Origin of the sequence: Streptococcus sp. CP1998 (genome assembly GCF_041026655.1) — a bacterium.
GTDB classification, from domain to species: Bacteria; Bacillota; Bacilli; order Lactobacillales; family Streptococcaceae; genus Streptococcus; species Streptococcus dentalis.
Genome location: NZ_CP163380.1, coordinates 692,058 through 1,153,430 on the forward strand (window position 1 = coordinate 692,058; position 461,373 = coordinate 1,153,430).

Sequence of the window (461,373 nt, forward strand, 5' to 3'; positions counted from 1 at the left end):
TGCGGAGATCTGGGAGTTGAGACCCTTGAGGGATCGGATTTTATTCGTGGCTTGGCTGGATGGGAGCTTTGTCTTACTGCATCATTTTGTCAAAAAGACGCAAAAGACACCTAGACGAGAGATCGAGAAAGCCAAGCGGGAGTTGCAAGATTTGAAGGAAAGAGGGCTAAGAGATGAAGAATAGTGCCATCGGCAGCAATTGGAAAGATGTGAGAGCAGAGCTCTTCACCAAGGAAGAAATCCTGGAAAGCGATTTGCGGGTCGCGATTATGACTGAGCTGATCGAGGCTCGGCATGAAAAGGGCATTAGCCAAAAGAAACTAGAAGAACTCAGTGGGGTCAGTCAACCGGTCATCGCTCGGATGGAGACAGGAAAGACCAGTCCTCAATTGGACACGGTCTTGAAAGTCTTAGCCAGTCTGGGCAAGACCCTCGCTGTCGTTCCACTGGAACAAGAAAAGGTCTAAACGAAATCAGAAAGAATTACTATGGAAACAACACAAACCTCCCAGTCGCTCTACCAAGCCCTGTGGAACTCAGCGGACGTACTCCGCTCTAAGATGGATGCCAATGACTATAAGTCTTATCTATTGGGGATGATCTTTTACAAGTATCTCTCAGATAAGTTGCTCTTCTTCGTGGCGGAGACCATGGAGAAAGAGACAGAGAGTCTGGATGAAGCCTTGGCGCTTTACCGAACCTACTATGAGGATCCAGACTCTCAAGAGGATCTAATCACCGTCATCACCGATGAGCTTAACTATGTCATCAAGCCAGACTTGACCTTTACGGCCTTGGTGGACCGGGTCAATGAAGGAACCTTCCAGCTGGAAGATCTAGCTCAAGGCTTCCGAGACATCGAGCAAAGTGATGACCTCTATGAGAATCTCTTTGAGGACATTGATCTCTACTCCAAAAAGCTAGGGGCCACTCCTCAAAAGCAAAACCAGCTAGTGGCTGCCGTTATGAAAGAATTGGCAGTGCTGGACGTGGCAGGTCATGCGGGTGATATGCTTGGAGATGCCTATGAGTACTTGATCGGTCAGTTTGCGACCGACTCTGGTAAAAAGGCAGGAGAGTTCTATACGCCCCAGCCTGTAGCCAAGCTCATGACTCAGATTGCCTTTTTAGGGCGTGAAGACGAGCAGGGCTTTACCCTCTACGATGCCACCATGGGATCGGGCTCGCTCTTGCTCAATGCCAAGAAGTTTTCTCACCAGCCTCAAACCGTCCAATACTTTGGCCAGGAGCTCAATACCTCTACCTATAACCTGGCCCGGATGAACATGATCCTACACGGGGTCCCGGTGGAAAACCAGTTCTTGCACAATGCCGATACGCTGGATGAAGACTGGCCGACTCAGGAACCGACCAACTTTGATGGGGTCCTCATGAACCCACCATACTCAGCCAAGTGGTCTGCAAGCTCTGGTTTCCTCCAAGATCCACGCTTCTCCCCATTTGGCAAGTTGGCGCCTCAGTCCAAGGCAGACTTCGCCTTTCTCTTGCACGGTTACTATCACTTGAAACTAGACAATGGTGTGATGGCTATCGTTCTTCCTCACGGGGTCCTTTTCCGTGGCAATGCGGAAGGAACCATTCGCAAGGCCTTGCTAGAAGAAGGGGCCATTGATACCGTCATCGGTCTTCCTGCAAATATCTTCTTCAATACCAGCATCCCAACGACGGTGATCATTCTCAAAAAGAACCGGACCAATCGGGACGTCTACTTTATCGATGCTTCTAAGGAATTTGACAAGGGCAAGAACCAGAACATCATGACGGATGCTCATATCGAGAAGATCCTCCAGGCTTATAAGAGTAGAGAGGATATGGATAAGTTTGCCCATCTGGCTAGCTTTGAGGAGATCGTCGAGAATGACTACAACCTCAATATCCCACGTTATGTGGACACCTTTGAGGAAGAAGAAGTAGAGCCATTGACAGAGATCGTGGCTAAGATCAACCAAACCAATGCGACGATTGAGACCCAGACAGCTTCTCTTCTAGACATGCTCAGCCAGCTTCATGGAACGACACCAGAAGCCGATGCCGAACTCAAGAAATTTGTCCAAGAGTTTAAGGGTTAGGGTGTGAGAAGATAGGGATTAGGTAAAGGGTACATTATTCGCTATTTCCCAAATTTTTTTCGAATAATAGAAGTAGAGGGACCTTCCCTCTATTTTTTATCGAAAAGGAGCAGGGATGCAAAAAAGACACGCGCATGTATCGCCGACCTTGGATATCATGGCCAAGAAGATTTTTAGTTTGCCGGAAGTGACGACGGCTTTTATTCGAGATATTTTGGAGCTGGATGTGGCGGACGCTCAGATTGTGGAGGGAAGCCAGCCCCACAGCATGGCCTATGAGGAGGATGACTTGTTCTCCACTGCGGTGGATGTGAGAGCCAAGCTCCATGATGGGACCGAGGTGATCATCGAGATCCAGATTCGCAAGCAGCAGTATTTCTTGAATCGGTTCCATTACTATTTGGCCAATCAACTGGTGGAGAATGTGCAAAAACTGCGCCAGTAAGGACAGACACATAAGATGTACGAGCAGATGGAGCCCGTCTATGGAATTGCGATTTTGGAGAAGTCGCTCTTACTGGACGAAGAGGCCGCCATCAACAAATACTGGCTGACCAATAGCCGGTCTGGCAAGCAACTCAAGGCTTATTATAAAAATGGCAAGCACCAAAATCTTCTGCAGGTTGCCTTTTTAGAGCTAGACAAGTATAATAAAGATGAGAACCTGACAGATGCAGGCAGACAGTGGCTGGAATTTTTTGGGAATCTTCCCTTTACAAAAGCTCCCAGTCAGGCCGTTGCCCACGCAGATTCATTATTAGATTCATCTAGCTGGACCAAGGAGGAGAAGACCATGATAGACGAGCGTATTCGTATTCAAGAAAATTATGATATGACCCTGGAGACGGCTATAGACGAAGCGCGCGAAGAAGGTCGTAAACAGTTGGTATGCGAGATGGTCTCACGAGGAATGACGCCTGATCTTATATCGGAGATGACGGGTTTGTCGCTTGAAGAGATCAAATCTATGTTAGCGTAAGATCTAGCTGGACCAAGGAGGAGAAGACCATGATAGACGAGCGTATTCGTATTCAAGAAAATTATGATATGACCCTGGAGACAGCGATAGACGAAGCACGCGAAGAAGGTCTGGAACAAGGTCGTAAACAGTTGGTATGCGAAATGGTCTCACGAGGAATGACACCTGATCTGATATCAGAGATGACAGGTTTGTCGCTTGAAGAGATTGAGACTCTTCTTTCCTGAGTCGTTAAAAGAGGCAGTGCCTCTTTTCTTTTTTGAAAAAACTTGAAAATTTTCTCATTTTTTCAATCCGCCTTTCTAGAATTGTTGTAGAATAGAGTCAACAAAGAGCTATCCTCACCAACAGTGTGATCGATACTAGAAAAGAGGATTCTGATGACAAGAAAAATTGGTATTATTGGTTTGGGGCATGTGGGTGCGACCTTGGCCCACAGTATGATTTTGAAACACACCTGTGATCACTTGGTCTTGATTGATACCAATGAGAAAAAGGTCAAGGCAGATGCCTTGGATTTCTGTGATACGGTTGCCAATACAGGTTATCCGGTGCATATCACGGTCAATGACTATGCGGCTTTAAAAGATGCGGATGTGGTGGTGTCGACTCTTGGAAATATCGAGTTGCAGGCTAATAACACTGATGACCGTTTTGCAGAGCTTCCCTTTTCCAGCAAGCAAGTGGTGCAAGTAGCGCGTGATTTGAAGGCTTCTGGCTTTAGCGGGGTCTTATTGGTAGTGACCAATCCGGTCGATGCTGTCACTCAACTCTATCAACAATATACCGGCCTTCCAAAAGAGCAGGTGATTGGGACAGGGACTTTATTGGATACAGCTCGGATGAAGCGTGCAGTCGCTGATCGTTTGCAGGTTTCTCCTGCTAGTGTATCAGGTTACAACCTCGGTGAGCACGGAAATTCTCAATTTGTCGCTTGGAGTCAGGTCCGTGTTAAGGGACATGCTATTACCGATCTCTTCTCTCAAGAAGAGCTTGATGCTATCAACTACGAGTCCTTGCGCGGTGGCCACACGGTTTTCTTTGGCAAATTCTATACTAATTTTGGGATTGCAGCAGCAGCCCAACGCTTAGCAGAAGCTGTGATCAATGATAGCCACGAGGAAATGCCAGTGTCTAACTATCGTCCAGAATATGGAACCTATCTTGGCTACCCAGCGATCGTGGGTCGAAAAGGAATTCTTGAACGATTGGATTTGCATTTGACAGAAGAAGAAAAAGAAAAATTGCTCCATTCAGCTGAAACCATCAAAGAAAATACACGAAAAGGATTGGAGCATGCATAAAAGCAAGAGGCTGGGACAAAAGTCCTAGCCTCTCAATTATTTTTGGATTGTCGAGCAAGACGCAGTAGTTGAGTGGGCTCTACTACGCTGATTTCATCAGCTTTTACAGCCCTACTCAACTGTGCGGGGGTGGGAAAACGAACTCTTTTTAACTAGTCAGAGTTCTTTCCCACTCCCTTTTATCTGCAATTTTTTCGAATGGTATAAGTGAGGGGATTCCCTATACGAAATCATTGGAGGTTGCTATGAAAAAACGACACGAGTATGTATCGCCCACCTTGGATTTAATGGCGAAAAAGATTTTTAGTCTGCCGGATGTGACAGCGAAATTCATCCGCGAAGTATTGGATCTGCCAGTAGAGTCCGTTGAGATTTTAGAAGGAGACCAGATACATGAGCAAGGGTTTTTAGGAGATCTTCCTTTTGAAACATCCGTTGATGTGAGAGCAAGACTAGATAGTGGGCTTGAAGTGATCATTGAGATTCAAGTTTTGAAGCAAGAGTATTTCTTGAATCGTTTCCACTATTATTTAGCCAATCAACTGGTAGAAAATGTCCAACGCAAGCGAAAGAAAGGGGCAACCCATTCTATGTACCAGGAGCTGGAGCCGGTCTATGGGATCGCTATCCTGGAGCGAAGTATTTTTCCTCACTTAGATTCACCCGTCAATGTCTATGAAATGCGCCATACAGTAGATGGGACACCCCTTTATAGCTCTCGAAAGGATGGAGTAGCGCACAATATGTTAAAGGTTGCCTTTTTAGAGTTGGATAAGTATAATGAAAGTAGAGATACGGAGTTGAATGCTCACTGGAGACAATGGCTTGAATTTTTTGGCAATCGCCCATTCAGTCATCAACCAGATCAAGTGATCGAGCTGGCAGAATCACTCCTGATCCCATCAAATTGGACAAGGGAGGAAAAAGAAATGATTGATGAACGGATTCGTATCAGAGAAAATTGGGAAATGAGCATGGATACCTTTCGGAAAGAACAACTGGAAGCCGGTTTTCAGAAAGGGTTGAAAAAAGGTCTCGAACAAGGTCTCGAACAGGGATTGGAACAAGGCAGACAAGAAGGCATGGAGCTGGGAGTTCAAGCTGGTCAGCAGTCTCTGATACAAAAACTATCTTTGAAGGGGATGAGTATCGAGATGATGGCTGAAATGACAGATTTATCCTGCGAATCCATCAAAAAAATGTTGGCTACTGATTCGTCTAACGAGTAGTAGTAGCGAGAACAGAATTTGAGGAACAAAGAAACTTTGAGAATTACCTTGCTGAGAAAAAAGTAGTTCTAAAATGGATTGTAAAGATCGTCTAGGGCTCGTTTTTATTGGATGGTGATCCTCTACAGATTTATACGGTTATGATTTATTGAAGGTTGGACACTTTTGTCTAACCTTTTTTTCTCACTCCTCTTGGCCCTCCCTTAGTGAAATGAAATAAAAGTTTAAAATGTCCGAGTTGTAATCCTTGACACTACATTATGATCGTGTATAATAGCTATTGTAACAAAAAAACTTACAACAGAAAGAGAAAACAACTATGAAAAACATTTTATTTATCGTCGGATCTCTTCGTCAAGGATCTTTTAACCACCAAATGGCTAAGAAAGCAGAAAGCCTTCTGGAAGGAAAAGCAACGGTGACTTACTTGGACTACAAAGACATTCCAATGATGAACCAAGATTTGGAAACACCAACCTTGCCAGCTGTACAAGCAGCGCGTGATGCAGTTCTTGCTGCAGATGCCATCTGGATTTTCTCGCCAGTTTATAACTTTGCCATTCCAGGCGTGGTGAAAAATCTGATCGACTGGCTGAGCCGTGCCCTTGACCTATCAGAAACTCGTGGTCCATCTGCCCTTCAAGACAAGATCGTAACGGTTTCTTCAGTAGCCAATGCCGGACACGAACCAATGTTTGCGGCTTACCAAGCGCTCTTGCCTTTCGTTCGGACTCAAGTGGTTGGAGAGTTTACTGGAACAACCGTTAACCCAGAAGCTTGGGAAACAGGTGAATTAGTCTTGACAGATGAAGCGGTCGCAGGACTGGAAAAACAAGCACAAGCCTTATTAGAAGCATAAGAAAAGCTGAGACAGAAGTCTCAGCTTTTTAGATACTAAAGAGTTGTCCGAAGAAGTAAGTCACACCCATGGTGAGAAGGCCAATGATGAGGTTGCGAAGCATGGCTGGCTTGGTTGGTGCTTTTCCCAGTTTTGCACTGGTATAGCCAGTGAAGATCAAGGATAGTCCAACAACGAAGACCGTCACCGGGATGCGATAGGCAGTTGGAAAGAGAATAATAGAGAGCATTGGAGGAAGGGAACCAACCGAAAAAGCAAGAAAGCTAGATGCAGCAGCATGCCAAGGATTGGTAAACTCCTCATATTCGATACCATATTTCTCTTCGACCAGGGCTTTGAGTGGATGTTTCAGAAAGGCCCGTTCTGTCAAAATCTTTGCGGAAGTTTCGCATTCTCCATTTTGAAGGTAAGCGTGGTAGAGAGATTCTCTCGCTAACTTTGGATCGCGATCCAATAAGGCTTGTTCGCGGTTCACAGCGGCTTCTTCCGTGTCTTTTTGTGTGGAAACAGAGACATACTCACCGCCCGCCATCGAAAAGGCACCTGCCAGAATCGCCGACAAGCCAGATAGGAAAATGATCCAGATGTTTGGTGTGGCACTGGCTACCCCAATCACCACCCCAGCAATAGAAATAATCCCATCATTGGCCCCGAGAACAGCGGCTCTCAAGATATTCAAGCGGTCGTTAAATGATTCATCTACTCCATGTTTCATTTCAGTCATACAATATCTCCTTCATCTTATTTAGAATGATTATAAATAAATTACAAAAAGAAAGCAAGGATTTAAACTCAAATGATAAAAGTTCGACAATTTAATGGAAATTCTAGGTGTAACGTTTGACATTACACCTAAATAGGATATAATGTAACATATATAGTTACAATATAGGAGGAGAAAATGGTTTACGCATATAATAGTGAGATTTACCTCGCAGAAGCAGTGCTAAATGTTAAGGATTTAGCTCGTCAGACGGCCTTTTATACACAGATTATAGGACTTGAAATCCGAACCCAAACGGAAACCGAAGTTATTTTGGGAGCAGGGGGAAAAGACTTAGTGCATCTGATTCAAACTAATCGTAAAGAAGCGGTCAAGTCTAGTTATGGCCTCTACCATATGGCCATTTTGTTGCCGTCTCGCGAGGACCTAGCAGATGTGTTTAAACACATTGCGGAATTGAATTATCCGTTTATTGGGGCAGCAGACCACGGCTATAGTGAAGCTCTTTATCTGGAGGATCCAGAAGGAAATGGCATCGAACTCTATAGAGATAAACCTGTTGCCGACTGGGATATTCGAGAGGATGGCCGCATCATTGGGGTGACAGAGGAACTCTCAGCACAAGAAATTTACGACATGGGTCGTAAAATGAATCCTTTTGTCATTGCATCCGGTACTCGAATGGGACATATTCATTTATCAGTCAAGGATAGCCACTTAGCAACTGCTTTCTACCAAGCCGTTTTGGACCTATCTGATAAGTTCACCATTCCATCTGCCAGCTGGATCGCTTCAGGAGACTACCATCATCATTTAGCCGTCAATGAGTGGGGTGGAAAAAACTTGGACAAGAGAAAAGCAGAATTTCCTGGACTTGCCTATTACGTTGTTGAAGTCGAAAAGAAGGAAGACTTGGTGGCCATTGCAGAGAAGGCCAAAGCCAATGGAGCTCCTGTCAAATGGTTGAGCTCTAATGATTTTACCTTTGAGGATCCTGATGGCATTGTCACACGGGTCAGAAAAGGATAATAAAAAGGGAGTGGGAAAGAACTCCAACTAATTAAGAAGAGTTCGTTTTCCCACCCCCGCACAGTTGATTAGGTCATCTTTGGAGCTTAATCAAGCGAACAAAGATGCCAATCGACCACTGCGTCATACAGTTATTTCTATCAAAGATCGAAGGCTGGACAGTTTATTCCCAGCTTTTTTTTGATGAGATAAATTAGTTGGTTTCATTTTCTTTTCCGACAACCCAAAATAAGAGAAGGAGTTGGAAGATGCCTAAGGCAAATAGGACCATGAAACCGTTGCGACTTCCTTTAGCAGTGGCTTGGGTGAAGTCCATCTTTTGATTAGCTTGGCTCATGGCAACAATCAGCGAAGCCAGGGTTGTTCCGACAGCGCCTGCAAATTGTTGCAGGGTGTTAAAGATCGCGTTCGCATCGGGTTGCTCTTCCAGAGAGAGTTGTTTTTGTCCGTTGGTCATGATATTGCCAAAGGTAAGACCCATACCGGTCATGAAGATCATGTAAAAGACAAGAATCAAGACATTTGATAACTTCAAGCCAAATAGTGTGAAGAAGAAATGAGCCAGAAGGATCAAACCAGCTCCAAGGAGAATTGGTTTGCGGGCGCCTAGTTTATCTAGAATGAGGCCGGAGAAAGGAGCAAAACCTGCTCCAATGATGGCTCCTGGAAGTAGCATCAAGGCTGCAAGCGTGGTGCTCGAGTGGTTGACCAATTGGACATAATTGGGCAAGAGGAAACTCATGGCCAGAGATCCTAATTGGAAAGTGAAAAAGGCAAGAACATGGCCAGTAAGGAGATGGTTCTTTAAGATGGCAAGGTTGATAATGGGAGTCTCTAACTGATTAGACCGCCGAACTAAGAGAACCAGTCCCAAGAACCCAATCACCAGCCAACCAAGGACGAAAAAACTAAAGAAAGCATGGTCAGAGAGTCCGTGAATGCCTAAAATCAAGCCTAAAAATGAAGCAATAATGGCGAGAAGGCTCATGATATCAAGCGTTTTCCGCTTGACTGTACTGATTTGTTCGATGGAGCGAAGCCCTGCAACTAGCGAAGCTAGAAGGATCGGGAATTGAACCAAAAAGATGGACCGCCAACCGAAGTTAGCAGTCAAGAGACCACCGACAGTAGGCCCAATGGCGGGAGCGATGGCTGTAATTAGGGTACCCACTCCCATCATGAGACCGATCTTGCGTTTTGGGACCTGCTCTAAAATGATATTAAACATCAGAGGAAGAGCAAAACCAACCCCCATTCCTTGAACCAATCGACCCAAAACCACAAAGCCAAAACTTGGAGCTAGGAAGTCAATGAGAACACCTAAAACAGACAGAAGATTTCCAACTAAAAAGATGGACTTCATTTTGAAGGAGCGTTTGAGGTAGGCAGATAAGGGGACTACACAGGCAACCACTAGAAGATAGATGGTGGTGACCCACTGGACGGTTGCGGTATTGATCTCAAATTCCTTCATCAATATTGGGAAGGTGATATTCATGGCAGTTTCTCCAGCCACCCCGCAAAAGGAAAGGATCCCTGTTGCAAAAATAGCGTATAGGACCTTGGCTGAAATTTTTTCTTGTGACATCGGTGTCTGATTCCTCCTAAATCTTCCTAAAGATATGGACTATGGTATAAAAATCATGGTAAAGATCTGATTTTCCGTCAGGTAGCATAGCAAGACCAACGGTAACCTGATCCATCGTTTTGTTAGCTAACAAATAGTATAGAGGAAATGAAGACCCCTGTCAAAGAGTTTTTGAAAAGTTTTGAAAATATTAACAGCGTTCTCAAATGATGACATCTTTCCAAACGAAAGGAAAGGCTCGCCAGTATGGTATAATAATGGAAAAGTAAACAATGTGAATAAGTCAATCAACTCGAACAGGAGGCCCCATGACCAAGTATTTAGTCCAGAAGTTTTTCTGGTTACGAGAAAAAAGTTTGATTCAAATTTCCCAGAAAACTCTGGTTTCCTTATTTCCTTTTTTTCTATTTTCAGGAATCATTCGGGTGATCGCTCTATCGGTCTTCTCCGATCGAGGCTATATCCATCAGCTCTTTTCGATGGATAGCTGGTTGCCATGGGATCAGGCCATTAGTCAAGTCCTCATTAATTTTTCCAATTTTTTAGGAGGTCTAGCTGGGCCTTTAGTGACCTACTTCGCTGGAAAATATACAGCTGGGCACTATGGTAGAAGTACAGGGACAGCTGGAGTGACAGCTCTTTTGGTCAGTCTAATAGTAGGCTCTCAGGAATTGTTGGTGGGCCCCCTCCATGACGGGCAACTGACGCGTATCAACTTACCTGCGACGACCAATATCGTCTTAGCGATTTTTTTAGGCTATCTAATCGGGCAGATCTTTCGTCTATCTAAGGCCAGTGACGACCAGATCGTAGACAAGGATTTCATCTATCAGCCCAAGACGGTGCGTCCCATTTTCTTATCCTTAGTTCTAGGGGTCAGCCTAAATCTTCTTTTGGTTCTTGGGAACCAATTTAATATTTTTCAGACTATCCGACAGTTCTTGGCTTCTCTCACGGTAAGCAGTCATCATCTCTTATCCACCTTCGTCATGGGTCTTTTCAGTAGCCTATATGCTTGGTTTGGAAATAGTCAAGCCTTTGCCTTGAACTCAATTGCGGATGATAACTTTGCTTTGGAAAATCTCACCTACGCTGTGACGCATCATACAACGACAGGTATTCCTCATCTCTATACCTTGACCAATTTGTACCGCAGTTTTGGTCTGGTGTCCGGTGTTGGAGCTGTCCTAGCGCTTTTGGCGATCCTGTTGGTTTCGCGAAGTCAAAAGGACAAGAAAGTTAGTCTCCTCAGTATTTTTCCAAGTCTCTTTAACAATGGGGCTTCCTTCATGGTAGGCATACCAGTCCTTCTCAATCTACTTTATGTGATTCCCTTCCTATTGATTCCTTTGGTGAATATGGTGATAGCGACTGTTGCTTTGTGCTTCAAACTGATGCCGGCGACTGTTTATCCAGTGCCAGATGGGACGCCGAGTCTTCTCTATGCCTTTATTGGAACCGGAGGAAGTCTGAGGGCTTTAGCTGTCAGTATACTTTGTTTTGCCGTCGATGTGCTCCTTTATCTACCATTTGTCTGTATGGGAAATCGTATTCGAAAAGATTTAAAAGTGAAAGGAGAAAGCGATGAAGCCATCTAAAAAAACAGCGATCGTCCTTACTTTGGTCAGTCTTTTCTTAATCGCTTTAGCCATTCCTTCTTATAGCTGGACTCGGACCAATGTTTCAAAAATCGAGAAATTTTATAATTCTAAACTGTCGCCCATCATCATGATCCCGGGAAGCTCTGCGACAGAGAACCGCTTTGATGGCTTGGTGACCAAGCTCAACCAAGACCGCCAAGGAACCAAACACAGTCTACTTAAGGTTAAGGTTTGGAATGATGGGCATATCACCTATAGTGGTAGTATTGATGCCAAGGACAATGAGCCGGTAATTGTGGTTGGTTTTGAAAATAACAAAGATGGCTATAGCAACATTAAAAAGCAAGCCAAACTATTTAATCAAGCCTTCGAAGCCCTTCAAGAAAAATACAATTTTAATAATTTTAAGGGCTTGGGTCATTCCAACGGTGGCTTGATTTATACAGCCTTTATTGAAAATTATCTGGGGGATTATGATATAGATCTCAAGACCCTCATGACCATCGGAACTCCCTATAATTTCACGGAGACCAATATCAAAAATAAATCTGAGATGTTGGCTGACTTTATCAAGGGAAAAGAAGCCATCCCCACAACCCTTCATATGTATTCAGTAGCAGGGACTATTACCTATGATTCAGATGAGTTGGTCCCAGATGCCAGTGTTTCCGCTGGGAAATATATCTACCAAAACCAAGCAGCTAGCTATACGGAGATTACGGTGACGGGGGAAGATGCCCAGCACTCGGACCTTCCAACCAATGATGAGGTGGTTGCCTTGGTGAAAGGGCATATTGAAAGTCAAACGGATCGTCGAGCCAAACCGAATAAAATAAACCAAGTGTGAAGAAGGGATTCCTTCCTCACCTTTTTTTTAGTATAATGAAGATCAGTGAAAACAAGGGAGACTAAGGAGTTCAGATGAAAAGAAAACAATGGATGCAGTTGGGCTTAGTGGCTTCAAGTATGCTTTTGTTGACAGGATGTTACCAGAGATACCAGCGCCAGTCCAGTCCTAAAAAAGAGACTGCAACGAGCCAGACTTCAGCAAAAAAACAAGCGAAAAAAGCAGATAACAAACAATTATACCAGTCTGTTTTTTCAGACTATCAAAAGATTTTTGCCACTTCAAAAGATTTAGACGCCATTTCCAAATTGAATGATGCATTAGCCAAAGAAGATCGGATGATCAATAGCTGGGTGATCGAGACCGTGATCAATCAGCCAGATGCCGTTTACTATGCCTTTAAGGACTTAAATAACGATGGGGTAGATGAGATGATCATCGCCAATCAGCAGACCAATGGAAGCTACTTTGTGACAGGAGTTTATTACCTCAAGGACCAAAAACCGACTCTGCTAGCTGAAGGTTTCGTCGCTGGACACGGTGGAGCGCGCAATGCGACGACCCTCTATCAGGGAGGAGAAGTCTTAGAAGTCAGCTGGATGTCAGGAACTGGCCGTGGTGTAGCTGTGCTCTCACGGATAGAAAAGGCACCTCAAGCCGCTACCAAAGTCCAGGAAGAAGAAGTCCAAGTACCGGGGTCGGATCTGAATGCCCTCTTTGGAAAATCGAATGAGGAAAAATGGGATCTCAAGAGGTTTGACTGGCAAACTTTTGACAGCACACCATCAGCGGGAAATAGCCAAAGCCAGGGAAAAACGCCTTGGAATGCAGAAAAATCAGCAAAATTAGCAGAATTTATGAAGACCTGGGGTGAAAAGATGGGACAACCCAACTATCAAAAAGGTATTGCTGGCGGTGATGTAGGACCAGACAACCTCTATACTCTAGGGGAAAATAGCAAGATGGATGCCATTTATACAGAAACTGGTCAGGGAAATGCAAAATACAGAATCGTGGAACGCTATAGCAATTGGGACAAGTATCCAGATGTGCATAGTTATTTCTTTGCCATTACAGATACAGGAGAAGCCATTGTCTTTCATTCTCCCACGACCAATGGTGGAAAGATGTATCTAAAACCAACGGACAACAAGGAACTTCAAGAAGAGTTCAATCAATTACTTCATCAATGAAAAAAAGAAATACGGGCTTATTCAGTTCTTTCAATCATTCATCAAAGATTGGACGTTTTGTCTAATCTTTTATTTTATATGCGGAATGAATAAAAATTTATTTTCTGGGTTTTGTGAATTGGATGGCGAAACATGTTAAGAGTTAGTGATAAAAACTGGTATAAGAAGGATCAAGTACATAAAATATTTGACAATAAAAAGATTTCATCTTAAAATATAATCAATCAATATCTATAGGAGAAAAATTATGAAAAAACTTCTCACAGCAGGCGTGGCTCTCTTATCAGTCGCAACATTAGTAGCATGTTCTGGCAAAACTGCTTCAGAATCATCAAGCAAAGATGCAAAGTCTTCTTCAAGTAAGGTAGAAAAGTCATCTAGTTCAGAAAGCAAATCAAGCAATTCATCAAAATCATCTGCTAATGATAAGACAAAAGATTCAAAAAAAGATGATAGTAAAAAAGAGGACTCTATCGCAGATGCTCAAAAAACCGTTCTCGAAACGAGTGATGAAGCAGGTAAGTCAATCATCACCTTGTATTACAAGGGAGATACCTTGTTAGTACAAGAAAAAGTTGATGATTACGATGTCTCAAAAGTAGCTGGCGATAACCCTCTTCAATCAATGAAAGAAGCCGTTGCTAGGAACCAAGAAAAATTTAAAGATCTGATGGGACATGGATTTGAACTGACATCAGAATACAAAGACGGTATCTTCTATATCACCAATACAATTGATTACACCAAAGTAGATATTAAAAAATTAAAAGAAATAATCCCTACTCTGAACCTAGAAGCCGACAATACAATCAGCTATTCTAAAGCTAAAGAGCTTTTCATTAAAAGCGGTATGGTCGAAAAATAGTGTTTAGATGTCCAAAATGGAATGGAGAGCGACTGAATCCGTCGCTCTCTTTTTGCTTTCTTACAAAAATGTAAGAAATAAAGGGTAAAATGTAAGGTTATGTTATGGTGAAAGCGTTTCAGTTTTAGTACAATAGATTTGTAAAAATCGATTGAAGCTTTTATCGAGCTAGAAAGGAACGGACCATGACCCTACTAGACGTTCAACATATCAAAAAAATCTACAAAACCCGCTTTCAAGGGACGCAGGTTGAAGCCTTAAAGGATATCCATTTTACCGTTGAGAAGGGGGAATACGTCGCTATCATGGGGGAATCAGGATCCGGGAAATCCACCCTTCTCAACATCCTAGCCATGCTGGACCAGCCAACCGAAGGGCGGGTTTACCTCAATGGCACCGTCACCTCCACCATCAAGAACAAGGACGCTTCGAGCTTCCGTCGCGAAAAACTTGGTTTTGTCTTTCAAGATTTCAACCTGCTCGATACCTTGTCTGTCAAGGACAATATCCTCTTGCCTCTCGTCCTCTCTCGCAGACCAGTCAAGGAAATGATGAGCAAGGTGGATAGCGTCAGTCGGGAGTTGGGCATTCACCAACTGCTTGAAAAATATCCCTACGAAATCTCTGGTGGGCAAAAACAACGGGTGGCCGTAGCACGGGCCATCATCACCTCACCTGAAATCCTCTTGGCCGATGAGCCAACAGGGGCGCTGGATTCCAAGTCTTCTGCAGCTTTGCTAGATGTCTTTGAAGATATCAATACCATAGGGCAAACCATTCTCATGGTGACCCACTCAACCGCAGCGGCAGCTCGAGCCAAGCGCGTGCTCTTCATCAAGGACGGGATTCTCTACAACCAGATCTTCCGCGGAGAAAAGACAGAGCGTCAGATGTTCCAAGAAATCTCAGATACCCTGACGGTCATGGCGGGAAAGGAGGATCGTGATGTTTAAATTAACAAGTAAATTAGCACTTTCCAACCTCAAACAAAATCGCAAGTTGTATTATCCTTTCGCTATAGCTGTCATTTTAACGACCATGATCCTCTATAGCTTTATCGCGCTGGCAACGACTCCTCATTTAGAGGATTCTTACGGAGGGGGATCGGCGAGAACTGTTCTTGGTTTTGGTAGTTTCGTCGTCCAGCTGGTCGTCATCATTTTGGTGGCTTATGCCAATGGCTATGTCATGAAAAATCGTTCCAAAGAACTGGGACTGTACAGTGTTTTGGGGATGGAGAAGAAGCACCTTCTCGTCATGACCTTATGGGAATTGCTCTTCTTCTATATCCTCACAGTTGGCGCGGGACTGGGTTTGGGACTCTTGTTTGATCGCTTGATTTTCGCCTTGCTTCTAAAATGTATGGGTCTACCAGTCGTCATTCAATCAACCTTCCAGATAGGGGCTGTTCTTAACACTTTACTTGGGTTAGCCTTAGCTTTTGGCCTCATTCTTTTGTTGAATTCTTTCCGTCTCTTGCGCTACAGTTCCCTCCACCTCATGCAACAGAAAAAGGCAGGGGAGAAGAAGGGACGCTTCTTGTTGGTTCAAACTCTGTTAGGACTAGGGCTCTTAGGAATTGCTTTTTATATAGCGCTAACCGTTGAGCGGCCAGTTGCGGCTGTTCAAGGATTCTTTATTGCCGTCATCTTGGTCATTCTTGCGACTTATCTCTTATTCAACGCAGGCTCTATTACCTTCTTAAGATTTCTCAAAGGTCGGAAATCCTATTATTACAAGCCAGAGAATTTTATATCCGTCTCTAACTTAATAGCTCGGATGCGAAAAAATGCAGCGGGCCTCGCGACCATTAGTATTCTATCCACCATGGTCTTGGTCACCTTAACCGGGTCGCTCAATCTCTTTATTGGAGGGCAGAATTACCTAGATACTGTTTACCCTTCTGATTACATGATTAGTGTGGGGCATATGCCTTCAGATGTTGAGACAGAACCGGTTATCAAGGATGTTCAAGCCCAAATTAAGAAAACAGCCGATGCGACACATCTATCAGATTATCAGGTGGAACAGACAACATACTGGTCTGCTGAAATTCGAAAGATTGATGGAAGGAGCTTAGAGGTGTATGAGCAGTCCGATCAAGAAACTGGTCAGGAGATGAAGACAGAGGGAACAGTCTACTTTTTTGATCAGGCGACTTACGAGCAACTGACGGGTCAAAAAGTTGAGCTTGGGGAAAATGAAATCCTGGCTTATGGGTATCAGTATCCTGGAAGATTAGACGCACAATTAGAAATCAATGGGAAAACTTTCACGATTAAAGAAAAACTAAACTCCAATTTTATCCAAGGGAAGATCCCCCAAGACGCCCTGTTTCAACACCAAATGGGCTTGTACCTGGTTCTCCCTGACTTGAATCAACTGGGTCTAAAAGTTGATAAAAATTTGGAATTTTCTATTAACGCAAAAGATAAAGATAACCAAGATTTCACCGGTGGCGTGACCAAAGAGCTGTATTCGACAGACAAAATCAGTCAATATGGTGCGACTTATTTTGGTGGGATTGATCGATACAGCATAGAGAAAGATTGGCGTGAATCAGCAGGGACAGTGCTCTTTATTGGAGTTTTCCTATCTGTGATCTTTCTATTAGCTACGGTTCTCGTCATTTACTATAAGCAGATTTCAGAAGGCTATGAGGACCGGGAAAATTTTGTGATCTTACAACAAGTAGGATTGGACCAAAAGCAAACGTCCACCACCATTCGCAAACAAATTCTCACCGTCTTTTTCCTCCCATTATTCTTCTCCTTCTTGTACCTAGGAGTAGCCTACAAGATGATCGCAAAGATCGTTGCCCTCCTAGGAGCGACCAATGCGGGCTTGGTTCTTCAAACAACTCTTTCTATCTGCGCTGTCTTTTTCATCTCTTATGTTCTCGTCTTTCTTCTGACTTCTAGAAGTTATCGGAAGATTGTCGTGAGATAGCGTTCGAGTCTATAAAAGATTAGAAATAAGATGAAACATACAACATTTTGTTAGCACAAAAAACACCGAGGATCAAATCCTCGGTGTTTTCTATCGTGATTATTTCACGTGTTTTGCAAGTTCTTCTTGCGCTTTTTTATTGGATTCTTCTTTTTCTTTCAACCAATTCTTATACGCTTTTTCGTAGTCCGCAGTTGTGACAGTCTTGTCTTGAACTTTTTGGTATTTGAAGAAGCTTGTTTCCCCTTTAATACCAATTGCAGAATTTGCTGCTGAGAATGGTGTGACCTTGGTGATAGATGGAACGCCACCCTTAGAGTAGATTGGAAGAACCATAGCATTTTCTGTCAACCAAGCTTGGGCAGCAGCATATTTTTCATAACGTGCATTGGTATCCAATTTTTCATCATTGGCAGCATCTAGCAAGGCTTTGTATTCGTTCAAACCAATTTTCTCGATGAGCGCTTGGTCTTTCTTAGGATCAAGTCCCATACCAGTCAAGGTTGAACCATCTGTTGGGTTTAAGATATCCAAGTAAGTAGATGGGTCTTGGAAGTCAGGTCCCCAACCAGTGATATCCATATCAAAGTCTTTTTGGTCTGGTGATTGAGCAAAGTAAGTAGCGTTATCAGCATCGTCTGTAGACAATTTTTGTACATCGATCACGACATTGTCTTTACCAAGGGACGCTTCGATTGAGCTCTTCATAGAGTCTGCTTGTTGGACAAGAGCATTAGAAGATTGGTCTACAACATAGTCGATATGGATTGGGAATTGAACACCTTGCGATTGCAATTCAGCCTTAGCTTTTTCAAGTTCTGCTTTGGCTTTATCTGCATTATGCAAGCTATCTTGAGCATCAGCGAAGCTAACACCTTTCCACTCATCTCCTGTTGCGGCAAGTTTTTCTTCAACGAGAGTACCGAAGTCTTTCCCGTCTGCTTGCACAAATGTCGGTGGAACTAGAAGGGTACGAAGAGTTTTTGTTGCTCCGTCTTTTCCGTTCACTTGAGCGCTGTAGGAAGTTCTATCTAAAGCAAAGTTCAAAGCTTGACGGAAGTTTTTGTTTTGAAGAGCTGTCTTGGTGCTGTTCTTTTGCTCATCCGATGTCTTCTTAGTATGACCGTAGTTTTGACGGTTGACGTTGAAGTAAGCGTAGTAAACAGTAGAGTCTTGTGGGGTATAAACGATGTTATCTTTGAATTTCTTCTCAATCGTACTGTAGGTTGAGCTAGTTGGGAAGAGACGAGCAGTAGATAGGTTACCATCTGAGAAGTTACGAGCAAGATAGTCTTGGTCTGATCCATCGAAGTACGTTAATTTAACAGTATCGATGTGAACATTTTTCTTGTCGTAGTATTCAGGGTTTTTATCCAACTCAATTTGTGATTTTGAAGTGAAGGATTTCAAAATGTATGGACCGTTGTAGAGGATACCATTTGGTTTCACGCTACCAAAGTCCTTACCAGCTGATTCCAAGAATTTTTCATTGACCGGCATCATGGTAGAAGTGGTCAATTTAGAATTCCAGAAAGATTCTGGTTGGTTCAAAGTATATTGAAGAGTATAATCATCAACAGCCTTGATTCCAACAGTTGAGAAGTCTTTAGTTTTCCCGTTTACGTAATTATCCAAGCCTTTGACTGAGTTTTGAACCAAGTAAAGAGCATCGGATTTTTTATCGGCTACATATTTCAGAGCTGTCACGAAATCATGTGCAGTGACGTCAGCGTATTCATTTCCTTCTGAATCATACCACTTCGCATCTTTTCGAAGCTTGTAAGTATAAGTCAGACCGTCTTTTGAAACGGACCAGTCCTCTGCAAGAGCAGGCACTAGGTTACCGTATTGGTCGTTTTCAAACAAACCGTCGACCAAGTTGGTTGTAATGTCGCTTGTAGTTGAACGATTTGAAGTCAAATAGTTCAAGGAATCAGGGTCTGTACCATACACGTAGTTGTAGGTTGTTCCCTTTGATGAGTTAGAAGATGAACCACATGCAGCAAGGAAAAGCGTTGAAGCAGCGGCTACACCAGCTAAAAGAGCAAGCTTCGATTTTTTCATATTCGTGTCTCCTTTTGTATAATTTTAATTATTATACTCCAATCAATCTATAAAATAAAGTGTTTTTTGAACTTTTTTTGCATATTTACACACCGGTATACAGTGAAAGCCTTGATTTTAAGGAATTTTTAAGTAATAAAAATTTTTTTAAAAAAGTTACTATTTTGCTTTACATACTAGTCGAGAAAGAGTATACTGATAGTGAAGAAACTAGTATGTAAAACCAACTAGTTGTCGAAGAAAGAGGTGAGAAGGATGAAAGAGTCCCAATTGCTAAAGGGAGTCTTGGAGGGCTGTGTTCTAGAGATTATTTCCAAAAAGGCCATCTATGGGTATGAATTGATCCAAAGTCTTAAAGAGATGGGGTTTGACAAAATTGTCGCAGGGACCATTTATCCCCTGCTTCAAAAATTGGAGAAACAAGGCATTATCTATGGGGAAATGAGACCCTCTCCAGATGGTCCCGATCGCAAGTATTTTTCCTTAAGTGATATTGGGAAAGAGCGCTTAGAGGAATTTTGGAACCAGTGGCAGGATTTGGTTAGTAAAGTAGAGCGCGTGAAAAAGGAGGGGGAAGAATGATAGAAGATTATACAGAAAAAATGTCAGTTGAATTAAGGCACCTAAACAAGGATGATCAAGTCTATATGAAGAAAATGGTGGCCTATATTGGGGCCAAGTCCTATTTTTATGATGATGAAGCACTCGGTGAACAACTCTACAATATGGTTTGTGACCTGAAAGTTGCTGAGAAAGAAGGCATACGGGCGGTGGATTATTTTGGAAAGGATCCACGGGCGATGGTGGATCAAGTTCTTTCAGACTTGCCTAAACGCTCTTTAGGATCTTATGTGGGACTCGTCTTCCTACTTGGAGGGATCTTAGTTGGCATGCGTTATTTAATGGATTTTACCTGGATGATGCCACTGAAAATACAACCCTTAACTTATGTTGTCATTCTACTCAATTTCTTGGTATTCAATCAGTTCATCCTGTGGCTTTGGTCCAAACAGAGCTATGGAGAAATGAAGCGTCTTTGGGCTATTTTTCTCAGTGTGATCAGCCTGCTAGTGTTTTTGAACATCGTACGACTATTTTCGATCTATTTTGGGCACATTGGGAGTGTTTTCTTATCAGATAGTTGGGCGATTGCTCTTGCTGTCTTAGTCCTACTTGGGTTTGCGGTTATGGCTTATAGAAGCAGAGATCGCCTGATGACGAGTCTGCTAGTACTGGGGCTGACTTTCCTAGTTACTGGATGCTGGATTCGTCTTGTGAATCAGGAAACTGCTCATTTAATAGGCTGGCTACTTCCTCTTATAGGACTAGTCCTGTTCCTCCTTGTATTTCGTCTCCAAAGAAAGGGGAAAGCAATATGAAATCAGCTATTTATTACGAAGAAACGCAGGCTTTGGTTCAAACCTTTCGTCAGGAGGACCAAGCTTATTTCCAAGATCTCTGGGATTATTTCAATTTCGCCGGTTTCTTATATGAGGAGAAGGCTTTAAGAGAGCAGGTCTATAATCTAGCCCTAGATTTTTCGCAAGCAAGCGGAGATGGATTGACAGCAAAGGACTATTTTGGTCTCGATCCAAAGGAAATGGCAGACCAAATCATCGAACATATGCCCAAAGAATCCACGCGCTCCGTTCTGAAATATGGGGCGATCATCTCGGGAATTGTGATTTTTTATCGCCTCTTAAGTGATTTTGCTTCACAAGCAGTCCTGGTTCTTAAGCCGCTCGTCTATCTAACGGATGCTATTTTAGGAATTTTGGCTGTTGGGCTATTATTCTATCTCCTTCGTCGCCTCATTTTTGCAGAAGAAAAGTCAAAAAAAGCAATTTATGTAGCAGTCATTTTCGTTCTAGGAGTCTATTTCGCTAGTGAGATAGTGGGGGTCCGTTTCTTACCAGCTCTTGCTTGGTTGACAGTACCGAATCCATGGGATACTCTCCTGATGACAGGAGCTAGTGGCGCCCTCATATTGTGGCAATGGAAAGATGAGATTGGCCGAGCCTTCGTCTTTCCTATCGTCGCCTTTTTAGTGGTTGGATTCTTACATCGCTGGACCTTAGCGCAAGGAGTTCAGAATCCTGGTGTGACTATTCTTCTACCAACAGTGATCATCGTTTTGGGACTGGTTATTTATTATTGGTTTACGATTCGCTCTTTGAAAAAGAATAAGACAGAAAATGGTGAATAGAATGAAAAAGAAGCTGGGCAAAAACTGTCCAGCTCTTTATAGTGGATAGAAATAACTGCATGGCGCAGTGGTTGATTGCTCAAAGCCCTGCTTTGAGGGGGTGGATGGACTAAGTCTTGGTTCGCTTTTTAAGCTCCAAAGATGACCGATGGTAACGGAAACGATGTTTTCTTTTCTCTTCCAAGTATGATAGAATAAACTAATTAGATGGGAGAAGCGACATGAATATATTTCGAAAAAAAAGCCTCGGGCAAGTACACCCGGGTCTGAACCGTCATTTACGATTGTGGGATTTGATTATTTTAGGAATCGGTGCCATGGTGGGGACAGGGATCTTTACGATCACGGGGACTATGCGACGAATTTAGCTGGCCCAGCCTTGATTGTTTCCATTGTGATTGCAGCATTTTGCGTTGGCTTATCTGCTCTCTTTTTTGCAGAATTTGCTTCGCGGATCCCTGCAACTGGGGGAGCCTATAGTTATCTCTATGCCATCTTTGGAGAGTTTCCAGCCTGGATTGCTGGTTGGTTGACTGTGATGGAGTTTATGACAGCCGTATCAGGGGTAGCTTCGGGTTGGGCTGCTTATTTCAAAGGTTTGTTAGCCAATCTTGGCTGGAGTCTGCCAACTGCTTTAAATGGGACTTTTGACCCAGCAGCGGGGACTTATGTGGATCTCTTGCCGATTTTGGTGATGGTCTTGGTCACCGCCTTGGTCCTCATGAATGCAAAGGCAGTCTTACGCTTTAATTCCTTGCTGGTTTTACTTAAGTTTTCTGCTCTTGCCTTGTTTATTCTTGTTGGAATTTTCCATCTAAATCCTGGAAACTGGGCAAACTTTGCTCCTTATGGCTTTGGAGAAATCTATGGAGGCCAGACAGGGATTATGGCTGGCGCTTCGCTTATGTTCTTTGCCTTTCTTGGCTTTGAGTCTATTTCAATGGCGGTCGATGAAATCAAGGAACCACAAAAGAACGTTCCTCGAGGCATTGTCCTGAGTCTCTTGATCACAACGGTTCTCTATATTTTAGTGACCTTGGTGTTGACCGGTATGGTTCCTTTTAAGGATTTGAATGTAGAAGATGCAGTTGCCTTTGCCCTTCGTCAGGTCGGTGCAGGATGGGCTGGAAATTATGTCTCGCTAGTAGCTATTTTGACCTTGATTACCGTCTGCATTTCCATGACCTTTGCCCTCTCACGGATGATCTACAGTTTAGCGCGGGATGGCCTTTTGCCAAAAGCTATGAAACAGCTCGATCCAAAAACTAGAATTCCAAAAAATGCAACACTAGTAGCTGGATCGATGGCAGCCATTGCTGGTGGAGTCTTTCCACTTGCAAGCATCGCTTCCTTCTTAAATATCTGTACCTTGGCTTACCTGGTTATGTTGGCCCTTGCCCTCTTGAAATTGCGCAAGGAACACGGGGCTCCTGGACCTGGTGAATTTAAAACACCCTTGGTTCCAGTCTTACCAATCCTATCGATTGTGGTCTGTCTGTCCTTTATGACCCAGTATTCTCTATCGACCTGGCTGGCCTTCGGAGTTGCTCTCTTGATCGGGGTTGGAATTTATTTCGGTTATGGCTATCGCCATTCAGAAGAAAATCAATAAAACATAAAAGCTAGAGTAGAAGAACTCTGGCTTTTTGTATAGGGAAAGCTCTTTTTTTGATATAATAAAGGGAGAAAGTTAACTAGATAACAAAGGAGAAAAACATGACATTTGAAGAGATTTTACCAGGCTTAAAGGCTAAGAAAAAATATGTACGAACAGGATGGGGTGGGGCAGAAAACTACGTCCAACTCTTTGATACCATTGAGCAAAACGGGGTGGCTCTAGAAGTGACGCCTTATTTCCTCATCAACGTCTCTGGTGAGGGTGAAGGTTTCTCCATGTGGAGTCCAACCCCTTGTGATGTTTTAGCGACAGATTGGGTGGAAGTCCATGACTAAAAGGGTCTTGATTACAGGCGTGAGTTCTGGGATTGGTCTGGCCCAAGCTCGTCTCTTTCTAGAAAAGGGCTACCAGGTCTATGGGGTGGACCAGGGAGCGGATCCCCAGTTAGCAGGTAATTTTCACTTCTTGCAGCGGGACTTAACTCTTGATTTGACGCCAATTTTTGACTGGTGTCCTGAGGTAGAGGTCTTGTGCAATACAGCCGGAGTTTTGGATGATTACAAGCCGCTTCTGGAGCAAAGCGCTGAGGAGATTCAGGAGATCTTTGAGATCAACTATGTGACTCCGGTGGAGCTGACGCGGTATTATCTGACTCAAATGTTGGAGAATAAAAAAGGTATCACCATCAATATGTGCTCCATTGCTTCTAGCCTGGCAGGAGGAGGCGGTCACGCCTATACCTCGTCCAAACATGCCTTAGCTGGATTTACCAAGCAGTTGGCGCTGGATTATGCAGAAGCTGGGGTTCAGGTCTTTGGCATCGCACCAGGAGCCGTCAAAACAGGCATGACCGCAGCAGACTTTGAACCAGGTGGTTTGGCTGACTGGGTAGCCAGTGAGACGCCTATCAAGCGCTGGATTGAGCCAGAGGAAGTGGCAGAAGTCAGCCTCTTTTTGGCTAGCGGGAAGGCATCTGCCATGCAAGGGCAAATCTTGACCATTGATGGTGGCTGGAGTTTGAAGTAGGAGGATGAAAAAGCAGGAGTCGAAATCTTGCTAAGAAATGTAATTGTTTTTTCCTTACTGAAAGAGGATCAAACCTAGGTGGACAATTGAGTTACGACAGTGGTGAGACAGGTATTTACCTCTATGCTAAAGAAGATCTTACTGAACGAAATTAAACCTACCAGAGTGATCAGGATGAATCAGATTTCTTTATGATTGGTCACGATGGAGATCTAGCCTTTTTCACCAAAAAAAGACAGGAATAATAACAATTATGAAGATAACTGAGGGTAAGTTCAGAAGAACTTTTTGAATGGGCTACCTGAAACCTTAAGAGATTGTTTTAGAAGAAACGAATAGTACAATTGATTTGCTAAGTTATTGTGGAATGAAGGTGAAATCATGATTAAATTAGTGAATGTTACTAAATGTTTTAGTGATGGATCGAATGTCAGATACATTTTCAAAAATTGTAATTTTGAATTTAAAAAAGGTAGCACGACTGCAATAGTTGGCCGTTCTGGATTAGGAAAAACTACTCTTGTTAAATTAATATTAGGGATTACCAGTTTAAATGAGGGGGATATCTTAGTCTGTGGTAGTTCCATTTTAGATATGAAAAATTTGAGTAAGGTAAGGCGTAGGAATATTGGCTGTGTCTTCCAAAACTTTAATTTGATTTCAGGTTTCACGGTGAAAGAGAATATTCTACTTCCAAGATATTTTTTTGAAAATGGAGAGAATAACATTAACGAAATTTGTAACACTCTAGGTCTTTCAAAGGAAATGTTAAGTAAGAGTATTGATAAGATTAGTGGAGGTGAAAAACAAAGAGTTGCTTTGGCAAGAGCTCTTATTAATAATCCAGAAATATTGATAGCGGATGAACCTACTGGTAATTTAGACGCTGCTAACGAACAAAATATAATAGAATTGTTGAAGCGGATCAATGAGGAGTTAGGTATCACGATTATAACAGTAACTCATAGTGATAAGGTGGCGAATAGTATGCAGTCTATTTGCACAGTTGTTGATGGCAAAATTGAGTACGTAAGGAGATGATAAAATGAATCATTCCATATTATTCATTGCTAAAAGAGATTTAGAAGTTAACAAACGAAGATATAGATTAGTTCGACTGTCAATAGCGATCTCTGTTTTACTAATTGTTTTAGTGATGCTCATTTCTAATTCTTTCTATAATAAAATGATTAAAGAAATGACTGTAGCAAATAAAAATGTTGTTACTGTTGCCTTTGGTAATAAAGAAAATTCTCTGAATTATAAAGCTTTGCCTTTATTTTCTAATGAAGATATTGATCGAGTTAAAAAAATAGATGAAGTAAAAAATATTACTGGTATAAAACTATTATTTACGGATGATATCAAATTCCAAAATGGTAAGACATCGGTTTCCAATACTATCCATTGTCTAGAAGAAAAGTATTTAAAAAACCTGAATATTAGAATTGCTGAAGGAAAATTTCCAGAGAAGGACAATGAAATATTAATCGGAGATTCCGTACACAAGGCTACATCAATGAATGTCGGAGATACGGTGACTATTAAGATTGATAATCATTATGAAAAGTTTGTAATTTCTGGCATTATAGACAAGCAAGAAGCGCAGTTATTTTCTACCTTGCCAACAGAAATAAATCAAATGATGGCAATCAATGTAAAAAGTAGTAGCGTTTCATCAAATAAATTTTATTATCTGAATGCTACTGTGAAAAATGGAACCGATTTAAATGAAGTAGCAAAGAAGATAGAAAAGACTGTTTTAAAAAATGAAAATTTAAAACAATCTTTATCAGGAACAGGATTAGATGTTGTTGTAGCAACACAACAGGATGTTATCAATATGCTATCCAGATGGTTTTCCTACATCGACCTTTTTATCCTCTTAATCATAGTTCTTATCTCTATTGTAGCGATTATTAATATCATCAATATTCTTGCCATTACCATTCAGGAGAATCATAAACAGATCGCAACTTTTAAAATCATCGGTGCATCTGATCGACAGATAAAAAGAATATATTTATTTGAAAGCTTCATGATGGGAGTACGAGGTACAAGCGCGGGATTGGTGATAGGAATTGCTATTTCTTATTTGATCATCTTTTTGAGTGGATTGCCACTAGATATTGAACTTAGCAGATTGTTGTTCCCGGTATTAATAGGGATACTTACTTCAGTTTTTGCAGGATTATTGGTATCTAGAAAAATTACTAAAATTGATATTGAAAAAGTATTAAATCAATAGAGAAGAAATGATTAGGGTCAATAAGAGATGGTGTTGCAAAAAGAATAGCTATACTGGTTTCACTATCGACTGAGCTTTGAATGAAAGTAGGAGGATTTGATGGAAATCAAAAATCACTTTGGTGTCTACGGAGTCTGTCTTCAAGAGGGGAAACTGCTCTGCATTGAAAAAACAAGAGGCCCTTATCAGCATCGTTTTGATCTACCGGGTGGTAGCCAGGAACTAGGGGAGGGACTGACCGAAACACTCAAGCGAGAAGTTCTGGAAGAGACGGGCTATACGATTAGCAGATACGCTAATCCTAGGATGTATGACGTGATGGTTCAAGAAGAAGGGAAAGACTTCGCAGTGCATCATATCATGGCCTTTTATGATATCGTACTCGATTTCGAGAGCTCTCAACAATCCCTTCCTCAGGAGGTTCTTGATGGAAGCAATGATTCAGCCAATGCCATTTGGTTGAATGTGGAAGAAATTACTGCAGACAATGCTTCTCCCTTAGTATTGAAGGTAAAGGCAGAGTTAGAAGGATTTCCAGAATTAGAACTGATAAGCTATAGAAATTGGAAGGTAAAATAGAGGGAGAATGGAACTATTTAAAACATGGAAGAAATATATGGTTCTCTATGGTCTTAAATCTCAAATTGGAACTGTTTATCGAAACAGTGATAGGACAACGAGCTTTTATGATATTGGGAATTTTCTATACCTAGCAGGGGAGTTGGATCCCAGATTTTGGGAAGACTTTGTTAGGCAATATGGTTTAGATTATAAGATTATTATTTCAGAAGACACTAAGTGGCAAGATTTTCTGCATCGGCAAGTGGGGTTAATTTCTTTTACTCGCTATTCTTTTAAGGATAAGGCAAATTTTCAAGTTGAATTTCTAAATGATCTAGTTACTCATTTAGAGGAAGGTTACAATATTGTACCTATTGACAATCGTATTTATAACTATCTTTCTGAGGAAGAATGGTCACAAGATTTACAGGGGGATTTTGAGTCCTACCAGGATTTTGCTTTAAAAGGTGGATTTGGCTTTGTTATTCTTAAAAATAATGAACTGATTGCTGGGATTTCCTCAGGGTTAGTTTACCACGGAGCAGTTGAAGTGGAAGTTGCAACTAGACCAGACAAACAAGGAAAGGGATTTGCTAAAAAACTTGGTGCTGCAATGATTCTAGAGGCTTTAAATAGAGAAATGTTCCCACTTTGGGATGCTCATAACGAGGCTTCTAAAAAAGTAGCAGAATTTTTAGGATACGAATTAGTTGAATCTTATGAAGCTTTTGAACTAGAGGAAAGTGTCGTATAATGATATCTAATATTGTATCTTTTAAGACGAGGTGAATCGCTATGCAAAATCAACTGGCTCTTAGTGGCGAAAGAATTGTTGAAAAAATTTACCCACAACTATTTCATCATGTTGGTATGATTCGTGGCGAATATTTGGTGAGGGAGATCAGTCAAAATATACTGCTAAAAAGTTGTCAGCAATTTGTGAAAGATTATCTAGACACTATTTGTCATTTGTACTCAGATGAAGAAGTCTGGTATCGCTTTTCAGAGTTAACAAATGCAGAAGCAAATAGTCTAGACGGGACTAAAGAGTATTTTGACGAACGCCACCCATTATTTGGATATAGAGGTATCAGGCGTTTACTGGCGTGTTTGGATGAATTTCATGCTGAAGCAAATGTTGTTACAGAAGTTTATCAAACCAATCCCAATTTGTCTGTTATTTTTCCTTTTGTCAATGATGCCGACCAATTAAGACAAGCTATTAGAGTGTTGCGCCAGCATGGTTTTACTGGAAAAGTTGGAACAATGATTGAATTACCGTCAGCTTATTTTGACTTGGACAGGATACTGGAAACTGGTATTTCAAAGATTGTAGTGGGAATGAATGATTTGACTTCTTTTGTTTTTGCGACTGTGAGGAACAGTCAATGGCATGATATGGAAAGTCCCATTATGTTAGAAATGCTGAAACAGATGCAGGATAAAGCAAGGAAGAACAAGATTGATTTTGCTGTAGCAGGCTATCTGAATACTTCTTTCATACAAAAAATGAATCAGATGGGTATCGAATGTATTCTCCATTACAGCTCTATTCCAGAGATTTTTGATTTAGAAATTGACCATCCAGACCATCTTAAACATATAAAAGAAGAAAGTAAAAAATTTCAAAGGAGAACCCATGACACCGCAAGAAATGTGGAATGCCTACAAGAAAATTAACCCCTCTATCGGAGATGAGATAGATGCCTGGGCTTTTGGAGTGGACCCAGACCTTTTAGCGGAACTGGTCTTTAAAGGCGAAAAAACAGCAACAGCTTCAGCTTTCGACCTCTACGCAGTAGAGGACGAACCCCTTCCCCAAGGAGGGACCTTTGATGTTATTTTAGACAGTCAAGATCGGGCTGTCTGCATTGTCGAAGTTACAAAGGTTTCCGTTCAGCCTTTTCATCAAGTGTCAGCTGACCATGCCTACAAGGAAGGTGAAGGAGACAAATCTCTAGCTTATTGGCGTCAGGTTCATGAAGACTTTTTTAAAGACTGCTTAGGAGAAGCAGGATTGACTTTTACACCTGATAGCAAGGTGGTTTTAGAAGAATTTCGCAAGGTTTATCCATTATAGATACGCTCTCCATTTAGAAAATCAGAAAAAAGAATAACTGTTTTTATACAAAATAGGCCTAGTGATTGTGACAAGCTAAAAATACTGCCCAGTTCTTAGAACTATTAAAAGATTTTTTGAGACTTTCCGCTGTGAGAAAAGCGCTTGAAACCTAAAAGTTTCAAGCGCTCGGGAGTTTTGAAACTTTAGGTTCAAAACTAAATCATGGAACTTCCTGGATTGCTGAAATCATCCACTGGATAATTTCACCTAATGTCCGTACTCACCCAAGGAAAGTCTCAACGAAGATTTGATCTTAATCTGACTCTCCTTTTTGGAGAGTTTTTTTGATTTGGGTCTTATTTTCCAAAAGGGCTAAAAAATGGTATAATGTAAGCGATATTGTACAGAAAAGAGAAATGTTATGCCAAATTATGCCATTATTTTAGCAGCGGGGAAAGGTACCCGTATGAAGTCAGATTTGCCTAAGGTTCTTCACAAGGTTGCTGGGATCTCTATGTTGGAGCATGTCTTCCGTAGTGTTGGAGCCATCTCACCTGAGAAGACGGTAACGGTTGTGGGCCACAAGGCAGAATTGGTGGAGCAAGTCTTAGCGGGACAAACAGAGTTTGTTAAGCAAACCGAACAATTAGGAACTGGTCATGCAGTTATGATGGCTGAGCCAGTCTTGGAAGGTCTTGAAGGGCACACCCTCGTCATTGCAGGGGATACTCCTTTGATTACGGGTGAAAGCCTCAAACACTTGATTGACTTCCATATTAATCACAAGAATGTGGCAACCATTTTGACAGCCGAAGCAGCCAATCCATTTGGTTATGGCCGGATTGTCCGCAATGACAATGCGGAAGTGCTTCGAATCGTCGAGCAAAAAGATGCGACAGATTTTGAAAAGCAAATCAAGGAAATCAATACAGGGACTTATGTCTTTGACAATGCACGACTCTTTGAAGCGTTGAAAAATATCAACACTAACAATGCCCAAGGTGAATACTATATTACGGATGTCATTGGTATTTTCCGTGAGGCTGGTGAAAAAGTAGGGGCCTATACGCTCAAAGATTTTGATGAAAGTCTTGGGGTTAACGACCGCGTGGCCCTCTCAACAGCAGAAGGCATCATGCGTCGTCGCATTAACCAAGCCCACATGGTCAATGGGGTGAGCTTTGTCGATCCAGATGCGGCCTATATCGATGTCGATGTTGAGATCGCACCAGAAGTGCAAATCGAAGCCAATGTTACCCTAAAAGGCCACACAAAAATTGGGGCTGAGACAGTTTTAACTAATGGAACCTATATTGTGGACAGTGAAATTGGGGCAGGTGCTGTCATCACTAACTCTATGATTGAAGAGAGCACGGTAGCCGATGGTGTAACGGTAGGACCATATGCTCATATTCGCCCAGGTTCTAGCCTCGCCAAAGATGTCCATATTGGAAACTTTGTCGAAGTCAAAGGTTCGTCTATTGGCGAAAATACCAAAGCTGGTCATTTGACTTACATTGGTAACTGTGAAGTCGGCAGCAACGTCAACTTTGGTGCAGGAACCATCACAGTGAATTATGATGGCCAACACAAGTTTAAAACGACGATTGGAAACAATGTCTTTGTCGGCTCCAATTCGACGATCATTGCGCCAGTTGAATTAGGCGACAATTCCTTAGTCGGTGCTGGATCAACCATTACCAAGGATGTACCAGCTGATGCGATTGCGATTGGCCGTGGCCGTCAAGTGAATAAAGAAGAATATGCCCTTCGCTTGCCACACCATCCTAAAAATAAATAGGAGATTCTCATGCAATTTGAAGAAAAAACCATTGAGCGCAAGGAGATTTATCAGGGACCGATTTTCCAAGTGGTCACTGATCAAGTAGAACTACCCGCTGGAAAAGGCCAAGCGCAGCGTGATTTAATCTTCCATAACGGAGCAGTAGCGGTTTTGCCGATCACAGAAGATGGGAAAACGATCTTGGTCAAGCAGTACCGCAAGGCGATTGAAAGGACCTCGGTGGAGATTCCAGCAGGGAAGTTAGAAAAGGGAGAAAATGCAGATCCTAAAGCAGCTGCTCTGCGTGAATTGGAAGAAGAAATTGGCTACACAGCGGATCTAGAGTTGTTGTATGATTTTTATTCAGCTATTGGATTTTGTAATGAGCGAATCAAACTTTATGGTGCGACCAACTTGAAAAAGGTGGAAAATCCACGTCCACAAGATGCGGATGAGACCTTAGAGTTATTAGAAGTGACCTTGAAGGAAGCGAAAGATTTGATCCTTTCTGGTGAAATCTGTGATGCCAAGACCATTATGGCTATCCAATATTGGGACTTAATCAATAAATAGAGGAGGATCCGATGGGAAAACCTTTATTAACCGATGAAATGATTGAACGAGCAAGGCGAGGTGAGGACATCACCGGTCCTAATATGGTCGATGCTGAAGAGACGAAAATTATTCGGACAGACCACAGAGGATTTGGCTATGAACGTCCTATGAGAGAGAGTCGTATGGAGCGTCCACAAGAGCGTTATTCTCAGGATACTGTGCAGATCCAAGTGGAGCCCACAGTGACCAAGAGTCGTCGCATTGAAGAACGCAAACAAAGTGTGGTCCAATCCAAACTCAATAAGATTTTGTTCTGGATCATTGTGCTCCTCATTGTTTTAATTATTGCTATTTGGCGTCTATAAGGTCGTTACAAGGAGAGAAATGACATGAAAATTGGAATTATCGCAGCCATGCCCCAGGAGTTGAAGATCTTGGTTGAAGCCCTTGAAAATGGGGAAAAGCATCTGCGTCTTGGAAAAGTCTACTATACAGGATCGATTGGTCGCCATGAGGTCGTTTTGGTGGAAAGTGGTATCGGAAAAGTCATGTCTGCTATGAGTGTGGCAGTCTTGGCCAATGATTTCAAAGTGGAAGCCATTATCAATACAGGTTCTGCAGGTGCGGTTGCACCGGGAATGGCTGTTGGGGATATCGTCCTTGCAGACAAATTGGCTTATCATGATGTGGATGTGACAGCCTTTGGCTACAAGTATGGTCAAATGGCAGGTCAACCACTTTACTTTGAATCCAGTCGCTATTTTGTTTCAGAGATGAAAAAAGTTCTGGAAGAAGAAGCTGCAACCACACATGTGGGCTTGATTACAACAGGAGATAGCTTTATCGCGAGTGAAGAAAAAGTCGCAACAATTCGGGAGCATTTCCCAGAAGTATTAGCAGTTGAGATGGAAGGGGCGACTATTGCCCAAGCCGCTCATGCGGCTGGACGTCCCTTCATGGTCATCCGAGCGATGAGTGATACGGCAGATCACGCAGCCAATATCTCTTTTGATGAATTTATCGTGGAGGCTGGCGAACGCTCTGCTCAAACCCTGATTACCTTCTTGAAGAGATTGGTGTAAAATAAACAATAGATAGAAGTGGGATTGGATGAGTTTTTTTACAATTCATTTTGTCCCTCTTCTTTTTTTGAAGCCGATTCTTCCAGAAATAGGGAACTTTCATGCTATAATAAAGACTAGTAATGTAAAGGAGAGAATATGGTTTTATCAAAAAAACGGGCACGTCATGTGATTGAAGAAATTATCGCCCTTTTTCCAGATGCCAAGCCAAGTCTGGATTTTCGTAATCATTTTGAATTACTAGTGGCAGTTATGCTCTCAGCTCAGACGACAGACGCGGCTGTTAACAAAGCGACACCAGGTTTGTTTGCGGCTTTTCCAACCCCGCAAGCCATGGCAGCAGCCAGTGAGGCCGATATCGCCAAGCATATTTCTAAATTAGGCCTCTATCGAAATAAGGCCAAATTTCTCAAAAAATGTGCCCAACAATTGCTGGATAACTTTGATGGGCAAGTACCTCAGACTCGCGAAGAGTTAGAAAGTTTAGCAGGAGTAGGACGCAAGACAGCCAATGTGGTCATGAGTGTAGGTTTTGGGATTCCAGCCTTTGCTGTCGATACCCATGTGGAGCGGATCTGCAAGCACCATGATATTGTCAAGAAATCAGCGACGCCATTGGAAGTTGAAAAGCGGGTCATGGATGTTCTGCCAAAGAGCGAATGGCTGGCGGCTCACCAAGCCATGATTTACTTTGGACGGGCCATCTGCCATCCTAAAAATCCTGAATGTGACCAGTACCCACAACTCTATCATTTTGATTAGGAATCAGTTCCTCTGCTCGAAAGAGCAGAGGTTCTTTTTTAGGCTAAACGTATATTTATTAAAAGGATTGAAAGATTCGGTTTTGCAAATCTGTGGTGGTAGGTGCCTAGACTCCCCTATCCGGCTTCTTTGAGATCGATTTCAAGATGCTTTTTCTTTATATCTTATTATATTCATTCAGAAAAAACGAACTTTTTTAAAATAAATTTGGTTTTTTTTAAGAAATAGTGTATAATGGTAGAAAATCTAACATAAGGAGATAGTGATGAAAGCAAAAAAACTGTTAGCTCTTGCAGGAGTTTCTGTTGCAGGTGCCTTTCTCTTAACAGCATGTGGTGGTAGCAGCAGCAATCAAGCAACCTACTCATTTGTCTATTCAGCAGATCCAAATACCTTGGACTATATTGCTGCAACTCGTACGACTACTTCAGATGTCACAAGTAACCTTGTAGATGGTCTTCTTGAAAACGACCGATACGGAAACTTTGTGCCAAGTCTAGCAGAAGATTGGACTGTCTCTGAAGATGGATTGACCTATACTTACAAACTTCGTAAGGATGCCAAATGGTATACGAGTGAAGGAGAAGAATATGGTGCTGTAACGGCTCAAGACTTTGTTACAGGGATCAAACACGCAGTTGAGTCTAAATCAGAAGGTCTCTTCTTGATTCAAAATTCGATCAAAGGTTTGGATGCCTACGTAAAAGGGGAAACCAAAGACTTTAACACAGTTGGAGTCAAAGCCTTAGATGACCACACCATCCAATATACTTTGGTCCGTCCAGAAAGCTTCTGGAACTCAAAAACAACCTCAGGTGTTCTTTTCCCAGTCAATGCAGATTTCTTGAAATCTCAAGGAAAAGATTTTGGTTCTTTGAAACCTAGCAGCATCTTATACAATGGTCCATATTACTTGAAATCATTGACTTCAAAATCTGAGATTGAATTGGTCAAGAACAAAGACTATTACGATGCGAAAAATGTTCATATCGACAATGTCAAATTGACCTTTAACGATGGATCAAACCCAGATTCTATCATTAAGAACTTTGAAAAAGGTCAATATTCCTTTGCATCTGTTATGCCAAACAGTTCGACTTATAAGAGTGTCAAGAAAAACTTTGGTGACAACATTGTCTATGGTTTGCAATTGGGAACATCCTACTATCTTGGATTCAACTTGGACCGTCAAAAGTATGACCACACAGCCAAAACAACGGATGAACAAAAAGCTTCTACCAAGAAAGCAATTCTGAACAAGGACTTCCGTCAAGCGGTGAACTTTGGCTTTGACCGCAAATCATATGCGGCACAAGTATCTGGATCTGATGCGGCTGAAAATACCCTTCGTAGCACTTTGGTGCCACCAACTTATGTCCAAGTCAATGGAGAAGATTTTGGTAAAGTCGTTGAAAAACAATTGGTTACCTATGGGGATCAATGGAAGGGTGTGAGCCTGGCCGATGGTCAAACGAGCCTTTACAATCCAGAAAAAGCCAAAGCTTCATTTGCAAAAGCCAAAGCTGAATTGCAAAAACAAGGAGTTCAATTCCCAATTCATTTGGACTATATTGTCAGCCAAGTGGACAACAGCATGGTCCAACAAGCGAGTTCCTTCAAACAATCCGTAGAGTCAGCGCTTGGTGCAGACAATGTCGTTGTGGACCTTCAAAAGGTATCGGATGATGATTTCCAAAATATCACCTACTTCAGCGATACAGCGGCTGCGAGAGATTACGATATCTCAGGCGGTGGTTGGGCTCCTGACTACCAAGACCCATCGACTTATCTTGAAAGTATCAGCCCAGTAAATGGTTCTGTCTTCTACTATCTTGGTATTGATGCAGGTTCAAACAATCCAGCCATTGCAACAGTTGGTTTGGATCAATACGCTAACATGTTGAAAGACGCCGATGCTGAATTGTTGGATCAAGGAAAACGCTATGAAAAATATGCAGCAGCGCAAGCTTGGTTGACAGATAGCTCGATTACGCTTCCAACTGTCTCAAATGGTGGTGCTCCAATGCTTCAACGGACCGTGCCATACAGCCGTGCTGCTTCATGGGTAGGTACTAAAGGAACAGGAACATTCTACAAATACCTTGAAATGTCGAAAGATGTTGTCACCACAAAAGACTTTAACAAGGCCAAAGAAGAATGGTTGAAGAAAAAAGCAGAATCCAATAAAAAAGCTCAAGAAGATCTCAAAGATCACATTGAGAAGAAAAAATAAAAAAATCAATCATTGGTCTATCAATGAAGATAAAAAAGTCGGAGCCGTCATGTGAAGGCTCCGTTTTTTTTATGTCTCGAAAGTCAGTCTGTCTCATTTTTTAAGATGAAAGATAAATAAATCACCCGCTATTGAACTGTACTCACAAAAATAGATTTTTGGGTATGGTCCATAGACGGGTGATGATCATTCTATTCACTAAATCTTAAAAAATAGCCATCAGGGTCTAAAACTGCAAATTCATGGGGATAGATATATTGTTCACCAACACGAAATTTTCTTTTGTTATACCCTATGCTTTTTAGTGAAAGCGTTTCCTGTTTTAATTTAAATAAACTATAAAAAATGATATAATACATGTGAGTCAACCACTTTAAGGAGAACAATCCTGATGAAAAACAAAATAATATTAAGCTCTGTAACGCTTCTATCTGCATTTATACTAGCAGCATGCGGAAACGGAGAGAAGAAAGCAACAGAAACTACGGCTGCATCAACGACAAAAGCTCAAACAACAACTCCTGGGTCTTCTTCTAGGGCAAAAGAAATATCCCTTGCAGATACTCAACGTATCGGAAATGAAAATTTTGGTTATATCAATATCCCTAAAGATTGGGTCGTATATAATTTCAAAGCTCAAAGTAGCAAAACTCAAAGTAGCAAAACGCTCAAATATTCATCGCCAGACAAACACAATATGTTGTTAATGGAATCAAACACTAAAGATACTGTTGAACTTGGCCCCAACGAAACCTTTGACGCACAGTTACTTGCGGACCGTTTATATAGCTTCTGGGGAAAAGCCAAAAATCAAACTAGTTTAGAAGGTGTAAAAGCTATTTTTGCCAGTGAGGACGCTTTCTTAATAAAAGTAACATTTAAAAATGGGAACATTTTGTACGAATGGGTATTCCAAAAAGGCGATAAAGTATACAATATCACAATCGTAGGTTCAGAAGATATGATTAAAGCCTTAAGACCTGTTCTCGAGCAATCTTGGGGCTTAGATCCAAATATTCCTGGGAAATAATCCCCAAAAGACTAAAAGAGAGTGGGACAGAAATTGGTAATTCGTTAGAATTCGATTTCGTTGTCCCACCTCCGCACAGTTGAGTAGGGCTGTAAAAGCTGATGAAATCAGCGTAGTAGAGCCCACTCAACCACTGCGTCTTGCTCGACAATCCAAAAATAATTGAGAGGCTAGGACTTTTGTCCCAGCCTCTTTCTTTTTTTGTTTCTTTTTCTACTCTAGTGATCTATTTTCTTATTCACTAAATCTTAAAAAATAGCCATCTGGATCTAGAACTGCAAATTCATGGGGATAGATATATTGTTCACCAACACGAAATTTTCTTTTGGTCAAAGGACGATGAATAGGATAGTTAGACTCGATTACTTTTTGATAGAGTCTAGGGACATCTTTTATGCCGAAGGAGATATTAACTCCACGACCAAAGGGGTAGGTCAGTTCAGCTAGTTCCTCCTTACTCCCCTCCTCTATCATTAGCTGGCACTCTTCAAGAGAAAGAAAGAGGAAGTTCTCTTCTGGTCGCCCGTATTCGATGGTAAAACCCAGTAAATCACAGTAGAAGGAACGGGACTGCTCTAAATTCGATACAATAAACTCAGGAATCACTGCATTGAAATTCATAAAGACCATCCTTACAAATCAATTTCTAATACAATTGGTGTATGATCTTGACGAGCGCCTGAGTCAATCATATCTGATTTAGTGACCTTGTCAGCAATGCGGTTTGAGGTTAACCAATAGTCGATTCTCCAGCCCGTATTGTTGATTTTTGAGGTTTTACTTCGTTGTGCCCACCAAGTATAGCGCTCAGGAACATCACCATGTAGGTGACGAAAGGTATCTGTAAATCCTTTGGCCAAAAGATTTGTAAATCCTTCACGTTCTTCGTCTGTGAATCCTGGTGAACGGCGGTTGCTGGCTGGGTTGGCAAGGTCAATTTCCTTGTGGGCAACGTTGTAGTCCCCAGTTGCAAGGACGGTTTTTTCTTTGTCTAATTCAGCCAAATATTCAGCATACTTAACGTCCCAAATTTGACGTTCTTCCAAACGTTTGAGTCCATCACCAGCGTTAGGTGTGTAGACCTGAGTCACGAAAAATTCATCAAATTCCAAAGTAATGATCCGACCTTCCAAGTCCATGGTCGAAGGAGCTCCGATTTCTGGGAAAGTCACAACTGGTGTGAGCTCTTTTTTATAGAGGAACATGGTTCCAGCGTAGCCTTTACGAGCCGGTTCTTGAGAAGAGCGCCAGGTGTTTTCGTAGCCAGGGAAGAGCTCCTCAAGGATTTCGAGGTGTTTTTTAGTAGGACCTTTGGCGGATAACTTGGTTTCTTGAATGGCAATGATATCCGCATCCTCAGAAACCAAGGTTTGGAGGACTTCTTGAGAGAGTTTGGCGCGTGCTGAATCACTAGTTAATGCAGCATTAAGCGAGTCGATATTCCATGAAATGAGTTTCATTGTATTTCCTTTTCTTGACATGATAGATAATTTTATTATAACAAAAATAGCATAAAAATCTAGTTATCCGCATAAAAACTGGACTTATCACACTTTATCAAGGTCAAAACCACTCAATTTACTACTAATTTACTACTTATGAATGAGCTTTGATACGACGATTTATCCTTGAAAAGTGAAGATATAAAGATACTTCCAATAAAATTTGAATATTTAATAGGTAGACACTTCAAAAAATGAGGTGTCTATTTTTTTACCCGATTTTGAAAGGAAGTGAACTTATGAAAACAAAAAATCAAGAATCAAAAGGTCGTTCCCCACTCTTTAAGACCATCAAACATTCATTCAGCCAATAAAAAAGAAAGGATAGGTAAAAATATGGAACTTAAATTTGTGATTCCCAACATGGAAAAAACATTCGGCAATTTAGAATTTGCTGGCGAGGATAAAGTCGTTCAGCGAAGAATCAACGGACGGCTAACTGTCTTATCAAGAAGCTATAATCTCTATTCTGATGTTCAAAGAGCAGATGATATTGTGGTGGTGCTTCCTGCTGAAGCTGGCGAAAAACATTTCGGCTTTGAGGAACGTGTGAAGTTAGTCAATCCACGTATTACCGCAGAGGGCTACAAAATCGGCACTCGTGGTTTTACAAATTACCTTTTACATGCTGACGACATGATAAAAGAATAAAGAAAGAGAGGAAAAATGATGAGATTAGCAAATGGCATTGTATTAGATAAAGACACGACTTTTGGAGAATTGAAATTCTCTGCTCTACGTCGTGAAGTGAGAATCCAAAATGAAGACGGGTCGGTTTCAGATGAAATCAAGGAACGTACCTATGACTTAAAATCCAAAGGACAAGGACGCATGATTCAAGTAAGTATTCCTGCCAGCGTGCCTTTGAAAGAGTTTGATTATAACGCACGGGTGGAACTTATCAATCCCATTGCGGACACCGTTGCTACTGCCACCTATCAAGGAGCAGATGTTGACTGGTATATCAAGGCAGACGATATTGTGCTGACAAAGGATTCTAGTTCATTCAAAGCTCAACCACAAGCAAAGAAAGAACCGACACAAGACAAATAGTCGCTAGGTAGAAAGGAGACTTTTTCGCATGAAACAGCGTGGTAAAAGGATTCGCCCATCTGGTAAAGATTTAGTCTTTCATTTTACGATAGCGTCACTCCTGCCTGTTTTCCTGCTGGTTGTCGGACTGTTTCATGTGAAGACAATCCAGCAGATCAACTGGCAGGATTTTAACCTATCACAAGCAGATAAGATTGACATTCCCTATTTAATTATCAGTTTCAGTGTCGCAATTCTTATCTGCTTGCTGGTAGCGTTTGTATTCAAACGGGTTCGCTATGATACGGTTAAACAACTTTACCACCGTCAAAAACTGGCAAAGATGATACTTGAAAACAAGTGGTATGAATCTGAACAGGTCAAAACAGAGGGTTTCTTTAAAGATAGTGCTGGTCGTACAAAGGAAAAGATAACCTACTTCCCTAAAATGTATTATCGACTTAAAAATGGCTTGATACAGATACGGGTGGAAATCACGCTGGGAAAATATCAAGACCAACTCTTACACTTGGAAAAGAAATTAGAGAGTGGCTTGTACTGTGAGCTGACGGATAAAGAGTTAAAGGATTCCTACGTGGAATATACCTTGCTCTATGACACCATAGCCAGTCGTATTTCTATTGATGAAGTAGAAGCTAAAGATGGTAAACTTCGCTTAATGAAAAACGTATGGTGGGAATATGATAAGCTCCCTCATATGTTGATTGCTGGTGGTACAGGTGGCGGTAAAACTTACTTTATACTGACACTGATTGAAGCCTTGCTTCATACAGATTCAAAACTGTATATTCTTGACCCGAAAAATGCTGACCTTGCGGACTTAGGTTCTGTGATGGCAAATGTCTACTATAGAAAAGAAGACTTGCTTTCTTGCATTGAAACATTCTATGAAGAAATGATGAAACGTAGTGAGGAAATGAAGCAGATGAAGAACTATAAGACTGGCAAAAATTATGCTTACTTAGGTCTCCCGGCACACTTCTTAATCTTTGATGAATACGTCGCTTTCATGGAAATGCTGGGAACAAAAGAAAACACCGCAGTTATGAATAAGCTGAAACAGATTGTCATGTTAGGTCGTCAAGCTGGCTTCTTTCTAATACTGGCTTGTCAACGTCCAGACGCAAAATATTTAGGCGACGGAATCCGTGATCAGTTTAATTTCAGAGTGGCTTTAGGTCGTATGTCTGAAATGGGCTATGGCATGATGTTTGGCAGTGACGTACAAAAGGATTTCTTCTTAAAGCGAATCAAAGGTCGTGGCTATGTTGATGTAGGAACAAGTGTCATATCAGAGTTTTATACTCCCCTTGTACCAAAAGGATATGATTTCTTGGAGGAAATTAAAAAGTTATCCAACAGCAGACAGTCCACGCAGGCGACGTGCGAAGCGGAAGTCGCAGGTGTGGACTGATCTTGCTGGCTGGTGTGGCAATAGCCACGCCAGCACTTAACCCCCCGTATCTAACAGGGGGGTACAAATCGACAGGAAACAGTCAAAAAAACATTAGAAAATCCTTTGGTTACAAGGGATTTACAAAATTTCAGCGTATGTCAAATGGGCTTTAAAAGTTGACATACGCCTTTTTGATTGGAGGGATTTTTACTGAATGAACAAACTTGGTTACAGCATTTAAAAGAAAAACGCTTGGCTTATGGACTATCTCAAAACCGTTTAGCTGTTGCGACTGGTATTACAAGGCAGTATCTAAGCGATATTGAAACAGGAAAAGTCAAGCCATCAGAGGATTTACAGCAGTCCCTTTGGGAAGCTCTGGAACGCTTCAATCCCGACGCTCCCCTTGAAATGCTGTTTGATTATGTAAGGATTCGCTTTCCGACAACAGACGTACAGCAGGTGGTCGAAAACATCTTACAACTGAAACTGTCCTATTTTCTTCATGAGGACTATGGTTTCTATTCTTATTCAGAGCATTATGCTTTAGGCGATATATTCGTTCTCTGCTCCCACGAACTGGACAAAGGAGTTCTGGTGGAATTGAAAGGTCGTGGGTGTCGGCAATTTGAAAGCTATCTTCTGGCTCAACAAAGAAGCTGGTATGAGTTCTTTATGGACGCTTTGGTGGCTGGCGGTGTGATGAAACGCCTTGACCTTGCCATTAACGATAAGACAGGGATTTTGAATATCCCTGTACTCACTGAAAAATGCAGACAGGAAGAATGTATATCCGTCTTCCGCAGTTTCAAAAGCTATCGCAGTGGCGAACTGGTACGCAAAGATGAAAAGGAATGTATGGGAAATACCCTCTATATCGGTTCATTACAGAGTGAAGTTTATTTCTGTATCTATGAAAAGGACTATGAACAGTACAAGAAAAATGATATTCCCATTGAAGACGCAGAAGTAAAAAACCGTTTTGAGATTCGATTGAAAAATGAGCGTGCCTATTATGCAGTCCGTGATTTACTCGTCTATGACAATCCAGAGCATACCGCCTTTAAAATTATCAATCGGTATATCCGTTTTGTAGATAAAGACGATTCCAAACCTCGTTCTGATTGGAAACTGAATGAAGAATGGGCTTGGTTTATTGGGAACAATCGTGAACGATTAAAACTAACCACAAAACCAGAGCCTTACTCCTTCCAAAGGACGCTGAACTGGCTATCTCATCAAGTTGCCCCGACCTTAAAGGTTGCGATTAAACTTGATGAAATCAACCAGACGCAGGTTGTAAAAGACATTCTCGACCATGCGAAACTGACAGACCGACACAAGCAGATTTTGAAGCAACAGTCAGTAAAAGAACAGGACGTGATAACAACAAAAAAAGGATATAATGGGAGATAAGACGGTTCGTGTTCGTGCTGACTTGCACCATATCATAAAAATCGAAACAGCAAAGAATGGCGGAAACGTAAAAGAAGTTATGGAAATAAGACTTAGAAGCAAACTTAAGAGTGTGTTGATAGTGCATTATCTTAAAATTTTGTATAATAGGAATTGAAGTTAAATTAGATGCTAAAAATTTGTAATTAAGAAGGAGGGATTCGTCATGTTGGTATTCCAAATGCGTAATGTAGATAAAACATCTACTGTTTTGAAACAGACTAAAAACAGTGATTACGCAGATAAATAAATACGTTAGATTAATTCCTACCAGTGACTAATCTTATGACTTTTTAAACAGATAACTAAAATTACAAACAAATCGTTTAACTTCTGTATTTGTTTATAGATGTAATCACTTCAGGAGAGATTACATGAACAAAAATATAAAATATTCTCAAAACTTTTTAACGAGTGAAAAAGTACTCAACCAAATAATAAAACAATTGAATTTAAAAGAAACCGATACCGTTTACGAAATTGGAACAGGTAAAGGGCATTTAACGACGAAACTGGCTAAAATAAGTAAACAGGTAACGTCTATTGAATTAGACAGTCATCTATTCAACTTATCGTCAGAAAAATTAAAACTGAATACTCGTGTCACTTTAATTCACCAAGATATTCTACAGTTTCAATTCCCTAACAAACAGAGGTATAAAATTGTTGGGAATATTCCTTACCATTTAAGCACACAAATTATTAAAAAAGTGGTTTTTGAAAGCCGTGCGTCTGACATCTATCTGATTGTTGAAGAAGGATTCTACAAGCGTACCTTGGATATTCACCGAACACTAGGGTTGCTCTTGCACACTCAAGTCTCGATTCAGCAATTGCTTAAGCTGCCAGCGGAATGCTTTCATCCTAAACCAAAAGTAAACAGTGTCTTAATAAAACTTACCCGCCATACCACAGATGTTCCAGATAAATATTGGAAGCTATATACGTACTTTGTTTCAAAATGGGTCAATCGAGAATATCGTCAACTGTTTACTAAAAATCAGTTTCATCAAGCAATGAAACACGCCAAAGTAAACAATTTAAGTACCATTACTTATGAGCAAGTATTGTCTATTTTTAATAGTTATCTATTATTTAACGGGAGGAAATAATTCTATGAGTCGCTTTTTTAAATTTGGAAAGTTACACGTTACTAAAGGGAATGGAGATAAATTATTAGATATACTACTGACAGCTTCCAAGAAGCTAAAGAGGTCCCTAGCGCCTACGGGGAATTTGTATCGATAAGGGGTACAAATTCCCACTAAGCGCTCGGGACCCCTTGTAGGAAAATGTCCTAAGTGGGATATCTGTCAACTGGTATGGTTGACTAAAAATACTTCCTACGAAAATGTAGGGGGTATTTTTTTACGAAAAAATACAATCGATTCTTAAAAAGAAAAATTTTTGATTGGCAAAACCATAACAAGTTCGTTTTAGGGTTTTGATTTTGCGATTGATGCCTTCTAAAGGACCATTAGAGTATTCAAATTTAGCGCTATTTAAGACATATTTTCTGTTTTGACGAAGGGTTTGAATAGCAGTATCCATTTCTGTATTGGTTTTTTGGTAGTCTAAGATGGTTGACTCTAGTAATTCACTATTGCGCTCGTTTAGGGCTTTCGTGATATCTTGGTAAGTTTGGTATACTTCAGCGAACTTGGAAAATTTACTAGTAATGAGATCAACAGCATTTTGGCGAGTCATATATTGTTTAACGCCGCGAAGAAAAACTACTTCTTCAGGGTGAAGATCTTCAGCTTTTTTATGGAATAGCTTCCAATGTGACTTCATAATTTTATATTCTTGGCTCTGTTTATCAAGTTGCTTTAGGATAGAGATACGACAATTGTCCAAAGCGCGACCAGCTAATTGTACAAGGTGGAAGCGATCAATAATGATATTGGCATTAGGGAAAAGGCGATAGATAAAACTTTGATATTGAGCATTTAAATCAATTACAACTGATTGAACGCATTCGCGTTCGGCTTTTGAATAACGACTTTCAAAATAATCAACAATGGTAGGTGATAGACGATCCTGTAACTTTGTGACAATTTGGTGGGTTTCAGCGTCACAACAGATAAAGGACATCACAGACTTAATTGAACGAAACTCGTCAAAACATAGATGCTTAGGCAACTTAGCCACACGATAGTGTGGTTCCATGCGCTCTAAGATTGTTCGACGAACACTGCTAGGAGAGCAGTGACACATTTCAGCAATAAGCTGACCAGATAAGCCTTTACGAGCTAAAAGCATGATTTGATTTTTGAGATCACTGGATAAGGTTTGATTTTCTTTGGTTAAATTAGTAATAGCACCAAAAGTAGTATGGCATGATTTACATTTATAGCGTTGTTTACGAAGCTCTAGTTCATATCTTCTCCCATTTAAACTTGCCAGTCGTACATGAGTTTTGCGAAAGCCATCCTTATTAACTGTGGGAAAGCCACAGTTACGACAACGATTAATCGGATAAGAAAGAGTAGCTGTTATTAGCGTTATATACTCTTTAACAGAATCGTTGTTGTGTTCAGCTTCTTCAACAGAAATAATTTTAATATTTTTATCTTTAATTCCAAGAATATTTAGGATAGAATCATTATGGGACATTTGTTTAACCTTCTTTCATGATTTTTGTGGTGAATTGATTGTATAACGAGGGGACAGCAAATGTCCTCTTTTTTGTATAAAAAAATCTGGCATGGAATCTCTATCCATACCAGAAAGTGTATACCCCAAAAAAATAACTCAAATACAAATTCATTGAATATAGAGAGGAGAACATTTTTATGAATTTTGGACAAAACCTTTATAACTGGTTTCTATCAAACGCTCAATCACTGGTGCTTTTAGCAATCGTTGTGATTGGCTTGTATCTTGGCTTCAAGCGTGAGTTTAGCAAACTGATTGGCTTTTTAATTATTGCGATTATTGCGGTTGGCTTAGTCTTCAACGCTGCTGGAGTAAAAGACATTTTACTAGAGCTATTCAATCGCATTATTGGTGCTTAAATAAAACCGTTCTTTTGTGGAATATAAGTGGTTTTCTTATGTTCCGCAAAGGAATGGTACACCAAACGAAGTGCGGTAGGGATTTTTGAATCTCTACAAAGAAAGGACGTGAATATATGGACGATATGCAAGTCTATATTGCGAATTTAGGCAAATACAATGAGGGCGAATTGGTCGGTGCGTGGTTTACCTTTCCCATTGACTTTGAGGAAGTCAAAGAGAAAATCGGCTTGAATGATGAATATGAGGAATACGCCATTCATGACTACGAGTTACCCTTTACGGTTGACGAATACACTTCCATTGGCGAACTCAATCGACTATGGGAAATGGTATCGGAATTACCCGAAGAATTACAATCGGAGCTATCTGCTCTGCTCACTCATTTTTCAAGCATTGAAGAACTAAGCGAACATCAAGAGGATATTATCATTCATTCCGATTGTGATGATATGTATGACGTGGCACGCTACTACATTGAAGAAACGGGTGCTTTAGGCGAAGTACCAGCTAGTCTTCAAAACTATATTGATTATCAAGCCTATGGTCGGGATTTAGACCTTTCAGGAACGTTTATCTCAACCAATCATGGGATTTTTGAAATCGTCTATTAAATCTGTCGGTACATTACTACTGGCAGATTTTCTATTTTACGGGGTGGCTCAATCAGCTACCCCTATTTTTTATGAAAGGATTGATTACATGAAGAAAATACGAAGCTATACCAGTATCTGGTCTGTGGAAAAGGTACTGTATTCTATCAATGATTTTAGACTTCCGTTTCCCATAACCTTTACGCAAATGACATGGTTTGTCGTGTCACTCTTTGCAGTGATGATACTTGGCAACTTGCCCCCTCTTTCCATGATAGAGGGAGCATTTCTCAAATACTTTGGGATTCCTGTGGCTTTCACATGGTTTATGTCTACAAAAACTTTTGATGGTAAAAAGCCTTATGGATTTTTGAAGTCTGTCATTGCTTATGCACTGCGACCAAAGCTGACCTATGCAGGAAAAAAAGTAACGCTTGGCAGAAACCAGCCACAAGAAGCCATTACAGCAGTTAGGAGTGAATTTTATGGCATATCCAATTAAATACATTGAAAACAATCTCGTCTGGAATAAAGACGGGGAATGTTATGCTTACTATGAGCTTGTTCCTTACAATTACTCATTTCTAAGTCCAGAACAGAAAATACAAGTGCATGATTCTTTCAGACAGCTTATCGCACAAAATCGTGATGGCAAAATTCATGCTTTACAAATCAGTACAGAATCCAGCATACGTTCTGCACAAGAGCGTTCCAAAAATGAAGTCACTGGCAAGCTCAAAGCGGTTGCCTATGACAAAATCGACCAACAGACAGACGCTTTAATATCCATGATTGGCGAAAATCAAGTGAACTACCGTTTCTTTATCGGCTTTAAGTTGCTTCTCAACGATCAGGAGTTTTCTATGAAAAGTCTTACCGTTGAAGCAAAAAATGCTTTGTCTGATTTTGTCTATGATGTGAACCATAAGCTGATGGGCGATTTTGTTAGTATGAGTAATGATGAAATCCTGCGTTTTCAGAAGATGGAAAAGCTCTTAGAAAATAAAATCTCTCGTCGTTTCAAAATCCGCAGGTTAGATAAGGACGACTTCGGCTATCTGATTGAACACCTTTACGGACAGACAGGCACTGCCTATGAAGAGTATGAGTACCATCTATCAAAGAAAAAGCTGGATAATGAAACGCTGATTAAATACTATGACTTGATTAAGCCTACTCGCTGTTTGGTGGAAGAAAAACAGCGATATTTGAAAATCCAGCAGGAAGATGAAACCGTCTATGTAGCTTACTTTACCATTAACAGCATTGTCGGAGAACTGGACTTCCCGTCCTCTGAAATCTTCTACTACCAGCAACAGCAATTTACATTCCCGATTGATACGTCAATGAATGTGGAAATTGTAGCGAATCGTAAAGCCCTATCTACTGTCCGCAATAAAAAGAAAGAACTGAAAGACTTGGATAACCACGCTTGGCAAAGTGATAATGAAACCAGCTCCAATGTGGCGGAAGCTCTGGAAAGTGTGAATGAGCTGGAAACCAATTTAGACCAAAGCAAGGAATCTATGTACAAGCTGTCTTATGTGGTAAGGGTATCAGCAAATGATCTTGACGAACTCAAACGTCGTTGTAATGAAGTGAAAGATTTTTATGACGATTTAAGCGTAAAACTGGTACGACCATTTGGGGATATGCTCGGCTTACATGAAGAATTTTTACCTGCCAGCAAGCGTTATATGAATGATTATATTCAATACGTGACCTCTGATTTCCTCGCTGGTTTAGGTTTTGGTGCTACTCAAATGCTGGGGGAAAATGAGGGGATTTATGTTGGCTACAGCTTAGATACTGGACGCAATGTCTATCTGAAACCTGCTCTTGCCAGTCAAGGGGTTAAGGGTTCAGTAACCAATGCGTTAGCGTCGGCTTTTGTTGGTTCGCTGGGTGGTGGTAAATCCTTTGCGAATAACCTTATCGTCTATTATGCGGTGCTTTATGGGGCACAAGCAGTGATTGTAGACCCAAAAGCAGAACGTGGCAGATGGAAAGAAACCTTGCCAGAGATTTCCCATGAAATCAATATCGTCACTCTGACTTCTGATGAGAAAAACAAAGGCTTACTTGACCCTTATGTGATTATGAAAAATCCCAAAGATTCTGAATCACTGGCTATTGATATTCTGACATTCCTTACGGGGATTTCCTCTCGTGATGGGAAACGCTTCCCAATCCTTAGAAAAGCCATTCGTGCAGTAACCAATAGTGAAGTACGAGGGTTGATGAAAGTGATTGAGGAATTACGGGTTGAGAATACGCCACTAAGTACCAGTATAGCCGACCATATCGAAAGTTTTACAGACTATGACTTTGCACATTTATTATTCAGTAATGGTTATGTGGAGCAGTCTATCAGCTTAGAAAAACAACTGAACATTATACAGGTTGCGGACTTGGTACTTCCCGACAAGGAAACTTCCTTTGAGGAATATACCACTATGGAGCTTTTATCCGTTGCTATGCTGATTGTCATTAGTACCTTTGCTTTAGACTTTATCCATACAGACCGAAGCATTTTCAAGATTGTAGATTTAGACGAAGCATGGAGCTTTTTACAGGTAGCACAAGGAAAAACACTATCTATGAAGCTGGTTCGGGCTGGTCGTGCTATGAACGCTGGGGTATATTTCGTGACCCAAAATACAGACGACCTCTTAGATGAAAAACTGAAAAATAACCTCGGCTTAAAATTTGCATTTCGTTCCACTGACCTTAACGAGATTAAAAAGACCTTAGCCTTTTTTGGTGTAGACCCAGAGGACGAAAACAATCAGAAGCGATTGCGTGATTTGGAAAACGGGCAATGCCTTATCAGTGATTTATATGGTCGTGTCGGTGTGATACAGTTCCACCCTGTATTTGAAGAACTGCTCCATGCCTTTGATACCAGACCACCTGTGCGAAAAGAGGTGTAAATGTGAAACCATCAATAGTAAACAGAATAAAATCAAACTGGACGCTGAAACGTCTAGGTAAAGTGGCAATGACAGTGGCTTTCACACTTGTGATTGCCATTTTTCTTTTAGCCATGCTGGGAACGGTGGTTCAAGCTGCGGGCTTGGTAGATGATACGGTCAATGTGGCAAATGAATACAGCCGATACCCACTTGAAAACTATCAACTGGATTTTTATGTGGATAATAGCTGGGGCTGGCTTCCGTGGAACTGGTCGGACGGGATTGGAAAACAGGTCATGTATGGACTATATGCCATTACCAATTTTATTTGGACAATCAGTTTGTATGTTTCCAATGCGACAGGTTACTTAGTACAGGAAGCCTATTCCTTAGACTTCATTTCCGCTACAGCAGATTCCATTGGTAAGAATATGCAGACCTTAGCTGGTGTGAGTGCAAACGGATTTTCAACAGAGGGTTTCTATGTTGGATTCCTCTTACTCTTGATTTTGGTTCTTGGGGTTTATGTTGCCTATACGGGACTGATAAAGAGAGAAACCACAAAGGCAATTCATGCCATTATGAATTTTGTGCTGGTGTTTATCCTATCGGCTTCCTTTATTGCCTACGCTCCCGACTACATTAAAAAAATCAATGACTTTTCATCAGACATCAGTAATGCCAGTTTATCACTTGGCACGAAGATTGTCATGCCCCATTCCGATAGTCAAGGCAAGGACAGCGTGGACTTAATCAGAGATAGCCTGTTTTCCATACAGGTTCAGCAACCGTGGCTACTGCTTCAATACAACAGTTCAGACATTGAAAGTATCGGTATTGACCGTGTGGAAAGCCTGCTCTCCACCAGCCCAGATTCCAACAATGGCGAAGACAGAGAAAAAATTGTTGCGGAAGAAATTGAAGACAGAAGCAATACCAATCTAACCATTACAAAGACCATTAACCGTTTAGGTACAGTCTTCTTCCTATTTGTCTTCAATATTGGGATTTCCATATTTGTATTCCTATTAACAGGAATCATGATTTTCTCGCAGGTACTTTTTATCATCTATGCTATGTTTCTGCCTGTGAGCTTTATTTTAAGCATGATTCCATCATTTGATGGTATGTCAAAACGAGCCATAACAAAGCTCTTTAATACCATTTTGACACGAGCTGGAATCACATTGATTATTACGACAGCATTTAGTATTTCAACCATGCTCTATACCTTATCGGCTGGTTATCCGTTCTTTTTGATTGCTTTTCTACAGATTGTGACCTTTGCAGGAATCTACTTCAAGCTGGGCGATTTAATGAGTATGTTTTCTCTACAGAGTAACGATTCTCAAAGTGTGGGAAGTCGTGTGATGAGAAAACCTCGTATGCTTATGCACGCTCACATGCACCGTCTACAGCGGAAACTTGGACGTTCCATGACTACTCTAGGGGCTGGGTCTGCCATTGTTACAGGTAAAAAAGGACAGTCGGGTTCGGGGAGTTCTGCAAGGACACAAGCAGATCACTCCCGACCAGACGGAAAGGAAAAATCAACACTTGGAAAACGTATCGGTCAAACCATCGGTACAGTAGCTGATACCAAAGACAGAATGGTAGACACTGCTAGTGGTTTGAAAGAACAGGTTAAAGATTTGCCGACCAATGCAAGATATGCAGTATATCAAGGAAAATCCAAAGTAAAAGAGAATGTCCGTGATTTAACCAGTAGTATTTCTCAAACCAAAGCGGACAGAGCCAGTGGACGCAAGGAACAGCAGGAACAAAGGCGAAAAACCATTGCGAAGCGTCGCTCTGAAATGGAACAGGTCAAACAGAAAAAACAGCCTGCTTCTTCTGTTCATGAAAGACCGACTACAAGACAAGAACAATATCATGATGAACAGACCTCAAAACAGTCTAATATTCAGACTTCATATAAGGAATCTCAACAAGCCAAACAAGAGCGTCCAGCAGTTAAGTCCGATTTTTCAAGTCCAAAAGTGGAACGCCAAGGCAATACCGTTCAAGAAAAAACCGTTCAAAAGCCAGCAACTTCAACCACTACAGCAGATAGAACTTCACAACGTCCAATCACAAAAGAACGTCCGTCTACTGTTCAAAGAGTACCACTACAAAATACAAGAAGTAGACCACCAATCAAAACCGCCACCATTAAGAAAGTCGGTAAGAAACCATGAAGTTGAAAACTTTAGTGATTGGTGGTTCTGGATTATTCTTGATGGTCTTCTCACTGCTTCTGTTTGTTGCCATTTTATTTTCAGATGAACAGGACAGCGGAATTTCCAATATTCATTATGGAGGTGTGAATGTTTCCGCAGAAGTGCTGGCTCATAAGCCTATGGTAGAAAAATATGCCAAAGAATATGGCGTTGAAGAATATGTCAACATACTTCTTGCGATTATACAGGTGGAATCGGGCGGTACTGCGGAAGATGTTATGCAGTCCTCGGAATCCCTCGGTCTTCCACCTAATTCATTGAGTACAGAAGAATCCATTAAGCAAGGTGTGAAGTATTTCAGTGAATTATTAGCCAGTAGCGAAAGGCTCAGTGTAGATTTAGAATCGGTTATCCAGTCCTACAATTATGGTGGTGGTTTCTTAGGGTATGTGGCTAATCGTGGAAATAAATATACCTTTGAACTGGCTCAAAGTTTCTCAAAAGAGTATTCAGGTGGCGAAAAAGTGTCTTACCCCAATCCCATAGCCATACCTATCAATGGGGGCTGGCGATACAACTATGGCAATATGTTTTATGTGCAACTGGTAACGCAGTATCTTGTCACAACAGAGTTTGATGATGATACGGTACAAGCCATCATGGACGAAGCACTGAAATATGAGGGCTGGCGATACGTTTACGGTGGAGCTTCCCCGACTACTTCTTTTGATTGTAGCGGACTGACACAATGGACGTATGGAAAAGCTGGAATTAACTTACCACGAACCGCACAACAGCAATATGATGTGACCCAGCATATCCCACTATCGGAAGCACAAGCTGGCGATTTGGTTTTCTTTCATTCTACCTATAACGCTGGCTCTTATATTACTCATGTTGGGATATACCTTGGCAATAACCGTATGTTTCATGCAGGCGACCCAATCGGTTATGCCGACTTAACAAGCCCCTACTGGCAACAGCATTTAGTGGGAGCAGGACGAATCAAACAATGAGAAAGGAAGATTTAATGATGAAATTTAGAAAAAATCAGAATAAAGAAAAACAGATACCAAAGGAAAAGAAACCTCGTGTCTATAAGGTCAATCCTCATAAAAAGGTTGTGATTGCCTTGTGGGTACTTTTAGGGCTTAGTTTCAGCTTTGCGATATTCAAGCACTTTACAGCTATAGATACTCATACTATTCACGAAACAACTATCATAGAAAAGGAATACGTTGATACTCATCATGTAGAAAATTTTGTAGAGAACTTTGCGAAAGTCTACTATTCATGGGAGCAATCCGATAAGTCCATTGATAATCGAATGGAAAGTCTAAAAGGCTATCTGACAGATGAACTTCAAGCTCTCAATGTTGATACAGTACGCAAAGATATTCCTGTATCGTCTTCTGTAAGAGGATTTCAGATATGGACGGTAGAGCCAACTGGCGACAATGAGTTTAATGTAACCTACAGTGTAGACCAGCTCATTACAGAGGGAGAAAATACAAAGACCGTCCACTCTGCTTATATAGTGAGTGTCTATGTAGATGGTTCTGGAAATATGGTACTGGTTAAGAATCCGACCATTACCAACATACCTAAGAAATCAAGTTATAAACCAAAAGCCATTGAAAGTGAGGGGACGGTTGATTCCATTACAACCAATGAAATCAATGAGTTTTTAACGACGTTCTTCAAGCTCTATCCTACAGCGACAGCCAGTGAACTTTCCTACTATGTGAATGACGGGATATTAAAACCAATCGGAAAAGAGTACATCTTTCAAGAACTGGTAAATCCTATTCACAATCGTAAGGATAATCAAGTCACGGTATCGCTGACAGTGGAGTATATCGACCAGCAGACCAAAGCAACGCAGGTATCTCAATTTGATTTGGTACTTGAAAAGAACGGGAGTAATTGGAAGATTATAGAATAACAAATATTGGTACATTATTACAGCTATTTTGTAATCACGTACTCTCTTTGATAAAAAATTGGAGATTCCTTTACAAATATGCTCTTACGTGCTATAATTTAAGTATCTATTTAAAAGGAGTTAATAAATATGCGGCAAGGTATTCTTAAATAAACTGTCAATTTGATAGTGGGAACAAATAATTGGATGTCCTTTTTTAGGAGGGCTTAGTTTTTTGTACCCAGTTTAAGAATACCTTTATCATGTGATTCTAAAGTATCCGGAGAATATCTGTATGCTTTGTATGCCTATGGTTATGCATAAAAATCCCAGTGATAAAAGTATTTATCACTGGGATTTTTATGCCCTTTTGGGTTTTTGAATGGAGGAAAATCACATGAAAATTATTAATATTGGAGTTTTAGCTCATGTTGATGCAGGAAAAACTACCTTAACAGAAAGCTTATTATATAACAGTGGAGCGATTACAGAATTAGGAAGCGTGGACAAAGGTACAACGAGGACGGATAATACGCTTTTAGAACGTCAGAGAGGAATTACAATTCAGACAGGAATAACCTCTTTTCAGTGGGAAAATACGAAGGTGAACATCATAGACACGCCAGGACATATGGATTTCTTAGCAGAAGTATATCGTTCATTATCAGTTTTAGATGGGGCAATTCTACTGATTTCTGCAAAAGATGGCGTACAAGCACAAACTCGTATATTGTTTCATGCACTTAGGAAAATAGGTATTCCCACAATCTTTTTTATCAATAAGATTGACCAAAATGGAATTGATTTATCAACGGTTTATCAGGATATTAAAGAGAAACTTTCTGCCGAAATTGTAATCAAACAGAAGGTAGAACTGTATCCTAATATGTGTGTGACGAACTTTACCGAATCTGAACAATGGGATACGGTAATAGAGGGAAACGATGACCTTTTAGAGAAATATATGTCCGGTAAATCATTAGAAGCATTGGAACTCGAACAAGAGGAAAGCATAAGATTTCAGAATTGTTCTCTGTTCCCTCTTTATCATGGAAGTGCAAAAAGTAATATAGGGATTGATAACCTTATAGAAGTTATTACTAATAAATTTTATTCATCAACACATCGAGGTCCGTCTGAACTTTGCGGAAAAGTTTTCAAAATTGAGTATTCGGAAAAAAGACAGCGTCTTGCATATATACGTCTTTATAGTGGCGTACTGCATTTGCGAGATTCGGTTAGAATATCGGAAAAGGAAAAAATAAAAATTACAGAAATGTATACTTCAATAAATGGTGAATTATGTAAAATTGATAAGGCTTATTCCGGGGAAATTGTTATTTTGCAGAATGAGTTTTTGAAGTTAAATAGTGTTCTTGGAGATACAAAGCTATTGCCACAGAGAGAGAGAATTGAAAATCCCCTCCCTCTGCTGCAAACGACTGTTGAACCGAGCAAACCTCAACAAAGGGAAATGTTACTTGATGCACTTTTAGAAATCTCCGACAGTGACCCGCTTCTGCGATATTATGTGGATTCTGCGACACATGAAATCATACTTTCTTTCTTAGGGAAAGTACAAATGGAAGTGACTTGTGCTCTGCTGCAAGAAAAGTATCATGTGGAGATAGAACTAAAAGAGCCTACAGTCATTTATATGGAGAGACCGTTAAAAAATGCAGAATATACCATTCACATCGAAGTGCCGCCAAATCCTTTCTGGGCTTCCATTGGTCTATCTGTAGCACAGCTTCCATTAGGGAGCGGAGTACAGTATGAGAGCTCGGTTTCTCTTGGATACTTAAATCAATCGTTTCAAAATGCAGTTATGGAGGGGATACGCTATGGCTGTGAACAAGGATTGTATGGTTGGAATGTGACGGACTGTAAAATCTGTTTTAAGTATGGCTTATACTATAGCCCTGTTAGTACCCCAGCAGATTTTCGGATGCTTGCTCCTATTGTATTGGAACAAGTCTTAAAAAAAGCTGGAACAGAATTGTTAGAGCCATATCTTAGTTTTAAAATTTATGCGCCAAAGGAATATCTTTCACGAGCATACAACGATGCTCCTAAATATTGTGCGAACATCGTAGACACTCAATTGAAAAATAATGAGGTCATTCTTAGTGGAGAAATCCCTGCTCGGTGTATTCAAGAATATCGTAGTGATTTAACTTTCTTTACAAATGGACGTAGTGTTTGTTTAACAGAGTTAAAAGGGTACCATGTTACTACCGGTGAACCTGTTTGCCAGCCCCGTCGTCCAAATAGTCGGATAGATAAAGTACGATATATGTTCAATAAAATAACTTAGTGTATTTTATGTTGTTATATAAATATGGTTTCTTGTTAAATAAGATGAAATATTCTTTAATAAAGATTTGAATTAAAGTGTAAAGGAGGAGATAGTTATTATAAACTACAAGTGGATATTGTGTCCTGTATGTGGAAATAAAACACGATTAAAGATAAGGGAAGATACTGAATTAAAAAAATTCCCCCTCTATTGTCCGAAATGCAGACAAGAAAATTTAATTGAAATAAAGCAGTTCAAAGTAACTGTGATTACAGAGCCAGACGCAAAGACGCAGAGCCGATAAAATGAGATTAATACAATCTCATTTTATCGGCTCTTTCCGTTATGTATGGATTCTTTTAATTAGTCTTCGATGTTTCTTGCTTCGTTGATACCGCTGGCTAAAGATTCCATTAAGGATAGTTCTTTGTCTGTAAAGCTATCCATGTATTTCTCTATCTGTAATCGTCGGGTGCTTTTTACCAAGTTATTAGCAGGTAAGAAAAATTCATCAACGGAAACATGAAGTAACGATACAAGGTCATAAAGAACTTGTATGCTGGGGTGTTGCCCCTTATTTTCAATATTAGTTAAGTAACGTGGGTCAATTTCAATCAATGCTCCCACTTGTTCACGAGTTAAACCTCGTTTCAATCGAGCTTCTTTAATGGCTAAACCAAAGGCTCTAAAATCATATTTATCTTCTTTTTTACGCATAGTAGACCACCTCTATACATTTTACTGTTCCTATTGAATTAGAAACAGGTATAGAAAAACATGTTATATAGTTTATAGGTTCATATTTAATAAAAAGCACTACTAAACGCCAATAAAAAAAACCGTTATATGGTAGTGCTATTTATGCTGTTAAAATATTGTATCTTACTTCCAAATGGCGGTTTGTTGGAGGTCAAAGTCGCCATGAAGTATATCACATACAATCAAGTTCCCCACATTGAGTATTTATCAAAAAAAGTCGTCTATCTGCAATAGATAAGTACGTCCACCAATGTGGTTTTATAAATCATATAGATAGAAAAATAAAAGCATGTAAACAGAGAAATCAATCTGTTTGTGTGCTTTTTTGGTTATTCAGAACTTTTTTACAAAGTTTATTTATCAGTAATGCAACAAATCCCCCTTTCACATTGGGACTAAGAGTGAAAGGAGATAAACGAGCAAGGCTCACTTCCTTTCCTAGACAGAAAGAGGGTGAGAAACATGAAACCATCTTCTTTTCAGACCACAATAGAAAATCAGTTTGACTATATCTGTAAACGTGCTATGGGAGACGAGCGAAAGAATTATATGCTTTATCTTTCAAGGATTGCAAAGCGTGAGGTGTCCTTTTCGGATGTTGGCGATTATCTTGTTAGCCAGTTTGCGACAACAGATAACTATTCAACTGACTTTCAGATTTTTACACTCAATGGGTTATCAGTAGGCGTTGAAAATGATTTGTTGAGTGAAGCATTACGTGAGTTGCCAGACAAGAAACGTGAAATTCTACTGCTGTTTTACTTTATGGACATGAGCGATTCAGAAATTGCAGACCTGTTGAAATTGAACCGTTCTACTGTCTATCGGCATAGAACCAGTGGACTAGCCTTAATTAAAAAGTTTATGGAGGAATTTGAAGAATGAAAACACAATATCCTATGATTCCCTTTCCTCTCATTGTAAAGGCAACAGATGGCGATACCGAAGCGATTAACCAGATTCTACATCATTACAGAGGGTACATAACGAAGCGTTCCCTACGACTTATGAAAGATGAATATGGCAATCAAAGTATGGTCGTTGATGAAGTCTTACGTGGAAGAATGGAAACCAGACTGATTACAAAGATTTTGTCATTTGAAATTAAGTAATATCCTCTCTCCTTTCGTGGAAGCGTGCTAAACCATTCCACGCTTCCCGAACAGGGAGGTTTGTTATTCCACCAAAGCATATTGAGCTTTCAATGTGTTTTGATAGGCTAACGAGCCATTGTTCTTTGAAAACTGAATAAAAGTAATCGAATACGTTTCGATAAGAAAAGAGCCAACGGAACTAACCGCCATGACCTATCTTATAAAGATAGCGAGCGATTCATGTTAGTGATCCGAGAAGCAATCTTTAGCAGGATTGCCTGCAACGACATTCTTATCGTGATAATGATACTCCCATACAGTCAATAGTCCGAGCGTGATAAAACCGTCGCAGGCAATGAGTATGGCTACATGAGAACCATGCAGGGGTGGAACTCCCGTGAGCTTTGCTAAAGCTGTTCGATTGCTGGTAAAACAACTTTTATGAAATCCAAATAAGTGATTTGGAAAGGAGGATTTTATGAAGCAGACTGACATTCCTATTTGGGAACGTTATACCCTAACCATTGAAGAAGCGTCAAAATATTTTCGTATTGGCGAAAACAAGCTACGACGCTTGGCAGAGGAAAATAAAAATGCAAATTGGCTGATTATGAATGGCAATCGTATTCAGATTAAACGAAAACAATTTGAAAAAATTATAGATACATTGGACGCAATCTAGCGTCGCCAAAGGGTCTTGTATATGATAAAATAGTATTAAGTCGTATCAAGGCTCTTTCCATAAAGGAAAGGAGCAAATGCCATGTCAGAAAAAAGACGTGACAATAAAGGTCGAATCTTAAAGACTGGAGAGAGCCAACGAAAAGACGGAAGATACTTATACAAATATATAGATTCATTTGGAGAACCGCAATTTGTTTACTCGTGGAAACTTGTGGCTACAGACCGAGTACCAGCAGGAAAGCGTGATTGTATCTCACTTAGAGAGAAAATCGCAGAGTTACAGAAAGACATTCATGATGGTATTGATGTTGTAGGAAAGAAAATGACACTCTGCCAGCTTTACGCAAAACAGAACGCTCAAAGACCAAAGGTTAGAAAAAACACTGAAACTGGACGCAAATATCTTATGGATATTTTGAAGAAAGACAAGTTAGGTGTAAGAAGTATTGACAGTATTAAGCCATCAGACGCTAAAGAATGGGCTATTAGAATGAGTGAAAATGGTTATGCTTATCAAACCATCAATAACTACAAACGTTCTTTAAAGGCTTCATTCTATATTGCTATACAAGATGATTGTGTTCGGAAGAATCCATTTGACTTTCAACTGAAAGCAGTTCTTGATGATGATACTGTCCCTAAGACCGTACTAACAGAAGAACAGGAAGAAAAACTGTTAGCCTTTGCAAAAGCTGATAAAACCTACAGCAAAAATTATGATGAAATTCTGATACTCTTAAAAACAGGTCTTCGTATTTCAGAGTTTGGTGGTTTGACACTTCCAGATTTAGATTTTGAGAATCGTCTTGTCAATATAGACCATCAGCTATTGAGAGATACTGAAATTGGGTACTACATTGAAACACCAAAGACCAAAAGTGGCGAACGTCAAGTTCCTATGGTTGAAGAAGCCTATCAAGCATTTAAGCGAGTGTTAGCGAATCGAAAGAATGATAAGCGTGTTGAGATTGATGGATATAGTGATTTCCTCTTTCTTAATAGAAAGAACTATCCAAAAGTGGCAAGTGATTACAACGGCATGATGAAAGGTCTTGTTAAGAAATACAATAAGTATAACGAGGATAAATTGCCACACATCACTCCACATAGTTTGCGACATACATTCTGTACCAACTATGCAAATGCAGGAATGAATCCAAAGGCATTACAGTACATTATGGGACATGCTAATATAGCCATGACGCTGAACTATTACGCACATGCAACATTCGATTCTGCAATGGCAGAAATGAAACGCTTGAATAAAGAGAAGCAACAGGAGCGTCTTGTTGCTTAGTAGTACAAATGAATTTACTACTTATTTACCACTTCTGACAGCTAAGACATGAGGAAATATGCAAAGAAACGTGAAGTATCTTCCTACAGTAAAAATACTCGAAAGCACATAGAATAAGGCTTTACGAGCATTTAAGAAAATATAAAAAGATAATTAGAAATTTATACTTTGTTTCAAAGAAAAAATATATTTTTTTCTGATTAGAATGCCTTGAATTCTCCCCTGAAATCTATTATAATAGCTTGAATTCATTTGGAGAAAGGGAGTTCATTATGAAATTTTACTCTTATGACTATGTATTGAGTCAGATCAGTCAGCAAAATTGGGTGACTATTGGGATCTCTGGTTTGCTCATTCTACTGACTGGTTTTTTTGCGGTGAAAGCCTATCGGGATAAGCACGATAGCAAATTCCGTGAATTATCTATTATTTCCATTTTGACTCTAGTTGCAGTGGTCTTGATCGGCATCAGCAATTTCCAAAATAGCCAAAGTAATAATGACCAATTCCAACGTTCTCTGCATTTTATTGAGGTCATCTCAAAGGAGTTGAATGTCAAAAAAGAAGACGTCTATGTCAATACTTCAGCAGCCACAGATGGGGCGATCCTGAAGGTTGGAGAGGTTTATTACCGAGCTATCGCAGGATCTGACCCAGATAGCTACCTATTAGAAAAGATGGATCTGTATAAAACAGACGTGGAACTTGTGGAGGTGAACAAATGATAGTAAATTTTTTAAACATCTTGATTAAATTAGCTTTGGGCTTGATTTCCTTGGTATTTGTCATCAATGTGACCGGGAAAGGAAACTTAGCACCAAATTCTGCAGTAGACCAGATACAGAACTTTGTTCTTGGGGGCATTATTGGTGGGGTCATCTACAATAGCTCCATTACCATTCTTCAATACATTGTGATTCTCTTAATGTGGACTATTTTGATCTTGCTCTTAAAATGGCTCAATACCAATGTTCGTTTTATGAAGCACTTGATTGATGGAAAACCAACTGTCATCATTAAAAATGGGAAACTGGATCCGGAAGCGTGTCGTTCCAAAGGACTTTCTGCTTCAGATGTTGCTTTGAAACTACGTGGACAAGGGATTTTTCAATTAAAAGATGTGAAGCGCGCTGTTATTGAACAAAATGGTCAAATGATCGTTGTCCGTGCGGGGGATGAAAATCCTAAATACCCGATCATTACGGATGGAGTGGTTCAGCTTGAAATTTTGGAAACAATTGGAAAAAGCGAAGAGTGGTTGCTGGCTGAATTGGAAAAAGAAGGCTATGACAACGTTTTGGACATTTTCATTGCCGAGTATGACAAAGGCAAGATCAACGTTGTGACCTATTAGTAGAAGAGATTGGGCAAACAGCTCCAATCTTTTTTCTTTATAAAATTCCAGGAAAGGGCTCTTCCTTTTCTTGAGATACTCTTGGAAAAATAGTAAAATGGAAGGTAAGTGTTGATTAGAAAACAAGGATAGAACATTTCATGAAGAAGAAAATACGGAAGTTTGAGAATCATTCGATTACACGCAGACTCTACCTGCTGTTTAGTTTGATTTGCCTTCTTTTTTTGGTGCTGATTGCCCGACTTGGCTATATGCAGATCACTCACCAAGCCTATTATACGGATAAATTGGCAAAAGCTACGAAAAAGACGGTCAAACAAGGGAGTGTGCGAGGGCAAATCTATGATGCTTCTGGTAAGCCCTTGGTGGAAAATGTGGGAAAACAAGTCCTTACCTTTACACGTGATCGTAAAATGACGGCCCAAGAAATGCGAGAGACAGCTGGGAAACTCTTACAGTATGTCGATGTAGAAAATCCTCAAGTAACCGAACGTCAAGAAGTGGATTACTATCTAGCCAATACCAAGGTCTACCAAGAGGTCGTGGAACACCTACCTGAGAAAAAGAAATTTGATACTGATGGCAATCGTCTGCCAGAAGCTAAAATCTATCAAGCGGCAGTGGACAGCATTGACCCTTCAAAACTCGGTTACACAGATGATGAGAAAAAGATTATCTATCTCTATAGCCAAATGAATGCTGTGGAGAATTTTGCGACGGGGATTATTTCGACGCAAGCACTAGGAGCTGAGCAGATTGCGACCATCGCGGCTGACAGTCAGGACCTTCCTGGAATTGCGATCACGACCAGTTGGGACCGCAAGGTTTTGGATACTCCTTTAGCTTCTATCATCGGAACGGTTTCGACTGAGCAGGCGGGACTTCCAGCAGAAGAAGTCGAGGACTATGTCAAAAAAGGCTATGCCCTCAATGACCGGGTTGGAACGTCTTATCTCGAAAAGGAATACGAAAACGTCCTTCAAGGAAAACGCAGTGAAAAAGAAATTCTTCTGGATAAAAATGGCAATATGGATAAAGTGGTAGACATTTCAAAAGGAGCTAAGGGGGAAAACCTCAAGCTCTCGATTGACTTGGATTTCCAAAAAGGGGTGGAAGATATTCTCCGCTCTGCCTTTAGCGCAGAGTTGCAAGCTGGAAATGCGACCTACTCCGAAGGCGTCTATGCTGTAGCCCTTGAGCCTGATACAGGGAAAGTCCTTGCCATGGCAGGGATCAAACACCAGGCTGGTAGTCAAGATTTATCAACCGATGCTTTGGGAACAGTCACCAATGTTTTCGTCCCAGGATCGGTCGTTAAAGGAGCAACCTTGACTTCAGGATGGGAAAATGGTGCCATTTCCGGCAATCAGGTACTGACCGATCAGCCCATTGTTTTTGCAGGATCAACGCCGATTAACTCTTGGTTTACCCAATACGGCAGTCGCTCCATCAATGCAGTAGAAGCTTTGGAGTATTCTTCCAATACCTACATGGTCCAGATTGCTCTTAAGATGATGGGGCAACCCTACACTCCAAATATGACCTTACAAGTGGATCAAGTGTATCCTGCTATGAAAAAACTCCGCTCCACTTTTGCAGAGTACGGTCTTGGAACGTCAACGGGGATTGACCTTCCCAATGAATCGACCGGTTTTATCCCGAAAGAGTATACAGTCGGTAATTATTTGACCAATGCCTTTGGCCAGTTTGACAACTACACCCCTATGCAATTGGCTCAGTATGCGGCAACCGTTGCAAATGATGGGAAGCGGGTGAGTCCTCATGTCGTCGAAGGAATCTATGACAATAATGATCAAGGTGGCCTCGGTCAGTTGAAAAAAGCGATCGAAGCCAAGGAGCTCAATCAAGTCCATATCTCAGCGGAGGACATGGCTTTGATCAAGCAAGGGTTTTACCAAGTGGCCAATGGTACGAGTGGGTTGACGACTGGAAAAACCGTTGGTCGTGGGGCCAGTGTGCCCATCAGTGCAAAGACTGGTACAGCTGAAACCACTGTCGATGGAGGCAAACAAGCCATTAATACTAATGTGGTGGCGTATGCACCATCGAATAATCCAAAGATTGCGGTAGCGGTGGTCTTTCCACATAATACCAATCTACAGGCAACGGTTAGTCATTCCATTACGCGTGACATTATTAACTTATACAATCAGAAACACCCCATGAATTAGAAAGGAAACTATGCTTTATCCAGCACCTATTGCAAAATTAATTGACAGCTATTCGAAGTTGCCAGGAATTGGGATCAAAACAGCGACCCGTCTTGCTTTTTACACCATTGGCATGTCAGATGATGATGTTAATGAATTTGCCAAGAACTTACTAAATGCCAAGCGTGAGCTAGGGTATTGCAGTATTTGTGGCAATTTGACTGATGAAGAAACCTGCGAGATTTGTCGAGATGAAACGCGGGATCCATCCCTCATTCTTGTTGTAGAAGATAGCCGGGATGTCTCTGCTATGGAAAATATCCAGGAATACCACGGTCGCTATCATGTCTTGCATGGCTTGATCTCACCCATGAATGGCGTGGGACCCGATGATATCAATCTCAAGAGTTTGCTCAGTCGCTTGATGGATGGAACAGTTACTGAGGTCATTGTTGCGACCAATGCGACGGCAGACGGGGAAGCAACATCTATGTATATCTCACGCGTGCTCAAACCAGCCGGGATCAAAGTGACCCGTTTGGCACGGGGTCTAGCAGTTGGAGCCGATATCGAGTATGCGGACGAAGTGACCCTTCTTCGCGCGATCGAAAATCGGACAGAATTATAAGAGAAGTTCTTTCGAAAGGGCTATCATTGTGGTATACTATCAAGTAAGAAATCAAGGGAACAATTAGGGAGAAACTATGAGTAAACAAGACTTAATCCTGTTATATGGTGGACGTAGTGCAGAACGTGAAGTATCTGTTCTTTCAACAGAAAGCGTGATGCGCGCGATTGATTACCAAGCATTTTCGGTTCAAACCTACTTTATTACGCAGTCAGGAGACTTCATCCAGACGCAAGCTTTTGAAGAGAAACCAGCGGATGATGAGAAATTGATGACCAATGAGACAGTGGACTGGTCTAAAAAAGTGGCTCCATCTGCGATTTACAAGGAAGGAGCAGTAGTCTTTCCAGTTCTTCATGGACCGATGGGAGAAGATGGCTCTATTCAAGGATTCTTAGAAGTCTTGAAAATGCCTTATGTCGGCTGTGGTATCCTAGCTTCCAGTGTGGCCATGGACAAGATCACGACCAAACGGGTCTTGGAGTCTGCAGGAATTCCGCAAGTTCCTTATGTAGCTGTAGTGGAAGGCGATGACGTGGATGAGAAAATTGCTGCAATTGAAGCGACTCTCTCTTATCCGGTTTTCACCAAACCATCCAATATGGGTTCTAGCGTAGGGATTTCAAAATCTGAAAACCAAACAGAGCTTCGGGCTGCTCTTGAATTAGCCTTTAAATACGATAGCCGTGTTTTAGTAGAACAAGGAGTCAATGCGCGTGAGATTGAAGTTGGACTGCTTGGAAACTATGATGTGAAGAGCACCTTGCCAGGTGAAGTTGTGAAAGATGTGGCCTTCTATGATTATGATGCCAAATACATCGACAACAAAATTACCATGGCGATTCCGGCTCAATTGGACCCTGAGGTTGTGAAAACCATGCGGACCAACGCAGAGAAAGCCTTTCGTGCGATCGGTGGTCTGGGCTTAGCGCGTTGTGATTTCTTCTATACCGATAAAGGAGAGATCTTCTTAAACGAACTCAATACCATGCCTGGATTTACCCAATGGTCTATGTATCCTCTGCTTTGGGACAATATGGGACTCAAATATACAGATTTGATCACCAAGTTAGTAGAGCTTGGAAAAGAAGTCTTCCAAAAACACGAAGCGCATTTGTTGTAAGAAAAGAGAGAGTGGGACAGAAATCGGTAATTCGTTAGAATTCGATTTCGTCGTCCCACCTCCGCACAGTTAAGTAGGGCTGTAAAAGCTGATAAAATCAGCGTAGTAGAGCCCACTCAACTACTGCGTCTTGCTCGACAATCCAAAAACAATCAAGAGGCTAGGACTTCTGTCCCAGCCACTTTTTTTGTGGTCTAGAATATGGTATAATGAGAAGAATTTGATAGGAGCGTCCAAATCTTTGAGGACGCTACGGAGAACTGAGGAGTCGGATATGAATCTCACATTACATGAAGTTGCTCATCTAGTACATGCAAAAAATGATATCAGCCAATTTGAAGATGTGGCCCTCGTCAGGCCTGAATTTGACAGCCGTTTGATTGGGCCTGGAGACCTTTTTGTTCCGTTAAAGGGAGCGCGTGATGGTCATGACTTTATTGAGACTGCTTTTGAAAACGGAGCCGTAGCCACTTTTTCAGAGAAAGTGGTCGAAGGGCACCCTTATATTTTGGTGGAAGATGTGCTGAGCGCTTTTCAAACACTAGTGACCTATCTTCAAAAGACAAAAGTAGATGTTTTTGCAGTGACGGGGTCAAATGGTAAAACCACTACAAAAGATATGTTGGCACAGCTTTTGTCCACCACCTACCTGACCTATAAAACACAAGGAAACTATAATAACGAAATTGGTCTTCCTTATACGGTTTTGCATATGCCAGAAGGGACGGACAAACTCGTCCTTGAAATGGGACAAGACCATCTAGGAGATATCCATCTCTTGTCAGAACTGGCGCATCCAAAAGCTGCTATTGTCACCTTGATTGGGGAAGCCCATTTGGAATTCTTCAAAGATCGAAGTGAGATCGCAAAAGGAAAACTCCAGATTGCGGACGGGATGCCAGAAGGTGGCCTTCTGGTAGTTCCAGCTGATCCGATCGTCGATGCCTACCTTCCTGAAAATCAAACAGTCGTTCGCTTTGGTCCAGACGAGGAGATTTTTATTACCGAGTTAATCGAGCGAAAGGATAGCTTAACTTTCCGAGCGAATTTCTTAGAAGAAGCGATCGATCTTCCAGTAACAGGAAAATACAATGCGACCAATGCCATGATTGCAGCTTATGTTGCCCTGCAAGAAGGAGTGAGCGAAGCTGCGATTCGTGATAGTTTTGAAACCTTGCAATTAACGCGCAACCGGACAGAATGGAAGAAGGCCAGCAACGGAGCGGATATTCTATCCGATGTCTACAATGCCAATCCAACGGCCATGCGCCTAATTTTAGAAACCTTCTCAACTATTCCTGCCAATCCAAAAGGTCGAAAATTAGCCGTCCTGGCGGATATGAAAGAACTAGGGGAGCAATCTGTAGATCTGCACAACCAAATGATTCTCAGCCTCTCGCCAGATGTCTTGGATACGGTTATTTTCTACGGCCAAGACATTGCAGGATTGGCTCAGTTAGCGAGTCAGATGTTCCCACTCGGACATGTCTATTATTTCAAGAAGACAGCTGAGGAAGATCAGTTTGAGGACATGGTCAAACAAGTCAAGGAAAGCTTAAAAGAGCAGGACCAAATCCTCATCAAGGGAAGCAATTCTATGAATCTAGCCAAATTGGTAGAGGAGATAGAGAATGGCGAGTAGTAATGTACTAAAGAACATTCAGCGCTTGATTTCAATCACCAATACAGGCTTAGCGTTCTCAAAAGATCCATTTGATCAAGAGCGCTACCAGGATATTCGTGCTATTTTACAGGATCTTGTCAGAGAAGCGACTGATCTGAATCCACAAGAATTATCGGATTTGTTTCGTCCGACAGACCATTACGACACTCCCTTGATTGATGTAAGGGCCTGGATTGTCAAAGATGACAAACTTTGTTTAGTGAAAGGTCAGGGAGAAGAGACCTGGGCTTTGCCGGGTGGTTTTGGTGAGGTTGGCTATTCTCCTAAAGAAAATATTTTAAAGGAAATCCAAGAAGAAACTGGCTATGTAGCGCGTGTTAATCGCTTGTTGGCAGTATTTGATACCAATCGCTACCAATTGCAAAGCCGACAATATGTGAAATTGGTATTTGAATGTGAATTGCTGGATGGAAGTTTTCAACAGAATCAGGAAATTTCCGATCTTGCCTTTTTTGAGAGAGAGAAAATGCCTGCTCTTTCTACCAAGCGCAATACAGAAGAACAATTGAACTTCCTTTGGGAGGTTTATGATGGGAAACGAGATTTGTATTGTGATTAAAAACGATTTATAAATTAAAGGGATAAAAAATGACACTTTGGGATTTATTGTTTACGAACCAAAAATCAGCCCCGCCTGAGTTTGGGCTCTGGTATTTCATTCTGCCAGCATCTTTGTTGGTGGTTGGTTACTTTTCCATCAGATATGCGCAGTCTAAAAGCTACCAACGCTTTTGGTATTGGGCACAGTTGATCCAAGTCTTGACCATCAATGCTTGGTATATTCTTGCCCACATGCCTTTGACGGATAATTTGCCTTTTTATCATTGCCGCTTGGCCATGTTGGTGATTCTCTTTGCCCCTAAAGGGACCTATATCAAGCAATATTTTGCTCTCTTGGGAGTTTTGGGATCGATTGCGGCCCTGGTTTATCCAGCCTTTGATCCCTTCCCATTCCCTCATATCACTGTGCTCAATCTAATTTTTAGCCACTGGGCCTTGTTTGCTAATAGTTTGATTTACCTGCAAGATTTTTATCAGTCGGAAAAGCAAGACAGCCTACGAATTGTTAAGATCACCTTTGGCATGAATGCCTTGATTTTCTTGGTCAACCTTTTGACGAAAGGAGATTACGGCTTCTTAAAGCGTCCACCAATCATTGGAGACCACGGTGCTCTCTTGAACTACCTCTTGGTCAGCATCGTGATGGTAGCTGGTATTTGCTTGGTCAATCAACGCTATAAATACAAATACAAGATGGTCGAAGAGAGTATAGTTTCGCGTTCAGAATAAAAAGAGCAGAAAAGGGAAAGAAATCATGACACTTTGGGACTTATTTTTCACCAGTCAACCAACGACCCCTCCTCAATTGGGGGTCTGGTATTTCTTATTGCCGACTTCATTAGTGGTAGTGGGAGGTCTGTCCATTCGATTTGCTCACTCTAAAGGCTACCAAAACTTTTGGTATTGGGGGCAATTGATTCAGTTGTTGATTATCAACTCTTGGTATCTAGCTGCTCGCTTGCCTCTTTCAGAGAGTCTTCCCTTCTATCATAGCCGGATGGCCATGTGGATCATTCTTTTGGCGCCCAAGGGCAGCTTCAAACAATATTTTGCTCTCGTGGGAGTCTTTGGCTCCATTATGGCCTTGGTTCATCCTGTTTTTTATCCCTACCCTTTTCCTCACGTTTCTTCGATCAACAATGTCTTTGGTCACTGGGCTCTCCTGGCCAACTGTTTGATATATCTGGTTCAATCCTACCAGGTGGAAGAAGGGTCTGTTTGGAAAATCTGTCAGATGACTGTTGGGGTCAATGCCATTATTCAGCTTGCCAATCTCGCAACAGGTGGAAACTACGGCTTTATGCGTCGCCCTCCTGTGATCGGTGACCATGGTCTTGTGTTCAACTATTTAATCGTGACGGTACTCATGACGGGGACACTGATTTTCATCAATACGATCGTTCAGTACAGTAAGAAAAGAAGAATACCTAAATCTGTTTAAATAAGGAGATTTTATGCATCATTTTTTCACTACAGAATCAACAGCACCACCAGCAATCTCAGCACTTTGGTATAGTGTGATGGTCTTGTTAATTGTGACAGCGATTATGATGTCACTTCGTTATTATCAGAATGAGCAATTTCGCAAATGCTTTCAATATTTACAAGGCTTCCAGTTAATTTGCTTGTATCTTTGGTATTTTGCCTACCACATTCCTTGGTCCAATAGCTTACCATTTTATCATTGCCGCTTGGCCATGTTTGCGGTCTTGTTTTTACCAGACCGCTGGAAAAGCAAACAGTTCTTTGCCTTGATGGGAGTGAGTGGAGCCATCTTTGCTTTAGGCTATCCAGTCTTTGATCCCTATACTTTCCCTCATATTACGGGCTTTTCTTTCCTCCTCGGACATTACTGTCTTTTAATCAATTCCTTGATTTATCTCTTGAGATGGTATGATCGAAACCTCTTAAAAAATAGTCAGATTGTTCTCTATACCTTTGCCTTAGATTTATTCCTGGTTGGAGTCAATCAATTGACAGGAGGAAATTATGGCTTGATGGCCCGACCTCCGATTATGAGAGGGGATAAGGTGTGGCTTAATTATCTGGTTGTATCCAGTATTTTAGCCCTTGCTTTATTACTCTTTAATCAGTTCTTCAGTCGCAGAAGTGAGCGGGTGAAAGTGAGAAAATAACCATGATTGAAGAGGACTAGAATCGACGGATTTTAGTCTTTCTTTTTGCCTTCAAAGAAGAATCATCGTTGAAAAAAGTGCCTATTTTCGCTATAATAGGACAGATAGAGAAATTGAGGAGAAATCCGATGTAGAGATGAATTTGTAAATTTATCAAAAAATAAGAAGAGAAAGAATTAGGAACATGAACGTACAAGAAGAAATTAAAAAACGCCGTACCTTTGCCATCATCTCCCACCCGGATGCTGGTAAAACGACGATTACTGAGCAGTTGCTCTACTTTGGGGGAGAGATTCGGGAAGCTGGTACCGTAAAAGGAAAGAAAACAGGAAACTTCGCTAAATCTGACTGGATGGACATCGAGAAACAACGTGGGATTTCGGTAACCTCATCTGTCATGCAGTTTGACTACGATGGAAAACGGGTTAATATCCTTGATACACCAGGGCACGAGGACTTCTCGGAAGATACTTACCGGACCTTGATGGCGGTAGATGCTGCCGTTATGGTGGTAGACTCTGCCAAGGGGATCGAGGCTCAAACCAAGAAATTGTTTGAAGTTGTCAAACACCGTGGCATTCCAGTCTTCACCTTTATGAACAAGCTGGACCGTGATGGTCGTGAGCCATTGGACCTCTTGCAAGAATTGGAAGAAGTCTTGGGCATCGCAAGTTACCCAATGAACTGGCCGATCGGGATGGGGAAAGCCTTTGAGGGGCTTTACGACCTCTATAATCAACGCTTGGAACTCTACAAAGGGGATGAACGCTTTGCCAGTCTAGAAGATGGAGACAAGCTCTTTGCCAACAATCCATTCTACGAGCAGGTGAAAGACGATATCGAACTTTTGCAAGAAGCTGGGAATGAATTCTCAGAAGAAGCCATCCTTGCGGGTGAATTAACACCAGTCTTCTTTGGATCCGCTTTGACGAACTTTGGGGTGCAGACTTTCTTGGAGACTTTCCTCAAGTTTGCTCCAGAACCACACGGCCACAAGAAGACCGATGGAGAAATGGTCGATCCTTATGACAAGGATTTCTCAGGATTTGTCTTTAAAATCCAAGCCAACATGGACCCTCGTCACCGTGACCGGATTGCCTTTGTGCGGATCGTATCGGGTGAATTTGAGCGTGGGATGAGTGTCAACCTGCCTCGTACTGGTAAGGGCGCTAAGCTATCAAATGTCACCCAGTTTATGGCCGAAAGCCGTGAGAATGTCAGCAATGCCGTGGCAGGAGATATCATCGGGGTCTATGATACTGGTACTTATCAGGTTGGAGATACGCTGACAGTTGGTAAAAACAAGTTTGAATTTGAACCACTGCCAACCTTCACCCCTGAAATCTTCATGAAGGTGTCTGCCAAGAACGTTATGAAGCAAAAATCCTTCCACAAGGGGATTGAGCAATTGGTGCAAGAAGGAGCTATTCAGCTCTATACCAACTACCAAACAGGTGAATACATGTTGGGTGCTGTCGGGCAACTTCAGTTTGAAGTCTTTAAGCACCGGATGGAAAATGAATACAATGCCGAAGTGGTCATGAGCCCAATGGGTAAAAAGACCGTTCGCTGGATCAAACCAGAAGACCTAGATGAGCGCATGTCTTCAAGCCGGAACATCTTGGCCAAGGACCGCTTTGACCAGCCAGTCTTCCTCTTTGAAAATGATTTTGCCCTCCGCTGGTTTGCGGACAAGTATCCAGACGTTGAGTTGGAAGAAAAGATGGGATAAGGAACGTTTTCAAAACCGATCCACAACAAGAGAAATAAGAAAACGGAAATTTATCTGTTTTCGCTTTTAAAGGAGAAATGATGGGATTATTAAGTGGTTTGATGGGCAATGCCTCTCAAAAAAATGTTGACAAAGTAGAAAGAGATCTAGAAGATATCTTGGTGCCTGGCGAGCAAGTCACTCTCGCTTTTAGCCTGATTCGTGATTTGATCGTCTTTACCGAATTTCGTTTGATCTTGGTGGATAAGCAAGGGATGACAGGAAAGAAAACATCCTACAAATCCCTTCCTTATCGCTCCATCTCTCGTTTTTCAGTGGAAACTTCCGGTCATTTTGATTTGGATGCTGAATTAAAAATCTGGGTTTCTTCTGCAGTGGAGCCTTCAGAAGTTTTACAATTCAAGAGTGACAACAGTGTCATTGAAATCCAGCAAGCATTAGCTAGTGCGGTCTTTAAATAAAAGAAATCGATTTGATAGAGAACAGTTGAGAAAGGAGACGGAATGTTTATCGATAAACAATTGGGCCATGATCGCAAATGGATCAATATTGACTCGGATATGATTACTGAGAATTCATATCTTTATAAAAAATACGAGATTGATAAAGAAACCATTGAGTACGCGATGGATAAGAACGAACGTGCCCATATGGATTACAATCGAGAAAACGGTACGATCACCTTTATCTACAATGTATTGGATTTAGAAAAGGACAAGGAATACTACGAAACTATTCCTATGACCTTTATCGTTCAAGATACGCGACTCGTGACCATCAGTAACCAAGACAATGCCTATATCATTGAACAAATGGTTCGCTATTTGGAAAGTCATGAGGAACTGTCGATCTATAAGTTGCTTTTTGCAGGTCTTGAAATGATCAGTAATGCTTATTATCCGATTATTGATCGCTTAGATAAGCACAAGGATGAACTCAATCGCTTGCTTCGAAAGACTACAACAACCAAGAATCTCTATGCCCTGTCTGACCTTGAGACCGGTATGGTTTATCTGGTCGCAGCAGCCAAGCAAAATCGGATGTTGCTAGAGCATATCAAAGCGCACGCCATCTATCGCAGGCTGGATGATGTTGAAAAAGAGCAGTTTGATGATGCCATGATCGAAGCGCGTCAGTTGGTTTCAATGACGGAGTTGATTTCCAACGTCTTGCAACAGTTGTCAGGATCCTACAACAATATCCTAAACAACAACCTGAATGACAACTTGACAACCCTGACCATCTTTGAAGCCTTGTTGGCGGTCTTAGCCGTTATCACCGGTTTCTTCGGAATGAATATCCCTCTTCCTATGACAGAGGATCCCAATGCCTGGATCTATGTATCCGTATGTAGCTTTATTTTATGGCTCATTTTGGCAAAGGTCATGCGTTGGATTGTGAAAAAAAGATAAAAAAAGAGGCTTGGAGAAATCCGAGCCTCTTCGTATCTAGAAACATCTGAGAAATAGGAACCATCTAGACACCTGCCCTCCTCTCCAAAGAAGGGGCAGTGTGAATAGTTCATCGACTGTACAAATCTTCTTGGAAATAGTAGGAGTAGATTTAATAGTACTGAGTGGTTTCTAAATAAATTAGAACGTAGAATAAATCGTTGAATCAGATAAAATGATCCTATTTCTTTATACAGAAATATTTTAGATACTAACTGTATTATACATATTTATTTGTAAAAACGCAAGATAAGAGCTACCAAAAAATAAAAGTTTTTCCTGTTTTTTATACTTATATGATGAAGTATATGAAATGGTCGCAAGAAGAAAAGCAGTCCTGGCTTGGCTTTGCGTCACTTTTATGATTTCAAGCGATCCAGGATTTTTTTCCTAAAAAATAAAATTAGTCTCCTTTGACTATCATTTGCCTCTTCATTGTGTTATACTAGATAAGTTGCAAACTTGTATGAGAGAAATGGTGGGGAGGCAGAACAGATGGAAGGGTTCTGTTCGAAAGAAAACTCCCGCAAGAAGGATCTTGTGGCCTATTTGTTTGAAAAACGATACTAGCCAACAACATCCGTTAGGACGCAAAACATTTTTCTCTAAAGAAAATGCAGTCTCAAATAGACGGACTAGTTTTTCTTTAGATGAGTCTTGCGACAGGTAACCAGGAAGGCGACTTCCTATGCAATCAGTGCGTTTTCGCATTGAAAGAAGTTTGATAAAGTGGCTTCGCACCACTTTTTAGAAAGAAGAAAGAATTGAAATTCAATGAATTTAACTTATCTGCTGCATTATTAGCAGAAATTGAAAAAGCTGGCTTTGTAGAAGCAAGCCCTATCCAAGAACAAACCATTCCTTTGGCTCTTGAAGGAAAAGATGTCATCGGTCAAGCGCAAACAGGGACTGGTAAAACAGCTGCTTTCGGTCTTCCAACGTTGGAGAAGATTGATGTCGATAACACAGTGATCCAAGCCCTTGTCATTGCCCCGACGCGTGAATTGGCAGTTCAAAGTCAGGAAGAACTCTTCCGCTTTGGACGCAGTAAGGGTGTTAAAGTTCGCTCTGTCTATGGTGGATCAAGCATTGAAAAGCAAATTAAAGCTTTGAAGTCAGGTGCTCACATCGTTGTGGGAACACCTGGACGCTTGCTAGATTTGATCAAGCGCAAGGCTTTGAAACTCGATCATATTGAAACCTTGATCCTGGATGAAGCAGATGAAATGCTCAATATGGGCTTCTTGGAAGATATCGAAGCCATCATTAGTCGTGTCCCAGAAACACGCCAAACCTTGCTCTTTTCAGCAACGATGCCAGAAGCCATCAAACGCATTGGTGTTCAGTTTATGAAAGAGCCAGAACACGTTAAGATTGCGGCCAAAGAATTGACAACCGACTTGGTCGATCAATACTATATTCGTGTCAAAGAAGGCGAAAAATTTGATACTATGACACGATTGATGGATGTCGAGCAGCCTGAACTTGCCATTGTCTTTGGTCGAACCAAACGCCGGGTTGATGAATTGACTCGTGGCCTCAAGATTCGTGGTTTCCGAGCAGAAGGGATTCACGGTGATTTGGATCAAAACAAACGTCTTCGTGTCCTCCGTGATTTTAAAAATGGGAACTTGGACGTCTTGGTAGCAACAGACGTTGCGGCACGTGGCTTGGATATTTCAGGTGTTACCCATGTCTACAACTACGATATTCCACAAGATCCAGAAAGCTATGTTCACCGGATCGGACGGACAGGTCGTGCTGGGAAAACAGGGCAATCCATTACCTTTGTTTCGCCAAATGAAATGGGCTATTTGCAAATCATTGAGAACTTGACCAAAAAGCGGATGAAGGGAATGAAACCTGCAACAGCAGAAGAAGCCTTCCAAGCGAAAAAACAAGTAGCACTGAAGAAAATTGAGCGAGACTTTGAAGATGAAAAAATCCGGACCAACTTTGAGAAGTTTGGCAAGGATGCTCGCAAATTGGCTGCAGAATTCACTCCTGAAGAATTGGCTATGTATATTTTGAGCTTGACCGTTCAAGATCCAGACAGCCTTCCAGAAGTTGAAATTGCACGTGAAAAACCATTACCATTTAAACCATCCGGTGGTGGCTTTGGTGGGAAAGGCAAAGGTGACCGTGAAGGTGGACGCCGTGATTTCAAACGCAAGTCCAAAAAAAATAGCCGAGACTTTGAAGGCAAAGGCAACAAACGTCCTCATCGTACTTCCAATGAAAAGAAAAATGGATTTGTCATCCGCAACAAAGGGGATAAATAAGTCCGAAGGACGGTCTAGCAATAGGCCGTTTTTTATATGAAAATCAAAAATACAAGGGTTAACTAGCTGTTAACCCTTGTATATTTATAAGGAGACCTAAATGATAACTGACTCTTTTAGAAAAATGTATCATGATAAGGAGCATCCAAAAAAGTCAGACAACAGAAAGAATGAATTCCTAAAACGGAATATTTCTGTTAACATATTAAGTCTACAATTATTTCTAAGCCTTGTCAAGAATTTTTTCTTATTTTTTTAAAATTTTTGACTAGAAAGATAAAAATTGACAATCTCTTCTAAAAGGTTATAATGAATATAATAACCATACTAATTATAAAGAGGTGTCGTCCATGGTGATTGCATTAAAAAATGATGATCTAGAACTACAATTTAAGACATTTGGAGGGGAATTGAGCTCTATTCGAAGTAAAGAAGGCATAGAATATCTCTGGCAAGGGGATCCAGAGTATTGGTCAGGACAAGCGCCGGTTCTGTTTCCAATTTGTGGGAGCGTTCGTAATGGCCAAGTGCAGTATCATCTAAAAGATGGAGTGAAGACAGGCCAGCTTCCAAGACACGGTCTTATTCGCAAGAGAGAGTTTGAACTCAAAGAACAGACAGACCATTGTCTTGTCTTTGAAATTACCTCTAACGACGAAAGCTTACAAAATTATCCCTACCATTTTCGAGTGGAAATCGCTTATGAATTGAAAGGGAAAGAAATCACCATCACCTATCGCGTGCAAAATCTAGAGTCAGATCAAGTCATGCCTTATTTTATTGGAGGGCATCCAGCCTTTCGTTGTCCCCTTTTAGCAGATGAAGACTATGAAGACTATGAGTTGATTTTTGAAAAAGAAGAAAGCTGTAGCGTCCCTCTCTTGTTCACAGAAACCGGTTTGGTCGATCGCCTGCAACGGACGCCATTTTTAGACCATAGTCGTAGCCTACCTTTGCGCCATGAACTGTTTGAAAAAGACGCCATTATTTTAGATCAATTAGCCTCTAAATCTGTGCAGCTCCTCTCGAAAAAATCTGGTAAAGGTTTGGAATTTGCCTTTGCAGATTTTGAGAATCTCGTCCTTTGGTCTACCAATAACAAGGGTCCTTTCATTGCCTTGGAGCCTTGGACGGGTATTTCCACATCTGCAGAAGAGGGCGATTTCTTCGAAGATAAAAAAGGTGTGATCCAGTTGGCTCCTCAAGAGACACGGAGTCACCAGTATCGTATCACCATTTTGTAAATGAAAAACCGTTGGACTATGGAGTCCGACGGTTCTTTTTGATATAGTTTAGCTTAGCTTGGCGTGATTTCTTTTTAAAGAGAGCCTCGGCAGACATAGCAGAGGGCTTATCTGAATAGGATTCTTGGTAAAGAAGTTTAACGGGGAGGCGAGCCCGTGTGTATTTGGCGCCTTTTCCAGCATTGTGAGTCTTTAGGCGTTTTTCGACATCCGTGGTGTAGCCAGTGTAGAGGGAGCCATCCGCACACTCTAGGACATACATGTAAGCCTTAGTTTCCATAGTAGATCTCATGAATCTCGTCTGTATAGCTGCCGTCTTCATTGTGAATAAAGAGGGGAGGCAGAATTTTTAAACCATCCAGTGAGCCATCCTTGATCGCCTCAATCAACAACATATTCGCCTCTTTGGTCATTTTGGGATAGACAAACTGGATCCGCTTAGGTGCAAGATTGTAACGCTTCATGGTTTCGATGATATCTAAAAAGCGATCTGGACGATGGACCATCGCTAAGCGACCATTTGATTTGAGAACCCGCTGGGCCACATGGCAAATCTCATCTAAGTTGGTCGTAATTTCATGTCGAGCTAAGAGGTAGTGTTCACTATCATTGAGATTGGAATGCTCATCTACCTTGAAATAAGGAGGATTACAGAGGATAATATCCACCTTACTCCCCCCGATATGTTGAGGCAAATGCTTGAGGTCATCGGTGATCATGGACATTTGCTGGTTCAAGTCATTGAGGGCAATGGAGCGGGTAGCCATATCCGCTAGACGTTCCTGAATTTCGACACCAATGATCCGGGCCTCTGTCCGAGTGCTTGCAAAGAGTCCCACGGCCCCATTTCCAGCACAGAGATCTACGATCAAGCCCCGCTTGGGCAATTTTGGAAAGCGCGAGAGGAGGACACTATCCACGGAGTAACTAAAGACTTCCCGATTTTGTATAATTTTCACATCACTTGAAAAGAGTTGATTGACGCGCTCACCGTCTTTTAATTCGATATCTGTCATAGCTCTATTATAGCATGAAAAGATGCTTGGGGAAAGATCGATAAAACATAAAAAGTTGAGAGTTTTACTCTCAACTTTTTTTAATCAAATTCATATTTTTGGAGAATTGTAGTGAGGATAAAGACTCCTGTAAAGATGGCCATCAATGCCAGATAAACTGGGAAAGTAGTGGCTGTAAGGAGGGAAATCTCGATCAAGTTTTTCAACACGATCGCAGATGCGTAGAATCCTACTACAGAGAAGAGAATGAGGAGGGCCCGCCAGATATTTAGTGGCAGGCAAGCACGGATAACGGATAGGAAACCGATGGATCCAAGTAAGTAGTAGGATACAGTAGACATATCGGCTGCAGACCAACCATGGCTTGCTCCCCAAAGGCGAATAAACAAGACACTAAAGACGACCATCAAGGCGCTTGGTAAGGCTAACAGAAGGGAACGTCTCAAGAAGTGTTTTTCAACCGGTTTGATATTGCGTTCAAAGGTCAATACAAATGGTGGGAATCCTTCGACGAATTGGTCGATCAGGGTGATTTGAATAGGAATGAAAGGGAAAATCAGCAAATAGTTGACGTTAAAGAAGAGAGCACTGGCGATACAGATGATAGCCAAGAGGAAGGAATAGATCGTTTTGATAAAGAAGATTGGAGCGATTCGTCCAATGTTATTCACCACACGACGGCCTTCAAAAAGAATTTCTGGAACGTCATTAAAGTCAGAGTTCAAAAGAACAATATTGGCAATTTGACGGGTTGCGGGATCTCCTTCAGCCATCACGATGGAGCAGTCTGCTTCGCGAAGAGCAAGAATATCATTGACCCCATCTCCTGTCATAGCAGTCGTCCGACCAGCTGCTTTCAAGGTTTGGATAAGCAGTTTTTTCTGGTGAGGGGACACGCGCCCAAAGATAGCTGTTTCTTCTGCTTGATCCACTAATTGATCATCAGAAATTTTTGAACAATCGATGTAGTTCTCATAATTTTCGAAGCCAGCTTGTTGAGCGATATAAGAGACCGTCACAGGGTTGTCACCAGAGATGATTTTGAGATCCACTCCTTGAGAGCGCAAATACTCAAGAGTATCTGAAGCCCCTTCACGAATGGGGTCTGTAATCTCAATAACCGCAATCCCTTCAAGATTTTCAGGCAGATTCAATTCCTGCATGCTGATCAGTTCTGAACTATGAGCCAAGACGAGCACGCGTGATCCACGAGCTTGTGCTTCGACGACAGCAGCTGGATTTTCTTGAAGGAGCATTTCAGGAGCACCGAGAAAGACGGTTCCAAGGTTGGATAGGTGCATGGCTCCCCATTTCCGATCACTTGAGAAAGGAATAATGTTTTCCGCAGTATAAGCATGCTCCAACTCCCCATAAGCCTTGCGAATAGCTTGAGCAGTAGGATTGGTGTCCTCGCTATTTTGCATGTAAGCTGAAAGGATAACTTTGATGGTTTCCTCAGAAAAATGATCAGATAAGCTATGGAGAGATTCAACTGTCATCTTCCCTTGAGTGATGGTGCCGGTCTTATCAAGACACAAGGTATCCACACGCGCCAGGGTTTCTACTGAGTACATTTCTTGGACAAGAACCTTGCGCATACCGAGCTTAATCACCGCTGTCAAAAGAGACGTAACTGTCAGTAAAGCGATTCCCTTTGGCAACATTCCCAAGAGAGCTGTTGAAGAATTCACGACAGAATCCTTGATCGGTAGCATCTTGATCAACAGTGCTTCAAAGAAGAGGGCAAGGCCAAATGGGATGATAATTTTACCAGTGAAGCTCGAAATTTTCGCTAAGTTATAAAGAATACGCGAATTGATAGGCTTCAAGGTCTTGGCTTCCATCATCAGTTTGTTGGCATAGTTGTTTGCTCCAACTCGCTTGACACGGGCATAGACTTGACCACTGGCAATATAACTACCAGAAAGCAGTTCATCGCCAACTTCTTTTAAGACAAGGTCACTCTCACCAGTCAGCATAGCCTCATTGGCTTCTGCGATACCGGACATGACTTCGGCATCACTAGGGATCTGCTCACCCGAAGATAAGAGCATTAGATCACCCAGAACAAGCTTTTCTGGTGGAATCGCATCTTTTTCCCCGTCTCGAATGACAGTCACTAGCTCACGACTCATGAGGTTAAGTTTATCAATCATCCGCTTAGCGCGCATCTCGGTCATGATCCCTGTAATGGCATTGAAGCAAATGACTGCGAAAAAGATCATATTGCTCCAAGCCTGTACAGCAGCTAAAGCCACAGCAATCACAAAGTTTAAGGTATTAAACAAGGTGAAGACGTTGCGCTTGATAATTTGCCAGGTGCTGGTACTTGTATTCGTTGTAAAATCATTGGTTTGTCCGCGATCCATTTTCTTGCGGACTTCACTGAGGGACAAGCCCTTTAAATCAATAGTTTCCATAGATAATATGATATCATTTTTTTGAGAAAAAGACTATCTAGAATCGGTCCGCTGAGACAATTTTTATCTAAAAAAGGTTTGCGGTCAAAATCAGGATACGGTATAATAAGAAAGAACCTTTTACAGGATGAAATATCTTGTAGAGAGACGAATGAAATGGATTTGAGGAACAACTATGTTTTATACCTATTTACGTGGCCTTGTTGCCTTTATTCTGTGGGTTTTAAATGGGAATGCCCATTACCATCATAAGGACAATATTCCAGATCGAGAAGAGAACTACATCTTGGTATCCCCTCACCGAACTTGGTGGGATCCAGTCTATATGGCCTTTGCGACCAAGCCAAAGCAATTTATCTTTATGGCGAAAAAAGAGCTCTTCACCAATCGTATTTTTGGCTGGTGGATTCGCATGTGTGGGGCTTTTCCGATCGACCGTGAAAATCCAGGAGCAGAAGCTATTAAGTATCCTGTCAATATGCTGAAAAAGAGCAACCGTTCCTTGATTATGTTCCCAAGTGGAAGCCGTCATTCTCAAGATGTCAAAGGCGGTGTTGCCATCATTGCCAAAATGGCAAAGGTCCGTATCATGCCAGTGACTTATACTGGTCCAAGAGACTTGAAAGGGTTGGCAACGGGTGAACGCATTGATATGAACTTTGGACATCCCATTGATATTTCGGATATTAAAAAGATGAATGACGAAGGAGTGGCAGAAGTTGCCCGCCGTATCCAAGAGGAGTTTGATCGCTTGGATGCGGAAGCACAAGCGATCAACACCCCAACAAAACCTTTTATCTTGATTCGTTTGTTAAAAATCCTTTTGATTCCCCTTGTCTTAGTCGTTGGCATCTTGACCTTGATCTTTAGTTACCTAGCAAGCTTTGTATGGGATCCAGACAAACATCGGAAAAACAAGTAAAAAAACTGAGAGTTTTGCTCAGTTTTTTTTATTTTTACGAATAATAAAAGTGAGAGGAGGTTTCTTATGGAGGATATCATCGAAAAAATCAAAGAATATAAGCTCTTTTTAGCTCTTACTGCTATCGGACTCTTACTTGGAGGGTATTTTCTTTTTCATCGACCTCAGTCAAGTGCATCCACCATACCGGATTTTTATCAGTCTTCTAGTTCAACTTCGAGCAAAGAAAAGGTGCAGACCGCTAGTTCCAAAGAAGAAAAGACGGCGACTTCTGTGTCTGATGCACCCGAGATCATTACGGTCGATGTCAAAGGAGCCGTCAAACAACCAGGTGTCTATGAGTTGCGCTCAGATAGCAGAGTCCACGATGCTATTCATAAGGCGGGTGGGATGACAGCAGATGCCAATAGCCAATCGGTCAACTTGGCGCAAAAACTCTCCGATGAAGCAGTGATCTATGTTGCTAAAGAAGGAGAGGATGTTCCAGCACTTGGAAGTTCTGAAAGTCCTGAAACTTCGTCAGCGCCAGCAGAAAAAACAGACAAGGTCCATTTAAATCGAGCGACCGAATCAGAGCTCCAGACAGTATCAGGCATTGGCCAGAAACGTGCCCAGGACATTATCGCCTATCGCGAGGCAAATGGTCCTTTTCGATCAGTGAATGATCTGAAGAATGTTTCAGGAATCGGAGAGAAAACACTGGAGAAACTAAGAGATGCTTTCACGGTGGATTAAAAACCTTCCTTTTTCGCTTATCCATCTCGCCTTTGTACTCCTATGGTCGTATTATAGTGTTTATCAACCATCTTGGCTTTCGATCAGCGGTCTAGTAGTAGTGGGAATTTTAGCGGTTCATCACTATAAAGGGGAGCGCTCAAGTTTGCTAGGGCTTGCTTTAGCAACCCTTTGTTTTGCGGCCTTCTTTGTCTTTCAGCGACTACAGGATCATCCAGTACAAGCAGAAAGTCAGCCCCCATCCCACTTACGCCTGATTCCAGATACCATCAAGATCAATGGGGATGCCCTGTCTTTTCGTGCTAGAAATCAGGGAAGGACCTACCAAGTCTTCTACACTTTAAAATCAGAAAAAGAAAAACAGCATTGGCAAAGTCAAACCCACTTGCTGGAGTTGACATATAAAGGTGTTATAGAGGAACCAGAAGGGCAGCGAAATTTTAGAGGATTTGACTATCGGTCTTATTTGGAAACACAGGGGATTCACTATCAAATAAAAATTGAAGCGATCCAATCCGCGCTTCCTATACAGACTTGGAATGTTTTTGACTGGCTATCTCGATGGAGACGCCAAGCCATTGTTTGGAGTAAAGAGCACTTTCCGCAGCCGATGAACCAGTATATGACCGGCCTTCTTTTTGGCTATTTAGATACGGATTTTGAAGAGATGGACCAGCTTTACACGAGTTTAGGCATCATCCATTTATTCGCCTTATCTGGGATGCAGGTTGGCTTTTTCATCAATGGGATCCGGAAAGCTCTCTTACGTCTAGGAATCTTGCAAGAAACAGTTGATATCTGGATGGTTCCAATTTCTTTGGTCTATGCTGGCTTGACAGGTTTTTCAGTTTCAGTGGTTCGTAGTCTCTTGCAAAAGATCCTCTCTCAAAAGGGGATCCGAGGGATGGAGAATATGGCGATGACCTTGCTGCTTTTAATGTTTCTCATGCCCAAGTTTCTCCTGACAGCTGGAGGGGTCTTGAGTTGTGCCTATGCCTTTATTTTGACCTTGGTAGATACCAGTTCTTATTCAGGACTTAAAAAGATACTAGTGGAAAGTTTCTGGATTAGCCTGGGGATTTTGCCTCTTTTGACCTATTACTTTAGTGTCTTTCAACCCTGGTCACTCCCTTTAACCTTCCTCTTTTCTTTCTTATTTGACCTTGTTCTTCTTCCGGGTTTAACGGTGCTATTTATCTTATCGATTCTAAAGCCCCTTACCATTTTTAACAGTTTCTTTCTTCTCATAGAGGAGTGTATTCGTTGGATTTCAAAGCTCACGTCGCTACCTTTGGTATTCGGTCAGCCGACGGGACCAGCTCTGATCGCTCTCTTCCTTCTTTTAGGGATCTTGTATGATCTTCGAAAGAAAAAGAACTTTCGTTTTCTGGTAATAGGCATGATTCTACTCATCTTTTGTTGGACCAAACATCCTTTAGAAAATGAGATCACCATGGTGGATATCGGTCAAGGAGACAGTATCTTTTTACGCGATTGGAAAGGAAGAACCATATTAATTGATGTCGGAGGACGCGTCACTTTTAAAAGTGGAGACAAGTGGCAAGAGCGCAGTCAATCTGCTAATGCGGATCAAACCTTGATTCCATATCTCAAGAGTCGAGGTGTTGGAAAAATCGATGCGCTGGTCTTGACTCATACAGACCAGGACCATATGGGTGATATGGTGGAGGTCGCCAAACAAATCCCAGTTAAAAAAGTGTATGTCAGTCCAGGCAGTCTAACCAATTCTCAATTTCGAGAGAAATTGAAACAGCTTCATAGTCCGATTAAAGTAGTCCAGAGAGGGGATCGACTTCCTATTTTTGATCATCATCTAGAAGTCTTATCCCCTGATGAAGTGGGGGATGGTAAAAATGATGATTCGATTGTCCTATACGGGCAGTTCTATCAGAAACGATTTTTGTTCACGGGTGATCTAGAAGAAGCTGGAGAGAAAAAACTATTGGAAAACGATCCACAATTACAAGTAGATGTCTTGAAAGTAGGCCACCACGGATCTAAAGGTTCCTCTAGTGATGTGTTTTTAGACCAGTTACATCCTCAGTTGGCCTTGATCTCTGTTGGAAAGAAAAATCGCTACCAGCATCCCCATAAAGAATTGCTCGATCGTCTAGAGGAACGCTCTATTTCTTATCTTCGTACCGATGAAAGAGGAGCAATTCGCTTGATTGGATGGGAGCATTGGAGGGTAGAAACGGTCCGCTAGAGATGAGGAGAGGTTTGCTTTCTATGCTGAAAATTGCTATTATAGAAAGTGAAATCAATGTAAAGGTAGAATCGTATGAACGCATTTAAGCAATTTTGGATACAGTATGCAGATTTTTCAAGTAAGACCAGTCGGGCCCATTTTTGGCTAGCTTTTTTCTGGAATTCCCTGATTTCGTTGCCTCTTTGGGTCTTTTACATCGTGGCCTCATTATCTCATCAAAATGCTCAAGAAACGCTCAATTTTTCAACTGTTCATTCTAAGACAGGTTTATGGGCGCTCGCTTTCTTAGCATTCTTTTACTTCCTCATTTTAGTACCCAGTCAAGCCATTTGTGTACGTCGCTTGCGGGATGCTGGGATCCATTGGTCTTGGATCTTTTTGAACCTTGGTCCGGTTCTACTCTATTTGTTGACGGGCCTAGATATTTTCCTATTTCTTTGGGTGATTACATTTATTTCTCTATTGATTCTCATGATGCTTCCAGGGAAAAACACCTTCCCGCAACCAGTAGAAACTCCTATGGGAGTGGCTTCTGAACCACAAGTCACAGCGACAGGGGGGAGCTTTGGAGGCAACTCGTTTGAGCAAATTCCTAATTTTGTAGCAGCACCTGATTTGTCTGATGAAAAACCACCATTGGAACAAAAAATGGCTGCTGAACACGAAATCCACTAAACTGATAAAGATAAGAGAGTTTCATGCAAGCAATTACTGACACTAAACATCTGACGGTTCAAACTCTGCCTTCTATTCTTGTCTTGACAGGGGAGGATGTAGGTCAATTTGAATGGTTAAAAAAAGACATTTTAAAAAAAATAGGCTATGATCCTTCAGATTTGAATTATTCTTATTTTGATATGAAAGAAGCCTCTTATGCTGAAGTCGAGCTGGATTTGGTCAGTCTTCCCTTTTTTGCAGATGAAAAAATCGTGATTTTGGATCACTTATTGGATCTGACCACTGCTAAGAAACGCAATTTAACCGATGAAGATCTGAAGCAATTTGAAAACTATCTGGAAAATCCTTCTGAATCGACCCGTTTGGTGATTTTTGCAGAAGGAAAATTAGATAGTAAGCGTCGCTTGGTCAAACTCCTAAAACGGGATGCCCAAATCATTGAAGCAACAACACCTAAAGAGCAAGATTTAAAGCGTTATTTTTCTAGTCAGGCCCAAGAATTGGGCTTACAGTTTGTAGGCGATTCCTTGGACCAGCTACTTTTAAAATCTGGCTATGATTTTGGAGAGTCACAGAAGAATCTCGCTCTATTGCAGGCTTATAAAGAAGATGGTCAGATTACCCTCGAAGAGATCGAGGAGGTTGTTCCAAAGTCCTTGCAAGATAATATTTTTGATCTGACACAAATGATTCTCAAATGCCAAATCGATCAAGCCCGGAATTTGGTTAAGGATCTCCGCTTACAAGGAGAAGATGAGATAAAATTGATCGCTATTTTGTTGAGTCAATTCCGAATGTTTTCTCAAGTTAAAATTTTCTCAGAAGAAGGCCAATCCGAAAGCCAAATTGTAGCGAGCTTGTCGGACTTGTCAGGGCGCAAGGTCAATCCTTATCAGGTGAAGTTTGCCTTACGGGATAGCCGCAGGCTTTCCCTGTCCTTTTTGAAGCAGGCCATGATGACCTTCATCGAGACGGACTATGCGATTAAAAGTGGAACATATGAAAAAGACTACTTATTTGATTTGGCCCTGTTGAAAGTAGCAAATAGCGTCTAACGATGAATGAAATCGCAGGCAGATTAGTTGAATAATTTAGCTGTTTGCGTTATCATCAAGTCAGTAATAAAGAAAAGAGGACCATAAAATGGCTATCATTTTACCAGAATTACCATATGCTTATGATGCATTGGAACCTTATATCGATGAAGAAACCATGCATTTGCACCATGATAAACACCATCAAACATATGTAAACAATGTGAATGCAGCTCTTGAAAAACATCCTGAAATTGGAGAAGACCTTGAAAGCTTGTTAGCTGATGTTGAATCCATTCCAGCTGACATTCGCCAAGCTGTGATCAACAATGGTGGTGGTCATTTGAACCACGCTCTTTTCTGGGAATTGATGACTCCAGAACAAACAGCTCCTTCAGCAGAACTTGTCAGACGATTGATGCCACATTTGGTTCATTTGAAGACTTCAAAGACCTTCACAGCAAGCAGAACGACACGTTTTGGTTCTGGTTGGGCATGGTTGGTTGTCAACAAAGAAGGCAAACTCGAAGTGACTTCAACAGCAAACCAAGATACACCAATCTCTGAAGGTAAAACACCAATCCTTGGTTTGGATGTTTGGGAACATGCCTACTACGTGAAATACCGTAACGTACGTCCTGACTACATCAAAGCTTTCTTCTCAGTGATCAACTGGAATAAAGTTAATGAATTGTTTGCAGTAGCAAAATAATAAAATGAAGGAATCTATTAGAGCGAGTATTGGCTCTTATAGATTTTTTTGTTTACATCCGAAAAATCGGAGTATAATTTCTTGCGTTTGGACAGGAAAATGATACACTAGTAGGAGTGTGTCTTACTTGTTAGAAGCCTGGTTTGAAGGGCCTAGGCAAGGAAAAGATAAACCTTAAAATGAAAACTGAAACATTCAGGGAGAAATGAAATGACTAGTATTACCATTACCAAAGGAACAGTTGAGACGCCTATCTATTTGCGGATGTTGAATCGTCATGGCTTAATTGCAGGAGCTACTGGGACAGGAAAAACGGTTACTCTCAAGGTTCTAACAGAAAAATTAAGCAAAGAGGGCATTCCGGTCTTTCTAGCCGATATCAAGGGAGATTTATCTGGTTTAGCAAAAGCCGGGCAATGGACACCAAAACTGGAAGAACGCTACAAGCTTCTTGGTATCACAGATCCGTTTGAGCCACAAGCCTTCCCAGTTCGATTGTGGGATGTCTTTGGCCAAGCTGGTCATCCTGTTCGGGCGACGGTCGAAGGGATGGGCTCATTGCTTCTTTCTCGTTTGCTTGATTTGAATGAAACCCAATCAGGAATTCTCGCAATTGTCTTTAAAGTGGCCCAAGAGAAAGACTGGCCCTTGATTGATTTGAAGGACCTGCAAAGCCTTTTAAAGGAAGTTTATGAACACAGCTCAGACTATTCGGCCCAATATGGCAATATCACCAAACAATCTGTCGGAGCGATCCAAAGAAGTCTCTTGGTTCTTGAAGAAGAAGGAGCAGACCAGTTTTTCGGAGAGCCAGCACTTGATTTAAATGACTTCATGCAACTCGATGCATCTGGTCGTGGTTATATCAATATTCTTTCGGCTACAAAACTCTTTCATTCACCGAAATTGTACTCAACCTTTTTGATTTGGATGCTGTCTCGTCTCTTTGAAACACTTCCAGAGGTTGGGGATCCTGAAAAGCCAAAACTGGTCTTCTTCTTTGATGAAGCTCATCTCCTATTTAAGGATGCAAGCAAGCTCTTTCTTGAGAAGGTCGAGCAGGTCGTGCGCCTGATTCGTTCTAAGGGGGTAGGGATTTACTTTATTACTCAAAATCCTCAAGATCTTCCAGAATCTGTTTTGGCACAACTTGGGAACCGCGTTCAACATGCACTTCGAGCTTATACACCAAAAGAAATGAAGGCCATCAAGGTAGCTGCCCAAAGTTTTCGTCCGAATCCAGACTTTGATACAGAAACAGTGATCACAGAATTAGGGACAGGGGAAGCTTTGGTTTCTTTCCTGAATGAAAAGGGACAGCCTAGTGTGGTTGAGCGTGCTTATATTCTCTCTCCTCAATCGAGTTTTGAACTCTTAAATGAGAGTGAACAATTGGCCTTGATTACAACATCGCCTTTTCATCAAAAGTATGCGACGACGATTGATCGAGAATCTGCCTATGAAAAATTAGCAGCTAAAGCAATCAAGGAAGCACAAGAAAAAGAGCAAAAAGAAGCAGAAAAGGAAGAGGTTGCAGATAATGACTCAAAAACGTAGTCCAGGTCGTCCAAGAAAATCTAGTCTTGAAAAGGCAAAAGATTCCTTCTTGAGTTCCTTATTCCGGACGATTGCGCGTGAGATCGCTAAGCTAATTATGGGCTCCTTTAAACGGAAATAACAGTCTAGAGGTAGCGTAAAAAGGTATTTAAGGAGAAATCGTTTTCCTCGCCTGATATGCCTTGTTATTTTTTGTAGAATCTTTTATAATAAAACTTATATGAAAAACTATTTGAAGCTACGCTCGATCATGATTGCGATCAGTATTCTATTGTGCATAGCGGGAACGGGCACACTGGGCTACTTGCATGTTACGCAACCAACAGCATCAGCAATCGACAAAAAAGCAAAGAAAACAAAAGAAGCAAAAGAACAAGATATCGAAAAGTCTACCCCTGAGACAAAAAAGCCACGTATCAAATCTCCTGAAGCCAAGCAAGCGGTGCTAGATGCTGACAGGGAGACAATGAATGAGTATGGCTTAGTCTATGATTATGCTAATAAAGGTTTGGTAGAGGTTGTTCAGGATTTCCTAGCAGAAAGTGAAATTGATCCATCACAAGTTGCCTTCACTTATCGCAATGCCATTACAGGAGAGCAATTTGCCATGAATGATCTCCAACCAATGACTGGAGGAAGCACCTATAAGCTACCATTAAACATGTTGGTGGTGGATGAGGTCGCAAAAGGCAAACTCAATTTAACAGACCGGTTTGACATTACCAATACCTACTATGAATATGTAGGGGAGCATGACAATTACGTTGCTGCCTTCGATGGTGCCATGTCTATTCCTGATATGCAACGCTATTCATTGGTTTACTCTGAAAATACCCCTGCCTATGCCTTAGCAGATCGTTTAGGGGGAATGGAGCAAGCGCGCAAGTTATTCAGTCGCTATGGTCAATCCCGTTCACCAGAGGTTAAAACCTTTAGCGAAGATAATAAAACGACAACGGATTATTACATCCATGTCTTGGAATATCTTTGGAATCATCAAGAAAAATATGCAGATTTACTAGAACTGATCGGGGAGTCTTTCCCAGGCGAATACTATAAGAAATTCTTGCCAGATTTGGTGATTCAACAAAAACCAGGGTATGTTGCTGAAGCACTTAATGTGGAAGCCATTGTCCATGAATCGACTCCTTATTTGGTTGCCATCTATACTGCAGGACTTGGAGGAACGACTCCAGAAAGTTCTGAAATCAGTGGTGTTGGTCTTTATCAATTGGGTCAATTGGCTTATGTTATTAATGAATGGCATCGCGTCAATATGAATGAATAATCGACAGAAGGTCTGAGTTATACTCAGGCCTTTTTTTCTAACAAAGTGTCATGACAATTACTTGGTGTTTCGAATTACTTTTCTGTTCAATAGAGACTTCTTTCCCTTTTCTATAAAAAGTATGTTATACTACTAATAGTAATAAGAGGAAGTATAGACATGATTACAAAGGAAGATTACCAGTTGCTTCGCTCGCATCCAGCCTTTTCTGCGCTACCAGTGGAGCTATTTGATAAATTAGCTGTTGAAATTCATGCCAGGGATATCCCTAAGGGACAAATTTTATTTTATGCAGGAGATAAGCGGGAGCGCATTTTTCTTCTGGCAAAAGGCTTTGCTCGTATTGAGCAATTTGATTCGTCTGACCAATTCTCCTATATGGATTATATAAAGAGGGGGGCTTTGTTCCCTTATGGTGGGATGTTCCAGGATGAGCGTTACCACTATACTGCTAGTGCGGTGACGGATTTGCGTTGTTTCGTGATCCCCGTTAATCTCTATGAATTATATGCCCAAGAGAGTAAGGAGCAGTTGCTCTTTATTATGAGAAAGCTCTCTTCCATCCTAGAATTTCAAGAGTTGCGCTTGCGCAATGTCGTGACAGCTAGTGCTAGTGAGCGCGTGATTCAATCCTTAGCCATTCTGTGCAAGGACTATGAAAGTCTAGGAAATCAACTTCCATTTCCAATTAGTATGAAGGAAATGGCTAAACTAGCAGCCACAACTCGAGAAACCGTCAATCAAGTTTTAAAGAAACTCATCGATTCTCATAAGGTCCAGTATGAGAGAAAACAACTAACTTTTCTAGATACAGCCTACTTTTTAAAGAGTTTTGAAGAGATCAACTAATTTGTTGATCTTTTTTATTTTTTTACAAAAAAATATATATTCATAAAAATAATATAAAAGGCAAAATATGCAAAGAAAACGCTTCATATTAACTAAAAAATAGGAAAGATTCAAAAAAATGCCAAATTCTTTGCATTCAAAAAGCAGAATCCTTTGTGAAAGCGGTACCAATTGGTGATAAAATAAAACCTGTAAACGGGATTAGGTAAACTAAGCCGCAAGAAGAAGGAGGACTATAGATGTCTACACACCCAATTCATGTTTTCTCAGAAATTGGAAAACTGAAAAAAGTTTGTTTGCACCGTCCAGGTAAAGAGTTGGAAAACTTGATGCCTGACTATCTTGAACGTCTTCTTTTTGATGATATTCCATTCTTGGAAGATGCTCAAAAAGAACACGACGCATTTGCTGAAGCACTTCGTAACGAAGGAATCGAAGTACTTTATCTTGAACAGTTGGCTGCTGAGTCATTGACTTCTCCAGAAATTCGCGATCAGTTCATCGAAGAATACCTTGAAGAAGCGAACATTCGTGGACGCCAAACAAAAATTGCGATCCGTGAATTGCTTCACAGCATTGAAGACAACCAAGAATTGGTTGAAAAAACAATGGAAGGGGTTCAAAAAGCTGAACTTCCAGAAATTCCTGAAGAAGCAAAAGGATTGACAGACCTTGTTGAATCTGACTATCCATTTGCTATCGACCCAATGACAAACTTGTACTTCACACGTGACCCATTTGCAACAATTGGTAATGCAGTATCATTGAACCACATGTACGCAGATACACGTAACCGTGAAACTTTGTATGGTAAATACATCTTCAAATACCACCCAGTTTACGGTGGAAAAGTTGAACTTGTCTACAACCGTGAAGAAGATACTCGTATCGAAGGTGGAGATGAGTTGGTACTTTCTAAAGATGTATTGGCAGTTGGTATCTCACAACGTACTGATGCTGCATCAATCGAAAAATTGTTGGTAAACATCTTCAAGAAGAACGTTGGCTTCAAGAAAGTATTGGCCTTCGAATTTGCGAACAACCGTAAATTCATGCACTTGGATACAGTATTCACAATGGTGGACTACGATAAATTCACAATCCACCCAGAAATCCAAGGTAACCTTCGCGTCTTCTCTGTAACTTATGAAAACGAACAATTGAAGATCGTTGAAGAAAAAGGTGATTTGGCTGAATTGCTTGCTGAAAACCTTGGTGTTGAAAAAGTTACATTGATTCCATGTGGAGGTGGCAACGTCGTTGCTGCTGCACGTGAACAATGGAACGACGGATCAAATACTCTTACAATCGCACCAGGTGTGGTAGTAGTATACGACCGTAACACTGTTACCAACAAGAAATTAGAAGAATACGGACTTCGTTTGATTAAGATCCGCGGAAGTGAATTGGTTCGCGGTCGTGGTGGACCTCGTTGTATGTCAATGCCATTCGAACGTGAAGAAATCTAATCATCCTTCTATAGGTTAGACGGGCTCAGTGTCTAAACTGAGCCCTCTAAACTGGTTGACAGGATCCAATCAAGCATAATAAAAGGAGATAATTAATGACAACTTCAGTATTCCAAGGACGTAGCTTTTTAGCAGAAAAAGACTTTACACGTGCAGAGTTAGAATACCTTATCGGACTTTCAGCTCACTTGAAAGACCTTAAAAAACGCAACATTGACCACCGCTACCTAGCTGGTAAAAACATTGCGCTTTTGTTTGAAAAAACTTCAACTCGTACTCGTCTTGCCTTCACAACAGCAACTATCGACCTTGGTGCTCACCCAGAATACCTAGGTGCAAACGACATCCAACTTGGTAAAAAAGAATCTACAGAAGATACTGCTAAAGTTCTTGGACGTATGTTTGACGGTATTGAATTCCGTGGTTTCAGCCAACGTATGGTTGAAGAATTGGCTGAATTCTCAGGTGTTCCAGTATGGAATGGTTTGACTGACGAATGGCACCCAACTCAAATGCTTGCAGACTACTTGACAGTTCAAGAAAACTTTGGACGTTTGGAAGGTTTGACACTTGTATACTGTGGTGATGGACGTAACAACGTTGCGAACAGCCTTCTTGTAACAGGTGCTATCCTTGGAGTGAACGTACACATCTTCTCACCAAAAGAACTCTTCCCAGAAAAAGAAATCGTTGAATTGGCAGAAGGATTTGCAAAAGAAAGTGGCGCTCATATCTTAATCACTGAAGATGCTGACGAAGCTGTGAAAGGTGCAGATGTACTTTACACTGACGTTTGGGTATCAATGGGTGAAGAAGACAAATTTGCAGAACGTGTTGCCCTTTTGAAACCTTACCAAGTAAATATGGATTTGATTAAGAAAGCTGATAATGAAGACTTGATCTTCTTGCACTGCTTGCCAGCCTTCCACGATACAAATACTGTTTACGGTAAAGATGTAGCTGAAAAATTCGGCGTAGAAGAAATGGAAGTTACTGACGAAGTGTTCCGTAGCAAATATGCTCGTCACTTTGACCAAGCTGAAAACCGTATGCACACCATCAAAGCGGTTATGGCAGCTACTCTTGGTAACTTGTACATTCCAAAAGTTTAAGACTTTATAACCGTATACCAACAGCTATAGGGGCTGGACTGCTAGCTTTAGTCCTGCCCCTATTTTTTATAGAAAGGGAAAACTTATGTCAAGAAAAATCGTTGTTGCTTTGGGAGGAAATGCTATTCTCTCATCTGATCCTTCTGCTCAAGCTCAACAAGAAGCGCTTGTAGAAACAGCAAAACACTTAGTCAAATTAATCAAAAATGGGGATGACTTGATCATCACTCACGGAAATGGTCCTCAAGTAGGGAACCTCTTGCTCCAACACTTGGCAGCAAACTCTGAAAAGAACCCTGCTTTCCCACTTGATTCATTAGTTGCTATGACCGAAGGAAGCATTGGCTACTGGCTTCAAAATGCTCTTCAAAATGCTCTTCTTGAAGAAGGAATCGAAAAAGACGTGGCTTCTGTTGTGACACAAGTCGTTGTTGATAAGAACGACCCAGCTTTTGTCAACCTCAGCAAACCAATTGGTCCATTCTACTCAGAAGAAGAAGCAAAAGCAGAAGCTGAAAAATCAGGAGCAACTTTCAAAGAAGATGCTGGTCGTGGCTGGCGTAAAGTTGTGGCTTCACCAAAACCAGTGGATATCAAAGAAATCAATACCATTCGCACTTTGTTGAACGACGGTCAAGTCGTTGTAGCTGCCGGTGGTGGTGGTATCCCAGTTGTGAAAGAAGCAGATGGTAGTTTATCTGGTGTTGAAGCTGTCATCGATAAAGACTTTGCATCTCAACGTTTGGCTGAATTAGTAGAAGCAGACCTCTTCATCGTCTTGACTGGTGTCGATTATGTCTTTGTGAACTACAACAAACCAGATCAAGCAAAATTGGAACATGTTAATGTGGCTCAATTGGAAGAATATATCAAACAAGACCAATTTGCACCAGGAAGCATGCTTCCTAAGGTAGAAGCTGCCATTGCCTTCGTCAATGGTCGCCCGGAAGGAAAAGCAGTTATTACATCCCTTGAAAACCTTGGAGCTTTGATTGAGTCTGAAAGTGGAACAATCATCCAAAAAGACTAATGAAAAATTAGGAAAAAACTAGTATTTTAAAGCTTATTGTGATAGAATAAGTCTATAGGTAAGCGTTTTACAAGAGACTCTTGTAAAACATCACTCACACTTTGTTGCGTTAGGAGGAAGACAAATGAGTGAAAAAACGAAAAAAGGATTTAAGATGCCTTCATCTTTTTCCGTATTGTTAATTATCATTGCCATTATGGCAGTGTTAACTTGGATCATTCCAGCTGGTCAATACAAGGTTGATAAAGCTGGTGCCATCATCGCAGGTAGTTATGAATCTGTGAAACAAAATCCTCAAGGGATTTGGGATGTCTTGATGGCTCCGATCAATGCCATGCTTGGTAAAGCACCAACTAGTGCAGCGATTGACGTAGCCTTCTTCATCTTGATGGTCGGTGGTTTCCTTGGAGTTGTGAACGAAACAGGTACCCTTGATGTAGGGATTGCTTCTATCGTTCGTAAATACAAAGGCCGCGAAAAAATGTTGATCTTGATCTTGATGCCATTGTTTGCCCTTGGTGGGACAACTTATGGTATGGGTGAAGAAACCATGGCCTTCTATCCACTTCTTGTACCTGTTATGATGTCCGTTGGTTTTGACAGCTTAACAGGGGTAGCCATTATCCTTTTAGGATCACAAATCGGATGTTTGGCGTCAACATTGAACCCATTTGCAACAGTTATCGCTTCTGACACTGCAGGTATCTCAAGTGCCTCAGGTCTCTTGCTCCGTGTAATCTTCTGGATTGTCTTGACAGCCCTTAGCACATACTATGTATATCGTTATGCAGATAAGGTTCAAAAAGACCCAACCAAATCTCTCACCTATGCAACTCGTGAAGAAGATTTGAAACACTTCAACGTTGATAGTGGCGAAGAAATTCCTTCACAAATGAACAAGAAACAAAAACGTGTCTTGCTCGTCTTCATTTCAACATTCGTTATCATGGTTGCTGGATTTATCCCATTCAAAGATTTGGGTATTACATTCTTTGAAAACTTTAACGAATCTCTCCATAAAGTTCCAGTGCTTGGTCAATTGATCGGTAACACAGATGCTCTTGGTACATGGTACTTCCCTCAAACAGCTATGCTCTTTGCCTTTATGGGAATCCTTGTTGGTATCATTTATGGCTTGAAAGAAGATAAAATCATTTCATCCTTCATGAATGGTGCAGCTGACCTCTTGAGTGTTGCTCTTATCGTAGCGGTAGCACGTGGTATCCAAGTCATCATGAACGACGGTATGATCACTGCGACAATTCTTCACTGGGGTGAAGAAGGACTTAAAGGTCTTTCATCTCAATTGTTCATTGTCTTGACTTACATTTTCTACTTGCCAATGTCATTCTTGATCCCATCATCGTCTGGTCTTGCCAGCGCAACAATGGGTATCATGGCACCTCTTGGTAAATTCGTCAATGTACCAGGTAGCTTGATTGTCACAGCTTACCAATCTGCATCTGGTGTCTTGAACTTAATCGCACCAACTTCAGGTATCGTAATGGGGGCTCTTGCTCTTGGACGTATTGACTTGAGTGCATGGTGGAAATTCATGGGTAAATTGGTCGTAGCGATTGTTGTGATCACCATTGCCCTTCTTCTACTAGGAACAATGGTTCCATTCTTGCAATAGCATAAAGTAGGTGTTTCATGAAAAATAGAATAAAGGACGATGTAAAAGAGCAGTTTTTAAACTCGCTCCAAACCATCATTTCTTACCCTTCTGTATTAAATGAATGGGAAAATGGAACACCGTTTGGACAAGCTATCCAAGATGTCCTAGAAAAAACCTTAGAGCTTGCTCGAGAATTAGGTTTTCAAACATATATAGATCCTGAAGGATACTATGGATATGCAGAGATCGGTCAGGGGGAAGAACTCCTGGCCGTTCTTTGTCACTTGGATGTTGTTCCAGCCGGTGATTTACAAGATTGGCAAACGCCACCTTTTGAAGCGACTGTTATAGGTGACTATCTAGTAGGTCGCGGTGTGCAGGATGACAAGGGGCCGTCCCTCGCTGCCCTTTATGCAGTTAAGAGTTTGCTGGATGATGGTATCCAGTTTACCAAACGAATCCGCTTTATCTTTGGAACGGATGAAGAAACCTTGTGGCGCTGTATGAATCGCTACAACCAAATCGAAGAGCAAGCAAATCTTGGATTTGCACCGGATTCCTCTTTCCCATTAACCTATGCTGAAAAAGGCTTATTACAAGTGAAATTGCATGGTCCAGGTTGGGACGATCTTCCCTTACAGGCTGGTCAGGCCCTCAATGTTGTTCCAGACAAGGCAACTTATGCTGGTCATCGTTTGGAAGAGTTGCTTCCTGTTTTGGATCAAAGTGGGGTTCAGTATAGCCAAACAGAAGATTCTGTAACAGTTTTGGGTGTTTCCAAGCACTCTAAAGATGCAGCTGAAGGAGTGAATGCCATTGTCGGTTTAGCGGAAAGTTTATCCCTCATCCAACCCCACCCAGCCTTGCTCTTTATCGCAGATGCTGTTGGTGAGGATGCAACGGGAGAAGCTCTATTTGGCAGAATTACAGATGAACCAAGTGGCGATCTTTCCTTCAATCTTGCGACCCTTGTCATCGATCAAGAACAATCGGAAATCGGGATTGATATCCGGATCCCCGTCTTAGCAGACAAGGATGCCTTAGTAGCTCGTTTGCGAGAAATTGCAGCTAGTTATCAGTTGTCATATGAAGAGTTTGATTATTTGGCTCCTTTATATGTTCCTTTGGATAGTCCTTTAGTCAGCTCTTTGATGGCAGTCTATCAGGAAGAAACTGGTGATAAGACGCCAGCCATGTCTTCTGGTGGTGCGACATTTGCGCGGACCATGGAAAATTGTGTCGCTTTTGGGGCTCTTTTCCCAGGTGCAGAACAGACCGAGCACCAAGCCAATGAACGAGCAAAAATTGACGATCTCTATGCTGCGATGGAAATCTATCGAGAAGCCATTCAACGCTTAGCTACAACATAAAAAGTTTGGAAACTTGGTTTCCAAACTTTTTATTTACTAAAGAAGAAGGGTGGGGTGAATTCTTTTAATTTTTCGAAACAATCCAAAGCTCCTTGATTGTCTTCGCAGATAACCAAACAGACATCGTCTCCACAGATGGTGGCTACAATTTCTTGGAGTTCCAATGCATCTAAGATAGCTCCAAAGGATTGGGCAAGACCTGGAAGAGTTTTTACAACGACCTGGTTTTGAACGGGCCGCAACATGACTAAGGCATCTTCCATATACATCCGCAGTCGCTTTTCCCAACGGGAAGGAGCGATGGTGTTCATGGCATAGTAGGAACTATCCCCCTCGTTAATTTTTACTAGATTCAAGGATTTGACATCCCGTGAAAGGGTGGACTGGGTAACGAGAACGCCATTGGCCTCTAAGGCTTCTTGAAGTTCTTGTTGGGTATGAATCCTACGCTCAGAAATAATAGAGCGGATCAAGCGGTGGCGGCTTTCAATTTTATTCATGAGTGACTCCTTTACTTGATGAACATAGCATCCCCAAAACTGAAGAACCGGTAGCGTTCCTGAATAGCATGGTGGTATGCTTCGAGGGTTAATTCACGGCCAGCAAAGGCAGAAACCAACATGACCAGAGTTGATTTTGGAAGGTGGAAGTTGGTTGAAAAGGCATCGACGACTTTCCATTCATAACCTGGTTTGATAAAAATATTGGTCCAACCTGAATCGGCCTGGATGTCTCCATCAAATTTGTTACCAATCGTTTCAAGGGTCCGAATAGAAGTCGTTCCGACGGCTACGATACGTTTCCCTGCAGCTTTTACCTGACGAAGGGTAGCAGCAGCCTCTTCAGAAAGTTGGTAAAATTCAGAGTGCATCTCATGGTCTTCAAGATTGTCCACAGATACTGGACGGAAGGTTCCTAGGCCTACATGAAGGGTCAAATAGACCAGGTGAACCCCTTTTGCTTCAATCTTTTGGAGCAATTCTTGGGTGAAATGAAGACCTGCCGTTGGAGCTGCAGCAGAACCATTTTCTTTGGCGTAAACAGTTTGGTAGCGCTCGCGGTCAGCAAGCTTTTCATGAATATAGGGAGGAAGTGGCATTTCGCCAAGGCTTTCTAAAACTTCTAAGAAGATCCCTTGATAGTGGAAGCGAACGATACGACCTCCGTGCTCCAATTCTTCCTCAACGGTTGCGGTCAAACGACCATCTCCGAAGCTGATTGTGGCACCTACCTTTAAGCGTTTTGCAGGTTTTGCCAAGACTTCCCAACAGTCGTCTTGGGTATTTTTAAGGAGAAGGAATTCGATGTGACCACCTGTTTCTGGTTTGACTCCATGAAGACGGGCAGGGAGAACGCGCGTATTGTTCATAACAAGAGCATCTCCTGGCTCCAATTCATCCAAAATGGCATCAAAATGACGGTCTTGGAATTGCCCCGTTTTTCGATCGAGGATCAAGAGTTTAGAGGCATCTCGTTTTTCAAGAGGAGTTTGGGCAATCAGTTCTTCAGGTAAATCAAAGTCAAAGTCGTTGGTATTCATTTGTGCTCCTTTTATAATAAATTTGTGAGTAGATAGATGGTAGTCCCGATAGCTAAGAGCATCAGGCAAGTTCCCATCAAAAGGATCAGGACCTTGAGAATCTTTCTTTGATGAATCAAGAAAGATAAGAGAAAGACAAGGAGTCCGATCAAAAAAATGATGAATAATAGTGATACAATCATACCTTTCATTATATCACGAATCGACTTGAAAATGAAAAAAATGCCAGAAAAAGATAGCGGTTTCACTTGACAAAAATTGGTCTATACCATATAATAAAAGCATAGAGAAATAGGAGGACTATCCAATGAAAATTATTGAAGTAAAGGACCAAATTGAGGGTGGAAAAGTTGCCTTTGATATATTGAAAGAAACATTACAGAAAGGTGCTCAAACCTTAGGTCTTGCGACTGGAAGCAGTCCCCTTGAGTTTTATAAACAAATTCGTGAAAGTGATTTGGATCTGTCTAACCTAATTAGTGTTAACTTAGATGAATACGTAGGGTTGACGGGAGATGATCCTCAATCTTATCGTTATTTCATGGAGAAGAATCTCTTTGATGCCAAACCATTCAAAGAAAGTTTTCTCCCATCAGGTGTAGAAGAATCTGCCGATCAGGAAGTCATCCGCTATAACAAAATACTCGAAGACCATCCAGTGGACCTCCAAATCTTAGGTATTGGGCGCAATGGACATATCGGTTTTAATGAGCCAGGAACATCCTTTGACAGTCAGACCCACTTAGTTCAGTTGGATGACTCTACGATTGAAGCCAATTCTCGTTTCTTTGATAAGATCGAAGATGTACCAACTCAAGCCATTTCGATGGGGATTGCCAATATCTTAGCTGCGAAATCAATTGTTTTGTTTGCTTATGGGGAATCAAAAGCCCAAGCGATCAAAGGTACGGTAGAAGGTGAAAGGACAGAAAAAGTGCCAGCTAGTGCCCTTCAAGGACATCCAAATGTGACCATTATTGCGGATAAGGAAGCCTTGAGCTTGTTAAGTCGATAAAAAAAAGGACCTATCGCCGATTTATTCGGGTCAGATAGGTTTTTTTCTGCTTTAAAGTATGGTACAATACAAGTAATTATCTGCTGGGATTAGCTCTTTTCATCTACTGGGAGACAAGAGGAAAGGGCATGAGGGCTAGAAGCTTGTTTTAGCTCCCAGCTGAATAGTCTGTTATAAAGGAAAAGTTTATGATAAAAAAATATTTGATCCATATTTGCCTCCTTCTGAGTCTCTTGTGTCAGCCAATTCTAGCGAGTGCGGATGAATTGGTGGATATGGCGCAAAAGATGTATCCAAATGACAATGTCCAAGCCATTAACCGCCCGCATTCTTCGCTCATTATTGACGGAAATACGGGAAATGTTCTTTGGAAAGACAATATCGATGAACCCAGAGATCCTGCAAGCATGAGTAAGCTCATGACGCTCTATCTCTTGTTTGAAGATATGGCAAGTGGCAAGATCGGTAAGGATACAGTGATCAAGGCGACCGCTTCAGACCAAGCAATCGGAAAGATCTATGAGATCTCCAACAATAATATTGTTGCTGGGGTAGACTATACAATTCCGGAGTTGATTACCATGACAGTGGTTCCATCCTCAAATGTGTCGACCCTCATGTTGGCTAATCTCATGTCCAACAATGATCCAGATGCCTTTATCGAGCGCATGAATGCCAAGGCTAAGGAATTAGGGATGACCAATACGGTCTGGAATAACCCGAGTGGGGCAGCCATCTCCACCTTGCAAGGCTACTATCCGGTAAACAATTATCCAAATGACGCTGCTAACCAGACAACTGCGCGTGATTTAGGAATTCTGGTCTATCATTTTATCAATCAATACCCAGATATTTTAAACTATACCAATCAAGCACAAGTTACGGTCAAAAAAGGGACTCCGTATGAGGAAACCTTTGATACCTACAATTATTCATTGCCAGGAGCCAAGTATGCTTTGAAAGGTGTGGATGGTTTAAAAACTGGATCAAGTCCTCGTGGAGCCTTCAACTATATCGCGACCATCAAACGGGGCAATCAGCGCTTAATTGCTGTCATTATGGGCGTAGGAGATTGGGCAGATCAAGATGGGGAATACTACCGTCACCCGTTTGGAAATGCTTTGATCGAAAAAGCCTATAAAGATTTTGGCTATAAAAAATTGTTGGATGCAGGTGTCCAGAAGATCGACGGCAAGACCTATAGACTCGAAAAACCCTTCTATGCAACGGTCAAAAAAGGTGCTAAAGAACCGACCCTTGCGGTAAAAGATGGGTATTTGACAGTGGATAACGATCTCTATACTTTGTCTGAAGGAATCCGAGATGACATGAAGGTGGAAGAAGGAGCCAAACCAGAACTTGTCAAAGAAACGGCAAGTGGGAAAAAGACAACGTCTAAGCACAGTAAATGGCTTTCGCTGGATCACTTCCTGATTTTAATTCCGATTCTCATTCTTGTCATCATTCTCTCGATTGAAAAACAAAGTCGAGATCGACGCAAAAGAGACGCCCAAAAGCGATATAATATAGATTAAGAATAAAACCTAACTGAATGTCGGTTGGGTTTTGTCATTGTTCCATTATGATACTTTTAGAAAGGATGTAAATGAAAAAATTCCGAAATTCTTATGCGGCTTATATGCTGCTCTATAGTTTTTATTTTATGTCCACTTCCCTCTTTACGACCCTCATTTCCGTCTATTTGATGGGAAAGCACTATAGTGCAACCCAAGTGTCGACCTTGGTATCGGTTGCCTTTTTCTTATCTATGGTAGCACAACCCTTCTTTGGGTATATCAATGAACGATTTGGGATCGTAAAAATGACGACCCTCAGTCTGAGTGTGATCATTGGTGGTGTCTTCGGTTTTCTTTGGGCACCTAATCTCTTTTGGTTGACAGTTTTTTATGGGATTGTTCTAGTCTGTTTGAATGGGACAGCTCCCATGATGGAAGTTTTTGCAACGCAAAGTCCATACGCTTTTGGGAAGATTCGCGTTTGGGGAACCATTGGCTATTCGGTCGGTGTCCAAATAGCCGGCTGGGTCTATCATCAGTTTAGCCCCCAAGCTGTCTATTATACAGTTTTGATCACCATTGTACTCAGCATTTTCTGTCTAAGTGCCGTTCGGATGAAGACAAGAGAGAAAAAAGAAGAAAAGGTTAAAGAGCCGGTTTCTATTCGCCCCCTTCTTCACAATGTGCCTTACCTCTTCTTTATCATTTTGATTGGCTTGGCTTCAGGTGTTGGAAATATTGGTCATACCTATATTCCTGAGTTGCTGATGGATAGTGGTTTACCAGTTCATATTGCCTCAACAGTTGTGGCTATCTCGGTCGTAGTGGAAGCTCCCTTGATTTTTTTCTCTGATCGATTCATGGACCACTGGCCTTTACGGGTTTTGATCGCTCTTCCAATCGGGATTCTTTTCGCTCAATATGCTGTCTATGCTCTTCCAAGTCCTGTCTTCTTAAAAGTGCTAATGACTCTCTTAGCTAAGCACACGACAGGGATGGTTTTAATTATGGTTTCCTTACGGTTTATCGCCCAACAGGTGAATGGCAAAGACTTGGTTCTTGCCATGGCCATTGTCCAAGGAGCTCGTTATTTAGGAACCATTCTCTTACAACCCCTCATGACCCTCTGTATTGAAAAAGGTGGTTATCAAGTCATGAGTTTCTTTTTAGCAGGTGTTGTAGGGCTCGTCTTTTTGCTGAGCTTTGCCTTAAAAATGCCCCAAGGAAAGGCCCACGGTCTTTTTGGTGGAAAAGTAGACTAATGAAATTGTTACAATTGTATGACTAATAATCCAGGAGTTGGACAGAAATACTGATTTCAAAGTATTTTGTCCAACTTTTTTGTTATTATCAAGAACTAGTGATTAATTTGATAATCAAAGTATTCGATGGTAGAATCAGGTAAAATAAATATAAAGGAGACCATTTTATGAAAAAAATGATCTTATCGACAGTCGCTCTTTTAACGATTGTTTCACTAGTCGCTTGTTCAAACAAACAAGACACAAAGAAGGACACTTCAAATAGTCAATCAACTACTAAAGTGACGAGCAAATCTGCCACTACTTCAAAAAGTAAGGATACTTCAACAGATTTAGAAGATACATCCACTTCCAGTCTTCTAACAGATGATGAAATCAGTAAAGCAAAAACAGTCGGAGACTTCAAAAAGTTATTTGCAAAAGTAATGGACCAATCTGTTTCTCATACTGAAGAAGCAGGTGCTTCTGTAACAGCTTCTGCAAAAGAGCAATACGATGCAACTATTAGCGCCTTGAAGAAAAAATTAGAAAGCCAAAAAGAAATCTTTTATGAAGGCTTGGACAGCATCGGTTTAAACGGCGATGTCGTTCCTAAAGAAGACCGTGAAGCTCTGATCGAAATATTGAAAGATGCTCGAGACGAGTTGGAAAGTACTCGTAAAGAATTGAAAGATATGCAGAAAGAATTGGGTAAATCTCCTGTTGCAGATGACGACAGTGATGATTCAAATTCAGATTCTGAAGAATAAGATGAAGAAAAGGTTGGAAATTTCCAGCCTTTTTCTTATTTTTTTCGAATGATATAGATGAGGAGGTAGGACTATGTTTATTGCCATGGATAACAATCAAAAGCGGTGGAACTGCATGGAAGAGATCCCAGCTGTGACAGAAGGTCCCTTCTATTGCCTAGCATGTCACAGTCCAGTGCGTCTTAAAAATGGCACGGTTCTGCGGGCTCATTTTGCCCATGTAGAGTTACAGCATTGTCCCTATCATCACGAAGATGAGAGTTTTGAACACCTGGAATTAAAAGCCAGCCTTTATAACTGGGCCTCAAAGGAGTCTAGAACAGAAGTAGAAAGTTATTTAGCAGATTTTCAACAAATTGCGGATCTTTTAATAGTGGACAAGAACTTAGCCTTGGAAGTGCAGTGTAGCTCCCTATCTTTAGGACGTTTGAAGGAGAGAAGCGATGCTTATCGATCTAACGGTTATCAGGTCTATTGGTTACTCGGTAAAAAGTTGTGGCTTAAGAAAAGACTAACCAAGCTACAAGCAGGTTTTCTTTATTTTAGTCAGAATCGGGGGTTTCATCTTTGGGAATTGGATCTGACAAAGAAAGAGCTACGTTTGCAATACCTCATCCATGAGGATTTACGAGGGCGATTGCATTATCAAACAGAAATTTTCCCTTTTGGCCAAAGGTCTTTACTAGAAGTCTTACGGACCCCTTATCTTTCACAACCCATGCAGCATATGGTAGTTGAGCTCGATCGTACATTTTTAACTTATATACAGCAGCAGCTCTTTTATCGTCACCCAAAGTGGATGAGGCTTCAGGAAGAACTCTATTTGCAGGGACACCATCTGCTAGAACTAGGCTTGGATTTCTTTTATCCTCTTTGTCGTCCGATCCTTTCACAGAACTTGTTTCAAATTGAAGAGAATGTAAAAGATTACTACCAGCAATTTATGACCTATTATCAGTCGCAAGGGATCCAACCCGTTCAGATCCTTTATCCTCCACGTTTTTATGATCAGCATAAAAGCTAACTTTCTAAGATAGAAATCCTCCCGAAATGTTCATTTTTATGCTAAAATAGTACCATTGGAGGATTAATCGAAATGGTAAAACAACGTAATGAAATTGATGAACAATACCAATGGGATTTGTCGACAATTTTTGCGACAGATCAAGCATGGGAAGAAGAAGCGACCAGCTTAGCTGCAGATATTAAAGCAACTACCCACTATGCTGGCCATTTGTTGGATTCAGCGCAAACGCTGTTGGATACAACCAATGCTTATTTGGAATTGAGCCGTCGTTTGGAAAAGGTCTACGTCTATGCTCATATGAAAAATGACCAAGACACACGAGTGGCTAAATACCAAGAGTACCAATCAAAAGGGATGTCTCTTTATAGCTTATTGGGTGAAACCTTTGCCTTCTATGAGCCTGAATTCATGGCCATTACGGATGAGCAATACAAAGCCTTTGTGAGTGAGGTTCCAGCCTTAGAACAATATGGTCATTATTTTGATCGTTTGCTAGAGAAAAAAGAACATGTCTTGTCTCAAAAAGAAGAGGAATTACTTGCAGGAGCTGGTGAGATCTTTGCGGCTGGTGGCGAAACCTTTGAAATCTTGGACAATGCGGATATTGTTTTCCCAACTGTACATGATGACAAGGGCGAAGAAGTTCAATTAACACATGGAAACTATATTTCTTTGGTAGAATCAAAAGATCGTTCCGTTCGTAAAGAAGCTTACGAAGGTCTCTACAAGGTCTATGAACAGTACCAACATACCTATGCTAAAACCTTGCAAACCAATGTAAAAGTTCACAACTTTAATGCCAAAGTTCGCAAATTCTCTTCTGCCCGTGAAGCTTTCTGAAAACTTTGTACCAGAAAGTGTTTATGATAGCTTGGTAGCAGCTGTGAACAAACATTTGCCACTCTTGCAACGCTATGTGCAATTGCGTTCAAAAATTTTAGGAATCTCAGACTTGAAGATGTACGATATGTATACGCCATTATCCGATACAGACTACAAGTTTACCTACGAAGAATCATTGGCCAAAGCAGAAGAAGTCTTGGCTGTTTTGGGTGAGGACTATCTTTCTCGTGTAAAACGTGCTTTTAGCGAACGATGGATCGATGTGCATGTCAACCAAGGGAAACGCTCAGGTGCCTATTCAGGTGGTTCTTATGATACCAATGCCTTCATGTTGTTGAACTGGCAAGATACATTGGATAATCTCTTCACCTTGGTGCATGAAACTGGTCACAGTATGCATTCTAGCTATACCCGTGAAACCCAGCCTTATGTCTATGGGGACTATTCAATTTTCCTTGCTGAAATCGCCTCTACAACTAATGAAAATATCCTGACCGAACGTCTGTTAGAAGAAGTAGAAGACGATGCAACTCGCTTTGCTATTTTGAATCACTTCTTGGATGGCTTCCGTGGAACGGTCTTCCGTCAAACGCAGTTTGCTGAATTTGAGCATGCTATCCATAAAGCAGATCAAGAAGGTACTGTTTTGACTAGTGAGTTCTTGAACAACCTTTATGCAGAGCTCAATGAAAAATACTATGGTCTTTCAAAAGAAGATAACCCTGAGATCCAATATGAATGGGCTCGGATTCCTCACTTCTACTATAACTACTATGTTTTCCAATACTCAACAGGTTTTGCAGCAGCTTCAGCCTTAGCTGAAAAAATTGTTCATGGAACCCAGGAAGATCGCGACAAATATATTGACTACTTGAAGGCTGGAAACTCTGATTATCCGCTTAACGTTATCCGCAAAGCAGGTGTGGATATGGAAAAAGAAGACTACTTGGACGCAGCCTTTGCGGTCTTCGAACGTCGTTTGAATGAATTTGAAGCCCTAGTAGAAAAATTAGGACTCGCATAAGATGGTAGAATCTTATAGTAAAAATGCCAACCACAATATGCGCCGGCCAGTCGTTAAAGACGAGATCGTTGACTTTATGCGTACGCGTCAAAAGCCGGTATCTGGTGCTCTAAAGGAATTAGAATCATTCGCCCGTAAGGAAAATATTCCCATCATTCCGCATGAAACGGTAGCCTACTTTAGACTGCTCCTGCAAGCCTTACAACCAAAGAAAATCCTTGAAATTGGGACAGCAATTGGATTTTCAGCGCTCTTAATGGCTGAAAATGTTCCCGATGCACAAATTACCACTATTGATCGGAATGAAGAGATGATTGGTTTTGCCAAGGAAAATCTGGCTAAATACGATCAGAGAAAGCAAATCACCTTGCTTGAAGGGGATGCGGTAGATGTCTTGCAGAATTTGACAGAGACCTATGACTTTGTCTTCATGGACTCTGCTAAGTCTAAGTACATCGTCTTTTTACCACGAATTCTCGAACTCTTAGAGGTTGGGGGAGTCGTGGTACTGGATGATATTTTCCAAGGGGGAGATGTTGCCAAAGACATCATGGAAGTGCGTCGTGGGCAACGAACCATTTACCGGGGGCTTCAGAACCTCTTTAATGCGACTCTCAATCATCCAGATTTGACCGCTAGTTTGGTGCCACTTGGAGATGGTATTTTGATGATTCGGAAAAATGCAGAGACAGTAACCTTGCCAGATCCTAGCTCTTTTAGGTAAATTTAAGGTATTCTCTCTAATTTGTGGTAAAATAGAAGAAGTTTAAAAAGAACGGAGAATAATTTTCATGAAGAAAAAACTTGTAGCAGGTGCTGTGACCTTGCTATCAGTCGTAACACTAGCAGCATGTGCCAATGGTACAAACAAAGATGTCGTTACCATGAAAGGCGACGCGATTTCAGTTTCTGATTTCTATGATGAAATCAAAACCAACCAAGGAGCTCAACAAGTTCTTTTTCAAATGACCATCAATAAGGTTTTTGAAAAAGAATATGGATCAAAAGTTTCTGATAAAGAAGTTGATAAAGAATTGGCTAAACAAAAGAAACAATTAGGTAAACAATTTGATGCTTACTTGGCGCAACAAGGCTTGACGGAAGAAACAGCGAAGAAGCAAATCCGTAGCAATATGTTGTTGGAATATGCAGTTAACCAAGCTGCTAAGAAAGATATCAAAGAGTCTGACTACAAGGCGGCTTTTGAATCCTACACACCAGAAGTGACAGCACAAATTATCAAGTTGAATTCAGAAGACAAAGCAAAAGAAGTGTTGGAAGCAGCTAAAGCAGAAGGTGCAGATTTTGCCCAAATCGCCAAAGATAATTCAACAGATACTGCTACAAAAGACAAAGGTGGCGAAGTCAAGTTCGATTCAGGAACAGCAGATATTCCATCTCAAGTCAAAGAAGCTGCCTTTAAGTTGGATGAAAATGGGATTTCAGATGTGATCACAGTTTCAGCAGGTCGAAACTATTCCGCTAGCTACTATATTGTCAAATTGAATAAGAAGACAGATAAAGGCTCTGACTGGAAGAAATACGAAAAACGTTTGAAAGAGATCATTGTCGATGGTCGTAAGCAAGATACCAACTACATCCGTAGCATTATTGCAAAAGCGATGACCAATGCCAATATCAAGGTCAAAGATGATGCTTTCAAATCAACATTTAACCAATATTTGCAAAATATCGGTGTTCAAACAAGTAATAGCAGCTCATCATCTAAAAAATAGTTGACGGTTCCTTTTGGAACTTGTATAATGAAATAGTTGAGAATAAATCATTGTTTATCAGAATCAGAGAAGTGGCGGGGGTGCGAGCCATGGAAGAGAAATGATTTTGCTACTCGGCTGAGACAATTGCATATAAAATGAAGAATGACAAGTTCATTGAATGAAGGTGGTACCGCGGTTTTTCGCCCTTCGTTTAGTGGCTTGTCTTTTGTTTATGGGCAGTTGTCTGGAGCTTTTTAAAGGAGATCAAAAGATGCGAACCTATCAAGTGAAACAAAAATTTCGATTGGGTGGCGAGCGGTTCGATATCAAAGATGAGTTGGAAAATGTTGAGTACCAGGTTGAGGGATCTTTTCTTAAGATTCCTAAGACCTTTACCATCTATGATAAGAATGGACAAGAAGTGAGCCACATTGCTAAAAAAACAATCAGCTTTCTTCCCAAGTTTGTGGTTGAGTTGAAGGATGGGGACCGCTTTTTTATCCATAAAAAGCTGACGCTCTTCAGGGATAAATACGATATCGAAGATTTGGGACTGCGGGTACAAGGAAATATCTGGGATCTAGATTTTAAATTATTCGATGATCGGGATCAAATCGTCGCTGAGATTAGCAAGGAACTCTTTCATCTCACCTCAACTTACCAAGTATTGGTGTATGAGGATGAATACGCTGATTTAGTCATCTCACTTTGTGTCGCTATCGATTATGTCGAAATGTTAGAAGCTGGCGCAAATTAATCTTAAAAAATTAGGAGACAAATATGAAACAATTATCTAGTGCACAAGTCCGCCAAATGTGGCTTGATTTCTGGGCAAGCAAAGGCCACTCAGTAGAACCATCTGTTAGCTTGGTTCCAGTAAACGATCCAACACTTTTGTGGATCAACTCAGGGGTTGCCACTCTTAAGAAATACTTTGATGGAACCATCAAACCTGAAAACCCACGGATTACTAATGCTCAAAAAGCTATCCGTACCAACGATATCGAAAACGTAGGGAAAACTGCTCGTCACCATACCATGTTTGAAATGTTGGGGAACTTCTCTATCGGAGATTACTTCCGTGATGAAGCCATTACGTGGGCTTATGAACTTTTGACAAGTCCGGAATGGTTTGATTTCCCTAAAGACAAACTTTACATGACCTATTACCCTGACGACAAAGATTCATACAACCGTTGGATCGCTGTTGGGGTAGATCCAAGTCACTTGATCCCAATCGAAGACAACTTCTGGGAAATCGGTGCGGGGCCTTCTGGACCAGATACAGAAATCTTCTTTGACCGTGGAGAAGCCTTTGACCCTGAAAATATCGGTCTTCGTCTGCTTGCAGAAGATATCGAAAACGACCGTTACATCGAAATCTGGAACATTGTTTTGTCACAATTTAACGCTGACCCTGCTGTTCCTCGTAGTGAGTACAAGGAATTGCCACACAAGAACATTGATACGGGTGCAGGTTTGGAACGTTTGGTAGCCGTTATCCAAGGGGCCAAGACTAACTTTGAAACAGACCTCTTCATGCCGATCATCCGTGAAGTTGAAAAGATGTCTGGTAAAACCTATGATCCAGATGGCGATAACATGAGCTTCAAGGTGATTGCTGACCACATCCGTTCGCTTTCATTTGCGATTGGAGATGGGGCTCTTCCAGGTAATGAAGGACGCGGTTACGTTCTTCGTCGTCTCCTCCGTCGTGCTTCTATGCATGGTCAAAAATTGGGGATTGAAGGAACCTTCTTGTATAAATTGGTTCCAACTGTTGGGAAGATCATGGAAAGCTACTACCCAGAAGTACTTGAAAAACAAGAATTTATCGAAAAAATCATCAAGAGTGAAGAAGAATCATTTGCTCGTACCTTGAACTCTGGTCAACACTTTGCCCAAACCATTGTTGAAGACTTGAAAGCCAAAGGTCAAACAGTGATTGCTGGTCAAGATGTCTTTAAACTTTATGATACATACGGATTCCCAGTAGAATTGACAGAAGAAATCGCTGAAGAAGCTGGAATGACGGTCGATCGTGACGGTTTTGAAGCGGCTATGAAGGAACAACAAGAACGTGCGCGTGCATCTGCTGTCAAAGGTGGATCTATGGGGATGCAAAATGAAACCCTTCAAAACATTACAGTTGAAAGTAGCTTCAACTACAATGCCAGCCAATTGCCTTCTAAGTTGGTGGCTATCGTAGCAGATAATGCTGAAGTAGAAGCTGTATCAGAAGGGACTGCATCACTGATCTTTGCAGAAACTCCATTCTACGCTGAAATGGGTGGACAAGTTGCGGACCATGGTCAAATCTTGGATGCTACAGGAAATGTCGTAGCTACTGTAACAGATGTACAAAAGGCACCAAATGGACAACCACTTCATACTGTTGAAGTTCTTGCTCCTCTTGCCTTGAACCAAGAATACACCTTGGCGATCGATACCAATCGTCGTCATCGTGTCATGAAGAACCACACTGCAACTCACTTGCTCCATGCCGCTCTTCACAATATCCTTGGTAACCACGCAACCCAAGCAGGATCTCTCAACGAAGTAGAATTCCTTCGCTTTGACTTTACCCACTTCCAAGCCGTAACTCCTGAAGAATTGCGCGCTATTGAACAACAAGTCAATGAAAAGATTTGGGAAGCGATCGCAGTCGAAACGATTGAAACAGATATCGATACTGCTAAAGAAATGGGAGCCATGGCCCTCTTTGGTGAAAAATACGGTAAAGAAGTCCGTGTTGTCACTATCGGTGATTACTCAGTAGAGCTTTGTGGTGGTACTCACGTAGGTAACACTTCTGAAATTGGTCTCTTCAAGATTGTCAAAGAAGAAGGGATCGGATCAGGAACTCGTCGTATCTTGGCAGTGACTGGTAAGGAAGCCTTCGAAGCTTATCGTGAACAAGAAGATGCACTGAAAGCAGTCGCAGCAACCTTGAAAGCACCTCAACTTAAGGAAGTCCCTCACAAGGTGGAAGGTCTTCAAGAACAACTCCGTCAATTGCAAAAAGAAAATGCAGAATTGAAGGAAAAAGCGGCAGCAGCGGCAGCAGGCGATGTCTTCAAGAATGTTCAAGAAGCAAATGGACACCGTTACATTGCCAGCCAAGTTTCTGTATCAGATGCAGGTGCTCTTCGTACCTTTGCGGATAACTGGAAACAAAAAGATTACTCTGACGTCCTTGTTCTTGTCGCAGCTATCGGTGACAAGGTCAATGTCCTTGTAGCTAGCAAGACAAAAGAGGTCCATGCAGGTAATGTGATCAAAGAATTGGCTCCAATCGTCGATGGACGTGGTGGTGGTAAACCAGACATGGCCATGGCAGGAGGAAGCAACCAAGCTAAAATCCAAGAATTGTTGGATGCTGTAGCAGGTAAATTGTAATCATCGGAGAGGTTGGATGTTTGTCCAACCTCTTTTTTCAAAAAAAAAGCAGATCCAATTAGAAAAAGATTGCAACAAAAAAACCTTTCCGTCTGGAAAGGTTTCAGATTGAAGATAAAGTCTTCTAAAAAACTTTTCTTAGGTGAGTACGGACGTCAGCGAACTTCAAAGAAGTTCCTTGACTTAGTTTTGGACCTAAGGTTCCAAAACTCCCGAGTGCTAGAAACATGATTGTTTCTAGCACTTTTCTCACGGCGGAAAGTTTTTAATCTTCAAAAAATAAAAGTCATTTTTTGAAAATCATCTATCTGTTTTATGTAAAACAATAGGTTGTCTATATTTAAAAACCTTTCCATCTGGAAAGGTTTTTGTCTTATAGGCCGTAGTTGTAATCGTCATCCTGCATAGCTTCTACTTCACCGAGAAGGTAACCATTTCCGACTTGAGAGAAGAAGTCGTGGTTAGAGGTACCGGTTGAGATTCCGTTCATGACGATTGGGTTAACGTCATCTGCTGAGTCTGGGAAAAGCGGATCTTGTCCCAAGTTCATGAGGGCTTTATTGGCATTGTAGCGAAGGAAGGTCTTGACTTCTTCTGTCCAGCCCACACCGTCATAGAGGCTCTCTGTGTAGCCTTCTTCATTCTCATAGAGGGTGTAGAGAAGATCATACATCCACTCTTTGAGTTTTTCTTGTTCTTCTTCTGGTAATTCGTTAAAACCAAGTTGGAACTTGTAGCCGATATAGGTTCCGTGAACAGATTCGTCCCGAATGATCAACTTAATGATTTCAGCTACGTTGGCCAATTTGTTGTTTCCAAGATAGTAGAGAGGTGTGAAGAAACCAGAGTAGAAGAGGAAGGTTTCAAGGAAAACGCTGGCGACTTTCTTTTCAAGAGGGGTCCCATTGAGATAGATTTCGTTGATGATTTCTGCCTTCTTTTGAAGGAAAGGATTGGTGTTGGTCCATTCGAAAATCTCTTCGATTTCTGACTTAGTATTCAAAGTAGAAAAGATAGAAGAGTATGACTTAGCATGGACAGATTCCATAAATTGGATGTTGTTAAAGACAGCTTCTTCATGGGGAGTACGAATATCCGCACGAAGAGCCTGAACACCTGTTTCAGATTGCATGGTATCTAGAAGGGTCAATCCCCCAAAGACTTTACCAACTAGGTCTTTTTCTTTATTCGACAACTTTCTCCAGTCATCCAAGTCGTTTGACAAAGGGATACGTGTATCCAACCAGAATTGCTCTGTCAGTTTTTCCCAGGTCGATTTATCGATGACATCTTCGATCGCATTCCAGTTAATGGCTTTGTAATATGTTTCCATTTGCATCACTTTCTTTTTCTATTCATTCAATCGTTACTATTCTACCATAAATTGATAGAATACCGCACAAAAAGTCGGCGAACCGACTTTTGATAGCTATCTAGGATAGCGGATTAGATGACACAGCTTTCACATTGGTTGGCGCCAACTTCTCCACCATCATCTGTAAAGGTACGGACGTAGTAGATAGACTTGATACCCTTGTTAAAGGCGTAGTTCCGAAGGATAGACAAGTCACGAGTGGTTTGTTTGTTTTCAGTTTTCCATTCGTAAAGACCCTTTGGAATATCGCTACGCATAAAGAGAGTCAGTGAAAGTCCTTGGTCTACGTGCTCAGTTGCAGCCGCATAGACATCGATGACTTTGCGCATATCCATGTCGTAGGCAGAAGTGTAGTAAGGGATGGTTTCCGTTGACAATCCTGCTGCAGGATAGTAGATCTTACCGATTTTCTTCTCTTGACGTTCTTCAATCCGTTGTGTAATTGGGTGGATAGAAGCAGATACGTCATTGATGTAGCTGATAGATCCATTTGGTGCCACAGCCAAGCGGTTTTGGTGGTAAAGACCATCTGCTTTGACCTTATCACGAAGTTCAGCCCAGTCTTCTGCACTAGGAATAAAGATATCTTTAAAGAGTTCTTTGACGCGATCAGATTTTGGTACAAATTCTCCGGTTGTGTACTTATCAAAGTAGCTACCGTTGGCGTAGTCTGATTTTTCAAAGTTGTGGAAGGTAATACCCCGTTCACGCGCAATGTTATTTGATTCTACTAGGGTCCAGTAGTTCATGAGCATGAAGTAGATGCTGGTGAACTCGACAGACTCAGGTGATCCGTATTCGATCAATTGTTGGGCAAGGTAGCTGTGAAGTCCCATGGCTCCAAGACCAAAGGTATGCGCTTGGCTGTTTCCGTGGTCGATTGTAGGAACAGCTACAATGTGGGAGCTATCTGTGACGAAGGTCAAAGCACGAACCATGGCACGAATCGAACGACCAAAGTCAGGTGAGGTCATCATGTTGACTACGTTGGTTGAACCAAGGTTACATGAGACGTCTGTCCCCATTTTAATGAATTCTTGAGCATCGTTGATCAAGCTTGGCTCTTGAACCTGGAGGATCTCTGAACACAAGTTACTCATGATGATCTTGCCATCAACAGGGTTTGCACGGTTAGCAGTATCGATGTTAACTACATATGGGTAACCAGATTCTTGTTGCAATTTAGAAATTTCAGTTTCCAAATCACGCGCCTTAATTTTTGTCTTGCGGATGTTTGGATTAGCAACCAACTCATCGTATTTTTCAGTGATGTCAATGTAGTTGAATGGCACTCCGTATTCACGCTCTACAGAGTAAGGGCTGAAGAGGTACATTTCTTCATTCTTACGGGCCAACTCGTAGAACTTGTCTGGTACGACTACCCCAAGTGAGAGAGTCTTCACCCGAACTTTTTCATCAGCATTTTCTTTCTTAGTAGAAAGGAAGGCGATGATGTCTGGGTGGAAGACATTGAGGTAAACCACCCCAGCCCCTTGGCGTTGTCCCAATTGGTTAGAGTAAGAGAAGCTATCTTCAAAGAGTTTCATAACAGGTACGACCCCAGAAGCGGCTCCTTCATATCCTTTGATTGGTGCTCCAGCTTCACGAAGGTTGCTGAGGGAGATTCCAACCCCACCACCGATACGTGAAAGTTGAAGGGCAGAGTTGATGGAACGTCCGATCGCATTCATATCATCGGTTACTTGGATCAAGAAACACGAAACCAATTCCCCACGGCGGGCACGTCCAGCATTTAAGAAAGAAGGAGTAGCTGGTTGGTAGCGTTGGTGGATAATTTCGTTTGCGATGTCTCGCGCGATAGATTCATTTCCATCTGCAAAATAGAGAGCATTGAAGAAGACACGGTCTTCCATGCTTTCAAGATAGTATTCTCCATCATTTGTTTTCAAAGCGTATTGGTTATAGAATTTGTAGGCCGCCATGAAGGACTTGAATTGGAAGTTTTGATCTTTGATAAATTGGGCCAATTCCTCTAAAAATTCAGGACGGTATTTCTCGATAAAAGCTCTCTCAATGTAATTGTGCTCGAGAAGGTACTGAATCTTGTCTGTAATCGAGTCAAAGGTTTTAGTATTTGGTACAACATTTTCTTTAAAGAACGCATCCAAAGCTTCTTTATCTTTAAGAAGCATGATTTGGCCGTTTACTGGACGGTTGATTTCATTGTTAAGACGAAAATACGTCACATCTTCAAGAGATTTTAATCCCATAATAATCCTTTTCTAGTTCAAAAAAATGAAGAGGAGAAGTCCTCTCTTTCCAAGTAAAAAGTCTAGTGTTAGGTTGCTAACGCTAGACCCTATTTAAGCAAAATACTGTGTTTATTAAGAAAGTTTCTTCAACTTAGCTGGTTGAAAACCAGAAAATACTTCATCCGGTGTTTGAATTACTGGAGCAGCATTGAAGCCAAGGTTCTTAACATGCTCTACAAATTCTGGCTGTTCATCTAAGTTAATTTCGCGGTATTCCACATGATTGCTATCGAGGAATCGCTTGGTCATTTTGCATTGAATACAATTATTTTTTGAATAAATGGTTACCATTTCTTTTCCTTTCTCCTATCGAAATATAAATCTGTAAACAGTATAAACAAAATCCAGCAACTTGTCAACAAAATAAAACTAAATATTGTGCAAAGAGATGAAATGGGGTTTTCAAAGCACAATATATTGTGGTGAGTGAAAAATGTGAAAATCGAAGAAATGGGATAGGAATAGGCTTTAAAGCATCTTTAATTAGTTATAATTTTTTGGTGAATCAACATCCTGTGGTTCAAGAGCTTCTTTTCATTGAAAGCGGAGGAAAATGTTACTTATAATATAGTAGAAAATTGAAAAGATATTTTCTCTGTTCTTCAGGTGCTTCTTAAAATGTATCTAAATTGGGATTTTTCGCAGTCTTTTTCTGTAAGTCAGTGATAAAAATCTTGAAAAAAATTTCAAAAGATGATATAATACCAAATTGTAAGGGTTATCAAAAGGTAACTCAAAAACTATTTTTAAAAAGGAGAGTCAAACTATGGCTTCTAAAGATTTCCACATCGTGGCAGAAACAGGTATCCACGCACGTCCAGCAACTTTGTTGGTTCAAACTGCTAGCAAATTTGCTTCAGATATTACTCTTGAATACAAAGGTAAATCAGTTAACTTGAAATCAATCATGGGTGTTATGAGCCTTGGTGTTGGTCAAGGAGCAGACGTTGTAATCTCTGCAGAAGGTGCTGACGCTGATGATGCTATCGCAGCTATTTCAGAAACAATGACTAAAGAAGGATTGGCTTAAAAATATGACAAAAATGCTAAAAGGAATTGCAGCATCTGACGGTGTTGCCGTTGCTAAGGCATATTTGCTCATTCAACCAGACTTATCATTTGAGACTGTTTCAGTCGAAGATACAAGTGCAGAAGAAGCTCGTTTGGATGCAGCTCTTGAAGCTTCACAAAACGAGCTTTCTCTTATTCGGGAGAATGCAGTAGCAAGCCTTGGTGAAGAAGCAGCGCAAGTTTTTGATGCGCATATGATGGTTCTTGCTGACCCTGAAATGATTGGTCAGATCAAAGAAACAATTCGTACGAAAAAAATCAATGCAGAAGCTGGCTTGAAAGAAGTCACTGACATGTTCATTGCGATCTTTGAAGGAATGGAAGACAATCCTTACATGCAAGAACGTGCAGCAGATATTCGTGACGTTACCAAACGTGTCCTTGCCAACTTGCTTGGTAAGAAATTGCCAAACCCTGCTTCTATCAATGAAGAAGCAATCGTGGTTGCGCATGACTTGACTCCATCTGATACAGCACAGTTGAACAAAAAGTATGTAAAAGCTTTTGTTACGAATATCGGTGGACGTACAAGTCACTCAGCTATCATGGCTCGTACACTTGAAATCGCAGCTGTTCTTGGTACAAATAACATCACAGAACTTGTCAAAGAAGGCGATGTTTTGGCCGTTTCAGGGATCACTGGTGAAGTGGTGATCAACCCTACTGAAGAACAAATTGCAGAGTTCAAAGCAGCTGGTGAAGCTTATGCTAAACAAAAAGCTGAATGGGCTCTCCTTAAAGATGCGAAAACAGTGACTGCTGATGGAAAACACTTCGAGTTGGCTGCTAACATCGGTACACCTAAAGACGTTGAAGGTGTAAACGATAATGGTGCAGAAGCTGTTGGTCTTTACCGTACAGAATTCTTGTACATGGATTCTCAAGACTTCCCAACAGAAGATGACCAATACGAAGCCTACAAAGCAGTTCTTGAAGGTATGAATGGTAAACCTGTGGTTGTTCGTACAATGGATATCGGTGGGGATAAAGAACTTCCTTACTTCGACCTTCCTAAAGAAATGAACCCATTCTTAGGTTTCCGCGCTTTGCGTATTTCTATCTCTGAAACTGGTAATCAAATGTTCCGTACACAATTGCGTGCTTTGCTTCGTGCATCTGTTCACGGTAAATTGCGGATCATGTTCCCAATGGTTGCTTTGTTAACTGAGTTCCGTACAGCTAAGGGTATTCTTGAAGAAGAGAAGGCTAAATTGCTTGCGGAAGGTGTTGCTGTTGCAGACGATATCCAAGTAGGGATCATGATTGAAATCCCAGCTGCAGCTATGCTTGCGGATCAATTTGCTAAAGAAGTTGATTTCTTCTCAATTGGTACTAACGACTTAATCCAATACACAATGGCTGCTGACCGTATGAACGAGCAAGTTTCATACCTTTACCAACCATATAACCCATCTATCCTTCGTTTGATCAACAATGTGATCAAAGCGGCTCACGCTGAAGGCAAATGGGCTGGTATGTGTGGTGAAATGGCCGGTGACCAAACTGCTGTTCCACTTCTTGTCGGAATGGGCTTGGATGAGTTCTCTATGTCAGCGACATCTGTCCTTCGTACACGTAGCTTGATGAAGAAACTCGACACAGCTAAAATGCAAGAATACGCTAACCGTGCTCTTACTGAATGTTCAACAATGGAAGAAGTTCTTGAACTTTCAAAAGAATACGTGAACGTAGACTAAGAATTCAACAAGACTAAGACAAATCTGTCTTAGTCTTTTTTTACATTGTTCATAAAAATGTTCATTTTATTCGTAATAAACTAGTTAGTAATAAAAATAGTGATTTAAATGTTCGGTTTTTGTTTGATTTTCCTCGTATATATAGTATAATCGTAAGTAAGATAAGGAGGATGACCAAGGAAGGATCTAAAAGGTTCGGGAAAGAAAATGGAAAAACTTTTCCTGATAATTTTACATGATTTTACAGGAATCAACTTGAAAATTAAGTGATTTTATAGTAAAATAAAAACAAATAGAAAACGCTTTCAAAAGCAAAGAGGTGAGTATATGGATAGAAGCACAGACTTATGGACATTTGGAAGAGGGGATAATTTCCATCTTCAAGAGTACTTAGGAGCTCACAAGGAAACAAGGGGAGAACAAGAAGGTTTTACCTTCCGTGTTTGGGCTCCCAATGCTCAGGCTGTGGATCTGATTGGTGATTTCACTGATTGGGAAGCTCGTAAAATTCCAATGGTTCGTAATGAAGGAGGCGTCTGGGAAGTCTTCTGTCCCGATGCAAAAGAGGGAGATATATACAAGTATTTGGTGACTCGATAAAATGGTCATCAGGTGCAAAAAATCGATCCTCTAGCGTTATGGATGGAAAAGAGACCCAATACAGGATCTATTATTAAGACCATTCCAGAGAAAAACTGGCAAGATGGTCTCTGGAGAGCACGCCGCAAAAAACTTGGTTTTAAGGAACGACCTGTTAATATTTATGAGGTTCACGCAGGATCGTGGAAACGTAATGAGGATCACAGTTCCTATACCTTCAAACAACTAAAAGAAGAATTGATTCCATATTTGGTGGAGATGAACTACACCCACGTGGAATTTATGCCAGTGATGGCCCATCCATTGGGCTTGAGTTGGGGCTATCAGCTTATGGGATATTTTGCACTCGAGCAGACTTATGGTAGTCCAGAAGAGTTTCAAGATTTTGTGGAAGAATGCCACCTCAACAATATCGGAGTGATCGTGGATTGGGTGCCAGGACATTTCATTATTAATGATGATGCTTTGGCGTATTATGATGGAACACCAACCTTTGAATACCAGGATGAACATCGAGCTCATAACTACGGATGGGGAGCCTTGAACTTCGATTTAGGAAAAAATCAAGTCCAGTCATTCTTAATTTCTAGTTTGAAGTTTTGGATTGAAACTTATCATTTAGATGGAATTCGGGTCGATGCTGTGAGCAATATGCTCTATCTTGACTACGATAGTGGTCCATGGACTCCAAATATTGATGGAGGAAGCCTCAACTACGAAGGCGTTCATTTCCTTAGACGTTTGAATGCGATTATCAAGAACGAACACCCAGATGTCATGATGATTGCAGAAGAAAGTTCTGCTGGTCAAAAGATCACGGGTCCTGAAGAAGAAGGTGGACTTGGCTTTGACTATAAATGGAATATGGGTTGGATGAATGATATCCTTCGATTCTACGAAGAAGATCCCATCTACCGGAAATTTGACTTTAACCTGGTAACCTTTAGTTTCATGTATGCATTTTCTGAAAACTTCTTACTACCATTTTCACACGATGAAGTGGTGCATGGTAAGAAGAGTTTGATGCATAAGATGTGGGGAGATCGTTACAATCAATTTGCTGGACTCCGTAACCTCTTGACCTATCAGATTTGCCATCCAGGTAAGAAACTACTCTTTATGGGTTCAGAATTTGGTCAGTTTTTGGAATGGAAGTCAGAAGAGCAATTGGAATGGGGCAATCTAGAGGATGAAATGAATGCTAAGATGCGTCGTTTTACTTCTCAGCTCAATCATTTCTACAAAGAACACAAGGAATTGTGGGAGATCGATGATAGCTTTGATGGCTTAGAGATTATTGATGCAGATAACCGGGATCAGAGCGTCTTGTCAATGGTTCGGAAAAATCGTAAGGGCGATCTTCTGGTGTGTGTTTTCAATATGGCACCAGTGGAACGCAAGGACTTTACGATTGGTGTGCCTGTATCAGCGGTCTATGAAGAAATTTGGAATACAGAATTAGAAGAATGGGGAGGTGTCTGGAAAGAGCACAATCCAACAGTTCAGTCTCAAGATGGACTGTGGAAGGATTATGAACAAACTTTGACCTTTACTTTGCCGGCTTTAGGGGCTAGCATTTGGAAGGTGAAACGGAAGGTTAGCAAAACAAAATCTAAAACATCAGATAAAAAATGATGATCGGTTGACTCTATGGGAGTCCAAGCTTTAAAAAGAGGAAGTAGTCAATGAAGAATGAAATGCTCGCTTTAATTCTTGCCGGTGGGCAAGGAACACGTCTTGGAAAATTAACCAAAAACATCGCGAAACCTGCGGTTCAATTTGGTGGGCGCTATCGGATTATCGATTTTGCTCTCTCAAACTGTGCCAACTCAGGAATTCACAATGTTGGTGTGATTACACAGTATCAACCACTTGCCCTTAACAGCCATATTGGGAATGGTTCCAGCTGGGGCTTGGATGGAATCAATACGGGTGTGTCTATTCTCCAACCTTATTCAGCTAGTGAAGGAAATCGGTGGTTCGAAGGAACTAGTCATGCGATTCTCCAAAATATCGACTATATCGATAGCATCAATCCGGAATATGTCTTGATTCTATCTGGGGACCACATCTACAAGATGGATTACGATGACATGCTTCAAGCGCACAAGGATAATAATGCAAGCTTGACCGTTGCCGTCCTAGATGTTCCTTTGAAGGAAGCAAGCCGTTTTGGAATCATGAATACAGATGCCAATAATCGGATTGTCGAATTTGAAGAAAAACCAGCGGAACCAAAATCTACCAAGGCTTCCATGGGGATTTACATCTTTGACTGGGCCCGTCTGCGCAATATGTTGGTTGCTGCTGAAAAGAGTGATATCGATATGTCAGACTTCGGTAAAAATGTCATTCCAACGTATCTAGAATCAGGCGAAAGTGTTTATGCTTATGAATTCAATGGTTATTGGAAAGACGTTGGTACGATTGAGTCTCTTTGGGAAGCCAATATGGAATATATCGATCCAAACAATGCCTTGGATAGTCGCGATCGTCACTGGAAAATCTATTCACGCAACCTTATTTCACCACCAAACTTCTTTGGGGAACATGGTCACATCGAAGATTCTCTTGTAGTCGATGGTTGTTCGGTAGACGGTACAGTCAAACACTCCATCTTATCAACAGAAGCTCAAGTTCGTGAAGGAGCAGTTGTTGAAGATGCTGTCGTGATGAGCAATGCCATTATCGGTAAAGGAGCTGTCGTAAAACGCGCGATTATCGGAGAAGGTGCAGTCATTGCAGAAGGTGTCGTGATTGATGGAACAGAGGAAGTGCAAGTTGTCGGTTACAATGAAAAAGTGGGGGTAGCAACAGATGAAGATTGATAAATATTCAGCCATTTTAGGAAATACAGTTGGGTATCATGATATGTCCACTTTGACCAGCCATCGTCCGGTAGCATCCCTACCGTTTGATGGGAAATACCGCTTGATTGACTTCCCGCTGTCTAGTCTTGCGAATGCTGGTATTCGTAGTGTTTTTGGGATTTTCCAACAAGAAAATATTAGTTCGGTCTTTGACCATATTCGTTCAGGTCGTGAGTGGGGCTTGTCTACTTTATTGAGCCACTATTACCTCGGAATCTATAATACTCCAGTTGAAAATACAACGGTAGGGCCAGAATATTACCAACAATTGTTGACCTATTTGAAACGGTCTGGTTCCAACCAAACAGTTGCTTTAAACTGTGATGTTTTGATGAATATTGACCTCAACCAAATTTTCCACCTTCATAATACCATTGATCGTCCGATTACAGTGGTTTATAAGAAGTTGCATCTTCAAAATATCTCTGAAGTCAATGCTGTCTTGAAAATTGATGAAACAGACCATGTTACAGAGCAAAGACTTTTTGATGGCAAAGATCCTGATGAAGTCTACAACATGTCAACAGATGTCTTTATTGTGGACACTCCTTGGTTGATTGAAAAAATTGAAGAAGAAGCTAAGAAAGAATACCCACAAAAATTGCGCTATATCTTGCGTGATTTGGCGGTGGAATACAATGCTTTTGCCTTTGAATATACAGGTTACTTAGCCAATATTCATTCAGTTGAATCCTACTACCAGGCAAACTTGGATATGTTGGAAAACCAAAAATTCATGAAGCTCTTTTCACCAAACCAAAAGGTGTATACGAAAGTGAAGAATGAAGAACCAACATATTATTCCAAGACTTCACATATTAAAACGTCTCAATTTGCTTCGGGTAGTATTGTAGAAGGAACCGTTGAACGCTCCGTTGTTTCACGTCGGGTACACCTTCATGAAGGTTCAGAAGTACGCAGTAGCCTTCTCTTCCCTGGTGTTGTGATTCATGAAAATGCAATCGTCGAACATGCCATTCTGGATAAGGGTGTTGAAGTGGCTGCTGGTGTGACGATTCGTGGGACAGAAGAAGCACCTGTCGTGGTTAAAAAAGGAACGATTGTTACAGAGGATATTGTCTAATGAAACTATTATTTGTTGCAGCTGAAGGAGCACCGTTTTCTAAAACAGGTGGTTTGGGAGACGTTATTGGCGCTCTTCCTAAATCCTTAGCGAAAAGTGGTCATGATGTGCGCGTGATCCTCCCTTACTATGATATGGTAGAGGCCAAGTTTGGAGATCAAATCGAAGATGTCTTGCATTTTGAGACCAAGGTTGGCTGGAGAAGTCAATATGTGGGTGTGAAACGCATTGTGCGCGATGGAGTCACCTTTTACTTTATTGATAACCAACACTATTTCTTTAGAGGACATGTGTATGGTGACTTTGATGATGGCGAACGCTTTGCCTTCTTCCAGCTCGCGGCCTTAGAAACGATGGAACGAGTTGATTTCATTCCAGATGTTCTTCATGCCCATGATTACCATACAGCGATGATTCCTTTCTTGCTGAAGGAAAAATATCGTTGGATTCAAGCTTATCATGGAATTAAGACAGTATTGACCATCCATAATTTGGAATTCCAAGGTCAGTTCGACCCAGGAATGTTGTGGGATCTATTCGGAGTTGGATTTGAACGCTATGCAGATGGAACGCTTCGGTGGAATGATTGCCTGAACTGGATGAAAGCCGGCATTCTATATGCTGACCGTGTGACAACTGTTTCTCCTAGCTATGCGCATGAGATTATGACTGCTGAATATGGTTGTGGCTTGGATCAGATCCTTCGGATGGAGTCTGGCAAGGTGACCGGAATTGTTAACGGGATTGATGCAGATCTGTATAATCCTGAAACGGATCCGCTCTTAACGTATCACTTCAGTCTCTCAGATCTTTCAGGTAAAGCAGCTAGTAAACGAGCTCTTCAAGAACGTATTGGTCTACCTGTTCGCGATGATGTTCCTTTGTTTGGGATCGTCTCTCGTTTGACACGTCAAAAAGGTTTTGATGTGGTGGTAGAAGAGTTGCATCAACTTTTGCAAAAGGATATTCAGATTGTCTTGCTCGGTACAGGAGACACTGGATTTGAAAATGCCTTTGCTTGGTTTGGTCAAGCCTACCCAGACAAACTTTCAGCGAATATCACATTTGATGTCCAATTGGCACAAGAAATCTATGCAGCGTCAGATGTCTTCTTGATGCCAAGCCGTTTTGAACCGTGTGGCCTTTCTCAAATGATGGCCATGCGTTATGGAACCCTTCCTTTAGTGCATGAAGTCGGCGGACTTCGTGATACGGTTCAACCGTTTAATGCTGTTGATGGAAGTGGAACAGGCTTTAGCTTCAATAATTTGTCTGGTTATTGGTTTAACTGGGCAGTTGATGAAGCCTTGGCTGTCTACTACAATGACAAACAGGCTTGGTATGGTCTCCAAGAACAAGCTATGACGCGTGACTTCTCATGGGATACGGCTAGTCAACGATACAATGATTTGTACCAATCCTTATAAATAGATCGATGATACAAACGCCTTTCGAGGCGTTTTTTAGTATGCTTTCTTCCTATAAAGAGAACGGTTTATTTTTTTGAGTTTTAGAGCTTGCTAAAATAGAAGAAAAAAGATAAGATAGGTAAAGGTAAAAAATCCCAGGAAGGTTCTTATTTCTAGAAAGGATCCCAGCCTCTCTAGAAATAATAGGTCCCTGCTTGAGGGTTGAATATTACTATATAGGAGTTATAGGATGAAAAAAGCGAAACAAATTTTTGAAAAAATGACCAAATATTCGATTCGAAAATTATCTGTCGGGGTTGGTCCTGTGGCCATTGGTGCCTTTTTATTAGGAGGAAGCCTGTTAGGAGCTCGTCCTGTCAAAGCTGATCAAGTGACCCTACCTGCTCATGTGCATTTAGGTTATGTGACAGAAGAAGAGCTAACTGCTGAAGAAAAAGCACAGGTGATTCATGCAATCCCTGAAGAATATCAAAATGAAGATACTTTCTATCTCGTCTATAAGAAGAAGGAAACAACTCAGCCAGTTCTTCCTCAAACAGGAAGTCAGGAAGTTGCCCTCTTTGGCCTAAGTCTAGCTACAGCTTCCTTTGCGGTCCTCTTGCTCTCTAAAAAGCGCCGGAAGAAGATCATCGGCGTCCTTTTGATTGGAGTTATGGGACAAAGTCTTCTACTACCTGTTGAAGTCGCAGCGCTACAAAATCAAGTTTTGCGCGCTTATAATCAGGATCTTGCGATCTCATCAAGCAAAGATCTTTCAAATGGCGTGATTCAAATTGACGGCTATGACTATGTGGGCTACTTGCGCTACCCGTCAGTCCAAAAGACGAGCTTACAAGAACCAAAGGCTATGCAGGAAACGAAATCTTCTGTAGAAGGGACGATCAAAACAAGTACAGGGATTCCACAAGTAGAACCACAAGCGCGTGTGACTCCAGAAGTTGCCCCAGCCTTTCCTCAAGTTGAAAAACCAAGTCTTGAAGTCTCTACTGAGCCTGTGCCATTTGAAACTGTCATCCAAGCTGATCCTACATTAGCCAAAGGGCAAACCAAGGTGCTGACTGCTGGTCAAAATGGGGAGCGGACCATATTGACGGAAGTGAGTGTGGTAGATGGACAAGAAGTTCGCAGAGTAGTTGAAAGCAAGGTCACTAAAGAACCAGTTTCACAAATTCTTGCTGTCGGGACAAAAGAAGATGCCCAACCAACCCCTCAACCCAGCCCTTCTCCAGTTGTAACGGCCAAAGGGACACAAGAAGAAGGCCATGTCGGCGAAGCTCCTGTTCAACCAGAGAATCCAGTCTATACAGGCGTAGTGGAAGCTAAGGGAACACAAGAAGAAGGCCATGTCGGCGAAGCTCCTGTTCAACCGGAGAATCCAGTCTATACAGGTGTGATAGAAGCCAAAGGAACACAAGAAGAAGGCCATGTCGGCGAAGCTCCTGTTCAACCAGAGAATCCAGTCTATACAGGCGTAGTGGAAGCTAAGGGAACACAAGAAGAGGGCCATGTCGGCGAAGCTCCTGTTCAACCGGAGAATCCAGTCTATACAGGTGTGGTAGAAGCCAAAGGGACGCAGGAAGAAGGCCATCTCGGCGAAGCTCCTATTCAACCGGAGAACCCAACCTATCAAGTAACGGAAGGGACTGTAACAGAGACAGAAACGGTAATCCTTCCATATGGAACAGAGTATGCAACGGACGCCAATCGTTACACCGATGAAGAAAGCCTCCTTCAAAAAGGAGAGGCTGGTAGCCAGGAGATTCGTCGTGTTTATAAGACGGTTAATGGTGAGAAGATTGGAGAGCCTCTCAGTACGACCACTGAAACGGTCAAAGCTCCTGTGACAGAAAAAATTAGTCGTGGGACCAAGGCTATTGAAGGCCAAAAAGAGGAAGTTGCTTTTGAAGAAATTCCATTTAAGACGGTAACCGAACAAGATGCCACCTTGCTAAAAGGAACTGAAAGGGTTTCTCAAGCCGGTAAGAATGGGAAGAAGAAAATCACCAAGGTCTACAAGACCATCAAGGGAGTTAAAACGGCGGATGCCCCAACGGTTACGGAGGAAGTAGTTGAACAAGCTCAAGATCGGATCATTCAAAAAGGGATCAAAGAACTTGACAAGCCAACCTTGACTTTGACCCAGGTCGATAAGGAAGAATTGAAGCGCAGTGCTAAAGCTACTTATCGTTTGGACAAACCAGATGGTGTGACCATCAAGTCCATCCAGGCTGTATTGAAGAAGGGTGATCAAGTTGTGAAAACTTTCGCCCTTTCAGAGACGGACTTAGTAGCTGCCCTAGCGGACTTAGACTACTACAAGGATTATACGCTCGCAACGACTATGGTCTATGACCGTGGAAATGGTGATGAAGAAGAAGTTCTCAAGGAAGAACCTCTGAGAATTGATCTAAAGAAAGTTGAAATCAAAAACATCAAGGAAACCAGCCTGATTAGCGTGGATGACCAAGGTCTTGAAACAGATAGCAGCCTCTTGTCTGAAACACCATTAGATGTGAAGCCTTACTACTTAAAGGTCACCACCCACGATAATAAGGTCACAAAACTGGCCGTTGATAAAATAGAAGAAGTGACGGTAGATGGCACGACCCTCTACAAAGTAACAGCCAAAGCTCCTGATCTTATCCAACGGACTGCGGACAGCCAGTTTAGTGAGGACTATATCCACTATATTGCAAAACCCAAAGCACATGAAGGTGATGTCTACTACAATTTCAACGAACTTATAAAAGCCATCCAAGCCAATCCGACTGGTACCTTTAAACTGGGTAGCAATATGAATGCGGCCAATGTCCAGCCAGCAGGAAAATCCTATGTGACCAATGCCTTTAAGGGAATTTTGGAAAGTACGGATGGAAATAAATTTGCCATCCATAACATTACAAGACCATTATTTGGAAACATTGAAGGTGGTTCGGTTAAGAATCTCTTGCTAGAAAATGTTGCGATTGACTTACCTGGAGTTGATCGAGTGGCTCCAATTGCCAATGTTATTAAAAACAATGCAACTGTCGAGAATGTTAAAGTAACAGGAAGTGTTGTCGGGAACAATGACGTAGCAGGGATCATCAATAAAATTGATGGCAGTGGGAAGGTAAGTAATGTTGCCTTTATCGGTAAATTGCACGCTGCTGGGAACAAAGGTGGCTATCTAGCGGGTATTGTTGGCGAGAACTGGAAAGGTGTTGTTGAAAAAGCTTACGTTGATGCTGAAATCACTGGGAACAAAGCCAAAGCTGCAGGTTTAGTTTATTCCTCTCAAAATGGAGCAAATAACCATACAGTAGGTAAAGAAGGAGTCCTTAGAAATTCAGTTGCTAAAGGCTCGATTGAACTCAAAGAAGCGGTGCAATCTGGTGGATTACTAGGGACCAACTGGGCCTTGGGGACTATTGAAGACAATATCACCATGATGAAAGTCAAAACAGGTGAGATGGTCTTCGGACACTCGGATATTGATGCGGATGATTACTTCACTTACTCAAGAACCAAGCGCAATTACAGTGTGGAAGGTGTGAGTGAAGGAAAAAAATCCTTTAACAACTCCCGTAAAATCCCAAGCATCTCTCTAGCAGAAGCTGAGCAGAAAATCGAAGCAATGGGAATCACTGCTGATAAATTTACCAGCAGCAAACCGATTGAAGATACGCTCAATCACCTTGTTAACAAAGACGATCAATACAAGGCAATCACTGGTTACGATGCGACTCGTGAGCTAGCTTACCGCAATATTGCTAAATTGCAACCATTCTATAACAAAGAATGGATTGTCGACCAAGGGAATAAATTGGCTGCAACGAGTCCTCTCTTGACCAAGGAAGTCTTGTCTGTGACCGCTATGAAGGGCAATGATTTTGTCACTGAACTAGCTAATGCTGATCATATTCTGATCCATTATGCCGATAAGACAAAAGATATTTTTAGCATGACGCCGAAAGACTCTAAGGTCAAACAAGTCAAAGAGTACAGTGTAGCGGAGCTCGGTGAAGTGGTCTATACGCCGAATATGGTGGATAAGGACCGGAGCGATCTCATTCATGCGATCGTTGAAAAATTAAGCTCTGTAGAATTACAATCAGATCCTATCTACACACACTTAGGTCGAACAGGTCCTAACAAAGTCAATGCCATTAAGAACCTTTACCTCGAGGAGAGCTTCCAAGAAGTCAAGGACAATCTGACTCACTTTGTAAAACAACTGGTTGAAAACCAAGATCATCAATTAAATACAGATGAGGCTGCCAAACGAGCGCTCATTAAGAAGATTGAGGACAACAAGGCTGCTGTTCTTTTGGGGCTTTCTTACCTCAATCGCTATTACGGAGTGAAGTTCGATGATGTCAATCTTAAGCAGCTCATGTTGTTCAAGCCAGACTTCTATGGGAAGAATGTCGATGTTTTAGACCGCTTGATTGAAATTGGCTCAAAAGAAGACTACATCAAAGGGACTCGTACCCACGATGCTTTCCGGGAAGTCGTTGCTAAATCGACTCTTTCTGGGAACCTAAATGACTTCCTGAAGTACAATATGGAGCTCTTCACAAAAGAGACAGACTTGAATGATTGGTTCATCAAAGCAACTAAAGACAATGTCTATATTGTGGAGCCTGAGACGACCAATCCAGCGTTCGCATCTGCTAAGCATAGAGCCTATGAGGGCTTAAACAATGATGTTCACGGTAAAATGATCTTGCCACTCTTGAACTTAAAAGATGCTCATATGTTCTTGATTTCAACTTACAATACCATGGCCTATAGTTCCTTTGAGAAATATGGTAAGAATACGGAAGCAGAGCGGAATGCCTTCAAAGCGGAAATTGATAAGGTGGCGAAAGGACAACAGAATTACCTAGATTTCTGGTCACGTCTAGCAACGGATAAGGTTCGCAATCAACTCTTGAAGAGCAACAATATGGTGCCGACCCCTGTCCTTGATAACCAAAACTACAAGGGCATTAGTACAGACCGCTATGGCCATACCAACAATGGCAAAGATGTCGCTCCAATCCGTGAATTGTATGGTCCAACCGATCGTTACCATGCGACAGATTGGCGGATGGGAGCAGTGGCGCGAATTTACGGAAATCCATATAAAGATGATTCTGTCTTCTTCATGGTGACGGATATGATCAGTGACTTTGGGGTCTCTGCCTTCACGCACGAAACAACGCACGTCAATGACCGCATGGTTTACTTAGGTGGTTGGAGACACCGCGAAGGAACCGATATCGAAGCCTTTGCCCAAGGCATGCTCCAAACACCATCCGTATCCAATCCAAATGGGGAATACAAGGCTTTAGGTCTCAATATGGCCTATGAACGTCCTAATGATGGAAACCAATGGTACAATACCAATCCAAATGATTTGAAGTCACGTGATGAAATTGATCGGTATATGAAAGGCTATAACGACACCCTCATGCTTCTGGATTACCTAGAAGGAGATGCTGTCCTTAATAAAGGCAGTCAAGCATTAAACAATGCTTGGTTCAAGAAGGTTGACAAGCAATACCGAGGAGCTAACACCAAGAATCAATTTGATAAGGTGCGTCCTTTGAGTGATGAGGAAAAAGCGATTGCTTTACATACAGTCGATGACCTCATCACCAACAACTTCATGACCAATCGTGGTCCTGGAAATGGGGTCTATAATCCATCTGACTTTGGCTCAGCCTATGTGACTGTACCGATGATGACAGGGATCTATGGTGGGAACACCAGTGAAGGGGCTCCTGGAGCCATGTCCTTCAAACACAATACCTTCAGACTCTGGGGATACTATGGCTACGAAAAAGGCTTCTTAGGGTATGCTTCAAACAAGTATAAACAAGAATCCAAACAAGCAGGTCATGCGACTCTAGGAGATGATTACATCATTCAAAAGATTTCTGATGGAACATTCAGTACCCTTGAAGACTGGAAGAAAGCTTATTTCAAAGAAGTTGTGACAAGTGCCAAAAATGGAATTCAATCTATTGAAATTGATGGTACAACATACAAGAGCTATGAAGACTTGAAACGTGCATTTGCTGAAGCAGTTGATAAAGATAAGGCTACTCTAAGTAACGGCTCTGTCAAATTTGACAATACTGTTGCTTTGAAAGAAAAACTCTTTAAGAAACTACTTCAACAAACAGATAGTTTTAAAACTTCTATCTTTAAATAATCAATTGACTCTCATCTGCTGATCAGGTGGGAGTTTTTTTGAAGAAAGAAATGAGTAGAGGTGGACAAAGTGTCTAAAAATTTAAATGAAAAAATAGTAGATAGGAAAAATTATCATATTAAAAAAATAACGTAATTTAACAAAAACGCTTTCTTTTCTAGGAAATATTTGACTATTATATCTTTTAGGAGTAAACTAAGGTAGTAAAATTTATAAAAGGAGAATTCATCATGAATTTAACATTTTTAGGTCTTTGTTTAGCCTGTTTTGGTGTGTCACTTGCGGAAGGTTTGATGATGAGCAACCTGTTCAAATCTGCATCTCGTCAACCAGAAATTATCGGTCAATTACGTAGTCTTTTGATCCTTGGTGTTGCCTTTGTCGAAGGTACTTTCTTCGTAACCTTGGTTATGGCCTTTATTATCAAATAGACGCTTCTATTTTAGAAAAGGAGGTGTCAAACCTTGGAAGAAAGTATCAATCCAACGATTACTCTTGGACCTGTATCTTTTAATTTGACCCTACTTGCTATGACCCTGATTTCTGTTTTCGCCGTTTTTGGCTTCATTTATTGGGCCAGTCGAAAAATGTCAATCCGACCAAAAGGCAAACAAAATGTGCTGGAATATGCATATGATTTTGTCGTAGGCTTCACAAAAGGAAATATTGGTGAACATTACATGAAGGATTACTCCTTGTTCTTGTTTGTTCTTTTCCTCTTTCTTTTAGTTGCCAATAACATTGGATTGATGGCAAAACTAGAAACAACCAACAGTTACAATTTATGGACTTCACCGACTGCTAACCTCGGTTATGACTTTGCCTTCTCATTTTTGATCACCTTGATCGCCCATGTAGAAGGGATTCGTCGTCGTGGGGTGAAGGAATATTTGAAGGCCTTTGTAACACCAGGGTTTATGACACCCATGAATATTTTGGAAGAATTCACGAATTTTGCCTCCTTGGCTCTTCGGATCTTCGGGAATATCTTTGCCGGTGAAGTATTAGCAAGCTTGCTCGTGAATCTATCACATCAAGCTTTCTATTGGTATCCAGTTGCCTTTATTGGAAGCATGGCATGGACTGCATTTTCAATTTTCATTTCATGTATCCAAGCCTATGTATTTACCATGTTGTCATCTCTCTACATTGGTAAGAAAATTAATGGCGAAGAGTAAGTAGAGGAGGAGTAAAAGAATGCATGTATCAATGAGTGAAATTATTGGTAACTTTATTCTCATTGCTGGTTCCTTCCTATTATTAATCTTTTTAGTAAAGAAATTTGCTTGGAACAATATCAATGATATTTTAGAGGCGCGTGCCAAAAAGATTACAGATGATATTGATGGAGCAGAATCAGCTCGTCAAAAAGCTGAGGAACTAGCAAGTAAACGTGAAGAAGAGTTGGCAGGTAGCCGCAAAGAAGCTGCGTCTATCGTCGAAAATGCAAAGGAAACTGCAGAAAAGAATAAATCTCAGATCCTTTCAGAAGCCACTCAAGAAGCAGTACGTTTGAAAGAAAAAGCGCAACAAGAAATTGCGCATAACAAAGAAGAAGCATTGAACAGTATCAAAGGCGATGTGGCAGATCTCACTGTCAATCTTGCCAGCAAATTGTTGAGCCAACAGCTGGATGCTGAAGGTCAACGCCAACTGATCGATCGCTATCTTGATGAATTAGGAGAAGCCTAATGGACAAAAAGCAACTGATGGTGATTGAGAAATATACCCAGCCTTTTGTTCAATTGGTCTTTGAAAAAGGAGAACAAGACCTAGTCTTTGAAAAATTGACCCAAATCAAGGCTATTTTTGAGGAGACTGGACTTGCTAACTTCTTAGCTCATATCGGTGTAGAGGATGAAGAGAAAGCAAAAAGTCTAAGACTTTTTCAACCCTCTGATTCACAATTACTCGACCATTTGATTGAAGTGGTTATTCTCAATCATCGTGAAGCCTTATTTTATGACATTGTAACGATTTGTTTGGATCAGATTCAACTGTTGAGCAACGCTTTTGTCGTCACTGTTACGACGGTTGCTGGTTTGGATCCTGTTCAAGAGCAAAAGCTAATCCCCATTATCGAAAGAAAATTTGGGATTCAAGTTCGCTCGATCCAACAAAAGATCGATCCAGATTTAATTGGTGGCTTTGTCGTGACAGCCAATCATAAAACGTTGGATACCAGTCTCAAACACCAATTGCAAGTTATAAAATCTAAATTGAAATAGAAAGTGGTGTGAATTTTGGCGATTAACGCACAAGAAATCAGCGCTTTAATTAAGCAACAAATTGAAAATTTCAAGCCAAACTTTGACGTCACTGAGACAGGTGTTGTAACCTACATTGGTGACGGGATTGCCCGTGCTCATGGGCTTGAAAATGCCATGAGTGGTGAGTTGTTGATCTTTGAAAATGGCTCATACGGGATGGCCCAAAACTTAGAAACAACGGATGTCGGGATCATCATCTTGGGTGATTTCACGGATATTCGTGAAGGAGACTCTGTCCGTCGTACAGGTAAAATCATGGAAGTCCCTGCAGGGGATGCCTTGATTGGTCGGGTTGTCAACCCACTTGGCCAACCAGTAGATGGCTTGGGTGAGATTGTGACAGATAAATTCCGTCCAGTTGAAACACCAGCTCCTGGCGTTATGCAACGGAAATCTGTCTCAGAACCCCTACAAACTGGTTTGAAAGCCATTGATGCCCTTGTTCCAATCGGACGTGGTCAACGGGAATTGATTATCGGGGACCGTCAAACAGGGAAAACTTCGATTGCCATCGATACCATCTTGAACCAAAAGGGTCAAGATATGATCTGTATCTATGTAGCGATTGGTCAAAAAGAATCAACAGTTCGTACGCAAGTAGAAACTCTTCGTAAATACGGAGCCATGGATTATACGATTGTGGTAACTGCTTCGGCTTCTCAACCGTCTCCATTGCTTTACTTGGCCCCTTATGCTGGGGTTGCTATGGCAGAAGAGTTCATGTATAACGGTAAACACGTTTTGATCGTCTATGATGATTTGTCAAAACAAGCCGTAGCCTACCGTGAATTGTCCCTTCTTCTTCGCCGTCCACCAGGACGTGAAGCCTTCCCAGGGGATGTCTTCTATCTCCACAGCCGTTTGTTGGAACGTTCAGCTAAAGTTTCAGATGAATTGGGTGGTGGCTCTATTACAGCCCTTCCAATTATTGAAACCCAAGCAGGAGATATCTCTGCTTATATCGCAACCAACGTGATTTCGATCACAGATGGACAAATCTTCTTGCAAGATAGTTTGTTCAATGCTGGTATTCGTCCAGCCATCGATGCAGGGTCTTCTGTATCCCGTGTAGGGGGAGCTGCCCAAATCAAGGCTATGAAGAAAGTTGCGGGTACCCTTCGTATCGACCTCGCTTCATATCGTGAATTGGAAGCCTTCACGAAATTTGGTAGTGACTTGGATGCTGCGACTCAAGCGAAATTGAACCGTGGTCGCCGAACAGTTGAAGTCTTGAAACAACCCGTTCATGAACCATTGACAGTTGAAAAACAAGTCGTGATCTTGTATGCCTTGACTCATGGTTTCTTAGATAGTGTTCCAGTAGACGACATTCTTCGTTTCCAAGAAGAGTTGTTTGATTACTTTGAAGCACATTATGATCAAATCTTTGAGACGATTCGTTCGACACATGATCTTCCAGCAGAAGAAGAACTGGATGCAGCCCTTACAGAATTTGTCAACCAGTCAAATTTCAAATAGAAATAGGAGTGGAAGATGGCAGTTTCATTAAATGATATAAAAAATAAAATTGCATCCACTAAAAATACCAGTCAAATTACCAATGCCATGCAGATGGTGTCTGCAGCTAAACTCGGAAAATCTGAGCAAGCAGCCAAGGATTTTCAGGTTTATGCCGCTAAGGTACGTAAGTTATTAACAGACTTGCTCCATGGACATGAAACAGAAAATGCCAAGTCCCATCCTATGTTGGTGAGTCGGCCGGTAAAAAAGACAGCTTATATCGTCATTACATCCGATCGTGGTTTGGTCGGAGGCTACAATGCCTCCATCCTTAAAACCATGATGGAAATGAAGGCAGAATACCATCCAACTGGAGATGATTTTGAAGTGATCTGTATTGGAAGTGTCGGGGCGGATTTCTTCCGTGCCCGTGGGATTCAGCCGGTTTATGAATTGCGTGGTTTGCCTGATCAGCCTAGCTTTAAGGAAGTTCGTAAGATCATTTCGAAAACAGTCCAAATGTATCAGGAAGGCTTGTTTGATGAGTTGTACGTCTGTTACAACCATCACGTCAACAGTTTGACGAGCCAAATGCGGGTGGAACAGATGCTTCCGATTATTGATTTGGACCCCAATGAAGCAGATGAGGATTATGTATTGAATCTAGAATTGGAATCTAGTCGAGATGCCATCTTGGATCAATTGCTCCCTCAATTTGCTGAAAGTATGATTTATGGTGCCATTATTGATGCTAAAACAGCTGAAAATGCTGCTGGGATGATGGCCATGCAAACTGCAACAGACAATGCCAAGAAAGTCATTGATGAATTAACGATTCAATACAACCGTGCTCGTCAAGCAGCGATTACACAAGAAATTACCGAAATCGTTGCTGGTGCTAGCGCCCTTGAATAGTTGTCGGATACAATTTTATATACAAAAACAGATGCTCGAAAGAGAACTTTTGAGCAGTAGAAATTACTTAGAATAGGAGAATGACATGAGTTTAGGCAAAATTTCTCAGGTCGTAGGTCCCGTCGTAGACGTTGCCTTTTCCGTTGGAGATAAACTTCCTGAGATCAATAATGCGCTTGTAGTCTATAAAAATGACCAACAAAAATCAAAAGTCGTTCTTGAAGTAGCTTTGGAACTTGGTGATGGGGTCGTACGGACCATCGCCATGGAATCAACTGATGGTTTAACACGTGGAATGGAAGTCTTGGACACAGGTCGTCCAATCTCTGTTCCAGTCGGAAAAGAAACCTTGGGACGTGTCTTCAATGTTCTTGGAGATACCATTGACTTGGATCAACCTTTTCCTGAGGATGCTCCTCGTGACTCCATCCACAAAAAAGCTCCATCCTTTGACGAGCTCTCTACTTCAGAAGAAATTCTTGAAACAGGGATCAAGGTTATTGACCTCTTAGCCCCTTATTTGAAAGGTGGGAAGGTCGGACTCTTCGGTGGTGCCGGAGTTGGGAAGACCGTCTTGATTCAAGAATTAATCCATAATATTGCCCAAGAACATGGTGGTATTTCTGTATTTACCGGTGTTGGGGAACGGACACGTGAAGGGAATGACCTTTACTGGGAAATGAAAGAATCTGGCGTTATTGAAAAAACAGCCATGGTCTTTGGACAAATGAATGAGCCACCTGGAGCACGGATGCGTGTTGCCTTGACTGGTTTGACCATTGCGGAATACTTCCGTGATGTCGAAGGTCAGGACGTTCTCTTGTTTATCGACAATATCTTCCGTTTCACCCAAGCCGGATCTGAAGTATCAGCCCTTTTGGGACGGATGCCATCAGCCGTTGGTTACCAACCTACTTTGGCCACTGAAATGGGTCAATTGCAAGAACGGATTACGTCAACGAAGAAAGGTTCTGTTACATCCATCCAAGCCATCTATGTGCCAGCCGATGACTACACAGACCCAGCGCCAGCAACCGCTTTTGCTCACTTGGATTCAACCACCAACTTGGAACGTAAATTGGTACAATTGGGGATCTACCCTGCGGTGGATCCATTGGCATCAAGCTCACGTGCCCTTTCTCCAGAAATCGTAGGAGAAGAACACTATGCAGTAGCTTCTGAAGTCAAACGCGTCCTTCAACGTTACCATGAATTGCAAGATATCATTGCTATCTTGGGGATGGATGAATTGTCTGACGAAGAAAAGACCTTGGTGGCTCGTGCTCGTCGGATCCAATTTTTCTTATCACAAAACTTCAACGTTGCGGAACAATTTACAGGTCAACCTGGGTCTTATGTACCAGTTGGGGAAACTGTTCGTGGCTTTAAAGAAATTTTGGATGGGAAATATGACCATCTTCCTGAAGATGCCTTCCGTGGTGTTGGGTCAATCGAAGATGTGATTGCCAAAGCTGAAAAAATGGGATTCTAAGAAGAGGTGAAGGATGAGTCAAATGAACGTCCAAATCGTTACACCGGATGGACTGGTTTATGATCATCATGCCGCATTTGTATCTGTCAAGACAATTGATGGTGAATTAGGGATTTTACCTCATCATATCAATACCATTGCGGTTTTGGCTGTAGACCAAGTAAAGGTTCGTCGTGTCGACGATGACAAACATATTGATTGGATTGCAGTTAATGGGGGAATTATCGAAGTAGCTGATAATGTCATTACCATTGTTGCCGATTCTGCCGAACGTGCTCGAGATATCGACATTAGTCGTGCAGAACGTGCTAAACTGCGAGCTGAAAAAGCGATAGAAGAAGCCAAGGATCAGAATTCGGTTGATATGGAACGTCGTGCTAAAATTGCTCTTCAACGCGCCATTAACCGGATTAATGTCGGAAATCGTTTATAACATATTCAAATAAGGTGGAGGTTTTGACCTCACCTTATTTTTATTGAGTGAGAATCAAAAGAAGAAAGTAAGGACCAAATATGGTATAATAGCTGTATGATTCAAATGATTTTTAACCTTTCAAGCCATCTATTGTTTATCTTTTTTGCCTATTACCTTTTATTGAACTTGGTTCGATGGGAAAAGTTTTTAAAAATAAGTGCTGAAAATGCTGTTAAAATCCGTTTTTTGATCCTGATGATCAGTGTTGGAATCGGGTTTCTAGCTAGCTCATTTTTTATCAGTGTCTATGAGATGAGTCGGCAGCTATTTATTGGAAATTTCTAACCACATTTTATAAAAAATATGGTATGATAGAAGGCGTGACTTTAAGAAATTGGAGATCGATCTTGTATGGAAAAAATAATCATTAATGGTGGTCATAATCGACTGGTTGGAACTGTTAAAATCGAAGGTGCAAAAAATGCTGTTCTTCCTCTTCTTGCTGCAACAGTCCTAGCAAGCGAGGGCGTGACAATCTTGAAAAACGTACCTGTATTATCAGATGTTTTCACAATGAACAATGTTGTACGTGGTTTGAATGCACAAGTGACTTTTAATGAGGAAGAAAATACAATTGTTATTGATGCACAAGATGAATTATCAGAGGAGGCTCCTTATAAATATGTGAGCAAGATGCGGGCCTCTATCGTTGTCTTGGGCCCTGTCTTGGCACGCAATGGGCATGCCAAAGTTTCCATGCCTGGAGGCTGTACGATCGGTAGTCGTCCAATTGACCTCCATCTCAAAGGTCTGGAAGCCATGGGGGCTGAAATTACACAAACAGCCGGTTATATTGAAGCGAAAGCAGATCGTCTAAAGGGAGCACATATCTATATGGATTTCCCATCAGTAGGGGCGACGCAAAATATTATGATGGCCGCAACCTTGGCAGATGGAGTCACTGTGATTGAAAATGCTGCACGGGAACCTGAAATTGTTGACCTAGCACTCTTGCTGAATAAAATGGGAGCTAATGTCAAGGGGGCAGGAACTGAGACCTTAACTATCGTCGGTGTGGAGAGCTTGCATGGGGCAGACCACAATGTTGTGCAAGACCGTATCGAAGCTGGAACCTTTATGATTGGAGCAGCTATGACTGGCGGAGATGTCTTGATTGAAGATGCCATTTGGGAACACAACCGTCCCCTGCTTTCTAAGATGCAGGAGATGGGTGTGACGGTAACCGAAGAAGAAAATGGAATTCGGATTCAATCGGATATCAGTAAACTTCGTCCAGTGACCGTTAAAACTCTTCCCTATCCAGGATTTCCAACCGATATGCAGGCTCAATTTACAGCCTTGATGGCCATGGCTAAAGGTGAGTCTACCATGATTGAAACGGTTTTTGAGAATCGCTTCCAGCATTTGGAAGAAATGCGTCGGATGGGCGTTCACTCAGATATTATGCGGGATACAGCTCGTATCGTTGGAGGAGAAAACTTCCAAGGTGCAGAGGTCATGTCGACCGATTTACGTGCGAGTGCAACCCTGGTCTTGATGGGCTTGGTAGCAGAAGGAGAGACGAAAGTCAGCAAATTAAGTCACTTAGACCGTGGTTATTATCAATTCCATGAAAAATTGGTGGCGCTAGGTGCAGATGTGAGACGTGTAGAGGAAGCAGACGATGAAAACTAATCTTCGCTATGTAGGTAAACAGCTAGGAATTGTCCTTCTGTTGACTGTGATCGGAATCATTATTTTTGCAATTGGTTTGGTCATTGGCTATGGAGTGATTGGAGATGGAAAGAATCCATTGTCCATTCTCTCTCCTGACACCTGGTCAGATATTATTGGAAAACTAACAGGTAAATAAGCTTTTAAATAAAATTGAGTAAAAAGGAGAGCAGCGAATCGAGTCAGTGACCCATCTAGCGCTGCTCTTTTTTGGAGAAATATATGACAAAACAAGTACTAACGAAACGAACCAAACAAACCCTAGCAGGTTTTGTGGTGGCAACGGCCCTAGCTATCGGGGGCTATTATTTTAATCAACCGACGGTAAAAGAAGCGACAGATCAGGTTGTTTCGGTGGTGACGAGTAGCCAACAAGAAACACCTAGTAAAGAGTTAGCCAGCTCGGTACTAACGAAATCTGCCCGTTCGCAATTGGGGAATGACTTGGAATGGAATGGCGCTGGAGCCTTTGTAGTTAAGGGGAATCGCACAGATCTGGATGCCAGTGTGGCTAGTCAACCCTATGCGGATAACAAGACAAAAGAAGTCAATGGAAAGACCGTGCCGACGGTTGCGAACGCTATTATGACCAAGGCGACTCGCCAGTACAGAGATCGAGATGCAACAGGTAGTGGCCTAACCGATTGGAAACCAGCAGGTTGGCATCAGGTCCACAATCTGTCCGGTGAGTATGACCATGCTGTGGATCGGGGCCATTTATTGGGCTACGCCTTGATCGGCAATCTCAAAGGTTTCGATGCTTCGACTAGCAATCCCAAAAATATCGCCGTTCAGACATCGTGGTCCAATCAAGCCAATGATCCTCATTCCACTGGCCAAAACTACTACGAGACCCTGGTTCGAAAAGCACTGGATAAGAACAAGCGGATCCGCTATCGGGTGACCTTGATCTACAATCAGCCAGAAGATTTGATCCCATTAGGTTCTCAGATTGAAGCCAAATCGAGTGACGGGACGCTTGAATTCAATGTTTTTGTTCCTAATGTTCAAAGTGGGATTAGCCTGGATTACCAGACAGGCAAAGTAACCGTCCATCAATAAGCTGGAAAGCATGGCTATTTAAGTTATTTTTAAGAATGGGGTGTTACAATTGCATACCTTCTTTAAGAGAAAGGAGAATGTATGAGAACCATCTTTCGATTTTTCAAAGGAATCCTTCGCATGGCTTGGAGTCTTTTTTGGGGATTTTTCTGGACCATTGCCATCAGTTTTCTCGTTTTAGTGGGGATCATCTATTTCACAGATTCTCCTAGTTCTGGTATGGATGGATTTGGTCGAGCCGCCCAAAAGGTTGTCTATCAAGTCGGCAATTTATTTGGTGATCAGGGCTTTGCATCGCGCTTTGGGATGACACCTAGCTCACAGACCACGCAGACGGACAATCATGAGCATAGCGGTGCTCGCTGGGAAAAAGCGGAGGCCACGGTCTACCTGGATCCCAATATCAGTCAAACTTTTGTAAAAGCTTATCGGGATGCTATTGAGGCTTGGAACCAAACAGGCGCCTTTACCTTCAAGTTGGTTACAAATGAAAAAGAGGCTAATGTGGTCTTGACGGAAATGGATAACGCATCGGTTTCTGCTGCAGGAGAGACTGCTTCTCAGACCAACCTCTTAACCAACCGCTTCACCCACATCACAGTGCGTCTCAATCGCCATTATCTTTTAAATTATGTCTATAACTATAGTTATGATCGGATTGTCAATACAGCTGAGCATGAGCTAGGCCATGCCATTGGGCTGGACCACACTGATGGAGAATCGGTTATGCAACCAGCTGGCTCCTTCTACAGTATTCAGGATACAGATGTGGAAGCAGTCCGACAATTATACAAGGAAGAATAAGTTTTAAAATACTTTCGAAAGTTCTGAGCCTCAAGGGGCTCAGGATTTTTTTGATGGCTCGTCTTTCCTTGTTTAATCTGAAAAAAGATAGTAAAATAGGGACATGATTATTTTACAAGCCAACAAAATTGAACGCTCTTTTGCAGGGGAGGTTCTTTTTGATAATATCAGCCTGCAGGTGGATGAACGGGACCGGATTGCCCTGGTCGGAAAGAACGGAGCCGGCAAGTCTACGCTCTTAAAAATCTTGGTGGGAGAAGAAGAGCCAACTTCTGGAGAAATCAATAAAAAACGGGACCTTTCCCTCTCTTATCTCGCTCAAGATAGCCGTTTTGAGTCGTCCAATACCATTTACGATGAGATGCTCCATGTCTTTGACGATCTCAGAAAGACTGAGAAAACCTTGCGGCAGATGGAGCTTGCGATGGGGAAAAAAACTGGGGCTGACTTAGAAAAACTCATGCAGGATTATGACCGTCTATCGGAAGAATTCCGTCAGGCAGGTGGCTTCACCTATGAAGCAGATATCCGAGCTATTCTCAACGGCTTCAAGTTCGATGAGTCTATGTGGCAGATGAAGATTGAAGAGCTATCTGGTGGGCAAAATACCCGTCTAGCTCTGGCCAAGATGCTCTTGGAAAAACCAAATCTCTTGGTACTGGATGAGCCGACCAACCACTTGGATATTGAGACCATCGCCTGGTTGGAAAACTACCTGGTCAATTATAGTGGGGCCCTTCTCATTGTCAGCCACGACCGGTATTTCCTAGATAAGGTCGCAACCATTACCTTGGATTTGACCAAGCATTCCTTGGACCGCTATGTCGGCAATTACTCCAGCTTTGTTGAGCAAAAAGAACAGAAGTTGCTGACCGAAGCCAAGAACTACGAGAAGCGAAAAAGAAATCGCGCTGGAAGACTTTGTTAATCGCAATTTGGTGCGGGCTTCGACTACCAAGCGAGCCCAGTCTCGGCGCAAGCAGTTGGAAAAAATGGAGCGTCTAGACAAGCCGGAAGCTGGGACCAAGTCTGCCCATATGACCTTCCATTCCGATAAGACATCTGGAAATGTCGTCCTGACAGTAGAAGAGGCAGCTGTCGGCTATGATGATCAAATTCTGTCCGAGCCCATCAATCTGGATATCCGCAAGATGAATGCGGTCGCTATTGTGGGACCAAATGGGATCGGGAAATCTACTCTTATCAAGTCTATTGTCGGACAGATTCCTTTTATCAAGGGTGAAGCTCGTTTTGGGGCCAATGTCGAGGTGGGTTACTATGACCAGACCCAAAGTAAACTAACGCCTCACAACAGTGTCTTGGATGAGCTCTGGAATGACTTTAAACTGACGCCAGAAGTGGAGGTCCGCAATCGCTTGGGAGCCTTTCTTTTCTCTGGGGATGATGTCAAGAAAACCGTCGGTATGCTGTCAGGTGGAGAGCGGGCCCGCTTGCTTCTAGCCAAGCTGTCCATGGAAAATAACAATTTCTTGATTCTCGATGAGCCGACTAACCACTTGGATATCGATAGCAAGGAAGTGCTAGAAAATGCCTTGATTGATTTTGATGGCACCCTGCTCTTTGTCAGCCACGACCGTTACTTTATCAATCGGGTGGCTACACAAGTTTTGGAACTCTCTGAAGAGGGCTCAACTCTTTACCTAGGAGACTACGACTATTATCTGGAGAAAAAAGCTGAGTTAGAGGCCCTTGCTGTAGCGCAAGCAGAAGCTATGCCTGTTTCTTCATCAGAAGAAGTCATCAGCAATGACTATCATCTGCAAAAGCAAAACCAAAAGGAACTACGGAAAATCACCCGTCGCATTGAGCAATTGGAAGCAGAGATGGAAGAGCTGGATCAAAAAATCCAAGACATCACCGAAACCATGCATAGCACCAACGATGCAGCCGACTTAGTTCAACTCCAGAGCGAGTTGGATCGATTGACTGTCCAGCAGGAAGCAGTCATGGAAGAGTGGGCAGAACTGTCAGAGCAGGTGGAATAGATGGACTATCTTGGAAAAGTTTTTCGTGAATTTCGAATCAGTAAGAATTATTCGTTAAAAGAAGCTGCAGGAGAAACTTGCTCGACCTCCCAATTATCCCGTTTTGAATTGGGGGAGTCGGATCTGGCTGCTTCGCGCTTCTTTGACATTTTGGACAATATCCATGTGACGATTGAGAATTTTATGGATAAGGCCAGAAATTTTCAACACCATGAGCATGTCGCTTTGATGGCCCAGGTTATTCCACTTTACTATTCAAATGATATTGCAGGTTTTCAAAAGCTTCAAAGAGAACAACTTGAAAAAGCTAAACATTCCACCAATCCCCTCTATTTTGAATTGAACTGGATCCTGCTACAAGGGCTAATTTGCCAGAGAGATGCCAGCAACACCATGAAGCAGCGTGATCTGGATAAGGTGGCAGATTATCTCTTTCAAACGGAAGAGTGGACCATGTATGAATTGATCCTCTTTGGCAATCTCTACAGCTTTTATGATGTGGACTATGTCACACGGCTTGGGAGAGAAGTGATGGAGCGTGAAGATTTCTACAAAGAAATTGGTCGCCATCGCAAACTGGTCTTGATTCTAGCCCTGAATTGCTACCAGCATTGTTTAGAACACCGTTCTTTTGAAAACGCCAGCTATTTTGAAGCCTATGTAGAAAAGATTATCGGGAAGAGCATCAAGCTTTACGAACGCAATGTCTTTCATTATCTCAAGGGATTTGCCCTGTATCAAAAGGGGCAAACAGAAGAAGGGTGGCAGCAAATGAGGGAAGCCATGCACATTTTTGATGTGCTGGGACTGCCAGAGCAGGTTGCCTATTATCAAGAACACTTTGATAAATTTGTAAAAAATGAATGTTCTAAATAGGACAGTGATAAAGGAGATTTTATGAACCGACATGCGGTCCAATTAATTAGTCGTGGAGCTATTAACAAAATTGGAAATATGCTCTATGACTATGGGAACAGTGTCTGGCTGGCTTCGATGGGGACTATAGGAAAAACGGTATTAGGGATCTATCAGATTTCTGAATTAGTGACAGGGATTCTCGTGAATCCTTTTGGAGGAGTGATTTCAGACCGTTTTTCTCGTCGCAAGATTTTGATGACGACCGACTTGGTTTGTGGACTCCTTTGTTTGGCGATTTCTTTTATCAGAAATGATAGCTTGATGATTGCGGCTCTTATTTTTGCCAATATTGTTCAGGCCATTGCCTTTGGTTTTTCTCGGCCTGCCAATAAAGCCATTATTACCGAGGTAGTAGAGAAAGAAGAGATTGTGACTTATAACGCTCACTTGGAGTTAGTCCTACAGGTTGTTAGTGTCTGTTCACCTGTTTTTTCTTTCCTAGTTCTACAATTTGCCAGTCTTCATATGACCCTCTTATTAGATGCACTGACCTTTTTCATTGCTTTCGTCCTAGTGGCTTTCCTTCCGAAAGAAGAAGCTAAGGTTCAAGAGAGCAAACAGTTTACCGGGAAAGATATTTTTTCTGATATCAAGGATGGGTTAGACTATATCTGGCATCAGAAAGAGATTTTCTTTCTCTTATTAGTGGCTTCTAGCGTCAATTTCTTTTTTGCAGCTTTTGAATTTTTACTCCCATTTTCCAATCGCCTTTACGGGGTCAAAGGAGCTTATGCGACCATCTTAACATTGGGAGCTTTAGGATCTATTCTAGGAGCACTTGTTGCCAATAAAATTACATCAAGTATGAAAATTCTCCTGTTTTTACTGCTTATGGCAGGGGTCGGAGTGTTCATAATGGGCTTGCCCCTTCCGCCTTATCTTTCCTTTTCAGGAAATCTGGTCTGTGAATTTTTTGTGACCATTTTCGACATCCACGTTTTTACCCAAGTACAAACCAAGGTGGAAGATGATTATCTGGGGAGAGTCTTGAGCACAATTTATACCTTGGCTGTTCTCTTTATGCCCATCGCCAAAGGGTTGATGACTTGGTTGCCAAGTGTTCACATGGAATCATTTCTCTTGATTGGAGCTGGAGTTATTCTCTTTTCAGCGATTGCATCAGTTTATGCTAAAAGAATGGATAGGAAGTTGACGCTTTAGTCACAATCCTGTCTTGAGAGAAGGCTACATTATTCTATAGGAAGTACCAAGTTAAAGATCTTGAAAAGATAGACTTTTTCAAGGTCTTTTTTTCGTAGTGAGACCTCATAGAAAGTTGACTCTTCCGTATTTAGTTTGATGGAAATGAGGGTGAGAAAAGAGTAAAAAAAGAAAACCTGTTTTGGGAAAGCAATTTCTGGTTTCTATCCTTAGCTTTTTCTGGTAAAATTTAAATAAGTGATGCCTTATTAGAGATGCTTAACATCCCAGTCTATCGGACTGGTATGACTTTATCCAATCTGTTTATAGCATAAGTTCTCTTGTTTTGAGAATCATGCCTTTTAATTCGTTTTTGACAGTTTGGCCGTTGATCACTTTCATCTGGACTGGTTTTGTTAGTTATTCGTCAAATAAGAAGGAAAACGTAAATGAATAAAAATGTATTTATAAGATCATTAGGAGTTTGGTTATTAGTGATAGGGTTGCTAGTTTATAGCTACTTCCAGGCAATACCAGGTCTACATTCCCTTGAGCCTCCTCAAAAATTGTATCAGCAAGGCTTAGTTTATAAGTCGAAAGATAGTGAGGATGTTTTGGCTGTGAAGGTATTGGACATAGACCTAATTCCAGTTAAAGCAGATGAGGCCCAATATTTTTTAATTAAGCATGAATATGGCGTTACGGCCATGAAAGCAACTTATCATACTGTCTATTCATTGCTGCAAATGAAAGCTAGAGTTCCTAATCAAGAAAACCCATTAGAATCAAGTGGATTCTATCTAAGTGTTAAAGTGATTCCTGAGGTAGAGAACAGACGAAAAGGCGGCATGAAGATTCATTTGCGTTTTGAATATGAAAATAAGAAATACGACTCGATTCTCTTTAGAAGACATTTATTACGTCTCAAGGATCTTGTGGAATATTTAAATGAAGAATATAACTTAGGATTGAAAGTGGATTTTAGACTCCTAGGGTAATCAACGGAGAGTAAGATGAACAAAAAGATATTTGTTAGGACACTATTTGACTGGTGTGTCGTTGTTGTTTTATCGGTTGTTTGCTATTTTGATGTACAGCCAGCTATTCATATGAATACGAACCCGGAAAAATTGTATCAGCAAGGTTATGTCTATAAGGCAGAGAATAGTGATGATGTATTAGCGATTAAAGTGTTGGATATTGATCCTAACCCGATTGAAAGAAAGAATAATACTTATTATTTAGTCAAACATGAATATGGTGTCACAGCGATGAAGGTCGTCATTAAAGGAAGTATAAATAAACTACTTGAGATGAAAGACGTACTCGCTCCTCAAGAAAATCCTTTGGAATCTTCTGACTTTTATCTTCATGTACAGGTGCTTCCTGAAATTCGCAGGAGAAAGAAAAGCTCAGATATCGTCATTATTAGCAAAGAATTTAAGGATATCATTCAAGAGAGATTTAATCAAAGCGACCTTTCAAAAGGAGGGGCTAATGTCGATACGACGCATCTTCTTGATTTGATGGACGACAGAGGGGGAGCTCATTTTCTCGTGGGACCTGTATTGGTGGGACTTGTTGCTGTCTTTTTCTTCATCAATACAATCAGAAGGATTTTCTATTTACGTAGACAGTTTAAACTCTTTAATACATTGTTTCCAAGTTATGCGAATCAACCAGAGAAATTGGTGAAAGATGCGGACTACAGTGACAAAAAACTAGAACTCCTTGTGCACCAGGGCATCCTCGTGTTTTACGGCATGGATTTTGAAATACTACCAGTAGATGACATTGAAGAAATCAAACTTTTTAGAGTCCATAGAAAAAGTTTTTATCGCTACAAGATGAAGATTATCTTTTATTCAAGTCGCAGGCCTTATGTTTTTGAAATAAACAAAAGTAATATGGAGGCCTATTATCCTTTCATCGACTATTTGAGAAGTCTTGCACCAATTGTTGTTGAAGATGGATGGAAGATGAATTATCGTTAAGGAAATTGGATTCAATTAAATACAAAGCATCTTGAAGAAGGACTTGGAGTACGTGGTGGTGCTTCAAGTCTTTTTCTCATCTAATATTATGGTTTAGAAAAATGAGAAAGGAATCATTGATTCTGATGATAAGTGACAATGTAGAAAACCGTTTCAGGCTAATAAAGCAAACAGGCTATATTAGTGTGTCTAATAGTTATGATTTGGAATATACCTCACATAAAGCATTTGAAAATCTAACTAGTTAGGATGGAATCATGTCAATTAAACATTAGATATATAAGGCCTGTATCGTTATTATGAGGATTCTTTACAATCTAGGGTTAAAAAACTGTTGAGAAGATTCTGGAATTCTATCTATATAAAAAACACCCCAAAAGTCAGATTTTATCTGTCTAACTTTTGGGATGTAGTTCATTCGGTGTTTTTTTAGTTGTTATCTTTTTCTTCTGCTTTAACTTCTTTCTTTTCTTCTTCCAGTTGCTTTTGAGTGCTCTTGAGCTCTTTTTTTAGGGAGAAGCCCTTTGAAAAATTAACCAAGGTCATGACAAATGCACCCAAGAGGACACAGAGCAAGATCAGAATGATCAAGGGCAATTTAAATTGAACCAAGAGGAAATTCACGGTGACCGTTTGCATGTTTGCAAGGGAAATACCAGCAATCAATAAAATTAAAAGTAATAAAGCAATGTAGTGTAGATTATTTTTGTTCATCATTATCTCCTTATTGTTCAGTAGGCGCCTTGCTCTTCACATCAGCGTATTCCTCCGGCTGCTCTAGGCTTAGAATATCCTCATAAGCCGGTAGGGAAAGGTCCTTACCATATTTATTTTTTAAAGCAGTGCTCACTAGGCGATAGGCCAAATTGGCATTTCGGGATAAGATAGGACCGTGGAAGTAGCTCCCAAAGACGTTCTTGTAATGAACCCCTTCGCCCCCATCTTCTTTGTTGTTCCCATTTCCGTAGACGACCTTGCCCAGCGGTTTTTCATCCTCAGCCAAGAAGGTCCGACCTTGGTGGTTCTCAAAACCATAATAGGTTTCGTTAAATTCTTCGTTATGGATTTTGATATCGCCGATATAGCGGTTGTTGACTTGGTTGAGCGTATAGTGGCCCATAATGCCGAGTCCTTCAATGCGTTTGCCAGAAGCTTCAATGTAGTATTGGCCTAGAAGCTGAAAGCCACCACAGATAGCAAGTACCACGCCATCATCCTGAATAAAGCGTTCGAGATCTTCTTTTTTATCTGGTAGGTCCTCAGATACAATAGTCTGTTCGTAGTCTTGTCCTCCGCCGAAAAAGGCGATATCATAGGCATCAGGGGCGAACCGATCTTTGAGAGAGACGATATCAACAGTGACATGGGCTCCAAGCTTTTCCGCAACGTACTTGAGCATGAGGATATTCCCATTGTCCCCATAAGTATTCATTAAGTTGCCATAGAGATGGGCAATGCGCAGGCTGTAGAGATACTGTGCCTGATCAGAAGATTCTAGGGAAGTATAAGTCATTAGTGCATCTCCTTTTCAATCAGGTGTTCTTGGGCTAAGAGTTCACGGAATTCTAGCATGGCTGTATAGGTAGCTAAAATGTAAGCATGAGGGGTTTCCTGTTGCTGGATGCGTTGGAAGACTTCTTTTAATTCAGCCATTTCTGTGATCTTTTCTGCGGGATAGCCAGTGACCCGAAGTCGCCGAGCAATCTCTGAGTGGCGCACTCCGCCAGCATTGATCTCTGGGATGTCCATCTGGGTGATTTGCTCGAAGTCAGCATCCCAAATCCAGCTCGTATCGATTCCGTCTGCATAATTCGCATTGAGGAGAACCGACAAGCTAAAGGAATAAGGGGCTAGTTTGATCATTTCAATGGCTTGGGTCGCACCAACCGGATTTTTAATCAGGACCAAGGTACATTCCTTATCCCCAATCTTAAAGGTTTCCTGGCGACCAAAGACAGCGCGACTACGATCAAATCCTTGCTTAATCACTTCAGGTTGTATTCCAAAGAATCCAGCAACAGAGACAGCTGCTAAGGCATTGTAAATGTTGTAAAGACCACCGATATTGATGTGGTAATCTTGCCCTTGGATCCGGAAGTTGGAAGATCGATGAGTTAAAGAAAGGAGGTCCGATACGGCATAGGTCAGAGGTGGCCGGTGGAACCCACAGTGCTCACAAATATAATCTCCCAGGTTAGCATAGGTATTGAGCTTGTACTTGAGGATGTTGTGGCAATGTGGGCACAGGATTCCTTCCGTATTGTAATGAGCTAGTTTTGGCTCTGATTTGTCTGTATCAAATCCGTAATATTGGATCGGATTGGATAAGGTTTGACTATTAAAGAGCGGACTATCTCCATTTAGCAGAACTGTCGCAGTTGGGACCTTGTGAATGGCATCCAAAATCATTTGGTAGGTCGTATAGATCTCTCCATAGCGGTCCATCTGATCCCGGAAAATATTGGTGACCACAAAAAGGCTCGGCTGGATATAATCACAAATCCGAGAGAGGCTGGCCTCGTCAATTTCAAGTACCGCGATCGGTCGATTTGATTTCGAATTGTTGGCCCGTAAGAAGGTCGTTGTAATCCCAGAGATCATATTGGCCCCACTTGGATTGGTTAAAATCGGTCCGAAAGCTTCTTGGAGAATACCTACGGTTAGCGCAGTGGTCAGGGTTTTTCCATTTGTCCCTGTAATCACAACAATCTCATAGTTTTTTGCCAGTTGACTTAGAATATCTTTATCAAATTTGAGGGCTACTTTACCTGGTAGGGTTGATCCCCGCCCCATTTTTTCTAGAATAGAGCCGGAAAGCTTTCCTGCCAGAAGGCCCAAGGTTGTATTTATCTTCATAAATCATATTTTATCATAAAAAGCATCAGAAGGTTACAGAAAAATCTGTTGAAACGTGTTATAATAGGATGATGTCTTTTAGAGAAGTGGTAGGTATGAGAATATGAATATTCAACAGTTTACAAATCCACAATTTTGGACCAGTTTGTTCCCGAATTGGTGGAGTGTTGTTATCAATATCATCGATATTGCCCTGGTGGCTTGGTTGTTGTATTTTTTGATCAAGGCTATCGTCGGGACCAAGATCATGATTTTGGTTCGTGGAGTTATTATCTTTTTCTTGGTGCAGTTTTTAGCCAATTTCTTAGGTCTCACGACTATTTCATGGCTGATCAATCAAGTGATTACCTATGGGGTTATCGCCCTGGTTGTGATTTTCTCCCCTGAGATTCGGATTGGTTTAGAACGTCTGGGTCGAGCGACAGAATTCTTTACGACGAGTGAAGTCAGTCAGGAAGAGAAGATGGTGCAGGCCTATGTCAAGGCAGTAGCTTATATGAGCCCACGTAAGATTGGTGCCTTGGTAGCCATTCAAGGAGCCAGAACCCTTCAGGAATATATTTCCACAGGGATTCCTCTAGATGCAGAAATTTCAGGAGAATTGCTGATTAATATCTTCATTCCTAATACTCCTTTACACGATGGTGCCGTCATTGTCCGCAATGATAAAATAGCTGTTTCTTGTGCCTACCTGCCCTTGACCGAAAACACTGGAATTTCAAAAGAGTTTGGAACACGTCACCGCGCAGCCATTGGTTTATCTGAAGTTTCGGATGCCTTTACCTTTGTGGTATCAGAAGAAACGGGTGGGATCTCTGTGACTTATAATGGAACCTTCCTTCACGATTTAACCTTAAAAGAGTTTGAGGCAGAATTGAGAGCCTTCTTGGTTCCTGAAGAGAATAAAACGACTAGTTGGAAAGAGCGTCTATTTGGGAGGGTCACAAAATGAGATCTAAAAAAGAATTTCTTTATGTTTTCTCTTCCGTCTTATTGTCCTTTATCTTGTTTATCAATGCGTCTTCCTTTAATTTTCAAAATAATAGTAGCGCAAGACAAGTGAGTTCAGAGACCTACACCAATACCTTGACCAATATTCCAATTGATGCCAAGTACAATGACAAGACATACTTTGTCAGTGGGTTAACATCAGAGGTAACGGTCTTTCTAAAGGGTTCAAACCGGGTCGCTCTAGCAAGCGAAATGCAACCGGGAACGCGAAAATTTCGCGTGGTAGCGGATCTTCGTAAGGCCAAGGAAGGTACCGTCGAAGTACCGTTGATTGTAGAAGATCTTCCGGCCGGTTTGACAGCAACTGTAGAGCCTCAGAAAGTTTCAGTAAAAATCGGGAAGAAAGCGAAAAAATCATTTGCTGTCAGGGCTACGATCCCGGACAATCAAATTGTGGATGGGATAACAGTAACGGATATTTCTCTTGAAACCACCAAGGTAGAAGTGACCAGCGATCAAGAAACCTTGAGTCGCATTGATCATGTCGAAGCTGTCTTCCCATCCAGTGAGATCATCAGTGGAAATTATAGTGGAACTCTTTCATTAAATCCGGTAGATGCTCAAGGAGAGGGTCTACCAGGTCTGGTAAATCCGAGTGAAACACGGATTCAAGTGACCACAAAGACTAGCTCGTCTACGTCAAGCTCAAGCAGCTCGTCGTCGACCTCCTCCAGTTCAAATAATTAGAAAGTAAAAAAAGGTAATAAAGAATGGGTAAATATTTTGGAACGGACGGTGTCCGTGGAGAAGCAAATGTAGAATTAACGCCAGAGTTGGCCTTTAAATTAGGTCGTTTTGGTGGCTATGTATTGAGCCAACATGAGGAAGAAACGCCCTTGGTATTCGTTGGGCGTGATACGCGTATATCTGGTGAAATGTTGGAGCATGCCTTGATTGCTGGACTCTTATCAGTTGGGATTCGTGTCTATAAATTGGGTGTAATTGCAACGCCAGGTGTCGCTTATTTGGTTCGTACGGGAAAAGCCAGCGCCGGGGTTATGATTTCTGCTAGCCACAATCCAGCCTTGGACAATGGCATCAAATTCTTTGGTGGTGATGGCTTCAAATTGGATGACGATCGCGAACTTGAAATTGAAGCCTTGCTTGATGCCGCTGAAGATACCCTTCCACGTCCAAGTGCGCAAGGTTTAGGAACGGTTATGGAATATCCAGAAGGCTTGCGTAAGTATCAAGAATTCCTTGTATCGACAGGGGTCCAACTCGAGGGTATACACGTAGTCTTAGATACAGCAAATGGTGCAGCCTCAACAAGTGCCCGTCAAATCTTTGCAGATTTGGGAGCTCAATTGACCGTCATCGGTGAAAACCCAGATGGTTTGAACATCAATGATGGGGTTGGCTCTACTCACCCAGAACATTTGCAAGAGAAAGTAAAAGAAGTTGGCGCAGCGATTGGTCTTGCCTTTGACGGAGACAGCGATCGCTTAATTGCAGTGGATGAAAATGGAGAGATCGTAGACGGCGATAAGATCATGTACATCATCGGTTCGTATCTTTCAAGCAAGGGCTTGCTCGAGAAAAATACGATCGTCACGACCGTCATGTCCAATCTCGGATTCCATAAGGCATTGGATGCGAAAGGAATTCAAAAAGAAATTACAGCTGTTGGAGACCGCTATGTCGTCGAAGAAATGCGCAAGTCTGGTTACAACCTTGGTGGTGAGCAATCTGGTCACGTAGTCATCATGGATTACAACACAACTGGTGATGGCCAATTAACAGGTGTACAATTGACAAAAATCATGCAAGAAACCGGCAAGAAATTATCTGAATTGGCTGCAGAAGTGACCATTTATCCGCAAAAACTGGTCAATATCCGGGTTGAAAATAGCATGAAAGACAAGGCAATGGAAGTACCCGCTATCCGTGAAATCATTGAAAAAATGGAAGCAGAAATGGCGGGAAATGGACGTATTTTGGTACGTCCAAGTGGAACTGAACCCCTCCTTCGAGTGATGGCAGAAGCACCAACCAATGAAGAAGTGGACTACTATGTGGATACCATTGCTGCAGTTGTCCAAGCAGAAATTGGACTCTAAAAATGAATGTGTCTAGGTGTGAGTTTTTGTGTTCAAAAGTCGGGTTTATAGATGGACCATACCTATTAGTCCAGTGTACGAGCTTTAATACCTTCTGTTCATGGAAAGGTACACCTCTTGGCACAAAGAGATCAGACTCATGTCTGGTCTTTTTGTGTAGGCTCGATTTGAAAAATCCTCTCATTCGTGGTAAAATAGGGCTACTAATGAATTTAATGTAATCGAGGTATTTAGAAGTGGCTTTTGGAGATAATGGAAAACGTAAAAAAACACCATTTGAAATGATTACGATGGTCGTGATTGTAATTATGTTGATTGTCACCGTTGGTGCAATCTTTGCAACTGCAATTGGTGCTCTTTCTTATTAAGATGCAAGCAGGAATAAAGGAAATCATCTATTTATGAGTATGTTTTTAGATACAGCCAAGATAAAGGTCAAGGCTGGAAATGGCGGCGATGGCATGGTGGCCTTTCGTCGTGAAAAATATGTCCCCAATGGCGGACCTTGGGGGGGTGATGGAGGACGTGGTGGCAATGTCATCTTCCTAGTAGACGAAGGCTTGCGTACTCTAATGGACTTCCGTTATAACCGGCATTTCAAAGCCCAAAATGGGGAAAAAGGAATGACCAAAGGGATGCACGGACGTGGGGCAGAAGATCTCTATGTACGAGTTCCTCAAGGAACGACCGTCCGAGATGCTGAGACTGGCAAGGTCATCACTGACCTAGTTGAAAATGGCCAAGAGTACATTGTCGCACACGGTGGCCGTGGTGGCCGTGGAAACATTCGTTTTGCTACTCCAAAGAATCCAGCTCCAGAGATTTCTGAGAATGGGGAACCTGGTCAGGAACGCGAACTCGAATTAGAACTCAAGGTCTTGGCAGACGTTGGTTTGGTTGGCTTCCCTTCTGTTGGGAAATCAACCCTTCTTAGTGTCATCACTTCAGCTAAACCAAAGATTGGAGCTTATCATTTCACAACCATCGTTCCAAATTTGGGCATGGTTCGGACGCCATCAGGTGAATCCTTTGCAGTCGCAGACCTTCCTGGATTGATTGAAGGAGCTAGCCAAGGTGTTGGACTAGGAACCCAGTTCCTTCGCCACATCGAGCGCACCCGGGTTATCTTGCATGTTATTGATATGTCAGCCAGTGAGGGACGCGACCCTTATGAAGATTATGTTCAAATTAATAAAGAGCTTGAAACCTATAATCTTCGTTTGATGGAACGTCCTCAAATTATCGTGGCAAATAAGATGGATATGCCAGAGAGCCAAGAAAACTTGAAAGAATTCAAGAAGAAATTGGCAGCCAATTACGATGAGTTTGATGAATTGCCACAGATCTTCCCAATCTCTAGTTTGGCGCATCAAGGTTTGGACAATTTGTTAGAAGCAACAGCAGAATTGTTAGACAAAACGCCAGAATTCCTCTTGTATTCAGAAGATGAAATGGCACAAGAAGAAGTATACTACGGCTTTGATGAAGACCAGCCAGCCTTTGACATCAGTCGGGATGACGATGCCGCTTGGGTCTTGTCTGGTGAAAAACTTGAAAAGCTTTTCAATATGACCAATTTCGATCGTGATGAAGCGGTCATGAAATTTGCTCGTCAATTGCGTGGCATGGGGGTTGATGAAGCTCTTCGTGCGCGTGGAGCAAAAGATGGCGATATCGTTCGGATCGGTAAATTTGAATTTGAATTTGTAGATTAAGTGTGATCCTTGTGGATCAAGGATTCCAAATAAGAAGTGAGGCTTTTTCAGTGGGAGATAAACCAATATCTTTTCGAGATGAAAATGGAAATTTTGTTTCAGCAGCCGATGTTTGGAATGCTGAAAAACTAGAAGAACTCTTTAATACACTAAATCCTAAGCGCAAATTGCGCTTACAAAGGGAAAAATTAGCAAAAGAAAACCAGCAGAAGTAAATAGACTTGGAGAACACTATGGCAAAAACAATTCATACTGATAAAGCACCCGCAGCAATCGGACCTTATGTTCAAGGGAAAATCGTAGGGAATCTTCTCTTTGCAAGTGGACAAGTTCCCTTGTCACCTGAAACAGGCGAAATCATTGGCGAAACCATCCAAGAACAAACAGAGCAAGTCTTAAAGAATATTGGGGCTATTTTGGAAGAGGCTGGGACAGACTTTGACCATGTGGTGAAAACCACTTGTTTCTTAAGTGATATGAATGACTTTGTACCTTTTAATGAGGTCTATAAAACAGTCTTTACTACAGAGTTTCCAGCTCGTTCTGCTGTTGAAGTAGCACGCCTGCCACGTGATGTGAAGGTAGAAATTGAAGTTATTGCGGAAATCAAGGCCTAATAACCATTCAAAGACAAAAAGACAGAGTGGAGAGCAGGAAACTGTAGGCCACTCTGTTTTATTTATGGGAGGAAAAAATGACAGAAAGTAAGATTCAACTGGTCATGGTAACAGGGATGAGCGGTGCTGGTAAGACCGTCGCCATCCAATCGTTTGAGGATTTGGGTTACTTTACCATCGACAATATGCCACCGGCGCTCTTGCTGAAATTTATTGAGCTCATGCGCCACAGCCCAGATAACAGTAAATTGGCGATCGTGGTAGATATGAGGAGCCGTTCATTTTTCAATGAAATTCGTACCGTCTTGGGTGAATTGGATAACCAAGAAGATCTAGATTTTAAGGTCTTGTTCTTAGATGCTACTGACAGTGAGTTGGTAGCACGATACAAAGAAACTCGTCGTAGCCACCCACTAGCAGCAGATGGTCGTGTTTTAGATGGGATTACCTTAGAGAGAGAACTCCTGTCTCCATTAAAAAATATTAGTCAAAATGTAGTGGATACCACTGAGTTGACGCCTCGTAATTTAAGAAAAACCATAGCAGAACAATTTGCCAATCAAGACAATCAGCCAGATTTTCGGGTTGAGGTCATGTCATTTGGCTTTAAATATGGCCTTCCGATCGACGCTGACCTCGTGTTTGACGTGCGTTTTCTTCCAAATCCTTACTATAAATTGGAGTTGAGGAATTTAACTGGTCAAGATCCAGCTGTCTATGATTATGTGATGGACCACCCTGAATCAGAAGACTTTTACCGTCATCTCCATGACTTGATTGTTCCTATTTTACCGTCTTATAAACGCGAGGGTAAATCCGTTCTCACCATCGCTATGGGCTGTACCGGTGGACAACACCGTTCGGTAGCCTTTGCAGAGCGCTTAGCGCATGATTTAGAAAGTCATTGGCAGGTCAATTGCAGTCATAGAGACAAGGACAGACGGAAAGAAACGGTGAATCGCTCATGAGAAAACCTAAAGTAACTGTTATTGGAGGAGGAACAGGGATTTCTGTTATTCTCGATAGTCTGAGAAAGAAACCAGTCGATATCACTGCTATTGTAACCGTTGCCGATGATGGCGGGAGTTCAGGTGAATTGCGGAAGAACATCCAAAAATTGACACCACCTGGGGATCTTCGAAATGTGCTGGTTGCCATGTCAGATATGCCTCGTTTTTATGAAAAGGTCTTTCAATACCGCTTTGCAGACGATGATGGCCCTTTGGCCGGACACCCTTTGGGAAACTTGATCATTGCAGGGATTTCAGAGATGCAAGGCTCGACCTATAATGCCATGCAGTTGTTAACCAAGTTCTTTCATACGACCGGCAAGATCTATCCTTCCAGTGATAGTCCCTTGACCCTTCATGCCGTCTTTCAAGATGGAAAAGAAGTGGTAGGAGAAAGCCACATTGCCAACTACACCGGCATGATTGATCATGTCTATGTGACCAATACCTTTGATCAAGAGCGCCCTAAGGCTAGTAAAAAAGTGGTGGAAGCTATTCTTGAAAGTGATATGGTCGTCTTGGGTCCAGGCTCTCTCTTTACCTCGATTCTTCCTAATTTGATGATTGACGAGATTGGATCAGCCATCCTTGAAACCAAAGCTCAGATATCCTATGTTTGCAACATTATGACCCAAAGAGGAGAAACCGAGCATTTTACAGATAGTGACCACGTTTCTGTGCTCCATAAACACTTGGGAGAAAAGTTCATCGATACTGTCCTTGTCAATATTAATCAGGTTCCTGCAGCTTATATGAACAGCAATAAATTTGATGAATACTTGGTGCAGGTAGAGCACGATTTTAAGGGCCTCCACTCGCAAGTTCCCCAAGTGATTTCTTCGGATTTCTTGAAGCTGGTCAATGGAGGAGCCTTTCATGATGGTGAAAAAGTAGTCGAAGAGCTGATGCGGATTGTGCAGGTGAGAAAATGAGTTTTACGGTTCGTGTCAAAGAAGAATTATTGTCTCTCAAGCGATTTGAAAAAAGTGAATTGGCTGCCATTATCAAGATGTCTGGAAGTCTTGGGATTTCAATGGGGGGCTTGACGCTCTCGGTAACGACAGAAAATGCCAAGATCGCTCGTCATATCTATGAATTGTTGCATCATTTCTATGAGGCAAAATCAGATATTCGCCACCACCAAAAAACTAACTTAAAAAAAAATCGTGTCTACACAGTATTCTTGGATGAGAAGGTGGAAGAGATTTTGGCTGACTTGCATTTGGCAGATGCCTTCTTTGGGATTGAGACAGGCATTGATGCTAGTGTTTTAGAAGATGAAGCAGCTAGTCGTGCTTATCTTCGGGGTGCTTTTCTGTCGAGCGGTTCGATTAAAGATCCTGAAAAAGGGAAGTACCAGCTGGAAATTCATTCTGTTTATACAGACCACGCGGAAGGAATTGCCCTTCTTATGCAAGGATTTTTACTAGATGCAAAAACCATCGAGCGTAAAAAGGGTGTCGTAACCTATTTGCAAAGAGCGGAAGATATTATTGATTTTCTAATTGTGGTAGAGGCCATGCAAGCCATGCAGGAATTTGAGTCCATCAAGGTCATGAGAGAGACGCGCAATGACCTCAATCGGGCCAATAATGCCGAAATGGCCAATATCCAGCGCACAGTCACAGCCAGTATGAAAACCATAAATAATATCAGCAAAATTGTGGATACGGTCGGTCTAGGGAGTTTACCAAGCGACCTGCAAGAAGTTGCCTATATCCGGATGAATCATCCAGATTATTCCATCCAGCAGATCGCAGATAGTTTGCAACAACCTATTTCAAAAAGCGGTGTCAATCACCGCTTGCGTAAGATCAATAAGATCGCAGACGATTTAGACAAATAAAAAAGGCCAAAGGCCTTTCATAATGAGGATAAAGTCTTTTTAAAAACTTTCCTTAGGTGAGTACGGACGTCAGCGAACTTCATAGAAGTTCCATGACTTAGTTTTGAGCCTAATGTCTCAAAACTCCCGAGTGACTGAAACGTATTGTTTCAGTCACTTTTCTCACAGCGGAAAGTTTTTTTATTTTCTTGACTTGTTCTAAAAATAGGGACTCATTTTTACTTCTTTTCAGAATCAATTAACTTATTTTATTATAAACTAGTTGAGTGCGTTGGTTGGACTTTCTTATCTGGATAGATGTAGTTGATGGCATTGTTTACAGCTGTCGGGGCTTCCCCCAGACCTGTAGCGATGAGATCGATCTTTCCTTCATAGAAGCAGCAGTCTCCACAAGCATAAATTCCAGGAAGGCTGGTTTCTTGTTTCTGATTCACCTTGATTTTATGGTGTTGCAATTCTACACCCCATTCTTTCAAGTTTCCGATAGAAGATTTAAAGCCATAGTTGACAAATAAGTGATCAATCGGGAGGAGTTCGGTTTCATCGGATTTAACTTTTGTGATTTCAAGATGAGTGGCATGACCATTTTTGCCAATCAAGCGACTAGGAACAAATGGTGTTTTGATGTTGACAGAAGATTGTTTGAGTTCTTCTACACTGTGTTCTAGGGCGCGGAAGTTGTCCCGACGGTGAACGATTGTAGTTGGAGCAATCTTTTCAAAAGCAAGAGCCCAGTCCACAGCAGAGTCCCCACCACCAAGGACGGTCACCTGCTGTCCTTCATATTGTTGGATATTTGAAACATGATAGTGGACGTTATCAAAGTCTTCGGCTTCGTCGATGTCAAGGGAACGGGGTTTAAAAGCTCCTCCCCCCATGGCAATGATGACGGCTTTAGACTGATGCACTTGGCGTGAAGTAGTGATGGTGAAGACATCACCTTCTTTTTGAATATTCTCTACGGTTTCATTGAGGAAGATCGGTGTATCGAATCGCTTGACTTGCTCGATCAAGCGATTGCTTAATTCTTCACCAGTTAAATTGGTGAAGCCAGGTACATCTAGGATACTTTTTTCTGGATAGAGAATGGCTGGTTGCCCTCCAAGTTGAGGTAAGGAATCAATCAGTTTGACTTTTGCTTGGCGCATATTGCCATAAAAAGCAGCAAACAGACCAACCGGTCCGCCCCCAACAATGGTAATATCATAAATTTCTGACATGGTATCTCCTTCATGGTTTTCTTTGTTTCCATTGTATCATAAAAAAAGTGAATTGAAAAAGTGATCATTGAAAAAGAACAGTGGAGGGAAAGAATAGAAAACTGTTAAAAGATCTTGACAGCGCCTTTAAAGTGTGATAAAATGATTAAGATTTTAGGCTTGAAGGGAGTGAAAAACATGTCAAAAACAGTAGTACGTAAGAATGAATCTCTTGACGATGCTCTTCGTCGTTTCAAACGCGCGGTTACTAAAGCTGGTACTCTTCAAGAAACACGCAAACGTGAATTCTATGAAAAACCTTCTGTAAAACGTAAACGTAAATCAGAAGCAGCTCGTAAACGTAAAAAATTCTAATTGAATACAGAAACAGACTTCGGTCTGTTTTTTGTTTTTTCTCATCCATTGAAGACAAAAAAACCGACCTTCCAGCTAGAAGATCGGATCTTTTTATCTAATTATTTGTTTGCAAGCAAGTCGCGGATTTCAGCAAGCAACTCTTCTTGAGTAGGAGCAGCAGCTTCTTCTTCAGCAGCTTCTTCTTTTTTACCAAGGTTTTGAGCTTTCTCAGCAGCTTTCACCACGAAGAAAAGAACAGTACCGATAACAAGGAAGTTGATTACAGCGCTCAAGAAGCTACCGTATGCGACACCGTTCCAAGTCAATTCAGCAATCTTTTCAACACCAGCAGCTTTCAAAGCTGGGTTCAAAATAAGTGGAGTGATGATGTCGTTTACAAATGATGTAACGATAGCTCCAAATGCAGCCCCGATAATCACTGCAACAGCAAGGTCAACAACGTTTCCACGAAGGAGGAAAGCTTTCAATTCTTTTAACATAACCTATATATGTCCTTTCATAATAATTTTTTACTATGATAGTATAACGGAAAATAAACTGGCTGACAAGAAATATGCCTAAATTTTTTTAAATTAGTGATAAAGGTTGAAAATCTTTTCTTTTATGTGTGAAATCAGTAGGAAAAAATTTACTTTTACTAACTTTTAGTATAAAATATAAAGTGATAATCTATGGTAAAATGGAGGCACTGTTTATGGTTGATAAAGAGCTCATTGCAGAAATTAAAAACAGTGTAAACATTGTTGAAGTCATTGGAGAAGTTGTTTCTTTGACCAAGGCTGGCCGTAATTTTTTAGGCCTTTGTCCTTTTCATGGTGAAAAGACTCCTTCCTTTAATGTCGTTGAAGATAAGCAGTTTTACCATTGTTTCGGATGTGGTCGCTCTGGAGATGTCTTTAAATTTATTGAGGACTACCGTGGAGTCGCCTTTATGGATGCGGTCCAGATCGTAGCAGATAAGGCTGGTATTGCGCTTCAGTACCAGGCAAGACCTGCCCAACCAGCGTCTGCCAATCCAAACCAAGAACTTTATGAGATTCATCAGGAAGCTAGTAAATTCTATCAGGCGATTCTGATGACGACAAAGATGGGGGAAGAAGCGCGACACTATCTGCATGAACGCGGACTGACAGATGAGGTGATCCGACATTTTCAATTGGGCTTATCACCAGCAGAAGGAAATTATCTCTATCGAAATCTCTCTGAGAAATTCTCCGAGAAAGTGATTACCGATTCGGGTTTGTTTACAATCTCAGATGCTGGAACGGTTTTTGATGCCTTTCAGGATCGGATCATGTTTCCCTTAACGGATGATAGTGGACGGGTCATTGCCTTTTCTGGTAGGCTGTGGAAAATGACGGAGGATGGCAGTCATCAAGCCAAGTACAAGAATAGTCGTAGTACCCGTCTATTTAATAAAAGTTATGAACTCTATCATTTGGATCAAGCCAAGACGAGCGCTAAAAAGCAACATGAAATGTATATCATGGAAGGCTTTATGGATGTCATTGCGGCTTATCGAGCTGGGATAGAAAATGCAGTCGCCTCTATGGGGACAGCATTGACACCAGAGCATGTTCAGCACCTGTCTTATTTTACCAAAAAGGTCATCCTGACCTATGATGGGGATAAGGCAGGACTTGAAGCAACAGCTAAGGCCTTGGATGTCTTGCAGGATCTGGAGTTGGAGATCGTCCGTATCCCTGATCAGATGGACCCTGATGAATACCTCAAAAAGACGTCCCCAGAAGATCTAGCTACCCTCTTGAAGAATTCTCGGATCAGTAAGGTTGAATTCTTGATGCACTACTGGAAACCCCAGTATATTGAGAACCTGCAAGCACAAATTGAATTTGTCGAAAAGTTGGCACCGATGATCGCCCAGACGCGCTCCATTACAGCGCAAAACACGTATATTTATAAGTTAGCCGATTTATTGCCGGACTTTGATTACTTACAGATTGAGCAGATTGTCAATAATAGTCGTTTGCATCAACGGCAAGAAGCGCAAGAAGGTGGACGATCAAAAACGTCGACTTTTTCAGTGGAGCTCTTGCCGAATCGTGGGATGACGCGCTTGATCAAGGCGGAAAATCATTTGTTAAGTAGGATGAAGGATTTTCCAATGGTCCTCAATGATTACCGTTTGCGACCTGATTTTGCCTTCGACACGCCGGAGTTACAGATCTTGTATCAATTGCTCTGTCAAAATGGAGAAGTCACCTCTCAGGATTTATCCGAGCAGCCTGAAGGGGTCCAGCACGCCTGGTACCGCATGTTAGAAGAAGATTTACCAGAAGAGATAGCAGATGGTGAGTTAGAAGAAGTAGAAGCGACACGGAATCGTGAGCTTCTTCGCAAAGAAAGTCAACAAATTGGAAATAAAGTGAAGGAAGCTTCCTCAATAGGGGATGCGGAAAAAGCTTTATTGGAACTCGAGCGTTTAATCGCTCAAAAAAGAAGAATGGAGTAGGAATGGCTAAAGAACAAAAAGATATTACAACATTGGACGTTCAAATTGCAGAATTTATTCGCAGCCACAAGAAAAGCGGAACTGCAACAGATGATGAAATTAATGACCAATTGGTTATTCCATTCACGCTAGATGCAGATGGGATTGAAGATCTTTTGCAACGCATTCAAGATGCAGGGATTTCGATCACTGATAAAGACGGCAACCCAAGTGCGCGTGTGTTGAACAATGAAGAAGAGCCAGAGTTGTCAGATGAGGAATTACTTGGAAGCAACTCTGCTAAGGTTAATGACCCCGTACGGATGTACTTGAAAGAAATTGGGGTTGTTCCTCTCTTGACCAATGAAGAAGAACAAGAATTGGCTATCTTGGTGGAACAAGGTGACTTGGAAGCTAAGCAACGTCTAGCAGAGGCCAACCTTCGTTTGGTTGTATCCATTGCGAAACGTTACGTTGGTCGTGGAATGCAATTTTTGGATTTGATCCAAGAAGGAAATATGGGCTTAATGAAGGCCGTTGATAAGTTTGACTATACCAAAGGGTTCAAGTTCTCTACTTATGCGACTTGGTGGATTCGTCAGGCCATCACTCGTGCCATTGCAGACCAAGCCCGTACCATTCGGATCCCTGTTCACATGGTGGAAACCATCAACAAGTTGGTTCGTGAACAACGCAATCTCTTGCAAGAATTGGGACAAGATCCAACACCAGAACAAATCGCTGAGCGCATGGATATGACGCCGGATAAGGTCCGTGAAATCTTGAAGATTGCTCAAGAGCCTGTTTCTCTTGAAACACCAATCGGAGAAGAAGACGATAGCCATTTGGGCGATTTTATCGAAGATGAAGTGATTGAAAATCCAGTAGACTACACTACTCGTGTGGTACTACGTGAACAATTGGATGAAGTCCTCGATACTTTGACAGATCGAGAAGAAAATGTTTTGCGTCTTCGTTTTGGTCTCGATGATGGAAAAATGCGGACTTTGGAAGATGTGGGGAAAGTCTTCAACGTGACCCGTGAACGGATCCGTCAGATCGAAGCCAAAGCCCTTCGCAAACTCCGCCACCCAAGCAGAAGCAAACCATTGCGTGACTTTATAGAGGATTAAAAAGATCCTGCGGATCTTTTTAACCCGAGCCGAAAAATTCGGAAGCGAGGAAGGTCCAGTGGACCTTTTTAACGGTCGCCAAGTAATTCTATCGAGAGTAAAATAGCAAAAAAGGAAGTCATATGGCATATACAACTGAGCAAATTGAAGCAATTAAAAATAAAATCTTAAATGCTTTGGAAGAGGTAATCGATCCTGAGCTTGGGATTGACATTGTCAATTTAGGTCTTGTCTACGAGATCCATTTTGACGGTGAAACTGGAGCAACCATCATTGATATGACCCTAACGACCATGGGATGTCCATTAGCAGATCTTCTTACAGATCAGATTCATGATGTTTTAGCAGAAGTAGAAGAAGTGACATCAGTGGATGTGAAGTTGGTCTGGTACCCTGCTTGGACGGTTGAAAAGATGAGCCGTTATGCACGGATCGCACTTGGAATTAGTTAAACATTCTATGCATCAAAACAAATCGGAGGTTAGGGATTTCCTAACCTCTGATTTGTTTACCCCTGTTTTTTGAACAACCATTTCAAAATTATTAGCAAATTTTCAGATAAAGTTGCAATCATCAAGGGGACAAGGTATAATAGCATAAATAGAAAATAAAGGAGATTTACATGAATCAGTATCCTTTGGTCTACTTGGACCATGTGACAAAGAATTATGGGCATGAAGTTGCTCTCATGGATGTTAGTTTGAACATCCAACCTGGCCGTATTATTGGTCTTTTGGGTCCCAATGGTAGTGGGAAAACAACCATCATTAAATTAATCAATGGTTTGTTGCAACCAAGCCTTGGAAATATCTATATTCATGGGCAATTACCTTCCCCAGCTTCTAAAAAAGTAGTTTCCTATTTGCCAGATACAACTTATCTGAATGAAAATATGAAAATTATTGATGCTATTAGCTATTTCCAAGATTTTTATGCAGATTTTAATGTCCAACGTGCTTACCAATTGCTCAACGATTTGCATTTGCAGCCAAATCAAAAATTGAACAGCCTTTCAAAAGGGAATAAGGAAAAAGTGCAATTGATTTTGGTGATGAGTCGTGAAGCTGACTTGTATGTTCTTGATGAGCCAATCGGTGGGGTTGATCCAGCGGCGCGTGATTATATTTTGCGTACCATCATTCAAAACAGACGTCCAAACTCTTCTGTCTTGATTTCTACTCACCTGATTGCGGATATTGAGCAAGTTTTGGATGAGGCTATTTTCATCAACCAAGGAAGAATTCTCTTGCATGAAAATACGACTGTTTTGCGCAATCAACACGGAAAATCTATCGATGAAATCTTCCGTGATCAATTCCGTGTTTATTAGGAGGACCTCATGTTTGGTAAATTATTAAAATACGAATTTAAGTCAACAAGTAAATGGTATCTGTTGATTACTTTGATCGCACTAGGTTTGTCAGTGATTACAGGTGTTATCGGTGGAAGTGCTACAAACGGTTTTGTGAATATGGAAACCAATAGTATGCAAATGATTACGGGGACTCTTGGGATTCTCATTTTTGGAGGAGTCATCGGTCTTTATCTGAGCAACTATTATATTATTATCCGTCGTTTCTATTCCAACTTATACGGACGTGAAGGTTACTTGACTTGGACCCTTCCAGCTAGCCCACATGCGATCATTTTGTCTAAATTTGTGGGAGCTTTAGTAGCGAGTCTTTACTGCCTATTCCTTCTATTTTTGAGTGGTTTTATCACAATTATTGTGATGGGCGCTGTCATTGGACAAGATCTCTCTCCTGTATTTAGTATTATTTCTGAGGCTTTTAGTCATTCTATTGCTTATTGGATGATCATCTGGTGGATTTTTACCACAGCTTCCGGAATTTTATTATTTTATGTATCGATCGCACTTGGTCAACTGTTCCAAAATCGTCGTGGATTTAAGGCTATTTTGTTTGGTTTTCTCTTGTGTCTTGTTTTAAGTATCATTGGTACAGCAGTCAATCCATTTAAAGATTCATATGCTGTCGTGTATGCATTGGTTTATGGAAATATTGATGAATTTGGAGTAAACTTCATTCCAGGTCTCATTTATGAAGTCATTAAGATTGTTTCTATGTACTTCACCATTCACTATATCAGCAAGTACAAGTTGAATCTTCAATAATAACAGTAAATTGAACAAGGAGCTTCCCGGTGGAAGCCTTCTTGTTCAATTTTTTTCTTTTGCATTTTTGGCTACATTTTGATATACTAATTGTATTCGTTTTGGGGTCGTTACGGATTCGACAGGCATTATGAGGCATATTTTGCAACTCATCTAGCGGATGTAAAACGCCAGTTAAATATAACTGCAAAAAATAATAATTCTTACGCTTTAGCTGCCTAAACACCAGCAGGCGTGACCCGATTCGAATCGCTCGTGTTTGATGACAGGTCTTAATTTTAGCGAGATACGATCTAGCTTGGTCTAGGAGTTAGATAAGAGATTGTTAGACTCGCAGGTACAGGGCTTGAGTTATGTGCCATGTAGCTGTTAAAAGAAGACATAACCTATGGTTGTAGACAAATATGCTGGCAGGTGTTTGGACGTGGGTTCGACTCCCACCGGCTCCATATTTTTTATTCATGGAAGATTACTCAAGAGGCTTAAGAGGCCGTGTTGGAAACGCGGTAGGCGTGTAAAAGCGTGCGTGGGTTCGAATCCCATGTCTTCCGTTGTTGAGACATCATTGTGTAGCAGTGGTGTTTTTTTGTACAAAAAGAGTCCCAAAAATAGACAAGTGAGGGAGGAGAAAAAGTGATTGCACAGCTAGATACCAAATCAGTCTATACTTTTATGGAAAGCCTTGTGACCATAAAAGACTATGTCCAAGTGGCTAAAAATATGGGGTATGACGTATTGGGAATCATGGATGTAGATAATTTGTATGGTGCTTATGAATTTATCGAAGCCTGTCAGGCCCACAAGCTCAGCCCCTTGGTCGGTTTTGAAATTGGACTAGAGGTAGACAATGAAACAATTCCGTTTCGGATGATCGCCTTGTCAACGAAGGGCTACCAGAATCTGATGAAGATGTCGACCGTCAAAATGATGGGGAAGAGCAATTGGGAAGATGTGAAGCACCTTACAGAAGGAGTAGCAATTATTGTCCCAGCCCCTTTTGCTAGTGGAGACTTGCCGCTTGGTCTAGATTACCTCATAGGAGTTTTTGCGGATACGCCGGTCCAGGAGTTTAGCCACCCTGTGATTCCTCTTCATACCGTTCGATTTTTTGAGGCGGGAGATGTGGAAGCCATGCAGATGCTGGCAGCCATCAAGGACAATCAAAGCTTGACGGAAACAGGGCTAATTGATCCGACAACAGTCCTAAAAACCCCTCAGGATTTAAAGAATGATTTTGCAGAGCGATTTCCTCAAGCCGTCACAAATCTGGAAAACCTTGTCCAAGGGATTCAATACGATATTGATACCCAGTTGAAATTGCCTCGCTTCAATCCTCAGAAACCAGCTGTTGAGGAACTGGGAGAATTAGCTCAAGCGGGTCTCCTTCGAAAGAACTTGACCAGTACGGTCTATCAAGAACGTCTGGAGCATGAATTAGACATTATTCACCAAATGGGCTTTGATGATTATTTCTTGATTGTCTGGGACCTTCTTCGTTTCGGACGGAGTCAAGGCTATTATATGGGAATGGGACGTGGGTCTGCTGTAGGCTCACTGGTAGCCTATGCCCTAGGAATTACAGGGATTGATCCTGTGGAGAAGAACCTCCTCTTTGAGCGCTTTTTAAATGTGGAGCGCTACACCATGCCGGATATTGATATTGATATTCCTGATATCTATCGTCCAGAATTTATCCGCTATGTGCGAGACCGTTACGGGAGTTATCATGCAGCTCAGATCGTGACCTTTTCAACCTTTGGGGCCAAACAAGCCATTCGAGATGTCTTTAAACGTTTTGGGGTACCAGAGTACGAATTGACCTCCATTACCAAGCGGATTGGGTTTAGGGATACACTGACGACAGCTTATGAACAGAATCTAGCTTTTCGACAAGTGATTCATAGCCGAGTAGAATTTGAGCGTGGCTTTGAAATTGCTAAAAGAATAGAAGGCCAACCAAGACAGACTTCTATCCACGCGGCTGGGGTTGTGATGAGTGACCAGGATTTGACGGATCACATTCCTCTCAAGTACGGTGAAGATATGTTTGTCACCCAGTATGATGCCCATGCGGTTGAAGCCAATGGTCTGTTGAAGATGGACTTTTTGGGTCTGCGAAATTTAACCTTTGTTCAGAAAATGAAGGAAGCCGTCTATGAAAAGTACCAAGAAGAGATCGTGATTGAAGCCATTGATTTAGAAGATCCAGAAACCTTAGCCTTGTTTGCTGCAGGGGATACCAAGGGGATTTTCCAATTTGAACAGGCTGGAGCTATTCGCCTCTTGAGACGTGTGAGACCCAATCATTTCGAAGAAGTGGTAGCGACCACCTCTCTCAATCGTCCAGGCGCTAGTGATTACATTGATAATTTTGTCAAAAGAAAGCACGGCCAGGAAAAAGTTGAGATTCTGGATCCAGCGATTGAAGAAATCTTAAGGCCCACATATGGGATCATGCTCTACCAAGAGCAGGTCATGCAGGTTGCCCAGCGTTTTGCAGGTTTTAGCCTGGGAAAAGCCGATATTTTACGTCGGGCTATGGGCAAAAAAAATGCAGCTGAAATGCACAAGATGGAAGACGATTTTGTCGCAGGTGCTCTTAAACTTGGACATACGGAAGAAAAAGCCAAAGAGGTCTTTGCGATTATGGAAAAATTCGCAGGCTATGGGTTTAACCGTTCCCATGCCTATGCCTATTCTGCCTTGGCCTTTCAGATGGCCTATTTCAAGGTCCATTATCCAGATGTTTTCTTTGATGTCATGCTCAATTATTCGAGTAGCGATTATCTGACAGATGCTCTCCAGTTTGATTTTAAAGTCGCGCCATTATCCATCAATACCATCCCTTACAGAGATAAGTTCCAGGATCGAAAAATCTACTTGGGAATGAAAAATATTAAGGGGCTCCCAAGAGATTTAGCGTATTGGATCATTGACAATCGTCCCTTTGAAAGTGTCGAAGATTTTATTTTACGACTCCCCAATCAGTATCATAAATTGCCTCTATTGACGCCTTTAGTAGAACTAGGATTGTTTGACATTTTTGAAAAAAATAGGCGCAAGGTGCTTCACAATTTGCCGAATTTGTTTGTCTTTGCTGATGAGCTAGGAAGTTTGTTTGGGAATTCTAACTATTCCTGGACAGAAGCGGAAGACTTTAGCCAGGCTGAAAAATATGAGAAGGAAGAGGCCATTATTGGGATCGGGCTCAGTACTCACCCATTGGTTGCGATTGGTCAAACGAGTCCCTACGAGATCCAACCAATTTCACAATTAGTTCAAGGAGAGCAGGCACGCATTCTCATTGAGGTACAAAACATTCGAACCATTCGAACCAAGTCGGGCGATCTCATGGCTTTCTTACAAGTCAGTGATACCAAGAAAAAATTGGATGTGACCCTTTTCCCTGAAACCTACAATCGATTCTCCTCCTTGATAAAAGAAGGTGGCTTTTATTACTTGACAGGGAAAATACAAGAGCGTGATGGGCGCTTGCAAATGATTCTAGCAGAGGCGCAACTGGCAACCAATGAAAAGTTCTGGATCCAGTTGCTCGATCATCGACAGGATAAAACGATTCTTTCTATCTTGAAAAAATATCCGGGCCCATATCCTGTGATATTACGCTATGAAGACGAGAAAAAAACTCTTCAATTGAAGGGCTATACAGTCCAGAAAAACAAAGAATTGGAAGATGAACTAAAGAATCTCGTTATGAAAACGATTTATCGGTAAAAACTGCGAAAAATACGAGAATTTTAGTCTTCTTTGTGTTATAATTACTTAGAATGTAAAAGAAAAAAAGGAGCAAAAACGAAATGAAACGTATTGCTGTTTTAACTAGTGGTGGAGATGCCCCTGGTATGAACGCTGCCATCCGTGCAGTTGTTCGTCAAGCAATTTCAGAAGGAATGGAAGTTTTCGGTATCTATGATGGATATGCGGGAATGGTTGCTGGTAAAATTCAGCCCCTTGACGCCTCATCTGTTGGAGATATTATTTCCCGTGGTGGTACCTTCCTTCATTCAGCTCGTTACCCTGAATTCGCACAACGCGAAGGTCAATTAAAAGGGATCGAGCAATTGAAGAAACACGGGATCGAAGGTGTTGTCGTTATTGGTGGAGATGGTTCTTACCATGGTGCGATGCGCTTGACTGAGCTTGGATTCCCAGCTGTTGGTCTTCCTGGTACGATCGACAACGATATCGTCGGAACTGACTTTACAATTGGTTTTGATACGGCAGTCACAACTGCAATGGACGCGATCGATAAGATCCGTGATACTTCATCTAGTCACCACCGTACTTTCGTAATTGAAGTTATGGGACGTAATGCTGGAGATATCGCTCTTTGGGCAGGGATTGCATCTGGTGCAGATGAAATCATCATTCCTGAAGAAGGATTCAAGATCGAAGATGTTGTTGAGAGCATCAAAGAAGGTTACGCAAAAGGTCGTACCCACAACATCATCATCTTGGCTGAAGGCGTGATGTCTGCAGATGAATTTGGTAAAGCGTTGAAAGAAGCTGGTGATGAAAGTGACCTTCGTGTGACTGAGCTTGGTCACATCCAACGTGGTGGTTCACCTACAGCGCGTGACCGTGTTCTTGCTTCACGTATGGGAGCACACGCTGTTAAATTGTTGAAACAAGGAATCGGTGGTGTAGCCGTTGGTATCCGTAATGAAAAAATGGTGGAAAACCCAATCCTTGGTAAAGCAGAAGAAGGAGCCCTCTTTAGCTTGACAGAAGATGGTAAGATTGTGGTAAACAATCCACATAAAGCTGATCTTGGTCTTGCCGAGTTGAACCGTAGCTTGTCTTCAATTTAATTTTATTTCATAAATTCGTTAACCTTGTCTTAAAAAGACAGATATATTTAAAAAGGAGTCATATATATCATGAACAAACGTGTAAAAATCGTTGCAACTTTGGGTCCTGCGGTAGAAATCCGTGGTGGTAAAAAATTTGGTGAAGATGGATACTGGGCTGAAAAACTTGACGTTGAAGCTTCAGCACAAAACATTGCTAAATTGATCGAAGCTGGCGCTAACACTTTCCGTTTCAACTTCTCACACGGTGACCACCAAGAACAAGGTGAACGTATGGCGACTGTTAAACGTGCAGAAGAAATCGCTGGTAAAAAAGTTGGTTTCCTTCTTGATACTAAAGGTCCTGAAATCCGTACTGAATTGTTCGAAGGCGAAGCTAAAGAGTACTCATACAAAACTGGTGAACGTATCCGCGTTGCTACAAAACAAGGCATCAAATCAACTCGTGATGTTATCGCATTGAACGTTGCTGGTGGACTTGACATCTTCGATGACGTTGAAGTTGGACACCAAGTATTGGTTGATGATGGTAAATTGGGTCTTCGCGTTGTAGAAAAAGATGCTGCAAAACGTGAATTTGTTGTTGAAGTTGAAAACGACGGTATCATTGCTAAACAAAAAGGTGTGAACATCCCTAACACTAAGATACCTTTCCCAGCACTTGCTGAACGCGATAACGACGATATCCGCTTCGGTTTGGAACAAGGTATCAACTTCATCGCGATCTCATTCGTACGTACTGCAAAAGACGTAAATGAAGTTCGTGCAATTTGTGAAGAAACTGGTAACGGTCACGTTCAATTGTTTGCGAAGATCGAAAACCAACAAGGTATCGATAATTTAGATGAAATCATTGAAGCTGCAGATGGTATTATGATTGCTCGTGGTGACATGGGTATCGAAGTACCATTCGAAATGGTTCCAGTTTACCAAAAAATGATTATCACTAAAGTGAATGCTGCTGGTAAAGTTGTTATCACTGCAACAAACATGCTTGAAACAATGACTGAAAAACCACGTGCAACTCGTTCAGAAGTATCTGACGTCTTCAACGCTGTTATCGATGGTACTGATGCTACAATGCTTTCAGGTGAATCTGCAAACGGTAAATACCCACTTGAATCAGTTACAACAATGGCTACAATCGATAAGAACGCTCAAACTCTTCTTAACGAATACGGACGTTTGAACTCAGATTCATTTGAACGTAACTCTAAGACAGAAGTTATGGCTTCAGCAGTTAAAGATGCTACAAACTCAATGGACATCAAATTGGTTGTAACTCTTACTAAGACTGGTCACACAGCACGTTTGATTTCTAAATACCGTCCAAATGCTGATATCTTGGCATTGACATTTGACGAATTAACAGAACGTGGATTGATGTTGAACTGGGGTGTTATCCCAATGTTGACAGAAGCTCCATCATCAACTGATGACATGTTTGAAATTGCTGAACGTAAAGCAGTTGAAGCAGGTCTTGTACAATCTGGTGACGATATCGTTATCGTTGCAGGTGTGCCACTTGGAGAAGCTGTTCGTACTAACACAATGCGTATCCGTACAGTACGTTAATAGACAATTTGATCTGAAAGCCTTGCTGGTTGGTCCGAAAGGATTGACCACGAGGTTTTTCTTTTTTTGTTTAGTGTGTTGACAAGAATTCTCACTAACGCTTACTTTCTCTTTTTTAAAGATTAAAAACATGGTATAATAAATAAAAAGGAAGGGAGACATACATGCCAAGGAGAGATTTAATTAGAAATGTCATCATCGTCGGTGTACTGGTTTTAGCACTGGTTTTGCTTCGAATCTTTGTATTCCATCCATTTAATATCAATGATAAGATGGCCAATGCTTCTGTGAAAAATGGAGATCTTGTGGTCGCGACTAGAAATGCTCAGGTAGATCGCAGTGATTTGGTCTTATACAAGGTTGGTGGAAAAGAATACCTTGGTCGTGTCATTGCCAAAGAAAACGACGAAGTCAGCTACGTAGATGACGTCCTCTATTTAAATGGACAGGCAACACCAGAACCTTACCTAAATAAAATGCTGAATAAACACTTAGCGGCTCCTACGAGTAATGGGTATTATACGGATGATTTCTTCTTATCAGAGCTAAAAGGGACCAAGGCTGGTCGTGTACCATCCGATACTTATCTAGTCTTAAATGATAACCGTGGGGATACAGAAGATAGTCGTGAGTTTGGTTATATCCATAAAAATCAGATCGAAGGGGTTGTGAATCTGCGTCTCTATCCTCTTAATAAATTTGGATTTATAAAAGTAGAAGAATAGCCGAAAGGCTATTTTTTCTTACAAAAAAAAACTACTGCAGAAAGGAATTGCAGTAGCTTTTTATTCTGGTTAGATTGAGATAGAGGGTTCTATTTTTCCTGTTTACTAGTAATTTGGTGAAAGACCTTTTGCCAGTGTTCATGGCGACGCCAGAGACTGGTATGGATTTGACCGTCTAGTTCATAGCGTATGAGTTTGGTTTTTTGGCTGATGGACTCCAGTTCAAAGTTTTGGAATTGAACTTGGTCGCTTGCGAGAGCCTCTATTAATTCTGCCTTGCGGTGTTCGTGACCAGTATCGTCAATCAAGGTATAATTATCTGCTAGCAGTGTATCAAATTCTTGCTTAGCATAGAGGCGTTTTTCGTAGGTCAAGAGTTTCTTTTCAACGTTTTCGATCAGCTCATCTTCAGGAATTGAGCTAGGTTCTACATGGACGTCAATGTCAAAGACTCCAAATTCTTCTTTCAGGAGATCCTCGACTTCTTCTGTGATCGCATGGCTTTCATAGACTGAAAGATCGGGATTCATCTCCAAGACAACGTCCAGATAGATATTGCTTCCGTAGGTCCGTCCGCGTTGATATTTCACACGCGCAATCTTAGGGAGTTTTAAAATAGCTTTTTCGTAATCTTCGAGGAGGCTATCATCAAAGCCGTCTGAAAGACTAAAGGAAGATTCCATAAAGATGTCGTAGGCTGTTTTGAGGATAAAGAAGGTGATGATGATGGCCGCGATTTTATCGACAATTGGATAGTTAAAAGCACTAGCAGCGATCGCGATCGACGTCCCAAGAGATGTGACGACGTCTGAAAGATTGTCTTTTGCGGCCGCTTTTAAGGCTTTTGATTTGGCTAGTTTTGCTAAGCGAAGATTGTAGAAATAAACGCCTAGCATGACAAGGGCTGAAACCACTCCGACACCAACACCGAGTGGATCAATGCTAACAGTTTCATTGCTGAAGATCTTTTGGAGGGTATCGCGTAAGACATCAAAACCGACATAAAACATAATGATGGAGGTGACTAGACTAGCTAGATCCTCAATTTTCCAGTGACCAAACTTGTGATCACGGTCAGCTGGTTGGCGAGCGAGACGAATCCCGATGAGCAGGGCGACATTGCTGATAATATCTGATAAGTTGTTAAATCCATCGGCTACCAAACTAGAGGAGTGAAGCAGATGGCCAGTAGCTAATTTTGCTGAAGAAAGTAGTAAATAGGCTAAAATACTGATGATGGCACCACGTTCGGCCAGTTTTAAGTTACTGTATGGTTTTTCCAAAATTTCCTCCTACAACCTCGGATATGAACCTGTTTTCTTTAAGCTACTATTATATCGTTTTTGGAAGGGAAATTCAAATGAGTCCTTTTTTAAAAGAAGCTAGGCCGGTTTTTGTGGTATAATAGAACGATTGAATGAATGAGGAGTATGAGATGAATCCTTTATTGAATGGTATGAATGATCGCCAAGCAGAGGCGGTCCAAACGACAGAAGGTCCCCTCTTGATCATGGCGGGGGCTGGTTCTGGTAAGACACGTGTCTTGACCCACCGCATTGCTTACTTGATCGATGAAAAAATGGTCAATCCTTGGAATATTTTGGCCATTACCTTTACCAATAAAGCCGCTCGGGAGATGAAGGAGCGGGCTTATCAGTTGAATCCAGCGACCCAAGATTGCTTGATTGCCACCTTCCACTCCATGTGTGTGCGCATCCTTCGCCGAGATGCGGATCATATTGGCTACAATCGCAATTTTACCATTGTCGATCCAGGTGAGCAACGGACCTTGATGAAGCGGATCTTGAAGTCCTTGAATTTGGATCCTAAGAAATGGAATGAACGGACCATTTTGGGGACCATTTCCAATGCCAAAAATGACCTGATCGATGAAGTGGCCTATGCCACCCAAGCGGGGGATATGTATACCCAGATCGTCGCCAAGTGTTATGAGGCTTACCAAAAGGAACTCCGTCAGTCAGAAGCGGTAGACTTTGATGATTTGATCATGCTGACCTTGCGTCTTTTTGATCAGCATCCAGATGTGCTGACCTATTACCAGCAGAAGTTCCAATACATCCACGTAGACGAGTATCAAGATACCAACCATGCCCAATACCAATTAGTCAAACTTTTGGCTTCACGCTTTAAAAATATCTGTGTCGTTGGAGATGCGGACCAGTCTATTTATGGCTGGCGGGGAGCAGATATGCAGAATATCCTGGACTTTGAGAAGGATTATCCTGATGCCAAGGTCGTTTTGTTAGAGGAAAATTATCGTTCCACTAAAACTATCTTGCAAGCAGCCAATGATGTCATCAAAAACAATCGCCACCGCCGTCCGAAGAATCTCTGGACACAAAATGAAGACGGGGAAGAGATTGTCTATTACCGGGCCAATGACGAGCAGGACGAAGCGGTCTTTGTTGCTAAAACCATTGAAGAGCTTAGTCGCGAAGCGGGTTACAAACACCGTGATTTTGCCGTTCTCTACCGGACCAATGCCCAGTCACGGACCATTGAAGAAGCGCTGCTCAAGTCCAACATTCCCTACACTATGGTAGGGGGCACCAAGTTCTACAGCCGGAAGGAAATTCGGGATGTCATTGCTTATCTGAACTTGATTGCCAACCTCAGTGACAATATCAGTTTTGAGCGCATTATCAATGAACCCAAGCGGGGAATCGGGCCAGGTACAGTGGATAAGATTCGTGACTTTGCCCAAATGCAAGAGTCTTCACTCCTGGATGCTTCAGCCAATATCATGCTCTCTGGCATCAAAGGAAAGGCAGCCCAAGCCATCTGGGACTTTGCCAATCTCATTCTTGATTTGAGAGAAAGATTGGACCAGCTGACCATTACAGAGTTGGTCGAAGAAGTCCTTGACAAGACGGGCTATATGACGGCCCTAACCAATCAGGGAAATTTGGAAAGTCAGGCCCGCATCGAGAATATCCAAGAGTTCCTATCTGTTACCAAGAATTTTGATGAAAATGGAGAGACCGTCGAAGACGAATCAGGTGTGGAAACCTTGAGTCGTTTCTTGAACGATTTGGCTTTGATTGCTGATACAGATGATGGGGCCCAAGAGACCTCAGAAGTGACCCTGATGACTCTTCACGCGGCCAAGGGATTGGAGTTCCCAGTCGTCTTCTTGATTGGAATGGAAGAAAATGTCTTTCCTCTTAGTCGTGCGGCAGAGGATCCAGACGAGTTGGAAGAAGAGCGTCGCCTAGCATATGTGGGGATCACGCGGGCAGAGAAGGTTCTCTTCTTGACCAATGCCAACTCTCGTTTGCTCTTTGGACGGACCAGCTACAACCGCCCGACGCGTTTCATCAATGAAATTAGCTCGGATATATTGACCTACCAAGGATTAGCCCGTCCAGTCAACACTAGCTTTAAGGCTTCTTATAGCAATGGAGGCGGAACGACCTTTGGAAAAGGAATGAGCCTGTCACAAGCCCTTCAAGAGCGCAAGAGACAAGCAGCACCAAGTGCCCTCACGTCATCAAGTCTACCTTTTGGTAAAAGTAACCGAGCTGCTACTAAAGAAAGCGTCGCTTGGTCCATTGGAGACATTGCCATTCACAAGAAGTGGGGCGAAGGGACTGTCCTAGAAGTCTCTGGTAGTGGAAGTACCCAAGAGCTCAAGATCAACTTCCCAGAAGTGGGGCTAAAGAAACTCTTGGCCAGTGTCGCTCCGATTGAAAAGAAATAAGTGGAGACCAGTAAGCTAAGTCCACTGTTTCAGATTATAAATAAGCAACATCTTTTCAGAAATCTAAAATTATTACTGAATGAGACTATTGAAAAAAATATTTTGGAACTAGTGCAAAATAGATTGAGACTTTTCGCCGTGAGGAAAGCATCAGAAACGAATTAGTTTCTGGTGCTCGGTAGATTTGAGACGTAAGGCTCAAATCTAAGGTATGGAATCCCAAAGGGAGTCGCTACCGTCCATCCTCACCTAAGGAAAGTCTCTATAGAGAAATGAATATTCAGTTGAATCCAGCAAGCTTAGCTTGCTGGTTTTGATTTTACTGGTGGCATGGTATAATATACTAAGAATAGAGAAAGAGGTATGCTATGAACGAAATCAAGTGCCCCAACTGTGGGGAAGTCTTTACAGTCAATGAAAGTCAATACAGCGAACTCTTGTCACAGGTACGGACAGCAGAGTTTGACAAGGAAATTCATGAGCGAATTCGGCAAGAGTTGGCTTTAGCAGAGCAAAAGGCCCTTAATGAGCAGCAAGAGAAGTTAGCAAAGAAGGATCAAGAAATTGCTCAGTTACAAAACCAGATTCAACAGTTTGATACTGAAAAAGAATTGGCCAAAAAAGAGGTGGAGCAAACAGCTAGCCAAAGCTTGCTAGAGAAAGAAAAAGAAGTGCAAGCACTGGAGAATCAATTGGCCACCTTGCGCTTGGAGCATGAAAATCAGTTGCAAAAAACGCTTTCTAATTTGGAGAAGGAGCGTGATCAGGTACAAAACCAATTGCTCCTTCAAGAGAAGGAAAACGAACTGTCCCTAGCTTCTGTCAAGCAAAACTACGAAGCCCAGCTTAAGGCAGCCAATGAACAGGTCGAGTTCTACAAGAATTTTAAGGCCCAACAGTCAACCAAGGCCATCGGGGAAAGTCTGGAACAGTATGCGGAAAGTGAATTCAACAAGGTTCGCAGTTTTGCCTTCCCAAATGCCTATTTTGAAAAGGACAACAAGGTCTCTGCACGTGGGTCTAAAGGCGACTTTATTTTCCGCGAGTGCGATGAAAATGGGGTGGAGATTATCTCCATTATGTTCGAGATGAAGAATGAAGCTGACGGGACAGAGAAGAAGCATAAGAATGCGGATTTCTACAAGGAATTGGACAAGGATCGTCGAGAAAAGAACTGTGAATATGCGGTTTTAGTGACCATGCTTGAGGCAGATAACGACTACTTCAACACAGGGATTGTCGATGTTAGCCACGAGTATGAGAAGATGTATGTCGTGCGTCCTCAATTCTTTATCCAATTGATTGGTCTCTTGCGCAATGCGGCCCTTAATTCCCTTAAATACAAGCAGGAATTGGCGCTTGTCCGTGAACAAAATATTGATATTACCCACTTTGAAGAGGACCTAGATGCCTTTAAAGTAGCCTTTGCTAAGAACTACAATTCGGCTTCTGTCAACTTTGGCAAGGCCATCGATGAAATCGACAAAGCCATCAAGCGGATGGAAGAAGTCAAGAAATTCTTGACCACATCAGAAAACCAACTTCGGCTCGCTAACAACAAATTGGATGATGTTTCCGTTAAAAAATTGACTCGGAAGAATCCAACCATGAAGGCTAAGTTTGATGCTCTGAAAGGAGAATAATCTTTGTATTCAGCAAAGAACGTTACCTTGTCCATGAATGGGAAAATCATGGACTATGTGACATTTGGAAAAGGAAAGGACCCTCTAGTAATCATACCAGGCTTGGGGGATGGGTTGCAGACGGTTAAAGGAAAGGCCCAGCTCTTTTCCCTCTCTTATCGTCTACTTGCTATGCGTTATAAAATCTATGTTTTTTCTAGAATCAATGAGTTGAGGCAGGGCTATACGACGCGGGATATGGCAGCAGATGTAGCAGAAGCAATGGAGACACTAAACATAGATACAGCCTATGTTATGGGGATTTCACAAGGTGGAATGATTGCCCAATGGCTAGCTGCGGATTTCCCTGAAAAGGTTCAAAAGCTCATTTTAGCTGTGACCACTGCAAAACCTAGTCAACTTGCTAGAGAACGAATTGAGCATTGGCAAAAACTTAGTCAATCTGGAAATTTTAAGCATCTCATGCTGGATATTGCAAAGCACTCCTATACGCAAATGAGCTATCAAAAGTGGCGGTTGCTTTATAATATCATGGGTCGCTTGGGGCGAATCAAAGATGAAAATAGAATAGCCATTCAGTCTCAGTCTTGTCTTACTCACGATAGCCTTGAGGTCTTAAAGGAAATTCATTGTCCGACCCTGATCCTTGGTGCCCTTGAAGATGATGTGATTGGTGTGGACGGATCTAAGGAACTAGCAAAAGCGATTTCGGATTGTCAACTCCTCATTCTTAAGCATTCTGGGCATGCTCTTTATGAAGAAAATAAAGTATTTCAAGAGGCTGTCTGTAAATTCTTAAACTAAAAAAAGCTGGAAAATTCCAGCTTTTTTTATGCTATTTAAATCGCAAAGAGATCGTTTAGGTTTTCTGCCATGGTTGGGTGGGTAAAGATTTGTTTTGCGATGTAAGTATAAGGGATCTTGTTGTCCATCGCCATGGTGATCAGGTTGATAAGTTCGCCTGCAGCTTCTCCAAAGAGCGTCGCTCCATGAATTTCTTTGGTTTCTGGGTTGACCACGGCTTTGAAGGCCCCTCGGAGGTCTGCATTGACATGTCCGCGTGGCATGGCAGCAACTGGCAATTCTTTAACAGCAACTGGAAGTCCTTTGTCACGTGCTTCTTGCTCGGTCAAGCCGACTTGGGCAAGTGGAGGAGCAATAAAGAGTGTTGTCGCATAATTTCTACGAGTTTCAAGATTGTAGCTACCATCGCCTGTAAGGTAGTTGAAGACAATGCGGAAGTCATCGAGTGACATGTAGGTGAATTGAGGACCACCATTGACATCGCCAACTGCAAAGACACCAGGGACGCTGGTTTCTAAATGACGGTTGACTTGGATCGCTCCACGATCAGTGACTTGAATATCTGTGTTTTCAAGACCAAGTCCAGCTGTGTTTGGCTTACGACCTGTTGCGTAGAGAAGGATATCAAACTCGAAGTCTCCCTTATCTGTGACAACCGTTAAGCTGTTTTGGCCATCTTTGATTTCTTGGGTATGAACGCCTTGCAAGAATTGAATACCGTCTTCTTCAAGGTAGCTTTTTGCAAGAGCTGCAATACTTGGCTCGATCCGTGGCAAGAATGTTTCAGAAGCATCCAATACCGTTACTTGGCTGCCCAAGGTATTATAGAGATGAGCAAATTCCAATCCGATAGGTCCACCACCAAGGACACCCAGGCGTTTAGGTAGGTTTTCCAAACGTTGAATACCGGTTGAATCCACGGCAAATTTACTTTCAGCTAAACCTGGGATTGGAAGGACATTTGGCACAGCACCAGTATTAATAATAATGGTTTCAGCTGTCAATTCTTCCTTTTCATCTCCAGCTTGAATTTCGATGACTTTGTTAGAAACGAAACGAGCCGTCGCGTCGATAATGTCTACACCAGTTCCAGCAATGGTTGCGTAGTTCTTGCCATTGAGACGAGTAGTGACTGCATTTTTCTCATTCATGGCTTGCTCAAAATCCAAGCCTTTTTCTGCTGCAACAATCAAGGTCTTGGTTGGAATACAAGCGATATTGATACAAGTACCACCGTACATAGACTTGCTCTTTTCAATCAGAGCAACTTTTTTTCCTTGGCTTGATAATTTCGCTGCAAGTGTTTTACCAGCTTTACCAAATCCAATCACAATAACATCATACATTAACATATGTTACACCTTCTTTCGCTTTCTATTGTATCAAACCCATTTTAAAAAGTCTGAAATCTGCTACGGGATTTTTTAGGAGCTCATGGGAAGGGGGGAAAGAGGGACAAGAAGTCTTGTTTCATGGTATAATAAAGGGTCGGTGGCCCGGATGGTCACACAAGAGTTAGAAAGAGCAAATCAGATGGACGGAATTATCAATGTAAAAAAAGAAGCAGGCATGACCTCACATGATGTGGTCTTTAAACTGCGAAAAATCTTAGGAACTAAGAAGATCGGCCATGGGGGAACGCTGGATCCAGATGTGGTGGGAGTGCTTCCGATTGCAGTTGGAAAGGCGACCCGGATGGTCGAATTCATGCAAGATGAAGGCAAGGTCTATGAGGGAGAAATCACTTTGGGCTTTTCTACCACGACGGAGGATGCCAGCGGGGAAGTCGTAGAGCGGACCCCAGTGGAAGCATCTTTAGATGCAGCAGAGGTCGATCGCATGATTGCTCAAATGGTGGGAGAAATGGAGCAGGTACCGCCTATGTATTCAGCGGTCAAGGTCAATGGACGTAAGCTCTATGAATATGCGCGGGCAGGAGAAGAAGTGGAACGCCCTGTCCGACAGGTAACCATTTATGAATTCACACGCACCAGTGAGATTAGCTATGAAGAAAGTCTAGCCCGTTTTCGTTTCCGGGTTAAATGCAGTAAGGGCACCTATATCCGGACCTTGTCGGTGGATTTGGGTCAAAAACTGGGCTACGCGCCCATATGTCTCATCTGACACGGACCAGTGCTGCCGGTTTGTCACTGGAAGATGCCCTGACCTTAGAAGAGGTGGCTGAAAAAGTAGGGCAAGGAGATTTGAGCTTCCTTCACCCACTTGAAATTGGCACCGGGGATCTGGAAAAAGTAGAGCTGACAGTAGAAGAGGTTGGCGAAGTCCAAGTGGGACGCTTTATTCCAGTTGAGAGCGAAGCCAGAGAGTTAGCTGCGTTTTACCAAGGGAAATTGGTAGCCATTATGGAAAAAAGGGAAGAACTTTACAAACCTCGCAAGGTTTTTCTGACAGAAAATGTGTTACAATAAATTCATGAATATTCGTACGATAACTACTGCTAACCAGATCCATTTGGAGAATGAGACAGTTTTGGTTCTGGGCTACTTTGATGGCCTGCATCTGGGGCATCAAGAACTCTTTAAAAAGGCGCGTCAGATAGCGGATGAAAAAGGCTTGAAGGTCGCTTTGTTAACCTTCCCTGAATCTCCTAAGTTAGCCTTTGTTCGCTACCAACCAGAATTACTACTTCATTTGCAGAGTCCTGAGGATCGGTTCCAAAAATTAAACGAACTAGGAGTGGATGAGCTCTTCCTCATTGATTTTACGACCGATTTTGCTTCTAAAACTGCGAAAGAATTTGTTGATCAATTTGTCAAAGCATTGAGGGCCCGAGTTTTAATTGCTGGATTTGATTATAGTTTTGGCTCTGATAAGAAAACGGCCTCTGACTTATCTGCTTATTTTGATGGTCAAGTGGAAGTCATTTCTCCTGTATTGGATCAGGGGGAAAAGGTTAGTTCGACCCGAATTCGTCAAGCTGTCCTAGAAGGACGCGTCAAAGAAGCTGCCCGTCTACTTGGTCACCCTTTATCCAGTCGGGGAATCGTCGTGCACGGGGATGCGCGTGGCCGCACCATTGGCTATCCTACCGCCAATCTAGCACCGATTGATCGGACCTATCTCCCATCAGATGGGGTTTATGTAGTCGATGTCGATTTTAAAGGGCAGACCTACCGTGGGATGGCTTCTGTCGGGGAAAATGTCACCTTTGATGGGAAAGAGCTTCGTTTCGAAGTCAATCTCTTTGATTTTACAGGAGACATCTATGGTCATACCCTGACCATTCATTGGTTAGATAAGATTCGAGAAATGGTCAAATTCGATGGGATCGATCAACTAGTGGCGCAACTAGAAGAAGATGAAGCAGTTTCACGAAACTGGAACGAGGATTAGGAACTTTCCTAATCCTTTTTTGTGTGCCTCTTCTTGAGAATAATGAAAGGGATTTCTTTTTTCCACTGAAATCCAGAAAAATCGTCGAGAAATCAAAAAAGCGCTTTTCAAGCACCTATTTTTTTTGTATAATAGAGTCAGATAGTTATATATAAAAAAAGAAGTGAACCACATGATTACATTATTTTTATCACCGAGTTGTACATCATGTCGAAAAGCTCGGGCTTGGTTAAAAAAGCACGATGTTCCATTTAAAGAACACAATATTATGACAAGTCCTTTGAGCAAACAGGAGTTGACAAGTATATTGGCCTTGACCGAAAACGGAACAGACGACATTATTTCAACTCGTTCAAAAATTTTTCAAAAATTGGATGTTGATGTTGAAGATTTATCCATCTCAGCCTTGATCCATCTGATTGAGGAAAATCCTAGTCTCTTGCGGAGACCGATTATTTTAGATAACAAACGTATGCAGATTGGCTTTAACGAAGATGAAATTCGGGCCTTCTTGCCACGGAGTTATCGCAAACAAGAGTTACGCTCTGCCACTCTAAGAGCAGAAATAAACTAAGAAGTATGTCGAATGCAAAAAAATTATAGTTACCCACTGGACTTATCGTGGAGCACTGAAGAGCTTGCTTCAGTGCTTTCTTTTTTCAATAAAGTTGAAGAAGCTTATGAAAGTAAGGTAGAGGCCAAAGAATACATGGAAGCCTACCGCGCTTTTAAGAAGGTCGTACCTAGTATCGGAGAAGAAAAGCGTCTTGGACGGGAGTTCGAAGAAGTGAGCGGTTATTCTCTCTATCGTGCGACCCAGACTGCAAAGCAAAAAGAGGAAGGATGGTTTTCTCTTGAAGAATAAATTAGAGTTTGCCAAACAAATCGTTTTAGAGGCTGGAGACTACTTGCGTCTTCATCTCCATGATGACTTGATGATCTCAAAAAAGACTGGGCCGACAGATTTAGTCACCCAGATGGACCAACAGGTTCAAAAGGATTTGGTTGAAAAAATCACACATCGCTACCCAGAAGATCGGATTTTTGCGGAGGAAAATGGCCTTCGTTCCCCAATTTCAGAAGGATCCGTTTGGGTGATTGATCCTATTGATGGGACCAATAATTTTGTGACCCAAAAGGAAGATTTTGCGGTGATGGTGGCCTATTTTGAAGACGGAATTGGTCAGTTTGGCCTGATCTACGATGTGATGCGGGATCACCTTTTTTACGGGGGTGGAGAATTCCCTGTTTATCGCAATGAGGTTGAACTGACGCCCTTTGTGGACCAACCTCTGGAAAACCTTTTGATTGCTTCAAATGTCGGCATGCTTGAGAAAAATGACTGGGGCATGGCCGATCTTGGTATGGACTCTCTTGGCATTCGGGTCTACGGAAGTGCCGGTATTAGTTTTTCAAAAATTCTCTCAGGTGGGATTCTAGCTTATTTTAGCTATATCTGGCCTTGGGATTATGCCGCAGCTGCGATCATGGGGGAACAGTTGGGCTATACCGTTTTAAATCTAAATGGAGATAAACCTAATTACCAGTCAGTGGAACCCATTATGATGGTTCCAAAAGTGAAGTTAACAGAAATTCAAACCTATCTTAAGAAAGGGAGAAGTTAAATGAATTTTCCCAATGGTTTTAAAGAAAAATACCAGCATCTTCTAGGTGAGGATGCTTTTGCGACCTTTGAGCAAGAAGCAGTATCGGCCTTTCGGACTAATCCTTTGAAAGAAGCGCAAAAAGCATTTGATGATCCGATTCCCAATACCCCTTGGGGACATTATGGAAAGGTCTCAGGAAAATCCATCGAGCACGCAACGGGCTTGGTCTATTCGCAAGAGCCAGCAGCTCAGATGGTGGCCCAAGTCGCCCAGCCTAAGCCAGGAATGAAGGTCTTAGACTTGGCCGCAGCTCCTGGTGGAAAGACCACCCAGCTCTTGTCTTATTTGGACAATCAGGGACTCTTGGTCTCCAATGAAATCCACAAGGGTCGTTCGAAAATTCTTGTAGAGAATGTAGAACGCTTTGGTGCGCGAAATGTGCTGGTGACCAATGAGTCTGCCGATCGTCTGGCCAAAGTTTTCTCAGGCTTTTTTGATCTAATTGTACTGGATGCCCCATGTTCAGGTGAGGGGATGTTCCGTAAGCAACCAGATGCCATGGACTATTGGTCTGTCGATTATCCTCGAGAGTGCAGTCTCCTTCAAAGAGAGATTCTAGAGGATGCCCTCAAGATGTTGGTTCCAGGTGGTTCCTTGGTGTATTCAACCTGTACCTGGGCTCCTGAGGAAAATGAAGAGATCGTATCCTGGCTTTTGGAAAACTATGATCTGGAATTGGAAACGATCGAGAAGATCAATGGTATGGCAGAAGGCATTGACTATCCAGAAACCGCGCGTATGTATCCTCATCATTTTAAAGGGGAGGGCCAATTTGTTGCTAAGTTCCGTTATCTAGGAGAGAATCGACTTGCCAAAATCCCTTCCAAAAAGGACCAATTATCTGCAGAACAAAAGAAATGGTGGCAGGAATTTGCCAAGAAACACTTGAAGATCACTCTAGAAGGAATCCTTGAAACCTTTGGAGACGAACTCTACTTGGTTCCACTTGGTTTACCAGATTTGCGCAAAGTAAAAATTGCCCGCAATGGCTTGCACCTAGGGACCTTCAAGAAAAATCGATTTGAACCTAGTTTTGCCTTGGGCCTTGCTCTGAAACCGAGTGAGGTAAAAGAGACCGTTTCGATCACGCCTGAGGACTTTGTTCATTATGTTGCGGGAGAGACGGTCCAATTGAAGGAAACGCATCCAAATGGATGGTACCAGGTCCTGGTCGAAGGCAATGGTTTGGGCTTTGCCAAAGTGACCGGACAGACCCTGAAAAATTTCTATCCAAAGGGGCTTCGTTTTAGGTAAAATGCTGGGCAAAGAACCCGTTCTATGATATAGTGGAAGTACAGGTTTTTTTGAAAAAAACTTGTCAAAATCATAAGTGAAATAGTGAAATATCAAGGAGACATGATTTGAAAAAGTCTAAAAAGCTGATCCTAGGACTAGCGACGATCGCATTAGCAGGAAGTTTATCTGCTTGTGCTTCTTGGATCGATCGCGGAGAATCCATCACTGCTGTCGGATCGACTGCCTTACAACCCTTGGTTGAAGGAGTAGTAGATCGCTACATTGAAGAACATCCTGGTAAGATTGTGAATGTACAAGGAGGAGGTTCTGGTACAGGACTTTCACAAGTTCAATCAGGCGCTGTGGATATAGGGAATAGTGACCTTTTTGCAGAGGAAAAATCTGGAATTGATGCCTCTAGTCTGGTCGACCATCAGGTAGCCGTAGCAGGGACAGCCATCATTGCCAATAAAAATATCTCAATCGACAATTTGACAACAGAGCAATTGCGAAAGATCTTTACGGGTGAATATACCAACTGGAAGCAATTGGGAGGTCCAGATCTTGAAATCACGATTGTGAACCGGGCAGTTGGTTCTGGTAGCCGTGCTGTCTTTGATGCCATTATCATGAATGGCAAACAACCCAAGCAGGCCCAAGAGCAAGACTCTAATGGAATGGTGAAAAACATCGTTTCTCAAACGCCAGGAGCCATCTCTTATCTAGCCTTTACCTACTTGGATAGCAGTGTCAAAACCATGAAGCTTAACGGTTATGAACCAACCAAAGCCAATGTCGTCAACAATAACTGGCCAATCTGGTCTTATGAACACATGTATACCAAAGGAAAACCCAATGAGTTGTCTAAAAAATTCATTGACTACATGATGACCGATGAGATCCAGCAAAAGGTTGTTGGCAAAATGGGTTATATCCCGATCAATGACATGAAAGTAACCCGTGATTTAAAAGGGAATGTGTCAAAAAAATAAAAGAATTAGGTAAAAAATGAACGAAGTAGCAAAAAAAATGCTGACGAAATCAAAAAACTCCCGCCTAGAAAAATTTGGGAAAACCATTACTTTTTTATGTATGAGTTTGATTGTTGTCGTCGTTGCCATGATTTTGATTTTCGTGGCCCAAAAAGGTTTATCGACTTTCTTTGTCAATAAAGTCAATATCTTTAGTTTTCTATTTGGGAGTACTTGGAATCCTGCTGCAAAGGAATTCGGAGCCCTACCAATGATTCTAGGTTCCTTTATTGTAACCTTGCTTTCTGCCCTCTTGGCAACGCCGTTTGCCATTGGTGCAGCAGTTTTCATGACAGAAGTCTCTCCTAATGGAGCTCGTTTCTTGCAACCAGCCATTGAGCTCTTAGTGGGAATTCCTTCAGTTGTTTACGGATTCATTGGTCTTCAAGTGGTCGTCCCATTTACGCGTAGTCTCTTTGGAGGGACCGGTTTTGGGATTCTCTCAGGGGTCTTTGTCCTCTTTGTTATGATCCTGCCAACTGTCACCTTTATGACGACCGATAGCCTCCGAGCTGTGCCCCGTCATTATCGGGAAGCTAGTATGGCCATGGGTGCGACACGCTGGCAAACCATTTGGCATGTCACGCTCAAGGCAGCCCGCTCTGGAATCTTTACAGCGGTTGTCTTTGGTATGGCGCGTGCCTTCGGGGAAGCCTTGGCGATCCAGATGGTGGTCGGAAACTCGGCAGTGGTGCCAACCTCACTCACTACACCAGCTTCCACCCTCACCTCTATTTTGACCATGGGAATCGGAAATACCGTCATGGGTACGGTCAATAACAATGTTCTTTGGTCACTCGCCTTGGTATTGCTCCTCATGAGTCTTGCCTTTAACAGTGTGATTAAACTGATTACGAAAGAAAGAGGTAAGAAGAACTATGCACGCTAAACGAATGGATAAAATTGCAACAGGAGTGCTGTATGCTATTTCAGGGATCATCGTTGCGATTCTTGCCTCATTGATCCTTTATATCTTGGTCCGTGGCTTGCCCCATGTATCTTGGCACTTCTTGACTGGGAAATCTTCTTCTTACCAAGCAGGAGGAGGGATCGGAATTCAATTGTATAATTCCTTCTTCCTCTTGGTCATTACCTTGGTGATTTCCTTCCCACTTTCTCTTGGGGCTGGGATTTACCTCTCTGAGTACGCTAAAAAAGGTCGCTTGACCAATTTGGTTCGTACCTGTATTGAGATCTTGTCTTCTTTGCCATCTGTCGTTGTAGGTCTCTTTGGTTACCTGGTCTTCGTTGTCCAGTTCAAATACGGATTTTCGATCATTTCAGGGGCCTTGGCCTTGACCGTCTTTAACCTGCCACAGATGACCCGCAATATCGAAGATAGCTTGCAGCACGTTCACCATACACAGCGCGAAGCAGGTCTAGCATTGGGCTTGTCTCGCTGGGAAACTGTGATTCATGTCGTGGTACCAGAAGCTCTTCCAAGTATTATCACTGGGGTCGTCTTAGCTTCAGGACGGATCTTTGGGGAAGCTGCTGCCTTGATCTATACAGCAGGTCAATCGGCTCCAGCACTTGATTGGTCAAACTGGAATATCTTTAGTGTGACCAGCCCGATTTCGATCTTCCGTCAGGCTGAAACCTTGGCTGTCCATATCTGGAAGGTCAACAGTGAAGGAACTATTCCAGACTCGATCGAAGTCTCAGCCGGTTCTGCCGCCGTTCTTTTGATCTTTATCTTGATCTTTAACTTTGGAGCGCGCAAACTCGGAAGTTACCTCCATAAAAAACTAACATCTGCTTAAAGGAGAAGAAATGTCAAAATACAATTGGGATGAGAGACACATCATTACTTTTCCTGAAGAAAAGGTGGTCCTATCGACCAAAGATTTGCATGTCTATTATGGAACGAACGAGTCCATCAAAGGCGTCGACATGCAGTTTGAAAAGAATAAGATTACAGCCTTGATCGGTCCTTCAGGATCTGGGAAATCAACCTACCTTCGTAGTTTGAACCGGATGAATGATACCATCGATATTGCGCGTGTTACGGGTGAAATTTGGTATGAAGGAATCGATGTCAATCGTCCAGATATCAATGTTTATGAAATGCGCAAGCACATTGGGATGGTTTTCCAACGGCCCAATCCTTTTGCCAAATCGATTTATAAAAACATCACCTTCCCGCATGAACGTGCTGGGGTGAAAGACAAGAAGATCTTGGACGAATTGGTCGAAACTTCTTTGAAACAGGCGGCTCTATGGGATCAGGTCAAGGATGATCTTCATAAATCAGCCCTGACACTTTCAGGTGGCCAACAGCAACGACTTTGTATCGCACGGGCCATCTCTGTGAAGCCAGATATCTTACTCATGGATGAGCCTGCTTCAGCGCTTGATCCGATCGCGACAGCGCAATTAGAAGAAACCATGCTTGAGTTGAAGAAGGATTATACCATTGTCATCGTGACCCACAGCATGCAACAAGCAGCCCGTGCTAGCGATTATACCGGTTTCTTCTACCTTGGAAACCTCATTGAGTACGATAAGACTTCGAATATTTTCCAAAATGCGAAATTGCAATCGACCAACGATTATGTATCTGGTCACTTTGGATAAAGTAAAATGACAATAAAAAGGAAAATAGAATGACAGAACCAATTTTGCAAGTCAAGGACTTGTCGGTTTATTACAATAAAAAGAAGGCTTTAAATAGCGTCTCCTTGGATTTTGCTCCAAAGGAGATCACAGCCTTGATTGGTCCTTCAGGATCAGGGAAATCTACCCTTTTAAAAGCCATTAACCGCATGGGCGACCTCAACCATGAGGTCACCACCACAGGAACCATCCTCTATAATGGACATAATATCTACGGACCACGGACCGATACGGTCGAATTGCGTAAGGAGATCGGAATGGTCTTCCAACAGCCCAATCCTTTCCCAATGTCCATTTATGATAATGTGACCTATGGCTTGATGATTAATGGTGTCAAGGACAAGGCTGTCTTGGATGAAGCAGTTGAAACCTCTTTGAAACGCGCTTCCATCTGGGATGAAGTCAAGGATCGCCTGCATGATTCAGCTATCGGACTTTCAGGTGGTCAGCAGCAGCGGGTTTGTGTGGCGAGGGTTCTTGCGACCAGTCCAAAGATTATTCTTTTGGATGAGCCAACTTCAGCGCTAGACCCGATTTCAGCTGGGAAGATTGAAGAAACCTTGTATGGATTAAAAGACCGCTACACTATGCTCTTGGTGACACGCTCCATGCAACAAGCAAGTCGGATTTCCGATAAAACAGCCTTTTTCTTGGATGGGGATTTGATTGAGTACAATGATACCAATGAAATGTTCTTGAACCCAGCTAAGAAAGAAACAGAAGACTATGTCTCTGGTAAATTTGGATAGGAAGAAAATAAAATGTTACGAGTTCAATTTGAAGAAGATTTAGAGAAGTTGCATAACCAGTTTTATGCAATGGGAAATGAAGTGTTGAGTCAGATCAACCGTACGGTTCGTGCTTTCGTGACCCATGACCGTGAATTGGCCCGTCAGGTCATCGAAGATGATGCGGAGATCAACGAATACGAAGTGAAGCTAGAGCGTAAGTCTTTTGAGATTATCGCCCTTCAACAGCCCGTTTCACAAGACCTTCGTGTCGTGATGACCGTCTTAAAAGCAGTCTCTGACTTGGAGCGGATGGGGGACCACGCAGTATCGATTGCCAAGGCAACGATTCGCATGAAAGGGGAAGTCCGTATCCAGTCTGTTGAGGAAGAGATCAGCAAGATGGGCCGTGAAGTCAAAGATTTTGTCGAAGCGACACTAGATGTTTACCTCAAAGGCGATGTGGATTTGGCCTATGAAGTTGCTACACGGGATGAAGTCATCAACCATTACTTCGATAGCATTCAAGAATTAGCAACAGAAGAAATTCGGAAAAATCCAGAGTCCATCGTGACGGGACGTGATTATTTCCAAGTGATCAACTTCTTGGAACGCATCGGAGATTATGCAAAAAATATCTGTGAATGGGTAGTTTACTTTGAAACAGGTAAAATTATCGAAATGTAAGATCATGGAGTCTTTTCGATCTCAGACAGGCATTGTCATGCTTGTCTTTTCTTTTATCCCAACTTTGTGATAAAATAGTTCTATTAGGGCTTTTGATTGGAAAAGCGTGAACATTTAAAGGAGGAAATTATGCAAGCAGTTGCACATTTTGTAGAAACATTCGTTCCAGAACATTACGAAGTGTTTTTGGATTTAAGTCGTAAAACTAAGACCTTTAGCGGTCGTGTGGTGATCACAGGTCAAGCTAAGACGGACAAGATCTCGCTTCACCAAAAGGATTTGACCATTGAAACAGTAGAAGTAGCCGGTCAAGCCCGTCCATTTACGGTTGATGATGCCAATGAAGCAGTCTATGTTGAATTGGAAGGAACAGGTCAAGTGACAGTTACTCTGACCTATTCTGGTAAGATCACAGACAATATGACAGGGATTTACCCATCTTACTACAGTATTGATGGTGTGAAGAAGGAAGTCCTCTCAACTCAGTTTGAGAGCCATTTTGCGCGTGAAGCCTTTCCAAGTGTGGACGAGCCTGAAGCCAAAGCAACGTTTGATCTTTCTTTGAAATTTGACCAAGAAGATGGCGAAATCGCCCTCTCAAATATGCCTGAAATCGATGTGGAAAACCGCAAAGAAACAGGAATTTGGAAATTTGCTACGACTCCACGGATGTCTTCTTACCTCCTTGCTTTTGCTGCCGGAGATCTTCAAGGGATCACGGCCAAAACAAAAAATGGCACTCTCGTAGGCATCTATTCAACCAAGGCCCATCCGTTGAAAAACTTAGAATTTTCTCTTGATGTAGCGGTACGTGTCATCGAATTTTATGAAGACTATTATGGCGTGAAGTATCCAATTCCTCAATCCCTCCATGTAGCGCTTCCTGACTTCTCAGCTGGAGCCATGGAAAACTGGGGCTTGGTGACTTACCGTGAAGTCTATCTCCTTGTAGATGAAAACTCAACTGCAGTTAGCCGTCAACAAGTTGCTCTTGTAGTCGCTCACGAATTGGCTCACCAATGGTTTGGTAACCTAGTAACCATGAAGTGGTGGGATGACCTCTGGTTGAACGAAAGTTTTGCCAACATGATGGAATATGTATCTGTCAATGCCATCGAACCAAGCTGGAATATCTTTGAAGACTTCCAAACAACAGGTGTTCCATTGGCCTTGAAACGCGATGCAACCGATGGGGTTCAATCTGTCCATGTAGAAGTCAAACACCCTGATGAAATCAATACTCTTTTTGACCCAGCCATCGTCTATGCGAAGGGAAGCCGTCTCATGCATATGCTTCGCCGCTGGTTAGGGGATGATGCTTTCCGTAAAGGACTCAAAGCTTACTTTGAAAAACACCAATATGGCAATACCATTGGTCGTGACCTTTGGAATGCCCTAGGTGATGCTTCTGGTCGTGATGTAGCAGCCTTCATGGATTCTTGGTTGGAACAACCTGGTTATCCAGTCCTTACAGCAGTGGTAGAAAATGATACCTTGAAGATCAGCCAAAAACAATTCTTCATCGGAGAACATGAAGACCAAGGCCGTCAATGGGTTGTGCCATTGAACAGCAACTGGTCTGGTATTCCAGATACACTTGAAACAGAAACGCTTGAAATCCCAGGTTATCGCCCTTCTTTGCTGAAAATAGTGAACCGCTTCGTTTCAATACGGAAAATACAGCCCACTATATTACCGATTATCAAGGAGAGCTCTTGGATGCGATTGTAGACAACATGGCTTCATTGGATAACTTGAGCAAACAACAAATCCTTCAAGAACGCCGTCTCTTGGCAGAAAGTGGTGTCATCTCTTATGCAAGTCTCTTGCCAGTCATCGAGAAATTGACCCAAGAAACGTCTTATTTGGTTGTATCTGCAGTTTCATCAATCCTTCAAGGGCTCAGCCTCTTTGTGGATGAAGGGACGGAAGTAGAAGCAGCCTATAAGAAGTTGCTCGTAACCTTCAACCAATTCAACTTTGAACGCCTTGGTTTTGAACCAAAAGCCGGAGAAGCGGATGAAGATGAAATGGTTCGTCAATTGGTTATTTCAAATATGATCAAGGGAGACGATGCCAAAGCAAGCGCCAAAGCAAGTGAAATCTATGCAGCCCATGCTGATGATATCAGCAAGCTTCCAGCCGCTATTCGTTTGCAAATCTTGATTAACCAAATCAAACACCATGAAAGCAAAGAATTGACTGATTTGTACTTGAACACTTATGCTCAAGCGACAGATGGCAACTTCAAGCGTCAATTGTCTACAGCTTTGGCTTATACAACCGATGCAGACACAGTTGAAAAGATTTTGACAGAGTGGAAGAACAAGGATGTTGTGAAACCACAAGACTTGGCAATGAGTTGGTATTTCACCTTCTTACACCATGAGTTCACCCAAGAATCTGCCTGGACTTGGGCGCGTGAAAATTGGGAATGGGTCAAAGCAGCTCTTGGCGGAGACATGAGCTTTGACAAGTTTGTCATCTACCCAGCCAATACCTTCAAAACAGCAGAGCGCTTAGCAGAATTCAAAGCCTTCTTTGAACCACAATTGTTTGATATGGCTATCAGCCGAAACATCAGCATGGGAATCAAGGAAATTGCAGCGCGTGTGGATTTGATTCAACGGGAAAAAGCGACAGTAGAAGTCGCTATCCTTGCGACAAAATAGATTTAAAAAAATCGATACAGAAATTTCTGTATCGATTTTTTAGCGACCTTTATATCTTATTTGAAATACCAGTGGTGTTTGAGGCTGGCGAAAATCGCCTTGCTGGTGATCGTAATGATGATCAATTTGATGAGGTCAGCAAGGATAAAGGGAGCAACGACCAAAGCAAATGCTTTTTGGAGATCAGTATGCGTAACCAGCATAAAGCCGATAGCTCCTGATACAAAGAGGAGAGCACTACTGAGGAGATTGGCAAAAAAGATAGTGAAAATACTGGATTTAGCATTGGTAAATAGAGATGTGATCCATGCTCGGAATGGGAAGAAGAGGAGGAAACCAGCGGTAGGGCCAAGGAAATGCGAAGCGCCACCAGCACCGCCTGCAAATACTGGAAAGCCTAAGAAGCCTAAAAGCAGGTAGAGGCAGACTGTGACAAAGGCATGGCTGGGTTTATAGATGGTCCCGATGATCCCGATCATGAGTGTCTGTAGGGTCAAAGGAATTGGACCAAATGGAATGGTGAATTGAGATAGGACGGAGATCATGGCCACTCCAATGGAGATGAGTACTAAGGGAAAGATTTTCTTCACAACAGTTAACCTCTTATTTATTTTATGGTAACTATTCTACAATAAGATGCTCAACCTGTCAATAGCCCACACTTGTTTTAGGATTTTTTAAGTAAAAATTTAGGCAGGCTTAAGACTCCTGAAGTATAATCGCTTTACTAAAGGATCGAGCTCCCTTTAAATTTTTAAAAGACAAGTACTTGTACAAAAAGATAAAAGGTAAAAAGATGAATCAAAAAGAAACAAAACAAGTAGTCGAAACGCAAGAATCCAAAGAAAAAATGGTTGTCCTAAAACGAAGTCCTAAGTGGTGGATTGGCATGGCAGCAGTTGGTGGATTGTTGGTAGGTGCTGGAAGCGGCTTTGGTGTCGGTGTCATCGCCTCTCAATCTTCCAATAACCAACAATTTTCTCAACCGGTCCAAACGGGTCAGAACCAAGGATCCAATCAGCAACGAAATAGTCAAAATGGTCATGCTTCACAAGGAAACCAGCAAAATGGTGGCCCACAGGATGGCGGCCCTCAAGGCGGTGGTCCACAAGGTGGTGGCCAAGGACAAGGTGGCCCCCAAGGTGGCGGACCTGGTCAGATGCCACAAGAAGGCAATGGTGGCCCACAAGGAAATGGTCCAGATAATGGCATGAACCAATCTGGCGGACAAGAAGGGAACCAGGGTTCCTCTAAAAAGTCCAATAAGAAGAATTCAAAAAATAAAAACAAGACGAGTGACAGTCAAAGTAACAAAGAAAACACGACAAATTCATAGGATTAGCCTTCCTCAGGCAGGCTGAATTTGATCATCAAACCAGGTTCTAAACTATAGGAAATGAAGGCAAGTCGTGTTATAATGGTTAAGAATAGATTAGAAAGACTCGCTCACGAAAGAGAAGAGGATACGACAATGATTAAAATTCTATTGGTCGAAGATGACCTTGGTTTATCAAATTCAGTATTTGATTTTTTAGATGATTTTGCGGACGTCATGCAGGTCTTTGACGGAGAAGAAGGTCTTTACGAAGCTGAAAGCGGGATCTATGATTTGATTTTGCTGGACCTGATGCTTCCTGAAAAAGACGGTTTCCATGTCTTGAAAGAATTGCGTGAAAAAGGCGTGACAACCCCTGTTCTGATCATGACAGCCAAAGAAAGTCTGGATGACAAGGGACACGGCTTTGAGCTGGGAGCAGACGATTACCTCACCAAGCCTTTCTACCTAGAAGAGCTCAAGATGCGGATTCAAGCCCTCTTGAAACGCTCAGGAAAGGTCAATGAAAACACCCTTAATTATGGCAATTTGAAGGTCAACTTATCTACCAATTCAACTTATGTGGATGGGAAAGAAGTGGAACTTCTCGGGAAGGAATTTGATCTCTTGGTCTACTTTCTTCAAAACCAAAATGTCATCCTTCCAAAAACACAGATTTTCGATCGTCTCTGGGGTTTTGACAGTGATACAACCATCTCTGTTGTTGAGGTCTATGTTTCAAAAATCCGTAAGAAATTAAAAGGTACCGATTTCGTTGAGAGCTTGCAAACATTGCGCAGTGTGGGGTATATCTTAAAAGATGCTAACCAGAATTAAGAAAACCGTTGGGGAAGATGATTTTTCCTACTTCATCCGATATTTTGGGCTCTTTACTTTGATATTCTCAGCCATGACCCTGATTATCATCCAGGTCATGCGCTCGAGTCTCTATACAACTGTAGATGAAAACCTCAAGACTCTCAGTCAGGATCCCTACTCGCTTGTAGCGATTGCTTATCGAGACCAGCGACAATCGAATAATAAAGTAGAAAATAACGATCATGAGATGATGATCCCAGAACATGATAAATCAGAACCTAAAGGGGATGTCACATCGAATACCACTGTTGTTTTGCTCAATAAAAAATATGAAAACTTGACAACCGGTAATGGTTTTTTAAACTTCAAAACCGTGACGTTTGGTCGAAAGCTCCTCAACAAGGTTTCCCAGCTTCAAATTACAAATAGCTATGGGAAAAAAGAAAGTTACCGGGCCTATATGGCAGAGTTGAGTTTATCTGATGATGAAAGTGATAGTGATATCAAGTATGCGGTTGTCATGACCAATATCAGTCAGCTAGAGCAGACCAGTGAAGAGCACGAAAGCCAAATCGCCCTTGTCATGATCTGCTTCTGGGGAATCTCGTTATTTGCTAGTCTCTTCTTAGCACGTCTCAGCGTCAAGCCCCTTCTTGAGATTATGCAAAAGCAAAAGGCTTTCGTGGAAAATGCTTCCCATGAGTTGCGGACGCCTTTAGCAGTTCTGCAAAATCGCCTCGAAACGCTTTTTAGAAAGCCTGAAGCGACCATTATGGAATCGAGTGAGAATATTGCATCCAGCTTGGATGAAGTTCGAAATATGAAGCTCTTGACCACCAACCTTCTTAATATTGCCCGAAGAGATGACGGCTTGAAGCCGGAGATGGAAGATATCGAACCAAGCTTTTTCGATCAGACCTTCTCGAATTTTGAGATCATTGCGGAAGAAAATGATAAAATCTTCCGAGGAGACAATCAGGTGGACAAAGTCATTTGTTCTGATAGAACGCTCCTCAAGCAGTTGATGACCATTCTCTATGACAATGCCTTGAAATATACCGATGAAGATGGCGAGATCCAATTCGAAGTTCAATTGAAGGATAAAAATCTTCTTTTGAGAGTACTGGATAATGGTCCAGGGATTCGAGATGAGGATAAGAAACGGATTTTTGATCGTTTTTACCGGGTCGACAAGGCCAGAACCCGTCAGAAAGGTGGTTTTGGTTTGGGGTTATCCCTCGCTAAGCAGATTGTAGAAGCTTTCAAAGGGACCATTCAAGTCAAAGATAATAAACCAAAAGGGACCATCTTTGAAGTGAAATTATCCATTAAGACGGAAAGTCGTAAAAAAAATCGTTCATAATCTTTAAAAAATAGAAAAGAGGAAAACCTATGAGTTCAAAAATGTTGCACACTTGCCTTCGTGTAGAAAACTTAGAAAAATCAATTGCTTTTTACCAAGATGCTTTTGGTTTTGAAGAAAAACGTCGGAAAGATTTTCCAGACTACAAGTTCACGATTGTTTATTTGGCCTTGCCTGGAGATGACTATGAGTTGGAATTGACTTACAATTATGATCATGGTCCATATGTCATCGGAGATGGCTATGCTCACGTTGCCTTGAGTACTCCTGATCTAGAAGGTTTGAATGCGGAACACAAGGCTAAAGGCTATGAAGTGACGGAACCAAAAGGTCTTCCAGGAACGAAACCGAATTATTATTTCGTTGTAGATCCGGATGGATATAAAGTAGAAGTCATTCGCGAAAAATAAGAGGGACTAAAAACAAGGGCCGCTGTCGGCGACGACAGTCGCCCTCTTTTTATGAAACCATTTACAAAAAAGGAATGTTTTTTCGAGAGAAATTTGCTATAATAAAGTTATGAGATTCAAACACACGAAAACTATTTTATTAATCATTACAAATCTCCTTTTACTGAGTCTTTTGTATATTAGCTATCAAAAGATTCAAAGGGTTCGTGAACAAAAAGCCTATCAGGATCAGGTTGCTAAGGTCACCCAACTCGAGAAAAGCTCTGAAAAAGGGAAAGATGTTCAAGTTCAGGAAGGGATTTTAGGAACTTCTTATGTGACGGCTTATTATCCTACTAAAGATGGACAGCCTGTTGAGATTGTGAAAGAGAAGATCCAAGAAGACCTTCAGCGTCTAGGATCCAATGAGAAAACCAAAGAGCCAAAGCATTTGACCTTCTACCATAGTGAAGAAGCAGAAGCGCCTTTTGTCGGCTATCACCCTATCCAAATCAAGCGGGCGGAGTATCAGTACAAAAAAGGGAAATTCATAAAAGATGAGACGGTGAAGTTGCCCCTCTTTTACTTGGATGATGACAGTAACCCTCTGACCCTCAGCCAAGTTTTTGCGGATCCAGACGGAGCTAAGCAGATCTTTTTGGAGGAATTGCGAGGGAATCTAGACTTTCGTCAGCTGGATGAGGAGAGCATTGATCAAATGGTTGCCCACTTCTCAGAGTTGGATTTGAGCCAATGGGAATTCCAATATGAAAAAGGAAATTTCACCATTCCATTTCCAACCAAGGTTAAGGGAGATGATACCTTCACTGTTCCCTTGTCTAAATTCTATGACGTGATTGATACAGATCGCTTGCTTCCTGATGATCTCGAAACTTACCAATCCTATATAGAAGAACGCCACCGTAAGATGATTGCCCTGACCTTTGATGATGGACCAGATCCCAAGACGACACCTCAGGCGCTTTCTATCTTAAAGAAATACAATGCCAAAGCTACCTTCTTTATGGTCGGAAAAAATGTCAGTGCGAATCCGGATATTGCTAAGCAAGTCCGCAAAGAAGGTCATCAAATTGGGAACCATACCTGGGATCACCCTCAATTACCAAAATTGAGCTTGGATAATGCCAAAAAAGAGATCTTGGATACCCAAGAAGCTATTCAAAAAGCGACAGGTGTGCAGACCAAGATTACCCGCCCTCCGTATGGAGCTATCAATAACGCTATCCAATACGGTGTCGACCAATCCTTCATCATGTGGGATGTGGATAGCCTAGATTGGAAGACACACAATACGACGGCCATTCTCAATGAAGTGAAAAAAGAAGTCAAACCGGGTTCGATTATCCTCATGCATGATATCCATCAAACCACGATTGACGCTCTACCGACCGTCCTTGACTACCTCAAATCACAAGGCTATACCTTCGTAACGGTGGATGAATTGTTGTATTACCAACTTGAAAGTCATCGCATTTATTACAATGGAAATTAACGTAAAAATCCTCTGCAGTTCATTCACTAGCAGAGGATTTTCTTATTCATTTAAAAAGAGTTCGGAATTTTTTAAAACCAGTTCACGTACAGAAGCGTATTTTTTTAAGGATTTGAGTTCTTCTGGGTGGGTGATAAAGGTGATTACATAGCCCTCACGCCCCATTCGTCCTGTTCGACCGGCACGGTGGGTATAGGTCTCCACATCACGAGGAATATCGTAGTTAATCACACACTCAAGATATTCAATATCGATGCCACGAGCGACTAAATCGGTGGCAAGTAAGAGGGTCAGCTGATGGTCTTTGAAGCGTTCCAGAATGACCTTGCGGTATTTGACATTGACATCGCTTGCGAGCGATACGGCCTCAACACCACGGTATTGTAGTTTTTCTTCAGCACTACCCAGATCAGACAAGCTATTGAAAAAAGCCAGACCACGAAAATCTTCGACGTAGGCGAGTTTGCGGAGCAATTCGACCTTGTCCCGCTTATCCACTTGCATATAAAAATGTTGGATATTGTCCAAAGAAACTCCATCAACCGTAACACGAAGAGTATTTTCCTCTAGCTGGTCTGGATCGACCTTGGCTGTGGCGCTCATGTAGATATATTGGTGGTCACGGGGAGCATAGTGGCTGATCTTGTCGACGAAGTGGTACTGATAATCGCTCAGTAATTGGTCGAATTCATCTAAAATGATGGTTTCCACATTCATCATTTTGATCTTTTTCAGCTTGATCAGTTCAAAGATCCGACCAGGCGTCCCAACCAGGATTTCGGGTCCTTTTTTGAGGCGTTCGATTTGCCGTTTTTGACTAGATCCTGAAAGGAAGAGTTGTGTCTGGAGACCGAGAGGCTCTGCCCATTGTTTGGTGACATCAAAAATTTGTCCTGCTAACTCTGTATTAGGAGCCAAAATCAAGAGTTGTTGGGCCTTCTTCGGTTTGAGTTTGAGCAAGCACGGAAAGAGGTAGGCGAGTGTCTTACCCGTTCCAGTAGGACTGATCCCAAGGACATTTTCTCCTTCATAGATAGGGGAGAAGATCTGTTCCTGAATTTCAGTGAATGTATCAAATCCGAGTGTTTCTAACTGGTCTTTCCAGCTTTGTGGAAATTGTTCTTTCATTCTTTTTCATCCTTAAATTGTATTCCAGCGCTTTGACGCATCTGGTAGAGAGTTTCATGGACCTGCTCAGCTGTTTGTAACCATTCGAGATAAGCGTCTGGCTTTTGATGAGCGATGGCAAGGGCAAAGGCTTCCGCCTCTTCTTGCATTTGGTGTGGGCAGGGCTGGATCGGAAGGTCGATGACCTCACCAGAATGACTGACGAAGCGGGCCTGGTTGATGGCTGCTACAGCATTGAGAGTCAGCGTTCCATTCTTGGTGTAGATTTCAGCAGGTAGATGGCTGGTGATATTTTTCCCTGCCTGAATAGCAACCTGAAAATCTGGATAAATCAAGACACCTTGACCATAGAGATCAACCGAATTGGGTAATTGCTGAGCGGTGTAGTGGCTGGAGATCGGTTCTCCAAAGAAGCCAATCGCCAAGTAGAGGCAGTAGACTCCCAGATCCATCAAGGCTCCACCTGCATAGACATCTGAGAAAATATTGGGTATCTCACCTGCAAAAAGGGCCGGCAATTTAGAAGAATATTTGGCAAAGGTGAAGTTGGCGCCCAGTATTTCCTGGTTAGAGAGGAAGTTTTTAACTACTTGAAAGGCTGCTTCTTGGTAATTTCTGGTAGCTTCAAAGAGATAGACCTGGTGCTCATTAGCGAGCTTGACCAGTTCCTTCCATTCAGAAGGCATGGTCACCGCCGGTTTTTCAATGATGACATGCTTCTTGGCCAGAATAGCAAGCTTGGCCTGAGCGAAGTGAAGAGAATTAGGGCTGGCAATGTAGACCACATCCAGATCACTGTCTAAGAAGTCGATGACATCCGTGTAGCAAGAGATCGCCCCATAAGGCTCACAAAACTCTTGAGCTGTCTTCATCTTTCTCGAATACACAGCCTGCAAGTGATAGTGGCCTGTCTGATGAGCAGCTGTAATAAATTCATGTGAAATCCAACTCGTACCAATAATTCCCAGCTTTAACATAAGGTGTCCTTCCGTAATCGATTCACTCTATTATACCATGAAAAGGGGGAGGGGACAGTGTAAAGTAGAAAATATGCACTGATTATTGTATAATGAAGTGATATGCTTAGAAGGGAAAACAATAGGATTGAGAAATTCGGAATTACTGATCATTATTCCTGCTTATAATGAGAGTGGAAATATTGAAAAAACAATCAAGATGATTGAAGAACATACACCTGAATTTGATTATGTCATTATCAATGATTGTTCTACAGATCATACACTTGAAATTTGTCGCAATAACAACTTTAATGTTATCGATTTACCGATTAATTTAGGAATTGGTGGTGCTGTCCAGACTGGTTATCAATATGCAGTTAAAAATGGCTACCAATATGCTGTTCAAGTGGATGGAGACGGTCAGCATAATCCTGAATTTATCAGAAAGATGCTTCAAGTCCTTCAAGAGAAGAATGTGAACATGGTGATTGGCTCTCGTTTCATTGAAAATCAAGGTTTCCAATCCTCCTTCGCGCGACGGATTGGAATTTCATTTTTTGAAAAATTAATTAAGATTTTAACCGGTCAAAAGGTAACAGATCCAACCTCAGGATTACGGGTGGCTGATCGAAAAGTGATTGAAGAATTTGCTAAACAATATCCAAGTGATTATCCAGAACCAGAGACGATTGTGTCTCTCTTAACCTCAGGCTATTCCGTTGCAGAAGTACCTGTATTAATGAACGAGCGAGAACACGGAGAATCATCGATTACATTCAGTAAGTCTGTATACTATATGATCAAAGTGACAATGGCAATGCTATTGGCTAGAATCGGTGGAGGATATAAGAAATAACATGCTAAATATTTGGTTAACCCTTATTGTAATTATTTTTATTGTTTATATTCTACGCCTAGTTGCAAAGAAAGTCGTTGAAATGAGAAATGTCATTTCTTGGCTTATTCTTTGTTTCCTATCGTTGCCAGTCATTTGGTTTCCTAATTTGATTGGACAGGTATCAAAAATGTTAGGAATTCAAGTTCCAAGCAATCTAATCTTTTTCTTAGGCTTCTGTTTACTTGTCTATTTAAACTTCTCTTTGACTCGGATTACCTCAAAACAATCCGTTCAAATTCGACAATTGTCTCAGAAAATTGCATTACAGGTAAAAGATCATGAAGAATAATCAACCTGTTTCAACGGAGAAGGTGTATTTTTGGAATCTGCTAGGGAACTTGGCATTTGCTGGATCATCTGTACTATTTACATTGATTGTTACACGGATGACCTCGCCAATGGAAGCAGATTCCTTTAGTCTTGCCTATGGGATTGCTGCGATTCTAGTAGTAGTAGGCATGTTTCAAGTTCGAAGCTACCAAGGGACAGATGTTCTCTTTAGACACTCCTTTACCAGTTACACTATTGCCAGATGTCTCTCTCTCCTACTCATGATGGCGATCTTTTTTCCTTACCTTTTTGTTTCAGGAATTGACCTACATGAGAGTTCAAAAATTGCGATTATTGGCTTATACGTTCTATTTCGTATGTGTGAGGCGATTTCAGATCTTTTCCAAGGATTGTTTCAACGTCACGAACGATTAGATATCGCTGGCAAATCAATGACCCTTCGGTATTCTATCAGCACGCTTCTTTTGTTGGTATTTTTGCTTATTACAAAGTCATTGACACAATCATTGCTTTACTTAGTTGTTTTAAATTTTATCTTTGTATTTTGTTATGATTATGTAAAATCAAAAGAATTTGAATCAATTGATTTCTCAGTAAAAAATCTCAAAAGAGACCTATTTGATGCGATCACTATTTTAAAAAATTGTATTCCTCTCTTTATTAGTGGATTTTTACTAGCTTATATTTTCAATGAGCCTAGAATCGCGATTGACTCTGAAATTAGACTGGGACACTTTATTGCAGGAACACAACGGGATTATAATATTTTGTTTATGCCTGTGTTTTTTATGAGTCTCTTTATTTTAATTCTTAGACCCTTAACAACGCAATTAGCGATCTTATGGAAGAATAAAGAATTGAAAAAATTTGATGCCATCATTGCGAAGATGTTTGTCATTGTTTTGGGTGTCGGCTTGGTATTAACTGTGCTAGCTTATTTGATCGGGACGCCAATATTAAGTCTTGTTTTTGGTTTACCTTTAAACCAGCATAGTACTACCCTAGCCATCCTTGTTTTTTCTGGAATTCTGTATTCTATTGGGATTGTTTTTGGGGATGTCATGACGGTTATTCGAAAACAAACGTATCTATTGCCTGTGTATTTATTCATGTTTATAGCTTCCAAATTGACAAATAATGATTTGGTACAAAAAATGGGACTTCTAGGTGCGTCTTTAAGCTTTTTCATCGTGATGTTCGTTTATTTTAGTGGAAGTTTACTTGCTTATTTTATTGCAAGAAAAATAGAAAGGAAGGGCTATGCTCGTTAATCAACAACATACTTGGGTGATTTGTGCTTATGGTGAGAGCGAATACTTAGAAGCTTGTATTCAATCCTTGAAGAATCAAACTCTCCAATCACAGATTATCTGTTACAGTTCAACACCACTGGATTCGATCAAGGAACTTTGTCAGCGTTATGCTATTCCATTTTACACCAAGCAAGGTGGTGGGATTGGTAAAGATTGGAACAATGCCATGTCTTTTGTAGAGACGAAGTATGCTACCATCGCCCATCAGGATGATTATTATGAGCCAGACTATGCTGAGAAAGTTTTGGCTAAGATGGAAAAAAATCAAGATGTGTTGATTGGGTATTCTGATTATTTTGAAGAAAAAGATGGCCATAGAATTCCTGCGAATACAAATTTGAAGATCAAAACCTTGATGTTAAAAACCATGAATCTTTTTCCTGCTAGTCACTTTTGGCGAAACCGTGTGATGGCTTTTGGGAATCCGATTTGTTGTCCAGCTGTTACCTATAATCGCGAAAATTTGAAGAATTTCTATTTTGATGAAGGAATGAGAGTGAGTTTGGATTGGTACGCATGGTATAAGATCAGCGAGTATAAAGGTCGTTTTGCTTATGTATCTGACAAACTTATGTGCCACCGTATCCATGGAGAGTCTGAAACATCAAAAACCATTGCAGACAATACGCGTAGTAAAGAAGATCTATACATGTACCAACTCTTCTGGCCCAAATGGATGGCCAAGTTGTTGATGAGACAATATGTGAAGAGTCAAAATTCGAATAAGTAGGAGAAACTGATGGGATATTTTGTTGATAGTTATGAGAGAAATAAAAAGTATTTAGTAGCTTTCGCAGTTTTGGCCTTTTGTATTGCAGTTATTTATACAAAGCGCTTAGTAGATTTTCCTAAAATTGGTGTAGCGTTATTTGTTGTATTGGCTTTTTTCATTTTTCTTTTACCGAAGAAGAATGTTGGGACCTTCCTTGCGATGCTCATTGGTGGTCTGTCCTTTGCTTTTATTACACCCGTTTTGAATACGCCAGATGAACAAGTTCACCTTTCAAGAACGATTCATATTGTGGAAGGCAACGTCAATATGGGAAATAAAAACATCCATATTACGGAAGATTACTTTGATGTTTATAAGAATTTCAAAAAACCATTTACCAAATCTTCTTTATTTGAAGAAGGGCAGACGACCAAACAAGTGAAGTTTGGGAAAGAAACGGATTACAGGGCAACCAACTCATATTGGTTTATTGGTTATATCCCTCAGGCTCTTGGATTTGGGATTGGAAAATTTTTGAATTTGAGTGTAGGAGTCTCCTATTATCTTGGTCGAATTTTTAATGTCATTGCTTACTGTATTTTAGCTCTCATTGCCATTAAATTAAGTGGAAAAGCGACGCAGTTGATGACAATGGTAGCGATGTTTCCAATGAATCTGGTTCTAGCTGCTTCTTATAATCAAGATAGTGTAGCCTTAGGTTTAACCTACATTATTATTGGATTGTTTTTGAACTATGTAACGGATGATGAAAAAGTAGTTAAAATTAAGGATTTATTGCTTTATGCTTTCCTTTGTGTGATCCTTGTAACAATGAAACTTCCTTATGTCTTGCTTGTGGGATTATTGCTATTTATACCGAAAAAGAAAACGCAATGTAAAAACTACTATCTTATTTCTCTTGCTTTGATTGTTGCTGTCTTTCTCTTTACGATCTTTTGGTATGTCCTTACCCAGCAAGTTCGTATTGAGAACTTTAAACTGGAGGGTGCAGATGTAAAAGGTCAAATTATTAGTATCATTTCAAAACCTCATTGGTATCTACCAGTGATTTTGAAGGAGATGTTATTATCAGTCAGTCATTTAAATCAGCTCTATACCTTTGGTTGGTTAGATTTGTCGATGTCAGAGGTCCTTATTCCAATTTATGCTTTTTATACTTTGATTACTTTTTCAAATGTTGGGAAGGTCAAACTTCCAAAGGTATCAGTAGTAGGAGCAAGTTTGGTTTCACTAGCAATTGTTGGTTTAATTTCTTTGACCTTGTATCTGACCTGGACACCGGTTGGCAATTTTGAAGTTTTAGGAGTTCAAGGTAGATATTATCTAGGCGTTGTCGCTCTGACTCTGCCAGTAATTTGCAGTTTGTTTAAGCAAAGAATTTCAGATGAACAAACGTTTACGGATCATTTTGTAGTAGAAAGTAGTCTCATTATTATAGGTTTAACTATACTACAAACGATTTCTGTTTTATATGCTGTAGTATAATTAAAAGACTAAAATCAGTTAATACTAGGGATAATCAAAGTTTTTTGATACAATAGAAGGTGAAAAATTCAAGGAGTAAGAAATGACCATATCAGTTGTAGTCCCGTGTTTTAACGAAGAAGAATCGATTCCATTGTTTTATAAAGAGATGGAACGTGTTCGGATGGAGATGGGAGAAAAGTTTGAATATATTTTTATAAATGATGGCTCCCTAGATGGTACGCTATCCGTTCTTCGTAAGCTACATGTTACAGATGCAAATGTGCAATACCTTTCTTTCTCACGAAATTTTGGAAAAGAAGCAGCTTTGTATGCTGGGCTTGAACGTGCAAGAAGTGAATACGTGACCGTCATGGATGTGGATCTGCAGGACCCTCCAGAGTTATTGATCCAAATGAAGCAGATGTTGGAGAAACAGCCAAATTTAGACTGTGTTGGAACGCGACGCGTAACTCGTGATGGGGAACCACCGATTCGCTCTTTCTTTGCACGAATGTTTTATAAATTGCTCAATCATATTAGTCAGGTAGAAATGATTGACGGAGCGCGTGATTTCCGTTTGATGCGCCGTTCCATGGTTGATGCCATTATGGAGTTATCGGAGTACAATCGTTTTTCAAAAGGGATTTTTGTCTGGGTAGGATTTGAGACAGAATATCTAGAATATAAAAATATAGAGCGCGTGGCAGGAGAAACATCTTGGAATTTTTGGTCCCTCTTTAAATACTCTATTGAAGGGATTGTCAATTTCTCGGATGCCCCACTAAATATTGCCTTTATTGGTGGACTGTTATCTTGGATATTGGCTTTTATTATGATGATTCTGATTGTGATCCGTACCTTAGTCATTGGGGATCCCACTTCTGGATGGCCATCCCTCATGACAGTTATTCTTTTTTTGGGAGGGTTTCAATTACTAACCATTGGAATATTAGGCAAATATATCGGTAAAATTTTCATGGAGACCAAGAGACGTCCAATCTATGTCATCAAAGAGAAAAGTGAGTAAAAAGCAGAAAACTTCTGCTTTTTTTGCTATAATGATAGGGAAAAGCATTTGAAAGGAATTTAATATGATTTTAATTACAGGTGCAAATGGTCAACTTGGAACGGAGCTTCGCCATTTACTAGATGAACGAAATGAAGAATATGTAGCTGTTGATGTAACTGAAATGGACATCACAAATGCAGAAAAAGTAGATGAGGTTTTTGCAGAAGTGAAGCCAACTCTTGTCTACCACTGTCTTGCCTATACAGCTGTTGATCTTGCTGAAGATGAAGGAAAAGAGTTGGACTACGCTATCAACGTGACAGGTACAGAAAATGTAGCGAAGGCGTCTGAAAAGCATGGGGCGACCTTGGTCTATATCTCAACCGACTACGTGTTTGATGGCAAAAAGCCAGTCGGTCAAGAATGGGAAGTGGATGATCAACCGGATCCCCAAACAGAGTATGGTCGTACAAAACGCATGGGAGAAGAATTGGTTGAGAAGCATGTTTCGAACTTCTATATCATCCGTACAGCTTGGGTCTTTGGTAACTATGGTAAGAACTTTGTTTTCACGATGCAAAACTTAGCCAAGACTCACAAGACTTTGACCGTTGTGAATGACCAACATGGTCGTCCAACTTGGACACGTACTCTTGCAGAGTTCATGACTTATCTGGCTGAAAATCGTAAGGAATACGGTTATTACCACTTGTCAAACGATGCAGAAGAAGATACAACTTGGTATGACTTTGCAGTTGAGATCCTCAAAGATACGGATGTTGAAGTAAAGCCAGTGGATTCTAGCCAATTCCCAGCTAAGGCAAAACGCCCTCTCAACTCAACGATGAGTTTGGCAAAAGCGAAGTCCACAGGATTTGTTATTCCAAGCTGGAAGGACGCATTGAAAGAGTTTTATAAACAAGAAGTGAAATAAGTGTAAATGGAAGCGACCCTCTAAGGTCGCTTTTCTGTTTGGATTAGGCAAAAAGCCTAGAAAATGGTATAATTGGATAGACTGTAAATTGTTAGAAAGGGAATCATATGCAACATGTTTTTATTATCGGAAGTCGTGGGCTTCCGGCTCAATATGGCGGTTTTGAGACTTTTGTGGACCAATTGGTCTCCCATCAAGTGTCTCCAGCTATCCAGTACCATGTTGCTTGCCTTTCTGATAATCAAGCCTATCATCATTTTGACTACAAGGGTGTCGATTGTTTTACGATTAAAGCACCGAAACTAGGGCCTGCACGGGTCATTGCCTATGACATGATGGCGATCAACTATGCTTTGAAGGTCATCAAGAAGCAGGGGATTCAAAAACCTATTTTTTATGTTTTGGGCAATACAATCGGGGCCTTTGTAGCGCCTTTTGCTCGCAAGATCCATAAGATGGGTGGTCAATTCTATATCAATCCTGATGGACTAGAGTGGAAGCGGGCCAAGTGGGCCAAACCGATCCAAGCCTATCTCAAGTATTCTGAAAAGATCATGACACGCTACGCTGATTTGGTGATTTCTGACAATCCAGGGATTGAATACTATATCAAGGAAGCCTACCCTTGGTCCAAGACGACTTATATTGCCTATGGGACAGACTTGTCTCCGACAAGTTTAACCAGTCAGGATAAGAAAGTCAGAGAACTCTATCAGAAGTGGCAGACACAAGAGAAAAGCTATTACTTAATTTTGGGTCGCTTTGTTCCAGAAAACAATTACGAGACCGCCATTCGTGAATTTATGGCCTCTTCTACCAAACGGGATTTGGTCGTCATTTGTAACCATAAAGGCAATCCCTATTTTGAAGAACTCAGGAGTCGAACGGGCTTTGATCAGGATCCACGCGTCAAGTTTGTAGGAACGGTTTATGATCAAGACCTATTGAAGTATATCCGTAAAGAAGCCTTTGCCTATATCCATGGTCATGAAGTAGGCGGAACCAATCCGGGCCTCTTAGAAGCTCTCGCTCAGACGGATCTCAATTTGGTTTTAGGAGTCTCCTTTAATCAAACGGTCGCAAAGGACTCGGCTCAATATTGGACTAAAGAAGCTGGAAGTTTAGCCCATTTGATTAACCAGGTCGATTCTTTAGAAGATGTATCTGAATGGGGTCGGCTTGCCAAAGCTAATATGAAACAAAACTTTACCTGGGAAAAAATTGTAGGTGAGTACGAGGAATTATTCTTATCATGAAAGTAAATATCTTGTTGTCCACCTATAATGGTGAACAGTATCTAAAAGAGCAGGTCAAAAGTATCCAAGACCAGACTTATCAGGACTGGCAACTCTTGATCCGAGATGATGGGTCAACAGATGGTACGGTGGAGATCATTCAAGAGCTATTGGCTCAGGATGAGCGCATTCGCTTTATCAATCAAGGAGCCATCGAAAATCTTGGTGTTATCAAGAGTTTTCACACACTCTTAAAATATGAAAAGGCTGATCTTTATTGTTTTAGTGATCAAGATGATGTTTGGCTTCCGGAAAAGATTGCGCTCCAAGTAGCAGAAGCCGAGAAGCATCCTCAAAATAAGCCTTTGCTGGTCTACACCGATTTAAAAGTGGTTGATGAAAACTTAAATGTTCAACATGAGAGTATGATTCGTACCCAGTCTGATCATGCCAATACAGAACTGATTCAAGAGTTGACAGAAAATACGGTAACGGGCGGTGTAGCCATGATTAACCATGCGTTGGCGGAGTTATGGACGGGTCAAGAAAAACATGCTCTCCTTATGCATGACTGGTATTTAGCATTACTAGCAACTGCCTTTGGGAAGCTCGTCTATGTCGATCAGCCAACAGAATTGTACCGTCAGCACAGTAGCAATGTTTTGGGTGCTCGTACCCTTAGAAAACGGGTTAAAAATTGGGTTCGCCCTCATATTCTTTTTGCTAAATATTGGAATCTCATTGAGTCCAGTCAAGAACAAGCAGAAAATCTATTGGATCTGCCTGTCAGTTCCCAAACTAAAGAAATCATTGAAAACTTTGTCACCATTATGGATGTTCCACTAAAAGAACGTTTGAGACGGATTCGTCAGTATGGTTATCGGAAGAACCGGGCTTTTCACACCTTTGTGTTTACCAGCTTGATTCTGACAAAGTTTGCATATCGAGGTAAAAAATAATGTTTGACGTTTTTAGTCAGAAAAATCGAATTTTATTACGAGAGTTAATCAAAACAGACTTTAAATTACGCTACCAAGGATCAGCAATTGGTTATCTTTGGTCCATTTTGAAGCCCTTGATGACTTTTACGATCATGTATATTGTCTTCATCCGCTTCTTACGCTTAGGTGGAGATGTGCCCCATTTCCCAGTTGCCCTCTTGTTGGCCAATGTAATCTGGGGCTTCTTCTCAGAAGCAACATCCATGGGGATGGTGTCGATCGTTAGTCGAGGCGACCTGTTGCGCAAGTTGAATTTCTCCAAACACATCATTGTTTTGTCTGCGATTTCAGGAGCAGCCATCAACTTTGTCATTAACCTGGTTGTCGTGTTGATTTTTTCATTCTTCAATGGAGTGACATTCTCTTGGACAGCTTTGATGGTGATTCCGCTATTCTTTGAGTTGTTCTTGATGGCGACAGGATGCGCATTGATCTTAGCGACATTTTTTGTTCGTTTCCGTGACCTAGGTCAAGTCTGGGAAGTACTCTTGCAAGCCGGCTTGTATGCGACGCCAATTATCTATCCGATTACCTTTATTGCAGACCGCAATCCATGGGCGGCTAAGTTGGTCATGATGAATCCTTTGGCTCAAATTATTCAAGACATGCGTTATTTCTTGATTGATAAGGCCAACACCCCTGTCTGGCTTTTGGTAGAGAATAAGTTCTTGGTTTTGATTCCTTATGTCTTGCCAATTCTTATTTTTGTTGCTGGCTTTGCTTACTTTAACAAACATGCTAAGAAATTTGCGGAGATTCTCTAATGACAGATAAACAAATTGCAGTAAAAGTAGACCATGTCAGCAAGTACTTTAAGTTGCCAACAGAGGCAACCAATAGTCTTCGAACTGCCCTGGTCAATCGCTTCAAAGGAATCAAAGGCTATAAAGAACAACACGTTCTCAAGGATATTTCCTTTGAAGTAGAAAAAGGAGACTTTTTCGGGATCCTCGGAAGAAATGGTTCTGGAAAATCGACTCTCTTGAAAATTATTTCTGAAATCTATGTGCCAGAAAAAGGCACCGTCACCATCGATGGGAAACTGGTGTCTTTTATTGAGCTTGGAGTGGGCTTTAACCCAGAACTGACAGGTCGAGAAAATGTCTATATGAATGGAGCTATGCTGGGCTTCTCGACAGCTGAAATTGATGCCATGTATGATGATATCGTAGATTTTGCCGAGTTGCATGAATTCATGAACCAAAAGCTTAAGAACTACTCATCAGGGATGCAGGTTCGCTTAGCCTTTTCAGTTGCCATTAAGGCCCAAGGAGATATCTTGATTTTGGACGAGGTCCTAGCAGTAGGAGATGAGGCCTTTCAGCGCAAGTGTAACGATTACTTCCAAGAACGTAAGAAATCAGGAAAGACAACTATCCTAGTTACCCACGATATGGGTGCTGTCAAGAAGTATTGTAACAAGGCTGTTTTGATTGAAAATGGTTTGGTAAAGGCAATTGGTAGTCCAGAAAATGTAGCCAACCAGTATAGTTTTGATAATACTGCACCTTTGCAACAGGGAGGAGAAGCTGGTGGAGCGGGTAATCCTAATCAGGAAGAACAAGTCTTGGTTGAAAACTTTCAGCTTCAATTGTTAAGTTCAAACAAGTTACGCCCCCAAGATCCCATTCAGTTTCAGATTGATTTTGATGTTCGTGAAGATATTCAGACCTATATCGCACTGTCTTTAACAGATATCGATCGAAATATTTGGATCTATAATGATAATTCTATGGATCAACTGATGAGTGGGGCTGGACATAAAACAGTTCATTACACTTGTTCCCTTCCAACGGTGAATGACTTGAAAATGAAATTAGAAGTGACAGTAAGGGATGCTGAAGGGCAGATGCTGGCCTTTTCAGATGCCACTCAGACCCCACTGATCTTTATCAATCGAGATGATATCGCTTTGGATGATAAATCAGCAATGGATTCGGCAAGTGGCTTAATCCAACGCAATGGAACATGGTCAATGACTGACTAGACTGAGGGAAATATGGAAACGACGCCTTTTGTTTCGATTATTTGTACGGTTTTTAATAAAGAGCCCTGGCTAAAGAAGACGATTGATAGCTTCTTAGCCCAACAAACTGAGTTTGATTATGAGATTATCTTGGTAGATGATGCTTCAAGCGATGGATCTCGTTCTATCATTCAGGATTATCAAGCCAACTACCTTGATCTGATTCGTGCCTTTTATCAGGATGAGAATCAGGGAATTTCTAAAACCTGGGTCTCTATCTGTAAAGAAGCACGTGGAAAGTATATTGCCCGCTGTGACGGAGATGATTTTTGGTTAGACCCTTTAAAACTTCAGAAACAGGTTGACTTATTAGAAAGTGAGCCTGATTGCAAATGGTCCAATACAGATTTTGATATTTATGGTGAAAATGGAACTCTCATTTCTAAGGCTGGCTTTGCTAATCATACGATTCCATTAGCAGATACCTATGAAAAGATGCTTGCAACAAGAGGTTTTACCATGGCCTCTACATGGCTAGTTGAAAGAGATCTGATGTTAGAAGTCAATCAAGAGTTAGATTTAACGACATCAGATGATACTTTCAACCTCCAATTGGAACTCTTTCAACGGACTTCTTTAGCCTATCTGGATGAAGCGACAGTTGCTTATACCATTAATCAAGGATCGGATTCTCGTCCTACTGATTTTAAAAAATTAGAACGACGATTTCATAAGTTGTTGAAAACACAACTTGAGTATCTTGATAAATATCCAAATGCCGATTATAAAGAGATGACGAAGATCCTTTTAGATCGTAATAATACTTATGAGATTCGCCTTTCCAAACCAATGGATTCTCTTTCACACATCGGAATGGAGTCTGTTACAATTTATTTTGGTGACGAAGAAAATACTTATTCGGAAGATTGTACCATGACCAAACTTCTTCAAAAAGAAGATAGTCTGGCAATCGAAATTCCGAAGGGAACTTCTGTTATCCGAGTTGATCTGTCTGAAAGTCCAAGCTATTACTCTGATGTTGAATTGAGAGATTCTAACGGAAAGGTTTACTCGCCAGTTTATAGTAACGGAGTCATTGTTGATGGTTACTTTTTCTTTAGCGAACCGGATCCACAACTGATCTATGATGTTAAGGAAGAAGGAGAATATAGATTACGTTATAAGATGATTCCTGTCGATGATATAGTCGCACCGGATTATATTGGAAAAGTTTTTGCAACTGAGTTCTTGGATAGTCAGAATAGAATAAAAAAACTTGAGGCTGATCTAGAAGCTACGAAAGTAGCATATAACGCCGTTATCACATCCAAACGTTGGACCATTCCAACAAAGATCTTGAAATTCTTAAGAATAAGGAAATAATATGCAACGTTTACTTTTATATGTCCACTTCAATAAATTTAACTTTATCAGTGGACATGTACTTTACCAATTAGAAAAAATCCGCCCCTTGTATTCACGGGTGGTCTTTATCTCCAATAGTCAGCTACCAGAAGATATGAAGGATCATTTGTTCTCGCAACAGTTGGTAGATGATATCCTTGAGCGCCAAAATAGTGGCTTTGATTTCGCTGCTTGGCGGGATGGGATGAAGACAGTCGGCTTTGATCAACTGGCTCACTTTGATTCTGTTACCCTCATGAATGATACCTGCTTTGGACCGCTTTGGGATCTAGAACCTATTTATCAGCAGTTTGAACATGATGATGAAGTAGATTTCTGGGGTATGACCAATTACCGGAAAGACAAGGATTTTAACGAGCATATTCAGAGTTATTATCTCAGTTTTAAAAAACAGGTGCTGACATCAAACGCCTTCCCAGAATTTTGGCAGGGTGTTCAAGACTTCACCAATGTTCAAGATGTGATTGATCACTACGAGACCAAGGTCACAACGAATTTCTTGGATGCTGGTTTTCGCTATAAAACTGTTTTTGATACCATTCATGAAGACACCACAGGGATGCTCTATCCAGACTTTTCTTACTACAATCCTACAGCGATTCTCCGTCATAAGGTTCCTTTTATCAAAGTCAAAACCATTGCGAATAATGAAGGAATCATTCCTTACATTTTTGACGAATTGGAACGTATATCGGACTATCCATTAGATTTGATCCTCAACCACATGTCTATGATTGATCGTCCGGACTATCCGTATTTGTTATCGCGTAAGTACGTGAAAAAACAGGAATTGGCAGGAGATTTTGATAAAAAAGTTGCGGTTCATCTTCATGTCTTTTATGTGGACCTCTTGGAAGAATTTCTAGATGCTTTCCAAGCATTTCATTTCACCTATGACTTATGGATTACGACAGATGTAGAAGAGAAGAAGCAGGCTATTGAGAAAATTCTTTCTCATCGAGCACAAGATGCCACGGTTGTGGTGACTGGAAACATTGGACGGGATGTGTTGCCAATGCTGTTCTTAAAAGAGCAACTCTCACGTTATGATTATGTCGGCCATTTCCATACCAAGAAATCCAAAGAAGCAGATTTTTGGGCAGGTGAATCTTGGCGCAAAGAATTGATCGAGATGTTGGTCAAACCGGCTGATCAAATCCTAGCCAATATGGAAGCCAATCCAAAAGTCGGAATCACTATCGCAGATATTCCAACTTTCTTCCGTTATAATCGAATAGTGGTTGCTTGGAATGAGGCTCTTATTTCACCAGAGATGAACAAGCTCTGGGAACGGATGGGAGCGACCAAGACAATTGACTTCAAAAATCTCAATACCTTTGTCATGAGTTATGGGACCTTTGTTTGGTTTAAATACGATGCTTTGAAACCACTCTTTGATTTGAATTTGACAGCAGCAGATGTTCCAGCTGAACCTCTACCTCAAAATTCGATATTGCATGCGATCGAACGTTTGTTGATCTACATTGCTTGGGACCAAAAATATGACTTTAGGATCTCTCAAAACCCACATGTTCTGACACCTTTTATCGATAATAAGCAATTGAACAATCGCGAAGATCTTCAACCCCATACCTTTGTAGACTTTAATCAAATTGGGGGGATCAAAGGAGCCTTGAAGTATATTGTGATTGGACCAGCAAGAGCTGTGAAATATATACTAAAAAGAATGATAAAGAAAGTGAAATAATGAAACGGAAAAAAGAGTTTAATATTAATGAATTTATCCTCTCAGTTTTATCAAAAGTCTCAAGAACCCAGTGGTATTATTTGATTACTTTCGTTCTATTTTCTTTTTTTAATTTTTATCTAGCCCAGAATAATCTTGCTGTTCACAACAAGGCAACTGGTACAGTCTTACAATATGTCAATTTTTTAGGAATTTTATTTGGAATAAGTTTCCTACTATTAGTTCCAATATTATCCCAGTTCAATTTTAAAAAATGGTTTCCATTCAAACTGGTTGTCAGTTATTTGGTTTACAATACTCTATCTTATTTGACGGAAATCACGATCTATTTGAATAATCCAAAATACAAGGTTTGGAATTTTGATCAGAATCCATTCTTTAGAACGGATTCCTTCCTTTTTATTTTCCTTCTGTTTGCTCTGACAGGTGGTTTGGTTCTATTGCGACAGCCTTACGATAAGTTCCCTAGTCGGAAAAAAGGAGGAGAAGAGATAGGCGAGAACTACCAGTATCTGGTCTTATCACAACTCTTGATCACATTTATCGTAACAGATAAAAATTTTTCTACCCTTATTTACAGGACGGATAATTTTTTGTATAAGGCGTTTGAAATTGGCAAATACTCAGCCCAACAATTCTGGTTGACGAATGAATTCTTATACTTTCTATTCCCGTTGATTTCCTTACTTGGATTCTTGTATACAAAAGGGCAGCGAGATTTTGTCAAGAACAAAGCTAGTTTGTCTTTAGTGTTCTTCTCTAGTACCACTATTGCAATCGTATTGAATTATTTTATCCAATTCAGTTTAGGTCGTACAGAACCCTTCTTAGGCGTTCATTACACGATTCCAGATGCCATCTTATTTCAAATTCTCATTCTGACAGCGATCCTCATCTTTGTTTATCTTTGTATCAATCAATATTGGATCGCTACCTGTCTCATTTCCATTGTTTCCATAGCTTTTGTGGTTGCTAATTCCATTAAGTTTGGGATGAGGAATGAACCAGTTTTACCGAGTGATTTAACTTGGCTAAGTAAACCAATGACCCTTTTGAGTTTTGTGGACAAAGCGCAAATGTTTTACATCCTTTTATTGGTGGTCTTTCTGGTTTGTCTACTAATTGTTGGGAAAAAGTACCTGTTCAAGGGAAGAATTATTTCCTCATGGAAAATTCAAATTGTAGCTATCTCTATGATGCTCTTGTGTTTGAAGAGTGTCAATGGAATATTCAGTGATAAAGAAAACGGTAAGATCAAGGCCAATGTACCAATTATTAGCACCCTGAACAATTATCAGGATATTAATTGGCTAGGCAATACGACCAATGCACGTTATAAGGGCTTGTCCTATGTTTGGATGAATCAATTAACCACAGAAGTTATTCTAAAACCGGATGATTATTCAAAAGAACGTCTTGAAAAAATAGTCAAAAAATATACTAATTTGTCGAATGAGATCAATAAGGAGAGAAGTAACTACTTAAACGATCAAACAGTTATCTATATACTGAGCGAAAGCTTTTCTGACCCTAGAAAAGTTGAGGGAGTAGAACTGACGCAAAATCCAATTCCAAATATTGAGAATATCATGAAGACCCATACGAGTGGGCAAATGCAATCGGATGGTTATGGTGGCGGAACTGCAAATATGGAGTTCCAGACTCTGACAGGTTTACCTTTCTACAATTTATCGCAAACTGTATCTGTCTTGTATACGGAAGTCCTTCCTAAGATCCATGATGTGCCATCTATCAGTAATGCATACTCGAAACAGAATAAGGTTGCTGTTCACTTGGCAGGTAAATCGAATTATTCTCGGGATATTGTGTATTCGCGGTTAGATTTCAAAGATTTCATTACGACCAATACAAAAGGGATCAAATATAGAAATGAAGGAATCAGTCCGAGTGATGAATCCACTTATAATATTGTTCTAGATAATTTAAACGACAAAACCGGACAATTCTTTTCTGTAATGACCATGCAAAATCATACACCGTGGTTGGAAGCAAATCCAGAATCTTTGGATGGTAAAGGTAAAGGGTTTAGTGATGAAGAAAATTCAAAACTAACCTTTTACAGTCGCTTGCTTTCACAAACAGACACCGCTACCCAATCCTTCCTGGAAAGTCTTTCTAAAATAGATAAGAAGATCACAGTGGTATTTTATGGGGATCACTTGCCAGGACTTTATCCTGAGTCCGCCTTTAAGAATAATCCGGAGAGCCAGTATCAGACAGATTACTTCATTTGGAGTAATTTTGATGCTCCAAAATTGAATTATCCTTTGGTCAATTCAAGTGATTTCTCTGCTATGGTCTTTGAACAGACCAATTCAAAAGTTTCGCCTTACTATGCTTTGTTAACAGAAGTATTGAAAAAAGCAAGTGTCGATAAAAAGGCTTTAGAAGGAGAAGCGTTAGAGATTGCGGATGATTTAAAAATGGTTGAATACGACCTGATTAGTGGGAAAGGTTACCTATCTAAAGACTTTTTTAAAGTTCCAACTAACCGATCAAATTAAAAGGAGGCTAGCAGGTAAAAATCTTTGTGTTTTTAGCTGTCTAGCTCCCTTTTTTTTGTTTTTTATGCTAAACTATTAGATGGGGGTACGCTCATGATTAAGATATTTGGAAAGGTCCATTATCATTGGCAACCGGACTTATCAATACTTGTGACTTATTGGTCCATTGCCGTGATTCCGGTCTTTATTGGACTGGCCTTGATGTATGAGAGCTCTAGTGTGCCAACGCTAGTTTTGTTTTCGTTCTTTTTATTTATGGTCTTGCTCGCGATTGGAGTTCATCGTTACTTCACGATCTATGAAGACGGGATCTTGCGGATTATTACAGCTAATCCTTTTACTCCAATCAAGGTGAAGATTGACTCGATCGAAAAGGTCGAAGTAAATAAGAAATCAATCAAGCTCATTTTTAATGACGGTTCGCGAAGTCGGACATTCTGTATGCGCAAATGGCCGAAAAAATACTTTATCAATGCACTTGCCTTAAATCCTTATTTTAAGGGAGAAGTAATCCTGACGGATAACTTCATCCATGTGGATTACTACGAGATGTATTATGCAGACAAATAAAAAGCCCTCTTAATCTTTTAAGAGAGCACGAGTGGGGCATTCTTTAATAGCCTCGAGAACATCGTTTGTGACAGGGACTTCCTTTTCAAGGAGGTTGTCCTCTTCAGCAGCAAATTTAACGATGCCATTGTCATGGTAATCAAATAATTCAGAATAGGTCTGACAGAGACCGCAAGCGATGCAACGATCTGGAATTAACGTAACTTTCATACTTCTATTGTAATGATTTTTACGAGAAAAAACAAGGAGGAAGTCATGGCAAAAGAACCATGGGAAGAAGATATTTACGATGATGGAGAAGAAACATTGAAAAGAACGAGTAAGTTAAACGGAATTAAGGCAGATCGTCTATTGACGATTTTAGCCATTATTTTCTTTGTAGTAGTAGTGGCGATGGTCTGCTTGTTGATTTTCCTTTCAACAGGTGGCAGCAACAAATCCAAACAAATGTCTGGATTCTATAATGGTGAGACCAAGGTTGAACAGAAATCATCCGCCCCTGCGGCAAAGAACAAACAAGAAGCTACCGAGGACAGTTCGAAAAATGAAAACTCTGAAGAAGGAACGATTACTGTTCAAGCAGGAGAAGGGGAAGCGACTATTGCGGCGCGTGCCGGCATTTCCATTGCTCAATTGGAACAGTTAAATCCATCTCACATGTCTACAGGATCATGGTATGCCAATCCTGGTGATGTCGTTAAGATTCAGTAGGAGTTGAGCACAGCATGAAACAAATTCAAATTGCTATTGATGGACCGGCTTCTAGTGGAAAGTCAACGGTTGCGAAGATCATTGCTAAGGATCTAGACTATACGTATCTAGATACGGGGGCTATGTATCGTGCAGCGACTTATCTAGCTTTGCAAAATAAATTGACAGCCGAACAGGTTGATGACTTGTTAGACCTTTTAGATCAGTATCCGATTAGTTTTGGTCGTTCGGAAGACGGAGAACAGCTCGTTTTTGTAGCAGATGTGGATATTACCCACCCGATTCGCGATAACCAAGTGACCAATAATGTCTCATGGGTTGCAGCACTTGCACCAGTCCGTGAAAAACTTGTCGCTCTACAGCAAGAGATTGCAGCAGAAGGTGGCATTGTTATGGATGGTCGTGATATTGGGACAGTTGTCCTTCCACATGCAGAATTAAAGATCTTTTTGGTTGCTTCTGTGGAGGAGAGGGCAAAACGTCGCTATAATGAAAATGTTGAGAAGGGCATTACAGCGGATCTTGAATTGCTGAAAAAAGAAATCGCTGAGCGGGACTATAAGGACAGCCACCGTGCCGTGTCTCCTTTGAAACCTGCAGCTGATGCCATTCATTATGATACGACGGGTGTTGGAATTGCAGACGTTGTTGCCTTTATTGAAGAAAAAGCAAAAAAACTTCTTGACAAAGAATAAAAAACTTGATATTATATAAAAGTTGAGAAAAGCAGAAGTGAGAACTTCTCGCCTTGTGACGCAAGTTGCCTGGCCCCTACGGATCAAGTTTCAGTAATGAAATACATCATGTAGTTCGGGCCTGTTTTGCAGGCTCGTTCTTTGTTTTTCTCGAATAATAAAAAAGAGGTGAAAACCATAGCAAAGCAAGACTTATTCATCAATGATGAAATTCGTGTACGTGAAGTTCGCTTAATCGGTCTTGAAGGTGAGCAATTGGGTATCAAACCACTTAGCGAAGCGCAAGCACTTGCGGACGATGCTAATGTTGACTTGGTTCTCATTCAACCTCAAGCTAAACCTCCTGTTGCGAAAATTATGGACTACGGTAAGTTCAAATTTGAGTACCAGAAGAAGCAAAAAGAACAACGCAAAAAACAAAGCGTTGTGACCGTGAAAGAAGTTCGTTTGAGCCCAGTGATTGACAAGGGTGATTTCGATACAAAACTTCGCAATGCTCGCAAATTCCTTGAAAAAGGAAATAAAGTGAAGGTATCCATTCGCTTTAAGGGTCGTATGATTACCCACAAAGAGATTGGTGCTAAAGTTTTAGCCGACTTCGCTGAAGCGACACAAGATGTGGCGATCATCGAACAACGAGCTAAGATGGATGGACGTCAAATGTTCATGCAATTGGCGCCAGCAACTGACAAGAAATAATCTGTCAGAAAGTTAAAAAAAGGAGAAAATATCATGCCAAAACAAAAAACACACCGCGCATCAGCTAAACGTTTCAAACGTACAGGTTCTGGTGGACTTAAACGTTTCCGTGCTTACACTTCTCACCGTTTCCACGGAAAAACTAAGAAACAACGTCGTCATCTTCGTAAAGCATCTATGGTGCATGCAGGAGATTTCAAACGTATCAAAGCAATGCTTACTCGCTTGAAATAATCGCGTATTCGTAAGTAAAGAATTCTAGGAAATATTGGAGGAAATATAAATGGCACGTGTTAAAGGTGGCGTTGTATCACGCAAACGTCGTAAACGTATTCTTAAATTAGCTAAAGGTTACTATGGAGCTAAACATATCTTGTTCCGTACTGCAAAAGAACAAGTAATGAACTCTTACTACTATGCATACCGTGACCGTCGTCAAAAGAAACGTGACTTCCGTAAATTGTGGATCACACGTATCAATGCGGCAGCTCGTTTGAATGGACTTTCATACTCACAATTGATGCATGGTCTGAAATTGGCTGAGATCGAAGTTAACCGTAAAATGCTTGCTGACTTGGCTGTTAACGATGCAGCAGCTTTCACAGCTCTTGCAGATGCAGCGAAAGCAAAACTTGCTAAATAATATTTATAAGACTGGGAAGGTTTTCTCAGTCTTTTTTTCTTGTTGATTTCATGCTATAATGAAAATAATCGTAAGCAATATGAGGAGAGATGGAGGATACAAAGGTGACACACAATCGACTAGCATGGGATGAATATTTTGCAGCACAGGCCTTACTGATTTCGAATCGAGCGACCTGTAATCGCGCTAAGGTAGGGGCCGTTCTGGTTAAGGATAATAAGGTCATTGCAACGGGTTATAATGGGTCCGTTTCTGGGACAGATCATTGTCTAGAGGATGGCTGCCTCATGGTCGAGGGACATTGTGTCCGGACGATTCATGCGGAAGTCAATGCGATTTTGCAAGGAGCTGAACGTGGAATTCCCAAGGGCTTTACAGCTTATGTGACGCATTTTCCTTGTCTCAATTGTACCAAGCAATTGCTTCAAGTCGGTTGCAAGAGAGTGGTATACATTCATCAGTATCGGATCGATGAATATGCTGAGTATCTTTACCGTGAAAAAGAAGTAGAACTGGTCAATTTACCAATTGAAGAAGTGAAACGAGCTATTGCAGAGGCTGATTTTATTTAGGGAAGCTTCCAGTCTATTTCATGATATGTTAGCAATCTAATTGAAAACCTGTTCAAATTAATGTTTAAGAGATAGCATTGAATAGATGGCTATCATGAAAAGAATAATGGAATCAAGAATAATGGTGTTAAAGGAAAAACATAAAAATATAAGAAAGGAAGGAGAAAGTGATGACAAACCAAGAGAAACATTTTGAGGAAAATAAAGAACATAGTAAGTTAAGTGAAGATTATCCCAATTCTGTATCTGTTCAGAATCCTCCAAAAGAAAATAGCTTACATTCTATTCTTCTTTCAGCGACATTTTACTTATCCATTATCTATCTTGTATTGTTTGTCTTTTACTTTGCACCTTGGGGTTATGGTTGGGGATTTGTCGTTTTGATTTTCCTTGGTCCAAACTTATTAAGTCTTGCGATTGGGGCCTTTCTAATTCGACTAGGGATGAAGAAGGGGAATAAAAGCCTTCTCTATGCGAGTGTTGGACTCTATCTGCTGTCTATCATCTTGGCTTTTGATCCGGACTGGGAAATATTTCGAATTGCTCCCTTATGTTTAGGTATTTTGGATTTAATCGGAACACTCCTGGTTAAAGAAGAGAAAAGCTCTTAATCAAAAAATGGGTATGGTCAACTCTACTCAATAAAAAGTATTCGGGTCGATCAAAGAGACAGTTAAATCAGTTCTTCCGCTCTATTTTAGGCGCTATTATTTGAAAGAATAACTAAAAATGTTAGGAGAAAGTTATGACAGATCAACAAAAAAATCCTGAAGTAGATAAAGAAAATGAGGCATATGCTTCAGATGAAAGTCTTTTTCCGAACAATGAAATGAAGCCAGAGAAGAGAGTTGGGACTTCTGCAATACTTTCTTTTGCCTTGTTCATAGCCATTGCTTATACAGTTTTACTTTTATTAGGTCTCTTTTCAATGGGAGCGTGGGCTGGTGGCTTTTTGTACTTTTTGGGAATCCATATGATTAGCTTTGTTATTGCAACTATCCTCTTGTGGAATGGAAAAGCAAAGGGCAATAAAACAACTCTTTATATAGCGACTATTTATGTTTTTTCATTTATTGTGCGGGTGATCCGGATTGGGTGATTAATCATATACCACCGCTTGTGGTAGGAGTGCTGGTATTGATTGGAACTGTGTTGTTTAAAAATGGAGAGTGACTAGTGTAGATGGGATTGAAGATTTTTATAAATATGTTGTAATTTAACTATGTAATAGGTGGTGGAACACCCATTGCTGCGCGGTTACCTACTATTTTTGAAGATAAAGAAGTACCGTGTTAGGGTGCTAGATCTTTCTTGCTGAACTCGTAAACGATAGATACCCTATGGGGTATTTTTTTGAGAACTTTTTAGGAACTTTGAGAACTATATTCAAGTCGGTATAATTAGGTCGTTCATAGACTAAAAAAACTGATCTAATAGGCTTCTTGTAAAATAATTTTCCATATCATTGGTAATGTGTTATAATGAAGTGTTATATGGTCCCGATAAGGTGATAGTCTTTCTATCAGTACTTTGTAACTCTATAACAATATTTTTTAAGGGGGGACATTTTTATGTCAGAACGTAAACTTTTCACGTCTGAATCAGTATCTGAGGGGCATCCAGATAAGATTGCAGACCAAATTTCAGATGCTATTTTAGATGCTATTTTAGAGCAAGATCCTGAAGCTCACGTGGCTGCAGAAACAGCTGTTTATACTGGTTCCGTGCATGTCTTTGGTGAGATTTCAACGACGGCTTATGTGGATATTAACCGGGTTGTTCGAGATACGATTGCAGAGATTGGTTATACCAATACGGAATATGGATTCTCTGCTGAGACTGTAGGAGTACACCCATCTTTGGTGGAACAATCTCCTGATATTGCCCAAGGGGTAAACGAAGCCTTGGAAGTACGTGGAAATGCAGATCAAGATCCACTTGATTTGATTGGAGCAGGAGACCAAGGTCTCATGTTTGGGTTTGCGGTGGATGAGACAGAAGAACTTATGCCACTTCCAATCTCACTCAGCCACAAGTTGGTTCGTCGTTTGGCAGAGCTTCGTAAGTCTGGGGAAATCAGCTATCTTCGTCCAGATGCGAAATCTCAAGTTACGGTTGAGTACGATGAAAACGATCGCCCGGTGCGCGTGGATACGGTGGTTATTTCAACTCAACATGATCCAGATGTCAGCAATGAACAAATTCATGAAGATGTCATTAACAAGGTTATCAAAGAAGTGATTCCAGCTTCTTATATTGATGATGAGACCAAATTCTTCATCAATCCAACCGGTCGTTTCGTTATCGGTGGACCTCAAGGAGACTCTGGTTTGACAGGTCGTAAGATCATTGTGGATACTTATGGTGGTTATTCACGTCACGGTGGTGGTGCCTTCTCTGGTAAGGATGCGACGAAGGTAGACCGTTCCGCTTCTTATGCGACTCGCTACATTGCCAAGAATATCGTAGCAAGAGGTCTTGCTAAGAAGGCAGAAGTGCAATTGGCTTATGCGATCGGGGTGGCTCATCCAGTATCTGTTCGTATCGATACCTTTGGTACAAGTACTGTTGCTGAGAGCAAATTAGAGGCAGCAGCGCGTCAAATCTTTGATCTTCGTCCTGCAGGGATTATCCAAATGCTCGACCTCAAGCGTCCAATCTACCGTCAAACAGCAGCATATGGCCATATGGGACGGACAGATATCGACCTTCCATGGGAGCGTTTAGACAAGGTGGAAACCTTGAAAGAAGCTGTAAAATGATTAGTTGAAATGGAAAAGTTAGGATCAAGATGATCCTAGCTTTTTTTCGTTTTGAAAATTCCTACAGATGGAAAAATAGGGCGATCTGTGGTATAATAGGTGCAGTATTTTGAATACGTTGTCCCTTTTATTTCCGTTAAAAAAACGATAGTAAAAGGAAAAAGACTTGAAAGAACTAATAAATTAATAAGATGAAAAAAATTGTAATAAATGGTGGTCGCCCTCTAAAAGGAGAGGTGTCCATTAGTGGTGCAAAAAATAGCGTAGTAGCCCTGATTCCGGCGACCATTCTGGCGGATGATATCGTGACCCTTGACGGGGTACCGGATATCTCCGACGTGGCGAGTCTGATTGAAATCATGACCATCATGGGGGCTAAGATTGAGCGCAATGAAGACAGCTTGATCATTGATCCACGTGGAGTGAAGAATATGCCTATGCCATTTGGAAAGATCAATAGTCTGCGAGCTTCCTATTATTTCTATGGCAGCTTGTTAGGGCGCTATGGTCAAGCAACGGTTGGGCTTCCTGGTGGGTGTGACCTTGGCCCACGTCCGATTGATTTGCATTTGAAGGCCTTTGAAGCGATGGGAGCCACTATGGCTATGGATGGCTCTAGTATGAAGCTTGCAACTGAAGGTCGGCCTCTTCAAGGAGCTAACATCTACATGGATACAGTTAGTGTCGGTGCAACGATCAATACGATTTTGGCGGCGGTCAAAGCTAAGGGACGGACAGTGATTGAAAATGCTGCTCGGGAACCTGAGATTATCGATGTGGTGACCTTGCTCAACAACATGGGAGCCCATATTCGGGGAGCAGGGACGGATATTATTATCATTGATGGTGTTCCCCATTTGCATGGGACGAGACATCAGGTGATTCCAGATCGCATCGAAGCTGGAACCTATATTGCCCTTGCAGCTGCTATTGGGGAAGGTATCCAGATCAATAATGTCCTGTATGAGCATTTGGAGAGCTATATTGCTAAGTTAGAGGAAATGGGTGTGCGCATGACCATTTCTGAAGATAGTATCTTTGTAGAAAAGCAGACGGGCTTGAAGGCCATCCAGATCAAAACGTCTCCTTATCCTGGTTTTGCGACTGATTTGCAACAACCGATCACACCTTTGCTCTTAACTGCTGCAGGACGTGGGCGCATTGTTGATACGATTTATGAAAAACGGGTCAACCATGTGCCAGAATTGGCTAAAATGGGGGCCACTATTTCGACCTTGAACGACCATATTATCTATGAAGGGCCAAATCAATTGACAGGATCCAGTGTGAAAGCGACGGATCTTCGAGCTGGTGCGGCTTTAGTGATCGCAGGTCTGATGGCTTCTGGAACAACAGAAATTACAAATGTGGAATACATCCTTCGCGGGTATTCAGATATTATTCATAAATTGACCCAACTTGGAGCAGATATCCAGTTGGTAGAGGAATAGTGACCGACCTAGGGGCCTGATAGTGGCGGCTGAATACACGAACAATGGAGTTTGACATGAATATTTGGACGCACTTAGCTGCCTATTCACTAATTGAAACACAAAGGTTGTATTTACGACCTTTTCTCTTTGAGGATGCGGAAGATTTTTATAAGATTGCTTCGAATCCTGATAACCTACAATTTATCTTTCCTGCACAAGCCGATCTTGCTGAAACTCAATATGTACTTGCCAACTATTTCATGAAAAATCCTTTGGGGGTTTGGGCCATCTGTGATAAGGAAACCAATCAGATGGTTGGCTCCATCAAGTTTGAAAAGTTGGATGAAATCAAGGGTGAGGCTGAGTTAGGCTACTTTTTACGCAAAGATTTATGGGGAAAGGGTCTGATGACAGAAGCGGTCAAAGAGTTGGCCTACCTATCATTTGAAAAATTTCAACTGAAGGAGCTTAAGATTGTCACCCATGTTGAAAATGCAGGGAGTCAAAAGGTCGCTTTAAAGGCTGGTTTTCGTCTCTTTCGTCAATTCAAAGGGAGTGACCGCTATACGCGTAAAATGCGCGATTATTATGATTTCCGCCTAGGTAGAGGGGACTTTTATGAGTAAACACCAAGAGATTTTAGACTATCTCGAAAAATTACCGATTGGGAAACGGGTCAGTGTCCGCAGTATCTCCAATTTTTTGAATGTCAGTGATGGGACAGCCTATCGTGCCATTAAAGAAGCTGAAAATCAAGGAATTGTCGAAACGCGTCCTAGAAGCGGGACCATCCGTGTCAAATCGCAAAAAGCTGTACTAGAGCACTTGACGTATCGGGAAATTTTAGAAATCACTGGTTCTGAAATATTAGCTGGTGAAGAGGGGCTCGAAAAAGAATTTAATAAATTTTACATCGGTGCCATGACAGAAAAGCACGTTCTTGACTATGTTTCTGAAGGTGGGCTTTTGATCGTGGGAGACCGCACTAACATCCAACGATTGGCACTTAAGCATGACAATGCGGTCTTAGTGACAGGTGGCTTTGAGGTCAGTGAGGATGTGATTGATCTGGCCAATCAGGTACAAATCCCAGTCATACGAACTTCACACGATACCTATACCGTAGCGACCATGATCAATAAGGCTTTGTCCAACATGCAGATCAAGACGGATATCTTGACAGTCGAGCAGGTCTATCGGCCCTTCCATGAGTACGGCTATCTTTCTGAGACGGATACGGTCCGGGATTATTTAGATTTGGTTCGAAAGAATCGCTTTAGCCGCTTTCCAGTTGTCAATCAGCACCAGATGGTGGTGGGCGTCGTGACCATGAGAGATGCTGGAGATAAGGTGCCTCAGACGACCCTTGATAAGGTGATGTCACGGACCATCTTTACTACCAATTTGTCCACCAGCATTGCGACGATTAGCCAACGGATGATCGCTGAAGATTATGAAATGATTCCTGTTGTTCGTAATAACCAGACCTTGCTGGGGGTTATTACGCGGCGGGATGTCATGGATCGGATTAGCAAGGTGCAGTTTTCGAGCTTACCAACCTTTAGTGAGCAGATTGGTCAAAAGATTCAAACAGAGAACGACCATTACCAATTCACAGTGGAGCCAAGTATGCTGGAGAAAAGCGGTGTTTTGGCCAATGGGGTGATGATCGAAGTGCTGATGAAGGTTGTTCGCAAGATGATGCAACACAGTGGGCGTAGCTTGATTGTCGAACAGTTGATCATCAATTTTTTACAGGCTGTGCAGGTGGATGATGTGATCCGCATTGAACCCCAACTTGTTCGAAGAACCAGACGTTCAGCCTTGGTTGATTTTAGCTTGTATTTAGATTTGCAGCTAGTCGCAAAAGCAACCATTACGATTAAGATTAATTAAACAAAAAGAAATGAGGAGACAATGATTACATTAAAATCACAACGTGAAATTGAAGCCATGGATCGTGCAGGAGATTTCCTTGCCAGTATCCATATTGGATTACGTTACTTGATCAAGCCAGGGCTTGATCTTTGGGAAGTTGAAGAATATGTCCGTCGTCGCTGTAAAGAAGCCAATGTCTTGCCACTTCAGATCGGTGTAGAAGGCAGTCTCATGGACTATCCTTATGCGACTTGCTGTGGTTTGAATGACGAAGTAGCCCATGCTTTTCCACGTCACGTCATTCTCAAAGATGGGGATCTCCTCAAGGTAGACATGGTCTTGTCAGAACCACTGGATAAATCTGTTTTGGATGTATCGAAATTAGATTTTGATAATGTAGCCCAAGTGAAGAAATACACGGAGTCTTATAGTGGTGGCTTGGCAGATTCTTGCTGGGCTTATGCGGTTGGAAATGTTTCTCAAGAAGTCAAAGATTTGATGGACGTGACCAAAGAATGTCTCTATAAGGGAATTGAGAAAGCGGTCGTTGGCAATCGCTTGGGAGATATTGGTGCAGCGATTCAAGAGTATGCGGAAAGCAAAGGCTATGGAGTGGTGCGTGATTTGGTCGGACACGGTGTCGGGCCTACCATGCATGAAGAACCAATGGTCCCGCATTATGGTCGTGCTGGACGTGGCCTTCGCTTACGTGAAGGGATGGTCTTGACGATTGAGCCAATGATTAATACCGGTACTTGGGAGATTGATACAGATATGGAAACTGGTTGGGCCCATAAGACCCTCGACGGTGGCCTTTCTTGTCAATACGAGCATCAATTTGTGATTACAAAAGATGGTCCAGTGATCTTGACTAGTCAAGGTGAAGAAGGAACATACTAAAAAATAGAGAGGAAAGAATGGAGCTGAAGGCAAGTGTCTGGTTTCGCTCTTTGCTCTTTTTTAGTAAAATGGGGAGGTGACGAATGAAAAAGATCCTACAAAAAGTACTGGGGCAGCCATTTATAAAGGGCTTCGTGCGGTTTTATCAGAGTGCAGAGTCTGATATCACTAGCATTGCGGTTGCCTATTATCTGTTGATCTCCATTTTCCCTTTGATGCTGATTGCAGCCAATATTCTGCCTTACTTTCATATTCGTCCTACCCAGATTCTTTTGAGCTTACAAAAAGTCTTGCCAGCCTCCTTATATCGAATAGTGGCACAGATGATTTCGAGTGTGTTGACCAAACCGTCAACAGGCTTACTGAGTTTCTCGATTATTTCTGCTTTGTGGATCTTCTCACAGAGCATTGCCTACCTCCAAAAAGCCTATAACAAGAGTTATGGGGTGGAAAAGGAGCGTGGTATTATCTGGGGACGACTCTTTAGCTTTCTGATCAGTTTTGCCTTGCAGGGCTTGTTTGGTCTTTCTTTGATCCTTTCCATGTTTGGAAAAATGATTGTCCGCTATCTCTATCAGACCTTTTCATTTGATCGGACGATTTATGTGCGCTTACTGAATTTGACTGAGCCGACCATCTATCTCTTGCTTTTTGTCAGTCTGGTCTTGCTCTATTACACCCTTCCAAATGTCAAAATTCCAAAATTTAGATATGTTCTTCCAGGAGCGACCTTCGTTGTTGCTGTCCTGTATGCGATCTTGAATATCTTTTGGAAATATGTGGATCGTTATGTGAGTCATTTTTTAGATGCTCGTTTCTTTGGTTCGGTCGTCCTAGCGGTTATCATGTTTTGGTTCATCTTGGTGGCTAAAATCATGATTATTGGTTGTATTTTAAACGCCAGTATTCAATTTGCTAGAGAAGCGAAGTTCCAAACGCGCAATGGAGAAATTGTCTCCAAATTAAAAACGGAAAAAGTAGCTTTTCGGCATAAAGAAGCTTCACAAATATTAAAGCGTCGCTTACGCTTGATAAAAAAAGATAATACGGAATAAGGGAGAGTGGGACAGAAATCAGTAATTCGTTAGAATTCGATTTCGTCGTTCCACCTCCTCACAGTTGAGTAGGACTGTAAAAGCTAATGAAATCAGCGTAGTAGAGCCCACTCAACTACTGCGTCTTGCTCGACAATCCAAAAATAATTGAGAGGCTAGGACTTTTGTCCCAGCCTCTTTTTTTCTTATCTATTTTGTTGCATTTGCAACAAAAATGTGTTATGCTATTGTCAATAGGAAAGGAGGAGTGAGATGAGTATTTTGCGTGAGATTGGCATCATTGCGCGAGCACTGGATTCTATAGCAAATATTGAATTTCGAGATTTGGATCTGGCGCGTGGTCAATACCTTTACTTGGTGCGAATTGCGGAGCAACCTGGAATGATTCAGGAAGAACTCTCTGAGCTCTTAAAAGTAGATCGCTCAACTGTTGCCCGATCCGTAAAAAAACTAGAAGAACGAGGCTTGATTCAACAGCGCCCAAGGGGTGAAAACCTCAAAACCAAGGAATGGGAATTAACTGAAAAAGGCAAGAAGATTTACCTCTTCATTTTAGGGGAGCATCTTTACTCTGAAAAAACTGCCTTAAAAGGATTTTCAAAAGAAGAAGTCTCACAGTTAGAGGAGTATCTCATCCGAATTCGTGAGAATATCACCTTGGATTGGGAGCTAGTCAAAAAAGGTCAAAAAAGAAATTATAGTGAGGTAAAGCAATGAAAGTGACAGTCGATCAAGCATTTTGGGATTTATTCCCAACAGCTAGAATTACAGTGATGTCCTTGTATGGCATTGATAATACAGTAGATGAAGCCAAGGATCCTTATTTCAAAGAATTGTTGGACAAGGGTGCCAAGCGAGCATGGGAATTTATCGATGAGGAAAACTATACCCAGAGTGAGTTCGTTCAAGAGTGGCGCCAAGCTTTTAGCAAGTTTAAAACAAAAAAAGGAGCCCGATCTTCAATCGAGGCACTCTTAAAACGGGTTCATCAGGGACGTGAATTCTATCCGATTAGTCCTTTGGTGGATCTTTACAATAGTGTGTCTATGGCTTATGCCCTTCCTTGTGGGGGAGAAGATATGGATAAATTGGTGGGTGAACTCTCTCTAGGACAAGCGAAAGGAGGCGAACCTTTCTTTCCATTAGGAGCCGATGAAGATGCGCCGGCTTTGGAAGGGGAGATCATCTACTATGACCAAGAAGGCGCCGTTTGCCGTTGTTTGAATTGGCGTGAGGCACAAAGAACCATGCTAACAGAAGATACAAAGGACGCTATCCTGGTTATTGAAGCCATCAATGAGGAGCAGGCCAAACGGGCTCAAACAGCCATGCAGGAATTGAAAGATCTAGCCAAGGATTATTTTGGGGTTGAAGGCACCATCTATCAATTAAGTGCAGAGCATGCAAGTATAGAAGTTTAAAAGAATAAGGCTGAAACAATCGTTTCAAGCCTTGTTCTTATTTTTAAAGACGAAGAGTTTACTAAAGACGTAATTGAGGACCACAATGGCCACTTGTGCAAAGAGGGTTTCGATTAGATTGATCTGGCTTTTGTTATTGTGGACAAATTGCCCGATAATTCCTGGGAATTGCTTGACAAAGATTTCTGTTAAGGCCATGTCCAGTATAAAGGTCCCAGAGCGCGCAATCGCAAATCGGATTAGGCGCTGAAACCAGCCTTTTCTCTCTTGCTTAAAGACGATGGTATCATTGGTCGCAAAGGCAAAAAGGATCCCAGCAATGTTTCCAATCGCTGTCGCTAATCGTTCATCACGAGACACATGATAGATGAAGAGGCGGGTTCCGACGGAAACAATGGTTGTGGCAACTCCAAAAAAGAGATAGGATAAAATCTCGTTATCAAAAAATTTTTTAATTAGTGTTTTCATAAATTTAGTCTACCATAAAACCTTAAAATATGCTATACTTGAAAGGTTGAAAAAATAAATTATTCAACCCTTGGTGCTTAAAATCCTTTCGCCAAGCATATTATACGCGGGAAAACCGCTAAAGGAGAATAAATGAAACAGTTAACTGCTCGTGATATGGCACAAATTGCCATTGTTGCCGCGATTTATATCGTATTAACGATTACCCCTCCTCTCAATGCCATGGCCTATTATGGCTATCAATTCCGTGTTTCGGAGATGATGAATTTCTTAGCCTTTTACAATAAGAAGTACTTGATTGCGGTGACGCTTGGTTGTATGATTGCTAACTTATTTAGTTTTGGATGGATCGATGTCTTTGTTGGTGGAGGTTCAACCTTTGTCTTCTTAGGACTTGGACTCATTCTATTTAGTCGTTTCAAAAACAAGTTCTTGTTTGACGGTCTTATTCGCTTGGACCATTTCTTGTTTGCGATTTTCTTTTCCATCTCCATGTTTACGATTGCCTTGGAACTTTATTACCTTCAAGGCCAACCATTCTTCTATAACTGGTTGACCATGGGATTGGGTGAATTTGCATCCTTGATTTTTGGAGCGATTGTGATCAATCAACTTTCTAAACGGATCGATTTTACAAAATAAGAAAAGGGAGCTCTGGCTCCTTTTTTTAATGCTAAGAAAGCAGTAAATTCAAGGCTAAATTAAGATTTTATGATAAAATAAGAACATGAAAACCAGAATGAAAGAATTAGTGGAATTACTCAATCGTTATGCTTATGAGTATTACACAAAAGACGCTCCATCAGTTTCAGATAGTGAGTATGATCAATTATATCGGGAGTTGGTGGAACTAGAAACTGCTCATCCAGATGAGATCTTACCAGAGAGCCCAACTCACCGTGTAGGTGGGGTGGTTTTAAAAGGCTTTACTAAATACCAGCACCAGTATCCCCTTTATAGTTTGCAGGATGCTTTTTCGCGTGAAGAATTAGAAGCCTTTGATCAGCGTGTCCGTAAGGAATTTTCTTCCATCAGCTATGTATGTGAGCTGAAGATCGATGGCTTGTCCATTTCGCTCACCTATGAAAATGGTGTCCTTGTAACGGGGGCAACACGTGGGGATGGTTCTGTCGGTGAGGATATTACAGAGAACCTCAAGCGGGTCAAGGACATTCCTTTGGTGTTACCAGAGCCAGTGAACATTACAGTTCGAGGCGAGTGCTACATGCCAAGGGCTTCCTTTGATCGGGTCAATCAGATCCGTCAAGAAAACGGCGAGCCGGAGTTTGCTAATCCACGGAATGCTGCTGCAGGAACGCTTCGCCAATTGGATACGAAAATCGTGGCCAAGCGAAATCTAGCGACCTTCTTGTATCAAGAAGTGAGTCCGACCGATCAAAGCAGTCAGGAAGGCGTGCTTGAGAAATTAGCCCGCTTAGGGTTTGTCGTGAACCAAGAGCGAGTGCTGGCTGAAGATATGGAGCATATTTGGGATTTTATCCAAAAAGTAGCTCAGCTTCGAGAGGATCTTCCCTACGATATCGATGGGATTGTCATCAAGGTCAATGATCTAGCTGTTCAAGAAGAACTAGGCTTTACCGTAAAAGCTCCTAAATGGGCTGTAGCCTATAAGTTTCCAGCTGAAGAAAAAGAAGCGAAAATCTTATCAGTTGATTGGACGGTTGGACGGACCGGTGTTGTCACGCCAACTGCCAATCTAACTCCAGTCCAGCTAGCAGGAACCACTGTTAGTCGGGCAACCTTACACAATGTGGACTATATTGCTGAAAAAGATATTCATCAGAATGATACCGTCATTGTCTACAAGGCGGGTGATATCATTCCTGCGGTCTTGCGTGTTGTCAAAGATAAGCGAGTCTCTGATCAAGCAATAGCCATTCCAACACATTGTCCGAGCTGCCAGAGTGAGTTGCTTCATTTCGAGGATGAGGTGGCCCTTCGCTGTATCAATCCGCTCTGTCCAGCACAGATTAAGGAAGGATTGAACCACTTTGCAAGTCGGGATGCTATGAATATCACAGGCTTGGGTCCAGCTGTTGTAGAGAAACTCTTCGCAGCTCAGTTGGTAGAGGATGTAGCTGGGATCTATCGTCTGACAGTCGAGGATCTATTGACTTTGGAAGGCTTTAAAGAAAAATCTGCTGAAAAACTCTATGAAGCCATTCAAGCTTCAAAAGAGAATTCAGCTGAGAAGTTGCTCTTTGGTTTGGGGATCCGCCATGTCGGTAGCAAGGTTAGTCAAATCCTCCTCCAAGAATTTCATGACCTCGACCAATTGGCTACAGCTGATCCAGAACGAATTGCCAGCATTGACAGTCTCGGTATGGTCGTGGCTGAAAGCCTCAAGCGTTATTTCGCGCAAGAAGGATCCAAGCGGCTCCTGCAAGAGCTTAAAGAAGCTGGAGTCAATAGGACCTATCTTGGTGAAAAAGTCGCTACTGATGCAGCATTATCAGGAATGACAGTCGTTTTGACTGGGAAGCTGGAGCGACTCACACGTTCAGAAGCCAAGGCAAAATTAGAAAGTTTAGGCGCTAAGGTAACTGGATCGGTTTCCAAAAAAACAGATTTGGTCGTTGCAGGTAGCGACGCTGGTAGCAAGTTAACCAAAGCACAAGAATTAGGAATCCAGGTAGAAGATGAGGCCTGGCTTGAAAGTTTATAGAGGATCTTTATGGTAGAACGAATCAAAAAAGCCCGTTTAATTTATAATCCGACCTCTGGGCAAGAAATTATCAAGAAAAATATTGCGGAAGTCTTGGATGTACTCGAAGACGTGGGCTATGAAACCAGCGCTTATCAAACGACTCCAGAACCATTTTCTGCTCAAAATGAAGCAGAAAGAGCCGCTAAAGCAGGCTTTGATTTAATCATTGCCGCTGGTGGAGATGGTACGATTAACGAAGTGGTCAATGGGGTCGCAGGTCTGGAAAATCGTCCGCAGATGGCCTTTATCCCGACCGGTACCACCAATGACTATGCGCGTGCCTTGAAGATCCCGATGGGTGATCCTGTGGCGGCTGCTCGCATTATCGAAAAGAATCAAACCATTCAGATGGATATTGGTCGTGCCTATGGCAGTAAGTATTTCATCAACATTGCTGCAGCAGGAACCATGACAGAATTGACCTTCAGTGTTCCAAGTAGTGTTAAATCTCGCTTGGGTTACTTTGCCTATGTGGCTGAAGCAGCTAAAATGTTGCCGCGAAACAAGGCTCGAAAGGTACGGATTGAGCACGACAATGGTGTCTTTGAAGGGCCAGCATCTATGATTTTTGTGGCCTTGACCAACTCAATTGCTGGCTTTGAAAGCGTGGCACCAGACGCTAAGCTCGATGATGGGAACTTTACCTTGATTATCGTAAAAACTGCTAAGCTCTTTAACATGTTGTCCTTGATGATTCAGGCCATCAATGGGGGCAAGCATGTGCACGATGAAAATGTAGAATATCTCAAGACCAAGAAGTTGACGATCGAAATGCTAGGGAAAAATGCTCAACCATTCCGCATCAATCTAGATGGGGAATACGGGGGAGATACGCCGGTTGAATTGGAAGTCTTCCATAATCACTTGGAATTCTTTGCAAATATTGATGAAATCAACAACGATGCTTTGGTTCACCCATCTGAAGAATAAAAACAAATAGTTGGAGTCCATTACGTGTTTTACAAGCGGATGGTTCCTTCGGTATTAAATTGGAAATAGGAAAATGTTATGCGACAATACCATGTAAAGCTTCATTTTCATAAGCAAAAAGGAAATTATTTTGCCTATGATATGTGGCAGTGGCAGGATCAAGTAGAAGGAAAATCGGTCTCTTTCTCCAAGTTGGATTATTTTGGAGTGGAGGGAAACCTGGTATACGAGAGTGAGCATGCCTTGAACCGGGGCCATGTCCTGGTTAAAGAAGGGGATTGGCTCACCAAGACCCGTGATTTTGAAATCGAACTCTTACCAGAAGGGCATGTTCGAGAAGTGTGGATTCTTGATGGAGACGATACAGTCTATTATTCTTTGCAAGCTGCTTTGACGAGTCATGCATACAGCCATCGTCAGCCTCATGCCTACGATATGGCGATGCACCCTAGAGAGTTTGATGCTAAATGGGCGTATCAAGGCTGGCTCGGTCATCGGGAGGAAGAAGGGGAGCATTGCTTTAAACTATGGGCACCAACGGCTAAGAAAGTTGAATTGTTGCTTTATCAATCAACTGAGCTGGATGCACCTGTTTGGAAGAGTATTCCGATGACGCGTGGCAAACAAGAGTCTAGCTACCACCCAGAAAATACCCATGGTGTTTGGATTTTAGATTTTCTAGGAAATTTAAGTGGCATGGCCTATCAATATCGTGTGCATTTTGAACACCATACTCAAGTAACGCGCGATCCTTATAGCATTGCAACGACAGCCGATGGGATGCGCTCAGCCATTCTTTCACGAGCAGATCGTCAGTTTGATTGGGGTCCTAAAAAAGGCGCAGATGCGACTCCTTGGCGCTTGGGCAATCCTTGTCAAGCAGTGATTTATGAGATGCACCTTCGGGATTTGACCAAGTCACCGACATCAGGTGTGGACGAGTCTTTGCGTGGGACCTATCTGGGGGCTTGCCAAGAAGGAACTGTCAATAGCCATGGCGATGCGACTGCCTTTGATTATATCCGTCAGTTAGGGGTCAATGTCGTGCAATTGCAGCCGATATCTGATCGCTATAAACAGTACGATGAAGAAGGTCGTGTGACCTACAATTGGGGTTACGACGTTCAGAATCATTCTGCACCAGAAACCAGTTTTTCAACAGATCCATCCAATCCCAAACGAACCATGAAAGAGCTTAAAACGATGATCCGGGCTTATCATGAAGCAGGGATTTCTGTAGTCATAGATGTGGTCTACAATCATACCTACTCAACTGAGCATGGTCCTTTCCAAAATACAGTTCCGGATTATTATTACCGGATGGAGCCAGATGGGCGCTTCCAAAATGGGACAGGTGTCGGTAATGAGACGGCGAGTGAGCATGAAATGTACCGCAAGTACATGATTGATTCCCTCACGCACTGGGTCAAAGAGTACCAGATCGATGGTTTCCGCTTTGATTTGATGGGCATTCACGATGTGACGACAATGAATGCTATTCGGGAGGCTATGGATGCTCTGGATCCTCGCATTCTTCTTTACGGAGAAGGTTGGGATATGGGAACAGGTCTCGCACCAGAAGACAAGGCTAAGAAAGACAATGCGGCGCAATTGCCACGTATTGGATTCTTTAACGACACGGAGCGCGATGCCATTAAAGGGGCTGAGGTTTATGGTTCCATCAAGCGTGGCTTCGTCAGCCGAAAATCAACAGAGTATATCGTTGCGCGTGCTGTTTTAGGTAGTGCAGAGCTTGGCAATTATTTAAGTCCCAATCAGGTCTTGAATTATGTGGAGGCTCATGACAATTATAATCTCTATGACTTGCTTCAGACTCTTCATCCGAATGAAAAAGTAGCAGGATTGGTCAAGCGCTCAGAGTTGGCTACGGCCATGAATCTGCTCTTTCAGGGCATGACCTTTATGCAATTGGGTCAAGAGTTCATGAGGACCAAATTGGTAGCGACAGGTCCTGATGGAGAAATCACTCCTTTGGATCGTGAACGGGCCATGAATTCCTACAATGCTCCAGATTTTGTGAATCAGGTCAACTGGGATCTGGTCAGTCAAAACAAGGAATCAATTGCCTATATCCGAAGCTTGATCAATTTGAAGACAAGTCTTCCTGTCTTAGCGCTTGAAAGCTATGATAAAATCTACCAACAAGTCTTTATTCAATCTGCAACTGATACCAGTGGCCTTGTCATCTATGAATTAACAGGAGACAAGAAGTACTTGGTCATCTTCAACGCCAGCGGACTTCCATATTACCTCCAAAATTCAGATAAATTGAAATTGATGGTTGGCAATAGTCGCCATAAGCGCCCATTCTATGTGGAGAATTTAACAGCTTCTATTTTTGAAGTCCTAGATTAAGTTCTTTTGAAAGAAATCACAAAATCCCTGAGTTTTTAAACTCAGGGATTCTTTTTATTTAGAAGAACTGCTACTGGTCTCGCTTGAGGAAGAACTATCGTCTTCTGGGTGCAATTCTTTATAAGTTGGTGCCTTGAAGAGATCAACGGTGGACTGGTTGCCACGTTGATGATAAAGGCTGGTTGATTTGTCACCTTTTTCCTTTTCAATCTTCTTCAATGCCTTGAAGGAATTGGTGTAGGAATAATCTTCTGGATTGACTTTTCCAAGATCATTGCCCTTGAAGAAGCGAAGGAGATCACCCGTTTGGATGCTATCGCTAATCCTCAATTGAAGGTTAGCAGCTTCTCGGATTTTATCCAGTTGTTCCTTGGTATTTTCATCTGGGTTGGTGATTTCCTCACCTGTTTTTGTGTAATAGGTCCGACCACTGTAACTCGTATACTCTGGAGTTACAAAGTAGTTAGCGGATCGGAAGGCTACGATTTGATCATGATCTGGTGAGAGCATATCTTGACCAACCTGGAGGAATTTGTTGGACTCAATACCCAGCAAGTGTTCCAAGGTTGGGAGCATATCAATTTCGCCACCAAAGGTATCAATGATTCCTCCTTTATCCATACCTGGAATGACTACCATATATGGCACTCGTTGCAACATGGCATTGTCATAGCTTGACCACGTTTCAGAGTTCTTGCCAAGTAGTGGAGCGAGAGCTGGGTTGCGAGAGTTTGAAATTCCGTAGTGGTCTCCGTAGAGGATGATGATGGAATTTTTGTAAAGACCAGATTCTTTCAGGTAATCAAAGAAGGCCTTGATCGAAGAATCTAGGTAGTTAGCGGTCGCAAAATAGCCATTGATGGTTTCGTCCTGTGTCTTAGCTAAAGGGAAGCCAAGATCATCTCCTGACAAGCTGGTTGTATAAGGATAGTGGTTGGAAACTGTAATGAACTTCGTATAGAAAGGTTGTTGCAATCTTTCAAGGTATTTGATGGAATCTTTGAGCATGTATTTGTCATTGAGACCATATTGGAAAGAATTACTGCTGTTTTGTTTGGTGAAGTAGCTGGCATCAAAGAAATAATTGTAGCCCCATTGTTTATAGGCTGTATTTCGGTTCCAGAAACTTCCAGCATTCCCGTGGAAAACAGCGCTCGAGTTGTAACCATTTTTTGAAAGAATAAATGGTGCAGCCTGTTGGGTATTGGTTCCACCATAGTTCACCATAAAGGAACCTTGGTTGAGTCCGAAGAGGCCTGTTTCAATCATGGTCTCAGCATCGGACGTTTTCCCTGCCTTGACTTGGTTAAAGACATTTGAAAAGGAAAAGGTTTCCTTTGAGTGGTAAAGTGAATTTAAGAAAGGTGTTACTTCATATTCTTTATCATCTACTTTCAACTTGTAATCGATCAAGAATTGTTGGAAACTTTCCAGGTGAATGTAGATGACATTACGGCCTTTAGCCATTCCAAAGTACTCAGGATTAGGCTTGGCATAATGCTGTTGGATATATTCTTCAACCGGTTTTAAATCTTCTTCGGAGGCTTTGGAACGCTCTTTGTTGGCAGCATAGGTCTGATTAGCGCTGTAACCCAGAAAGGCTGGTAAGCCTAAGGCACGGACGACATAGTAGTTTGAGAACCCACGAGTCAAAAGCTCAGGTCGGTCAATTTCTGCAAGGAAAAGGTTGGCCGAAAAGAGCATGGCAGATAAAGAGGTAACCGCAAAACTAGCTCGTTTATTGAAGGGACGATTGTCCATTCGAATCCATTTCTTAAAGAAGAAAAAAGCGAGAATCGGGAAATCTAGAATGTAAATCACATCCCAAGGGCGGAACAATTCTAGAGCCGCGGCTCCTAAACCAGCAGAAACCTTGCTAGAAGCCAACATGGTATTAACCGTTACAAAGTCTGTAAACTCTCGATAATAGATGGAGTTGGAAATCAACCAAATAAATAAGAGAAGATAGATCCCAAAGGCCAAACTATAAAAGAGCTTGGTTCGTTTGATATAGAGTGCTAGACCGATGAAGAGCAGACTGATCGGCAATGGGTTGATCACTGCTAGAAAAATCTGATACGGTCCCTGAATGTCTAAATTAAAATCAACTGAATAGGCCCACATGGTTTTGAACCAGTAGAGCAGCAGAAGGGTCAAGACAAATCCTAGTCTGGTACTCATGAAATTGAGTATCGAATTCGTAATTTTTTTCACAAAATGTTACTTCCTTGTCTTATTTCCTAAAAATTTTCATATACAAGTATACCACAATTTTATGGAGAAAGAAAAAGATGACTGTAAAGAAGAGGAAAGAAATAGGAAAGATCCGGCATTTTATATCATTTGAAGCTAAATGATGAGAGCTAGGATAAAATGGTAAAAAAAGTTCCAGTAAATAAAGCCTCCCTTTGTGAAAACTGCAGACTTTTGCTATAATAGAGGGTATGAAAAAACTCACAGTCAGTCGCCAAGTCGCAACAAAAATCAAACAAGGACAATCTCTTCTTGAAAAGCAAGATTTTGACTCTCTTCCTGCTTTGGATCAAGCGGTTCAATTGCTTTCAGGAGATGGACAATCCCTCGGAGTCGGATACTTATCTGAACAAAATAAAGGGATTGGATGGTTTGTTTCGCAAGAGTTGGTCGCTTTTGATCAAGACTTTTTTAAAAAGCTTTTCATCAAAGCCAAGCAATACCGTCGTTCTTATTATGCGGATGAAACGACGACAGCCTTTCGTCTTTTCAACCAAGAGGGAGATGGTTTTGGTGGTTTCACGGTTGACTTGTATGGTGAGTTTGTTGTCTTTTCTTGGTACAATCCCTTCGTATTTCAGATCAAGGAAACCATTCTAGCGGCCTTTCAAGAGGCTTTTCCAGAAGTCCGAGGCGGCTATGAAAAGATTCGCTTTAAAGGCTTGGACTATGAATCGGCTCATGTCTATGGAGAAGAAGCTCCGCAAGAATTTTTGATTCTTGAAAATGGAGTCTCTTACCAAGTCTTTCTCAATGATGGTTTGATGACGGGAATCTTTTTGGATCAGCATGAAGTTCGAGGTAGCTTGGTAGAGGGATTAGCAGCTGGTAAGTCCTTGCTCAATATGTTCTCCTATACGGCAGCCTTCTCTGTGGCTTCGGCAATGGGTGGAGCAGTTGAGACAACGTCGGTCGATCTTGCTAAGAGAAGTAGAGAACTATCAGAAGCGCATTTTGTGGCAAATGGCTTGACGCTGGATGCTCATCGTTTTGTCGTGATGGATGTCTTTGACTATTACAAATATGCCAAACGCCATGACCTAAGCTATGATGTGATCGTGCTCGATCCGCCTAGCTTTGCGAGAAATAAAAAACGGACCTTTTCAGTCGCTAAAGATTACCATCGGTTGGTCAGCGAGGCCATTGAGATTTTACATCCAGGTGGGACCTTGATTCTCAGTACCAATGCGGCTAATGTGACCAAAGATAAATTTAAAAAACAGATCGAAAAAGGATTTCAAGGCCGTAAGCATCGCTATTTAGCGGAATACGGCCTTCCGGGAGATTTTCGGTGGAACAAGAAAGAAGAAAGTAGTAATTACTTAAAAGTATTTACAATTAGGGTGGATGTATGAAGTTAGTTGTTTCGATTATGCCTCGCTCCTTAGAAGAGGCGCAACAACTAGATAGTTCGCGTTACGAGGATGCGGATGTTATTGAGTGGCGTGCGGACTTTTTAGAAAAAAGCGAGATCTTAACTGTTGCTCCTGCAGTTTTTGAGAAATTTGCTGGACGCGAGATTTTATTCACCTTGCGGACTCGAGCTGAAGGTGGAGAGATGGAGCTGACCAACGAGGAATATGTTGGGATCCTGAAAGATATTCAATCCATCTATCATCCGGATTATATCGATTTCGAGTATTATAGTCACCGTGAAGTCTTTGAAGAGATGTTGGAATTTTCAAATCTTGTTCTCAGCTACCATAACTTCCAAGAAACTCCGGAAAATATGATGGAGATCTTATCGGAATTGACCAGCTTTTCTCCAAAATTAGTCAAGGTATCCGTTATGGCCCACAATGAACAAGATGTTCTTGACTTGATGAATTATACGCGTGGTTTCAAGACACTGAACCCTGAGCAAGAATATGTAACGATTTCCATGGGCAAGGTCGGGAAGATTTCGCGCTTGACAGCTGATTTGACAGGTTCTTCCTGGTCTTATGCTAGAGTCGGAGATGAAAGTGCCCCAGGTCAAATTCCTCTTGAAAATATGAGAAGAATTCGGGAGTTATTAAATGAAGATTGACGGATATACTCGGATGGCAGCGGTCATTGCCCATCCCATTCGTCATAGTATCTCTCCTTTCATTCATAATCTAGCCTATGAATTAACAGCGACCAATGCTGCTTATCTAGCTTGGGATATTGCTGAAGAAGACTTAGAAAGCACCATCAGCCAAATTCGTAAGTTGGATATGATTGGGGCCAATATCTCCATGCCATACAAGCAGAAGGTCTTTCCTTACTTAGATGAAGTGGATGAGATGGCCCGAAAGATCGGTTCTGTCAATACTATCGTTCACCGCGATGGTAAGCTGAAAGGCTATAATACGGATGGAATTGGTTTCTTTCGTAGTTTACCTCCTGCTTTCTCTATTAAGGGAAAAACAATGGTTCTCTTAGGTGCAGGTGGTGCAGCTTTAGCGATTATTGCACAGGCCATTCATCTAGGTGTAAAACGTATCCTTGTCTTTGTGAGAGAGGAGAGATTGCTTCATTATCGTTCCAAGGTTCAGTTGCTAGAAGATGCCTTTGATTTCTTGATAGAATTGTATGCGATTGAGAAAAATGAAGACGTTCAAAGCTCCTTTAATCAAGCCGATCTCATCTTAAATGCGACTGGTGTAGGCATGGATGGTCATTCTCTTCCGATAGCGAGTCACTTGACCTTTCCCCCACAGGCCTTAATCGTAGAGATGGCCTACTATCCGGCAGTGACCCCCTTTCTGCAATTAGCAGTGAATCAAGGAAACCAGAGGGTAAATGGGCTGGGAATGCTCTTTTATCAAGCTGAAGCAGCCTTTGAATTAATGACTGGGAAAGTATTTCCTACAGAGTCTGTATGGAAAGCATTGATAACAGAATATCGCCAATTTGTATGTGACTAAGAGAGAGGTTTACCTTTTCCTATTGAAAAAGCTTTATGAGATTAGAACAAGACCTGATTTTTAAAAAAACAGTCTTGCTCTAGTCTCTTTTTCATTTTTTTGAGACATGTACCCTATTTCATGATAAGATAGAATCAAAGAAAAACGTGAAGGAGATTCCTATGAACGTATCGGTACCTATTCCAGGACATTCCTATGATATTGTGATTGAAAGAGGTGGTCTCAACCAAGTTGGAGACTGGTTGCGCACTCTTTGGGGCGATAAAAAAGTCGCTATTATTTCCGATAACCGGGTGGCTAAGCTATATGCCTCTATCGTAGAGAAGAGCCTGGAGAAAGCTGGTTTTCAAGTGGTGCGCTTTGAGTTTCTTCAAGGGGAAGCCAGTAAGAATCTAACCACTGTTTCAAAAGTCTATGACTTTCTAGCTACCCAGGGCATGACGCGCAGTGATGGAATCGTTGCTCTTGGGGGTGGCGTAGTTGGTGATTTGGCTGGTTTTGCTGCCTCGACCTATATGCGGGGAATTTCCTTTGTTCAGATCCCGACTAGCTTGACCGCACAGGTAGATTCTTCTATCGGGGGAAAGACTGGAGTCAACACCGCACTTGCCAAAAACATGGTAGGAACTTTTGCCCAACCAGATGGTGTGTTTATTGATCCTGAAGTGTTAAGCACATTGGGGCAACGTGAATTGATCGAGGGGATGGGCGAAGTCATCAAGTACGGTCTCATCCAAGATACGGAACTTTGGGAAGAATTGGAAGCCATGAATGGTTCTGTTGAGAGTATTTTAGAGCATGCAGAGAGCATCATTTCTCATTCTTGCCTGGTGAAGCGAGACCATGTGGTGGCAGACGAGCTGGACAATGGCATTCGACTGTATCTCAATTTTGGTCATACCATCGGGCATGCCATTGAAGCGACAGCTGGTTATGGACAGGTTATGCATGGGGAAGCCGTTAGTATGGGCATGGTACAGTTGTCACGAGTTGCAGAAGAAAAGGGCTTGATGCCAAAAGGAATCACTCAAAAAATTGAAGAAATGTGCCGGAAATTTGGCCTTCCGGTGACCTGTGAGAACTGGAATAAAGACGCCCTTTATCAAGCCTTGACTCATGACAAAAAAGCGCGTGGGACGAACTTGAAATTAGTAATTGTTCCAGAGTTGGGGCAAGCAGCGATTCATCAAATCCCTCTTCAAGAAATGAAGGACTTTTTAGAAAGAAAGGAATAAGGTCGTATGAGATATTTAACAGCAGGAGAGTCCCATGGTCCTCGACTTACAGCTATTATCGAGGGGGTTCCAGCAGGCCTTCCTTTATCTGAAGAGGATATTAATAAAGAGCTCAAACGTCGACAAGGTGGCTATGGTCGTGGTGCTCGGATGAAAATCGAAAGTGACCGGGTCGAGATCACTTCAGGGGTCCGTCATGGCTTGACCATGGGAGGTCCGATTACGCTGAATGTGACCAATCTGGATCATCAAAAATGGCTGGAGATCATGAATGTAGCACCGGTCGAAGAGAAAAAGAAAAATCTGCGTAAGATTACCAAGCCACGTCCTGGTCATGCCGATCTAGTCGGAGGGATGAAATACCGTTTTGACGATCTTCGTAATTCGCTCGAACGTTCTTCAGCCCGTGAGACGACCATGCGTGTAGCCGTTGGTGCAGTTGCTAAACGGATTTTAGAAGAAATCGGCCTTGAAGTGGCCAGCCACATTGTTAATTTTGGGGGAATTGAGATTGCAATTCCCGAGAATCTAACCGTTTCAGAAATCAAGGAAAAAGCAGCGAAGTCGGAAGTTTCGATCGTTGTGCCAGAACAAGAAGAAGCCGTTAAGGCCTACATTGACCAAGTGAAAAAAGATGGTGATACCATCGGGGGAATTGTGGAAACCTTGGTTGGCGGTGTGCCTGTTGGACTAGGATCCTATGTGCAATGGGACAAGAAATTGGATGCCAAAATCGCTCAAGGAGTGGTCTCTATCAATGCCTTTAAGGGAGTGGAGTTTGGTCTTGGGTTTGACGCAGGTCGTCTAAAAGGTAGTCAAGTCATGGATGAAATCATCTGGTCTCAGGACACTGGCTATACCCGTCGCACCAATAATCTTGGTGGTTTTGAGGGGGGGATGACCAACGGTGAGCCCATTCTGGTTCGTGGTGTCATGAAGCCTATTCCGACCCTCTACAAACCCTTGATGAGTGTGGATATTGAGACCCATGAGCCCTATAAGGCAACGGTTGAGCGCAGCGACCCAACGGCTCTACCAGCTGCAGGAGTGGTAATGGAAGCAGTGGTCGCAACGGTCCTTGCTACAGAAGTGCTTGAAAAATTTTCATCCGATAACTTGGAAGAATTGAAAGAAGCTGTTGCTAAGCACCGGGAATTTACGAAGAATTTTTAAGAGAAAGAGTTTTCCTTTGGAGAAGAAAGTTGTTTATATTGCAGGGTTGGGTTTGATTGGTGCTTCATTAGCGCTAGGCATTAAGAGAGCCCACCCACATGTGACTATTCTTGGGTACAATCGTAGTGAAGCCTCTCGAACCATCGCCCTTGAAAGAGGAATGGTGGATCAGGTGACGGATGATTTCGCAGCCTTTGCCCCTTTCGCGGATATTATTATTTTGGCGCTTCCGATTAAGCAATCCAAATCTTACTTAGAAACCTTAGCTGGCCTGAATTTGAAAGACCAGGTACTGGTGACAGATGCAGGCTCTACCAAGGCAGAAATTGTCGCACAAGCTGAAAAGGTATTTACAGACAAGGCTGTTCGCTTTGTGGGAGGACACCCCATGGCTGGTAGTCATAAGACAGGTGCACAGATGCCACCTTATTTGAGAACGCTTATTATATTTTTACTCCTTCAGGCTTGACCACAGAAGGTGCCATGGAAGAGTTGAAAGAGCTTCTGAGTGGATTGGGATCTCGATTTATTGAAATCGATGCTGAGGAACACGATCGGGTGACTTCCCAGATCAGCCATTTTCCTCATATTTTAGCTTCGACTCTGGTCGAGCAGGCCGTAGCTTATGGGGAAGAGCATGAAATGACCCGCCGTTTTGCGGCTGGTGGCTTTCGGGATATGACACGGATTGCGGAAAGTGAGCCAAGTATGTGGACTTCTATTCTCTTGTCCAACCCTCAAGCGATATTAGAGCGGATTGCAGATTTCAAAGACCGTTTGGATCAGGTGGCTGAGACCATTCAAGCAGATAACGAAGAGGCTATTTGGTCCTTTTTCCATGAGGGGCGCAAGCACCGAAAAGAAATGCAGATCCATCAGCGTGCTGGACGCGATAGTGCCTATGATCTCTTTATCGATGTCCCCGATAAGGAAGGTGTGATCCTCGAAATATTACAACTCCTACAAGGGATTTCCTTGGTCAATATTCACATCAATGAAGAGAATCGGGAGGACATCCATGGGATTTTACAGTTGACCTTTAAAAATGCAGAAGATCAGGAGCGGGCCCAAGCATTGATCAGCCAGGCGACGTCTTATACCGTCCTTGCTCGCTAGGTCTAAAGTAGGATTTGCGTCAAAAGGCCTGCTTCATTTTAGGAATATTGAAGGAAAAGCAGTATAATAGAAGTATCTTATCAGTAAAGGAGCCCATAAAATGGCAAATATTTATGATGTAGCAAACGAACTCTCTCGGACTCTGCGAGACCTTCCTGAATACAAGGCTGTCGTAGAAAGCAAGCAAGAGATCGAAGCAAATCCAGAAGCGAAAACGCTGTTTGACGAATACGTCGCTTTCCAAAATCAACTACAAGGCTTGATGCAATCCGGTCAACTTCCAACAGAAGCTGTGCAACAAGAAATGAAGGACTATATGGAAAAAATCCAAGCAAGTCCGATTGTGAATGAATTTTTCACCAAACAACAGCAATTGTCTATTTATCTTGCAGATCTTGAAAAGATCATCTTTGAGCCGATTCAAGATTTATACAAATAGAAATTTCTACCAGAGTTGTAATTTCGACTCTGGTATTTTCGTTCGCCACTAGAGAAAAATAAGCTCAAAAAATGCTTGGAAACATTCGATTTTTGTCCCAAATTTTTGATCAAAAATTGAATTCATGTCCTATTTATGATAGAATATGTGGAAAAGCACTCTGGGGATGGCAATGAAATTAAGAACCAATAGCAAGGGTCTAAAGGGAACCATTCGTGTCCCTGGTGACAAATCCATCAGTCACCGATCCATTATTTTTGGAAGTCTTGCAAAGGGCGAAACCAAGGTCTATGATATCTTGCGAGGCGAAGATGTGCTTTCTACCATCCAGGTGTTTCGAGATTTAGGAGTCTCCATCCAAGATGACGGGGATGTGATTCGGATTCAAGGAGTAGGCTTTCAAGGTCTTCAAGCTCCGACCGCTCCCCTTGATATGGGCAATTCAGGAACGTCTATTCGTTTGATATCAGGTGTCCTAGCAGGTCAGGATTATGCAGTGACCATGGTCGGAGACGATAGTCTTTCCAAACGGCCCATGGATCGTGTCGCGATCCCACTGCGTCAGATGGGGGTAGAGATTGCTGGTCAGGGAGATCGCGATTGCCCACCTTTACATGAAAAAGGGACCCATCAGCTCAAACCGATTCATTACCGTTTGCCAGTGGCATCGGCTCAAGTCAAGTCTGCTCTCATTTTTGCGGCTTTACAGGCTGAGGGTGAATCAACGATTATCGAGAAGGAAAAGACGCGTGACCATACGGAGGATATGATTCGCCAATTTGGCGGAGAGATCCAGGTGGATGGAAAAACCATCCGCATCCAGAGTAGACAAGAGTTCCAAGGTCAAGAAGTCATCGTTCCTGGAGATATTTCCAGTGCAGCCTTTTGGTTAGTGGCAGGCCTCATTCTGCCAGATAGTGTGATCAAGATTGAAAATGTTGGCATCAACCAAACGCGGACAGGGATTCTCGATGTGATTCAAGAAATGGGGGGAGATCTCACCATTGAGGATCGCGATGAAAAAGCGGTCTCTGCAAGTCTCACGGTTAAGACTTCGTCCTTAAAAGGGATTCGGATTGATGGGGAGTTGATTCCACGCTTGATTGATGAATTGCCGATTATTGCTTTACTAGCGACACAGGCAAATGGTCAGACCGTGATTGCAGATGCTGAGGAGCTTCGTGTGAAAGAAACGGACCGCATCCAGGTCGTAGCAGATAGCCTCAATGCTATGGGAGCCAATGTCGTGCCAACGGAAGACGGCATGATTATCACTGGACCGACTCTCCTACATGGAGCAGAATTAGAGACCTTTGGAGATCATAGGATTGGGATGATGGTTGCCGTTGCGGCCTTATTGGTGAGAGATGGAAATGTGGTATTGGATCGAGCAGAGGCCATCAACACCAGTTACCCTAGTTTTTTCGAAGATTTGGAGACATTACTGCATGGCTAAAATTTTACTTGGTTTTATGGGAGCTGGGAAAACGACCGTTGGTCGCATTCTTGATCCAAAGTTCTATGATATGGATGAATTAATTGTTGAAGAGATCGGTATGTCGATCAATGACTATTTTGAAGCGGAAGGAGAAGCTGCCTTTCGTCATCGTGAGACTAAGATGTTAGAGCGTTTATTGGAAAATGAAGCGGCCATCATTTCTCCTGGAGGCGGGATTGTGGTCAATCCTCATAACCGTGCACTTTTAGAAAATAATCCGCACAACATTTATCTGCGAGTAGATTTTGAAACCTTGTACAGACGGATTCAAAATGACAAAGCCATCCAACGTCCCCTCTTTTTAAACAACACCAAAGAAGAATTCAAGAAGATTTTTGATGGACGTTTACCTTTGTATGAGGATATTGCAACTCATATTGTGGATGTCGAGGACAAAACACCTGAAGAAATTGCGGAGATTATTCGATGCTTGTAGGCTATCTTGGTCCCAAAGGGTCTTTTACCCATGATGTAGCCACTCATAGCTTTCCAACTTCTGAACGCATTGCCTATCGGACGATTACAGATGTCATCAAGGCTTATGAGAATCAAGAGATCGATTTTGCAGTCGTCCCAGTTGAAAACTCGATTGAAGGCAGTGTCCATGAAACACTTGATTACCTCTTTCACCAGGGAACGATTCAGGCTGTTGCAGAAGTGGTCTATCCCATTAAGCAACAGCTTTTGGTGGCTAAAAAAGATCGGCCCATTCGAACGGTTTATTCGCATCCACAGGCCTTAGCCCAAGGGAAGGCTTTTTTAAGAGCTCATTATCCGGATGTGGCTATGGAAATGACGGCTTCGACAGCCTATGCAGCTCGCTATGTAGCTGAGCATCCGGACTTGGAAATTGCGCGATTGCCCCTCTGGCGGACTAGTGAGTATAGCTTGGAAGTCCAGGCCAGAGACATCCAAGAAATTGAGGACAATTATACACGTTTTTGGATTTTAGGGGCTAAAGAGCCAGCGATGTCGGAAACTTTAAGTCCGGCTCTTCAAAAAATAAGCTTAGCCTTAACCTTACCAAATAACTTGTCAGGAGCCCTCTATAAGGGCTTATCTACCTTTGCTTGGCGGGGGATTAATTTAACCAAGATTGAAAGTCGCCCCCTAAAAACGGCTTTAGGAGAATACTTTTTCATTATTGACCTCCTAAACGAAGCGCCTGATCTCATACAGTTTGCCTATCAGGAATTAGACAGTTTGGGCATACAGACAAAAGTCTTGGGTCGGTATCAGGTCTATACCTTAAAAGATAACGGAATGGAGAAAAGATGAGTAACGAATCCAACTTTCTATCTCACCACGAGCGAAAGCGATTAGAGTACTTAAACTCAAATTTTCATTATTTGAATGAACGAGAACAACTAGAATACAATTACCTGCTCAAGAAGAGCCAAGGAGCTTTTGAGGATACAGAAGCCCTTCAACCTGAGGTAGATGCCACAGAAGAAGTGCAAGGTGAGATTGCTGAACCAATTGGTGATCTCCCTGTTTACCAATCACGTAGCAAAAAGTCTAAGAAGAAAGCAGTTGCTGCGACGAGCGATATACCTAAGAAACCACTGAAAAAGATTAGTGTTAAACGGATCTTCAAATGGCTTGCACTCTTTTTCTTGCTCATTATTGGTGGCATGCTCTTCATGTTTGTAAAAGGCCTGAACAGTAAGCCGACAGGTCCAGATGCCAAACCGGCTGTCGTTGAGAAATTTAACGGCAAGAAGTCGCGAGATGGGATCAATATCCTGATTTTGGGGACAGATGGTCGGATCGGTGAAAAATCGGATGAGACACGGACAGACTCCATCATGGTGGTCAATGTCAATAACAAAGAAGGTAAGATCAAGATGGTCAGCTTCATGCGGGATACACTGGTCCATATTGATGGAGTGAGCCAGCAAAATATTCCTGAATATGATGGCTACTACGACCAGAAGCTCAATACTGCTTTCACCATCGGGGAGCAAAATAACAACCAAGGGGCTGAATTGGTGCGCCAGATGCTTAAAGACAACTTTGACATTGATATCCAATATTACGCCATGGTCGATTTCAAGACCTTTGCGACAGCGATCGATACCCTCTTCCCAAATGGGGTCGAGATGAATGCGAAGTTTTCAACGGTTGATGGCGAAAAGGTCAGTGAAGTAGAAGTTCCAGATGATTTGAACATGAAAGACGGTGTCGTTCCGCAGCAAACCATCAAGGTTGGAAAACAACGGATGGATGGCCGGACCCTTCTCAATTATTCGCGTTTCCGTAAGGACGATGAAGGGGACTTTGGTCGGACCCGTCGCCAGCAAGAGGTCATGTCTGCCATTATGCACCAGATCAAGGATCCAACCAAACTCTTTACGGGATCAGAAGCCCTCGGGAAAGTCTTTGCTATGACGTCCACCAATGTTCCTTTCTCCTTCCTATTGACCAATGGACTTGGCCTAGTCGGTAGTGCTGGAAAAGGAATTGAACGAGTGACCGTCCCAGAAAATGGGGATTGGGTCGATGCCTACGATATGTACGGTGGCCAAGGCCTGCTGGTCGATTTTGATGCTTATAAAAAGAAATTGTACCAAATGGGACTGAGATGATATAATAAGGGGATAGGAGTTTTGGACTCCGTCCCTTTTAATTTGTAGAAAGATAGAAAATGATGTTAAAGAAAAATGAAATTGTAACGGTTGAGATTGTCGATTTGACCCACGAAGGAGCAGGAGTGGCTAAGGTCGATGGCCTGGTCTTTTTTGTGGAGAATGCCCTGCCAGGAGAAGTCATTCGCATGCGCGTGCTCAAGGTCAATAAGAAGATCGGCTATGGAAAAGTTGAAGAGTATATAGAGAAATCCCCTCATCGTAATGAAGAGCTAGACCTGGCTTACTTGCGAAGCGGCATTGCTGACTTGGGTCACCTAGATTATCGGGAGCAGCTGAAATTCAAGGCCAAGCAGGTCAAGGATAGCCTCTACAAGATGGCAGGAATCTCTGATATCGAAGTACCCCTGACCTTGGGGATGGACCACCCTGTCCAGTATCGCAACAAGGCTCAGGTACCTGTCCGTCGTGTCAATGGTCAGGTAGAGACAGGCTTCTTTCGCAAGAACTCTCATGATTTGATGCCGATTGAAGACTTTTATATCCAAGATCCAGTCATTGACCAAGTAGTCTTGGCTCTTAGAGATTTGATTCGTCGGTTTGACCTCAAGCCTTATGATGAAAAGGAACAATCTGGCTTGATTCGCAATCTCGTCGTTCGTCGTGGCCACCATTCTGGAGAAATTATGGTCATTTTGGTGACAACTCGTCCCAAGGTGTTCCGTGTGGACCAGTTGATCGAGCAGTTAATCAAGCAATTCCCAGCCATCAAATCCGTTATGCAAAATATCAACGACCAGAATACCAATGCCATTTTTGGAAAAGAATGGCGTACGCTTTATGGTCAAGACTATATTACCGATCAAATGTTGGGCAATAGCTTCCAAATCTCTGGCCCGGCTTTTTACCAGGTCAATACAGAAATGGCTGAGAAGCTCTATCAGACAGCCATTGATTTTGCAGGGCTAAGAGAAGAGGATGTAGTCATTGATGCCTACTCCGGAATTGGGACCATTGGCTTGTCAGTTGCCAAGCATGTCAAGGAAGTCTATGGGGTAGAGGTTATCCCTGAAGCCGTGGAGAATAGCCGGAAGAATGCTAGTTTAAACGGCATCACCAATGCCTACTATGTCTGCGATACAGCTGAAAATGCCATGAAGAATTGGCTCAAGGAAGGCATCCAGCCTACTGCTATCCTAGTCGACCCACCACGCAAGGGCTTGACCGAAAGCTTTATCAAAGCAAGTGCCCAAACAGGCACTGACCGCATCGCCTATATCTCCTGTAACGTCGCCACCATGGCGCGTGATATCAAACTCTACCAAGAGTTGGGCTATGAATTGAAGAAAGTCCAACCGGTGGATCTTTTTCCGCAGACGCATCATGTGGAGTGTGTGAGCTTGTTGGTAAAACGCAGTTAATCCTCAAAAGGTTCACTGAACCTTTTGAGTCCCGCAAACGCACCATGTTGAGGCGGTATGACTACTTGTACGAGCTAGATAGTAGCGAAGTAGAAGTAGATGATCTGCCCATGGGACAAGGTGAGACCGAAGGTCGAGAAGGTGCCCTGGAGTATAGCTGTCGTAGAGTAAGGAGTTTACGACGAAATGATACGGTAAGTCCGAACCGCTGAGTGTGTGACTCTACTCTTCCGATCTGAGACAGCGAAAAGTAGAAGGGTATGGTATTGGTATCAATCAATGAGTAACAAAGTAACAGCATGATTCGAAACATTTGCTTGTAATTTGCGGAGGAACATCAATATGGATGGAATAACAAAAGATTCTATAAAAACGGCTGAACTAATGAAACAATTATGGCCCCAATTGACCGATAAAGAAGCTATTGATGAAGTAAAAAAATATACGAATGGCAAAAATACTGCAATCTTTACAGAAGTTAAAGGTGACACAATTGTAGGGTTAGCACTATGTTCACTCAGATTTGATTATGTTGAAGGTTGTAAATATAGTCCTGTTGGATTCTTAGAAGGGATTATTGTCGACGAGGAATATCGTTTAAAGGATATTGCTAAAAATCTCTGTGCAAAATGTGAGGAATGGGCGAAAAATAAAGGATGTAAGGAATTTGCAAGTGACTGTACTTTAACTAATACGGACTCTATAAGATTTCATCTCAATATTGGATTTCAGGAGGCAAATAGAATTATTCATTTTAAGAAGAAATTATAATTTCAGAACGTGGTCAAAATTTATGTATCTTTAGGAAGTGTAAAAGAATGGACGGACTACGAATTACTTTTCATTAGTTAAGAATATAGTAATGTTGTAAAGTTAATCGAGGAGTTATTGGTGGATTTTAGTAGTAAGATAGCCATAAATAAAGGCTGGTCAGATGATAAAAAATATTGTGTGACAGATCAAAAACAGCAAAAATATTTCTTGCGTGTTTCTGATAAGGAGAAGTTAGATTCTAAAAGATTTGAATTTGATATGATGGAAAAAGTAGCTTCTCTTGGAGTTCCGATGTGTAAACCGATTAGCATAGAACTCTGCGATGACGAAGTACATTCTTTACACGAATGGATAGACGGGAAAGATGCTCGAGAAACCATTTTAACTATTTCGAAAGAACAACAATATACTTATGGAGTAGAAGCGGGAAGAATCCTTCAAAAAATTCATTCACTCCCTGTTACAGAAGTTCGTGAAGATTGGGAGGTCTTTTATAATCGAAAAATTGATGACAAAATCAAAAAATACAAAGAATGTCCCGTTCAATACGAAAATGGTCAGATTTTTATTGATTATTTAAATGCAAATCGAGAATTGTTAAAAGATAGACCTCAGGTTTTCCAACATGGAGATTATCATATCGGGAATTTCATGATTGGTGAAGATTGTAAAATTTATATCATTGACTTTGATCGATTTGATATCGGAGATCCTTGGGAGGAATTCAATCGTATTGTATGGTCTGCTCAAGTCTCTCCCTTTTTTGCATCTGGTATGATAGATGGATATTTTGATGGTAAGGTTCCAGAATTATTTTGGAAACTTCTTGCCATCTATATTCTAAATAACATAGTTGGTGCTCTGTCATGGGCTGTACCATACGGAGCTGAAGAAATAGTAGTAATGCAACATCAAGCTAAGGAAATTTTAGAATGGTATGATGATATGAAGCAAATCATTCCTAGTTGGTACTTGAACAAGAAGAAGACTGAATAATGTAAACGTTGGAATATCAATTTGGGAAAATATGCCACAATTATTTGCTCAAATTCAAACTCATCTAACTATTTTTATTACAAATGATTTTTATCACTACAGGTTGGAGTGGTACTGTAAGGAGTTTAAACATGAAATTCCATGAATTTGGTGATAAGAATTTGCCTCCTATCTTACTGATACATGGCGGTGGCAGTTCTTGGTGGAATTATCTTCGTCAAGCACGGATCTTATCAAAAGACTACCGTGTTATTCTACCCACGCTGAATGGGCACGGTGAAGAATATCAACTCGATTATGTTTCTACGGAAGATTCTGCTTTGGAGATCCTAGACTATGTCAAAGCAAACTGTGGTGGGAAGTTGTTTGCGATTGGTGGTGTTTCACTTGGAGGTCAAATTGCCATGGAGCTTTTGTCATTAGACAGCGAGATAGCTGAGAAGACCACCATAGATGGAAGTCTCTGTATTCCACAACCAAGGTTAGCTAAAATCAGCATCTTTCTAGTAGTTCTATTTGGTAAACTGATGTTCAGTAAATTCTCTTGCAAACTTCAATTAAGCATAATGAACAAACTCTATCCTAACCTGGCTTATCCAGAGGAGATAAAAGCTTATTATTTGGAGGATCTGCCAAGGACACCTATCAAAACATTGGTGAGCATTTACAGAACCTATATGGGGCGTTACAAGCTGAAGGACACAATTTCTGCAAGCAAGGCGCAGGTTCTCTATATCTATGGTGGAAAAGAATTGAACTGTGTGAAAGCATCGGCAAAATTATTTCAGCAGCTACATCCAAATACGATCCTGTATGAAGCAAAGGGCTATAACCACGGCTATTTATCAGCTTATCTACCTCAAGAGTGGGTTGATTTGGTGGTACCATTTTTAAAGAGCGATCCATTGGAAATGTGTGATGAATCTGATATATCATAAGGAGGAATCTGATGCTAGGAGCAATAGTTGGAGACATTGTAGGTTCTGTTTATGAATGGGACAACATTAAAACGAAAGACTTTCCATTATTTCGTGAGGATTGTTTTTTCACTGATGATATGGTTATGACTTGTGCTGTTGCAGAAGCCATTATGAATGGCGGTCAGAAGGATGACTTTATTGACGCCATGAAAAAATATGGTAGGATGTATCCCGATGCAGGTTACGGTGCAAGATTTGGGAATTGGGTTGATGGCGACGATCGAGAACCTTATAATAGCTTTGGCAATGGCTCAGCCATGCGTGTTTCTCCATGTGCCTGGACCATGGATTGTAGTTTCTGTGCACGAACGGGAGCCTGGCCGTCCAGAATAGCTCTTGCACGACTTTCTGCAGAGGTGACTCATAACCATCCAGAGGGGGTCAAAGGGGCTATGGCGACGTCTGATGCTATCTTTATGTGTCGTTATTACTTTGGAGGTTACAGTGGCGACTATGGAAAACCGATCAACGATAATCCTACAGAGTGTAAGAGACTCATCAAGGAACACATAGAACAAGAGTATGGATATAATCTTTCTCAAACACTAGATGAAATTCGTCCTACTTATCGTTTTAATGAAACTTGCCAGAATACGGTACCTCAGGCCATCATTGCCTTTCTTGAAAGTACAGATTTTGAAGATGCTATTCGAAATGCGATTTCTCTTGGTGGGGATAGTGATACTCTTGCTGCTATCACAGGAAGTATCGCCGAAGCAGCTTATGGAATCCCTGATTGGATAAAGGACAAGGCCTATACCTATCTAGATGAGCCTTTAAAAGATGTGCTTAGCCGATGGGAGCAAGAAGTTTCAATAACATAACAGAGATTAGTAAAAACAACCAAAAACACTAAAGCGACGGGATAAGTAACAATCTCGTCGCTTTTGCTTAAAAGTTAATGTTGCCATGGATTTATTCAGGCACCTAGTTAGATTTTTGCTGATTCAAGAGGAGGATACAAGTCATTACTGAGATACAGGATACAAGAATCAGATACCAAAGGTTTTCAAGACCAAAACCATAATCGACCATCAATCGGAATCCCCAAGAAGCGGGGGAAAGACGCCCTATTGCTTGGAGAAAATCAGGCAGTAAGGTGATGGGAAACATGATTCCTGAGAGCATAATTGATGGTAAAAAGATAAGTTGTGCTATCATGGTCAGCTTTGCTTGATTATTAACAGTAAGGCCCAGTATACTTCCGATACTCAACGATACAAAAATGTAGATGGCAAGCGCGAGAAAGAATAAGGGAAATTGACTTGGTAGATTTGCTTTAAATAAAATTGGAGCAAGTAGTAGGATCACCATGCAGGTAATCATTAAATGAAGAAAGGCAGAGAGAACCATTGTCACCAATCCTAAATGAATAGGCACACCATTTGCTTTATAAATCTTTTTTATGTCGCTTCCGTATGTTTCAATCAAGGAAGGCGGTAAGCCGAGAAAGGCCCCCATGGAAACACTCATGACAATCATTGACTGTATGAGTGTGCTTTCCATATCAGGTATAACGGAAGTAAAAATACCACCCATGAGAAGAAAGAAAATAAGCGGTACAACATAGTAAGTAACCAGGAGAGACTTACTTCGTATGTCCAATTTCCACTGTAATGCTAGGCTATATAAAAAACCATTCATTCCGATCCCCTCCTTGCCATTTCGATGAAATGCTGCTCCAGTGTGCCACGATCCACCTTAATATCCAGTATTTGGATATGTTTCTGTTTGCATTCTTCCAATAATGAAATCAAAGTGTCCTCGATCGTATCTGTTTCAAAAGATTTCTCTCCGTCCTGGGTCTTTAAATGGATGAAATAGTTTCTTCCCAACCTGTCTGTCAGTTCTGAAGGAGTACCACAAAAGACAATCTTTCCACTATTCAAAATAGCAATGCGGTCACATAAGGTTTCAACTTCGGCCATATCGTGGCTTGCCAAAACAATTGTCTTGCCCTGTGATTTGAGCTTTCGGATTTGTTCATGGAGGGATAGTCTTCCTTCAACATCAAGTCCCGCTGTCGGTTCATCGAGAAAAATAATATCCGGATTACTGATAAGTGCAAGAGCGAGATGTAGTCTTCTTTTTTGTCCCGTGGATAATTGCAGGTATTGTAACTTCTCAATTTTTTTTATTTCCAGAGCTTTAAGCATATCATCATCAATTTTTGTATGATTCCATTTTGCAAAGAGCTTTATCGCTTCCATGGGTTTGATATGGGCGGGCAAAGAAGATGACTGCAGTTGAATTCCCATTTTGCCGTTTACAACAATAGTGCCTCCATCATATTTTCTCAGTCCTTCGATACATTCAAGTGTTGTTGTTTTCCCAGCTCCGTTCACTCCGAGCAGAGCAAAGATTTCTCCTTGTTTGATTTGAAAATCGAGACCTCTAAGAACCATATTGCTACCATAACTTTTCTTTAATCCAGAAACCTCTATTGCGTCTTTCATGGTTCTACCTCCTCAAGGGGATTGGTTCCAAGCCTTGAAAAATAGACTTGTAAAGCAGGTCCTAAATAATCATTGACGATTTTTTGTTTTTCTTCCCAAGCGTTTGTAGCGATGCCAATATTCCCAACCTCCATCAACTTCGGAAGCATGCTCATATCACCATTTGTAAACTCCATAATCAAGCTCCAGTATTCTTGCACAACCTGTTGGCTTTGTTCGCTTTCAGCTGGTACATTTTCTTTTTGAAGCTCCACGATTTGATCACTTAGGTGGTTCAACCTGTCCATAAAGTCTTGTCCACTTTTCTTGTCAAATCGACTGCGTATCTGGTCGAGCGTATCATCATCAAAGCGCTTAATGAGAGAGTAGGAGTCATTCTTCATCTGTAGATTGACAATAATGTCTGCATACTTCTTAAAATTGACCGTCTGTATTTGTAAAACTTCTGCCTTTAACTGCTCTATTGCGACTAAAGAATCCTTAAGTTGTTCAATATTTTTACGAAGAATATCTGCTTGCTCTGTAAGAGCATTGGCAACATCATCAGGTGTTTTCAAAGAGATCAAACGCCCCTTTATATCCTTGAGAGAAAAGCCTAATGATTTTAATGATAGAATCTGATGGAGTAGCACTATATCTTTATCGGTATAAAGCCTGCGACCTCCCTCACTTTCTGCCGATGGGGAAAGTAGCCCCTCTTTATCGTAATATTGTAGAGTACGGATGGTAATGCCCATTTTCTTAGCAAGTTCCCCCACTGTCATAAATCCTTCCGGAATTGCTCTATATTTAGCCATCATTACCCACCTCCTCATACCTATTATACATCGTTACGTAAGGTCATGAACAAGGATTTTTAATAAAATTTAAACTGTAAATCTTTTAGCATTAATGAAGAATCTCATAAAAAATATAGACTTGATGAATTGGTGAGCTTGTTTTCTATTTCAAAAGGTTATTTGGTCCAATAATAAATATCTGATATGTGAGTGGAAACGTGTTATAATTGAGGATGAGACAAGAGGAGGTAAGCTGGTGAAATTTTTAGCAATCAATCCTATTTAGTAAAAATAATGCTTGAATCTCTATCCTCACGTGTTGAGTATATTAGTTTGCTAAAAACTATCTTCTATCTAAATATTGAAAGGATTAATGATGTATCTATTAGAATTTTACCAAAACAATTATTCAAAAGATTTAGTCGTGTTTGATTCTTTAGAAGAGGGAAGAGCCTTTGTAGCGCAAATCCCGGGATATACTTTAGAAAAAGAAGATAGTTTTGATGTGGAGTATTTTAATCCAAAAAATCTACCGGATTATATGGAGATTGTCTTCAATGGAAATATTGTCCCTTTATCTAGATTTTCGTTTAATTCTGAGGAAAATGTGGACATTATTTGGAAAGAAATTTCGAATATATCCGTTAAAAACGATAAAATGATCGAAGGAGCTACAAAAGTAGATGCATATGTCGTGAATAACGATGAAGTGAAAGCCTATGTCGAAGCACGAGAAGCAAACTTCCGCAAGGCAAAAGCATTCCTAGAAAACAAAGGGTATGAAGTTGACAGAAGCTTTTTCGGAAGTGAAGACGGCGAAGCGATTCTCTACAGAAAACGCGACACCGAAGATTGGCACTTCCTATGTCACTTAGACCCAATGTTTGTAGAGATTGAAGATGTCGAAGAATATGTGAAAGAAGCGATGGAAGATATTCAATAGTCAAACAAAGTTCTTTGTGAGTGTATGCCACTGCTTGAGTAGACGGATTGAGCAGTAAAGAGAAACATCTAGCACTATCTAGCTTCTTAAGGAGAAATATCTATCATGAAAATGGAAATCGGGAAAACCTATCTTGTAAAATAAGATTATCGCATTAATTCCTCAAGATATGATTAAGCGGATTCCATTTTTTGTTAGAAAACATGCCATTACACGTACTGTTAAGAGAGTATCGCTCGAGTATCCGGAGTTGTATGCTGTAGCTGAACAAGAAGGCTAACTTCCTGAAAAGGAAGCTCAAGAATTGCGACAAATTCTTACAGATATTTTCCAAGAGAAAATGAACAAGCATAAGATTAAATAAGCTTTGAGATTTATCAATAAGATGTCAATTGAGAATTAGGAGTTGAGAATGGCAATTGATGGCGTTAAAATCATTGACAGTGATCAAGGGTATGACATTTACAATGAGGTAGTTGGTCGCTATAGAGATGGTGATCATGTAGCCAATATTATCAAGGATATCCTCGATGCGGAGAAAGATTACTGTCAAACAGACTTTTTTACAGAAATTTATTGGACTGCTCTTGCCTACTCACTGTGGAAGATTGGTCACCTGACAGACGATATCAGAGATAAAACCTTGGAGCTTATCAAAAAAGGGGCTGATCCATTTTGGTTGGAAATAGATTCAAAGGCTTTGAAGCAAAGGCAAAAGGTCTTGGATAAACTTGCTATCCAGTTGCAAACTGAAAATCCTAGACCTCTAAAGGTCACTAAAGCCAAGACTAAACGTAAACCTTATTTTGAAGAAGGAGATCTCCTTACTGTTAAATTCCAAGATGAGTATGGTCTTGTCTTTGTATCTATGGTTGAGCAGAGTCCTAGAAAGCTTGAGTATCATTTGGCTTGCACACGCCTCTTACAAACAAAAAAGCCCTCCATCGATGATTTTTTGACTAGTCAAATCTCCTGTAAGATGGACAATACAAAGTTTGCTCTCGTTACAGATTGCTGGTTCAATCACAAAGATTTAGGGCAATTATTAGAAAATATTGAAAAAATTGGACAGGTGAAACTTAAACCTTTTAGAATTTGGATGTTAGCACCTGCCCAAAATTTAGAAGATATTTATGAAGAAATCACTAGAGATAAAGGTTCCTCTGGCCTTCGATTCATCGAAACCTATAAACTTGTCGACGATATTTTTCCAGTTTAATGCTTATGTGATAAAGGGGGAAATGGTGAATCATTCCCACATGCTATGCTGGGCTCTGACTCCATAGCTATCAATCGAACCATCTGAATTGAACTTGGATTCAATCCGGTATCTTTTCCAGAGGTCGTAATCTGCTGTTTGGATAGTTAGGATAAAGTTGGTATCTTTATCAGAGACGTTATAATCAGCTGGATTGACTTCAAAGATATCGATTAATTTTCGTGTTTGAAAATCTTGGAGCTTGAGATTTGCTAGCTTGACATGATTGATGAAAATTTTTTCTAGTTGCTTGCTATCCTTAGGTGTTCTGTAATAGGTGATGACGCAGTTTTTAAGTTGATCAGTATCTTTTCCTGTAGGAGTAAGGCTCATAAAGCCAAAGGACTGATTATCCCGCTTGACTTCTAGAAGCTGACCGTAGTAGAAGTGGTCGTTCTTGGGATTGGTGATGGAGCTCTCTGCGCCTTTATCTCCAAAGGTGAAGCCTTGGTCTAAAAGCTCGGAAACCTTAGTCTCCCCGACAATGACAGTAGTATCTTGAATGGTTACTGGAACTGGTTGAGCTGGAAGACCACTCATCATCATGCAGAACATAAAAACATAACTTGTTAAAAAAGCTGTCCCGATAACAGCGTTGGTTGATGCATAGACATGACTGTTATGAAAGTTTTTGCTTATAGCCAGTACAACAAATTTACCAATACTTTTTAAAACCGTACTAACAAGTACGATGAAAAATTGTTTTTTCAAACATTCATAAATGGCTTGAGGAAAGCTATTACTATGATAGTAGAGGACAGCCAATACGAGTAGATTTACGATTAAATAGATCAGTAAGAACCAATGAATCTCTTTAAGGGCATTAGCATCAGTGATTTCTTCATAGTCAACGTGAATTCTACCTTGAACAGCATGGCCAAGTTTGTAAATCCATTTGGGAATGTCTTTGCCTTTTTTAACCGCAACTACAAGTCTGATATAGAGGTAGATAGTAAAGGATAAGGATAGAAAGAAAAGAGCATAAAAACCCAAAACAATACTAGTGAACATTACTATTTCCCTTTATTTAACATTCAATAAAACAATTTCTTAGCTCCATTATAGCATTTTCTATAGAAATAGAGCTAGAAATATCAGTATTATCCTACAAGATTCAAAGGAGAAAAATCATGGGAATGATTGCCAATTATCAATATTTACCAGACAATGAATTAGAACAAATAAAAGCTCTTTCTAACCAAGAAGATGACTTGTTAGACTTTGCTGAGGACTCCGCTGACACTCATGATATCATAATAGATATCGACAAAATGTGGGATGCTCTTCTCTTTGTCATGACAGGATTTAGTAGTTCAGAATTTTTGGATGACAACCCCTTGAGAGAAGCTGTTTTAGGGGTGACTCCTCTAGAAGATGTATCTGAATATATCGCCTATACTGAAAAATCGAGAATTGCGGCTATTAGTCAAGCTTTAGAAGAATTTGATATGGACAAGGCCTTGAAAGACTTTAGTATGGAAGCATGCAAGAAAGCCGACTTGTATCCTGATATTTGGGATTATCTTGAGGAAGAGGAAGAAATCAAGGATGATATTTTAACCTGTTTTGTCAAAATGAAAGACTTTTACAAGGAAATCTTAAACCACAAGGGGAATGTCTTAGTGACTATTTGTTAAGGTTTTTATATTCCATTAGAAAGGTAGTCCCATGAATCCATTTCTAGAAAAGTATATTGCTTTAAAAAAGCAATACCTGGAACAAGATGGAAATTCTTCCAATGTTGCGGCACTCTATGATTTGGCTGATGAATTAGCTAAGTCTGAAGATTTAGAAGCTAAAAAAGTCTTAGTTGACCTATATGACCAATTGGGTCTCTACACTAGTGCCTATAGCTTATTTACCGAAATCTTAGATAAACCAGACCGAAAACAATTAAAGAAACTGAGCCGTTTACAAGAAATGAGTCAGAGTCATGGCGATCGTTTTGCCCTTCCTCGTCCTCTAAAAAAAGAGGAGAAGAAGTATAGGCAGAAGCTATTACAGTCTTTGCCGCATTTTATCTATCATCCAGATCTGTTGGCTACAGGTTCATTTGTTGAAGGAGAAGCCAAGGTTTGTCCATCTTGTGGGAAAGAAAGCAATGTTTATTATGCTCTTAGACCCTACAGTATTGAAGAGATAGAACATCTCTGCCCAACTTGCATTGCAAACGGTCAAGCAGCAAAAAAATTCGATGCAGAATTTATCCAAGATGCCGAGTGGCAGGGTGAATTGGATCCAGAAAAGAATCAGCTGCTTTTTTGTCAGACCCCAGGCTACTCTAGTTGGCAGGGAGAATATTGGCTTTCTTGTTGCCAAGATTATTGTGCTTACCAGGGTACAGTTGGAACTCGAGAATTGAAGGATATGGGAATCGCTGAGCAAGTCTTGGCAGACTATGAAGCGCGTGAAGAATATAAAGATGTAGAAGATTACTTGGTTAAAGAGGGGCCTATCTGTGGTTATTTGTTTAGATGTCTCCATTGTCAAAAATACCAGATCTGGGTTGATGCAGATTAAATCGGAATGTGATTCGCTATGAAAATTAAAGAGAAGACTATGGAAGAACTAGAATTATTCGAAGCCGCCTCCAAAGATTTATGTGATACTATACAGGGATTTAAAGACAATCTATCTATTCAATTTCCCCTATTAGATAGTGATAACTGGCAGTATGATAAGGGATCGATAAAAGTTTGTAAAGCTGATGAGTTAGGATTCAAAAAAAGATGTAGGGTCGGAATTAGTTACAACTTGAAAGTCTCCCTATTAAACGAAGATGCCGAGCAAATCTGGTTACTGTTTAAAGACTGGTTCAATACTAGCAGATTGAGTCAAGTTGAAAGAAATCCTAATAATGAGGATTTGGGAAGATATGTCTTCTCAGCAAGTTCCCCTCTAGGTGATCAGGTAGATTGTTCCATTTATTTGCCTAATGAGTGGAATATCCCTCAGATTAGCTTTTCAGGCTATCTAACAGCTCGTTATAGGGCTTGTGATCTTGATAAATAGCAAGAATAAGATGGAGGTTTTTTAGAGATGAGAAAGATTAATTGGGACAAGATAAAGACTCGCTTAGATGCCTTGCTAGTCATTGACGAATATCTGACAGATCCGAGTGAGGATTGGCTCAGACTCGTGATTAAGACTGAGGAAGACTATGGAGTCCGCTATCTTATTGATAATGGATCTGGTGATTCTTTAGATGTGATTTTGACTGATAAAATGATCCTTATAAAAGGCTTTGATCATGAAAGTAGTTTAAGCCAGTTTGGTGCTGACGAGTGGAATCAAGATATCATCGATAGTTTTTATAAAGGACTGGATGAAAAGTATGTCTCACTTTATTCAGAAGAACAAAAAGATGAAACAACCTTCTTTATCTGGTATGACGGTCACGCGCATCAACAGACTTACCAAGATCAGGATGGCGGAGAATGGTTGCTATCTTACCTCTTTGATAGCTTTGAGAGATTTCATGAGTTTGTGACTGACTATTATGAAATTACCGTAGATGAAGCCTTGTTAAGTAAACTATACAATCATGGATATCTTTCAGAAGTAGAATTGGAGCAACTAATTCATAATTCCTAGATTAGATAAAAAATCAGGCTTATTCTTATTTGGATAGGCTCTTAAAGCGATGGGATAAGTACATCTCAGTAAACTAATATGTACAGTGAGAAAGGATTTCCCTATGGGATTTTTCGATAGATTTAAAAAGAGAAAAAGTTATAGAGGTTATCACAAATATTTTAAAAGATATTCACTTAAAAAATTATGAAGATATAAAGAATTATGTTGACGAATCTGAGATTGACGATTTAAATGAATTCTTTGGATATGTTGAAAAAACACTTGAATTAAATGATTTTGACACGATTGATGAATATGGAGTGGCATGTAATTTCCATCCACCTTATGAGTATTCTCAATTGGAGATTTATGATTATTATGACCATTCTGGGTTTGCCGTTGACTATGAGATGACTTCTAATTCAGAATTAGTGGATATGACCCTTCAATTAGAATTTTTATATACCAAAGATGGCTATAAGGTGAGATTTCTTAATATTGATTCAGATTAGTAAGGACCCCCAAGTTAAAATCGAATAAGCTAATTATTTTTTTAATTTCCCTACCCTTTCTGATGGTCATTGTTTTCTATTCTCTTAGTGATCATCCTGGATATAGTGATGATGGGAATTTCGTCAGAAATCATGAGGCTGCTATTAAGAGTGAGATCATTACACAGTTAGCCCAGGAAAAGCAGGGCATAGAGTCTGTTACCTTATTGCCAAATACTGCTAGGGGCGAGTATGATAATGGTGGTGATGTGAGTGGACATTACCATATCTATTTTACAGCCTACGTCAATCATAATCGTGAGCGAACGATAAACATAGAACTATTCTTCCCCGATGCCAGCATTCCCCCATTTACCTTGTTTCCTCCCAACCCTTATAAAGACAAGGGAAAAAAGATGTCCAATTGGTTGATGGGGAATATTGAAGTATCGGAAGAAACCTCTAAATAGAAATAAGAACAAGTAATGATGAATAGAATAGTAGACGAACAGATCACTCTTATTCCCTATTATAGGAATGATGCCATCTCCCTTCTTTGGTATCAAGATAGTGAGGTTTGCAAACAAGTGGATAATACCGATCAGATTTACGATCTAACAAAACTTCATAAAATGTATGATTACCTAACTTCACATGGTTCTTGCTATTATATTCAATATGAGGGAGTGTTAGTTGGAGATGTGACTCTTCAAGATAATTCAGAGCTTTCTATAGTGATCAGCAAAGAGTATCAGAATTTACAGATTGGAAGACGATGTATTTCTGAAATGATACAACTGGCCAAAGAGAAAGAAATGGTACAGGTCTCTGCTCAAATTTATCCTTTTAATACTCAAAGTCAAAGAATGTTTTTGGCTTTGGGATTTCAGAAAGTAGATGAAGAGTGGTATGAATATAAGTTGTTTTAGAATAGCTGTGTATTATTTTATGTATTAAAATAATAGTCCTTATTTTAAATACTAAAGAATATTAAAGTAAAAATAAACTCATTAAAAAATCTAATTGACATAGGAGAAGAAATTGCCTATCTTCTATGTTTGTAACCGCTTTTTATGCTATAATATCACTAGATAGAAATGTGGGAGTTTCAATCATGGTTACAAAAAGGTTTTTGAAAAATGTTATTGTTGCGATGGTCTCGGTATTTATATCCTTGGCTTTTGTTCAAGGGGCTCAAGCCCAGCAAACTGGACTTGATTACCAGAGTCTTCATCTACTGCCTTTTAATGGCAGTAAGCAGCTTGTACTGGGGGATTTTGATCATTTAGGTCGTGCGACCTCAGCCCATATTCAGCTTCAGGACAAGGATGAGCCAAAGAAAAAAAGAGAACCACATCTCAACTATAATCCGGTTGGCTGGCACAATTATAAGATTGCTTATGGAAATAAAGGAAAGAAGGCCTGGTTGTTCCACAGAGGGCATTTGATTGGTTATCAATTTAGTGGACTGACCAATGAAGGGAAAAATCTGGTTCCTTTAACTGCCTGGACCAATACGGGGAATTATAAAGGGACAGCGGATAGTAATGTGGAGGGCATGCTCTACTACGAGAAACGGCTCGATAGCTGGCTGGCTACCCACCCCAATTATTGGCTGGATTATAAGGTGACGCCTGTCTACACGGGGGATGAATTGATTCCTCGGCAGGTGACCTTGCAATATGTAGGAATTGATCGAGATGGCAACCTTCTACCAATCAATTTAAGTAGCCCCAAAGAGTCGGTAGATGCTTATGGGATCACCACCGTTACCTTGGATAATTATTCCAAGAATGCGACCATTGACTATCTGAAGGGAACCGCCAAACCATCCTTAGTGCCGACGGAACCAAGTAGTCAACCACAACCAGCCAGTCCTTCTGTAGAGACGAAACCAAGTCAAGTACCACAACCGAGTCAGCCAGCAGTGCCTGCACAGCCAGTTCAACCTGTAGAGCCTTCACAGCCAACTCGTCAACTGGCTCCAGTTGTTTATGTGGCCAGAAATGGAAGTGCTGATGTTTATTGGTACTCTTTGGACAGTATGCCTCGCAATACCAATTTTTCTAAGGTGGTTCAGATGTCAGAAGAGCAAGCGCTCAGTCTTGGGAAGCGGCATACAAGTAAGGAATGAGGGTCAGTCATTTAGATGATGAGAAAGCCCAATCGCTGGGCTTTTTGTGTTGCATTACAATCTTAAAAAGTGAGTAGTCTAAAATTATCTCACAAGATATTGCAAACGTTTTTATAAAGTAGTATACTGGAATGAGTTTTGTGTAATCGTTTGCATAAATTGGTAAATGATGAAAGGAAAGGAAAGTAGGAGACGAGACAGATGGAATTAACAGCGATTTTCCACCGGCCTGAATCGGAGTACGCCTATCTTTATAAGGATGGCCAGCTCCATATTCGCATCCGGACCAAGAAAGAGGATATCAAACGAATTGTCTTGCACTATGGGGATCCTTTTATTTTTATAGAGGATCTATATGAGGCAACCAAGGAAATGGACAAGGTGACGACCGACGACCTCTTTGATTATTGGCAAGTGTCGGTATCTGTTGGCCATGCCCGGATCCAGTACCTCTTTGAATTAGAGGACACAGCGGGAGAGAAGATCTTGTACGGAGATAGAGGTGTGGCAGCCTACAACAAGGAGAACCTGGACTTCGTCATGAACGGCTTTAAGCTTCCTTTTATCCATGAGATTGATGGTTGTGCTGTTCCAGATTGGGTGGCTCAGACAGTTTGGTATCAGATCTTCCCTGAGCGCTTCGCTAATGGGAATCCAGCCATTTCCCCAGAAGGTGTCCGTCCTTGGGATGCGTCTATTGCCCCTACAATGTTGGATTTCTTTGGTGGAGATTTGCAGGGAATCATCGATCACTTGGACTACTTGCAGGATCTAGGAATTACAGGGCTCTACCTTTGCCCGATTTTTGAATCGCCGAGCAACCACAAGTATGATACCATTGATTATTTTGAAATTGATCGACATTTTGGAGATAAGGAAACCTTCCGCCAGCTGGTGAAAGAGGCTCACGCGCGTGGGATGAAGATCATGCTGGATGCCGTCTTCAACCATATTGGCTATGATTCCCCCCAATGGCAGGATGTGGTCAAACACGGGGAGGATTCGATTTACAAGGACTGGTTCCATATCAAAGAGTTCCCTGTCTCCTCAGAAAATCTGTGGAATAGTCGCGAATTGTCTTACCATGCTTTTGCCTTTGCGGGCTATATGCCTAAGCTCAATACGGCTAATCCAGAGGTGAAGGCCTATCTCTTGAAGGTGGCGACATACTGGATTGAAGAGTTTGATATTGATGCTTGGCGACTGGACGTGGCCAATGAAATCGATCATCAATTCTGGCGAGATTTCCGTAAGGCGGTCTTGGCCAAGAAGCCAGACCTCTATATCCTCGGGGAAATCTGGCATTCGTCCCAACCATGGCTCAATGGTGATGAGTTCCATGCGGTGATGAACTACCCCCTCTCTGAAAGTATCAAGGATTATTTCCTGCGTGGGCATAAGGAGACGCAATGCTTCATTTGGGAGATCAATAGCCAGTCTATGTACTACAGGCAGCAGATCTCTGAAGTGATGTTCAACCTCTTGGACTCGCATGATACAGAGCGCATCTTGACGACGGCAAAAGGGGATCTCCAGTCCGTCAAGTCTGCCCTCGCCTTCCTCTATCTGCAACGGGGAACGCCATGTATCTATTATGGAACGGAGCTAGCTCTCATCGGTGGCCCAGACCCGGATTGCCGCCGTGTCATGCCTTGGGAGCGCGTGTCTGCGGACAATGACATGCTGAATTTTATGAAGGACTTGATCCAGCTACGAAAAGAAGTGGCAGGAATAATCCAGCATGGCAAGGTTAGCTTGGAAGAAGTTGAGCCAGATGTAGTAGCAGTAGAATGGCAGCATGAAGGCAACCTTCTCAAAGCCTACTTTAACCACTCTAAGAAAGACTTTGTCTTAGAAAGAGGACAAGCAGATCTGATCAGTCTGGGGAGCGTCTCTGGTGAACAATTAACCATCCAACCAAATGGATTTGTTATTTATAGGGAAGAGCAGTAAGAAAGAAGCCTGGAATCGAGAGATTGAAGGCTTCTTTTTATAAATGGTTGGTTTATGGTTGTCAGTATAGTATAATAGTAGCAAATGATAAAGGAGGAGACGGTGATGAAGATGTTAGCAATCAATCCTATTCCGTTTAAAAAAAGAATAAAGGAATTTCTATTCGATTATCTTTTCATTTTAGCTTACTTAGTTCTTCTGTTTTTAGGTTCGATGCTTATTTACATCATCTTTTTTAATGGCGTCCCAGAGTTTACAGAAGTTCAGTCGCAGTGGCTTGTATTTTTCACCTCTGTTTTGCCAATCACGCTCCTGTTCACATTCTTGGATTATAAAAATGATGGCAGTTTTGGGAAGGTAAAAGCGGGACTTGAATTGGTCTACCAGAAAAAAACAGTGCAAGCTAGCTTAATCAGAAACACCATTAAATTTTTACCTTGGCAACTCGGTCATATGGGCACGATTCATGGCTTCTATAGTGATTTTGATGGGTTATCCATTATCCTTTCTATTTCGGCGACTCTACTTGCAGTTTCCTTACTAGCAATGACGATGTTTCGGAAAGATAAGAAGCATCTAGGTGACCTGCTAGCCTATACGCAAGTGCAACTAAAAGTAGAATAGGGTACAGATTGTTTATCCTATCCTTAAAGAAAAAGACAAACATAGTTAGGAAGTATCTGTATGAATGAGACCGTTGAGTTTACAAATCTTTGTATGGTAAGAGACGGCGATAGAGTTCTTGTTATGGATCGTAAAAAAGAGGACTGGTCAGGCATAACCTTTCCTGGAGGTCATGTCGAAGCGGGAGAATCATTTACGGAAGCAGTAATCCGTGAAGTGAAGGAAGAAACTGGCTTAAGGATCGCATCTCCCCAGATGTGTGGAATGAAAGATTGGGTAGAAGACGGCATTCGTTATGTAGTTCTCTTTTATAAGACAGAAAAGTTTGAAGGAGACTTAATATCCTCTGAAGAGGGGGAAGTCTGGTGGGAGGACCTGAAAGAATTGCCAAATCTAGACCTCTCCTTAGATATGGAAGATATGATTCGTATTTTTCTTGAAGAAGACCTGTCTGAATTTTTCTACTACCAAGATGGAGAAGACTGGAAGTACGATTTAAAATAAATTCGAATATTGATTCTTCTAATAATTAACTTGATAACTTTTTTTAGCAGTTAACCATTGGTTGGCTGTTTTTCTTTTTTAATGACTGATTTATTCGTGGAACCTTGTTATAATAGGAGATGAAAGTGATTTGAATAATGATCGTCTTCTGTTTATAAGGTAAAGGTTGACATGCCCCTTGGGGACAGGAGTATCATATAGTAAAGGGGGTGCAAGATCATGTTAAGAAATGATATTCAAAGAATAACAGGTTTAACTCGAAAAGCACTAGAATACTATGAAGAAAAAGGTTTTATTCATCCTCGGAGGCTAGAAAATGGGTATAGGGAATATTCGGAAAAGGATGCAGAGATTCTGAATAAGATTGCCTTGTTTAAAAAATTAGGGCTAACCATAACAGAAATAAAGGACTGTCTGAAGTCAGATGGGGCTACTGCATCTAGTATTCTCAGAAGAAAAGAGCAAGAACTAGAAAGTGATGAGAAACGGAAAGTAGTGTTCGATCTCTATATTAAAGGTGCAGACACGGATCTGATCAATGAAAAACTTGCGGTCATCGAAGCTGAGGATTCCATTTATAAGAGACTCGAAAGAGCATTTCCAGGATACTTATGTCAATGCTTATTTGCTGCCTATCAACCTTTTTTACAAGAGCCTTTGTCAAAAGATGGAGAAGAGGCATTTGAGAAGTATATTCAATATTTAGATAGCCTTTCAACCTTTGAATTAAGCAGAGAAGAACAGGATTATATTGATGAACTCAGTTCTAGTTTTAATATGCAGACCCTAAAAGACGTTAATGAAGCCAAGATAGCCGCGGTAGAAAATTATGAAAAGTGGCATAATGAAAATAAGGAAACGATTTCTATTTATGATAGCTATTTGAACAGTGATGATTACAAAACAAGTCCAATGAAACACATTCAAGATCAACTGAAAACATTTTTGGTCGACCATCACTACTATGAACTTGCTATTCCGCTGATTAGACAATTTAGTAAGAGTTACGATCATTATTATAAAAAACTAACGGAGGCAAGTGACTTTTACTTAAAACAGAGAGGAGATGCTCCACAATAAATTGGAGATCGATAAACTTCATAAAATTTAACGACTAAAATATAGAGTAAGGGATGACTTTTCCCTGCTCTATTTCCCGAAATCCTTTAGTTGTACTTTCCTCTACATAGGTGTATAATGTGTCCTTAGATAAACAAATGAGGAGTTTACTATGGAATTAAAAGATTTTACAGAAAAAGAACAAGAACAAATCAAGCAAGGTTTGAGCACAGCTGAGATTTCTGATAAAGAAGCGGCGAAGAAGTTGCTTGCTCTTGTACCGCAAGAATGGATCAAACGCATTCCATTCTTTGTCAGAGGGCATGCGACGACCAAGACAGTTGAGCGTGTAGCTAAGCAATACCCTGAACTTTATGCCGTGGCGAAACGTCAAGGAGACCTTCCTGAAAAAGAAGGAGAAGAGCTCCGCATGATTATGACAGCCATCTTTGAAGAAAAGATGAACAAACACAAGATTAAATAAGATTCATTATCATTGAAGAGCTGGACAGTTTGCCAGCTCTTTTTTGCTACTTATAAACTTTTCTCATTTTGTAAAAAATAGTTGGAGCAAATCCAGTTTTAAACTATAATATAGGAGAAGGATTATCGATATGAAAAATTTATAGTACAAACATTTTAATCAATAGAGAAGGAACCATTTTATGAAACCATCTAAAAAAATCATGCTCCTTACTAGCTGTGCTTTGGCAATCTTTGCTTTAGCGGCTTGTGGTAGCAACCAAAAGCAATCCAAGGAAAAGCAGCAAAGTTCCACTGTGCAGAAATCTAGTTCAGATAAGGAGCGCTACAAGGGAACTTATAGCAACCTCAACAGCAAGGCAAGTGTCGAAGAAGTGCGGAGTCTTTTGTCTGCTTATTTGGATAAGGACAGTGTAGACAAGTTTTTGGGTCTAGTAACGGATTACGATAGCATTGTTGGCTCGGTCGGCTTGACGGGTGACTTCAGAAAGTTTAAGAAAACAGACTACAATGTTGGGAAGATCAGTGACTTGTGGACCAAGAAAAAAGGTGATTTCGTCGGGACCAACTGCCGGATCAATAGCTATACTCTTCTGAAGAACCGCATCGAGATTCCTAAGATGAAAGCGGATAGTGAACTCTTGTTCGTGGACAATGATGCCATTGACAAAGGAAAAGTTTTCGATGAGGCAGACAAGGAAGCTTTTAACATTCTGTATTCACGGGTTCCGACAGAAGCAACAACGGATGTCAAGGTCCATGCCAAGAAGATGGAAGAGTATTTTTCTCACTTCAAGTTCAATGAAAATGCGCGCATGCTTTCTGTTATCGTTCATGATAACCTAGATGGAAATACCCTTTTTGTCGGCCACGTCGGTGTCTTGGTTCCTGCCAAGGATGGCTATCTCTTTGTCGAAAAGCTAACCTTCGAAGAGCCCTATCAAGCTATCAAGTTTGCGACCAAAGAAGATGTCTACAAATACTTGGAGACCAAGTACCAAGACTACACAGGCGAAGGTCTGGCTAAGCCCTTTATCATGGACAATGAAAAATGGGTTGAGATGAAGTAGAGGATGAAAGACAGCGTGTTAGAATTTAGAAAGATAATGGAGTATGCTCCGATTCTATATGTGCTCATTTTCACTGTTCTCCTTTTCCTGAGAAGAAGGGCAATCGTGAAACGTAAGTGAGGTCCCTTCTTTTCCCCTTTCCATATTAGCTATGGAATCTTCTATATCCATGTCGCTCTGTGTTTCAGTCGGCGAATGATCCCACTGAAAGAAATCAAGCAAATCACCTATGCAATTTTTCGTGGACGATCTGGTGGTGGGGCTCGCTATGCTTTTTATATCGAGCTTAGAAATGGAAAGACTATTCCCTTCTTTTTTGGAAAAAGCAAGCGGAATGAAGAGCTAGTGGAGAAACTCAAACGAAATGCAGGTAAGTATGGGTTTAAGGTAGATAGCACTGGAAGTTAATTGAAAGAATAGAAAAAGGAATCATTCTATTTACCCTTTAGGACTTTAATGTAGAGTCCATAAAATGGTATAATCAGTTTAACGAAGAACCTAGAGATAGGATCAAAGTATCAACACAGTGTCATTCTTATCAATTATGGGAAAGGGGGAAAGACCATGCAAAAAACCTTTCAGTTGTTGCGAAGAGGAGATCTAGAGGGAGTCCGTCAGATATTGGATAAAAAGCCTGAAGAAGTCAATGCTGTTTCGGGTGACAAACCTAAAAGAGATCAGGGACAGTCGCTCCTTCAAGTTGCTATCAAATCGGGACATTTAGATATTGCAGACTTACTCATTGATAGAGGGGCAGATCTTAACTTTATCGAAGAGCCGACAGAGCTGAATCCATTTTGTCAACCGGTCCTCCAAACAGCGGGTGGACGAGCTGTATTTGACTGCCGGCGCATGATCAAACGTTGGAATGGCCAATATGAGATGTATTCGTCTAAGGAAAAGGCTGACCAGTCTTTCAAGGTTTTTGAGAAAATGTTGGAACTTGGGGCCGATATTTCTCAGAAAGACAGCCATGGTGGGACTTTGTTACAAACTATTTTAATTGAAACCAAGGAAGTTCTGCCATCTTATTATTGGAAAACAAAAGAAACAAGCGATAATGTCCTCATAACGGATGAATTACGACATGATTTAAATCGTATTTATGATCTATTAATTCGTTACGGTGTGACTGCGGACGAAATAGCGGTCTATCAGAAGATTCCTCTCAAAGAACTTTACCAAGACAGTCCGACCATGGAGTTTTTAAATCGGTTAGATCAAGGCAGATCTTGATAAGCATTTGAACTACTAGTTTAAAGAGCCTCGGGGCTCTTTTAATTTGTTCTTGATAGAGTTAGAAGCAGTAGGAAAATGTTAGACCGGATTTTCTAAAAAAATGGATACAAATCCATGGTGAAATAGAGTATACTAGTTTATGAAAGAACAAGATTTTTCAGTATCGAATCTAGGAGGGCAGTTTATGTCTCAAGAAACTTTCATCATGGCGATTGACCAGGGAACCACTAGTTCGCGGGCTATCATTTTTAATAAAAAAGGCGAGCAAGTCAGCTCTAGTCAAAAGGAATTCACTCAGATTTTTCCGCAGGCTGGTTGGGTGGAGCACAATGCCAATGAGATTTGGAACTCGGTTCAGTCGGTGATCGCTGAGGTCTTTATCGAAAGTGGCATCAAGCCAAATCAAATCGGGGCGATCGGCATTACCAATCAACGGGAGACGACAGTTGTTTGGGATAAGAACACGGGCCTTCCTATATACAATGCCATTGTCTGGCAATCGCGGCAAACGGCTCCACTGGCTGAAGAACTTAAAAACCAAGGCTATGTAGAAACCTTCCACCAAAAGACAGGTTTGGTCATCGATGCCTACTTTTCAGCGACTAAAGTTCGTTGGATCTTGGACCATGTTGATGGGGCGCAAGAGCGTGCGGAGAAGGGCGAATTACTTTTTGGAACCATTGATACTTGGCTGGTCTGGAAGCTGACGGATGGAGCTGCCCATGTGACAGACTATTCCAATGCTGCCCGTACCATGCTTTACAATATCAAGGAACTGAAATGGGACGATGAGATTTTGGAAATCCTCAACATTCCTAAAGCCATGCTTCCTGAGGTGCGTTCAAACTCTGAAATCTATGGTAAGACAGCTCCTTTCCATTTCTACGGTGGACAAGTGCCGATTGCAGGGATGGCAGGAGACCAGCAGGCTGCACTCTTCGGCCAATTGGCCTTTGAACCTGGTATGGTCAAAAACACTTATGGAACTGGATCTTTCATCATCATGAATACGGGTGAAGAGATGCAGTTATCAGAGAATAACCTGCTGACGACGATTGGATATGGGATTAATGGCAAGGTCTACTATGCCCTTGAAGGCTCAATCTTTATCGCTGGGAGTGCTATTCAGTGGCTTCGTGACGGTCTACGAATGATAGACAATTCACCTGAATCTGAAGCCTATGCTCTGAAGTCCCAGAACCAGGATGAAATCTATGTGGTCCCTGCCTTTACGGGTCTTGGAGCACCATATTGGAACCAAGAGGCGCGTGGTTCTGTCTTCGGACTTACCCGGGGAACGACCAAGGAAGACTTTATCAAAGCAACCCTTCAATCCATTGCCTATCAAGTACGCGATATCATCGACACCATGCAGGTAGACGCCAAAACTCCTATCCCTGTCCTAAAAGTAGACGGAGGAGCAGCGAAAAATGATTATTTAATGCAGTTTCAGGCAGATATTCTTGGGATTGCGATTGCCCGCGCGAAAAACCTGGAAACAACGGCTTTAGGAGCGGCCTTCCTAGCAGGTCTGACCGTAGGTTATTGGAAGGACTTGGAAGAATTAAAATCTCTTCATGGAGCAGCTCAAATCTTTGAACCAAAGATGAATGAATCCCGTAAAGAAGAGCTGTACAAGGGGTGGAAGAAAGCAGTCAAAGCCACTCAAGTATTTGCAGAGTCTGATGACTAAAGGGATCAATCAAACGAATAGTTTAAAAGAAGCCTTCGAAAGAAGGCTTTTTATGTAGGGTTTACAGAATAGAACAGTTATTTGTTTTGGTTAAAAGCCATACTCTATTTCACGTTTTCGTTCATTTATCACTAAATAAAAATATCATATAAATAAACTATTTTTTTCAAAAATATAGGCTAAAGTTTGAAATGTTTTTCACAAAAGAGTATACTGTTAGCATAGTTTTGTCGGATATTTATAAAAGACCCCATCAAAACTAGTTGTCAACCCTTGCTGTTCTGATAGGAACATTTGCTGGTATCGTTGATACCAAGGAGGAATCATATGTCTAAAGTAGCTATTGTCACAGGTGCTGGTCAAGGAATCGGTTTTGCAATCGCAAAACGTTTGGTGCAAGATGGCTTCAAGGTCGGAGTATTGGACTACAATGCTGAAACAGCTGAAAAAGCAGTTGCTGAGTTGTCAGCAGATAATGCTTTTGCAGTCGTAGCTGATGTGTCTAAAAAAGAAGAAGTGGTCTTTCTTTCCAAAAAGTTGTTGACCATTTTGGAGATTTGAATGTTGTCGTGAACAATGCAGGTGTTGCGCCAACTACACCACTTGATACAATTACAGAAGAACAATTTACACGTACATTTGCTATTAACGTTGGTGGCGTGATTTGGGGTGCTCAAGCTGCACAAGCTCAATTCAAAGCGCTTGGCCATGGCGGAAAAATCATCAATGCAACTTCACAAGCAGGTGTTGTAGGTAACCCTAACTTGACTGTTTATGGTGGTACTAAATTTGCAGTTCGTGGTATCACACAGACTTTGGCGCGTGACTTGGCGGATTCAGGAATCACTGTAAATGCTTATGCACCAGGTATTGTTAAGACTCCAATGATGTTTGACATTGCTCATGAAGTTGGGAAGAACGCGGGCAAAGACGACGAATGGGGTATGCAAACATTCGCTAAAGATATCACTTTGAAACGTCTTTCAGAACCAGAAGATGTAGCAGCAGCGGTCAGCTTCCTTGCTGGACCAGATTCAAACTACATCACAGGACAAACCATTATCGTGGATGGTGGAATGCAGTTCCATTAAGATGAAAAAAGAGGTCGGGATCAACATCCTAACCTCTTATTTTGTGACTTCACAATAAAGGAAATAGAACTCAAAAAAACCACTCCCGAAAGGGAAGTGGTTCTGTGTTGGTTCTTATTTGAGACCGTATTTTTTGTTGAAACGATCCACACGTCCATCTGCTTGAGTGAACTTTTGACGTCCAGTGTAGAATGGGTGTGAGTCTGATGAAATTTCAACACGGATCAATGGGTAAGTTTCACCTTCGAATTCAACTGTTTCGTTAGAGTACTTAGTTGAACCGCTGAGGAACTTATAACCAGTAGTAGTGTCCATGAAGACAACAGGGCGATATTCTGGATGGATATCTTTTTTCATTTTGCAATATTTCCTTTCTGCCATGGTCTCTTTCCGAGCCATAGATTGTTACTAAGCTAGTTTACCAAATTTCCAGGATCTTGACAAGTATTTTCACTAATTTTATTTAAATTAATGATCAAAAAAATCACCCTGGCTAAGCCAAGGTGAATCTAATCTTATTATTGTTCAGATTGATTTGGATCTTTTGGTGCTTCAACTGGTTGATCAGCTTGTCCCTCAGTGTGTTCGTGTGTTTCTTTTTTGATTTCATTTACAGCAGTTTTTACAGTAGAAGTTGTCACGCGTCCAACAGATTGGGCAAATCCTTTACCAGATTCAGCAAGTTCTTCGAATGTTCCTTTAGTGATTTTACCACCTGACATCGCCAAGAGACCAGTCACAACAATAGCGATACTTGCAATTAAAGCAAGGATCAAACCAAAGCCCATTGAAACGCCATAGCCATTGAAATTAGCAGCGTACTTATTCACACCGAAGACATCAATCAATGTTACAACAGTTGAGAGAGCCCCAGATACGATAACACCAATTGCAAAACCTTTTGGTAGTGAAGATTTTACATCATTCAAGCATGCAAGGACAATCGCAACGACTGCGAAGATAATAACGAACCATCCATCTCCGCGAAGACCATTCCAGCTGTATGAACCAAAAGCACCAGCATTCAGGCTTGCCCATGGCAAGAAAGAGCTAAGAATCGCTACCGCAGCAGAGATAATGATAAACAACCGATTTTTTTCCATAATAAGTCTCCTTAAAAATTTTATTAGCTTTATTTTACCATAAGAAGGAGCAATTGAAAACCCCATGACCAAGATATAAAGGCTGAGAAATCGTTCTCAGCCTTCGTTCGTGCGAGCCACTTCTTGTAGCTCTTTGTAGATTTGGTCGTTTTCTTCGAGGGAGTAGGAGTTGGCTCCACTCGCTAGTGGATGGCCACCACCATTATGACGTTTGGCAATTTCGTTGATCACTTTTCGTTTGCTACGCATCCGGACACGGAAGTGACCGTCGGCCTGCTCGACAAAGATAGCCCAAACAGACACGGTATCAATGCGCCCAGGTGCCCCAACAATTGCAGCAGTCTCTGAATCACGTAGATCGAATTTCTTTAAGAGCTCTTGTGTCAATGTAACACGCGCAGCGCCATGTTCATCGATTTCGAGATGGTCGTAGACATAGCCTTGAAGCTTAGCTGTCTTAAGGTTGATCGTATCCATCTGCCGAGCAAGTGCTGTAAAATCAAAGGGAATGCTTCGAAGAGTTGCAGCGATCTCAAAGGTCCGAGTCGAAGTAGCAGGATAAAGGAAGCGACCAGTATCGCCGACAATCCCAGCATACAGGAGACGAGCAGCACTAACAGGAAGTTCGAGATCCAATTCCTTAGAAAAAAGTGCGATCAACTCACTGGTAGAGCTAGACTCAGTATCAACCCAGAGCAGATCCCCATAAGCATCGTCATTTGGGTGGTGGTCGATCTTAATCAGGAAATCACCATTCGTATAGCGCTTGTCATCGATGCGGGGAGTATTGGCCGTATCACAGACAATCACCAAAGCTCCATTATAATCCTCATCGCTGACAGTATCCATCTCAGCAAGCCAAGTCAAGGTCGGTTCATCATAGCCAGTTGCCAAGACCCGCTTTTGAGGGAAGTGCGCACGCAGGAGATCCCGCAAGCCCACCTGGCTACCAATCGCATCCGGATCCGGATTCTGATGACGGTGGATAATAATCGTGTCATAAGCTTGAATTTTTTCAAGAATTTCATTCATTACGTTCATACATTACCTCATTTTCTCTGTCAATTTTAACATAAGAAAGGCCCATCCAGCAAGCATTTATCACTAATTAGGAGCTGTGGAAGCGGTTTTACAGAAGATCAATATTTTGGTAGAATGAGATGGATATGATGAAAGAAATTAAACAATCAATTAAATGAAAACGAGGGCGACTAGGTTGAATCGGTCCAAATTCTTGTAACGTGCTCTTTCTTTCAGCTTATCGGGAAAGGTTTCGTGCAAAATGCTTGAAAAAGTGATATAATACGGGAAATAGCTTTTGGGAGGAAATTATGACTGTAGCGAAGATTGTTTTTGCTAGTATGACTGGAAATACTGAAGAAATTGCGGATATCGTAGCGGACAAATTCCGTGATCTTGGTGTCGAAGTAGATGTGGATGAGTGTACAACTGTGGATGCTGAGGACTTCCTTGATGCGGATATCGCAGTGGTAGCGACTTATACTTACGGTGATGGGGAGCTTCCAGATGAGATCCAAGATTTCTACGAAGATTTGGCTGGCCTTGATCTCAAAGGCAAACTTTACGGTGTGGTAGGATCAGGTGATACCTTCTACGATGAATTCTGTAAAGCAGTTGATGATTTCGACCGTTGCTTCGCTGCGACTGGTGCTGAAAAAGGCTCTGAGTGTGTCAAAGTTGATTTGTCTGCAGAAGACGAAGACATTGAAAAATTAGAAGCCTTTGCAGAAGAACTCGTAGCAAAAGCAAATTAATGACAATGAGGCTGGATCGATGGATTACAGCCTCGATTTATATCCAAAATAAAGAGGAGACACATGGATTTAGATCAGATTCGTAAGGACATTGACCAGATCGATCAAGAGCTTGTAGCCTTGCTGGAAAGACGGATGGTCTGTGTTGGTCAGATTGTAGAATATAAGAAGCAACAGGGCTTACCTGTGCTCGATCAAGGAAGGGAAAGAGAGGTGCTTGAGAAAGTCGGCTCTCTCGTGACGGATGAGCAATATCGTGCAACCATTCAAGCTCAGTTTCAAGATATGATGAAGCGCTCGAGAGACTTCCAAGAGGAGGTGAGGGCGCGTGACTAGTCTCTCTATCAAGCAAAAAGCACAACAGTATGTGGTCCTAACAGGGATGGCGCTTTTCATTGGTCTCTTGGTTGGTGCCATTGATATGATTTTTGGTCAAGGTCTTCTTCTGATCGGGGATTTCCGAAGCCAGCATTGGCATTTGATTCTTTTTCTAGCCATAGCGGGGCTTGTCATCGTTTATCTTTATAAACGTTTCGGTGGCAAGGCTTCAAAAGGGATGGGCCTTATTTTTGATGTCGGACACGCGCGTGAGGAAAAAATCCCCTTGGTCTTGGTACCTTTGATCATGCTGACGACCTGGATGAGCCATCTCTTTGGTGGTTCGGTTGGTCGGGAAGGTGTAGCGGTCCAGATCGGAGCGACTCTTTCGCATCGTTTTGCCCGTCATATCAAGATTCCAGATGCTTCGCGTATTTTTCTCATGACCGGGATGGCCGCTGGTTTTGCGGGGCTCTTTCAGACGCCACTGGCAGCAACCTTCTTTGCCCTTGAAGTCCTGACAGTTGGGGAGTTGCAGCTGATAGCTCTCTATCCTGCGCTCATCGCCTCGATCGTGGCTAGCTTTACCTCTCATGCCCTTGGCTTAGAGAAATTTGCTGTGCCACTAAGAGAAACGCTGAGCTGGACACCAGAGACCTTGATCAAAGTTGCCCTTCTTGGATTAGCTTTTGGACTCGCTGGGAAACTCTTTGCAGTTAGCCTTTCCTGGTTGAAGAAAACAGTCGCTCAAGTCTTGCCCAATCCTTATATCCGGATTGCCCTTATAGGAGCTGGACTTAGCTTGGTCCTCTTGACCCTCCAGCTGACCAAGGTCGGCACTTATAGTGGACTTGGAACCAATCTAATTGATGTGGCTTTTCATCAGGGTAGTGCCCAGAGTTATGACTGGATCTTGAAGCTCCTCTTTACCGTGGTGACCATTTCTGCTGGATACCAAGGAGGAGAAGTGACACCGCTCTTTGCGATTGGTGCTACGCTTGGCGTCTTCCTTGCTCCTATGCTGGGCTTACCAGTCTTAGTCGTGGCCGCTATTGGTTATGCCAGTGTCTTTGGCAGTGCGACGACGACCTTGCTCGCACCGATCTTGATCGGAGGAGAAGTCTTTGGCTATGCCAATCTTCCTTTCTTTGTCATTGCTTGTGCTATCGCCTATTGCCTACCAAAAGAGTGGAGTATTTATTCCGGACAAAAAGTTGCGAAAAAGTAGAGAAAAGAGCTTTACAAACCTGAAATTATCTGATATGATAGTTTCTGTGCGTAATGGAAGCACAAAAATACAGTTTATCCGCTGAGGGAGGTCCCTCAAGATTGACGAAGATAGGAGAATAAAATGAATCCATTAATCCAAAGCTTGACTGAAGGTCAACTTCGTACTGATATCCCTGCATTCCGTCCTGGTGACACTGTTCGTGTACACGCGAAAGTTGTCGAAGGATCTCGTGAACGTATCCAGATCTTTGAAGGCGTTGTTATCGCTCGTAAAGGTCAAGGACACACTGAAATGTACACTGTTCGTAAAATCTCTAACGGTGTCGGTGTTGAACGTACATTCCCAGTACACACTCCACGTGTAGAAAAGATTGAAGTTGTACGTTACGGTAAAGTACGTCGTGCGAAATTGTACTACCTTCGTGCATTGCAAGGTAAAGCAGCTCGTATTAAAGAAATCCGTCGTTAAGACGAACAAGGAGGCGGGAGTGATCTCGCTTCTTTTTTTATAGGTCCCCTTAGTTCAATGGATATAACAACTCCCTCCTAAGGAGTAGTTGCTGGTTCGATTCCGGCAGGGGACATGAAGAAAAAGGGAACTCGTACACGCGAGTTCCTTTTTGTGTGTAAATGTAAAGTCAAGAAAAGATGGAATATCTCCATGTAATGAATTGATTTTTGAGGAAGGAAGGAGTAAAATGAAGTTAATATAATGACTATTAGGAGTTTTATTATGAATGGTTTAGTTTTGGGTTTGGATATTGGTATTGCTTCGGTTGGAGTAGGTATTCTAAAAAAAGATACCGGTGAAATTATTCACACTAATTCTCGTTTGTTTTCGGCTGCAACGGCTGACAGTAATATTGAAAGAAGAGGACATAGGGGAGGTAAAAGATTAACTCGCCGGAAAAAACATCGTAGTGTTCGACTTCATGATTTATTTCAAGTCTATGGTTTGTTAACTGATTTTTCTAAGGTGTCCATTAATCTAAATCCTTATCAACTTCGTGTACAAGGGTTGGATAATCAATTAACTAATGAAGAGTTGTTTATTGCTTTAAAGAATATTGTTAAAAGACGAGGCATTAGCTATTTGGATGATGCTTCTGAGGATGGCGGTACAGTATCGTCTGATTACGGTAAGGCAGTTGAAGAAAATAGAAAATTACTTGCTGAACAAACTCCTGGTCAAATTCAACTAGATCGTTTCGAAAAATATGGTCAGGTTAGAGGAGATTTCACTGTTGTCGAAAATGGTGAAAAACGTAGATTAATCAATGTTTTTACAACATCTGCTTATAGCAAAGAAGCTGAAAGAATTTTTAGAAAACAGCAAGAATTCAATAAAAAGATTACAGATGAGTTTATAGAGGATTATCTAACAATCCTTACGGGAAAGAGAAAATACTACCATGGACCAGGTAATGAAAAGTCACGCACCGATTATGGAAGGTATACTACTAAGAAAGATACTGAAGGTAAGTACATAACCTTAGATAATATTTTTGGTATTTTAATTGGTAAATGTACATTTTATCCGGATGAATATAGAGCTTCAAAAGCTTCCTATACTGCTCAAGAGTTCAACTTACTAAATGATTTAAATAATTTAACTGTTCCAACAGAAACCAAGAAACTGAGTGAGGAACAAAAGAAGACAATTATCAAGTATGCGAAGACAGCTAAAACATTAGGAGCTTCAACACTATTGAAGTACATTGCTAAATTGATTGGTGCTTCAGTTGATCAAATACATGGATACCGTATTGATCCCGATAAAAAACCTGAGATGCACACTTTTGAAGTCTATCGAAAAATGCAATCATTAGAAACAATCAGAGTGGAAGAGTTACCAAGAAATGTTATAGATGAGCTTGCTCATATTCTAACTTTAAATACAGAGCGAGAAGGTATAGAAGAAGCAATTAACGCGAAGTTAAAAGATACATTTAGTCAGGATCAAGTACTTGAATTGGTTCAATTTAGAAAAAATAATAGCAGTCTATTTAGTAAGGGATGGCATAATTTTTCTATAAAACTCATGATGGAGTTGATTCCAGAATTGTATGAGACTTCGGAAGAGCAAATGACAATTCTCACTCGATTAGGCAAACAAAAATCTAAAGAGACATCAAAACGAACCAAGTATATTGATGAAAAAGAATTAACAGAAGAAATCTATAACCCAGTGGTAGCAAAATCTGTCAGACAAGCTATAAAGATTATCAATGAAGCAACTAAAAAATATGGTATCTTTGATAATATCGTTATTGAAATGGCACGTGAAAATAATGAAGAGGATGCAAAGAAAGGGTATATCAAGCGTCAAAAAGCAAATCTAGACGAGAAAAATGCTGCCATGGAAAAAGCTGCTTTCCAATACAATGGGAAAAAAGAATTACCGGATAACGTTTTTCATGGACATAAAGAATTAGCAAATAAGATTCGTTTGTGGCATCAACAAGGAGAAAAGTGTCTATACACTGGGAAGAATATTCCAATTTCAGATTTAATTCAAAATCAATACAAGTACGAAATTGATCATATTTTACCTTTATCTCTTTCTTTTGATGATAGTTTATCTAATAAAGTATTGGTTCTTGCTACAGCAAACCAAGAAAAAGGACAACGGACACCCTTCCAGGCTTTAGATAGTATGGATGATGCTTGGTCTTACCATGAGTTTAAATCATATGTAAAAGATTCTAAATTATTAGGTAATAAAAAGAAGGAGTACCTTTTAACGGAAGAAGACATTAGTAAGATTGAGGTGAAACAGAAATTTATTGAACGAAATTTAGTAGATACTCGTTATTCTTCTCGCGTTGTTCTAAATGCTCTACAAGATTTTTATAAGGAGCATCAATTCGATACAACTATTTCAGTGGTACGTGGACAATTTACTTCACAGCTTAGAAGAAAGTGGGGACTTGAAAAATCTCGTGAGACCTATCACCATCATGCTGTAGATGCTTTGATCATTGCTGCATCTAGTCAATTAAGATTATGGAAAAAACAAAATAATCCTTTGATCTCTTATACAGAGGGGCAATTCGTGGATCAAGAAACAGACGAAATTATTTCATTGAGTGATGATGAATATAAAGAGTTAGTATTTAAAGCTCCATATGATCATTTTGTTGATACATTGAAGTCCAAGAAATTTGAGGATAGCATTCTATTTTCTTATCAAGTAGATTCAAAATATAACAGAAAGATTTCTGATGCAACCATTTATGCAACAAGAAAAGCGAAATTAGATAAAGAGAATAAGGAATACACTTATACTTTAGGAAAAATAAAAGATATCTATGCTTTAGGGACAAAAAGTCCTTCTAAAACGGGATTTTATAAGTTTTTAGATTTATACAATAAGGATAAATCCCAATTCTTGATGTTTCAGAAGGATAGAAAAACTTGGGATGAAGTGATAGAGAAGATAATAGAACAATATCGACCATTTAAAGAATACGATGAAAATGGAAAAGAAGTTGATTTCAATCCTTTTGAAAAATATAGAATTGAAAATGGTCCTATTCGCAAATATAGTAAAAAAGGCAATGGTCCAGAAATTAAAAGTCTAAAATACTACGATAATCTTTTAGGGAAATTTGTTGATATAACTCCTTCAGAAAGTAAGAATCCTGTAGCTTTGCTTTCTTTGAATCCTTGGAGAACAGATGTATACTACAATACAGAAACAAACAAATATGAATTCTTGGGATTAAAGTATGCAGATTTGTGTTTCGAAAAAGGTGGTGCTTACGGAATTTCAGAAGTTAAATATAATAAAATAAGGGAGAAAGAAGGAATTGGTAAGGAATCTGAATTTAAGTTTACACTATATAAGAATGATCTAATTTTAATTAAGGATACTGAAACAAATTGTCAACAAATCTTTAGATTTTGGTCTCGGACAGGGAAGGATAATCCAAAAAGATTTGAAAAGCATAAAATAGAATTAAAGCCTTATGAAAAAGCAAGATTTGAGAAAGGAGAGGAACTTGAGGTATTAGGAAAGGTACCACCTTCTTCTAATCAATTACAAAAAAATATGCAAATAGAGAATCTTTCTATTTATAAAGTTAAAACAGATGTTTTGGGTAATAAACATTTCATCAAAAAAGAGGGTGAAGAACCAAAACTCAAATTTTAAAAAATATTTTTAAAAAGAGTTGCAAACGCTTTTACAATGTATTATAATATTAACTGTAAGGGACGCCTTACACAGTTACTTAAATCTTGCAGAAGCTACAAAGATAAGGCTTCATGCCGAATTCAACACCCTGTCATTTATGGCGGGGTGTTTTCGTTTTGTAAAGAGGATATAAATAATGACTTGGAGAATTGTACATGTTTGTCAAAGTGAAAAAATGCAATTAAAGTTGGATAATCTTTTGATTAAGAAGATGGGTGAAGATTATGTTATCCCCTTGAGTGATATTTCGATCATTGTCGCAGAAGGAGGAGAAACGGTTGTAACTCTAAGATTGTTAAGTGCCTTAAGTAAGTATAATATTGCTTTAATTGTCTGTGATAATGATCATTTACCAACAGGTATTTACCATTCACAAAATGGCCATTTTAGAGCCTATAAAAAATTACAGGAACAATTATTGTGGACGCAGGAGCAAAAGGATAAATTATGGCAAATAGTGACCTACTTCAAAATAAATAATCAGCAAGATGTTCTCTCGATGTTTGAGAAAAATATTGATTGTATTCAGCTATTGGCAGATTATAAAGATCATATTGAATTTGGAGATAAAACTAATCGAGAAGGACACGCGGCAAAAGTTTATTTCAATGAATTATTTGGAAAGAAATTCGTTCGTCTTACCCAACAGGAAACGGATGTCATTAATGCAGGTCTAAATTATGGCTATGCAATTATGAGAGCGCAGATGGCGCGTATTATTGCTGGGTATGGGCTAAATCCCTTGATCGGAATTTTTCATAAAAACGAATACAATCAATTTAATTTGGTAGACGATTTAATGGAACCTTTTAGGCAGATTATTGATGTCTGGGTTTATCAAAATTTGCTGGATGAAGAATACTTGAAATATGAGTTTCGTTTAGCTTTAACGGATACACTGAATGCAAAAATTCGTTATGGAAAAGAAACTTGTTCTGTAACGGTAGCAATGGATAAATATGTTAAGGGGTTTTTAAAATGTATTTCGGATAAGGATACAAGTAAATTCTACTGCCCTATCGTTTCTAGTGTAGAATGGAGCTGAAGAAATGAGGTATGAAGCATTGAGGTTATTGTGTTTTTTTGATCTTCCTATGGATACGAATCAAGAAAAAAGAATCTATCGTAATTTTCGGAAAGATCTAATTGCTAATGGTTTTGAAATGTTGCAGTTTTCAGTTTATTATAGAACGTGTCCAAATCGAAGTTTTGCTAGTAAATTCTATAAAAAATTAAGCCAAAGTAATTTACCTAGTGGGAATGTCCGTTTACTAGCAGTTACGGAGAAACAGTTCTCTGAAATGGTTTTGATCATTGGTGGAAAAACAAAACAAGAAGAAGTAGTCAGTGATAATAAGTTGGTAGTTATATGAAAATGAATATCAGTCATCCATACAAGGATAATATTACATTGAGTTTTGGACAATTTACTCAAGTTGTTGGCCAAGATCAACAATTAAAGTACTATATTTGGCAAATCCTGTTATGGTATTTTGGAGGCAAAAAATATAGTGAGGAAGACTTAGTCCTATTCGAACAAAATGAACCTAAAATCTTGATAGACGATACGGTGGTTTCCCGTTCACAATTTAGGGTGATCCAACTATCGAATATCAATGATCTAATCGAGCAGATGGAGTATAAAAAAGGAACGATAGCTTATGATTATCTAAAGAAAAAGATTAATACAGTGGAGATGATGGAGCAAATTGAAAATATCAATGACCATCTAGATAGGATTTCTTTGCTGTTGAATCAGAATTTGAATCTAAAACTAGATGGTATTAACTATCATACAGAAGCGAGATATTTTAATGCAGACCAATTGATCCAAAAAAATTTTCTACCCTATTTTGGACAGAACGATAAAAATATATCCTTTGAATTTGTTGATAATAAGACAAAGTTTTTATTATTTCTTTCGATGTTGCAAGTAGTGATTATGGATCAATCTGAAAAGGTATTGCTTATGCTACGAAATATGGATGATTATTTATCTTATAAGGAATTTGTTGAGTGTTGTGAACAATTAGAGCAATTAACCATTCACTGTAACATGTTATACACTATTTCATTTCCTTCAAATGAAGGATATCTTCATGTCACGAAAGAAGTACTAGAGGAGATTAATATTGTCTCTGATTACATTGATCATTTTTATTCATTAGAATTTATGTATGAACGTTTTACTAATCAATATCCAATAAATCAAATACCTAGTAAACAAGAGTTTTTATCATCTTTAAGGAAGATTGGACCTTATTTATTTAGTTCTGACATTCTTCATATGAGTTTATCAATTGAGGATCAAGTAGCATTGAGAATATTAAACAATTTGTACCAGTATGAAATGAAAATAAAATTCCGTATTGAACCAGTCAACCAAATGTTATTGAAGTATTTAGAAGAATAGTATTGACGAGTTAGGTCTAAGACTTTATAATGGTTTTGAGCTACAAAAACCAAAATTGACGAATTTGAGGTTTTTGTACTCTCAAGATTTAAGTAACTGTACAACATAGCTTGTGAGCCTCACTTGTGATATCTAGTTTTTGTACTCTCAAGATTTAAGTAACTGTACAACTCAAGGCTTTAGTTACCTTTTCAACTACGTGTTTTTGTACTCTCAAGATTTAAGTAACTGTACAACTTGGGTTGATGAAGATGATATACTCTTATTGTTTTTGTACTCTCAAGATTTAAGTAACTGTACAACCAGTCTGAAGATTAAAATCAATTGTCCCATGTTTTTGTACTCTCAAGATTTAAGTAACTGTACAACCTTTTATTGTCCAGACTATGCGGAGGACGTGTTTTTGTACTCTCAAGATTTAAGTAACTGTACAACCTATTCGTTTATCTCATTTGTCTGAAGAAGTTTTTGTACTCTCAAGATTTAAGTAACTGTACAACTTGATTTTTGGGTGGACCTTGCGAAAGATAGTTTTTGTACTCTCAAGATTTAAGTAACTGTACAACTGGAACCGTATGCTGCCATCATTGCGACAAGTTTTTGTACTCTCAAGATTTAAGTAACTGTACAACTTTCATCTTTCATCGTTTCCCTTTCTATGTTGTTTTTGTACTCTCAAGATTTAAGTAACTGTACAACGTCGTACCGATGTCAGCTTTTAAATCATAGGTTTTTGTACTCTCAAGATTTAAGTAACTGTACAACTTATATAGCCGTGATTATTGACCCGATTTGTTTTTGTACTCTCAAGATTTAAGTAACTGTACAACCTTTCTTTGCTCCCTCAAAGATAATTTCAGGTTTTTGTACTCTCAAGATTTAAGTAACTGTACAACAGTGGACTTTATATTTCTTTTTCGTAAACGGTTTTTGTACTCTCAAGATTTAAGTAACTGTACAACCAGTGCTGGTCTTTCCTTACCAATATCTGAGTTTTTGTACTCTCAAGATTTAAGTAACTGTACAACCGAACGTCATTACTGAATTTGACAAGTTAAGTTTTTGTACTCTCAAGATTTAAGTAACTGTACAACAAGCTTTACAGACTAACAGTTTAAAGACTGGTTTTTGTACTCTCAAGATTTAAGTAACTGTACAACTTATATCACGGTTTACCGTGATTGTCAATAGTTTTTGTACTCTCAAGATTTAAGTAACTGTACAACCAGATGAAATTGAAGAAGGCGATATTGCTGGTTTTTGTACTCTCAAGATTTAAGTAACTGTACAACCTAAGGTGGTTCAAGAAGGAACTCCTGAAGGTTTTTGTACTCTCAAGATTTAAGTAACTGTACAACGAACTCTAGCTTGATACCGAAGATATCTGGTTTTTGTACTCTCAAGATTTAAGTAACTGTACAACAAGAAGCCACTGAAGAGAAACCAAAGCGCAGTTTTTGTACTCTTCAAGATTTAAGTAACTGTACAACCATTCGCTGGCCATTGCTCACTATAAATTTGTTTTTGTACTCTCAAGATTTAAGTAACTGTACAACCAACTTGTAGCGCAACTTGCTCAGGAAGTGTTTTTGTACTCTCAAGATTTAAATAACTGTACAACTGATCGTTGACAATGCGCAACTATTAAGATGTTTTTGTACTCTCAAGATTTAAGTAACTGTACAACTTGCCAAGAAAGACGAAGAGATCCGAAAAGGTTTTTGTACTCTCAAGATTTAAGTAACTGTACAACAATTGCCAAATCCATCTATTGGTACTACGTGTTTTTGTACTCTCAAGATTTAAGTAACTGTACAACCAGGTGCGAATACTGCTGTTGAAAGTGCTAGTTTTTGTACTCTCAAGATTTAAGTAATTGTATAAGTAACATATTTTTTGTCTTATCATAATTATAAATTCTCCCCCTCCACTTTTTCTTTGACTCTCCTTTCTTATTTTTCTAAAATAGTAGGTATGTGAAGGGAGATTGATATGAAAAAAGGTTTGGTGATTGTGCTTTCTGCTTTGGTCTTGGCTTCGTGTGGTCGTCCTCAGAGGACGGTGTCGCCTAAGAATTCGGATACCAAGCAGACTAGCACTTCGGAAAAGAAACAGTCTGGTATGGATTTAAAAGCCATCAAGGCTAAGGATTTCTCGAGTATCAAGGGGACTTGGATCGATGGTCGTGGCAATGAGCTGATCTTTGATGATAAGGGCTTGGTCAGCGAGGATGTCGAGCTTGATGCATCGAGCTTTAAGCAGAAGGACCAGATCGCTGAGATGACGGTTAGTGCCAAGTCGGGTGTTGGAGGCTACGGTCTCTTGCTCCTTCCAAAAGGTCAGAAAGCGGGCAAAGACGATGCTTCGGATAAGTCCAAGGATCGGATCTGGGCTGGTCAGTCACCAGCTTATGGCGATGATGACAATTTCTACTATCGCAAGAAAGAGCAGCCGAAAGATCGGGAACAAGTAGATACAGACGATAGCAGTAGTACGTTTAAGACGAGTAAGGCCAAGAAGTGGAATACTCGCCCGGATAGCGAGGTCAAATCTTCGAAGAAGGCAGATCAGAATGATTATCCAGGCTACACCGATGCTCAGGTCGAAGCTGCGCGTGTTTGGGCTTATGTGATCAAGTCTGTACCGACAGAATTGAGTATTAATGAAAAAAGTGCTGGTACAAAAATTTACTTTGGTGGGCTAGGAGTTGATTATCCCAAAGACGTTCGTCAGTTGTTTACTCCTATTTCTGCAGAAGGTCATGTGACTTATGCATCCAACGGTGATGGGACGGTGACGATCTATCCTGTTCCGAGTCATTGGCAACAGTCTGCGGATGAGCTTAATAGTGAAGAGTTTATGACGCAATTTACCCAAGGGATCTTGGACCATGCTGAAACGGTGACATTGCCGGACGGCGATCCAGATATGATCCGCCAGATTCTTGCAGTACTGAAGTAGGCGCTGGATTTGAGAGTTCAGTTTATTGTTTTTTTAAGCTAATCCTGTTACAATGATAGTACTCGGAAAAGACTGGGCTTCCAGCCTTTTTCATTTCACTTTAGAAAGGTCTTTTATGAAACGCAAATCGATTTTGTTTCTCTATTTACTCTTGCTAGCGATCGGCCTAGCCTATGAGACCCAGTCGCTGACAGAAGGCTGGATGTCTGGTAGCCAGTACGGGATTGTGGGACTTTCGACCTTGATCCTTTTGGTCTATGCACTTCCTGCTGTTTGGGCTCTCTTTCATTTCGCCAAGAAGTGGAAGTTGTCTTGGGTACCGGTGCTCTTTTCTCTATTAGGTGGGGGCTTTGTTGCCGGTTGGTTGTCTAGCTTTGCCAATACCTATTTCCATGACATAATACAAGCGATCGCTCCAAATAGCGACTTTTGGAACCAGTACGAGAGTGCCATCGCTGCACCACTCTTTGAGGAACCCTTTAAGTTGATTCCTATCTTCTTTGTCCTCTATTTGTTCAGCGTCCGTCGCATCAAGTCAATCTTCCTCTTGGCGATTGCCTCTGGTCTTGGTTTCCAGATCGTGGAGGACTTTGCCTATATCCGTCAGGACCTACCGGAAGGTTTCTCTTACACGGTGTCAGGGATTCTTGGACGTGTGTCTAATGCGCCTATGTCTCACTGGGTCTACACAGGCCTTGTCATGCTGGGGCTCTTCTTGATTGTCCAAGCAAGAAGAGAGCGCAAGGACCTAGCTCTAGCAGGCTGGGGATACTTAGTAGCTGGGTTTGGACTCCATTTTGTTGGCAATTCACCCTTCTCACAAATCGTGACCGAGTTACCGATTGCAATTCCAGTCTTGAATGCTACTGGGCTCTTCCTAATCTACCAAGCGTATCAGACCGTCGAGAGATTAGAACAAGCAAAATAAAACAAAAAAAGAATGCGTATGTGTGCACACATACGCATTTTTGTTATTTTGGACCAACTGTTTTACTGATTTTGTATAAACTGGGTGATCCTATAGCTGTAAACTAAATTCTATTTTAAAAGAAATATTTGAGAGTTTCCGCAGTGAGAAAAGTGCTTGAAACAACAATGTTTCAAGCACTCGGGAGTTTTGAAACGTTAGATTCAAAACTAAGTCATGGAACTTCTCCGAAGTTCGCTGACGTCCGTACTCACCTAAGGAAAGTCTCAAATAGTATATTGCCTTTAATTAAATTTATTTACCAAGACAGAACTGACTGAAGAGTTGGGTGATGAGCTCATCTGGAGCAGCATCCCCTGTGATTTCTCCAAGGATCTCCCAGGTGCGGGTGAGGTCGACTTGAAGCAGGTCGACCGGCATACCGAGAGCCAAGCCTTCGTTGACCGCTTGAAGGCTTTCAACAGCTTTTTCGATGAGGGAGATGTGACGAGCATTAGAGAGATAAGTCGCATCTTGCTCAACCAGCCCAGCATTTTCGAAGAAGAGGGCGTTGATCCGGTCTTCGATTTGATCGATGTTTTGATTTTTCAGAACGGAAATCTTGATATGATCTTCCGGCAGTTGGTCGATTTCGATCCTCTCTGGGAGGTCGACCTTGTTGAGAAGGATGATGCGGTTGCTATCTTGAGAGATCTCAAGGAGCTGGCGGTCTTGATCGGTCAAGGGCTCGCTAGCATTGAGAACCAGGAGGACTAGATCGGCTTCCTTGAGGGCTTTTTTCGACCGCTCGACACCGATTTGCTCCACGATGTCCTCGGTTTCCCGGATCCCGGCCGTATCGACTAGTTTGAGGGGAACCCCGTTGATGTTGACGTATTCCTCGATAACGTCACGGGTGGTTCCTTCGATATCGGTCACGATGGCTTTTTCTTCGCGAAGAAGATTATTGAGGAGGCTAGACTTGCCGACGTTTGGACGACCGATAATAGCAGTAGAGATCCCTTCACGCAAGATCTTTCCACGACGGGCTGTTTTGAGGAGGTTGGTCAAAAGAGCTTCAAATTCAGTGGTCTTTTCACGGATGATCTCAGTGGTTGCTTCCTCGACATCATCGTACTCAGGATAGTCGATGTTGACCTCGACCTGCGCCAAGGTATTGAGGATCTCTTGGCGGGTGTTGTTGATGAGGTCGGAGAGGGATCCGTCCAACTGTTTAACGGCGATGTTCATAGCCTTGTCGGTCTTAGCGCGTATGATGTCCATGACGGCTTCGGCCTGGGTCAAATCGACCCGACCGTTCAGAAAGGCCCGCTTGGTAAACTCACCAGGCTCAGCCAAACGAGCTCCCTCACGGATGACTAATTGCAGGATTTCGTTAGTCACAGCAATCCCGCCGTGGGTATTGATCTCGATGATGTCTTCACGGGTGAAGGTCTTAGGCGAGCGCATGGCTCCAACCATGACTTCGTCGAGAATCTCGTTCTTATCTGGATCTACGATATGGCCGTAGTTGAGGGTGTGACTCGCCACCTTGCTTAAATCTTTTCCTTTGAAGATTTTCTGCGCAATGGCAAAGCTGTCTGTCCCGCTCAAGCGGACGATCCCGATAGCCCCCTCACCGAGAGGGGTTGAGATGGCAGCGATGGTATCAAATTCTTTAGTAATCATGTCAGTTCTCTTTTCCTGTGGATTCATCTCTATTCTATCGTAAAGTCAGCAGACGGGCAAGGTTTTAAAAATTTTTGAAAAGTAATCTTTTATCTATTAAAAGATATTAAGAGAAGGTAATTGAAGAAAAGTCATTAAAAAAACTTTCCTTATGTGAGTTCGGACGTCAGCGAACTTCTTCGAAGTTCCATGACTAATTATTGAGCCTAAGGTCTCAATAATTCCGTGTGCCTAGAACTTAATTGATCTAGGCACTTTACTCACGGCGGAAAGTTTCATAAATAACTTAAATAATTGATAAGAATAAATTGTTCTTATTTTGTTAAAAACACTTGCTAAGCATTCTAAATTGCTTATTTTATTTACTAATCATAGCAAGATTAAATAACAAATTTTCAGTTGTTGAATCATCAGAATGATCATTTGATTCCTGGTATTGCCCGAATTTTGATATTGTTTGCCATCCATCAGCTTTTAAATATGTACTTGTAGAATTGAAAACTTCATCAGCTAATGAATTAAATTTAACCTTTTTAAAATAAACTAATGAGGCGGCTATACTACCATCCCAAGCCCTAAAAACAACATCTTTATCTGGTTTTGAATCAGCATGGATAACATCGTAAATTGAATCATTAAAATTTTGAATTGCATTTTCATCACTGATAGAGCTATTTAAATCAATGCTAACAATATAAATGTCATTTTCTGAATCATATTTAAAGTCAGTGAAATCTGTAGTGGAGATATAATCTTCAAATGATTTTGGTTCTGAGGAGTTTTTTGAACAAGCAAATAAAAATAATAGTGCAGAAAATATTGTAAGAATGTAAATAATCTTTTTCATAGTTCTCACCCGTTTATTAATAGTTATTAATTTAATTATGTATAACAAATTTTAAAGAATATAACAACATAATATGTTCTATCGTAAAGTCAGCAGACGGGCAAGGTTTTGCTTTTAAAACTAAAAGCTGGAAAGGTTTTCAATTAATTAGTGAAATCTCTTACAGAATATGCTATACTGTAATAGAATATAAAAGGAGGTCTATGATGGTAAACCTAAAAGAACAGGTAGGAATTAAAGCGGCTGAGTTTGTCAAAGACGGCATGATTGTCGGTCTCGGTACAGGGTCAACTGCTTATTATTTTGTGGCTGAATTGGGTCGTCGCATCAAAGAAGAAGGCTTGCAGATCACAGCTGTCACGACGTCGAGTGTGACCTATAATCAGGCTGAAAGTTTAGGCATCCCGCTCAAGGCCATCGACGATGTCGAAGTGGTCGATGTGACAGTGGATGGCGCAGATGAAGTGGATCCTCAATTAAACGGGATCAAAGGTGGCGGTGGGGCTCTCCTTATGGAAAAGATCGTCGCAACCAATTCAAAAGATTGCATTTGGATCGTAGATGAATCCAAACAAGTTGGAACTCTTGGGGCTTTCAAACTTCCAGTGGAAGTAGTGCAATACGGGGCTGAAAATCTTTTCCGTCACTTTGAGCAAAAGGGTTACCATCCTGCTTTCCGTCTCGCGGATGATCAACGGTTTGTCACCGACCAAGGCAACTTTATCATTGACTTGGATCTCAAGGTGATCGAGGATGCAGAAGCTCTAGCCAATGAACTGGATCACACCGTCGGGGTTGTCGAGCACGGTTTATTCTTGAACATGATTTCAAAAGTGATTGTAGGGACACCAGATGGCCCTGTCATCATTGAAAAATAGGTTTCTCTAAAGAGGGGCCGGATCTATCAACGGCTCTCTTCTTATAGGGATATGGTATAATATAGCTAGTTTAATAAAGGAAAGAGGCAGTATATGTCAAAATTTAAACGCATGCACTTGGTTGTGCTGGATTCAGTTGGGATCGGTGCTGCACCAGATGCCAATAACTTTGTCAATGCAGGTGTTCCAGATGGAGCATCTGATACTTTGGGCCACATCTCTAAAACCGTTGGCTTAAATGTACCAAACATGGCCAAAATCGGTCTTGGAAATATTCCTCGTGAAGTACCATTGAAGACGGTGCCAGCTGAAAGCAACCCAACTGGGTATGCAACAAAATTGCAAGAAGTCTCTCTTGGGAAAGACACCATGACTGGTCACTGGGAAATCATGGGGCTCAACATTACAGAACCGTTTGATACCTTCTGGAATGGATTCCCAGAAGAAATTATTACAAAGATTGAAGAATTCTCAGGACGTAAGGTCATTCGTGAAGCTAACAAGCCTTATTCTGGTACAGCGGTCATCGATGACTTTGGACCACGTCAAATGGAAACTGGTGAGTTGATCATCTATACGTCAGCAGACCCTGTCCTTCAAATCGCAGCTCACGAAGATATCATTCCTTTGGATGAACTCTACCGTATCTGTGAATACGCTCGTTCCATCACTTTGGAACGTCCAGCTCTTCTAGGACGTATCATTGCTCGTCCTTATGTTGGGGAACCAGGCAACTTCACACGTACAGCCAACCGTCGTGACTTAGCTGTTTCACCATTTGCGCCTACTGTTTTGGACAAGTTGAACGAAGCAGGTATTGATACCTATGCAGTTGGTAAGATCAACGATATCTTTAACGGAGCTGGTATCAACCACGATATGGGCCACAACAAATCAAATAGCCACGGTATGGATACCTTGATTAAGACCATGGGGCTTCCTGAGTTTCAAGAAGGGTTCTCATTTACCAACTTGGTAGACTTTGATGCTCTTTACGGTCACCGTCGCAATGCTCACGGCTACCGCGATTGTTTGCATGAATTTGACGAACGCTTGCCAGAAATCATTGCAGCGATGCGTGAAGATGACCTCTTGATGATCACGGCAGACCACGGGAATGACCCAACCTACGCTGGTACAGACCATACGCGTGAATACATCCCATTCTTGGCTTATAGCCCATCCTTCAAGGGCAATGGTGTGATTCCAGTCGGACATTTCTCTGATATCTCTGCGACAATTGCAGAGAACTTTGGTGTTGAAAAAGCCATGATCGGTGAAAGCTTCTTAGACAAATTGAACTAAGATGACACGCTTCGCTCTCATCGTAAGAGGGATCAATGTTGGCGGGAAAAACAAGGTCGTAATGGCAGAGCTTCGAGAGGAGCTTCAAACGATCGGTCTGGATGGGGTAGAGACCTACATCAATAGTGGCAATATCTTCTTTGAATCTGCTGGTTCTAAAGCAGAATTGGTGGATTTACTGGGACATTTCTTTCGTGATCGCTATCCCTTTATCCAGTCTTTTTCTCTCTTTTCAGCTGAGGACTATGCGCAAGATCTCGCTGCTCTACCAGCCTGGTGGCAGGAGAATATGGCCCGCAAGGATGTTCTCTTTTACACAGAAGGCCTCAATCAGGATGCTGTCTGGGAGCTGGTCTCCTCTTTTTCGCTCGGTGATGAAATCATCCATCGTGGGAATCTAGGGATCTACTGGGGCAAATACTCAGAAGAGACCTATACAAAGACCGCTTACCACAAACAAGTCCTCAAGATGCCGGATTACCGTCTGTTGACCATTCGCAATGCCAATACTTTTGACAAAATTGGCCAATTTTTAAGGAAATCATAAAGGAGATATGCAATGACATTATTAGCAAAAATCAATGAAACAGCTGCTTTTTTGAAAGGCAAAGGAATGGAAGCACCTGAGTTTGGCTTGATCCTTGGATCAGGTCTTGGAGAACTGGCTGAAGAAATCGAAAATCCAGTCGTGGTAGACTACTCTGAAATTCCAAACTGGGGTCGTTCAACGGTTGTCGGCCATGCTGGTAAATTGGTTTATGGTGAGCTTGCTGGACGCAAGGTTTTGGCCCTTCAAGGACGTTTCCATTTTTACGAAGGAAACCCACTAGAAGTGGTGACTTTCCCAGTTCGTGTCATGAAAGTTTTGGGCTGTGAAGGGGTTCTTGTTACAAATGCTGCTGGTGGTATCGGCTTTGGTCCTGGTACTTTGATGGCCATCACAGACCACATCAATATGACTGGTCAAAACCCATTGATCGGTGAAAACTTGGATGACTTTGGTCCACGTTTCCCTGATATGTCGAAAGCCTACACACCAGAATACCGTGAGACTGCTCATCAAGTAGCGGACAAATTGGGTATCAAGTTGGATGATGGGGTTTATATCGGTGTGACTGGTCCAACTTATGAAACTCCAGCTGAAATCCGTGCGTATAAGACACTTGGCGCAGATGCTGTCGGAATGTCAACCGTTCCGGAAGTCATCATTGCAGCGCATTCTGGCTTGAAGGTTCTTGGTATTTCATGTATTACCAACTTTGCGGCTGGTTTCCAAGAAGAGCTCAACCACGAAGAAGTAGTAGAAGTGACAGAGCGTGTCAAAGACGACTTCAAAGGTTTGCTAAAAGCGATCCTTGCTGAACTCTAATCCAATGAAAGCACGACTCCAAAGTCTGCCCTACGGGCTGAGGTTGCTTCTAGCCACCTTATCATTAGGGATAGGGACAGGTCTGGTCGGAATTGCCTGTCATTATCTACTAGAAGGGGTGCAAGGGCTGGCCTTTGGTCAAGATAAGTCGGATTTGCTCCAGCAATTTCAAGCAGCAGGAGGTCTCCGTAGATTTCTGGTTTTGTGTGTGACTGGGTGCTTGGCAGCTGGCTTCTGGTATGTTCTGCAAAGACGTTATAAGATCCTGTCTATTCGCCAGCAAATTGACTTAGCTGGAGACAGGGAACCAGCGCCCTTAGCCCACCTCCTTCATGCAGGGATGCAGGTGGCAATTGTCGGAGCAGGCGCATCGGTCGGAAAAGAAGGAGCCCCACGTGAGGTCGGGGCTCTTCTAGCTGGTCGCTTGTCGAAGGGATTCTCACTAGCTCTCAAAGAGCGGAAAGTCTTGATCGCCTGTGGTGCTGGAGCTGGTTTGGCTGCGGTCTATCAGGTTCCCTTTGCCAGTAGCTTGTTTGTCTTTGAGACCTTAGGGCTCGCCTACAGTTGGCAGAACTTTCTACTGGTTTTGACCAGTACTTATCTGGCCACCTGGGTCGCTCAGTCCATCGTTGGTCATGAGGCCATTTATCAATTGTCCGCTGTCTCATGGTCGGCTAGCAGTTTTTTACAGGCTATTGTGATTGCTTTCTTGGTCACTCCCTTGGCTCTGGTCTTTGCTTTCCTCGCCAAGCGAGCTAGTCACAAACGGCGGAAGGATAGGACGATTCTTTGGGCTCTTCCTCTAGCCTTTCTAGTGCTGGGGAGCCTAGTAGCCTTTTTCCCCATCTTTATGGGAAATGGCCAGGTACTAGCGCAAGCCCTCTTGTCTAGCCAGTCGATTCCTTATCTTCCACTGGCTCTTGCAGTGAAGGGACTTCTGGTTTATCTCCTCTTGCGCAATGGTGCCTATGGGGGAACCTTGACACCATCATTTGCCCTTGGGATTGGATCTGGCTATCTAGTGACCTTGCTTTTGACAGTTTTTGGGATTCATCTAGATCCAGCTATAGGGATGTTACTAGGAGCAACCGTCTTTTTAGGGACGACCCTAGAAGCTCCTCTGACAGCCATTGCTCTGAGCCTTGGATTTACAGGCCAGGCTTGGAATTTGACTATTCCGCTTGTACTTGCAGCTGGTCTGTCTTACGTGATTCGAAAGAGATGGGAGAAGAAACGATGAAGGTACATTTTGTACTGCATGAAACCTTTGAAGTACCGGGCGCTTATCTAAAATGGGCGCAGGAGCGTGGCCATCAGGTGACCACGACCAAAGTCTATGAGAATGAAGCCCTACCAGAGACAGTGGATGAGATCGACTTTTTGATCGTCATGGGAGGACCTCAATCGCCAGATGAAGATCGAGAAGCTTTTCCATACTACGATCCTCAGGCAGAGATCGAGTTGATTCAAAAAGCCATGAAGGCAGATCGTTACATTGTTGGGGTCTGTCTGGGGGCGCAACTCCTGTCTGTTGCTTATGGTGCAGAGTATGAACACAGCCCGGAACGTGAGATTGGGGTTTATCCTGTGACCTTGACGCCTGAAGGACTCACAGATCCGCATGTCGGTGATTTTGGAGAAACGTTTGAAACTGGCCACTGGCATGGCGATATGCCAGGAGTGACAGAAGATGCTGTTGTTCTTGCAACCAGTCAAGGGTGCCCACGTCAGATTATTAGCTTCAGTCCGAAACACTATGCCTTCCAAGCCCACTTGGAATTTGATCCAGAAGCAGTCAATCTCTTGATTGCTGCAGACGGTGAAGATGTTTTGGAAGAACAAAGTCAAAACCTGACCTTTGTTCAAGAACCTGAAGCCATTCGTGTTTACGATTATCGAGAAATGAATGCTAAACTCTATGCATTTTTGGACTCATTAACAAAATAAAAAATGAAAGGAAGGGCAGTTCGGGTTTGAAACTGAACCCGGGCTAGAGGCTGTGTAAAAAAGATAAATCCTCCTAGATGCGATGCATCTTTGTCGGATTTCCTATTTTTACTTTGCCTCTTTAACGCCTATTCTAAAAAAATAAAAAAGAAAGGTAGAGCATGTGTTCTGATTTGAACACGAGCGGAAAGCTCTCCTAATTACTCAATAAAAAAAGAAAGGATGGGTTAACCGTATTCGCTGAACTGAATACGGGCGGAGAACTGTGTAAAAAAGATAAACTGTCTAGCATCTGAGATGCGTCGTCAGTTTCCTATTTTTACTTTGTTCTCTGTCGCCCTTTATATCTTAATTATGTCTATCCATATTGCTGCTAAGCATGGTGAAATTGCTGATAAAATTCTTCTTCCTGGGGATCCTCTTCGTGCGAAATTTATTGCTGAGAATTTCCTTGAAGACGCTGTTTGCTTTAACGAAGTCCGTAACATGTTTGGTTACACAGGTACTTATAAAGGTCATCGTGTATCTGTCATGGGTACTGGGATGGGGATGCCATCCATCTCTATCTATGCGCGTGAGTTGATTGTCGACTACGGCGTGAAGAAATTGATCCGTGTGGGAACGGCTGGTTCTTTGAATGAGGATGTGCATGTTCGTGAATTGGTCTTGGCACAAGCTGCTGCAACCAACTCAAACATCATCCGCAACGACTGGCCTCAATACGATTTCCCTCAAATCGCTAGCTTTGATCTTTTAGACAAGGCTTACCACATTGCCAAAGACCTTGGTATGACTACCCACGTCGGAAATGTCTTGTCATCAGATGTCTTCTATTCAAATTATGGTGAAAAGAATATTGAGCTTGGTAAGTGGGGTGTGAAAGCTGTAGAAATGGAAGCAGCAGCCCTTTACTATCTTGCTGCTCAACACCATGTTGATGCGCTTGCGATCATGACCATTTCAGACAGTTTGGTCAATCCAGATGAGGACACAACTGCTGAAGAACGTCAAACTACTTTCACAGACATGATGAAAGTTGGTCTTGAGACCTTGATTGCAGACTAATGGCAAAATTCCTTCATGATGAATGGCTCTACGATCTACAAAATTATCACTACAGCCGGGCTCTGCGCTCTATCAAGCAGCAGGAAGAAGTACCGGATTTGTTGGTGAGCTTACTGCAGTTAATGGCGGAGCGTCGTGAGCTTAATATCCAACCCGTCATGAATCAAAAGTTGAGAACCGAGTTGCTAGAGGCGACTGGTTTTCAGCTTTTTTGGCATGAAGATCCAGAAGATGAGCAGTTGGCCAACTACCTTTATGACTTAGAGGCGAAGTTGAGAAATGAACAGATTATAGACTTTGTTCGTGCCGTTAGCCCAGCCATCTATCGGATCTTTATGCGATTGATTCAGTTGAAAATTCCTGATATTACCAACTATATTCATAACTCCAAAGAATCGAGTTATGACCGTTGGAAGTTTGAGAGCCTGCATGCGTCCGACAACTCTATCCTGCAGCAATTCCACAGCGAAAGTGTGGTCAATTCGTCCAGTTTGACGGAGTTGATTGTGCAGTTGGATTTGCCAGATAGCGTCAAAGTTGCGACCCAACAATTGCGGGAGTTAGAAAAATCCGTTCGCAATCCCTTGGCACACTTGATCAAGCCTTTTGATGAAGAAGAGCTCCATCGGACGACGGGTTTCTCTTCTCAAGATTTTATGAAGAATTTGATTGACCTTGCAAGCTACACAGGTATCCATTATGATCAAGCTAACTTTTATTTTGATCAGGCCAATGCTGTGATGGAAGAGCTACTAAAGGAGAAGTAGATGGATAAGATTGCTCAACTACAGGAGATGATTGATCAGAGTCATCGGATCGTGTTTTTCGGTGGGGCAGGAGTTTCCACGGAGTCAAATATTCCAGATTTTCGAAGTTCAGACGGTGTCTATAGTGTTCAGGTAGGGCGGCATTTGACAGCTGAACAATTGGTCTCCCATACCATGTTTGAACGCTATCCAGAGGACTTTTTCGACTTTTACAAGAAGTACTTGCTCTACCCAGATGCCAAACCCAATGCTGCCCATCGCTATCTGGCTTGGCTTGAAGAGACCGGTAAACTCAAGGCGGTGGTGACACAAAATATTGATAGTCTCCATGAAATGGCTGGTTCTAAAAAAGTTTTGAAGCTCCATGGCAGTGCCGACCGCAATTACTGTACGGGTTGCCAGCGATTTTATGATTTGGAGGCCTTTCTAGCTTTGGAAGGCCCGGTTCCACACTGTCTGGACTGCGGCAAGGTGGTCAAACCTGATGTGACTCTTTACGAGGAACCTCTAGATATGGACGTCTTTAGCCAAGCAGCCCAAGCCATCCAAGAGGCTGATCTCCTGATTATCGGTGGAACTTCCCTTGTGGTCTACCCAGCAGCTAGCTTGATCCAGTATTTCCGAGGGAAGAAGCTGGTTGTCATCAATAAAACCAGTATCCCACAAGACAAGCAAGCAGACCTGGTTATCGAAGGAAAGATTGGGGAAGTATTTTCACAATTAAGACAATAAAAAATATCTGAGTGAACATGGATCACTCAGATATTTTTTTACTTATCAAACTTCACTTCCTCAAGCAAGTACTCGATGAATTTTTCTCCCATTTTTGAGAGGGCTGTTTTTTCATGTTTGATGTAGACCAGCTCGATCGGGTCTTCGATATCAAGGGGGATGGAGACGATGTTATTTCCGTTGAGATTGCTGTTGAGAATTCCGGTCGCAATGGTGTAGCCATCCAGACCAATCAAGAGATTAAAGAGGGTAGCCCGGTCACTGACGACGATGGATTTCTTATGATGCTCTTGCGAGAGGATCTCTTCTGAGAAGTAGAAGGAGTTGTGGGTTCCTTGGTCATAGCTAAGGTATGGGAAATCTTCCAGATCAGATAAGTGAACGATCTCTTTCTTGGCAAGAGGATTGCTCTTGCTGACAAAGATATGAGGTTGCGCTGTAAAGAGGTGGGTGGCAATCAGGTGATTATCATCCAGCATCTTAGAGAGGACATCTCGGTTGTAGCTATTCAAAAAGAGTACGCCAACTTCGCTTCGGAAGTTCTTAACGTCATCGATGATCTCCCAAGTCCGCGTCTCCCGTAGGAAGAGCTCGTATTTTTCCATGTCGCTTTTCTTGAGGAGAGAAACGAAGGCCTCAACCACGAAGGCGTAGTGCTGTGAAGAGACACTGAAAAGCTCACGAGAACCCACAGGATTTTTATAGCGCTCGGACAAGAGGTCGATCTGCTCCACCACCTGGCGGGCATAAGAGAGGAACTCCATCCCATCGCGGGTCAAAGTGATCCCTTTAGGATTCCGGATAAAGATTTCAATCCCCATCTCATTTTCCAAGTCCTTAACGGCATTGGAAAGGCTAGGTTGCGTGATGAAGAGTTGTTTTGCGGCCTCATTCATAGAGCCGGTTTCGACGATTTTGATAATGTATTGTAATTGTTGTATTCTCATGCTTTTATTTTAACATAAAAAAGCGCGTTTTTCCCGTAAAATGTGGTCTTTCAAGGACTGTATCAGAGAATAACGCAGGCTGAGGGAGGTAATAGGAAGTAGGCTAGATCAGATATTTAAAAAATAGAAAATTGGAAACAAAATCTCCATCTGGGGACTGATTTTGATGGAAAAATACAGTTTTGCCTTGCTTAAGGGGGGAGCTGATTGATAGAATGGTAAAAAATTGATTGAGGAGATCTTATGAAAAAACTCGTTTCCTGGTATAAGAAAAAGGATAAGGAATTGGAAACCCATTTCACAGCCGGTCTGTTGCAGATCAATTTTGTGACCAATGCTTTGATTCTATTGGCCTTTTACATTTATTTTGTTGTTAGTGAGTCGATCTATGCAATAAAGGATCCATTCATTCAATTTAGTGTTTGGGCTATCATTGCCTTCACGATGGAGATCTTACCCTACGGTCTAACCATTGCCCTCTTTGTTCCCAATATTTTTGTCATCATTTATGGGATCGGCAGGTGGTCCAGCCTCCAGTTCAAAGAAGCAGAGGAAGAAGCTCTCAAAGATCCGGATTTGTTTGAAGATAGGGTGCCAAAGGAAGGGCAAGGGACAAGAGAAGATGACGCATTTCTTACGAAGGAAAAGCAGGAATCACTTAGTCCTAAGCCTATCAAAAAGAAAAAGCAACAGCCTACAATTGTTCTTTGGTTTGGTCTCTTTGGTTGCTTTCTCGAAGCGATTTTTATTTTCATCGTCAAGGATATGACTTTTTACGATTGGAGTGAGAGTTTGATCAATTCTCAGAAGCATGCTCTGATCTGGTCTGGCGCCTATCCGACCTTCTTCACACTGGCAGCTCTTACTTTACTTGCCTTGATTATCTATTCCTACCGGGATGCGAACTCACTTTCGCCGTTAGCAAATATCTTCTGCATTAGTGGCATTCTAGGAGGAGTGGTTCTTCTCTTAGTTTTTGATAATCAACTGCAGGTAGCAAGTTTTCACACCTTTTTCTTACTGATCTATTCCATCCATCTCTTATGGGTTCGCATCAAGGAGTGGCAGGAAGATCGAACAGAGATAAGCTATGAGAATCATCTGCTTCAATGGCTCCATCAGCTCTTAAACAAGTCGCGCAACTGGCCATGGCTAGCGGTCCTTGTCGCTTTTCCAACCCTTGCCTTTGTTGTCCTTGTTCTCATGCTCTTTGGGCGGCGACCGGATTCCATGATCAAGGCCTGGACGAATACAGCTGACTGGGCCTTCTCACAGAAGATACCTCCTCAGAATCTCATCATTGATGAGCACTATCTCTGTACGGTTGCGGCTGGTGGGCATGAAAATGTTGTCAAGCCCCAGCGGATGGGAATCCGCCACGGACATCCGGTTGTCGTCAATCGCCAGCTCTGTATCGCCAATGCCTTTGAGCAGGTGTTAGAAGAAAAGACGCCACGATTCCATCGCTTCGTGCGTCGCAATTACGACCGCTATGGCTATCCCTTTGCCAAACATATCAAGAAGAAATGGGCCATGGATGTCATTTACTTTCTGATGAAGCCCCTGGAATGGATCTTCTTGTTGGTTCTCTACTTGGTCGATCGCAAGCCAGAAAACCGAATTGCTATGCAATACATCAAGCCGATCCCAGAAGATTTTGACCCTCATAAAGTTTCCTGAGTTACTGATTTTACTTGACAAGCGAGAAGGAGCGCGATATAATGAGACAAATTTAACCTTTAAGAGGTCCAGAGAGGCCTGCAAGGAAAGACAGAAAAAAGATCAGTAGACGGTGTCTAGCTGATCATTTGTAGGGCCTTGCTTTTGCGAGGTCTTTTTTGCTGAAAGAAAGAAGAGGAAATCAATGGTCAGTGACAGTTGTAAAAAACGCTTTGGCAAAATCATGATGGAGGAGATGGAGCTGGTCGCTCAAGAAGAAATCGCTCCCCGCATCTATTCTATGATCCTGAAGGGAGAAATGGTGGCGCAGATGCTACCAGGACAATTCCTTCATATCCGCGTCCCTGACGGGTCTAAGCTCCTTCGCCGTCCGATTTCAATTTCTGAGATTGATCCTGAGACACAGACTTGTCGCTTGATCTACCGCATCGAAGGTGGGGGGACAGCTATCTTTTCCCAATTGCCAATCGGTAGCAAACTCAGCGTCATGGGGCCTCAGGGAAATGGATTTGATCTCACCGATCTCGGCCAAGGTCAGAAAGCCTTGATTATTGGAGGTGGGATCGGTGTTCCTCCTTTGGTCCAAGTGGTCAAACAACTCCACCAACAAGGGGTGGAAGTTGAAGTGGTTGTCGGCTTTGCGACCAAAGAAGCTGTCATTTTGGAAGAAGAGCTTTCTCAGGTGGCTCATGTCACTGTAACGACAGACGATGGGACTTACGGCACTAAGGGCTATGTCTCGACGGTCATTGATCAGATGGAACAGGAGTATGACGCTATCTATTCTTGTGGAGCACCTGGCATGCTCAAATATGTCAATACCAAATTCCATGATCATCCCCGCGCCTACATTTCTATGGAATCGCGTATGGCTTGTGGGATGGGGGCTTGCTACGCCTGTGTAGTGCATCTGGAAAATGAAAGCCAAGCAGCCAACAAGCGCGTGTGTGAAGACGGACCGGTCTTTGAAACCGGAACGATTGTGATCTAGGAGGACCTTATGACAGCAAATCGACTAGCCGTATCCTTACCTGGTTTAGACTTGAAAAACCCGATTATTCCGGCATCTGGCTGTTTTGGCTTTGGTCAGGAATATGCCAAATACTATGACTTAGACCTGCTTGGATCCATCATGATCAAGGCGACAACTGCGGAGGCCCGTTTTGGTAATCCGACGCCCCGTGTCGCTGAGACTCCTGCAGGCATGCTCAATGCCATTGGCCTCCAAAATCCAGGTGTAGACGTGGTTCTGGCGGAAAAACTTCCTTGGTTGGCCCAACATTATCCGGAGCTACCGATTATTGCCAACGTAGCTGGCTTCTCCAACGAAGAGTATGCAACGGTATCTAGGAAGATCTCGCAAGCGCCAAATGTCAAAGCGATTGAGCTCAATATTTCTTGCCCAAACGTAGACCATGGGAACAATGGTCTCTTAATCGGGCAGGTTCCTGAGTTGGCCTATGCGGTTGTAAAAGCAGCGGTAGAAGCGTCCTCAGTCCCAGTCTATGTCAAGTTAACGCCTAGTGTAGCAGACATCACCCAGGTCGCAAAAGCAGCAGAGGATGCAGGGGCGACTGGTTTGACCATGATCAATACCTTGGTCGGCATGCGCTTTGACCTCAAGACTGGTAAGCCCATCATTGCCAATGGAACCGGAGGCATGTCGGGACCAGCCGTTTTCCCAGTTGCATTAAAACTCATCCGCCAGGTTGCCCAATCCACTAAACTTCCGATTATCGGAATGGGAGGTGTGGATTCAGCAGAAGCAGCTATTGAAATGATGATTGCAGGAGCCTCTGCGATTGGAGTTGGAACCGCTAATTTTACCGATCCTTATGCTTGCCCAACTATCATCGAAGATCTGGCACAAGTCATGGATCACTATGGGATTGATACCCTTGAGAACTTCCGAAAACATGTACGGGAAAATCTACTTTAAAGATCATCAAGACAACAAAAAATGCCTGTTGGCAACAACCCCAACAGGCTACTGAGTAAGTAACAACTTTAAACAACCCTTACTCAGCATATTAAGTATTTTACAGGAAAAAAGATTATCTGTCAAGTTTTTTTTCATAATTTAGAACTCATTCTAATAAAATTAAAAAAAGACGGATTGAATCCGAATGTTTTACGATTATTTCTTGACTTTTCTTTAATATCGTACTACAATGTAGAAAAACCTTTAAAGTAGTCCAGAGAGGCTCCTAAGGTCTAGACGGTGAATCATGGTAGTTGTTCTTACCTAATTTTCGTGTAACCTTGCCTCGGGCAAGGTTTTTTTGTGAACAAAATGATCAATCATAAAAAGGAGTAATCCATGCGTGAAGAACGTCCTATTATCGCCCTTGACTTCCCAGCTTTCGAGGATGTCAAACACTTTTTAGAGCATTTTCCAGAAGACGAAAAATTATTTGTAAAAATCGGAATGGAATTTTTCTATGCAGTTGGTCCTGAAATTGTACATTATCTCAAAGGGCTTGGGCACAGCATTTTCCTTGATTTAAAATTACATGATATTCCAAATACAGTCAAATCAGCCATGTCTGTACTCGGTACCTTCGGAGTAGATATGGTGACGGTACATGCAGCTGGTGGTGTAGAGATGATGCGCGAAGCCAAGGCAGCTCTTGGTGAAGGAGCTAAATTGGTAGCCGTGACCCAGCTGACTTCTACCAGTGAAGAAGACATGCGTGATTGCCAAAACATCCAAACAACGGTCCAAGAATCAGTAGTCAATTATGCTCGCAAGGCCCAAGAAGCTGGCTTGGACGGGGTTGTCTGCTCAGCTCATGAAGTGGCCTTGATCAAGGATGCCACTTCATCAGATTTTGTCTGTGTGACACCAGGGATTCGTCCTGCTGGAGCTGAAATCGGTGACCAAAAACGGGTCATGACGCCACAAGAAGCTCATAAAATCGGCTCTGACTATATTGTCGTTGGACGTCCAATCATCCAAGCAGAAAACCCATGGGACGCTTACCATGAAATTAAGAGACAGTGGAATGCGTAAGAGCTACTAAAAGTGAAACTTTTGTAGCTCTACGGGAAGTCCGATGGGACCTTCCCTAACGCATTCACTAACCTGTAATGTTGTTTAAACCAATAATTGATTTAATTCGTATATGATTAAAATCGTAAAAAGGAGTCGTCATGTCATTAGCTAAAGATATTGCTAGCCATCTTTTGAAAATCGAAGCGGTTTATTTGAAACCAGAAGAACCTTTTACTTGGGCATCTGGGATCAAGTCCCCTATTTATACAGATAACCGTGTAACCCTCGCTTATCCTGAAACTCGTACCTTGATCGAAAATGGATTTGTAGATAAAATCAAGGAAGCTTTCCCTGAAGTAGAAGTGATTGCAGGAACTGCAACTGCAGGGATTCCTCACGGTGCGATTATTGCGGACAAGATGAATTTGCCATTTGCCTACATTCGTAGCAAACCAAAAGACCACGGTGCTGGTAATCAAATTGAAGGCCGTGTACCACAAGGTCAAAAGATGGTCGTAGTGGAAGATTTGATTTCTACTGGTGGATCTGTCTTGGATGCCGTTGCAGCTGCCAAGCGTGAAGGAGCGGACGTCCTTGGTGTCGTAGCTATCTTCACCTACCAATTGGAGAAAGCAGATAAGAAATTTGCGGAAGCTGGCGTTCAACTTGAAACCTTGTCTAACTATACAGAATTGATTCATTTGGCAGAAGAACAAGGTTACATCACTTCTGAAGGTTTAGAGTTGTTACACCGTTTCAAGGAAAACCAAGAAACTTGGCAAAATAAATAATAGGACGGAAGCGTTTCTAACGCTTCTTTTTTATACTCTTTTCACTAGTTGGTGGGTAACTTGAAACTCAAAGTAAAATCCGGTATGATAGTAGTAATTGCCTATTTCCCTACCTGTGGTGGAGTATCAAGTCGGGGGGAAAAAGATACCAAAAGACATTCACCTATGCTTATTTTAGGGAGACTTCTTCCAAATCTAGGCAGGCCAATGTTTTCGATAGAACCTATATTCTTGGAGCCGGCAAAAATCTGGATTTGCGGATGATATTCCCAATCGGGTCTCCCATGACAGTCTTTTATAATCCAGTCGACCCACAGATTGGTTTTGTCGAACGATATGCCGGCTTAGTCGGTTTTTATAAAATCGGAATGATTCTAACGGTTGGAATTTATCTTGGGTTAGTATGTATTTTAATCCTAGTTTTTTAGTATTGAAAGTTAAGGTGAAGGGTTAAAAATTGCTTCGCTAAAATGAGTATGTTAATAAATTACATTTCAGAACAACTTATCCTTGAACTTTACAGTTGATAGTCAGTCCAAAACAGCAGAAATGCTGTTTTTTTGATATAATGGACCTATGTTATCGAAAAGTAAACGTATTCTATTTGGGATGCTTCATGTTGTCATGTTGCTAGTGATGGTCCACTGGTTCTTGATCAGTGTGACCTATCTGAGAGAGATTTCATGGCTAGCCATTTTAGGTGCTGGATTGCTATTTCTGCTAGCCAGGCTGAAACGCGATGGGCTAAAGAGTGCCTTTGCTTGGTTGACCCGACACAAAAAAGGCTTCTTGCTTGGAGCGGTTGTCTTTCAGTTGATTGTCATGGTCTGTGCGGAGCTCTTTATCCGTCGGGATGCTGCGGTTGTTTTCAAAGGGGCATTTGATCTTCTTAAGCAATCTTCTATCACCAACTACCTCAGTCGCAATCCCAATAACATTCCGCTCTTTCTTTACGAGAAGTTTTTCTATGTCTTATTTGGCTCTAGCGGTCTGTGGGTCATGCAGGCTCTCAATATCCTCTATGTTAATCTGGGAGCAGTCCTCTTGTATAAGCTATCTCAGAAGCATTTCAATCAAAATACAGCTGATCTGGTCTATCTCTTCTATGTGAGCTTGATCTGTTACTCACCGTATTTCTATTCCATGTACACGGACATCCCGCCTCTTCCATTGATTGCCCTTCAATTGTGGTGGGCCTTGGATCTCTTGAAAGAAGATCAAGCAGGCTCTTGGAAGAAGATTGTTGGCTTGGGAATCTTATCTGGCGTGACCATGTTGATCCGTCCAACGACGATTATTGTCATGATTGCCTTTTGGGCTGTGCTTTTTTTCAGAGGAAATTGGAAGGCCTTTGGAAAGATTGCTACTGTGACAGTCATGATGACAGGCTTTGTCTTTGCAGGATTGAATACAGCGGTCAATCATCAAACAGTTGTACCGATCTTGAAACAAGAAGGGTTGGCTAAAGGACCGCTCTTGTTTATCAATCTGGGCTTGACGGATATGGGTCATAACCAAGAAGATATGAAAGAGGGATTGTTGGCCTATATCGATGAGGACAAGCGCTCAGATTACAACAATGGCCTCTTTAAAAAGGAAAATGTGATCAAAGAAATCAAGCGCCGTCTCAAGGAATATGGACCTTTAGGTTTGATCGGTCATATCTACTACAAGCAATCCTTGACGGTAGCAGAAGGGACCTTAGGTTGGCTTTATCGTGACGTAGAGTATGAGAAGACGCCTTTGATTAACCCTCTCTATGCACCCCTGACTAAAAATAATGGTCTGGCAAAATGGGTGCGGACCTATTTCCTTAGCATTGATCGCCCACAGTACAAGTATTATGAATTTGTCAAGCAGGTGATCTGGATTGTCCTATCGGCTGGTTTGGTTGGAGCTTATCTCAAACGTCGAAATACAGATGACTTTAACTTCCTTTCCTTAGCGGTCTTTGGTGGTTTGCTCTTCTTAACCATCTTTGAAGGTGGGAAGACCCGTTACCTCATCCAATTCTTACCGCAAATTTTACTAGTCGCTTCGATCGGTCTAGAAGGATTTACCAAGAAGGAAAATACCTAAAAGCTCCTGCTTGTTTGACAGGCAGAAACAGAGAGTGGGACAGAAATCGGTAATTCGTTAGAATTCGATTTTGTCGTCCCACCTCCGCACAGTTGAGTAGGGCTGTAAAAACTGATGAAATCAGCGTAGTAGAGCCCACTCAACCACTGCGTCTTGCTCGACAATCCAAAAATAATTGAGAGGCTAGGACTTTTGTCCCAGCCTCTTTTTTATCCAGTAGATCTGCACCAAATGTGGTATAATGGAAGGTAAGAATTTATTGGATAGCGGAGAGTTTCCATGCAGCATTCACCCTGGCATGAAGCCATCAAATCCCATCTTCCAGAAGGGTATTTTCACCAGATCAATGACTTTATGAATGAAGTCTATAGCAAAGGAGTGGTTTATCCACCGCGTGACAAGGTCTTTAAGGCCTTGCAGACGACAGAGATGGATCAGGTCAAGGTCTTGATCTTAGGTCAAGATCCCTACCATGGACCGGATCAAGCGCAGGGCTTAAGTTTTTCTGTTCCGGATCATGTACCAGCGCCGCCTTCTTTGCAAAATATTCTCAAAGAATTGCGCTCAGATATCGGAGAGAAGCGGTCGCATGATCTGACCTCTTGGGCGGAGCAAGGAGTGCTCTTGCTCAATGCCTGCTTGACAGTGCCAGCTGGTCAGGCCAATGGCCATGCAGGACAAATTTGGGAGCCTTTCACAGATGCTGTGATCAAGGTGGTCAATGAGTTGGAGGAGCCTGTTGTCTTTATCCTCTGGGGATCTTATGCCCGTAAGAAAAAGCCTCTGATTACCCACGATCGACATTTGGTCCTTGAATCAGCTCACCCGAGTCCCTTATCGGCCTACCGAGGATTCTTTGGTTCCCAACCCTTTTCAAAAACCAATGAGTTTTTGAAAGAGGCGGGACGTGAGCCGATTGATTGGTTAAGATAGGAGAAAGAAATGCCACAATTAGCAACGATTTGTTACATTGACAATGGGAAAGAATTTCTCATGTTGCATCGCAATAAAAAGCCCAATGATGTCCATGAAGGCAAATGGATCGGAGTTGGTGGAAAATTAGAACGCGGGGAAACTCCACAGGAGTGTGCGGCGCGTGAGATTTTTGAGGAGACGGGCCTTAGAGCCAAGCCAGTCTTGAAAGGGATCATTACCTTTCCGGAGTTTACTCCAGATTTGGACTGGTACACCTATGTCTTCAAGGTAACAGATTTTGAGGGAGAACTGATCGAGTGTAACGAAGGGACCTTGGAGTGGGTGCCTTATGATCAAGTCCTCTCAAAACCAACCTGGGAAGGGGACCACACCTTTGTCGAGTGGTTGTTGGAGGAAAAACCCTTCTTTTCAGCAATGTTTCGCTATGACGGCGACCGTTTGTTAGAGTCGCATGTTGATTTTTATGAATAAAGGAGAATGCAATGGTTGTCATTAAAAATGGTCGCGTAATGGATCCCAAGACTGGCTTGGATCAAGTCTGTGATCTTCGCATTGAAGGAAAGAAAATTGTAGAGATCGCTGAAAACCTCCCAACGGATGGACAAGAAGTCCTTGACGCTACTGGTCTGGTTGTAGCTCCTGGTTTGATCGATGTACACGTGCATTTCCGTGAACCCGGTCAAACTCATAAAGAAGACATCCATACGGGTGCCTTAGCCGCAGCTGCTGGTGGTTTTACTCGAGTGGTCATGATGGCCAATACCAATCCGACCATTTCAGATATTGCGACCTTAGAGGAAGTCTTAGCTTCTGCAGCCAAGGAAAATCTTCACATTCATACGGTTGCGACGGTGACCAAGAACTTTGACGGTCAACACCTGACAGATTTTGAAGGACTGCTTAAGGCTGGTGCAGTAGGGTTTTCAGATGACGGGATTCCCCTTCAAAGCACTAAGGTTGTCCGTGAAGCCTTGGAAGAAGCTAAGCGTATAGGGACCTTTATTAGTCTGCATGAAGAAGACCCTGAGTTGAATGGCATTCTTGGTTTGAATGAGAACATTGCTAAGGAACACTTCCATGTCTGTGGTGCGACAGGTGAAGCCGAATATTCAATGGCTGCGCGTGATGCCATGATTGCCCATGCGACAGGTGCTCACCTCCATATCCAACACCTTTCCAAGGAAGAAAGTGTCAAGGTGGTGGAATTTGCCCAAGGATTAGGAGCTCATGTGACGGCAGAAGTGGCACCTCAACACTTTTCGAAAACAGAAAGACTGCTCTTGACTAAAGGAAGCAATGCTAAGATGAATCCACCTCTTCGCTTGGAATCTGACCGTCTAGCAGTGATTGAAGGCTTGAAGTCAGGCGTCATCTCTGTGATTGCGACGGACCACGCGCCTCACCATGCGGATGAGAAGAATGTTCCTGATATTACCAAGGCACCATCTGGAATGACTGGGCTTGAAACTTCGCTTTCTCTTGGTTTGACTTACTTGGTGCATGCAGGCCATTTAAGCCTGATGCAATTGCTTGAAAAGATGTCCTATAATCCAGCACGTCTCTATGATTTTGATGCTGGATATATTGCAGTGAATGGACCAGCAGATTTGACCATCTTTGATCCGGAAGCAGATCGTCTGGTATCGGATCATTTCGCTTCAAAAGCGGGCAATTCACCATTTGTGGGCGAAACATTAAAAGGGAAAGTTGCTTATACAATCTGTGATGGACAAGTGATTTTTCAATGATAAGCGATCGTATTCATATGAATCTTAAAAAAATGATGCAAGGCTTGGTTTTCTTTTTAACCAGCCTTCTTGTCTTTGTCTTTCTATTTCGTGCTCTGCTACCAACTGCGTCCCCTCGTATGACCAAGCCCAAAACGACTGCGAAAGAAATCACCTATACTTATGTAGCTCTAGGAGATTCACTGACCGAAGGAGTAGGGGATAGCACCAAGCAAGGGGGCTTTGTGCCCATCCTTGCCCAAAGTTTGTCCAATGAAAATGACGGCCAGTACCAACCTGTCAACTATGGAGTAGCTGGAAATACAAGTACTCAGATCTTAGATCGGCTCAAGAAGCAAACAGATCTTCAGAAGGATCTCAAGAAGGCGCGTGTCATGACCTTAACGGTTGGAGGAAATGATCTGCGCAAAGTTGTTGTCGATCATCTGAGTGATTTTTCTCTATCAGATATCCAAAAACCGCTCAAGAATTATACAGCGAACCTCAAAGAAATTATTACAAAGGCCAGAAAGGACAATCCCCATCTTCCCATTTATGTAGTGGGGATCTACAATCCTCTTTACCTGAATTTTCCTGAATTAACTAATATCCAGACGGCTGTAGATCGTTGGAATGAGACGACGGAAGAAACCATCGCGCAATTTGATCAGGTCTATTTCGTTCCGATCAATGATCTGCTTTATAAAGGAATTGATGGCAAAATGGGCGTATCAGAAATCAGTGACGGGAAGACAACCGTTATCAATGATGCCCTGTATGAAGAGGATAGCTTTCACCCTAACAATACGGGCTATGAAAAGATGAAACAAGCAATATTGGAGAAAATCAATGCCACGAAGAAAACTTGGAGTCAAAAATAATCCCATCAAAGAGAAGGTCCCCTTCCTTCAAAAAATCAATATTTGGAAATGGTTGTTTTTAGGCTTGGTCAGCCTTCTCTTAGCCTTTGCTATAGTCGTGCAAGGACGCTTAGCGACGCCAAGAGAAGATGTTAGTCAGCTTCATCAAACAGTTGGCACCAAAGATGTCAAAGTTGGAACCATGACAACGACTCGTGATCAACTCAATGACACCATCAAATCGCTTCTGAACAAATATAAGCTGTCCGACTACAAGGTCTATGCGGACAATCAGCAAATCCTATTAGAAGGGCAGTTGAGTTTCTTAGGGAAGGATTATCCCTTATACATTTACTTTCAACCATCCAAATTGGAAAACGGGAACATCCTCTTGACGGTGAAGGATTTTTCAGTTGGAACCTTTCAAATTCCACAAAGGATGGTTTTGCAGCTCTTGAGCAAGAATAAAAATATTCCAAAATTTATCCAGATTTCTCCAAAGGAGTCTACCATCACCATTGTATTACCAGCAATAGACAATGACTTTGGAATCTATGTTAAGGCCAATACCATCGACCTCTATAATGACAAGATCGTTTTTGATTTGTATCAGAAGAAGTAGAGTAACAGGGTCTATTCAGATTGATGTAAAATTGTATTTTACATAAAACAACCAGAATGATGCTGAAAATAAAAACGATAGTTACTATTAGTCTTATTCAATAAATATTGAAACTTTCCGCCGTGAGAAAAGTGCTAGAAACACTTTTGTTTCTAGCACTCGGAATTATTGAGACCTTAGGCTCAATAATTAGTCATGGAACTTCTTTGAAGTTCGCTGACGTCCGTCTTCACCTAAGGAAAGTTTTTAAGATGACTTTATCTTCAATCTAACTAGAACCGAAAGCTTTATTTTGTTTCTATTCAAAAAATTCAGAATATTGTAGAAAATTCTTGACATTGATTCTTCCCTATGCTAAAATACTAGACAAGACATTGAACAAAGGAGAAAGTCAAACATGAAAACAGCTAAGTTTATTCAATTTGCTTTGTTGTTGAGGTACAAGGGCTAGTGCAGAAGCATTAGTCCTGTTTGGCTTACCAAGCGGGCAAAAACATCTCGCTTGGTTAACCGAGTGAGATGTTTTTCTTTATATCCACTACATAGAAATGAGGAGACCCTATGAGTAAAGTTGAATTTTTAGATACCAGCCTTCGGGATGGTGAACAGACTCCAGGAGTTAATTTCTCTATCAAAGAAAAGATTGCCATTGCTAAACAATTGGAAAAATGGGGGATTTCTGCTATTGAAGCAGGTTTTCCTGCAGCTAGTCCGGATTCCTTCACTGCTGTTCAAGAGATTGCCAAGGTCTTGACCAAGACAGCCGTGACAGGTTTGGCCCGTTCTGTCAAATCAGATATCGATGCTTGCTATGAAGCCTTGAAGGATGCTAAGTATCCACAAATCCACGTCTTTATCGCAACCAGTCCGATTCACCGGGAGTTTAAACTCAACAAGACCAAGGAAGAAATTCTTGAAGCGATCAAAGAGCACGTTTCTTACGCTCGCTCAAAATTTGAGATTGTTGAATTCTCACCAGAAGATGCGACCCGGACGGAATTGGATTTCCTCTTGCAAGTCGTTCAGACTGCAGTCGATGCAGGGGCTAGCTATATCAATATTCCTGATACAGTCGGTTTCACGACACCAGCAGAGTACGGAGCTATTTTCAAATACTTGATTGACCATGTCAAGACAGATCGCGAAATTATCTATTCGCCTCATTGCCATGATGACTTAGGTATGGCGGTGGCGAATAGCCTCGCTGCTGTTAAAAATGGTGCCCGTCGTGTCGAAGGAACCATTAATGGAATCGGTGAACGGGCCGGAAATGCGGCACTTGAAGAAGTAGCAGTTGCTCTCAATATTCGCGAAGACTATTTCCAAGTGGAGAGTCCGATTGTCCTTAATGAAACCATCAACACCTCTGAGTTAGTCTCTCGTTACTCTGGTATTCCAATTCCTAAAAACAAGGCGGTTGTTGGTGGCAATGCCTTCTCACACGAGTCTGGGATTCACCAAGACGGAGTTCTTAAAAATCCTCTTACCTATGAAATCATCACACCTGAATTGGTGGGTGTTAAGAGCAATAGCCTCCCTCTTGGAAAATTGTCTGGTCGCCATGCCTTTGTCGAAAAACTGTATGAATTGGGACTGGAATTTACAGAAGAAGACATTAAGCCATTGTTTGCGAAGTTCAAATCTCTTGCAGACAAGAAACACGAGATCACAGATGCCGATATCCGCGCCCTTGTTGCAGGTACAGCAGTTGAAAATCCAGAAGGATTCCAATTTAACGATCTCCGCTTGACAACCAACGCAGACGAAACGATTACAGCAGCGGTTAGCCTCAGCAATGAAGAAGGGGAAGTACTTGAATTCCTTGCCAATGGTCAAGGGTCGGTTGAAGCGATCTTTAATGCGATTGATAAATTCTTCAATCAAACTGTTCGCTTGACATCTTACAATATCGATGCAGTGACAGATGGGATCGATGCCCAAGCCCGTGTCTTGGTATCTGTGGAAAATGTCGATACAGATACGATTTTCAATGCATCTGGTTTGGACTTCGACGTATTGAAAGCCTCTGCCATCGCTTATATCAATGCTAACACGCTGGTTCAAAAAGAGAATGCGGGTGAGATGGGACGAGCTGTCTCCTACCGTGATCTTCCACAAGCCTAAGAGGAACTGAACATGACAAAGAAAATTGTAACACTTGCAGGAGATGGGATTGGCCCTGAGATCATGGCAGCTGGACTAGAGGTCCTCGCAGCCGTTGCTCCCAAAATTGGCTTTGATTATAGCCTAGAAGACAAACCTTTTGGGGGTGCTGGAATTGATGCCGCTGGCCACCCACTTCCCCAAGATACTCTAAAAGCAGCTAAAGGAGCGGATGCTATACTTCTCGCAGCCATCGGGAGTCCTGAGTATGACAATGCTCCTGTTCGTCCAGAACAAGGCTTGCTTGCTATTCGTAAGGAATTAAATCTCTTTGCCAATATTCGTCCTGTACGGATTTTTGACGCCTTGAAACACTTGTCTCCTTTGAAGCCAGAGCGTATCGAGGGTGTTGACTTTGTGGTCGTGCGTGAATTGACAGGTGGGATTTACTTTGGAGAGCATATCTTGAAAGAAGATACAGCACGCGATATCAATGATTACAGTGCAGAAGAAATCCGTCGGATTATGCGCCAAGCCTTCAAGATCGCCCAAGGACGTGGTAAGAAAGTGACCAGTATCGATAAGCAAAATGTCCTTGCAACTTCTAAATTGTGGCGCCAAGTGGCAGAAGAAGTGGCTAAAGAATTTCCAGATGTGACCTTAGAGCACCAGCTTGTCGATAGTGCGGCCATGATCATGATTACCAATCCAGCCCGCTTTGATGTTGTAGTGACAGAGAATCTATTCGGAGATATCTTATCTGATGAATCCAGCGTCCTTCCAGGAACACTAGGCGTGATGCCATCTGCTAGTCATTCTGACCAAGGACCAAGTATGTACGAACCGATTCATGGTTCAGCACCTGATATTGCTGGTCAAGGCATTGCCAATCCGATTTCCATGATCCTGTCCGTTGCTATGATGCTCCGAGACAGTTTTGGAGAAACAGCAGGTGCAGAAATGATCGAAGAAGCTGTCAATCAAACCTTGAATCAAGGAATCTTGGCACGGGATCTAGGTGGTCAGGCTTCTACTGCAGAGATGACTGCAGCCATTATTGGGAATCTCTAAGATGACATGGAGAGATCGCTGTTTAGTTCTTATTGCTATTTGGAATAGTATCGTATTTCTGACCTATGGTTTAGATAAACGAAAAGCTATCCAAAAGAGGTGGCGGATTCCTGAAAAGGTCCTGTTACTCGAGAGCTGGGTGCTTGGTGGATTCGGAGCTCTACTAGGTGGATATCTCTTTCACCACAAGGTGCGGAAATGGTATTTTCAAGCCACCTGGTGGGGCAGTAGCCTTCTTTTAGCAGGTGCCCTCTTTCTATTCCTTCAATGGATTTCCTAACAAGAAGATAAATGGAGAAAGATGATGAGTGGAAAATCTATCTTTGATAAACTTTGGGACCGCCACGTGATTACAGGAGTGGAAGGGCAACCCCAACTCATGTATGTGGACCAACACTACATCCACGAAGTGACGAGTCCGCAAGCCTTTCAAGGATTACGGGACGCAGGACGCAAGGTTCGACGACCCGATTTAACCTTTGGAACCTTTGATCACAATGTTCCAACGGTCAATATTTTTGATATTCGAGATGTGATTTCAAAAGCCCAGATTGATAAATTGGCTGAGAACGTGGTGGACTTTGGGATTGATCATGCTGCCCATGGTTCTGCTAAGCAAGGAATCGTTCATATGGTGGGCCCTGAAACCGGTCGGACCCAGCCTGGAAAATTTATTGTCTGTGGAGACAGCCATACCGCAACCCATGGAGCCTTTGGTGCCATTGCCTTTGGGATTGGAACCAGTGAAGTGGAGCATGTCTTTGCCACCCAAACCATCTGGCAAGTCAAACCCAAGAAAATGTTGGTTGAATTCACCGGAACCCCACAAAAAGGGATCTATTCAAAGGATTACATCCTAGCTTTGATAGCGAGCTACGGCGTCGCTTGTGGAGTTGGCTATGTCGTAGAGTATCGGGGAGAAGCAATTGATCGCTTGACTATGGAAGAACGCATGACCATCTGTAACATGTCGATCGAGTTCGGGTCAAAAATGGGGATCATGAATCCAGATGAGACGACCTTTGACTACCTCCGAGGACGCGAATGTGTGCCAGATGATTTTGAGACCGCAGTAGCTGATTGGAAGACTCTGGTTAGTGATGACGACGCCGTTTATGATAAGGTCATCCGTATGGATGTATCTAATCTTGCTCCGATGGTGACTTGGGGGACCAATCCTTCTATGGGAGTGGACTTCGAGACTCCTTTTCCAGAGATTCGAGACATGAATGATGAACGGGCTTATCATTATATGGATCTAGAACCTGGCCAAAAACCAGCAGACATTGAATTAGGCTATATCTTTATCGGTTCTTGTACCAATGCGCGTCTCAGCGATTTGGAGTTGGCAGCTAAGTTTGTGAAAGGCAAAAAAATTGCGCCCAACTTAACTGCTATTGTGGTACCTGGCTCTCGTCCGGTTAAGCAAGCTGCCGAAAAATTAGGCTTAGACAAGATCTTCATGGATGCGGGCTTTGAATGGCGTGATCCAGGATGCTCCATGTGTCTAGGAATGAATCCGGACAAGGTGCCGGATGGAGTCCACTGTGCCTCTACTAGCAACCGGAACTTTGAAGACCGCCAAGGATTTGGGGCTAAAACCCATCTCTGTAGCCCAGCAATGGCCGCTGCAGCAGCAATCGCTGGTCGCTTTGTCGACGTGCGCCAAATGCCAGAAGTCGAGTAAAAGGAGGAAGCATGGAGAAATTTACCATTTATACGGGGACTACAGTTCCCTTGATGAACGATAATATCGATACCGACCAGATCCTCCCCAAGCAATTCTTAAAGTTGATTGATAAAAAAGGCTTTGGGAAATACCTCATGTATGCTTGGCGCTATTTGGATGACCAATATACTGAGGATCCAGATTTTATCTTTAACAAGCCAGAATACCGCAAGGCAACCATTTTGATCACTGGTGACAATTTTGGGGCTGGGTCCTCTCGGGAGCACGCAGCCTGGGCTTTAGCTGATTATGGCTTTAAAGTCGTTATCGCCGGATCCTTCGGAGATATCCATTACAATAATGAGCTCAATAATGGCATGCTGCCGATTGTCCAACCGCTAGAGGTTCGTCAAAAATTGGCAAGTTTGAAGCCGACAGATCCAGTGACAGTAGATTTGGAAGAGCAGAAGATCTTCTCGCCTGTTGGAGAGTTTCGCTTTGAGATCGATCAAGATTGGAAGCACAAATTACTCAATGGTTTGGATGATATCGGGATTACACTTCAGTATGAAGACTTGATCGCAGCTTATGAGAAGAACCGGCCAGCTTACTGGCAATGATAAAATTGTATACTTAATTACGAATTTTCTGAAAATATATTGAATTTGAGACTGTTTTTTGATACAATACTAAAAAGAATAGAAAAGGAAAGAGACTTATGACAAAACACATTCAATGGGACGGACAACTTTCACAAGAAGGATTTGATATTCTTAAAGGAGAGGGTGGCTGTATCGTCTGCCCTACCAAAGTTGGCTACATCATCATGACCAGTGACAAGGCTGGCTTGGAACGTAAATTCGAAGCTAAAGAACGCAACCGCAACAAACCAGGTGTGGTTCTTTGCGGAAGCATGGATGAACTTCGTGCCCTTGCGCAATTGAATCCTGAAATTGAATCCTTCTACCAAAAACATTGGGATGAAGATATCTTGCTTGGTTGTATCCTTCCTTGGCGTGAAGATGCTTATGCAAAATTGCAAGCTTTCGGAGATGGACGTGAAGAACTTATGACAGACGTTCGTGGAACTTCATGCTTTGTCATCAAATTTGGTAAAGCTGGTGAGCAAATCGCCAAAGAAATGTGGGAAAAAGAAGGCAAGATGGTTTACGCCTCTTCAGCCAACCCTTCCGGTAAAGGAAACCGCGGGAAGGTCGAAGGAATCGGTGAGCGTATCGAAGGTGCCGTGGACTTGGTCATTGAAGCTGATGATTATGTAGCTTCTATCCAACCTGACAAGACCATTGAAACGCGCTATGAACAAGGCGTGATGGTCTCTATGGTTGATGCCGAAGGAAATCTCATCCCAGAACAAGGAGCAGGTAGCCGTTCTGTCAATACTTGTCCAGTTGTGATCCGTAAAGGATTGGATATCGATAAGATCATGATGCACTTATCTGATCATTTCAACTCTTGGAACTACCGCCAAGGGGAATACTATTAAGAAATAGAAAACAGCATTCCATTTGGGATGCTGTTTTTGTGAAAGGTTAAAAGATGGTATAATAGAGTCAAACGATGTTCCAATAGAAGAGGAGTTAGTATGGTCTCCAGAAAAGCATTTATCGATAAAGCCAATCAGGAAGGTTTTTCCTTCAACATCCAAATCCCATGGTGGACGTACAATAACTTCAAGTCATTAGTTTGGAGAAAAAGGCTCTCTGAGGAGCAAGTCTATCAGATCTTTCTTTCACTTTGTAGAGAGGTAGAAGACCGGCAAATGCAAGCTGTAGCGGATAAGAGAAAGTATCAGACCGGATTTTATGTAGTCGCATGCAATGGTAGGGAGTTTCGCTTTGAGTTTGCTTTTAAAAAGAACCAAGAACTAAGAGTTTATAATCTCTTTGAGACCGTCAATGGTCGTAAGAAACTCACTCTGATGGATCTGCTTGATTACATAATGGATTGACAATGTATAGAAACAATAAGGGTTCGCTAAAGATTGATAAAAGAAAGAGTAGTTCTATGATTTCAAGAGATGCATTTTTAGAAAGAATCAATCAGGAGGGATTTTCATTTAGTATTGACATCCCGCGCAGAAATTTTTCGGATTTTACATCATTAGTTCGGAGAAAAAGAATTTCAGAAGAAGACCTCTATCAGTTGTTTTATAACTATTGTCAGGAGCTAGAAAACTGTTTGAAAGAAGCAGGGGAGAAACGACGCTTACTCTTCAATAAATTTCCAGTTAGCCCCGTTCATGATAAATATAAAACGAAATTTGATACAGTGGCACCCAACGGACGGGAGTTCCGCTTTGAGTTTGTCTTTAGCAATGACAATCGTTTAAAAGTTTATCATCTTATCGAAACGGTTAATGGTCGTAGGAAAAAAACACCTATGGAAATACTGATGGACTTAGTCGATGCTTTATAATGAAGATCTGTTCAAAAGTATAAGGGGGTTCCAACCAAAAAAACTAGAGCGCATACTCTAGTTTTTTGGTTGTTGATGGGTGATGTTTTTTCCCCAAGGGATAAGATTTTCTTTTTTCTCTTTGATCCGTTGGATATTGTCCTTGTGACGAAGAATGATCAAGGTTGCTAGGGCCAAGACAATGACTGTAAAAAGCGGATCATAGCTGTGCAAGATCCATCCAGTCAATGGGAGAAGGAGGACCGAAAGAATGGCGAGTAGCGCAACGGTAACACTCGAAAACGAAATCATACTGGTTAAATAAAGGATGGCTACAAAATACACAGCTAAAATGAGTAGCAGGATAGGCGAGAAACCAAGTAAGACACCAGCACTCGTCGCCACTGCCTTTCCACCCTTAAATCCAGCAAAAATTGGGAAAGTGTGCCCCAAAACGGCTAAGAGACCAAAGACCATTGGCGAGATCCCCTGAATTCCAAAGAAAGTAGGAAGGAGAACGGCCAAAGTTCCTTTCAAGAAATCAATCGCAAAGACGATGATCCCAGCTTTCTTCCCTAGAATCCGAAAGGTATTGGTCGTTCCTGTATTGCCCGAGCCATGTTCTCGTAAATTAATATGGAAAAAGATTTTCCCAATCCATAATCCCGAAGGAATGGAGCCTAACAGATAGGCTAAAATTAAAACACTTATTTCTTTCATCATACCTTCATTATATCAAAAAGCCAACGATAGAAAAAGCAATTTCTGGAGTTCAAGTGTGACATCTGAAGAAAGTGTCCAGCCAGCTTTTTTTACTGAGATATAGAAATCTCCATATAGAGAGAAAAAATTTTGCAAAATTTCCTAAAAAACTGTAATATAGAAAAGATGAACAAACAGGAGGTTCCTTGTGGCAAAAAAGGAAATCAATATTAATAATTATAATGACGATGCCATTCAGGTACTAGAAGGGTTGGATGCAGTCCGTAAACGTCCAGGGATGTATATCGGATCGACCGATGGAAATGGCTTGCATCACATGGTCTGGGAGATCGTGGATAATGCGGTCGATGAAGCCTTGTCTGGCTTTGGCTCACAAATCGATGTAACGATTAATAAAGATGGTTCGCTATCGGTAGAAGACCAGGGACGTGGAATGCCGACCGGGATGCATGCTATGGGCAAACCAACCGTTGAGGTGATCTTTACGGTCCTCCACGCCGGAGGAAAGTTTGGTCAAGGAGGCTATAAGACATCTGGAGGTCTTCACGGAGTGGGATCTTCTGTCGTCAATGCCCTTTCTAGCTGGCTTGAGGTAGAAATTACCCGTGATGGAGCTGTCTACAAGCAACGTTTTGAAGATGGGGGAAAACCAGTTACGACCCTTGAAAAGATTGGCTCTGCTCCCAAGTCTAAGACAGGGACCAAGGTCACCTTCATGCCAGATCCAACCATCTTTTCAACGACGGATTTCAAATTCAATACCATTGCTGAGCGAATCAAAGAATCAGCCTTCTTGCTTAAGGATGTGACGCTGACGCTGACCGATCTCCGTAAGGAAGAAGACAACCATGTGGCCTTTCATTATGAAAATGGTGTCCAAGATTTCGTAGAGTACTTGAATGAAGATAAGGAAACCTTGACACCCGTTCTCTACTTTAGTGGCGAATCAGATGGTTTTCAGGTAGAAGTGGCCATGCAATACAATGATGGCTACTCAGATAATATCTTGTCTTTCGTCAATAATGTCCGCACCAAGGATGGGGGAACCCATGAGACGGGTCTGAAGACAGCCATTACCAAGGCTATGAATGACTATGCAAGAAAGACGGGTCTTCTCAAAGAAAAAGACAAGAACCTAGAGGGATCAGACTACCGTGAAGGTTTGTCTGCTGTTCTTTCTATCTTGGTTCCAGAAGCCCACTTGCAGTTTGAAGGGCAAACCAAAGACAAATTAGGAAGTCCCTTGGCTCGTCCAGTCGTCGATAGCATTGTTTCTGATAAATTGACATTCTTCCTCATGGAAAATGGAGAATTGGCTTCTAATCTCATTCGTAAGGCTATAAAGGCCCGGGATGCGCGTGAAGCCGCTCGAAAAGCGCGGGATGAAAGTCGAAATGGTAAGAAGAGCAAAAAGGACAAGGGACTTTTGTCTGGTAAATTGACACCAGCCCAGTCTAAAAATCCTAAGAAGAATGAACTCTATCTGGTCGAAGGAGACTCAGCCGGCGGTTCTGCCAAACAAGGACGAGACCGGAAGTTCCAAGCGATTCTTCCACTTCGTGGGAAGGTTCTTAATACTGAGAAGGCCAATATGAGTGATATCCTCAAAAACGAGGAAATCAACACCATGATTTACACCATCGGTGCTGGAGTTGGAGCAGATTTCTCAGTGGAAGATGCTAACTATGATAAGATCATCATCATGACCGATGCGGATACGGATGGTGCCCACATTCAAACCTTGCTCCTAACTTTCTTCTATCGCTATATGCGACCTTTGGTAGAAGCTGGACATGTCTATATTGCGCTTCCTCCTCTTTATAAGATGTCGAAAGGCAAAGGCAAGAAAGAAGAAGTCGCCTATGCTTGGACAGATAGCGAATTAGAAGAGTTGCGTCGGACCTTTGGCCGTGGAGCAACCCTTCAACGTTACAAAGGGTTGGGGGAAATGAATGCGGATCAGCTTTGGGAAACCACCATGAATCCAGAAACTCGTACCTTGATCCGTGTCACGATTGATGATTTAGCGCGTGCAGAACGTCGTGTTTCCGTCCTCATGGGCGATAAGGCTGCACCACGTCGTCAATGGATCGAAGATAACGTTAAGTTTACCTTAGAAGAGAATACAATTTTTTAATCACTTTCTACTATAAAGTAAATAAGCTGGGATGTAGAAATGGTAAGGAATCGACATGAGAACTGATACAGAAATGATGAATCTGATTTTGCAAATAGCTGAGTCCTTGCAAGTGGAAGCAGTGGCCTTATCCGGTTCGCGAGCCAATCCTCGGGCACCCAAAGACGAGTTTCAAGATTATGATGTGGTCTATATCGTTGATGATCTAGAAGACCTGATTTCAGATTTATCCTGGTTGGATCAGTACGGAAACCGATTCATCGAACAGCACAACCGACTGGGACATCGTCGTCTGTATCTCATGCTCTTTGAAGATGGGAATCGCATTGATTTGACCCTCTGTCCCAAGGAGTCTATCCAAGAGTGGGTGGATAGCGAGGCTGGTTTCAAAGTCTTAAAAGATGACAAAGGTTTGTTTGACTCTTACATTCCTAGTCCGAAGCGCTATTGGACCGCTCCGCCTACCGAAGAAGATTTTGCAGCCTCCTGCAATGAATTTTGGTGGGTATCGGCTTATGTCGTCAAGGCCATTCGAAGAAAGCAACTCATCTATGCGACTGATCACCTCTATGGCATTTGTCAGCAAGAATTGCTCAAGGTCTTAGCTTGGCAGGTGACAAGCGATAAGGGAGCAGTTGATATCGGAAAGAACTACAAGTACCTCTTCCAGTATCTACCAGGCGGGCAAGAGAAGGAGTTCTCAGCACTGCTTGATTTATCTAGTATCGATAAAATCACTCAGTCTTTATTTGCTACCATGGGGCTATTCAATCGAGAAGCTCAAATTCTGGCCCAAAAGATGGGGTTTACTTACGATAAGGAAGTAGCAGAAAAAATGACTTCTTATGCTAAAGAGAAACTTTCTAATCATTAATGAATCTATTTTAAACATCAGAAAGGGACGTTTGGTTACTTGGTGTAACCGAATTCCTTTTTCCTAAAAGACTACTCAACATTCTTTGAAAGGAGTTGAACACGCCCTAAGTGCTGTGTGAAAAAGATAAATTTTCTATTTTCCTTTGCATTTTACGGGCGTTGTACCCTATATGAGTAATATTCAAAATATGTCCCTAGAGGACATCATGGGGGAGCGCTTTGGTCGCTACTCCAAATACATTATTCAAGAACGGGCTCTTCCTGATATTCGGGATGGCTTGAAACCTGTTCAACGGCGGATTCTTTATTCTATGAATAAGGACGGCAATACCCATGACAAGGGCTACCGCAAGTCTGCCAAGTCTGTCGGAAATATCATGGGGAATTTTCATCCTCATGGGGATTCTTCTATTTATGATGCCATGGTCCGCATGTCTCAGGACTGGAAAAACCGCGAGATCCTTGTAGAAATGCACGGAAACAATGGTTCCATGGATGGTGATCCACCAGCGGCCATGCGTTATACCGAGGCGCGTTTGTCTGAAATCGCTGGTTATCTTTTGCAAGATATCGAAAAGAACACAGTGCCGTTTGCCTGGAACTTTGATGATACTGAAAAAGAGCCAACTGTTTTGCCGGCAGCCTTTCCAAATCTCTTGGTCAATGGGGCAACAGGGATTTCAGCTGGTTACGCGACAGATATTCCGCCACACAACCTTGCTGAAGTCATCGATGCCGTGGTCTACATGATCGACCATCCATCTGCCAAGGTAGACAAGCTCATGGAGTTTCTACCTGGACCTGATTTCCCAACTGGTGCCATTATTCAGGGACGGGATGAGATCAAGAAAGCCTATGAAACTGGTAAGGGCCGGGTGGTTGTCCGCTCTAAGACAGAGATCGAGCAGCTCAAAGGCGGTAAGCAGCAAATCGTTGTTACCGAGATCCCTTATGAGATCAACAAGGCAGTCTTGGTCAAGAAGATCGACGATGTCCGTGTTAACAACAAGGTGGCCGGTATTGCGGAAGTCCGGGATGAGTCTGACCGGGATGGTCTTCGCGTTGCCATTGAGCTTAAGAAAGACGCCAATGCCGATCTAATCTTGAACTACTTGTTCAAGTACACAGACTTGCAGGTCAACTACAACTTCAATATGGTGGCGATTGACAATTATACCCCTCGACAAGTGGGGATTGTACCGATTCTCTCTAGCTACATTGCTCACCGTCGGGATATCATTGTCTCTCGCTCGCGCTTTGACAAGGAAAAAGCCGAACGACGTCTCCACATCGTAGAGGGCTTGATCCGCGTCATTTCCATCCTGGATGAAGTGATTGCCTTGATCCGTGCTTCTGATAATAAGGCAGATGCTAAAGAAAACCTCAAGGTCAGCTACGATTTCACGGAAGAACAAGCAGAAGCTATTGTTACCTTGCAATTGTACCGTTTGACCAATACAGATATCGTGACCTTGGAAGAAGAACATGCCAGTCTCAAGGAGCAAATCGCGACCTTGGCAGCCATCATTGGGGATGAACGGACCATGTTCAATCTCATGAAGAAGGAATTGCGTGAAGTCAAGAAGCTCTTTGGGAATCCGCGTCGCAGTGAATTGCAAGACACTGCTAAAACGATCGAGATTGATACAGCCAGTCTCATTGTTGAAGAGGAAACCTTCGTAAGTGTGACCCGTGCTGGATATATCAAACGGACCTCGCCTCGTTCTTTCAATGCGTCAACACTGGAAGAAGTCGGTAAGCGGGACGATGACGAGTTGATTTTCGTAGAGCCTGCTAAGACCACTCAGCATCTCTTACTCTTTACCAACTTGGGGAATGCCATTTATCGACCAATTCACGAATTGACAGATACCAAGTGGAAGGATATCGGAGAGCACCTCAGTCAGACCTTGACCAATTTCGAGCAAGAGGAAGAAATTCTCTTTACGGAGATTGTGGATCAGTTTGAGGGAGTAACCTACTTTGCAGCAACTCAACAAGGACAAATCAAGCGCTTTGAACGCAAAGAATTGAGCCCATGGCGGACTTATCGTTCTAAATCGACTAAGTATGCTAAGCTCAAAGACCAAGACGACCGTATCGTAGCGGTTGCGCCAGTTGTCCTGGAAGATATCATGATCATTACTAAAAATGGGTACGGGTTGCGCTTCAATATTGAAGAGGTTCCTGTCGTAGGAGCCAAAGCAGCAGGGGTCAAAGCCATTAACCTCAAAGACGGAGATCAAGTTGCTACCGCCTTTAAGTCGACAACTCCAAGCATGTACATTCTGACTCAACGAGGCAGCCTCAAACGGATGTTACAAGACGATATTCCTGTGACCAGTCGAGCTAAAAGGGGACTACAGGTCTTGCGTGAGTTGAAAAATAAACCACATCGCGTCTTAAAGGCAGGTCCAGTCTTCACTGACCAGGGAGATTTTGATCTCTTTACGAACCAAGAAGAAGTGGCAGAACAAGATCAAATCCTTCAGATCACTTCTACAACAGGTCAGGTGACAGAAGTTGATTTGACACAATTAAGCATTTCTGAAAGAACAAGCAATGGATCCTTTGTCAGCGATACCATTTCGGATCAAGAAGTTTTTTCAGCTACTATCAAATAAAAGAAAGCGTCGGTCCATTCTAGGACTGACTTTCTTTGAAAATAAATTTTCTGAAAATTGAAAATTTCGCTTGAAATTCTCATGAAATGGTGTACAATAGTGTACATAGATTGAGAAACTGAATCGACCTGCATCAGATCGACAAGGAATAGAAAGAATTAAAAGGAGCACTATCATGACAGTATCACTTGATTGGGAAAACCTTGGCTTTTCATATATGAAATTACCCTATCGCTATTTGGCACATTATCGCAATGGAGCTTGGGAAAAAGGGGAATTGACAGAAGATGCGACCTTGCATTTGTCCGAATCTTCTCCAAGTTTGCATTACGGTCAGCAAGCCTTTGAAGGGTTGAAAGCCTACCGTACAAAAGATGGAAGTATCCAATTGTTCCGTCCAGATCAAAATGCCAAACGTTTGCAACGCACAGCAGATCGGTTGCTGATGCCTCAAGTACCTGTTGACATGTTTGTAGATGCTTGTAAGGCAGTGGTAAAAGCCAATGAAGAGTATGTTCCACCATATGGTACAGGAGCTACCCTTTACCTTCGTCCACTTTTGATTGGGGTTGGTGATATTATTGGTGTGCATCCAGCAGATGAGTATATCTTTACCATCTTTGCCATGCCTGTCGGTAACTATTTTAAAGGTGGTTTGGTCCCAACGAACTTCTTGATTCAAGATGAGTATGACCGTCTTTGCACCACATGGTACAGGGGCGCAAAAGTTGGTGGGAACTATGCAGCTAGTATGTTGCCAGGTAAGATTGCGCATGATCGTAACTTCTCTGACGTGATTTACCTTGATCCAGCGACGCACACCAAGATTGAAGAAGTAGGTTCTGCAAACTTCTTTGGTATCACTGCTAGTAACGAATTTGTGACGCCATTGAGTCCGTCTATTTTGCCATCGATCACCAAGTACTCTTTGCTTTACTTGGCAGAACACCGTCTTGGTATGACACCAATTGAAGGGGATGTCTTTATCAATGATTTGGATCGCTTCGTAGAAGCAGGAGCTTGTGGTACCGCAGCTGTCATCTCTCCGATCGGAGGCGTTCAACACGGGGATGACTTCCATGTCTTCTATTCTGAAACAGAAGTAGGTCCTGTCACACGTAAACTTTATGACGAGTTGACCGGTATCCAATTTGGTGATGTCGAAGCGCCAGAAGGATGGATTGTCAAAGTCGATTAAACCGAAAGCGTCTGAGACAAAAGTGTCCAGACTTCAATGAGAACGAGTCTTAACGAAAGAACGCAGTCGTTAATGTTTCTCTTCATTCGCTTTTAGGAATAAAAGAGTGACGAATGACTCTTGCGGGGGTGGGATAAAGAAGGAATTTCTAACTAAATTCTTTCTGCCCACTCCCTTTTCTCTTGCGTCATCAAGAGAATTTTTGTAAAATAGAAAAAGTGAAAAGAGGGTTGAAATGAGTAAAAAAGATAAGAAAATTGAGATTCAAATCGTTGATAGTAAAGTAACCGTCGGGAAAGACACTTTTGATGGTTTCACTTTGTCCATTGGAAAGAAAACGATTGGGGAAATTGCAGACATGGCAGGTCAGTTTGCCATTATCAAAAATGGAAATGTGGATTCTCTTTACAAAAAACTTGAAAAAGCCGTTGAAATTTTAATAGAAAATTATAATTTGAATAAATAAGGGCTTGCAATCAAAATAAATCAATGGTATAATAGATCCTGTTGATTTATATGGAGAGATAGCGAAGAGGCTAAACGCGGCGGACTGTAAATCCGCTCCTTCGGGTTCGGGGGTTCGAATCCCTCTCTCTCCATTAGCGTTCATTGTGACGATGATAAAGTGACTAATGTCAGCGCTCTTTTTGGGGTATAGCCAAGCGGTAAGGCAAGGGACTTTGACTCCCTCATGCGTTGGTTCGAATCCAGCTACCCCAGTTCTAGGTAATATCAGATAAGGTGGTAAAATATCTACTCAGGTATTTTATTTCTTTATATGAAGAAGTCGTTGTAGATCATTTTGATTTCGTTGCGAGTGCTTGCTTAGGAAAAATAATTATAAGTATGTCAAGTTTTAGAAAACTTGATTGTTGGAGGATTTTTTAGATGAATGAATTTGAAGATTTGCTAAACAGTGTTAGCCAAGTTGAACCAGGTGACGTTGTTACTGCTGAAGTATTGACAGTTGACGCGAACCAAGCTAACGTTGCAATCTCTGGAACTGGTGTCGAAGGTGTTTTGACTCTTCGCGAATTGACAAACGATCGTGATGCTGACATCAATGACTTGGTAAAACCAGGTGAAACACTTGAATTGCTTGTTCTTCGTCAAGTAGTTGGTAAAGATACTGATACAGTAACTTACCTTGTATCTAAAAAACGTTTGGAAGCTCGCAAAGCATGGGACAAATTGGTCGGACGTGAAGAAGAAGTTGTTACTGTTAAAGGAACTCGCGCTGTTAAAGGCGGCCTTTCAGTAGAATTTGAAGGACTTCGTGGATTTATTCCAGCTTCAATGCTTGATACTCGTTTTGTACGTAACACTGAACGTTTCGTAGGTCAAGAATTTGATGCTAAAATCAAAGAAGTAGATCCAAAAGAAAACCGCTTTATCCTTTCACGTCGTGAAGTTGTTGAAGCTGAATCAGTTGCAAGACGCGCAGAAGTATTTGGTAAATTGAACGTTGGTGATATCGTAACTGGTAAAGTTGCACGTATCACAAGCTTCGGTGCTTTCATCGACCTTGGTGGTGTTGATGGATTGGTTCACTTGACAGAATTGTCACACGAACGCAACGTATCACCTAAATCAGTTGTAACTGTTGGTGAAGAAATCCAAGTGAAAGTTCTTGACTTGAACGAAGAAGAAGGTCGTGTATCCCTTTCATTGAAAGCTACAACACCTGGACCTTGGGATGGCGTTGAACAAAAATTGGCTGCTGGTGATGTTATCGAAGGAACTGTTAAACGTTTGACTGACTTCGGTGCATTCGTTGAAGTATTGCCAGGTATTGACGGACTTGTACACATCTCACAAATTTCACACAAACGTGTTGAAAATCCAAAAGATGTTCTTAAAGTTGGACAAGAAGTAACTGTTAAAGTTCTTGAAGTAAATGCTGCTGATGAGCGTGTATCACTTTCTATCAAAGCTCTTGAAGAACGTCCAGCTCAAGAAGAAGGCGAAAAACAAGAAAAACGTCAATCTCGCCCACGTCGTCCAAAACAAGAAAAACGTGACTTTGATCTTCCAGAAACTCAAACTGGATTCTCAATGGCTGACTTGTTTGGCGATATCGAATTGTAATATTCAAAAGAGGCTGGGACAAAAGTCCTAGCCTCTTTAATTGTTTTTGGATTTTCGAGCAAGACGCAGTGGTTGAGTGGCCTCTACTACGCTGATTTCATCAGCTTTTACAGCCCTACTCAACTGTGCGGAGGTGTGACGACGAAATCGAATTCTAACGAATTACCGTTTTCTGTCCCACTCTCTTTTTTACTTGTAAAATTCTCAAGAATTTGATATACTATAACAGTTGCCACCCTTAGTGTAATGGATATCACGTAAGATTCCGGTTCTTGAGATGGGGGTTCGATTCCCTCAGGGTGGATGATTCATAACGAGACTCCTCGGAGTCTTTTTTGCTCTTTCTTGGAGGAACATGCAATGACAGTAAAATTAATCGCCCATACCTTGATTGAGAAAGACGGGAAGTATCTCCTTATCAAACGCTCGAAAATAAAGCGAGGTCTCCCTAATGTCTATCCATCTTATTGGGATATTCCAGGTGGAAGTGTAGAAGAGAATGAATTGCCCAGAGAGGCTGCTCTACGTGAGGCTATGGAGGAGGTTAATCAAAAGCTTCGGATTAATAAGATTATCCACGAAGATAGTCAATTTGATGCTAGCAAAGATACTGTCTTTACACGCCTAGTTTATGCTGGCGAGATTTTGGAAGAGCGTGATTTTATATTAGATCCAGAAGAGCATACAGACTTTATCTGGATTTCTTCTTTGAAAGACATAGAGAGCAATCTCGTTGTGCCTTATTTGCTTGAAATCCTTGCTGACAAATCCAAATAAAGCAACTAAAAAACATCCCCTTTTAATAAGGAGATGTTTTTTCTTAGTTTTTAGAAGCTGCTTGGAATTCAGGGTTTTTCCATGCTTCATCAATAATTGCTTTCAATTCATCAGCAGAAGCTTTCATTTTTTGTTGTTCCGCATCGTTCAATGGGATGTTCACTGGACGAACAATACCGTGTGCACCTACGATGGCAGGTTGACCGATAAAGACGTTGCTAACACCATATTGACCTTCTTGGAATACAGAAAGTGGAAGTACTGCATTTTCGTCATCAAGGATTGCTTTAGTGATACGAGCAAGGGCAACAGCGATACCGTAGTATGTAGCACCTTTTTTGTTGATGATAGTGTAAGCAGCGTCACGAACGCCTTCAAACAATTCAATCAATTCAGTTTCTTGAACGTTTTGAGTGTCTTTAAGGAATTCTTCAAGGTTTACCCCAGCGATGTTAGCGTGTGACCATACTGCGAATTCTGAGTCACCGTGTTCACCCATGATGTAGGCGTGTACTGAACGAGCGTCCACATCCAATTTTTCAGCCAAAGCTTGACGGAAACGAGCTGAGTCAAGAGAAGTACCTGATCCGATAACACGTTCTTTAGGGAATCCAGAGAATTTCCATGTAGAGTATGTCAATACGTCAACTGGGTTAGCAGCTACAAGGAAGATACCGTTAAATCCAGATTTCACAACTTCTGTAACGATTGATTTGTTGATCGCAAGGTTTTTACCAACAAGGTCAAGGCGTGTTTCACCTGGTTTTTGAGGAGCACCTGCAGTAATTACAACAAGGTCAGCGTCTGCACAGTCAGCGTACTCAGCCGCATAGATCTTCTTAGGTGAAGTGAAGGCAAGGGCGTGGCTAAGGTCAAGCGCATCTCCAACAGCTTTTTCGTGCAATTGAGGAATTTCGATAATTCCAAGCTCTTGTGCAATTCCTTGGTTGACAAGTGCAAATGCATAAGATGAACCTACGGCACCGTCACCGACAAGGATAACTTTTTTGTGTTGTTTAGTCAAATTCATGAGTCTAAACGTCTCCTTCATATTTTTTTGAGATAGATTCTCATACGTCTTCATTCTACCACTTTTGAAAGTCTTTGTCATCTGATACAGTATGAATCCTTGATGTAAACGTTTTTACATTTGTACTCCTTAGAAGAAAAATAGGCTAAAATGTGTTATAATAGTATGGTGAATTAAGTAAAGAGAGGCATTTTTTGAATGCAGGATAAGAATCTAATTGATGTGAATTTAACATCAGAAATGAAGACGAGTTTTATCGATTATGCCATGAGTGTTATCGTTGCTCGTGCCCTCCCTGATGTTCGGGATGGTTTGAAACCTGTTCACCGTCGTATTTTGTACGGAATGAATGAATTAGGTGTTACACCAGATAAACCACATAAGAAATCAGCCCGTATCACAGGGGATGTTATGGGTAAATACCACCCACACGGGGATTCCTCTATTTATGAAGCCATGGTTCGGATGGCGCAATGGTGGAGTTATCGCTACATGTTAGTAGACGGTCATGGAAACTTTGGTTCTATGGACGGTGATGGTGCCGCTGCACAACGGTATACAGAAGCTCGTATGAGTAAGATCGCTCTTGAAATGTTGCGGGATATCAACAAAAATACAGTTGATTTCGCTGATAACTACGATGCCAGCGAGCGCGAACCTTTGGTCCTCCCTGCACGTTTCCCTAACCTTCTCGTTAATGGTGCTACAGGGATTGCCGTTGGGATGGCAACCAATATTCCTCCACACAATTTGGGAGAAACCATTGACGCAGTGAAGTTGATGATGGATAATCCTGAGGTAACGACCCGTGAACTCATGGAAGTTCTTCCTGGTCCAGATTTTCCGACAGGTGCTTTGGTCATGGGGAAATCAGGTATCCACAAAGCCTATGAAACCGGAAAAGGCTCAATCGTTCTTCGTTCTCGTACAGAGATTGAAGTAACCAAGAGTGGCCGTGAACGGATTGTTGTTACTGAGTTCCCTTATATGGTCAATAAAACCAAGGTTCACGAGCACATCGTTCGCTTGGTGCAAGAAAAACGGATCGAAGGGATTACAGCTGTACGGGATGAATCAAACCGTGAAGGGGTTCGTTTTGTGATTGAGGTCCGCCGAGATGCTTCGGCTAACGTTATTTTGAACAATCTCTTTAAGATGACTCAAATGCAAACCAATTTTGGATTCAATATGTTGGCGATCCAAAATGGTGTTCCAAAGATTCTTTCTCTTCGCCAAATTTTAGGGGCTTATATTGAGCACCAGAAAGAAGTGGTGACTCGACGGACCATCTTTGATAAAGAAAAAGCGGAAGCACGTGCCCATATTTTAGAAGGTTTGCTGATTGCCTTGGATCACATAGATGAAGTGATCCGGATTATCCGCAATAGCCGGACAGACGCTGAAGCACAGGCTGAATTGATGGCGAAGTTCAAACTTTCTGAACGTCAAAGTCAAGCCATTTTGGACATGCGTCTTCGTCGTTTGACCGGTTTGGAACGAGACAAGATCCAAAGTGAATATGATGATTTGGTTGCCCTGATTGCTGATTTGGTTGACATTTTGTCTAAACCAGAACGTGTGGCTACCATCATCAAAGAAGAATTGGAAGAAGTCAAACGCAAGTTTGGTGATGCTCGCCGAACTGAGTTGATGATCGGAGAAGTCCTTTCTCTTGAAGATGAGGACTTGATTGAAGAAACAGATGTCTTGATCACCCTTTCGAATAAAGGCTACATCAAACGTCTGGACCAAGCGGAATTTACGGCTCAAAAACGTGGTGGACGAGGGGTTCAAGGAACTGGTGTCAAAGATGATGACTTTGTTCGGGAACTGGTATCTACGAGCACCCATGATCATTTGCTCTTCTTTACCAATAAGGGACGTGTCTATCGTCTGAAAGGTTATGAGATTCCAGAATATGGTCGGACAGCTAAAGGATTACCAATCGTCAATCTCTTAAAATTGGACGAAGGTGAATCGATTCAAACCATTATTAATGTGGAGCAAGACCGCAGGGACGAAGCCTACCTCTTCTTTACGACGCGAAAAGGTTTGGTCAAGCGGACCAATGTAGCTGAATTTTCAAATATTCGTCAGAACGGTCTGAAAGCGCTGAATCTGCGCGATGAGGATGAATTAATCAATGTCTTCCTTACAGATGGCAACACTGATGTTATTATCGGTACCAAGTATGGTTATTCTGTCCGCTTTAATGAGGCTGTAGTCCGAAATATGGGACGTTCTGCCACAGGTGTACGTGGTGTGAATCTCCGTGAAGGAGACAAGGTTGTTGGAGCTAGTGTCGTTACGGATCAAGATGAAGTATTGATCATCACTGAAAAAGGGTATGGTAAGCGTACAATGGCTAGCGAATACCCAACCAAAGGCCGTGGTGGTAAAGGAATCAAGACAGCCAATATTACAGAGAAAAATGGTCCGTTAGCTGGTCTTTTAACTGTTAAAGGGGATGAAGATCTGATGATTATTACCGATACAGGAGTCATGATTCGCACAAATGTTGGGAATATCTCTCAAACGGGTCGTTCAACTCAGGGTGTGAAAGTTATGAGACTGGATCAGGATGCGAAAATTGTGACCTTTACAACAGTCCAGCCTGATGATAAAGATGAAGAAGTAGTGGAAGAAAACGAATAGATAAGGGGACAGTATGTCACGCAGAAGAAAAAAGAAAAAGAGTTTACGCAATACTCTTATCAACATCGTTGCAACACTTTTGATTATTCTCTCGCTTCTCTTAATTTTCAATGCTCCGATCCGAAATATGATTATGGTTTGGCATACCAACCAATACCAGGTTAGCAAGGTCGATAAAAACACCATTGATAAGAATAAAAAAGTGAAAACGAGCTTTGATTTCCAACATGTTAAGTCACTCTCGACGGAAGCTGTGATCAATGCCCAATGGAAGGCTCAGAAACTTCCTGTGATTGGGGGAATTTCGATTCCTGAATTGAACATGAATCTTCCGATTTTTAAGGGACTAGAAAACGTAGCCCTCTACTATGGGGCAGGGACCATGAAGGAAAACCAAGTTATGGGGCAAGGCAATTATTCTCTCGCCAGTCACCATGTATTTGGCTTAACTGGTGCAAATGCCATGTTGTTTTCACCATTAGAGAAAGCCAAGGCTGGTATGAAGATCTACATCACGGACAAAGAGAAAGTCTATACTTATGTCATCTCGTCAGTTGAGACAGTGACTCCAGACCGTGTAGATGTTATTCAAGATCGTGAAGGCGTTAATGAGATCACTTTGGTGACCTGTGAGGATGCGACTTACCGTACGATTGTAAAAGGGAATTTGGAAACCTCTGTTGACTATGACAAGGCTCCAAAAGACATCCTGGATTCATTCAGCAAGTCTTATAATCAAATGCAACTTTAAGAAAATAAAGTCCGAGACAGAAATGTCTGGGCTTTTTCTATGTAGGAAACTAGGAGAAATTCTTGTAAAATTGTAAGAGATTGGTAATATTATGTAAGGAACTTGTCATAATATTGAGGGAAATTCAGTATATAATAGAGGAGAAAGAGTATGATAAGGAGGTAGGATAGTGACAAAAGAGCGAATTTATCATCTCTTGCATCATTTCTATAATCTCTTAGTAAATGATTTTCCACGAAATGGATTAATTACGAAAGGAATCTACGAAGTAGAACAGGTTTACCAAGCTTTAGAGGCCATTCCTCAGAGTCAGGAGTACCTGATTCGCTGTGAAATTCAACAGTTTTTAAAGGAGCTTGAACAAGTTCAAACAGGTTATCAGATCCGCTTTAATAAAGATGAAGTATTAGTGTTAGATGATTTGAAGCAAGAAATTGCCTGCAAATAATGAAAGGTCGTCGTTTTCTCTATTTATTACGAATTAATAAGTGAGGAGGAAATTATGTACGACATATCATTTATTGAACCGTCTTTGCTTCCTAGGGAACGTTTGGTTTCTGAAGGGGTGGATAAGCTGAGTCATCAGGAATTGTTATCCATTCTCTTGCGAACAGGCAATAAGCAAAAAAGCGTTTATGAGATTGCACAAGGTCTTTTGAGTTCGGTTAATAGTTTAAAGGAGTTAAGTCAATTAACCCTAGAGGAGCTACAGGAAATCTCTGGTATTGGCCGGGTGAAGGCCATCGAACTTCAAGCTGTGATTGAGTTTGGACGAAGGATTCATAAAGACGAATTGATGAGTTCTGAACAAATCATGAGTAGTCAGAAATTGGCCCATAAAATTCAACAGGAAATCGGCCATAAGAAACAGGAGCACCTGGTTGCCCTTTATTTGAATACGCAGAATGAAATTATTCATCAACAGACCATTTTTATTGGAACAGTGAATCGAAGTATTGCGGAGCCACGTGAAATCCTACATTATGCACTAAAACACATGGCGACGTCCATCATCTTGGCTCACAATCATCCATCTGGTGCCGTATTTCCCAGTAAAAACGATGATGAAGTAACGCATCGAGTCTTAGAGGCCTGTGAAGTGATGGGTTTAACCCTATTGGATCACTTGATTGTATCTGAAGAAAATTACTATAGTTATCGAGAAGAAACAGATTATTTAGTTTAAAAAAGGTTGGAATCCTCTGGTTCCAACCTTTTTGTTGTTAAAGTATAAGTCTTTATTCTTCGTTTTTTCGCATGAAATAAAGGAGTGTTTGCAATTCACTGGTGAGGTCGACATATTGGACGACGACATCTTTAGGAACTGTCAGATGCACTGGTGAGAAGCTGAGAATCCCTTTGACCCCAGCGTCTACCAAAAGGCTAGCCACTTCTTGAGCCTTGACGCTTGGAACAGTTAGGATGGCTGTTTGAATGCCTTCTTGTTTGAGCTTTTCTTTAATAGAGGAAATACCGTAAATGGGAATTCCGTCCTTACTTTTGGTATTGATCAGTTCATGATCGTCAAGATCAAACGCCATGACAATTTTCATCTTATTGCGTTCATGGAAGCGATAGTTGAGAAGCGCACTTCCCATATTTCCGATCCCCACAATAGCGACATTGGTAATGGCATTATCATTTAAGAGATCCGCAAAGAAGTTCATCAGTTTTTTTACGTCATAACCAAATCCCCGTCTTCCTAATTCACCAAAATAAGAAAAATCTCGGCGAACGGTAGCAGAGTCAATCCCAATTGCATCCGCAATTTGCTTGGAATTGACGCGCTCTATTTTTTCAGAGTTAAAGCGTTTAAAAATGCGGTAGTAGAGCGATAAGCGTTTTGCTGTTGCGCGTGGAATTGGAGTATTTTTATCATGTTTCACAATATCACAACCTTTCCCTCTTATTGTATAGGAAGATTGTGAAAAAATCAACTATGTAGACCGATTTTTCAAAAATATATTTGTCTAACTAAAAAGCTGATGGTGATGGGAGAGTTCCATCATCATCAGCTTAGTTTTTAGCTTGTTCTAATTTTTTCAAAAAAGCATAGAGTCCATCGACACGCCCCGTATAGGGGAGCTTTTCACCCTTGTATTCAATGGAAACGATTGAGTAAGAGTCAGGTAAGGTTACACAGCCTGAAAAAGCTAAGATGCAGGCTGCAAGGTCGGGATAAGTAGTCGTTCGTTCTACTTGGTACGCGTCGATATAAGTTAGGGTTACCATATTAAACCTCTGTTTTGTTGAAAATTTCTCTTTCAACGAGACTATCCATTAAGAAATAGAATTTTTGTTGGATAATGTCATTTTCTGGATTTTTAAAGATATTAACCAGGCGAAGACCTGACTTATCTGTAATATTGATTTTAAAACCAGTGAGGTCTTTGTTGAAGATAATTTTAAGCAGGAAACCTTCACCGCTATTTGGAACAGCTTCGAGCAAACGATTCAACTCGTAATTTCCAACTTTTGTAACAGCAAATGTATTGTCACGTAAGGTATATTTTTTAATATTTGGGTGAAGACTATAGGTATATTTGCAGTCTTTCAATGTGATACTAGTTTCAAAAGTCATATTGTTCTCCTATGATAAAATTTCTTTAAGTTTTGTGAGGAAGTCTTGAACCTCCTCTATGGTATTGAGTTCTGAAAAACTAATTCGAAGGGATTCTTTTAGGCGTGAGCTATCTTTTCCATAGAGCGCCTCAAGGACATGGCTGGGTTGAATGGTACCTGCGGTACAAGCAGAACCTGTAGAGACAGAAATTCCAGCAAGATCGAGTCGCATCAATAATACATCATTTTGGACACCCGGAAAGCCAAGGTTCCAAACAAATGGAAGATGATCATCATTCGCATTTACGTAGTAGTCGTAGGCTGCTAAACCATTGACTAGTTCTTGGCCGAGTTTTTGAACCTGGTTGAAATTTTCTTCTTGATGAAGTGTAGCTTGCTGAAGCGCGGTTGCCATCCCGACAATTGAAATGAGATTTTCCGTGCTGGCTCTCATCTTACTTTCCTGATCCCCACCATGTAAGAGATTATCAAAATCTTTGACGGCCGCATAAAGGAAGCCGACTCCCTTAGGGCCATGGAATTTGTGGGCAGAAGCACTGAGAAAATCAATTCCCAACTCTTCGGGATAGACAGGGACCTTTCCAATTGCTTGGACAGCATCAACGTGAAAGGCAGCTGGATGATCTTTTAAGAGTTCTCCGATTTCTTTAATCGGTAACAGATCGCCTGTCTCATTATTGGCAAACATGGTAGAGACAAGAATAGTATCCGGTCTAAGTGCAGCCTTGATATCACTAGACTGAATGCGTCCATCTCTTGGTTGGACGATCGTAACTTCAAATCCGAAACGTTCTACAAGATATTCGATGGGTTCTAGAACCGCATGGTGTTCCAAAGCGGTAGTAATGATGTGTTTGCCATCTGCTTGGTGTTTCAAGCAGTAGCCTTTTATAACGGTATTATTACTTTCTGATCCACCTGAAGTGAAGAAAATACGATTTGGAATAGTATGGAGAGACTGAGCAATTTGCTCGCGAGATTCTCGGAGAAGTTTACTAGCCATCCGTCCATGAGCATGGAGGCTCGATGGATTTCCAAAAGTGGTCTTCATGGTTTCAGACATTTTATCAATGACTTCAGGTAGAAGGGGAGTTGTTGCGGCATTATCAAAATATATCACATTAAGACCTTATTTCTTGTGGTAGGCAAATAGAGGACTAACAGGTTTTCTTTCTTGAATGCGAACAATAGCTTCAGCGATCAGTTCGCTAGCTGTCAGATAGTTAATATTTTTTGGTGTTGGCCCATTTGGAGCAACAGAATCGGTTACTAAGATTTCTTTGATCGGAGCTTGGTCTAATAACTCGACAGCTCCTTTCACAAATAAGCCATGGCTTGAAACAGCATAAATTTCAGTAGCTCCTTCGCGTTCGACGATTTTCGCAGCTTCTGAGAATGTCTTACCAGTATTGAGGATATCGTCAATCAAGATCGCTTTCTTATCTTTGACATCCCCGATAATATAGCCATAATCACGGTTCGCATCATCTTGCTCGTAATCAATGATCGCAATCGGTGCATCAAGATATTCAGCTAAACTACGAGCCCGTTTGACACCAGAGTTTTTAGGACTGACGACTACGACATCAGGCCCTGTTAGACCTTTATTAATGTAGTGTTCTGCAAAAAGTGGAATGGTAAAGAGGTTATCTACGGCAATATCGAAGAAACCTTGAACTTGCACTGCATGGAGATCCAGTGTGACGACGCGATCCACCCCAGCTTTGACCAACATGTTTGCGACGAGCTTAGCAGTAATTGGTTCACGAGGAGCAGCTGTACGGTCTTGGCGGGCATAACCGAAGTAAGGCATGACCACATTGACAGTATTTGCGCTGGCCCGTTGGCAAGCATCCACCATAATTAACAGTTCCATCAAGTGATTGTTGACAGGGAAACTGGTTGATTGAATGATATAAATATCATATCCACGAACACTTTCCTCAATATTGACTTGGATTTCACCATCTGAGAATTGACGGGATGAAATTTTCCCAAGTGGAACCCCAGCGTGATCCGCGATTTTTTGCGCAATCTCTGGATTTGAATTGAGAGAGAAGAGCTTCATATTTTTTTTATCTGACATGTGATTCCAACCTCATTTAGATTTTTGATCTTAGCACTATTTTAGCAAAAATTTGCGATAATTTCAGCTATTTTACAATCTTTCCGCTAATCTGGCGATTTTATTTTTTGCTGCTTTGTAGACGATCCCATGGTCTGTCATGAACTGATGGAAATTATCTTCCTGCTCAGCAGTTTCGACCTCGATTTCCAACTCATAATCTTCAGTATCTAGATAGAGATTGTGGTCTAGTGCCACTATGCCTTCAGCTGTTTCTTTTTCGAATCGTTCTGTTGTAAGGCTCCCCCAAACAGCCAGTTGTTCAACAGGGATTCCTTTTAACATCAAGAGGTTTTTGATTTCCCCATCAGGAAACTGTTGGTGTTGAAGGATCGCCTGGGTTTCGTCTTGGCTGAGGTCTTGATTGTACTCGAAATGGCCAACTGCTTCAGGGACCTTGAGAGTCAATTCAGCCTGATCTGTGAAAGTACGCACCCGCAAGGCCATTTTTTCCTTACGGATGAGCTGGTCAGGTGTATCGATATAGTGATTGGTTTGGACAACCAATTCTGTATCAGCAAAAAGTGGAAGGAGGGATTGGTATTCCTCCTTGTCTAGCATGGTTTTGTATTCAATTTCTAAATGGTTCATTTTGTGGTCCTTTGCTTTTTTTCAAAAGCGATTCATGATATAATAAGAGATGTGTTTATTGTATACAAAAATGGTTCAGATTACAAGGTGGTAGGATGGCAATTGATTGGGAAAACTTCTTAGATCCGTATATCCAAGCAGTTGGGGAATTAAAAATCAAACTGCGTGGGATTCGTAAGCAATATCGTAAGCAACAAAAGCATTCTCCAATTGAGTTTGTTACAGGACGGGTCAAACCGATTGAGAGTATTCGTGAAAAGATGATCCGAAGAAATATTTCTGAAGAAAATCTGGCTCAGGATATGCAAGATATTGCTGGTCTTCGCATCATGGTTCAGTTTGTGGACGATGTGGATGAGATCCTAGAGGTTCTGAGACAACGGCAGGATATGCGCGTGGTCCAAGAGCGAGACTACATCCGCCACAAGAAATCAAGTGGCTACCGGAGTTACCACGTCGTTGTCGAGTACCCGGTCGATACCATTGATGGAAATGAAACGATCTTAGCAGAGATTCAAATTCGGACCTTGTCCATGAATTTTTGGGCAACCATTGAACACTCGCTTAATTATAAATATAAAGGAGACTTTCCAGACGAGATCAAAAAACGCTTAGAGACGACAGCAAACCTGGCCTATCTCTTGGATGAAGAGATGGGGGCAATTCGGGATGCGATTCAGGAGGCTCAAGCCCTGTTTGATCCACTTCATCGTAAGTTAAATGATGGCGTTGGAAATAGTGATGACACAGATGAAGACTACAGGTAAAAAAGTATCCATTATTCGCAATCGCAAGCGTCAAAGTGAAGAGGTTTTTCAGCAGTTGCGCTACAAGCTTCGAAAAAATAATTTTATTTTGACGGAGAAGCATCCGGATATTGTGATTTCAATTGGTGGTGATGGGATGTTGCTATCGGCCTTTCACAAGTATGAACAGCAGTTGGATCGCGTGCGTTTTATCGGCGTCCATACTGGACACTTAGGATTTTATACGGATTACTTAGACAGTGAAATCGATAAGTTGGTTGAGAATTTAAAATATGATACAGGTGCCAAGGTTTCTTACCCTATTTTGAATGTCAAGATCACTTTCGACAATGGGGAAACCCGTACCATGAGGGCTTTGAACGAAGCGACGATTAAGAGAAGCGACCGGACCATGGTTGCCGATCTCACGATTAATGGAGTGGATTTTGAGCGCTTCAGAGGAGACGGGATTACCGTTTCGACTCCTACAGGAAGTACGGCTTACAACAAATCCTTGGGAGGAGCAGTCCTTCACCCAACTATTGAGGCGCTACAGATCGCTGAGATCGCCAGTCTCAACAACCGTGTTTATCGTACCTTGGGTTCCTCTGTCATTGTCCCTAAAAAGGATAAGATCGAGATTACACCGACAAGACCTGGCTTCCACATTATCTCTGTTGATAATTCAACCTATTCTTACCGCAATATTGCAAAGGTAGAATACCAGATTGACAACCATAAGATTAATTTTGTGGCCAGCTCCAGTCATACCAGTTTCTGGAATCGGGTCAAGGATGCCTTTATCGGAGATGATAGAGAATGAGATTTGAATTCATTGTCGATGAGCATGTCAAGGTCAAGACCTTCCTGAAAAAGCATGAGGTTTCTAAGGGTCTCTTAGCAAAGATTAAGTTTCGTGGTGGCCAGATCCTTGTCAATGGACGTTCGGAGAATGCAATTTATTTATTGGATATTGGGGATCGCTTGGTCATTGATATTCCAGCAGAAGAAGGGTTCGAAACTCTGAAACCCATGGATCGATCTTTGGATATTTTGTTTGAAGATGATCATTTTTTGATCTTAAACAAACCCTTTGGGATTGCTTCTATTCCAAGTGCGATTCATTCCAATACCTTAGCCAATTTTGTAAAAGGCTATTATGTGAAACAGGGCTATGAGAACCAGCAGGTCCACATTGTCACTCGCTTGGACAAGGATACAAGTGGCGTCATGCTCTTTGCCAAACATGGCTATGCCCATGCCCGCTTGGATAAGCAATTGCAGTCTAAAACGATTCAGAAACGCTATTATGCCTTGGTCAAGGGATCTGGGAAGCTTGATCCTGTCGGAGAGATTATTGCTCCGATTGCGCGTGATGAAAATTCAATTATTACCCGCAAGGTAGCTAAAGGTGGCAAGTATGCTCATACTAGCTACCAGGTCGTTCAATCTTTTGGTGATATTCGCCTAGTGGATATTCAGTTACACACAGGTCGAACCCATCAGATCCGAGTTCATTTTTCCCATATTGGTTTTCCGCTCTTGGGAGATGATCTATATGGCGGCAGTTTAGAAGACGGCATTGAGCGCCAAGCCCTTCATTGTCATCGTCTATCCTATTATCATCCATTTCTAGAGGAAGAATTGGTCATAGAAAGTCCACTACCTCCAGATTTCCAAGCTGTATTAACACAGCTTCAAACAAGTTATTAATTATTAAAAGGAGTAAAACTCATGGAAGTTTTCGAAAATCTCAAAGCCAACCTCGTTGGTAAGAATGCACGTATTGTATTACCAGAAGGTGAAGAACCTCGTATTCTCCAAGCGACAAAACGTATTGTAAACGAGACAGAGGTAACCCCTGTCTTGCTTGGTAATCCGGATAAAATTCGGATTTATCTTGAAATTGAAGGGGTTTTGGATGGATATGAAGTCATCGATCCTCATTCTTATCCAGGTTTTGAAGAAATGGTAGCTTCCTTGGTAGAACGTCGTAAGGGCAAAATGACGGAAGAAGAAGCGCGTCAAGTCTTGAAAGACGACGTTAACTATTTCGGTGTGATGATGGTTCACATGGGAATCGTTGATGGGATGGTATCTGGTGCGATTCATTCGACTGCCGCAACTGTTCGTCCAGCCCTTCAAATTATCAAAACTCGTCCAAATGTCAAACGGACTTCAGGGGCTTTCCTCATGGTTCGTGGATCTGAACGCTACTTGTTTGGGGACTGTGCCATCAACATCAATCCGGATGCTGAAGGATTAGCCGAAATTGCCATCAATTCAGCTATCACTGCCAAGATGTTTGGTATTGATCCAAAAATTGCTATGTTGAGCTATTCAACAAAAGGATCTGGTTTCGGTGAAAGTGTTGATAAAGTAGTGGAAGCGACTAAACTCGCTCATGAACTTCGTCCAGACCTTGAAATTGACGGAGAATTGCAATTTGACGCAGCCTTTGTCCCTGCAACTGCAGCCTTGAAGGCTCCAGGAAGCAAGGTAGCAGGTCAAGCCAATGTCTTTATCTTCCCTGGTATTGAAGCAGGTAACATTGGATACAAGATGGCAGAACGTCTTGGTGGCTTTGCGGCGGTAGGTCCAGTATTGCAAGGGTTGAACAAACCAGTTAACGACCTTTCTCGCGGATGTAATGCAGATGACGTTTATAAATTGACCTTGATTACAGCAGCTCAGGCTGTGGAACAATAAGAATAATTGAAAGGCTTAGGAATTTCCTAGGCCTTTTTATGGTAGAGTCAGAATCTCTAAACTTGAACTCATTCTATGGTATACTAGGAATATGTTAGATTTAAATGATTACGGGATTATCATGTGGGAGGAGGAAAAAATTGCCTCTTTCCGAGAAAAGTTATTAGGCTGGTATGATTCCAATAAACGGGATCTCCCCTGGAGAAGGACGCAGGATCCTTATAAAATTTGGATTTCAGAAATTATGCTCCAGCAGACACGTGTCGATACGGTGATTCCTTATTATGAGCGTTTTTTAGATTGGTTTCCGACGATTGCGGATCTGGCTCAGGCACCTGAGGAAAAGCTCTTAAAAGCTTGGGAAGGTCTTGGCTATTATTCTCGCGTACGGAATATGCAGAAAGCAGCCCAGCAAATCATGGAGGACCATGGGGGTATTTTCCCATCAAGTTATGACGAAATATCAAAACTCAAGGGGATTGGACCTTATACAGCTGGTGCCATTGCCAGTATTGCTTTTAGCTTGCCAGAGCCGGCAGTGGATGGCAATGTTATGCGGGTTCTAGCTCGTTTATTTGAGGTCGACTACGATATCGGAATCCCAACCAATCGTAAGATTTTTCAAGCTATGATGGAAGTCTTGATTGATCCAGACCGTCCTGGTGATTTTAATCAGGCTTTGATGGATTTGGGCTCAGATATTGAGTCCCCAGTCAATCCACGGCCAGAAGAAAGTCCTGTCAAGGAGTTTAGCGCGGCCTACCAACATGGAACCATGGATCGTTATCCCATCAAGGCTCCTAAGAAGAAACCGGTACCTGTCTATCTAACAGCCTTTATTATCAAGGATAGTCAAGGGCGCTACTTGCTGGAGAAAAATGAGCGAGAAGGGCTTTTGTCTGGTTTTTGGCATTTCCCTTTGATCGAAGTGGATAGCCTTTCTGATCCCTTTGGACAATTGTCGTTATTAGATGGTAATGGAGAAGCAGGAGATAACCCAGAAATTCTTTCCTTTGAACAGGACTATGAATTGGCCATTGATTGGCAAGACAGATCGTATCCTATCGTCCAGCATGTCTTTTCGCATCGCAAATGGCAGGTTCAGATCCGATTCGGCCTGGTAAAAGAAGGAGAACAGCCAGCAAGTGAATCGACTGTTTGGTTAACACCAGAAGAATTTTCGGACTATCCTTTTGCTAAACCCCAGCAAAAGATTTGGACGACTTTTTCGGAAAATGAAAAATAGCTAGAGACTGATCTCTAGCTATTTTTTTATAGATGAGCGAATGCTTTGATTTCTTCTTCAGACATAGATGAGTCGCAACGAACACTGACTTCACCGGCTTCGACATGTAAAAATCCTGGGACAGTTGGGATGCCGTAAGTTGAGCGGAAGGCTTGTAATGCGTCTAGCTGACTTGGTTCTTCACTATTGATGAAGTAGATATGAGCTTTTGTTTCAGCTACGACAGTTGCCAACTTAGCAGCGAACTTCCGGCAGTAAGGACAAGTCTTGCGTCCGATAAAGAAGGTTGCTGTTTCTTTTTGATCGATCGCTTCTTGCGCACGCGCGACAGTTGTGACTTCAAGATCTTTAATATCTTCTAAAAATTGTTCCATGAGATTACCTCGCTTTCTTCTAAGTCTAGTATGCCATATTTTCTATAAAATCGCTGGTATTTGCTACGAAAGAAAGAGAGAGTGGGACAGAAATCGGTTATTCGTTAGAATTCGATTTCGTCGTCCCACCTCCGGACAGTTGAGTAGGGCTGTAAAAGCTGATGAAATCAGCGTAGTAGAGCCCACTCAACCACTGCGTCTTGCTCAACAATCAAAAAAATAATTGAGAGGCTAGGACTTTTGTCCCAGCCTCGTGTTTTAGCCTACAAATGCATTAATTTCTGCTTCGATATTCGCAATTTTTTCTTTAGCATCTGCTTCAGATTCACCAACTGTAGCGATGTAGAATTTGATTTTTTGTTCTGTACCTGAAGGACGAACGGCAAACCATGAATCATCAGCCAAGATGTATTTAAGCACGTTGCTTGGAGGAGTTGTCAATTTTTCAACGCCGTCAGCAGTAGTAGCTGTTTGTTCCAAGAAGTCTTCTGTCTTAGCAATGTCTGTCTTGTTAAATTGTTTAGGAGCATTGCCACGGAATTTATCCATGATTTTCTTGATTTCAGCAGCTCCGTCCACACCTGAAAGGGTAACAGAGATGGTTTTTTCTGCGAAGTAGCCGTATTGTTTGTAGATTTCTTCAATACCATCTGCCAAAGTCATACCACGTGAGCGGTAGTAAGCTGCGATTTCAGCGACGATAAGAACGGCTTGGATAGCATCTTTATCACGTACGAATGGTTTGATCAGGTAACCGAAGCTTTCTTCGAAACCAAGCATGTAAGTGTGGTTGTGTTGTGTTTCAAATTCATGAATTTTTTCACCGATAAATTTGAAACCAGTCAAGACGTTAAACATCGTTGCGCCATAGCTTTCTGCAATCTTAGTCACCAACTCAGTTGATACGATGGATTTACAAAGAGCAGCATTTGCAGGAAGGGTACCAGCTGTTTTGTGAGCTTCAAGAATGTATTTAGCAATGATCGCTCCGATTTGGTTACCAGAAAGGTTGAGGTAAGAACCATCTGGTTGGCGGATTTCAACACCAAGGCGGTCAGCATCTGGGTCAGTTGCAACCAATACATCAGCGTCTACTTTGCGACCAAGTTCTTCAGCAAGAGCAAAGGCAGCTTGGTTTTCAGGGTTTGGAGATTTAACAGTTGAGAAGTCAGCATCTGGAACAGCTTGAGCTTCAACAACTTGAACAGCTTCAAATCCAGCTTGGGCAAGAGCACGACGAGCCAACATTTCACCAGTACCATGAAGTGGAGTGTAGACAATCTTCATGTCGCGTCCGTATTCATTGATCAAGTCTTGGTTGATGTTAACGCCTTTCACTTCTTTCAAGTATTCAGCGTCGACGTTTTCACCGATAACTTCAATTAAGCCACTAGCTTTGTTTTCGTCAAGGTCAGCTAATTGTACAGTGAAAGGATTTTCGATAGCACGGATGTAATCTGTCAAAGCATCGGCATCTGCAGGTGGCATTTGTCCACCGTCTTCACCATATACCTTATATCCATTAAATGGAGCAGGGTTGTGGCTAGCGGTTACCATGATCCCAGCAAATGTGTGGAGGTGACGAACAGCAAATGACAATTCAGGTGTTGGACGTAGGCTTTCAAATACATAAGATTTGATACCGTGTGCAGCCAAAACTTGAGCAGATTCAAAAGCAAACTCTGGAGAGAAGTGACGGCTGTCGTAGGCGATCGCAACACCACGTTTCTTCGCTTCCTCACCTTTTGAGTCGATCAATTGGGCCAATCCTTCAGTTGCTTGGCGAACAACATAGATATTAATACGGTTGGTACCAGCACCGATTAATCCACGCATACCAGCTGTACCGAATTCAAGGTTAGTATAGAAGGCATCTTCTTTCGTTTTTTCATCCATTGCGACCAACTCATCACGAAGGTAAGCTGGTAATTCAGCAAAGTCGAGCCATTTTTGGTAGTTTTCTTGATAGGTCATGCAAGCGTCTCCTTTTTGCTTATAATTTAATCGCTTACATTATAGCAAATTTTTTCAGAAAATTCTAGCGATAATTGTAAATCTTTTCAAAAAAATAGGGTTAATTCACCATCAAAAAAAGCCAAGATAAATTAGTCTTGGCTTGAAAGGTCATTTTAATTTTTCAAGAGATGGAACGACTGCACTGGTAATGAGTACTGTCGCAATGACTTCGATGAGAGAGTTGGTAGATACAATCAAGGCTAGGAAATGTTGAATTCCCCCTCCAAAACTGTTACCAAAGAAGAAGTAAATCCCACTTAGAACGAAAACAGTATTGGTCATAGAGCCGACAATTCCAGCGATCACAAGTCCAGTACGATTGCGAATCCAGCGATAGACGAAGTAAGGGGTTACCCCGATGAGAATCCGAGGGACTATGGCAATGATAAGGGAGTAGAGATTCCCGTGAGGGACAAAGGGACTAAAGAGATAGCTGGCTGGTGTTATAACCAGGGTATTCATAGTGAGGCTAAAGAGTCCCATGAGGAGTCCTAAGATAGCTCCAATCCGTGGACCGTATATGATAGAGGCGATCACGACAGGAATATGAACCAAGGTTGGTTGAATTCCTGATGGAACAAATTGCAGAATGAAGGACGTCACAAAGTGAATGGTGATCATCACCGCAAAAAAGATGGCAATTCGTGAAATAGAAGATGATTTTCTCATAAACAATTCTCCTTAACAGTTTCTACAATAGTTTCTACAGGCGCTAGAGCTCCAGCACCTTTGTCCCCACAAGCAAGAACAGCATCACGAGGTTGGATCATCTGGTAACCATAGTCTTGTAAGAGCTTTAGATTTCGTTGGGTAGCGGGATGTTCTAGCATTTTTGTATTCATAGCAGGGGCCAGTAATTTTTTTGTCCTTTGAGGCAAGGCTAGAGCTGTGCTTGTGACCATATTATCTGCAAGTCCCATAGCCAATTTAGCAATGGTATTGGCACTGGCCGGCGCTACAAGAAAGAGGTCAGTTTCTTTCCCAATGTCGATGTGCTCGATCCGCTGTGGATCGTCTTCCATCATAACATCAAGCCCCACTTGATTCTTTGAAAGAACTTGCAAGGTTAAAGGGGTAATAAATTTTTGGGCTGAAGGAGTCATGAGGACCTTCACTTCAAAGCCCAATTTGGTTAGTTGGCTGGTAATATCAGCAGCTTTATAGGCGGAAATACTACCGGTAACCGCTAAAGTAATGTGTGTCATATGTTCCTTTTTATTTGATATAACGTAGGATAGCCTCTGCGATTTCTGTTTTCGTAGAAGCTTCTAGGACCTGATCATCTGTCACTAGATAGGCTTGATGCTGACCATTCTGAATCTTGGTCATATCATTGGCAACGATCATGCTGGCATGATTTTTAACCAGGCTTTCACGCGCTACCTGGATCAACTCTTCAGAAGAAACGTCGACTAATAGCTTAAAGCCGATCAGTTGAATAGCAGGGTTCCATTCTTTGACGAGCGAGATAATCTTCGGATTTTTCTTTAGAAAGAGTACTTGGTATTCTTCTTTGGAAGAGATTTTAGCTTCCTGATTTTCGCGATGGATAAAGCTATGAAGGTCTTGAGCTTTCTCAACTTCATCAAGGCCTGTCATGTAAACAGGTGTGTAGTCTGAAACAGCCATAGCGTGAATCAAAACCTGATGATGAGGGACTTCCGTTTTCATTTGAGCGAGTAGTTCTTCGACATTCTTGACCAATAGAAGACGAAGGTGTGGGTGAGGATCAGGTTTAAGAGCGGTAGGCGTTGTGATCAAGGTCACCTGATGTCCCTTAGCAAGAGCCGTTTCTGCAAGGATTTTCCCTAGGCTCCCAGTGGAATGATTGGTGATTGCACGAACGCTATCAATGGCTTCGCTTGTCCCGCCAGATGTAATTAAAATATGCATATGCTTATTTTACAAAAAAAAGATACGTAAGTAAAGTTCTGAAGCTATTAGGATTAGCTATGTGTAGCCATAAAATTTAGATAAAAAACGAACGTTCGATTCAAAAGGTGGAAAAACTATGTTATTTTCGCGAATTTTAGGTATAATAGATCTATCAAATATAAAGGAGTCCCTTATGAAAACAGATATCGAAATTGCTCAAAGCATTGAACTCCGACCGATTGTGGAAGTTGTGAAGAAGATTGGTTTGGTTGACGATGATCTTGAATTGTATGGAAAATACAAGGCGAAATTGAGCTTTGATAAGATTCGTGAAGTTGAGAAAAATCCAGTAGGAAAACTTATCTTAGTCACTGCGATCAACCCAACTCCAGCTGGAGAAGGGAAATCAACCATTACCATTGGTCTAGCAGATGCTTTGAATAAAATCGGTAAAAAAACCATGATTGCCATTCGCGAACCTTCTTTAGGTCCGGTTATGGGGATTAAAGGTGGTGCTGCTGGTGGTGGCTATGCCCAAGTTCTACCGATGGAAGACATCAACCTTCATTTCACAGGGGATATGCATGCGATCACAACGGCTAATAACGCCCTCTCAGCATTGATTGATAATCATTTGCACCAAGGAAATGAGCTTGGAATTGACCAACGTCGGATTATCTGGAAACGGGTAGTGGACTTGAATGACCGCGCTCTTCGTCATGTTTCTGTCGGTCTTGGCGGTCCTTTAAATGGGATTCCGCGTGAAGACGGTTTTGATATTACCGTTGCTTCTGAGATCATGGCCATCCTTTGCTTGGCGACAGATATTGAAGATTTGAAACGTCGTTTGGCCAACATTGTTATTGGTTACCGCTATGATCGTAGTCCAGTTTATGTCCGTGATTTAGAAGTAGAAGGGGCTCTTGCCTTGATCCTCAAAGATGCGATCAAGCCAAACTTGGTTCAAACCATCTATGGTACACCTGCCTTTGTTCACGGTGGTCCATTTGCCAATATCGCCCATGGATGTAACTCTGTATTAGCAACGACGACAGCTCTTCATTTAGCTGACTATACGATTACAGAAGCAGGTTTTGGGGCTGACCTTGGAGCTGAAAAATTCCTTGATATTAAAACTCCAAACTTGCCTACATCACCAGATGCGGTTGTGATTGTTGCGACTCTCCGTGCTCTTAAGATGAACGGTGGAGTGACCAAGGATGCTTTGACTGAAGAAAATGTAGAGGCTGTTCGTGCTGGTTTTGCCAACTTGAAACGTCACGTTGAAAATATCCGTAAGTTTGGCATTCCTGCAGTGGTTGCTATCAATGAATTTATCACAGATACAGAAGCAGAAATTGCTGCTTTGAAAGAATTGTGTGCTGAAATTGAGGTGCCAGTTGAGCTTGCGAGTGTATGGGCGAATGGTGCGGACGGTGGAGTTGACCTTGCTGAAACCTTGGTTAAAACCATCGAAACAAGTCCAGCTAACTACACACGCTTGTATGATAACAACCTTTCTGTTGAAGAAAAAATTGAAAAGATTGTTACAGAAATTTACCGCGGTACGAAGGTGAATTTTGAGAAGAAAGCTAAGACACAAATTGCTCAAATCGTGAAAAATGGTTGGGATAAGTTGCCAATCTGTATGGCAAAAACACAATATAGCTTCTCTGATAATCCAAATGCCTTGGGTGCTCCTGAAAACTTTGAAATCACTATCCGTGAAGTGGTTCCAAAATTGGGTGCAGGCTTTATTGTCGCTTTGACTGGGGATGTCATGACCATGCCTGGTTTACCAAAACGTCCAGCTGCTTTAAACATGGATGTGACCGCTGATGGAACGGCTATCGGTTTGTTCTAATTATAAAAATACAAAAAGAACTTTTGTTCAAATGAGCAGAAGTTCTTTTGTTATGGACTCGTCTAGGTTGATGATGCAAGAAGCTGATGACTGGATTTATGATAGGTAAACCATAGTTGAAGAGTCATGGGAACCCAAATCAAGGGCTCGCACAGAATGACTCCTATATAGCCTGTATGGGGAATAATCAAGAGAACAAAGAGAATTTTTCCTGTTAATTCGATAAAGCTCGAAATCAAAGGGGTCAATTTTCGGCCGATGCCTTGAAGAGAATTCCCTAGAATCAAGAGACATCCTAAGACCGGATAGAAGCAGGAGCTGATTTGCAGATAGAGACTGGCATTTGCGATCAAATTAGGATTGGTTGATCCAGAAATCAGGCTCGTTAAGAACGGACTGGTAAAGAAGAGGAGGATGGCAACAAAGACAGACCAAAGGAGGGAGAGCAGACAAGCCTGTTTGACGCCTTGTTGAATCCGTCGGAATTGCTTGGCACCAAAGTTTTGAGAGGTGAAAGTGGTCATACTAGAAGAAATAGCGGTCATTGGCAGGAGGGCAAAGGACATGATCCGACGAGCTGAGATTTGGGCACTAATGATGGTCATTCCAAGCTTATTAATAGCTGATTGTAAGATGACGGTTCCGATAGAGACGATCGAAGACATGAGACCCATGGTCAGTCCTTGACTGATCAAGTCCTGATAGAGCTTTTGATCCCACACAAAATCGGTGCGACTGGGTAGAAGAAAAGGCACTTTTTTACGGATATAAAAGAAACAAAGAAGGGCGGAAAAACTTTGCGCAATAATGGTCGCGATTCCAGCGGATTGGACTCCAAGATGAAGTTGGGTAATAAAATAAAGATCGAGAAGAATATTGAGAATAGCGGCGATAATCAAGAAATAGAGGGCCGCTAGGCTATCGCCAACCGCTCGAAGAAGTCCGGCACAAAGATTATAGGCAAAGGTCACAGCCACACCATTAACAATGGTAGCGATATAGAGATAAGACTGAGACACAATTGCTGATGGGGTCCCTAAAAACTGGAGCAGGGGATAAAGTCCGACAGCGCCAATGAAGATCATGAAAAGACTGAGGATGCCACCAATAATAGCAGTTGCGGCGACTGATTTTCGTAATTGATCTTCGTTTTTGGCTCCATAATTTCTCGCGATAATAATCCCCATCCCATTGCCAACACCGACAGCAAATCCAACGATCAAATCAAATATAGCAGAGGTTGCTCCAACAGCAGCCAATGATTTTTGACCTAAAAAACGCCCAACAATCATAACATCCGAGGTATTGTAGAGTTGTTGAAAGATATTGGACAAAAGAATAGGAAAGGCGAAACTCAAAAGAGCAGGTAAAATAGGACCATCTATGAGGTCCACACGTTGAATTCTTTTCATAGTGCCATTATACCAACTTCAGGAACCAGCGACAAGCGTCGATAGTTGAAGGCCCTTACATTTTTTGGTATAATCAGGGCAGAAAAGGAGGCTTTTATGAGCTTAACCAGTCAATTAATCACGGAAACGTTCCCAGATCTGGACAAGGTCGAGAGGCTGAATATCGAGGCATTTCCAGAAGAAGAGCGAGTTCCTTTGTCGGAATACCTGCGTTATACGGACAATGACGATGCTAATTTTTTTGCTTTTTATAACGAAGAAGAATTTGTAGGATTTGCTTTTTCTATCTATAATCAGAAAGTTTTTTATGTTAGCTTCTTTGCCATTATGCCCCACCTACGTAGCCACGGTTATGGTCAAGAAATTATTGAAAAATTGGTAGAATTTTACCAAAGAACCATGATTCTTGAAGTGGAACGTTTAGATGAAGAATGTGACAATCTAGAGCAACGTCAGTCTCGGATGGATTTCTATAAGCGAAATGGATTTAAAACTGCCAATGCCTTTTTAGAATACGAAGGACTGAGCTTTGAAATTCTCTATCGGGGTGATCACTTTGACGAAGAGGCTTATCGCGATATTTTCCGTAAACTGCAGGAAGAAAATTATTTCGATTTCCGCATTAAATATAGACGCTTTAGTGATCACTAGACAAGAAAGGGAGTGGGAAAGAACTCTTAGGAATTAAAAAAGGTTGAAAAGGTTCCCCAAACCTTTTCAATTTTCCCACCCCTGCATAGCTTCAACAGTCTGGGAGACTGTTGAAGGTTGCGGATAAAGGAAACGTTGTTTCCCTCATTAGGTCATCTTTGTAGCTTGAAAAGCGAACAAAGATGCCAATCAACCACTGCGTCATATAGTTACTTCCATCAAGCATAGAAGGCTGGACAGTTTTTGCCCAGCCTCTTTTAGTTTAGATATTTAATGAAGAACTCAATCAGTTTCATGATTTGTGTAAAGATCCAAGGCAGAAACAGAAGAGCTAGGAAGGTAACATGCCATTTCCAATAGAGTGAAACCAAGCCAACGGTTTCTCGAATCCAAGCGGATGGGAGATAGTAAAAGGCTGTTTTCGAACCGATACTTCGACCAGGTATTTTCAATCGTCTCATAAAGACACCTGCACGGAGCGCGTGAAAAGAATTGGTTACCACAAGGACTCGCTTGCCAAGACCCTCTTCTTCAAGGATACGCTTGCTAAAGGTCAGGTTTTCAAAAGTAGTACGAGAGCGATTCTCGATGAGAATGGCGTCTTCTGGAACCCCGTGTTCTATCAAGTATCCGGCCATAGCTTCTGCCTCAGCGATCAGCTCATCTGACCCTTGACCACCAGAAACAATCAGCTTTGGTCGTCCCTCGAACTGCTCATAGATGGCCTTTCCCTTATCGAGACGTTGGGCTAAGAGTGGGGGAACCTTGTCTCCAATCAAACCTGAGCCAAGGATGATGATGGCGTCTGGCTCTTTGCGAACCGGAAAGAGATTGCAAAAGATCCCATAGGATACATAAGAGAGGTAGAGAAAGGTCATGTAAAACAGGGCAAAGTCAGTCAGATAAATGAGGATGTCATTCCCTGGGAAATAAGGTAGAAAATGAAGTGCCAAAGCTCCGATAATAAACAGTCCATAGAGCAGAGAGAGGAGGTTGGCCAGTCTTTTTCCTTCAAAAGCCATCATTTGACGGCCGTTAAAAAGGAGAAAAAGAGAGGAGAAAATAATGCTGAGAAAAACGAGGATGGAAATCACCACAAAGACAATCATTGCAATTTGTTGATTAAACCATAGCTCAGTTCGAACGACTAGTAAAAATGCAGAAATCAGTAGAAGAAGTCCAAGGTTTATCGAAAAGAGATAAGCATTGAAAAGCCTTCTACGATCACTCATAAAGAACAATAAAAAGATAAGAGCTGGAAATAACCAGAATAGATATAGATACATGTTTTGCTCCTGGTAAAATCTTACCTCCATTGTACCATAATGACTGATAGAAATAGCAGATTGTTCATGCAAATAAGTTGCATTCTTCAAATGAATTTGATAAAGTTAAGATTATTGTTTTTTTAAGGAGATAGTATGTTACGAAAAGGTTCCCTGACAGGTTTATTACTGTTCGGTATTTTTTTTGGTGCTGGAAATCTGATTTTCCCACCGGCTCTTGGTGCTTTATCGGGTAATCAATTTTGGCCAGCTATTGCTGGGTTTGTCCTTTTAGGAGTGGGAATTGCCATTGTGACCTTGATTATCGGGACACTTAATCCCAAAGGATATATTCATGAGATTTCTCGTAAGATTTCACCTGTTTTCGCGATTGTATACTTAGTTGCGCTGTATCTTTCGATTGGTCCTTTCTTTGCCATTCCAAGAACGGCGACGGTATCTTTCGAAGTGGGGATAGCCCCCTTATTAGGTGGAATGAATGCCAGTTTAGCACTTTTCATTTTTACCCTGGTCTACTTTTTGCTTGCCTTTCTGATTGCCTTGAATCCATCTAAGATTCTAGATCGGATCGGTCGTATATTGACCCCGATCTTTGCGATTCTCATTTTGATCTTGGTTGTTCTTGGAGCTTTAAAATACAGTGGACACGCTCCAATGGTGGCCACCAAAGCCTATCAGGCATCTGCCTTTGGGCAAGGATTTTTAGAGGGGTACAATACCTTGGATGCCTTGGCATCTGTTGCCTTTAGTGTGATCGCAGTGACTACCTTGAATCAACTTGGATTTTCAAGTAAGAAAGAATATATCAAGACCATTTGGTTGGTTGGAATTGTTGTAGCCCTTGGTTTTAGTGTGCTGTATATCGGTTTAGGATATCTGGGGAATCATTTTCCTATTCCAGCTTCTGTTATGGCATCTGATACCAATAAAGGGGTGTATGTATTATCAGAAGCGACCAAAGCGATCTTTGGTCCGACTGCTCAGATTTTCCTAGCAGGAATGGTGACGGTAACTTGCTTTACCACAACTGCTGGTTTAATCGTCTCTACCAGTGAATTCTTCCATAGCACCTTCCCTAAGGTTTCTTACAAGGTCTATGCAAGTGTCTTCACTCTGATTGGTTTTGCGATTGCCAACCTTGGCTTGAATACCATTATTGCTTTCTCATTGCCAGTCTTGATGATTCTTTACCCAATCACCATTACCATTGTATTGATTGTGATAGTGAATAAATTTGTGGCTCTTTCAAAACCAGGAATGCAACTGACTATTTTCTTGGCTAGCTTGGTTTCTCTTGCAAGTGTTCTGGCAAGTACCTTTAAAATTTCACTAGTAGAAAAGGGGATTGCTTTGCTTCCATTTGCGGCTCAATCTCTTCCATGGTTAGTGCCAGTAGTCATCGGGATTCTTTTATCGCTCGTATTACCAAATAAACAAACAGCAGAAGAATAAGTTATATTAGAAACTCTAAAGTTTTGTGCTTTAGGGTTTTTCTTTTGAAACTAGTATCTAAATCCAAACTTTAGTAAAAAAACGTAGCAGAAATTTTTATTTTAGGTCAGTCAATGTTATACTGAATGTAGCATATCAATATACGGAGTGAACTATGAATTCAATCATTTTTTCATTGACAGTTTTTCTTGCGGGTATTCTGTCTTTCTTTTCTCCCTGTGTCTTTCCTTTGCTTCCGGTTTATATTGGAATCTTACTAGGAAGTGATCAGGAAAAGGCTATCCGATTGTTCGGGAAAAAAATTCGCTGGCATGGCTTGTTGAAAACCCTTTGTTTTATTGCCGGTATTTCGGTTATTTTCCTCCTTATTGGTTTTGGAGCGGGCTTGCTTGGAAAGATCATGTACACCAATTGGTTCCGTTATCTGATGGGAGCCCTCATCATTATCCTTGGTCTTCATCAGATGGAAGTCTTTCATTTTCATTTCCTTGAGAAGCAAAAAACAATGGATTTTGGAGCCAACAAACAGAAGAATGAATTGTTTTCAGCTTTTCTCCTTGGTCTTGGTTTTAGTTTTGGTTGGACGCCTTGTATTGGTCCGGTATTAGGATCAGTTCTTGCTTTAGCAGCATCAGATGGACAAGATACTCTTATGGGAGCTATTTATCTCCTTGTTTATACATTGGGAATGGCTCTTCCGTTTTTACTGTTGGCCTTAGCATCTAGTCTGGTCCTACCTTACTTTAATCGTCTCAAACCCCATTTGTTATTGCTGAAGAAAATCGGCGGAGCCATCATTATTCTGATGGGAATTCTCTTACTTTTGGGACAATTGAACAGTTTGTCATCTATCTTTTCATAAAATAATCCGGAGGTTTAACGCATGATGAAAGGTTTTAAATACGCTTGTTTCTCAGTTCTCTCTTTAGCTTTGCTGTCAGCTTGTTCCATGAATCAATCCAGTGAGAGTAGTATGGACAATCAGCCAACAATGAATACAACAACGAATAAGAATCCTTTGGTAGGAAAAGACGCTAGTGACTTTGAACTAAAGGATATGAAGGGGAATACGGTCAAACTTTCAGACTATAGAGGCAAAAAAGTCTATTTGAAATTTTGGGCAACCTGGTGTGGCCCTTGCCGGCAAAGTATGCCTGAATTAGAGAAATTGGTCAAGGATTCGGATAGAGACTTTGAAATTCTAACCATTATGGCGCCAGGACTCCAAGGTGAAAAAACAGAAGAAGAATTCGTTAAATGGTTTGATCAACAAGATTACAAGTCCGTACCGGTCTTGTACAATCCAGACGGTTCTGCATTTGCAGATTATCAGGTTCGCTCTATTCCTACAGAAGTCTTTATAGACAGTCATGGGAAAATTGGACATGTCCAATTAGGTGTTATTTCAAACGACGATGCTAAGAAGATCATCAAAGAGTTACAATAAAAAAATGAAGCACGAAGCTTCATTTTTTTCTAGTTTCTTAGTTGCTTGCACCAGATGTAGCATCAGCAGCTCCATCACTGTGTCCTCCAGCATCAGAAGCACCAGAAGTTGCATCTGAATCGCCATGGCCACCAGCAGGAGCAAATGGACCGCTTCCGCCAACTAGACGTTGTCCTGTTGTTTGTAGGTACCAGTCCAACCAAGGTTTGAAGTTGAAGACAATCTCATTGATACCAGCGTAAGAACCATCTTCATAGTACATAGCTTGGTAGTTGTGAGTGTTGATCACGCCTTCAGGAGATCCTGGAACAATGGTCCGAACATAGTCTTGGTTACCGTTACGAAGGGTACCAATCACCCATTCCACGTTTTTCATACGTGCTGGTGGTAGGGAGCCATGAACGGTTGACATCCGGCTTCCTGATTGAGGTGGCACGCGTTTAGCAAACATGGTATCAGGATCTTGATGGGCATTGTTGTAGTAGAGGAATTGGTTGTTATCATCGGCATAAGTCAATTCAAATGGCATAGCCTTCAAGAACATATCAATTTGGTTAACGGTTAAGATACCGTGGTCGAGTTTGACATAGGTATCGCCAGAAACGGCACCAGTGATTTCAGCTACTTTTTCTACCCAATCTGGATCGTCAGGATCGACTTCAGTAACAGTTGTAGCGATTGGATGATTACAATCCAAGTCTTCTGGTTCAATTGGTTTTGGTTTTTTCAATTTCGATACAACCTCAACGTATTTCATAAAATTATCCAAGCAGGTTTCAAGGAATTTGACGGTTCCCTCGTTGATGATATTGCCGTCTTCGTCAAAAGCTTCTTTTGCTTTTCCAAGAAGGAATTCATTTCCTGGAAGAGTATAAGCATTGACACCTGGGGCATCGAGAATCTTACGGAGGTGAACTTGCGCACGTGAAGTCCCTTGATCGTAGTAAGAGGCACCAACGATCATAACGGGTTTATTTTCAAATGGATGGACCTCGAAAGATAGCCATTCAAGAACAGACTTGAGAGCAGCAGAGATCGTATGGTTGTGCTCCGGAGTAGCAATGATGACACCATCTGCTCGAGTGATTTTGTTATATAAAAGACGCAATTGGAAACTTTCGTCCCATTTTTCATCTTGGTTAAACATTGGAACTTCGTCGATTTCAAGAACTTCCAATTCAAATTTGATCTTAAATTGGCGGCGAATGAATTCCAAGAGTTTACGGTTATATGATTGATCGTAGTTTGATCCTACAAGTCCAACAAATTTCATTCTTTTCTGTCTCCTATCTTACAAGTTTTCCCAGTCAAATTCTTCAGCATCTTTGCGAAGCAATTCTTGGGCGTTGCGCAATTTGTCTGTAATTTTCACAAACACACGGAAATCATTGAAGACGGCATCTAATTTTTGAATGACATCTAAATCCACCAAATCTCCATTTTGATCAAAGGCTTGCAATGAATGAGAGAGCAAGAATTCATCTGGCAAGACATTCGCTTTGATTTCTGGAGCATTTAAGATTTGGCGAAGTTGGAGTTGGGCGCGTGAAGATCCCAACGTACCGTATGAAGCCCCAGTAATCATGACTGGTTTGTTCAACAATGGGAAGACTCCGTATGAGAGCCAAGCGAGAGCACTCATCAAGACTGCTGGAATAGAGTGGTCGTATTCTGGAGTCCCAATAATCACCCCATCAGCTTCTTCAATTTTGGCAACAATCTCTAAGACGGATTCAGGCACTTGTTTGTCAGCTGGTTTGTTAAAGACAGGGATATCTTTAATTTCGACCAATTCGATCTCAGCCTTATCAGCAAAATGTTTTTGCATGTATTGAAGCAGTTGACGGTTTGTAGAACGTTTGGAGTTAGTCCCCACAATCGCAATAAGTTTTATCATGGAAAATTCCTTTCTGATAGGAGAATTATAAATAAGATTGAAGCCCACTTGTATAGGCAATCTTGCCTGATTGAGAAACCAATAAGGTATCTATACCAGGAAGTGATTCAACAGTGTTGAGGATAGAAGCAGGAGATTCCCCGAACAAGCGGGTAGTCCATATCTCCCCGTCTACGGATCGATCAGATATGATGGTGATACTGGCTAAGTCTGTCTCAACCGGATAGCCCGTCTTACTATCAAAAATATGGTGAAACGACTGGCCGTCAACTTCTAAATGACGCTCGTAGATACCAGAGGTGACAACAGATTTATCCTTGACTGAGAGGACCAGTAGGTGCTGGCCTCTTTTTTCGACTGGATTTTGAATACCAATCCGCCAAGGCTGTTGTTTGATGGGGTGTTGACCGACAGTGAGGATATTGCCTCCCAGATCAATCAAGGCATCTGTTACTCCCTGGCTCTTTAAAAAGGTCGCAATGCAGTCTGCACTATAACCCTTAGCCAAGGCTCCTAAATCAATCTTCATTCCAGGACGCATCAGAAAGACTGTATGGTTTTCTGGGTCGAGCTGGATTTGGTGAGGATCGATCTTGGCCAGGGCTTGATCAATTTCCCCTTGCTGGGGACGTCTAGCATCTGAAAATCCAATTCGCCAGGTCTGTACAAGAGGACCAATGGCAATGTTTAAATGGCTGTTTTGAGCTTGACTATGTAAGGTTCCTAAAGCAATCAGTTCAAAAAGATCTGGATGCACCTGAACTGGCGCAATACCAGCTTGGTGATTGGCCTCCATGAGTTCAGAACTTGCATCATTAGCACTGAAGCGATGTTCGTAGGAGCGAAGAAGTTCAAAGCAGCAGGCTAAGAGTTCATTCGCTTGTGGGTGACAGATTGAAACAGTGATGGTTGTTCCCATCAAACGTTCGGATCGACTACTTAGGTCCACTAAAAATCTATCCTTTCCTATTTTCACTTATTTATAGTATATCAGAAAGAGACCGTTTTCACAATCCTTTCAGTCAAATTATTTGACATTTTTTGAAACATGTGAAATGTGATTTTCTGGAAAATTGAAAAAAAGATCACAAATTCTGAGCAAAATAATTGTAACCGATATCATTTTTATGATATACTCAAGAAGTAAATTAAATTAAAGGTAGGATTTATTCTATGAGTAAAATCGTTGTTGTAGGGGCAAACCATGCCGGAACAGCTTGTATCAACACTATGTTAGATAATTTTGGAAATGAAAATGAAATTGTGGTTTTTGACCAAAACTCAAACATTTCATTCCTTGGATGTGGGATGGCGCTTTGGATTGGTGAACAAATCGATGGTCCTGAAGGTCTTTTCTACTCTGACAAAGAAAAATTGGAAGCAAAAGGTGCGAAAGTCTACATGAACTCTCCTGTTCTTTCAATTGACTATGATAACAAAGTGGTAACAGCGGAAGTTGATGGGAAAGAACACAAAGAATCTTACGAAAAATTGATCTTTGCGACTGGATCAACACCAATTATTCCTCCAATTAAAGGAGTTGAAATCGTACCTGGTAACCGCGAATTCAAAGCAACTCTTGAAAATCTTCAATTTGTTAAATTGTACCAAAACGCTGAAGAAGTGATCGAAAAATTGAAAGACAACAGCAAACACTTGAACCGTATCGCCGTAGTTGGTGGTGGTTACATCGGTGTTGAACTTGCTGAAGCTTTCGAACGTCTTGGTAAAGATGTTGTCTTGGTGGATATCGTGGACACTGTCTTGAATGGTTACTACGACAAAGACTTCACAGACATCATGGCGAAAAACTTGGAAGACCACAACATTCGTTTGGCACTTGGACAAACGGTTCAAGCGGTTGAAGGAGATGGAAAGGTAGAACGCCTTGTTACTGATAAAGAAACCTTCGATGTAGATATGGTTATCTTGGCTGTTGGTTTCCGTCCTAATACAGCTCTTGCTGATGGTAAGATCGAACTCTTCCGCAACGGTGCTTTCCTTGTTGATAAGAAACAAGAAACTTCACTTCCAGGTGTATACGCAGTTGGTGACTGTGCGACTATTTTCGATAACGCTCGTAACGAAATGAGCTACATCGCTCTTGCATCTAATGCAGTTCGTTCAGGTATTGTCGGTGCCTACAATGCGACTGGTCATGAATTAGAAGGAATCGGTGTTCAAGGTTCTAACGGTATCTCTATCTACGGCCTTCACATGGTTTCAACTGGTTTGACTCTTGAAAAAGCAAAAGCTGCAGGCTTCAGTGCCACTGAAACTGGCTTCAACGACCTTCAAAAACCTGAATTTATCAAACACGATAACTACGAAGTTGGTATCAAGATCGTCTATGATAAAGACACTCGTCAAATCCTTGGAGCTCAAATGGTATCACGTGATAGCGCCATTTCAATGGCTATCCACATGTTCTCACTTGCGATTCAAGAACACGTGACGATTGATAAATTGGCTTTGACGGACTTGTTCTTCTTGCCACACTTCAACAAACCATACAACTACATCACAATGGCAGCTTTAACTGCTGAATAATAGCTAAAGTTATATTAAATACTTTCCTTAGGTGAGTACGGACGTCAGCGAACTTCATAGAAGTTCCATGACTAATTATTGAGCCTAAGGTCTCAATAATTCCGAGTGCCTGAAACAATACAGTTTCAGGCACTTTTCTCACAGCGGAAAGTCTTGACTTTTCTTTATTAGTTCCATAAATAGAACATATTTATATTTCTATGTAGAATTTCTTAACTTATTTTACTTGATAAAATGGTTTGTCTACATTCTAAACAAAACTAACAAGGGTAGTTTTGTTTTTTTCTGTTTTTCCATGTATTCAGAGGCAGTAAAATAAGGTATAATGAATAGGATAAGAGTTTGAAGGAGTTAGGGAATGTCTGCTAAAGAAGAAGCCTTTAAAAATGAATTTCAATTTGCCTCTAGTTCAATTGTGGCCCATATTGTCAGAGGTGTTCTGGTTGGGATCGTTGTGGGCTGCATCGTCTCGAGTTTTCGTTTTTTGATCGAACATATTTTTCATTTTGTTCAAGGCGTCTACAAGGAGATGCCGACTCAACCACTTTATTTGCTTGCGATGCTGTTAGGGTATGGAGTGATCGTACTGATTGCTGGTCGCCTTATTCGCACCAATCGGGATATCAAAGGATCAGGAATTCCGCAAGTCGAAGCGGAGCTTAAGGGTCTCTTGACGGTGAGCTGGTGGGATACCTTGTGGAAGAAGTATATTCTAGGTGTCTTGGCCATCGGAAGTGGCTTGATGCTTGGTCGTGAAGGTCCTAGTATTCAATTAGGGGCAATGGGTGGAAAAGGAGTGGCCCGTCATTTGAAGGTCAGCCCGGTTGAGGAGCGGTCTTTGATTGCGAGTGGGGCTGCTGCTGGCCTTGCTGCTGCCTTTAATGCACCTATAGCGGGGCTCTTATTTGTGGTTGAAGAGGTCTACCATCATTTTTCACGTTTCTTTTGGATTTCGACCTTGGCTGCTAGTTTGACGGCTAATTTTATTTCACTCAATGTCTTTGGTCAAACACCAGTGCTTCATATGCCACAAAATATTCCACCGCTCCATCTGTCTCAGTACTGGATTTATCTTTTTCTTGGAGTCTTTTTAGGGGCAGCAGGGTATGTCTACGAAATAGTGGTTCTCAATATCGGTCGATTGTATCGCTTACTTGAGAAGATTTTCCATGTTCCTTCTCATTATTCTTCTTTATTTGCCTTTGTCTTGATTCTTCCAATCGGCTATTTTCTTCCCCTAATTCTTGGTGGTGGAAATCAATTGGTCTTGGATTTGGCTCGAGTACCGTATCCAGTGCTGACCATCCTTCTCTATTTTGTGATCCGTTTCATCTGGAGTATGTTGAGCTATGGTAGTGGTTTACCGGGAGGAATTTTTCTGCCCATACTAGCATTAGGATCTCTCTTAGGAGCCATCGTTGGAACCTTCCTCCAAAACATTGGCTTTATCTCTCAAAATCAGCTGCCTCTTTTCATCATTTTAGGAATGAGTGGGTATTTTGGGGCTATTTCAAAAGCTCCATTAACAGCGATGATCTTGGTAACAGAGATGGTCGGTGATATTCGTAGTTTAATGCCCCTAGGCATGGTAACCTTGCTAGCTTATATGATTATGGATCTCTTCCATGGAGCGCCAGTCTATGAAGCCATGCTAGAGCAATTGTTGCCGGATAAGGCGCAAGAAGAAGGAGAGTTGACTTTAATTGAGATCCCTGTATCAGAAAAGATCGCAGGAAAGCAAGTCCATGAACTGCACCTCCCTCAAGATATCTTGATCACCACGCAAATGCGAAGTGGTAAGAGCTATACGGTCAATGGTGCAACCCGCTTGTATCTAGGTGATAGTATCTTTGTGGTGGTTAAAGAATCTGAAATCGGACGAGTCAAAGATATTCTTTTGTAAAAGACTGATTCTCAGAAAAGTTTTTCTATTATTAAATTTTCAGACAATTATTGAAAAATGAGAAAATATCTGGTAAAATAAGGGCAAGAACAAATGAGGAGAAGTCTTTCATGAAAAAATATAGTCTACTCTTATTAAGTGTTGCTCTTTTAGCAGGGTGTGCAAATTCTACTAGCAAACAGTCCAGTCAGAAGACGCAAACCAGCTCAACAGTGCGGTTGTCAAAGGCTGACCAGAAGACCTTGGATAATGCGACAGCTGAATACAAAGACTTTGTTGAAATGCAAATTGACCAATTGCTCAAGGATACAGAAGGATTCCGAGCTACGTTAAAAGACGGGAATTTGGAAGAAGCAAAAAAGCAATACCCCTTGATCCGCATGGCCTATGAACGTTCTGAACCGATTGCTGAAACCTTCGGGGAATCGGATGTCAAAATCGACTACCGCTTGGTGGATTATGTGGATGAAAATAAATCAGAAGATGGCTGGTCAGGTTTCCACCGGATTGAGCGTATCCTTTGGGAAAACAATACAACAGATGGAACAGACAAATACGCTGACCAACTGGTGAACGATATCAAGGAGTTGAAAGCTAAAATTGCTACTGTAGAAGTCACACCGGATATCATGTTGACCGGAGCTGTCGATCTACTCAATGAAGTGGCAACGCAAAAGATTACGGGTGAAGAAGAAGTCTTCTCTCATACAGATCTTTACGACTTCCGTGCTAATATTGAAGGGGCTGAAAAGATCTTCTCTCTCTTTAAACCCTTGATTGAGAAAAAAGATGCCAAATTGGTTAAAACCTTGGAATCAGAATTCAAGAATGTTAATGCTTTATTGGACAAACATATGACAGATGATTCAAATTATAAGTCTTACAAAGATTTATCCAAGGGAGATACCAAGGAATTAGCAGAAGCTGTGACCAAACTTGGTGAACCTTTGTCTCAAATGGGTGTGATTTTAGATGGGAAATAAGAAAAATGGCTGACGACAAATTTTTAGATAAAAAAATGGACCGTCGTGAATTTCTTAAAAAAGCAGGTATTGGAGGGGCTGGTCTAGCGCTGGGCCTCTCTGGTGCATCTGCTTTTTTCGCTAATCAAGACAGTTCCAGCAAAAAAGCTTATGATGGGGATGAAGACATCTCCTTTTATGGCAAGCACCAAGCAGGGATTACGACGGCCATGCAGAAGGCTTGCTACTTGGTTGTGTTAGATCTTCATACGACGGACAAAAAAGAAGTCATCCAGCTCTTTAAAGATTGGACTGATTATAGTAGTAAATTAGTCGAAGGAGAGTTGGTCAAAAAAGATGGTTCCAATGCCCTCTTGCCTCCAACAGATACAGGTGAAACAGTAGGACTCAACCCCTATCGCTTGAGCCTGACTTTTGGGGTTTCGGCTTCCTTTCTAAAGAAATTGGGCTTGGAGGCCAAACGTCCGAAACTCTTTCGTGATTTACCCCCATTTCCAAAGGAGCAGTTGCAGGACAAATATACGGGTGGCGATATCGTCATTCAGGCCTGTGCAGATGATGAGCAAGTAGCCTTTCATGCGGTACGAAATCTGATTCGTAAGGGTCGCAAGACCATCACCATGAAGTGGAGCAAATCAGGATTTGCAGCTATTGGTGACCGAAAAGAAACGCCGCGCAACCTCTTTGGTTTCAAGGATGGAACAGCAAATGTCACGACTGAGAAGGATTTTGACAAGGTCGTCTGGACTGACAGCAAGGACTGGATGAAGGGTGGTTCTTATATGGCTCTTCGCCTAGTGCAAATGCACTTGGAAACTTGGGACCGAACCAATTTGCAGGAGCAAGAAAACACCTTTGGTCGCTACAAGGAGTCTGGTGCTCCATTTGGTAAAACCAACGAATTTGATGAAGTAGATTTATCTAAACTACCAGTTGATTCACATGTCCGTTTGGCCAAAGAAGTCGATCGACCGATTTTACGCCGGTCATATTCCTATTCGGATGGCATCAATGAACAGACTGGGCAATTTGATGCTGGCTTGATCTTTATCGCCTTTCAAAAGGATCCGAACAGCTTTGTCAAAATCCAAACCAACTTGGGCGCAGTAGACAAAATGAACGAGTATATCACCCATATCGGAAGTGGACTCTTTGCTTGCTTTGCAGGCGTTGAGAAAGGAGGGTATCTTGGTCAAGCACTCTTTGAATAAACTCTTAATCTTGTTCGGCCTTCTTGCCTTGTTCTGGACTCATCCAGTAGCTGCGGAGTCTTATAGCGAACTCTTTATCAAGATCACAGATGCAACAACCGCTGTACAAAATAAGGACCAGAAAAAGGCCAAGGAATTGATCTCTGAGATTCAGGCTGATTTTGAATCCAAAGACCACCATGATTCCAAGGCAGGGAAAAAAGTTAGCCAAGCCCTGACTATAAAAGGGGAGGTAACCAAAGACGATCTCACCAAGATCTCATCAGCCTTGCTGGCTTTTGAAAAAGAGCAAAATCCGGTCGATTTAGAGGCGGAAAAAGACAAACTCGTGAGTCGCCTCGCACCTTCTTTTAAGAACCTACAAAATGCCATTACAGCTAAGGATCTGGATAAAACCCGTCAAACCTATGCCGATCTCAATAATACCTGGACGCGAAACGAAGCAGTGGTAAGAGATCACAGCACAGCCTACTATGGCAAAATCGAGACGGCCATTTCCCTCTTGCGCAGTAGTATTGAAACAGAGCCTACCGATTTTACCAACATCCAGTCCTCTTATGACGACCTCAAAAATGGGATTGATGCCTTTGTAAAAGGAGAGGCCATTAGCAGTGCCAGTACGGATTTGACGCTGAACGATGGGATCAAGCTTTTGGAGAAGGCGCAAAGCCAATTCCAAGCTGGGGATGAAAAGTCTGCTGCAGCGACTATGAAGCAGTTCATCACGATTTGGCCAACTATCGAAGGGGATGTTAGCACGACCAATCCCAGTCTCTACACGCGCGTAGAAAGTGAATCCCCGGTCATTATGGTCAAGGGGAAAGAAAAGGCCTATCAAGAGAAATTACAAGCCTTGATCAAGGACCTGTCTGCGATCGATACGACAGCTTCTTACAACGCTTTTGATGCCATGTTGATTCTTCTGCGTGAAGGAGTAGAAGCGCTGCTGATTGTCATGGCGCTTGTGACGACCCTTAAGGCCGCTAAGATGAGGAAAGGCCTCAAATGGGTCTACGGTGGAGCCATTGCTGGTGTTCTTGCCAGTGCAGCGATCGCTCTTGTTTTGCAAGTAGCTTTTCCAGCCGTTACTTCGGGGGCTAACCGGGAAATCATTGAAGGTGGCGTTGGGATTTTCGCTGTAGTCATGATGATTCTCGTCGGAATTTGGCTCCACAGCAAGTCCTCTGTCAAACAGTGGAATGCCTTTATGGACCGTCAAATGAAGACCGTGACGGCTACAGGAAGCTTTGTCTCTATGTTTGCTCTCAGTTTCTTAGCAGTCTTTCGTGAAGGGGCTGAGACTATTCTCTTTTATGTCGGGATCATTCCGCGGATTACAACTGCGAATTTCTTACTGGGAATCGGGCTTGCTATAGCTGTTCTCATCATCATTGCAGTGGCCATGACCAAGGCTAGTCAAGCTATCCAACCTCATCGAATCTTTTTCATTCTGACGTGGTTGATTTACGCTTTGGCCTTCAAGATGCTCGGTGTCAGCATCCACGCCCTTCAGTTGACCAATATCCTACCTAGCCATTTGGTCAATGGACTTCCAACCATCGATTGGGCGGGGATCTATCCAAGCTGGGAAGTTCTTCTTCCTCAGTTAATGTTTGTGGCCTTGATCGCCCTTATCACGGTGAGACAGCATGGCAAAGAGTAGAGCAGATGAAATGACCATTGTTGAGCACTTGGTCGAATTTCGAAAACGATTGATCGCAGTGGTCTTGTGTTATATTATCGTCTTCATCGTAGCCTTTGTATTTGGAGGAGAACTCTACCAAGTCTTGACGGCTAGCCTCCATCAAAAACTGCTGGTACTGGGTCCAAATGATATTCTCTGGATCTATGTATCACTGGCTAATCTCACAGCTTTTAGCCTGACCTTGCCCTTTATTGTCTACCAGGTTTGGCAATTTGTAAGGCCGGCTTTGAAGGAGAAAGAGGCGCGTGCAGTCTTTGCTTACATCCCAGCTAGCTTTATTTTCTTTGTGCTGGGGCTTGCATTTGGTTATTTCTTTGTCAGCCCAGCTATTTTAGAGGTCTTGTTGCGCTTGGGAGAAGGGTTGTTTGATACCCAATTGACGGCACAAAATTATCTAACCTTCTTATGGCACACCACCTTGCCTTTAGGGGTCTTATTCGAGTTACCAGTTTTGGTCGCTTTTCTGACCTCGATTGGGCTCTTGACACCACAGTTTTTAATAACCTACCGACGATATGCTTACTTTGTCCTGCTGGTCTTAGCCGTCGTGCTAACCCCTGCAGACTTTATCAGTGACTTGGCCATGACGCTTCCTTTGATTCTCTTATTTGAAGTCAGTGTCGCCATCAGTAAAGTCATCTATTCAAGAAAAAGGAGAAACTAATGGGAATTTTACGTGATATTGGAGCACCAGGTTTGATCATCATCATCCTGGGCGCCCTCTTGATTTTTGGACCAAAACGCCTACCAGAGTTGGGCCAGTCCATCGGCAAAATGTTTGCTGAATTTAAGACTGCTGTCAATAAAGGCAGTGAAGAAGCTGATCAAGACACCAAAGAAGCTAAAGAAGAAAAAGAATAATCAGACAATTTTCAAAATTCTATTGAGTTCGATTGCATAAAAAGGTATAATAAGACAAGTACTTGCAATCGACGAAGGAGGAAACCATGATTATTACGATTTTGTCACTCATTTTCTATTTCAGCTATATCGGATTCTTATGCTGGTTGGTCGTAAAAATTGTCGAAAAATTGTTCAATTTCTTGTTGAACCGTTAATAAAGAAACAATCCATTTCACCCCAAGTGAGTGGATTTTTTTCTTATTCATTCAGATAGGATCAAATAGTAAGAGACCCTGTGGTCTCTTTTTGCTTATCCAATTTCCCTAGCTAGTGACTAACTTGAACTTCAAACTGTATTTCGGTATGATAGTAGGGGAAGGATGACTAAATATGTATAGCTTTCATAAGCTTTTAATCTTATAGAGAAGAGACAAAACACATGCAGTATTATTTTATTGGTGGCTTAGGTGGTAATGGCTACCATCTGGCACCACTTATTGATGAGCTAGGCTTTCCTGTGACCTTTCTAGATCCCTATAGGGAAATGATTCGGACAGAAAAAGATCTTCGTGTTTGGTTTCAAGGTCAGATCAGCCAGGCGAATGAAATCTGTTTATTGGGGCATTCCTTGGGTGGAGATTTGGCTCGTTATCTGGCTGCCGAGTTTTCTCAGATCCAGGCTTTGATTCTCTTGGATGGGGGTTATCTAGATATGGAAAAGATCCTGCCTCTTGAAGAAGAACTAGAAGGAACGGCGTCTTTCATGAAGCAGCAAGTCTTTGCAACTTTAGAAGAAGCTGTGTTATCAGAACTTGGAGACGGAGCAGATCCTACTCCTATAACGCGAAAAGCAGTAGAGGCTAGCTATCGCTGGAATCCAGCAAGTGAACGATATGAATTAAATCTGGATCTCGAAAAGGTCTTGACCTTATTGCGTCTACGGCGTCAGATCAAGACTTACCAGATTCCACTGGCAGACCTGCCTGTCCTTTTTATTGGACCTCGGTACCAAGAAGAACCTGAATGGAGAAAAGAAGCTCTGAAGCAACTAGATCCCCAGATCAAGCAAGTCTTGCTAGATGGTTTGGGGCACGAACTGTATACAGAGGCGCCAGAAATTGTAGCTAGAGAAGTCAACAATTGGCTCCAAAATGTTCATAAATAAAACCTGTTTCTCTGTTTGAAATAGGTTTTTGTCTCGTAATTTCCGAACGTTATTTCCTATAAAATCATTCCCATTGCATTAGGTCCGTATCTTTGGTATAATCTATCAAGGAAACGTCAAGAGACGTAGCGATGCGCTTGCGCATAGGTAGGTCAGTTTTTAGAAAAGAGATTTTTCAATCTATGTTAAATGAATTTCCTATTTTCGACTATGAAGATATTCAGTTGATTCCCAACAAATGTATCATCAACAGTCGCTCAGAAGCAGACACAACCGTCCAATTTGGGAAGCATACCTTCAAGCTTCCAGTTGTTCCTGCCAATATGCAGACAATCTTGGATGAGAATGTGGCAGAGCAGTTGGCGCGTGGTGGTTACTTCTACATCATGCACCGTTTCGATGAAGCGGGTCGGATTCCTTTTGTCAAACGCATGCATGAGCAAGGTTTGATCGCTTCCATTTCGGTTGGTGTTAAGGAATACGAATACGACTTTGTGAGTCAATTAAAGGCAGATGCGCCTGAGTACATCACTATTGATATCGCACACGGTCACGCAGATAGTGTCATTCGGATGATTCAACACATCAAGAAAGAACTACCAGATACCTTTGTCATTGCTGGAAATGTTGGAACTCCTGAAGCTGTTCGTGAATTGGAAAATGCAGGAGCTGATGCGACTAAGGTCGGGATCGGCCCTGGTAAGGTTTGTATCACCAAAGTGAAGACTGGATTTGGTACAGGTGGTTGGCAATTGGCTGCGCTTCGCTGGTGCTCAAAAGCAGCGCGTAAGCCAATCATTGCGGACGGTGGTATTCGGACCCACGGTGATATTGCCAAATCGATTCGTTTCGGGGCATCTATGGTCATGATCGGTTCTCTCTTTGCAGGACATATTGAAAGTCCTGGTAAAACAATAGAGATTGATGGAGAGTCTTTCAAAGAGTACTATGGATCTGCTTCAGAGTACCAAAAAGGCGCTTATAAGAACGTCGAAGGGAAGAAGATTTTATTGCCTGCCAAGGGTCATTTGCAAGACACCTTAACGGAAATGGAACAAGATTTGCAAAGTTCGATCTCTTATGCAGGAGGCCGAAAATTAGCAGATTTGAAACATGTTGACTATGTGATCGTTAAGAATTCTATCTGGAATGGCGATGCACACTAATTGAATTACTTATTTATTTCACGAATGGGCGTGATGTTTCTACAAGGTGCCGGAACACCTAACAATAAGTAAGTCGGGATTATTTCTCTTTCTAGAGAGAGTTCAAGGCTTGCTTAGCAGGCCTTTTTGTGTTTTGTGAATGAAGTAGAGGATTTTTAAAAAAAGTAGGAGGAAGTATGAAATTACTGGAAGAGCGCATCTTAAAAGATGGCAATGTTTTAGGTGAGAATATCCTCAAGGTGGATTCCTTTTTGACCCACCAAGTGGATTTTAAATTGATGAAAGAAATTGGTCAGACTTTTGCGGAGCGGTTCAAAGATGCTGGTGTGACGAAAGTCGTGACCATTGAAGCATCTGGGATTGCACCAGCCCTTTATGTAGCTGAAGCCTTGGATGTTCCCATGATCTTTGCTAAGAAGGCGAAAAACATCACGATGAATGAGGGCATCTTGACGGCTGAGGTTTATTCCTTTACCAAGCAAGTGACCAGCACCGTTTCGATTGCGGGTAAATTTTTGGATCCATCAGATAAGGTTTTGATCATTGACGATTTCCTCGCAAATGGTCAAGCAGCCAAAGGATTGATTCAAATCATCGAACAAGCCGGGGCTCAAGTCGAAGCGATTGGGATCGTGATTGAAAAATCCTTCCAAGATGGACGGGGATTGTTAGAAGAGTTGGGATATCCAGTTGTATCCCTCGCACGTTTGGACCGTTTTGAAAATGGTCAGGTTGTATTTAAGGAGGCAGACATCTAATGCAAAAACAAGAAAGCCATTCACAGGCGGCCATTCTAGGCTTGCAACACCTTTTAGCCATGTATTCGGGATCTATTTTGGTGCCGATCATGATCGCAGGAGCTTTGGGCTATAATGCTCATCAACTAACCTATCTCATCTCTACAGATATCTTCATGTGCGGGGTAGCAACTTTCCTTCAAGTGCAGCTCAATAAATACTTTGGGATCGGCCTTCCGGTAGTCCTTGGGGTTGCCTTCCAGTCTGTGGCACCTCTCAGCATGATCGGGGCTAGCCATGGTAGTGGTGCCATGTTTGGTGCCTTGATTGTCTCAGGGATTTATGTCATCCTTGTCTCTGGTTTCTTCTCTAAGATTGCCAATCTCTTCCCATCTATTGTAACGGGATCTGTTATTACAACCATTGGTTTGACTTTGATTCCAGTAGCGATTGGAAATATGGGAAATAATGCGCCAAAACCAACCGTTCAAAGCTTGATTTTGGCTGTGGTGACCATTCTCATCATTTTAGTTGTTAATATCTATACGACTGGGTTTATTAAATCCATTTCAATTTTGATTGGTTTGATCGTAGGTACTGCTATTGCGGCTTCTATGGGCTTGGTTGACTTCACACCTGTGGCTCAAGCTCCAGTTGTTCACGTTCCAACACCTTTCTTCTTTGGAGCTCCTAAGTTTGAAATCACCTCAATCGTCATGATGTGTATCATCGCGACAGTTTCTATGGTGGAATCAACAGGTGTCTATCTTGCACTTTCTGATATTACCAAAGATCCAATTAATAGCACGCGCCTTCGCAATGGTTACCGTGCTGAAGGGTTGGCCGTTCTCCTCGGTGGTATCTTCAACACCTTCCCTTACACCGGATTCTCACAAAACGTTGGCTTGGTGAAATTGTCTGGTATCAAGACTCGCTTGCCAATCTACTATGCCGCTGGTTTCCTTGTTCTTCTTGGTCTTCTTCCTAAGTTTGGAGCTTTAGCACAAATCATCCCAAGCTCAGTTCTTGGGGGAGCGATGCTGGTTATGTTCGGTTTTGTATCGATTCAAGGGATGCAGATTCTTGCGCGTGTTGATTTTGAACACAATGAGCACAATTTCCTAATTGCAGCGGTATCGATTGCTGCAGGGGTAGGTTTGAACAACAGCACCCTCTTCAATGGCCTTCCAACAGGATTCCAAATGTTCTTTGCTAACGGAATTGTTGTCGCCAGTGTCTTGGCGATCGTTCTCAATGCTATTTTAAATCGCAACAAAAACTAAACTCACATGAACCGGAGATCCTTGGATCTTCGGTTTTTTTGACTTTTAAGGAAACATATAGTAGAGTGGAAGAGGAGAAAATCTTATTTCTTATTTGATGAGAAGAGAGTTAGAATCATGTATGTAACCTATCACTTTAAAGAGCGCTTGCGCTTGTTTTTGAGTCTATTTTTGCCGATTTTAATCTACCAATTGGCCAATTATTCAGCCAGCTTTGTTGATACAGCCATGACTGGTCAGTACCGGACCCTTGATTTGGCTGCTGTTTCTACAGCTACCAGTCTGTGGAATCCATTTTTTACTTTCCTGACCGGGATTGTCTCTGCGCTGACGCCGATTGTTGGGCATCATTTAGGAAAGGGAAATAAAGAACGGATTGCTGGCGATTTTTACCAATTCCTCTATATGTCATTTGGTATGGCCATTCTCTTAATAGGCTTTGTTTGGGGGATTGCGCCCATGATTCTCAAGCAGATAGGTTTAGAAAACGTTGTTTCCCAAATAGCTATTCGCTATTTATATTTCCTTTCTCTGGGAATCTTACCCTTGTTGCTCTTTAGTATCGTGCGGACCTTCCTCGATACCTTGGGCATGACGCGTCTATCCATGTACTTGATGCTCTTGCTTTTGCCTCTCAATGCTTGTTTTAACTATATCCTGATCTATGGGGCATTTGGTTTTCCTGAGATGGGAGGAGCAGGAGCGGGACTTGGAACCTCTCTGGCCTACTGGGTCCTGCTGGTGATTGCGGTTTTGATCTTGTGCAAACACCCTAAGGTAGCACCTTTCCAATTGTGGAAGCCGCAACCTTATGATTTTAAAGGGATGAAAGAAGTATTGCGACTTGGGCTTCCAATCGGTGGAATTGTCTTTGCAGAAGTCATCATCTTCTCGCTCGTTGGTTTGTTAATGGCAAAATTCCCATCACTTACCATCGCGAGCCACCAATCGGCCATGAATTTTTCTACCCTGATGTATGCTTTCCCGGTTAGTATCTCCAGTACCTTGGCGATTATCGTATCTTACGAACTGGGAGCAGGAAGACCAGAAGTCGTCAAACAATACTGCCGTTTGGGCCGGCTGACAGCCTTTGGCTTTGCCATTGTCACCCTGGTCTTTCTCTATACATTCCGCTTCCAACTGGCAGGACTATATGGCAAGGATCCAATCTTTGTGCAACAAACAGCGATTTTCATGACCTATAGCCTCTTTTTCCAAGTGGCTGATACTTTTGCAGCCCCCCTTCAAGGGATTTTGCGGGGTTATAAGGATACAACGGTTCCTTTCTTATTAGGAGTCTTTAGTTATTGGTGTATCTCTATCCCACTAGGGATTTTCCTTGACCATGTGACCAACCTCGGTCCCTATGCTTATTGGATCGGCCTTATTTCTAGCCTTGTCGTGAGTGGAATTTGTTACCAAATTCGGCTCTGGCAGATCGAAAAAAAGCAAACAAACTAAAATGAAGTCTGGGAAACCAGACTTTTTGTGTACCGTGAATATTATAAATTTTCTGAAAGTTCTTGACAATTGATGTCAAAGTGGTAAGATTAGGAGGTAGAAATGAAGAACTAGAAGGAGAACAAGATGAGAAGTGATATGATCAAAATGGGGATTGACCGAGCACCAGCGCGTGGTCTCCTCTATGCGACAGGGCAAGTAAAATCAGCAAAGGATATGCAAAAGCCCTTTATTGCTATTTGTAACTCCTATATTGATATCGTTCCAGGGCATGTTCACCTGCGTGAGTTAGCAGATGTTGCTAAGGAAGCTATCCGCGAGGCTGGTGGGATTCCTTTTGAATTTAATACCATCGGGGTAGATGATGGAATTGCTATGGGCCATATCGGAATGCGTTATAGTTTGCCATCTCGCGAGTTGATCGCAGATGCTGCTGAAACAGTCATCAATGCCCACTGGTTTGATGGTGTTTTCTATATTCCCAACTGTGATAAGATTACACCAGGAATGATTTTAGCTGCCATGCGGACCAATGTGCCTGCCGTATTTTGTTCTGGTGGACCCATGAAGGGTGGCGTTGACATGACGGGGCATCAAGCGACGCTCTCAAGTTTGTTTGAAGCTGTAGGTACTTATCAAGCTGGTGATATGAGCATGGATGAGCTCGATTTCTTGGAAAAAAATGCCTGCCCAACCTGTGGCTCTTGCTCTGGTATGTTTACTGCCAATTCCATGAACTGTTTGATGGAAGTATTAGGTCTTGCTCTTCCTGGAAATGGTACTATCCTAGCCGTTTCAGATGAACGTCGTGAATTGGTTCGCCAAGCGGCCGAACAATTGGTAGAGAATATTAAAAAGGATATTCGTCCACGGGATATTGTGACCAAAGAAGCCATCGATGATGCCTTTGCGCTCGATATGGCCATGGGTGGTTCTACCAATACGGTACTTCATACGCTCGCTATTGCGCGTGAAGCAGGCATTGACTATGATCTCAAAGATATCAACGAGATTGCCAAAAAGACACCTTATCTTTCTAAAATTGCCCCTTCAAGTGTCTACACTATGCATGATGTGCATGAAGCTGGTGGTGTTCCAGCCATTATCAATCAGTTGATCAAAAAAGGTGCCATTAAGGGTGATCGTATCACAGTTACTGGTGAAACTTTGAAAGAAAACGTAGCTGGCGCTGAAATCAAAAATGAAGAAATTATCCACCCAATCGAGCATCCGATTTCACCTGTAGGTGGTTTGTCGATCCTCTACGGAAATATTGCTCAGGATGGGGCTGTTATCAAAGTCGGTGGTGTAGATCCATCTGTGACCACTTTCCGTGGAAAGGCCATATGCTGTGATTCACAAGATCAAGCCCTTGAGTTGATTGACAATGGAACAGTTAAGAAGGGACATGTCGTTGTCATTCGTTACGAAGGTCCTCAGGGTGGACCTGGTATGCCAGAGATGCTAGCGCCAACCTCTAAGATTGTCGGACGCGGTCTTGGTAAGGATGTGGCACTGATTACGGATGGTCGTTTCTCAGGAGCTACTCGTGGGATTGCTATTGGTCACGTTTCTCCAGAAGCAGCAGAAGGTGGAAATATCGCCCTAATTGAAGATGGGGATGAAATCGTGATTGACCTTCCAAATCGTACTATTGATTTGCTTGTCGATGATGCCACTCTTGCAGAACGTCGCAAACATTTGAAACCTTTCAAATCAAAAATCTCCAGCGGTTGGTTGCGTCGCTATACAGCCTTTGCTAAATCAGCTAATGTCGGCGGAACCTTGATGAGTGACGAAGAATTCGAAGAACGGAAAGCAGAACGTCAAGCCCAAGAAAAATAAGAAAAAACCTTTCCTGCTATGTGATATCACAAGCAAGAAAGGTTTTTTAGTGGAACCATTATTTGGTGCGCATTTCACCTTGAGGGAAGTAGGTTCCTTCAGGCATATCGTTAATGATGACGTGAACAGCTGACTGAGGAGCACCAGTATTGCGGACAACAGCTTCGGTTACTTCCTTGGCCAAGGCTTTCTTTTGTTCCAAGGTGCGTCCTTCAAATAGGTCAATTCGTACAAATGGCATATGGCCACCTCCTAAATTTTTTATAGGACTATTTTATCACATTTTGGGATACAAAGCTTAGCAAAATTATGGTAAAATGATAATGAAACACATTTTAGAGAGAACAAAAGGAAAATGGCACAATTATATTATAAATATGGGACCATGAACTCAGGGAAAACCATTGAGATCTTAAAAGTGGCCCATAATTATGAAGAGCAAGGCAAGAGCGTCGTCATCATGACCTCGGCAATCGACACCAGAGATGGAGTGGGAGTAGTTTCTAGCCGGATCGGTATGAAACGGGAAGCCGTTGCAATTGAAGACGATACGGATATCTTTGGCTTTATTAAAAACCAAGCAATCAAACCTTACTGTGTCTTAATCGATGAAGCTCAGTTTTTGAAACGCCATCATGTCTATGATCTGGCAAGAGTCGTGGATGAACTGGATGTGCCAGTGATGGCATTTGGGCTCAAAAATGATTTTCGAAATGAACTCTTTGAAGGTTCCAAACATCTCCTCTTGTTAGCCGACAAGATCGAGGAGATCAAAACCATCTGCCAATACTGTTCCCGCAAGGCGACCATGGTCTTGCGTACCCAAGCGGGTAAACCTGTCTATGATGGAGAGCAGATCCAGATCGGTGGACACGAGACCTATATCTCGGTTTGCCGCAAGCATTATTTTAATCCAGACATACCAACCGAAAGCGTCTAGAACGTTTTAGAGAGGATAATAATGTCTATTTGTTTAAAAGATATTACGATAGAGAATTATTTTGACGTTTTAAATCTAGAAGTTCATCCAAATCAAAGGAATTTTATTGCATCCAATTCCATTAGCTTAGCTGAAGCCTATGTATATGATAAAAATGGTGATTTTATAGCTCCCTTAGCAGTTTATGATAAGGAAGTATTAGTTGGTTTTGTTATGATTGCCTATGACCAGAAAATTGGGATCAGCAAGGGAAATTACTTGTTATTTCGCTTTATGATCGATAAACGATTTCAAGGTTTAGGCTATTTTAAACCGACTATGGATGCAGTCATTGACTTTGTTCGAACAGAGCCAGCTGGAAAAGCAACAAGTCTTTGGCTATCTTATGAACCGGAAAATAATCAAGCGAGATCTTGCTATCTCCAGTATGGATTTAAAGAAACTGGCGAAATCATAGAAGACGAAATTGTAGCAATCTATGATCTAACAACCAAGAATTAAGGAGCAAACATGAATATCTATGATCAACTACAAGCTGTAGAAGACCGTTATGAAGAGTTAGGAGAATTACTGAGTGACCCAGATGTGGTCTCTGATACCAAACGCTTTATGGAGCTTTCAAAAGAAGAGGCTTCCACTCGTGATACGGTGACAGCCTACCGAGAGTACAAGCAAGTCCTTCAAAACATTGTTGACGCTGAGGAAATGATTAAGGAAGCAGGCGGCGATGCGGACTTGGAAGAAATGGCCAAGCAAGAGCTAAAAGATGCCAAGGCTGAAAAGGAAGAGTACGAAGAAAAACTGAAGATCTTACTTCTTCCAAAAGATCCAAACGATGACAAGAACATTATCTTGGAAATCCGTGGAGCAGCTGGAGGAGACGAAGCCCAATTGTTTGCTGGCGACCTCTTACAAATGTACCAAAAATACGCGGAAAGCCAAGGCTGGCGCTTTGAAGTCATGGAAGCTTCCTACAATGGCGTTGGTGGGATCAAAGAAGTGGTAGCCATGGTTTCTGGTCAATCGGTTTATTCAAAACTCAAGTATGAATCTGGTGCCCACCGGGTGCAACGGGTTCCTGTGACAGAAAGCCAAGGTCGTGTCCATACCTCTACAGCGACCGTTCTGGTCATGCCAGAAATCGAAGAAGTCGAGTACGACATCGATCCAAAAGACCTTCGGATTGACATCTATCACGCCTCTGGTGCGGGTGGACAAAACGTCAACAAGGTCGCAACAGCCGTTCGTATCGTCCACTTGCCAACCAATATCAAGGTTGAGATGCAGGAAGAACGGACCCAACAGAAGAACCGCGAAAAAGCCATGAAGATCATCCGTGCGCGTGTGGCTGACCACTTTGCTCAGATTGCCCAAGACGAGCAAGACGCTGAACGGAAGTCTACTATCGGGACTGGTGACCGTTCAGAGCGGATCCGGACTTACAACTTCCCTCAAAATCGTGTGACTGATCACCGGATTGGCTTAACCCTTCAAAAACTGGACACCATCTTATCTGGTAAATTAGATGAAGTGGTCGATGCTTTGGTCTTGTATGATCAAACACAAAAATTAGAAGAGTTGAACAAATAATGTTGTTGGGACCATTATTAGCCCAGTATGAAGAAGCATTAATAGCCGTTGGAGAGGAAGCAGAAAGCCTCTCCTTCGCGTATCGTGCTTTAAAAAACTGGACCTTTACAGACTTTGTCCTTGCCTTGCAAAAAGAAGTGGAAGTAGAGGATCAGGCCTTGCTTCTATCCATCTTTGAGCAGTTGAAACATCACGTCCCTGCCCAGTATATTATTGGGAGCGCCGAATTTTGTGGCCATGTTTTTACGGTTGATAAGCGCGTGCTGATTCCACGACCTGAAACGGAAGAATTGGTCGCTCTCATTCTGGAAGAAAATGATGGGGATACCTTACAAGTTCTGGATATCGGAACAGGAAGTGGGGCCATTGCCATTAGCCTAGCCCTCGCTAGATCTACCTGGCAGGTTCAAGCTAGTGATGTCTCAGAAGAGGCTTTAGCCCTGGCTCAAGAAAATGCCAAGCAATTAGAAGCTGTCCTTGAATTCAAGTCGTCAGATGTACTGGATGAACTAGAAGGTCCTTATGACCTGATTGTGTCCAACCCTCCCTATATCTCTCATGATGATGTAGAAGAAGTCGGAGCCAATGTGTTAGCCTCTGAACCCCACTTAGCTCTTTTTGCGGATCGTGATGGATATGCCATCTACGAAAAGATTGCCCAACAAGCACCAAGTGTTTTAACACCAGACGGAAAGATCTATCTGGAAATCGGCTATAAGCAAGGGAACAAGGTAAAAGAGCTTTTTCAAGAGGCATTTCCCGACAAACGCGTTCGCGTTCTGAAAGACCAATTTGGACAAGATAGAATGGTAGTAGTAGACAATGGATCACATTGAGAAAGAATTAGAAGCAGGACGTGCGGTTATTCTGCCAACTGAAACAGTCTATGGTATTTTTGCCAAAGCTTTGAATCAAGAGGCAGTCGATTATATATACGAGTTAAAACGTAGACATAGAGACAAGGCTCTGAATTTAAATGTAGCCGATGAAAAAGCGATTCGACTTTATTCGAAAAATCAACCTAGTTATTTAACAAAACTGGTTGATTCATTTTTACCAGGACCTCTGACTATTATCCTTCAGGAGAATGACAAGGTACCAGAATGGATTCATTCAGGCTTGGATACAGTTGGTTTCCGTATTCCAGCTCACCCAAAAACGTTGGAATTAATTCGTAAATACGGTCCTTTGGTTGGTCCCTCGGCCAATCTTTCAGGTCATGCAAGTGGAACAAAGTATCAGGCTATTATAAGCGAATTTGATCAAGTGGTTCCTGGTATAGAGGATGATGACTTCTTGACTGGTCAAGATTCCACTATCCTAGATATCTCTGGTTCCAAGGCCAGGATTTTGCGACAAGGATCTATAACGAAAGCTGATTTGCTTGCACATGTGCCCGAGCTTTCTTTTGAGGATGATGAACTTCCTCAGTGATAATGTACATAAATAATTTTTTATAAAGGAGTAGACCGATGATTTTTGATAAAGAAGATTACAAAGCCTATGATGCAGACCTATGGAATGCGATCGCTAAAGAAGAAGAGCGTCAACAAAACAATATTGAGTTGATTGCTTCTGAAAATGTCGTCTCTAAGGCAGTGATGGCTGCTCAAGGGTCTATTCTGACCAATAAATATGCCGAAGGCTATCCTGGTCGTCGTTACTATGGCGGGACAGATGTGGTCGATGTGGTCGAAAGTCTCGCGATCGAACGGGCCAAAGAAATCTTTGGTGCTAAATTTGCCAACGTTCAACCGCATTCAGGAAGTCAGGCAAACTGTGCTGCCTATATGGCCTTGATTGAGCCTGGTGATACTGTTATGGGAATGGATCTAGCTGCCGGTGGACATTTGACGCACGGAGCTTCTGTGAGCTTCTCTGGTCAAACCTATAACTTTGTGTCTTATAGTGTAGATCCTGAAACAGAGCTCTTGGATTTTGACGCCATCTTAAAACAAGCCCAAGAAGTGAAGCCAAAACTCATCGTCGCTGGTGCCTCAGCCTACTCTCATATCATTGATTTCTCAAAATTCCGTGAGATTGCAGATGCAGTAGGAGCTAAGCTCATGGTTGATATGGCCCATATTGCTGGTCTCGTAGCAGCAGGTCTACATCCAAGTCCAGTTCCTTATGCACATATCACGACAACGACCACTCACAAGACCCTTCGTGGACCTCGTGGAGGCCTAATCTTGACCAATGACGAGGAATTAGCTAAGAAAATTAACTCTGCTATTTTCCCTGGTATTCAAGGAGGACCGTTGGAGCATGTCATTGCAGCCAAAGCTGTCGCATTCAAAGAAGCCTTGGATCCTGCTTTTAAAGAGTATGCAGCTAACGTAATTAAGAACAGTCAGGCCATGGCTGATGTCTTCTTGCAAGATCCTGATTTCCGTGTCATTTCAGGCGGAACAGAGAACCACCTTTTCCTTGTTGACGTCACTAAAGTCGTTGAAAACGGAAAAGTGGCGCAAAACTTGTTGGATGAAGTCAATATTACCCTCAACAAGAACTCTATTCCTTATGAAACCTTGTCTCCATTTAAGACCAGTGGGATTCGGATTGGTGCAGCAGCCATCACCGCTCGTGGTTTTGGTGAAAAAGAAAGTCGCACCGTTGCTGAACTTATGATCAAAGCGCTGAAAAATGCGGACAAGCAAGAAGTATTAGACGAAGTGCGTAGCCAAGTCAAAGCCTTGACAGACGCCTTTCCACTTTACGAGGACTAAACCATCTTATGGATATTTACGTAAAAAAAGCCATCATTCATCAATTTAGTCCAGACGATACCGATCTCTATCTAGCAGATAAATTTCTCAATATCACGCCTAAAATCGAAGAATACTTGCGTAAGAAGATTGAACGGGTCTACTCCGATGAAGCCAGGACCGGTATTTTCGAAGAGGACAATCCTTTTCTTGAGATGATTTCAGATGACCTATTAGAAACTTCAGTCGCAGTAGCCAATCGCTGGAAGGAAGAATTTGTCGTCTCTGAGAATCAAAAGACCAACGATTTGGTGTTCATTCAATTCTCAAAAGAAGGGGTGGACCATTTTGCCTTTCTTCGAATCGCCTTACGAGAAACCCTGACGCATCTTGGCGGTGAAGTGGACAATCCGATCAAGCTAACGCAAAATAATCTACCTGGTTTTGGAACTGGTGCAGATGAAGCTTTGGTCATCAATCTTCAAAGTCGCAAATACCACTTGATTGAAAAACGAATCAAGTACAATGGGACGTTCTTGAACTATTTTTCTGAGAATCTGTTGCAGGCGCAACCCAAGATCTCTCCTAAAAAATCGATCAAGGCACTGGAAAAAACAGCCCAAAAGATTGCGGAAAGCTTTAACACAGATGATTTTCAATTTCAATCAAAGGTTAAATCAGCTATTTTTAACCATATTGAGGAAGAAAATAAACTCTCTCCTGAGAAATTAGCGGATGATCTCTTCGATGATAATCTGACAGCTCGCCTCAGTTTCATTGACCAAGTTAAAGAAGCTGTACCAGAGCCTGTCACCTTTGAAGAAATTGATGCAAGTCGCCAGTTGAAGAAGTTCGAAAATCAGAAATTGTCATTGTCAAATGGAATTGAACTGATCGTTCCGAATAATGTCTATGAAGATGCAGAATCTGTTGAATTTATTCTAAACGAGAACGGGACCTATTCTATTTTGATCAAAAATATTGAGGATATACAGAGTAAATAATGATTAAACGTATAGTGAAGATCTTCTTATTCATCTTACTAATATTTGGAATCTACAAGGGGGTTCAGATCCACCATGATGTCAAACAAGTCATGCAGTACCGCTCCCTGGTTAGAGAAGTCCTTGCTGAAGAGGACACCACGGCCAATGAAAATCTCATTCTTGCTATGATCTATACGGAGACCAAAGGCCGTGAGGACGATGTCATGCAGGCGAGTGAGAGTGCAAGTGGAGAGACCAATACTATTAGTGATAATAAGGCCAGCATTCGCCAAGGAATTCAAACTCTTTCAGATGAGTTAAAAGAAGCCAAGAAAAAAGGCGTTGATGGCTGGACTGCGGTTCAAGCCTATAATTTCGGTAAAGACTACATCGATTACGTCGCAAAACACGGTGGAACAAATTCCCTAGAGTTGGCCCGCGCTTATTCACGGGATGTAGTAGCGCCAAGTCTTGGCAATGTAACCGGTGAAACTTATCTTTACCTCCACCCTATCTCTCTTTTAAACGGGATGGAACTCTACATTAATGGGGGCAATATTTATTATTCCCGTTTAGTAGAAACCAATATGACGATTATGAAGTTATTTTCATGGTTTTAATCAATCAATTCAGAGGTCAGACAAGTAGTCCGGCCTCTTATCTTTCTCCTTAGTCGTACGATCTTTTGTGTATTTTGGGTCTTTCATTCTCAATATTTTGAAATCATTGAATAGCTATGATAAAATACTAGTTAGTTTTAAATTATCTTGAGGAGTTCCTATTGAACAAAAAATCATTCTACGGACTGCTTTTGGGGTTGATTCTCCTATGTATCGCATTTTTTGGGAAGTATCAACAAAAAACGCAGCTGGACCACACGAATTACCTACAAAGTAGTCGTCCTACCTTATTTTTTCATGGTTATGGATCGAGTGCCAATGCAGAAAAACACATGACAGATGCGGCAAAAAAAGCAGGGGTGACACAAACCGTCATCACTGCAAACGTGGCTGATGATGGGCAGGTAAGGCTGACAGGGACCATTCCAAAAGGCGCAGTCAATCCAATAATCAAAGTGGAATACCAAAACAATCGCACGCCAGATCCAAAAGTCATCAGCAATTATGCCTATCAGGTGGTCAAAAAGCTTCAAGAGACCTATCATTTTAAAGAGATGAACCTTGTCGCTCATTCTATGGGAAATATGTCTGTCTTATATTATCTTCTGGAACATGGAAGTGATGAGAATTTACCAAAAATTATCAAGCAGGTCGCCATTGCAAACCATGTTGCTGGAATCGAAGGGATGAACCTACCCCAGGGGTTGACTCTAGATACGCAAACTGGTAAACCCTCCGCAATGAATGAGCAGTACCAGCATCTTTTAGCTCTTCGGGAAGTCTATCCTGAAAATCAAATCGATGTGCTGAATATCTATGGTGATATCGGTGGAGAGACGGATGGATCGGTTCTCAATGTTTCTTCGAAAGCCCTTCGTTACTTAGTAGCAGAGCGCGCAAAAAGCTACCGTGAAGAAAAGATTGATGGCAAAGGTGCCCAGCACAGCCAACTTCATGAAAATCCAATAGTAGATAAGCTGTTGATCCAGTTTCTTTGGGGAAAATAAAAATGTCATGCATTCTTAAAAAAACTGTAAGCTAGTTTTAAGAAATCAACTGTATAATGAAAATCGAAGTGGGTAAACTATTTATTTACTTCTTTTTTCATCTCTAGTGAGGTGAGAAAGGTAATATGAGATGCCCAGAGTTGATTTGAATTAGAAAGAAGAAAAAGATGAAATTAAAGAAGATTGCATTGTTTGTAACGACGACTTTGGCTTTGTTTACAGCTGTCCCACGTGTTTCTGCAGATAGCAATGTGCAGAAAGTCATTGATGAAACCTATGTCAAGCCAGACTATGTTTTGGGCTATTCGCTGGACCAAAGTCAAATCGAACAAACCTTGAGTCTCTTGAACTACGATGGTTCAAAAGATAAAGAGGAATGGAAGACCATGACACCAGAGGTTTATTCTTCGATTATGAACGTTGCCAACGATGATAGTTTGGAACTTTATTCCTCTGTTAAAATTCAAAAATTAGGTAAGAATAAGCCACTAGAAGTCAATATCGTGACACCTCAAAACATCACCAAGGTCACTGCAGATATGTATCGTAATGCAGCCGTTACACTTGGATTAGAGCATGCTCAAATTACAGTAGCTTCCCCTATCCAAGTGACCGGAGAAAGTGCCTTAGCCGGGATCTATTACTCGCTTGAAAAAAATGGTGCCAAAGTTTCTCAAGAAAGCAAAGATCTGGCCCAAGAAGAGTTAACGACTCTATCCGGGATCAATGAAGAGAACGCGGGAAAGAAAAACTTCGATGCGGATAAGTTAAACGTCGCATTGACCGACATTAAAACAGCAGTAGCCAATGCCAAACAGAACAATCAGGATTTAAGCAAAGATGATATTCGAAAGATCGTCGAAGAAACCCTGAAAAATTATAAGCTGGATACAACTGTCACAGGTAATCAGATCAATTTGATCGTGAATTTCGCTGTGAATCTTTCAAAGAGTAGCGTTATCAGTAGCAAAAGCTTTACTAAAACCTTGTCGGATCTGAAAGATAGTATCGTAGACAAGGCAGGCGATACTTTTAATAATATCAATCTCAATTTTGATACAAATGCTATTCTAAAAGACAGTGGAAACTTCTTCACAAATGCGTGGAATGCCATTGCCGGCTTCTTCGGAGCCATCTGGAATGCCATTGTCAAATTCTTTAGTGGTTTAGTTGGCTAAAAATAGCAGGAAAGCACTCTTGACAAGAAGTCAGAGTGCTTTCGTGTGTTTAATGATTCTTATATTTTATAAGACATTTTTAGGATTGCTAAAAGTGATTTTCATATCTTTATCCTTTAACTTTTTTTGATGATTGGTTTGCCAACAATGTAACAGATGAATTATTTCATTCAGCTAGAGCTGGATAAAAACGCACCATTTTTGGTGCGTTTTTATTTTTTGTGCTATAATAGAAATAAATAAAAGGAGGAGTTACATGATTGGAGAAAATATAAAAACGTTACGTAAAACACATAAATTAACCCAGCCTGAGTTTGCAAAGATTGTTGGTATCTCTCGAAATAGCCTGAGTCGTTATGAAAATGGGACAAGTTCAGTTTCGACAGAATTAATCGATCGTATCTGCAAAAAATTTAATGTTTCCTATATCGATATTGTAGGGGAGGAAAAAATGCTCACACCAGTAGAAGATTATCAGTTAACTCTGAAAATTGAAGTGATTAAAGAACGAGGGGCGAATATCTTAGCGCAACTTTATCGTTTTCAAGATGAACAAGGAATTGCATTTGACGATACTTCTAATCCTTGGGTTCTAATGAGCGACGATCTTTCTGATTTGATTAACACGAAGATTTATCTTGTTGCAACTTTTGAGGATGTAGAGCGATATAATGGCTATTTGGATGGCATTGAACGTATGCTAGAACAAGCTGGTCATCTAGTGGTGGCTTAATGAAACTAGAAGAATTTAGTCAAGATGATTTTGAACGAGCATCCAAACGACTCGTTCGTTCTTTAACTCGTGGGAAAACAACCTCATCTCAGCCTAAAGCTATTTTGCTCGGTGGACAGAGTGGTGCTGGTAAGACAACGATTCATCGTGTGAAACAAAGGGAATTTCAAGGCAATATCATTATTATTGATGGGGATAGTTATCGCTCTTTTCATCCGAACTACCTTGGCCTACAGGAAAAGTATGGCAAAGATAGTGTGGATTATACCAAAGTGTTTGCGGGAAAAATGGTTGAATATCTCGTAGATGAATTGAGTAAACAAGGTTATCATTTGTTAATCGAGGGTACCTTGAGAACAACAGAAGTTCCTAGAAAAACGGCCCAATTATTGGAAACTAGAGGATATAAAGTCTTACTTGCACTGATTGCGACCAAGCCAGAATTGTCCTATCTCAGTACCTTGATACGTTATGAAGAGCTCTATGCTATAGACCCTAGTCAAGCTAGAGGGACTCCCAAAGAGCACCATGATGGAATTGTAGAACATTTAGTTGATAACTTACGAGAGTTAGAAAATGACAAAATTTTTAATCAAATTCAAATTTATCAAAGAGATCAATCGTGTGTTTATGATTCGCAAGTAGATCAAATCTCAGCAGCAGAAGTTCTACACGAATGCCTATTTGGAAAATGGAGTAAGGTGGAGGAAGAGATGTTGAAGTTGGGACAGGAACGGTTGAGAGAGTTGGGGAAAATTGATAAGTGACGAATTAAAAGGTGTATAAAAACAGGCCTAAGCCTGCTCTGTTTTTTGACCTGTTTTCTACCAAAGTTCATTTTATAAAAAAGTAGAGAAAACATAAAGGGTAACTAAAAGGTTAATTAAAGTGATGTGTTTAATAAACAAGTAAATAGCATCTGTTATAGGTGCTTTTTATTTTAATAATACTGTACTTCAATACCATCCATAATATTTATTAAAGTATTACCACCAATTTTTAAAGAAATCAGATCATTGAATGACGATACCTGGTATTCTTTATCTCCAATAACCACTACAATATCATGAATAGAATTAATGAAAATCCCACAAGCTTGACCATTATAATCAAAAGAGGCATCCCAACCATTATCGTATAACGCTTGTAAATCATCTAATATTGCCATATAAATCTAAATCCTTTTCCATAGTGTTTTTGCAGGTGAAAGTGCCTAGAATGTACTAAGCACTGATAATTTTGATTTCCTTAATAATGTTCTCAGGATATGAGTGGTCACCTATAACGATTTCATCAGAACCATCTAAATCATAGCCGTCAAACCAATCAACAACCTTGCCAGTGATGGAGGTACCATCTTCTAAAACAAGGCGCACTTTTTTGTCTACATATTCCCATAGTCTCAATGTGTTCCTCCTTTTCAATGTTTAGATTGTATAAACGCCTAGAATGCACTAAGCGCTAATTGTTTACAAAGCTAGACCTCTTTTCTTGAGTTCAGCCATGATAGCCTCCTCATCTTCTTTGGAAAATGTGGTAAACCTCAAATGTGATAGCTCTTCGTCAGTCATTTCAGAAGGGATTATGGGAGCAGGTTTTTTAAGATTCCAGCTGTTTACTTGTTTTAACGCTTCTTCCAAATTCATAGACTTTACTCCTCTCTTAAATGCATTTCTAAAATAATGATACCTTCGTTCTAGTTTTTTACTTTACAGTCAGTGTTCTCCTTAATTATACCATAACTGGCTCTTACTTTATTTTCACAATATTCTTGTACTTAAATGTTTTTTAGGTTATAATTAAGTTAATAAATAGAGGCTTTCCATCTCCCCTTGAAACAGATTATTCTGCGGTAGGAGGTGGGACACCTCTATTTGTTTTTTAAGTCAAAATGAGTTATAATTGAATTAATAAAGGAACTGGTTTGGCACCCAATGACCTATTTTAGGTCGGCGCCTAAGTCAGTTCCTTTTGCTGTTTCGACTACCCAAAAGGGTATACCCTTAATTCTTGCGTCGATTAATTATTTAGACTATAATTAAGTTAAGGTAAAGGTGGTCTAACGCCCATGAAGCAGCTTGCTGTGGAGGCGGTGGGTCACCTTTACTTGATTTTAAAATCAAGAAGATGTATAATTAAGTCACGAAAGAAGTGTGGTTTTCCCGCCCAAAAAGCTTTATAGCTGTAGGAGAGTCATGCTTCTTTTTTGCCTCACAAAAGCCCTCAAATTTGTTTCTAAGGGCTTTTAGTTTTTTCATTACCTTTGTAAAACCTTAGTATTTTTAAATTCAAAACCTTATACTAATCGTATACTTTTTTACATAAGTATAAATCAATTTGTATTTTCCATAGCAGATTGTCCATTGGTAAAATCAACTCTTAAACGTGTTCTAAAATATCATAGTAATTACGCAAAAATAAAATCAATAAGAATCCACGATTTAAGACACTCTCATGTTAGCTTTATGCTCTCACTGGGAATGAATGATTTAGAAATGCAAAATCGTCTAGGACATGCTGATATTAAGACCACACTTGGAACGTACTCTCATTTAAGACCAAATGCAATGAAAGAAGTAGCTACTAGAATGACTGGGAAAGTAGTGGTAAGTGATAATAATATCAGAAAGAGTAAATTTAATGGGAATCAGCATAGAATTAAATTGCGGTAAATAGATAAGTGAATCTTATTTCTCTAACTAATAATATAACAGTAAATGAATTGATTTTACTGTTATTTTAATTTACAATTATAATAGGTCAAATTTGCAGTTTTTGTTTAGAAGTATATCTAATACAAAACGTAAAACTATGTAATATTGTATTAAGTTATTGGAGGATGCATTGATGCCAAGAGAAAGAGTGACTGTTTACGATTTATTGATTTCTTGCCCCGGAGATGTTAATGATTATCTTGAGTTAATTAAAGAAGCTGTTGATAACTTTAATAAACTTTATGGTAGTTTGAATAATATACAAGTATCAGTCAAGCATTGGTCAACGGATAGTTTTCCTGAGTCGGGTGATAAACCACAGGAATTATTAAATAAGCAAATTGTTAGGGACTGTGATGCAGCTGTTGCTATATTTTGGACAAGATTTGGTACTGCAACAGATAGGTATGGTTCTGGAACGGAAGAAGAAATTGAGGAGATGTTATTAGCAAAAAAACAAGTTTTTATGTATTTTCTAGATATTCCTATAACTCCTTCAGAAATAAATGAGGAGCAATTTACTGCCGTAAAAAATTTCAAAGAAAGATATAAGGATAGAGGAATATTTTTTACAGTTAAGGACAAAAGTGAATTTAAACGACTGTTTACAAATCACTTAACATTATATTTTTTAAATTTAGTTGACAAGAAAGAAACTTTTCAAAATGAACAATTAAAACCTCTTTTAACGATAAGAGATAAGAATACATCTTCCGACGAATGTTCTGTTCCTATAAAATTTAATTTACTAAAGTCAGAATTTTTAAATGAAAACTACAAGAAAATTATTGACTATATTGAAGAATTAAATAAAACTGTTATTTCTGAGGTTACAACTAAAGTAGATAATAATACTAAAAAGTTGACTCTTTCTATAAATGAAGAAGATAACGTTAATCTTCTTTCTAAAATAGCTGATGATGTGACTATTAGTGATGATTTTAAAAAACTCATAAACGACTTTGCTATCAAAGAGGAAATCAAACTACATGAGAAATTCTGGTGTTTAGGAAATTTGAAAAAAAATAAACTTCAAATGCCAACGCCTTTCGGAAAAAGTGCGACTTCGTATATTGGAACCGATGAAGAAAGGAACCGATTTTCTTTATTAAAAGAATTATACTGGGAAATAGTGTCGTTCAATGAATACACGGAATATTTTACATTCATGGATAACATTGAATATATAGAGTTAATGGTTTCTAATATAGGTAAGTCATATGATGAAGATATTGATATTAAACTAATTGTACCTAAAGGTTGTCTTTTAAAACATGATGACCTATTATATCCAGGGGAAAATATAATAGAGAAAGTACAGGAAATTAAAATAGAAGAAATACTATTTGAAATTAGTGAAACTGATTCGGTTTGTGCATATGATTATCCTCAGCAACCCTCTTTCCGGTCAGCAGAAATAAATGTTTCTCCACTTCTAACATATACTAGAACATTTAGTTATGAAGACCAAAAAGAATATTATAAAGATTCATTAAACGATATATTTATATACAGATATTTTGATAAACCAGAATCTGATATTTTAAGGTTTGATATTAAGTACTTAAAACATAACACTTCAATGGCATTTCCTTCTAAACTATTATTTAAAAATGTTCCTAGAACAATTGAATATGAAATAACATCGAAGTTTACACCAGATATGGTGAAAGGAAAAATAAATCTAAAATCCGAGTAATTTGCAAAAAAAGTAGGAAGTTTTATAATAAATATATAAATAAGAACATGATTTTATGAGGTTGATATGAATCAGAACAAAGAGTTAAGTTGTGAATTTGAGTATAAAAATGATTTATACCGAGTTTACGAATTAGATGAAGATGATAGTGATTATATCAGAATTGTTAGAGAATCAAAGAAGGGTATGTATAAAGAGAGTACTGAAACTGTTAAAAAGATTTTAGATTTAGATATTGAAAAATAGTTTTTGGTGCTAAATTGGTGCTATAAAGAAAAAAAAAACGCTGAAATCATTGATTTCAAGCGTTTTTTTTGAATAACTTACTCTACTCCCACTCAACAGTTGCAGGTGGTTTACTTGTAATATCATAGACGATGCGGTTGACGTGGTCAACTTCGTTTACGATACGAACTGAGATTTTTTGGAGTACTTCCCATGGAATCTTAGCAAAGTCAGCTGTCATTCCGTCGATAGAAGTGATGGCACGGATAGCGATGGTATAGTCATAAGTACGACCGTCACCCATAACACCTACGGAACGAACGCCTGTGTTAACAGTGAAGTATTGCCAGATATCGCGGTCAAGACCAGCTTTGGCGATTTCTTCACGGAGGATAGCGTCTGATTCACGAACGGTTTCGAGTTTTTCTTCAGTGATTTCTCCCATAACACGGATGGCAAGACCTGGTCCTGGGAATGGTTGGCGCCATACGATGTGGTCTGGCATACCAAGCTCTGTACCAAGGGCACGAACTTCATCTTTATAAAGAGTGTTCAGTGGCTCGATCAGTTCAAACTGGATATCTTCTGGAAGTCCACCCACATTGTGGTGAGACTTGATGGTTTGAGCAGTATCCGTACCAGACTCGATCACGTCAGTGTAGAGAGTTCCTTGTGCCAAGAATTTCACATCTTTGAGTTTACTTGCTTCATCATCAAAGACATAAACAAATTCATTACCGATGATCTTCCGTTTTTTCTCAGGATCAGATACACCAGCTAACTTATCAAGGAAACGTTTTGCAGCATCTGCTTTGACGATGTTCAAACCAAACTTGCCACCAAGCATATCCATCACTTGATCGGCTTCGCCTTTACGAAGAAGACCGTGGTCTACAAAGATACAGATCAATTGATCGCCGATGGCTTTTTGAAGGAGAACCCCAACAACAGAAGAGTCAACACCACCTGAAAGACCAAGAAGGACACGTTTGTCTCCGACAGTTTCACGGATTTTTTTGATCTGCATGTCAATGAAGTTGTCCATGGTCCAGTCACCTTTAGCCCCACAGATGTTCAAGGCAAAGTTACGCAAGATGTCATAACCGTGAACAGAGTGACGAACCTCAGGGTGGAATTGGATTCCGTAGATTTTCTTGTCTGGATTTTCAATCGATGCAAATGGACAGTCAGCGGAAGTACCAGTGCGGATAAAGTCAGACGGAATTTCTGTAACAGCATCTCCGTGGCTCATCAAGACCAATTGTTTGTCTGGTGTGCCGGCAAAAAGAGCAGAAGATTCTGTCAAAGTCAGTTCAGATTGACCATATTCGCGGTTACCAGCATCACCTGCAGGAACGACCTTCCCACCCAATTTATGGGTCAACAATTGCATCCCGTAACAGATTCCAAGGATTGGAATACCGAGTTCAAAAATTTCAGGATCGATATCAAAAGAACCTTCCTCGTATACAGAGTTTGGTCCACCTGAAAGAACGATCCCAACTGGATTGATTGCACGAACTTCATCAGCAGAAATCTTATGGCTCTTCAACTCTGAGAAGACACCAATTTCACGAATACGCCGTGAAATAAGCTGATTGTACTGGCTACCGTAGTCAAGCACGATGATTTTTTCAACATCATGCAAATCAGTTGATAGGTTTGTCATCTTATCCCCTTCTTAAAGAAATTTACTTTTCTCTATTCTAACACAAAAGCCTTGTCTTTACCAATCTCTGATTGAAGAATTAGGAATTTTACGCTACAATAGAGATAACATAGAGAAAGAGCAAAGTTATGATTCCAGCTTACATTCAAATTCATGATCAGATTAAGTCTGAGATTGATCAAAAAATATGGAAAATCGGGGAACGTCTTCCCAGCGAACGCGATCTAGCTGAGAAATTTCAGGTGAGTAGGATGACGCTGAGGCAGGCTATTACCCTTCTGGTTGAAGAAGGAGTGCTTGAAAGACGAGTAGGAAGTGGTACCTTTATCACCAGCACGCGCGTCCAAGAAAAAATGCGGGGCACAACCAGTTTTACAGAAATTATGAAATCGCAAGGCAAGAAACCTTCTAGCCAAGTGATTTCTTATCGGAAAACCATTCCTAGCCTCCAAGAAGTGGACAAATTGGGCATCGATAAGACAGAGACCATCATTCGGATGGAACGGGTCCGGTATGCTGACGGGATCCCTGTTGTTTATGAAGTGGCCTCTATTCCACAGAAATTTATTAAGAATTTCAATCGCGAAGAGGTTACCAGCCATTTCTTCCAAACCTTGGAGCGTCATGGCTATAAGATTGGAAAGTCGCACCAGACCATCTATGCGCGATTGGCCAAAGATAAGATTGCGGACTATTTACAGATTTCAAAAGGACAAGCTATTTTAGGTCTGACACAGGTTTCCTATTTTGAAGATGGGACGGCTTTTGAGTATGTAAAAAGTCAGTATGTCGGCGAGCGGTTCGAATTTTATTTGGAAAATAACTAAGCTCGCAAATTGTAAAAATAGAAAACTCTTCAAATGTTTGAGAGACTCAATCTCTTTGGCATTTGGGAGCTTTTTTAGGTTGAAGTCATTCTTTCTAAATAGTGATAGTAAAGGCAACATTGAAAAATTTAAAAAAAAATTTTATTTTTTCTTCAATTTTTGATTTTTTTTACGAATTAATAGATAGAAGCAGGTTTTAAAGCTTAATAAGAGATATAAGGCAGGAAAAAAATGAAAAAAATTAAAATCGATGTGGTAGCTGTTCCTTTGAGTGGGCATCTGTACCCAACTTTAAATCTCGTTAAACCCTTGTTAGATGATCCTTCGATGGAGATTCGGGTTTTCACAGGACCTCAGAAAAAGGCCGTTGCAGAAAGTCTCGGCTTCACGGTCGTTCCAATTCTAGAGGACAAAGTAGAAGAGTTTGAACGTGCGGCGAATAACGATAAGAAACACAATCTCTTTTCAGCTTATCGGCAATTGTCCAAGAGTCTTGATTTGATTAATCATGTATCGGATCAATTGCTAGAGGAGTGGCGCGTCAATCGTCCGGATATTGTCATTGCTGATTTTATCACTCTATCAGCTGGCTTTGTAGCAGAAGAGTTAGAAATCCCTTGGATCACCACCATGGCAACCCAATTTGCAATCGAAACTCCTTATGGCCCTCCTTGCTTCTTCGGAGGGATGGGAATCGCGCGCACGAAGAAGGAAGAGAAGATCCAAGCACTATGTCGTAAACTGACGCGTATTGGGAAATACTGCGTGGCTTTCCTCTTACGAAAACGCTTAAAACGTTACAATTTCAAGTTGTACAATCAAAATGGAGTAGAGTCTATTTACTCTCCTTATGCCATCTTTGGAATTGGTATGATGGAGCTAGAGTTGAAGACACATTTCCCTCATCAATATGCTTGGATGGGCCCTTTAGGAACCTCTCTTGAAAAAGCAGAAGATTATCCTTTAGATCTCAGTCCTTACGAGGACAAGACGAAGGTCCTCGTGACTTGTGGAACCCAGTTGCCTTGGGCAAAAGAGAACTTGCTAGAGCAAACTAAGCAGTTGGCCAAAGAGCATCCAGAATGTCACTTTTTTGTCACTCTAGGAGATGGGGCAAAGGAATTCTCTGAAGAAGAAGTAGCACCAAATGTGACGGTCGTCTCTTATCTGCCCTACAAAGAATACATTCCACAGATGGACTATGTTATTCACCATGGAGGAGCTGGAATCTTTTATCAGTGTATCGAATTTAAGAAACCAGCCTTGATCTTACCACATGATTATGACCAATTTGACTATGCGATTCGAGGAGTAGAAGCAGGAATTGCTTTTCAAGCACATCGCAATCGCACCGAAGAGATTCAAGCAAGTTTCAATGCCCTATTAGAAAAAGAATCTTGGGAAAAGTTAGAAAGACTAAACAAACTTTTAAAAACCTACAAGCCGTTGGATACCTTGGAGTTTGAGATTCAACGATTATTAAGACGTGGAACGGATGGGAAACTATGAAAATTCTTGTAACAGGTGCGACTGGCTTCCTTGGAAAATATGTGATCGATGAGTTGTTGGCTCACGATTATACCATTGTAGCCTTTGGCCGAAACGAAAAAATTGGCAAGGCTCTGGAAAGTGAGCGCGTCCAATTTATCAAAGGGGATTTGAGCTCTATTGAGGAATTAAGACAAGCCTTTCAGTCTGTTGATGCTGTGGTTCATGCAGGAGCTTTATCCACTGCCTGGGGACCTTGGAAGGCCTTCTATCAGGCTAATGTAGTTGGTACTCAAAATGTCCTTGATTTGTGCCGTGAATATGCGGTAAAACGCTTGGTTTATGTCTCTTCTCCTAGTATTTATGCGGCTGGAAAAGACCAATTAAACATCAAGGAAAGCGATGCTCCAACAGAAAATCACCTCAACAATTACATCCGAAGTAAATTGGCGTCTGAAAAACTATTTCCCGACTATCCAGATGTGCCAAGTATCATCTTGCGTCCTAGAGGATTATTTGGTGTGGGGGATACCAGCATTTTGCCTCGTGTCTTACGCCTCAGTCGAAAAATTGGAATTCCTTTGATTCGAGGGGGAGAGCAGCTCATGGATATGACCTGTGTGGAAAATGTTGCCTTGGCCATTCGCTTGGCTTTGGAAGCAAAAGAAGCACACGGACAAGTATATAATATTACAAATGGGGAACCAAAGACCTTTAAGTATTTGATCGAAACCACACTAAAGGGATTGGGAGAGCCGATTCGCTATCGGAAACTTCCAGCGGGTCTAGTAGCAGGTGCGGCCTATAGCCTTGAAGGGGTGTATCGATTCTTTCATCTGAAAGCTGAACCCCCATTGACTCGCTATACCTATTATCTCCTTCGATATAGCCAAACCCTCGATATTCAAAAGGCCCAAACCGAACTTGGCTACTATCCAAAAATGACCATTGAAGAAGGGATTGACAACTATGTCCAACATGATCAAGCACATTGATTATTTTCCAGCAGGCTATTGTAGCAGTCATTCTGGTCTCTTATTTAAAGGGATTCCGAATGAAAAAATGCAATTCCCAGCAGGTGTCTTTTTGATTCACCATCGTGAAAAAGGCTATATTTTGTACGATACCGGTTATCACTACGAGATTAAGAAAAAAGCTCGATATTTCTGGTACCGTCTAGCCACCCCAATGCAGATGAAAAAAGAAGACCAGATCGATTATTTATTGCGAGAGCGCGGAATTAATCCAGCAGAAATTACTTATGTGATTCTTTCGCATTTACACCCTGACCATCTCGGCGGAGCAGCACTTTTCCCAAATGCTCATTTCTTTGTCACCCAGGAAGTCTATGAGGTGTACCAAAAACCGAAATTAAAAGATCTGATTTTTAAAGAGTTTTTGCCAGCTGATTTCAAAGATCGGGTGACTTGTCTCAAAGCAGATCAAAGGCATCCTACTTTCCCCTATCGCCCAACTGCGGATCTTTTTGGTGATGGGAGCATTCTTGTATCATCTATCGATGGGCATGCGAGAGGGCAAGGTTGTCTTTATTTGGATGAGCTCAAACTCTTCATCGGAGCAGATCTTTCTTGGGGAGTAGACCTCTTGCCTTTCACACGGCAAATGCGTCTCATTCCTTCCTTGGTTCAGGATGATAAGAAGGCTTATTTAAAAGGAGCTGATTTGCTGGAAACACTCTTGCAAGATGGCATTCAAGTTGTGGTCAGCCACGACCCGCAAGATCGGATTGAAAGGATTTTAAATGAAAAAAACAGTCTTTCTGAAAACCTTTATTGAAACCAGATGGTGCCATCGATTCCGTTCAAAGGAGGCCTTGAAGCGATACCAAGATAAGCAATTAGCACGCTACCATGCTTTTATCACCTCTCAATCTCCCTATTTCCAGACTCATTCTCCCGAATCCTTTGGAACCATGGATAAAACCTTCATGATGACACATTTCAATGAACTCAATACCCTGGGAGTGGATCGAGATCAGGCTTTAGAGATGGCAATTCGCGGAGAACAGACGCGAGATTTTACTGAGATGAATGGAGAAGTAGCAGTAGGCTTATCTTCTGGGACTTCTGGTCACCGAGGAGTTTTTGTCACCACAGAAAAAGAAAGAAGTATGTGGGCTGCAGCAATTCTAGCCAAGATGCTACCGAAAGGAAACCTGTTTGGTCATCGCATTGCCTTTTTCTTACGAGCGGATAACGAACTCTATCAAACCATTAATTCAGGCCTTATCCGTTTGGAATATTTTGATATTTTCAAGGATAGCAAGGAGCATTTAGAGCGTCTCAAAGATTATCAACCAACCATTGTGGTCGCACCAGCTTCCACCTTGATTGAGTTGTCTAACTTTGTCAGCAATCATCAACTTGCGATCCAACCCGTCAAGGTTGTTTCTGTCGCAGAGATCCTAGAAGATCGAGATGCTCAGACAATCGCCAAAGCCTTTCAACTAGACAAGGTTGATCAGGTCTACCAAGCGACAGAGGGATTTTTAGCTTGTACCTGTTCAGAAGGCAATCTACATCTCAACGAAGATATTTTGTATGTCGAAAAAGAGTATCTAGATGATAGCCGCTTTTATCCGATTATTACGGATTTCAAACGGACCAGTCAACCGATCTATCGCTATCGCCTCAATGATATTTTGGTGGAAGATAAGTCTCCTTGTCCTTGTGGTTCCGTCTTTACTCGAATCGCAAAGATCGAAGGACGATCGGATGATATCTTCTATTTCAAAAAAGAAGATGGCAGTACCCAAATGATCTATCCGGATTTTATTCGACGGTGCATTCTCTTTGTCGAAAATATTCAGGACTATCAAGTAACTCAGTTGGCAGATGGATCCATTACCATTGCCTTGAGTCACCGGACAGAGTCTATGGAGCAAGCAATCTTTGCTCAATTTGAACTCTTAGCTCAGCAAAAACAATTCATTCTCCCAAGTATTCAATTTATCGATTTCCAATGGGACCCATCACGTAAATTAAAACGTGTTCAACGACTTCAATAAAAGGAGAATCCTATGACTACTGTAAAAAGACATTTGCAAATTAAAGGCTATGGAACAGCGCTTCCAGCTCATACCGTAACTTTCAAAGACCAGACTCGTTACCGCGTGAAAGAAGGAGAAGAAACACAGATTGATCTAGCAGCGCGTGCGATTGAAGCGGCTTTAAACCATGCGGGGCTTGAAATGGCAGACATCGACTGCCTCGTTTCGGCTAGTGCAGTTGGTGTTCAGCCCATTCCTTGTACAGCAGCTCTGATCCATGAGCGCGTGGCCAAGGGACTGACGATTCCTGCTATGGATATCAACACCACCTGTACCAGTTTTGTATCAGCTTTAAGTACCGTTTCTTATCTGATTGAAGGTGGAGAATACCAACGGGTTCTGATTGTATCCAGTGAAGTAGGAAGCCTAGGGCTTAATCCCAAACAAAAAGAAAGCTTTGAACTGTTTAGCGATGGCGCTGCAGCCTTTATCTTTGAAGCAACAAAGGAAAACAAAGGAATCATTGCCAGCATGCAACGTACCTGGTCTGAGGGAGCCCATGATACTGAAATTCGTGGTGGTTTGACAGCTTATCATCCGAAATTGTACTCTGAAGCATCCAAGACTGATTTCATGTTTGATATGAAAGGGAAGAAGATTCTTTTGCTTTCTGCCCGTGTTATTCCAGAAATGTTCCAAGAATTCCAAGAGAAATCAGGCATTTCTAAAGATGCTGTAGACTATATTATTCCTCACCAAGCAAGCCGTGCCTTACCACTCGTCATGGACAAATTGGGCGTTGGCAAAGACAAGTACCTCAATATTGTCAGTGATTATGGTAATATGGTTTCGGTAGCCGTGCCTTTCGGCCTAGCCTATGCACTGGATCATGGCTATGTGAAGGAAGGAGATACCATCTTTTTGATGGGAACTGCAGCAGGGATGACGGTCAATATGTTGGCACTGAAACTCTAATGATAGATACTCTTATTTCAAGCTCAAAAAGCATCAAGTCCCGCTAGTCTTTAGCGGGCTTTTTTGATATAATGAAAGGTATGGAAATTGAGAAAACCAACCGAATGAATGCGCTCTTTGAGTTTTATGCAGCGCTCTTGACGGACAAGCAGATGAACTACATCGAGCTCTATTACGCAGATGACTACAGCTTGGCTGAGATTGCAGAAGAGTTTGGAGTGAGCCGTCAAGCGGTCTATGACAATATTAAACGTACAGAAAAGATTTTGGAAGATTACGAAATGAAACTCCATATGTATTCCGATTACATTGTACGCAGCCAGATTTTTGATCATATTTTAGAACGCTATCCGGAAGATACTTTTCTACAAGAGCAGGTTGAAATTTTATCAAGCATTGACAATCGGGAGTGATTATGGGCAGTCTCGTCATTTATCAAGGAATACCTTGCAAACTATTAGTCGCAGAGGAAGTATTTCCTACTCGACTACAGATTATCTCGCCCAATGATATCTCCAAAGCTATGCAAATAGGTTTTAGCTGTTGGGGATATCCAAATGAAATCATGAAAGAAGTCACACCCGAAGAACTAGAATGTTTGCAACATTTCGGACGATTTCCACTGAATTGAAAAAATAGGAGAAAATAATGGCATTTGAAAGTTTAACCGAACGTTTACAAAACGTCTTTAAAAATCTTCGTAAGAAAGGGAAAATCTCTGAAGCGGATGTCCAAGAGGCAACCAAAGAGATTCGTCTTGCCCTCTTAGAGGCCGACGTTGCCCTTCCTGTTGTAAAAGACTTCATCAAACGGGTCCGCGAACGGGCTGTAGGTCATGAAGTCATCGAAACCCTCAACCCTGCCCAACAAATCGTCAAGATTGTCGATGAAGAATTGACAGCGATTTTGGGTTCAGAAACAGCAGACATTATCAAATCTCCAAAGATTCCAACCATTATCATGATGGTCGGTCTTCAAGGGGCTGGTAAAACAACCTTTGCGGGTAAATTGGCCAACAAATTGGTCAAGGAAGAGAATGCACGTCCTTTAATGATTGCGGCCGATATCTATCGTCCAGCAGCCATCGACCAGTTGAAGACCCTTGGTCAACAGATCAATGTCCCTGTCTTCTCACTTGGTACAGAAGTCCCTGCAGTAGAGATCGTTCGCCAAGGTTTGGAGCAGGCAAGAGCCAATCACAATGACTATGTCTTGATCGATACGGCTGGTCGTCTGCAAATCGATGAAAAACTCATGGGCGAGTTGCGAGATGTTAAAGCCCTTGCCGAGCCAAACGAAATCCTCTTGGTTGTCGATGCCATGATTGGTCAAGAAGCGGCCAATGTAGCGCGTGAGTTTAACGAACAACTCGAAGTAACTGGGGTCATCTTGACCAAGATCGATGGGGATACTCGTGGTGGTGCGGCCCTTTCTGTCCGTCAGATTACTGGGAAGCCAATCAAATTCACTGGTACTGGTGAAAAAATCACCGATATCGAAACCTTCCACCCAGACCGTATGTCTGGTCGGATCCTCGGTATGGGGGATATGCTGACGCTGATCGAGAAGGCTTCTCAAGAATACGATGAGAAACGCTCCCTTGAACTCGCTGAAAAAATGCGGGAAAATACCTTCGATTTCAATGACTTCATCGATCAATTAGACCAAGTTCAAAACATGGGACCAATGGAAGACCTGCTCAAGATGCTTCCAGGGATGGCCAATAACCCTGCCATGAAGAACCTCAAGGTCGATGAACGAGAAATTGCTCGCAAACGTGCGATCGTATCATCCATGACCCCAGCTGAACGGGAAAATCCAGATCTCTTGAACCCTAGCCGTCGTCGTCGGATTGCTGCTGGATCAGGAAACAGCTTTGTCGAAGTCAACAAATTCATCAAGGACTTTAACCAAGCCAAACAGATGATGCAAGGTGTCCTCTCTGGCGATATGAACAAGATGATGAAACAAATGGGTCTCAATCCAAATAATATGCCGAAGAATATGCCTGGTGGAATGCCTGATATGTCTGCCCTCGAAGGTATGATGGGACAAGGTGGCATGCCTGACTTGTCAGCTCTTGGTGGAGGCGCTGGAATGCCTGATATGAGCCAAATGTTTGGTGGTGGTCTCAAAGGAAAAGCCGGTGAATTCATGATGAAACGTGCGATGAACAAGATGGCCAAACAAATGCGCAAAAATAAGAAAAAACGGAAATAATCCTTTCTAATAAGGGCCTGGAACATACTGTTCTGGGTTCTTTTAGAAACTACTACTAGAGGAAAAATGTTAAAAAAACTATTTCAACAAGTCATTCGTTTCTTTGCAAGATTGTTTTCTTCCCACAGCAAGTCCTTTGAATTCCCAAAAGGGTCGAAGAAACCTCCGATCAGACCGATCATCTTTGTACCTGGAAGTTCAGCTAGTATCCAGCGCTTCAATGGAACCATTCGCATGCTCCATCGCTTTTCTAGAAAAAAGCAAAGTCTTTTAAAAATAAAAGTTAACAAAGATGATTCTATAGAGATGGAGGGAAGACTGAATACGAAAGAGCCGAATCCGATGATTGTGATTGGCTTCGAGAACAATCGAGACGGCTACAGCAATATCAAGCAGCAAATCGAATCCCTTAAGATTGCTCTAACCTATCTTCTTGATCACTATTATTTTACAGAGTTCAAGGCAGTTGGGCACTCCAATGGTGGACTAGTTTTGACTGGTTTATTGGAAAGTGGCTTTTTAGAAAAGAAAAAACTGACCGTAAGGAAGCTCGCTATTATTGGTAGTCCTTACCAATTTAATCAAGAAATGTATGACGATTTTCAAAAATGGAAGCATCGATTAGATAAAGAAGTAGAGGTCCTTAACTTTGTCGGTAGCTTTGCTGGAAAATCAGACGGAATCGTCCCCCTTTCTAGTGCTCAAGCAGCACAATCTATTTTTGAGAAACAAGCCTATACAGAAGTAAATTTAAAAGGACGCAAGGCTCATCATTCAGCTTTACCCACTAATCCAGATCTAGTGAAACAATTAAGTCTATTTTTGAATCTATAAGTAAATTACATAATTTCGGTTATGTAATTTTTATTTGTCTCTTGCAATCCTTAAGTAAATATGGTACATTTTTGGTAGCGATTACACATACCTAAGGAGGATTGTATGAAAGATCCTAAATTATTAGAGACAATAAAAAAATACAAGGGACGAGATGACGTTCCTGATGATTTTGATAGCTTTTGGAATCAAGCTCTAGCAAAGATGACTCAGCTGCCTGAATACAAGCTTGAAGAACGAGATTTCAGCATTCCAAATGTTCAATGTTATGAATTAACCTTTAAAGGAACACGAGATGGACTTGTTTATTCAAGAATGATCCTTCCAAAAACGGATCAAAAGGTTCCAGTTATTTTCCATTTTCATGGCTATATGGGACGTTGTTGGGATTGGGCTGATATGTTAGCTTATACAGTAGCCGGCTATGGTGTTGTGTCTATGGACGTGAGAGGGCAGTCAGGCTATTCAACCGACGGAGATCGCTCACCACTTGGAAATACGGTTAAAGGACAGATTATCCGCGGAGCTGTGGAAGGTCCAGATGAGCTCTTTTATAAGGATGTCTACTTAGATCTTTACCAGTTAATTGAAATTGTAGCCAGCCTCCCTCAAGTTGACGACAGCAAACTTGCTAGCTATGGAGCCTCTCAAGGAGGTGCCCTAGCTCTTGTGGCTGCTGGATTGAATCCCCGAATCCAACGAACGGTAGCCATTTATCCATTCTTATCGGATTTCAGACGGGTATTAGAGATTGGAAATACTAGCGAGGCCTATGACGAGCTTTTCCGTTATTTCAAGTTCCATGATCCATTCCATGAAACGGAAGATTGTTTGATGCAGACTTTGGCCTATATTGATGTGAAAAATTTTGCCCATCGCATCAAAGGACAGGTTCACATGATTACAGGTCTAGATGATGATGTCTGTTATCCAGAAACGCAGTTTGCCATTTATAATCGATTAGAATGTCCAAAAGAGCATTTAATCATGCCAGAATATGCTCACGAAGCCATGAATGTTCAAGTCAATGATCGAGTCTATAATTGGCTCTGTGGTAGCAAGATTCCATTTCGATATGTAGAAAAATAAGTTACAGAAAAAAATAATCAGTAGATCCATGTGATTTGCTGATTTTATTGTGTTTAAAAGAAAACTAAAAGTTTATGTACAATTGACTTAACGTGAGCTAAACTATTGATACAACTGAATTAGAAGCATAAAGTACATTCTTTAAGGAGTGTACTTTATTTTTATTTTGTACATTATTTTGAAGTGTTATTTTGTATATTTTCTAGTTCATAACATCATCTGATTTAAGGAATTGATTTGTACATTTTTACTCTAATAGGTGCAGAAGAAGTAGTGGTTCAATTGTACATTTTTTGCTACTCATTTAAGGTCTTATTGATAGTAAGATACAGATTTTTACTCGTGGTGCTAGTTAATCTCAAAGTATCTCAGATTATAAGTCAGTACAATTTGCTCCATTCTCAACTGCAATCCTGTTAAGCCTCTAGCTAGTGTTTGTTCGACATCAAAAGAAGCACAAAGTTCTGAAAATCGAGTTTCAATAGACTGTCTCATAGCCATTAGTTTCCAATGATTATGTTGTTTAGCTCTTGCCATATTTTGACGTAAAGGAGTCCAAAGATGGTAACCTTTCTGTGAGTTCATAGCTAAGATAAGCTAAATCAGCTAAAACATAGGGTTGAGAACAATTTTCTAGTAAAGTCATCAACTGCCCTAATATCATGTACTGAGGCAGGCGTTACAACATAATTCAGAATATAACCTGATAGGGTGACCAGCATATGTACTTTGAATCCATAGACCCAAAGGTGCATAGAGGAATTGTAACCAATGTCGGCTAGTTCATTAAAAACATGTTCTCTATGGTTACGGACTGGTCGACAACGTGATAAGGGGAAACTATCTATGATGACAATGTTATTGGGAGAAATTTGAGTATTTATGGCTTGCCGAATAATTTGGACTAACCAAATCAACTGTCTTGACCGTCGATTAAACCGACTTCTTTCAAGGAGACACCCACAAGGATTCTTGTTTAGAAGCACCGAATCATCAAGAAGGAGCATCCTGAGGTTCCAGCATTTGAAGAATTTGACGAGCTACTTGAAGCAATCAAAAAATCCCTTTAAAGGGATTTTTTTATACCTATAATTCCTTGTGCAAAATAGTCGTATATATCAAAATCAGAGTCACGTTACCTACTATTAGGCCGAAAGTCGCAAGTATTGTCTTTGATGTACCTGGCTTAAAATCTGCACTAATCAAATATGGCCAAAAGCATATCATTTGGAAAACGGCTATTAACACGCATACATACATAGGTAGGAAAGTTTGTCCAAAGAAAGCGTGTCGTCTCTAACCAGTGCCCCCAAGAAGGTATAATTATTTTGCTTATAGTGAAAAGTATGCATATAAGGTGGACCACTAGAAGATAAATAGCATACTTTGTCTTGCTCAGTACTTTTTTCTTTTTCATTTTATCTAACTATCCTTGCAAATTCTTCTATCGCTCAGCTGCAATATTAGAACTAAACTTAAAATTAACTATATCATTATTCGAATCAAGGTCTAAATTCATAAAATAATGATTCCAAAAGAATTCATTGTTACCTGCTCCCCACTGCACACCATAATGACCCAAATATTCATCTCTTGGCTCGCTTGGAGTCAGCCATATTTTTTCCCCAAATACTTTCCTGAACCCGTTTTCGTCAAGCTTCTTTAGCAAATCTATACCATCTATATTATATGAAATTCCATATTTTTTAGCAGCAGCTGTGCATTCAGAATCGAAGCAAACCTGAGTAACTACACAGTCCTTCAGTTCCGTATTCTTCCTCTTATCTCCGTAAACACCTATACATCCGAGAACTACATTCTTCTTTACAAAAAGATAGGTAGATCGCGTAACTGCTGAGTCATATGACTTAAAGCCGTTTGGTACGCTAACACCCGATCCTTGGTATTTAGTATAGCTTCCCGTTGTCAAAAGCTCATTATAATTAGGATAATCATGTCTACCATTTGACACATAGATTTCAAACCCCTGGTCTATCAAATCTGAAATCTTAGTCTCTGTAAGATGAATTTCAGTTCCGTCAATTTTAAGTGGAGGTGCGTTATCAGGTAGACCTATAATTATATATACAAACATCAAAAACACGAATACCATAAGCACTGCAACGATACATATCCAAGATTTCCCGGTTCTCCTTCGTGCATTGAAAAGAGCCATTATAGAAGGCGTGATTATAGCAGCACCAATTGGCGCCGCCCCATGACGGAACATGCCCATGACCTTAAAGGCAATTACAGCGCTAATTAGTATTAAAACTATGTGCACTGCATACTCTCCTAAGCTTAGCTTACTCGTCCTAGTCTGATTATTTGCTGGGGCATCGTACACTGGAACACCGTTCTCAAAGGTGTTCTTCATTCTAAAACGCAGCCAAAACAATATTCCAATGAACACAAATGCCAAGAACATTAGCATTCCAATAAAAACTAATCTTTCCATCTAAAACCTTTTCTCTGACATAATTATTATCCATCAAAATTTATACCTAGTCTACCACATTTTGAAATTGTTTTACAATATTTACACACTTGTGCACGAATCAAAAAGTTTTAAAAAGGATTTAACAACTTGGCAACAACTCAACAAAGTCTAATGAATGAGTGGGATTATCTAAATAACTTCTTGATAGCAAGCCCAAATGAAATTACAGAGTTGAGTAATATGTCTGTATGGTGGATATGTCAGGAAAACCCAGATCATCGTTATAAAATTCAAGTTAAAGAAAGAATGGCGTACAGAAAACGAAATAAAAGGGCGTGTTCCATTTGCAAAGATTTAAGAAGAAAACAGGAGCATTTTGTTAGATTAAAGATGTAATAGAATATTGAAATCAAACAAGCTAAAAACAACTCTAAAGATCATTAAATTGATATTGGAGTGTTTTTATATTGTCAAAATGTACAATTGAAAAATTTTTAGTTTTCACTTAAATAAAGTACATTTTATAGAAGGTGGATAGCTTTAAAAATTTCCAGTGTTCATTTAAATAAAGTACATAATTGAGTGTAATTGGCTTAAAAAAATTTTTTGGTTACATCTAGGATACAAAACAGGACTATATAAACCCTATAACATCTTTCCGAAAAACTATAATTTTCTTGAAAAATACATCTGGCTATGTTATACTACTAGTATAGAAAGATTTGGAGAAAAAGATGAAACGCGAGATCTTATTAGAACGGATTGATAAACTCAAACAAGTCATGCCCTGGTATGTATTGGAATATTATCAATCGAAACTGGCCGTTCCCTACAGTTTTACGACCTTGTACGAATACTTAAAGGAATACGATCGATTTTTCACCTGGGTTTTGGAATCTGGGATATCGGATGCTGACACCATAGCCGAGATCCCTTTAGACGTTCTGGAGCACATGACCAAGAAAGACATGGAATCCTTCATTCTTTACTTACGTGAACGTCCTCTGCTCAATGCCAATACAACGAAAAACGGAGTTTCCCAAACAACCATTAACCGTACCCTTTCTGCACTGTCCAGTCTCTATAAGTATTTGACTGAGGAAGTTGAAAATGAGCAAGGGGAACCTTATTTCTACCGTAATGTCATGAAGAAGGTTGCTACCAAGAAAAAGAAAGAAACCTTGGCAGCCCGGGCTGAAAATATCAAACAAAAGCTCTTTTTAGGGGATGAAACAGAAGGTTTTCTTAACTATATCGACCAGGAGTACCCTCAAACACTCTCAAATCGCGCCTTATCCTCCTTTAATAAGAACAAAGAGCGAGATTTAGCCATTATCGCACTCCTTCTCGCCTCTGGCGTCCGTCTCTCTGAAGCAGTTAACCTTGATCTTAGAGATCTTAACCTCAAAATGATGGTGATTGATGTTACTCGTAAAGGTGGGAAACGCGATTCGGTAAATGTAGCCGCCTTTGCTAAGCCTTATCTGGAGCAATATCTTGCTATTCGAGACAAACGTTATAAGACAGAAAAGACTGATACAGCTCTCTTTCTGACCTTGTATCGAGGTGTTCCAAACCGAATTGATGCTTCTAGTGTTGAAAAAATGGTGGCCAAGTATTCAGAAGACTTCAAAGTCCGCGTGACACCCCATAAACTTCGCCATACATTAGCAACGCGTCTCTATGATGCAACCAAATCACAGGTTTTGGTCAGCCACCAGCTGGGACATGCCAGCACACAAGTTACCGACTTATATACCCATATTGTCAATGACGAACAAAAGAATGCCTTGGATAGTTTATAATATTACATAACCGAAATTATGTAATATTATTTAGAGTTCAAAAGAGCGTTAGATTTTTTGAGTATCTAACGCTCTTTTATTTTTTCTATAAAAATTCGATCCAATAATTACGGTGTGGCTCAATAATAACTGGCTTTCCCCAAAATGATTTTAGATAGGCCAGGTTTGCAGGGGTGACAGGTCTTTTTTCACCATTATACTTTTCTGCACTTCCTTCCGTTAAAAAGCATTTCACTGCTTCATATGGTGTTCCGTCACTTGCTATTCGATCAATACCCATATAAGCAATTTCATCACCTGCTTTTGGAAAATCTGTAAATAGTTTACCAATAAAATAAACCGTCTTATCTTTCATTAATTCATAAGCCTTACTATTTTCCAGTCTGTTATTCGCTGCAGCGTACATAATACAAAAACTATCCACGATATCTTTCAAAGGCATTAATTCTTCTTTGCTAACGATAATTTCGTCAGGAGCAAGACCTCCAATGATTAAGTTTTCATAATGAGGTTGCTGGATGACGTTATCTAAAGCCATTCCTAATGGTAGTTGGACAGCTTGATAGCCTAATGGTTCTAGCTCCTGCTTTTTCTGGTCAACATGTTCTTGTGTAATACTGACATACAAATCATAAGGACTTGAAGATTGTTGCTTTCTAAAAAAAGCCACTACTATACGATCTAACTGTTCAAATAGACCAAGATTTTCCACTGGAACTTTCATCATCGAATATGATCCCCTTTTTTGTTCAGATTTCCTCTATATTGTACACTCATGGTTTTCGAATATCAAGTTTAAGATAAAAGATATCCATGTTAAATGGATATCTTTTACTTTATTCCACCACTGCTTCAGCAATTTCTTCTGCAGTGATACCTGCAAAGTAACGACCTAGGTTAATGGTTCGAAGGGCTTTGAGGACGTCTTCACGTTCGTATTTAACGCCACGAAGAACCTCTTCTACTGCTGCAACGTCTTCGATACCGAAGAAGTCACCGTAGATCTTGATGTCTTGGATTTTTGATTCAATGACATTAGCGAAGATTTCCACCTTACCGCTTAGGAATTTTGTGCCACGACGGACATTGTATTCAGGAGACTTTCCATAGTTCCAATCCCAGGTACCGAACTTGGTTTCCTTGATACGATTAATTTCAGCCAATTCTTCATCCGAGAAGACATATTCTGTCATCTCAGGGTATTCTTTCTTCATGTAGTCCAAAAGTAGGTCCCGGAACTCTTCAACCGTGATTTTTTCTGGCAACTCATCGATGATATTGGTCACACGAGCACGGACTGATTTAACCCCTTTGGACTCAAACTTGTCTTTAGATACCTTGAGAGCATTGGCAAGGACTGACAAATCAACGTCAAAAAGAAGGCAACCATGGTGCATGATCCGACCATTGATGTAAGCTTGGGCATTTCCACAGAATTTCTTGCCATCAATCTCTAAGTCGTTACGACCCGTGAATTCAGCCTTAACCCCAAGTTGAGCCAAGGTGTTGATCACAGGAGTTGAGAAGCTCTTGAAGTCAAAGGCCTTGTTTTCATCTTCTTTTGAAATGATGGTGTAGTTGAGGTTGTTCAAATCGTGATAAACAGCCCCACCACCACTGATCCGGCGAACCACTTCAATCCCATGCTCCCGAACGTAGTCGCGATTGATTTCTTCGATGGTATTTTGGTGGCGACCGACGATAATGGATGGTTTGTTAATCCAGAGAAGGAAGATTTGATCCTCATCTAAAAGGTGTTTAAAGGCATACTCTTCCAAAGCAATATTAAAAGCAGTATCATTTGAATAATTAATAATGTATTTCATAAGATTCCTTTATATACGATAGAGACTGGTCCAGCATTTGCTGTCCAGCCATTCTATCATTTCAAATACTATTTCTTCTTAGGTGAGTGAACTGCCAAGCCAAGTACATCCGCAAAGGCTTCGTACATCACTTCTGAGAAGGTTGGGTGACCATGAATAGTCTTGAGCATTTCTTCTACAGTGATTTCCATCTCAATGATGGTTGAAGCTTCGTTGATCAATTCAGCAGCTGCTGGACCAATGATATGAACCCCAAGAACTTCACCGTATTTCTTGTCTGCAATAACCTTAACAAAACCTTGAGCCGCATCAGATGCAATGGCACGACCGTTCGCCGCAAAGTTAAACTTACCGATTTGAACATCGTATTTCTCACGAGCTTGTTCTTCGGTTAAACCAACAGCCGCCACTTCTGGAAGGGTGTAGATAGCTGCAGGCGTCAAGTTCAATTTGGCAACAGCATGGTTTCCTTTAAGGGCGTTTTCAGCCGCTACTTCACCCATACGGAAGGCAGCGTGAGCCAACATCTTAGTACCGTTGATATCGCCTGGCGCATAGATACCTGGAACAGATGTTTCCATGTATTCATTGACCTTGATCCGTCCACGATCCAATTCAAACTCGACTTCACCGATTCCTTCAAGATCTGGAACACGGCCGATTGAAAGAAGGGCTTTATTCGCGATGATATCATCTTTGCCTTCAACCTTGATACGGAGTTTACCATCTTCTTCAATGATTTCTTGCAATTTCGTATCCGTCAAGATTGTCATACCCTTACGTTCAAGGATTAAACGAAGGTTCTTAGATACTTCCGCATCCATAGCTGGAACGATACGGTCCATCATTTCGATGACTGTTACTTTTGAACCAAAAGTCATGAAGGCTTGACCAAGTTCGATACCGACAACCCCGCCACCGATGATCACGAGGCTTTCTGGAACTTCGTTCATTTCAAGGATGTCATCACTGGTCATGACAAGGGATGATTCCATACCAGGAACGTTAATCTTGCTGACTTTAGAACCACCAGCAAGGATGATTTTCTTGGTTTCAAGCAATTCAGAACCATTGACCAAGACATTCTTATCCTTAGTGATAGTACCGATACCCTTATGAACATCCACTCCGTAGCTACGAAGAAGTCCTGCAACTCCACCGACGAGGGTATTTACGACCTTGTTCTTGGTTTCAAGAACCTTATCCATATCTACTGAGAAACTTGGATTTTCAATGATAATACCACGGTTTGCCGCATGACCAATATTTTCGATAATTTCAGCGTTGTGGAGGTAAGTCTTAGTTGGGATACATCCGCGGTTCAAGCACGTTCCACCAAGTTCAGATTTCTCAACAAGAGCAACCTTACCACCTAATTGAGCTGCCTTAATAGCAGATACGTAACCAGCAGGACCCCCACCGATCACTACGATATCATAAGCGTCATCACTCTTATTGTCATCGTTTGAAGCACTTGCTGCAACTGGTGCTGGACTTGCTTCTGGTGTTGTCGCTCCAGCTGTAGGGATGTTTTCCCCTTCTTCACCAAGATAACCGATTACTTCTGTTACAGGAACAGTTTCTCCATCCCCTTTCAGGATAGCGATCAAGTAGCCATCTTCTTCCGCTTCCAACTCCATGCTGACTTTGTCTGTCATGATTTCAAGGAGAACTTCTCCTTCTTTTACAAATTCGCCGACTTTCTTATTCCACTGAACGATTTGTCCTTCGGTCATATCTACGCCGGCTTTTGGCATAATTACTTCTAAGGCCATTTTATTTCCCTCATTTTCTTGTTTCTATTCTCTCGTTGATTAGACCAACATTGAAATCGGGTCTTCAATCAAGGCTTTCAAGTCTTTCATGAATTTGGCACCAGCCATTCCATCGACAACGCGGTGGTCAATGGTCAAGCCCAAGCTCATGATTGGACGAATGACAATTTCACCATTCACAACAACTGGTTTTTCAACCGTTGAACTAACCCCTAGGATAGCAGAGTTTGGTTGGTTGATAATCGGTCCAAATGATTGAACGCCAAACATCCCCAAGTTACTGATGGTAAAGGTTGAATTTTGCAATTCACTTGGAGCAAGCTTACCATCCAAGGTACGTCCGATAACGTCCTTGAAGGCTACGACCAACTCTGACAAGGTCATCTTTTCAGCATTATAGACAACCGGGGTCATGAGACCATTGTCCATCCCAACTGCCATTGCCAAATTGACATAGTTGTGAGTGATGATGGTTTTGCCATCATCTGTCAATGACGCATTGATGTATGGATGTTTCATCAAGGTCTTAACCACTGCTAGAGAAAGCAAATCTGTTACAGTGACTTTCTTGCCAGTGGCCTCCATAATTGGATCCAATACCTTCTTACGAAGGGCCAACATTTGAGACATATCAACGTCATAGTTCAAAGTAAAGGTTGGTGCTGTCAAGTAAGATTCCACCATCCGTTGAGAGATCACCTTCCGCATTGGTGTCATCGGAATCCGCTCGATCTCACCATAAGGTGTCACATTATCTGGAACTTCTTCCACTTTCTCAATTTGAGCAGGTGATTTAATCGTATCGTTTTCGATATTTTCAGGAAGGAAGGCTAAAACATCCTTCTTCATAATCTTACCACGATGACCAGTTCCTTGGATTTCTTGCCAAGCAATATTATGCTCTAGTGCAATTCGTTTTGCAAGTGGTGAAATGCGAACCACATTTGTGTCTTTATAGGTTTCCACGTCTTCTTTGTGGACACGACCGTTTGCGCCTGAACCAGAAACATCATAGAGGTTGATCCCAAGATCATCCGCTAATTTTCTAGCCGCAGGAGTCGCTCTTAGCTTATCATCAGCCATGACCTCTCCTATTCTATTATAAGATATCAAGGACGTAGAGGACAAAGAAAAAATAGGAGATTGACGCTGTGTTCGATGAACACAAGGGAATCTATCTTTTTTTCACAGTCCTCCGTCCGGATTCAGTTATAAGATACTAAGGGCGTCAAAAGTCACAGTGAAAATAGGAAACTTGACGAAGAAACTTTAGTTTCTAGGTAAGTTTATCTTTTTCACACAGACTTTAGCCCGAGTTCAATTTTATGATGCAAAGGGCGTTTAAAAGCGACCGAAAAATAGGAAATCGACGCAGACTTCGATGAAGTCAAGGAGATTTATCTTTTTTCCGAGCTTTTAGCCCGTGCTCTAATCTAAGATATTAAGGACGTAGAAGACTCTGCACCTAAAAAGTACAAAGTTTCTCGTCTTATCAATTAATTCACATAACTTATATTATGTATTATTCTTTGTTGTATGTTTTACGAATGGCTTCTTTGATGCTTTCAACTGTTGGGATCATTGCATTCTCAAGATTTTGTGCGTAAGGCATTGGCACATCTTCTCCCGCACAACGACGGATCGGTGCATCCAAGTAATCAAATGCTTCTGATTCAGAAATGATAGCTGAAATTTCACCGATATAGCCACTTGTTTTGTGGGCATCATTGACAAGGACTACTTTTCCTGTTTTCTTGACAGAGTTAATGATGATCTCTTTATCGAGTGGAACCAAGGTCCGTGGATCTACTACTTCTACTGAGATGCCTTCTTCTGCTAATTCTTCAGCAGCTTGCATCACGCGACGAAGCATTTTTCCGTAGGTTACGACAGTGACGTCAGTTCCTTCACGTTTGATTTCTCCGACACCAAGTGGAATCGTGTAGTCTGGATCAACTGGCACTTCCCCTTTTTGGTTGAATTCTGATTTATATTCGAGAATGATAACGGGATTGTTGTCGCAAATAGAAGACTTAAGCAGTCCCTTCATATCCGCTGGGGTTCCAGGAGCAACAACTTTCAAACCAGGAATATGAGTAAACCATGATTCCAAAGATTGGGAGTGTTGAGCTGCAGATCCAACTCCATTACCAGCAGCACAGCGAATGGTCATCGGTACTTGCCCTTTACCACCAAACATGTAGCGAGTTTTAGCAGCTTGGTTGACAATAGCATCCATGGCAATTACTGAGAAATCCATGAAGGTCATATCAACGATTGGACGTAGCCCTGTCATAGCACACCAGTCGCACCAGAAATAGCTTCTGAAATAGGACAGTCACGGACACGTTCTGGACCGAATTCCTCAAGCATTCCTACTGAAGTTCCGAAGTCTCCACCGAAAACTCCGACATCTTCCCCCATCAACAATACATTTTCGTCGCGACGCATTTCCTCAGACATAGCAAGGATAATGGTATCGCGGAAAGACATTAATTTAGTTTCCATAATTCTCTACTCCCCCTTAGTCTGCGTAAATATCTTCGAAAGCTGATTCGAGTGGAGGGAATGGGCTTTCTTCCGCAAATTTCACTGAAGCTTCAACTGCTTCTTTTACTTCTTCTTGGATCTGATCCAATTCTTCTGCGCTCGCAATCTCATTTTCAAGGAGATACTTGCGAAGGTTTTCGATTGGATCTTTCTTCTTCCACTCTTCTACTTCTTCACGGGTCCGGTATTTACCAGGGTCAGATGAAGAGTGACCAAGCCAACGATAGGTGACACTTTCAATCAAGACAGGTCCTTTACCAGAGCGGACGTGTTCAACAGCTTTTTGGAATCCTTCATAGACATCAATGACGTTGTTTCCATCAGGAATAAACATTCCTGGAATGCCGTAAGCAGCACTACGCTCGTGGATATGCTGGATATTGGTCATTTTCTTGATGTCAGCAGAGATTCCATAACCGTTATTGATACAGTAGAAAATTACTGGGAGATTCCAGATGGAAGCCATATTGACCGCTTCGTGGAAGACACCTTCGTTGGTTGCACCATCGCCAAAGAAGCAGACGACAATCTTACCAGTCTTTTTCATTTGTTGTGTAAGGGCAGCACCTACTGCAATTCCCATACCACCACCAACGATACCGTTAGCGCCAAGGTTTCCGGCATCCAAGTCAGCGATATGCATAGAGCCACCTTTCCCTTTACAAGTACCAGTATATTTCCCTAGGATTTCTGCCATCATGCCATTCAAATCGATTCCTTTAGCAATGGCTTGTCCGTGTCCACGGTGGTTTGATGTCAGCAAATCATCATCGTTCAAAGCCAACATCGCTCCGACGTTAGCCGCTTCTTCCCCAACAGAAAAGTGCGTCATTCCTGGCACTTTCCCTTTTTTTACTAACTGTGCAATTTTTAAGTCCATGCGACGGATTTCTTCCATTTTACGGAACATTTCCAATAAGAGACTTTTGTCTAATGTTGCCATCATTTCGCCTTTCTTAGCATTTATTCATTCACTTTCATTCTAGCCAAAAATGAAAGCTCAGTCAAAAATAATGCTCAGAAAAATTCACAATCCTAAACACTATAATTATGGAAACTATAAGCTTTCAAAAGGAAATATTTAGTTTTTTCACAAACTTCTAGATTTTTCCATCTCATTCAATAGTCACATAAAAAACCGATAGGATCCTATCCTACCGGTCGTCATCTTATGATTGGCGTTGGCCAAAGTCATGAATCATTTGTTCCAATTCTTCACGACTAGGTGTTGTAAGCATATAGAGGTAATCTCCCTGAAGTTCCGCAAAGGCCGCTGGCATGTCTTTCTTGACACGGAATTGATCATGGTATTTAGCCAAAACTTCTTCTTCTGACAGAACATAGGCTGCATTGGCACGACGAGAAGTTGCCAAGCAATAAAGGGGCTCAAACTCAGAAGCTGGAAAAGGTTCTCCTGCTACGATGGCAGCATAGCCACGGTACAAATCAATCGAGTGAGCGTAGTTGTAGACATCGATGGTAAAGCCACCTGCAGGGCGATTATTGTACTCGATCGCAATATAGTCATCCCCATCGCGGAAGAACTCAATGTGGAAGAAACGTTCCTTCATGCCAAAGGCTTTGACAATCGCTTCCCCGTATTGACGCAATTTTGGATCCATCTCTTTGAGGACATAATAAGAGTTGTCCATCTTGTAGAGCATCAAATCGAGTGGCGTATAAGCATAGTCAAATGTAGTGGAGAAGACAATGTTGCCATCACGATCATCCAGACCATCAAAGGTACAAATCTCACTAGAAGTGACAAATTTCTCAAAGAAGTACTCGGTATGGCCATCCCATTCTGCCTTGAAATGGTCCACATCTTCTGGCGTTTCGATCTTGAAGGTCGCTGCTGCTCCTACCCCATTGTCAGGCTTAGCAATCAAAGGCAACCCAATCTTCTTCACAGCTTTATCAATGTCTTTTTCTGTTTTAACAACAGCACCCGGAACGACTGGGACTCCAGCTTTCTTAAAGAGTTTCTTCATTTCAGATTTGAACTTGGTTTTCTTCAAATCTTTTGGTTTGGCACCAAAGACATTGAATTGCTCCCGAAGCGCCGCATCCAATTCCAACCAGTACTCATTGTGGGATTCGATACGATCGATTGGACCATGTTTGTAAAAGAGAAAGGCTACCGCACGCTTCACTTCATCCAGATTTTCCAAATTTTCAACACGGAAATATTCTGTTAAGCTGTTGCGCAAAGGGTCATCTAACTGTTCATATGGCTCTTGACCAATTCCTAAAACAGTGATCCCTTTATTAGCTAGTTCGATTGTAAATTGTTGGAAGTTTTGTGGGTAATATGGTGAAATAACGATATAATTCATTGAGGTCTCCTCCCTTTTTACTTATAAATGCATTTGGCCTAGGAAATATGGCATTTGTTTGCGCCACCATTCCCAATCGTGGGCTACATCATGTCCCCATTCAGCGAACCATGCAGGAATATTTTTGTGATCAAAGGCTTCTTTCAGTTTGTAGAAAGATGGAAGTCCATCTTGTTCCCAAGCTCCTAAACCAGTACAAACAACGATTTCGGCCTGACGGTAACGATCTATAAACCAGCCATCATTTTGGTTCCAAATATAATCAGATGGAGAGTTTTGGTAAATGGCTTCATCGCCTCCAAAATCACCAACAAAGAAACGAGCGTCATAGACACCACTCAAGGCAATCACTTTGTTAAAGACATCTGGATGTTGCAAGAAGAAGTTGAGCGCGTGGTAGGCCCCCATAGAGCAACCAGTTGTCATCATCGGATCAAACCAGCCTGTTTTGTGTTTGATAAAAGGAATGGCTTCTTCAATCACATAGCGTTCATAAGCACGATGCATTTCGGCACGATCGTGAGGATTCTTCCAATTACAAAGCCAGCTATCACTATCGACACTAGAAAGGGTAAAGAATTGAACCCGTCCTTCTTCGATAAACTGAGCACAAGCATCAATCATACCAAAGTCATAGTACTCGTTATGGCTGCCACCTGATGAAGCAAAGACCACAACAGGAATACCTGCGTGTCCATAGCGGTTCAGATACATTTCACGGTTGAGTTGGCCACTCCAGTGGCTTAAATGTTCAATATTCATAAGTTCCCTCTTTCCTTTATTTCTTTATTTACAGTCTATTAATCCCAATTTTCTGCCAAAAAACGAAGGCATTCTGGTAAATGTTCAGCCCAGGCTTCTTCGTGGTGAATAGCCCCAGATTGTATCCGAATAGCAATATTTTCCAAAGCCACTCCTTGTTGAATGACATCGTGATAGTAACGAAGGGATGAGTCAATATAGGCTTGCTTGATATTCCCCGCTATCAGCGTTTTATCTGTATCATCCGCCTCTTCAGTCCCCACATAGATGTAGATCCGTTGATCTGCATAGAGATTCTTGCGCTCGATATAGCGGTCAAAGGCCTCTTGGTGCAACCAGTTGGCAGAGGAGAAGACTCCCAGACAACCAATTTGGTCTTGGTACTCTAAGCCCAAGAATTGGGTAATATTCCCACCCAAGGAAGATCCAATCATGGCCGTATGTTCTCGATCAGCAAGAGTCCGGTATTCTTGGTCAATGAAAGGTTTCACCACCTCCATAACAAATTCGCCGTACTCAACTCCCTTGCCACCAAATTGCATGCCAGGAATATTGGATTCCTTGTACTTCCAGGCAGAGTATTCGTTCATGCGTTGGAAACCATCATTATCGATTGCAACGACAATCATGCGGCTAATATCAGGATTCCGCTTGATGGCTGGAATGACTTTCCAGGAATGACCCGCATAAGCTTCCTTGCTGTACAAAACGTTTTGCCCATCGTGGAAATAAACCACAGGGTAACGTCTATCTGTATCCGTTTCATAATTCTTAGGTAATAAGACTCGCACACGACGGAGTTTTCCGGTATAAGGCACTTTCAACTCGTGTGTCTTCATATCTAAATAAAAATAGGATTTGTTCATTGTCAGAAAACTCTCTATATTCTAAATTTTATTCATTATACCATTTTTAGAAGAAAAAGTCTGGATTTTCTCCAAACTTTTTCCTTTCTTGAGTTATTTTTCCATAAACTGAGCCAAATCTTGTAAAGAACGTTCGGCAATTTTCTCATAGCGCTCCTTCTTATCTCGAATGCGTGGTCCTTCCAGCTCCTTGATAATTCCAAAATTGACATTCATCGGTTGGAAATGCTTGCTGTCAGCATGGGTGATATAGTGAGCCAGACTTCCGATAGCTGTCGTTTCTGGGAAAATCGCGACTTCTTCTCCTTTGAAAAGGCGAGCGACATTGATTCCAGCTACCAAACCTGAGGCAACTGACTCAACATAGCCTTCTACCCCTGTCATTTGACCTGCAAAGAAGAGATTAGCTTGTTTCTTAGAACGGAAAGTTTGTTCAAGCAGATTTGGAGAATCCATGTAGGAATTGCGATGCATGACTCCGTATCTCACAAACTCCGCATTTTCCAAACCTGGAATCATTTGGAAGACCCGTTTTTGTTCGCCCCATTTAAGGTGAGTTTGGAAGCCAACGATATTGTAGAGACTAGCAGCTGCATTGTCTTGGCGTAACTGAACGACTGCGTAAGGTGTCTTAAATTCCCCATCACGTGGCCCTTTGTAATCATCTGGATACTCGAGTCCAACTGGCTTCATAGGGCCATAGAGCATGGTTTTTATGCCTCGTTTGGCCATGACTTCAATTGGCATACAACCTTCAAAATACTTTTCTTTTTCAAAAGAGTTGAGCGGGGCTTCTTCTGCATTGACCAAGGCCTCGTGGAAATCCATAAATTCCTGTTTGGTCATGGGACAGTTGAGATAGGCTGCTTCTCCTTTGTCATAACGAGACTTGAGATAGACCTTGTTCATATCGACAGTATTGACATCTATGATTGGAGCTGCTGCATCATAGAAATAGAAACCATCGCCACCATTAAGGGCATGGATCTTTTCTGCCAAGGCATCACTGGTTAGAGGCCCTGTTGCGACCACTGTGATGGCCTCGGTCGGCAATTCCGTAATTTCATCGCGAATGACTTCAATGAGAGGGTGTTGGGACACCTTCTCCGTTACCCGACTAGCAAAGCCTTCCCGGTCCACTGCCAGTGCTCCACCAGCTGGTACACGAGTCGCTTCTGCTGCTTCAAGGATGACAGAACCCAGACGGCGCATTTCTTCTTTGAGGAGCCCGACAGCATTGGTTAACGAATCCCCACGAAGAGAGTTGGAACAAACTAGCTCAGCAAAGTTGTCTGTTTTGTGTTGCGGAGTGGATTTCACTCCCCGCATTTCATAAAGCTTGACCGGAATTCCCTGTTGAGCAATCTGGTAAGCTGCTTCAGAGCCAGCAAGGCCCGCACCGATCACATTGATATAAGATTGAGACATGACACTAATACCTCTTTGGGTATCAAAACACCCCACTGGACTGTTAGACACCCACAAATCTTTCTAATTTTCTACTTGGTCCATTATACCAAAAAGCCAAGTAAAAAGACAGGGAGGTTTTTGCTTCCTGTCCAACGAATGTCTATTATAACAGACATTTATAAAAATTGCCGTTATAATAGACATTGAATCATTTAAAAGCTTATTTCACTTTTTCTTCTTCGTAGTCGCCATTGCTACATACGACTTGCTTACCGCCACCACGAACTTTTTTCTCAACTAAGTAGTGGCCACATTTTGGACAATCCCGTCCGATCGGTTTATCCCAAGAGGTAAATTCACACTCTGGATAGCGATTGCATCCATAGAAGATGCGGTTGCGCTTGGTTTTGCGTTCGATAATTTGTCCCTGATGACAGTCTGGACATTCCACCCCGATTTCTTTGACAATGGCCTGGGTATGACGACAATCAGGGAAATTACTACAAGCATAGAACTTACCAAAACGTCCTAATTTAATCACCATCGGGCTACCACAGACTTCACAATCAAAACCAGCTGGTTCATCTTTGATTTGGATTTTTTCCATCTCTTCTTCAGCCTTTGCGACTTCTTTAGAGAATGGTTTGTAGAAGGCATCGATAACTTTTTGCCACTCTTCCTTTCCAAGTTCGACATCATCGAGTTTCCCTTCCATCTCTGCTGTGAAGGTCACGTTGACAATATCTGGGAAGAATTCAACGATCAGTTTATTGACGATCTCCCCTAATTCTGTTGGTTCAAAGCGTTTGGCTACCAGCTTCACATAATAGCGTTTTTGAATGGTCTCAATCGTCGGAGCATAGGTTGAAGGACGACCAACCCCATTTTCTTCCAAGGTCTTAATCAAGGTCGCTTCAGAATATCGAGCAGGTGGTTGGGTAAAGTGTTGCTCCGGCTTGCTATTGACTTGCTTAACGATATCGCCTTCTACCATATCCGGCAACATCTTGTTCTTATCTGAGTCGTTATAAATAGCCAAATAACCATCAAACTTCACCTGGCTTCCGTTTGCCGTATACTGAACACCATTTTGACCTAAACGGACATTCATGGTATCAAAGACAGCTGCAGTCATTTGACTAGCTACAAAGCGGTTCCAAATCAAGGTGTAGAGCTTGAGCTGGTCCTTGTCCAAGTATTTAGCAATGCTCTCAGGAGTATTGAAGACGCTGGATGGACGAATCGCTTCGTGGGCATCTTGGGCACCAGAAGCATTCTTCACGCGGCTTCCATGCTTGGAATATTTCTCACCAAAGCGATCCACGATAAAGTTCGCTGCCTCATTTTGCGCAACTGGACTGATCCGTGTAGAATCGGTACGCATATAGGTAATCAAACCTTGAACACCAGAGCCAATATTGATTCCTTCGTACAATTGCTGAGCGACCATCATGGTCTTGCGTGTACGGAAGTTGATCTTATTGGCAGCATCCATCTGCATAGAAGAGGTGGTGTATGGAAGTGGCGCATTCCGACGACGCTCTTTCTTTTCCACCTTCTCAACGGTAAAATCTTTGCCCTCTAAGCGTTCAAGAACAGCTTTCACCTCTTCATTGATGTTGAGCTTCATCTTCTTGCCATCAATCCCATAGAAGCTGGCTTGGAATTGTTTGGTCCCTTTTTTGAAGACACCATCAATGGTCCAGTATTCTTCCGGCTTGAAATCATTAATTTCGTTTTCACGATCAATGATTAGTTTGAGGGCAACTGATTGCACGCGCCCTGCAGAAAGTCCTTTTTTGACCTTTTTCCAAAGAATAGGCGAGATAGAATACCCTACAATCCGGTCCAAGACACGACGTGCTTGTTGGGCATCGACCAAGTCCATATCGATTTGGCGCGGTTCTTTAAAGGCATTTTTAACGGCATCTTTGGTAATTTCGTTAAAGACCACTCGGTTCTTTTCTTTGGCATCCAAGTTCAAAATATGCGCTAAATGCCAAGAAATAGCTTCTCCTTCTCGGTCCGGGTCACTTGCGAGAAAGACTTGTTTGGCTTTTTTAGCTTCTTTTTTCAAATCATTGATCAAGGGACCTTTTCCGCGAATATTGATATACTCCGGTTCATAGTTATTGTCGAAGTCAATCGACATGGTTGATTTTTTCAGGTCCCGAATATGGCCCACACTAGCCATGACTTTGTAGTTACGACCAAGGTATTTTTCGATTGTTTTGGCCTTCGCAGGAGACTCCACAATCACCAAATTTTTCTTGGTTGTACTGCTTTTCTTTTTTGTTACCACGTTTTATCCCTCTGTATTGTATAAATCTCATTGAGTTTAATACATTTTAAGAAAGATGTCAACTAGGAACTTCTCCTATAGGAAAATCACAATTCGTATTTCAATTCATCAAGAATGTCCTGGCCTGAGGTGACAAGCTTTGCGCCTTCTTGAATCAGGTAATGACAGCCTGCAGATTTTCCATCTAAAATATTTCCCGGAATAGCAAAAACGTCTCGTCCTTCTTCCATAGCACGCTCACAAGTAATCAAACTCCCTGAACGGAGTCGCGCCTCTGCCACAATCACTGCCTGACAGAGACCTGCAATGATGCGATTTCTCTCAGGAAAATGAAACTTAAGTGGTGCCTGCCCTGGACCATACTCGCTCAAGATCAGATGGTGTTCTCCCATATGCGATTGCAGCCTTTGATTGCTCTTTGGATAAAAGACATCCAGTCCCGTTCCTATCACCCCGATGGTCTTGCCACCATTGCGGATACTGGCATAATGAGCGGTCGCATCAATCCCCTTAGCAAGTCCACTAACAACGACCAATTCATTCCCAAGTTCCTTAATAATCTTCTCTACAGAACGAACCCCTTCTCGCGTCGTCTCCCGAGCTCCAACAACTGCAATTTTTGGTTTGGTCAACAATTCCAAATCTCCCTGGTAAAAAAGGAGTACAGGAGGATTGTAGATCTGTAGCAATTCCTCAGGGTATTCTGGATCAAAAATGGATAGAGATGGGAACCGTTCAAATTCCTTGTGTAAACGGTCTTCATCCAGCTGCCGGTATTTGTCCACAAAATGAATGATACTGCGACAGCGAGCGATACTTGCTATCTCTTCTATGCTTGGTAAGGCTTGGTCTTTCCTACAGTAGTCCAAAACTCTCAAGACTTGCTCATTTGATAAACCGGCTTCTTTTAATTTAAAGATTTCAAATTTCTCCATGGTCACCTTCTACTTCCTCTCACTTATTTATTCGAAAAAGAAAAGAAAAAAGCTCTATTTCTAGAACTTTTTTTGATGTGTCGAAGAATAAAAGTAAGATGCGGCACCAATCAAGTTGCTTTCATTATGGAAGCGAGCCGCTTGGATGGGTAAGACCTCAAATTGTTTATGCCCTTTTTGAGAGAGCAGGTCATGGTATTGTCGACTGATCTCTTCGATCAGTAGTGGTTGACTACTAATACCCCCTCCAATCGTCACTTTTTCAAGCAAGAGCAAAGATTGAAGATTAAAAATCAGAATAGCAATATCATGACAATAAGCCTGAAACAAGGATGTCAGCTCCTCATGGCCTCCTTGATCAAGAGCTTTGAAAACAGCTATACCATCTGCCTTTTCTAAGTTCAAGATGTGACTAGCCTTCTCAACGAATTGAACAGCTGAACCGGTGTTTTCCAAAAGATTGGAAATGCCTTGCAAAAAGAGTTCGCGATGAAAGCGGCGATTTTCTGGTGTTCTTTCTGCCTTATCAATAGACCGAATGTATTCTGTCAGTTGCCATCCTCTCAATAGGTCACCATTCGAAAGAAGAGCAAGACCAACTCCAGTCCCTAAGACCAAGGTCGCACCGCAAGGACAATCTTTTAGATTACCAAGCCTTGCTTCCGCTAGACCAGCAGCTTCTCCATCATTAAGAACGGTGACGGGTACTTGAAATGTTTGTTCTAATCTACTAGCTAGAGGAATGCCTCGCAAATATGGAATGAGACCACCTCGAAAGACAAAGCCAAGGCTCTTTTGGATCTCACCAGGGCATGAAATGGCGATTCCCTCGATTTCTTCCCGTACAGGAGCAACGATTCCTTCTAATCCTTGCCAAAACTCCTCAATCGTAGATGGTGTTGGGATCTTGTCTGTACGGATCAATTGATAGTCTGCATCCATCAGACCGTACTTTATAAAGGTCCCTCCGATATCGATGGTAAATAGCATAACCTAATCCTCACACATTGATTTGACGGGTTCAAATGAACGCCGATGGATAGGAGTCACTCCCAGCTTGTGAAGGCCAGCCAGATGGTTAGCCGTCCCATAGCCAGCGTTCTGCGTAAAATCATAACCCGGATATTCGCAATCAAACTCTTCCATCATCTGATCCCGAGTCACCTTGGCTACGATGGATGCTGCAGCAATGGATAAGGAGTTGGCATCCCCTTTGATGATACTAGTTTGGGGAATAGGAAGATCCAACTTCATGGCATCAATCAAAAGATGCTGGGGTTGAGGATCTAGCTGACCAATGGCCTCCATCATGGCTAGCTTCGTAGCTTCATAGATATTAACCTGGTCAATCACTTGATTGTCCTTGACGCCGATTCCGATCGCAATGGCGTTTTGGAGCACAGCCTCATAGATTTCCTTGTGTTTGGATTTTGGAATCTTTTTACTATCGTTGAGGCCTGGAATTTTACAAGCTTTCGGCAAGATCACGGCAGCTGCAACAACTGGACCCGCTAATGGGCCACGTCCCACTTCATCCACTCCTGCAATGAGTTCCATCCCACGCGCATAGCATTCTTTTTCATAGGTCAGCATTCCTTCCAAGCGCTCATCTTCATCTATCCGTTTTTGGATGTCTCTTTTTCGCTTTGCGATCGCTTGGATCACACCAGATCTGCTATCCTGTTCCAATTCAGCCAATAAAGGATCGTCTAACCGCTGGATGTTTGCTAATTGTTCTTTAATTTCCTTAATGGTTGCCATCAATTTCCCCTACGCGATCCAGCGTATACCGTCCCAATTTCCCATCACGAACATCTTTGACAAAGAGTTGGTAAAAACGGTCGTAATCCTCACGAAATCCTAATTTCTGGGTCATCTCCATAATGATTTCAGGTGCTTCTTGTTCCAGATCCATTTGTTTAAAACGTTCCTGCAAAACAGCTGGATAGTGCTTTTTGAAATAGTTAAGACCAAAGATGGTCACTTCATCCATTGGAAGCAACTGGTCTTTGATGGCGCCTGTTAAAGCGAGCTTTAAGGCCACTTCTTCATCTTCAAACTTGGGCCAGAGAATCCCTGGAGTATCTAGGATTTCAAGGTCTTTATTGGTTTTTAACCATTGTTGCCCCTTGGTTACCCCTGGTTTATTTCCAACAACAGCAATCTTTTTCCCTGCTAAGCGGTTCATCAAAGTTGATTTCCCAGCATTAGGAATCCCGATGATCATGGTCCGAAGGGTTTCAATCTGAATTCCCCGTTCCTTTTGACGGGCAATTTTATCGGCCATCAAGCTCTTAGCAGCATCTGTTACTTTTTTAACTGTAGATTGCTCTTTGGAGTTGATAGCCAAGGTTTTGATCCCTTGTGACTCAAAATAGTCCTGCCATTCTTTTGTGGCAACAGGATCTGCCAAGTCTACCTTGTTCAAAATCATTAATTTGGGCTTATCACCAACAATTTTGGTTAACATGGGATTTTGGCTTGATAGGGGCAAACGAGCATCTACCAGAACCGTTACAAAATCCACGAATTTTAAATTTTCTTGTACTTGTCTTCTAGCTTTGGACATGTGTCCAGGAAACCATTGAATAGTTGCCATAATCTCACTTCCTTTCCAGTTCAATCTCCTCTATTATACCATGTTTTCTGGAATCACTGTGATTAATAAAATACTAAAAAGAAGCTACCGAAGTAACTTCTTTTTCTTCTATTCTGTCCAATTTATCAACGATTTCAATTGATCGTCCATTGTATAGGTATAGGTGTCGATATTTCTAGTAAAGTAGTTCTTCAAGTCATTCTCATCAGACATGCTTTTGAAGTCGTATTTCTTAGCATTTTTCTCAAAGGTTTGAATGGTTTTTCCAGGTTTTTTATGAACGTTGGCTTTTCCATGATTTTCGACCTGTTCAATAACCGCTATCTTTGAAATGACAAAATAACTTGTTTTTGATTTACCATAAGATGTATTGGTAATAGAGTATACATAGACCATTTGTGGAATTTTGGAATCAAATGTCCCTCCCCAATCAACCCCATCTTTGATTGCCGCAAAAGCCATCCCTTCAAATTTTGGAAGGTCTTTATAATTGCGGTCAGCCGCATAAGCCTTTGCTGCATCCTCTACATTCTTAGAGATGGCTTCTTGTGTATCCTCATCCACTTTTGACAAGGAAGTCACATAAGCCCCTTCCTCAAAATCAGCCAAGGTGACCTTGTATTTCTTGCTGTCTTTTCCTTTCTCAACAGTTTGACCTTCTTTTTTCAATGCATTTTTACCACTTTCATTGAGACGAATTTCGATTTCATCTCCAACTGCAATGGGATCATTACTTGAAACTTCTTTACCGTTCAGATAATAATCAAATGGGAAGCCATAGTTAGCGGTTGCTTTTGCAATAATTTCTAGATCTTTTCCTTCAAATTTAGATGGTTTTGATAACCTTCCATTTGGAGAAATGCCCTTGATTTTTGGATAAAAACCCTTAAAGGGGTCAATCCCTACAAGCGGGATAAGATCTGCCTCCTGAGTTACAGATGTACCAGTAAAGTGAAGGCCAGGTATCATGTCTTCAAGATCGCTTTTATCGTAAAGTAATTTGACCGTAATTTTATCATGATTGTTCAGGTTCTTGCGATCTTTTACCTTGATCAGTTCATCCCCTTTATAAACACTAAATTCGACTTTTGAAACTAGCTGATCGATATTGTAGTTTGAACTCTCAGTATTCAAGCCTTCTGCTTCTATCTTTTTCTTGATATCTCGATCTAAATTTTCCTTGTTCAAACTAACTGACTTCTCAACAATATAGCCTTCACCATCATTCCCCTCAAATTTTAGCTTTACATAGTCCTCTAAATTAATGGTGTCACTGCTGCCATGGTTTAAAAAGAAATAACCTGCAACAGTAATGATAGCAAGAAGTACAAAAATTCCTGCTAAAATTCCTTTCATGTTTCTTTTGGTTTTTTTAGGTGCTGGGGCTTGAGTGGGAGTTGGCCCTAATTGCACTGTCTTTGGTTGAAACGCAACAGCTTTTGGTTCAGCTTGTGCAGCTACTTGAACTTTAGCTCCACACTTAGAACAAAAGGCATCACCAGCATTGATAGGTGCCTGGCAATTGGTACAGTTTTTCATAAATCATCTCCTTATTTTTTATCGAGCGTCCTTACGGACAGAAGTCAATACGAGGGAAGTTGCGACTATAAATAGAGCTGCAAAAGCAAGCAAGACCCCCCAATTTCCAAGAATCGCAAGTAGATCAAAATCATAGGTTCCTACCCCATCTTTTTGATAAACTTGCCAGTCAGTATGACCTTGGGAGGGGACCATATTATTCATGTTTGCAATCCGGAAGAAGGCTGTTGTTCCCCATCTCGTAATGGTCGCATGTGAGATCCAGACTAAAAATGGAATTTTCTCATCCAAGGATTGGAGGAAATTGGAAAACAGCAATTGAACCATCAATACAAGCGGCATGGCTGTCATCGCTTGGGATGATTTTTTAACAAAGGCTGAAATCAATAAGGCCAACATATCTGAAGTAAAGATCACCAAAAACAAAGTGATCCCAAAAAGGAATATCTGGCTACTGTTTCCTTGGATACGTGGATAGCGCACAACAATGGTTCCAATCATTAAGATCGCTTCCGCGAAACAAAGCACCAACTCTGTTAGCACGCGCGCCGTCACATAAGAAGGCAAGGACAAGCCTTTAATTTGGTACTCAAACTTGATAACTTTACGCTCATTACAAATACTGGTCACTGAATTAAAGAGACCAATCCAGAGTGCTGCAGAAATAAACATAATGGAACAAGTTCTCGTAATATGGTATTTATCAAAAACTTCATTGGCATCAAAAGCGATCGAAATGATGAAAGGAAGAAGAATCGCTTCTAAGACAAAAAATAGAGATTTCTTGTTGATGAGGAGTCGAAGGAATTTTCTAAAATAAATCGAGACTTGCTTCTTATCCAGCATGGCCACCTCTCCTTTCATTTTCAAACCATTGAACATATTGGTCAACAAGAGCTGCATTTTCAGCACCTGAAATTTTATGAACGATTTCTTCTAAACTCTGAGCAGCAAAGACTGTTAGCGCATTGTCTACGGAGCCAAAGTAACACAGTCTACCACAGCCTTCCGAACTCTTTCCGACCACCATGACCTTGTCAAAGAGATGACGAATACGATCGGGCGTATGCGTGATGACACATAAGATTTTTCCTTCATCTGTAATCTCTCTCAATGTGGTCATGACCTCCATGACCATACTCCCATCGACACCAGAATCCGGCTCATCCATAAAGAGGATTTCAGGGCGCGTGATGTATTCCATAGCAATCGTGAGTTTTTTCTTTTGTCCGCCAGATAGAGAAGAACACTTGGATCCTTTGACAGATTCTAAGTCCAGTTTTCTCAGAACAGATAGCACTTCTTCTTTACGAAGTTCAGGATTGTCTGCTAATTCGGATGGACCGTAGAGCTTTGCTGCATCTTCGAGATTCATATAGACCGTGTCTTCCATGCGGTAATGCTCGTCAGGGGATTGAGGAGCCAGGGTGATGACACCTTGTTTTTTTCCATCATTTAACAGATCTACGCCATTAAAATAAGCACTGGTATTTGAATGAACAAGTCCTGTCACTGCTTCCATAAAGGTTGATTTTCCAGCACCAGAACCGCCCAGAATTAAAATCATTTCCTTGGGTTTAAATTCAACCTGAATATCCTTGAGGATGGTCTTACGATTTAAGAGATTTCCGACCGTTACATCTTGAATAGCAATCGTTAGTGATGAATGGGAAAAATCATTGTGCTCCCTCGTTGAAACAGATGAATCTGCAGCTGCTGCCTGAAGATCCTGGTAAATGATCTGATCTCCTAATCGGACAACCAACTGATTTGATAAGACTGCACAATCAATCCTAGCAAGCGAGGACAGATCCATCGGAAAAGCATCTTTTGCAATAGTCTTCCATTCAAGGGATTGCATTTCAACAATGATGAATTTTGAGCGAAAAACATGGCCGTCGGCGTCACAAAGATGGATAATGGAACGATGATTTAATAAAACACGTTGGTTTTTCGGATAGGTGACACCATCCACCTCAATCATCCCAGACAAACATTCAAGAAACCATTGACCATTTAGAAAATAGAAAACAGCTTCAGAGGGGGACTGAAAATCATCAGCCAGATGCAAATCTGCCTGACTTCCTTGAGAAACACCATCGACGCTCAATCCATCAAAAAGTGGAATAGCTGTAAAATCCTGATTGAGATAGGTATAGATGGTTGGGTTTTGCATACATGTAAACCTTTCGAAATAAACTAATTGGCTAGACAGTCAAAACCACCCTATAAGGGTGGTTCAAACACGATGGCGTTACCTCGCGAGCACTATCTAGCTTATCGAATTTGCTCAAAATGCAAATGCACGGCGATGTGATCACCATAACCACTCCGTTCCAAATCGCGTTGCAAGCGATAAGAAATGTAGTGTTCTGCAATGGTAATATAACCTGCTCCCAGCAAGCGTTGTTCCACTAATGATTGGATCATACTGATGGTTGCGCGTTCTACTTGAGCTTCATCTAAATCCATAGCAACTTTCTTCGTCACTTGAGCTAGGTTTTGTCGCAAATCATCTGTCAAAACATAGACAACTTGCGCAGCTTTCAAAATAGCTTGGTAAATTTTATCTGGGTTGAATTCAACCACTTCTCCACTACGTTTAATGACTTCCATCGGAATCTCCTTTATTTTAATTTTTCATGAATACTCCATTTCCTTTATAAAGAAATGAAGACCTACTACTTTATTATATAATTTTTTTGCCAAGAATCAAAGCTCTTTCAAAAAATAGCTTCATTCATTGAGATGTTAATTTATTCATGTTCAAACAAAAAATTCTGCAATTAAACATTAATAATCCGGTCTTAAAACTCCCGTAATGATCTCTTTAGATGCATGGTAATCCCCATCTACTACAACCTTGATAATGCGTTTCGCTTCTTCTGCTGGTGCTGGCACCAATGGCAAACGAGTTGGCCCTGCTTCAAAGCCCATATAGTTCAAGACAGCTTTGACAGGAGCTGGACTTGGATATGAGAAGAGAGCGTTGACTTTAGGGATAAACTGACGTTGGATAGCCGCAGCCTTTTTAATATCGTTGTGTTCAATGGCTTGGAACATCTCATGCATTTCATCTCCATTTGTATGAGAAGCCACTGAGATCACTCCATCAGCCCCAAGGTTCATCGCGTGGAAAGCATCTCCATCTTCCCCTGTATAGATGAGAAATTCTTCTGGCTTGTGTTCAATCAAATAGGCCATATTAGCAAGGGTTGTACACTCTTTGACCCCGATGATATTTGGGTGCTCTGCCAAACGAAGCATGGTTTCAGGTGTCATTTCTACTACCACGCGCCCTGGAATATTGTAAATAATAATCGGAAGATTAGATGCATCCGCAATCGCTTTAAAGTGTTGATACATTCCTTCTTGGGATGGTTTATTGTAGTAAGGGACGATAGCCAATCCTGCTGCAAAGCCACCAAAAGCATCCACTTCTTTAACGAACTCAATCGAGTCGCGGGTTTCATTGGTTCCGATACCAGCGATCAAAGGGACCCGTCCATTGACAATCTTTTGAACGGCCGCAAAGAGTTGCAATTCCTCATCGTGGGTCAGAGTTGGACTTTCTGCAGTCGTTCCAGCTAAGAGAATCCCATCTGTATGATGTGCCAAGAGGTGCTCGATCAAGGCAGGAAGAGCGTCAAAATTAATGGTTCCATCTTCATGGAAGGGAGTGATAAATGCAGTGATGATTTTACAATCTTTCAAATCATTATAAGACATAGAAAAAACCTTTCTCTATATAAGAAAGAGGCTGGGGCCTGCTTGCCTTTGCCTCATGATCTGTTTATAAAACAAGTTGATTTGCTAGTTAGCTAAGGAGAAATCAAACTCTTCGAGTTACTGATTTCTGTTTTGCTCCCTATTTCAATTCAAACTTCAATTCAGCTGTTGGTCGTACGAGTCCACGTTCATGAAGGGTTTCTGCGATTTGGACTGAGTTCCAAGCAGCTCCTTTAAGAAGGTTATCTGAAACCACCCACATGTGAATTCCTTTTTCAGCATCCAAGTCTTTACGAATCCGTCCAACGAAAGTATCGCGTGAACCGACCGCATTAACGGCTTGTGGGTAGATTTGGTGAGCAACATCGTCTTCAAGGACTGCACCTGGGAAGGCAACAATAGCGACTTTCACTTCGTCAATTGGTGCCACTTCTTTTGTTTCAATGTAGACTGACTCTGAGTGAGCTGACAAGACTGGAATCCGCACACAAGTTGCTGAAACGGCAATGCTATCATCTTCCATGATTTTCTTGGTTTCATTCGTCATCTTCATTTCTTCGTAAGTATAGTCATTTTCTGTGAAGACGTCGATTTGTGGAAGAGCGTTGAAAGCAATTGGGTAATGTTTTTTATCACCACCGCATGGCAAGATTTCCGCTTGGACATCGCGTGGGTTGACACCATCATTCAAAACTTCCTTCAACTCACGTTGGGTTTCAAGAATAGCTCCCATACCAGCCCCTGATACAGCTTGGTAAGTAGACACGATGATACGGTCCAAGCCCCATTTTTGACGAACCGGCTCAAGAGCGACCATCATTTGGATGGTTGAACAGTTTGGACAAGAGATAATTCCGTTATGAGCATCAAGCGCATGTGCATTCACTTCAGGAACAACCAATGGGACATCCGGATTTTGACGGAAATATGAAGTGTTATCGACCACTACTGCGCCTGCTTTCACCGCATAAGGTGCATATTTGGCAGATGTTGAACCACCAGCTGAGAAAAGGGCAATATCAACCCCTTCAAAAGCATCTTCAGTCGTTTCTTCAATGGTCACGTCTTGCCCTTTAAATTGCAAAACTTTTCCTGCAGAACGTGCAGACGCAAGGTAGCGAATCTTATCGATTGGAAGAGTAGATTCTTCCAACATTTTGATCATTTGAGCACCAACGGCACCTGTAGCACCGACAACAGCAACTGTGTATCCCATAGTAAATCCTCTTTCAAAATTTTCTAAAAATTGAGTATTTGTACTATTATACAATTTTTTGTCATAAATGAAAAGTACCAACAGTAGGAAAAAATCCTGATTCTAAGACCAGGATTTTTGATGGTTAATTATAATAAATATCTATTTAGTCAAGGTCATAATTCAAATCACTTAAATCCTTCTTACCTTGAGTATCTTCCAATAGAAACTGGACCTGTTGCATCCCTTTGATACCCGCAACTACTGAAGTTGGGAAGGTTACAATGGCTTGGTTGATTTGGCTAATATTGCTATTGACAATGCGTTTAGAAGCTGCCAAATCTTCATTTTCGTCTGCAATTTCTTTTTGCAAGGCCAAGAATTGGTTAGAAGATAAGAGCTCCGGATAATTCTCACCCACTGCTCGGATTTGTGCCAAAACATCATTTTGATTGGCAATAACTTGATTGGATTCTTGGATAGAGGCACCTTGGCGAAGGGCTACCAATTCGCTAAAGACTTTCTCTTCATGTTTGGCATAAGCCTTAGCAACCTTCAACATTTCCGAAATGGTGTCGTAGCGTTTAACCAAGGTGATATCAACCGTCCTCTTTGATTCTTCAATCATGACCTGATAACGGTTCAAGCGATTGCTTTCTCCGATAAACCACATAACAACTACTAGTGCAAAAACAATAAGTGCAATAATGAAACCTGACATCGTCATTCTCCTTTAAAAATATTGGTTAATTCATCAATGATATCAATCTCCATACAGAGTTTTTGATACTCTGCAGCTAAGGAAAGATTCTCAACAGCTTGTTTCTTTCTTGGTGTTGGAAAAATATAGCGATTGGTATACAAGGAAATATAGAGACGATCCTCTACCAAGTAGACACACATCGCATTTTGAGCAATCTGCTTGTCGAACCAATCTAACACCTTAGGCTTCAAAAATTTTCGAGCAGCAAATTCATCCGTACAATAGATATTGTAATTCTCGTTGTTCTGGATATCTTCTGTTTCAATTTGTACCTCATTTTTTCCAGGACCTGGATAGGCTCCTTTGACTTCTCTTTTGAAAAAGAGGGATTTCTTGGTCGGAACTACCCGCATATGTCCTGGGAAGGGACTCGGAGCCTTTAGAGAAAAGAGTTGACCAACGAAATCCGTCACTTCTTCTTGGACGGTTCTGGTGTGTCCATTTGAGTCTGTTTCATACCTGGTCTCTGTATGGTGAGCATAAAGGTTGGCGACTGTGAGATTACTTTCATCATGGAAGGACAGTTGATTAAAGAGATTAAACTTGGTTGACCGAGGACTAACTACCTGTAAAGCACCCATAGCATAGTTAGCTGTCAAGGTTAACTCTGCTTGAGGAAAGACTTCTTTCAGAATAGGACAGAGAAAATCGTTAATATAAATTTCATCATTGGACCTAACATTATCCCCGAATAAAGCCTGCCTTTTTTTGTATTGAGGTAAATAATAGAAAACGAGAACAGGAAGAATGATAATAACTGCTCGCAATCTAAAAAGTAGGAAAGATAGTATAGCTAAAATAATACCAAGAATGGTGACGGCCCTCCAATGAAGATTGCTCTTCATCTGTTCCTTCATAAGAAACAGCCGGTCTTGATACTCTTTTGAATTTTCCAGCTCACTAATTCGCTGAAATTTTTCTTGCGACCATCTAGTCTTTGACTGGTTTTGTTCAACTTCCATAGACATCTCCTTTCCATGGGTGGTATGAAAGATAGGGCTATCTTTTCACCTATTATACCACTGTGATAAAATTAGAGCAAACATACTATGGTAGTCTCTTCTTTTTTAGAAGGGTTTATTGGACAACAGATTAGATAACCAATCTAATCGAAAAGCTCCTCAGCTAAGGAACAAACAAAAAAATCCCCTACCAAATGGTAAGGGATTCGAGGCACCTTTCGATGAGAACAGCCGGTTCACACAACTGCTCAAGGTCCGCTCCTGCGTTACAATTGAATGTAGACCTCCTCAGCGCAAAAGGCTCCTAAGAGCCAATCGACTCATCGCATAAAACTAGTTTACCATGAACGGCCAAAAAATGTCAAGAGGGTAGGTACTTGCTTCCTTCTCGAATGCTCAAAGGAGACAACTGATCTCGATAGCGGTCAATAAAGGCCCCTACCCAATCCGGATTAACCTTGGAATAATTGCGTAAACTCCAGCCAATTGCCTTATTTATAAAGAACTCGCTTTGACCTAGATTATTGAGGATCACTTTTTCTAACAAATCCGTATCTGTTTTTTCTTTCCTCATAAGCTGGTGGTCAATGGCAATCCGCCTCAACCAAAAGTCCTGATCCTTACTCCAATCCAGCATAACCTGCTTAGTTTCTGGATAGTGCAAAGTAATCTCTCCGATGATAAGGTCCAATTGATCTATACTGTCCCACCATGATTTGGTTTGAGCCAATTCCTTTAGCTTTGGAAAATCTTCAGGTCTAAGCTCCTTCTTCTTTTTATCCAGATAATCCATAGCAATATATTGAAACTCTCGGTAAGGTTGCTGCCAACACTCTTCCACAAAAGTCCAATCAATTGGATCCTTTATGAAAGGTTTAAAAAACTCTCTTTCAATCTTTTTGAGAATTGGTTTTTGAACGCTAAGAAAGCTGAATTTATTTTTCATATAAGCTTCCATTGCTGGGACTTTCGCTGGATCAGCTTGGTCTTCTAACAATTTCAAAAGAATTTTTGTATCCATATGATTCCTCCTTTTTTACATCAAAGGTCCAATCAAAGAAAAAAGATAGCCACTCAGACGATGAGCCATAGCCATTTTAGATAAACTTTCTAGAGTGACTTCCTCTGAGAGCGCCTGGGTTCTCTCAAAATCTTGTTCAATATGAAGCACTTCTAGATTTTTGTAGAGAAAAACCCCATCTTCAAAATTTTGATAGAGACTTCGGTAGTCTGTATTAATGGTTCCTACCACAGCTTGTTGGCTATCAGAAACATAAACTTTAGCATGGACAAAGCCTGGGGTATAACGGAAAATACGGACGCCAGCATCCAAGAGCGCTTTAAAATAGGTCGTCGCAATATCAAAGGCGTACTGTTTATCTGGAATCCCTGGCATAATGATCCGAACATCTACTCCTCGTTTGGCCGCAAAAGTCATGGCTCTAACCAATTCGTCATCCAAAATCAGATAAGGCGTCATAATGTGAACATAATCGGTCGATGTATTCAGTAAATGAAGATAAACATCCTCAGCCACTTTGTGATAGGTCAATGGTGAATTTCCATAAGGAAGAACCAAGCCTTGACCCTCTCTTTTTTGAGGTTTTTCTTGTAGATAGTGCTCCATATCCCTTTTATCCTCTATTCCAGTCACTGTCCACATGGTCAAAAAGAGAGCTTTCAGTGTTTGAACTGCTGAACCATCTAAGCGAAGGGCCGTGTCCTTCCAATGACCAAAGCGTTCTCGTTTATTGACATACTCATCAGCGATATTTACACCACCAGTATAAGCAACTTGACCATCAATCACTGTAATCTTTCGATGGTCTCGGTAATTGTAATAGGTTGATAGAATAGGCTTGACTGGTGAGAAGGCCTGAGCTTTTATCCCAACCTTGTGCAAGCGCTCAATATAATCATAGGACAAGGTAGTCATCTCATTCATCCCATCAAACATGACACGAACGTCCAGACCTGCATTGGCCTTCTCCTCTAAAATGGCTAAAATCTCACCCCACATGATCCCTTCGTCAATGATGAAATATTCCATGAAGATATAACGCTCGGCCTTTTTCAAATCCTCCAACAAGGATGGAAGCATGTCATCTCCAAGCGGAAAATAGGTAACCTCTGTGTTGCTGTAGATAGGAAACTGGGCTGGACTATGCTCCAAAAAATAAGCTAATTTCTGTAATTGGCGATCACTTTGGGATAAATAATCAGCAACTTCTGGATCGGTGCTTAGATAGTCAGAAGCCTGCACTGTAGCATCCTCAAGCCGCTTCTTCAAGCGTCTCACACCCAAATCAGCTAACGAAAAGTAAAGCAGAGCAGTCCCAAAAATTGGAAAGAGGGCAATGATAATCACCCAGGACAGTTTGGAACGAGAATCCATGGAACGATTGAGCAAGTAAAAGAAGGTAAAGACACTCAACAAGTGTTCCCATAAGATAATGGATGGAAAATGCTCTTGTAGGCTGAGATATGAAATGACAAGAAAGGCCAATTCCAGTAAGAAGAACAGGAAAATAGGAACCTTTCGGTTAAGTAGAATTTTAGCCCATCCGGAGGGCTTTTGGGGTAACAGTCTAGCACTTTGTTCTTGAGTCATAAAAACCTCTTTCGTATAAAAACATCTTCTATGCTGAATAATTTATGGATTGTTTCAAGTGATATGGAGCGTTCATTTCATTTAGCTACTACTCCTTAACAGCTCTTACTTGATTTTTCTCACAGGCCCTTCGATCGTCTTTTGCATCCAGACGATATCATGCCATTTGTTAAACTTATAGCCAATCTTTGGGAAATGAGCCACTTGGACATAGCCTCGCTTTTCATGCATGGAAATGCTCGCTTCGTTCGGGACTGCGATACAGGCCAGAAACCGTAAGTAGCCTCGTGCTTGCAACTCCTCTTCTAAGGCAGTATAAAGGTCCGATCCAATCCCTTGTCCACGCGCTTCTTTTGATACATAAATAGACAATTCAGTGGTCCAATCATAGGCAGCGCGTGCATAATAGGTGGAGGCATAGGCATACCCCACAACTTTCCCATCCACTTCTGCTACCAAATAAGGAAATTGGGGCAGCGTTTTTGTGATGCGGCTTTCAAATTCCTGGACAGTCGGCACATCAACCTCAAAGGTAATGGCTGTCTCTGTCACATAAGGTTGGTAAATCGCTCGGATAGCTGCTGCATCGCTGAGCTGAACGGGTCGAATCATCATGATGGCCTCCTAATTAGATTATACCTAGTATACCGATATGCCTTCTCACTGTCAATGAAGAGAGGCAATGATCTAATAGTTTCATTTTTTGCAAAAGGACTTATAGAAAATAGGTTGAGAAATCTATCTCAACCTATTTAGCTTATTCCGCTTTTTTATTTGAAAATTGGCTATTGTAGAGCTCATAGTAGAATCCTTTATCTGCTAACAAGGATTGGTGATTTCCTTGCTCGATGATTTGGCCATCTTTGAGGACAAGGATTTTATCTGCTTCTTGAATGGTAGACAAGCGGTGAGCAATGACAAAGCTAGTCCGCCCTTTCATCAAATTCTTCATCGCTTTTTGAATCAAGAGTTCTAAACGCGTATCGACAGAAGACGTCGCTTCATCCAAAATCAAGATTTTAGGATCCGCTAGGAGCGCACGCGCAATGGTAAGGAGTTGCTTTTGCCCTAGAGAAATATTGCTAGACTCCTGGTTCATTTCCATATTGTAACCACCAGGAAGCGTCCGGATAAAGTGATCGACATTGGCCGCCTTTGCGGCTTCAACAATTTCTTCATCCGTTGCCTCGAGATTACCAAAGCGAAGGTTTTCTTTGATGGTTCCTTCATATAACCAAGCATCCTGAAGCACCATTCCGAATTGTTTGCGGTAATCTTGGCGAGATAGATGACGAATATCATGACCATCCACCGTAATCGATCCCGCAGTCACATCGTAAAAGCGCATGAGCAGATTAATCAGGGTTGTTTTCCCTGCTCCGGTCGGTCCGACAATGGCCACCATTTCACCTGGTTTGACTTCTAGGTTGAAATCACGAATCAAGGGTTTGTCCGCTACATATTGGAAATCAACGTTTTTAAAGCTGACCTGACCTGTCAAATCACCAGAGAGAGTTTCTGTTACATCTGCTACTTCATCTGGTTCATCCATGACTTGGAAAATCCGATCTAGAGACGACTTGGCACTTTGTAGCTGCCCTGCCAATTGGGTTAAGTTTTGAATCGGTTGGTTGATCTGCCAAACATATTGAACGAAGGCCTGCATATTCCCCACAGTCAAACGACCTGCTATCACTTGCAAGCCACCAAACAAAGCAATAATGAGATAAGTCAAATCTGAAATCCCATTTAAAATCGGCATCATTAAGCCGGAAATGAAATTAGCCTTGAATCCTACCTTTTGAAGGTGATGGGTAATATCATGAAACTCTTCCTGGGAAGATTTTTCCCGAACGTAGAGCTTAAGGACGTTAAAGCCTGTTAAATTTTCTTGCACAAAGCCGTTCATTGCCCCCAAAACATCTGCCTGCTCTTTAAAGTAAGGCTGAGATTTTTTCATGATAAATCGAGCACTGAAATAAGTGATCGGAATGGACAAAATGACCACTATCCCTAGCTGGATGTTTAAGTACAAGACCATGCTGATGACAAAGAGCAAGGTAAAGATAGCATTAACGATTTGTAAGAATGACTGTTGCAAGGCATTCGAGACGGTTTCGACATCGCTAGTAAAACGTCCTAGCAAATCTCCGAACTGATGCCGGTCAAAATAAGAAACGGGAATGTGATTGATTTTATGAGACAAATCATTTCTCATGTCCTGAACAGTCTTTTGAACAGCATTGGTCATGAAATAGTTAGAATAATAAGATCCCAACTCATAGAGGACCCCACGGAATAGATAGAGCGTCATAATGATCGCGATATAGGAGGTATTAAGACCAGCTCCCGCAAGACCTTTTGCCATATCCATGAGATTTTTTGTCAACTCAGTAATCGCAAGCCCCAAAACAAAGGGTTCGACAACACTCATGACGACACTCAGAATTTTTAAGAAAATGGACAAGCAAACTTCCAATCGATAGGCTCTCAAATAAGTCCATAGTCTACTAAAACTGTTTTGTTCTTGTTTCATCTGCTTCTCCTTTCTATTCTTCTGTTAATGACGGACTATCGAGCTGCGAATTGGCAATTTCACGATAGATCTCATTGCTTTCCATCAATTCATCGTGGGTTCCTCGACCGACGATTTCCCCTTGGTCCAAGACAATAATTTGATCCGCATCCATAATGGTTCCCACGCGTTGCGCTACGATTAAGACGGTCGCATCTCCTGTGACTTCTTTGAGACGCTTCCGCAAAGTGGCATCCGTCTTGTAGTCTAGGGCTGAGAAGGAATCATCAAAGATAAAAATATCAGGATCTTTGACAACGGCACGAGCGATGGACAAGCGTTGTTTTTGGCCACCTGAAAGGTTGCTACCACCTTCTGCCAAATGCGTGTCAAAGCGTTCCTCGCGACTGTCAATAAATTCTTTGGCTTGGGAAATTTCAGCCGCTTGTTCTAGCTCTTGTACAGATGCATCTTCTTTCCCATAACGAAGGTTTTCAGCAATGGTTCCTGTAAAGAGCAAAGCCTTTTGCGGAATAAAACCAATCTTTTGGCGAAGGGCTTTCAGATTGTAATCTCGGACATCCACACCATCGACCAAAATTTTTCCTAAGGTGACATCATAGAATCGAGGAATCAACTGCACAAGCGAAGATTTCCCAGAACCAGTCGAGCCGATAAAGGCAATCGTTTCACCAGGTTTGGCTTGAAAGGAAATGTTGTGAAGAACCGGACTTTCTGTCTCACCTGGATAAGCAAAGGTGACATTGTCAAATTCCAAATAGCCACGAGACGCTGTTTCTGTTACACCATTCTCATTTTGATCAATCGAAATGGGCATGTCCATGATTTCCTTGAGACGACGGCTAGAAACCGCAGTCCGAGGATACATAGTAAAGAGATTGGCTAAAAAGAGGAAAGATAAGAGCGCGTGGAAGCTATACTCAATAAAGGCAACCAGATCCCCAATTTTCAAACTACCGTCATGAAGAGGATCCAAAGCAAACCAGACAATCGCCACAATCATAGCTATGATGATCTGCACAAATAGGGGTTCTGTCAAACCAGTTAGTTTGAACAATTTATTCGAGTTTTCTGCGTAGACTTCATTTTCAGCCGCAAATTTATCCTCTTGGAATTCTTCACGGGCAAAGGCACGAATCACACGAAGTCCAGTCAAATTTTCACGCGCAAATTGATTGAGATGGTCGAGGGTCTTTTGTTGTTTCTCAGAAAGAGGACGTGTCTTAACTGCCACATACCAGACGACGACCGCAAGAAATGGTACAGAAACCGCTACAATCCACGCTAAAGAAGGACTGGTTGTCAAAATCAAGAGAACACTGGAAACCATCATCAAGGGTGTGATGACCCCCATCTTCAACATAGAATCCGCAAACTGCATCAAAACAAAGGCATCCGAAGTCAAGCGAGTGACCAATGACGATACCCCAATTTGCTCATACTCGCGATGCGAGTACTCCTGTAACTTAGCATAGAGGTCATTGCGCATATCGCGGACCATGGTGGTCGTTAGCTGACCAACCGCGTAAGACAAGATAATCCGCCCCACAATCCCAAGCAAAATAATCGCAAACATGACCCAGCCCCAGAAATACAGCCGGTCCACATCACGCGGGTTAATCCCTTCATCAATCATGCGAGCTAGAACCGTTGGCAAGCCCAAATTGACAATAACAAACAGGACCGCCGAAAATAGATTCAGGGCTAGCCACTTGGGATACTTTTTCAAGTAAGACCAAATATAAAGCATAGATGATTCTCCTTTTCCATAAATAATAACCTTGATCACACAGAAAAGAGGGAGCGAGACGAAATCATTTTCAAAGAAAATCATTCCTGCCCCAGTCCCATCTGTAGTCTCATTCATTATACCAAACTAGGCATAAAAGTAAAGCAAAAGAGCAGGTTTCCCCCGCTCTTCACTTGCATTATTTCGTGCGTTTGAATTTAGCGTTTTTAAGAAGAGACGACGCAAATTGATTCGTCGATTCTTGATCTTTTGTAAAGTTCAATGTCAGGGTGTCCCCTTTAATCTTATATCTAACCTTCTCCCCCTTGTCTTCTAACGCACCGATTGTTTTAGTCTTTTGATTAACTTTAATTTCTGTTGAATCTACAGTTTTATGACCGGGTCTTTCAGTTTTAATATTTAAATATCCTTTTGAATCGTTAATATCAATGGACAACTCCAAGGAATATTTATTGTTTAGAGAATCAATATCTGAACTGGAAGCTCCTTGATCTTTGAGAATTTTTTTCATCTCTGCTTTAGTCGGTTTATAAACATAAGTTCCATTTTCGCCTTTTGCACCACAGGCTACCAGGAGTATCGCTGCAAAAATTGCAACGAAAGCCAAAATAATCTGTTTAACGTTTTTCATAAGTGCTCCTTATTACATAGAATAACCCTATTATAGCAACAATTCCATTGCATCGCAATGAATTGTTAACGTGTCTCTTTTAACTATGTTCATACTATACGGTATTTGCTAAAATATTCAAAATTAGTTAGAATCCTAGTATAAAATCATCATAAATACATATAAAAAGGCAGGATATAAACCCTGCCTTACTTATTATTTAACTTTTTTGAACTTAGCAACTTTCAAGTAATTGCTGAAAAAATCATTATCGCTAACGACAGAGTTTTTAACTTTCTTTATCGTCAGTACATCATTAGAAATTTCATAAGAAAGCTCTACTTTCATGCCTTGTGCTTCATATTTCATAGTTTTTGCCTTTTGGTCGACTTTATACTCATACTTACTTTCTTTTTTATTGCCAGCAAATTCAGTTTCACTCTTGTATTCAGCCTTATCCCCCTGAATAGCAATCGAAATTTTTACATTGAACCCATCACCAGCCAATCCCTGAAGCTCTTCTGGAAGCATTTTAACAGCCTCTTCTTTGCTTGGCTCAAAAACATAAGTTCCATTATCGCTTTTATCACCACAAGCTACAAGAAGGACTGCTGCAAAGACAGCTACAAGCGCTAACAAAATACGTTTAAAATTTTTCATCATCTTCTCCTTAATGATATGATTTACCGCCATTATAGCAACAAATCAACAAACTCTCAAGAATATTTTGCAAATGTAAAATGATTGTAATATATTTTACGGATCATATTTGTATGTTTAAAAAGGCAGGATCCGTACCTATCTTCGCTAAATTATTTAACTTTTTTAAACTTAGCCATTTTTATATAGTTTATAAAAATATCAGACCCACTCGATTTTGATTCTTTTACATCCATAAAGGTTAGGGTATGATTAGAAATTTGATACGCCATCTTTGTCACACTGTAGTCATTCTTCATAACAAATATTTTGTTTTTTTGGTCAACCTTAAAATCATAGGATTGATTGATATTTTGAATATTTGATTTTATTCGAACCTTCATAAGGCCTTCTTTATCCTTAATGATAATCGAAACCTTAAATTTATAATCATCTGAAATGATATAAGCAAGTTCACTTGGTAGCCTCTCCCTCGCTTCATCTGTTGTGGGTTCGAATACATAAGTCCCATTATCACTTTTTGGACCACAGGCTACCAAAAGGACTGCTGCAAAAACAGCAACTAAAGCCAAAAGAATCTGTTTAAAATTTTTCATACCTTCTCCTTATTTCATCGAATAACCCTATTATAGCAACAATCTTGTCGTATCTCAATGAAATATTTGATGATACAGGGCTTGTAAAAGTCACGAAAGAAAGAATGCACAAAAAAACCGAGGCCTAAACCTCGGTTTTCATTTTGATTGGAAACTCGATTATTTAAGAGTAACTGAAGCTCCAGCTTCTTCCAATTTACCTTTGATTTCTTCAGCTTCAGCTGCAGCAACACCTTCTTTGATAACACCAGGTGCACCATCAACAAGTTCTTTAGCTTCTTTAAGACCAAGACCAGTGATTTCACGTACAACTTTGATAACGCCGACTTTCTTGTCGCCTGCAGATGTCAATTCGATATCGAATGAATCTTTAGCAGCACCTGCATCAGCGACCAGCAAGAACAGCTACAGGAGCAGCATAGTTACACCAAATTCTTCTTCGATAGCTTTTACAAGGTCGTTCAATTCAAGGATTGAAGCTTCTTTAATTTCAGCAATAATGTTTTCAATGTTCAATGCCATTGTTATTTCCTCCAAATAAGTTTTAATTTTATGTTTTTATTTTTTTGTAGCTAGGCTACGCGTAGCTTAAGATTAAGTCGTCTTCTTTGTTGTCTGCAACCGCTTTGACTGCAAGAGCAACGTTGCGCACTGGCGCTTGAAGTACAGAAAGGAGCATAGAAAGAAGTCCTTCGCGGTTTGGAAGAGTTGCAAGTGCAAGAATCTCTTCTTTAGATGCGACAGCGCCTTCGATTGCACCACCTTTGATTTCAAGTGCTTCAGCGTCTTTTGCAAAATCGTTCAAGATTTTCGCAGGTGCGATAACATCTTCGTTAGAAAATGCTACTGCAGAAGGTCCAACGAATACAGATGCAAGATCTTCAAGACCAGCTTTTTCAGCTGCACGACGCAAGATTGAGTTTTTGATAACTTTAAACTCAACTTCGCTTCCGCGAAGGTTGCGACGGAGAACTGTATCTTGCTCAACTGTCAAACCGCGAGAATCTACAACGACGATTGATGCAGCAGCTTTCATTTTTTCAGCTACCACGTCAACAAGTTCCGCTTTTTTAGCAATAATTGCTTCACTCATTAGTGTGTTCACCTCCGTAATTATTTTGCTTGGGGAATTTTTCCAAAAGAAAAACGCGCCCAAACCTAGACACGAAAGTACAATACGCTTCTTTTAATTGATACGTTTTGTCCTCGGTAGGATCTTTATGAGTCGAGCTCCCCTACTGTCTTAGGCAGTTTTTTCAAACCGTAGATTAGTTTATCATATATAAAAAAAGAATGCAAGTACTTTTGCAAACTTTTTTTATATTTTTTAATCGTTGTAGAGACTCTTGATATTATTCAACCAAGCATAGGCCAGTCCCATTAGGACTCCTCCTCCTACCCAGTTGGCAAAGAAGGTGACACCATAGTGACGTAAAATATTTAAAAACTCAAAATGTGGCAATTGGCTAGAAACAGAATTAAAGCTCAATAATGAGAAAGAAGCAAAGTTTGCAGCCAAGTGTTCGTTGGTCATAAAGACAAACATATAAATAGCAGAGAGGGCTAAGAGCACCTTGGCTGTTTCATCTTTGAAATATAGATAAGAAAGAATAGCAATATTGACGAAGATATTGGCAATAATTCCTTCAAAGAAAACCACTTGATTGCTGCGTTGGAGTTTATTTTCTGCCACAGTAGCTAGGAATCCTTTTGGATCGACATGAGCAAAGGCCATTGTCTGATTGAAAAGAAAAGCCACGATTAAAGCACCAATTAAATTAAAGAAGGTACAATAAAGAAGAATTTCCAGCGCTTTCTTCCAATGAATTTTCTTTAGATAGGTCCCCGCCGTCAAATACATCATATTTGAGGTGGTTAATTCCGCATTTAAGAATAAGAGGTAAACCAAGCCCCAGGCAAAGATGAATGGAAATAGAAAACGACCAGATCCAGGTACAAAGGTATTTAATAAGTCTGCGGCAACTGCTCCGACCGCCGTACTTAAAGTAAGAAATCCTCCAGCAAAAATAGAACGGACTGCATAGCGCATTTTAGATTTCTGATAGAGATCTTCCTTCTTATTACACGCCGCTCCAACTTTTTGAATAAAATTAGATTCAGACATACTATTCTCCTTATATAATGTTTGTGAATAAAATCATTATATCATAGAGAGAAAAGTTTGAAAAGGTTTTCAGGAAAAATTCTTAAATTTTCAGCATATACGTTTTATATCGAATATCACAATTTGCTAAAAAACAACAAAAAAACAGGCATCTGCCTGCTTTAGTTTTAATAATTTAAACGGTTCGCCCAAGCGATATCCAAATTCAAGATTTCTTGTGAAGTGAACTGTTGGCGATATGGATTGTATACTGAACCTGTAATACCACCTTGAACATTTGGTGAATCGTATTGAGTCAAATTATAAGTTTCAATGATGTTATTAAGTTTTGCATAGTAGCTTGTGTCTGTCGCATAAACACCTGTCAAAGCTGCTGTTGCATCTTGGTAACTAGAGGTGTTGCTCTTCCATGCACCTGCAAAATGTCCTTGTTTCAATACTGCTACGTAGTCTTGCAATGATTCATAGTAAGATGGGTAAGAACGAAAAGCGTCATTAATCGTATAGGCATTTCCAGCACCGTCATCCTCCCAAGTTTGCATCACTGCGGATTGACCAGCATAACTTCCTTTAATACCGAAAAGGTTGTAATGCGGATAAGAAGACAAGCCAGACTGACCTGATCCACTTTCAAGGATAGCTTGTGCGATCATAACGGAAGCATAAAGGTCGTTCGCTTGACCGAGCTGACGAGCTGACTCACCAATTTGTGAGATGAAAGCTTCAGTAGGGTCTGAATAAGCTTGGTAAGTTCCATCATTAGCACCAACTGATGTGATGTGCTCGCTCATAGCAGCGGCAAATGTCCCCGCTGCTAATACAGAAACGAACAAACCAAATAATTTCGTTTTATTTCGTATTTTCTTTTTCATAATACAATTTATCTCCAATTAATTTTTTATCATCTTTTATCTTTTATAGAGATTATAGCATATAAATAGAAGAAAACAAAGACACTTATATTACACTTGTATTACAATTGCGAGATAAATCCAAAACAAAAATGACATTTTCATGTCATTTCAATTTATTTCGTAAAATACATTTTCTAAAATAGCATCCCATGACTTCTCTAATCCTTCCCTAGTTACAGAAGAAAAGACGATAAAGGTGTCAGCAGGATCAAAATCTAGTTTTTTCTTGATGATCGATTCATGTTTATTCCATTTTCCACGCGGAATCTTATCTGCCTTAGTCGCTACCAAGATCACAGGAATTTCGTAGTACTTTAAGAATTCATACATCTGGACATCATCTGCAGAAGGTTCATGACGAAAATCGACTAGGCTAACGACTGCTTTTAAGTTCTCACGGCTGGTGAGGTATTCTTCAATCATCCGTCCCCACTTCTCGCGTTCTTTTTTAGAGACACGTGCATAGCCATAACCAGGTACGTCTACCAAGCGGAGTTTATCATCAATATTGAAGAAATTGAGCAATTGAGTTTTTCCTGGTTTGCCAGATGTTCTGGCCAGGTTTTTTCGATTTAAGAGAGTATTAATAAAAGAAGACTTGCCGACATTGGATCGACCGGCAAGTGCAACTTCTGGAATCTCATCTTGAGGATAATGACTCTTATTTGCAGCGCTTAAGAGGATATCCGCATTATGTGTGTTAATTTCCATATTTTATCTTTCTAGGCTGTTTCGAGAATTGGTTTTTCAGTTCCATCTACAGCTTCTTTTGTAATTCGAACAAGTTTGACATCTTCTTGACTTGGAATTTCAAACATGACATCCATCATCGTTTCTTCGATAATGGAGCGAAGTCCACGAGCTCCTGTTTTTCTTTCGATAGCTTTATTGGCAATCTCTTGAAGAGCTTCATCATCGAATTCCAATTCAACATTATCATAAGAGAGCAAGGTTTGGTATTGTTTTACCAAGGCATTGCGTGGCTCTTTCAAGATACGGACAAGGTCGTCAACTGTCAATTGCTCAAGGGCCGCAAAGACTGGAAGACGTCCGATCAATTCTGGGATAATCCCGAATTTTTGAATATCTTCTGCAACGATTTCTTGCATGTAAGAGCTTGATTCATCAATGGCTTTATTGTTCTTACCGAAACCGATGACTTTTTCACCGAGACGTTGCTTAACAATTTCTTCGATCCCGTCAAAAGCTCCACCAACGATGAAGAGAATATTCTTGGTATCCACTTGAATCATCTCTTGTTGTGGGTGTTTGCGTCCACCTTGAGGTGGGACACTAGCGACGGTTCCTTCGATGATCTTCAAGAGAGCTTGTTGCACTCCTTCACCAGAAACGTCACGTGTGATAGAGACATTTTCACTTTTCTTAGCGATCTTATCAATTTCATCGACATAGATAATGCCTCGTTCAGCACGCTCAATATTGAAATCAGCTGCCTGGAGAAGTTTCAAGAGAATGTTTTCAACGTCTTCTCCCACATAACCAGCTTCTGTCAAGGCTGTTGCATCAGCAATAGCAAATGGGACATTCAAGCTACGAGCTAAGGTTTGGGCCAAAAAAGTCTTACCTGAACCAGTAGGGCCAATCATGAGGATGTTTGATTTTTGCAATTCAACATCAGTCTCGTCTTCTCGAGTATCGTGAAAGTTAATGCGTTTGTAGTGGTTGTATACCGCTACAGCAAGAGCACGTTTGGCACGATCTTGACCGATGACATAGTGGTTCAAGATATTGAGCAATTCGATTGGTTTTGGAACTTCGCTAAGGTCTGCAAGAACTTCTTCTGCTAGCTCCTCACGGATAATTTCTTGTGCTAACTCGACACATTCATTACAGATAAACGCGTTGTTTCCTGCAATGATTTTTTGGACTTCATCTTGACTCTTTCCGCAAAATGAACAATAAACCATCATATCATTATTTTGATTCGTTGGCATGTATTTCCTCTTTCTGTCATTTTCTGTTTCTATTTAGTTTAAAATAAGGTCATGTAAAAGGCGTGGATAGAATTCACAAGATTGGTAAAAGCATTTAGTAAGAATAAAATAGCGAGGCCGAACCGTTTTTTACGAAAGGTTTGTAAGGCGCAAATCAAACAGATGACACATAGGACAGCTGTAAAAAAACCAAAGACACTTCGCTCCATTAGTCTAAATCCTTTCTCTTATAATAGTTGACCGTAAAATCATATGGGTTATTCTCATCTTTCGGATGATGGACTTGACGGACTCTTTCATAGCGGTTCTCTTCAAATCTCGGTGCCAATGTATCGCCATCAATATCCGCATGAATCATAGTCTGGATCAACTCTTCTAACTGGTCAGAAAAGAGCCTTAAAATCTGACTGCCTCCAATAATATAAAGATTCTTCTCTTGCTTCTGATACCACTCCAAGACTTCTTCTTTGCTGTGCATGACGAGTACAGCATCATTTTCAGGATCATAGGCTTGATCTTGCGTTAAGATAATGCTGGTCCGACCTGGTAGAACCCGTTTTTTCATACCATCAAAGGTCACTCTTCCCATAAGAATTGCTTGCCCCATGGTCGTTTCTTTGAAATGCTGAAGCTCAGCTGGCAGATGCCAAGGCATGACTTGGTCTTGTCCAATAATGCCATTTTCAGTTTGAGCCCAGATACCAATTATCTTTTTCATTCTCTCATCCTTTACACTGATACTTCTATTTTATCAAATTTTCTTATAAAAGACTGATTTCAACTATCTAGTTTGGAGGATATTTTTTAGAGACAAACAGAAAAAACCGCGAGATTTTCGCGGTTTTTCTTAGCCACAAGTTAGCTTAGTCTTCTTTTTTGCGTTTTGCAAATCCGAATAATGAGAGACCTGCTAAAGCGCTAAAGATTGCAAGACCAGCAGTAGAAGATTCTTTTGTTCCTGTGTTTGGAAGTTGTGCAGTAGGATTTTGTGGATCGATATACTTCACTTCTTCTTTCGTTTCTGGAACGACAGGAATCGTTGGTTCTTCTGGTTTTGGTTTTGGTTGTGGAGTAGGTTGTGGTTGTGGCTCTGGTGTCGGAGTTGGATCCGGCATTGGAGTTGGTGTCACAGTCTTCTTGTAGATATGTTGAGTGTTTCCATCTTTATCTACAACAGTCTTCACGAAGTCATAACCTGGGATATCTTTCTTCGGTTGTTCCCCATCTTCTGTTGGGTTACCTGGGATTGGATCCCCATTTTCGTCTACATACGAAGTCGTAACTTTTTCATAGACGTGTTCTGTATCACCGTTTGGCAATTTCTTCGTTTCCACAAAGCGGTAACCTGGAATTTCAGCTTTTGGTTCTTCTCCATCAACTGTAGGATATCCTGGGATTTCCTTACCTTCTTTATCAACAAACTTAGTGATTGGAAGGACAGTTGGTGTGTAAGTTGCAGAAGCTTTTGTTCCGTTCACATCTTCGCGAACCACTGTTACAGCTGGTGCAGTTCCAGTGAATTCAGGTTCTGGTGTGAAGGTTACGGTTCCGTCTGCTGCTACAGTGTATGTACCAACACCTGGAATTGTCTTCGTAGTTGAACCATCTTCAAAGGTTGCTGGAACTTGGTCATTCATTGGTACACGGCTATCACCTTCTGTGAAGGTTGGTTTGCCTGTTTGGGTTTGACCCTTCTTACCAATTGAAGTAACTGGTTCTGCAGTTGGTGTAACTGGTGTTACAGTTGGTGTGTAAGTAGCGGTGATTGGTGTACCGTTCTTATCAACACGTTTCACTGTTACGCCTGTACCGGTTCCTGTGAATGATTTTTCAGCTACGAAGGTTACGGTTCCGTCTGGAGAAACGGTGTAAGTTCCTTCTCCTGGAATAACTTTAGTAGTTGATCCATCTTCAAAGGTTGCAGGCACATCATCATCCATTGGTACACTTGGGTTACCAGGCGTGAAGCTTGGTTTACCTGTTTGAGTTTGACCTTGGATATCAGTTGATGTAGCAGGATCAGCTGTTGGTGTCACAGGTGTAACAGTTGGTGTGTAAGTTGCAGATGCTTTTGTTCCATTCTTATCTTCACGAACCACTGTCACTGCTGGTGCAGTTCCGACAAATGATTTCTCAGGTACGAATGTCACTGTTCCGTCTGGAGCTACTGTGTAAGTACCAATACCTTCAACTGTCTTCGTAGTTGAACCATCGTCAAATGTTGCTGGAACATCATCGTTCATTGGTACACGGCTATCACCTTCAGTAAATTCAGGCTTACCTGTTTGAGTTGCACCTTGGATGTCTGTAGATGTTGCTGGCTCAGCGGTTGGAGTTACAAGTGTTACGGTTGGAGTGTAAGTTGCAGTAACTGGAGTACCGTTCTTATCAACACGTTTCACTGTTACGCCTGTACCTGTTCCTGTGAATGATTTTTCTGGAACAAAGGTTACGGTTCCGTCTGGAGCAACTGTGTAAGTTCCTTCTCCTGGAATAACTTTAGTTGTTGAGCCATCTTCAAAGGTAGCTGGTACATCATCATCCATTGGGATTGCAGGGTTACCAGGTGTGAAGCTTGGTGTACCTGTTTGTGTTTGACCTTGGATGTCTGTAGATGTTACAGGATCAGCAGTTGGTACAACTGGAGTGATCTTCGGTGTGTAAGTTGTCTCAGCAACTGTTCCGTTTGTATCTTTACCTTGAACCTTAACTGGCACAACATCACCTGAGTATGATTTATCCGTTGGTGTGAAGGTCACAACACCAGTTTCTTTATCAACAGTGAAGGTACCGATCACATCACCTGCTGGTGATTTCGCATCCACTGATGATGCTGGCTGACCATTTTCGTCTAGAAGAGTAATGGTATCCTTGTCGATTGGTGCAACAGGGTCACCTTCAGTGAAGGTTACAGTTCCAGTTTGAACCACACCTTGAGGGGCTTCTGATTCAGCTGGATTTGCTGTTGGAGTTACTGGTGTCACAGTTGGTGTGTACTTAGCAGTAACTGGAGTACCGTTCTTATCGACACGTTTAACCGTTACGCCTGTGCCTTCTCCAGTGAATGATTTTTCTGGAACAAATGTTACGGTTCCATCTGGAGCAACAGTGTAAGTTCCTTCACCTGAAATGGTCTTCGTAGTTGAGCCATCTTCAAATGTTGCTGGTGTATCATCGTCCATTGGAACATTTGGATTTCCTGGTGTGAAGGTTGGTGTACCTGTTTGCGTTTGACCTTGTTTGTCAGTAGATGTTGTATCTTCTGCAGTTGGTGTAACTGGTGTTACGGTTGGTGTATATGTCGCAGAAGCTTTAGTTCGGTTCATATCTTCACGAACAACAGTTACTGCTGGTGCAATTCCAACGAATGATTTTTCTGGTACAAAGGTTACTGTACCATCTGCTGCTACTGTGTAAGTACCAACACCATCTACAGTCTTCGTAGTTGATCCATCATCGAAGGTTGCTGGAACATCATCGTTCATAGGTACACGGCTGTCACCTGCAGTAAATTCAGGTTTACCAGTTTGAGTCACACCTTGGATATCTGTTGATTCAGCTGGTGTTGCTGTTGGTGTTACTGGTGTCACAGTTGGTGTGTACTTCGCTGTGATTTCAGTGACGTTCTTATCCACGCGTTTCACTGTTACGCCTGAAGCAGTTCCAGTGAATGATTTTTCTGGTACGAAGGTTACGGTTCCATCTGGAGCAACTGTGTAAGTTCCTTCACCATCTACTGTCTTAGTGGTTGAACCATCTTCGAAGGTAGCTGGAGTATCTTCATCGATTGGTACATTTGGATCACCTTCTGTGAAGGTTGGTTTACCAGATTGTGTTTGACCTTGGATATCTGTTGATGTAGCATCTTCAGAAGTTGGGACTACTGGAGTAATCTTCGGTGTATAAGTTGTTTCTACTGTAGTTCCATTTGCATCAGCTGCTTGAACCTTAACTGGGACAACATCACCTGAATAAGATTTATCTGTTGGTGTGAAAGTAACTACACCTGTGTCTTTATCAACTGTGTAGGTACCGATCACATCACCTGCTGGTGATTTCGCTTCTACTGATGCTGCTGGTTGACCATTTTCATCAAGAAGAGTAATCGAATCCTTGTTAATTGGAGCTACTTCATCACCTTCAGTGAAGGTTACAGTTCCCGTTTGAACAAGACCTTGAGGTCCAGTAGATTCAGCTGGTGTTGCTGTTGGAGTTACTGGAGTTACAGTTGGTGTGTAAGTTGCAGAAACTTTAGTTCCGTTCTTATCTTCACGAACAACCGTTACGGCTGGTGCTTTACCTGTGAATGATTTTTCAGGGACAAAGGTTACAGTTCCGTCTGCTGCTACTGTGTAAGTACCAACGCCATCTACTGTCTTGGTAGTTGAGCCATCATCAAATGTGGCTGGGACGTCATCGTTCATCGCCACACGGCTGTTGCCTTCAGTAAATTCAGGCTTACCTGTTTGAGTTTGACCTTGCTTACCTGTTGTTTCAACTGGTGTCGCAGTAGGTGTTACTGGATTTACAGTTGGTGTGTAAGTTGCAGAAGCTTTTGTTCCGTTCTTATCTTCACGCACAACTGTTACCGCTGGTGCAGTACCAACAAATGATTTTTCTGGTACAAATGTAACTGTTCCGTCTGCTGCTACTGTGTATGTACCAACGCCGTCAACAGTCTTCGTAGTTGAGCCATCGTCAAATGTTGCTGGAACATCATCGTTCATTGGCACACGGCTGTCGCCTGCAGTAAATACAGGCTTACCAGTTTGTGTAGCACCTTGGATATCAGTTGTTTCAACTGGTGTTGCTGTTGGGGTGACAGGAGTTACAGTTGGCGTGTACGTTGCAGAAGCTTTAGTTCCGTTCTTATCTTCACGAACAACCGTTACGGCTGGTGCTTTACCTGTGAATGATTTCTCAGGAACAAAGGTTACAGTTCCGTCTGCTGCTACTGTGTAAGTACCAACGCCATCAACTGTCTTGGTAGTTGAACCATCGTCAAATGTGGCTGGAACATCTTCATTGATTTCTACTGTTTTCTCAACGCCATTCACTGTTACAGCTCCGCCCTTGAATTCAGGTTTACCAGTTTGTGTAGCACCTTGAATATCCGTTGTTTCAGCTGGTGTAGCTGTTGGGGTTACTGGAACAATTTCAGGTGTGTAGGTTGTATCCACCTTGATGCCGTTTGAGCCTTCAGCTTGAACCTTAACAGGCGTTACTTTACCAGTATAAGATTTGTCAGTTGGTGTGAAGGTTACTTGTCCAGTTGCTGGATCAATTGAGTAAGTCCCGATTTCAGTTGTACCATCTTCCGCATAAGCTGGTGTGCTTGAAACTTCGTTCCCGTCATTATCCAAGAGTGTATAGCTATTGTCTTTAATCGTGATCGCTTTATTTTGACCATTTACTTGAACAGTTATGCCTGCAAAGGTTGGTGTTCCAGTTTGTGTCGCACCTTGGATATCTTTAGATGTAGCTGGATTAGCCGTTGGAACAGCTGCTACAACTGTTGGTGTGTAACTTGCATCTGAAGTGATAGTTGCTGTCTTACCGTCTGCATTGGTAATCGTCGCAGTTGCTTGGACTTTCACGCCAGTTGCAGTTCCAACAAAGTCTTTTTCAGGTGTGAAGGTTACCGCTCCTGTAGTAGGATCGATTGTATAAGTTCCTTCACCTGCTACTGTCACAGTTGTTGCATCAGTTGGTTGACCTGTTGCCGGATCAATCAATTTCTTGCTAGTGATTTGAGTAGTCTCATCATCACTCAAAGCAAATGTAGGAGTCTCTGTTTGAGGAACATTTTGAATGTCTTCAGAAACTTTATTTGTTGGAGTAAGAGTAACTGGATTTACAGTTGGTGTGTAGGTCGCAGATGCTTTGGTTCCGTTCTTATCTTCACGAACAACGGTTACGGCTGGTGCAGTTCCAGTAAAGCTTGGTTCTGGAACAAATGTAACAGTACCGTCTGCTGCTACTGTATAAGTACCAACGCCATCAACTGTCTTAGTAGTTGAGCCATCGTCAAATGTTGTAGCAACATCATCATTCATCGGCACACGACTGTTACCTGCAGTAAATTCAGGCTTACCAGTTTGTGTAGCACCTTGAACACCTGTTGTTTCAGCTGGAGTTGCTGTTGGGGTTACTGGTGTAACGGTTGGTGTGTATGTCGCTGAAGCTTTAGTTCCGTTCATGTCTTCACGAACAACAGTTACGGCAGGTGCAGTTCCAGTAAATGTTTTTTCAGGAACGAAGGTTACGGTTCCATCTGTAGCTACTGTGTAAGTACCTACACCGTTAACAGTCTTAGTTGTTGAACCATCATCGAAGGTTGCTGCAACATTTTCATTGATGGCTACTGTCTTCTCAACCCCATCAATGGTCACTGTTCCACCCCTAAATTCAGGTTTACCAGTTTGTGTAGCACCTTGGATATCTTCTGTTTCAGCTGGTGTTGCTGTCGGTGTGACAGGAACGATTTCAGGTGTGTAAGTTGTATCTACCTTGATACCGTTAGAACTTTCAGCTTGAACCTTGGCTGGTGTGACAGCGCCAGTGTATGACTTGTCTGATGGAGTAAAGGTTACTTGTCCAGTTGCTGGATCAATTGAATATGTACCAATTTTAGTTGTCCCATCAGCAGCATAAGCCGGTGTGCTTGTTACTTCATTACCATCGTTATCCAAAAGCGTGTAGCTGTTATCTTTAATCGTGATCGCTTTATCTTGACCATTCACTTGAACAGTTGCACCTTCAAAGGTTGGTGCTCCAGTTTGTGTCGCACCTTGGATATCTTTTGAAGTTGCAGGGTTTGCAGTTGGAACGGCCGCTACAACAGTTGGTGTGTAAGTCGCATCAGATGTGATCGTTGCTGTCTTACCGTCTGCATTGGTAATCGTCGCTGTCGCTTGGACTTTCACTCCAGTTGCAGTTCCAACAAAGTCTTTTTCAGGTGTGAAGGTCACCGCTCCTGTAGTAGGATCGATTGTATAGCTACCTTCTCCTGCTACTGTTACAGTTGTTTCATCAGTCGGTTGACCAGTTGCTGGATCCACCAATTTCTTGCTAGTGATTTCAGCAGTCTTGTCGTTGCTCAACTCAAATGTAGGAGTTTGTGTTTGAGGAACGTTTTGAACATCCGCAGAAACCTTGTCTGTAGGAGTCACTGTGATTGGTGTGACAGTTGGAGTGTACTTAGCTGTTGCAGTCTTGATGTAGTCCTGTTGGATCTTACCATCTTTATTTCTACCAACTGGCGCTGACAATGAAACATCCACACCTTTGGCTGTACCAGTAAAGCTTGGATCTGGAGTGAAGGTTACTTCACCCGTTGAAGGATTAATCGTATAAGTTCCTTCCCCTTCAACTGTTACAGATGGCGCATCAGTAGTGAGACCTGTGGCAGGATCTACCAACTTAGCAGGATATTCTGCACTTGGAGTGATTGCAATCTTGTCACCATTTGAGTTAGTCGCAGTTGTGTTAAAGGCCGGAGTTTCTTTTTGAGTCGCACCTTGAACATCAGTTGAAGTTTTGTCAACTCCTTCGATTTCAATTGGAGTGACTGTTGGAACGTATTGACCATCCATGGTATTCAACTGACCATTAATGTTTGGTTCTTGATCTGGGAATTTTGTTGACCAACCAGTATCATAACCGTTGTTATCTGAGCGACGGATAGAAATACCATCAGCTGTTCCAAGGAAGTTATCTTCTGGGATAAATTCAACGTCTACGTCCTTACCGTTGGCAGTAATCTTGTACTTACCTTGTCCTGGAACGACATAGTAACCGTCCGCATCAAGAGTTGCACGGTTGCCATCTTTATCAACGATGTATGGTTCTACCGTTTCGTCAATAACGGCACTAGAATTAAGCTCATACTTGTGTTCTCCACGTGCTGTAAAGATTACAGTTGCAGTTTGCTTCGCCCCTTGAAGACCACTTGTTTCCTTGAATTCCCCTTTTGGTGGGTGAGTGATTTGGGTTCTGAAGTCTTCTACTTCCCCTGAGAAGGCCATACCAGTTGGGCTCTCAATCTCGGTAGCTTTCTTGGCAATACGAACACGAGCACCTAGTTCTTTAACGCTAGGGTCGATATAAGTCTTGCTCTTTGCAAAGGTCAACTCAACGGTGCCGTCATTTGTGATTCTTGCAAGATCAGAGCGTTCATCTTCATCAAAGGTACCATTTTGGTTAAAGTCTATCCAACCGTAGATATAAGCTTCTGAAGCTCCATCTGTATGGGCTTCTATTGACAACTTGTAGTTACCTGGGCGTGTACGATCCATCTTGATCATCTCATTGGTTGTACCTTTAAGCTCATCTGGAAGCAATTGGTCAATTCCTTCATCGGCCGTAGTTGCCTTATCATCACCGAACCAGTCAAGAGCAGTATTCTCATCCATATCTGGGCTCACATTACCAAGATATGGTTGATTTACTTTAGCACCAGTTACACCATCTACAGTTGCAATGGTATGCATAGCTTTTCCGTATGACTCAGGAGCATCCCCTTCATCAATTGGGAAGAATCCTAGCATTGCTGACTGTTTACCACCTGAAGCGACATAAAGCCCCACTTCAGAGGCACCACGCGTCATCACAATTGGAACTGTTCTATTTCCTTCAGAAATGTTAGGTCCAAATATACCGGTTCCTAGACCACCCGTAACTTGGTCAGGATTTCCAAAATACTTCCAAGCTACTGGTTTCTTTTCTGGTCCAACTTCAGTAGATCTACGAAGTTGGTTTAAGTTGGTATTATTAAATTTAGGATTAGGTCCAAAAAGATTTTCAGTATCTTGTGGTTCATAAGTTACAGAAGTTTTTGGTCTGGTAAACTTTTTCCATTCTCCAATATGCTGCCAACCTTCTCCATTGGTAGTAAACATAACTAATTCACCTGGGTTAGCAGACTCCCCATCAGCCATAACAATAGCTGGCTTAACTGTCTTACCACGGAAGGTTGCAGAGATTTCAAACTGAACTCCAATATTTCCACCATTCAAAGCTGAACTTATGGTAGTCTTCTTGGTTTTCGTATCAATGTTCTCAAATCTGATTTCAGTCCAATTATTTTGCGCATCAGCTATGACTTTGGCCTCTTCACCATTGTTAAAAGCTTGCCTAGCAGCTGTTGAAGTGACTCCACTTACATAACCATTTTTTGCATTTGGATCATAGGTTGCTTTTTCTACTTCTGTAGCCCCTTGATTTTCCATCCGTTTCTTATAGATTTCAGTCGCTTGGAAAGGTTTCAAGGATTTGACTTTTACAGTAACTACATAACCAGGCATGATTTCCTTGGTATAGGTAGACCCAACTTGAAGAGCCAATTTTTCTTCTAAGTCCTCAGTTGGTTTAGTTTCACTTTTAGGAACTAATACTGTAGTAGTTCCTGTCCAGTTAGCTACATCTCCAAAGTCCAACCATGAGATTTGGCTAGCCATAGATTTGGCATCAATATCTGTTGTAAATCCTGGTTTTTCAACTTTTGGAGTTGAAGTTGCGTCTTCAACGTCATCCCCAATCAAGCTTGGATCATTTGGGTCACCCACAGCACGACGAGTACGACGGCGAGAAGTGTTGGCTGTCTCTTCCGTTGCGACTGTATTGTTTGCTGTTGCACCTTGTCCAGCTGAAAGAGTTGTTTCTTCTTTCTTATCTGTAGTGGTTGAAGCTGTTTCTCTTGCCTTGTTTGCTGGCGTAGTCGCTTCTAATTTTGGTGTTGCAGCGGTTGGTGTAGCTGCAGTTGCTGAGGCTGCTGTACTTGTGCTACTTGCTTCACTAGTTGAAGCAGGTGCTGTTGAAGTTGATGCTGCAGTAACAGCTGGGCTTGCTTCATACGTTGTGGCTACTGTGCTAGTTGTTTCAGAAGTTGATGCTGCTGAAGTAGCTGTTGAAGTTGCGGGCGTTTCTGACGCTGTTGCAACTGCTGCTACACTTTCACTTGTCGTATCTGTATTTTCTTCTGCTGCTGCACTTGCGGAAGTCCCAACCATGACAAGTGTCCCCAAAAGTACTGAGCAAACACCCACATTCAATTTACGAATCGAGAATCTGCTAATACGATCATTAAATAAGTCTTTCCCCAATTTAATAGGCCTCCATCTTTATCTATTAATTAACTTTCTTATTGTAATTGTTTTGTTTTTCAAAACCTTATCTATTTTAACAAAAACCGAACGATACTTAAAACATTTTAACTCAAAAATGAGTAAAAATTTTTAGCGCTGATTCTGTTTACTGTAAAATAAATTTCCTCATAGATAGAGGTATAAAAAGCATTAATTTATCACTAGATCGCAAGATCGAACTTCAATTGTGGCTTCACTGGATCGTAATCGACCAGTTCAAAATCTTCTGGTTTGATATCAAAGAAACTGGTTCCATCTGCTACATTTAAAACTAAGTGTGGCTGACAATCTGAAGGCTCCCGACGGAGTAACTCTTCAGCCTGTTCAAATTGATTATCATAAATATGAAGGTTATTAATGAAGTAAAAGAACTTTCCGACCTTCCAGCCAAAGTGCTTGGCAATCATCATCTGAAGAGCTACATATTGCATGGCATTGATATGGTGGGCTACCAACATATCATTTGAACGCTGGGTCAGGGTCGCATCTAGATAGATCTCTTCATCAACCCGACGCACGTCAAACATGGTCTGAAAAGCACATGGTAAGAGTCCTTCTGTCTCCTCAAAAGCATCATAATCCCAGAGCGAGATGATGTTGCGGCGATTCCAAGGATTGGCTTCTAATTGTTTGAGGATCTTATTGGTAATGTCATGCTTTTTGACGACAGCTCCGTAGCGTTGTCCAATCGTCCGACTATCCCCTACTTCCCAATCATTCCAGTAGTGGACATTGTACTTGTCTTCTAACAGGTCTAAGCTATTCGACTGATCCTGGTAGATCCAGAGCATCTCTTTGATGGCTGATTTAATCGCGATGGGACGAAGGGTCGTGATAGGAAACTCGCCTTTTGAGAGGTCAAACTCCATAAAGGCTCCTGTGATGTACTTGGAGTTGGCCGTTCTACCATCCTTGTACTTAGGACGCGCCTGCTCTGACCAGACCCCTTCTTCCATGATTTTTCGAATGTTTTCTTTAAAAATTGTATCTGCTTTTGTCATATACTCTCCTTGAATCCAATTTTGTCTTCATTATATCACAGGATACAGAAAAAAAGGAGATCCTAGCACGAGCCAGATCTCCTTTTCATCTTATTGTAATACAAGGGATGCAGCACCGATAACACCGGCGTCATTTCCCAAAGTAGCAAGCGCCAATTGAGTAGATTCACGTACTTGTGGGAATGAGTTTTCTTCAAAGACCTTGCGCACGCCATCCAAGAGGAAGTCTCCAGCCGCAGATACCCCACCACCGATAACGATCTTAGATGGGTTCAAGGTTGAACCAATATTGGCTGCAGCAAGTCCAAGGTAACGTGAGAAGTTCTTGTATACGATCAAAGCAAGAGCATCGCCTTCTTTTGCCAGGTCAAAGACCGTTTTAGCCGTTACTTCTTCTCCGTTGTCGATCAAGACTTTCAATTGAGAGTCCCCTTCGTACTCATCTGCGTAGCGACGAGTTAGGTTAACGATACCAGTTGCAGAGGCAACCGTTTCAAGACAACCTTTTTTACCACAGGTACATTGGATTGGATCATCAAAGTCAACAGTGATGTGACCAAGCTCACCAGCAGCTCCACGTACACCATGCAAGAGACGACCTTCAGCGACGATACCACCGCCGACACCTGTACCAAGTGTCATGAAGACGACATCTGGTTGGTTTTCACCAGCCCCTTTCCAACGTTCACCCAAAGCAGCAACGTTGGCATCATTATCGATAAAGAATGGAATATGAAGGGCACTTTCGATCTTTTCTTTGACTGGTTGAAGAGTCTTCCAGTTCAAGTTGTAGGCACCGATAACTGTACCTTTTTCACGGTCAACGACACCAGGTGAACCCATTCCAATTCCTTGGAACTCAGAAGCATCAAGCCCAAGCATCTTCAAGCGATGCGCGATGGATTCGATCATATCCTCTACGATATGGCTACCTTCATCCAAGATATTTGTTTTAATAGACCATTTTTCTTGAACTTCCCCATCCAAAGTAAGGATGGCAAACTTAATTGAAGTTCCCCCTAGGTCAATCCCAATAATTTTTTTAGACATCTGTAACTCCTTTCAAACTTGTAAACACTTACAGATCTATTATATCAGACTTTTTATCAAACGCAAAGGTTTGCACGTAACTTTTCTTAACTTTTTAACAAGAGACTAAAGGATTGAAATCCTAAAATGAGGAAAATCAAGCCAATAATATTTAATAGAAAGACGCTAATCGAAAGCGGACTAACAATTAAGAATAAACCGATGAAGAGCTGTAGCAAGGCAAAGAAAATATAACGCTTAGACAGTTCTTCAACCTTCCTCGAGTAAAAATTGGCTTTTCGGAAGTTCATAATCGAACGATAGATGAGCCAGATTCCTAAGGTAACGGGAAAGACAATCGGCAAGGTCTTGTAGCCATAGAGCAGTAAGTAGACCGCAAAAACCAAGGCGACCATACTGTGAAAGAGCTGTTGCTGCTGAATGATACCAGCTTGGCGCAATCGGTAATAGCGTGAAAAACGCGAAAGGGATATTAAAAAGAAGCCACAAGAAATCAACCAGCTAAACGAGCCAATGTGCTCAATTGGATTGATAAACAAGACGATACCAATAATGGTAAAGATAGTGGCTGAAATCCCAAGGGATATTCGGTTCAATTGATTCATAGGGCCTCCTTATTCATCTAATTCGCTCAGGTATTCATAGCGATCGTACTTCTCAAGCAATCGCTCATTTTCCTGATCCAGTTCTTTTTGAAGAGCTGACAATTTGCCAAAGTCAGAGCCGTTTTCATTCATCTCCACTTCAATCTCTGCGATCCGATTTTCAATGGCTTCGATATCTGCTTCAATACTCGCCCACTCTTGCTTTTCCATGTAGCTCATGCGCTTCTTCTCTTCTTTTGGCTTGACAGGTTTTTCTTTTTCAACCTTATGACTGGCCGTTACTTGAGCTACTTCAAAGGCTTTTTCATCCAGGTAATCCGTATAATTGCCAAAGAACTCACGAATGCCCCCATTTTCAAAAGCCAGGATCTTGCTTGCGACCTTGTCTAGGAAATAGCGGTCGTGGCTAACGGTAATGACGGGACCTCCAAAGTTTTGAAGGAAGTTTTCCAAAACCGTCAAGGTTGCGATATCCAAGTCATTGGTTGGCTCATCGAGGAGAAGAACATTGGGTTTTTCAATCAAGAGTTTTAAGAGAAAGAGGCGCTTCTTCTCCCCACCGGAGAGTTTTTCGATCAAGGTTCCGTGCATGGAACGTGGGAAGAGAAATTGCTCTAAGAGATCCGCAATTGATGTCGTTCCAACGGTCGTCTTCACTTCCTCAGCAACTTCCTGGAGAAAATTAATCACGCGCTTGCTCTCATCCAAACCATCAATCTGTTGAGAGAAATAAGCCACCCGCACAGTTTCACCGATAATGACTTGCCCAGACTGTGGCTGTAGTCGCTCTGCGATCAAATTGAGTAGGGTGGACTTGCCGACGCCATTATCTCCAACGATCCCAATGCGATCCTTATTCTGCACCAAGAGGTTAAAATCCTGTAAAATCGGCTTGTTTTCAAAAGCAAAACTCACATCTTTAAACTCGATGACTTTCTTTCCGATCCGGCTGGTCTCAAAGTTCATCTCCAAATCCGTCTGGTTGCTTTGACCAGACAAGTCTTGTTTGAGATCATGGAATCGATTGATCCGCGCCTGTTGCTTGGTCGCACGCGCCTGGGGTTGACGCCGCATCCAGGTCAACTCCTGCTTATAGAGTTGCTGCTTCTTATGAAGAAGGGCTGCATCACGCACGTCTTGCTCAGCCTTTAAGCGGACATAATCCTGGTAGTTGCCCTGATACTCGATCAAGCTAGCTCGATCCAACTCAAAGATCCGTGTCGAGATATTATCCAAGAAATAGCGATCGTGGGTAATGAAAAGCACCGTTTTCTTAGAGTTCTTTAAGAAATTGGTCAACCATTCGATGGTATCAATGTCTAGGTGGTTGGTCGGCTCATCTAGTAAGAGCAGATCGTGGTGAGATAGCAAAACCTGGGCCAGTTGCACTCGACGACGCAAGCCCCCAGATAGATCCCCAACTTTTGCGTTCAAATCTTCAATTCCAAGTTTAGAAAGGACTGTCTTGACCTGACTCTCGATTTCCCAAGCATTAAGCGAATCCATCTCTGCCATGACCTTTTCAAGACGGGCTTGGTTCTCTTCTCGGTATTCCGCCATCAAGTATTCATAATCGCGAATGAGCCGCATTTCACGCAAATCACTAGATAGCACCGTATCCAGAACCGTCTTTTGATCATCAAAGTCTGGTTCCTGCGTCAAGTAGCCAATCGTATAATCACTCTTGGCAGAAAAAGGACTCACATCTCCATCAAAGCCAGAGCGACCTGACAATACATCTAACAGAGTGGTTTTTCCAGTCCCATTGACCCCGATCAATCCGATCCGATCCAAGTCGTGAATGATAAAGGAAATCTCACGAAAGACAGTCTTATCTCCGACAGATTTGGTTAATTTATCGACAATAAAATCGCTCATTTTTCCTCCTCTTTTACTTGCTGGATATAGGCAATGATGGCTTCTTTTTCATTGGCCAGTTCCCCATCGACGATGGCATATTCTATTTTTGTCAACATCTCTCCTAAGGCTGGACCTGGTTGAAAACCATATTCTTTGATCAGGATACCGCCATTGACCACCACTTCATGCTTATCATGAATGGTCAAGCTATCATAAACGCGCTCGATGGCCAAATAATCCACACTCAAGGCATACGCTTCACGAAGCTCTTCAGCCACTAGCAACAAACGCTTCTCATACTTGTAGCAAGCACGCGTGTCTAGACTTCCATTTTCTCGGAGCTTTAGAATCTCCACGATCTGCTCCACCGTCTTGGCAAAGTCTCTAGAAGTCTTCCATTTCTTAAAGAATTTTGGAATATCTTGAATCTCTAGTGCTAAGACCAAAGCAGCCCAGGCTTGCTCAGAAGTTGAAAAGGTATACTCCAACTCTATGTCAAACAAACGCTCGATCGCTTCTTTACGATCCTTCATCTCTGGCAGATAGTGATAGGCTCCACTTGCCAGCATAGCCTCCAAGCCCTGTCTCCAGAATGGAGAAAGCAAGAGTTTATCAAATTCGATGAAGGTGCGCTCTACTGAAATCTTCTCAAGTAAGGGAGCACACTCCTTCATAGCGTCAAAGGTTGCCTCTTCTAATTCAAAGCCAAGACTGGCTTGAAAACGAAATCCTCGCATGATCCGGAGTGCATCTTCGTTAAACCGTTCATGAGGAAGCCCAACGGCCCGAAGGACCTTGTTTTCCAAATCTTCTAGTCCATGAAAGAGGTCAACAATTTCTCCTTTTTCATTTAAGGCAAAGGCATTAACCGTAAAATCACGACGCTTGAGGTCTTCTTCTAGCGAGCGTACAAAAGACACGGAGCTTGGACGGCGATAATCGACATAGACATCCTCTGTCCGGAAGGTCGTAATTTCATATTCTTGACCATTTTCAAGGACCAAGACGGTCCCGTGTTCGATACCGACATCTACTGTCCGATCAAAAATCGCCTTGGTCTCTTCTGGGTATGAGGAGGATGCGATATCGACATCGTGAATCGGACGATCCAAGAGGGCATCACGGACAGATCCCCCTACAAAATAGGCCTCAAAACCAGCTGCTTTAATCTTCTCTAATATTGGTAAAGCCTCCTGAAACTCAGAAGGCATCTTTTCTAATCTCATAGTAAGTGTTCCAAACCATAGACAAGCTCATGACGCTTGACAACTTCTTTAATCCCTAGATTTACTCCTGTCATGAAGGAAACACGATCATAGGAATCATGACGGAGAGTCAACCCTTCGCCTTGGCTGCCAAAAATCACCTCTTGGTGAGCGACTAGGCCAGGTAATCGAACCGAATGGATGCGCATCCCTTCAAACTCTGCCCCTCTTGCACCAGGCATCAACTCTTCTTCATCTGCTGCACCTTGCTGGATCTTCTCGCGCTTCTCAGAGATCAACTCAGCGGTCTTAATTGCTGTTCCACTCGGTGCATCTTTTTTCTTATCGTGGTGCAATTCGATAATTTCCACATTCGGGAAATACTTGGTCGCTTGCGCCGCAAATTGCATCAAAAGCACGGCTCCGATGGCAAAGTTCGGCGCGATCAAGCCACCCAAGCCCTTTTCACGTGAAAGTTCTGTCAATTCTTGGATCTGCTCAGGAGTGAATCCAGTCGTTCCCACAACAGGCGCAAAGCCATTTTCAATTGCAAAGCGAGTATTCTCGTAAGCGACCTTGGGCATAGTAAAGTCGACCCAAACATCTACCTCTAGACCCACAACATCTTCTTTGTGGTTAAAGACAGGGACTCCTGCAACTTCTGTCTCATCAGTAAATGGATCGATCAAGCCGGCTAATTCTAGCTCAGGATCTTCAGAAACCATCTTATAGGCTGCTTGTCCCATTCTTCCCTTGAAACCTGCGATAATGACTTTAATGGACATAGAATTCTCCTTAAACGATAGGGATATACCCAACTGCTAAGCTATGGTCACCTAAGTGCGTCCCGATAACCCCTCCAAAGGTAGCAAAAGGAATATCTCCTTCTACTCCTTCTTCGATGAGCAGTTGGCGAAGTGCTTCTGCTTTTTCAGGGACATTGGCATGGATGACAAAGACTTGGTAATGACCATCTGCGATATCTGATACAACAATCTCTACCAAGCGTTTCATGGCTTTCTTTTCCGTCCGGACTTTCTCAAAGACCTCAATCACGCCTTCATCATTAAAATGAAGAATAGGCTTGATGCTCAAGAGGTTCCCAAGAATAGCAGCCCCATTAGACAGACGGCCACCTTTAACCAAGTGGTTCAAATCATCCACCATGATATAGGCAGAGGTTCCATCAATCTGGTGTTGGACATTGGCAACAATTTCATCAAAGGAACGGCCTTCACCAGCCCATTTCAAGCAGTCTTCTGTCATCATTCCTAGAGGAGCACTGGTGATTTTTGAATCCGGAAATTCGACGGTCAAGCCTTCAAATTCGTCCTTCAAATATTGGATATTTTGGTAGAAACCAGAAATACCTGATGACAAGAAAAGACCGATAGCATGCGTATAGCCCTTAGCTGTCAAACCAGATAAGACTTCTTCTAACTCTGCCACACTCGGCTGGCTAGTCTTTGGCAATTCCTTAGACGCAGCCATCTTTTGGTAGAACTCATCGTGTGTCAGGTTCTTCCCTTCAACATAAGACTCCCCATCGATATAGATCGGGATCTCTAAAATAAATAAGTCGTCGTGATGGAGCACGTCTTGCGGTAAATAGGCAGACGAATCCGTGATCACTGCTAATTTCATTGATTAAAACTCCAAATTAATACCCGGTAAATCGAGGGCAATTTCTGTGACTTCATAAGTCAAACGGTTGAGCATATTCAAGCAAGGGCGAGCCAATTCTTCCACTTCGTCTTTGCTGAATTCGCTTGGTTCATTGACATAACGACCAAACAAGTGGTTGATTTGAGTGATGGTTCCGCTGATCACAAAACCGTCAAAAACGATCATGTAGCTCAA

The 461,373-nt window shown here is 41.6% G+C and carries 428 protein-coding genes, 5 tRNA genes, 1 other RNA gene, 20 pseudogenes, 1 CRISPR repeat array, 2 riboswitches and 2 other annotated features (2 of these 459 running past the window's edge); of the genes and pseudogenes, 341 read left to right on the forward strand and 113 right to left on the reverse strand.

The features are described 5' to 3' along the window. From AB4X21_RS03655 to AB4X21_RS03690, 8 genes and pseudogenes are all read left to right on the forward strand, one after another. Positions 1 to 184, forward strand: partial view of a type II toxin-antitoxin system RelE/ParE family toxin gene (locus AB4X21_RS03655; RefSeq protein WP_369088197.1) — the 3' portion only. It extends 125 nt beyond the left edge of the window; 184 of the gene's 309 nt are visible here — the last part of the coding sequence; its start codon lies off the left edge, out of view; its stop codon occupies positions 182 to 184. Further along, the gene (locus tag AB4X21_RS03660; RefSeq protein ID WP_021144391.1) at positions 174 to 467 is read left to right on the forward strand and encodes a helix-turn-helix domain-containing protein; all 294 of its coding nucleotides are present in this window, start codon (positions 174 to 176) and stop codon (positions 465 to 467) included. The genes AB4X21_RS03655 and AB4X21_RS03660 overlap by 11 nt, the downstream gene beginning before the upstream one ends. Positions 468 to 488: 21 nt before the next feature. Further along, the gene (locus AB4X21_RS03665) at positions 489 to 2,090 is read left to right on the forward strand and encodes a type I restriction-modification system subunit M (protein WP_369088198.1); all 1,602 of its coding nucleotides are present in this window, start codon (positions 489 to 491) and stop codon (positions 2,088 to 2,090) included. A 115-nt stretch (positions 2,091 to 2,205) separates the two neighbouring features. Beyond that, positions 2,206 to 3,069, forward strand: a pseudogene (locus AB4X21_RS03670) (Rpn family recombination-promoting nuclease/putative transposase). A gap of 2 nt (positions 3,070 to 3,071) precedes the next feature. After that, positions 3,072 to 3,296, forward strand: a pseudogene (locus AB4X21_RS03675) (hypothetical protein); the annotation flags it as partial. A gap of 153 nt (positions 3,297 to 3,449) precedes the next feature. Further along, complete coding sequence (locus AB4X21_RS03680) at positions 3,450 to 4,373, forward strand: L-lactate dehydrogenase (protein WP_003006122.1); 924 nt, start codon at positions 3,450 to 3,452, stop codon at positions 4,371 to 4,373. 245 nt (positions 4,374 to 4,618) lie between these two features. Continuing rightward, positions 4,619 to 5,602 carry an Rpn family recombination-promoting nuclease/putative transposase gene (locus AB4X21_RS03685; protein WP_155125546.1) on the forward strand — a complete coding sequence of 328 codons (984 nt, stop codon included), beginning with the start codon at positions 4,619 to 4,621 and terminating at the stop codon, positions 5,600 to 5,602. A 319-nt stretch (positions 5,603 to 5,921) separates the two neighbouring features. Next, positions 5,922 to 6,461 carry an NADPH-dependent FMN reductase gene (locus AB4X21_RS03690; RefSeq protein ID WP_045759196.1) on the forward strand — a complete coding sequence of 180 codons (540 nt, stop codon included), beginning with the start codon at positions 5,922 to 5,924 and terminating at the stop codon, positions 6,459 to 6,461. A 28-nt stretch (positions 6,462 to 6,489) separates the two neighbouring features. Here the strand turns inward: AB4X21_RS03690 and AB4X21_RS03695 are convergent, their stop codons facing one another. Continuing rightward, entirely contained in the window at positions 6,490 to 7,185 is a 696-nt protein-coding gene (locus AB4X21_RS03695; protein WP_003012100.1) for a VIT family protein, read from the reverse strand. 177 nt (positions 7,186 to 7,362) lie between these two features. Here AB4X21_RS03695 and AB4X21_RS03700 point away from each other — a divergent pair, with 177 nt between their 5' ends. Continuing rightward, positions 7,363 to 8,214 (forward strand): VOC family protein, encoded by an 852-nt coding sequence (locus AB4X21_RS03700; RefSeq protein ID WP_369088199.1) that lies wholly within the window; start codon positions 7,363 to 7,365, stop codon positions 8,212 to 8,214. Between the two features lie 193 nt (positions 8,215 to 8,407). Here the strand turns inward: AB4X21_RS03700 and AB4X21_RS03705 are convergent, their stop codons facing one another. Beyond that, complete coding sequence (locus AB4X21_RS03705; RefSeq protein WP_369088200.1) at positions 8,408 to 9,802, reverse strand: MFS transporter; 1,395 nt, start codon at positions 9,800 to 9,802, stop codon at positions 8,408 to 8,410. A 308-nt stretch (positions 9,803 to 10,110) separates the two neighbouring features. Here AB4X21_RS03705 and AB4X21_RS03710 point away from each other — a divergent pair, with 308 nt between their 5' ends. The 6 genes from AB4X21_RS03710 to AB4X21_RS03735 all read left to right on the forward strand — a co-directional run bounded on the left by AB4X21_RS03710 (position 10,111) and on the right by AB4X21_RS03735 (position 17,257). Next, positions 10,111 to 11,400, forward strand: a complete 1,290-nt coding sequence (locus tag AB4X21_RS03710) for a PTS transporter subunit EIIC (RefSeq protein WP_369088201.1) — start codon at positions 10,111 to 10,113, stop codon at positions 11,398 to 11,400. Further along, positions 11,387 to 12,250 (forward strand): alpha/beta hydrolase, encoded by an 864-nt coding sequence (locus AB4X21_RS03715; protein ID WP_369088202.1) that lies wholly within the window; start codon positions 11,387 to 11,389, stop codon positions 12,248 to 12,250. The genes AB4X21_RS03710 and AB4X21_RS03715 overlap by 14 nt, the downstream gene beginning before the upstream one ends. A 74-nt stretch (positions 12,251 to 12,324) precedes the next feature. After that, on the forward strand, positions 12,325 to 13,443 hold the full coding sequence (locus tag AB4X21_RS03720) for a DUF4767 domain-containing protein (RefSeq protein WP_369088203.1): 1,119 nt from the start codon (positions 12,325 to 12,327) through the stop codon (positions 13,441 to 13,443). A gap of 247 nt (positions 13,444 to 13,690) precedes the next feature. Next, positions 13,691 to 14,308 carry a DUF1307 domain-containing protein gene (locus tag AB4X21_RS03725; RefSeq protein ID WP_155125560.1) on the forward strand — a complete coding sequence of 206 codons (618 nt, stop codon included), beginning with the start codon at positions 13,691 to 13,693 and terminating at the stop codon, positions 14,306 to 14,308. A gap of 185 nt (positions 14,309 to 14,493) precedes the next feature. Beyond that, positions 14,494 to 15,261 carry an ABC transporter ATP-binding protein gene (locus AB4X21_RS03730; RefSeq protein ID WP_369088204.1) on the forward strand — a complete coding sequence of 256 codons (768 nt, stop codon included), beginning with the start codon at positions 14,494 to 14,496 and terminating at the stop codon, positions 15,259 to 15,261. Next, entirely contained in the window at positions 15,254 to 17,257 is a 2,004-nt protein-coding gene (locus tag AB4X21_RS03735; protein ID WP_369088205.1) for an FtsX-like permease family protein, read from the forward strand. Before AB4X21_RS03730 ends, AB4X21_RS03735 begins: the two co-directional genes overlap by 8 nt. Before the next feature lie 99 nt (positions 17,258 to 17,356). Here the strand turns inward: AB4X21_RS03735 and AB4X21_RS03740 are convergent, their stop codons facing one another. After that, a complete protein-coding gene (locus AB4X21_RS03740) occupies positions 17,357 to 19,321 on the reverse strand; it encodes a peptide ABC transporter substrate-binding protein (RefSeq protein WP_369088206.1) in 1,965 nt (654 codons plus the stop codon). 255 nt (positions 19,322 to 19,576) lie between these two features. On the opposite strand from AB4X21_RS03740, the gene AB4X21_RS03745 reads away from it, so the two are divergent. The 18 genes and pseudogenes from AB4X21_RS03745 (at position 19,577) to AB4X21_RS03830 (ending at position 35,457) form a co-directional block, all read left to right on the forward strand. Beyond that, entirely contained in the window at positions 19,577 to 19,903 is a 327-nt protein-coding gene (locus tag AB4X21_RS03745; RefSeq protein ID WP_369088207.1) for a PadR family transcriptional regulator, read from the forward strand. Beyond that, positions 19,900 to 20,700 (forward strand): hypothetical protein, encoded by an 801-nt coding sequence (locus AB4X21_RS03750; RefSeq protein WP_369088208.1) that lies wholly within the window; start codon positions 19,900 to 19,902, stop codon positions 20,698 to 20,700. Before AB4X21_RS03745 ends, AB4X21_RS03750 begins: the two co-directional genes overlap by 4 nt. Next, the gene (locus AB4X21_RS03755) at positions 20,697 to 21,527 is read left to right on the forward strand and encodes a hypothetical protein (RefSeq protein ID WP_369088209.1); all 831 of its coding nucleotides are present in this window, start codon (positions 20,697 to 20,699) and stop codon (positions 21,525 to 21,527) included. Before AB4X21_RS03750 ends, AB4X21_RS03755 begins: the two co-directional genes overlap by 4 nt. A gap of 221 nt (positions 21,528 to 21,748) precedes the next feature. Continuing rightward, positions 21,749 to 23,139, forward strand: a pseudogene (locus AB4X21_RS03760) (APC family permease). Between the two features lie 104 nt (positions 23,140 to 23,243). Further along, positions 23,244 to 23,480, forward strand: coding sequence for a DUF2829 domain-containing protein (locus AB4X21_RS03765; protein ID WP_000141913.1), 237 nt, complete (start codon positions 23,244 to 23,246; stop codon positions 23,478 to 23,480). Next, positions 23,473 to 24,171 carry a 3-oxoacyl-ACP reductase gene (locus tag AB4X21_RS03770; RefSeq protein WP_369088210.1) on the forward strand — a complete coding sequence of 233 codons (699 nt, stop codon included), beginning with the start codon at positions 23,473 to 23,475 and terminating at the stop codon, positions 24,169 to 24,171. Before AB4X21_RS03765 ends, AB4X21_RS03770 begins: the two co-directional genes overlap by 8 nt. 381 nt (positions 24,172 to 24,552) lie before the next feature. After that, entirely contained in the window at positions 24,553 to 25,212 is a 660-nt protein-coding gene (locus tag AB4X21_RS03775; RefSeq protein ID WP_049486387.1) for an ABC transporter ATP-binding protein, read from the forward strand. Positions 25,213 to 25,216: 4 nt separating this feature from the next. After that, a complete protein-coding gene (locus AB4X21_RS03780; protein WP_369088211.1) occupies positions 25,217 to 26,419 on the forward strand; it encodes an ABC transporter permease in 1,203 nt (400 codons plus the stop codon). Positions 26,420 to 26,518: 99 nt separating this feature from the next. After that, positions 26,519 to 26,998, forward strand: a complete 480-nt coding sequence (locus AB4X21_RS03785; RefSeq protein ID WP_223325328.1) for an NUDIX hydrolase — start codon at positions 26,519 to 26,521, stop codon at positions 26,996 to 26,998. A 7-nt stretch (positions 26,999 to 27,005) separates the two neighbouring features. Further along, positions 27,006 to 27,734 (forward strand): GNAT family N-acetyltransferase, encoded by a 729-nt coding sequence (locus AB4X21_RS03790; protein WP_049473163.1) that lies wholly within the window; start codon positions 27,006 to 27,008, stop codon positions 27,732 to 27,734. 41 nt (positions 27,735 to 27,775) lie between these two features. Next, a complete protein-coding gene (locus AB4X21_RS03795) occupies positions 27,776 to 28,660 on the forward strand; it encodes a putative PEP-binding protein (protein ID WP_369088212.1) in 885 nt (294 codons plus the stop codon). Beyond that, positions 28,620 to 29,060 carry an ASCH domain-containing protein gene (locus tag AB4X21_RS03800; protein ID WP_369088213.1) on the forward strand — a complete coding sequence of 147 codons (441 nt, stop codon included), beginning with the start codon at positions 28,620 to 28,622 and terminating at the stop codon, positions 29,058 to 29,060. The genes AB4X21_RS03795 and AB4X21_RS03800 overlap by 41 nt, the downstream gene beginning before the upstream one ends. 403 nt (positions 29,061 to 29,463) lie before the next feature. After that, entirely contained in the window at positions 29,464 to 30,843 is a 1,380-nt protein-coding gene (gene glmU, locus AB4X21_RS03805) for a bifunctional UDP-N-acetylglucosamine diphosphorylase/glucosamine-1-phosphate N-acetyltransferase GlmU (RefSeq protein ID WP_369088214.1), read from the forward strand. Between the two features lie 9 nt (positions 30,844 to 30,852). Next, entirely contained in the window at positions 30,853 to 31,398 is a 546-nt protein-coding gene (locus AB4X21_RS03810) for an NUDIX hydrolase (RefSeq protein ID WP_003002456.1), read from the forward strand. An 11-nt stretch (positions 31,399 to 31,409) separates the two neighbouring features. Then, on the forward strand, positions 31,410 to 31,745 hold the full coding sequence (gene macP / locus AB4X21_RS03815; protein WP_070594427.1) for a cell wall synthase accessory phosphoprotein MacP: 336 nt from the start codon (positions 31,410 to 31,412) through the stop codon (positions 31,743 to 31,745). 24 nt (positions 31,746 to 31,769) lie between these two features. Beyond that, positions 31,770 to 32,462: a 5'-methylthioadenosine/adenosylhomocysteine nucleosidase gene (locus AB4X21_RS03820; protein WP_369088215.1), complete on the forward strand. Its 693-nt coding sequence runs from the start codon at positions 31,770 to 31,772 to the stop codon at positions 32,460 to 32,462. A gap of 138 nt (positions 32,463 to 32,600) precedes the next feature. Continuing rightward, positions 32,601 to 33,224, forward strand: coding sequence for an endonuclease III (gene nth, locus AB4X21_RS03825; RefSeq protein WP_003006251.1), 624 nt, complete (start codon positions 32,601 to 32,603; stop codon positions 33,222 to 33,224). A 265-nt stretch (positions 33,225 to 33,489) separates the two neighbouring features. Then, positions 33,490 to 35,457 (forward strand): peptide ABC transporter substrate-binding protein, encoded by a 1,968-nt coding sequence (locus tag AB4X21_RS03830; protein ID WP_369088216.1) that lies wholly within the window; start codon positions 33,490 to 33,492, stop codon positions 35,455 to 35,457. A gap of 191 nt (positions 35,458 to 35,648) precedes the next feature. Here the strand turns inward: AB4X21_RS03830 and AB4X21_RS03835 are convergent. Next, positions 35,649 to 35,741: pseudogene (locus AB4X21_RS03835) on the reverse strand (VOC family protein); the annotation flags it as partial. Positions 35,742 to 35,848: 107 nt separating this feature from the next. Between AB4X21_RS03835 and AB4X21_RS03840 the strand changes: the two are divergent. Next, positions 35,849 to 36,487, forward strand: coding sequence for a hypothetical protein (locus AB4X21_RS03840; protein ID WP_023917595.1), 639 nt, complete (start codon positions 35,849 to 35,851; stop codon positions 36,485 to 36,487). A gap of 234 nt (positions 36,488 to 36,721) precedes the next feature. Here AB4X21_RS03840 and AB4X21_RS03845 read toward each other — a convergent pair whose 3' ends face one another. Continuing rightward, positions 36,722 to 37,108 carry a VOC family protein gene (locus tag AB4X21_RS03845; RefSeq protein ID WP_004219638.1) on the reverse strand — a complete coding sequence of 129 codons (387 nt, stop codon included), beginning with the start codon at positions 37,106 to 37,108 and terminating at the stop codon, positions 36,722 to 36,724. A gap of 11 nt (positions 37,109 to 37,119) precedes the next feature. Next, positions 37,120 to 37,947: an exodeoxyribonuclease III gene (locus tag AB4X21_RS03850; RefSeq protein WP_049522944.1), complete on the reverse strand. Its 828-nt coding sequence runs from the start codon at positions 37,945 to 37,947 to the stop codon at positions 37,120 to 37,122. A gap of 378 nt (positions 37,948 to 38,325) precedes the next feature. Between AB4X21_RS03850 and AB4X21_RS03855 the strand changes: the two genes are divergently transcribed. The 8 genes from AB4X21_RS03855 (at position 38,326) to erm(B) (ending at position 43,005) form a co-directional block, all read left to right on the forward strand. Next, positions 38,326 to 38,640, forward strand: coding sequence for a YdcP family protein (locus AB4X21_RS03855; RefSeq protein WP_000420682.1), 315 nt, complete (start codon positions 38,326 to 38,328; stop codon positions 38,638 to 38,640). 15 nt (positions 38,641 to 38,655) lie between these two features. Then, positions 38,656 to 39,042: a YdcP family protein gene (locus tag AB4X21_RS03860; RefSeq protein ID WP_000985015.1), complete on the forward strand. Its 387-nt coding sequence runs from the start codon at positions 38,656 to 38,658 to the stop codon at positions 39,040 to 39,042. A 28-nt stretch (positions 39,043 to 39,070) separates the two neighbouring features. Continuing rightward, positions 39,071 to 40,456 carry an FtsK/SpoIIIE domain-containing protein gene (locus tag AB4X21_RS03865; RefSeq protein ID WP_000813488.1) on the forward strand — a complete coding sequence of 462 codons (1,386 nt, stop codon included), beginning with the start codon at positions 39,071 to 39,073 and terminating at the stop codon, positions 40,454 to 40,456. Between the two features lie 2 nt (positions 40,457 to 40,458). Next, positions 40,459 to 40,611 (forward strand): hypothetical protein, encoded by a 153-nt coding sequence (locus tag AB4X21_RS03870; RefSeq protein WP_000879507.1) that lies wholly within the window; start codon positions 40,459 to 40,461, stop codon positions 40,609 to 40,611. Between the two features lie 22 nt (positions 40,612 to 40,633). Then, positions 40,634 to 41,854 (forward strand): MobT family relaxase, encoded by a 1,221-nt coding sequence (gene mobT / locus AB4X21_RS03875; protein WP_369088217.1) that lies wholly within the window; start codon positions 40,634 to 40,636, stop codon positions 41,852 to 41,854. Further along, positions 41,844 to 42,011 (forward strand): MLS leader peptide, encoded by a 168-nt coding sequence (locus tag AB4X21_RS03880; RefSeq protein WP_000502600.1) that lies wholly within the window; start codon positions 41,844 to 41,846, stop codon positions 42,009 to 42,011. The genes mobT and AB4X21_RS03880 overlap by 11 nt, the downstream gene beginning before the upstream one ends. Positions 42,012 to 42,059: 48 nt before the next feature. Beyond that, positions 42,060 to 42,143, forward strand: coding sequence for a 23S rRNA methyltransferase attenuation leader peptide (locus AB4X21_RS03885; protein WP_001814874.1), 84 nt, complete (start codon positions 42,060 to 42,062; stop codon positions 42,141 to 42,143). Positions 42,144 to 42,267: 124 nt separating this feature from the next. Continuing rightward, positions 42,268 to 43,005 carry a 23S rRNA (adenine(2058)-N(6))-methyltransferase Erm(B) gene (gene erm(B) / locus AB4X21_RS03890; protein ID WP_001038795.1) on the forward strand — a complete coding sequence of 246 codons (738 nt, stop codon included), beginning with the start codon at positions 42,268 to 42,270 and terminating at the stop codon, positions 43,003 to 43,005. Positions 43,006 to 43,261: 256 nt separating this feature from the next. Here the strand turns inward: erm(B) and AB4X21_RS03895 are convergent, their stop codons facing one another. Continuing rightward, entirely contained in the window at positions 43,262 to 44,509 is a 1,248-nt protein-coding gene (locus tag AB4X21_RS03895; RefSeq protein ID WP_000019067.1) for an ISL3 family transposase, read from the reverse strand. Positions 44,510 to 44,688: 179 nt separating this feature from the next. Between AB4X21_RS03895 and AB4X21_RS03900 the strand changes: the two genes are divergently transcribed. From AB4X21_RS03900 to AB4X21_RS03945, 10 genes and pseudogenes are all read left to right on the forward strand, one after another. Next, positions 44,689 to 44,910, forward strand: coding sequence for a hypothetical protein (locus AB4X21_RS03900; protein WP_001009056.1), 222 nt, complete (start codon positions 44,689 to 44,691; stop codon positions 44,908 to 44,910). A 116-nt stretch (positions 44,911 to 45,026) separates the two neighbouring features. After that, on the forward strand, positions 45,027 to 45,524 hold the full coding sequence (locus AB4X21_RS03905) for an antirestriction protein ArdA (protein WP_000342539.1): 498 nt from the start codon (positions 45,027 to 45,029) through the stop codon (positions 45,522 to 45,524). Positions 45,525 to 45,612: 88 nt separating this feature from the next. Beyond that, positions 45,613 to 46,005 carry a conjugal transfer protein gene (locus tag AB4X21_RS03910; protein ID WP_000723888.1) on the forward strand — a complete coding sequence of 131 codons (393 nt, stop codon included), beginning with the start codon at positions 45,613 to 45,615 and terminating at the stop codon, positions 46,003 to 46,005. Beyond that, entirely contained in the window at positions 45,989 to 48,436 is a 2,448-nt protein-coding gene (locus tag AB4X21_RS03915; protein WP_272071924.1) for an ATP-binding protein, read from the forward strand. The genes AB4X21_RS03910 and AB4X21_RS03915 overlap by 17 nt, the downstream gene beginning before the upstream one ends. A 2-nt stretch (positions 48,437 to 48,438) precedes the next feature. Then, positions 48,439 to 50,616, forward strand: coding sequence for a CD3337/EF1877 family mobilome membrane protein (locus AB4X21_RS03920; RefSeq protein ID WP_000804748.1), 2,178 nt, complete (start codon positions 48,439 to 48,441; stop codon positions 50,614 to 50,616). Then, entirely contained in the window at positions 50,613 to 51,614 is a 1,002-nt protein-coding gene (locus tag AB4X21_RS03925; RefSeq protein WP_000769868.1) for a lysozyme family protein, read from the forward strand. Before AB4X21_RS03920 ends, AB4X21_RS03925 begins: the two co-directional genes overlap by 4 nt. Further along, the gene (locus tag AB4X21_RS03930) at positions 51,611 to 52,543 is read left to right on the forward strand and encodes a conjugal transfer protein (RefSeq protein WP_001224318.1); all 933 of its coding nucleotides are present in this window, start codon (positions 51,611 to 51,613) and stop codon (positions 52,541 to 52,543) included. The genes AB4X21_RS03925 and AB4X21_RS03930 overlap by 4 nt, the downstream gene beginning before the upstream one ends. Positions 52,544 to 52,856: 313 nt before the next feature. Further along, positions 52,857 to 52,904: pseudogene (locus tag AB4X21_RS03935) on the forward strand (hypothetical protein); the annotation flags it as partial. A 15-nt stretch (positions 52,905 to 52,919) separates the two neighbouring features. Beyond that, positions 52,920 to 54,839, forward strand: a complete 1,920-nt coding sequence (gene tet(M) / locus AB4X21_RS03940; RefSeq protein ID WP_369088218.1) for a tetracycline resistance ribosomal protection protein Tet(M) — start codon at positions 52,920 to 52,922, stop codon at positions 54,837 to 54,839. Between the two features lie 118 nt (positions 54,840 to 54,957). Then, positions 54,958 to 55,125, forward strand: a complete 168-nt coding sequence (locus tag AB4X21_RS03945) for a cysteine-rich KTR domain-containing protein (RefSeq protein ID WP_000336323.1) — start codon at positions 54,958 to 54,960, stop codon at positions 55,123 to 55,125. A 59-nt stretch (positions 55,126 to 55,184) separates the two neighbouring features. On the opposite strand, the gene AB4X21_RS03950 is transcribed toward AB4X21_RS03945, so the two are convergent. Further along, positions 55,185 to 55,538, reverse strand: coding sequence for a helix-turn-helix transcriptional regulator (locus AB4X21_RS03950; RefSeq protein WP_001227347.1), 354 nt, complete (start codon positions 55,536 to 55,538; stop codon positions 55,185 to 55,187). Between the two features lie 144 nt (positions 55,539 to 55,682). On the opposite strand from AB4X21_RS03950, the gene AB4X21_RS03955 reads away from it, so the two are divergent. From AB4X21_RS03955 to AB4X21_RS03965, 3 genes are all read left to right on the forward strand, one after another. Beyond that, positions 55,683 to 55,814: a hypothetical protein gene (locus tag AB4X21_RS03955; protein ID WP_004249786.1), complete on the forward strand. Its 132-nt coding sequence runs from the start codon at positions 55,683 to 55,685 to the stop codon at positions 55,812 to 55,814. 228 nt (positions 55,815 to 56,042) lie between these two features. Continuing rightward, the gene (locus AB4X21_RS03960; protein ID WP_369088219.1) at positions 56,043 to 56,465 is read left to right on the forward strand and encodes an RNA polymerase sigma factor; all 423 of its coding nucleotides are present in this window, start codon (positions 56,043 to 56,045) and stop codon (positions 56,463 to 56,465) included. Then, on the forward strand, positions 56,462 to 56,692 hold the full coding sequence (locus tag AB4X21_RS03965) for a helix-turn-helix domain-containing protein (RefSeq protein WP_000857133.1): 231 nt from the start codon (positions 56,462 to 56,464) through the stop codon (positions 56,690 to 56,692). Before AB4X21_RS03960 ends, AB4X21_RS03965 begins: the two co-directional genes overlap by 4 nt. A 225-nt stretch (positions 56,693 to 56,917) precedes the next feature. On the opposite strand, the gene AB4X21_RS03970 is transcribed toward AB4X21_RS03965, so the two are convergent. Further along, positions 56,918 to 57,169, reverse strand: coding sequence for a hypothetical protein (locus AB4X21_RS03970; protein WP_001845478.1), 252 nt, complete (start codon positions 57,167 to 57,169; stop codon positions 56,918 to 56,920). Between AB4X21_RS03970 and AB4X21_RS03975 the strand changes: the two genes are divergently transcribed. The 17 genes from AB4X21_RS03975 (at position 57,153) to AB4X21_RS04055 (ending at position 75,020) form a co-directional block, all read left to right on the forward strand. Then, the gene (locus AB4X21_RS03975) at positions 57,153 to 57,356 is read left to right on the forward strand and encodes an excisionase (protein ID WP_000814511.1); all 204 of its coding nucleotides are present in this window, start codon (positions 57,153 to 57,155) and stop codon (positions 57,354 to 57,356) included. The genes AB4X21_RS03970 and AB4X21_RS03975 overlap by 17 nt on opposite strands. An 81-nt stretch (positions 57,357 to 57,437) precedes the next feature. Next, a complete protein-coding gene (locus AB4X21_RS03980) occupies positions 57,438 to 58,655 on the forward strand; it encodes a tyrosine-type recombinase/integrase (protein ID WP_001291561.1) in 1,218 nt (405 codons plus the stop codon). Between the two features lie 272 nt (positions 58,656 to 58,927). Then, complete coding sequence (locus AB4X21_RS03985; protein ID WP_201036876.1) at positions 58,928 to 59,380, forward strand: DUF3290 family protein; 453 nt, start codon at positions 58,928 to 58,930, stop codon at positions 59,378 to 59,380. Next, entirely contained in the window at positions 59,377 to 60,009 is a 633-nt protein-coding gene (locus AB4X21_RS03990) for a DUF421 domain-containing protein (RefSeq protein WP_315378410.1), read from the forward strand. The genes AB4X21_RS03985 and AB4X21_RS03990 overlap by 4 nt, the downstream gene beginning before the upstream one ends. Positions 60,010 to 60,149: 140 nt before the next feature. Next, positions 60,150 to 62,201 (forward strand): penicillin-binding protein PBP2B, encoded by a 2,052-nt coding sequence (gene pbp2b / locus AB4X21_RS03995; RefSeq protein WP_369088220.1) that lies wholly within the window; start codon positions 60,150 to 60,152, stop codon positions 62,199 to 62,201. A gap of 10 nt (positions 62,202 to 62,211) precedes the next feature. Then, positions 62,212 to 62,808: a recombination mediator RecR gene (recR, locus tag AB4X21_RS04000; RefSeq protein ID WP_021152853.1), complete on the forward strand. Its 597-nt coding sequence runs from the start codon at positions 62,212 to 62,214 to the stop codon at positions 62,806 to 62,808. A 76-nt stretch (positions 62,809 to 62,884) separates the two neighbouring features. After that, on the forward strand, positions 62,885 to 63,931 hold the full coding sequence (locus tag AB4X21_RS04005) for a D-alanine--D-alanine ligase (RefSeq protein WP_369088221.1): 1,047 nt from the start codon (positions 62,885 to 62,887) through the stop codon (positions 63,929 to 63,931). 274 nt (positions 63,932 to 64,205) lie between these two features. Next, positions 64,206 to 65,573, forward strand: coding sequence for a UDP-N-acetylmuramoyl-tripeptide--D-alanyl-D-alanine ligase (gene murF, locus AB4X21_RS04010; protein ID WP_369088222.1), 1,368 nt, complete (start codon positions 64,206 to 64,208; stop codon positions 65,571 to 65,573). Then, entirely contained in the window at positions 65,563 to 66,174 is a 612-nt protein-coding gene (locus tag AB4X21_RS04015; RefSeq protein ID WP_003012322.1) for an NUDIX hydrolase N-terminal domain-containing protein, read from the forward strand. Before murF ends, AB4X21_RS04015 begins: the two co-directional genes overlap by 11 nt. 29 nt (positions 66,175 to 66,203) lie before the next feature. Beyond that, a complete protein-coding gene (locus AB4X21_RS04020; protein WP_003011768.1) occupies positions 66,204 to 66,905 on the forward strand; it encodes a TIGR02206 family membrane protein in 702 nt (233 codons plus the stop codon). Positions 66,906 to 66,930: 25 nt separating this feature from the next. After that, positions 66,931 to 67,617 carry a YwaF family protein gene (locus AB4X21_RS04025; protein ID WP_369088224.1) on the forward strand — a complete coding sequence of 229 codons (687 nt, stop codon included), beginning with the start codon at positions 66,931 to 66,933 and terminating at the stop codon, positions 67,615 to 67,617. A gap of 13 nt (positions 67,618 to 67,630) precedes the next feature. Next, positions 67,631 to 68,311 carry a TIGR02206 family membrane protein gene (locus AB4X21_RS04030; RefSeq protein WP_369088225.1) on the forward strand — a complete coding sequence of 227 codons (681 nt, stop codon included), beginning with the start codon at positions 67,631 to 67,633 and terminating at the stop codon, positions 68,309 to 68,311. 184 nt (positions 68,312 to 68,495) lie between these two features. Next, a complete protein-coding gene (locus AB4X21_RS04035) occupies positions 68,496 to 70,043 on the forward strand; it encodes a peptide chain release factor 3 (protein WP_003012237.1) in 1,548 nt (515 codons plus the stop codon). A gap of 80 nt (positions 70,044 to 70,123) precedes the next feature. After that, a complete protein-coding gene (locus AB4X21_RS04040; RefSeq protein ID WP_003011846.1) occupies positions 70,124 to 70,504 on the forward strand; it encodes a PH domain-containing protein in 381 nt (126 codons plus the stop codon). Between the two features lie 42 nt (positions 70,505 to 70,546). Next, the gene (locus tag AB4X21_RS04045) at positions 70,547 to 71,455 is read left to right on the forward strand and encodes a magnesium transporter CorA family protein (RefSeq protein WP_320910854.1); all 909 of its coding nucleotides are present in this window, start codon (positions 70,547 to 70,549) and stop codon (positions 71,453 to 71,455) included. 803 nt (positions 71,456 to 72,258) lie between these two features. Beyond that, a complete protein-coding gene (locus AB4X21_RS04050; protein ID WP_369088226.1) occupies positions 72,259 to 73,776 on the forward strand; it encodes a DEAD/DEAH box helicase in 1,518 nt (505 codons plus the stop codon). Positions 73,777 to 74,126: 350 nt separating this feature from the next. Next, positions 74,127 to 75,020 carry an aldose 1-epimerase family protein gene (locus AB4X21_RS04055; protein WP_369088227.1) on the forward strand — a complete coding sequence of 298 codons (894 nt, stop codon included), beginning with the start codon at positions 74,127 to 74,129 and terminating at the stop codon, positions 75,018 to 75,020. A gap of 16 nt (positions 75,021 to 75,036) precedes the next feature. Here the strand turns inward: AB4X21_RS04055 and AB4X21_RS04060 are convergent, their stop codons facing one another. From AB4X21_RS04060 to AB4X21_RS04070, 3 genes are all read right to left on the reverse strand, one after another. After that, the gene (locus AB4X21_RS04060; protein WP_270298751.1) at positions 75,037 to 75,300 is read right to left on the reverse strand and encodes a GIY-YIG nuclease family protein; all 264 of its coding nucleotides are present in this window, start codon (positions 75,298 to 75,300) and stop codon (positions 75,037 to 75,039) included. Then, the gene (locus AB4X21_RS04065; protein WP_369088228.1) at positions 75,290 to 76,036 is read right to left on the reverse strand and encodes a tRNA1(Val) (adenine(37)-N6)-methyltransferase; all 747 of its coding nucleotides are present in this window, start codon (positions 76,034 to 76,036) and stop codon (positions 75,290 to 75,292) included. The genes AB4X21_RS04060 and AB4X21_RS04065 overlap by 11 nt, the downstream gene beginning before the upstream one ends. A gap of 80 nt (positions 76,037 to 76,116) precedes the next feature. After that, the gene (locus AB4X21_RS04070) at positions 76,117 to 78,456 is read right to left on the reverse strand and encodes a cation-translocating P-type ATPase (RefSeq protein ID WP_320910852.1); all 2,340 of its coding nucleotides are present in this window, start codon (positions 78,454 to 78,456) and stop codon (positions 76,117 to 76,119) included. Positions 78,457 to 78,631: 175 nt separating this feature from the next. On the opposite strand from AB4X21_RS04070, the gene AB4X21_RS04075 reads away from it, so the two are divergent. The 14 genes and pseudogenes from AB4X21_RS04075 to AB4X21_RS04140 all read left to right on the forward strand — a co-directional run bounded on the left by AB4X21_RS04075 (position 78,632) and on the right by AB4X21_RS04140 (position 95,060). Next, on the forward strand, positions 78,632 to 79,378 hold the full coding sequence (locus AB4X21_RS04075) for a 1-acyl-sn-glycerol-3-phosphate acyltransferase (RefSeq protein WP_155171508.1): 747 nt from the start codon (positions 78,632 to 78,634) through the stop codon (positions 79,376 to 79,378). 66 nt (positions 79,379 to 79,444) lie between these two features. Continuing rightward, positions 79,445 to 80,113 carry a helix-hairpin-helix domain-containing protein gene (locus tag AB4X21_RS04080; RefSeq protein ID WP_369088229.1) on the forward strand — a complete coding sequence of 223 codons (669 nt, stop codon included), beginning with the start codon at positions 79,445 to 79,447 and terminating at the stop codon, positions 80,111 to 80,113. After that, a complete protein-coding gene (locus AB4X21_RS04085) occupies positions 80,094 to 82,340 on the forward strand; it encodes a DNA internalization-related competence protein ComEC/Rec2 (RefSeq protein ID WP_369088230.1) in 2,247 nt (748 codons plus the stop codon). Before AB4X21_RS04080 ends, AB4X21_RS04085 begins: the two co-directional genes overlap by 20 nt. A 75-nt stretch (positions 82,341 to 82,415) precedes the next feature. Next, positions 82,416 to 83,018: a DUF805 domain-containing protein gene (locus AB4X21_RS04090; protein ID WP_369088231.1), complete on the forward strand. Its 603-nt coding sequence runs from the start codon at positions 82,416 to 82,418 to the stop codon at positions 83,016 to 83,018. Positions 83,019 to 83,041: 23 nt separating this feature from the next. Continuing rightward, on the forward strand, positions 83,042 to 84,076 hold the full coding sequence (gene holA / locus AB4X21_RS04095; RefSeq protein ID WP_369088232.1) for a DNA polymerase III subunit delta: 1,035 nt from the start codon (positions 83,042 to 83,044) through the stop codon (positions 84,074 to 84,076). A gap of 88 nt (positions 84,077 to 84,164) precedes the next feature. Beyond that, a pseudogene (locus AB4X21_RS04100) lies at positions 84,165 to 84,767 on the forward strand (superoxide dismutase). 210 nt (positions 84,768 to 84,977) lie between these two features. Next, positions 84,978 to 86,445, forward strand: a pseudogene (locus AB4X21_RS04105) (helicase HerA-like domain-containing protein). A 99-nt stretch (positions 86,446 to 86,544) separates the two neighbouring features. Beyond that, complete coding sequence (locus tag AB4X21_RS04110; protein ID WP_369088233.1) at positions 86,545 to 87,612, forward strand: serine hydrolase; 1,068 nt, start codon at positions 86,545 to 86,547, stop codon at positions 87,610 to 87,612. Between the two features lie 159 nt (positions 87,613 to 87,771). Continuing rightward, entirely contained in the window at positions 87,772 to 88,461 is a 690-nt protein-coding gene (locus AB4X21_RS04115) for a Crp/Fnr family transcriptional regulator (protein WP_270298734.1), read from the forward strand. A gap of 239 nt (positions 88,462 to 88,700) precedes the next feature. Further along, on the forward strand, positions 88,701 to 89,930 hold the full coding sequence (arcA, locus tag AB4X21_RS04120) for an arginine deiminase (RefSeq protein WP_003006347.1): 1,230 nt from the start codon (positions 88,701 to 88,703) through the stop codon (positions 89,928 to 89,930). A gap of 95 nt (positions 89,931 to 90,025) precedes the next feature. Beyond that, positions 90,026 to 91,042: an ornithine carbamoyltransferase gene (argF, locus tag AB4X21_RS04125; protein ID WP_369088234.1), complete on the forward strand. Its 1,017-nt coding sequence runs from the start codon at positions 90,026 to 90,028 to the stop codon at positions 91,040 to 91,042. Positions 91,043 to 91,127: 85 nt separating this feature from the next. Continuing rightward, the gene (gene arcC / locus AB4X21_RS04130) at positions 91,128 to 92,072 is read left to right on the forward strand and encodes a carbamate kinase (protein ID WP_003011576.1); all 945 of its coding nucleotides are present in this window, start codon (positions 91,128 to 91,130) and stop codon (positions 92,070 to 92,072) included. A gap of 124 nt (positions 92,073 to 92,196) precedes the next feature. Further along, a complete protein-coding gene (locus tag AB4X21_RS04135; RefSeq protein ID WP_003012149.1) occupies positions 92,197 to 93,708 on the forward strand; it encodes a YfcC family protein in 1,512 nt (503 codons plus the stop codon). 17 nt (positions 93,709 to 93,725) lie between these two features. Continuing rightward, a complete protein-coding gene (locus AB4X21_RS04140; protein ID WP_369088235.1) occupies positions 93,726 to 95,060 on the forward strand; it encodes a dipeptidase in 1,335 nt (444 codons plus the stop codon). 29 nt (positions 95,061 to 95,089) lie between these two features. Here the strand turns inward: AB4X21_RS04140 and AB4X21_RS04145 are convergent, their stop codons facing one another. The 3 genes from AB4X21_RS04145 to AB4X21_RS04155 are packed head-to-tail and all read right to left on the reverse strand — an operon-like array spanning position 95,090 to position 96,782. Next, positions 95,090 to 95,560 carry an arginine repressor gene (locus AB4X21_RS04145; RefSeq protein ID WP_003006364.1) on the reverse strand — a complete coding sequence of 157 codons (471 nt, stop codon included), beginning with the start codon at positions 95,558 to 95,560 and terminating at the stop codon, positions 95,090 to 95,092. Between the two features lie 11 nt (positions 95,561 to 95,571). Then, a complete protein-coding gene (gene queA / locus AB4X21_RS04150; protein WP_369088236.1) occupies positions 95,572 to 96,600 on the reverse strand; it encodes a tRNA preQ1(34) S-adenosylmethionine ribosyltransferase-isomerase QueA in 1,029 nt (342 codons plus the stop codon). An 11-nt stretch (positions 96,601 to 96,611) separates the two neighbouring features. Beyond that, positions 96,612 to 96,782: an NADH-quinone oxidoreductase subunit K gene (locus AB4X21_RS04155; protein ID WP_369088237.1), complete on the reverse strand. Its 171-nt coding sequence runs from the start codon at positions 96,780 to 96,782 to the stop codon at positions 96,612 to 96,614. 125 nt (positions 96,783 to 96,907) lie between these two features. Here AB4X21_RS04155 and AB4X21_RS04160 point away from each other — a divergent pair, with 125 nt between their 5' ends. The 10 genes and pseudogenes from AB4X21_RS04160 (at position 96,908) to alaS (ending at position 109,154) form a co-directional block, all read left to right on the forward strand. Next, positions 96,908 to 97,615: a glucosamine-6-phosphate deaminase gene (locus AB4X21_RS04160; RefSeq protein WP_151378885.1), complete on the forward strand. Its 708-nt coding sequence runs from the start codon at positions 96,908 to 96,910 to the stop codon at positions 97,613 to 97,615. A 188-nt stretch (positions 97,616 to 97,803) separates the two neighbouring features. After that, entirely contained in the window at positions 97,804 to 99,150 is a 1,347-nt protein-coding gene (locus AB4X21_RS04165; protein ID WP_155171524.1) for a DUF1958 domain-containing protein, read from the forward strand. 71 nt (positions 99,151 to 99,221) lie between these two features. Next, the gene (locus tag AB4X21_RS04170; RefSeq protein ID WP_369088238.1) at positions 99,222 to 100,394 is read left to right on the forward strand and encodes an MFS transporter; all 1,173 of its coding nucleotides are present in this window, start codon (positions 99,222 to 99,224) and stop codon (positions 100,392 to 100,394) included. Between the two features lie 167 nt (positions 100,395 to 100,561). Beyond that, a complete protein-coding gene (locus tag AB4X21_RS04175) occupies positions 100,562 to 101,143 on the forward strand; it encodes a hypothetical protein (protein ID WP_369088239.1) in 582 nt (193 codons plus the stop codon). A gap of 73 nt (positions 101,144 to 101,216) precedes the next feature. Continuing rightward, entirely contained in the window at positions 101,217 to 102,167 is a 951-nt protein-coding gene (locus AB4X21_RS04180; RefSeq protein WP_151378881.1) for a competence protein CoiA, read from the forward strand. A 72-nt stretch (positions 102,168 to 102,239) separates the two neighbouring features. Continuing rightward, positions 102,240 to 104,037: pseudogene (gene pepF / locus AB4X21_RS04185) on the forward strand (oligoendopeptidase F). Position 104,038: 1 nt separating this feature from the next. Then, positions 104,039 to 104,761, forward strand: a complete 723-nt coding sequence (locus AB4X21_RS04190; RefSeq protein WP_155125645.1) for an O-methyltransferase — start codon at positions 104,039 to 104,041, stop codon at positions 104,759 to 104,761. A gap of 67 nt (positions 104,762 to 104,828) precedes the next feature. After that, positions 104,829 to 105,773, forward strand: coding sequence for a peptidylprolyl isomerase PrsA (gene prsA / locus AB4X21_RS04195; RefSeq protein ID WP_369088240.1), 945 nt, complete (start codon positions 104,829 to 104,831; stop codon positions 105,771 to 105,773). 253 nt (positions 105,774 to 106,026) lie between these two features. Continuing rightward, entirely contained in the window at positions 106,027 to 106,512 is a 486-nt protein-coding gene (locus AB4X21_RS04200) for an LURP-one-related/scramblase family protein (RefSeq protein WP_270298723.1), read from the forward strand. A gap of 23 nt (positions 106,513 to 106,535) precedes the next feature. Further along, a complete protein-coding gene (gene alaS / locus AB4X21_RS04205; RefSeq protein WP_070465592.1) occupies positions 106,536 to 109,154 on the forward strand; it encodes an alanine--tRNA ligase in 2,619 nt (872 codons plus the stop codon). Positions 109,155 to 109,527: 373 nt separating this feature from the next. Here alaS and nrdF read toward each other — a convergent pair whose 3' ends face one another. The 3 genes from nrdF to nrdH all read right to left on the reverse strand — a co-directional run bounded on the left by nrdF (position 109,528) and on the right by nrdH (position 113,093). Continuing rightward, the gene (gene nrdF / locus AB4X21_RS04210; protein WP_003011591.1) at positions 109,528 to 110,487 is read right to left on the reverse strand and encodes a class 1b ribonucleoside-diphosphate reductase subunit beta; all 960 of its coding nucleotides are present in this window, start codon (positions 110,485 to 110,487) and stop codon (positions 109,528 to 109,530) included. Between the two features lie 113 nt (positions 110,488 to 110,600). Then, positions 110,601 to 112,760 carry a class 1b ribonucleoside-diphosphate reductase subunit alpha gene (nrdE, locus tag AB4X21_RS04215; protein WP_369088241.1) on the reverse strand — a complete coding sequence of 720 codons (2,160 nt, stop codon included), beginning with the start codon at positions 112,758 to 112,760 and terminating at the stop codon, positions 110,601 to 110,603. A 114-nt stretch (positions 112,761 to 112,874) separates the two neighbouring features. Beyond that, a complete protein-coding gene (nrdH, locus tag AB4X21_RS04220; RefSeq protein WP_049483904.1) occupies positions 112,875 to 113,093 on the reverse strand; it encodes a glutaredoxin-like protein NrdH in 219 nt (72 codons plus the stop codon). A gap of 475 nt (positions 113,094 to 113,568) precedes the next feature. On the opposite strand from nrdH, the gene AB4X21_RS04225 reads away from it, so the two are divergent. The 25 genes and pseudogenes from AB4X21_RS04225 to AB4X21_RS04345 all read left to right on the forward strand — a co-directional run bounded on the left by AB4X21_RS04225 (position 113,569) and on the right by AB4X21_RS04345 (position 143,949). Next, positions 113,569 to 113,832, forward strand: coding sequence for a phosphocarrier protein HPr (locus tag AB4X21_RS04225; protein WP_003006411.1), 264 nt, complete (start codon positions 113,569 to 113,571; stop codon positions 113,830 to 113,832). A 4-nt stretch (positions 113,833 to 113,836) separates the two neighbouring features. Next, positions 113,837 to 115,570, forward strand: a complete 1,734-nt coding sequence (gene ptsP, locus AB4X21_RS04230) for a phosphoenolpyruvate--protein phosphotransferase (RefSeq protein WP_369088242.1) — start codon at positions 113,837 to 113,839, stop codon at positions 115,568 to 115,570. Positions 115,571 to 115,897: 327 nt separating this feature from the next. After that, positions 115,898 to 117,805 (forward strand): annotated as a pseudogene (gene glgB, locus AB4X21_RS04235) (1,4-alpha-glucan branching protein GlgB). 50 nt (positions 117,806 to 117,855) lie between these two features. Beyond that, positions 117,856 to 118,998: a glucose-1-phosphate adenylyltransferase gene (locus AB4X21_RS04240; RefSeq protein ID WP_021152896.1), complete on the forward strand. Its 1,143-nt coding sequence runs from the start codon at positions 117,856 to 117,858 to the stop codon at positions 118,996 to 118,998. After that, positions 118,988 to 120,124 (forward strand): glucose-1-phosphate adenylyltransferase subunit GlgD, encoded by a 1,137-nt coding sequence (gene glgD / locus AB4X21_RS04245; RefSeq protein WP_369088243.1) that lies wholly within the window; start codon positions 118,988 to 118,990, stop codon positions 120,122 to 120,124. Before AB4X21_RS04240 ends, glgD begins: the two co-directional genes overlap by 11 nt. Next, positions 120,124 to 121,551: a glycogen synthase GlgA gene (glgA, locus tag AB4X21_RS04250; RefSeq protein ID WP_369088244.1), complete on the forward strand. Its 1,428-nt coding sequence runs from the start codon at positions 120,124 to 120,126 to the stop codon at positions 121,549 to 121,551. Before glgD ends, glgA begins: the two co-directional genes overlap by 1 nt. 232 nt (positions 121,552 to 121,783) lie before the next feature. After that, the gene (locus AB4X21_RS04255; protein WP_369088245.1) at positions 121,784 to 127,738 is read left to right on the forward strand and encodes a ZmpA/ZmpB/ZmpC family metallo-endopeptidase; all 5,955 of its coding nucleotides are present in this window, start codon (positions 121,784 to 121,786) and stop codon (positions 127,736 to 127,738) included. Positions 127,739 to 127,968: 230 nt separating this feature from the next. Continuing rightward, positions 127,969 to 128,169 (forward strand): F0F1 ATP synthase subunit C, encoded by a 201-nt coding sequence (locus AB4X21_RS04260; protein WP_003011669.1) that lies wholly within the window; start codon positions 127,969 to 127,971, stop codon positions 128,167 to 128,169. A gap of 33 nt (positions 128,170 to 128,202) precedes the next feature. Beyond that, positions 128,203 to 128,916, forward strand: a complete 714-nt coding sequence (gene atpB / locus AB4X21_RS04265; protein ID WP_369088246.1) for a F0F1 ATP synthase subunit A — start codon at positions 128,203 to 128,205, stop codon at positions 128,914 to 128,916. Between the two features lie 19 nt (positions 128,917 to 128,935). After that, positions 128,936 to 129,430: a F0F1 ATP synthase subunit B gene (gene atpF, locus AB4X21_RS04270; RefSeq protein ID WP_155125665.1), complete on the forward strand. Its 495-nt coding sequence runs from the start codon at positions 128,936 to 128,938 to the stop codon at positions 129,428 to 129,430. Beyond that, the gene (locus tag AB4X21_RS04275) at positions 129,430 to 129,966 is read left to right on the forward strand and encodes a F0F1 ATP synthase subunit delta (protein WP_049483899.1); all 537 of its coding nucleotides are present in this window, start codon (positions 129,430 to 129,432) and stop codon (positions 129,964 to 129,966) included. The genes atpF and AB4X21_RS04275 overlap by 1 nt, the downstream gene beginning before the upstream one ends. 15 nt (positions 129,967 to 129,981) lie before the next feature. After that, entirely contained in the window at positions 129,982 to 131,487 is a 1,506-nt protein-coding gene (gene atpA, locus AB4X21_RS04280; protein WP_003011619.1) for a F0F1 ATP synthase subunit alpha, read from the forward strand. Between the two features lie 15 nt (positions 131,488 to 131,502). After that, positions 131,503 to 132,384, forward strand: a complete 882-nt coding sequence (locus AB4X21_RS04285; protein ID WP_003011829.1) for a F0F1 ATP synthase subunit gamma — start codon at positions 131,503 to 131,505, stop codon at positions 132,382 to 132,384. Positions 132,385 to 132,469: 85 nt separating this feature from the next. Next, positions 132,470 to 133,876 carry a F0F1 ATP synthase subunit beta gene (gene atpD, locus AB4X21_RS04290; protein ID WP_003011794.1) on the forward strand — a complete coding sequence of 469 codons (1,407 nt, stop codon included), beginning with the start codon at positions 132,470 to 132,472 and terminating at the stop codon, positions 133,874 to 133,876. Positions 133,877 to 133,889: 13 nt separating this feature from the next. After that, positions 133,890 to 134,309 carry a F0F1 ATP synthase subunit epsilon gene (locus AB4X21_RS04295; protein ID WP_003012328.1) on the forward strand — a complete coding sequence of 140 codons (420 nt, stop codon included), beginning with the start codon at positions 133,890 to 133,892 and terminating at the stop codon, positions 134,307 to 134,309. A gap of 96 nt (positions 134,310 to 134,405) precedes the next feature. Further along, on the forward strand, positions 134,406 to 134,636 hold the full coding sequence (locus AB4X21_RS04300) for a DUF1146 family protein (protein WP_003011760.1): 231 nt from the start codon (positions 134,406 to 134,408) through the stop codon (positions 134,634 to 134,636). Between the two features lie 66 nt (positions 134,637 to 134,702). Continuing rightward, the gene (murA, locus tag AB4X21_RS04305; protein ID WP_369088247.1) at positions 134,703 to 135,986 is read left to right on the forward strand and encodes a UDP-N-acetylglucosamine 1-carboxyvinyltransferase; all 1,284 of its coding nucleotides are present in this window, start codon (positions 134,703 to 134,705) and stop codon (positions 135,984 to 135,986) included. Further along, entirely contained in the window at positions 135,976 to 136,164 is a 189-nt protein-coding gene (locus tag AB4X21_RS04310; RefSeq protein ID WP_369088248.1) for a DNA-directed RNA polymerase subunit beta, read from the forward strand. Before murA ends, AB4X21_RS04310 begins: the two co-directional genes overlap by 11 nt. A gap of 83 nt (positions 136,165 to 136,247) precedes the next feature. Then, complete coding sequence (locus AB4X21_RS04315) at positions 136,248 to 137,087, forward strand: DNA/RNA non-specific endonuclease (RefSeq protein ID WP_369088249.1); 840 nt, start codon at positions 136,248 to 136,250, stop codon at positions 137,085 to 137,087. A gap of 81 nt (positions 137,088 to 137,168) precedes the next feature. Next, positions 137,169 to 137,891, forward strand: a complete 723-nt coding sequence (locus tag AB4X21_RS04320) for a M57 family metalloprotease (protein ID WP_369088250.1) — start codon at positions 137,169 to 137,171, stop codon at positions 137,889 to 137,891. A gap of 103 nt (positions 137,892 to 137,994) precedes the next feature. Continuing rightward, positions 137,995 to 139,897 (forward strand): annotated as a pseudogene (locus AB4X21_RS04325) (ABC-F family ATP-binding cassette domain-containing protein). After that, positions 139,898 to 140,773, forward strand: a complete 876-nt coding sequence (locus AB4X21_RS04330) for an XRE/MutR family transcriptional regulator (RefSeq protein ID WP_369088251.1) — start codon at positions 139,898 to 139,900, stop codon at positions 140,771 to 140,773. A 21-nt stretch (positions 140,774 to 140,794) separates the two neighbouring features. After that, complete coding sequence (locus AB4X21_RS04335; protein ID WP_369088252.1) at positions 140,795 to 141,976, forward strand: MFS transporter; 1,182 nt, start codon at positions 140,795 to 140,797, stop codon at positions 141,974 to 141,976. A gap of 428 nt (positions 141,977 to 142,404) precedes the next feature. After that, a complete protein-coding gene (locus tag AB4X21_RS04340) occupies positions 142,405 to 142,953 on the forward strand; it encodes a hypothetical protein (protein ID WP_369088253.1) in 549 nt (182 codons plus the stop codon). A gap of 15 nt (positions 142,954 to 142,968) precedes the next feature. Next, on the forward strand, positions 142,969 to 143,949 hold the full coding sequence (locus AB4X21_RS04345; protein WP_369088254.1) for a hypothetical protein: 981 nt from the start codon (positions 142,969 to 142,971) through the stop codon (positions 143,947 to 143,949). A 429-nt stretch (positions 143,950 to 144,378) separates the two neighbouring features. Here AB4X21_RS04345 and AB4X21_RS04350 read toward each other — a convergent pair whose 3' ends face one another. The 3 genes from AB4X21_RS04350 to murT are packed head-to-tail and all read right to left on the reverse strand — an operon-like array spanning position 144,379 to position 146,805. Continuing rightward, positions 144,379 to 144,663, reverse strand: a complete 285-nt coding sequence (locus tag AB4X21_RS04350; RefSeq protein ID WP_004219809.1) for a LapA family protein — start codon at positions 144,661 to 144,663, stop codon at positions 144,379 to 144,381. Between the two features lie 10 nt (positions 144,664 to 144,673). Beyond that, a complete protein-coding gene (gene gatD, locus AB4X21_RS04355; protein ID WP_369088255.1) occupies positions 144,674 to 145,462 on the reverse strand; it encodes a lipid II isoglutaminyl synthase subunit GatD in 789 nt (262 codons plus the stop codon). Continuing rightward, positions 145,462 to 146,805, reverse strand: a complete 1,344-nt coding sequence (gene murT, locus AB4X21_RS04360) for a lipid II isoglutaminyl synthase subunit MurT (RefSeq protein ID WP_369088256.1) — start codon at positions 146,803 to 146,805, stop codon at positions 145,462 to 145,464. Before murT ends, gatD begins: the two co-directional genes overlap by 1 nt. A gap of 103 nt (positions 146,806 to 146,908) precedes the next feature. Here murT and cdaA point away from each other — a divergent pair, with 103 nt between their 5' ends. From cdaA to whiA, 10 genes are all read left to right on the forward strand, one after another. Further along, entirely contained in the window at positions 146,909 to 147,757 is an 849-nt protein-coding gene (gene cdaA / locus AB4X21_RS04365) for a diadenylate cyclase CdaA (protein ID WP_003012269.1), read from the forward strand. Continuing rightward, positions 147,754 to 148,503 carry a YbbR-like domain-containing protein gene (locus tag AB4X21_RS04370; RefSeq protein ID WP_369088257.1) on the forward strand — a complete coding sequence of 250 codons (750 nt, stop codon included), beginning with the start codon at positions 147,754 to 147,756 and terminating at the stop codon, positions 148,501 to 148,503. The genes cdaA and AB4X21_RS04370 overlap by 4 nt, the downstream gene beginning before the upstream one ends. A gap of 23 nt (positions 148,504 to 148,526) precedes the next feature. Beyond that, complete coding sequence (gene glmM / locus AB4X21_RS04375) at positions 148,527 to 149,876, forward strand: phosphoglucosamine mutase (protein ID WP_369088258.1); 1,350 nt, start codon at positions 148,527 to 148,529, stop codon at positions 149,874 to 149,876. A gap of 236 nt (positions 149,877 to 150,112) precedes the next feature. After that, the gene (locus AB4X21_RS04380) at positions 150,113 to 150,244 is read left to right on the forward strand and encodes a DUF4044 domain-containing protein (protein ID WP_003011566.1); all 132 of its coding nucleotides are present in this window, start codon (positions 150,113 to 150,115) and stop codon (positions 150,242 to 150,244) included. Positions 150,245 to 150,277: 33 nt separating this feature from the next. Further along, complete coding sequence (gene obgE, locus AB4X21_RS04385) at positions 150,278 to 151,591, forward strand: GTPase ObgE (RefSeq protein WP_003011788.1); 1,314 nt, start codon at positions 150,278 to 150,280, stop codon at positions 151,589 to 151,591. A gap of 11 nt (positions 151,592 to 151,602) precedes the next feature. Further along, a complete protein-coding gene (locus tag AB4X21_RS04390) occupies positions 151,603 to 151,806 on the forward strand; it encodes a hypothetical protein (RefSeq protein ID WP_061455439.1) in 204 nt (67 codons plus the stop codon). Between the two features lie 18 nt (positions 151,807 to 151,824). After that, a complete protein-coding gene (locus tag AB4X21_RS04395; protein ID WP_003006514.1) occupies positions 151,825 to 152,208 on the forward strand; it encodes a RidA family protein in 384 nt (127 codons plus the stop codon). Positions 152,209 to 152,285: 77 nt separating this feature from the next. Continuing rightward, positions 152,286 to 153,176, forward strand: coding sequence for an RNase adapter RapZ (gene rapZ / locus AB4X21_RS04400; RefSeq protein ID WP_369088259.1), 891 nt, complete (start codon positions 152,286 to 152,288; stop codon positions 153,174 to 153,176). Then, the gene (locus AB4X21_RS04405) at positions 153,173 to 154,150 is read left to right on the forward strand and encodes a YvcK family protein (RefSeq protein WP_003011861.1); all 978 of its coding nucleotides are present in this window, start codon (positions 153,173 to 153,175) and stop codon (positions 154,148 to 154,150) included. Before rapZ ends, AB4X21_RS04405 begins: the two co-directional genes overlap by 4 nt. Further along, entirely contained in the window at positions 154,147 to 155,064 is a 918-nt protein-coding gene (gene whiA, locus AB4X21_RS04410; RefSeq protein WP_049474808.1) for a DNA-binding protein WhiA, read from the forward strand. Before AB4X21_RS04405 ends, whiA begins: the two co-directional genes overlap by 4 nt. A gap of 251 nt (positions 155,065 to 155,315) precedes the next feature. Here the strand turns inward: whiA and AB4X21_RS04415 are convergent, their stop codons facing one another. Next, positions 155,316 to 156,284 carry an NAD(P)/FAD-dependent oxidoreductase gene (locus AB4X21_RS04415; RefSeq protein WP_369088260.1) on the reverse strand — a complete coding sequence of 323 codons (969 nt, stop codon included), beginning with the start codon at positions 156,282 to 156,284 and terminating at the stop codon, positions 155,316 to 155,318. Positions 156,285 to 156,461: 177 nt separating this feature from the next. Here AB4X21_RS04415 and rpsU point away from each other — a divergent pair, with 177 nt between their 5' ends. Continuing rightward, on the forward strand, positions 156,462 to 156,638 hold the full coding sequence (rpsU, locus tag AB4X21_RS04420) for a 30S ribosomal protein S21 (protein WP_000048054.1): 177 nt from the start codon (positions 156,462 to 156,464) through the stop codon (positions 156,636 to 156,638). Between the two features lie 101 nt (positions 156,639 to 156,739). Here rpsU and mscL read toward each other — a convergent pair whose 3' ends face one another. Then, positions 156,740 to 157,120, reverse strand: a complete 381-nt coding sequence (gene mscL / locus AB4X21_RS04425) for a large conductance mechanosensitive channel protein MscL (RefSeq protein WP_320910817.1) — start codon at positions 157,118 to 157,120, stop codon at positions 156,740 to 156,742. A 215-nt stretch (positions 157,121 to 157,335) separates the two neighbouring features. Here mscL and dnaG point away from each other — a divergent pair, with 215 nt between their 5' ends. The 11 genes from dnaG (at position 157,336) to lepB (ending at position 169,492) form a co-directional block, all read left to right on the forward strand. Then, positions 157,336 to 159,114, forward strand: coding sequence for a DNA primase (dnaG, locus tag AB4X21_RS04430; RefSeq protein ID WP_003003622.1), 1,779 nt, complete (start codon positions 157,336 to 157,338; stop codon positions 159,112 to 159,114). Between the two features lie 2 nt (positions 159,115 to 159,116). Further along, the gene (gene rpoD, locus AB4X21_RS04435; protein WP_003003251.1) at positions 159,117 to 160,226 is read left to right on the forward strand and encodes an RNA polymerase sigma factor RpoD; all 1,110 of its coding nucleotides are present in this window, start codon (positions 159,117 to 159,119) and stop codon (positions 160,224 to 160,226) included. A gap of 122 nt (positions 160,227 to 160,348) precedes the next feature. Then, positions 160,349 to 160,678 (forward strand): metal-sulfur cluster assembly factor, encoded by a 330-nt coding sequence (locus tag AB4X21_RS04440; protein ID WP_003003687.1) that lies wholly within the window; start codon positions 160,349 to 160,351, stop codon positions 160,676 to 160,678. A gap of 170 nt (positions 160,679 to 160,848) precedes the next feature. After that, positions 160,849 to 161,556: an ABC transporter ATP-binding protein gene (locus tag AB4X21_RS04445; RefSeq protein WP_003003284.1), complete on the forward strand. Its 708-nt coding sequence runs from the start codon at positions 160,849 to 160,851 to the stop codon at positions 161,554 to 161,556. 9 nt (positions 161,557 to 161,565) lie between these two features. Next, entirely contained in the window at positions 161,566 to 162,360 is a 795-nt protein-coding gene (locus tag AB4X21_RS04450) for a hypothetical protein (protein WP_003003331.1), read from the forward strand. Positions 162,361 to 162,463: 103 nt separating this feature from the next. Further along, positions 162,464 to 162,812: a transfer-messenger RNA gene (gene ssrA / locus AB4X21_RS04455) on the forward strand. 11 nt (positions 162,813 to 162,823) lie between these two features. Continuing rightward, positions 162,824 to 162,911 (forward strand) — tRNA-Ser (locus tag AB4X21_RS04460). A gap of 82 nt (positions 162,912 to 162,993) precedes the next feature. Further along, positions 162,994 to 166,095, forward strand: coding sequence for a DNA polymerase III subunit alpha (locus AB4X21_RS04465; protein ID WP_369088261.1), 3,102 nt, complete (start codon positions 162,994 to 162,996; stop codon positions 166,093 to 166,095). Positions 166,096 to 166,178: 83 nt separating this feature from the next. Beyond that, positions 166,179 to 167,192 carry a 6-phosphofructokinase gene (gene pfkA, locus AB4X21_RS04470; protein WP_021152956.1) on the forward strand — a complete coding sequence of 338 codons (1,014 nt, stop codon included), beginning with the start codon at positions 166,179 to 166,181 and terminating at the stop codon, positions 167,190 to 167,192. A gap of 69 nt (positions 167,193 to 167,261) precedes the next feature. Continuing rightward, the gene (gene pyk, locus AB4X21_RS04475; protein ID WP_369088262.1) at positions 167,262 to 168,767 is read left to right on the forward strand and encodes a pyruvate kinase; all 1,506 of its coding nucleotides are present in this window, start codon (positions 167,262 to 167,264) and stop codon (positions 168,765 to 168,767) included. Between the two features lie 164 nt (positions 168,768 to 168,931). Beyond that, a complete protein-coding gene (lepB, locus tag AB4X21_RS04480; protein WP_155125693.1) occupies positions 168,932 to 169,492 on the forward strand; it encodes a signal peptidase I in 561 nt (186 codons plus the stop codon). A gap of 89 nt (positions 169,493 to 169,581) precedes the next feature. On the opposite strand, the gene AB4X21_RS04485 is transcribed toward lepB, so the two are convergent. Beyond that, entirely contained in the window at positions 169,582 to 170,775 is a 1,194-nt protein-coding gene (locus AB4X21_RS04485) for a cation diffusion facilitator family transporter (protein ID WP_369088263.1), read from the reverse strand. Positions 170,776 to 170,927: 152 nt separating this feature from the next. On the opposite strand from AB4X21_RS04485, the gene pcrA reads away from it, so the two are divergent. The 3 genes from pcrA to AB4X21_RS04500 all read left to right on the forward strand — a co-directional run bounded on the left by pcrA (position 170,928) and on the right by AB4X21_RS04500 (position 175,660). After that, positions 170,928 to 173,213, forward strand: a complete 2,286-nt coding sequence (gene pcrA, locus AB4X21_RS04490) for a DNA helicase PcrA (protein WP_369088264.1) — start codon at positions 170,928 to 170,930, stop codon at positions 173,211 to 173,213. 368 nt (positions 173,214 to 173,581) lie between these two features. Next, positions 173,582 to 174,856 carry a DUF2130 domain-containing protein gene (locus AB4X21_RS04495; protein ID WP_003011748.1) on the forward strand — a complete coding sequence of 425 codons (1,275 nt, stop codon included), beginning with the start codon at positions 173,582 to 173,584 and terminating at the stop codon, positions 174,854 to 174,856. A gap of 33 nt (positions 174,857 to 174,889) precedes the next feature. Beyond that, complete coding sequence (locus tag AB4X21_RS04500) at positions 174,890 to 175,660, forward strand: alpha/beta fold hydrolase (protein ID WP_369088362.1); 771 nt, start codon at positions 174,890 to 174,892, stop codon at positions 175,658 to 175,660. 35 nt (positions 175,661 to 175,695) lie between these two features. Here the strand turns inward: AB4X21_RS04500 and AB4X21_RS04505 are convergent, their stop codons facing one another. Then, positions 175,696 to 177,012: an FAD-containing oxidoreductase gene (locus AB4X21_RS04505; RefSeq protein WP_369088265.1), complete on the reverse strand. Its 1,317-nt coding sequence runs from the start codon at positions 177,010 to 177,012 to the stop codon at positions 175,696 to 175,698. Between the two features lie 181 nt (positions 177,013 to 177,193). Between AB4X21_RS04505 and truB the strand changes: the two are divergent. From truB to AB4X21_RS04570, 13 genes and pseudogenes are all read left to right on the forward strand, one after another. Continuing rightward, positions 177,194 to 178,089, forward strand: a pseudogene (truB, locus tag AB4X21_RS04510) (tRNA pseudouridine(55) synthase TruB). Positions 178,090 to 178,093: 4 nt separating this feature from the next. Beyond that, a complete protein-coding gene (locus tag AB4X21_RS04515) occupies positions 178,094 to 179,014 on the forward strand; it encodes a bifunctional riboflavin kinase/FAD synthetase (protein ID WP_369088266.1) in 921 nt (306 codons plus the stop codon). 172 nt (positions 179,015 to 179,186) lie between these two features. After that, a complete protein-coding gene (locus tag AB4X21_RS04520; protein WP_009732658.1) occupies positions 179,187 to 179,588 on the forward strand; it encodes a Spx/MgsR family RNA polymerase-binding regulatory protein in 402 nt (133 codons plus the stop codon). A gap of 12 nt (positions 179,589 to 179,600) precedes the next feature. Further along, positions 179,601 to 179,879 (forward strand): UPF0223 family protein, encoded by a 279-nt coding sequence (locus AB4X21_RS04525; RefSeq protein ID WP_031577056.1) that lies wholly within the window; start codon positions 179,601 to 179,603, stop codon positions 179,877 to 179,879. After that, complete coding sequence (locus AB4X21_RS04530; RefSeq protein ID WP_031577054.1) at positions 179,869 to 180,639, forward strand: inositol monophosphatase family protein; 771 nt, start codon at positions 179,869 to 179,871, stop codon at positions 180,637 to 180,639. The genes AB4X21_RS04525 and AB4X21_RS04530 overlap by 11 nt, the downstream gene beginning before the upstream one ends. Continuing rightward, the gene (locus AB4X21_RS04535; RefSeq protein WP_369088267.1) at positions 180,640 to 181,935 is read left to right on the forward strand and encodes an RsmF rRNA methyltransferase first C-terminal domain-containing protein; all 1,296 of its coding nucleotides are present in this window, start codon (positions 180,640 to 180,642) and stop codon (positions 181,933 to 181,935) included. A 107-nt stretch (positions 181,936 to 182,042) separates the two neighbouring features. Continuing rightward, entirely contained in the window at positions 182,043 to 182,909 is an 867-nt protein-coding gene (locus AB4X21_RS04540; RefSeq protein WP_155171599.1) for a phosphate ABC transporter substrate-binding protein PstS family protein, read from the forward strand. 16 nt (positions 182,910 to 182,925) lie between these two features. Continuing rightward, positions 182,926 to 183,837 carry a phosphate ABC transporter permease subunit PstC gene (pstC, locus tag AB4X21_RS04545; protein WP_155171601.1) on the forward strand — a complete coding sequence of 304 codons (912 nt, stop codon included), beginning with the start codon at positions 182,926 to 182,928 and terminating at the stop codon, positions 183,835 to 183,837. Continuing rightward, the gene (gene pstA, locus AB4X21_RS04550; RefSeq protein ID WP_003006597.1) at positions 183,827 to 184,711 is read left to right on the forward strand and encodes a phosphate ABC transporter permease PstA; all 885 of its coding nucleotides are present in this window, start codon (positions 183,827 to 183,829) and stop codon (positions 184,709 to 184,711) included. The genes pstC and pstA overlap by 11 nt, the downstream gene beginning before the upstream one ends. 10 nt (positions 184,712 to 184,721) lie before the next feature. Beyond that, positions 184,722 to 185,525 carry a phosphate ABC transporter ATP-binding protein PstB gene (pstB, locus tag AB4X21_RS04555; protein ID WP_003006600.1) on the forward strand — a complete coding sequence of 268 codons (804 nt, stop codon included), beginning with the start codon at positions 184,722 to 184,724 and terminating at the stop codon, positions 185,523 to 185,525. Between the two features lie 29 nt (positions 185,526 to 185,554). Then, a complete protein-coding gene (gene pstB / locus AB4X21_RS04560; protein ID WP_003003393.1) occupies positions 185,555 to 186,313 on the forward strand; it encodes a phosphate ABC transporter ATP-binding protein PstB in 759 nt (252 codons plus the stop codon). A gap of 12 nt (positions 186,314 to 186,325) precedes the next feature. After that, positions 186,326 to 186,979, forward strand: coding sequence for a phosphate signaling complex protein PhoU (phoU, locus tag AB4X21_RS04565; RefSeq protein WP_227038097.1), 654 nt, complete (start codon positions 186,326 to 186,328; stop codon positions 186,977 to 186,979). Positions 186,980 to 187,108: 129 nt separating this feature from the next. Continuing rightward, positions 187,109 to 189,651: pseudogene (locus AB4X21_RS04570) on the forward strand (M1 family metallopeptidase). Between the two features lie 56 nt (positions 189,652 to 189,707). Here AB4X21_RS04570 and AB4X21_RS04575 read toward each other — a convergent pair. Continuing rightward, a complete protein-coding gene (locus AB4X21_RS04575) occupies positions 189,708 to 190,241 on the reverse strand; it encodes a biotin transporter BioY (RefSeq protein WP_129824198.1) in 534 nt (177 codons plus the stop codon). A gap of 206 nt (positions 190,242 to 190,447) precedes the next feature. Between AB4X21_RS04575 and AB4X21_RS04580 the strand changes: the two genes are divergently transcribed. The 5 genes from AB4X21_RS04580 to AB4X21_RS04600 all read left to right on the forward strand — a co-directional run bounded on the left by AB4X21_RS04580 (position 190,448) and on the right by AB4X21_RS04600 (position 195,050). Next, on the forward strand, positions 190,448 to 190,987 hold the full coding sequence (locus AB4X21_RS04580) for a hypothetical protein (protein ID WP_369088268.1): 540 nt from the start codon (positions 190,448 to 190,450) through the stop codon (positions 190,985 to 190,987). Positions 190,988 to 191,122: 135 nt separating this feature from the next. Further along, complete coding sequence (locus tag AB4X21_RS04585; protein ID WP_037607818.1) at positions 191,123 to 191,803, forward strand: response regulator transcription factor; 681 nt, start codon at positions 191,123 to 191,125, stop codon at positions 191,801 to 191,803. Next, entirely contained in the window at positions 191,787 to 193,148 is a 1,362-nt protein-coding gene (locus AB4X21_RS04590; RefSeq protein WP_369088269.1) for a sensor histidine kinase, read from the forward strand. The genes AB4X21_RS04585 and AB4X21_RS04590 overlap by 17 nt, the downstream gene beginning before the upstream one ends. Before the next feature lie 29 nt (positions 193,149 to 193,177). After that, positions 193,178 to 193,558 (forward strand): VOC family protein, encoded by a 381-nt coding sequence (locus AB4X21_RS04595; RefSeq protein WP_003003384.1) that lies wholly within the window; start codon positions 193,178 to 193,180, stop codon positions 193,556 to 193,558. 109 nt (positions 193,559 to 193,667) lie between these two features. Continuing rightward, positions 193,668 to 195,050: a polysaccharide deacetylase family protein gene (locus AB4X21_RS04600; RefSeq protein WP_369088270.1), complete on the forward strand. Its 1,383-nt coding sequence runs from the start codon at positions 193,668 to 193,670 to the stop codon at positions 195,048 to 195,050. Positions 195,051 to 195,092: 42 nt separating this feature from the next. Here AB4X21_RS04600 and AB4X21_RS04605 read toward each other — a convergent pair whose 3' ends face one another. Continuing rightward, positions 195,093 to 196,178, reverse strand: coding sequence for a DEAD/DEAH box helicase (locus tag AB4X21_RS04605; protein WP_369088271.1), 1,086 nt, complete (start codon positions 196,176 to 196,178; stop codon positions 195,093 to 195,095). Then, the gene (locus tag AB4X21_RS04610; RefSeq protein WP_369088272.1) at positions 196,175 to 197,155 is read right to left on the reverse strand and encodes a Gfo/Idh/MocA family protein; all 981 of its coding nucleotides are present in this window, start codon (positions 197,153 to 197,155) and stop codon (positions 196,175 to 196,177) included. Before AB4X21_RS04610 ends, AB4X21_RS04605 begins: the two co-directional genes overlap by 4 nt. Before the next feature lie 127 nt (positions 197,156 to 197,282). Here AB4X21_RS04610 and AB4X21_RS04615 point away from each other — a divergent pair, with 127 nt between their 5' ends. The 15 genes from AB4X21_RS04615 to AB4X21_RS04685 all read left to right on the forward strand — a co-directional run bounded on the left by AB4X21_RS04615 (position 197,283) and on the right by AB4X21_RS04685 (position 214,212). After that, complete coding sequence (locus tag AB4X21_RS04615) at positions 197,283 to 197,993, forward strand: glycosyltransferase family 2 protein (RefSeq protein ID WP_049472007.1); 711 nt, start codon at positions 197,283 to 197,285, stop codon at positions 197,991 to 197,993. 1 nt (position 197,994) lies between these two features. After that, complete coding sequence (locus AB4X21_RS04620) at positions 197,995 to 198,324, forward strand: DUF2304 domain-containing protein (protein ID WP_369088273.1); 330 nt, start codon at positions 197,995 to 197,997, stop codon at positions 198,322 to 198,324. Between the two features lie 109 nt (positions 198,325 to 198,433). After that, positions 198,434 to 199,597 (forward strand): lipopolysaccharide biosynthesis protein, encoded by a 1,164-nt coding sequence (locus AB4X21_RS04625; protein WP_369088274.1) that lies wholly within the window; start codon positions 198,434 to 198,436, stop codon positions 199,595 to 199,597. Next, positions 199,587 to 200,369: a glycosyltransferase family 2 protein gene (locus tag AB4X21_RS04630; RefSeq protein WP_369088275.1), complete on the forward strand. Its 783-nt coding sequence runs from the start codon at positions 199,587 to 199,589 to the stop codon at positions 200,367 to 200,369. Before AB4X21_RS04625 ends, AB4X21_RS04630 begins: the two co-directional genes overlap by 11 nt. 9 nt (positions 200,370 to 200,378) lie before the next feature. Continuing rightward, on the forward strand, positions 200,379 to 201,857 hold the full coding sequence (locus tag AB4X21_RS04635) for a DUF2142 domain-containing protein (RefSeq protein WP_369088276.1): 1,479 nt from the start codon (positions 200,379 to 200,381) through the stop codon (positions 201,855 to 201,857). Positions 201,858 to 201,939: 82 nt separating this feature from the next. Beyond that, the gene (locus tag AB4X21_RS04640; RefSeq protein ID WP_369088277.1) at positions 201,940 to 202,866 is read left to right on the forward strand and encodes a glycosyltransferase family 2 protein; all 927 of its coding nucleotides are present in this window, start codon (positions 201,940 to 201,942) and stop codon (positions 202,864 to 202,866) included. A gap of 64 nt (positions 202,867 to 202,930) precedes the next feature. Beyond that, positions 202,931 to 203,782 (forward strand): dTDP-4-dehydrorhamnose reductase, encoded by an 852-nt coding sequence (rfbD, locus tag AB4X21_RS04645; RefSeq protein ID WP_369088278.1) that lies wholly within the window; start codon positions 202,931 to 202,933, stop codon positions 203,780 to 203,782. A gap of 107 nt (positions 203,783 to 203,889) precedes the next feature. Further along, on the forward strand, positions 203,890 to 205,038 hold the full coding sequence (gene cps2T, locus AB4X21_RS04650) for a beta 1-4 rhamnosyltransferase Cps2T (RefSeq protein ID WP_369088279.1): 1,149 nt from the start codon (positions 203,890 to 203,892) through the stop codon (positions 205,036 to 205,038). Next, positions 205,035 to 205,976 (forward strand): glycosyltransferase family 2 protein, encoded by a 942-nt coding sequence (locus AB4X21_RS04655; protein WP_369088280.1) that lies wholly within the window; start codon positions 205,035 to 205,037, stop codon positions 205,974 to 205,976. The genes cps2T and AB4X21_RS04655 overlap by 4 nt, the downstream gene beginning before the upstream one ends. Beyond that, positions 205,976 to 206,782 carry an ABC transporter permease gene (locus AB4X21_RS04660; protein ID WP_003003247.1) on the forward strand — a complete coding sequence of 269 codons (807 nt, stop codon included), beginning with the start codon at positions 205,976 to 205,978 and terminating at the stop codon, positions 206,780 to 206,782. The genes AB4X21_RS04655 and AB4X21_RS04660 overlap by 1 nt, the downstream gene beginning before the upstream one ends. Further along, positions 206,782 to 208,005 carry an ABC transporter ATP-binding protein gene (locus tag AB4X21_RS04665; RefSeq protein WP_369088281.1) on the forward strand — a complete coding sequence of 408 codons (1,224 nt, stop codon included), beginning with the start codon at positions 206,782 to 206,784 and terminating at the stop codon, positions 208,003 to 208,005. The genes AB4X21_RS04660 and AB4X21_RS04665 overlap by 1 nt, the downstream gene beginning before the upstream one ends. A 12-nt stretch (positions 208,006 to 208,017) precedes the next feature. Then, the gene (locus AB4X21_RS04670) at positions 208,018 to 209,367 is read left to right on the forward strand and encodes a glycosyltransferase family 2 protein (RefSeq protein ID WP_369088282.1); all 1,350 of its coding nucleotides are present in this window, start codon (positions 208,018 to 208,020) and stop codon (positions 209,365 to 209,367) included. A gap of 1 nt (position 209,368) precedes the next feature. Beyond that, positions 209,369 to 211,117 (forward strand): rhamnan synthesis F family protein, encoded by a 1,749-nt coding sequence (locus AB4X21_RS04675; RefSeq protein WP_369088283.1) that lies wholly within the window; start codon positions 209,369 to 209,371, stop codon positions 211,115 to 211,117. Further along, positions 211,117 to 213,642 (forward strand): LTA synthase family protein, encoded by a 2,526-nt coding sequence (locus AB4X21_RS04680; protein ID WP_369088284.1) that lies wholly within the window; start codon positions 211,117 to 211,119, stop codon positions 213,640 to 213,642. Before AB4X21_RS04675 ends, AB4X21_RS04680 begins: the two co-directional genes overlap by 1 nt. A gap of 93 nt (positions 213,643 to 213,735) precedes the next feature. Then, positions 213,736 to 214,212 (forward strand): EbsA family protein, encoded by a 477-nt coding sequence (locus AB4X21_RS04685; RefSeq protein WP_003003650.1) that lies wholly within the window; start codon positions 213,736 to 213,738, stop codon positions 214,210 to 214,212. 9 nt (positions 214,213 to 214,221) lie between these two features. On the opposite strand, the gene AB4X21_RS04690 is transcribed toward AB4X21_RS04685, so the two are convergent. Continuing rightward, positions 214,222 to 214,422, reverse strand: a complete 201-nt coding sequence (locus AB4X21_RS04690) for a ferredoxin (protein WP_320910794.1) — start codon at positions 214,420 to 214,422, stop codon at positions 214,222 to 214,224. 45 nt (positions 214,423 to 214,467) lie between these two features. On the opposite strand from AB4X21_RS04690, the gene AB4X21_RS04695 reads away from it, so the two are divergent. The 16 genes from AB4X21_RS04695 (at position 214,468) to AB4X21_RS04770 (ending at position 226,981) form a co-directional block, all read left to right on the forward strand. Continuing rightward, on the forward strand, positions 214,468 to 214,923 hold the full coding sequence (locus AB4X21_RS04695; protein ID WP_369088285.1) for an SAG1386/EF1546 family surface-associated protein: 456 nt from the start codon (positions 214,468 to 214,470) through the stop codon (positions 214,921 to 214,923). Positions 214,924 to 214,937: 14 nt separating this feature from the next. Beyond that, complete coding sequence (cmk, locus tag AB4X21_RS04700) at positions 214,938 to 215,618, forward strand: (d)CMP kinase (RefSeq protein ID WP_320910793.1); 681 nt, start codon at positions 214,938 to 214,940, stop codon at positions 215,616 to 215,618. A gap of 23 nt (positions 215,619 to 215,641) precedes the next feature. Then, positions 215,642 to 215,770: a sequence feature (ribosomal protein L20 leader region), on the forward strand. A 16-nt stretch (positions 215,771 to 215,786) separates the two neighbouring features. Then, the gene (gene infC / locus AB4X21_RS04705; RefSeq protein ID WP_003003721.1) at positions 215,787 to 216,317 is read left to right on the forward strand and encodes a translation initiation factor IF-3; all 531 of its coding nucleotides are present in this window, start codon (positions 215,787 to 215,789) and stop codon (positions 216,315 to 216,317) included. A 33-nt stretch (positions 216,318 to 216,350) separates the two neighbouring features. Continuing rightward, complete coding sequence (rpmI, locus tag AB4X21_RS04710) at positions 216,351 to 216,551, forward strand: 50S ribosomal protein L35 (protein WP_003003453.1); 201 nt, start codon at positions 216,351 to 216,353, stop codon at positions 216,549 to 216,551. A gap of 49 nt (positions 216,552 to 216,600) precedes the next feature. Further along, on the forward strand, positions 216,601 to 216,960 hold the full coding sequence (gene rplT, locus AB4X21_RS04715) for a 50S ribosomal protein L20 (protein ID WP_005590588.1): 360 nt from the start codon (positions 216,601 to 216,603) through the stop codon (positions 216,958 to 216,960). 104 nt (positions 216,961 to 217,064) lie between these two features. Further along, on the forward strand, positions 217,065 to 217,532 hold the full coding sequence (locus AB4X21_RS04720) for a deaminase (RefSeq protein ID WP_049490930.1): 468 nt from the start codon (positions 217,065 to 217,067) through the stop codon (positions 217,530 to 217,532). Between the two features lie 170 nt (positions 217,533 to 217,702). After that, positions 217,703 to 218,143, forward strand: a complete 441-nt coding sequence (locus AB4X21_RS04725) for a hypothetical protein (RefSeq protein ID WP_151379015.1) — start codon at positions 217,703 to 217,705, stop codon at positions 218,141 to 218,143. A 134-nt stretch (positions 218,144 to 218,277) separates the two neighbouring features. Beyond that, entirely contained in the window at positions 218,278 to 218,631 is a 354-nt protein-coding gene (locus AB4X21_RS04730; protein ID WP_369088286.1) for a hypothetical protein, read from the forward strand. 472 nt (positions 218,632 to 219,103) lie between these two features. Continuing rightward, complete coding sequence (gene metK / locus AB4X21_RS04735) at positions 219,104 to 220,294, forward strand: methionine adenosyltransferase (RefSeq protein ID WP_369088287.1); 1,191 nt, start codon at positions 219,104 to 219,106, stop codon at positions 220,292 to 220,294. A 191-nt stretch (positions 220,295 to 220,485) separates the two neighbouring features. Further along, a complete protein-coding gene (locus AB4X21_RS04740; RefSeq protein WP_369088288.1) occupies positions 220,486 to 221,745 on the forward strand; it encodes a UDP-N-acetylglucosamine 1-carboxyvinyltransferase in 1,260 nt (419 codons plus the stop codon). Between the two features lie 56 nt (positions 221,746 to 221,801). Then, a complete protein-coding gene (locus tag AB4X21_RS04745; protein WP_003012126.1) occupies positions 221,802 to 222,353 on the forward strand; it encodes a GNAT family N-acetyltransferase in 552 nt (183 codons plus the stop codon). Further along, entirely contained in the window at positions 222,346 to 223,623 is a 1,278-nt protein-coding gene (gene spxR / locus AB4X21_RS04750) for a CBS-HotDog domain-containing transcription factor SpxR (protein ID WP_369088289.1), read from the forward strand. Before AB4X21_RS04745 ends, spxR begins: the two co-directional genes overlap by 8 nt. Positions 223,624 to 223,644: 21 nt before the next feature. Next, entirely contained in the window at positions 223,645 to 224,505 is an 861-nt protein-coding gene (locus AB4X21_RS04755; RefSeq protein ID WP_369088290.1) for a methionyl aminopeptidase, read from the forward strand. 83 nt (positions 224,506 to 224,588) lie between these two features. Beyond that, entirely contained in the window at positions 224,589 to 225,560 is a 972-nt protein-coding gene (locus AB4X21_RS04760) for a YihY/virulence factor BrkB family protein (protein WP_369088291.1), read from the forward strand. Positions 225,561 to 225,812: 252 nt separating this feature from the next. Then, entirely contained in the window at positions 225,813 to 226,277 is a 465-nt protein-coding gene (locus AB4X21_RS04765) for a MarR family winged helix-turn-helix transcriptional regulator (protein ID WP_369088292.1), read from the forward strand. Further along, complete coding sequence (locus AB4X21_RS04770) at positions 226,274 to 226,981, forward strand: B3/4 domain-containing protein (RefSeq protein ID WP_369088293.1); 708 nt, start codon at positions 226,274 to 226,276, stop codon at positions 226,979 to 226,981. Before AB4X21_RS04765 ends, AB4X21_RS04770 begins: the two co-directional genes overlap by 4 nt. Positions 226,982 to 227,005: 24 nt before the next feature. On the opposite strand, the gene AB4X21_RS04775 is transcribed toward AB4X21_RS04770, so the two are convergent. Continuing rightward, on the reverse strand, positions 227,006 to 227,449 hold the full coding sequence (locus AB4X21_RS04775; RefSeq protein ID WP_021153029.1) for a GtrA family protein: 444 nt from the start codon (positions 227,447 to 227,449) through the stop codon (positions 227,006 to 227,008). 28 nt (positions 227,450 to 227,477) lie between these two features. Continuing rightward, positions 227,478 to 227,584, forward strand: a riboswitch (PreQ1 riboswitch). Between AB4X21_RS04775 and AB4X21_RS04780 the strand changes: the two genes are divergently transcribed. The 4 genes from AB4X21_RS04780 (at position 227,582) to pulA (ending at position 233,483) form a co-directional block, all read left to right on the forward strand. Further along, positions 227,582 to 228,091: a QueT transporter family protein gene (locus tag AB4X21_RS04780; protein ID WP_369088294.1), complete on the forward strand. Its 510-nt coding sequence runs from the start codon at positions 227,582 to 227,584 to the stop codon at positions 228,089 to 228,091. It overlaps the preceding riboswitch by 3 nt. 85 nt (positions 228,092 to 228,176) lie before the next feature. Continuing rightward, on the forward strand, positions 228,177 to 230,135 hold the full coding sequence (gene ligA / locus AB4X21_RS04785) for an NAD-dependent DNA ligase LigA (RefSeq protein WP_369088295.1): 1,959 nt from the start codon (positions 228,177 to 228,179) through the stop codon (positions 230,133 to 230,135). Between the two features lie 9 nt (positions 230,136 to 230,144). Further along, a complete protein-coding gene (locus AB4X21_RS04790; RefSeq protein ID WP_003006748.1) occupies positions 230,145 to 231,107 on the forward strand; it encodes a diacylglycerol kinase family lipid kinase in 963 nt (320 codons plus the stop codon). Between the two features lie 78 nt (positions 231,108 to 231,185). Beyond that, positions 231,186 to 233,483, forward strand: coding sequence for a type I pullulanase (pulA, locus tag AB4X21_RS04795; protein ID WP_003011919.1), 2,298 nt, complete (start codon positions 231,186 to 231,188; stop codon positions 233,481 to 233,483). A 54-nt stretch (positions 233,484 to 233,537) separates the two neighbouring features. Here the strand turns inward: pulA and AB4X21_RS04800 are convergent, their stop codons facing one another. Further along, positions 233,538 to 235,697 (reverse strand): LTA synthase family protein, encoded by a 2,160-nt coding sequence (locus AB4X21_RS04800; RefSeq protein ID WP_369088296.1) that lies wholly within the window; start codon positions 235,695 to 235,697, stop codon positions 233,538 to 233,540. A 230-nt stretch (positions 235,698 to 235,927) separates the two neighbouring features. On the opposite strand from AB4X21_RS04800, the gene AB4X21_RS04805 reads away from it, so the two are divergent. From AB4X21_RS04805 to AB4X21_RS04880, 16 genes and pseudogenes are all read left to right on the forward strand, one after another. Next, positions 235,928 to 237,091: a class I SAM-dependent rRNA methyltransferase gene (locus AB4X21_RS04805; RefSeq protein ID WP_320910787.1), complete on the forward strand. Its 1,164-nt coding sequence runs from the start codon at positions 235,928 to 235,930 to the stop codon at positions 237,089 to 237,091. Next, complete coding sequence (aroD, locus tag AB4X21_RS04810) at positions 237,088 to 237,765, forward strand: type I 3-dehydroquinate dehydratase (protein WP_003014374.1); 678 nt, start codon at positions 237,088 to 237,090, stop codon at positions 237,763 to 237,765. Before AB4X21_RS04805 ends, aroD begins: the two co-directional genes overlap by 4 nt. Continuing rightward, positions 237,755 to 238,627, forward strand: coding sequence for a shikimate dehydrogenase (gene aroE / locus AB4X21_RS04815; protein WP_155125771.1), 873 nt, complete (start codon positions 237,755 to 237,757; stop codon positions 238,625 to 238,627). The genes aroD and aroE overlap by 11 nt, the downstream gene beginning before the upstream one ends. Before the next feature lie 161 nt (positions 238,628 to 238,788). Beyond that, on the forward strand, positions 238,789 to 239,862 hold the full coding sequence (aroB, locus tag AB4X21_RS04820) for a 3-dehydroquinate synthase (protein WP_155125773.1): 1,074 nt from the start codon (positions 238,789 to 238,791) through the stop codon (positions 239,860 to 239,862). A gap of 6 nt (positions 239,863 to 239,868) precedes the next feature. After that, the gene (gene aroC, locus AB4X21_RS04825; RefSeq protein ID WP_155125775.1) at positions 239,869 to 241,035 is read left to right on the forward strand and encodes a chorismate synthase; all 1,167 of its coding nucleotides are present in this window, start codon (positions 239,869 to 239,871) and stop codon (positions 241,033 to 241,035) included. Positions 241,036 to 241,051: 16 nt separating this feature from the next. Next, positions 241,052 to 242,151, forward strand: a pseudogene (locus AB4X21_RS04830) (prephenate dehydrogenase). Between the two features lie 100 nt (positions 242,152 to 242,251). Then, on the forward strand, positions 242,252 to 242,590 hold the full coding sequence (locus tag AB4X21_RS04835) for a YlbF/YmcA family competence regulator (protein WP_369088297.1): 339 nt from the start codon (positions 242,252 to 242,254) through the stop codon (positions 242,588 to 242,590). A gap of 172 nt (positions 242,591 to 242,762) precedes the next feature. After that, positions 242,763 to 244,046: a 3-phosphoshikimate 1-carboxyvinyltransferase gene (gene aroA, locus AB4X21_RS04840; RefSeq protein ID WP_155125778.1), complete on the forward strand. Its 1,284-nt coding sequence runs from the start codon at positions 242,763 to 242,765 to the stop codon at positions 244,044 to 244,046. After that, entirely contained in the window at positions 244,039 to 244,524 is a 486-nt protein-coding gene (locus tag AB4X21_RS04845; RefSeq protein ID WP_155125780.1) for a shikimate kinase, read from the forward strand. Before aroA ends, AB4X21_RS04845 begins: the two co-directional genes overlap by 8 nt. After that, positions 244,515 to 245,366, forward strand: a complete 852-nt coding sequence (gene pheA / locus AB4X21_RS04850) for a prephenate dehydratase (RefSeq protein ID WP_369088298.1) — start codon at positions 244,515 to 244,517, stop codon at positions 245,364 to 245,366. Before AB4X21_RS04845 ends, pheA begins: the two co-directional genes overlap by 10 nt. Continuing rightward, complete coding sequence (locus AB4X21_RS04855) at positions 245,363 to 246,676, forward strand: LCP family protein (RefSeq protein WP_369088299.1); 1,314 nt, start codon at positions 245,363 to 245,365, stop codon at positions 246,674 to 246,676. Before pheA ends, AB4X21_RS04855 begins: the two co-directional genes overlap by 4 nt. A 62-nt stretch (positions 246,677 to 246,738) precedes the next feature. Next, on the forward strand, positions 246,739 to 248,097 hold the full coding sequence (gene rlmD / locus AB4X21_RS04860) for a 23S rRNA (uracil(1939)-C(5))-methyltransferase RlmD (protein WP_369088363.1): 1,359 nt from the start codon (positions 246,739 to 246,741) through the stop codon (positions 248,095 to 248,097). A gap of 342 nt (positions 248,098 to 248,439) precedes the next feature. After that, positions 248,440 to 248,868, forward strand: coding sequence for an aminoglycoside 6'-N-acetyltransferase (aac(6'), locus tag AB4X21_RS04865; RefSeq protein WP_369088300.1), 429 nt, complete (start codon positions 248,440 to 248,442; stop codon positions 248,866 to 248,868). A 120-nt stretch (positions 248,869 to 248,988) separates the two neighbouring features. Further along, positions 248,989 to 249,867, forward strand: a complete 879-nt coding sequence (locus tag AB4X21_RS04870) for an aminoglycoside phosphotransferase family protein (RefSeq protein ID WP_369088301.1) — start codon at positions 248,989 to 248,991, stop codon at positions 249,865 to 249,867. A 131-nt stretch (positions 249,868 to 249,998) separates the two neighbouring features. Then, the gene (locus AB4X21_RS04875) at positions 249,999 to 250,805 is read left to right on the forward strand and encodes an alpha/beta fold hydrolase (RefSeq protein WP_369088302.1); all 807 of its coding nucleotides are present in this window, start codon (positions 249,999 to 250,001) and stop codon (positions 250,803 to 250,805) included. Between the two features lie 11 nt (positions 250,806 to 250,816). Further along, positions 250,817 to 251,671, forward strand: coding sequence for an ADP-ribosylglycohydrolase family protein (locus AB4X21_RS04880; RefSeq protein WP_369088303.1), 855 nt, complete (start codon positions 250,817 to 250,819; stop codon positions 251,669 to 251,671). A 103-nt stretch (positions 251,672 to 251,774) separates the two neighbouring features. Here the strand turns inward: AB4X21_RS04880 and AB4X21_RS04885 are convergent, their stop codons facing one another. The 3 genes from AB4X21_RS04885 to AB4X21_RS04895 are packed head-to-tail and all read right to left on the reverse strand — an operon-like array spanning position 251,775 to position 254,103. Further along, positions 251,775 to 252,491, reverse strand: a complete 717-nt coding sequence (locus AB4X21_RS04885; RefSeq protein WP_155171651.1) for an ABC transporter permease — start codon at positions 252,489 to 252,491, stop codon at positions 251,775 to 251,777. Continuing rightward, positions 252,488 to 253,303, reverse strand: a complete 816-nt coding sequence (locus AB4X21_RS04890) for an ABC transporter ATP-binding protein (protein ID WP_155171653.1) — start codon at positions 253,301 to 253,303, stop codon at positions 252,488 to 252,490. The genes AB4X21_RS04885 and AB4X21_RS04890 overlap by 4 nt, the downstream gene beginning before the upstream one ends. Beyond that, positions 253,300 to 254,103 (reverse strand): MerR family transcriptional regulator, encoded by an 804-nt coding sequence (locus tag AB4X21_RS04895; protein WP_173018859.1) that lies wholly within the window; start codon positions 254,101 to 254,103, stop codon positions 253,300 to 253,302. Before AB4X21_RS04895 ends, AB4X21_RS04890 begins: the two co-directional genes overlap by 4 nt. Before the next feature lie 355 nt (positions 254,104 to 254,458). On the opposite strand from AB4X21_RS04895, the gene AB4X21_RS04900 reads away from it, so the two are divergent. From AB4X21_RS04900 to AB4X21_RS04910, 3 genes and pseudogenes are all read left to right on the forward strand, one after another. Continuing rightward, complete coding sequence (locus AB4X21_RS04900) at positions 254,459 to 255,025, forward strand: hypothetical protein (protein ID WP_369088364.1); 567 nt, start codon at positions 254,459 to 254,461, stop codon at positions 255,023 to 255,025. 169 nt (positions 255,026 to 255,194) lie between these two features. After that, a pseudogene (locus tag AB4X21_RS04905) lies at positions 255,195 to 255,389 on the forward strand (hypothetical protein). Positions 255,390 to 255,437: 48 nt separating this feature from the next. After that, positions 255,438 to 256,244, forward strand: coding sequence for a hypothetical protein (locus tag AB4X21_RS04910; protein WP_369088304.1), 807 nt, complete (start codon positions 255,438 to 255,440; stop codon positions 256,242 to 256,244). 30 nt (positions 256,245 to 256,274) lie between these two features. Here the strand turns inward: AB4X21_RS04910 and AB4X21_RS04915 are convergent, their stop codons facing one another. Further along, on the reverse strand, positions 256,275 to 257,294 hold the full coding sequence (locus tag AB4X21_RS04915) for a hypothetical protein (RefSeq protein ID WP_003011613.1): 1,020 nt from the start codon (positions 257,292 to 257,294) through the stop codon (positions 256,275 to 256,277). Between the two features lie 119 nt (positions 257,295 to 257,413). On the opposite strand from AB4X21_RS04915, the gene AB4X21_RS04920 reads away from it, so the two are divergent. From AB4X21_RS04920 to AB4X21_RS05005, 18 genes and pseudogenes are all read left to right on the forward strand, one after another. Continuing rightward, entirely contained in the window at positions 257,414 to 257,920 is a 507-nt protein-coding gene (locus tag AB4X21_RS04920) for a YfbM family protein (RefSeq protein WP_118094899.1), read from the forward strand. Between the two features lie 31 nt (positions 257,921 to 257,951). Next, on the forward strand, positions 257,952 to 258,803 hold the full coding sequence (locus tag AB4X21_RS04925; RefSeq protein ID WP_369088305.1) for a CbrC family protein: 852 nt from the start codon (positions 257,952 to 257,954) through the stop codon (positions 258,801 to 258,803). A gap of 18 nt (positions 258,804 to 258,821) precedes the next feature. Then, a complete protein-coding gene (locus tag AB4X21_RS04930) occupies positions 258,822 to 259,295 on the forward strand; it encodes a hypothetical protein (protein WP_369088306.1) in 474 nt (157 codons plus the stop codon). Between the two features lie 27 nt (positions 259,296 to 259,322). Then, positions 259,323 to 259,877 carry a hypothetical protein gene (locus AB4X21_RS04935; protein WP_070674179.1) on the forward strand — a complete coding sequence of 185 codons (555 nt, stop codon included), beginning with the start codon at positions 259,323 to 259,325 and terminating at the stop codon, positions 259,875 to 259,877. A 95-nt stretch (positions 259,878 to 259,972) separates the two neighbouring features. After that, positions 259,973 to 260,371 (forward strand): hypothetical protein, encoded by a 399-nt coding sequence (locus tag AB4X21_RS04940; protein ID WP_369088365.1) that lies wholly within the window; start codon positions 259,973 to 259,975, stop codon positions 260,369 to 260,371. A 62-nt stretch (positions 260,372 to 260,433) separates the two neighbouring features. Then, positions 260,434 to 260,820 (forward strand): hypothetical protein, encoded by a 387-nt coding sequence (locus AB4X21_RS04945; RefSeq protein WP_369088307.1) that lies wholly within the window; start codon positions 260,434 to 260,436, stop codon positions 260,818 to 260,820. A 15-nt stretch (positions 260,821 to 260,835) separates the two neighbouring features. Then, positions 260,836 to 261,279, forward strand: a complete 444-nt coding sequence (locus AB4X21_RS04950) for a GNAT family N-acetyltransferase (RefSeq protein WP_369088308.1) — start codon at positions 260,836 to 260,838, stop codon at positions 261,277 to 261,279. Between the two features lie 185 nt (positions 261,280 to 261,464). Continuing rightward, a complete protein-coding gene (locus AB4X21_RS04955) occupies positions 261,465 to 262,484 on the forward strand; it encodes a DNA/RNA non-specific endonuclease (RefSeq protein ID WP_369088309.1) in 1,020 nt (339 codons plus the stop codon). Positions 262,485 to 262,685: 201 nt separating this feature from the next. Further along, positions 262,686 to 264,437: a glycoside hydrolase family 13 protein gene (locus AB4X21_RS04960; RefSeq protein ID WP_369088310.1), complete on the forward strand. Its 1,752-nt coding sequence runs from the start codon at positions 262,686 to 262,688 to the stop codon at positions 264,435 to 264,437. Positions 264,438 to 264,521: 84 nt separating this feature from the next. Beyond that, on the forward strand, positions 264,522 to 265,061 hold the full coding sequence (locus AB4X21_RS04965) for an RDD family protein (RefSeq protein WP_369088311.1): 540 nt from the start codon (positions 264,522 to 264,524) through the stop codon (positions 265,059 to 265,061). Positions 265,062 to 265,121: 60 nt separating this feature from the next. Then, on the forward strand, positions 265,122 to 265,565 hold the full coding sequence (locus AB4X21_RS04970; RefSeq protein WP_369088312.1) for an 8-oxo-dGTP diphosphatase: 444 nt from the start codon (positions 265,122 to 265,124) through the stop codon (positions 265,563 to 265,565). A gap of 219 nt (positions 265,566 to 265,784) precedes the next feature. Then, positions 265,785 to 266,645: a MerR family transcriptional regulator gene (locus tag AB4X21_RS04975; protein WP_369088313.1), complete on the forward strand. Its 861-nt coding sequence runs from the start codon at positions 265,785 to 265,787 to the stop codon at positions 266,643 to 266,645. Positions 266,646 to 266,796: 151 nt separating this feature from the next. Beyond that, positions 266,797 to 267,108: a hypothetical protein gene (locus AB4X21_RS04980; RefSeq protein WP_155171687.1), complete on the forward strand. Its 312-nt coding sequence runs from the start codon at positions 266,797 to 266,799 to the stop codon at positions 267,106 to 267,108. A 181-nt stretch (positions 267,109 to 267,289) separates the two neighbouring features. Next, entirely contained in the window at positions 267,290 to 268,177 is an 888-nt protein-coding gene (locus AB4X21_RS04985; protein WP_369088314.1) for a DUF4300 family protein, read from the forward strand. Between the two features lie 3 nt (positions 268,178 to 268,180). Beyond that, positions 268,181 to 268,585 (forward strand): annotated as a pseudogene (locus AB4X21_RS04990) (hypothetical protein). 156 nt (positions 268,586 to 268,741) lie between these two features. Beyond that, entirely contained in the window at positions 268,742 to 269,413 is a 672-nt protein-coding gene (locus AB4X21_RS04995; protein WP_369088315.1) for an ankyrin repeat domain-containing protein, read from the forward strand. Between the two features lie 187 nt (positions 269,414 to 269,600). Next, positions 269,601 to 271,109: a glycerol kinase GlpK gene (gene glpK, locus AB4X21_RS05000; protein ID WP_369088316.1), complete on the forward strand. Its 1,509-nt coding sequence runs from the start codon at positions 269,601 to 269,603 to the stop codon at positions 271,107 to 271,109. 327 nt (positions 271,110 to 271,436) lie between these two features. Beyond that, a pseudogene (locus tag AB4X21_RS05005) lies at positions 271,437 to 272,200 on the forward strand ((S)-acetoin forming diacetyl reductase). Positions 272,201 to 272,314: 114 nt separating this feature from the next. Here AB4X21_RS05005 and AB4X21_RS05010 read toward each other — a convergent pair. From AB4X21_RS05010 to AB4X21_RS05020, 3 genes are all read right to left on the reverse strand, one after another. Further along, positions 272,315 to 272,557, reverse strand: a complete 243-nt coding sequence (locus AB4X21_RS05010) for a type B 50S ribosomal protein L31 (RefSeq protein ID WP_023023047.1) — start codon at positions 272,555 to 272,557, stop codon at positions 272,315 to 272,317. A 161-nt stretch (positions 272,558 to 272,718) separates the two neighbouring features. Continuing rightward, entirely contained in the window at positions 272,719 to 273,303 is a 585-nt protein-coding gene (locus AB4X21_RS05015) for a lantibiotic ABC transporter permease (protein ID WP_369088317.1), read from the reverse strand. Between the two features lie 96 nt (positions 273,304 to 273,399). Next, positions 273,400 to 274,344, reverse strand: a complete 945-nt coding sequence (locus tag AB4X21_RS05020; protein WP_369088318.1) for a bifunctional oligoribonuclease/PAP phosphatase NrnA — start codon at positions 274,342 to 274,344, stop codon at positions 273,400 to 273,402. 290 nt (positions 274,345 to 274,634) lie between these two features. Between AB4X21_RS05020 and AB4X21_RS05025 the strand changes: the two genes are divergently transcribed. The 11 genes from AB4X21_RS05025 to AB4X21_RS05075 all read left to right on the forward strand — a co-directional run bounded on the left by AB4X21_RS05025 (position 274,635) and on the right by AB4X21_RS05075 (position 287,126). Beyond that, positions 274,635 to 275,078, forward strand: coding sequence for a flavodoxin (locus AB4X21_RS05025; protein WP_003007049.1), 444 nt, complete (start codon positions 274,635 to 274,637; stop codon positions 275,076 to 275,078). A 63-nt stretch (positions 275,079 to 275,141) separates the two neighbouring features. After that, on the forward strand, positions 275,142 to 275,414 hold the full coding sequence (locus AB4X21_RS05030; protein WP_014713229.1) for a chorismate mutase: 273 nt from the start codon (positions 275,142 to 275,144) through the stop codon (positions 275,412 to 275,414). 46 nt (positions 275,415 to 275,460) lie between these two features. Continuing rightward, positions 275,461 to 276,624 carry a chloride channel protein gene (locus AB4X21_RS05035; protein WP_369088366.1) on the forward strand — a complete coding sequence of 388 codons (1,164 nt, stop codon included), beginning with the start codon at positions 275,461 to 275,463 and terminating at the stop codon, positions 276,622 to 276,624. Positions 276,625 to 276,747: 123 nt separating this feature from the next. Next, complete coding sequence (gene rplS / locus AB4X21_RS05040; RefSeq protein WP_003003254.1) at positions 276,748 to 277,095, forward strand: 50S ribosomal protein L19; 348 nt, start codon at positions 276,748 to 276,750, stop codon at positions 277,093 to 277,095. Positions 277,096 to 277,138: 43 nt separating this feature from the next. Further along, positions 277,139 to 277,210 (forward strand) — tRNA-Arg (locus AB4X21_RS05045). Positions 277,211 to 277,359: 149 nt separating this feature from the next. Next, entirely contained in the window at positions 277,360 to 280,782 is a 3,423-nt protein-coding gene (gene cas9, locus AB4X21_RS05050) for a type II CRISPR RNA-guided endonuclease Cas9 (protein WP_369088319.1), read from the forward strand. Positions 280,783 to 280,960: 178 nt separating this feature from the next. Next, positions 280,961 to 281,869, forward strand: coding sequence for a type II CRISPR-associated endonuclease Cas1 (cas1, locus tag AB4X21_RS05055; protein ID WP_369088320.1), 909 nt, complete (start codon positions 280,961 to 280,963; stop codon positions 281,867 to 281,869). Positions 281,870 to 281,873: 4 nt separating this feature from the next. Next, positions 281,874 to 282,197, forward strand: coding sequence for a CRISPR-associated endonuclease Cas2 (cas2, locus tag AB4X21_RS05060; RefSeq protein ID WP_003016415.1), 324 nt, complete (start codon positions 281,874 to 281,876; stop codon positions 282,195 to 282,197). Further along, positions 282,194 to 283,237 carry a CRISPR-associated protein Csn2-St gene (gene csn2-St, locus AB4X21_RS05065; protein WP_369088321.1) on the forward strand — a complete coding sequence of 348 codons (1,044 nt, stop codon included), beginning with the start codon at positions 282,194 to 282,196 and terminating at the stop codon, positions 283,235 to 283,237. The genes cas2 and csn2-St overlap by 4 nt, the downstream gene beginning before the upstream one ends. 69 nt (positions 283,238 to 283,306) lie before the next feature. Continuing rightward, positions 283,307 to 285,122: direct repeats of the CRISPR family, unit length 36 nt; unit sequence GTTTTTGTACTCTCAAGATTTAAGTAACTGTACAAC. A gap of 107 nt (positions 285,123 to 285,229) precedes the next feature. Then, on the forward strand, positions 285,230 to 286,198 hold the full coding sequence (locus AB4X21_RS05070; protein ID WP_369088322.1) for a DUF6287 domain-containing protein: 969 nt from the start codon (positions 285,230 to 285,232) through the stop codon (positions 286,196 to 286,198). Positions 286,199 to 286,313: 115 nt separating this feature from the next. Next, complete coding sequence (locus AB4X21_RS05075) at positions 286,314 to 287,126, forward strand: PrsW family intramembrane metalloprotease (protein WP_369088323.1); 813 nt, start codon at positions 286,314 to 286,316, stop codon at positions 287,124 to 287,126. A 294-nt stretch (positions 287,127 to 287,420) separates the two neighbouring features. On the opposite strand, the gene mnmE is transcribed toward AB4X21_RS05075, so the two are convergent. Beyond that, the gene (mnmE, locus tag AB4X21_RS05080; RefSeq protein WP_369088324.1) at positions 287,421 to 288,794 is read right to left on the reverse strand and encodes a tRNA uridine-5-carboxymethylaminomethyl(34) synthesis GTPase MnmE; all 1,374 of its coding nucleotides are present in this window, start codon (positions 288,792 to 288,794) and stop codon (positions 287,421 to 287,423) included. A gap of 358 nt (positions 288,795 to 289,152) precedes the next feature. Beyond that, positions 289,153 to 289,641 carry a sporulation protein gene (locus AB4X21_RS05085; protein WP_369088325.1) on the reverse strand — a complete coding sequence of 163 codons (489 nt, stop codon included), beginning with the start codon at positions 289,639 to 289,641 and terminating at the stop codon, positions 289,153 to 289,155. A gap of 206 nt (positions 289,642 to 289,847) precedes the next feature. Here AB4X21_RS05085 and rpiA point away from each other — a divergent pair, with 206 nt between their 5' ends. The 9 genes from rpiA (at position 289,848) to AB4X21_RS05130 (ending at position 297,704) form a co-directional block, all read left to right on the forward strand. Then, the gene (rpiA, locus tag AB4X21_RS05090) at positions 289,848 to 290,519 is read left to right on the forward strand and encodes a ribose-5-phosphate isomerase RpiA (protein WP_369088367.1); all 672 of its coding nucleotides are present in this window, start codon (positions 289,848 to 289,850) and stop codon (positions 290,517 to 290,519) included. A 93-nt stretch (positions 290,520 to 290,612) separates the two neighbouring features. Next, positions 290,613 to 291,824 (forward strand): phosphopentomutase, encoded by a 1,212-nt coding sequence (locus AB4X21_RS05095; RefSeq protein ID WP_003011617.1) that lies wholly within the window; start codon positions 290,613 to 290,615, stop codon positions 291,822 to 291,824. A 1-nt stretch (position 291,825) separates the two neighbouring features. Beyond that, positions 291,826 to 292,371, forward strand: coding sequence for a DUF1697 domain-containing protein (locus AB4X21_RS05100; RefSeq protein ID WP_369088326.1), 546 nt, complete (start codon positions 291,826 to 291,828; stop codon positions 292,369 to 292,371). A gap of 12 nt (positions 292,372 to 292,383) precedes the next feature. Next, on the forward strand, positions 292,384 to 293,193 hold the full coding sequence (locus AB4X21_RS05105; RefSeq protein ID WP_369088327.1) for a purine-nucleoside phosphorylase: 810 nt from the start codon (positions 292,384 to 292,386) through the stop codon (positions 293,191 to 293,193). A gap of 4 nt (positions 293,194 to 293,197) precedes the next feature. Then, positions 293,198 to 294,433 (forward strand): chloride channel protein, encoded by a 1,236-nt coding sequence (locus AB4X21_RS05110; protein WP_369088328.1) that lies wholly within the window; start codon positions 293,198 to 293,200, stop codon positions 294,431 to 294,433. Then, positions 294,430 to 295,140 carry a gamma-glutamyl-gamma-aminobutyrate hydrolase family protein gene (locus AB4X21_RS05115; protein ID WP_369088329.1) on the forward strand — a complete coding sequence of 237 codons (711 nt, stop codon included), beginning with the start codon at positions 294,430 to 294,432 and terminating at the stop codon, positions 295,138 to 295,140. Before AB4X21_RS05110 ends, AB4X21_RS05115 begins: the two co-directional genes overlap by 4 nt. Before the next feature lie 354 nt (positions 295,141 to 295,494). Beyond that, positions 295,495 to 296,205: a purine-nucleoside phosphorylase gene (gene deoD, locus AB4X21_RS05120; protein ID WP_049487973.1), complete on the forward strand. Its 711-nt coding sequence runs from the start codon at positions 295,495 to 295,497 to the stop codon at positions 296,203 to 296,205. Continuing rightward, positions 296,205 to 296,972 carry a hypothetical protein gene (locus AB4X21_RS05125; protein WP_369088330.1) on the forward strand — a complete coding sequence of 256 codons (768 nt, stop codon included), beginning with the start codon at positions 296,205 to 296,207 and terminating at the stop codon, positions 296,970 to 296,972. The genes deoD and AB4X21_RS05125 overlap by 1 nt, the downstream gene beginning before the upstream one ends. Beyond that, positions 296,973 to 297,704: an NAD-dependent protein deacylase gene (locus tag AB4X21_RS05130; protein WP_369088331.1), complete on the forward strand. Its 732-nt coding sequence runs from the start codon at positions 296,973 to 296,975 to the stop codon at positions 297,702 to 297,704. A gap of 38 nt (positions 297,705 to 297,742) precedes the next feature. Here AB4X21_RS05130 and AB4X21_RS05135 read toward each other — a convergent pair whose 3' ends face one another. Continuing rightward, positions 297,743 to 298,651 carry a LysR family transcriptional regulator gene (locus AB4X21_RS05135; RefSeq protein WP_031575788.1) on the reverse strand — a complete coding sequence of 303 codons (909 nt, stop codon included), beginning with the start codon at positions 298,649 to 298,651 and terminating at the stop codon, positions 297,743 to 297,745. A 243-nt stretch (positions 298,652 to 298,894) separates the two neighbouring features. Between AB4X21_RS05135 and AB4X21_RS05140 the strand changes: the two genes are divergently transcribed. The 20 genes from AB4X21_RS05140 (at position 298,895) to AB4X21_RS05235 (ending at position 317,620) form a co-directional block, all read left to right on the forward strand. Next, a complete protein-coding gene (locus AB4X21_RS05140) occupies positions 298,895 to 300,331 on the forward strand; it encodes a DUF6688 family protein (protein ID WP_369088332.1) in 1,437 nt (478 codons plus the stop codon). Between the two features lie 184 nt (positions 300,332 to 300,515). After that, on the forward strand, positions 300,516 to 301,322 hold the full coding sequence (locus tag AB4X21_RS05145) for a dihydroorotate dehydrogenase electron transfer subunit (protein ID WP_369088333.1): 807 nt from the start codon (positions 300,516 to 300,518) through the stop codon (positions 301,320 to 301,322). A 9-nt stretch (positions 301,323 to 301,331) separates the two neighbouring features. Beyond that, on the forward strand, positions 301,332 to 302,270 hold the full coding sequence (locus AB4X21_RS05150) for a dihydroorotate dehydrogenase (RefSeq protein WP_369088334.1): 939 nt from the start codon (positions 301,332 to 301,334) through the stop codon (positions 302,268 to 302,270). Positions 302,271 to 302,651: 381 nt separating this feature from the next. Further along, entirely contained in the window at positions 302,652 to 303,344 is a 693-nt protein-coding gene (gene pyrF, locus AB4X21_RS05155) for an orotidine-5'-phosphate decarboxylase (protein ID WP_003003278.1), read from the forward strand. A 140-nt stretch (positions 303,345 to 303,484) separates the two neighbouring features. Next, positions 303,485 to 304,117, forward strand: coding sequence for an orotate phosphoribosyltransferase (gene pyrE / locus AB4X21_RS05160; RefSeq protein ID WP_003003338.1), 633 nt, complete (start codon positions 303,485 to 303,487; stop codon positions 304,115 to 304,117). A 284-nt stretch (positions 304,118 to 304,401) separates the two neighbouring features. After that, entirely contained in the window at positions 304,402 to 304,545 is a 144-nt protein-coding gene (locus AB4X21_RS05165; protein WP_369088335.1) for a hypothetical protein, read from the forward strand. A gap of 148 nt (positions 304,546 to 304,693) precedes the next feature. Continuing rightward, a complete protein-coding gene (locus AB4X21_RS05170) occupies positions 304,694 to 306,196 on the forward strand; it encodes a glycosyltransferase family 39 protein (RefSeq protein ID WP_369088336.1) in 1,503 nt (500 codons plus the stop codon). A gap of 279 nt (positions 306,197 to 306,475) precedes the next feature. Further along, positions 306,476 to 307,129: a uracil-DNA glycosylase gene (locus tag AB4X21_RS05175; protein ID WP_369088337.1), complete on the forward strand. Its 654-nt coding sequence runs from the start codon at positions 306,476 to 306,478 to the stop codon at positions 307,127 to 307,129. Between the two features lie 9 nt (positions 307,130 to 307,138). Next, positions 307,139 to 307,603 (forward strand): NUDIX domain-containing protein, encoded by a 465-nt coding sequence (locus AB4X21_RS05180; RefSeq protein WP_369088338.1) that lies wholly within the window; start codon positions 307,139 to 307,141, stop codon positions 307,601 to 307,603. A gap of 11 nt (positions 307,604 to 307,614) precedes the next feature. Then, positions 307,615 to 308,880, forward strand: coding sequence for a dihydroorotase (locus AB4X21_RS05185; protein WP_369088339.1), 1,266 nt, complete (start codon positions 307,615 to 307,617; stop codon positions 308,878 to 308,880). A 17-nt stretch (positions 308,881 to 308,897) separates the two neighbouring features. Beyond that, the gene (locus AB4X21_RS05190; RefSeq protein WP_369088340.1) at positions 308,898 to 309,740 is read left to right on the forward strand and encodes an SGNH/GDSL hydrolase family protein; all 843 of its coding nucleotides are present in this window, start codon (positions 308,898 to 308,900) and stop codon (positions 309,738 to 309,740) included. After that, on the forward strand, positions 309,709 to 310,341 hold the full coding sequence (locus AB4X21_RS05195; RefSeq protein WP_369088341.1) for a YpmS family protein: 633 nt from the start codon (positions 309,709 to 309,711) through the stop codon (positions 310,339 to 310,341). Before AB4X21_RS05190 ends, AB4X21_RS05195 begins: the two co-directional genes overlap by 32 nt. A gap of 561 nt (positions 310,342 to 310,902) precedes the next feature. Then, a complete protein-coding gene (locus AB4X21_RS05200; RefSeq protein WP_369088342.1) occupies positions 310,903 to 312,465 on the forward strand; it encodes a 2-isopropylmalate synthase in 1,563 nt (520 codons plus the stop codon). Between the two features lie 12 nt (positions 312,466 to 312,477). Next, positions 312,478 to 313,515, forward strand: a complete 1,038-nt coding sequence (leuB, locus tag AB4X21_RS05205; RefSeq protein WP_369088343.1) for a 3-isopropylmalate dehydrogenase — start codon at positions 312,478 to 312,480, stop codon at positions 313,513 to 313,515. 1 nt (position 313,516) lies between these two features. Beyond that, positions 313,517 to 313,795 carry a DUF1294 domain-containing protein gene (locus AB4X21_RS05210; RefSeq protein ID WP_320910740.1) on the forward strand — a complete coding sequence of 93 codons (279 nt, stop codon included), beginning with the start codon at positions 313,517 to 313,519 and terminating at the stop codon, positions 313,793 to 313,795. Positions 313,796 to 313,819: 24 nt separating this feature from the next. Then, complete coding sequence (gene leuC / locus AB4X21_RS05215) at positions 313,820 to 315,202, forward strand: 3-isopropylmalate dehydratase large subunit (protein ID WP_369088368.1); 1,383 nt, start codon at positions 313,820 to 313,822, stop codon at positions 315,200 to 315,202. 11 nt (positions 315,203 to 315,213) lie between these two features. Further along, entirely contained in the window at positions 315,214 to 315,804 is a 591-nt protein-coding gene (gene leuD / locus AB4X21_RS05220; protein WP_369088344.1) for a 3-isopropylmalate dehydratase small subunit, read from the forward strand. A gap of 98 nt (positions 315,805 to 315,902) precedes the next feature. Further along, positions 315,903 to 316,688, forward strand: a complete 786-nt coding sequence (locus AB4X21_RS05225) for an L-threonylcarbamoyladenylate synthase (RefSeq protein WP_151379056.1) — start codon at positions 315,903 to 315,905, stop codon at positions 316,686 to 316,688. 99 nt (positions 316,689 to 316,787) lie between these two features. After that, a complete protein-coding gene (locus tag AB4X21_RS05230; protein WP_155125887.1) occupies positions 316,788 to 317,153 on the forward strand; it encodes a hypothetical protein in 366 nt (121 codons plus the stop codon). A gap of 56 nt (positions 317,154 to 317,209) precedes the next feature. Then, on the forward strand, positions 317,210 to 317,620 hold the full coding sequence (locus AB4X21_RS05235; RefSeq protein ID WP_369088345.1) for a hypothetical protein: 411 nt from the start codon (positions 317,210 to 317,212) through the stop codon (positions 317,618 to 317,620). 57 nt (positions 317,621 to 317,677) lie between these two features. Here AB4X21_RS05235 and plsY read toward each other — a convergent pair whose 3' ends face one another. Further along, positions 317,678 to 318,319 (reverse strand): glycerol-3-phosphate 1-O-acyltransferase PlsY, encoded by a 642-nt coding sequence (gene plsY, locus AB4X21_RS05240; RefSeq protein WP_369088369.1) that lies wholly within the window; start codon positions 318,317 to 318,319, stop codon positions 317,678 to 317,680. A gap of 190 nt (positions 318,320 to 318,509) precedes the next feature. On the opposite strand from plsY, the gene parE reads away from it, so the two are divergent. The 10 genes from parE (at position 318,510) to AB4X21_RS05290 (ending at position 328,022) form a co-directional block, all read left to right on the forward strand. Then, complete coding sequence (gene parE, locus AB4X21_RS05245; RefSeq protein ID WP_118398066.1) at positions 318,510 to 320,459, forward strand: DNA topoisomerase IV subunit B; 1,950 nt, start codon at positions 318,510 to 318,512, stop codon at positions 320,457 to 320,459. 55 nt (positions 320,460 to 320,514) lie between these two features. Continuing rightward, the gene (locus tag AB4X21_RS05250) at positions 320,515 to 321,333 is read left to right on the forward strand and encodes an aminoglycoside 6-adenylyltransferase (RefSeq protein ID WP_369088346.1); all 819 of its coding nucleotides are present in this window, start codon (positions 320,515 to 320,517) and stop codon (positions 321,331 to 321,333) included. A 172-nt stretch (positions 321,334 to 321,505) separates the two neighbouring features. Beyond that, positions 321,506 to 323,959, forward strand: a complete 2,454-nt coding sequence (gene parC / locus AB4X21_RS05255; protein ID WP_369088347.1) for a DNA topoisomerase IV subunit A — start codon at positions 321,506 to 321,508, stop codon at positions 323,957 to 323,959. Between the two features lie 175 nt (positions 323,960 to 324,134). Continuing rightward, a complete protein-coding gene (locus AB4X21_RS05260; RefSeq protein WP_369088348.1) occupies positions 324,135 to 325,157 on the forward strand; it encodes a branched-chain amino acid aminotransferase in 1,023 nt (340 codons plus the stop codon). 235 nt (positions 325,158 to 325,392) lie between these two features. Then, positions 325,393 to 325,623, forward strand: coding sequence for a DUF2969 domain-containing protein (locus AB4X21_RS05265; protein ID WP_003003589.1), 231 nt, complete (start codon positions 325,393 to 325,395; stop codon positions 325,621 to 325,623). A 52-nt stretch (positions 325,624 to 325,675) separates the two neighbouring features. Beyond that, positions 325,676 to 325,756, forward strand: a tRNA-Tyr gene (locus tag AB4X21_RS05270). 49 nt (positions 325,757 to 325,805) lie between these two features. After that, a tRNA-Gln gene (locus AB4X21_RS05275) sits at positions 325,806 to 325,877 on the forward strand. A gap of 168 nt (positions 325,878 to 326,045) precedes the next feature. Then, positions 326,046 to 327,245 (forward strand): 30S ribosomal protein S1, encoded by a 1,200-nt coding sequence (gene rpsA, locus AB4X21_RS05280; RefSeq protein WP_369088349.1) that lies wholly within the window; start codon positions 326,046 to 326,048, stop codon positions 327,243 to 327,245. Positions 327,246 to 327,477: 232 nt separating this feature from the next. After that, positions 327,478 to 327,549, forward strand: a tRNA-Arg gene (locus AB4X21_RS05285). Between the two features lie 56 nt (positions 327,550 to 327,605). After that, positions 327,606 to 328,022, forward strand: a complete 417-nt coding sequence (locus tag AB4X21_RS05290) for an NUDIX hydrolase (RefSeq protein ID WP_214254898.1) — start codon at positions 327,606 to 327,608, stop codon at positions 328,020 to 328,022. 43 nt (positions 328,023 to 328,065) lie between these two features. On the opposite strand, the gene AB4X21_RS05295 is transcribed toward AB4X21_RS05290, so the two are convergent. Beyond that, positions 328,066 to 329,052 (reverse strand): L-lactate dehydrogenase, encoded by a 987-nt coding sequence (locus AB4X21_RS05295; RefSeq protein WP_369088350.1) that lies wholly within the window; start codon positions 329,050 to 329,052, stop codon positions 328,066 to 328,068. 198 nt (positions 329,053 to 329,250) lie between these two features. On the opposite strand from AB4X21_RS05295, the gene gyrA reads away from it, so the two are divergent. The 4 genes from gyrA (at position 329,251) to radC (ending at position 333,644) form a co-directional block, all read left to right on the forward strand. Then, on the forward strand, positions 329,251 to 331,707 hold the full coding sequence (gene gyrA, locus AB4X21_RS05300) for a DNA gyrase subunit A (protein WP_320910728.1): 2,457 nt from the start codon (positions 329,251 to 329,253) through the stop codon (positions 331,705 to 331,707). Between the two features lie 13 nt (positions 331,708 to 331,720). Next, entirely contained in the window at positions 331,721 to 332,458 is a 738-nt protein-coding gene (locus AB4X21_RS05305) for a class A sortase (RefSeq protein ID WP_369088351.1), read from the forward strand. Between the two features lie 169 nt (positions 332,459 to 332,627). Further along, entirely contained in the window at positions 332,628 to 332,906 is a 279-nt protein-coding gene (locus AB4X21_RS05310; RefSeq protein ID WP_003003299.1) for a hypothetical protein, read from the forward strand. 54 nt (positions 332,907 to 332,960) lie between these two features. Then, positions 332,961 to 333,644, forward strand: coding sequence for a DNA repair protein RadC (gene radC / locus AB4X21_RS05315; RefSeq protein ID WP_003011667.1), 684 nt, complete (start codon positions 332,961 to 332,963; stop codon positions 333,642 to 333,644). A 52-nt stretch (positions 333,645 to 333,696) separates the two neighbouring features. Here the strand turns inward: radC and AB4X21_RS05320 are convergent, their stop codons facing one another. From AB4X21_RS05320 to AB4X21_RS05345, 6 genes are all read right to left on the reverse strand, one after another. After that, on the reverse strand, positions 333,697 to 334,344 hold the full coding sequence (locus tag AB4X21_RS05320) for a redox-sensing transcriptional repressor Rex (protein ID WP_320910727.1): 648 nt from the start codon (positions 334,342 to 334,344) through the stop codon (positions 333,697 to 333,699). Between the two features lie 130 nt (positions 334,345 to 334,474). Beyond that, a complete protein-coding gene (locus tag AB4X21_RS05325) occupies positions 334,475 to 334,690 on the reverse strand; it encodes a DUF4649 family protein (RefSeq protein WP_151379063.1) in 216 nt (71 codons plus the stop codon). 1 nt (position 334,691) lies between these two features. Further along, a complete protein-coding gene (locus AB4X21_RS05330; protein WP_003003501.1) occupies positions 334,692 to 335,039 on the reverse strand; it encodes a DUF1831 domain-containing protein in 348 nt (115 codons plus the stop codon). Positions 335,040 to 335,048: 9 nt separating this feature from the next. Continuing rightward, positions 335,049 to 336,161 carry a cysteine desulfurase family protein gene (locus tag AB4X21_RS05335; protein ID WP_369087579.1) on the reverse strand — a complete coding sequence of 371 codons (1,113 nt, stop codon included), beginning with the start codon at positions 336,159 to 336,161 and terminating at the stop codon, positions 335,049 to 335,051. Positions 336,162 to 336,170: 9 nt separating this feature from the next. Then, on the reverse strand, positions 336,171 to 337,127 hold the full coding sequence (locus AB4X21_RS05340; RefSeq protein ID WP_003007186.1) for a ribose-phosphate diphosphokinase: 957 nt from the start codon (positions 337,125 to 337,127) through the stop codon (positions 336,171 to 336,173). Positions 337,128 to 337,199: 72 nt separating this feature from the next. Then, positions 337,200 to 337,757 carry a CYTH domain-containing protein gene (locus AB4X21_RS05345; protein WP_320910725.1) on the reverse strand — a complete coding sequence of 186 codons (558 nt, stop codon included), beginning with the start codon at positions 337,755 to 337,757 and terminating at the stop codon, positions 337,200 to 337,202. Between the two features lie 95 nt (positions 337,758 to 337,852). On the opposite strand from AB4X21_RS05345, the gene AB4X21_RS05350 reads away from it, so the two are divergent. From AB4X21_RS05350 to mutY, 5 genes are all read left to right on the forward strand, one after another. Then, complete coding sequence (locus AB4X21_RS05350; protein ID WP_003003504.1) at positions 337,853 to 338,524, forward strand: GTP pyrophosphokinase family protein; 672 nt, start codon at positions 337,853 to 337,855, stop codon at positions 338,522 to 338,524. After that, positions 338,508 to 339,326 (forward strand): NAD kinase, encoded by an 819-nt coding sequence (locus AB4X21_RS05355; RefSeq protein WP_303660007.1) that lies wholly within the window; start codon positions 338,508 to 338,510, stop codon positions 339,324 to 339,326. Before AB4X21_RS05350 ends, AB4X21_RS05355 begins: the two co-directional genes overlap by 17 nt. Beyond that, the gene (locus tag AB4X21_RS05360; protein WP_369087580.1) at positions 339,323 to 340,216 is read left to right on the forward strand and encodes an RluA family pseudouridine synthase; all 894 of its coding nucleotides are present in this window, start codon (positions 339,323 to 339,325) and stop codon (positions 340,214 to 340,216) included. The genes AB4X21_RS05355 and AB4X21_RS05360 overlap by 4 nt, the downstream gene beginning before the upstream one ends. Before the next feature lie 21 nt (positions 340,217 to 340,237). Continuing rightward, on the forward strand, positions 340,238 to 341,212 hold the full coding sequence (gene pta / locus AB4X21_RS05365; RefSeq protein ID WP_369087581.1) for a phosphate acetyltransferase: 975 nt from the start codon (positions 340,238 to 340,240) through the stop codon (positions 341,210 to 341,212). A gap of 91 nt (positions 341,213 to 341,303) precedes the next feature. Further along, positions 341,304 to 342,458: an A/G-specific adenine glycosylase gene (gene mutY / locus AB4X21_RS05370; protein WP_320910723.1), complete on the forward strand. Its 1,155-nt coding sequence runs from the start codon at positions 341,304 to 341,306 to the stop codon at positions 342,456 to 342,458. 26 nt (positions 342,459 to 342,484) lie between these two features. Here mutY and AB4X21_RS05375 read toward each other — a convergent pair whose 3' ends face one another. The 5 genes from AB4X21_RS05375 to AB4X21_RS05395 form a co-directional block, all read right to left on the reverse strand. Continuing rightward, positions 342,485 to 342,832 (reverse strand): PedC/BrcD family bacteriocin maturation disulfide isomerase, encoded by a 348-nt coding sequence (locus AB4X21_RS05375; protein WP_070661389.1) that lies wholly within the window; start codon positions 342,830 to 342,832, stop codon positions 342,485 to 342,487. 258 nt (positions 342,833 to 343,090) lie between these two features. Next, on the reverse strand, positions 343,091 to 344,806 hold the full coding sequence (locus AB4X21_RS05380) for a phospho-sugar mutase (protein WP_369087582.1): 1,716 nt from the start codon (positions 344,804 to 344,806) through the stop codon (positions 343,091 to 343,093). Positions 344,807 to 344,956: 150 nt separating this feature from the next. Further along, positions 344,957 to 345,517 carry an ECF transporter S component gene (locus AB4X21_RS05385; protein WP_003011870.1) on the reverse strand — a complete coding sequence of 187 codons (561 nt, stop codon included), beginning with the start codon at positions 345,515 to 345,517 and terminating at the stop codon, positions 344,957 to 344,959. Further along, positions 345,514 to 346,053 carry a phosphopantothenoylcysteine decarboxylase gene (gene coaC, locus AB4X21_RS05390; protein WP_155126819.1) on the reverse strand — a complete coding sequence of 180 codons (540 nt, stop codon included), beginning with the start codon at positions 346,051 to 346,053 and terminating at the stop codon, positions 345,514 to 345,516. Before coaC ends, AB4X21_RS05385 begins: the two co-directional genes overlap by 4 nt. 10 nt (positions 346,054 to 346,063) lie before the next feature. After that, positions 346,064 to 346,741: a phosphopantothenate--cysteine ligase gene (locus tag AB4X21_RS05395; protein WP_342986872.1), complete on the reverse strand. Its 678-nt coding sequence runs from the start codon at positions 346,739 to 346,741 to the stop codon at positions 346,064 to 346,066. Between the two features lie 175 nt (positions 346,742 to 346,916). Here AB4X21_RS05395 and AB4X21_RS05400 point away from each other — a divergent pair, with 175 nt between their 5' ends. Continuing rightward, positions 346,917 to 348,587 carry a formate--tetrahydrofolate ligase gene (locus AB4X21_RS05400; protein WP_369087583.1) on the forward strand — a complete coding sequence of 557 codons (1,671 nt, stop codon included), beginning with the start codon at positions 346,917 to 346,919 and terminating at the stop codon, positions 348,585 to 348,587. 62 nt (positions 348,588 to 348,649) lie between these two features. Here the strand turns inward: AB4X21_RS05400 and AB4X21_RS05405 are convergent, their stop codons facing one another. After that, positions 348,650 to 349,999 carry an MATE family efflux transporter gene (locus AB4X21_RS05405; RefSeq protein WP_369087584.1) on the reverse strand — a complete coding sequence of 450 codons (1,350 nt, stop codon included), beginning with the start codon at positions 349,997 to 349,999 and terminating at the stop codon, positions 348,650 to 348,652. Positions 350,000 to 350,095: 96 nt separating this feature from the next. Between AB4X21_RS05405 and AB4X21_RS05410 the strand changes: the two genes are divergently transcribed. Then, positions 350,096 to 350,650 (forward strand): GNAT family N-acetyltransferase, encoded by a 555-nt coding sequence (locus tag AB4X21_RS05410; protein WP_003011957.1) that lies wholly within the window; start codon positions 350,096 to 350,098, stop codon positions 350,648 to 350,650. A gap of 257 nt (positions 350,651 to 350,907) precedes the next feature. Here the strand turns inward: AB4X21_RS05410 and AB4X21_RS05415 are convergent, their stop codons facing one another. Then, complete coding sequence (locus AB4X21_RS05415) at positions 350,908 to 351,936, reverse strand: YdcF family protein (protein ID WP_369087585.1); 1,029 nt, start codon at positions 351,934 to 351,936, stop codon at positions 350,908 to 350,910. A gap of 135 nt (positions 351,937 to 352,071) precedes the next feature. Between AB4X21_RS05415 and brnQ the strand changes: the two genes are divergently transcribed. The 3 genes from brnQ (at position 352,072) to AB4X21_RS05430 (ending at position 354,835) form a co-directional block, all read left to right on the forward strand. Beyond that, positions 352,072 to 353,388, forward strand: coding sequence for a branched-chain amino acid transport system II carrier protein (brnQ, locus tag AB4X21_RS05420; RefSeq protein ID WP_369087586.1), 1,317 nt, complete (start codon positions 352,072 to 352,074; stop codon positions 353,386 to 353,388). A gap of 154 nt (positions 353,389 to 353,542) precedes the next feature. After that, complete coding sequence (gene ccdA2 / locus AB4X21_RS05425) at positions 353,543 to 354,250, forward strand: thiol-disulfide oxidoreductase-associated membrane protein CcdA2 (protein WP_369087587.1); 708 nt, start codon at positions 353,543 to 353,545, stop codon at positions 354,248 to 354,250. A 21-nt stretch (positions 354,251 to 354,271) separates the two neighbouring features. Continuing rightward, the gene (locus AB4X21_RS05430; protein ID WP_024055504.1) at positions 354,272 to 354,835 is read left to right on the forward strand and encodes a TlpA disulfide reductase family protein; all 564 of its coding nucleotides are present in this window, start codon (positions 354,272 to 354,274) and stop codon (positions 354,833 to 354,835) included. A gap of 37 nt (positions 354,836 to 354,872) precedes the next feature. On the opposite strand, the gene AB4X21_RS05435 is transcribed toward AB4X21_RS05430, so the two are convergent. The 3 genes from AB4X21_RS05435 to AB4X21_RS05445 are packed head-to-tail and all read right to left on the reverse strand — an operon-like array spanning position 354,873 to position 357,681. Beyond that, complete coding sequence (locus AB4X21_RS05435) at positions 354,873 to 356,108, reverse strand: NAD(P)H-dependent oxidoreductase (protein ID WP_003012123.1); 1,236 nt, start codon at positions 356,106 to 356,108, stop codon at positions 354,873 to 354,875. A gap of 18 nt (positions 356,109 to 356,126) precedes the next feature. Continuing rightward, positions 356,127 to 356,732: an NADPH-dependent FMN reductase gene (locus AB4X21_RS05440; RefSeq protein WP_003011564.1), complete on the reverse strand. Its 606-nt coding sequence runs from the start codon at positions 356,730 to 356,732 to the stop codon at positions 356,127 to 356,129. A 25-nt stretch (positions 356,733 to 356,757) separates the two neighbouring features. Continuing rightward, positions 356,758 to 357,681, reverse strand: a complete 924-nt coding sequence (locus AB4X21_RS05445) for an FAD:protein FMN transferase (protein WP_369087588.1) — start codon at positions 357,679 to 357,681, stop codon at positions 356,758 to 356,760. 224 nt (positions 357,682 to 357,905) lie between these two features. Here AB4X21_RS05445 and nox point away from each other — a divergent pair, with 224 nt between their 5' ends. From nox to ilvD, 13 genes are all read left to right on the forward strand, one after another. Continuing rightward, positions 357,906 to 359,282: a H2O-forming NADH oxidase gene (gene nox, locus AB4X21_RS05450; RefSeq protein ID WP_369087589.1), complete on the forward strand. Its 1,377-nt coding sequence runs from the start codon at positions 357,906 to 357,908 to the stop codon at positions 359,280 to 359,282. A gap of 358 nt (positions 359,283 to 359,640) precedes the next feature. Further along, positions 359,641 to 361,185 carry a ClC family H(+)/Cl(-) exchange transporter gene (locus tag AB4X21_RS05455; protein WP_270298286.1) on the forward strand — a complete coding sequence of 515 codons (1,545 nt, stop codon included), beginning with the start codon at positions 359,641 to 359,643 and terminating at the stop codon, positions 361,183 to 361,185. A 110-nt stretch (positions 361,186 to 361,295) separates the two neighbouring features. Beyond that, the gene (efeO, locus tag AB4X21_RS05460) at positions 361,296 to 362,168 is read left to right on the forward strand and encodes an iron uptake system protein EfeO (protein ID WP_369087590.1); all 873 of its coding nucleotides are present in this window, start codon (positions 361,296 to 361,298) and stop codon (positions 362,166 to 362,168) included. A gap of 5 nt (positions 362,169 to 362,173) precedes the next feature. Further along, positions 362,174 to 363,379 carry an iron uptake transporter deferrochelatase/peroxidase subunit gene (gene efeB / locus AB4X21_RS05465; protein WP_369087591.1) on the forward strand — a complete coding sequence of 402 codons (1,206 nt, stop codon included), beginning with the start codon at positions 362,174 to 362,176 and terminating at the stop codon, positions 363,377 to 363,379. Then, positions 363,357 to 365,042 (forward strand): FTR1 family protein, encoded by a 1,686-nt coding sequence (locus AB4X21_RS05470; protein ID WP_369087592.1) that lies wholly within the window; start codon positions 363,357 to 363,359, stop codon positions 365,040 to 365,042. Before efeB ends, AB4X21_RS05470 begins: the two co-directional genes overlap by 23 nt. Beyond that, positions 365,029 to 365,748, forward strand: a complete 720-nt coding sequence (gene tatC, locus AB4X21_RS05475; protein WP_003012040.1) for a twin-arginine translocase subunit TatC — start codon at positions 365,029 to 365,031, stop codon at positions 365,746 to 365,748. The genes AB4X21_RS05470 and tatC overlap by 14 nt, the downstream gene beginning before the upstream one ends. Further along, a complete protein-coding gene (locus AB4X21_RS05480) occupies positions 365,748 to 365,945 on the forward strand; it encodes a twin-arginine translocase TatA/TatE family subunit (RefSeq protein WP_003007243.1) in 198 nt (65 codons plus the stop codon). Before tatC ends, AB4X21_RS05480 begins: the two co-directional genes overlap by 1 nt. Before the next feature lie 421 nt (positions 365,946 to 366,366). After that, on the forward strand, positions 366,367 to 367,092 hold the full coding sequence (locus AB4X21_RS05485; RefSeq protein WP_369087593.1) for an alpha/beta fold hydrolase: 726 nt from the start codon (positions 366,367 to 366,369) through the stop codon (positions 367,090 to 367,092). A gap of 182 nt (positions 367,093 to 367,274) precedes the next feature. Further along, complete coding sequence (gene guaC, locus AB4X21_RS05490; RefSeq protein ID WP_049473228.1) at positions 367,275 to 368,258, forward strand: GMP reductase; 984 nt, start codon at positions 367,275 to 367,277, stop codon at positions 368,256 to 368,258. Continuing rightward, positions 368,248 to 368,343, forward strand: a riboswitch (purine riboswitch). (Overlaps the previous gene by 11 nt.) 91 nt (positions 368,344 to 368,434) lie before the next feature. Beyond that, positions 368,435 to 369,016: a xanthine phosphoribosyltransferase gene (locus AB4X21_RS05495; protein ID WP_155171812.1), complete on the forward strand. Its 582-nt coding sequence runs from the start codon at positions 368,435 to 368,437 to the stop codon at positions 369,014 to 369,016. After that, positions 369,016 to 370,278 carry a nucleobase:cation symporter-2 family protein gene (locus tag AB4X21_RS05500; RefSeq protein WP_369087594.1) on the forward strand — a complete coding sequence of 421 codons (1,263 nt, stop codon included), beginning with the start codon at positions 369,016 to 369,018 and terminating at the stop codon, positions 370,276 to 370,278. Before AB4X21_RS05495 ends, AB4X21_RS05500 begins: the two co-directional genes overlap by 1 nt. 117 nt (positions 370,279 to 370,395) lie before the next feature. Next, the gene (locus AB4X21_RS05505) at positions 370,396 to 371,739 is read left to right on the forward strand and encodes an MATE family efflux transporter (RefSeq protein WP_369087595.1); all 1,344 of its coding nucleotides are present in this window, start codon (positions 370,396 to 370,398) and stop codon (positions 371,737 to 371,739) included. 126 nt (positions 371,740 to 371,865) lie between these two features. Then, entirely contained in the window at positions 371,866 to 373,584 is a 1,719-nt protein-coding gene (ilvD, locus tag AB4X21_RS05510) for a dihydroxy-acid dehydratase (RefSeq protein WP_369087596.1), read from the forward strand. 58 nt (positions 373,585 to 373,642) lie between these two features. On the opposite strand, the gene AB4X21_RS05515 is transcribed toward ilvD, so the two are convergent. Beyond that, complete coding sequence (locus AB4X21_RS05515; protein ID WP_001117401.1) at positions 373,643 to 373,825, reverse strand: 4-oxalocrotonate tautomerase; 183 nt, start codon at positions 373,823 to 373,825, stop codon at positions 373,643 to 373,645. A 114-nt stretch (positions 373,826 to 373,939) separates the two neighbouring features. On the opposite strand from AB4X21_RS05515, the gene AB4X21_RS05520 reads away from it, so the two are divergent. From AB4X21_RS05520 to pezT, 12 genes are all read left to right on the forward strand, one after another. After that, the gene (locus AB4X21_RS05520; protein ID WP_003001444.1) at positions 373,940 to 374,524 is read left to right on the forward strand and encodes a thymidine kinase; all 585 of its coding nucleotides are present in this window, start codon (positions 373,940 to 373,942) and stop codon (positions 374,522 to 374,524) included. 21 nt (positions 374,525 to 374,545) lie between these two features. Beyond that, entirely contained in the window at positions 374,546 to 375,025 is a 480-nt protein-coding gene (locus tag AB4X21_RS05525) for a GNAT family N-acetyltransferase (protein ID WP_369087597.1), read from the forward strand. Positions 375,026 to 375,034: 9 nt separating this feature from the next. Next, positions 375,035 to 376,114 carry a peptide chain release factor 1 gene (prfA, locus tag AB4X21_RS05530; RefSeq protein ID WP_003007273.1) on the forward strand — a complete coding sequence of 360 codons (1,080 nt, stop codon included), beginning with the start codon at positions 375,035 to 375,037 and terminating at the stop codon, positions 376,112 to 376,114. Continuing rightward, positions 376,114 to 376,950, forward strand: a complete 837-nt coding sequence (gene prmC, locus AB4X21_RS05535) for a peptide chain release factor N(5)-glutamine methyltransferase (protein WP_369087598.1) — start codon at positions 376,114 to 376,116, stop codon at positions 376,948 to 376,950. Before prfA ends, prmC begins: the two co-directional genes overlap by 1 nt. Further along, a complete protein-coding gene (locus AB4X21_RS05540; RefSeq protein WP_369087599.1) occupies positions 376,937 to 377,548 on the forward strand; it encodes an L-threonylcarbamoyladenylate synthase in 612 nt (203 codons plus the stop codon). The genes prmC and AB4X21_RS05540 overlap by 14 nt, the downstream gene beginning before the upstream one ends. A 38-nt stretch (positions 377,549 to 377,586) precedes the next feature. After that, positions 377,587 to 378,843, forward strand: a complete 1,257-nt coding sequence (glyA, locus tag AB4X21_RS05545) for a serine hydroxymethyltransferase (RefSeq protein WP_013903560.1) — start codon at positions 377,587 to 377,589, stop codon at positions 378,841 to 378,843. A gap of 8 nt (positions 378,844 to 378,851) precedes the next feature. Beyond that, the gene (locus AB4X21_RS05550) at positions 378,852 to 379,826 is read left to right on the forward strand and encodes a nucleoid-associated protein (protein WP_023918106.1); all 975 of its coding nucleotides are present in this window, start codon (positions 378,852 to 378,854) and stop codon (positions 379,824 to 379,826) included. Then, positions 379,826 to 380,428 carry a lysozyme family protein gene (locus AB4X21_RS05555; RefSeq protein ID WP_369087600.1) on the forward strand — a complete coding sequence of 201 codons (603 nt, stop codon included), beginning with the start codon at positions 379,826 to 379,828 and terminating at the stop codon, positions 380,426 to 380,428. The genes AB4X21_RS05550 and AB4X21_RS05555 overlap by 1 nt, the downstream gene beginning before the upstream one ends. 161 nt (positions 380,429 to 380,589) lie before the next feature. Continuing rightward, positions 380,590 to 381,435, forward strand: a complete 846-nt coding sequence (locus AB4X21_RS05560) for an alpha/beta hydrolase (RefSeq protein ID WP_155171830.1) — start codon at positions 380,590 to 380,592, stop codon at positions 381,433 to 381,435. Positions 381,436 to 381,602: 167 nt separating this feature from the next. Next, complete coding sequence (locus AB4X21_RS05565) at positions 381,603 to 382,613, forward strand: DUF1002 domain-containing protein (RefSeq protein WP_369087601.1); 1,011 nt, start codon at positions 381,603 to 381,605, stop codon at positions 382,611 to 382,613. 256 nt (positions 382,614 to 382,869) lie between these two features. Then, positions 382,870 to 383,346 carry a type II toxin-antitoxin system antitoxin PezA gene (gene pezA / locus AB4X21_RS05570; protein ID WP_369087602.1) on the forward strand — a complete coding sequence of 159 codons (477 nt, stop codon included), beginning with the start codon at positions 382,870 to 382,872 and terminating at the stop codon, positions 383,344 to 383,346. Next, positions 383,346 to 384,113 carry a type II toxin-antitoxin system toxin PezT gene (gene pezT, locus AB4X21_RS05575; RefSeq protein ID WP_369087603.1) on the forward strand — a complete coding sequence of 256 codons (768 nt, stop codon included), beginning with the start codon at positions 383,346 to 383,348 and terminating at the stop codon, positions 384,111 to 384,113. The genes pezA and pezT overlap by 1 nt, the downstream gene beginning before the upstream one ends. 173 nt (positions 384,114 to 384,286) lie before the next feature. Here pezT and AB4X21_RS05580 read toward each other — a convergent pair whose 3' ends face one another. The 3 genes from AB4X21_RS05580 to AB4X21_RS05590 form a co-directional block, all read right to left on the reverse strand. Next, positions 384,287 to 384,514 carry a 16S rRNA processing protein RimM gene (locus AB4X21_RS05580; RefSeq protein WP_155126886.1) on the reverse strand — a complete coding sequence of 76 codons (228 nt, stop codon included), beginning with the start codon at positions 384,512 to 384,514 and terminating at the stop codon, positions 384,287 to 384,289. A gap of 55 nt (positions 384,515 to 384,569) precedes the next feature. Continuing rightward, on the reverse strand, positions 384,570 to 384,752 hold the full coding sequence (locus AB4X21_RS05585) for a 4-hydroxy-3-methylbut-2-enyl diphosphate reductase (RefSeq protein ID WP_369087604.1): 183 nt from the start codon (positions 384,750 to 384,752) through the stop codon (positions 384,570 to 384,572). A 63-nt stretch (positions 384,753 to 384,815) separates the two neighbouring features. Then, positions 384,816 to 384,992 carry a hypothetical protein gene (locus AB4X21_RS05590; protein ID WP_369087605.1) on the reverse strand — a complete coding sequence of 59 codons (177 nt, stop codon included), beginning with the start codon at positions 384,990 to 384,992 and terminating at the stop codon, positions 384,816 to 384,818. 687 nt (positions 384,993 to 385,679) lie between these two features. Between AB4X21_RS05590 and AB4X21_RS05595 the strand changes: the two are divergent. The 3 genes and pseudogenes from AB4X21_RS05595 to AB4X21_RS05605 all read left to right on the forward strand — a co-directional run. Beyond that, positions 385,680 to 386,018 (forward strand): annotated as a pseudogene (locus AB4X21_RS05595) (tyrosine-type recombinase/integrase); the annotation flags it as partial. 175 nt (positions 386,019 to 386,193) lie between these two features. Beyond that, complete coding sequence (locus tag AB4X21_RS05600; protein WP_369087606.1) at positions 386,194 to 387,759, forward strand: hypothetical protein; 1,566 nt, start codon at positions 386,194 to 386,196, stop codon at positions 387,757 to 387,759. Between the two features lie 66 nt (positions 387,760 to 387,825). Then, positions 387,826 to 388,005 carry a hypothetical protein gene (locus AB4X21_RS05605; protein ID WP_369087607.1) on the forward strand — a complete coding sequence of 60 codons (180 nt, stop codon included), beginning with the start codon at positions 387,826 to 387,828 and terminating at the stop codon, positions 388,003 to 388,005. 82 nt (positions 388,006 to 388,087) lie between these two features. Here AB4X21_RS05605 and guaA read toward each other — a convergent pair whose 3' ends face one another. After that, positions 388,088 to 389,653: a glutamine-hydrolyzing GMP synthase gene (guaA, locus tag AB4X21_RS05610; RefSeq protein ID WP_369087608.1), complete on the reverse strand. Its 1,566-nt coding sequence runs from the start codon at positions 389,651 to 389,653 to the stop codon at positions 388,088 to 388,090. Positions 389,654 to 389,781: 128 nt separating this feature from the next. Between guaA and AB4X21_RS05615 the strand changes: the two genes are divergently transcribed. The 11 genes from AB4X21_RS05615 to AB4X21_RS05665 all read left to right on the forward strand — a co-directional run bounded on the left by AB4X21_RS05615 (position 389,782) and on the right by AB4X21_RS05665 (position 400,096). Next, positions 389,782 to 390,480 (forward strand): GntR family transcriptional regulator, encoded by a 699-nt coding sequence (locus AB4X21_RS05615; protein ID WP_369087609.1) that lies wholly within the window; start codon positions 389,782 to 389,784, stop codon positions 390,478 to 390,480. Between the two features lie 231 nt (positions 390,481 to 390,711). Then, positions 390,712 to 391,989, forward strand: a complete 1,278-nt coding sequence (locus AB4X21_RS05620) for a glycosyltransferase (protein WP_369087610.1) — start codon at positions 390,712 to 390,714, stop codon at positions 391,987 to 391,989. Then, positions 391,986 to 392,963 carry an NAD-dependent epimerase/dehydratase family protein gene (locus AB4X21_RS05625; RefSeq protein ID WP_369087611.1) on the forward strand — a complete coding sequence of 326 codons (978 nt, stop codon included), beginning with the start codon at positions 391,986 to 391,988 and terminating at the stop codon, positions 392,961 to 392,963. The genes AB4X21_RS05620 and AB4X21_RS05625 overlap by 4 nt, the downstream gene beginning before the upstream one ends. Then, positions 392,938 to 393,765 carry an MBL fold metallo-hydrolase gene (locus AB4X21_RS05630; protein ID WP_369087612.1) on the forward strand — a complete coding sequence of 276 codons (828 nt, stop codon included), beginning with the start codon at positions 392,938 to 392,940 and terminating at the stop codon, positions 393,763 to 393,765. The genes AB4X21_RS05625 and AB4X21_RS05630 overlap by 26 nt, the downstream gene beginning before the upstream one ends. Further along, entirely contained in the window at positions 393,731 to 394,996 is a 1,266-nt protein-coding gene (locus AB4X21_RS05635; RefSeq protein WP_369087613.1) for a F390 synthetase-related protein, read from the forward strand. The genes AB4X21_RS05630 and AB4X21_RS05635 overlap by 35 nt, the downstream gene beginning before the upstream one ends. 12 nt (positions 394,997 to 395,008) lie before the next feature. Then, complete coding sequence (locus AB4X21_RS05640) at positions 395,009 to 395,953, forward strand: 3-oxoacyl-[acyl-carrier-protein] synthase III C-terminal domain-containing protein (RefSeq protein WP_369087614.1); 945 nt, start codon at positions 395,009 to 395,011, stop codon at positions 395,951 to 395,953. Between the two features lie 80 nt (positions 395,954 to 396,033). Then, positions 396,034 to 396,366, forward strand: a complete 333-nt coding sequence (locus tag AB4X21_RS05645; RefSeq protein WP_369087615.1) for a putative DNA-binding protein — start codon at positions 396,034 to 396,036, stop codon at positions 396,364 to 396,366. A 2-nt stretch (positions 396,367 to 396,368) separates the two neighbouring features. Then, complete coding sequence (locus AB4X21_RS05650; protein ID WP_037606554.1) at positions 396,369 to 396,584, forward strand: hypothetical protein; 216 nt, start codon at positions 396,369 to 396,371, stop codon at positions 396,582 to 396,584. Between the two features lie 17 nt (positions 396,585 to 396,601). Then, entirely contained in the window at positions 396,602 to 398,173 is a 1,572-nt protein-coding gene (gene ffh / locus AB4X21_RS05655) for a signal recognition particle protein (protein ID WP_009731038.1), read from the forward strand. Positions 398,174 to 398,239: 66 nt separating this feature from the next. Continuing rightward, complete coding sequence (locus AB4X21_RS05660; RefSeq protein WP_369087616.1) at positions 398,240 to 399,007, forward strand: alpha/beta hydrolase; 768 nt, start codon at positions 398,240 to 398,242, stop codon at positions 399,005 to 399,007. 105 nt (positions 399,008 to 399,112) lie between these two features. Next, on the forward strand, positions 399,113 to 400,096 hold the full coding sequence (locus tag AB4X21_RS05665) for an acetylxylan esterase (protein ID WP_369087617.1): 984 nt from the start codon (positions 399,113 to 399,115) through the stop codon (positions 400,094 to 400,096). Positions 400,097 to 400,444: 348 nt separating this feature from the next. Here AB4X21_RS05665 and AB4X21_RS05670 read toward each other — a convergent pair. Both AB4X21_RS05670 and AB4X21_RS05675 read right to left on the reverse strand, forming a co-directional pair. Next, positions 400,445 to 401,064: pseudogene (locus AB4X21_RS05670) on the reverse strand (IS982 family transposase); the annotation flags it as partial. 476 nt (positions 401,065 to 401,540) lie between these two features. Continuing rightward, on the reverse strand, positions 401,541 to 402,554 hold the full coding sequence (locus AB4X21_RS05675; RefSeq protein ID WP_369087618.1) for a hypothetical protein: 1,014 nt from the start codon (positions 402,552 to 402,554) through the stop codon (positions 401,541 to 401,543). Between the two features lie 153 nt (positions 402,555 to 402,707). Between AB4X21_RS05675 and AB4X21_RS05680 the strand changes: the two genes are divergently transcribed. Beyond that, positions 402,708 to 402,932, forward strand: a complete 225-nt coding sequence (locus AB4X21_RS05680) for a zinc-ribbon domain-containing protein (RefSeq protein WP_369088370.1) — start codon at positions 402,708 to 402,710, stop codon at positions 402,930 to 402,932. Positions 402,933 to 403,270: 338 nt separating this feature from the next. Next, complete coding sequence (gene xerS, locus AB4X21_RS05685; protein WP_049483475.1) at positions 403,271 to 404,341, forward strand: tyrosine recombinase XerS; 1,071 nt, start codon at positions 403,271 to 403,273, stop codon at positions 404,339 to 404,341. Between the two features lie 85 nt (positions 404,342 to 404,426). On the opposite strand, the gene AB4X21_RS05690 is transcribed toward xerS, so the two are convergent. The 47 genes and pseudogenes from AB4X21_RS05690 to AB4X21_RS05920 all read right to left on the reverse strand — a co-directional run. Further along, complete coding sequence (locus AB4X21_RS05690) at positions 404,427 to 405,068, reverse strand: hypothetical protein (protein WP_342987085.1); 642 nt, start codon at positions 405,066 to 405,068, stop codon at positions 404,427 to 404,429. A 109-nt stretch (positions 405,069 to 405,177) separates the two neighbouring features. Then, positions 405,178 to 406,167: a lipoate--protein ligase gene (locus AB4X21_RS05695; RefSeq protein WP_369087619.1), complete on the reverse strand. Its 990-nt coding sequence runs from the start codon at positions 406,165 to 406,167 to the stop codon at positions 405,178 to 405,180. A 68-nt stretch (positions 406,168 to 406,235) separates the two neighbouring features. Further along, the gene (gene lpdA, locus AB4X21_RS05700; RefSeq protein ID WP_369087620.1) at positions 406,236 to 407,942 is read right to left on the reverse strand and encodes a dihydrolipoyl dehydrogenase; all 1,707 of its coding nucleotides are present in this window, start codon (positions 407,940 to 407,942) and stop codon (positions 406,236 to 406,238) included. A gap of 39 nt (positions 407,943 to 407,981) precedes the next feature. After that, positions 407,982 to 409,025, reverse strand: coding sequence for a dihydrolipoamide acetyltransferase (locus AB4X21_RS05705; protein WP_021153222.1), 1,044 nt, complete (start codon positions 409,023 to 409,025; stop codon positions 407,982 to 407,984). Positions 409,026 to 409,464: 439 nt separating this feature from the next. Next, positions 409,465 to 410,450, reverse strand: a pseudogene (locus AB4X21_RS05710) (alpha-ketoacid dehydrogenase subunit beta). A gap of 16 nt (positions 410,451 to 410,466) precedes the next feature. Beyond that, positions 410,467 to 411,435: a thiamine pyrophosphate-dependent dehydrogenase E1 component subunit alpha gene (locus tag AB4X21_RS05715; protein WP_003014979.1), complete on the reverse strand. Its 969-nt coding sequence runs from the start codon at positions 411,433 to 411,435 to the stop codon at positions 410,467 to 410,469. Positions 411,436 to 411,661: 226 nt separating this feature from the next. After that, positions 411,662 to 412,828, reverse strand: a complete 1,167-nt coding sequence (locus AB4X21_RS05720) for a carbamoyl phosphate synthase large subunit (RefSeq protein WP_320910703.1) — start codon at positions 412,826 to 412,828, stop codon at positions 411,662 to 411,664. A gap of 21 nt (positions 412,829 to 412,849) precedes the next feature. Then, the gene (locus tag AB4X21_RS05725; RefSeq protein WP_070659233.1) at positions 412,850 to 413,590 is read right to left on the reverse strand and encodes an esterase family protein; all 741 of its coding nucleotides are present in this window, start codon (positions 413,588 to 413,590) and stop codon (positions 412,850 to 412,852) included. Between the two features lie 38 nt (positions 413,591 to 413,628). Beyond that, a complete protein-coding gene (locus AB4X21_RS05730; RefSeq protein ID WP_369087621.1) occupies positions 413,629 to 414,456 on the reverse strand; it encodes an alpha/beta hydrolase in 828 nt (275 codons plus the stop codon). Between the two features lie 93 nt (positions 414,457 to 414,549). After that, positions 414,550 to 415,884: a methylenetetrahydrofolate--tRNA-(uracil(54)-C(5))-methyltransferase (FADH(2)-oxidizing) TrmFO gene (gene trmFO / locus AB4X21_RS05735; RefSeq protein WP_369087622.1), complete on the reverse strand. Its 1,335-nt coding sequence runs from the start codon at positions 415,882 to 415,884 to the stop codon at positions 414,550 to 414,552. Between the two features lie 202 nt (positions 415,885 to 416,086). Further along, positions 416,087 to 418,168 (reverse strand): type I DNA topoisomerase, encoded by a 2,082-nt coding sequence (gene topA / locus AB4X21_RS05740; RefSeq protein ID WP_151379355.1) that lies wholly within the window; start codon positions 418,166 to 418,168, stop codon positions 416,087 to 416,089. Between the two features lie 86 nt (positions 418,169 to 418,254). Then, a complete protein-coding gene (gene dprA / locus AB4X21_RS05745; RefSeq protein WP_151379356.1) occupies positions 418,255 to 419,103 on the reverse strand; it encodes a DNA-processing protein DprA in 849 nt (282 codons plus the stop codon). 60 nt (positions 419,104 to 419,163) lie between these two features. Then, positions 419,164 to 420,093, reverse strand: a complete 930-nt coding sequence (locus AB4X21_RS05750; protein WP_151379357.1) for an ROK family protein — start codon at positions 420,091 to 420,093, stop codon at positions 419,164 to 419,166. A 3-nt stretch (positions 420,094 to 420,096) separates the two neighbouring features. Continuing rightward, positions 420,097 to 420,864 (reverse strand): ribonuclease HII, encoded by a 768-nt coding sequence (locus AB4X21_RS05755; RefSeq protein WP_151379358.1) that lies wholly within the window; start codon positions 420,862 to 420,864, stop codon positions 420,097 to 420,099. Continuing rightward, positions 420,851 to 421,702, reverse strand: a complete 852-nt coding sequence (gene ylqF, locus AB4X21_RS05760) for a ribosome biogenesis GTPase YlqF (RefSeq protein WP_134974381.1) — start codon at positions 421,700 to 421,702, stop codon at positions 420,851 to 420,853. Before ylqF ends, AB4X21_RS05755 begins: the two co-directional genes overlap by 14 nt. Positions 421,703 to 421,810: 108 nt before the next feature. Beyond that, entirely contained in the window at positions 421,811 to 423,241 is a 1,431-nt protein-coding gene (locus AB4X21_RS05765) for a zinc-ribbon domain-containing protein (RefSeq protein ID WP_369087623.1), read from the reverse strand. Positions 423,242 to 423,259: 18 nt separating this feature from the next. Then, positions 423,260 to 424,087: an ABC transporter permease gene (locus tag AB4X21_RS05770; RefSeq protein ID WP_151379372.1), complete on the reverse strand. Its 828-nt coding sequence runs from the start codon at positions 424,085 to 424,087 to the stop codon at positions 423,260 to 423,262. Continuing rightward, on the reverse strand, positions 424,077 to 425,417 hold the full coding sequence (locus AB4X21_RS05775) for an ATP-binding cassette domain-containing protein (RefSeq protein ID WP_369087624.1): 1,341 nt from the start codon (positions 425,415 to 425,417) through the stop codon (positions 424,077 to 424,079). The genes AB4X21_RS05770 and AB4X21_RS05775 overlap by 11 nt, the downstream gene beginning before the upstream one ends. 101 nt (positions 425,418 to 425,518) lie before the next feature. Beyond that, the gene (locus tag AB4X21_RS05780; RefSeq protein WP_003001449.1) at positions 425,519 to 425,857 is read right to left on the reverse strand and encodes an ATP cone domain-containing protein; all 339 of its coding nucleotides are present in this window, start codon (positions 425,855 to 425,857) and stop codon (positions 425,519 to 425,521) included. 177 nt (positions 425,858 to 426,034) lie between these two features. Then, the gene (gene dapA, locus AB4X21_RS05785; RefSeq protein ID WP_369087625.1) at positions 426,035 to 426,970 is read right to left on the reverse strand and encodes a 4-hydroxy-tetrahydrodipicolinate synthase; all 936 of its coding nucleotides are present in this window, start codon (positions 426,968 to 426,970) and stop codon (positions 426,035 to 426,037) included. Between the two features lie 139 nt (positions 426,971 to 427,109). Then, positions 427,110 to 428,186: an aspartate-semialdehyde dehydrogenase gene (locus tag AB4X21_RS05790; protein ID WP_369087626.1), complete on the reverse strand. Its 1,077-nt coding sequence runs from the start codon at positions 428,184 to 428,186 to the stop codon at positions 427,110 to 427,112. Between the two features lie 145 nt (positions 428,187 to 428,331). Continuing rightward, entirely contained in the window at positions 428,332 to 428,886 is a 555-nt protein-coding gene (locus AB4X21_RS05795; protein WP_151379361.1) for a LemA family protein, read from the reverse strand. Between the two features lie 2 nt (positions 428,887 to 428,888). Next, positions 428,889 to 429,890 carry a DUF3137 domain-containing protein gene (locus AB4X21_RS05800; RefSeq protein WP_369087627.1) on the reverse strand — a complete coding sequence of 334 codons (1,002 nt, stop codon included), beginning with the start codon at positions 429,888 to 429,890 and terminating at the stop codon, positions 428,889 to 428,891. A gap of 361 nt (positions 429,891 to 430,251) precedes the next feature. Next, positions 430,252 to 430,911, reverse strand: a complete 660-nt coding sequence (locus AB4X21_RS05805) for a DNA alkylation repair protein (protein ID WP_320910696.1) — start codon at positions 430,909 to 430,911, stop codon at positions 430,252 to 430,254. A gap of 15 nt (positions 430,912 to 430,926) precedes the next feature. Continuing rightward, positions 430,927 to 432,501, reverse strand: a complete 1,575-nt coding sequence (gene cls, locus AB4X21_RS05810) for a cardiolipin synthase (RefSeq protein ID WP_369087628.1) — start codon at positions 432,499 to 432,501, stop codon at positions 430,927 to 430,929. Between the two features lie 105 nt (positions 432,502 to 432,606). Continuing rightward, positions 432,607 to 433,116, reverse strand: coding sequence for an N-acetyltransferase family protein (locus tag AB4X21_RS05815; protein WP_320910694.1), 510 nt, complete (start codon positions 433,114 to 433,116; stop codon positions 432,607 to 432,609). Positions 433,117 to 433,258: 142 nt separating this feature from the next. Beyond that, positions 433,259 to 435,037, reverse strand: coding sequence for an ABC transporter ATP-binding protein (locus AB4X21_RS05820; protein WP_369087629.1), 1,779 nt, complete (start codon positions 435,035 to 435,037; stop codon positions 433,259 to 433,261). A gap of 13 nt (positions 435,038 to 435,050) precedes the next feature. After that, the gene (locus AB4X21_RS05825) at positions 435,051 to 436,787 is read right to left on the reverse strand and encodes an ABC transporter ATP-binding protein (protein ID WP_320910692.1); all 1,737 of its coding nucleotides are present in this window, start codon (positions 436,785 to 436,787) and stop codon (positions 435,051 to 435,053) included. A 178-nt stretch (positions 436,788 to 436,965) separates the two neighbouring features. Then, positions 436,966 to 437,418: a hypothetical protein gene (locus tag AB4X21_RS05830; RefSeq protein WP_369087630.1), complete on the reverse strand. Its 453-nt coding sequence runs from the start codon at positions 437,416 to 437,418 to the stop codon at positions 436,966 to 436,968. 195 nt (positions 437,419 to 437,613) lie between these two features. Further along, on the reverse strand, positions 437,614 to 438,057 hold the full coding sequence (locus tag AB4X21_RS05835; protein WP_369087631.1) for a hypothetical protein: 444 nt from the start codon (positions 438,055 to 438,057) through the stop codon (positions 437,614 to 437,616). A gap of 152 nt (positions 438,058 to 438,209) precedes the next feature. Further along, the gene (locus AB4X21_RS05840; protein WP_155171909.1) at positions 438,210 to 438,653 is read right to left on the reverse strand and encodes a hypothetical protein; all 444 of its coding nucleotides are present in this window, start codon (positions 438,651 to 438,653) and stop codon (positions 438,210 to 438,212) included. 159 nt (positions 438,654 to 438,812) lie between these two features. Further along, positions 438,813 to 439,175: pseudogene (gene rplL, locus AB4X21_RS05845) on the reverse strand (50S ribosomal protein L7/L12). A 55-nt stretch (positions 439,176 to 439,230) separates the two neighbouring features. Then, complete coding sequence (rplJ, locus tag AB4X21_RS05850; RefSeq protein ID WP_369087632.1) at positions 439,231 to 439,746, reverse strand: 50S ribosomal protein L10; 516 nt, start codon at positions 439,744 to 439,746, stop codon at positions 439,231 to 439,233. A 38-nt stretch (positions 439,747 to 439,784) separates the two neighbouring features. Then, positions 439,785 to 439,919 (reverse strand) — a sequence feature (ribosomal protein L10 leader region). A 61-nt stretch (positions 439,920 to 439,980) separates the two neighbouring features. After that, positions 439,981 to 440,778: a formate/nitrite transporter family protein gene (locus tag AB4X21_RS05855; protein ID WP_369087633.1), complete on the reverse strand. Its 798-nt coding sequence runs from the start codon at positions 440,776 to 440,778 to the stop codon at positions 439,981 to 439,983. Positions 440,779 to 440,945: 167 nt separating this feature from the next. After that, a complete protein-coding gene (locus tag AB4X21_RS05860) occupies positions 440,946 to 441,650 on the reverse strand; it encodes a glucosaminidase domain-containing protein (RefSeq protein WP_003001855.1) in 705 nt (234 codons plus the stop codon). 150 nt (positions 441,651 to 441,800) lie between these two features. Then, the gene (gene yihA, locus AB4X21_RS05865; RefSeq protein ID WP_369087634.1) at positions 441,801 to 442,403 is read right to left on the reverse strand and encodes a ribosome biogenesis GTP-binding protein YihA/YsxC; all 603 of its coding nucleotides are present in this window, start codon (positions 442,401 to 442,403) and stop codon (positions 441,801 to 441,803) included. Positions 442,404 to 442,414: 11 nt separating this feature from the next. Continuing rightward, complete coding sequence (gene clpX / locus AB4X21_RS05870; RefSeq protein ID WP_003001797.1) at positions 442,415 to 443,647, reverse strand: ATP-dependent Clp protease ATP-binding subunit ClpX; 1,233 nt, start codon at positions 443,645 to 443,647, stop codon at positions 442,415 to 442,417. 208 nt (positions 443,648 to 443,855) lie between these two features. Next, the gene (locus AB4X21_RS05875; RefSeq protein WP_369087635.1) at positions 443,856 to 444,365 is read right to left on the reverse strand and encodes a dihydrofolate reductase; all 510 of its coding nucleotides are present in this window, start codon (positions 444,363 to 444,365) and stop codon (positions 443,856 to 443,858) included. Between the two features lie 145 nt (positions 444,366 to 444,510). Continuing rightward, positions 444,511 to 453,750, reverse strand: a complete 9,240-nt coding sequence (locus AB4X21_RS05880; protein WP_369087636.1) for a CshA/CshB family fibrillar adhesin-related protein — start codon at positions 453,748 to 453,750, stop codon at positions 444,511 to 444,513. 203 nt (positions 453,751 to 453,953) lie between these two features. After that, positions 453,954 to 454,793 (reverse strand): thymidylate synthase, encoded by an 840-nt coding sequence (locus AB4X21_RS05885; protein ID WP_003001599.1) that lies wholly within the window; start codon positions 454,791 to 454,793, stop codon positions 453,954 to 453,956. A 90-nt stretch (positions 454,794 to 454,883) separates the two neighbouring features. After that, a complete protein-coding gene (locus AB4X21_RS05890; RefSeq protein ID WP_003001791.1) occupies positions 454,884 to 455,843 on the reverse strand; it encodes an ROK family glucokinase in 960 nt (319 codons plus the stop codon). 86 nt (positions 455,844 to 455,929) lie between these two features. Next, entirely contained in the window at positions 455,930 to 456,448 is a 519-nt protein-coding gene (locus tag AB4X21_RS05895; protein ID WP_155214234.1) for a hypothetical protein, read from the reverse strand. 9 nt (positions 456,449 to 456,457) lie between these two features. Beyond that, a complete protein-coding gene (locus AB4X21_RS05900; protein WP_369087637.1) occupies positions 456,458 to 458,326 on the reverse strand; it encodes an ABC-F family ATP-binding cassette domain-containing protein in 1,869 nt (622 codons plus the stop codon). Next, the gene (locus AB4X21_RS05905; RefSeq protein WP_037615379.1) at positions 458,323 to 459,534 is read right to left on the reverse strand and encodes a CCA tRNA nucleotidyltransferase; all 1,212 of its coding nucleotides are present in this window, start codon (positions 459,532 to 459,534) and stop codon (positions 458,323 to 458,325) included. Before AB4X21_RS05905 ends, AB4X21_RS05900 begins: the two co-directional genes overlap by 4 nt. Continuing rightward, entirely contained in the window at positions 459,531 to 460,298 is a 768-nt protein-coding gene (dapB, locus tag AB4X21_RS05910; protein ID WP_369087638.1) for a 4-hydroxy-tetrahydrodipicolinate reductase, read from the reverse strand. Before dapB ends, AB4X21_RS05905 begins: the two co-directional genes overlap by 4 nt. 10 nt (positions 460,299 to 460,308) lie before the next feature. Continuing rightward, a complete protein-coding gene (locus AB4X21_RS05915; RefSeq protein WP_155214231.1) occupies positions 460,309 to 461,157 on the reverse strand; it encodes a DegV family protein in 849 nt (282 codons plus the stop codon). Between the two features lie 3 nt (positions 461,158 to 461,160). Beyond that, positions 461,161 to 461,373 carry the 3' portion of a DUF1149 family protein gene (locus AB4X21_RS05920; protein ID WP_003001888.1) on the reverse strand. Its footprint extends 162 nt past the window's final position, so only the last 213 of its 375 coding nucleotides appear in the window; its start codon lies beyond the right edge, outside the window — the gene reads right to left on this strand; it ends in the stop codon at positions 461,161 to 461,163.

Coding starts and splice junctions, on each gene's coding strand:
- AB4X21_RS03660 (WP_021144391.1), top strand. CDS start 174: ATGAAGAATAGTGCCATCGGCAGCAATTGGAAAGATGTGAGAGCAGAG.
- AB4X21_RS03665 (WP_369088198.1), top strand. CDS start 489: ATGGAAACAACACAAACCTCCCAGTCGCTCTACCAAGCCCTGTGGAAC.
- AB4X21_RS03680 (WP_003006122.1), top strand. CDS start 3,450: ATGACAAGAAAAATTGGTATTATTGGTTTGGGGCATGTGGGTGCGACC.
- AB4X21_RS03685 (WP_155125546.1), top strand. CDS start 4,619: ATGAAAAAACGACACGAGTATGTATCGCCCACCTTGGATTTAATGGCG.
- AB4X21_RS03690 (WP_045759196.1), top strand. CDS start 5,922: ATGAAAAACATTTTATTTATCGTCGGATCTCTTCGTCAAGGATCTTTT.
- AB4X21_RS03695 (WP_003012100.1), bottom strand. CDS start 7,185: ATGACTGAAATGAAACATGGAGTAGATGAATCATTTAACGACCGCTTG.
- AB4X21_RS03700 (WP_369088199.1), top strand. CDS start 7,363: ATGGTTTACGCATATAATAGTGAGATTTACCTCGCAGAAGCAGTGCTA.
- AB4X21_RS03705 (WP_369088200.1), bottom strand. CDS start 9,802: ATGTCACAAGAAAAAATTTCAGCCAAGGTCCTATACGCTATTTTTGCA.
- AB4X21_RS03710 (WP_369088201.1), top strand. CDS start 10,111: ATGACCAAGTATTTAGTCCAGAAGTTTTTCTGGTTACGAGAAAAAAGT.
- AB4X21_RS03715 (WP_369088202.1), top strand. CDS start 11,387: ATGAAGCCATCTAAAAAAACAGCGATCGTCCTTACTTTGGTCAGTCTT.
- AB4X21_RS03720 (WP_369088203.1), top strand. CDS start 12,325: ATGAAAAGAAAACAATGGATGCAGTTGGGCTTAGTGGCTTCAAGTATG.
- AB4X21_RS03725 (WP_155125560.1), top strand. CDS start 13,691: ATGAAAAAACTTCTCACAGCAGGCGTGGCTCTCTTATCAGTCGCAACA.
- AB4X21_RS03730 (WP_369088204.1), top strand. CDS start 14,494: ATGACCCTACTAGACGTTCAACATATCAAAAAAATCTACAAAACCCGC.
- AB4X21_RS03735 (WP_369088205.1), top strand. CDS start 15,254: ATGTTTAAATTAACAAGTAAATTAGCACTTTCCAACCTCAAACAAAAT.
- AB4X21_RS03740 (WP_369088206.1), bottom strand. CDS start 19,321: ATGAAAAAATCGAAGCTTGCTCTTTTAGCTGGTGTAGCCGCTGCTTCA.
- AB4X21_RS03745 (WP_369088207.1), top strand. CDS start 19,577: ATGAAAGAGTCCCAATTGCTAAAGGGAGTCTTGGAGGGCTGTGTTCTA.
- AB4X21_RS03750 (WP_369088208.1), top strand. CDS start 19,900: ATGATAGAAGATTATACAGAAAAAATGTCAGTTGAATTAAGGCACCTA.
- AB4X21_RS03755 (WP_369088209.1), top strand. CDS start 20,697: ATGAAATCAGCTATTTATTACGAAGAAACGCAGGCTTTGGTTCAAACC.
- AB4X21_RS03765 (WP_000141913.1), top strand. CDS start 23,244: ATGACATTTGAAGAGATTTTACCAGGCTTAAAGGCTAAGAAAAAATAT.
- AB4X21_RS03770 (WP_369088210.1), top strand. CDS start 23,473: ATGACTAAAAGGGTCTTGATTACAGGCGTGAGTTCTGGGATTGGTCTG.
- AB4X21_RS03775 (WP_049486387.1), top strand. CDS start 24,553: ATGATTAAATTAGTGAATGTTACTAAATGTTTTAGTGATGGATCGAAT.
- AB4X21_RS03780 (WP_369088211.1), top strand. CDS start 25,217: ATGAATCATTCCATATTATTCATTGCTAAAAGAGATTTAGAAGTTAAC.
- AB4X21_RS03785 (WP_223325328.1), top strand. CDS start 26,519: ATGGAAATCAAAAATCACTTTGGTGTCTACGGAGTCTGTCTTCAAGAG.
- AB4X21_RS03790 (WP_049473163.1), top strand. CDS start 27,006: ATGGAACTATTTAAAACATGGAAGAAATATATGGTTCTCTATGGTCTT.
- AB4X21_RS03795 (WP_369088212.1), top strand. CDS start 27,776: ATGCAAAATCAACTGGCTCTTAGTGGCGAAAGAATTGTTGAAAAAATT.
- AB4X21_RS03800 (WP_369088213.1), top strand. CDS start 28,620: ATGACACCGCAAGAAATGTGGAATGCCTACAAGAAAATTAACCCCTCT.
- glmU (WP_369088214.1), top strand. CDS start 29,464: ATGCCAAATTATGCCATTATTTTAGCAGCGGGGAAAGGTACCCGTATG.
- AB4X21_RS03810 (WP_003002456.1), top strand. CDS start 30,853: ATGCAATTTGAAGAAAAAACCATTGAGCGCAAGGAGATTTATCAGGGA.
- macP (WP_070594427.1), top strand. CDS start 31,410: ATGGGAAAACCTTTATTAACCGATGAAATGATTGAACGAGCAAGGCGA.
- AB4X21_RS03820 (WP_369088215.1), top strand. CDS start 31,770: ATGAAAATTGGAATTATCGCAGCCATGCCCCAGGAGTTGAAGATCTTG.
- nth (WP_003006251.1), top strand. CDS start 32,601: ATGGTTTTATCAAAAAAACGGGCACGTCATGTGATTGAAGAAATTATC.
- AB4X21_RS03830 (WP_369088216.1), top strand. CDS start 33,490: ATGAAAGCAAAAAAACTGTTAGCTCTTGCAGGAGTTTCTGTTGCAGGT.
- AB4X21_RS03840 (WP_023917595.1), top strand. CDS start 35,849: ATGAAAAACAAAATAATATTAAGCTCTGTAACGCTTCTATCTGCATTT.
- AB4X21_RS03845 (WP_004219638.1), bottom strand. CDS start 37,108: ATGAATTTCAATGCAGTGATTCCTGAGTTTATTGTATCGAATTTAGAG.
- AB4X21_RS03850 (WP_049522944.1), bottom strand. CDS start 37,947: ATGAAACTCATTTCATGGAATATCGACTCGCTTAATGCTGCATTAACT.
- AB4X21_RS03855 (WP_000420682.1), top strand. CDS start 38,326: ATGGAACTTAAATTTGTGATTCCCAACATGGAAAAAACATTCGGCAAT.
- AB4X21_RS03860 (WP_000985015.1), top strand. CDS start 38,656: ATGATGAGATTAGCAAATGGCATTGTATTAGATAAAGACACGACTTTT.
- AB4X21_RS03865 (WP_000813488.1), top strand. CDS start 39,071: ATGAAACAGCGTGGTAAAAGGATTCGCCCATCTGGTAAAGATTTAGTC.
- AB4X21_RS03880 (WP_000502600.1), top strand. CDS start 41,844: ATGGGAGATAAGACGGTTCGTGTTCGTGCTGACTTGCACCATATCATA.
- AB4X21_RS03885 (WP_001814874.1), top strand. CDS start 42,060: ATGTTGGTATTCCAAATGCGTAATGTAGATAAAACATCTACTGTTTTG.
- AB4X21_RS03895 (WP_000019067.1), bottom strand. CDS start 44,509: ATGTCCCATAATGATTCTATCCTAAATATTCTTGGAATTAAAGATAAA.
- AB4X21_RS03900 (WP_001009056.1), top strand. CDS start 44,689: ATGAATTTTGGACAAAACCTTTATAACTGGTTTCTATCAAACGCTCAA.
- AB4X21_RS03905 (WP_000342539.1), top strand. CDS start 45,027: ATGGACGATATGCAAGTCTATATTGCGAATTTAGGCAAATACAATGAG.
- AB4X21_RS03910 (WP_000723888.1), top strand. CDS start 45,613: ATGAAGAAAATACGAAGCTATACCAGTATCTGGTCTGTGGAAAAGGTA.
- AB4X21_RS03915 (WP_272071924.1), top strand. CDS start 45,989: ATGGCATATCCAATTAAATACATTGAAAACAATCTCGTCTGGAATAAA.
- AB4X21_RS03925 (WP_000769868.1), top strand. CDS start 50,613: ATGAAGTTGAAAACTTTAGTGATTGGTGGTTCTGGATTATTCTTGATG.
- AB4X21_RS03930 (WP_001224318.1), top strand. CDS start 51,611: ATGAGAAAGGAAGATTTAATGATGAAATTTAGAAAAAATCAGAATAAA.
- AB4X21_RS03950 (WP_001227347.1), bottom strand. CDS start 55,538: ATGCGTAAAAAAGAAGATAAATATGATTTTAGAGCCTTTGGTTTAGCC.
- AB4X21_RS03955 (WP_004249786.1), top strand. CDS start 55,683: ATGCTGTTAAAATATTGTATCTTACTTCCAAATGGCGGTTTGTTGGAG.
- AB4X21_RS03960 (WP_369088219.1), top strand. CDS start 56,043: ATGAAACCATCTTCTTTTCAGACCACAATAGAAAATCAGTTTGACTAT.
- AB4X21_RS03965 (WP_000857133.1), top strand. CDS start 56,462: ATGAAAACACAATATCCTATGATTCCCTTTCCTCTCATTGTAAAGGCA.
- AB4X21_RS03975 (WP_000814511.1), top strand. CDS start 57,153: ATGAAGCAGACTGACATTCCTATTTGGGAACGTTATACCCTAACCATT.
- AB4X21_RS03970 (WP_001845478.1), bottom strand. CDS start 57,169: ATGTCAGTCTGCTTCATAAAATCCTCCTTTCCAAATCACTTATTTGGA.
- AB4X21_RS03980 (WP_001291561.1), top strand. CDS start 57,438: ATGTCAGAAAAAAGACGTGACAATAAAGGTCGAATCTTAAAGACTGGA.
- AB4X21_RS03985 (WP_201036876.1), top strand. CDS start 58,928: ATGAAATTTTACTCTTATGACTATGTATTGAGTCAGATCAGTCAGCAA.
- AB4X21_RS03990 (WP_315378410.1), top strand. CDS start 59,377: ATGATAGTAAATTTTTTAAACATCTTGATTAAATTAGCTTTGGGCTTG.
- pbp2b (WP_369088220.1), top strand. CDS start 60,150: ATGAAGAAGAAAATACGGAAGTTTGAGAATCATTCGATTACACGCAGA.
- recR (WP_021152853.1), top strand. CDS start 62,212: ATGCTTTATCCAGCACCTATTGCAAAATTAATTGACAGCTATTCGAAG.
- AB4X21_RS04005 (WP_369088221.1), top strand. CDS start 62,885: ATGAGTAAACAAGACTTAATCCTGTTATATGGTGGACGTAGTGCAGAA.
- murF (WP_369088222.1), top strand. CDS start 64,206: ATGAATCTCACATTACATGAAGTTGCTCATCTAGTACATGCAAAAAAT.
- AB4X21_RS04015 (WP_003012322.1), top strand. CDS start 65,563: ATGGCGAGTAGTAATGTACTAAAGAACATTCAGCGCTTGATTTCAATC.
- AB4X21_RS04020 (WP_003011768.1), top strand. CDS start 66,204: ATGACACTTTGGGATTTATTGTTTACGAACCAAAAATCAGCCCCGCCT.
- AB4X21_RS04025 (WP_369088224.1), top strand. CDS start 66,931: ATGACACTTTGGGACTTATTTTTCACCAGTCAACCAACGACCCCTCCT.
- AB4X21_RS04030 (WP_369088225.1), top strand. CDS start 67,631: ATGCATCATTTTTTCACTACAGAATCAACAGCACCACCAGCAATCTCA.
- AB4X21_RS04035 (WP_003012237.1), top strand. CDS start 68,496: ATGAACGTACAAGAAGAAATTAAAAAACGCCGTACCTTTGCCATCATC.
- AB4X21_RS04040 (WP_003011846.1), top strand. CDS start 70,124: ATGGGATTATTAAGTGGTTTGATGGGCAATGCCTCTCAAAAAAATGTT.
- AB4X21_RS04045 (WP_320910854.1), top strand. CDS start 70,547: ATGTTTATCGATAAACAATTGGGCCATGATCGCAAATGGATCAATATT.
- AB4X21_RS04055 (WP_369088227.1), top strand. CDS start 74,127: ATGGTGATTGCATTAAAAAATGATGATCTAGAACTACAATTTAAGACA.
- AB4X21_RS04060 (WP_270298751.1), bottom strand. CDS start 75,300: ATGGAAACTAAGGCTTACATGTATGTCCTAGAGTGTGCGGATGGCTCC.
- AB4X21_RS04065 (WP_369088228.1), bottom strand. CDS start 76,036: ATGACAGATATCGAATTAAAAGACGGTGAGCGCGTCAATCAACTCTTT.
- AB4X21_RS04070 (WP_320910852.1), bottom strand. CDS start 78,456: ATGGAAACTATTGATTTAAAGGGCTTGTCCCTCAGTGAAGTCCGCAAG.
- AB4X21_RS04075 (WP_155171508.1), top strand. CDS start 78,632: ATGTTTTATACCTATTTACGTGGCCTTGTTGCCTTTATTCTGTGGGTT.
- AB4X21_RS04080 (WP_369088229.1), top strand. CDS start 79,445: ATGGAGGATATCATCGAAAAAATCAAAGAATATAAGCTCTTTTTAGCT.
- AB4X21_RS04085 (WP_369088230.1), top strand. CDS start 80,094: ATGCTTTCACGGTGGATTAAAAACCTTCCTTTTTCGCTTATCCATCTC.
- AB4X21_RS04090 (WP_369088231.1), top strand. CDS start 82,416: ATGAACGCATTTAAGCAATTTTGGATACAGTATGCAGATTTTTCAAGT.
- holA (WP_369088232.1), top strand. CDS start 83,042: ATGCAAGCAATTACTGACACTAAACATCTGACGGTTCAAACTCTGCCT.
- AB4X21_RS04110 (WP_369088233.1), top strand. CDS start 86,545: ATGAAAAACTATTTGAAGCTACGCTCGATCATGATTGCGATCAGTATT.
- AB4X21_RS04115 (WP_270298734.1), top strand. CDS start 87,772: ATGATTACAAAGGAAGATTACCAGTTGCTTCGCTCGCATCCAGCCTTT.
- arcA (WP_003006347.1), top strand. CDS start 88,701: ATGTCTACACACCCAATTCATGTTTTCTCAGAAATTGGAAAACTGAAA.
- argF (WP_369088234.1), top strand. CDS start 90,026: ATGACAACTTCAGTATTCCAAGGACGTAGCTTTTTAGCAGAAAAAGAC.
- arcC (WP_003011576.1), top strand. CDS start 91,128: ATGTCAAGAAAAATCGTTGTTGCTTTGGGAGGAAATGCTATTCTCTCA.
- AB4X21_RS04135 (WP_003012149.1), top strand. CDS start 92,197: ATGAGTGAAAAAACGAAAAAAGGATTTAAGATGCCTTCATCTTTTTCC.
- AB4X21_RS04140 (WP_369088235.1), top strand. CDS start 93,726: ATGAAAAATAGAATAAAGGACGATGTAAAAGAGCAGTTTTTAAACTCG.
- AB4X21_RS04145 (WP_003006364.1), bottom strand. CDS start 95,560: ATGAATAAAATTGAAAGCCGCCACCGCTTGATCCGCTCTATTATTTCT.
- queA (WP_369088236.1), bottom strand. CDS start 96,600: ATGAATACCAACGACTTTGACTTTGATTTACCTGAAGAACTGATTGCC.
- AB4X21_RS04155 (WP_369088237.1), bottom strand. CDS start 96,782: ATGATTGTATCACTATTATTCATCATTTTTTTGATCGGACTCCTTGTC.
- AB4X21_RS04160 (WP_151378885.1), top strand. CDS start 96,908: ATGAAAATTATTGAAGTAAAGGACCAAATTGAGGGTGGAAAAGTTGCC.
- AB4X21_RS04165 (WP_155171524.1), top strand. CDS start 97,804: ATGATAAAAAAATATTTGATCCATATTTGCCTCCTTCTGAGTCTCTTG.
- AB4X21_RS04170 (WP_369088238.1), top strand. CDS start 99,222: ATGAAAAAATTCCGAAATTCTTATGCGGCTTATATGCTGCTCTATAGT.
- AB4X21_RS04175 (WP_369088239.1), top strand. CDS start 100,562: ATGAAAAAAATGATCTTATCGACAGTCGCTCTTTTAACGATTGTTTCA.
- AB4X21_RS04180 (WP_151378881.1), top strand. CDS start 101,217: ATGTTTATTGCCATGGATAACAATCAAAAGCGGTGGAACTGCATGGAA.
- AB4X21_RS04190 (WP_155125645.1), top strand. CDS start 104,039: ATGGTAGAATCTTATAGTAAAAATGCCAACCACAATATGCGCCGGCCA.
- prsA (WP_369088240.1), top strand. CDS start 104,829: ATGAAGAAAAAACTTGTAGCAGGTGCTGTGACCTTGCTATCAGTCGTA.
- AB4X21_RS04200 (WP_270298723.1), top strand. CDS start 106,027: ATGCGAACCTATCAAGTGAAACAAAAATTTCGATTGGGTGGCGAGCGG.
- alaS (WP_070465592.1), top strand. CDS start 106,536: ATGAAACAATTATCTAGTGCACAAGTCCGCCAAATGTGGCTTGATTTC.
- nrdF (WP_003011591.1), bottom strand. CDS start 110,487: ATGGAAACATATTACAAAGCCATTAACTGGAATGCGATCGAAGATGTC.
- nrdE (WP_369088241.1), bottom strand. CDS start 112,760: ATGGGATTAAAATCTCTTGAAGATGTGACGTATTTTCGTCTTAACAAT.
- nrdH (WP_049483904.1), bottom strand. CDS start 113,093: ATGGTAACCATTTATTCAAAAAATAATTGTATTCAATGCAAAATGACC.
- AB4X21_RS04225 (WP_003006411.1), top strand. CDS start 113,569: ATGGCTTCTAAAGATTTCCACATCGTGGCAGAAACAGGTATCCACGCA.
- ptsP (WP_369088242.1), top strand. CDS start 113,837: ATGACAAAAATGCTAAAAGGAATTGCAGCATCTGACGGTGTTGCCGTT.
- AB4X21_RS04240 (WP_021152896.1), top strand. CDS start 117,856: ATGAAGAATGAAATGCTCGCTTTAATTCTTGCCGGTGGGCAAGGAACA.
- glgD (WP_369088243.1), top strand. CDS start 118,988: ATGAAGATTGATAAATATTCAGCCATTTTAGGAAATACAGTTGGGTAT.
- glgA (WP_369088244.1), top strand. CDS start 120,124: ATGAAACTATTATTTGTTGCAGCTGAAGGAGCACCGTTTTCTAAAACA.
- AB4X21_RS04255 (WP_369088245.1), top strand. CDS start 121,784: ATGAAAAAAGCGAAACAAATTTTTGAAAAAATGACCAAATATTCGATT.
- AB4X21_RS04260 (WP_003011669.1), top strand. CDS start 127,969: ATGAATTTAACATTTTTAGGTCTTTGTTTAGCCTGTTTTGGTGTGTCA.
- atpF (WP_155125665.1), top strand. CDS start 128,936: ATGCATGTATCAATGAGTGAAATTATTGGTAACTTTATTCTCATTGCT.
- AB4X21_RS04275 (WP_049483899.1), top strand. CDS start 129,430: ATGGACAAAAAGCAACTGATGGTGATTGAGAAATATACCCAGCCTTTT.
- AB4X21_RS04285 (WP_003011829.1), top strand. CDS start 131,503: ATGGCAGTTTCATTAAATGATATAAAAAATAAAATTGCATCCACTAAA.
- atpD (WP_003011794.1), top strand. CDS start 132,470: ATGAGTTTAGGCAAAATTTCTCAGGTCGTAGGTCCCGTCGTAGACGTT.
- AB4X21_RS04295 (WP_003012328.1), top strand. CDS start 133,890: ATGAGTCAAATGAACGTCCAAATCGTTACACCGGATGGACTGGTTTAT.
- AB4X21_RS04300 (WP_003011760.1), top strand. CDS start 134,406: ATGATTCAAATGATTTTTAACCTTTCAAGCCATCTATTGTTTATCTTT.
- murA (WP_369088247.1), top strand. CDS start 134,703: ATGGAAAAAATAATCATTAATGGTGGTCATAATCGACTGGTTGGAACT.
- AB4X21_RS04310 (WP_369088248.1), top strand. CDS start 135,976: ATGAAAACTAATCTTCGCTATGTAGGTAAACAGCTAGGAATTGTCCTT.
- AB4X21_RS04315 (WP_369088249.1), top strand. CDS start 136,248: ATGACAAAACAAGTACTAACGAAACGAACCAAACAAACCCTAGCAGGT.
- AB4X21_RS04320 (WP_369088250.1), top strand. CDS start 137,169: ATGAGAACCATCTTTCGATTTTTCAAAGGAATCCTTCGCATGGCTTGG.
- AB4X21_RS04330 (WP_369088251.1), top strand. CDS start 139,898: ATGGACTATCTTGGAAAAGTTTTTCGTGAATTTCGAATCAGTAAGAAT.
- AB4X21_RS04335 (WP_369088252.1), top strand. CDS start 140,795: ATGAACCGACATGCGGTCCAATTAATTAGTCGTGGAGCTATTAACAAA.
- AB4X21_RS04340 (WP_369088253.1), top strand. CDS start 142,405: ATGAATAAAAATGTATTTATAAGATCATTAGGAGTTTGGTTATTAGTG.
- AB4X21_RS04345 (WP_369088254.1), top strand. CDS start 142,969: ATGAACAAAAAGATATTTGTTAGGACACTATTTGACTGGTGTGTCGTT.
- AB4X21_RS04350 (WP_004219809.1), bottom strand. CDS start 144,663: ATGAACAAAAATAATCTACACTACATTGCTTTATTACTTTTAATTTTA.
- gatD (WP_369088255.1), bottom strand. CDS start 145,462: ATGACTTATACTTCCCTAGAATCTTCTGATCAGGCACAGTATCTCTAC.
- murT (WP_369088256.1), bottom strand. CDS start 146,805: ATGAAGATAAATACAACCTTGGGCCTTCTGGCAGGAAAGCTTTCCGGC.
- cdaA (WP_003012269.1), top strand. CDS start 146,909: ATGAATATTCAACAGTTTACAAATCCACAATTTTGGACCAGTTTGTTC.
- AB4X21_RS04370 (WP_369088257.1), top strand. CDS start 147,754: ATGAGATCTAAAAAAGAATTTCTTTATGTTTTCTCTTCCGTCTTATTG.
- glmM (WP_369088258.1), top strand. CDS start 148,527: ATGGGTAAATATTTTGGAACGGACGGTGTCCGTGGAGAAGCAAATGTA.
- obgE (WP_003011788.1), top strand. CDS start 150,278: ATGAGTATGTTTTTAGATACAGCCAAGATAAAGGTCAAGGCTGGAAAT.
- AB4X21_RS04395 (WP_003006514.1), top strand. CDS start 151,825: ATGGCAAAAACAATTCATACTGATAAAGCACCCGCAGCAATCGGACCT.
- rapZ (WP_369088259.1), top strand. CDS start 152,286: ATGACAGAAAGTAAGATTCAACTGGTCATGGTAACAGGGATGAGCGGT.
- AB4X21_RS04405 (WP_003011861.1), top strand. CDS start 153,173: ATGAGAAAACCTAAAGTAACTGTTATTGGAGGAGGAACAGGGATTTCT.
- whiA (WP_049474808.1), top strand. CDS start 154,147: ATGAGTTTTACGGTTCGTGTCAAAGAAGAATTATTGTCTCTCAAGCGA.
- AB4X21_RS04415 (WP_369088260.1), bottom strand. CDS start 156,284: ATGTCAGAAATTTATGATATTACCATTGTTGGGGGCGGACCGGTTGGT.
- rpsU (WP_000048054.1), top strand. CDS start 156,462: ATGTCAAAAACAGTAGTACGTAAGAATGAATCTCTTGACGATGCTCTT.
- mscL (WP_320910817.1), bottom strand. CDS start 157,120: ATGTTAAAAGAATTGAAAGCTTTCCTCCTTCGTGGAAACGTTGTTGAC.
- dnaG (WP_003003622.1), top strand. CDS start 157,336: ATGGTTGATAAAGAGCTCATTGCAGAAATTAAAAACAGTGTAAACATT.
- rpoD (WP_003003251.1), top strand. CDS start 159,117: ATGGCTAAAGAACAAAAAGATATTACAACATTGGACGTTCAAATTGCA.
- AB4X21_RS04440 (WP_003003687.1), top strand. CDS start 160,349: ATGGCATATACAACTGAGCAAATTGAAGCAATTAAAAATAAAATCTTA.
- AB4X21_RS04445 (WP_003003284.1), top strand. CDS start 160,849: ATGAATCAGTATCCTTTGGTCTACTTGGACCATGTGACAAAGAATTAT.
- AB4X21_RS04450 (WP_003003331.1), top strand. CDS start 161,566: ATGTTTGGTAAATTATTAAAATACGAATTTAAGTCAACAAGTAAATGG.
- pfkA (WP_021152956.1), top strand. CDS start 166,179: ATGAAACGTATTGCTGTTTTAACTAGTGGTGGAGATGCCCCTGGTATG.
- pyk (WP_369088262.1), top strand. CDS start 167,262: ATGAACAAACGTGTAAAAATCGTTGCAACTTTGGGTCCTGCGGTAGAA.
- lepB (WP_155125693.1), top strand. CDS start 168,932: ATGCCAAGGAGAGATTTAATTAGAAATGTCATCATCGTCGGTGTACTG.
- pcrA (WP_369088264.1), top strand. CDS start 170,928: ATGAATCCTTTATTGAATGGTATGAATGATCGCCAAGCAGAGGCGGTC.
- AB4X21_RS04495 (WP_003011748.1), top strand. CDS start 173,582: ATGAACGAAATCAAGTGCCCCAACTGTGGGGAAGTCTTTACAGTCAAT.
- AB4X21_RS04500 (WP_369088362.1), top strand. CDS start 174,890: ATGAATGGGAAAATCATGGACTATGTGACATTTGGAAAAGGAAAGGAC.
- AB4X21_RS04505 (WP_369088265.1), bottom strand. CDS start 177,012: ATGTTAATGTATGATGTTATTGTGATTGGATTTGGTAAAGCTGGTAAA.
- AB4X21_RS04515 (WP_369088266.1), top strand. CDS start 178,094: ATGAATATTCGTACGATAACTACTGCTAACCAGATCCATTTGGAGAAT.
- AB4X21_RS04520 (WP_009732658.1), top strand. CDS start 179,187: ATGATTACATTATTTTTATCACCGAGTTGTACATCATGTCGAAAAGCT.
- AB4X21_RS04525 (WP_031577056.1), top strand. CDS start 179,601: ATGCAAAAAAATTATAGTTACCCACTGGACTTATCGTGGAGCACTGAA.
- AB4X21_RS04535 (WP_369088267.1), top strand. CDS start 180,640: ATGAATTTTCCCAATGGTTTTAAAGAAAAATACCAGCATCTTCTAGGT.
- pstC (WP_155171601.1), top strand. CDS start 182,926: ATGAACGAAGTAGCAAAAAAAATGCTGACGAAATCAAAAAACTCCCGC.
- pstA (WP_003006597.1), top strand. CDS start 183,827: ATGCACGCTAAACGAATGGATAAAATTGCAACAGGAGTGCTGTATGCT.
- pstB (WP_003006600.1), top strand. CDS start 184,722: ATGTCAAAATACAATTGGGATGAGAGACACATCATTACTTTTCCTGAA.
- pstB (WP_003003393.1), top strand. CDS start 185,555: ATGACAGAACCAATTTTGCAAGTCAAGGACTTGTCGGTTTATTACAAT.
- phoU (WP_227038097.1), top strand. CDS start 186,326: ATGTTACGAGTTCAATTTGAAGAAGATTTAGAGAAGTTGCATAACCAG.
- AB4X21_RS04580 (WP_369088268.1), top strand. CDS start 190,448: ATGAATCAAAAAGAAACAAAACAAGTAGTCGAAACGCAAGAATCCAAA.
- AB4X21_RS04585 (WP_037607818.1), top strand. CDS start 191,123: ATGATTAAAATTCTATTGGTCGAAGATGACCTTGGTTTATCAAATTCA.
- AB4X21_RS04590 (WP_369088269.1), top strand. CDS start 191,787: ATGCTAACCAGAATTAAGAAAACCGTTGGGGAAGATGATTTTTCCTAC.
- AB4X21_RS04595 (WP_003003384.1), top strand. CDS start 193,178: ATGAGTTCAAAAATGTTGCACACTTGCCTTCGTGTAGAAAACTTAGAA.
- AB4X21_RS04600 (WP_369088270.1), top strand. CDS start 193,668: ATGAGATTCAAACACACGAAAACTATTTTATTAATCATTACAAATCTC.
- AB4X21_RS04605 (WP_369088271.1), bottom strand. CDS start 196,178: ATGAAAGAACAATTTCCACAAAGCTGGAAAGACCAGTTAGAAACACTC.
- AB4X21_RS04610 (WP_369088272.1), bottom strand. CDS start 197,155: ATGTTAAAGCTGGGAATTATTGGTACGAGTTGGATTTCACATGAATTT.
- AB4X21_RS04620 (WP_369088273.1), top strand. CDS start 197,995: ATGCTAAATATTTGGTTAACCCTTATTGTAATTATTTTTATTGTTTAT.
- AB4X21_RS04625 (WP_369088274.1), top strand. CDS start 198,434: ATGGAAGCAGATTCCTTTAGTCTTGCCTATGGGATTGCTGCGATTCTA.
- AB4X21_RS04630 (WP_369088275.1), top strand. CDS start 199,587: ATGCTCGTTAATCAACAACATACTTGGGTGATTTGTGCTTATGGTGAG.
- AB4X21_RS04635 (WP_369088276.1), top strand. CDS start 200,379: ATGGGATATTTTGTTGATAGTTATGAGAGAAATAAAAAGTATTTAGTA.
- AB4X21_RS04640 (WP_369088277.1), top strand. CDS start 201,940: ATGACCATATCAGTTGTAGTCCCGTGTTTTAACGAAGAAGAATCGATT.
- rfbD (WP_369088278.1), top strand. CDS start 202,931: ATGATTTTAATTACAGGTGCAAATGGTCAACTTGGAACGGAGCTTCGC.
- cps2T (WP_369088279.1), top strand. CDS start 203,890: ATGCAACATGTTTTTATTATCGGAAGTCGTGGGCTTCCGGCTCAATAT.
- AB4X21_RS04655 (WP_369088280.1), top strand. CDS start 205,035: ATGAAAGTAAATATCTTGTTGTCCACCTATAATGGTGAACAGTATCTA.
- AB4X21_RS04660 (WP_003003247.1), top strand. CDS start 205,976: ATGTTTGACGTTTTTAGTCAGAAAAATCGAATTTTATTACGAGAGTTA.
- AB4X21_RS04665 (WP_369088281.1), top strand. CDS start 206,782: ATGACAGATAAACAAATTGCAGTAAAAGTAGACCATGTCAGCAAGTAC.
- AB4X21_RS04670 (WP_369088282.1), top strand. CDS start 208,018: ATGGAAACGACGCCTTTTGTTTCGATTATTTGTACGGTTTTTAATAAA.
- AB4X21_RS04675 (WP_369088283.1), top strand. CDS start 209,369: ATGCAACGTTTACTTTTATATGTCCACTTCAATAAATTTAACTTTATC.
- AB4X21_RS04680 (WP_369088284.1), top strand. CDS start 211,117: ATGAAACGGAAAAAAGAGTTTAATATTAATGAATTTATCCTCTCAGTT.
- AB4X21_RS04685 (WP_003003650.1), top strand. CDS start 213,736: ATGATTAAGATATTTGGAAAGGTCCATTATCATTGGCAACCGGACTTA.
- AB4X21_RS04690 (WP_320910794.1), bottom strand. CDS start 214,422: ATGAAAGTTACGTTAATTCCAGATCGTTGCATCGCTTGCGGTCTCTGT.
- AB4X21_RS04695 (WP_369088285.1), top strand. CDS start 214,468: ATGGCAAAAGAACCATGGGAAGAAGATATTTACGATGATGGAGAAGAA.
- cmk (WP_320910793.1), top strand. CDS start 214,938: ATGAAACAAATTCAAATTGCTATTGATGGACCGGCTTCTAGTGGAAAG.
- rpmI (WP_003003453.1), top strand. CDS start 216,351: ATGCCAAAACAAAAAACACACCGCGCATCAGCTAAACGTTTCAAACGT.
- rplT (WP_005590588.1), top strand. CDS start 216,601: ATGGCACGTGTTAAAGGTGGCGTTGTATCACGCAAACGTCGTAAACGT.
- AB4X21_RS04725 (WP_151379015.1), top strand. CDS start 217,703: ATGACAAACCAAGAGAAACATTTTGAGGAAAATAAAGAACATAGTAAG.
- AB4X21_RS04730 (WP_369088286.1), top strand. CDS start 218,278: ATGACAGATCAACAAAAAAATCCTGAAGTAGATAAAGAAAATGAGGCA.
- metK (WP_369088287.1), top strand. CDS start 219,104: ATGTCAGAACGTAAACTTTTCACGTCTGAATCAGTATCTGAGGGGCAT.
- AB4X21_RS04740 (WP_369088288.1), top strand. CDS start 220,486: ATGAAAAAAATTGTAATAAATGGTGGTCGCCCTCTAAAAGGAGAGGTG.
- AB4X21_RS04745 (WP_003012126.1), top strand. CDS start 221,802: ATGAATATTTGGACGCACTTAGCTGCCTATTCACTAATTGAAACACAA.
- spxR (WP_369088289.1), top strand. CDS start 222,346: ATGAGTAAACACCAAGAGATTTTAGACTATCTCGAAAAATTACCGATT.
- AB4X21_RS04755 (WP_369088290.1), top strand. CDS start 223,645: ATGATTACATTAAAATCACAACGTGAAATTGAAGCCATGGATCGTGCA.
- AB4X21_RS04760 (WP_369088291.1), top strand. CDS start 224,589: ATGAAAAAGATCCTACAAAAAGTACTGGGGCAGCCATTTATAAAGGGC.
- AB4X21_RS04765 (WP_369088292.1), top strand. CDS start 225,813: ATGAGTATTTTGCGTGAGATTGGCATCATTGCGCGAGCACTGGATTCT.
- AB4X21_RS04770 (WP_369088293.1), top strand. CDS start 226,274: ATGAAAGTGACAGTCGATCAAGCATTTTGGGATTTATTCCCAACAGCT.
- AB4X21_RS04775 (WP_021153029.1), bottom strand. CDS start 227,449: ATGAAAACACTAATTAAAAAATTTTTTGATAACGAGATTTTATCCTAT.
- AB4X21_RS04780 (WP_369088294.1), top strand. CDS start 227,582: ATGAAACAGTTAACTGCTCGTGATATGGCACAAATTGCCATTGTTGCC.
- ligA (WP_369088295.1), top strand. CDS start 228,177: ATGAAAACCAGAATGAAAGAATTAGTGGAATTACTCAATCGTTATGCT.
- AB4X21_RS04790 (WP_003006748.1), top strand. CDS start 230,145: ATGGTAGAACGAATCAAAAAAGCCCGTTTAATTTATAATCCGACCTCT.
- pulA (WP_003011919.1), top strand. CDS start 231,186: ATGCGACAATACCATGTAAAGCTTCATTTTCATAAGCAAAAAGGAAAT.
- AB4X21_RS04805 (WP_320910787.1), top strand. CDS start 235,928: ATGAAAAAACTCACAGTCAGTCGCCAAGTCGCAACAAAAATCAAACAA.
- aroD (WP_003014374.1), top strand. CDS start 237,088: ATGAAGTTAGTTGTTTCGATTATGCCTCGCTCCTTAGAAGAGGCGCAA.
- aroE (WP_155125771.1), top strand. CDS start 237,755: ATGAAGATTGACGGATATACTCGGATGGCAGCGGTCATTGCCCATCCC.
- aroB (WP_155125773.1), top strand. CDS start 238,789: ATGAACGTATCGGTACCTATTCCAGGACATTCCTATGATATTGTGATT.
- aroC (WP_155125775.1), top strand. CDS start 239,869: ATGAGATATTTAACAGCAGGAGAGTCCCATGGTCCTCGACTTACAGCT.
- AB4X21_RS04835 (WP_369088297.1), top strand. CDS start 242,252: ATGGCAAATATTTATGATGTAGCAAACGAACTCTCTCGGACTCTGCGA.
- aroA (WP_155125778.1), top strand. CDS start 242,763: ATGAAATTAAGAACCAATAGCAAGGGTCTAAAGGGAACCATTCGTGTC.
- AB4X21_RS04845 (WP_155125780.1), top strand. CDS start 244,039: ATGGCTAAAATTTTACTTGGTTTTATGGGAGCTGGGAAAACGACCGTT.
- pheA (WP_369088298.1), top strand. CDS start 244,515: ATGCTTGTAGGCTATCTTGGTCCCAAAGGGTCTTTTACCCATGATGTA.
- AB4X21_RS04855 (WP_369088299.1), top strand. CDS start 245,363: ATGAGTAACGAATCCAACTTTCTATCTCACCACGAGCGAAAGCGATTA.
- rlmD (WP_369088363.1), top strand. CDS start 246,739: ATGTTAAAGAAAAATGAAATTGTAACGGTTGAGATTGTCGATTTGACC.
- AB4X21_RS04875 (WP_369088302.1), top strand. CDS start 249,999: ATGAAATTCCATGAATTTGGTGATAAGAATTTGCCTCCTATCTTACTG.
- AB4X21_RS04880 (WP_369088303.1), top strand. CDS start 250,817: ATGCTAGGAGCAATAGTTGGAGACATTGTAGGTTCTGTTTATGAATGG.
- AB4X21_RS04885 (WP_155171651.1), bottom strand. CDS start 252,491: ATGAATGGTTTTTTATATAGCCTAGCATTACAGTGGAAATTGGACATA.
- AB4X21_RS04890 (WP_155171653.1), bottom strand. CDS start 253,303: ATGAAAGACGCAATAGAGGTTTCTGGATTAAAGAAAAGTTATGGTAGC.
- AB4X21_RS04895 (WP_173018859.1), bottom strand. CDS start 254,103: ATGATGGCTAAATATAGAGCAATTCCGGAAGGATTTATGACAGTGGGG.
- AB4X21_RS04900 (WP_369088364.1), top strand. CDS start 254,459: ATGTATCTATTAGAATTTTACCAAAACAATTATTCAAAAGATTTAGTC.
- AB4X21_RS04910 (WP_369088304.1), top strand. CDS start 255,438: ATGGCAATTGATGGCGTTAAAATCATTGACAGTGATCAAGGGTATGAC.
- AB4X21_RS04915 (WP_003011613.1), bottom strand. CDS start 257,294: ATGTTCACTAGTATTGTTTTGGGTTTTTATGCTCTTTTCTTTCTATCC.
- AB4X21_RS04920 (WP_118094899.1), top strand. CDS start 257,414: ATGGGAATGATTGCCAATTATCAATATTTACCAGACAATGAATTAGAA.
- AB4X21_RS04925 (WP_369088305.1), top strand. CDS start 257,952: ATGAATCCATTTCTAGAAAAGTATATTGCTTTAAAAAAGCAATACCTG.
- AB4X21_RS04930 (WP_369088306.1), top strand. CDS start 258,822: ATGAAAATTAAAGAGAAGACTATGGAAGAACTAGAATTATTCGAAGCC.
- AB4X21_RS04935 (WP_070674179.1), top strand. CDS start 259,323: ATGAGAAAGATTAATTGGGACAAGATAAAGACTCGCTTAGATGCCTTG.
- AB4X21_RS04945 (WP_369088307.1), top strand. CDS start 260,434: ATGGTCATTGTTTTCTATTCTCTTAGTGATCATCCTGGATATAGTGAT.
- AB4X21_RS04950 (WP_369088308.1), top strand. CDS start 260,836: ATGATGAATAGAATAGTAGACGAACAGATCACTCTTATTCCCTATTAT.
- AB4X21_RS04955 (WP_369088309.1), top strand. CDS start 261,465: ATGGTTACAAAAAGGTTTTTGAAAAATGTTATTGTTGCGATGGTCTCG.
- AB4X21_RS04960 (WP_369088310.1), top strand. CDS start 262,686: ATGGAATTAACAGCGATTTTCCACCGGCCTGAATCGGAGTACGCCTAT.
- AB4X21_RS04965 (WP_369088311.1), top strand. CDS start 264,522: ATGATAAAGGAGGAGACGGTGATGAAGATGTTAGCAATCAATCCTATT.
- AB4X21_RS04970 (WP_369088312.1), top strand. CDS start 265,122: ATGAATGAGACCGTTGAGTTTACAAATCTTTGTATGGTAAGAGACGGC.
- AB4X21_RS04975 (WP_369088313.1), top strand. CDS start 265,785: ATGTTAAGAAATGATATTCAAAGAATAACAGGTTTAACTCGAAAAGCA.
- AB4X21_RS04980 (WP_155171687.1), top strand. CDS start 266,797: ATGGAATTAAAAGATTTTACAGAAAAAGAACAAGAACAAATCAAGCAA.
- AB4X21_RS04985 (WP_369088314.1), top strand. CDS start 267,290: ATGAAACCATCTAAAAAAATCATGCTCCTTACTAGCTGTGCTTTGGCA.
- AB4X21_RS04995 (WP_369088315.1), top strand. CDS start 268,742: ATGCAAAAAACCTTTCAGTTGTTGCGAAGAGGAGATCTAGAGGGAGTC.
- glpK (WP_369088316.1), top strand. CDS start 269,601: ATGTCTCAAGAAACTTTCATCATGGCGATTGACCAGGGAACCACTAGT.
- AB4X21_RS05010 (WP_023023047.1), bottom strand. CDS start 272,557: ATGAAAAAAGATATCCATCCAGAATATCGCCCTGTTGTCTTCATGGAC.
- AB4X21_RS05015 (WP_369088317.1), bottom strand. CDS start 273,303: ATGGAAAAAAATCGGTTGTTTATCATTATCTCTGCTGCGGTAGCGATT.
- AB4X21_RS05020 (WP_369088318.1), bottom strand. CDS start 274,344: ATGAACGTAATGAATGAAATTCTTGAAAAAATTCAAGCTTATGACACG.
- AB4X21_RS05025 (WP_003007049.1), top strand. CDS start 274,635: ATGACTGTAGCGAAGATTGTTTTTGCTAGTATGACTGGAAATACTGAA.
- AB4X21_RS05030 (WP_014713229.1), top strand. CDS start 275,142: ATGGATTTAGATCAGATTCGTAAGGACATTGACCAGATCGATCAAGAG.
- AB4X21_RS05035 (WP_369088366.1), top strand. CDS start 275,461: ATGGCGCTTTTCATTGGTCTCTTGGTTGGTGCCATTGATATGATTTTT.
- rplS (WP_003003254.1), top strand. CDS start 276,748: ATGAATCCATTAATCCAAAGCTTGACTGAAGGTCAACTTCGTACTGAT.
- cas9 (WP_369088319.1), top strand. CDS start 277,360: ATGAATGGTTTAGTTTTGGGTTTGGATATTGGTATTGCTTCGGTTGGA.
- cas1 (WP_369088320.1), top strand. CDS start 280,961: ATGACTTGGAGAATTGTACATGTTTGTCAAAGTGAAAAAATGCAATTA.
- cas2 (WP_003016415.1), top strand. CDS start 281,874: ATGAGGTATGAAGCATTGAGGTTATTGTGTTTTTTTGATCTTCCTATG.
- csn2-St (WP_369088321.1), top strand. CDS start 282,194: ATGAAAATGAATATCAGTCATCCATACAAGGATAATATTACATTGAGT.
- AB4X21_RS05070 (WP_369088322.1), top strand. CDS start 285,230: ATGAAAAAAGGTTTGGTGATTGTGCTTTCTGCTTTGGTCTTGGCTTCG.
- AB4X21_RS05075 (WP_369088323.1), top strand. CDS start 286,314: ATGAAACGCAAATCGATTTTGTTTCTCTATTTACTCTTGCTAGCGATC.
- mnmE (WP_369088324.1), bottom strand. CDS start 288,794: ATGATTACTAAAGAATTTGATACCATCGCTGCCATCTCAACCCCTCTC.
- AB4X21_RS05085 (WP_369088325.1), bottom strand. CDS start 289,641: ATGAAAAAGATTATTTACATTCTTACAATATTTTCTGCACTATTATTT.
- rpiA (WP_369088367.1), top strand. CDS start 289,848: ATGGTAAACCTAAAAGAACAGGTAGGAATTAAAGCGGCTGAGTTTGTC.
- AB4X21_RS05095 (WP_003011617.1), top strand. CDS start 290,613: ATGTCAAAATTTAAACGCATGCACTTGGTTGTGCTGGATTCAGTTGGG.
- AB4X21_RS05100 (WP_369088326.1), top strand. CDS start 291,826: ATGACACGCTTCGCTCTCATCGTAAGAGGGATCAATGTTGGCGGGAAA.
- AB4X21_RS05105 (WP_369088327.1), top strand. CDS start 292,384: ATGACATTATTAGCAAAAATCAATGAAACAGCTGCTTTTTTGAAAGGC.
- AB4X21_RS05110 (WP_369088328.1), top strand. CDS start 293,198: ATGAAAGCACGACTCCAAAGTCTGCCCTACGGGCTGAGGTTGCTTCTA.
- AB4X21_RS05115 (WP_369088329.1), top strand. CDS start 294,430: ATGAAGGTACATTTTGTACTGCATGAAACCTTTGAAGTACCGGGCGCT.
- deoD (WP_049487973.1), top strand. CDS start 295,495: ATGTCTATCCATATTGCTGCTAAGCATGGTGAAATTGCTGATAAAATT.
- AB4X21_RS05125 (WP_369088330.1), top strand. CDS start 296,205: ATGGCAAAATTCCTTCATGATGAATGGCTCTACGATCTACAAAATTAT.
- AB4X21_RS05130 (WP_369088331.1), top strand. CDS start 296,973: ATGGATAAGATTGCTCAACTACAGGAGATGATTGATCAGAGTCATCGG.
- AB4X21_RS05135 (WP_031575788.1), bottom strand. CDS start 298,651: ATGAGAATACAACAATTACAATACATTATCAAAATCGTCGAAACCGGC.
- AB4X21_RS05140 (WP_369088332.1), top strand. CDS start 298,895: ATGAAAAAACTCGTTTCCTGGTATAAGAAAAAGGATAAGGAATTGGAA.
- AB4X21_RS05145 (WP_369088333.1), top strand. CDS start 300,516: ATGGTCAGTGACAGTTGTAAAAAACGCTTTGGCAAAATCATGATGGAG.
- AB4X21_RS05150 (WP_369088334.1), top strand. CDS start 301,332: ATGACAGCAAATCGACTAGCCGTATCCTTACCTGGTTTAGACTTGAAA.
- pyrF (WP_003003278.1), top strand. CDS start 302,652: ATGCGTGAAGAACGTCCTATTATCGCCCTTGACTTCCCAGCTTTCGAG.
- pyrE (WP_003003338.1), top strand. CDS start 303,485: ATGTCATTAGCTAAAGATATTGCTAGCCATCTTTTGAAAATCGAAGCG.
- AB4X21_RS05165 (WP_369088335.1), top strand. CDS start 304,402: ATGACAGTCTTTTATAATCCAGTCGACCCACAGATTGGTTTTGTCGAA.
- AB4X21_RS05170 (WP_369088336.1), top strand. CDS start 304,694: ATGTTATCGAAAAGTAAACGTATTCTATTTGGGATGCTTCATGTTGTC.
- AB4X21_RS05175 (WP_369088337.1), top strand. CDS start 306,476: ATGCAGCATTCACCCTGGCATGAAGCCATCAAATCCCATCTTCCAGAA.
- AB4X21_RS05180 (WP_369088338.1), top strand. CDS start 307,139: ATGCCACAATTAGCAACGATTTGTTACATTGACAATGGGAAAGAATTT.
- AB4X21_RS05185 (WP_369088339.1), top strand. CDS start 307,615: ATGGTTGTCATTAAAAATGGTCGCGTAATGGATCCCAAGACTGGCTTG.
- AB4X21_RS05190 (WP_369088340.1), top strand. CDS start 308,898: ATGAATCTTAAAAAAATGATGCAAGGCTTGGTTTTCTTTTTAACCAGC.
- AB4X21_RS05195 (WP_369088341.1), top strand. CDS start 309,709: ATGCCACGAAGAAAACTTGGAGTCAAAAATAATCCCATCAAAGAGAAG.
- AB4X21_RS05200 (WP_369088342.1), top strand. CDS start 310,903: ATGAGTAAAGTTGAATTTTTAGATACCAGCCTTCGGGATGGTGAACAG.
- leuB (WP_369088343.1), top strand. CDS start 312,478: ATGACAAAGAAAATTGTAACACTTGCAGGAGATGGGATTGGCCCTGAG.
- AB4X21_RS05210 (WP_320910740.1), top strand. CDS start 313,517: ATGACATGGAGAGATCGCTGTTTAGTTCTTATTGCTATTTGGAATAGT.
- leuC (WP_369088368.1), top strand. CDS start 313,820: ATGAGTGGAAAATCTATCTTTGATAAACTTTGGGACCGCCACGTGATT.
- leuD (WP_369088344.1), top strand. CDS start 315,214: ATGGAGAAATTTACCATTTATACGGGGACTACAGTTCCCTTGATGAAC.
- AB4X21_RS05225 (WP_151379056.1), top strand. CDS start 315,903: ATGACAAAACACATTCAATGGGACGGACAACTTTCACAAGAAGGATTT.
- AB4X21_RS05230 (WP_155125887.1), top strand. CDS start 316,788: ATGGTCTCCAGAAAAGCATTTATCGATAAAGCCAATCAGGAAGGTTTT.
- AB4X21_RS05235 (WP_369088345.1), top strand. CDS start 317,210: ATGATTTCAAGAGATGCATTTTTAGAAAGAATCAATCAGGAGGGATTT.
- plsY (WP_369088369.1), bottom strand. CDS start 318,319: ATGAAAGAAATAAGTGTTTTAATTTTAGCCTATCTGTTAGGCTCCATT.
- AB4X21_RS05250 (WP_369088346.1), top strand. CDS start 320,515: ATGAGAACTGATACAGAAATGATGAATCTGATTTTGCAAATAGCTGAG.
- parC (WP_369088347.1), top strand. CDS start 321,506: ATGAGTAATATTCAAAATATGTCCCTAGAGGACATCATGGGGGAGCGC.
- AB4X21_RS05260 (WP_369088348.1), top strand. CDS start 324,135: ATGACAGTATCACTTGATTGGGAAAACCTTGGCTTTTCATATATGAAA.
- AB4X21_RS05265 (WP_003003589.1), top strand. CDS start 325,393: ATGAGTAAAAAAGATAAGAAAATTGAGATTCAAATCGTTGATAGTAAA.
- rpsA (WP_369088349.1), top strand. CDS start 326,046: ATGAATGAATTTGAAGATTTGCTAAACAGTGTTAGCCAAGTTGAACCA.
- AB4X21_RS05290 (WP_214254898.1), top strand. CDS start 327,606: ATGACAGTAAAATTAATCGCCCATACCTTGATTGAGAAAGACGGGAAG.
- AB4X21_RS05295 (WP_369088350.1), bottom strand. CDS start 329,052: ATGAATTTGACTAAACAACACAAAAAAGTTATCCTTGTCGGTGACGGT.
- gyrA (WP_320910728.1), top strand. CDS start 329,251: ATGCAGGATAAGAATCTAATTGATGTGAATTTAACATCAGAAATGAAG.
- AB4X21_RS05305 (WP_369088351.1), top strand. CDS start 331,721: ATGTCACGCAGAAGAAAAAAGAAAAAGAGTTTACGCAATACTCTTATC.
- radC (WP_003011667.1), top strand. CDS start 332,961: ATGTACGACATATCATTTATTGAACCGTCTTTGCTTCCTAGGGAACGT.
- AB4X21_RS05325 (WP_151379063.1), bottom strand. CDS start 334,690: ATGGTAACCCTAACTTATATCGACGCGTACCAAGTAGAACGAACGACT.
- AB4X21_RS05330 (WP_003003501.1), bottom strand. CDS start 335,039: ATGACTTTTGAAACTAGTATCACATTGAAAGACTGCAAATATACCTAT.
- AB4X21_RS05340 (WP_003007186.1), bottom strand. CDS start 337,127: ATGTCAGATAAAAAAAATATGAAGCTCTTCTCTCTCAATTCAAATCCA.
- AB4X21_RS05345 (WP_320910725.1), bottom strand. CDS start 337,757: ATGAACCATTTAGAAATTGAATACAAAACCATGCTAGACAAGGAGGAA.
- AB4X21_RS05350 (WP_003003504.1), top strand. CDS start 337,853: ATGGCAATTGATTGGGAAAACTTCTTAGATCCGTATATCCAAGCAGTT.
- AB4X21_RS05355 (WP_303660007.1), top strand. CDS start 338,508: ATGAAGACTACAGGTAAAAAAGTATCCATTATTCGCAATCGCAAGCGT.
- AB4X21_RS05360 (WP_369087580.1), top strand. CDS start 339,323: ATGAGATTTGAATTCATTGTCGATGAGCATGTCAAGGTCAAGACCTTC.
- pta (WP_369087581.1), top strand. CDS start 340,238: ATGGAAGTTTTCGAAAATCTCAAAGCCAACCTCGTTGGTAAGAATGCA.
- mutY (WP_320910723.1), top strand. CDS start 341,304: ATGTTAGATTTAAATGATTACGGGATTATCATGTGGGAGGAGGAAAAA.
- AB4X21_RS05375 (WP_070661389.1), bottom strand. CDS start 342,832: ATGGAACAATTTTTAGAAGATATTAAAGATCTTGAAGTCACAACTGTC.
- AB4X21_RS05380 (WP_369087582.1), bottom strand. CDS start 344,806: ATGACCTATCAAGAAAACTACCAAAAATGGCTCGACTTTGCTGAATTA.
- AB4X21_RS05385 (WP_003011870.1), bottom strand. CDS start 345,517: ATGAGAAAATCATCTTCTATTTCACGAATTGCCATCTTTTTTGCGGTG.
- coaC (WP_155126819.1), bottom strand. CDS start 346,053: ATGACACACATTACTTTAGCGGTTACCGGTAGTATTTCCGCCTATAAA.
- AB4X21_RS05395 (WP_342986872.1), bottom strand. CDS start 346,741: ATGCATATTTTAATTACATCTGGCGGGACAAGCGAAGCCATTGATAGC.
- AB4X21_RS05400 (WP_369087583.1), top strand. CDS start 346,917: ATGAAAACAGATATCGAAATTGCTCAAAGCATTGAACTCCGACCGATT.
- AB4X21_RS05405 (WP_369087584.1), bottom strand. CDS start 349,999: ATGAAAAGAATTCAACGTGTGGACCTCATAGATGGTCCTATTTTACCT.
- AB4X21_RS05410 (WP_003011957.1), top strand. CDS start 350,096: ATGAGCTTAACCAGTCAATTAATCACGGAAACGTTCCCAGATCTGGAC.
- AB4X21_RS05415 (WP_369087585.1), bottom strand. CDS start 351,936: ATGTATCTATATCTATTCTGGTTATTTCCAGCTCTTATCTTTTTATTG.
- brnQ (WP_369087586.1), top strand. CDS start 352,072: ATGTTACGAAAAGGTTCCCTGACAGGTTTATTACTGTTCGGTATTTTT.
- ccdA2 (WP_369087587.1), top strand. CDS start 353,543: ATGAATTCAATCATTTTTTCATTGACAGTTTTTCTTGCGGGTATTCTG.
- AB4X21_RS05430 (WP_024055504.1), top strand. CDS start 354,272: ATGATGAAAGGTTTTAAATACGCTTGTTTCTCAGTTCTCTCTTTAGCT.
- AB4X21_RS05435 (WP_003012123.1), bottom strand. CDS start 356,108: ATGAAATTTGTTGGACTTGTAGGATCAAACTACGATCAATCATATAAC.
- AB4X21_RS05440 (WP_003011564.1), bottom strand. CDS start 356,732: ATGATAAAACTTATTGCGATTGTGGGGACTAACTCCAAACGTTCTACA.
- nox (WP_369087589.1), top strand. CDS start 357,906: ATGAGTAAAATCGTTGTTGTAGGGGCAAACCATGCCGGAACAGCTTGT.
- AB4X21_RS05455 (WP_270298286.1), top strand. CDS start 359,641: ATGTCTGCTAAAGAAGAAGCCTTTAAAAATGAATTTCAATTTGCCTCT.
- efeO (WP_369087590.1), top strand. CDS start 361,296: ATGAAAAAATATAGTCTACTCTTATTAAGTGTTGCTCTTTTAGCAGGG.
- efeB (WP_369087591.1), top strand. CDS start 362,174: ATGGCTGACGACAAATTTTTAGATAAAAAAATGGACCGTCGTGAATTT.
- tatC (WP_003012040.1), top strand. CDS start 365,029: ATGGCAAAGAGTAGAGCAGATGAAATGACCATTGTTGAGCACTTGGTC.
- AB4X21_RS05480 (WP_003007243.1), top strand. CDS start 365,748: ATGGGAATTTTACGTGATATTGGAGCACCAGGTTTGATCATCATCATC.
- AB4X21_RS05485 (WP_369087593.1), top strand. CDS start 366,367: ATGCAGTATTATTTTATTGGTGGCTTAGGTGGTAATGGCTACCATCTG.
- guaC (WP_049473228.1), top strand. CDS start 367,275: ATGTTAAATGAATTTCCTATTTTCGACTATGAAGATATTCAGTTGATT.
- AB4X21_RS05495 (WP_155171812.1), top strand. CDS start 368,435: ATGAAATTACTGGAAGAGCGCATCTTAAAAGATGGCAATGTTTTAGGT.
- AB4X21_RS05500 (WP_369087594.1), top strand. CDS start 369,016: ATGCAAAAACAAGAAAGCCATTCACAGGCGGCCATTCTAGGCTTGCAA.
- AB4X21_RS05505 (WP_369087595.1), top strand. CDS start 370,396: ATGTATGTAACCTATCACTTTAAAGAGCGCTTGCGCTTGTTTTTGAGT.
- ilvD (WP_369087596.1), top strand. CDS start 371,866: ATGAGAAGTGATATGATCAAAATGGGGATTGACCGAGCACCAGCGCGT.
- AB4X21_RS05515 (WP_001117401.1), bottom strand. CDS start 373,825: ATGCCATTTGTACGAATTGACCTATTTGAAGGACGCACCTTGGAACAA.
- AB4X21_RS05520 (WP_003001444.1), top strand. CDS start 373,940: ATGGCACAATTATATTATAAATATGGGACCATGAACTCAGGGAAAACC.
- AB4X21_RS05525 (WP_369087597.1), top strand. CDS start 374,546: ATGTCTATTTGTTTAAAAGATATTACGATAGAGAATTATTTTGACGTT.
- prfA (WP_003007273.1), top strand. CDS start 375,035: ATGAATATCTATGATCAACTACAAGCTGTAGAAGACCGTTATGAAGAG.
- prmC (WP_369087598.1), top strand. CDS start 376,114: ATGTTGTTGGGACCATTATTAGCCCAGTATGAAGAAGCATTAATAGCC.
- AB4X21_RS05540 (WP_369087599.1), top strand. CDS start 376,937: ATGGATCACATTGAGAAAGAATTAGAAGCAGGACGTGCGGTTATTCTG.
- glyA (WP_013903560.1), top strand. CDS start 377,587: ATGATTTTTGATAAAGAAGATTACAAAGCCTATGATGCAGACCTATGG.
- AB4X21_RS05550 (WP_023918106.1), top strand. CDS start 378,852: ATGGATATTTACGTAAAAAAAGCCATCATTCATCAATTTAGTCCAGAC.
- AB4X21_RS05555 (WP_369087600.1), top strand. CDS start 379,826: ATGATTAAACGTATAGTGAAGATCTTCTTATTCATCTTACTAATATTT.
- AB4X21_RS05565 (WP_369087601.1), top strand. CDS start 381,603: ATGAAATTAAAGAAGATTGCATTGTTTGTAACGACGACTTTGGCTTTG.
- pezA (WP_369087602.1), top strand. CDS start 382,870: ATGATTGGAGAAAATATAAAAACGTTACGTAAAACACATAAATTAACC.
- pezT (WP_369087603.1), top strand. CDS start 383,346: ATGAAACTAGAAGAATTTAGTCAAGATGATTTTGAACGAGCATCCAAA.
- AB4X21_RS05580 (WP_155126886.1), bottom strand. CDS start 384,514: ATGGCAATATTAGATGATTTACAAGCGTTATACGATAATGGTTGGGAT.
- AB4X21_RS05590 (WP_369087605.1), bottom strand. CDS start 384,992: ATGAATTTGGAAGAAGCGTTAAAACAAGTAAACAGCTGGAATCTTAAA.
- AB4X21_RS05600 (WP_369087606.1), top strand. CDS start 386,194: ATGCCAAGAGAAAGAGTGACTGTTTACGATTTATTGATTTCTTGCCCC.
- AB4X21_RS05605 (WP_369087607.1), top strand. CDS start 387,826: ATGAATCAGAACAAAGAGTTAAGTTGTGAATTTGAGTATAAAAATGAT.
- guaA (WP_369087608.1), bottom strand. CDS start 389,653: ATGACAAACCTATCAACTGATTTGCATGATGTTGAAAAAATCATCGTG.
- AB4X21_RS05615 (WP_369087609.1), top strand. CDS start 389,782: ATGATTCCAGCTTACATTCAAATTCATGATCAGATTAAGTCTGAGATT.
- AB4X21_RS05620 (WP_369087610.1), top strand. CDS start 390,712: ATGAAAAAAATTAAAATCGATGTGGTAGCTGTTCCTTTGAGTGGGCAT.
- AB4X21_RS05625 (WP_369087611.1), top strand. CDS start 391,986: ATGAAAATTCTTGTAACAGGTGCGACTGGCTTCCTTGGAAAATATGTG.
- AB4X21_RS05630 (WP_369087612.1), top strand. CDS start 392,938: ATGTCCAACATGATCAAGCACATTGATTATTTTCCAGCAGGCTATTGT.
- AB4X21_RS05635 (WP_369087613.1), top strand. CDS start 393,731: ATGAAAAAAACAGTCTTTCTGAAAACCTTTATTGAAACCAGATGGTGC.
- AB4X21_RS05640 (WP_369087614.1), top strand. CDS start 395,009: ATGACTACTGTAAAAAGACATTTGCAAATTAAAGGCTATGGAACAGCG.
- AB4X21_RS05645 (WP_369087615.1), top strand. CDS start 396,034: ATGGAAATTGAGAAAACCAACCGAATGAATGCGCTCTTTGAGTTTTAT.
- AB4X21_RS05650 (WP_037606554.1), top strand. CDS start 396,369: ATGGGCAGTCTCGTCATTTATCAAGGAATACCTTGCAAACTATTAGTC.
- ffh (WP_009731038.1), top strand. CDS start 396,602: ATGGCATTTGAAAGTTTAACCGAACGTTTACAAAACGTCTTTAAAAAT.
- AB4X21_RS05660 (WP_369087616.1), top strand. CDS start 398,240: ATGTTAAAAAAACTATTTCAACAAGTCATTCGTTTCTTTGCAAGATTG.
- AB4X21_RS05665 (WP_369087617.1), top strand. CDS start 399,113: ATGAAAGATCCTAAATTATTAGAGACAATAAAAAAATACAAGGGACGA.
- AB4X21_RS05675 (WP_369087618.1), bottom strand. CDS start 402,554: ATGGAAAGATTAGTTTTTATTGGAATGCTAATGTTCTTGGCATTTGTG.
- AB4X21_RS05680 (WP_369088370.1), top strand. CDS start 402,708: ATGAATGAGTGGGATTATCTAAATAACTTCTTGATAGCAAGCCCAAAT.
- xerS (WP_049483475.1), top strand. CDS start 403,271: ATGAAACGCGAGATCTTATTAGAACGGATTGATAAACTCAAACAAGTC.
- AB4X21_RS05690 (WP_342987085.1), bottom strand. CDS start 405,068: ATGATGAAAGTTCCAGTGGAAAATCTTGGTCTATTTGAACAGTTAGAT.
- AB4X21_RS05695 (WP_369087619.1), bottom strand. CDS start 406,167: ATGAAATACATTATTAATTATTCAAATGATACTGCTTTTAATATTGCT.
- lpdA (WP_369087620.1), bottom strand. CDS start 407,942: ATGGCCTTAGAAGTAATTATGCCAAAAGCCGGCGTAGATATGACCGAA.
- AB4X21_RS05705 (WP_021153222.1), bottom strand. CDS start 409,025: ATGGCTGATGATAAGCTAAGAGCGACTCCTGCGGCTAGAAAATTAGCG.
- AB4X21_RS05715 (WP_003014979.1), bottom strand. CDS start 411,435: ATGGCAACATTAGACAAAAGTCTCTTATTGGAAATGTTCCGTAAAATG.
- AB4X21_RS05720 (WP_320910703.1), bottom strand. CDS start 412,828: ATGAATTATATCGTTATTTCACCATATTACCCACAAAACTTCCAACAA.
- AB4X21_RS05725 (WP_070659233.1), bottom strand. CDS start 413,590: ATGAATATTGAACATTTAAGCCACTGGAGTGGCCAACTCAACCGTGAA.
- AB4X21_RS05730 (WP_369087621.1), bottom strand. CDS start 414,456: ATGAACAAATCCTATTTTTATTTAGATATGAAGACACACGAGTTGAAA.
- trmFO (WP_369087622.1), bottom strand. CDS start 415,884: ATGTCTCAATCTTATATCAATGTGATCGGTGCGGGCCTTGCTGGCTCT.
- dprA (WP_151379356.1), bottom strand. CDS start 419,103: ATGGAGAAATTTGAAATCTTTAAATTAAAAGAAGCCGGTTTATCAAAT.
- AB4X21_RS05750 (WP_151379357.1), bottom strand. CDS start 420,093: ATGCTATTTACCATCGATATCGGAGGGACCTTTATAAAGTACGGTCTG.
- AB4X21_RS05755 (WP_151379358.1), bottom strand. CDS start 420,864: ATGGCAACCATTAAGGAAATTAAAGAACAATTAGCAAACATCCAGCGG.
- ylqF (WP_134974381.1), bottom strand. CDS start 421,702: ATGGCAACTATTCAATGGTTTCCTGGACACATGTCCAAAGCTAGAAGA.
- AB4X21_RS05765 (WP_369087623.1), bottom strand. CDS start 423,241: ATGAAAAACTGTACCAATTGCCAGGCACCTATCAATGCTGGTGATGCC.
- AB4X21_RS05770 (WP_151379372.1), bottom strand. CDS start 424,087: ATGCTGGATAAGAAGCAAGTCTCGATTTATTTTAGAAAATTCCTTCGA.
- AB4X21_RS05775 (WP_369087624.1), bottom strand. CDS start 425,417: ATGCAAAACCCAACCATCTATACCTATCTCAATCAGGATTTTACAGCT.
- AB4X21_RS05780 (WP_003001449.1), bottom strand. CDS start 425,857: ATGGAAGTCATTAAACGTAGTGGAGAAGTGGTTGAATTCAACCCAGAT.
- dapA (WP_369087625.1), bottom strand. CDS start 426,970: ATGTCTTATAATGATTTGAAAGATTGTAAAATCATCACTGCATTTATC.
- AB4X21_RS05790 (WP_369087626.1), bottom strand. CDS start 428,186: ATGGGATACACAGTTGCTGTTGTCGGTGCTACAGGTGCCGTTGGTGCT.
- AB4X21_RS05795 (WP_151379361.1), bottom strand. CDS start 428,886: ATGTCAGGTTTCATTATTGCACTTATTGTTTTTGCACTAGTAGTTGTT.
- AB4X21_RS05800 (WP_369087627.1), bottom strand. CDS start 429,890: ATGGAAGTTGAACAAAACCAGTCAAAGACTAGATGGTCGCAAGAAAAA.
- AB4X21_RS05805 (WP_320910696.1), bottom strand. CDS start 430,911: ATGGATACAAAAATTCTTTTGAAATTGTTAGAAGACCAAGCTGATCCA.
- cls (WP_369087628.1), bottom strand. CDS start 432,501: ATGACTCAAGAACAAAGTGCTAGACTGTTACCCCAAAAGCCCTCCGGA.
- AB4X21_RS05815 (WP_320910694.1), bottom strand. CDS start 433,116: ATGATGATTCGACCCGTTCAGCTCAGCGATGCAGCAGCTATCCGAGCG.
- AB4X21_RS05820 (WP_369087629.1), bottom strand. CDS start 435,037: ATGAAACAAGAACAAAACAGTTTTAGTAGACTATGGACTTATTTGAGA.
- AB4X21_RS05825 (WP_320910692.1), bottom strand. CDS start 436,787: ATGCTTTATATTTGGTCTTACTTGAAAAAGTATCCCAAGTGGCTAGCC.
- AB4X21_RS05830 (WP_369087630.1), bottom strand. CDS start 437,418: ATGAAAAACGTTAAACAGATTATTTTGGCTTTCGTTGCAATTTTTGCA.
- AB4X21_RS05835 (WP_369087631.1), bottom strand. CDS start 438,057: ATGAAAAATTTTAAACGTATTTTGTTAGCGCTTGTAGCTGTCTTTGCA.
- AB4X21_RS05840 (WP_155171909.1), bottom strand. CDS start 438,653: ATGAAAAATTTTAAACAGATTCTTTTGGCTTTAGTTGCTGTTTTTGCA.
- rplJ (WP_369087632.1), bottom strand. CDS start 439,746: ATGAGTGAAGCAATTATTGCTAAAAAAGCGGAACTTGTTGACGTGGTA.
- AB4X21_RS05855 (WP_369087633.1), bottom strand. CDS start 440,778: ATGTCTGAATCTAATTTTATTCAAAAAGTTGGAGCGGCGTGTAATAAG.
- AB4X21_RS05860 (WP_003001855.1), bottom strand. CDS start 441,650: ATGAAAAAGAAAATACGAAATAAAACGAAATTATTTGGTTTGTTCGTT.
- yihA (WP_369087634.1), bottom strand. CDS start 442,403: ATGGAAATTAACACACATAATGCGGATATCCTCTTAAGCGCTGCAAAT.
- clpX (WP_003001797.1), bottom strand. CDS start 443,647: ATGCCAACGAATCAAAATAATGATATGATGGTTTATTGTTCATTTTGC.
- AB4X21_RS05875 (WP_369087635.1), bottom strand. CDS start 444,365: ATGAAAAAGATAATTGGTATCTGGGCTCAAACTGAAAATGGCATTATT.
- AB4X21_RS05885 (WP_003001599.1), bottom strand. CDS start 454,793: ATGACAAAAGCAGATACAATTTTTAAAGAAAACATTCGAAAAATCATG.
- AB4X21_RS05890 (WP_003001791.1), bottom strand. CDS start 455,843: ATGTCTAAAAAAATTATTGGGATTGACCTAGGGGGAACTTCAATTAAG.
- AB4X21_RS05895 (WP_155214234.1), bottom strand. CDS start 456,448: ATGAATCAATTGAACCGAATATCCCTTGGGATTTCAGCCACTATCTTT.
- AB4X21_RS05900 (WP_369087637.1), bottom strand. CDS start 458,326: ATGAGCGATTTTATTGTCGATAAATTAACCAAATCTGTCGGAGATAAG.
- AB4X21_RS05905 (WP_037615379.1), bottom strand. CDS start 459,534: ATGAGATTAGAAAAGATGCCTTCTGAGTTTCAGGAGGCTTTACCAATA.
- dapB (WP_369087638.1), bottom strand. CDS start 460,298: ATGTCCATTAAAGTCATTATCGCAGGTTTCAAGGGAAGAATGGGACAA.
- AB4X21_RS05915 (WP_155214231.1), bottom strand. CDS start 461,157: ATGAAATTAGCAGTGATCACGGATTCGTCTGCCTATTTACCGCAAGAC.